Source organism: Serpentinimonas sp. SSL01, assembly GCF_056323735.1.
Genome location: NZ_CM150487.1, coordinates 947,162 through 1,399,599, shown reverse-complemented (window position 1 = coordinate 1,399,599; position 452,438 = coordinate 947,162). Strand labels below are relative to the sequence as shown.

The following is a 452,438-nucleotide window of genomic DNA, read 5'->3' as shown; positions in this document are numbered from 1 at the left end:
TTGAACACGCCCAGCGCCGCCCCATGCTGACCCTTCTCGCCTTCTTGGTGGCCATCGGGCTGCTGGTGGCGGTGCACGAGTACGGGCACTACCGCGTCGCCGTGGCGTGCGGGGTCAAGGTGCTGCGCTTTTCGGTCGGTTTTGGCAAGCCGCTGTGGAGCTGGCGCTCAAAGCGCAGCGGCACCGAATACGTGCTGGGCGCGCTGCCGCTGGGGGGCTACGTGCGCATGCTCGACGAGCGCGAAGCGGCCGTGCCCGCCGCCGAGCGCCACCTGGCTTTCAACACCCAGAGCCTGCGCGTGCGCACGGCCATCGTCGCCGCCGGACCCGCGGCCAACCTGCTGCTGGCGGTGCTGCTGTACGCGCTGGTGGCGTGGATGGGGGTGCCGCAGCCGCAGCCGGTGCTCTCCACGCCCGCGCCGGCCTCGCTGGCCGAGCGCGCCGGGGTGCGCGGTGGCGAGTGGGTGGTGGCGCTGGCGCGGGTGGGAGACGCGCCCCAGCCGGTCGAATCCTTTGGCGATCTGCGCTGGCAGCTCACGCGCGCTGCCTTGGCGCAGCAAGACCTGAAGCTGTGGCTGGCCAGCGGCCCCGGCGAGCCGGGGCGCGAGGTGCGGCTCGAGCTGTCGCAGGTCGATGTGCGCCACGCCGACGCCACGCTCATGCGCCAGATTGGCATCGAGGCGCCGTGGTCGGCGCCGCTGCTGGGCCAGCTCACGGCCGAAGGCGCCGCCGTCGCCGCTGGCCTGCAGCCCGGCGACCGGGTGCTGCGCGTCGATGGCCAGCCGGTGCGCGACGCCGCGCAACTGCGCCAGCTCATCCGTTTGTCGGCCGCCGACGGCCAGCCGCGTACCCAGCGCTGGCACATCGAGCGCGCCGGCCGCGTGCTGGAGCTCGAGGTGACCCCGCGCCCCGAGCAGATCGAGCGCGTCTGGGTGGGGCGCATCGGGGGCTTCGTGGGGGCAACGCCAGACATGGCCGAGCGCTCCGCAGGGCCGCTGGAGGGGCTGTGGCAGGGGGCGGTGCGCACCTGGGAGGTTTCGCACCTGACGCTGCAAATGATCGGCAAGATGCTCAGCGGTCAGGCCTCGTTGCAAAATCTGAGCGGCCCGATCACCATCGCCGACTACGCCGGCCAGTCGGCGGCGCTGGGGCTCACCAGCTTCCTGTTGTTTCTGGCGCTGATCAGCGTCAGCCTCGGGGTGCTCAATCTGCTGCCGCTGCCGGTGCTCGACGGCGGCCACCTGATGTATTATCTGTGGGAGGCCGTGACCGGGCGCCCAGTGTCCGACGCTTGGATGGAGGGTTTGCAGCGCATCGGCATCGTGCTGTTGCTGGGCCTGATGTCGCTGGCCATTTTCAATGATATTGCCCGCTTGCTGGGCTGAGAACGCATTTTTCATGAACTACAAGCAACCGCGCTTGCGCCGCCTCGCCTTGGGCGCACTGGTTTCCCTGTCGCTGGCACTGCCGGCTTGGGCCACCACCCCCTTCACGCTGCGCGACATCCGGGTCGAGGGCCTGCAGCGCGTCGAGCCCGGCACGGTATTTGGCTCGCTGCCCTTCAGGGTGGGCGACGCCTTCACCGAAGACCAAGGCAGCGCCGCCATCCGCGCCCTGTTCGGGCTCGGGCTGTTTTCCGACGTGCGCCTGCAAGTCGAGGGCGATGTGCTGGTGGTGATCGTCGAAGAGCGCCCGACCGTGGCCGAGATCAGCTTCAGCGGCGTGCGCGAGTTCGACAACGACGTGTTGCGCCGCGCCCTGCGCGATGTGGGGCTGGTCGAAGGCCGACCCTTCGACCGCGCCTTGGCCGACCGCGCCGAGCAGGAGCTCAAACGCCAGTACCTGACGCGCAGCATGTACGCCGCCACCGTCACCGCCACCGTCACGCCACTGGAGCGCAACCGCATCAACCTCAATTTTCACGTGGTCGAAGGCGGCATCACGCGCATCACCGAGTTGCGCATCGTGGGCAACCAGGCCTTCAGCGACGCCGCCCTGCTGCGCCTGTTCACGCTTGACACCGGCAACTGGTTGAGCTGGTACACGCGCTCCGACCGCTACTCGCGCGAGCGCCTCAACGCCGACCTCGAAACCCTGCGCTCGCACTACCTCACGCGCGGCTTCCTCGAGTTCACGATCGACTCGACCCAAGTCGCGATCTCGCCCGACAAGGGCGAAATGGCGATCACCATCAACATCACCGAGGGCCAGCGCTTCGTGGTCTCTGGGGTGCGGCTGGAGGGCGAATACCTCGGCCGCGAAGAGGAGTTCAAGTCCCTCATCCGCATCCGCCCCGGCCAAGCCTACAACGCCGAAGATGTAGCCGAGACCGTGCGCGCCTTTGGCGAGCATTTCGGGCGCTTCGGCTTTGCCTTTGCGCGCGTCGAGGCGGTGCCCGAAATCGACCGGCTAAACGCCCAAGTGGCGTTCGTGCTGCGCGCCGAGCCCTCGCGCCGCGCCTTCGTGCGCCGCATCGAGATCGAAGGCAATGAACGCACCCGCGACGAGGTCATCCGGCGCGAGTTCCGCCAGCTCGAATCGGCTTGGTATGACGGCGACCGCATCCGCCTGTCGCGCGACCGCGTCGATCGACTGGGTTTCTTCACCCAGGTCACGGTTGATACGCGCGAGGTGCCGGGGGCGCCCGATCAGGTCGATCTGGTGGTGGCGGTCGAGGAGCGGGCCACCGGCAGCCTGTCGATCGGCGCCGGCTTCTCGCAGGCCGAGCGGCTCTCGCTCACCGCCGGCATCCGCCAAGAAAACGTGTTTGGCACCGGGCATTCGCTCAGCTTCAACCTGAACACCAGCGACTTCAACCGCCAGCTGCTGCTCAGCACCGTCAACCCGTACTTCACGCCCGACGGCGTCTCGCGCGCCTTCGATCTGTACTACCGCACCAGCCGCCCGCTGTCGGAGCAAGAGGGCGACTATCGGCTGGTCACGGCCGGCACCAGCGTGCGTTTTGGTGTCCCCTTCACCGAGACCGACACCGTGTTCTTTGGCTTAGGGGTGGAGCAGACCCGAATCGAGCCCGGCGCCGGCCTGCCAGTGGCGTTTCGCCAGTTCATTAACGCTTTTGGCGATTCGGCCATTTCGGTGCCGCTCACCGTGGGTTGGGCGCGCGACAGCCGCGACAGCGCCTTGGTGCCGACCTCGGGCCGTCTGATGCGCTTCAATGGCGAGCTCGGCATCGCCGGCGACACCCGTTACGTGCGCGCCAGCGGCCAGTTCCAGCAGTTTATTCCGCTCAATCCGCAGTGGACGTTGGCCTTCAACGCCGAAGCCGGCTGGGGTCGCGGCTTGGGCGATCGGCCGTTTCCGGTGTTCAAGAACTTTTTTGGCGGCGGTCTGGGTTCGGTGCGCGGCTTCCAGCAGGGCACCTTGGGTGGCACCAGCGAGATCGAGGGGCAGCCCGGCACCTTGTCGTACATCGGCGGCTCGCGCATGGCGGTGCTCAACACCGAGCTCATTGCCCCCTTCCCCGGCGCCGGCAACGACCGCACGCTGCGCATGTTTGGCTTCATCGACATCGGCAACGTCTCGGACGATTTCGGTGGGCGCTCGCGCTTCAGCGATTTTCGCGCTTCGGCCGGAATCGGCATCAGCTGGCTCTCGCCGGTCGGGCCGCTTAGAATCGCCTATGCCCAGCCGTTGCGCGAGTTCGCCAACGACAAACCACAAAGCATTCAATTCCAGATTGGTACCACGTTCTGATGAAATCCTTCTCTAGCCACCTGTTGCGCACCTTCTTTACCGCCTTGCTGCTGGCCACGGCCGCTTTCGCCGTCACGGCCCAAGACTTCAAAATCGGCTTTGTGAACACGGATCGCGTGCTGCGCGACTCGGCCGCTGCCCGGGCGGCGCAAACCAAGCTGCAGCAAGAGTTTTCGCGCCGCGAACGCGAGGTGCAGACGCTGGGCACCCAGTTGCGCACGGCCTCCGAGGCCCTGGAGCGCGAAGCGCCCACGCTGTCCGAGGCCCAGCGCGTCACGCGCCAGCGCCAGCTGGTCGAGATGGAGCGTGATTTCCAGCGCCGCCGCCAGGCTTTCCAAGAAGACCTGAACCTGCGCCGCAACGAAGAGCTGCAGCAGGTGATCGAGCGCGCCAACCGCGTCATCCGCCAGATCGCCGAGGCCGAGCGCTTCGACCTCATCATCCAAGAGGCGGTCTATATCCACCCGCGCCACGACATCACCGACAAGGTGATCGCTGGCCTGAACAGCGCCCCAGCCGCAGCCCCGGCCGCTGCCCCCGCCCGCTAAAGGCGCGGTCGCCCGGCACCGGCACCTGATGCTTCGGCTCTGCGACATCCACGCCGCCTTGGGCGGCGTTTTGCATGGCGATGGCACGCGCGCGATCGCTGGCTTGGCCTCGCTCGAAAGCGCCGGGCCCGATCGGCTCGCCTTTGTGGGGCAGGCGCGCCACGCGGCGGCGATCGAGAGCACGCAGGCCGCAGCGCTGATCGTGCCGCCCGAGCTGGTGCCGCGCGCCAGCGCCCGCGGGCCCTGCATCGAGACGCCGCAGCCCTACCCCTACTTTGCCCGCCTGACGCAGTGGTGGCGCTCGCGCCAGCTGGCGGCGCAGCGCGCTGCCGCCGACCCCGCCGAGCCCGCCATCCACCCCAGCGCTTGGGTGCACCCCAGCGCCGAACTGGCTGCCGGGGTGCGCCTAGGGGCCTTTGCGGTGGTCGAGGCCGGGGCGCAGATCGGCGCCGGCAGCGAGATCGGGGCCCAATGCGTGATCGGCGCGCGGGCGCGCATCGGCGCCCAGGCGCGACTGGCGGCGCAGGTGGTGATCGGCCACGATTGCACGCTGGGTGCGCGCTGCATCGTGCACAGCGGGGCGGTGATCGGGGCCGACGGCTTTGGCTTTGCCGCTCACGAAGAGCGCTGGCTCAAGATCGAGCAACTGGGCGCGGTGCGCATTGGCGACGAGGTCGAAATCGGGGCCAACACCTGCATCGACCGCGGCACACTCGACGACACCGTGCTCGAAGACGGCGTCAAGCTCGACAACCTGATCCAGATCGGCCACAACGTGCGCATCGGCGCGCACACCGCCATGGCCGGCTGCGTGGGGGTGGCGGGCAGCGCCCAGATCGGCGCGCACTGCACCTTCGGCGGCGGTGCCGGGGTGCTCGGGCATCTGCGCATCGTCGATCACGTGCACATCACCGCCGCCACCTTGGTCTCGCGCTCGATCCTCAAGCCGGGCCAGTACAGCGGCGCGTTCCCGATCGACGACAATGCGAATTGGGAAAAAAACGCTGCCACGCTGCGCCAGTTGTACGCGCTGCGGCAACGCATCAAAGTCCTTGAAAAAAAATCCTGATGGACATCCACCAAATTCTGAAAAAACTGCCGCACCGCTACCCATTTTTGCTGGTGGACCGGGTGCTGGAAATCGAAAAGGGCCGCTCCATCCGCGCGCTCAAAAACGTGAGCGTGAACGAGCCGCAGTTCACCGGGCATTTTCCGCACCGGCCGGTGTTTCCGGGGGTGCTGATGCTCGAGGCGCTGGCGCAAACGGCGGCGCTGCTGACCTTCGACACCCTGGGGCTGGAGCTGGACGAAAACTCAGTCTATTACTTCGCCGGTGTCGATGGCGCGCGCTTCAAGCGCCCGGTGGAGCCGGGCGACCAGTTGCTCATGCACGTCACGCTCGAGCGCTCCAAGGCCGGCATTTTCAAGTTCAAGGGCGTGGCCCGGGTGGGCGACGAGGTGGCTTGCGAGGCCGAACTGATGTGCACCATGCGCCGCATCGCCAGCGAAGGCGCCGCATGAGTTTGATCCACCCCACCGCGCTCATCGACCCGGCGGCGCAGCTGCACCCCACGGTGCAAGTCGGAGCCTACAGCCTCATCGGCCCGCACGTGCAGATCGGGGAGGGCAGCGCCATCGGCAGCCACTGCGTGCTCGAGGGCCACACGCGCATCGGCGCGCACAACACCATCCACAGCTACGCCGCCTTGGGTGGGGCGCCGCAGGACAAAAAATACGCCGGTGAGCCGACCCGGCTCGAAATCGGCGACCGCAACGTGATCCGCGAGTTTTGCACCCTGCACCGCGGCACCGCCAACGGCCGCGGCGTGACCCGCGTGGGTGACGACAACATGCTCATGGCCTACGTGCACCTGGCGCACGACTGCCAAGTGGGCAGCCACACGGTGTTTGCCAACAACGCCCAGCTCGCCGGCCACGTGCAGGTGGGCGACTGGGTGATTTTGGGCGGCTTTACCGTGGTGCGCCAGTTTTTGCGCCTAGGCGCGCACAGCTTCACGGCCATGTGCGCGCTGCTGTTTGCCGACTTGCCGCCGTTCGTGGTCTGCCAAGGGCAGCCGGCGGTGGCACGCAACGTCAACGCCGAAGGGCTGCGCCGGCGCGGCTTCAGCCCGGCGCGCATCGCCGCCGTGCGCGCCATGTACAAGGCGCTGTACCGCGAAAACCTGACGCTGCAGGCAGCGCAGCCGCGCATCGCCGCCTTGCTCGCGCAGCACCCCGAGGCCGCCTCAGATGTGGCGCTGATGAGCGATTTTCTGGCCGGTGTCGGCAAGCCCGGCATCGTGCGCCGGCGCGCGCGCAGCGAAGCGGCCGAGGGCGCTGTGGGGGAGGGCGCATGAAGCCGCTGCGCTGTGCCGTGATCGGGGTTGGGTACTTGGGCAAGTTTCACGCCCAGAAATACGCCCAGCTGCCCGGCTGCGAGTTGGTCGCGGTGGCCGACAGCCGCCTCGACGTGGCCCAGGCCGTGGCCCAGCCACTGGGCTGCCGCGCCGTGGCCGACTACCACGAACTGCTGGGCCAAGTCGATGCCGTGAGCGTGGTCGTGCCGACGCAGGCGCACCACGCCGTGACGCTCGATTTTCTGCGCGCCGGTGCCCATGTGCTGGTAGAAAAACCCATCGCCGTCACGCTTGAGCAGGCCGACGAGATGATCGCCATAGCCGAGCAGCGCGGCCTGAGGCTGGCGGTTGGGCACCTCGAGCGCTTCAACCCGGTGGCGCTGGCGCTCGAGCCGCTGCTGCAGCGCCCGCGCTTTATCGAGAGCACCCGGCTGGCCCCGTTCAAGCCGCGCGCCACCGACGTGAGCGTGCTGCTGGACCTGATGATCCACGACGTGGACTTGATCTTGTCGCTGGTGGACAGCGAGATCGTGAGCATAGACAGCAGCGGCGCGCGTGTGCTCACCGCCGACATCGACATCGCCAACGCCCGCATCCGCTTTGCCAACGGCTGCGTGGCCAACGTCACCGCCAGCCGCGTGAGCAACAAGAGCGAGCGCAAGATGCGCGTGTTCCAAGACCGCGCCTGCCATTCGCTCGATTTTGGCAGCCGCCAACTGGTGAGCTACCGCGCCACCGACGCCGACCCGCACACCGCCCCCGAAGCGGCGATCGAGCGCCAGCTGCAGACCTTCGGCGAAGCCGACGCGCTGCTAAACGAGATCGCCGATTTCGTGGCCAGCGTGCGCGAGGGGCGCGCGCCCAAGGTCGGTGGCCGCGCCGGACGCCGGGCGCTGGCGGCGGTGCAGCGCATCAGCGCTGCCACCGAGCTCATTGCCTGATTTTTGCCCCCTTTGCCCCTTCTGCCTCCTTTGACGCCTTAGAAAGCCCCGCCATGCGCATCCCGATGGTCGATCTGGCCACCCAGTACCGCGAACTCAAACCCCAGCTCGAACCGGCGCTGCTGGCGGCGCTGGAGGCCACGCAGTTCATCCTCGGCCCCAACGTGCAGGCCTTCGAGGCCGAGGCCGCCGCATACTTGGGCGTCAAACACGCCATCTCTTGCGCCAACGGCACCGACGCGCTGCACCTGGCGCTGCGCGCCCTCGGCTTGGGGCCGGGCGACGAGGTCATCACCACGCCCTTCACCTTCATCGCCACCGCCGAGGCCATCGCCTATGTGGGCGCCAAAGCGGTGTTTGTCGATATCGACCCGCGCAGCTTCAACATCGACGTGGCGCAGGTGGCGCGCGCCATCGGGCCGCGCACCAAGGCGCTGCTGCCGGTGCACCTGTTTGGCCAACCGGCCGACTTGGGTGCGCTGCAGGCGCTGGCGCAGCAGCACGGCCTGCACCTGATCGAAGACTGCGCCCAGTCATTCGGTGCCACGGTGGGTGGGCGCCAGACCGGGGCCATCGGCGACGTGGCGGCGTTCAGCTTTTTCCCCAGCAAAAACCTAGGTTGCTTCGGCGACGGCGGCATGGTCACGACCCAATCCGACGCGCTGGCCGAGACGCTGCGCATGCTGCGCAACCACGGCAGCAAGGTGCGCTACTACCACGACATCATCGGCTACAACAGCCGCCTCGACGAACTGCAGGCGGTGGTGCTGCGCGCCAAGCTGGCGCGCATCGACCACTACAACCAGCAGCGGCGCCGGGTGGCGCAGCGCTACCAGGCCGGTCTGGCGGGCTTGCCGTTGCAGACACCGTTTGAAGACGGCATCGGACGGCACGTCTATCACCAATACACGCTGCTGTGCGAGCAACGCACCCAGGTGCAGCAGGCACTCACCGCAGCCGGTATCGCCAGCGCGATCTACTACCCGGTGCCGCTGCACCAGCAAAAAGTGTTTGCCGCCGAGGCCGCAGGGCAGACCTTTGCAGTCACCGAGTCGGTGGCGCAGCGCTGCCTGTCGCTGCCGATCTACCCCGAGCTCAGCGACGCGGCCATCGACGAAATCTGCGCCGTGATCCGCCAGGCGCTGGTTTGATGTGGGCCCTGCCAGCTCAGCCAGCCCGGCCAGCCTAGGCCCGTCGCCGCCGGGCGCGGGCTTGCGCGTGGCCATGGTGGCGGCCGAACGCTCGGGCGACCAACTGGCCGCCTTGCTGCTGCAGGGCATGCGCCAGCGCTGGAGTGGCTTGCAGGCCAGCGGCATCGGCGGGCCGCTGATGCAGGCGCAGGGCTTTGTGGCGCACCACAGCTGCGACGAGCTCACCGTGCGCGGGCTGGTCGAGGGCCTGTGGGCCTACCGGCGCATCAGCGCCATCCGGCGCCGCTACGCCGCCGACTTGCTGCGCGAGCGCCCCGATCTGTACCTCGGGGTCGATGCCTCCGACTTCAACCTGCCGCTGGAGCGCCAGCTGAACCGCGCTGGCATCCCGGCGATCCAACTGGTCTGCCCCTCGATCTGGGCCTGGCGCCCCGGGCGCGTGCACGCCATCCGGCGCAGCGTGCGCCACGTGCTGTGCCTGTTTCCCTTCGAGCCCGAGCTGCTGGCGCGCCACGGCATCGCCGGCACCTTTGTGGGGCATCCGGTGGCCGACCTGATCGCGCTCGAGCCCGACCAAGCTGGCGCGCGCCAGCGCCTCGGGCTGGATCCCGAGGCCACCGTGGTGGCGCTGCTGCCGGGCAGCCGGGTGGCCGAGATCGCCGCGCTGGCCATGCCTTTTTTGCACGCCGCGCGCCTGATGGCGCAGCAGCGCCCGCAGCTGCGCTTCGTGCTGCCCACGCACGAGGGCCTGCGCCCCACGCTGGAGCAGGCGCTGCGTACCACCGGCATGGAGGCGCGGGTGCAGCTGGTGCTGGGGCAGGCGCACACCGTGCAGGCGGCCTGCGACGTGGCACTGGTGGCCAGCGGCACCGCCACGCTGGAGTGCGCGCTGCACAAGCGCCCGATGGTCATCGCCTACCGCATGCAGTGGCTCTCGTGGTGGGTGGCCAACCAGCAGCGGCGCACGCCCTGGATCGGGTTGCCCAACATTTTGTGCCAGCAAAGCCTGGTGCCCGAGCTGCTGCAGCAGCAGGCGCAGCCCGAGGCGCTGGCGCGCGCCACCTTGGCCTGGCTCGACGACCCGGCAGCGGTGGCGCGCCTGCGCCAGCGCTTTACCGACATGCACCTGCAACTGCGGCAAGACATGCCCGCCCGTGCCAGCCATGCGATCGCGCAAATCCTCCAAGCCTGACGGCTACACCTTGGGCTGGGCCCCGCCGGGCTTGGTGGCCGGCGTCGATGAAGCCGGGCGCGGCCCGCTGGCCGGGCCGGTGCTGGCCGCTGCCGTGATGCTCGACCCGCGCAAACCGATCGCGGGCTTGCGCGACTCCAAAAAGCTCACGCCCAAGCGGCGCGCGCAGCTGTGCGAGCTGATCCACGACCGCGCCCTGTGCTGCTCGGTGGCCCAGGCCAGCGTCGAAGAAATCGAGCGCCTCAACATCTTGCAAGCCACGCTGCTGGCGATGCAGCGCGCCGTGGCCGGCCTGCGGCTGCGCCCTACGCAGGTGCTGGTCGATGGCAACCGCTTGCCCGCCCTCCACCTGCCCGCGCAAGCCGTGGTGCGCGGCGACGACCGGGTGGCGGCGATCGCGGCGGCTTCCATCCTGGCCAAGGTGCAGCGCGACCGCCTGTGCCTCGACTGGCACGCCCAGTACCCCGATTACGGCTTTGACCGCCACAAAGGCTACGGCACTGCGCTGCACCTCGAGGCGCTGCAGCGCCTAGGGCCCACGCCCCTGCACCGGCGCGGTTTTGCCCCGGTGGCGGCGCTGCTGGCCGCAGCCTGTCCCTTATGAACACCGAAACCATCCGCTCGCGCGACAACGCGCTGCTCAAGCAACTGCGCCGCTTGGCCAACGACCCTGCCGCCGGCCGCGAGCTGGGGCTGGTCTGGCTCGAAGGCGAGCACCTGTGCCGCGCCCTGCTGGCCCGCGGCCAGTTGCCCACGGTGCTGCTGCGCGCCGAATCGGCCCCGCACTGGGACACGGCCTGGAGCTTGCCCCCCAGCGTGCGCCGCGTGGCGCTGGCCGACAGCCTGCTGGCCGGCGTCAGCGGCTTGGGCTCGAGCGCGCCGGTCGGTTTTTTGTGGCCGTTGCCCGCCGCCGCGGCGTGCCAGCCCGGGCGGCCCACGGTGCTGCTCGATCGCTTGCAAGATCCGGGCAACGTCGGCTCGATCCTGCGCAGCGCCGCCGCCCTCGGTATTGAGCAGGTGCTGGCGCTCAAGGGCACGGCGGCGCTGTGGGCGCCCAAGGTGCTGCGCGCCGGCATGGGGGCGCATTTTGGCTTGCGCCTGGTCGAAGGCTTGCACCCAGACGATCTGGCGGCACTCGATCTGCCGCTGCTGGCCACCAGCTCGCACCAAGGCCGGTGGCTGCACCAAGCCGCGCTGCCTTGGCCCTGCGCCTGGTTGTTCGGCCACGAAGGGCAGGGCGTGAGCCCAGCGCTGCTGGCCGCTGCCAGCCACACCCTGCGCATCGCCCAGCCCGGCGGCGAGGAATCGCTCAACGTCGCCGCCGCCGCCGCCATTTGTTTGCACGCCAGCGCGGTGCAGCGGCTGGGTTGAACAAGGCCCGGTGATTGCCCCGGTGGCGGTATGCCCCGGTGGCGGTGTGTCAACCGGTGGCGGTGGGTGGGCGGGCTATAATTCCAAGGTTTACCCTAACCCTGCGCACCCCGGTGGCCCCAATGACTCAAAGGCCGCTGCAGCCCCAATCAAAATCGCCTGAGTGCGTGCTGGCGTGGGGCCTTAAGGGTGCGGCCAGAATCCAAGTACCTGGAGAATCCCCCGTGTTTCCCGTCCCCGCCCCCGCCCTGCTCGCGCTTGCCGACGGCACGGTCTTTCGCGGCACCGCCATCGGTGCCACCGGCCAGACCGTCGGCGAAGTGGTGTTCAACACCGCGCTTACCGGCTACCAAGAAATCCTCACCGACCCCAGCTACCGCCAGCAACTGGTCACGCTCACCTACCCGCACATCGGCAACACCGGCGTCAACGAGCAAGACGTGGAGTCCGACGCCATCCACGCCGCCGGCCTGATCATCAAAGACCTGCCGCTGCTGCACTCCAACTTTCGCGCCAGCAGCAGCTTGGGCGAGTACCTGCAGCGCAATGGCACGGTGGCCATCGCCGGCATCGACACCCGCGCCCTCACGCGCCGCCTGCGCACGCATGGGGCACAAAACGGCGCCATCGTCGCCTTGGCAGCGGGCCAGAGCCTGAGCGATGCGGTGGTGGCGCAGGCGCTGGCCGCCGCTCGCAGCGCACCCAGCATGGCTGGGCAAGACCTGGCGCGGGTGGTGAGCACGGTGCAGCCCTACGCGTGGACACAGGCCGAGTGGCAACTGGCGCGCGCCGACGGCAGCCCCGGCTACGGCGAGCTGCAGGCGCCGCGTTTTCACGTCGTGGCCTACGATTTTGGCGTCAAGAAAAACATCCTGCGCATGCTGGCGCAGCGCGGCTGCCGCGTCACCGTGGTGCCGGCCCAAACCCCGGCGGCCCAGGTGCTGGCGCTGCGCCCCGACGGCGTGTTCCTGTCCAACGGCCCCGGCGACCCGCAGCCCTGCGACTATGCCATCGCCGCCGCCGCCGAGCTGATCGAATCCGGCCTGCCCACCTTCGGCATCTGCCTCGGGCACCAGATCATGGCCCTAGCCAGCGGCGCGCGCACCTACAAAATGCCGCACGGCCACCACGGCGCCAACCACCCGGTGCAAGAGCTCGCCAGCGGTCGCGTGGCCATCACCAGCCAGAACCACGGCTTTGCCGTGGAGCGCGAATCGCTGCCGGCGCACCTGCGCGTGACCCACATCAGCCTGTTCGACGGCACCGTGCAGGGGCTGGAGCGCACCGACCGCCCGGCCTTTTGCTTCCAAGGCCACCCCGAGGCCTCGCCGGGCCCGCACGACATCGCCAACCTGTTCGACCGCTTCACGGCGCTCATGGCCGCAAAGAAAGCTCAACATGCCTAAGCGTTCAGACATCCAAAGCATCCTCATCATCGGCGCCGGCCCGATCGTCATCGGCCAAGCCTGCGAGTTCGATTACTCCGGCGTGCAAGCCTGCAAAGCGCTGCGCGAGGAGGGCTACAAGGTCATCTTGATCAACAGCAACCCGGCCACGATCATGACCGACCCGGCCACCGCCGACGTCACCTACATCGAGCCCATCACCTGGCAGACGGTGGCCAAGATCATCGCCAAGGAGCGACAGCTCAACCCCGGCGGTTTTGCGATTTTGCCCACCATGGGCGGCCAGACCGCGCTCAACTGCGCGCTCGACCTCTGGCGCCAAGGCGTGCTGGCGCAGTACGGCGTTGAGCTGATCGGGGCCACGCCCGAGGCCATCGACAAGGCCGAAGACCGGCTCAAGTTCAAAGACGCCATGACCAAGATCGGCTTGGGCTCGGCGCGTTCGGGCATCGCGCACAGCCTGAGCGAGGCCTGGGAGGTGCAAAAACAGGTCGGTTTCCCGACCGTGATCCGGCCCAGCTTCACCCTCGGCGGCAGCGGCGGCGGCATCGCCTACAACCCCGAAGAGTTCGAGACCATCTGCAAGCGCGGGCTGGAAGCCTCGCCCACCCACGAGCTGCTGATCGAAGAGTCGCTGCTGGGCTGGAAAGAGTTCGAGATGGAGGTGGTGCGGGACCGCGCCGACAACTGCATCATCGTCTGCTCGATCGAAAACCTCGACCCCATGGGCGTGCACACCGGCGACTCGATCACCGTGGCGCCGGCGCAGACGCTCACCGACAAAGAGTACCAGCTGATGCGCAACGCCAGCTTGGCGGTGCTGCGCGAGATCGGTGTCGATACCGGCGGCTCCAACGTGCAGTTCGCGCTCAACCCGCGCGACGGGCGCATGGTCGTGATCGAGATGAACCCGCGCGTTTCGCGCTCGTCGGCGCTGGCTTCCAAGGCCACCGGTTTCCCGATCGCCAAGGTGGCGGCCAAGCTGGCGGTGGGCTACACCCTCGACGAGCTCAAAAACGAGATCACCGGCGGCGCCACCCCGGCCTCGTTCGAGCCCAGCATCGACTACGTGGTGACCAAGATCCCGCGCTTTGCCTTCGAAAAATTCCCCGCTGCCGACAGCCGCCTGACGACGCAGATGAAGTCGGTGGGCGAAGTCATGGCCATCGGGCGCACCTTCCAAGAGAGCTTCCAAAAGGCGCTGCGCGGGCTCGAGGTCGGCGTCGATGGCATGAACGAAAAAACCCAAGACCGCGAAACGCTCGAGCGCGAACTCGGCTCCCCGGGCCCGGAGCGCATCTGGTTCGTGGGCGACGCCTTTGCCGCCGGCTGGACGCTGGCCGAGGTGCAGCAGATCACGCGCATCGACCCCTGGTTTCTGGTGCAGATCGAAGACATCGTGCGCATCGAGCTGGGGCTGGATCGGCACACCGCCGAGCACGGCGCGCAGGCGCTGGCGGCCCTGAGCGCCGACACGCTGCGCACGCTCAAGCAAAAAGGCTTTTCCGACCGCCGCTTGGCCAAGCTGCTGCACACCCACGAGCAAGCCGTGCGCGCCCAGCGCCACGCCTTGGGCGTGCGCCCGGTTTATAAGCGCGTCGATACCTGCGCCGCCGAATTCGCCACCGCCACCGCCTACCTGTACTCTAGCTACGAGCAAGAGTGCGAGGCCGAGCCCAGCGAGCGCAAAAAAATCATGGTACTGGGCGGCGGGCCGAACCGCATCGGGCAGGGCATCGAGTTCGATTACTGCTGCGTGCACGCCGCGCTGGCCCTGCGCGAAGACGGCTACGAGACCCTGATGGTCAACTGCAACCCCGAGACCGTCTCGACCGACTACGACACCAGCGACCGGCTCTACTTCGAGCCGCTGACGCTCGAAGACGTGCTCGAAATCGTGGCCAAAGAGCGCCCCGAGGGCGTGATCGTGCAGTTCGGCGGCCAGACGCCGCTAAAGCTCGCGCTCGGGCTCGAGGCCGCCGGCGTGCCGATCATCGGCACCAGCCCAGACATGATCGACGCCGCCGAAGACCGCGAGCGCTTCCAGCAGCTGCTGCACCGCCTCGGGCTGCGCCAGCCACCCAACGCCACCGCGCGCACCGAAGTCGAGGCCATGGACAAAGCCGGCGCGCTGGGCTACCCGCTGGTGGTGCGCCCGAGCTACGTGCTGGGCGGGCGGGCGATGGAGATCGTGCACGAGCCGCGCGACCTCGAGCGCTACATGCGCGAGGCGGTCAAGGTCAGCCACGACTCGCCGGTGCTGCTGGACCGCTTCCTGAGCGACGCCATCGAGTGCGACGTCGATTGCATCCGCGACGCCAGCGGCGCCGTGCTCATCGGCGGCGTGATGGAGCACATCGAGCAAGCCGGCGTGCACTCGGGCGATTCGGCCTGCTCGCTGCCGCCGTACTATCTGAGCGCAGCCACTGTCGATGAAATCAAGCGCCAGACGGCGGCCATGGCCGGCGCCCTCAACGTGGTCGGGCTGATGAACGTGCAGTTCGCGATACAGCAGCTCGACGGCGTCGATGTCATCTACGTGCTCGAAGTCAACCCGCGCGCCTCGCGCACCGTGCCCTTCGTCTCCAAAGCCACCGGCATCCAACTGGCCAAGGTGGCGGCGCGCTGCATGGCCGGCCAGACGCTGGCGCAGCAGGGCATGACGCGCGAAGTGGTGCCGCCGTACTTCAGCGTCAAGGAAGCGGTGTTCCCCTTCGTCAAGTTCCCCGGCGTGGACACCATCCTCGGCCCCGAGATGAAGTCCACCGGCGAGGTCATGGGAGTCGGGCGCAGCTTTGGCGAGGCCTTCGTCAAGTCGCAGCTCGGGGCCGGCACCCAGTTGCCGCGCCCCAGCGACGCCGTGCGCAAGGTGTTTTTGTCGGTCAAGGCCGACGACAAGCCGCGTGCGGTGCAGGTGGCGCGCGAGCTGCACGCGCTCGGCTTTGAGCTCGTGGCCACGCGCGGCAGCGCCGCCGCCCTCAACGCCGCCGGCGTGCCGTGCGCGCAGGTGAACAAAGTCGCCGAAGGCCGGCCCAACATCGTTGACCTGATCAAAAACGGCGACATCGCCATGGTCATCAACACCGTAGAGGAGCGGCGCAACGCCATCGCCGATTCGCGCTACATCCGCACCTCGGCGCTGGCCAACCGCGTCACCACCTTCACCACCATCTCGGGCGCCGAAGCGGCAGTCGAAGGCATCAAGTGCCAAGACTCGCTCGGCGTGGTCTCGGTGCAAGAGTTGCACGCGCTGCTGGCCGGGTTATAATCACAAGGTCTGCCTATTTTGGGCAGGCCATTACACGCCTGTTGCGGCAAGCGGCGGCTTGGGGCCTTGGTGCCTTGAGCTGACCGCACCCTGCGGCAGGACGCACGTTCACCTAGAAAGCCAACATGATCGCTCAATCCGTCAAAGCCGAAGTGATTTCGGCCAACGCCCGTGCACCCCACGACACCGGCAGCCCCGAAGTACAGGTCGCCATCCTCACGGCGCGCATCAACGAACTCACGCCGCACTTCAAAACCCACGCCAAAGACCACCACGGCCGCCGTGGCCTGCTGCGCATGGTCAGCCGTCGGCGCAAGCTGCTCGACTACCTCAAGGGCAAAGACGCCGACCGCTACGTGAGCCTGATCCAAAAGCTCGGCTTGCGCAAATAAGAACCGCACCCAAGCGGCCTTGCCCTTTTTCGTTCATCGTGCAAAACGCCTCGGTCGCCCTGCCGCCGCAGGCGTTTTTTGCGCTTCATTTCCCCTCTAGGCCAGGCGTGCTCATTCAGAGCGAAGCTGTGTCATTCCAAAGCCGTCGCGCGCGCCGCGGCGGCACTGGAATGGCATCGTGTTCTGAAGGCTCGGCCGTCGGCCCACCACCCCCACCACTCTAGGAACACTCATGGGTCTGTTTAATAAAGTCAGCAAAAGCTTCCAATGGGGCCGCCACACCGTGCGCCTCGAAACCGGCGAAATCGCGCGCCAGTCCAGCGGTGCCGTGCTGCTCGACATGGACGGCACCGTGGTGCTGGCCACCGTGGTCGCCAAAACCGACGCCAAGTCGGGCCAAGACTTTTTCCCACTCACCGTCGATTACCTCGAAAAATCCTACGCCGCCGGCAAGATTCCGGGCAGCTTCTTCAAGCGCGAAGGGCGCCCGAGCGAGTTTGAAACCCTCACCAGCCGCCTGATCGACCGCCCGATTCGGCCCCTGTTCCCCGAGGGCTTTTTCAACGAAGTGCAGGTGGTGGTGCACACCCTGTCGCTCAACCCCGAGGTCGATGCCGACATCGCCGCCCTGATCGCCACCAGCGCCGCACTGTCCATCAGCGGCATCCCCTTCAACGGCCCCATCGGCGCCGCGCGGGTGGGCTACGTCAACGGCCAGTACATCCTCAACCCCGGCCAGACCGAGCGCGCCAACAGCCAGCTCGACTTGGTGGTGGCCGGCACCGAAGCGGCGGTGCTGATGGTCGAGAGCGAAGCGCAGCAGTTGTCCGAAGAGGTGCTGCTGGGCGCCGTGGTCTTTGGCCACGAGCAAGGCAACATCGCCATCGCCGCCATCAACGAACTGGTGCGCGAAGCCGGCAAGCCCGAGTGGGACTGGCAGCCGCCGGCGCGCGACGAGGCGCTGATCGCCCGCGTCGAGGCGTTGGGCCGCGAGGCCCTGGTGGCGGCCTACCAGATCCGCAACAAGCAAGCGCGCACCCAAGCCTGCCGCCAAGCCTACGCCGCCGTGCACGCCGGGCTCAAGGCCGAGGGGCTCGCGTGCGACGCGGTCAAGGTCGAAGAGCTGCTGTTCAACATCGAAGCCGGCATCGTGCGCGGGCAGATTTTGGCCGGCGAGCCGCGCATCGACGGCCGCGACACCCGCACCGTGCGCCCGATCGAAATCCGCACCGGCGTGCTGCCGCGCACCCACGGCTCGGCGCTGTTCACGCGCGGCGAAACGCAGGCGCTGGTCATCGCCACCTTGGGCACCGAGCGCGACGCGCAGCGCATCGACGCGCTGGCCGGCGATTTTGAAGACCGCTTCATGCTGCACTACAACATGCCGCCCTTTGCCACCGGCGAGACCGGGCGCGTAGGCAGCCCCAAGCGGCGCGAGATCGGCCACGGCCGCTTGGCCAAGCGCGCGCTGGTCGCCGCGCTGCCACCCAAAGACGAGTTCCCCTACACCGTGCGCGTGGTGAGCGAAATCACCGAGTCCAACGGTTCGTCGTCCATGGCTTCGGTCTGCGGCGGCTGCTTGGCGCTGATGGACGCCGGCGTGCCCATGAAAGCGCACGTGGCCGGCATCGCCATGGGCCTGATCAAAGAGGGCAACCGCTTCGCCGTGCTCACCGACATTTTGGGCGACGAAGACCACCTCGGTGACATGGACTTCAAGGTTGCGGGCACCCCAGCCGGCATCACCGCCTTGCAGATGGACATCAAAATCCAAGGCATCACCAAAGAGATCATGCAAGTCGCGCTGGCGCAAGCCAAAGAGGCGCGCCTGCACATTCTGGGCGAGATGCAAGCGGCGATGGGGCAGGCCAACACCGAGATTTCGAGCTTTGCGCCGCGCCTCTACACCATGAAGATCAACCCGGAAAAAATCCGCGACATCATCGGCAAGGGCGGCGCCACCATCCGCGCCCTGACCGAAGAGACCGGCACCCAGATCGACATCGCCGAAGACGGCACCATCACCATCGCCAGCAGCGAAGCGGCCAAGGCCGAACACGCCATGCGCCGCATCGAGGCCATCACAGCCGAAGTGGAAATCGGCAAGGTCTATGAAGGCCCGATCACCAAGATCCTCGATTTCGGGGCCCTGGTGAACCTGCTGCCCGGCAAAGACGGCCTGCTGCACATCAGCCAGATCGCGCACCAGCGCGTCGAAAAAGTGACCGACTACCTCAAAGAGGGCCAGATCGTCAAGGTCAAGGTGCTCGAGACCGACGAAAAAGGCCGCATCAAGCTGTCGATGAAGGCGCTGCTCGATCGCGACGAGGTGCAACCGGCGCAGCAGCCGCAAGACGACTGAACCTTGGCCGCTGCAACGTATCTCAAGGGCCCACCATGCGCAAAAATCTGATCGTCGGCAACTGGAAGATGAACGGCAGCCTAGCGGCCAACGCCGAGCTGTTGGCTGCGCTCAAGGCGGGCTTTGATGCGGCGCAAGCCGATCTGGCGCTGTGCGCGCCGGCCCCCTATCTGTTGCAGCTGCAGGCGGCCTTGCAAGGCAGCGGTATCGACTGGGGCGCGCAGGATGTGTCGGCGCACGAGGGCGGGGCCTACACCGGCGAGGTCAGCGCCGCCATGCTGCGCGACTGCGGCTGCCGCTACGTCATCGTCGGCCACTCGGAGCGGCGCCAATACCACCACGAGAGCGACGACTTGGTGGCCCTCAAGGCGCAGCGCGCGCTCGCGGCGGGCCTGACCCCCATTGTCTGCGTGGGCGAAACGCTGCCCGACCGCGAAGCCGGGCGCACCGAATTCGTCGTCAAGCGCCAGCTATCGGCCGTGATCCACGCCGTGGGCCACTGCTGCAGCGAGATCGTGGTCGCCTACGAGCCGGTGTGGGCCATCGGCACGGGCCTGAGCGCCAGCGCCGAGCAAGCGCAGGCGGTGCATGCGGTGCTGCGCGCACAACTGCGCGCCGCCACCGGGCAGGCCGAGCGCAACCGCATCCTCTACGGCGGCAGCATGAACGCGGCCAACGCAGCCGAGCTGCTGCGCCAGCCCGACGTCGATGGCGGGCTGATTGGCGGCGCCTCGCTCAAGGCCGCCTCGTTTTTGTCCATTGCTGCGGCCGGCTTGGCTGTGCTGCAAACGAACTGATTTTGGCTTTTGGAGTGTGAGTTCATGAATATTTTCTTAACCTTGCTGCTGGCGGTGCAGCTGCTGTCGGCGTTGGTGATGATCGGCCTGATTCTGGTGCAGCACGGCAAAGGAGCCGATGCCGGCGCCTCCCTAGGGGGCGGCAGTTCGGGCGCTGCCACCCTGTTTGGGGCCAGCGGTGGTTCCAACTTCATGTCGCGCAGCACGGCCATTTTGGCGACCCTGTTCCTCAGCTCCACGCTGGGCTTGGCCTATTTTGGCCAGGCACCCCAAGCCGAAGCGGGCACCGTGCTCGAAACCCTGCCCGTGGCCCCGCCCACGCCCGCCGACCAGATTCCGGGTGCTCCCACACTGCCGGCAGCGCCGGCCACAGCGCCAGCCGGTGCGGGTCAAATTCCCGCACAGTAAGCTTTTCTAAAGCTTCCCCCGATTTTTCAGGTTAAAATTCGGGGCTGGGATGCACATGAGCCTGGGGCTCATCCAGCTGGCTTGGGTGCATCAAAGTTATTTGCCGACGTGGTGAAATTGGTAGACACGCTATCTTGAGGGGGTAGTGGCGAAAGCTGTGCGAGTTCGAGTCTCGCCGTCGGCACCAATCATGCAAAAACCAAACCGCGCCCAACGCGCCCAGCGTGGGATCGGTGGAATGCGCGCGTTTTAGAGAGGCATCAAGATGAATCTAGAGCTTTACCTACCCGTACTCTTGTTTATTCTGGTCGGTCTCGCAGTGGGCGTGTTGCCGCAGTTGATCGGCTACGTTCTGGGGCCCAACCGGCCCGACCCCGAGAAAAACTCCCCCTACGAATGCGGCTTCGAAGCCTTCGAAGACGCGCGCATGAAATTCGACGTACGCTACTACCTCGTCGCCATTCTCTTCATCCTCTTTGACCTCGAGATCGCTTTCCTGTTCCCCTGGGCGGTGGCGTTCAGCGAAATCGGCTTCACCGGCTTCCTCGCCGGCATGATGTTCTTGGCCATCCTCACCGTGGGCTTTGTCTACGAGTGGAAAAAAGGGGCGCTGGATTGGGAGTGAGCGCGTTGCTGTCTGCGTATGCGGCAACGCCAGTTCATTTACACAAGGATCGATGCGATGATTGAAGGCGTACTCAAACAGGGCTTCGTCACCACCAGTTACGACTCGGTGGTGAATTGGGCCAAGACCGGTTCCATCTGGCCCATGACCTTCGGGCTGGCCTGTTGCGCGGTCGAAATGATGCACTCGGCGGCCGCGCGCTACGACCTCGGGCGCTTTGGCGCCGAGGTGTTCCGGGCCAGCCCGCGCCAGTCGGACCTGATGATCGTCGCCGGCACGCTGTGCAACAAAATGGCCCCGGCCCTGCGCAAGGTCTATGACCAAATGGCCGAGCCGCGCTGGGTGCTGAGCATGGGCTCCTGTGCCAACGGCGGCGGCTACTACCACTACAGCTACTCGGTGGTGCGCGGCTGCGACCGCGTGGTGCCGGTCGACGTCTATGTGCCGGGCTGTCCGCCCACGGCCGAGGCACTGATCTACGGCATCATCCAGTTGCAGCAAAAAATCCGCCGCACCCAAACCATCGCGCGCGTTTGAGCGCGGCCGAGGCACCAGCCATGACGACCCCAGCAAGCAAAGGCGCGCCACCCCATCTCGGGTCTTGGAGCGAGCGCCCCGCCGCCTCCGTGCAGCAGACCCTGAGCCAGATCCTGCAAGGCCGGGCCACCGTGGTGCAAAGCCCGAGCGACGAAATCACGCTCGAAGCCGCCGCCACCGATTACCTCGACGTGATGCAGACCCTGCGCGACGTCACCGGCTGCCGCTTCGAACAACTGATCGACCTGTGCGGCCTCGACTACTCGGCTTGGCGCGACCAAAGCTGGGACGGCCCGCGCTACGCCGTGGTGGTGCACCTGCTGTCGGTCTCGCTCAACCAGCGCGTGCGCGTGCGCGTGCGCTGCCCCGACGACGACTGGCCGCAAGTGCCCAGCGTCAGCCACCTGTGGTCGGCGGCCAACTGGTACGAGCGCGAAGCCTTCGACCTCTACGGCATCGTCTTCGATGGCCACCCCGACCTGCGCCGCATCCTCACCGACTACGGCTTCATCGGGCATCCGTTTCGCAAAGACTTCCCGCTCTCGGGCCATGTGGAAATGCGCTACGACCCCGAGCGCCGGCGCGTGGTCTATGAGCCCATCACCATCGAACCGCGCGAAAACACGCCGCGCATCGTGCGCGAAGATCATTACGGCAGTGGCTTGCGCTAAAGGCCGCCGCAGCGGATCCAACCATGGCTGAAATCAAAAACTACACGCTCAACTTTGGCCCGCAGCACCCGGCCGCGCACGGTGTGTTGCGGCTGGTGCTCGAGCTCGACGGCGAGGTGGTGCAACGCGCCGACCCGCACATCGGGCTGCTGCACCGCGCAACCGAAAAACTGGCCGAGCACAAGACCTACATCCAGTCGTTGCCCTACATGGACCGGCTCGATTACGTCTCGATGATGTGCAACGAGCACGCCTACTGCCTGGCGATCGAAAAGCTGCTCGGGCTCGAGGTGCCCATCCGGGCGCAGTACATCCGCGTCATGTACAGCGAGATCACGCGCTTGCTCAACCACCTGATGTGGCTGGGCTCGCACGGCAACGACTGCGGCAGCTCCACCATCCTGATCTACACCTTTCGCGAGCGCGAAGACCTGTTCGATATGTACGAAGCGGTCTCGGGCGCGCGCATGCACGCCGCGTACTTCCGCCCCGGCGGCGTCTACCGCGACCTGCCGGACACCATGCCTCAGCACACCGAGAACAAGGTGCGCAACGCCAGCGGCATCGACAAGCTCAACCGCAACCGCAAGGGCTCACTGCTCGATTTCATCGAAGACTTCACGCAGCGCTTTCCGAGCTACCTCAGCGAATACCACACCCTGCTGACCGACAACCGCATCTGGAAGCAGCGCACCGTGGGCATCGGCGTCATCAACCCCGAGCGCGCGCTCAACATGGGCCTGACCGGCCCGATGCTGCGCGGCAGCGGCATCGCTTGGGACTTGCGCAAAAAGCAGCCCTACGACGCCTACGCCCAAGTCGATTTCGACGTGCCCGTGGGCAAGACCGGCGACACCTACGACCGCTACCTGGTGCGCATGGAGGAGATGAAGCAGTCCAACCGCATCATTCAGCAGTGCGTGGCTTGGCTGCGCGCCAACCCCGGCCCCGTGATCACCAGCAACCACAAGGTGGCGCCGCCGGCACGCGAGGCCATGAAGTCGAGCATGGAGGAGCTGATCCACCACTTCAAGCTCTTTACCGAAGGCTTCCACGTGCCCGAGGGCGAGGCCTACGCCGCGGTCGAACACCCCAAGGGCGAATTCGGCATCTACTTGGTGAGCGATGGCGCCAACAAGCCCTACCGGCTCAAAATCCGTGCGCCCGGTTTTCCGCACCTAGCCGCCCTCGACGAAATGGCGCGTGGCCACATGCTGGCCGACGCTGTGGCGATCATCGGCACCATGGACATCGTGTTTGGAGAGATTGACCGATGAGCAGCCCCAGCCCCATCAAACCCAGCGCCCCGGTGGCGCCCATGGCCTTTGCCGAGGCCACGCTGGCGCGCTTTGCGCGCGAAGTGGCCAAGTACCCCTCCGAGCAAAAGCAGTCGGCGGTGATGGCTTGTTTGGCCATCGTGCAGCAAGAACAAGGCTGGGTCAGCCCAGCTGCCGAGGAGGGCGTGGCCGACTACCTCGGCATGCCGGTCATGGCGGTGCACGAAGTCACCACCTTTTACAACATGTACAACCAGCAGCCGCTGGGCAAGTTCAAGCTCAACGTCTGCACCAACCTGCCATGCGCGCTGCGCGACGGCGTGCAGGCGCTGCAGCACCTCGAGCGCCGGCTGGGCATCCAGATGGGCCAGACCACGCCCGACGGCCTGTTCACCTTGCAGCAGTCCGAGTGTTTGGGCGCCTGCGCCGATTCGCCGGTGCTGCTGGTCAACGACCGCCACATGTGCAGCTTCATGAGCGCCGACAAGCTCGATCAGCTCATCGACGGCCTGCGTGCGGCAAAGGAAGAGGCATGAACGTCAATCAAGTGCTGGAGCAGTTCCAGTCGCGCGGCATCGAAACCTGCTTTCACGGCCGCCACATCAGCCCGCAGATGTACGCCGGCCTCGATGGCAGCAACTGGGGCTTGGCCGACTACGAGGCGCGCGGCGGCTACGCGGCGCTGCGCCAGATCTTGGGGCGCGACGGCGGCCCCGGCCTCACGCCCGAAGAGGTGATCGCCCACGTCAAAGAATCGGCCTTGCGCGGCCGCGGCGGCGCGGGCTTCCCCACTGGCCTCAAGTGGAGCTTCATGCCGCGCCAGTTTCCGGGCCAAAAATACCTGGTGTGCAACTCCGACGAGGGCGAGCCCGGCACCTGCAAAGACCGCGACATTCTGATGTACAACCCGCATCTGGTGATCGAGGGCATGGCCATTGCCGCCTACGCCATGGGTACCAGCGTGGGCTACAACTACATCCACGGCGAGATCTTCCAAGTCTATGAGCGCTTCGAGGCCGCGCTCGAACAGGCGCGCGCTGCCGGCTACTTGGGCGAGCGCATCCTAGGCACCAATTTCAGCTTTCAGCTGCACGCGCACCACGGCTTTGGCGCCTACATCTGCGGCGAAGAAACGGCGCTGCTCGAATCGCTCGAAGGCAAAAAGGGCCAGCCGCGCTTCAAGCCGCCGTTCCCGGCCAGTTTTGGCCTCTACGGCAAGCCAACCACCATCAACAACACCGAAACCTTTGCCGCCGTGCCTTGGCTGATCCGCCACGGCGGCAAGGCTTACCTCGACTGCGGCCGCCCCAACAACGGCGGCACCAAGATTTTTTCGGTCAGCGGCGACGTCGAGCACCCCGGCAACTACGAGGTGCCGATGTGCACCCCGTTTTCTACCCTGCTCGAACTCTGCGGCGGCGTGCGCAAGGGGCGCCGGCTCAAGGCCGTGATCCCGGGCGGCTCCTCGTCGCCCGTGCTGCCCGCTGAATTGATGATGTGCTGCACACTCGACTACGACTCGATCAGCAAAGCCGGTTCCATGCTGGGATCGGGCGCGGTGATCGTGCTCGACGACAGCCGCTGCATGGTCAAGGCGCTGCACCGCCTGAGTTATTTTTACATGCACGAGTCCTGCGGCCAGTGCACCCCGTGCCGCGAGGGCACGGGCTGGCTGTATCGCATCGTGGACCGCATCGTGCACGGCCAAGGCCGGCCCGAAGACCTGGCGCTGCTCGACAACGTGGCCGAAAACATCATGGGCCGCACCATCTGCGCCCTAGGTGACGCGGCAGCAATGCCGGTGCGCGCCATGCTCAAGCACTACCGGCACGAATTTGAGCACTACATCGAACACAAAACCAGCTTGGTTGCGGCCACCGTTTGAGAAGCAAAGCGCTATGTTAGAAATCGAACTCGACGGCAAAAAGGTGCAGGTTCCCCCGGGCAGCATGATCATGCATGCGGCCGAAAAGGCGGGCCAAACCATCCCGCATTTCTGCTACCACAAAAAGCTCTCGATTGCGGCCAACTGCCGCATGTGCTTGGTGGAAGTGGAAAAAGCACCCAAGCCCATGCCGGCCTGCGCCACCCCGGTCACGCAGGGCATGATCGTGCGCACCCAGAGCGAGAAGGCGATCAAGGCGCAGCAGTCGGTGATGGAGTTTTTGCTCATCAACCACCCGCTCGATTGCCCGATCTGCGACCAAGGCGGCGAGTGCCAGCTGCAAGACCTCGCCGTGGGCTACGGCGCCGGCAAGTCGCGCTACCACGAAGAAAAGCGCGTGGTGCCGCACAAAGAAGTGGGGCCGCTGATCTCCATGGAGGAAATGAGCCGCTGCATCCACTGCACGCGCTGCGTGCGCTTCGGGCAAGAGATCGCAGGCCAGATGGAACTGGGCATGAGCCACCGCGGCGAGCACGCCGAGATCGAAACCTTCGTCGGCCAGACGGTGGATTCCGAACTCTCGGGCAACATGATCGACATCTGCCCGGTGGGTGCGCTCACCAGCAAGCCTTTTCGCTACCAGGCGCGCACTTGGGAGCTGTCGCGGCGCAAGAGCATCAGCCCGCACGACTCCACCGGCGCCAACCTGATCGTGCAGGTCAAAAACCACCGCGTGCTGCGCGTCGTGCCCTTGGAGAACGAGGCCGTCAACGAATGCTGGATCGCCGACCGCGACCGCTTTAGCTACGAAGCCCTCAACAGCGACGAGCGCCTGACCGAACCCATGCTCAAGCAGGGCGGGCAATGGCGCACAGTCGATTGGCAGACCGCACTCGAATACGTGGCCAACGGCTTGCAGCAGATCAAGGCCGATCACGGCGCCGCCGCCCTAGCCGCCGTCGCCAGCCCGCACTGCACGGTCGAAGAACTGCACTTGGCCACCAGCCTGCTGCGCGGCCTGGGCAGCAGCAGCATCGACACGCGCTTGCGCGCCGCCTGCTACGACCACGCCGCCCCAGCGGGCGAGGCGCGCTGGCTGGGGCTGCCGATTGCCGAGCTGTCTACGCTCGAGCGCGTGCTGGTGGTGGGTTCGAACCTACGCAAAGACCACCCGCTGTTCGCGCAGCGCATCCGCCAGGCGCAGCGCCGTGGCGCCCAAGTGAGCGCCTTGGTGGCCGAAGCCCCCGACTGGGCGCTGCCGCTTGCGCACACATTGCAGGCCGAACCCGGCCGCTGGGCGCTCGAACTGGCGGGCATCGCCGCTGCCGTGGCGCAGGCGCAGGGCATCGAAGCGCCATGCACAAGCTCCGAGCCGGTGAGCGCCGCCGCACGCGCCATCGCCGCCTCGCTGTTGGGCGGCGAGCGCAAGGCGCTGCTGCTGGGCAACGCCGCCGCGCACCACGAGCAAGCCCCCAGCCTGCTGGCGCTGGCGCAGTGGATCGCAGAGCGCACCGGCGCGCGCTGGGGCTACCTGACTGAGGCCGCCAACACCGTGGGCGCGCAGCTGGTGCAGGCGCTGCCCGGTGCCGGTGGCCTCAACGCCACGCAGATTTTGAGCGGTGCCGCCAAGGCGGTGCTGCTGCTCAACGCCGAAGTCGGGCTCGACACCGCCGTCTGCGGCAAAGGGCTGGCGCAGGCGCAGATGGTCGTGTCCTTGAGCCCCTTCAAGGCCAACCTCGAGCACTGCGACGTGCTGCTGCCCATCGCCCCGTTCAGCGAGACCTCGGGCAGCTACGTCAACGCCGAAGGGCGCTTGCAGAGCTTCCACGCCGTGGTGCGGCCGCTGGGCGAGGCGCGTCCGGCTTGGAAGGTGCTGCGCGTTTTGGGTCAGATGCTCGGACTGCCGGGTTTCGAGGCCGAAAGCTCGCAAGCCGTGCTCGCGCAAGCGCTGCCCGGTGTGGCCAGCGGCCAGTTCGTGTCCGCGGAGCGGCTCGACAACCGCAGCCAAGCCGCCATCGACCTCACGCTGGGCAGCGCCACGCCCTGCGTGGCCTCGATCTACCAACTCGATGCCCTCGTGCGCCGCTCGCCAGCGCTGCAGCACACCGCCGACGCTCGCGCAGCCTTGGCCGCCACCCGCGCCAACCAGACCGGAGACCGCGCATGATCGACGCCCTCTACTACGGCGGCCTGAATCTGGTCGCAGCCGCTTGGTGGCAACAGGCGGCTTGGCCGGTGATCTGGGCCCTGATCAAGATCATGGTCATCGTGGCACCGCTGATGGCTGCCGTGGCCTACCTGACGCTGTGGGAGCGGCGCCTGATCGGCTTCATGCAGGTGCGGCTGGGCCCGAACCGGGTTGGCCCGCAGGGCTTGTTGCAACCCATCGCTGATGCCTTCAAGCTGCTCACCAAAGAGCTGATCACACCCACCGCCGCCAGCCCGGGGCTGTTTTGGATCGCCCCGATGCTGGCCATCATGCCTGCGCTGGCCGCTTGGGCGGTGATCCCGTTCGGCCCCGAAGCGGTGCTGGCCAACGTCAACGCCGGTTTGCTGCTGCTGCTGGCCATCACCTCGATCGAGGTTTACGGCGTGATCATCGCCGGCTGGGCCGCCAACTCCAAATACGCCTTCTTGGGTGCGCTGCGCGCCTCGGCGCAGATGGTCAGCTACGAGATCGCCATCGGTTTTTGCTTCCTCGTGGTGGTGATGACCGCCGGCAGCCTGCAGCTGGGCGTGATCGTGGCCTCGCAGCAAGCGGGCATGTTTGCCGACATGGGGCTCAACTTCCTATCCTGGAACTGGCTGCCGTTGCTGCCGATCTTCCTCGTGTTCCTGATCTCGGGTGTGGCCGAGACCAACCGGCACCCCTTCGATGTGGTGGAAGGCGAGGCCGAGATCGTCGCCGGCCACATGGTCGAGTACTCTGGCATGCGCTTTGCCATCTTCTTCCTGGCCGAATACGCCAGCATGTGGCTGATCTCAATTCTGGCCGTGCTCATGTTCTTGGGCGGCTGGGACGCCCCGGTGGCCGCGCTCGACTTCATTCCCGGCTGGATCTGGCTGGCGCTCAAGACCTTCTTCGTGGTCTCGCTGTTCATCTGGATCCGCGCCACTTTCCCGCGTTTCCGCTACGACCAGATCATGCGTCTGGGCTGGAAGATCTTCATCCCCGTCACCTTGATCTGGTTGGTGGTGGTCGCCGTCTGGATGCAGACGCCTTGGAACATTTGGGATTAAGAGGAGCGCACTAGCATGTCTGCCACCGCCGTTGCACCCTTCTCGCTGAAGGATTTTTTCAAGAGCTTTTTGCTCATCGAGCTGTTCAAGGGCATGGCCCTGACCGGCCGCTACGCCTTCAAGCCCAAGGTCACGCTGCAGTACCCGGAAGAAAAAACCCCGCTTTCGCCGCGTTTTCGTGGGCTGCACGCGCAGCGCCGCTACCCCGATGGCGAGGAGCGCTGCATCGCCTGCAAGCTGTGCGAGGCGGTGTGCCCGGCCATGGCCATCACCATCGAAGCCGCCGAGCGCGCCGACGGCACCCGCCGCACCACGCGCTACGACATTGACCTGACCAAATGCATTTTCTGCGGTTTTTGTGAAGAAGCCTGCCCGGTGGATGCCATCGTCGAGACCCACATCCTCGAATACCACGGCGAAAAACGCGGCGACCTGTACTTCACCAAAGACATGCTGTTGGCGGTGGGCGACCGCTACGAAAAAGAGATCGCAGCCGCCCGCGCGGCGGATGCACCCTACCGCTGAACCCGAGCGCTAACCAGGCAGAACACGATATGGATTTTCAAGCGGGTTTTTTCTACGTCTTTGCGGCGCTGCTGTTGTTTGCGGCGTTCAAGGTCATCACGGCGCGCAACGCGGTGCACGCGGTGCTGTACCTGATGCTGGCCTTCTCGCAGGCGGCGGCGATCTTTTTGCTGCTCAAGGCCGAGTTTCTGGCCATCACGCTGGTACTGGTCTATCTGGGCGCGGTGATGGTGCTGTTTTTGTTCGTCGTCATGATGATGGACATCAACACCGAGGTCTTGCGCAAGGGCTTTTGGCGCCATTTCCCGATCACCGCGCTGCTAGGGGCCGTGATCAGCGTGCAGTTGATCGTGGTGCTCTGGTTTGGCTTCCCCCAGATGACGGTCGATCCGGCGGTGCTCACCCGCGGCATGCACGTGCCGGGGCATGAGAACACGCTGGAGCTCGGCTTGCTGCTCTATTCCGCATACCTGTACCCGGTGCAGATCGCGGGCGTGATTTTGTTGGTGGGCATGATCGCCGCCATCGCGCTGGTGCTGCGCGAGCGCAAAGACAGCAAGGCCATCGACCCCGGTGTGCAGGTGCGCGTCAAGGCCAGCGACCGCCTGCAGGTGCTGCACATGCAGCCCACCCCCAAGCCCGGCCCGGCCCCGGCGGATCAGGCCAAGGAGGGCCAGCCATGATGACCAGCCTGACCATCGGCCACTTCCTCTCGCTGGGCGCGCTGTTGTTTGCGCTCTCGGTGGTGGGGATCTTCCTGAACCGCCGCAACCTGATCGTGCTGCTGATGTGCATCGAACTGATGCTGCTGGCGGTCAACATCAACTTTGTCGCCTTCGCCTATTTCCACGGCGATCTGCACGGGCAGGTGTTCGTGTTCTTCATCCTCACGGTGGCGGCGGCCGAATCGGCCATCGGCCTCGCGATTTTGGTGCTGCTGTTCCGCAACCGCCAGTCGATCCGCGTCGATGAGCTCAACACGCTCAAGGGCTAACACATGAGTACTACCCTCTCTGCAAGCACGCTGCTGGCGGTGCCGATGGCGCCGTTGCTCGGCGCGGTGCTGGTCGGCATCTTTGGCACCCGATTGGGCGGCAACTGGTTCGGGCGCCGTCTGTGCCACAGCATCGCCATCTTCGGCGTGCTGGTCTCGTTCCTGCTCTCGGTCTCGGTGCTGCTCGACGTGATCGACGGCGCGCGCTTCAACGACTCGATCTACGAGTGGATGGTGATCGGCGGGCTGACGATGGAGATCGGCTTCATGGTCGATGGCCTCACCGCCATGATGATGGTCGTGGTCACCTTCGTCTCGCTCATGGTGCACCTCTACACCATCGGCTACATGCAAGAAGACGAAGGCTACAACCGCTTCTTCGCCTACATCTCGCTCTTTACCTTCTCGATGCTCATGCTGGTCATGAGCAACAACCTGCTGCAACTGTTCTTTGCGTGGGAAGCGGTGGGGCTGGTGTCGTACCTGCTGATCGGCTTTTGGTACAAGCGCCCGACGGCGATCTTTGCCAACATGAAGGCCTTTTTGGTCAACCGCGTGGGCGACTTTGGTTTCCTGTTGGGCATCGCGCTCATCGCCGCCTACACCGGCAGCCTGAACTACAGCGAAATTTTTGCCAAGCTGCCCGAGCTGGCCACGGTCGAGTTCCCGTGGTACATCTTGGGCCAAGAGTCGCTGCTGGTGACGGTGATCGCCATCTGCCTGTTCATCGGTGCCATGGGCAAATCGGCCCAGTTCCCGCTGCACGTCTGGCTGCCCGACTCGATGGAAGGCCCGACCCCGATCTCGGCCCTGATCCACGCCGCCACCATGGTCACGGCCGGCATCTTCATGGTCGCGCGCATGTCGCCGGTGTTCGAGCTCTCGGACGCGGCGCTCAACTTCATCCTCATCATCGGCGCCATCACCGCGCTGTTCATGGGCTTGCTGGGCATGGTGCAAAACGACATCAAGCGCGTGGTGGCCTATTCCACCCTGTCGCAACTGGGCTACATGACGGTGGCGCTGGGCGCTTCGGCCTACTCGGTGGCGCTGTTCCACCTCATGACGCACGCGTTCTTCAAGGCGCTGCTGTTCTTGGCTGCGGGCTCGGTGATCATGGGCCTGCACCACAACCAAGACATGCGCTGGATGGGCGGCTTGCGCAAGTACATGCCCATCACTTGGATCACGGCCTTGCTGGGCACGCTGGCGCTGGTCGGGATGCCGCTGTTTTCGGGCTACTACTCCAAGGAAGCGATCAAGCTCTCAGCCGATTTCAGCACCCTGCCGGCCGCCACCTTTGCCTACTACGCCTTGCTGGCGGGCGTGTTCGTGACCTCGTTCTACTCGTTCCGGCTCTACTTCATGGTCTTTCACGGCCCCGAGCGCTACCACCTGAACCCGGACGCGCACCACGACGACCATGGCCACCACGGCCACGACGAGAAGCCGCATGAGTCGCCTTGGGTGGTGACGGTGCCGCTCTTGCTGCTGGCGGTGCCCTCGGTGGTGATCGGTTACCTGACCATCGGCCCGATGCTGTTTGGCGATTTTCTGGCCGATGCCGTGCACGTCAACCACGTGCTGCACCCGGCCATGACCGAACTGGCCGCCCTCTACCACGGCCCGCTGGCCTTTGCCCTCAAGGCGTTTAGCTCCATCGGGCTCTATCTGGCCATCGCCGGCGCGCTGCTGGCTTGGTACCTGTACCTGCACAACACCCAGCTGGCCGATCGCTTAGCGCACACCCTGCGGCCGCTGGTGGTGGTGCTGGAAAACAAGTATTACCTCGACTGGTTCAACGAAAACGTGATCGCGCGCGCCACCATGCTGCTGGGCCAAGGGCTGTGGAAGGGCGGTGACCGCGGCGTGATCGAGGCCGGCGTGGTCAACATGAGCTGGAAACTGGTGGGTCGGGTGGCGGCGGTGGTGCGCCAGGCGCAAACCGGCTACCTCTACCACTATGCCTTTGTGATGATCGTGGGTGTGCTCGCGCTCATGACCTACTTCGTCTGGCGCTGAGGAGAATAACAACATGGGTTTGCTGAGCCTTGCGATTTGGGTTCCGATCTTTTTTGGCGTCGCGCTGCTGGTCTTGGGGCGGCACTTTAGTGCGCAGCAGGTGCGCTGGCTGGCGCTGTTGGGTTCCTTGGTTGGGCTGGCGGTCACGCTGCCGCTCTACACCGGCTTTGAAATCGGCGCTGCTGGCTTCCAGTTCGTCGAAAAAGTGCTCTGGATCGAGCGCTTCAACATTCACTACCACCTCGGGGTCGATGGCATCTCGCTGTGGCTGATCTTGCTCACCGCCTTCACCACCGTGATTGCCGTGGTGGCGAGCTGGGAGTCGATCACCGAGCGCGTGCACCAGTACATGGCGGCGTTTCTGATCCTGTCCGGGGCCATGATCGGCGTGTTCTCAGCCCAGGATGCGCTGCTGTTCTTCCTGTTCTTTGAAGCCACGCTGATCCCGATGTACCTGATCATCGGTATCTGGGGCGGCCCGAACCGCATCTACGCCGCCTACAAGTTCTTCTTGTACACGCTGCTGGGCTCGCTGCTGATGCTGCTGGCGCTGATCTACCTCTACAACGCCTCGGGTGGCAGCTTCGATCTGCAAGACTGGTACCAACTGCCGCTCACCAGCACCGAGCAGACGCTGCTGTTCTTGGCCTTCTTGGCGGCCTTTGCCGTCAAGGTGCCGATGTGGCCGGTGCACACTTGGTTGCCCGATGTGCACGTGGAAGCCCCGACCGCCGGTTCGGCGGTGCTGGCGGCGATCATGCTCAAGCTCGGCGCTTACGGTTTTCTGCGCTTTTCCTTGCCGATCACACCCGACGCCTCGCAGGATCTGGCTTGGCTGATGATCGCGCTCTCGCTCATCGCCGTGATCTACGTCGGGCTGGTGGCGCTGGTGCAGCAGGACATGAAAAAGCTCGTTGCCTACTCATCGGTGGCGCACATGGGTTTTGTCACGCTGGGTTTTTTCCTGTTCAACGAGCTGGCGCTGGCTGGTGCCATCGTGCAGATGATCGCGCACGGTTTCGTCTCGGCGGCGATGTTCTTGTGCATCGGCGTGCTCTACGACCGCATGCACTCGCGTGAAATCGCCGACTACGGCGGCGTCATCAACCCGATGCCCAAGTTTGCCGCCTTCGCGCTGCTGTTCACCATGGCCAACGCCGGCATGCCCGGCACCGCCGGTTTCGTGGGCGAGTGGATGGTGATTCTGGGCGCGGTGCAGGCCAACTTCTGGATCGGGCTCGGGGCGGCCACGGCGCTGATTCTGGGCGCGGCCTACTCGCTGCTGATGTTCAAGCGCGTCTATCTGGGCGAAGCCGCCAACGACAACGTGAAAGCGCTGTTCGACATCAACGCGCGCGAATACGGTGTGCTGGCGGTGCTGGCGCTGGCGGTGCTGTTCATGGGCATCTATCCCAAGCCCTTCACCGACGTGATGATGCCGGCGGTGACCGAGTTGCTGCTGCACATCTCGGTCACCAAGCTGCCCTAAGAGAGGCTGAAAGGCAATCACTCATGCCCGCCTTGACGCACCAAAACACCGCCTGCGGCGTTGCAAATGCGCGCCGTAGCGCAGGCTACGGCTGTGCTTTGCGCCTTGCCGGCTGCGCTTTGGCGCGCCCTTTCGGGCACGCACCATTGCCCCTCAGCCTCTGACGCGCCTGACACCCACTGGTTTGAAAAGAGTATCCCTATGATTGACCGTCTGAGCTGGATCGCGATCGCCCCTGAACTGCTGCTGCTGGTCATGGTCTGCGTGATCGCCATTTACGACCTGTTCCTCAAGTCGCCGCAGCGCCACGCCACGCATTACCTGACGCTGCTCACGCTGGCCGGCGCTGCCTTCCTGACCGGTTCGGCAGCGCTCAGCGGCCAGACCTTCAGCGGTTTTGGCGGCTTGGTGGTGAGCGACCCGATGGGCAACTGGCTCAAGTGCTTTGCCGCCCTGACCATGATGGTGCTGCTGGTCTATGCCCGCCCCTACGCCGGTGCGCGCGGCATGCTGCGCGGCGGCGAGCTCTACACCTTGGGTCTGTTCGCGCTGCTGGGCATGTACGTGATGATCTCGGGCCACAACCTGCTCATCATCTACCTCGGGCTCGAGCTGTTGGCGCTGTCGAGCTTTGCGCTGGTGGCCCTGCGCCGCGACGACTTGCGCGCCACCGAGGCGGCGATGAAGTACTTCGTGCTGGGCGCGTTGGCCAGCGGCTTCCTGCTCTACGGCATGTCGCTGATCTACGGCGCCACCGGCACGCTCGACATCCGCACGCTGGCGCAGACCATCGATGCCGGGGTGGCGCAGCCGCAGGTGCTGATGCTGGGGCTGGTGTTCTTGGTCGCCGGGCTGGCGTTCAAGCTCGGGGCCGTGCCGTTCCATATGTGGGTGCCCGACGTCTATCACGGCGCCCCCACGGCGGTGACGCTGTTTATCGGCTCGGCGCCCAAGCTGGCCGCGTTTGCGATCGTCATGCGCCTGCTGGTCGAGGCCATGCCCACCTTGGCCTTCGACTGGCAGCAGATGCTGGCGGTGCTGGCGGTGCTGTCGCTGCTGGTGGGCAACCTGGCGGCGGTGGCGCAGACCAACCTCAAGCGCATGCTGGCTTTTTCGTCCATCGCGCAGGTGGGCTTTCTGCTGTTGGCCTTTGTCGCCGGGGTCGGCGCCGACGGCAGCACGGCCAACATGAGCACCGCCTACAGCGCCGCCATGTTCTACATCGTCACCTACGTGCTCACCACGCTGGCGGTGTTCGGCGTGATTTTGCTGCTCAGCCGCGAGGGTTTCGAGTCCGAAGAGATCGACGACCTCGCCGGCCTGAACCAGCGCAGCCCGCTTTATGCCGGCGTGATGGCAGCGGGCATGTTCTCGCTCGCTGGTGTGCCACCCTTGGTGGGCTTTTATGCCAAGCTCACGGTGCTGCAAGCGCTGCTGGCGGCAGGCGACGGCGTCTATCTGTGGCTGGCGGTGTTTGCGGTGCTGATGTCGCTGGTGGGCGCGTTCTACTACCTGCGCGTGGTCAAGGTGATGTATTTCGATGTGCCCACGCAAACCGCAGCCATCTCAGCGCCGTTCGAGCTGCGCGCGGTGCTCTCGGTCAATGGCTTGATGCTGCTGGTGCTTGGGCTATTCCCGGGTGCGCTGCTGGCCCTTTGCGCCCAAGCCATCGCTTCGCTGCTGGTTTGAGTTAAGCTGCAGCCCATGAATATCGACTTTTACGCCTATCTGGTGCTCGGCTTGGCGTTGGTGTTGGCCAATCTGCCTTTTGTCAACCAGCGCCTGTTGCTGGTGTTTCCACTCAAAGACGGCCTCAAGCCGCTGTGGATACGCATGGCCGAGCTGCTGCTGTTTTTCTTCATTGCCGGCGCCATTTCGCTCGGCATCGAGGCCAGTTTGGGCCAGATTTATCCGCAGAGCTGGCAGTTTTACGTCGTGGGCTTGTCGCTGTTTCTGGTTTTTGCCTTTCCCGGCTTTGTCATCCGCTACATGCTGCTCAAGCGCGGTTGAACGCAGCGCCTATCGCAGCGCATACCGCAGCGCATACCGCAGAGGCTGAAAGCGCATGAAAGTGCTCGATCTGGCCTGCAGCAGCGCCCATGTGTTTGAGGGTTGGTTTGCCTCCGAAGCCGATTTCCTCGTGCAGCGCGAGCGCGGCCTGATCGAGTGCCCGCTGTGCGGCTGCACCCAAATCGTCAAGCAACTCAGCGCGCCGCGGCTCAACCTCGGGCACGGGCGCAAGCCCTTCGAGCCAGACGCAACGGACCAAGCTCCGGCCAGCGGCACGGGGGTTGCTCCCACCACCACCCGCGCGCCCCAAGCGGGCGAGATTGCCGCAGCGCAGCCCAAGCAACAACAAGCGGCGCTGCTGCGGGTGCTGCGCGAGGTGCTGACGCAGACCGAAGACGTGGGGGCGCAGTTTGCCCAGCAAGCGCGTCAGATGCATGAAGGCGAACTGGAGCCGCGCGCCATACGCGGCCAAACCACGCCCGCCCAAGCCGCCGAACTGCTGCAAGACGGGGTGCCGATCGTGCCCATCCCCGACTGGGCGCTGCGCAAGCCGACTTTGCAGTAGCCCGTGCAGCTGGTGGCGGGCTTGGCTAGAGCGCAGCGCAGGGCGCAGCGCCGATCGGCGGTTCAGGGGTAGAGGCCGCGCAGATCGCGCGCCTGCAAAATGCGCCGGCAAGCGACGATGAAGGTCGCGGTGCGCAGGCTGACGCGGTGCTCGCTGGCCTCTTTCCAGATCGCATCGAAAGCGCCGCGCAGGATCTGCGCCAAGCGCTGGTTGATTTCGTCCTCGCTCCAGAAAAAGCTGGAGAAATCCTGCACCCACTCGAAGTAGCTCACCGTCACGCCGCCGGCGTTGGCGATCACGTCGGGCACCACCAGAATGCCGCGCTCGTTGAGGATGTCGTCGGCGTCTGGCGTGGTGGGGCCGTTGGCGCCTTCGATCACCATGCGCGCGCGAATGCGGTGCGCGTTGGCCGCGGTGATCTGGCGCTCCAGCGCAGCCGGCACCAGAATGTCGCAATCCACATCCCAAAAGCCGTCTGGGGCCAAGGTTTCGGCACCGGCAAAGCCGGCCACGCTCCCCTGTGCCGCCACGTGCTGCGCCAGCGCCACCGGATCGAGCCCGCCGCCGCAGTACAGCGTACCGCCGTGGTCTTGCACCGCCACGATGCGCGCCCCGGCTTGCGCCAGCAGCTTGGCCGAGACGCTGCCCACGTTGCCAAAACCTTGCAGCGCCACGCGCGCGCCTTGCAGCTCGAGCCCGATGCGCTGCGCCGCTTCGGTGCCGATGATCGCCACCCCACGCCCGGTGGCCTCGCGGCGCCCGAGCGAGCCCCCGAGGTCGATCGGCTTGCCGGTGACGACGCCGGTGGCGGTCTCGCCGATGTTCATCGAGTAGGTGTCCATCATCCAAGCCATGACGCGCTCGTTGGTGTTGACGTCGGGGGCTGGAATGTCTTTGCTCGGGCCGATGATGAGCCCGATCTCGCTCGTGTAGCGGCGCGTGACGCGCTCGAGCTCGGCCAGCGAGAGCGTTCTGGGATCGACCCGGATGCCGCCCTTGGCCCCGCCGTAGGGCACGTTGACGGCGGCGTTCTTGATCGACATCCAAGCCGCCAGCGCCATCACTTCGGCCAGCGTCACGTCTTGGTGAAAACGCACCCCGCCCTTGCCGGGGCCGCGCGAGGTGTTGTGCTGCACCCGGTAGCCCTCGAAGTGCGCGACGCGGCCGTCGTCGAGGCGGATAGGCACATCGACGATCAGGCTGCGCTTGGGCCGCTTGAGGGTTTCGATCCAGCGCCCGAGCGAACCCAAGTAGGGCGCCACCCGGTCGATCTGCTGCAAATAGTCGCCCCACGGGCCCAAATGCGCGGGGTCGAGGTAGGAGGGCAGGGCGTGGCCCCCCAGGGTGGTGGTGTTGGGCTGGTTCATGGGGTGCCTAAGTGGATAAAGTTGCTTGCGTGTTTGACTTGGCCTACAACACCTCGCTGGCAAAGTCGGCCAAGCGCGAGCGCTCGCCGCGCGCCAGCGTGATGTGGCCGCCGTGTGGCCAGCCCTTGAAGCGGTCCACGGCGTAGGTCAGGCCCGAAGAGCCTTCAGTCAGGTAGGGGGTGTCGATCTGCGCCAAGTTGCCCATGCAGATGATCTTGGTGCCGGGGCCGGCGCGGGTGATGAGCGTTTTCATCTGCTTGGGCGTGAGGTTTTGCGCCTCGTCGATGATCACGTACTTGTTCATGAAGGTGCGCCCGCGCATGAAGTTCATGCTCTTGATCTTGACCCGGCTGCGGATCAGGTCGTTGGTGGCGGCGCGCCCCCATTCGCCGGCGTTGCCGCCGTCGCCTTTGGCCAAAAACTCGAGGTTGTCGTCGAGCGCACCCATCCACGGGCCCATTTTTTCTTCTTCGGTGCCGGGCAAAAAGCCGATGTCCTCGCCCACGCTCACGGTGGCGCGGGTCATGATGATCTCGGTGTAGCGGCGCTCGTCGAGCACCTGCGTCAGGCCGGCAGCCAGCGCCATCAGCGTTTTGCCGGTGCCCGCCGTGCCGGCGAGGGTGACTAAGTCGATCTCGGGGTCCATCAGCAGGTTGAGGGCAAAGTTTTGCTCGCGGTTGCGGCTGGTGATGCCCCACACCGAATGCTTGAGGTGGGTGTAGTCTTTGAGCGTGCGCAGCACGGCTTGCTTGGCCCGCAGTTCGGTGACGCGCGCATACAGGGCGGGCTCGCCGGCCGATTCGAAATAGACGAACTGGTTGATCGCCAGCTTGTCAACGATCGGGCCGCTGATGCGGTAGAAGGTCTGGCCGCCGTGCTGCCAGCTCTCGAGGGTTTTGCTCTGGCGCGTCCAGAAATCGTGCGGCAGCGCCAGCGAGCCGGGGTAGAGCAGCTCGCCGTCGTCCAGCGTTTTGTCGTTTTGGTAGTCTTCGGCCTCGAGCCCCAGCGCGCGCGCCTTGACGCGCATGTTGATGTCTTTGGACACCAACACCACCGCGCGCTCGGGCTGCTGCTGCTTGAGCGCCTGCACCACGCCCAGAATCTGGTTGTCGGCCTTGCCCTGAGGCAGGCTGGCCGGCAGAGGGTGCGCCAGCAGCTCGGTCTGGAACAGCAACAAACCGCTGGCTTCGCGGTTGCTGCTGGGCGCCAGTGGCAGGCCTTGGCGGATGTCGGCCCCCTTTTGGCCCGCCAGCGCGTCAAGCATGCGGCTGGCTTGGCGCGCGTTGCGCGCCACATCGCTCATGCCTTTTTTGTGGCTGTCGAGCTCTTCGAGCACGACCATGGGCAGGTAGATGTCGTGTTCCTCGAAGCGAAACAGGCTGCTCGGGTCGTGCATGAGCACGTTGGTGTCGAGCACGAACAAGCGCGTGGGGCCCTTGGGGGCGCGGCTGCCGTTGCCGTTCTTGGCCGCCGTGCCGGGGCTGCGTTTGGTGTGGGTGGCGGGGGCGGCGGCGCTGACCGGGGCTGCAGCAGACGCTGGCACGGGCGCTGGCTTGGGCGCGGCCTGGTCACGCGGCATGGGTTCTTGGGTCGCTGGAGCGGACAAGAGGCTTGCCAGCGCAGGCCGCGCTTGGGTTGCGGTGTCGGCGCTGCGTGCCGGGGCGGCTGCGGGTGGCGGCACCGTGGCAGGCGGAGTCACACCCGAGCGCACACCCCTGCGCCGCGCGCCGGTGGCGGCTTTGTCTGCCACAGCCACAGGCGGCTGGTCTGGATCGGGTTCCAGAGCGGGGCTCAAGGGGGAGGGCGAAGCGGCTGCGAGGTTGACAGCTTTGGCGGGCAGACGGCCGGCCTTCTTGGTGGGGGCGGGGGGCAGAGGCATGCGAACATTATGCACGACTCGTGTGCCCAAGCACGGGCTGCAGGGGCTGGGCTGACTTTAAGCGGCTTTTTTGAGCAGCTTGACCGCCTTGAGCACTTCTTCCACATGGCCGGGCACCTTGAGGCCGCGCCACTCTTGCAGCAGCACGCCGGTGGGGCCGATGAGGAAGGTGCTGCGCTCGATGCCCTTGACCTTTTTGCCGTACATGATCTTGTTTTTGACCACGCCGAACATGTGGCACATTTTTTCTTCGGTGTCGGCGATGAGTTCGAACGGCAGCTCGAGCTTGGCCTTGAACTCGTCGTGCGACTTCATGTTGTCGCGCGAGACGCCAAACACCTGCGCCCCGGCTTGGGTGAAGTCGGCATAATGGTCGCGAAACTGCATGGCTTCGGTGGTGCAGCCGGGGGTGTTGTCTTTGGGGTAGAAAAACAGCACCAGCGTTTGCCCCATATGCGACTGCTGCGTGACCTTGACCCCGCCCGTGGCGCTGGCTTCGAATTCGGGTATAGGTTTGTTGACGACGACGGCCATGTAGCGTATCCCTTGCGCAAAAATGTGCTGATCTGGCACCTGCCCTGAAGGCCAACCCGCGCTACGCCATCACCAGACGGCCTCGCGCTGCACCCAAATCAATTCTCGATTTTACCGCGAAATCAGCCTCTCAACCACGTCTGGGCAAAGGCGTCGGCGGTCAGCGGGCGCCCAAAATGGTAGCCTTGGGCTTGGTTGCAACCCAAGGCGGCCAGTGCTTGCGCCTGCGCCGCCTGCTCGACCCCTTCGGCCAAGGTCTCGAGACCGAGGCTGTGGCCCATGGCGATGATGGTCTTGACGATGGCGTGATCGCTCGGGTCGGTCAGCATGTCGCGCACGAAAGACATATCGATCTTCAGTTTGTGGGCATCGAAGCGCTTGAGGTAGGCCAGCGAAGAATAGCCGGTGCCGAAGTCGTCGATGGCCAGCGCGAAACCGGCTGCCGTCAGGGCCCGGGTGACCTCGATGGCGCGCTGCGGGTCGCGCATCATGCCGCTTTCGGTCAGCTCGAGCTCGACCGCTGCGGGGCTCAGGCCGGCGTCGTGAGCGATGGCGATCATGCGCTCGACGAAACGGTCGTCATCAAACTGGCGTGCCGCGACGTTGACCGCGATCCGACCAGCGAGCGGACGCCCGTCGGCATGCCAGAGCCGGGTTTGGCGGCACGCCTGGCCCAGTACCCACTCACCCAACGTGTCGATCAGTCCGCGTTCTTCGGCCACCGGGATGAACAGCGACGGTGCCACCGGACCCCACTGGGGATCGTTCCAGCGCACCAGCGCCTCGGCGCCGATGAGGCTGGAGCAAGACAACTGCGCCTGGGGCTGGTAACACAGGTGCAGGCCGTTGGATTTGAGGGCTTGCTCGAGGCGCCGGGCGATTTCGAGGCGCCGGGTCAGGTCGGCCCCCATTTCAGGGCGGTAAAAGCGCAAGCCGATGCCTTCGACTTTGGCGCGGTACATGGCGATGTCGGCGTGTTGCAGCAGTTGCTCGGGGGTGCGGCCATCGTCTGGATAAACGGCTACACCGATGCTGGCGCTGAGCATGAAGGCGCTGCCATCTACCTGCACCGGTTCATTCAAGGCGGCTGTAATGCGCTCGGCGATGCGGTCTGCCCCCTGTTGGGTGTAGCTGGCAATGACGGCGAATTCGTCGCCGCCTAGGCTGGCTAGGGTTTCCTCCTGCCGCAAGGCCGTACGCAGACGGCGGGCGGTTTCCACCAGCACGCGGTCGCCCGCGTTGTGTCCGAGGCTGTCGTTGATTTCCTTGAAGCGGTCCAGATCGAGGTACAGCAGCGCCAGTTGCCGGTGGTTGCGCTCGGCCGCGGCCAGCTCCTGTTTGAGCCGATCGGTGAACAGCGCGCGGTTGGCTAGGCCAGTGAGCGGGTCGTAGAAGGCCAAGTATTCGATCTGTTCGGCGTCGGCCTTGCGCTCGGTGATGTCTTGCACGGTGCCGATGGCGCGCAAGACCGTGCCATCGGTGGCGCGCTCGAACTCGGCGTTTTCTTCCACCCAGCGGATGCTGCCGTTGACGACGATGCGGTGACAGACCCGGTAGGTGGCACCGTGGAGTGCGGCCTGCCAGGTGGCATCAAGCATCTCGTGGTCGTCCGGGTGCACGCATCGCAGGAAGGTAGGGTAGTCGAGTGCCGTGCCCGGAGCGATTCCAAACATGCGATAGACCTCGGGCGTCCAGTGCAGCGAGCCATCGGTGCAATCGAGGCGCCAACTGCCAATGCGCGCCACGCGCTGGGCGCGCAACAAATCGGCTTCGCTGTCGCGCAGGGCTTGTTGCAGGCGTGCCTGCTCGGTGATGTCCTCGACGATCAGCAACAGTCGCGCTTCTTCTTCTTCTTCTTCCGCAAGCCGGATGCCAGTGATCGTCACCCGCACCGGCAGCGGCGCCGAACCGCCGGCAGCAGCCATGGTCAGCACCAGGTCACGGATCGGGTGCTGGCTCTGGCGCACTTGGGCCAGGCGCTCAGCCAAGCCATCGGCGTGCACCCATTCGAGCAGGGGCTGGCCGTGCAAGTCGGCCTGGTCGAAGCCGAAGCGGCGCAGGAAAGCCCGGTTGGCGGACAACACGCGGCCATCGGCCGTCAGCACCACGAGGCCATTGGGCAGGGCGGCAAACACCAGTTCCGAATATTGCTTCAGGACCGCCATCGCCTGCCGGTCGGTTTGCAGGTAGGCATCTACGGCCAAGCTGATGTCGAGCAGCACCACCTTGAGCAGGGACTGGAGCGTGGCCAGCTGCTGCTCGGGCTCGTCTTCGAGGTGCTGTGCGACCTGCGGCAACAGACCCGACAGGTACTGGGCATAGGCCCCTAGGTACCAAGGCGATTCGAGCCCGATGCGCTGGTGTGCGATGCCGACGCGCAGGCGCTCGCGCGCGTAATCCAAGCCGTACTCGCCAGCGGTCAGGGTTTGGAAGTAACGGGTCTGGGTGCGCTTGAGTCGTTCTAGGGTGGCCTGCTCCGGAAGCAGGCGGCGGGTGGGTTCGAAGCGCAGCAGGTGGCTGTAAAAATGCTCGACGAACGCTGTGTCGGTGTCGGCCAGCAGGGCGTGCAAGCGCCGCAGCCGGGCTGCGTCGTCGTCACCGAACGCCAGAAAGGCGGTGCGCTGCTCCAGTGCGGCGCCGTCGAGGCCGAGCAGCGCCATCATCGCCTCAGCGGCGTCGGCCAAGGGGCGCATTTTCCCGGCCTTCATCGCCACCCACTCCGGTGCAATGAAGTTGCTTGCTTGCTTGCTTGCTTGCTTGCTTGCTTGCTTGCTTGCTTGCTTGCTTGCTTGCTTGCTTGCGTAATTTTCTCTCCCGGTGGTGATAACGCCAGCTTCAGAACCAGAATCGATCATGGACTCATGCGGTTGCATGGTGGTGGGGCACCAAAAGTCTCGCAGTGTACACGGTAGAGTTCGCGTTCTAGGCTGCGCCAGTCGCTACCTACGACACGAAATCGTACCCGAACCGGAAATTCTGCCAAATAGCGCAGCAACTCAGGGTTGCCGGTGTTGCCGCGCTGATGGTTCCACAGGCGCTTGCGCAGATTGCCCGAGGAGCCGATGTAGAGCACCGTGGAGGGCAGCGTGAGGGCCGGGCCGCCGCTGAGCGAGGTCTCGCTGCTGGCCCGGATTTCATAGACGCCGGGCTGGGCCGGTATGAGCGCGCTCAGCGCCTGGCGCGACAGCAGCAAGAGGGGCGAAAACCCCTCGGTTACCGCCAAGTAGCTTTTGCGCAGCTTGCGCTCACGCCAATCGGGGATGGCGAGCTGCTGCCGGATCGTGGCTACCGTGCGCCGGCCGAGGCGGATGCCGTGGTGCGCGGCCAAGTGCTCGGCGAGGGCCTGATCCGGCAGCGGGGCGCGGATCTGCCCGTTGAGCAACCACTGCTTTTCCTGCTTGAGCAGATGGTCGATCCAATGCCCGTGGACTTGGCGCGAGCGCGCCAGCAGGGTACTCAGGGGCAGCAACACGCCGCCGGCGTTGCGCAGGCTCAGGTGTTTGAGCAGCCGCGAAAGCCTCCCGGCATCGGCGCGCAGGCTCAGGTTGGCGCGCCGGTTCAGTCGCTGCGCCAGTTCGGCTTGGGTCATGGGGATCAGGTCGAGTGGATCGCGGGTGTAGAGAAAGCGGCTCTGGAGCGCCACCAGTTCGTGTACCAAGGCGTGCGTCAGCCGGTTGCGGCTGTTGATCAGCTTCATCCGGTGGATGGCGCTCGAGAGCGCGCCGGCCGGAGCCCGAGAGCGCAGGTGCGCCTCTAGGGCCGAGGAGTCGAAGCGGTATTCGCGCACGAAGCTGGCGCGCTGGTAGAGCAGCGCCGGCGTGGGCGAGTCGAGGCAGACTTCGCCCAGCGCCAAGACCGAGCCCGGCCTGGGTTGCTCAGTCAGGCGGGCACCGGGCAAGATGCCGCACTCGAGGGTCGAGCACAGATCGGCGTAAGCGGGCGACGCCTCCATTGTCGCCACTTGGCGCTCCAGTGTCGCCAAGGGTTGCTCCAAAAAGCGCGCAAAAACGATTTTGCCCAAGGTGGCGGCGTCGAGCCGCTGGGGTGTGCTGGTCAAGACATGCGTGCTTCAGGCTCAATCAGCAGCGCCGCCGCCACCCGGCGCCCTTCGCCGGCCAGAATGTTGTAAGTGCGCGCGGCGGCTAGGGTGTCCATGGTCTCGACGCCGATGCCGGCGTCGATCAAGGGGCGCAGCAGCGCTGGGGCGACGAAGCGCAGCCGCGCACCGCTGCCCAGCAGCAGCAGCTCGGGCTGCCAAGCGGCCAGCAGGGCAAAGTGCGGCAGCGCGATGTCGGCGTGGCGAGTGCAGTCCCAAGGCTGGATGCGGCCGTCGGCGCACAGCAACAGGCTGTGGCGGTAGGTGGTGTCGCCGATCTGCAACCAGCCTGGCCCGTGGGCGCGCACGGTGGTGCTCTCGATGCGGTCGGGTTGCAGTTTCATGGCGGCGGGTTTGGGCTAGGGCGGTTAAAGTGTGGTGAAATTATAGGTTTCGCTCATCCTGCTCGCCCAAGCCCACCTGCCATGCCCACACCGCCGCTGCTCAAATCAGCCAAACTGGCCAACGTCTGCTACGACATCCGCGGCCCCGTGCTCGACAAAGCGCGCGCCATGGAGGAGGAAGGCCACAAGATCATCAAGCTCAACATCGGCAACATCGCCGCCTTTGGCTTGCAGCCGCCCGACGAGATCGTGCAAGACATGATCCGCAACCTGCCCACGCCCACGGCAGCCGGCTACACCGACAGCAAGGGCCTGTTTGCGCCGCGCAAGGCGGTGGTGCACTACACCCAAGAAAAAGGCGTGGCCGGGGTCACGGTCGATGACGTGTACCTGGGCAACGGCGCCAGCGAACTGATCAGCATGAGCCTCAACGCCCTGCTCAACAGCGGCGACGAGGTGCTGATCCCGGCCCCCGACTACCCGCTCTACACCGCCAGCGTGGCGCTGGCCGGGGGCACGCCGGTGCACTACTTGTGCGACGAAGGCAGCGGCTGGCTGCCGGACCTTGACGACATTCGGCGCAAGATCACGCCGCAGACCAAGGGCATCGTCGTCATCAACCCCAACAACCCCACCGGTGCGCTCTACCCCGACGACCTGCTGCGCGAAATCGTGGAGATCGCGCGCCAGCACGGCTTGGTGATTTTTGCCGACGAGATTTACGACAAAACCCTGTACGACGGCGCCACCCACACCAGCGTGGCGGCGCTGGCCGACGAGGTGCTGGTGCTGACCTTCAACGGCCTGAGCAAAAACTACCGCTCCTGTGGCTACCGCGCCGGCTGGATGGTGGTCTCGGGCGACAAACGGCGCGCGCGCGACTACATCGAGGGCCTGAACATGCTGGCCTCGATGCGCCTGTGCGCCAACACGCCGGGCCAGATGGCGATCCAGACCGCGCTCGGCGGCTACCAGAGCATCAAAGACCTGGTTGCCCCGGGCGGGCGCCTGTGTCGCCAGCGCGATCTGGCCTATGAGCTCATGAGCCAGATTCCGGGCGTGAGCGTGGTCAAGCCCAAGGCGGCGCTGTACATGTTCCCGCGCCTCGACCCCAAGGTGTACCCGATCGCCGACGACCAGCAGTTTGCCTACGACCTGCTGGCCGAAGAAAAAGTGCTGATCGTGCAGGGAACGGGCTTTAACTGGCCGCAACCGGATCACTTCCGCTTGGTTTTCTTGCCGCACGCCGACGACCTGAGCGAAGCCATCGGGCGCATTGCGCGCTTTTTGGCGCAGTTGCGCAAGCGCCACGGCACCTGAAAACGCCAGCGCTGCGGCATTCCCATCCCCTTTTTTTGCAGAAAGCACCCTTGGCGATGAAACCCATACAAGTAGGCCTGCTCGGCATCGGCACCGTGGGCAGTGGCGTGTACGACGTGTTGCGCCGCAACCAAACCGAAATCCAGCGCCGTGCCGGGCGCGGCATCGCCATCGCGGCCGTGGCCGACCTCGACCTCGAGCGCGCGCGCGCCATCGTCGGCGACGCGGTGCCGGTGCTGGCCGATGCGCGCGCGGTGATCGCGCGGCCCGAGATCGACATCGTGGTCGAGCTCATCGGTGGCATCGGGGTGGCGCGCACGCTGGTGCTCGAGGCCATCGCCGCCGGCAAGCACGTGGTCACGGCCAACAAGGCGCTGCTGGCGGTACACGGCACCGAGATCTTCCAAGCGGCGCAGCAGCGCGGCGTGATGGTGGCCTTCGAGGCCGCGGTGGCCGGCGGCATCCCGATCATCAAGGCGCTGCGCGAGGGCCTGACGGCCAACCGCATCCAGTGGGTGGCGGGCATCATCAACGGCACCACCAACTTCATCTTGAGCGAAATGCGCGACAAGGGGCTGGACTTCGGCACCGCGCTGGCGCAGGCGCAGCAGCTGGGCTACGCCGAGGCCGACCCGCGCAACGACATCGAAGGCATCGACGCGGCCCACAAGGCCACCATCCTGAGCGCGATCGCCTTTGGCATCCCGGTGCAGTTCGAGCGCGCCCACGTCGAGGGCATCACCCGGCTGGCAGCGACCGATTTCAAATACGCCGAGCAGCTGGGCTACCGCATCAAGCTGCTGGGCATCGCCAAGCGCCAGGCCAGCGGCATCGAGCTGCGAGTGCACCCGTGCCTGGTGCCGGCCAAGCGCCTGCTGGCCAACGTGGAAGGGGCGATGAATGCCGTCATGGTGCAGGGCGACGCCGTGGGCACCACGCTCTACTACGGCAAGGGCGCGGGCAGCGAGCCCACCGCCAGCGCCGTGATCGCTGATCTGGTGGATGTGACCCGGCTGCACACCGCCGACCCGCAAAACCGGGTGCCGCACTTGGCGTTCCAGCCCGACGCGCTGAGCGAGCTGCCGATTGTGCCCATGAGCGCGGTGCAGACCAGCTACTACCTGCGCCTGTGCGTGGCCGATCAGGCCGGGGTGCTGGCGCAAGTCACCGGTATATTGGCCGCAGCCCAGATCAGCATCGACGCCGTGTTGCAGCGCGAGGCCGAGCAGGGCGCGGCGCAGACCGAGCTCATCATCCTCACGCACCAGACCCGCGAGGGCGCGATGGACGCCGCGCTGGCGCAGATGCAGGCCCTGCCCACCGTGCTGGCCCCCATCGTGCGCATCCGCAAAGAGGAGCTGGCCTGATGCGCTACCTCTCCACCCGCGGCCACCCGGAGCGGCCGCGCTTTTGCGACATCCTGCTCGAAGGGCTGGCCCCCGACGGCGGCCTGTACCTGCCCGAGCACTACCCGCAGGTCGATGCCGCCACGCTGGCGCGCTGGCGCAGCGTCTGGGCCGAGCAGGGTTATGCGGCGCTGGCCTTCGAGGTGTTGTCGCTCTACATCGACGACATCCCGAGCGCCGACCTTCGCGCCCTGTGCGCCCAAACCTACACCGCCGCAGCCTTTGGTAGCGCCGCCATCACGCCGCTGCGCCGGCTCGACGAGGGCCTGTGGGTGCAGGAGTTGTCCAACGGCCCCACGCTGGCCTTCAAAGACATGGCGATGCAGCTGCTGGGCAACCTGTTCGAGTACGAACTGGCGCGCCGGGGAGCGCGGCTCAACATTTTGGGCGCCACCAGCGGCGACACCGGTAGCGCCGCCGAATACGCGCTGCGCGGCAAGCGCGGGGTGCGCGTGTTTATGCTCTCGCCGCACGGGCGCATGAGCGCCTTCCAGCAGGCGCAGATGTACAGCCTGCAAGACCCGAACATCCACAACCTGGCGATCGAGGGCGTGTTCGACGACTGCCAAGACATCGTCAAGGCGGTCAGCGCCGACCTCGAATTCAAGCGCCGCTACCAGATCGGCAGCGTCAACTCGATCAACTGGGCGCGCCTGCTGGCGCAGGTGGTGTATTACTTTGCCGGCTATTTTGCCCTCACCCGCTCCGACAGCGAACGCATAGGCTTTGCCGTGCCCAGCGGCAACTTTGGCAACGTCTGCGCCGGCCACGTGGCGCGCATGATGGGCCTGCCGCTCGCGCAACTGGTGGTGGCGACCAACGAAAACGATGTGCTCGACGAGTTTTTTCGCACCGGCCGCTACCGCGTGCGCCCCAGCGCCCAGACCTTCGAGACCTCGAGCCCCTCGATGGACATCTCCAAGGCCAGCAACTTCGAGCGCTTCGTGTTCGATCTGCTCGGGCGCGACGCGCAGCGCACCCAGGCCCTGTTTGGCGCCGAACTGGCGCGCAGCGGCGCCTTCGACCTGAGCGCCGACCCGGCTTTTGCCCAGATCCGCAGCCGCTACGGCTTCGTGAGCGGGTGCAGCAGCCACGCCGAGCGCCTCGCCACCATCCGCGCCGCCTGGCAACACAGCGGCCAGATGCTGGACCCGCACACCGCCGACGCCGTGAAAGTGGCGCGCCAGCACCAGCAGCCCGGTACGCCGATGGTGGTGCTGGAAACCGCGCTGCCGGTGAAGTTTGCCGCCACCTTGGTGGAAGCGCTGGGGCGCGAGCCCGAGCGGCCCGCGGCGCTCGAAGGCATCGAAAAGCTGCCCAAGCGGGTGCGGCTGCTCCCGGCCGATGTGCAGCGCGTAAAAGCCTACATTGCCGAGCAATGCGCCGCCTGAGCACACCCCAGACACGCACCCTAGACCCGCACCCTAGACCCGCGCCCCAGACCCGCACCCACCCGCATGAACCACCCCGCTGCTGACCCAACCCCAGCTCGCCCCGGCCTGCTGGCGCTCGACGACGCGCTGGCGGCCCTGCTGGCGACGGCGCAGCCGCTGCGCGAGATCGAGCCCGTGCCGCTCGACGAAGCCGACGGCCGCGTGCTGGCGCAGGCGCTGCAAGCCGCCTTTGACGTGCCCGGTTTTGACAACAGCGCCATGGACGGCTACGCGGTGCGCGCCGCCGAAGCCGCTGCGTCTCACGCGGCCGGGGCTGCCCTGCCGGTGAGCCAGCGCATCGCCGCCGGGCCTGTGGGTGCCTCGGGTGCCCAAGGCGCTGCGGCAGGGTCGGCGCCCGCCTTGCAGCCCGGCACGGTGGCGCGCATTTTCACTGGCGCCCCCATTCCCGCCGGGGCCGACGCGGTGTTGGTGCAAGAAGAGGCCGAGGCCAGCACCGATGCCAGCGGCCAGCCGCAGGTGCGCTTGCACAAGCCGGCGCAGCTCGGGCAGCACATCCGCCGCCGGGGCGAAGACCTGGGCCGCGGCCAGACCGTGCTGCCCGCCGGCACCCTGCTGGGCCCGGCCGAACTCGGGCTGGCCGCCAGCCTTGGGGCGGCGCAGCTGCCGCTGCACTGGCGCCTGCGCGTGGCGCTGCTGAGCAGCGGCGACGAACTGGCCGAACCCGGCAGCGTGCCCCCGGAGCAGCTGCCGCTGGGTGCGATCTACAACAGCAACCGCTATTTTTTGCGTGCCCTGTTGCAGCGCCTGGGTTGCAGCGTGAGCGTGTGCCCGCCGGTGCCGGATCGGCTCGACGCCACCGTGGCGGCGCTGCGCGCAGCGGCAGCAAACCACGACCTGGTGCTGAGCACCGGCGGTGTGTCGGTGGGTGAAGCCGACCACCTCAAAGCCGCCGTGCAGGCGCTGGGCGGCCTGCACCTGTGGCAGATCGCCATCAAGCCTGGCAAACCTTTTGCCCACGGCTGGCTGGAGCGCGATGGGGAGGGTGCAGGCGCAAATTCAGGCGCAGGCCAGCGCTGCCACTACATCGGCCTACCCGGCAACCCGGTGGCCAGTTACGTCACGTTCATGCTGCTGGTGCAGCCCTTCGTGCGCCGCTTGCAGGGGGTGCAAGGCCCAGCGGCCAACGGTCTGCCCGAGCCGATCGAGTTGCCTGCGCATTTTGATTGGCCCAAGCCAGAGCGGCGGCGCGAGTTTTTGCGCGTGCGCCGCAACGCCCACGGCGGGCTCGAGCTCTATCCCAACCAAGGTTCAGGCGTGCTCAGCTCCATCGCCTGGGCTGACGGCTTGGTGGACAAAGCGCCCAACCAGACCATCGCTCACGGCGACCGGGTCGCGTATAGGCCGTTTGCCGCATAGCGAGCGTTCGCCACCAGATGCTCGGGAGCGGGCGCTGGTTCCATTGGGCGTGGCGTGCCTCCCGCTACGCATCCCTTTGGCGGGTTGTGGCTTGACACTCCAGCCTTGACATTTCAGCCGTCAGCCCGACTATAATGGCGAAAAAAAGAACGGTCGTTCGATTTTTCGGCGTGCGTACAATGTTGGCGTTTACGTAAACGTCAAGCGCTTGTGGGCGCGCAGTTTCACACTCAATCACACAGGAGCAAGGCATGAAAATTCTGGTCCCGGTCAAGCGCGTGGTGGACTACAACGTCAAGGTGCGCGTCAAGGCCGACGGCAGCGGCGTCGATATCGCCAACGTCAAGATGAGCATGAACCCTTTCGATGAGATCGCCATCGAGGAAGCGGTGCGCCTGAAAGAAAAAGGCGTGGCCACCGAGGTGGTGGCGGTTTCCTGCGGTGTGGCGCAGTGCACCGAAACGCTGCGCACAGCCATGGCGATCGGGGCCGATCGGGCCATTTTGGTGCAGACCGATGACGAGCTGCAACCGCTGGCGGTGGCCAAGCTGCTGGCGGCGTTGGTGGCACGCGAGCAGCCGGGCTTGGTGATCTTGGGCAAGCAGGCGATCGACGACGACGCCAACCAGACCGGCCAGATGCTGGCGGCGCTGGCCAAGTTGCCCCAAGCCACTTTTGCCTCCAAGCTTGAAGTGGTGGATGGCCGGGCGCGCGTGACGCGCGAGGTCGATGGCGGGCTCGAGACCCTGAGCCTGAGCCTGCCGGCGCTGGTGAGCACCGATCTGCGCCTGAACGAGCCGCGCTACGTGACGCTGCCCAACATCATGAAGGCCAAGAAAAAGCCGCTCGAAACCCTGTCGCCGGCCGATCTGGGTGTCGATACCGCGCCGCGCCTCAAAACCCTGAAGGTGGCCGAGCCGGCGGCGCGCAAGGCCGGCATCAAGGTCGGCAGTGTGGCCGAATTGGTGGACAAGCTGCGCAACGAAGCCAAAGTGATCTAAACAGGAGACCGACCCCATGACCGCACTCGTCATTGCCGAACACGACCACGCCACGCTCAAGGGCGCCACGCGCAACGCCGTCAGCGCCGCTGCCGCCTGCTGCCCCGAAGTACACGTATTGGTCGCCGGCCACCACGCCGCCGCCGCCGCCCAAGCGGCCGCCCAGATTGCCGGTGTGGCCAAGGTGCTGCACGCCGACGGCCCTGCGCTGGCGCACGGCTTGGCCGAAAATGTGGCGGCCCAAGTGCTGGCGCTGGCCGCTGGCTACAGCCACATCGTGTTTGCCGCCACAGCCAGCGGCAAAAACGTGGCCCCGCGCGTGGCCGCTTTGCTCGATGTGGCGCAGGTGAGCGAAATCACCAAGGTGCTGGCCCCCGACACCTTCGAGCGCCCGATCTACGCCGGCAACGCCGTGGCCACGGTGCAAAGCACCGACGCCGTGAAAGTGCTCACGGTGCGCGGCACCGGCTTTGACGCCGCCCCCGCCACCGGTGGCAGCGCCGCGATCGAGGCGGTGGCGGCCGTGGCCGACAGCGGGTTGAGTGCCTTTGTGGGCAGCGAACTGGCGCAAAACGACCGCCCCGAACTGTCGGCGGCCAAGGTGATCGTCAGCGGTGGCCGGGCGCTGGGCAGCGCCGAGCAGTTCAATGCCCTGCTCACGCCGCTGGCCGACAAGCTCGGCGCCGCCATCGGCGCCAGCCGCGCCGCCGTCGATGCCGGTTACGCGCCCAACGATTTGCAGGTCGGTCAAACGGGCAAGATCGTGGCGCCGCAGCTCTACATCGCGGTCGGCATTTCGGGCGCGATCCAGCATTTGGCGGGCATGAAAGACTCGAAGGTGATCGTGGCCATCAACAAAGACCCGGAAGCCCCGATCTTTGCCGTGGCCGACTACGCGCTCGAGGCCGATTTGTTCCAGGCGCTGCCGGAGCTGGTCAAGGCGCTGTAAGCGCCCACACCCAAGGGCATCGGTTTCGATGCCTTTTTTGCATCTGCCTTCAAAGTGGCGCCAACGGCGCGCAACCCTCGTTCAACGGAGACTAAAAAATGAGCTATGTGGCCCCCGTCAAAGACCTGATGTTCAATCTGCAGCACCTCGCCGGGCTCGAGCAGGTGGCGCGCCTGCCCGGTTTTGAAGACGCTGGGCTGGAGACGGCGCAGGCGGTGCTGGAAGAATGCGCGCGCCTGAACCAAGAGGTGATCGCGCCCCTGAACTGGGAGGGCGACAAGTACCCGTCCTCGTACCACGATGGCAAGGTCAGCACCACGCCGGGCTTCAAGCAGGCCTTTCATCAGTTTGCCGAGGGTGGCTGGCAGGGTTTGCAGCACCCGGTGCAGTTTGGCGGCCAGGGCTTGCCCAAAAGCATTGGGGCGGCGTGTGTGGAGATGTTCAATTCCGCCAACCTGAGCTTTGCCCTGTGCCCGCTGCTCACCGACGGCGCCATCGAGGCCCTGCTGACGGCAGGCACCGAGGAGCAAAAGCAGCTTTTTTTGCCGCCCATGATTGCCGGCGAATGGACCGGCACCATGTGCCTGACCGAGCCGCAGGCGGGTTCGGACTTGGCGCTGGTGCGCAGCCGCGCCGAGCCGCAGGCCGATGGCGGCTACAAGGTCTTTGGCACCAAGATTTTTATCACCTACGGCGAGCACGACTACACGCCGAACATCGTGCACCTGGTGCTGGCGCGCATCCCCGGCGCGCCCGAGGGCGTCAAGGGCATCAGCCTGTTCATCGTGCCCAAATTTGTGCTCGACGCCGAGGGCCAGCCCGGGGCGCGCAATGACGTGCGCTGCGTCAGCATCGAACACAAGCTGGGCATCAAGGCCAGCCCGACGGCGGTGCTGCAATTTGGCGACCACGGCGGCGCCGAGGGCTACTTGGTGGGCCAGGCCAACCGCGGGCTCGAGTACATGTTCATCATGATGAACGCGGCCCGTTTTGCCGTGGGGCTTCAAGGCATTGCGGTGGCCGAACGCGCTTACCAAAAGGCGGTGGCGTTTGCGCGCGAGCGCCTGCAAAGCCGCCCGGTGGATGGCAGTTCGGCCCAAGCCGCGCCCATCATCGTGCACCCCGATGTGAAGCGCATGCTGCTCACCATGCGCGCCTACACCGAGGGCTGCCGCGCCATGGCCAGCGTGGCCGCGGCTGCCTACGACGGCGCGCACCACCACCCCGATGACGCTGCGCGCGCGCAGAACGCGAGCTTTTATGAGTTTTTGGTGCCGCTGGTCAAGGGCTACAGCACCGAGATGAGCATCGAAGTGGCCTCGCTGGGCGTGCAGGTGCACGGCGGCATGGGTTTCGTCGAAGAAACCGGCGCTGCCCAGTACTACCGCGACGCGCGCATCCTCACCATCTACGAGGGCACGACGGCGATCCAAGCCAACGACTTCGTGGGCCGCAAGACGCTGCGCGATGGCGGCCGCACGGCGCGCGCCGTGGCGGCGCAGATCGAGGCCACCGAGGCCGAGCTGCAAGCCAGCGGCAGCGCCCACGCGCTGGCGCTGCGAGAGCAGCTGCAAGCGGCGCGGCTGGCGTTTCTAGACGCGGTGGCCTTTGTGCTCGAACACGCTAAGGCCAACCCGAATGCGGTTTTTGCCGGCAGCGTGCCCTATCTGCTGCTGGGCGGCAACCTGGTGGCCGGCTGGCAGCTGGCGCGTGCGCTGCTGGTGGCCGAGCGCGAGCTGGCTGCGGGGCGCGAGGCCGAGTTCATGCGCACCAAGATCCTGACCGCGCGCTTTTACGCCGACCACCTGCTCAGCCGCGCCGGCAGCCAGCGCGACAGCATCGTCGCCGGCCACGCCGCCGTGACCGAGATCAGCCCCGACGCGTTTTGATTGACGACCGACCAGATACGATTGACGAGCCTCATCCCATGTCCATTCCCGCTTCCCATCCCGCCCCCACGCCCCGATCACCGTTGCCGGGTGCCTTGCAGCGTGTGCCGTTCCCGGTCATCGGTGCGCCGCTGTTCATCATCAGCAACCCCAAGCTGGTGATCGCGCAGTGCTGCGCCGGCATCGTCGGCTCCATGCCGGCGCTCAACGCGCGCCCGGCCTCGCAGCTCGACGAATGGCTGGCCGAAATCACCGAGGCGCTGGCGGCGCACGACCGCGCGCACCCCGAGCAACCGGCGGCCCCCTTTGCCATCAACCAGATCGTGCACAAGAGCAACGACCGGCTCGAGGCCGATCTGGCGCTGTGCGCCAAGTACCGAGTGCCGATCGTCATCACCAGCCTAGGCGCGCGCGCCGACCTCAACCAAGCCGTGCACAGCTGGGGCGGGGTGGTGCTGCACGACATCATCAACAACGCTTTTGCGCACAAGGCGATCGAAAAGGGTGCCGACGGGCTGGTGGCGGTGGCCGCCGGGGCCGGTGGGCACGCGGGCGTGAAAAGCCCGTTTGCGCTGGTGCAAGAAATCCGCCAGTGGTTCGACGGCCCGCTGGCGCTCTCGGGCTCCATCGCCAGCGGCAGCGCGGTGCTGGCGGCGCAAGCCATGGGGGCCGATTTTGCCTACATCGGCTCGGCCTTTATCGCCACCGACGAAGCGCGCGCCAGCGCCGAATACAAGCAGTGCGTGGTTGACAGCAACTCGGACGACATCGTTTACAGCAACCTGTTCACCGGCGTGCACGGCAACTACCTCAAGGCCTCGATCGTGGCCGCGGGGCTCGACCCGGAGCACCTGCCCGAGAGCGACCCGAGCGCGATGAACTTCGGCGGTGCCGCCGCCAAGGCATGGAAAGACATCTGGGGCTGCGGCCAAGGCATTGGCGCGATCGACCGCGTGCTGCCTGCGGCCGAGCGGGTGGCGCAGCTCAAGCGCGAGTATGCGGTGGCGCGCCAGCGCTTGCTGGGCTGAGCTTTGTTTTGATCAGCGGGGCGCTATCCCGCCAGCGCGGCGCGCCAACGTTCGACGGTGAGCGAGTGGGCGCGGCCAAAGCCAGCCACAAAGCGCGCCGACACCGGCTCGATTAAAAACAGTGCAAAGTCTGGAAACTCGAACAGCTCGCGCGCCTCGGGCAGCCGCTCGAGGTAGGCGGCGCGGGCGGCGGCGTAGCGCGGCGCATCGGGCGGGCAGGGCAGGGCAGGGCGCGGCCCTTGAGGCTCAGGCGCGGCCGGGCCAGTGGGTTGTGGGCGTCCGGCGTTTCGCCGCCGCTTGGCAGAGTTGCATCGGCCACGAACAGCAGCGCCACGGCGGGTTGCTCGAGCATGTCTTTGGTGTGGGTGGCCAGCCGGCTTACGTGCAGCACCGCGCTGCCGCACTCGGGCAGCAGCGCAACGGGCACCATCGACACCGCGGGCTCGCCCCGGTGCAAGGTGGCCAGCGCGGCTAGGCGCTGCGTTTGCAGCAGGGTGCGCAGCAGGTGGAGATCGGCGTCGGTGAGGCTCACGGCTCCAGTGTAGTTCAGTTTTTTCGCGGCGCAAATTTGAAGCGCTCCTGCTGCTAGGCTGTTGCGGCGCATGGCCTTGCGAGCCTGACTGGCGCGCAAACTGCACCGCTACAATGGTTCGATCGCCGCTTTGCCCGGCGCAGTGGGCGCGCCCAAACCAACCATGCACACCATCCAGATCCGGTTTTTTGCCGCCCTGCGCGAAGCGCTGGGCACCACAGAGCTGCCGTTGTGCACCGCCGCGGCCACGGTGGCTGATTTGCGCGACGAGCTGATCGCGCGCGGTGGTGCCCACGCCGAGGCGCTGGCGCGCGGGCGCGCGGTGCGCGCGGCGCTCAACCAGGCGATGGTGCCGGAATCGGCCGCGCTCAAAGACGGCGACGAAGTGGCTTTTTTCCCACCTGTGACGGGGGGCTGAGGGTGGAGCCGCAGCCCACCACCGCACAGCCCCGGGTGCGCATCCAGACCGAGGATTTCGACCTGAGCACCGAAGTGGCCGCCTTGCACGCCGCCGACACGCGGGTGGGCGCCGTCTGCGCCTTCGTGGGCCTAGTGAGGGAATGGGCCCCCACGCTTGGCGCTGGCGCGCCGGCGCTGCCCCCCGAGGGGGCGCTCGCCAGCTTGGGGCGGCCCGGCGCTGGCGAGGGACGGGCCCCCACGCTTGCGCCTAGCGGCGCTGCGCTGCCCCCCGAGGGGGCGCTCGCCAGCTTGGGGCGGCCCGGCGCTGGCTCGGAGGCCCCCACGCCAGTCGCTGATGCGCCGGCGTTCATGGAGCTCGAGCACTATCCCGGCATGACCGAGCGCGCCATCGAGGCGATGATCGAGCAGGCGCAGCGGCGCTTTGAGATTTATGGCGCGCGCGTGCTGCACCGCGTGGGGCGGCTGGGGCTGGGCGAGCAGATCGTGCTGGTGGCGGTGACGGCGGCGCACCGCGGCCAGGCCTTTGCCGCCTGCGAGTTTTTGATGGACTACCTCAAGACCCAGGCGCCGTTCTGGAAAAAAGAGCACAGCGCCGCCGGTGCGCGCTGGGTCGATGCGCGCGCCAGCGACGACGCGGCGCTGGCCAAGTGGGGCATCGAGGCGGATAACGCGGCTTAAGCTCGGTTGAAATCCCCCGCCCAGCCCCCAGCTAGAGTGGCATCACCTTTTTGAGGAAGCGCCCCATGCGACTCGACAAACTGACCACCAAATTCCAGCAGGCCCTGAGCGAAGCGCAAACGCTGGCCCTTGGGCAAGACCACGCCTACATTGAGCCGGCGCACCTGCTGGCGGCCCTGTTGCGCCAGCCCGACGGCCCCAAGGCGCTGCTGCAGCGCGCCGGCGTCAACGTGGCGGCGCTGGCCCAGGCCGCCGACGAGGCGCTGGCCAAGCTGCCCACGGTGCAGGGGCAAGAGCAAGTGCAGGTGGGGCGCGACACCGTCAGCCTGCTGCAGGCGGCCGAAAAAGAGGCGCTCAAGCGCGGCGACCAATACGTGGCCAGCGAGCTCTTTTTGCTGGCCCTGACCGACAGCAAAATCGCCTTGGCCGAGGCCGCGCGCAAGGCCGGCCTGAACCGCAGCGCCTTGCAGGCCGCCATCGACGCCGTGCGCGGCGGCCAGAGCGTGGACAACCCCGAAGCCGAAGGCCAGCGCGAGGCGCTGAAAAAATACACCCTCGACCTGACCGAGCGCGCCCGCGCCGGCAAGCTCGACCCGGTGATCGGGCGCGACGACGAAATCCGCCGCGCCATTCAGGTGCTGCAGCGGCGCACCAAAAACAACCCGGTGCTCATCGGCGAGCCCGGTGTGGGCAAGACCGCCATCGTCGAGGGGCTGGCGCAGCGCATCGTGGCCGGCGAGGTGCCCGAGAGCCTCAAGGACAAGCGCGTGCTGGTGCTCGACATGGCCGGTCTGCTGGCCGGGGCCAAATACCGGGGCGAGTTCGAGGAGCGCCTGAAATCGGTGCTCAAAGAAGTGGCCGCCGACGAAGGCCGCATCATCCTGTTCATCGACGAGCTGCACACCATGGTGGGCGCGGGCAAGGCCGAGGGTGCGATCGACGCCGGCAACATGCTCAAGCCGGCGCTGGCCCGCGGCGAGCTGCACTGCATCGGCGCCACCACGCTCGACGAATACCGCAAATACATCGAAAAAGACGCCGCGCTCGAGCGCCGCTTCCAGCGCGTGCTGGTCGATGAACCCACGGTCGAGGCCACCATCGCCATTCTGCGCGGCCTGCAAGAAAAGTACGAGGTGCACCACGGCGTCGAGATCACCGACCCGGCCATCGTCGCCGCCGCCGAACTGAGCCAGCGCTACATCACCGACCGCTTCTTGCCCGACAAGGCCATCGACCTGATCGACGAAGCCGCGGCCAAGATCAAGATCGAGATCGACTCCAAGCCCGAGGCCATGGACCGGCTCGATCGGCGCCTGATCCAGCTCAAAATCGAGCGCGAGGCGGTGCGCAAAGAAAAAGACGAAGCCAGCCAGAAGCGCATGACCCTGATCGAAGAAGAAATCGTCAAGCTCGAGCGCGAAGCCGCCGACCTCGAGGAACTCTGGAAAAGCGAAAAAGCCAGCGCCCAGGGCTCCGACCAAGTGCGCAAAGACATCGAGCAGATCAAAATCCAGATCGAGGACTGGACGCGCAAGGGCGACTTCAACAAGGTCGCCGAGCTGCAGTACGGGCGCCTGCCCGAGCTTGAAAAACGCCTGCGCGAGGCCCAAGCCAAGGAGGCCGCCGGCGACGGCAGCGCCAGCGGGCCACGGCTGCTGCGCACCCAAGTGGGGGCCGAGGAGATCGCCGAAGTGGTGGCGCGCGCCACCGGCATCCCGGTGGCCAAGCTGATGCAGGGCGAGCGCGACAAGCTGCTGCAGATGGAAGACAAGCTGCACCAGCGCGTGGTCGGGCAAGACGAGGCCATCGTGGCTGTGGCCAACGCCATCCGTCGCAGCCGCGCGGGCCTATCCGACCCGAACCGGCCGCTGGGCAGTTTTCTGTTTCTGGGCCCCACCGGCGTGGGCAAGACCGAGCTGTGCAAGGCGCTGGCGGCGTTTTTGTTCGACACCGAAGAGCACCTGATCCGCATCGACATGAGCGAGTTCATGGAAAAGCACTCGGTGGCGCGCCTGATCGGGGCCCCGCCGGGCTACGTGGGTTACGAAGAAGGCGGCTACCTGACCGAAGCGGTGCGGCGCAAGCCCTACAGCGTGATCCTGCTCGACGAGGTGGAAAAAGCGCACCCGGATGTGTTCAACGTGCTGCTGCAAGTGCTCGACGACGGCCGCCTGACCGACGGCCAAGGGCGCACGGTGGACTTCAAAAACGCCGTCATCGTCATGACCAGCAACATCGGCTCGCCCCTGATCCAAGCCATGGTCGGGCAAGACCCCGACGACATCAAGGAGGCGGTGTGGGGCGAACTGAAAAACCACTTCCGCCCCGAGTTCCTCAACCGCATCGACGAAACCGTGCTGTTCCACGGCCTCGACGCCGGGCACATCGCGCGCATTGCCCGCATCCAGCTGCAGGTGCTCACCGAGCGCTTGGCGCGGCTCGAATTGGGTTTGCAAGTGAGCGAGGCGGCGCTGGCCGAGCTGGCCAAGGTGGGCTTCGACCCGGTGTTTGGGGCGCGCCCGCTCAAGCGCGCGATCCAGCAACGGATCGAAAACCCGCTGTCGCGCCAGATACTCGAAGGGCGCTTTGCCCCCAAGAGCACGATCACCGTTGATGTCGATCCGATCCAAGCCCCGGGGCAGTTCCAGTTTGCGCTTGTGGCGCCTTAAGCCGGCCCTTACGGCTGCGCCAGAGCCCGCGCTGGTGCTTGGGCGCGGCCGCGTCATGGTGCGCGGTGCTGATCTATGAACTGGGCGTCAGGCACACGCAAGCCGTGCGGTCAAAATTGTGAGGTTTTTCGTGCCCAGCCGCTCAAAGCAGCCGCCGCGTTGACCGCCTCAGGAGACCCCATGCCCGCCAGCCTCGCCACTTCCTCTGTCACCCCATACGCCGATTTTTACCGCCGCTCGATCGACGAGCGCGAGGCCTTCTGGGCCGAGCAGGCGCAACTGATCGACTGGCAGCAGCCCTACGAGCAAGTCTGCGACGCCCGCAACCCGGCTTTTGCGCGCTGGTTCGTGGGTGGGCGCACCAACCTGTGCCACAACGCGGTCGATCGGCACTTGGCCGAGCGCGCCGAGCAAAACGCGCTCATCTGCGTGTCGTCGGAAACCGGGGCCGAGCGGGTGTACAGCTACCGCGAGCTGCACGCCGAGGTGCAGCGCATGGCCGCCATCTTGCTCGATTTGGGCGTGCGCAATGGCGACCGGGTGCTGATTTATATGCCCATGATCGCCGAGGCCGCTTTTGCCATGCTGGCCTGCGTGCGCATCGGGGCCATCCATTCGGTGGTTTTTGGCGGTTTTGCCAGCCACGCGCTGGCCAGCCGCATCGACGACGCGCGCCCGGCCCTGATCGTCAGCGCCGACGCCGGCATGCGCGCCGGCAAGGTGCTGCCCTACCAGCCCTTGCTGGACGAAGCGCTGCGCCTGAGCCAACACCCGCCCAAGCAGGTGCTGATGGTCAACCGCGGCTTGGCCGAGCTGCACCCGGTGACGGGGCGCGATGTGGATTATGCCGCCGCGCGCGAGCGCTGTTTGCACGTCCAAGTGCCGTGCGAGTGGCTCGAGAGCAGCGAGCCGAGCTACATCCTCTACACCAGCGGCACCACCGGCAAGCCCAAAGGCGTGCAGCGCGACACCGGCGGCTACGCGGTGGCGCTGGCGGCCTCGATGCGCCACATCTACCTCGGCGAGCCGGGGCAGACCTTCTTTGCCACCTCGGACATCGGCTGGGTGGTGGGGCACAGCTACATCATCTACGGCCCGCTGCTCTATGGCATGGCGACCCTGATGTACGAGGGGCTGCCGATCCGCCCCGATGCCGGCATCTGGTGGCAGCTGGTAGAGAAATACCGCGTGAGCGTGATGTTCTCGGCCCCCACGGCGGCGCGCGTGCTCAAAAAGCAAGACCCCGCCTACCTGAGCCGCTACGACCTATCCAGCCTCAAAGCCCTGTTTTTGGCCGGCGAGCCGCTGGACGAGCCCACCGCCAGCTGGATCGGGGCTGCCATCAACAAACCGATCATCGACAACTACTGGCAGACCGAGACCGGTTGGCCGATTTTGGCGCTGTGCAGCGGCGTCGAACCCACGGCGGTGGGCAAGATCGGCTCACCGGGGCGCGCCGTCTATGGCTATGACGTGCGCCTGATCGACGAGCTCACCGGGGCCGACATCACCGAGCCCAACCGCAAGGGCGTGCTGGCCATCGCCGGGCCGCTGCCGCCGGGCTGCCTGCAAACCGTTTGGGGCGACGACGAGCGCTACCTCAAAACCTACTGGTCCAGCATCCAGGGCCGCAGCCTCTACAACACCTTCGACTGGGGCCTGCGCGACGCCGAGGGTTATTACTTCATTCTGGGCCGCACCGACGACGTGATCAACGTCGCCGGCCACCGGCTGGGCACGCGCGAGATCGAGGAGGCCATCGCCAGCCACCCCAACGTGGCCGAGGTGGCGGTGGTGGGCCGCGCCGACGCGCTCAAGGGCCAGGTGGCGGTGGCTTTTGCCGTGCTCAAAAACCCGGCGCTGGCGGCTTCGGCCGAGCAGGCGCGGGAGCAAGAGCAAGCCCTCATGCAGATCGTGGATGCGCAGCTGGGGGCCGTGGCGCGCCCGGCGCGGGTCTGTTTCGTGGGCACGCTGCCCAAGACGCGCTCGGGCAAGCTGCTGCGCCGCGCCATGCAGGCGGTGTGCGAGGGCCGCGACCCCGGCGACCTGAGCACCATGGACGACCCGGCGGTGCTGCAGCAGATCCGCGATTTGCTGGGCTGAGGGGCTGCTGTTGCCCAGCGTTATCATCCGGCACACCAGCAACTAGCGATTCATTTTGATGCAAACCCCCTGCGATGCCGGAGCCGATGGTGCTGCTCCGCGCACCTTGGAGCCTGCGGCCGGCTCGCCCAACGCCAACTGGCAGCAGCGCAGCCTCGCCAGCGTCTGGCACCCCTGCACCCAGATGCAGCGCGCCGCCGCCGTGCCGCCGCTGGCCGTGGCGCGCGCCAGCGGCCCGTGGCTGCACGACCACGAGGGCCGGCGCTACTTCGACACCAGCAGCAGCTGGTGGGTGAACCTGTTCGGCCACGCCGACCCCGGCATTGGCGCCGCCATCAAGGCCCAGCTCGACCAGCTGCCGCACGTGATGCTGGCCGGCTGCACCCACGCGCCGGCGGTGGAGCTGGCCGAGCGCCTGAGCGCGCGCACCGGCGGCGAACTCGGGCACCTGTTTTTTGCCAGCGACGGCGCATCGGCGGTGGAAATCGCGCTCAAGATGAGCATGCACCATTGGAGCAACTGCGGCCAGCCGGACAAGCGCGAATTCGTCTGCCTGCAAGGCGGCTACCACGGCGAGACGCTGGGCGCGCTGGCCGTGACCGACGTACCGGTGTTTCGCCACGCCTATGCACCGCTGCTCTATGGCGGCGCGCACCTCGTGCCCTCGCCCGATGCGCGCTTGGCGCAACCGGGTGAAGACGCCGCCGCCGCGGCCGAGCGCGCCGCGGCCGCGCTCGAAGCCCTGCTGGCGCAGCGCCACGCGCACATCGCGGCGCTGATCGTGGAGCCGCTGGTGCAAGGCGCGGCCGGCATGGCCATGCACCACCCGCACTACCTGCGCCGTGCGCGCGTATTGTGCGAGCGCTACCAGGTGCACCTGATCGCCGACGAAATCGCCGTCGGCTTTGGCCGCACCGGCAGCTTTTTTGCCTGCGAGCAAGCCGGCATCTGGCCCGATCTGCTGTGCCTCTCGAAGGGCATCACCGGCGGCTTCCTGCCACTGTCGGTGGTGTTGTGCCGCGACGCCATCTACCGCGCTTTTTTGAGCGACGAGGTGGCGCGCGGCTTCCTGCACTCGCACTCGTACAGCGGCAACGCGCTGGCCTGCCGCGCCGCGCTGGCGGTGCTCGACCACTTTGAGCAGCGCGACGTGCTGGGCGACAACGCCCGCGTGGCGACGGTGCTCGATGCCGCGCTGGCTTCGCTGGCCCATGACCCGCGCCTCGAGCACCTGCGCCGCTGCGGCATGATCTGGGCTTTCGACGTGCGCGCCGAACACGCGCCGGCGCGCTTTGCCGAGCGCCTGCACCTGGTCGGGCGCCGGCACGAGCTGCTGCTGCGCCCGATCGGGCGCACCGTCTATCTGATGCCACCCTACGTGCTCGATGAGGCGCTGGCACGCTGGCTGGGCGCACGCCTGATCGATACGCTGAACGATACCCTGCACGACACCCTAAACCCCGCGCTGGCTGCTGACCCCGGCGCTGCACTCCCCCCCGATGCTGATCGAACACCTGAACCGTCAGTTGCTTGAGCTCGACGCCGCGGCGCTGCGGCGGCGCTTGCGCATCCAAACCACTCCGTGCCAGCCGCAACTGCAGCTGCAAGGTAGCGCGGCCCCGCTGCTGGCCTTTTGCAGCAACGACTACCTCGGGCTGGCCAACCACCCGGCGCTGGCGCAAGCGCTGGCCGACGGCGCCCGGCGCTGGGGCGTGGGCAGCGGCGCTTCGCACTTGGTGAGCGGCCACACCCAAGCCCATGCGGCGCTCGAAGAGCGGCTGGCGGCTTGGCAGGCGGCGCACATACCGGGCGCGCGCGCGCTGCTCTTTGGCAGCGGTTATGCGGCCAACCTCGCGCTGCTCACGGCCCTGGGCGACGCCTCGAGCACGCTGTTTTGCGACCAGCTCAACCACGCCTCGCTGATCGACGGCGCGCGCCTGTCCAAAGCCGCGGTGCAGCGCTATCCCCATGCCGACCTCGCCGCGCTGGCGCAGCAGTTGCAAAGCTGCAGCACGCCGCTCAAACTCATCGTCACCGATGCGGTGTTCAGCATGGACGGCGACTTGGCCGACCTGCCCGCGCTGCTGCAACTGGCCGAGCAGCACGATGCCTGGCTGATCGTGGACGACGCGCACGGCTTTGGCGTGCTGGGCGCGCGCGGACACGGCAGCTTGGAGCACTTTGGGCTGCGCAGCGAGCGCCTGATCTACATGGGCACGCTGGGCAAGGCGGCGGGCGCCTACGGGGCGTTCGTGGCCGCGCACCCCAGCATCGTCGAGTGGCTGCTGCAGCGCGGCCGCACCTACATCTACACCACGGCGCTGCCGCCCGCGCTGGCGCACGCCCTGCAGAGCAGCTTGGATTTGATCGAAGGCCCCGATGGCGCCGTGCGCCGCGCACACCTCGAGGCCCTGATCGGGCGCTGGCGCGCCGGCGTGCAAGCCCTGCTGGAGCCTATGGAGAGCGGGCAGGGCGGGGCGCCGACGCAGCTGCACCTGCTCGAGTCGCGCACCCCCATCCAGCCGCTGATCGTCGGCGATAATGCACGCGCGCTGGCCCTAGACGCCGCCTTGCAGGCGCGTGGCCTGCGCGTGCCGGCCATTCGCCCGCCCTCGGTGCCCGAGGGCAGCGCGCGCCTGCGGCTGACCTTCAGCGCCAGCCACACCCAGGCCGAACTGGACCGTTTGTTGGCGGCGCTGGCCGCGTCTTTGCAGGAACTGCCTTCATGACCCTCCCGCCTATCCCCGGTCAGCCGCTGAAAGGCTGCTTCGTCACCGGCACCGACACCGAAGTCGGCAAAACCCGCGTCAGCGCTGGCCTGCTGCACTGGCTGGGCGCGCAAGGCCTGCGCGCGGCCGGCTACAAAGCGGTGGCCTCGGGCATGGAGCAGGTGGACGGCCGCTGGCTCAACGAAGACGTGCAGACCCTGTGGGCCGCAGGCTGGCCCGGGGTGCGCCCCGAGCAGGTGGGGCCGCTGCAGCTGCGCACCGCTTGTGCACCGCACATTGCGGCCGCGCTCGAGGGCCGGCAGATCGACTTCGCCGCCTTGCGCGACGGCGCCTACGCGCTGGCGCAGCAGGTGGACTGTGTGGTGGCCGAAGGCGCCGGCGGCCTGTGCGTGCCGCTGGGCCCAGACTGGGACAGCTCCGACCTGATGTGCGCCCTCGGCCTGCCGCTGGTGCTGGTGGTGGGGCTGCGCTTGGGCTGCATCAACCACGCGCTGCTCACCGCCGAAGCCATCCGTGCGCGCGGCCTGCGCCTAGGCGGCTGGGTGGCCAACACGCTCGACCCCGACATGCCTTTTTTGACCGAGAACATCGCCACGCTGCGGCACGAGTTTGCCCGCCGCCACAAGAGCCCGTGCTTGGGCGTGCTGCCGCGCTTGGCTCCAGCTGGTGCAGCCCAAATGGCCCAAGCGGCGGCCGCGCACCTAGATGACGCCGCACTGCGCCGCCTCTTTGGCCTACCGCCAGCCTAAGACCAACTTTTTAGCCCTACGAACCCACCCTATGAGCACTTGCGCCACCCCGATCGATGTCTCTGCCCTGCGCCGTGCCGGCGGCTCTGCGCCGGGTGCAGACGCCCGCCACGCGGCCACCAAGGCTGCCGACACAGCTGCCCAAGCCACTGCGGCGCCGCGCTGGTCGGTGGCCGCCATCGAAGCCCTGTTTGAACTGCCGTTTATGGACTTGCTGCACCAGGCGCAGCAGGTGCACCGGCAGCATTTCGACCCCAACGCGGTGCAGCTCTCGACCCTGCTCTCGATCAAGACCGGCGGCTGTGCCGAAGACTGCGGCTACTGCCCGCAGTCGGCGCATTTCGACACCGGCGTCGAGGCCAGCAAGCTGCTGCCGCTCGACGAGGTGCTGCAAGCCGCCAGCGCCGCCAAGGCCCAAGGCGCGAGCCGCTTTTGCATGGGCGCGGCCTGGCGCAGCCCCAAGATGCGCGATCTGCAGCGCGTGACCGAAATGGTGCAGGGCGTGCGCGCGCTCGGGCTCGAAACCTGCATGACGCTGGGCATGCTCGAGGCCGAGCAGGCGCAGCAGCTCAAAGCCGCCGGGCTCGATTACTACAACCACAACCTCGACAGCGCGCCCGATTTTTACGGCCAGATCATCAGCACGCGCACCTACCAAGACCGGCTCGACACGCTCGAGCACGTGCGCTCGGCCGGCATCAAGGTCTGCAGTGGCGGCATCGTCGGCATGGGCGAAACCCGCGCGCAACGCGCCGGCTTGCTGGCGCAGCTGGCCAACCTCGAACCCTACCCCGAGTCGGTGCCGATCAACAACCTGGTGCCCATGCCCGGCACCCCCTTGGCCGACGCCGAGCCGATCGATCCGTTCGAGTTTGTGCGCACCATCGCGGCGGCGCGCATCACCATGCCGCTTGCGCTGGTGCGGCTGTCGGCCGGGCGCGAGCAGATGGACGACGCGCTGCAGGCGCTGTGCTTTGCCGCCGGGGCGAATTCGATTTTTTATGGCGATCGGCTGCTCACCACCGCCAACCCACAAGCGGCGCGCGACCGCGCCCTGTTTGCCCGCCTGGGGCTGCGCGCGCAGGGCGCCGCGCCCGAGGCGCCGCAGCCGGCACCCGATCAAGTGGCTGGTTGATTCCCGTCGAGTGGCCGCTCTTGTGCCCGAGCGGCCTGAGCCGCCCGAGCGCGCGCCAGCGCCGCCTCGACGAGTGTGCGTTTACGCTCCAGCATCACCGGGTCGGTGTGTTTGGAGTGCGCGGGCAGGTCGGCCAGTTTGGCCTCGGCTTTGGCCAGCAGGCGCGCTTGGTGCGCTGCCTCGGTGCGCTGCAGGCGCGCTTGGCGGGCAATGTAGCGCTGGCGGGCTTGCTCGGCTTGCGCCGGGCTCCAAGCGGCCCAGCCGGTGGCCGTGGTGGCCGTGCCGTGGATACCTTGATCGCCTTGAGCGCCATTTGCGGCCGCCACCGGAACCATCTGAATGCAGTCCACCGGGCACACCGGCAGGCACAGATCGCAGCCGGTGCAATAGGCGTCGATTAGGGTGTGCATGCGCTTGTGTGCGCCCACGATGGCGTCGGTCGGGCAGGCCTTGAGGCACAGGGTGCAGCCGATGCACCACTGCTCGTCGATCACCGCCACCGTCATGGGGCCCTCGAGGCCGTGGGCCGGATTCAGCGGCAGGGCGGGGCGGCCCAGCAGGGCGGCCAGGCGCGCCACACCTTCCTCACCACCCGGCGGGCACTGGTTGATTTCGGCAGTGCCGGCGGCCAAGGCCTGGGCGTAGCTGCGGCAGTCTGGGTAGCCGCAGCGCCGGCACTGCGTCTGCGGCAGCAGCGCGTCGAGGCGTTCGACTAAGAGGCTGAAAGGCAATCGCTCATGCCCGCCTTGACGCCCCAAAACACCGCCAGCGGCGTTGCAAATGCGCGCCGTAGCACGGGCTACGGCTGTGCTTTGCGCCTTGCCGGCGGCGCCTTGGAGCGCCCTTTCGGACACGTCCAATTGCCTCTCAGCCTCTAAGTTGTCAGCCACCGGCAGCGGGTTTGCGCACCGTGCGCCGGCGTGGGGCGCTGGAGGGTTCGGCGGGGGCGGCAGCGGTCTCATCCGAATCGCCGTCGTCGAGTTCTGCCGCGCCCAAGCGCGCCGCCTCGATGCCCGCGGCCGACTTCGGTTCGTGCTCGACAATAAAGGCCTTGACCACCGGATAGACCTGCTCGCGCCAGCGCCGGCCGCTGAAAATCCCGTAGTGCCCGGCACCCGGCACTTCGAAGTGGCGCTGCTCCGGGTCTTCGATACCGGTGCACAGCCCGTGTGCAGCTTTCGTCTGGCCACAGCCCGAGATGTCGTCGAGTTCGCCCTCGATCGTCAGCAAGCCGGTGTGCTTGATGTCTTGCGGCCGCACGCGCTCGAGCTCGCCCTGTTCGTTGCGCACATCCCAAGTGCCGTTGACGAGTTTGAACTCTTGGAACACGGTGTTGATGGTTTCGAGGTAGTAGTGCGCGTCCATGTCGAGCACGGCGTTGTACTCGTCGTAGAACTGGCGGTGTGCTTCGGCGCTCTCGTTGTCGCCCTTGATCAGGTCGCGGAAGTAGTCGTAGTGGCTGCTGGCGTGGCGGTCCGGGTTCATGGCGATAAAGCCGCTGTGCTGCAAAAAACCCGGATAGACGCGCCGCCCAGCGCCGGGAAAGCTCGCCGGCACGCGGTAGATGACGTTGTTCTCGAACCACTCGAAGCTGCGCTGCGCTGCCAGGTTGTTGACCGAAGTGGGTGATTTGCGCGCGTCGATCGGGCCGCCCATCATGGTCATGGACAGCGGCGCGAGTTCGCCCCGGCTGGCCATGAGCGAGACCCCCGCGAGCACCGGCACGGTCGGCTGGCAAACGCTGATGACGTGGCAGTTGCCGTATTTTTGCTGCAGATGGCGAATGAACTCCTGCACATAGTTGACGTAGTCGTCGAGGTGAAAATCGCCTTCGGACAGCGGCACCATGCGCGCGTTCTTCCAGTCGGTGATATAGACCTTGTGCTCGCGCAGCATGGTGCGCACGGTGTCGCGCAGCAGCGTGGCGTAGTGGCCCGACAGCGGTGCCACGATCAGCACCACGGGCTGGGTTTTGAGCCGGGTCAGCGTGGCCGGGTGGTCAGAAAAGCGCTTGAAGCGGCGCAGCTCGCAAAAGGGCTTGTCGATCTCGATGCGCTCGTCGATCGCCACGTGCTGGCCCTCGATGTCCACGTGGCGGATGCCGAACTCAGGCTTTTCGTAGTCCTTGCCCAAGCGGTGCACGAGGTCGTAGGCGGCGGCGATGCGTTGCGCCATCGGCACCTGGCCCAGCGGCGAGAGCGGGTTGGCAAACAACTTGGCGGTCATTTGCGCAAAGTCGGAAAAGGGCTCGATCAGCGAGCGCTGGTTTTCATAAATCTGGTACAGCATCGGCTCACCTCGTAAAAATAGTGCAGTGCAGCAACAATATATCAGGCCGCGCTGATTTTGTCCTGACCTTTCAGCGACAACACGGGTGGGCGAGCGACGAAAGCGGCACAAGCAACCACAGAGGGCAGGTTCGAGGGGCGCTTGCATGCGCCAGCCATTAGAGCACCGCGGCAATCGAGCGGCAGACGTAATCGATGTTTTTGCTGTTGAGCGCGGCCACGCACATGCGGCCGGTGTCGGTGCCATAGACGCCGAACTCGCTGCGCAGACGCACCATCTGCTCTTTGCTCAGGCCCGAGTAGCTGAACATGCCGATCTGCTGGGTGATGAAGCCCATGTCGCGCTGCACACCGGCGGCTTTGAGGCCGGCCACCAGGCGCGCGCGCATCGACTGGATGCGCAGGCGCATCTCGGCCAGTTCGCGCTCCCACAGGGCGCGCAGGGTCGGGTCGTTGAGCACCACGGCCACGATCGCGCCGCCGTGGGTGGGCGGGTTGGAGTAGTTGGTGCGGATCACGAGCTTGAGCTGCGACAGCACGCGCGCCGCTTCGTCCTTGCTTTGGCACAGCACCGACAGCGCGCCCACGCGCTCGCCATAGAGGCTGAAGCTCTTGGAAAAGCTGGTGGCGACGAAGCAGTCGAGCCCGGATTGGATGAACTTCTGGATCACGGCGCCGTCTTCGGCGATGCCGTGGCCAAAGCCTTGGTAGGCCATGTCGAGGAAGGGCGTATGGCCACGCGCCTGCAGCACCGCCACCACGCGGTCCCACTGCTCGGGGCTGAGGTCGTAGCCGGTGGGGTTGTGGCAGCAGGCGTGCAACAGCACGATGCTGCCGGGGCTGGCGGCTTGCAGGCTGGCGAGCATGGCCTCGAAGTCGATGCCCAGGCGCTTGGCGTCGTAGTAGGCGTAGCTGCCGACGTCGAAGCCGGCGCTGGTAAAGAGGGCGCGGTGGTTCTCCCAGCTCGGGTCGCTGATCAGCACTTGGGCGCCGGGCTTGAGCTTGCGCAGAAAGTCGGCGCCAATTTTGAGCCCGCCGGTGCCGCCGATGGCCTGCACGGTGGCGATGCGGCCGCTGCGCACGGGCTCGCTGTCGGCGCCAAAGACCAGCGCCTTGACCGCGTTGTCGTAGGCGGCGATGCCGTCGATGGGCAGGTAGCCGCGCGCGGCCGGGTGTTCGAGCATGGCGCGCTCGGCCTGCTGCACGCATTGCAGCAGCGGCAGTTTGCCATTGTCGTCGTAATAGACGCCCACGCCGAGATTCACCTTGTGCGGGTTGGGGTCGGCGGCAAACTGCTCGTTCAGACCCAGAATCGGGTCGCGCGGGGCCATTTCGACGGCGGCAAAAAGGGACATGGTGGTAAGGGCAGTGGGTTGAGGGTGGGTTGAAGCGCACGGGCGCATGAGCGCTCGCGGCCGGGCGCAGTGGCCTAGATTTTACTGTGGTGGGTGACGCTGGGCAGCGAGTTCTGCCCAGCGCCGCTGCAGCGCTTGGGCAGCGGCGGCGGGGTCGGGGCTGGCGGTGAGGGCGCGCACCACGGCAAAGGAGCCGACGCCGCTGGCGGCGATGGCACCCAAGTGCTCGAGGCCGATGCCGCCGATGGCCACCGTGGGGATGGCCGGGCGCAGGCGCGCCAGCAGTTGGGCGTAGGCGCGCAGCCGGGCGCAGCCTTGGGGTGCGGTGGGCATGGCTTTGAGGGTGGTGGGAAACACGGCGCCCAGCGCGATGTAGCTCGGGCGCAGAGCGGCGGCGCGCAGCAGTTCGGCGTAGCCGTGGGTGCTGATGCCCAGCCGCAAACCGGCGCTGCGCAGCGCGTCCAAGGCCTCGGGCGCCAGGGCATCGAGGTCTTCTTGGCCTAGGTGCACACCGTAGGCCCCAGCTTCGATGGCGGCTTGCCAGTGGTCGTTGATGTACAGACGGCTGGCCGTGCTCGCTACCGCAGCCACGGCGGCGCGCACTTGCGCCAGAACTTCGGCCTCGGGCGGGGTGCCGGGGCCGGGGTTCGCGCTGGGTTTGTAGCGCAGTTGCAGTGTCGGTACGCCGGCGGCGGCCATGCGCTGCACCCAAGCGGCGTTGGGCAAAACGGCGTACAGGCCCAGCCCGTCGGGGTGGGAGGCAAAGGGCGGGGGGCTGTTGGTTGCGGCTGGGTGCTCGGCGGCGCTGCCGGGCTGGGTTGCTGCAGCCGCCGTGCCCAAGCCAAAGTCCAGCGGGTCGTCGGGCCAGTCGGCGCGCCAGTGGCCCTCGCGCGCGCTGCGCTGGCCCCAAGCCTGCGCGATCACGGCGGCGTCGGACTCGATGAAACCGAGCCGGCGCGCCACGGCCCAAGCCACGTCGTAGGCGCTGTCGCTGGCGGGGATGGCGCCGGGGTCGGCTTGGGCTTCGATCGCCAAAGCGGCGTGCTGGCGCACCAAGGCGTCGAGGGTGGCGGGGGCGGCGAGGGCGTAGGCCACGGCGGGGGTGGGGTGGTGCATTGAGGCGGTCTAGAGCGCTCTGAGGCCTTTTAGGGCTGGTGCCAAAACGGTGTGCCCAGCACCGGCGTGCTGGGTTGGGCGCTGTCTTGCGGGCTCATGGTGCCAGCCAGAAAAGCGTCGCGCCCGGCGCGCACGGCGGTGGCAAAGGCCTGCGCCATGCGCACCGGGTCGAGCGCCAGCGCCACGGCGGTGTTGAGCAGCACGCCGTCGTAGCCCCACTCCATCACCTGGCAGGCGTGCGAGGGCAGGCCCAGGCCGGCATCGACGATCAGCGGCACCTGCACGCGTTCGCGCAGGGTGCGCAGCGCCAGCGGGTTCAGCGGCCCCTTGCCCGTGCCGATGGGTGCCGCCCATGGCATCACGGCTTGGCAGCCGACATCGACCAAGCGCAGGCACAGCACCAAGTCTTCGGTGCTGTAGGGCAGCACCTTGAAGCCGCGCCGCAGCAGCTGGTCGGCGGCGCCGACGAGGTTGAGGGTGTCGGGCTGCAGGGTGTAGTCGTCACCGATGATTTCGAGCTTGATCCAGTCGGTGCCGTAGAGCTCGCGCGCCATTTCGGCCGTGCTGATGGCCTCTTGCACGCTGTGGCAGCCGGCGGTGTTGGGCAGCAGCGGCGTCTGCATGTTTTGCAGCAGCGTCCAGAAGCTGCGGCTGGCCTCGGCGTTGGCGGCGCTCTGGCGCCGCAGCGCAGCCGTGAGCATGGCCGGTTGCGCGGCCGCCACGGCCTGCTCGAGCAGCGCGGGCGAGGGGTAGCGCGCCGTGCCCAGCAACAAGCGGCTGGAAAAATGCTGGCCGTAGAGGATCAGGGGGTCGGCGGCGGGGGCCGCATGTGCCGGGGGCGGTGGGGTGGGGGTGGCGGCGGGGGTGGGGTTCATGCTGCAAGCGGCGCGCTCAGCCGCCGGTGACGGGGGAAATGAGCTCGATCCGGTCGCCTTGGGCCAGCGCAGTCTGCGCGTACTGGTTTTTGGGGACGAATTGCAGATTGAGGGCGGCGGCAAAGGGCTCGGTTGGGCGCGCAGCGGCCAGCGCATCGGCCAGCGTGGCGCTTGCGGGCAGCTCCAGCGCTTGCTGGTTGAGCCACACGCGCAGCGGGGCGGGGTAGGGGGGGGCGGCAGAAGGGGCGGTCATGGGGAAATGGTCTAGGGTGCAGCCAAAGCGGGCATCGAGGCAGGCATCAAAGCCAGCATCAAAGCCGGCCTCCCGAAGTGTGCATCAAGCCGTCTGCGCCACCGTGCAGGGCTCGAAGCGCAATTCGAGCCGCTCGGCCAGATCGCGCTGGCCCTGCTGCACGTACTCGAGCACCGCGTCGCACACCGCCGGCCCGATCAGGTAGCCGTGGCGAAACAGGCCATTGATCTGCAGCACCTGCGGCGCGCACTCGCGCACCAGCGGCTGGTGGTCGGGCAGGGTGGGGCGGCACTGGCTTTGCAGCCCGACGATGCGCGCCTCGCCAAAGCCGGGGTGTACCGCATAGGCGGCGCTGAGCAGCTCGAGCGCCGAGCGCGCGCTAACCTCCGACAAATCCTCGGACTCGATCTGGGTTGCGCCGACGACGAAAAAATGGTCTTGTTTGGGTGCGATGTACAGCGGGTAGCGCGGGTGCAGCAGCCGCGTCGGGCGCTGGAGCGTGACGCCGGGGGCGTACAGGCAGGCGACCTCGCCGCGCACCCCGCGCAGCGGCTGTTCCGGGGCGGCCCAGTCGGCTTGCGCTCCTAGGCCACGGCAGTCGAGCACCCAGCCGCCGTGCGTGCGTTGCCAGTCTTGCGCTTGGGCCAAGCTGGTGGGCTGCTGCCAGTGCAGATCGACGCCGAGAGCTGGCAATTCGGCCGCCAGCGCCTGCAGCAGCTGGTGGTTGTCGAGCTGGCCCTCTTGGGGCAGATAGATCCCGCTCTGAAAGTGCCCGGCCACGCTGGGCTCGAGGGCGGCGAGTTGCTGCGCGTTTAGCGGCTGCGCCGCTTGCAGTTCGGGCACCTGCTGCACCGTCTGCGCCCAGACGCGGTTCAGGCGGGTGGCCTCGGCCGCGTCTTGGCGGTGCCACAAAATCAGGGTGCCGTCTTGCTGAAAATACACCGGCTGCCGCAGCGAGGCAATGAGCTCGCGCCAGCGCGGCAGCGCGTACAGCCCCATGCGCACCACGTTGGGCTCGGCCACGGCGGCTTCGGCCAGCGGCGCCAGCATGGCGGCGGCCACCCAAGCGGCGGCGCCCTGGTCCGATTCGGCGCGCGCTTCGTGGATCGTGACCCGGTGGCCGCTGCGCGCCAGCCCCAAGCCCAGCAAGCGGCCCAGCAGGCCAGCACCTAAGATGAGCACCGGGGCGGGGTGGGGGCGGTTGGCAGGCATGGTGGGGCAGTGGGCGGTGTGGAAAAATCGGTGCAACCACCCAGCTTCGGGCGGCGCGGTCTGGGCTGCTGCGCGGTACAGGCGGTACAGCCGCTGGTGGAGCCGGGAAAATATACCATGGGCCTGCTGCGGCTCTGGTGCAGCCCCCCATGCACCCATAATGGTATTTGACGCACCTCAAGAAACCCCCATGTTGCCTGCCCCAGACCACGCTCCACTTTCCAGCCAACCGTGGCGCTACGCGCGAGTGCTCACCATCGCCGGCAGCGACAGCGGCGGTGGCGCCGGCATACAGGCCGACCTCAAAACCTTTGCCGCGCTGGGCTGCTACGGCATGAGCGCCATCACCGCGCTGACGGCGCAAAACACGCTTGGGGTGCGCGCCATCCACGCCGTGCCCGCCAGTTTTCTGGAGCAGCAGATGGCCGCGGTGTTTGAGGACATCGGCGTCGATGCGGTCAAGATCGGCATGTTGCACGCGCCCGACGTGGTGCGGGTGGTGGCTCGCGCGCTGGACCGCTACGCGCCGCCCTGGGTGGTGCTGGACCCGGTGATGGTCGCCACCAGCGGCGACGCGCTGATCGAGCCCGAGACCGTGGCCCTGCTGCGCACCGAACTGTTCCCGCGCGCCAGCCTGGTCACACCCAACCTCGACGAGGCCGCGCTGCTGCTGGCGCGCCCCCTGACCGGCGAAGCGGCGCTGGACGCCGCCGCCGCCGACCTACTGGCGCTGGGTGCGCGCGCCGTACTGCTCAAGGGCGGCCACCTGCAGGGCGAGCAATTAACCGATGTGCTGGCTTGCGCCGGCACCCCCTCTGCTTCTTGGCTGCGCCTACGCGGGCCGCGCATCGCCAGCCGCAACATCCATGGCACCGGCTGCACCCTGGCTGCGGCCATCGCCGCGCAACTGGCGCTCGGCCAGCCCATGCCGCAAGCGGTGCAGGCGGCACACGCTTGGGTGCGCGCCGCCATCGAGGCCGGCGCGGGTGCGCGCATCGGCGCCGGGCACGGCCCGCTCAACCACGGTTTTGCCCCGCTGGCGCTGCGGCGGGTGGGCAGCTGAATCGCAAGCGCGTCGCAAGCGCTCGCGTGGATTTGGATGTTGCGTCAGCTTATGCTGCGTAGCGAAGCAGCGTGCCGCCCAAGCCCGATGACGCGCCGCTGCTGCTACGGCCCGCACCATAATTTCCGGGGTAAGGGGCAGTGGCCTCGGCGGTGGCGTTGCCTGCATCCAGCGGCGTTGCAGGCAACTCGGTGCCAGGCGCACCCGCAGCCGGGCGGGCTTCACGCCACGCATCGGCCAGCGGCTTGATCAGGCTGTGCACCTCGTCGAGCGCAGCGGCGTCGTTGTGTGCGTTGGCATCCAGCAGCCGCACCGAGCAGTAGGCGTAGAGCGTGTCGAGCTGCTGCGCCAGTTCGCCTCCGGCCTTGATGTCGAGGTGCGTGCGCAAGCCCTCGCCCAAAATTTGCAACGCCTTGTTGATGTGGCGAATTTTGTTGTTCAGATCGTGCTGCTCCATGGCCAGCTTACCCAAGCGGATGCGGTCGAGTAGGCCCTCGAACAACAGCAAAGCAACCTCGTGCGGACCATTGGCGTCGGCACGGCTATCGAGCCCCACAGCGGCGTAGGTGCGGGCAGAGCGGTGAGCGGAAGTGTTCATGGAGCTGGCCTTGGGGCAAACGATGTTGATGCCTTTATATCGGCCAGATTCGGTGGCAACTTGAGAAGTGGTTGCCTTAAAAATCAATCAGGCCGGGCAAGCAAGCTAGTAGCCTTCCAGATGATCTGCCAGATCCTATTTAATCGGAATAAAAAACATTACTGTTTCGTAGATGGATTCCGAGTAGTGGCGCAGGTAGATGCGGTAATCTTTACGCAGTGCGAGTATCTTTTGTGGCACGCGCCAAAAATCGCCAGCGTTGTGATAGACGCAGATCGCAAGCCGCGGATGGTAGGTCATGATGGTGTGCTTCGCGCCTTCGATCGCCAGCAATTCAGCACCTTCAATATCCATTTTGATAAGTGTTGGTTTGAACTTGTCCTGTAGCACGTCGTCGAGCCGCTCAATCTCAATTTGTATCGAGCCTTTTGAAGATATTTTCGAGGACGAACCCGATGACTCGAAACACAACAAAGATTTTTTATCAGACAGACCATGCGCATGGCAGTAGATATTGGGTCTGCCTTGCAATTGTTGCATGCACTTCAGGTAGTTTTCAGGCTCGGGCTCAAAAAGGTGGATGGCGCTGTACTGTGGGCAGCGTTTGATAAATTCTAGGCTGTTGTAGCCGTTGAAGCCACCGACATCAATGAACGTCTCTCCAGCAAGTGCCAGTTGCAAAAAATCTTCGAAGTATTGCTCCCGCTCACGTGAACTAAATCCCTGCAGATCATCCAAATTGAAATTGAGGCGGAAATTAATTAGTTTGCGAAATATTGTGCGTGACGCTTCATCGGCAAATAGGTCGTGAATCCACTCGTAATTGACTGTGTAAGAGCGAAAATCATCAGCGAACGTTTCGTTCCATGTAATAGGCCTTAAAGCCGGAAAACCAGAGTATTTCAGAAAAGAAAAATAGTCAAGATTTTGCAGGCCAAGCTCGTCGAGCTTTTTTTTAACCGTCAGCGGCTTAAAGCAAGCAGTATTCAATACAAGCGCATTAGCCTCAATGTCCTTGGTTTTAAGGATAGGAATACCCTGAAACACGATCTCGCTGGTGAAATCGTCTATGATGCCGTCGACCTTGATGTGATCGAGTACGCTGCAGGTATAAACGGTAATGCCAAAAATATATTTGGGGCGCGATGACTGAGCTGAAAATTCAGAGCAAAAGACGTTAGCTATTTTGTGCTGCATGTCTTCAGTCCGTGGTTCGTAAATCAACTTGCTAATTGATTTCTGTATTGAGGTTACGGCGCGATCTGTGTTTGGCTCAGTTTTCAAGATAGACTCCTTCTAAGGATTCAATGCAGACAAACTCAGCAAAACGTGGAGTCACCTCCAGCATAGTCGATTCATCTTGGAATTCTGCAAACAAAATTGCTAACTTATCGAATGGAGCGGCTTCCATACGCTCACCGCTGTTCTTTAGAGGTGTTATTTGTACGCGGGATGCGGGAATGGTGTGCGTAAAAGTGTAGGTCGCCATCGGATTCTGTGCGGAGATGGTGTGTCGCCCGATCGGTTTGTACACTTCTGTTTTGGATGAGCAAGAGATAACTTCTCCTATGAACGGACGCACGTAGTAATCCATGTACCTACTAGCGGTCGATCGCTCGATAAGACTTCCATACAGATCACCCGGACAGCGGCGCATGCATTCAATGATCCAGTACTGGTCTCCTTTGACCATAAACTGCGTGTGGAGCAAACCATCCTGGAGGCCGAGTAGCTTGACCACTTGCAACATCGTCGCTCTAACTGAACCTTGAATGGTGGTAGCAAGCCGAGAAGGATGATTGGAGCAGTTGACTTGATATGGATACACAGTGCAAAATTCGTCAACAAAAAAATCGACTACAATTTCTTGGTCGTGAATAAATGCTGAGTGACTGTGTAAAGCACCATCGACGAACTCTTCTAGAACGATTTCTCTGCTGCGAGAAGCTTGGCGCGCCGCCTCCACTGCGACTTCAATCTGCGACACGTCCAACACTTTGGTGACACCTCGACCACTGAAACTATCTACCGGCTTCACAAGAAGTGGGTACTTCAGGCCGCTTACATCAATTGGCGCGTCGCCATTTTGCCAGTTGGCACGCGGTGCAGGAAGGCTGTATTGCTGAGTAAATAGTCTAAATTTGTTTTTGTTGTGGATTATTGATGCCACATCAAAACCATCAAAACCTGAGTAGCCCCATTGCTTGGCAAACCAAGCGCACGACATGTATGAATAATCGTTGCAGGTGGGTACAATGTAATCGAACTTTTCTGATTCTACTAATCGCAGAAGCGCATCGCGGTTTGAATAGTCAATATAGAACGATGCGTCCGAATATTGATGGCAAGGGTCTGACTTTAGGCGGCCACATACTGACACATGAATTCCTCTTTTTTTTAAAAGAAAAAAAATGGGGGCTGCACTAAAACTGCTGCCAACTAAAAGTGCGCGCTTCATGTGTTCGTCTTTAGTTAGATTGATTTGAAATCATTAGATAGCCACCGGCTCCCACTTCTTGTTTTTTCCGGCCAAAGCAATTGCCTCTAGCAGCTTGAGGCCTTCAATTGACTCTGATGCGCCAAAAACATATTCGCCAAATACTGTTTCGCCAGTACGCTTGAAATTCAAAAGTGCGTCGGCTATATCATAATAGTAGTTGGAGAAAGCTTCAATAAATCCGGCAGGATGTCCTGCTTTAAATCGCTGGTAGCGAGCTTTGTTGGCAATTTGAACCTCCTGTGATGAGCGATCAATAATATATTTCGTACCTTTGTTGTTGGCGTATTGTAGATGCTCGGGATTTTCTTGTAACCATTCCACGGCCCCCTTGTCGCCAAATATCCTAAGACGCAGTCCGTTTCGATATCCTAATGCTGCCTTGCTGAACCAGATTCCGCAATGGATTCCATCAGAGTAACGCACCAAGCATTGTGCGCTGTCTATGACATTCGGGAAATTTCCATTGGATGAGGACATGGCAGCTACATCTACCGGTTTTGCGCCAAATAGAAAGCGAGCCAGCATATGCAAATGTACTGCGAGATCTAGGTATAAAGTTGGTACATCGCCGTCATGCAGGCGCCATGGTTGCGGTTTTAAAGGGGTTCCGTCCTCAGCGACTCTCGCGAAGCCTTCTTGGGGCATCTCCATTTGAACCTGTTGGATTCTGCCAAGCATTCCTGATGAAATCATGCTCTTTAGCTCTCGAATCATTGGATAGCCAGTATAGTTGTACGTTACAGCGAGAAATCCATTTTTTTCTAATAGTTTTTCTTGAATTTTAATTGCTTCGGTGGATGTTGTTGTGAGAGCTTTTTCGCATATAACTGGAATTTTTGCTTCAAGACAAGCCATCACCTGTTGCCAATGTTGGTCTTGAGGGGTTGCAATAATTACAGCGTCAAGACTCCCTATTTCATGCTCGAGCAGCTCTGTTAAATTGGTGTAAGCTCTATGTTGATCAACCCCATAATGAGATGCTGTTGCTTTACACTTGTTATAATCTCTGCTGAAGCTCCCAGCAATCAAATCATATCTCTGATCGATGGCGATAGCTGCACGATGCGTGCGTCCTACTGCCGAATCAAAACCCCCTCCGACCATGGCAACTTTAATTATATTATTAGGATTGACTATGAGGTCCATTGTTGTTTCATCCTATACAGTTTGTTTTGGTTTGAAATTCTAAGAAAGTGTTGTTTTTTTACAGGCGAGGAAGTTGCTCTGTGCTGGGTCTTAGAGCGGTCGGACTGTGCATAAGCTCTTTTAGAGTATGTATTATGCGCTGGCTTTGAAGTGTGGTCTGGTGCGGCCCAATCGGCAAACTTAAAACTTGCTCGGCGCTTATTGATGCTATGGGCAACTCGTAACGGCTTAAGCCCTTGAGACCATAGGCTTGTTGTTGAAATGGCGGTATTGGATAGTGGATTTGTGTCGCTACATCCTGTTCTTTGAGTTTGCTTGCGATTTGATCGCGTAATGGGTGTCGCACCACAAACAAATGCCAAACCGGATCGGCCCATTCAGGAACAGTTGGTAATATCAGGCCTGATTGCTCCAGATGGTCAAGATAGTATTTGGCTGTGGCTTTGCGGCGGTCGTTCCAGGCATCCAAGTGCTTGAGTTTGACATTGAGAATTGCTGCTTGCATCGGGTCGAGTCGGCTATTGATGCCGTGAACTTCGTTGATGTATTTAACCCGTGAGCCATAATTGCGCAGCACCCGAAGTCGGTCAGCCAGTTCTGGGTCGTTGGTGGTGACAGCACCGGCGTCACCTAGGGCGCCTAGGTTTTTGCTTGGATAAAAGCTCCAGGCTACTGCATCGCCATGTGAACCGATCCGGGTTCCCTTGTAGCGCGCTCCATGCGCTTGGGCTGCGTCTTCTAGCACACGCAAACCGTGGGCTTTGGCTATGGTTAGAATCGGATCAAGGTCCGCAGGCTGTCCGTACAAGTGCACCGGTAGGATAACCTTGGTTTTTTTGCTGATGGCAGCTTCAATCCGCGAGGGATCGATGTTGTAGGTGCGCTCGTCGGGCTCCACAGGTATAGGAATGGCACCGCACTGGCTGACTGCAAGCCACGTGGCAATATAGGTGTTGCTTGGTACAATAACCTCGTCGCCTGCACCTACGCCCATGGCCAGCAATGTAAGATACAGCGCGTCTAAACCGTTGGCGACGCCTACTCCTTCGTTTGCGCCGCAGTAGGTGGCAAAATGGCTTTCAAAGCTGCTTAGCTCTGGGCCCAATATGTAGTGGCCGCTGTTCAGAACGCGCTCAATCGCCAGATCGATCTCAGCCTTGAGCTCGAGGTAGCTGGCGCGTAAGTCTAGAAATGGAACTTGCATTAGCTTGCCCATTTGGCACGCATATAATCTGCGTAGTCACGATAGTAGTCGTTTTCATCGAAATTGTGCGAAGCCAGCACCAGGCATACTGAATTGGTCGAAAAGTTATCCATTCCACCCCATATCATAGGGCAAATATACAGCCCGTAATAAGATCGACACAAGTGAAACCGCTTCTTCTCCCGGCCATCACTTAGCTCTATGTCAAAGCTCCCAGAGATTGCCACGATCAGTTGAGAAAGATTCTTGTGCGCATGACCACCGCGCTCAGCACCGCCGGGTACATCGTAGAGATAAAAGACTCGTCTGATGTCAAACGGTATGTGCTTTGAGCCTTCAATGACCGACAGATTGCCACGCGGATCATTGATTTTAGGTAATTCGATGATTTTGCAATCTTCAATGCTCATGGCTACTCCACTCGTTCAGATTGAATCGTGTTTTCCAGATTGGATTGTGTGCTCTGGGCAAACAGCGCCTCAAACCAGCGCTGCTCTAGGCCGCGCAAGGCGTAGTGGCGCCGTACCCACTGGTGCAAGGCTGCACCTAAGCGCGCGCGCTCATCGGGCTGGTCGATGAGGCGGCGCAGCGCGGCGCGCCAGTCGTCGAGGCTGGCGCAGTGCAGCACTGGTGGCGCGTCGGTGTGGTAGGTGGCGACGTCGGAGCACGCCACCGCCCAGCCCATGGCGCCGTACTCAAGCAGGCGCAGGTTGCTCTTGCAGCGGTTAAACAGGTTGTCTTCGAGCGGTGCGATCGCAATGTCCAGCCCCAAGCTGGCCATTTTGGCCGGGTAGTCGGCGATGGAGACGAAGCCGTGAAATTCTTTGAGGTGGGGTCGGATGCCGTCGGTGCACATACCCATGAACACCCAATCGACCTCGTGTGCAAACTCGGCCACGATGGGCTCAATCTGTTCCAGGTCGCCCTGGTGCTGGCCAGCCCCTACCCAGCCCACGCGCAGCCGCGCTCCCGGCGGGTTGCGCTTGGGCTCGAGCCCGAACCACTGCGTATCGAGGCTGTTGGGCACCAACCGCACATCGCTCAGGTATTGCCCATAGTGCTGTTGCAGCGCTGCTGTGGTGACGATCAGGCGGTCGCTGGCACGCAGGGCTTGTACCATGCGCTGGTGCCCTTCGCGGCTCTGGAACACGCGGTTGGGGTGCTTGTCGGGCACTTCGCCTAGCAGGTCATCGACCATCTGCACGATGGGTATGCTCGGGGCAGCGCTTTTGAAGTGGCGCACTTGGCTGAGCTGGGCGTCGTCCACCGAGTGTTGCAGCACCAGCAGGTCGGGTTCGGCGCGGCGCAGCTCGAGCGGCTGCAGCACCCGGCTGGCCCCTTTGGGCATGGGCATGACGACGCAGCTTTGCACCAGCCCAGCGTCTTGCAACGCGTTGAGCGGCTCGACCACCCGGTACTGGCCGGCCCCGCTGCGCAGCGGCAGCGCCAGCACCCGCGGTCGGTCGCGCCGCTGCGGGTTCCAGTCGATCACGATGTGCGCTTCGATGTCAAAAGGTTTGAACAGCGACAACTGCCGGTTGTAATTGGGGTCGTGCGCCAGCTCGGCCGCCCAGTCGGCGAGCATCTGCTGGCGTTCGGCCAGTTCTTGGTCCATTAAGCGCACGCGGTCGTGGATGTCGTGGCGGCGCTGCTCGAGCGTTTTGCCGCCGTGGTGCACCCAGTTGCTCAAGGGCGTCCAGACGTGGCGCAGCCCGAGCGCGCCCAAACGCAGGCACAAGTCGAGCACTGGCAAGTAGAGCGGGTAGCGCTCGGCGCGCAGACCACCCACGCGCTCCCAGTGCGCTTTGCGCAGCACAAAGCAGTGGCCGGCCACGGCGCTGCAGTCTTGCGTCAGCTGCAGGCGCGAATAGACCCCGGCTTCGTCTAGCCACTGTTGCTCGCCACAGTAGCTCGCGGCCAGCCCTTGGATGCCCAGAAAGACCGGGCCGCCCACCACCTTGGGGTCGCGCTCTTTGCTTGAGAGCAGGCGCGGCGCCACCAGACCGACGTCGCTTTGCTGCGCTATGGCGACCAGCCGTGCCAGCCAGCCGGCGTGCAGCGCTTCGGTGTCGTCGTCGCAGACCAGCACAAACTCGCCGCTGGCGCGCGCCACGCCGGCGTTGAGCGCGGTGGCATGCTGGTACTCGCCATCGGGCAGGGTGATGCAGTGCAGGGGCACGCTCACCACACCCTCGCTAGCGCGCGCCACTTCGTCGGCCTGCGCCTGCTGGCAGACCACGATCACTTCGTGCAGCGGCAGGTCGTCGAGCTTGGCGGTGGCTTGCAGAAGGCAGCGCAGATAGCCGGTTTGCAAGCCGCTGGGCACCACCAGCGACACCAGCGGCTGGCCCTGCAGCGCGTGCTCGGGCAACCAGGTGCCCAAGCGCGGCAGGGGCTGCAGGCGCGTGGCCACGGCGGGTACGAGCAGGGCCTGGGCGGCGTCGAACTCGCGCGCTTCTTCGGCTGCTGTGGTGGCGCCAGGCGCGGCGTGCGCCAGCACGGTGCTGATGTGGCCAAGCGCCGCGCGACCGTGCTGCTGCAGCAGCGCCAGCGCCGCTGCGTACAGCTCGGCACTCGGCAACGGCGCGCCGAGTTGCTGCCAAGTGTGGGTGTGCACTGCCACGGCTGGGCCGAGGTAGTTGATGCAACGCAGCAGCTCAATGTTGGCGTCGGGCTTGAAAAAAGGGTAGCGCTGCTGCTCGTCGGGATGGGCTTGGTCTTCGTCGGCGTAGATGAGCCGGGCTTGGGGGAACTGCGCAGGTGCTAGGCCCCATTCCATCAGGGCTTGGGGGCTCAACTGCGTGCCGCTGCGCAGCAGCAGCGTCCAGGCGCTGGGAAGCTCGAGGGCCGCCAAAGAGCCGCCAGCCGCTAGCTGGTGCCAAACCACGCCGGGGGCGTCGGCCAAGGCCGCCGGAGCCGGCTCGTGCGCCACGATGTGCAACTGCGCCGGCTGGCCCAGGCACAGGCCTAGGCTGTCGAGCGTGTCGGCCAGTGCGTCGATGCTGGCACCGCGCTGGTCGATAAGCACGCTCAGCGGCTGCACCCGTCCGGCAGCAAGGTGTTCGGCGTAAATCTCGGCGTCGATCTCGCGCAGCGTGCTGCGCTGGCACCACTGGGCGTATTGTTTGTGCACGGCCTGCCAATGCAGACGGTCGGCGCGTGCGGCCAAATCGGCGGCTTGGGTGTAGGCGCCGGGCAGGCGGTCGATGGTGGCTTGGGGCCAAGCGCGCTCAAAGGGCAGGGCGCTGGCGGCGGCTTGGGTGGTTTCGATGAAGCGCAGCACGTCTTGGCGCCAGTTGGCCATGCGCTGGGCGTATTCACTTGCAAAAAGTTGCACGGTGTCGTGTGCGCGTTGCACATCGGCCGGGTCTTCGCCCCAAGACTGGCCGCTCTGGCCCCAGTAGTTGAAGATCGGTTCAAATTTGGGTAAATTTTGCTCGTTGGGCAAATGCACCACCGGGCAGCCACAGAGGCGGGCTTCAAGCGTGGCGGTTGTGCCTTCGTAGGTGTACAGCACCTTAGCGCGACGGTACAGGGCCGCTGTTTCGGCGAGCGTTTTGGGTTTTTTTGGTGAGATTTCGACGGCGTCAGGGCCAAAATCGCGCACTTTGCCGGTGTAGCGGTTGTAGTAGTACAGCACCAAATCTCGCGGCGTCTGCTCGGGCGCAGGGCAAAACAGCGTGGTATCAATGGTCGGGAGTTCTAAGGTGGGCGCGCCCGGATAGAAATAGGGGTTATAAGCAAAGATCAGAGTGCTAGGGTCAAAGGTTTTGGGCCCCTGCCCAAAAACACCGGGGTAATACATGACAAAGCGCACGGCCAAACCCAACTCTAGGGAATGACTGGCCGACACCTCTGGATAGACCACGATCGGCACTTGGCGCGCCTGCCAGTGCGCCCGCTGGATGGCGGGGGTGAGTTGCGGCGTCCACAGCGCACCATGGGTGCGCGCCGCTGTGATGAAAGCAGGGTAGCCGAGCTGGTTAAGCAGGCTGCACAATTCGTGCAGCAATCGCACGCCCGCTGAGCTTTCAGCATGATCGGGGGCGACGATGTAATAAGGGTGAGCCGAAACGCGGTAGCACGATGCACCATTGGGCAGATCGAGCAGGCGTGGCAGGACTGTTTTATCCATAAATGCGTGCATCCAAACAATAAGCCTGAGGCCCACGCACACTGCGCATCAACCCAGTGTCCTCAAGGCCCCCCCAGTGGGCGAGAAAACCGCAGCCCCCCGTCAGCCCTGCAGCAACCGCAACACGCCCTGGGGCAGCTGGTTGGCCTGGGCAATCATAGCAGTGCCAGCCTGCTGCAAGATTTGCGCACGGCTCAGGTTGGAGGTCTCGGCGGCAAAGTCGGCGTCCATGATGCGACCGCGGGCGGCAGACTGGTTCTCGACAGCGGTGCGCAAGAAGTTGATGGCGTTTTCGAACCGGCTCTGCACCGCGCCCAGGGTGGCACGGGTGGCGTTGATGGTAGACAGCGCCGTGTCAAGCGCCGAGAGCACGTCAGAATTGTTCGCGTTCGTCGTGGTGTCCAGACCCGTGGCCCCGCCACCATCTTGCGTCACTCCTGACATATCACCGGTAGCATTATTGATATTGAGGGCCGAACCAGCGATGGTGATGGTCTGGCCCGAGTTGGCGCCCACTTGGAAGGCGAAATCGGTGTCGGTGGTAAAAAGGCTGGTGCCGTTGAACTGCACCGCGCTGATGGTGCGGTTGACCTCGTTGCGCAACTGGGTGAACTCTTGGTTCAGGGCACCCAAATCGCCGGTGGTGTTGGTGGAGTTGATGGCCTGCACCGCGAGCTCACGCATGCGCTGCAGCATGTCGCCAATCACCGCCAAGCCGCCTTCGGCCACTTGAGCCATGGAAATGCCGTCGTTGGCGTTGCGGATGGCCACGTTCATGCCGCGCACCTGGGTGTTCATGCGGTCGGCGATGGCCAAACCAGCGGCGTCATCGCGGGCGCTGTTGACACGCAGGCCCGATGAGAGCCGCTGCATCGAGACGGCGAGCGAGTTTTGCGTGGTGATCGCGTTTCGCTGGGCAGTGAGCGAATTGACGTTGGTGTTGATGGTCATGGCCATGAAAGCTCTCCAAGAAAAGGATCGACGGGCGTTATCAATCCACTCGGCAGGAGCTGCTTTTTAGGGCGCTGTGCAGGCTCACCGGGTGATGGCCGAATTGTTCATCCGGTGCAAAAAAACAAAACCCCGATAAACGGGGCAATGGTTGGGCTTAACGGGCGTTTAAGCGCCGCCGGGCTTAAAGCGCGCCCTGTGGGCAGCTGCAACCACACAGGCGCGGTGGGCTCAGCGTGTCAGCTGGTGTTGCGGTTCCACTGCGCCAGCTGCTGGGACACAAAACTGCCCAAGCCGTTGATGGCGCCCAGCGAGTTGTCGAGCCGGCTGTACTGCGCCAACAGGTTGGCGCGGGTGCGCACCAGGCGCTCTTCCATCTGTTCGATGCGGTCTTGCTTGCGCTCGGCGCTGGCTTGCAAGGCGGTGTTGCGCCCGCTCACGGCGCCTTGGATGCCGTTGGCGGCCATGGCAAAGTCGCGCAAGCGCCGTGCCACGCCGCCGGCGTTGTCTGCGCCGGCGGTGTCGGTGAGCAGGCTGCGCAAGGCGGCTGGGTTTTGCAGCGCGGCGTCGAGCCGCGTGGCGTTGCTGCTCAGGCTGCCGTCGCGCTGCAGTTGCAGCCCCATGTCGCTCAAGCGGCCCAGGGCCGCACCCGTGGGCCCGCCCGGGCTGCCCACCATCTGGCGCAGCATGTTTTGCAGCCCGATGGCGGTTGAGTCGCCTTGCAATGGGCCGTTGTTGCTTCCGCCCGGGTCCACCCGGGTGAGCTCGGCCAGGGTGGCGCTGATGCGGTTGAAGGCGGTGCGAAAGTTCTCGATCGCTTCGCGCACCACGGTGTGGTTGGCTTGCACGCTCACCTGCACAGCCGTGGCTGCGCTGCCGGGCAGGCTGGCGGTGGTGGTGGCCTGCAGGTTGAGCGTGACGCCGGGCACCGGGTCGCGCACGGTGTTGGTGGGCGAGTTGAGCGCGATGCCGTCGATGCTGAACTGGGCGTCGAGCGCATCCTGCGTGCGGCTCATGCCCACCAAGGCGGTGCCGCTGTGAAAGTGATTGAAGCTGCCCAGTGCGCTCGTGCCGTCGGTCACGGCGGCGCCGCCGGCGTTGAGTGCACGCACCTCAAAACCAGCCGCCGCGCCCGTGTTGCTGCCGCGCAACAAGAGCTGCTCTTGGCCGCCGCTGCGCACCACGATGGCGCTCACGCCGGCATTGGCCGTGTTGTTGATGCGGCTGGCCAGGGTGCTCAGGGTGTCGCCGGCCTGCACCGCCACCGCCACCGGCGCGCCGCCGGCAAAGCTGTTGCCATTCCAGGTGCCGGTGCGTATTTCGAGCGTACCGGCTTCGCCTATGGGGCTGTCGGCGGCGCGCGCACTGGTGACCGTGCCTTGGGTTTGCGCCAAGCGCGCCACCTGCACGGCAAAGCTGCCGGTCAGGGCCGTGGCCGTGGCGCTGCCGCTCACGGTGTTGTTGTTGGAGGTATTGAAGCTGCGTGTGCCCCACAAGCCGGGGTCGAGCAGGCGGCTGGCGGCATCTTGCAGGCCGGCGAGGTCGGCGCGCACGCGGGCGTAAGCCGAAATGCGCGTTTGCAAGCCGCTGGCTTGGGCTTGCAGCTGCTGGATAGGCCGGCGCTCGAGCGCCACCAACTGGTTGACGATGGCGTTGACATCGAGGCCGCTGCCAATGCCGGGCGATGAGAGGGCCATGATGAACTCCTAAGGGGGATGGAGGCGGAGGTGACAAACCGCAATCTGCCCTTTATAGCAGGGAGCGCCAAAAATGAAAAGCCAAAAAACCGGTGCCGATTGCGCAATTTCGGCCACACCGGCACCAAGCAACAAGGCCAAGGCCGGCACGGGGGTGCCGTGCAGAGCTTGGCCTTGCGGCAGGGCGCCGCTGCCCGTGCGCCCCGCGCTGCTTAGGACTTTAGCGCAGCAGGGCCAGCACGCCTTGTGGCAACTGGTTGGCTTGGGCGATCATGGCGGTGCCTGCTTGTTGCAAGATTTGGGCGCGGCTCAGGTTCGCGGTCTCGGAGGCAAAGTCGGCGTCCATGATGCGTCCGCGGGCAGCTGCCTGGTTCTCGACCGACGAGCGCAAGAAGTTGACCGTGTTCTCAAAACGGCTCTGCACCGCACCCAAGGTGGCGCGGGTGGCGTTGATGGTAGACAGCGCCGTGTCGAGCGCCGAGAGCACGTCAGAATTGTTCGCGTTCGTCGTGGTGTCCAGACCCGAGGCCACGCCAGTGCTTTGCGTCACTCCTGACATACCACCGGCTTCAGCGTTGATATTGAGGTCCGCACCAGCGATGGTGATGGTCTGGCCCGAGTTGGCGCCCACTTGGAAATCGAAGTTGTTGGTGGTGGTAAAAAGGCTGGTGCCGTTGAACTGCACCGCGCTGATGGTGCGGTTGACCTCGTCGCGCAACTGGGTGAACTCTTGGTTTAGGGCACCCAAATCGCCGGTGGTGTTGGTGGAGTTGATGGCCTGCACCGAGAGCTCGCGCATGCGTTGCAGCATGTCGCCAATCACCGCCAAGCCGCCTTCGGCGGTTTGCGCTAGCGAGATGCCGTCGTTGGCGTTGCGGATGGCCACGTTCATGCCGCGCACTTGGGTGTTCATGCGGTCGGCGATGGCCAAACCAGCGGCGTCGTCGCGGGCGCTGTTGACGCGCAAGCCCGATGAGAGCCGCTGCATCGAAGTGGCGAGCGAATTCTGGGTGGCGATCGTGTTGCGCTGGGCAGTGAGCGAATTGACGTTGGTGTTGATGGTCATGGCCATGATGCAGCTCCTAGGAAGCAGTTACGAATCACCCCGGCAGAGCCGGAGGGTCAAAACCAACCCCATGCTGGCTTGACGACGAACCCTTGTGCAAGTCCGTTATGTAGGTTTTCGGGTGTGAGCGCGTAAACTTGAGTGCGCAATTGCAAATATTCTTGCGCCCAGCACAGCTTGCAGCCAGAATTTGAATCTGCCACCGCTCGACCCCGCCACCGCCCCAGGAGCCCCGTGCCATGCCCCCTCTGCCCGCCCGCAAGCCGCACATCAGCCCCGAAGATTACCTGGTGGGCGAGCGCCAGAGCGAATGGCGCCACGAGCACATCAACGGTCAAGTCTATGCCATGGTGGGCGCCACCGACCGGCATAACCTGATCGTCAACGCCCTAGCGGTGGCCCTGACCCCACCCGCTTTGCTGGCATGATTGGGGCATGAATTCGCTGCGCGTTGCCACCTACAACATCCACAAGGGCGTACAAGGCCTAGGCCCGGCGCGCCGGCTCGAAATCCACAACCTGGTGCACGCGGTCGAGCAGTTCGACGCCGATCTGGTCTGCCTGCAAGAGGTGCGCGGCGTCAACCGCAAGATGCAGCGCGCCTTTGCCCATTGGCCCGCGGGCGACCAAGCCAACTTTTTGGCGCCCGAGGGCTACGAGGCCGTTTACCGCAGCAACGTGATCACGCGCCACGGCGAGCACGGCAACGCGCTGTTAAGCCGCTGGCCGGTGCTGGGCCACGGCCACCACGACGTGACCGACCTGCGCTTCGAGCGCCGCGGCATGCTGCACGTCACGCTGCAGGTGCAGCAGCGCCCGGTGCATGTGGTGGTGGTGCACCTGAGCCTGATCCCGGCCAGCCGCGCGCGCCAGGTGCAGGCGCTGGGGCGCTTTGTGCAGCAGCACGTGCCAGACCACGAGGCGCTGGTGGTGGCGGGCGACTTCAACGACTGGGACCAGCGCCTGCACAAGCCCATGGCGCTGTTGGGCCTGCACACCTTCGAGGACATCCGCCTGCCCACCTTCCCGGCCCGGCTGCCGCTGCTGTACCTGGACCGGGTGTATGTGCGCGGCCTGCGCCTGCTGCACGCGCAGGTGCCGCACGGCAAGGCCTGGCGCAGCATGTCGGACCACCTGCCGCTGATTGCCGAACTGGGCTGGCCATGAAGCACCCCATGTGCACCGGTCACCGGCTGCGCCTGCTCGAAGGCGGCGCAGCGCTGTTTGCGGCCATGGCGCAGGCCATCGACCGTGCGCAGCACCTGGTGCACGTGGAAACCTATATCTTTGAGTTTGCGCACGATGCGCTGCAGGTGGCGCAGGCGCTCGAGCGCGCAGCGCAGCGCGGGGTCACGGTGCGGCTGGTGACCGACGCCTTTGGCACCCCCAAGCCACCGGCCGAGTGGCGCGCCCGGCTCGAAGCGGCCGGGGTGCAGTGGCGGGTTTATCGACCCTTGGGGCCCATTGGGTTGCTGCTGCCGCGCAACTGGCGCCGCCTGCACCGCAAGCTGTGCATTGTCGATGGTGTGCTGGGTTTTTGCGGTGGCATCAACCTGATCGACGACCGCGACGACGTGCTGCTCGGGCGCCTGAGCGCCCCCAGGCTCGACTACGCGCTGCAGGTCAGCGGGCCGTTGCTGGACGACATGCAAGAGGCGATGGAGCAGCTCTGGTGGCGGCTGCAGGCGCTGAGCTCGGCGCGCCAGCACGCGTTTCGGGCCGCCTGGCAGGCGCTGCGCTCGGGCTTGCCCCAACCCGAGCCTTGGCCGTGGTGGGAGCACCCGGTGCATCCCGAGCAACCGCAGCTGGAGCAGACGGTGCAGGGGGCCGCGGCGGCGTTTTTGCTGCGCGACAACGTGCGCAACCGGCACGACATCGAACGCGCCTATCTGGCCGCGATCGAGCAGGCGCGCACCGAGATCGTGATCGCCAACGCCTACTTCATTCCCGGGCGGCGGCTGCGCCGGGCGCTGGTGCGCGCAGCCCAGCGCGGGGTGCGGGTGCGGCTGCTGCTGCACGGCAAGTACGAGCGTTTTTTGCAATACCACGCGGCGCGCCCGGTCTATCACCAGTTGCTGGCGGCCGGGATCGAGATTTTTGAGTACGCGCCCAGTTCCTTGCACGCCAAGGTGGCGGTGGTGGACCAGCGCTGGGCCACGGTGGGCTCGACCAACCTCGACCCGGTCAGCCTGCTGCTCACGCGCGAGGCCAATGTGGTCACGCGCGACGCGGCCTTTGCCAGCTTGCTGCGCGAGCGCTTGGCTGAGCTGATGGCGCACGCGGGCGAGCGCGTCGATGCAGCGCGGCTGGCCAGCCGCCCGTGGCAACAGCGGCTGCTGGACCGGGTGGCGTTTGGCCTTATGCGCGCCATGCTTTATTTGGGTGGCTACCGCTACTAGGTTTGAAGCTGATAGGATCGCAGCCCATGCTGATGCAAGCCCCCACCCCCACCCCTGCGGCCGAGAGCGAAGCCGGCACCCCGATGTCGGTCGTGATTCGCCAGCGCCTGCAGGCGGCGCGCAAGCGCTTTCACGCCAACGACAACATCGCCGACTTTGTGCGGCCCGGCGAACTCGAGGCCCTGCTCGACGAAGTGACCGGCAAAATGCAGGGTGTGCTCGACAGCTTGGTGATCGACACCGCGCACGACCACAACACCGACCAAACCGCGCGCCGCGTGGCCAAGATGTACCTCAAAGAGGTGTTTGCCGGCCGCTACGTGCACGCCCCGGCGATCACCGAATTCCCCAACGCCGAGCACCTCAACGAGCTCATGATCGTGGGCCCGATCACCGTGCGCAGCGCCTGCAGCCACCACCTGTGCCCGGTGATCGGCCAAATCTGGGTCGGGGTGTTGCCCAACGAGCACACCAACGTCATCGGCCTGTCCAAATACGCCCGCTTGGCCGAATGGGTCATGGGGCGGCCGCAAATCCAGGAAGAAGCCGTGGTGCAACTGGCCGACCTGATTCAAGAAAAAACCCAACCCGATGGCTTGGCGATCGTGATGGAAGCCAGCCACTACTGCATGGCTTGGCGCGGCGTCAAGGACATGGACAGCCGCATGATCAACTCGGTCATGCGCGGCGTGTTCCTCAAAGACAGCGACTTGCGGCGCGAGTTTTTGGCGCTGATTTCGCGCTGCAAATAAACCCGGCTGCTTGGGTACGGCCGCTTGGATATGGCCTAGGCTGCGCGCTGCCGCCCCGCAGCCGCCCCGCAAACCGGGCAGGCGGGGTCGCGCGCCAGCTGCAACGGCTGAAAATCGCTGCGCAGGGCGTCGAGCAGCAGCAGGCGCCCCACCAAGTTCGAGCCCATGCCCGACAGCAGCTTGAGCGCCTCGGCGGCCTGCATCGAGCCCACCAGCCCGACCAGCGGCGCCAGCACGCCCAGCGTGGCGCAGCGCGTCTCTTCGGGGGCTTGGGCTTCGGGGAACACGCAGGCGTAGCAGGGCGAGGCCGGTTGGCGCGGGTCGTACACCGCCAATTGGCCGTCGAAGCGGATCGCCGCGCCCGAGACCAGCGGCACCCGGTGGCGCACGCTGGCGCGGTTGAGGGTGTGGCGGGTGGCGAAGTTGTCGCTGCAATCGAGCAGCACGTCGGCCGATGACAGCAGCTGATCGAGCAAGGCCGGTTCAGCGCGCTGCGCCCAGGTGTCGATGCGCAGCTCGGGGTTGATGGCGCGCATGGCCAGCGCCGCCGATTCCACCTTGGGCCAGCCGATGCGCTCTTGGGTGTGGGCAATCTGGCGCTGCAAATTGGTGCCATCGACCGCGTCGTGATCGACGAGGCTGATGCGCCCAACGCCAGCCGCCGCCAGATACAGCGCCACCGGCGAACCCAGCCCACCCGCCCCCACCACCACGGCATGCGCCGCCAGCAAGCGCTGCTGCCCGGCGATGCCGAATTCCTCGAGCAAAATGTGGCGCGAGTAGCGCAGCAGCTGCGCGTCGCTCAGATCGGGCAGGGCGGTTGGGTTGGACAAAGTGGGTGGCTTTTAGTTGGCGTTGCGCTCTGCGGCTGGGCGCTCGCGTGCGCTCTGGCTCACCTGCACCGGCAGGCCTTGCAAGTGGTTGAGCGCTTGGCGCAGCTGGAAATCTTCGGCCGAGCCGAACTCGGGCAGCAGGCGCTGCCCGGGGTTGAGGCGCTGCTGCTCTTCGAGCCGCTGGCGCGCCGCTTCGCGCTCTTGCTCACGCTGGCGTTCGCGGGCTCGTTCTTCTTCGCTGAGTTCGCGCGCCGGGGCACCGTTGTGGCCGGCGCTGATGTCGGCTTGGCGCGGGCGCAGCGCCGCCAGCACGTCGCCGGCGGCGGTCTCGTAGAGCCAGAGGTCGGGCACGATGCCGCGGTCTTGGATGGCGCGGCCGCTGGGACTGAAGTAGTGCGCCGTGGTGAGCTTGAGGGCGGTGTCGGGACCGAGCGGGCGCACGGTTTGCACCGAGCCCTTGCCAAAGGTCTGGCTGCCCATGATGGTGGCGCGGCGGTGGTCTTGCAGCGCCCCGGCCACGATTTCGCTCGCCGAAGCCGAGCCTTCATTGACCAGCACCACCAGCGGCACGGTGCGCAAGCGGCCTTGGGTGGCCTCGGTCAGGCGCTGGATGTGGTCGGGGCCGCTGCGCAGGTAGTAGCGCGGCGCGGCGCGGAAGGTGGCGCGGCTCTCGGGCAACTGGCCGTTGGTGCTCACCACCACCACGTTTTCGGGCAGGAAGGCGGCCGACATGGCGACCGCCGCATCGAGCAGGCCGCCGGGGTCGTTGCGCAAGTCGAGCACCAGCCCGCGCAGCTGCGGGTCTTGCTGGTACAGGGCCTGCACTTGGCGCGCAAAGTCTTCGATCGTGCGCTCTTGGAACTGCGACACCCGCACCCAAGCGAAGCCGGGCTCGATCATGCGGCTGCGCACGCTCTGGGTGCGAATCTCTTGGCGCGTGATGGTGACGCTGAAGCTGCGGTTTTCGCTGCGCCGCATGATCATCAGGCGCACCTGGGTGTTGGGCTCGCCGCGCATGCGCCGCACCGCCTCACCGATGGTCATGCCGCGCACCGGGGTGTCGTCGATCTGGCTGATGAGGTCGTTGGCCATCAGGCCGGCGCGAAAGGCGGGCGAGCCTTCGATCGGCGAGACCACCTTGACGAGCCCGTCTTCCATCGAGATTTCGATGCCCACGCCCACGAAGCGGCCGGCGGTGCCTTCGCGGAATTCGCGGAATTCTTGGGGATCGAAAAATTGCGAGTGCGGATCCAGCCCAGAGACCATGCCCGAGATGGCGTCGTGGATGAGCTCGGTGTCGTCCACCGGCTTGACAAAATCGCTCTTGATGATGCCATAGACGGCGGCCAACTGCTGCAACTGCTCCAACGGCAGTGGCGTGACGGCCCCGCGCGCCACCGCCTGCAACTGCATGGTGGTGAGGGCGCCGGCCAAGGCACCGACGGCGATCCAACCCGCGACTTTCAATTTGTATCCCATTTGCTCAACCTCTGCCCGCAGTGGGCAACGCAACGCGCACTATAGCGCTTGGAGGGTGGGGGGCGCATTGCGTTCCCGGGAAAAACCGTTACCGCCACCGGGTGGGGCAGTGCCCGGGCCCAGCGCGGATCAGGCACGGCTTTGGCGCGCCACGGCGGCGGCTGCGGCTTCGGCCGCAGCGGCGTCGCCTAGGTAGTAGCGCCGCAGCGGGCGCAGCGCGGCGTCGAACTCATACACCAGCGGGATGCCGTTGGGGATGTTGAGCTGCACGATGTCGGCGTCGGATACGCCGTCTAGGTGCTTGATCAGGGCGCGGATCGAATTGCCGTGCGCCGACACCAGCACCCGCTGCCCGCTGGCAATGGCCGGCGCCAGCGTCTGCTCCCAGTAGGGCACCATGCGCGCCACCGTGTCTTTCAGGCATTCGGTCAGGGGCACTTGGTGCGCTGCGAGGGCGGTGTAGCGGCGGTCGGTGCGCTCGCTGCGCACGTCGTCGGCGGCCAGTGGCGGTGGCGGGGTGTCGTAGCTGCGCCGCCACAGCAACACCTGTGCTTCACCGTACTGGCGCGCCGTTTCGGCCTTGTTGAGCCCTTGCAGGGCGCCGTAGTGGCGCTCGTTGAGGCGCCAGTCTTTGAGCACCGGCAGCCAGGCGCGGTCCATGGCGTCGAGGCAGTGGTTCAGGGTGTGGATGGCGCGCTTGAGCACGCTGGTGTGGCAAAGGTCGAATTCCCAGCCCTCGGCCTTGAGCAACTGCCCAGCCGCCAGCGCCTGCGCCACGCCGGTGGGGGTGAGATCGACGTCGGTCCAGCCGGTGAAGCGGTTTTCGAGGTTCCAGGTCGATTCGCCGTGGCGGATCAGGACGAGCTTGTGCATGGGGGGAATTTCTTGGGTGTGGGGCGGGCTAGACGAAGATGTGATTCTAAAATACCAGCTGCTTGTGTTTTGAGGATTGCCGTGGATTTCATTTTGCAAAATTGGGTTTTGGTGCTGATTGCCGTGACGGCGCTGGCGCTGCTGTTGTGGCCGATGTTGAGTGGTGGCGGCGGTGCCGGCAGCCTCACGCCCAACGAGGCGGTGCAGCTCATCAACCGCGAAAAAGCGGCGGTGATCGACGTCTGCTCGCTCGACGAATACACCGCCGGGCACATCGGCTCGGCCAAGCACGTGCCGGTGGACGAGCTGGAAAAGCGCTTGTCGCAAACAATCAAGAACAAAGCCACGCCGCTGCTGCTGGTGTGTGCCTCGGGCATCCGCTCCAAACGCGCTGCGGGTGTGGCCAAAAAGCTCGGGTTCGAGAAAGTGCACACGCTGGCCGGCGGCATGGGAGCTTGGCGCGCGGCGGCCTTGCCGGTGCACAAAGGGCCGCCGGGCAAGGGCTGAACGCGCTGCCGGGAGCTTGCACATGGCCCAAATCACCCTTTACAGCAGCGATTACTGCCCTTTTTGCCACCGCGCCAAGGCGCTGCTGCGCGCGCGCGGGGTGCAGGCGTGGGACGAGATCGTGGTCGATGGCCGGCCCGACCTGCGCGCCGCCATGACCGAGCGCGCCGGGCGCAGCAGCGTGCCGCAGATTTTCATCGACGGCCAGCACATCGGCGGCTGCGACGACTTGCACGCGCTTGATGCGCGCGGGGGGCTGTTGCCCTTGCTGAGATAATTGTCCTTGGTCTGCCCAGTTTGGGCGTCTTACTGGCCCGCTGCAGGCTCGACAGGCACAGCGGGTTTTTCCACCACGAGATCCATCATGTCCGATACCTCTGCCGCTCCGGTGTTTCAGATTCAGCGCGTCTACCTCAAAGAGGCCTCGCTCGAGCAACCCAATTCGCCTAACATCCTGCTGCAGCAAGAGCAGCCGGCGCTCGACATCCAGCTCGGGGTGGCCGCCGAGCCCTTGGCCGAAGGGGTGTTTGAAGTCACCGTGACCTGCACCGTGACGACCAAGATCAAGGACAAAACCCTGTATCTGGTCGAGGCCAAGCAGGCTGGCATTTTTGAGCTGCGCCACCTGCCCCAAGAGCAGATGGGCCCGATCTTGGGCATCGCCTGCCCGCAGATCATCTACCCCTACCTGCGCGGCAACGTGGCCGACCTGATTCAGCGCGGCGGCTTTGCGCCGGTGCATCTGGCCGAGATCAATTTTCAGAGCATGTACGAGCAGCAACTGTCGCGCGAGGGCGAGGCGGCAACTGCGGCTGCGGCCCCCACGGTGCAGTAAAGCGCTGCGCTGAGGCTGGGCATGAAAATCACCCTGCTGGGGGCCGGTGCCTGGGGCACGGCGCTGGCCATCGCGGTGGCGCGCGCCGCCGGCGCTCCGGGCAGCGCGGTGCAGCGGGTGCGGCTGTGGGCGCGCGACCCGGCGCAGGTGGCGGCCATGCATGCGGCGCGTGCCAATGCGCGCTACCTACCCGGCTGCGCCTTCCCGGACGCGCTGGAGCTGTGCGCGGCCGACGAAGCCGATTTGGCGCAGCTGTGCGCGGCCGACGACCTGATCGTGCTGGGCACGCCGATGGCGGCGCTGCGCGGCCTGCTGCAGCGTTTGCGCGCGCTCGATGCGCCCGTGGTCTGGCTGTGCAAGGGCTTCGAGCAGGGCAGTGGCTTGCTCGGGCACGAGATCGCGCTGCAAGTGGCCCCAGATCTGCCCGTGGGCGTGCTCAGCGGCCCCAGCTTTGCCAAAGAAGTGGCCGCTGGCGCGCCCACCGCGCTGGTGGCCGCCAGCGCGCAGGTGCGCGTGAGCCAGCGGCTGGTGCAGGCTTTGCACAGCCGCACATTGCGTGTTTATGCCAACGACGATGTGGTGGGCGTGGAGGTGGGCGGCGCAGTGAAAAACGTGCTGGCCATTGCCACCGGCCTGTGCGACGGCCTGCAGCTGGGCCACAACGCGCGCGCGGCCCTGATCACGCGCGGGCTGGCCGAAACCGTGCGCCTGGGGCTGGCTTTGGGCGCGCGCGCCGAAACCTTCATGGGCCTGAGCGGCTTGGGCGATTTGGTGCTCACCGCCACCGGCGACCTGAGCCGCAACCGCCAAGTGGGGCTGCGCCTGGCGCAGGGCCAGAGCCTGGCGCAGGCGCTCGATGCCCTCGGTCACGTGGCCGAAGGGGTGTACAGCGCGCGCACGGTGGCGCAGCGGGCGCGCGCCCTAGGGGTGGAGATGCCGATCACGCAAGCGGTGGTGGCGCTGCTCGATGCCCAGATCAGCCCGGCGCAGGCCGTGCAGCAGCTCATGGGGCGCGACCCGACGCCGGAGTAGCGCTCAGAACTCCCAGTTGTCGATCAAGCGGGTGCGCCCGAGCCGCGCCGCCCCCAGGGCGACCAGCTGGCCAGCCGTGGCCGCACCCGGCAAGTCTGAGCCCTGTGGGGCTTGCAAATCGCTGCGGCGGCGCACCGTGAGGTAGTCGGTCTGCCAGCCGCGCCCGTTGAGCTGCGCCGTGGCTTGCTGCTCCAGCGCCGCCAGGTCTGTCGCGCCACCGGACACGGCAGCAGCCAAGCGGCGCAGCGCGAGGTTGAGCTGCACCGCCTCGGCGCGCTCGGCCGGCGACAGGTAGGCGTTGCGCGAGCTCAGGGCCAGCCCGTCGGGGGCGCGCTCGGTCGGGCCGGCGTGCAGGGTCAGCGGCAAGGCCAGCTGCTGCGCCATCTGACGCAGCACCAGCCACTGTTGGTAGTCCTTTTGCCCAAAAACGGCGTGGCCACCGCCCTTGCTCTGCCCGAACACGAGCGCAAACAGCTTGAGCACCACGGTGCACACGCCGGTAAAAAAACCGGGCCGAAACTGGCCCTCGAGGATGTCGGCCAGCTCGGGCGGCGGCAGCAGCTTGAAGCGCTGCGGCTGCGGATACAACTCCGCTTCCGTAGGGGCAAACAGCACATCGCAACCGGCGGCTTCGAGCTGCGCGCAGTCGGACTCGAAGGTGCGCGGGTAGCTGTCGAAATCTTCGTGGGGCAAAAACTGCAGGCGGTTGACGAAGATGCTGGCCACCGTCACGTCGCCCAGCGGCCGGGCGCGGTGCACCAAAGCCAGATGGCCGGCGTGCAGGTTGCCCATGGTGGGCACGAAGGCGGGGCGGTCAAAGCGTGCCAGGTGCTGGCGCAGTTCGGAGCAGCGGTGGATGACGCGCATGGGGTGGACGGGAAATGGCTTGGGATGGGGCTGGGGAACGGGGTAGGGGGCTTGGGATGGCGGTTGGCGTTGCGGCAAAGGCGTGCGGGCATGGGCCTGGAGCAAACTGCAGGGGGCGCCAGACAGGCGCAGCGCCGCCCTTGCTCACCAAGCGTGCAAGGCGGGGTCGGGGAAGCTGCCGTCTTTGACTGCGCGCACGTAGGCCGCCATGGCGGCCGCAACGCTGTGCTGCCCGTCCATAAAGTTGCGTACAAACTTGGGCGGCTTGCCCAAGTTCACTCCCAGCATGTCGTGCATCACCAGCACCTGGCCGGCGGTGCCCGCGCCCGAGCCGATGCCGATGGTGTGGCAGTGCGCCAGTTGCGCCGTGATGGCGCTGGCCAAGTGGGCGGGCACCATCTCCAGCACCAGCATGCTGGCGCCGGCGTCTTGCAGATCGCGGGCGTGGCCCTGCAGGCGCTCGGCGTCGGCTTCGCTGCGCCCTTGCACCCGATAGCCGCCCAAGGCGTGCACGGTTTGCGGCGTCAGCCCCAAGTGCGCGCAAACCGGGATGCCGCGCTCGACCAAAAAGCGCACCACCTCGGTGGTCCAGCCGCCGCCTTCGAGCTTGACCATGTGCGCGCCGGCGTGCATCAGGGCTGTGGCGCTGCGCATGGCTTGCTCGCGCGACTCTTGGTAGCTGCCAAAGGGCAAATCGCCTATCACCCAAGCGGTGCCCTGCACCCGGCGCAGCCCGCGCGTCACGCTCTGGGTGTGGTAGCACATGGTGTCGAGCGTCACGCCGACCGTGCTGCTCAGGCCCTGGCAGACCATGCCGAGCGAGTCGCCTACCAGCAGGCACTCGACCCCGGCGCTGTCAGCCACTGCGGCAAAGGTGGCGTCGTAGGCGGTGAGCATGGTGATTTTTTCGCCGCGCTGGCGGAGCTCGTGCAGGCGCGGCAGGCTCACCGGCTTGCGCGGCGGCAGCGGCGAGGCGGCAGGCAAGGTGCCGTAGGGGGTGCTGGCGGTGGCTTCGCTCATGGTGTGGGTGGGGTGGCCGTGGGGGGATGGGGGCGGTAGGCAGCTATTGTCTATCAGAGCTTGGCGGCTTGCGCTGCCGCGGCTGGGGCTGGTGGCGGAATTTTTCGGGGTCTGGGGTCCAGCGATGGGGGCGTTGGGGTAAGCCCGGATCGGGCAACCATCTGCGCAAGTCTGCCCCAGCGGATGGGCCTTGAACGCGAACATCTACGCAGCACAGAGACTTCTTTGCTTTGAATGGGCAGACCCGCCACCCGCCCGCGCTCTGGAGCACAATTCGGCCTATGACGCTCCCAAACCTTGACCCGACCCCAGAGCCCAAGTCTCTCGCTGGTTCTTTCGCCGACCCCTTCACCCCCGCCACCATAGCCGCGCTGGCGCAAGCCGACGTGGCGCGCGCGCTGGCCGAAGACGTGGGCACTGGCGACCTGAGCGCCGCCCTGATCGACCCCGAACGCCGTGCCTGTGCGAATTTGCTGGCGCGCGAGGCGGCGGTGCTCTGCGGTGCGCCGTGGGTGCAGGCGGCGGTGCTGGCGCTCGACCCCGATGCGCGGCTGCATTGGCTGGTGCCCGAAGGCCAGCGCTGCGCCGCCAACCAGGTGGTGCTGCGCCTCGAGGGCCGGGCGCGCGCCCTGCTGAGCGCCGAGCGCACCGCGCTCAACTTTTTGCAGACCCTGAGCGCCGTGGCCACGCAGACCGCGCGCTTTGTGCAGCAGGTGGCGGGCACGCGGGCGCAGATCGTGGACACGCGCAAAACCCTGCCCGGCTTGCGGCTGGCGCAAAAGTACGCGGTGCGCACCGGCGGGGGCACCAACCACCGCCTCGGGCTGTACGACGCTGTGCTGATCAAAGAAAACCACATCGCTGCCGTCGGCGGCGTGGCGGCGGCGCTGCAGCAGGCGCAGCGGCTGGTGGCGCAAGGGGCGGCCACAGTGCGCTTCGTGCAGATCGAGGTCGAAACGCTGGCGCAGCTCGACGAGGCGCTCACCGCCGGGGCGCGCATGGTCTTGCTCGACAACATGGACTTGCCCACCTTGCGCGAAGCGGTGCGCCGCAACACCGCCCACCCCAGCGGGCCGGCGCTGCTGGAGGTGTCGGGTGGTGTGAACCTCGAGACGGTGCGCGCGCTGGCCGAAACCGGGGTCGATCGCATCTCCATCGGGGCCCTGACCAAAGACCTCAAGGCGGTGGATTTCTCGCTGCGCTTCGAGGCGCAGCCGCAGGTTTGACGCGCCTCGAGGGCAGGGGGCGGTTGGGGCCCTGCCCGTGGGGTCTTGCCCGGCGCGCAGGCTTTGCAAGCGATAATGCCTGATCGTGTGCCACCCTTTTTTTAGCAGACGCCTCCCATGCCCACCTACCGCTCCAAAACCTCCACCGCTGGCCGCAACATGGCGGGTGCCCGTGCCCTGTGGCGCGCCACCGGCATGAAAGACGGCGATTTTGACAAGCCCATCATCGCCATCGCCAACAGCTTTACCCAGTTCGTGCCTGGCCACGTGCACCTCAAAGACCTGGGGCAACTGGTGGCGCGCGAGATCGAAGCCGCCGGTGGCGTGGCCAAAGAGTTTCACACCATCGCCGTCGATGACGGCATCGCCATGGGCCACGACGGCATGCTGTACTCGCTGCCCAGCCGCGAGGTGATCGCCGACAGCGTGGAGTACATGGTCAACGCCCACTGCGCCGACGCGCTGGTGTGCATCTCCAACTGCGACAAAATCACCCCCGGCATGCTCATGGCCGCCATGCGCCTCAACATCCCGGTGGTGTTCGTCTCGGGTGGCCCGATGGAAGCCGGCAAGGTGCAGCGCCAGCAGCCGGGCAGCCAGACCATCACCATCAAAAAGCTCGATCTGGTCGATGCCATGGTGTTGGCCGCCGACGCCTCGGTGTCGGATGCCGAGCTGGCCGAAGTCGAGCGCAACGCCTGCCCCACCTGCGGTTCGTGCTCGGGCATGTTCACCGCCAATTCGATGAACTGCCTGACCGAAGCCCTGGGCCTGAGCCTGCCCGGCAACGGCACCGTGCTCGCTACCCACACCGAGCGCGAGCAGCTGTTTCGCCGCGCCGGGCGCCTGATCGTCGAGCTGGCGCGGCGCTACTACGAGGGCGACGACGCCTCGGTGCTGCCGCGCTCCATCGCCACCTTCGAGGCCTTTGAGAACGCGGTCGCGCTCGACATCGCCATGGGCGGCTCCACCAACACCGTGCTGCACCTGCTGGCCACGGCGCGCGAGGCCGAGGTCGAATTCACCATGGCCGACATCGACCGCCTGTCGCGCCGCGTGCCCACGCTGTGCAAGGTGGCGCCCAACACCGACCGCTACCACATCGAAGATGTGCACCGCGCTGGGGGCATTTTTGCCATTTTGGGCGAGCTCAACCGCGCCGGCCTGCTGCACGCCCACTGCGGCACCGTGCACAGCCCGAGCTTTGCAGCGGCGTTGGCGCAGTACGACATCATGGGTGCGCCCAGCGCCGAGGTGCAAACCTTTTACTTGGCGGCGCCGGGTGGGGTGCCGAGCCAGACCGCCTTCAGCCAGAGCCAGCGCTGGCCCAGCCTAGACACCGACCGCGCCCAAGGCTGCATCCGCGACCTCGAGCACGCCTACTCGCGCGATGGCGGGCTGGCGGTGCTCTACGGCAACTTGGCGCTCGATGGCTGCATCGTCAAAACCGCCGGCGTCGATCAGAGCATGTTCGAGGCCGAGCAGCTGCGCTACACCACCAGCGTACCCACCTCGACCCTGCGCGCCTTCGAGGGCCCGGCGCGCGTGTTCGAGAGCCAAGACGCGGCCGTGCAAGCGATTTTGAGCGACCAGATCGTGCCCGGCGACGTGGTCGTGATCCGCTACGAAGGCCCACGCGGCGGCCCCGGCATGCAAGAGATGCTCTACCCGACCTCGTACCTCAAGTCCAAGGGGCTGGGCAAATCGTGCGCGCTGCTCACCGACGGGCGCTTTTCGGGTGGCACCTCGGGCCTGAGCATCGGCCACGCCTCACCCGAGGCGGCAGCCGGGGGCGCCATCGGCCTGGTGCGCGAGGGCGACCGCATCCGCATCGACATCGCGCAGCGCAGCATCGACTTGCTGGTGAGCGCCGACGAACTGGCGCAGCGCCGCCAAGTGCAAAACCAGCTCGGCTGGAAGCCGGCGGCGCCCCGTCCGCGCAAGGTCTCGGCGGCGCTCAAGGCCTACGCCAAGCTGGTGCTGTCGGCCGACAAGGGCGCGGTGCGTGATTTGTCGGCGCTGGACTAAAGCATGAGCGCAAGCACTTTCTTGCAGCACCCGCAGATCGACCCGGTGGCGCTGCAGCTCGGGCCGCTGGCCATCCACTGGTACGGGCTGATGTACCTGATCGCCTTTGCGCTGTTCTTTGGGCTTACGCTGCTCCGGCTGCGGCACCCGACTTACGCGGCGCTGGGCTGGGGCCGGCGCGACATCGAAGACCTGCTGTTTTTGGGCGTGATCGGTATCATCGTCGGCGGTCGCCTAGGCTATGCGCTGTTTTACCGCCCGCTCGAGTTTCTGGCCGAGCCGCTGCGCATTTTTGCGGTCTGGGAGGGCGGCTTGAGCTTTCACGGCGGCTTCATCGGCGTGTTGCTGGGCATGGCTTGGTTTGCGTGGCGGCGCCAGCGCAACTGGCTGCAGATCACCGATTTCATCGCCCCGTGCATCCCCGTAGGGCTGGCCAGCGGGCGCATTGGCAACTTCATCAACGGCGAACTCTGGGGCCGCGTGGCCGACCCGGCGCTGCCGTGGGCGATGGTGTTTCGCGGCGCCGGCGATTTGCCGCGCCACCCCTCGCAGATCTACCAGGCGCTGCTCGAGGGGCTGCTGCTGTTTGTGTTGCTGTGGCTGTACGCACGAGGGCCGCGGCGCTTGGGCGAGGTGTCGGCGGCGTTTTTGGTGGGCTATGGGTTGCTGCGCTTCACGGCCGAGTTCTGGCGCGAGCCCGACGCTCACCTCGGGCTGCTTGGGCTGGGCTTGAGCATGGGCCAGTGGCTGAGCCTGCCCATGGTGCTGGCCGGGGCTGCGCTGTGGGGCTGGGCGCACCGGCAGCGCGCCACAGCCGCTTAAGAAAAATTAACGCAGCACCAGCACCGGTATGCTGGTGTGCGTCAGCACCTGCTGGGTTTCGCTGCCCAGCAGCAGGCGCTTGAGGCCACGTCGACCGTGCGAGGCCATCACGATCAGGTCGGCCTTGTGCTGCTGCGCGGCTGCCATGATGGCTTCGGCGATCAGTTCCGACTGCACCGTCAGCGGCCGCACCTTGACGCCGAGCTTTTGGCCCTCGGCCTGAATCGCGTGCAGGCTCTCCATGGCGTCATCGTGCCACTGCTGTTCGATGCGCCGCACTTCTTCTTCGGCCAGCGCCACACCGCCTTCGAAATAGGTCTTGGGGTAGGGCGCGACCACGCGCAGCGCCAGCAGTTCGGCGCAGAGCGCATTGGCGAGCTTGAGCGCGTGCGCGACGGCCTGATCCGACAGTTCCGAGCCATCGGTGGTCACGAGGATGCGTTGGTACATGGCAATTGAGCTCCAGAAAAAATGGGGGGTGACTCCATTGTGCCTGCAACGCCGGGCCCCGATCCGCCCGCTGGCCCTGCGCGCACATCCAAATATCCCTCAGACTTGATCTAAATCAAGCCGGCGCAGCCAAGCCCGATGGTATGCTCGCCCGCATGTCGAATTCCACCACCGTAACAGGCAGTGATCTGGCTGCCGGGGCCGTTGTGCCTGACCAGGGGTTGGGTTCGCTATTGGGCCAGCACCGCGGCCCGCTCACCGTCGACGACGATTTTTTGGTGCTCGACGACCCCATCGAGCAAGAGGACTTTTGTCACCCGGTGCAGGTGGACGGGCGCGAACTGCAAGAAGCGGTGTTGATGGTGCAGGGCATGTACTGCCCGGCCTGCTCCGAAACCGTCGAAGCCGCCTTGGGCGGGCGCCGTGGCGTCGAATCGGTGCGGGTGCACGCCGCCACCCGGCGCGTCACGCTGCGCTGGGACCCGGCCCAGACCCTGCTCTCGGCGCTGGCGCGCAATGTGGGCCAAAGCGGCTACCGGCTGCTGCCCATGCGCCAAGCGCTCAGCGTCGAGGAGCGCTTGGCCGAAACTCGGCTGCTGATGTGGCGCCTGTTCGTGGCCGGCTTTTGCACCATGCAGGTCATGATGTACTCGTGGCCGTTCTACATCACCGAGCCGGGCGAAATTCCCTATGTTTACGACCAGTTGCTGCGCTGGGCCAACTGGATGCTGAGCGTGCCGGTGGTGCTGTTCTCCAGCATGCCGTTTTTCCAGAGCGCCTGGCGCGACCTGCGCCACGGGCGCATCGGCATGGACATGCCGGTCTCGATCGGCATCTTGGTCACCTTCATCGCTAGCACCGGCTCCACCTTCGACCCCACGGGGGTGTGGGGGCACGAAATCTGGTTCGATTCGCTCACCATGTTCGTGTTCTTCCTGCTCGGTGGGCGCTACTTGGTCTCGCGCCTGCGCGACCGCACCGCCGGCGCGCTCGACGTGCTCATGAACCGCCTGCCCGAGCAGTGCGAGCGCCAGTTGGCCGACGGCAGCTTCGAGACCGTCTCGCTCAAACGCCTGCGCGTGGGCGACGTGCTGCGCGTGCAAGCCGGCATCGCCTTCCCCGGCGACGCCACCGTGCTCGGCGACAGCGCCACCGTCGATGAAGCCTTGCTCACCGGCGAATCGCAGCCGGTGACGCGGCTGCGCGGCCAAACGGTGGTGGCCGGCAGCTACAACCTCGCCGGCACGGCGCTGGTGCGCATCGAGCGCCTCGGGCGCGAAACCCGCTTCGCCCAGATCGTGGCGCTGATGGAACAGGCGTCCACCGAAAAACCCGAGCTGGTCAAGCTCGCCGACCGCATCGCCGGGCCGTTTTTGGTGGCGGTCTTGCTCAGCGCCGCCTTCGGCGCCTGGTACTGGTGGCAGATCGACCCCGCCTTGGCGGTACCGATCGCGGTGGCGGTCTTGGTGGCCACCTGCCCGTGTGCGCTCGCGCTCTCGACCCCGTCGGCCATGCTGGCCTCGGCCGGGGCGCTGGCCGAGCGCGGCATCCTGGTGCGGCGCCTGCTGGCCTTCGAGGCCCTGTGCAAGATCGACACCGTGGTGTTCGACAAAACCGGCACCCTGACCCAAGACCGGGTGGTATTGCGCGAGGCGCTGGTGCGCCCGGGCCTCACGGCTGAGCAAGCGCTCGAGCTGGCTTGGCCGCTGGCCTCGGCCTCGCTGCACCCGGTGTCGCGCGCCATTGCGGCGCGGGCTCGGCCAGCGGCAAGTGCGGCTGCACCCGCTGCCGCCGCCGCCACTTCAGACGCTGGTGCTGCCGCCACTTCAGACGCTGGTGCTGCCGCCCCCGACGCCGTGTCGCAGGTCGCTTCCGATCTGGTGCGCGACGTCCCCGGTGCCGGCTTGGTGCTCGAGCGTGCCGGTGGGGGCGTGTACAAACTTGGTTCGGCGGCGCTGTGCGGGCTGGACCAAGACCAGCTGCTGGCACAGGGGCTTAGCGTGGCCGACGCACCTTGCGCCTACCTCAGTGACGAGCAGGGTTGGCTCGCCACCTTCGTCATGGACGAAGGCGTGCGCGCCGATGCCGCCGCAGCCGTGGCCGACTTGCGCGCCATGGGCTTGCAGGTCCATCTGCTCTCGGGCGACAAGGTCGGCGCGGTGCAACGCGTGGCGCAGCAGCTGGGCATCACCCAAGTGGTGTCCGAGGCCAGCCCCGAGCGCAAGCTCGAAGTCGTCACCGCCCTGCAAGCCCAAGGGGCGCAGATCGCCATGGTGGGCGACGGCATGAACGACGGCCCGGTGCTGGCGCGCGCCCAAGTTTCGTTCGCGCTCGGCCACGGCGCGCCCCTGACGCAGTCGCAGTCCGACCTGGTGGTGCAAAGCGGTCGTTTGTCCGAACTGGTACAAACCATAGGCCAAGCCCGGCGCACCATGCGTATACTCAAACAGAACTTGGTCTTTTCGGCTAGTTACAATGGCAGTATGGTGCCGCTGGCGATCGCTGGCTTCGTGCCCCCTTGGTTGGCCGGTCTGGGTATGGCCCTGAGCTCGTTTGTGGTCATCGGCAACGCGCTGCGGCTGTCGCGCCTGCCCGACTTTCCTGCCCCCGATCCGGCCCTGTTGCCGGTAGCAGCCTTCACGAGGTGATGCCATGGAATCTTTGTTGTTGTTGATCCCCTTGTCGGTGCTGCTGGTGCTGGCCATCATAGGGGTGTTCTGGTGGGCGCTTTACAACGGTCAATACGATAATGTCGAGCGCGAAGGCGAGCGGATTTTGAAAAACGATTGATCTAGATCAAGCGGCGTAGCCGCGCCAGCGGCGACACTCTGGCGGTGTTTTTAATAAGAGGAGTAGGTGTATGAGTGCAATCACGGCGGATGCCCAGATAGGCGGCGTGTCCGATGCCCGGCAGGGCATCTATGAAGACAAAGTCATCCGACAGTTCTCTGTCATGGCGGTGGTCTGGGGTGTGGTCGGTATGCTGGTTGGCGTCGTCATCGCCGCCCAGATGCTCTGGCCAGCGCTCAACTTGGGCCAGTTCGGGCTCGAGTGGTTCTCATTCGGGCGCCTGCGTCCGCTGCACACCAACGCCGTGATCTTCGCCTTCGGTGGCTGTGTGCTGTTTGCCACCAGCTACTACGTGGTGCAGCGCACCTGCCAGACCAAGCTCTTCTTGCCGCAACTGGCCGCCTTTACCTTCTGGGGCTGGCAGCTGGTGATCGTTTTGGCCGCGATCACGCTGCCGTTGGGCCTGACCTCGGGCCAAGAATACGCCGAGCTGATCTGGCCGATCGACATCCTGATCACCGCGGTTTGGGTCTCGTACGCGATCGTGTTCTTCGGCACCTTGGCCACGCGCAAGATCAACCACATCTACGTCGCCAACTGGTTCTTTGGCGCCTTCATTCTGGCCGTGGCGCTGCTGCACGTGGTCAACAGCCTGGCCGTGCCCACCGGTCTGCTGCACGCCTACTCGCTCTACTCGGGTGTGCAAAGCGCCATGATCCAATGGTGGTATGGCCACAACGCGGTCGGCTTCTTCCTCACCGCTGGTTTCTTGGGCATCATGTACTACTTCATCCCGAAGCAGGCTGAGCGCCCGATCTACAGCTACCGGCTCTCGATCGTCCACTTCTGGGCCCTGATCTTCACCTACATGTGGGCCGGCCCGCACCACCTGCACTACACCGCGCTGCCCGACTGGACCCAATCCCTCGGCATGGTGTTCTCGCTCATCCTGCTGGCACCGTCTTGGGGCGGCATGATCAACGGCATCATGACCCTCTCGGGCGCTTGGCACAAACTGCGCGACGACCCGATCCTGCGCTTCCTGATCGTCTCGCTCTCGTTCTACGGCATGTCGACCTTCGAAGGCCCGATGATGTCGATCAAGACCGTCAACGCCTTGAGCCACTACACCGACTGGACCATCGGCCACGTGCACTCGGGTGCGCTGGGTTGGGTCGGCCTGATCTCCATGGGTGCGCTGTACTTCCTGATCCCGCGCTTGTTTGGGCGAAAGCAGATGTACTCGATCAACGCCATCGAGCTGCACTTCTGGATCGCCTGTATCGGCATCGTGATCTACATCGCCTCCATGTGGATTGCCGGTGTCACCCAAGGCCTGATGTGGCGTGCCTTGGCCGACGACGGCACCTTGGCCTTCACCTTCAGCGAATCGGTGCGTGCCAGCTATCCCTTCTACGCCATCCGCCTGATTGGCGGCACCATGTACTTTGCCGGCATGTGCATCATGGCCTGGAACGTCTGGATGACGGTCCGCGCGGGCTTGCGTGCAGGCCCCGTGCCGCAAATCAAGATTCCAGCGGTTTCACCTGCCCACGCCTGAGGAGCGCATCAACATGGCTAACAACACCCCCTCCACCAAGGGCATGTCGCACCAGAAGGTCGAGACCAACAGCTTCCTGATGATCGTGCTCATCCTGCTGGTGATCTCCATCGGCGGTCTGGTTGAAATCGTGCCGCTGTTTTTCAAGAAATCGACCACGCAGCCGGTCGAGGGCCTCAAGCCCCACACCGCGCTGCAGCTGGCGGGTAAAGATGTGTACATCCGCGAGGGCTGCTTCGTTTGCCACTCGCAGATGATTCGCCCCTTCCATGCCGAGACCATGCGCTACGGCCACTTCTCGCTCGCCGGTGAGTTTGTCTATGACCGGCCGTTCCAGTGGGGCTCCAAGCGCACCGGCCCCGATCTGCACCGCATCGGTGGTCGCTTTTCCGACGAATGGCACCGCCAGCACCTGATGGATCCGCGCTCGCTGCGCCCCTACTCCAACATGCCCGCCTACCCTTGGCTGGCCGACCGCATGGTCAACGCCGACGCCATGCCAGCGCGCTTACGGGTATTGCAGCTGCTCGGGCACCCCTACACCGACGAAGAGGTGGCAGGCGCCGCCGACGCGGTGCGGGGCAAGACTGAGATGGATGCTCTGATTGCCTATTTGCAGGTTCTGGGTACTTCGGTTCGCTGAGGCGGCCAGGAGCGGCGAGCATGGATATCAACGATTACCGCAGCATTGTGACCGTGGTCAGTTTGGTGGTGTTTTTGGGCATCGTCTGGTGGGCGTGGTCCAGGCACAACAAGGGCCGTTTCGATGACGCCGCCCAACTGCCCTTCAAAGAAGATTAAGCCGCGCACTCACTCACAAGAGAAACATCATGAGCGACTTCACAAGCTATTTCTGGCATTACTACGTTGCTGGGCTGACCCTCATCAGCATCTTGGCCTGCTTGGGCCTGCTCTGGTACACCAGCCGGGTCAAGGTTGCCCCGACCAAAGACAACACCACCGGCCACGTCTGGGACGAGGACATCATCGAAAAAGACAATCCGCTGCCCAAGTGGTGGGTCTGGATGTTCATCATCACCGTGGTCTTCGCCCTGATCTATGGCCTGCTATACCCGATGTTTGGCAAGTTTCCCGGTTTGCTCAACTGGAGTTCGGTGGGGCAGTACCAGGCCGAGCGCGCAGCCAACGAGGCGAGGGTGGCGCCCAAGTTCGAGGCCTTCGCGCAGATGTCGGTGCAACAACTGGCCGCTGACCCGGTTGCGATGCAGATCGGCGAAAGCCTGTTCATGAACAACTGCGCCGTCTGCCACGCCGCCGACGCCCGCGGCAGCCTGACCTTCCCCAATCTGACCGACAAAGACTGGATTTGGGGTGGCGACCCCGAGGCCATCAAAGTCTCGATCACCCAAGGTCGGGTAGCGGTCATGCCGCCCTTGGCCGAAGCCGTGGGTTCGCCCGAAGACGTGCTCAACGTGGCGCACTACGTGTTGAGCCTCTCGGGCGCGCCGCACGACAGCGTGCGGGCAGCCGCCGGCAAGGCCAACTTTGCCACCTGCATCGCCTGCCACGGCGCCGAAGGCAAGGGCAACTATCTGATCGGTGCCCCCAACCTGACCGACGACATCTGGCTGCATGGTTTTGGGGTCGATGCCGTGGTGCGCAGCATCAATGAAGGTATCATAAACGTCATGCCGCCGCAAAACGTGTTGCTGTCCGAGCAGCAGATCCACGTCCTGACCGCCTATGTGTGGGCCAAGTCCAACCCGGTGCAAAACTAACTTTGAGAAGTTTTGGCTTTGTCTGATACCCGACCCCCAGCCAGCGGTGCTCAACCCGCCGCTGGCCCCGAAGAAATCGAAATTACGTTCTACGCCGACCGGCAGAAGATCTATCCGCGCTCCGTCGCGGGGGTCTTTACCAACTGGCGTTGGGCCACGGTCTGGCTGACCCAGATCGTCTTTTATGGTCTGCCCTGGTTGCAATGGAACAACCGGCAGGCTGTTTTGTTTGACCTCGAAGAACGGCGCTTCTACCTCTTCAACCTCATCCTCTACCCGCACGACCTGATCTACCTCACTGGGTTGTTGGTGATCTCGGCGCTTGCCTTGTTTTTGTTTACGGCCGTGGCCGGACGCCTGTGGTGCGGTTTTGCTTGCCCGCAGACGGTTTACACCGAAATTTATCTGTGGATGGAAAAGCTGGTCGAAGGCGACCGCACGGCCCGCATGCGGCTCGATCAATCCGGCCATACGCTCGAGAAATACGGCAAAAAAACCCTCAAGCAAGTGCTCTGGATCGCCTTTGGCTTGTGGACCGGCTTCACTTTTGTGGGTTACTTCACCCCCATCGAACAGCTCTGGCTGGCGGTCTGGCAGGCCGAGCTCGGGCCTTGGCAAAGCTTCTGGATTTTGTTTTATGGCTTTGCCACCTACGGCAACGCCGGCTACATGCGCGAACTGGTGTGCAAGCACATGTGCCCCTACGCGCGTTTCCAGAGCGCGATGTTCGACCGCGACACCCTGATCGTGACCTACGATGCGCAGCGCGGCGAGCCACGTGGCCGCCGTTCGCGCCAAGCCGATCTGTCGCTGCTCAAATTGGGCTCGTGCGTCGATTGTTCGCTCTGCGTCCAAGTCTGCCCCACCGGCATCGACATCCGCAAGGGTTTGCAGTACGAGTGCATAGGCTGCGGTTCTTGCGCCGACGTCTGCGATCAGGTCATGGACAAGGTCGGCTACCCCAAAGGGCTGGTGCGCTTCACCACGCAAAACGGGCTCGAGCAGGGCTGGACCTCGGCCCAGATGTGGCGCCGCGTGCTGCGGCCGCGGATCTTGGCCTACGGTGCCATTTTGCTGCTCATCACCGTGGCGCTGTTCACCAGTTTGTACCTGCGCACACCGCTCAAGCTCGACGTCATCCGCGACTCGACCATTTTGTCGCGTGTGGTGCAACAAGGCTACGTGGAAAACGTTTACACGCTGCGCATGCTCAACGCCACCGAGCAAGAGCAACCCTTGCGTCTGGTGGTGCACGGTTTGCCGGGTTTGCAAGTGATCTCCGAGACCGAATTCTCCCTCGCGCCTACGGGTGCGCGGGCGCTGGCGGTGACGGTTCGTGTGCCGCCGGGCAGCAGCGCGCCGGGCATGCACCCGATCCACTTCGAGGTGCAATCTTTGGGTGCCGAACCCATGACGGTGCGCCAAGACTCGGTCTTTATGATGCCGCGTCAATGAACACCGTTGCAGCCACACAGGTTTTTTGTGCCTGCGCCTGACCTTTTAGCCTCCAGACCTACACTCAAATACCATGAGCACTGCCCAAGCCGCCCCAGCCCCGACCAAGCCTGCCCCTTGGTACCGTGAGCCTTACACGTGGTTGGTGTTTGGTCTGCCGGCTGCATCGATTGCGCTGTCGCTCGCCTTGGTCGTCACCGCCGTCAAAAACCGCGACCCGGTGCTGGACCGCAATGCGCCCATGGTGCCAGCTGATCAACGCCGTTTGCAGATGATGACGCCCGAACAGCGCGCCACCTACTTGGCTAGCCTGCGCCCGGCACGCGAAGCGCGCAACCACGCTGCCAGCCCCGAGGTCCCGCCGCCACGGCAGTAGGGTGCCCTGCAAAGCGGCGCCTCGTGGCACACGAGCAGAGCCTAGGCCCCTAGTTGCGCATCGGCGGGTTCACCAGCCGCTCCAGCGCCTGCGTGTCTTTGATCAGCACGTAGCGCTGGCGCACGTCGATGATGCCGTCTTCCATGAAGCGCGAAAAGGTGCGGCTCACGGTCTCGAGCTTCATGCCCAGGTAGCTGCCGATCTCTTCGCGCGTCATGCGCAGCACCAGTTCAGACTGCGAAAACCCGCGCGCGTGCAGCCGCTGCACCAAATTGAGCAAAAAGGCCGCCAGCCGCTCCTCGGCGCGCATGGTGCCCAGCAGCAGCATCACGCCCTGGTCGCGCACGATCTCGCGGCTCATGATCTTGTGCACATGGTGCTGCAAGGCGCTGAACTCGCGCGACAGTTGCTCGATGCGGTCAAAGGGCAGCACACAGACCTCGGCGTCTTCGAGCGCGATCGCGTCGCAGGCGTGCTGGTCGTGCACGATGCCGTCCATGCCGATGATCTCGCCCATCATCTGAAAACCGGTGACTTGGTCGCGCCCGTCGGCGCTGGTGATGCAGGTCTTGAAAAAACCCGAGCGCACCGCGTACAGTGCGGTGAAGGCTTCGCCCGCGCTGAACAGGGACGCTCCGCGTTTGATGCGGCGCCGATTCGATATGATCTGATCGAGATGCTCCAGCTCTTGCGGTTTGAGCCCCATAGGCAAGCACAACTCGCGCAGATTGCAGCCTGAACAGGCGACTTTGATGCTCTGAATATCCATGTAAGCGCGGCCAAATAGTGCGCGAAGCTTAACCCATGTGCTGCCGTGTGGGGCGCGCGTCAAAGAAAACAAAAAATGGGCTCGACTTGACTCAGGTCAAGGGTGAGGGGGGATGTTCGGTGCATATTCTCGCACCAGGAGAAATTTTAGTGAAACCTGTCATCGACGAGGGGTTGCTGCGGCGTTTTGACGTGCCCGGCCCCCGTTACACCTCATACCCGACCGCCGACCGCTTCGTCGAAGCCTTTGGCGAGCAAGACTATGTGCAGGCTTTGCGCCAGCGCCATGCCGGCTCGCTGGCCTTGCCACTGTCGATCTATGTCCACATCCCGTTTTGCGATTCGCTGTGCTACTACTGCGCGTGCAACAAGGTCATCACCAAGCACCACAGCAAGTCGGCCGAGTACCTGCGCTACCTCACGCGCGAGCTCGAGTTGCAGTGCCGCCATCTGGGCTCGGGCCACAGCGTGTCGCAGATGCACCTCGGCGGCGGCACCCCGACCTTCATGTCGGACGAGGAGCTCAGCGATCTGGTGGCGATGGTGCAGCGCCACTTCAAGCTGGTGCCGGGGGGCGAGTATTCGATCGAGGTCGATCCGCGCACCGTGACCCCTGCGCGGCTGGAGCACCTGCACCGCCTGGGTTTCAACCGCCTGAGTTTTGGCGTGCAGGATTTTGACCCCACGGTGCAAAAGGCCGTGCACCGCATCCAGCCCGCCGAGCAGGTGTTCGACTTGGTGGCGGCGTCGCGGCGCATCGGCTTCGAATCCGTCAACGTCGATCTGATCTACGGCCTGCCGCAGCAAACGCCCGAGTCGTTTCGCCACACGCTGGAGCGCGTGCGCGAGCTGCGCCCAGACCGCATTGCGCTCTACGCCTACGCGCATTTGCCGGCACGCTTCAAGCCGCAGCGGCGCATCGTGGCCGCCGAACTGCCACCGGCAGCCGACAAGTTGGCCATGCTCTCGATCTCGCTCGAGATCTTCAACCAAGCGGGTTACGTCTATGTGGGCATGGACCACTTCGCGCTGCCCACCGATGCCTTGGCGGTGGCCAAGCGCCAGGGGCGGCTGCACCGCAATTTTCAGGGTTACAGCACGCAGCCCGACTGCGATTTGATCGCCCTCGGGGTCTCGGCCATCGGCCGCATCGGGGCCACCTACAGCCAGAACGCCAAGACGCTCGAAGAGTACTACGACCACCTCGACCAAGGGCGGCTGCCGATCGTGCGTGGGCTGGCGCTGAGCCGCGACGACCTGCTGCGTCGCGCCGTGATCATGGCGCTGATGTGTCAGGGGCGGGTGGATTTCGAGGCTGTCGGTCTGGCGCACCTGATCGAGTTCAAAAGCTATTTTGAACCCGAGCTGGAGCGCTTGCGCGAGTTCGAAGCGATGGGTTTGCTGCGCCTGAGCGCGGGCAGCATAGAAGTCAGCGACACCGGCTGGTACTTGGTGCGCGCCATCGCCATGCAGTTCGACAAGCACCTGCAGCAAGACCGCGACCGGGCACGCTTCTCCAAAATCATTTGATCGCTGCAACGCCGCTGCCAAGCTGCTAGAGTCGGCCCATGTTTGAATCGATGCTGCTTTCGGCACTGGTGATGGGGCTGGTGGGCGGCCCGCACTGCATCGCCATGTGCGGCGCGGCCTGCGCCGGCATTGCCCACGCCGGCGAGCCGCGGCGCGTTCGCGCTTTGCTCACCTTCCAGTTCAGCCGCCTGATAGGCTACGCGCTGCTGGGCGCGCTGGCCGCTGGCACCGTGCAGGGCTTGGCTTGGATGGGGCAGCACACCGCCATCATCCGCCCGCTCTGGACGCTGATGCACGTGGCGGCGCTGCTGCTGGGGCTGGTGCTGCTGTTGCAGGCGCGCCAGCCGGCCTTCATCGAGGGCTGGGCCCAAGGGGTGTGGCGGCGTGCGCGCCCGCTCATGAACCGGCTCGGCCCCAAAGCGCCGGCGGTGCTGGGCGTGGGCTGGGCGCTCATGCCCTGCGGGCTGTTGTATTCGGCGCTGCTGGTGGCCTCGCTGTCGGCCAGCGTGGTCAACGGCGCCGCCATCATGGCCGCTTTTGCGCTGGGCACCATGGTCTCGCTCACGGCAGCGCCGTGGCTGCTGCTCAAGCTCAAAGACGCGCGCAGCGGCGGCTGGGGCATCCGGCTGGCGGGTCTGGCGCTGGTGCTGGTCTCGAGCGCGGCGCTGTGGATGGGCATCGCGCACCCCACGGGTTTGTGGTGCGACGAGCCAGTGGCGTTTTTGCATACCGACTGCATAGTTTCATAATGCAAAATGTCACGTTGCTGCGCTGCAATAAATTTTTCTCAATAAGAAAAGTCGTTTCTTAATGCAAAATACGGCCGGTAGTACATTGTTTTTAAATGGCTATTTTTTTGTCTTGTATAAGACATAAGATTCACGGCTGACCCCGCTGCGGTCTTACACTACAGGCAACGGCGCGGCGCATTGGCCCCTAGGCCGTTGCCGCAGCCCCACCGTTTTTTTAACCTTCAGGAGTGAAGCATGTCCTCTGCCATCAACAAACAACTCAGCCGCCAGCAGCAGATCGAAGCGCTGGAGCTCGACTGGGCGCAAAACCCGCGCTGGAAAGGCGTCAAGCGCGGCTACAAAGCCGCCGACGTGGTGCGTCTGCGCGGCAGCGTGCAGCCCGAGTACACGCTGGCGCAAAACGGCGCCCGCACCCTGTGGGAGCGCGTCAACGGCGGCGCCAAAAAGGGCTACGTCAACGCCTTTGGCGCCATCACCGCCGGCCAAGCCATGCAGCAAGCCAAGGCCGGCCTCGAGGCGGTGTACCTGTCGGGCTGGCAAGTGGCGGCCGACGGCAACAGCTCCGAAACCATGTACCCGGATCAGTCGCTCTACGCCTACGATTCGGTCCCGACCATGGTGCGCCGCATCAACAACACCTTCAAGCGCGCCGACGAAATCCAGTGGAGCCGCGGTATCGAGCCCGGTTCGCCCGAGTTCATCGACTACTTCCTGCCCATCGTGGCCGACGCCGAAGCCGGTTTTGGCGGCGTGCTCAACGCCTTTGAGCTGATGAAGAACATGATCGCCGCCGGCGCCGCGGGCGTGCACTTCGAAGACCAGCTCGCGGCCGTGAAAAAATGCGGCCACATGGGCGGCAAGGTGCTGGTGCCCACCCAAGAGGCGATCGAGAAGCTGATTTCTGCGCGTTTTGCCGCCGACACCATGGGCGTGCCCACGCTCATCTTGGCGCGCACCGACGCCGAAGCGGCCAACCTGATCACCAGCGACCACGACGCCAACGACAAGCCCTTCCTCACCGGTGAGCGCACCCAAGAGGGCTTTTACCGCGTCAAAAACGGCCTCGAGCAAGCCATCAGCCGCGGCGTCGCCTACGCGCCCTACGCCGATCTGGTGTGGTGCGAAACCGGAACCCCCGACCTCGGCTTTGCGCGCGAGTTTGCCCAAGCCGTGCACGCCGCCTGCCCCGGCAAGTTGCTGTCGTACAACTGCTCGCCCTCGTTCAACTGGAAGAAAAACCTCGACGACGCCACCATCGCCAAGTTCCAAGACGAACTGTCGGCGCTGGGCTACAAGTACCAGTTCATCACGCTGGCCGGCATCCACATCAACTGGTTCAACACCTTCCAGTTCGCCCACGCCTACGCGCGCGGCGAGGGCATGAAGCACTACGTCAACATGGTGCAAGAGCCCGAGTTCGCGGCGCGCCAGCAGGGCTACACCTTCGTTTCGCACCAGCAAGAGGTGGGCGCAGGCTACTTCGACGACGTGACCACCGTGATCCAAGGCGGTTCGTCCAGCGTCAAGGCCCTCACGGGTTCGACCGAAGAAGAGCAGTTCCACTGATCAACTTCGTTGGGCCCTGGGTTGACTGGGGCGCAACAGGTTCAGCGTTTCGCCTTCAACCAAATCCCCCTTGGGTGCACGCCTTTGGGGGATCTGGCATTTCTAAAACCTTGTGCTTCGGCACTGCCTGCTCTATACTGTTGCCATAGAGTACTATGGAGCATGCCATGTCAGTCGCCTCCGTTTTCATCAACAACCGCACCCAAGCCGTGCGCCTGCCGGCCGATATGCGCCTGCCCGACGACGTCAAGCGCGTCCATATTCGCGCTGTGGGGCGCGAGCGCGTGATTGCGCCGCTGGATGGTGCTTGGGACAGCTTTTTTCTCAACTCACCAGCCGTCAGCGAAGATTTTTTGAGCGAGCGTGCCAGCCAGCAGCAAAGCGAGCGCGAAGGCTTCTAGCATGATCCGCTACCTGCTCGACACCAACATTGTCATCTACGTCATCAAGCGCAAGCCTTTGTCTGCCTTGGAGCTGTTCAACCGCCACGCAGGCCACATGGCCATTTCCTCCATCACGCTGGCAGAGTTGCTGCATGGCGCCGAAAAAAGCAGCAGAGTGGCTGAGAACCTGCGCGTGGTAGAAGACTTTGCCAGCCGCCTCGACGTCTTGTCCTATGGCCCCAAGGCTGCCGGGCATTACGGCAGCATCCGCGCCGCCTTGGAAAGAATCGGACAGCCTATAGGCATCAATGACCTGCACATTGCTGCGCATGCCCGAAGTGAAGGCCTGACGCTGGTCACCAACAACCTCGGCGAATTCAGCCGAGTGCCTGCCTTGCAGATGGAAAACTGGGTGGTTTGAGCTTGCAACTTGCGATCGCAGTTGGTTTCTTGGCTTTGTGGAGGTAAAGCTGGGCTGAACTTGCTGGCTGCTTCGTCCACAAGCAGCCCGGCCAGCCTAGGGTGTTTTGTGGGAAAATGATCGGCGCGGCCCCTAGCCGCGTTTCGTTTTTCTGTACCTGCTCATGCTCAATATCACCCTCCCCGACGGTTCTCAACGCCCATTTCCCGGCCCGGTCACGGTGGCCGACGTGGCTGCTTCCATCGGTGCCGGCCTGGCCAAGGCCGCGCTCGGGGGCAAGGTGGATGGTGTGCTGGTGGATACCGCGCACCGGATCGAGCGCGACGCCGCGCTGGCCATCGTCACCGCCAAAGACCCAGAGGGGCTGGAGCTGATCCGCCACTCCACCGCACACCTGCTGGCCTACGCGGTCAAGGAATTGTTCCCCGATGCGCAAGTGACCATCGGCCCGGTGATCGAGCACGGTTTTTATTACGACTTTGCCTACAAACGCCCGTTCACACCCGAAGACTTGGCGACAATCGAGAACAAAATGCTCGAACTCGCTGCCAAAGACGAAAAAATCGAGCGCCGCCTGCTCGGGCGCGACGCAGCGGTGGCGCACTTCAAGGCCCAAGGCGAGCACTACAAGGCCGAGATCATCGCCGGCATCCCGAGCGACGAGGCCCTGAGCCTGTACCGCGAGGGCGCCTTTGAAGACCTGTGCCGCGGCCCGCACGTGCCCAGCACCGGCAAGCTCAAGCACTTCAAGCTCATGAAGGTGGCCGGGGCCTACTGGCGCGGCGACCACCGCAACGAGATGCTGCAGCGCATCTACGGCACCGCCTGGGCCAGCAAAGAAGACTTGCAAGCCTATCTGAGCCGGCTCGAAGAGGCCGAGCGGCGCGACCACCGGCGCCTGGGGCGCGAGCTGGATCTGTTTCACATCGACGAACACGCGCCGGGGCTGGTGTTCTGGCACCCCAAGGGCTGGACTTTGTGGCAGCAGGTGGAGCAGTACATGCGCCGCATCTACCGCCAGCACGGCTACCACGAGGTGAAGGCGCCGCAGATCCTGGAGCAGACCCTGTGGCAAAAAACCGGCCACTGGGACAAGTACCGCGACAACATGTTCATCACCGAGAGCGAAAAGCGCGACTATGCCTTGAAGCCCATGAACTGCCCGGGCCACATCCTGATCTACAAACAGGGCCTCAAGAGCTACCGCGACCTGCCGCTGCGCTACGGCGAGTTTGGCCAGTGCCACCGCAACGAGCCCTCGGGCGGGCTGCACGGCATCATGCGCGTGCGCGGCTTCACGCAAGACGACGGCCACATCTTTTGCACCGAAGAGCAAATTTTGGCCGAATGCGACACCTTCACCCAGGTGCTGAAAAAAGTCTATGCCGACTTCGGTTTCCACGATATTTTGTACAAGGTCTCGACGCGCCCAGCGGCGCGCATCGGCTCCGATGCCCAGTGGGACAAGGCCGAGCAGGCGCTGATCGACAGCCTGCGCCACGCCGGCTGCGAGTTCCAGATTTCGCCGGGCGAGGGCGCTTTTTATGGCCCCAAGATCGAATACACGCTCAAGGACGCGATTGGGCGCGAGTGGCAGTGCGGCACCATTCAGGTCGATTTCAACCTCGCCGAGCGGCTCGAGGCCGAGTACGTGGCCGAAGACGGCAGCCGGCGCGCGCCGGTGATCTTGCACCGTGCCATCGTTGGCAGCCTCGAGCGCTTCATCGGCATTTTGATCGAGCAGCACGCCGGTGCGTTGCCGCTGTGGCTGGCGCCGCAGCAGGTGGCGGTGCTCAACATCACCGACGCGCAGGCCGACACCTGTCGCGAAATTGCCAAAAAACTCGAGGCGCAGGGCTTTAGGGTGGCGCTGGATTTGCGCAATGAGAAAATCACGTATAAAATCCGGGAGTTTTCCATGCAAAAGCTGCCTTACTTGGTCGTCGTGGGCGACAAAGAGAAGGCCTCTGGGGCGGTTGCGGTGCGTGCGCGCGGCAACCTAGACCTCGGTGTCATGGCCTTCGATGCCTTCGTGCAGCGCTTGCAGCACGAACTCGACACCAAGGCTTGAGCTTTTTGCTTGGCCCCCCTTCGTTTGAACCAAAGGATTTCACCATCGCTACAACTGCTCCGAACTTCCGCGATCGCCGCCACCGCGAAGAACGCGCCCACCGCCTCAACCGCGAGATCCTCGTGCCCGAGGTGCGCCTGCTGGGCCCAGAGGGCGAGGCCATCGGTGTGGTCAGCATTCAAGAAGCGCTGCGCATGGCTGGTGAACTCGACGTCGATCTGGTCGAAATCGCCGCCATCGCCAAACCCCCGGTGTGTCGCCTGATCGATTACGGCAAGTTCAAGTACGCCGAGCAGAAAAAAGCCGCCGAAGCCAAGTCGAAGCAAAAAGTCATCGAGGTCAAGGAAATCAAGTTCCGCCCCGGCACCGATGACGGCGACTACCACATCAAGATGCGCAACATCCGCCGCTTCCTCGAAGAAGGCGACAAGTGCAAGGTGACGCTGCGTTTTCGGGGCCGCGAGATCACGCACCAAGAAATCGGGCTGGCGCTGTTGCAGCGCATCCGCGAAGAGCTCGGCGATGCGATCGTGGTGGAGCAATTCCCCAAGCTCGAAGGGCGCCAGATGATCATGATGATTGCCCCCGGACGCAAAAAGTCGGGGGGCACCAAACCGGTGTCGGAAACGGCACCCGTCGCCCAGCCTGCTTAAGGGCAGGGCGACAACGCTTGCAGCGGGGCGGTCACCCGCTGCAAGCCATAAGTGGCTCGGGGCCTACAAGCCTGCGGTGGGTATCGCAGCGCCTCACGAGCACCATTCAAGAAGGAGCACAAAATGCCCAAAATGAAGACCAAGAGCAGCGCGAAAAAGCGTTTTCGCGTTCGTCCGGGTGGCACCGTCAAGCGCGGCCAAGCCTTCAAGCGTCACATCCTGACCAAGAAGAGCACGAAAAACAAGCGCCAGCTGCGCGGTGCAGTGAATGTGCATGAGACCAATATGGGTCACATGGCGCAGATGCTGCCCTTTGCCGGCCTGTAATCCAACCCGACGAACAAGGAGTTTTCTATGCCTCGCGTCAAACGTGGTGTAACGGCACGCGCCCGTCACAAAAAAGTATTGGCTTTGGCCAAAGGTTTCCGCGGCCGCCGCGGCAATGTCTATCGCATCGCCAAACAGGCGGTGATGAAGGCCGGCCAGTACGCCTACCGCGACCGCCGCGCCCGCAAGCGCGTGTTTCGCCAGCTGTGGATTGCGCGCATCAACGCCGGCGCGCGCGAACTCGGCCTGAGCTACAGCCAGTTTGCCAACGGTCTGAAAAAAGCCGCCATCGCCATCGACCGCAAGGTGCTGGCTGATCTGGCCGTCAACGACCGCGCCGCTTTTGCGCGCATTGTTGAGCAGGCGCGGGCGCACCTTGGCGCAGCCCCCGCTGTGGCAGCCTGATCTGGGCCTTGTTACGGCGTGATGAGGGCTTGAAGAGGGCCCGATGGCTGGACGCCGCGCTGGTGTGGCGGCCAACCAGAGCCCCCCTCTAGGCGAGGGCCAGCGCTGTACGGCACTGGCCCTTTTTGTTTGTGTTTCCACTTGGCCTTTACCGGCTCCCTTGATAGGCCCATGAGCCGCTGCTGCAAGCCTGGGCTCGGATGCAATGCGATGAACGAACTCGACACCCTGCTGCAATCGGCGCGCGCGCAGTTCGCGCAGGCCCACACCCCCGCCGAGCTCGAAAACGCCAAGGCCCAGTACCTAGGCAAGAGCGGCCGCCTGACCGAACTCATGAAAGGGCTGGCCAGCCTGAGCGTGGACGAGAAAAAGACCCGGGGCGCGGCCATCAATGTAAGCAAGCAGGCCATCGAGGCCGCGCTCAACCAGCGCCGCGCCGAGCTGGCCGAGGCCGAACTGCAGCGCCAGTTGCAGGCCGAGGCGCTGGACGTGACGCTGCCCGGGCGCCAGCGCGGCAGCGGCGGCCTGCACCCGGTGAGCCTGACGCTGGAGCGCATCGAGGCCATTTTTGGCTCCATGGGTTTTGCGGTCGCCGACGGCCCCGAGATCGAAACCGACTGGTTCAACTTCACCGCGCTCAACACGCCCGCCGACCACCCGGCGCGCTCGATGCACGACACCTTTTACGTGCAGGTGGGCGAGCAGCCCGAGCCCTATCTGCTGCGCACCCACACCAGCCCGATGCAGATCCGCCACGCGCTGCAACACGTGCAGCGCCACAAGCAGCTGGCGGGGGCGGATGCCGCCGCGCTGTTTGACGGCGCCATGCCCGAAATCCGCGTGATTGCGCCCGGCCGCACCTACCGCGTGGACAGCGACGCCACCCATTCGCCCATGTTCCACCAGTGCGAGGGGCTGTGGATCGGCGAAAACGTGAGCTTCAAAGACCTGAAGTTCGTGTTCACCGATTTTTGCCGCACCTTCTTCGAATCCGACGATCTGGTGTTGCGATTTCGCCCCAGCTTCTTTCCCTTCACCGAGCCCAGCGCCGAGATCGACATCCAGTTTCAGTCTGGCCCGCTGGCCGGGCGCTGGCTCGAGGTGGCGGGATCGGGTCAGGTGCACCCCAACGTGGTGCGCAACATGGGGCTATGCCCCGAGCGCTACATCGGCTTTGCCTTTGGCATGGGGCCCGACCGCCTGACCATGCTGCGCTACGGCGTGGCCGATTTGCGCCTGTTTTTCGACGGCGACCTGCGGTTTTTGCGCCAGTTTCAATGAGTTTGGCGCCGCCCATCGTTCGTTGACCCCCCTCAATGCCCCGCCCGAGAGCACACGATGCAATTCCCCGAATCCTGGTTGCGCGAATTTTGCAACCCCCCCTTGAGCAGCGAGCAGCTGGCCGACACCCTGACCATGGCCGGCCTGGAGGTCGAAGAGCGCCGCCCCGCCGCGCCGCCTTTTAGCGGCGTGGTGGTGGCTCGCATCGAGCACCTCGAGCCGCACCCACAGGCAGAGCGGCTGCGCGTCTGCCAAGTCGATGTGGGCGGCGGCGAGCGCTTGCAGATCGTCTGCGGTGCGCCCAATGCGCGCGCGGGCATGGTGGTGCCGTGCGCGCGTGTGGGGGCGGTGCTGCCGCCGGGGCCAGACGGCGAGCCGCTGCACATTGGGCTCGGGCAACTGCGTGGCGTGGCCAGCCACGGCATGCTGTGCTCGGCGCAGGAGCTGGGCATCGCCGACGACGCCAGCGGCTTGCTCGAACTGCCCGCCGACGCTCCGCTGGGGCAAGACGTGCGCGCCTGCCTGCAGCTCGATGATCAAATTTTCACCCTCAAGCTCACCCCCAACCTGGCGCACTGCCTGAGCGTCTATGGCGTGGCGCGCGAGCTGGCCGCGCTCACCGGGGCGCCGCTGCACACCCCGGCCTGGCCGCGGGTGGCCCCCACGCACACCGAGGTGCTGCCGGTGCAAGTGCTTGCCCCCGATCTGTGCGGGCGCTTCAGCGGCCGCATCGTGCGCGGCATCAACGCCGGCGCCGCCACCCCGACCTGGATGGTGCAGCGGCTGGCGCGCTGCGGCCAGCGCAGCGTTTCGGCGCTGGTGGACATCTCCAACTACGTGATGTTCGAGTTCGGCCGCCCCTCCCACATTTTTGACTTGGCGCACATCGAGGGCGGCTTGCAGGTGCGCTGGGGCTGCGCCGGCGAGACGCTGCAGCTGCTCAACGGCCAAACGGTGAGCGTGGACGAAACGGTGGGCGTGATCGCCGACGCGCAGGCGCTGGAGTCGCTGGCCGGCATCATGGGCGGGGCAGCCACAGCGGTGAGCGACGCCACGCGCGATGTCTATCTCGAGGCCGCTTTTTGGTGGCCCAAGGCCATCGCCGGGCGCTCGCGCCGCTACCACTTCAGCACCGACGCCGGGCACCGCTTCGAGCGCGGGGTCGATCCGGCCACCACGGTCGAGCACCTCGAGCGCATCACCGAGCTGATTGTGCAGATTTGCGGCGGCCAACCCGGCCCGATCGACGACCAGATCCTGAACCTGCCGCAGCCGCAGCCGGTGGCGCTGCGGGTGGCGCGCGCGGCCAAGGTGATCGGCATGCCGCTCACGCTCGAGCAGTGCGCGCAGGCGCTGCGCCGCCTCGGGCTGCAGGTGCACGAAGGGCAGGGCAGCCTGAGCATGACGCCGCCTTCGTACCGCTTCGATTTGCAGATTGAAGCCGACCTGATCGAAGAAGTGGCGCGCCTGATCGGCTACGAGCACCTGCCGCACACGCCGCCGCTGGCGCCGGTGACGGCGCTGGCGCAGCCCGAGCGCCGCCGCGGCCCCTACGCGTTGCGGCGCCAACTGGCGCAGCTGGGCTACCAAGAAACCATCAACTTCAGCTTCGTGCAAGAGCGCTGGGAGCGCGACTGGGCGGGCAACGCCCAGCCGATCGCCCTGCTCAACCCGATCGCCAGCCAGATGAGCGTGATGCGCTCCTCGCTGCTGGGCAGCTTGCTGGCGGTGCTCAAGTTCAACACCGACCGCAAGGCCGAGCGCGTGCGCGTGTTCGAGCTCGGGCGCGTGTTTCGCCACGACGCGGCGGTGCCCGACGGCCCCACCAGCGTGGCCGGGGTGGCGCAGCCGCTGCGCGTGGCGGCACTGGCCTGGGGCGATGCGCTGCCGTTGCAGTGGGGCGAGGGTGCGCGCAGCGTCGATTTCCACGACCTCAAGGGCGATCTGCAAGCCCTGCTGGCGCCGCGCCAAGCGCGCTTCGAGCCGGCCGAGCACCCGGCGCTGCACCCGGGCCGCTGCGCCCAAGTGTGGCTCGACGGGCAGGCGATCGGTTACATCGGCGAGCTGCACCCGCGCTGGCGCCAGAGCGAGGGCTGGCAGCAGGCCCCGGTGCTGTTCGAGCTCGAGCTCGAGCCGCTGCTGCAGCGCGAGCTGGTGCAGGCGCAACCGGTGCACCGCCACCAGCCGGTGCAGCGGGACCTAGCCGTGGTGCTGCCCGAGCGCGTCGCGCACGCCGAGCTGCTGGCCACCGTGCGCGGCGCCGACCGCACCGGCTGGCTCACCGACGTGCGCTTATTTGATATTTACCGCCCCAAGCTGGGGCACAATGCGGGGGCTGGCAGCCTAGTCGAAGGCGAGCAGAGTTGGGCTTTGCGCCTGACGCTGGAGCGCGACGACGCCAACCTGACCGATGCGCAAATCGATGCCGTGGTGCAGTCGGTGCTGGCCGCGTTGTCGGCACAATTGCACGCGCGCTTGCGCGCCTGATTACCCCATCCGCTGGAGACCTCTGTTGTGAGCCTGAGCAAGCCCCTGCCCGACCCCGATCTGAGCGAAACCGCGCCAGACGACAACACCCTGACCAAAGCCCAGATGGCCGAGCTGCTGTACCAGCAAATCGGCTTCAACAAGCGCGAATCCAAAGATTTGGTCGAGGCATTTTTTGACCAGATCGCCGAACGCCTGATTGAGGGCGATGACGTGAAGCTGTCGGGCTTTGGCAATTTTCAGGTGCGCACCAAATCCCCGAGGCCCGGCCGCAACCCGCGCACGGGCGAGTCGGTGGCCATTGCGGCGCGGCGCGTGGTCACGTTCCACGCCAGCCCCAAGCTCAAAGAGGCGGTGCAGGCCGGGATGGTGGAGTCGGCGCAGGCTGAAGCGGCGCCTGCACCCACCCAGCGGTTTTGAAGGGGGTCTTGAGTAAGCTTTGAGGGGGATGCTTTTGAAGGCCCTTCAGGCCGCAGCCCAGCGCGCTTCCAAGTCGAGCAAAGCCTGTTTGCGCGCCACTCCGCCGGTGTAGCCGGTGAGCTGGCCTTTGCTGCCCAGCACGCGGTGGCAGGGCAGTACGATGCCGATCGGGTTGCGCCCCAGCGCTCCACCCACAGCCCGCGCCGCACGCGGCCGCCCAATGGCGCGGGCGATGTCTAGGTAACTGCACACTTGGCCCGGCGCGATGCCCGCCAAAGCCCCCCACACCGCCTGCTCAAAGGCGCTGCCCCGGCTCAGGTCGAGCGGCAGATCAAAGCGTTGGCGCACACCGGCAAAGTATTGCTCCAACTGCAGTGCGGTTTGGCACAGCAGCGGGAGTTCGGGGTTGGGCGCTGCGACGGTGGCCCAAGCGGGAATGCCAGATTGGTCGGCAAACCAAACGCCCAGCAGGTGTTCGGGTTGTGCCACCAGCAGCAGCTCGCCTATGGGGCAGGTGAGGCGGATTTGGTGCATGACGGCGGTGCTGAAACCCGGTTATGCAACCGCGAGGTAGCGCGCAGAAAGCACGCGGTCGAGTGGAGCGGGTGAAGGGAATCGAACCCTCGTATCAAGCTTGGGAAGCTGGCGTTCTACCATTGAACTACACCCGCAACAGGCCGTTGCGCGAGGTCAACGGGCCTGAATCATAACCGATTCATAACCGATCTGTGGCCGGTTGCTCCCCCAGTGGTTTACACCCAGCGGGTTGCTTGTGGGTAATTTGCTGGATCATGCTGCAGCGCGTTATCAGACTTCGCGCCGGCGTGCCAAGGGCGGGTTGCGCTCAAAGTAGGCCACGATGCCGCGCAGCATGGCGTCGGCCATCTGGTTTTGAAAGCGCGGGTCGCGCAGGCGGCGCTCTTCGTCGGGGTTGCTGATGAAGGTGGTTTCGATCAACAGGCTGGGGATGTCGGGTGCGCGCAGCACGGCAAAGCCGGCTTGTTCGACGCGGGGCTTGTGCAGGCGCCCGACACGGCCTATTTCGCGCAACATCACATCGCCCACGCGCAGGCTGTCGTTGATCTGCGCCGTCGTGCTCATGTCGAGCATGATGCGCTGCAGCACCGTTTCTTGCTCGCGCAGATTGACCCCGCCCACCTTGTCGGCGGCGTTTTCACGGTTGGCCATCCATTGGGCGGCGGCGCTGGTGGCACCGCGCTCGCTGAGCGCAAACACGCTCGAGCCGCGTGGGCGCGGCGTGAAAAACGCATCGGCGTGTACGCTCACAAACAGATCGGCCTGCACCCGGCGCGCCTTTTGCACCCGCACCCGCAGCGGCACGAAGTAGTCGCCGTCGCGCGTCATGAAGGCGCGCAAGGTGTGGCCGTTGACTTGGGTGCGGTTGACGCGATCGCGCAATTTGCGGGCAATCGACAGCACCACGTCCTTTTCGCGCGTGCCGCCAGGGCCGATGGCCCCTGGGTCTTCGCCGCCGTGACCGGCGTCAATGGCAACGACGATCAGGCGGTCGGCGCGGCCGCCGGTGCTGCCGCTGGGCCCGGCGCGTGGCCGGCTTGCACCCGAGGCGGTTGCGGTCGGAGTCGAAGGCCTGGTGGGGGCCTGGTTGGCCTGCGCCTGAGCGGGTGGGGCTGGCGTGGCCGCAGCCGGAGGGGGCGGCAGCCTGATGGTTCCAAGGCTGGGCGCAGCGGCGCGCTGGTCGTCAGGCAAGCGGGCAATCAACTCGCCCAGCGGGTCGGGGGGGCTGGGCGCAGCGGGTGCCGGAACAGGCGCGCTGTCGTTGGGGGCTCCAGCGGCTGCCGTGGCGGGTTCGTTGAGCTCGCGCAGGCGCTGCGCAATCAGTTCATCCAGCGGGTCGCGCGCTTGCACGGGGTACAGATCGAGCACGAGGCGGTGCTGGAACGCGGCCACCGGGGTGAGCTGGAACACCTGCGGATTGATCGGGCGCTTCAAGTCCACCACCAGCCGCACCACCCGGGGCGCGTGCTGCGCGACGCGAATCGCGGCCACGTTGGGGTCGTCGGGGCGCACCTTGCCGGTGATCTGCTGCACCATCGGGGCCAGCTCGATGCCCTCGAGGTCCAGCGCCACCCGGGGCGGGTCGGTCATGAAGTGCGGCGTGGCTTGCAGCGCGGCGTCGGATTCGATGGTCAGGCGGGTGTAGTCGGGCGCCGGCCACAGGCGCACGGCCACGATGGTGGCACCCCAAGCCAGCTGCGGCGCGCCGAGCGTGAGCACCAAGCTCGAGCCCAGCCACTGCAGGGCGCTGCGGCGCCTCATGCCTGCAAAGCCTCCAGCAGACGCACGCCCCGTGCACTGCGCGCGCGCACCCGCAACCGGCGGCTGTCGTCGGCCAGGGTTTCGAGGTGCAGTTCGAGGTCGGGCATGGGCAACATTCCAGCGGCTTTTTGGGGCCACTCTACCAGCTTGAGTCCGGGTTGTGTAAAAAGTTCACGCAGTCCCGCATCTTCCCACTCTTGAGGGTTGATTAATCGATAAAAATCTGCATGCACGGCCTCCAAGCCGGCGCTCCAGCGCGGGCACGCTTCGAGGCGGTAGGTCTCGACGATGGCGTAGCTGGGGCTTTTGATGCGGCCCTGCACACCCAAAGCGCGCAGCAGATGGCGCACAAAGGTGGTTTTGCCGCTGCCCAGATCGCCATGCCAGTGCAAGTGCGCCTGCCCGATCTGGTCGCAGGTGGCCAGCCGGGCAGCGAGCGCAGCCGTGGCGCTCTCATCAGCCAGCAGCAGGGTTGTGCAGGCCAGCGGCTGCGCCGCCGGGGCTGTGCTTCCTACAATCGCAGGGTTATGTTCGATGCGGCTCAATTCGTCACACAAATACAAGGCTGGGGCCGGGAGTTGGGATTTTCGCAAATCGGCGTGGCCAGCGTCGATTTGTCCAGCGCCGAAGACGGGCTGCGGCGCTGGCTCGAGGCCGGCTTTCACGGCGAGATGGGCTACATGGCCGCGCACGGCCTCAAGCGCGCCCGCCCGGCCGAGCTGGTACCCGGCACCCTGAGCGTGATCAGCGCACGCATGGATTATCTGCCCAGCAGCCACGGGCCTGATTGGCGTGAGCAAGAATGGCATGGTTTGCAGCAGCCTTTGCAAGGCAGCGTCGCCTTGTACGCCCGGGGGCGCGACTACCACAAGGTGTTGCGTCAGCGGCTGCAGCGGCTGGCCCAGCGCATCGAGCAGGGTTTGCAAGAACAGGGCGGGCCAACTGCGGCTGCGCCCACCGACAGCAGTGCGGCGGCGCAGAACCCTGTCAGCTGGCGCGTGTTCACCGACTCGGCCCCGGTGCTCGAGGTCGAGCTGGCGCAGCGCAGCGGCCTAGGCTGGCGCGGAAAACACACGCTGGCCTTGAGCCGCGACGCCGGCTCGATGTTTTTTTTGGGCGAGATTTTCCTCAACTTTGAACTGCCCCCCAGCGCCGCAGTCAGCGGCCACTGCGGCCACTGCCGCGCTTGCCTCGATGTGTGCCCAACGCAGGCCATCGTGGTCCCGTACCGGCTCGATGCGCGCCGCTGCATCGCCTACCTCACGATCGAACATGCCGGGCCGATTGCGCCCGAGCTGCGGCCCCTGATCGGCAACCGCATCTACGGTTGCGACGACTGCCAACTGGTGTGCCCGTGGAACAAATACGCCCAGCGCGCGCGCGTGCCCGATTTCGAGCCGCGGGAGCCCCTGCAAGCGCCCGAGCTGCTGCGCGTCTGGGGCTGGAGCCAAGCGGGCTTTGAGCGCCACACCGAAGGCACCCCGATTCGGCGCATCGGCCACGAGCGCTGGCTGCGCAACGTAGCGGTGGCGCTGGGCAATGCGTTGGCGGGCGGGGGGCTGGAGCCAGAGCAGGTACAAGCCATACGAGCAGCGCTGGCCAGCAGGCTCGAAGACCCGAGCACCTTGGTGCGCGAGCATGTGCGCTGGGCATTGGTGCCGGAAAGAGGAATCGAACCCCCGACCTTCTCATTACGAATGAGCTGCTCTACCGACTGAGCTATTCCGGCTTGCGGGGCGGCGCGCTGGCGTCGGCCACCCAGCCTCTGATTATATTGCCTTGGGGGCTGGCTGCAGTGAGCTGGCTGCAGTGAGGGCTTGCCGGGGGAGGGGGCAGTTACACTACACCCTTCGCGTTTTTTGGCTTCGTATGGACATCGTTTTGCTGCTCAAGGCCGCCGTGATGGGGCTGGTGCAGGGCATCACCGAGTTTTTGCCGATTTCTTCCACCGGGCACCTGATCCTGACCTCGGCCTTGCTCGGGCTCTACGGCGAGAAGGTGCGGCTGTTCGAGGTTGTGATCCAGGTCGGGGCGCTGCTGGCCATCGTCTCGGTCTATCTGGAGCGGTTGCTGGACACTGCCAAGGGGCTGCCGCGTGGCGACGCCGTGGCTTGGCGCTTCACCAGCAACCTCGTCATCGGCTGCCTGCCGGCGGTAATCCTGGGAGTGCTGTTCTTCGACTTCATCACCGGCGTGCTGTTCAACCCGCTGGTGGTGGCCTTCAGTTTCATCTCGGGCGGGCTGGTGATCCTGTGGGTCGAGGCCAGGCAGGCGCGTCAGCCGCCGCAGCGCATCCAAGAGGTCGACGCGGTGGGCTGGCGCGATTCGCTCACCGTCGGGCTGATCCAGTGCCTGGCGCTGGTGCCGGGTGTGAGCCGCTCGGGGGCCACCATCGTCGGGGCCATGGCCTTTGGCTTTTCGCGCCGCGCCGCCACCGAGTTCAGTTTTTTTCTCTCGATCCCGATGCTGGTCGGGGCAGCGGGCTATGACCTGTACAAAAACGCCGATCTGCTCACCCGCGCCGACCTGCCGTTTTTTGCCGTCGGCATGGTCGTGACTTGGCTTTCGGCTTGGGCTTGCGTGCGCTGGCTGCTGCGTTACGTGGCGCAGCACACTTTTGTGCCCTTTGCCTGGTACCGCATCGGCTTTGGGCTGCTGGTGCTGCTCACGGCCTACATGGGCTGGGTGGACTGGACGCGCTAAAAAAAGCTGCGCAGCGCCTGGTCGATGGCCGCCGCGCTTTCCTCGGGGCGCTCCATGGGGAACAGGTGGCTGCCCTCGATGGTTTGCAGCCGCTCGCTGGGCGTGCTGCCCACCAGCTGGTGCGTGAGCGCCAAGCCCACCTGGCGCAGCTCGACCGAATCGCTGCCGCCGACGAAAGCCAGCGGGCACGCCAACGGGTGCCGGCGCAGCAGCCGGTCGAGGTGGTGCGGCAAGGTGTTGTAGATGGCGGTTTCGACTTCGCGCTCGAAGCTCAGCACGCGTCGGCTGCCCTGTGCGGTGGCGACCTCGTGCGTGCCGTGCTCGATGTAGTCGTGCAGCACCCGCTGGTCCCAGCGCGCAAAGGCTTTTTTGTGGGCAAAGTGCGCCAGCGCCTCGGCCGCGTTGGCCCAGCTGTTGCGCCGCTTGCGGCTCACCTGCCCGGGCGACACGGCGCCGATGAGCCGCGTCCGCTTGGCGGCTTCTAGGGCGCGGGCACGCCAACCGCTGAGCAGGGGCGAATCGAGCAGCACCACCCCGGCCACCGGCTGGCCGCCCAGCAGCGGGTGCTTGGCGGCGCACATCAGGCTCAGGTAGCCGCCCAGCGAATGGCCCACCAGATACAAAGGCGTGTCGCGCTCGGCCGCGCTGGGGTACTGGCGCAGCACGAAATCGGCCAGCTGCTGCACCAGGTGCGGCCAGTTGCTGGTCACCGGGTAGGCCGGGTCGTGGCCAAATTTTTCGGGCGCACTGACCGAGTAGCCCAGCTGCTGCAAGCGCTCGAACAGCACGCGGTAGGTGGGGCCAGGAAAGCTGTTGGCGTGCGAGAACACGATCCGGGGTGGCGCTGACGGTGGCGCTGACGGTGGCGAAGGGGTCATCAAAACGGCAGGGTGAAGCGAAGGGTCAAAACGGCGGTACAAAGGGGCTGGAGCAGAGCGCTGATTCTCGCTGATCCGCTGCGTGCGCCACCCCCAAAGCGCTGGTGCTGCGCCTAGCCCATGTCGCACAATCGACACCAAGCCAATCTGTTTTTTAGCCCGCAATGCGGCCCGTGCCATGAGCAAAGCCTTCACCAAAGAAACCGATGCCGACGACGGCGAGGACGACGCCCTCGGCGCCGCCGCGCTGCCCGCTGGCGGCAAAAACTACATCACACCCGCCGGCCACCAGCGCCTGCGCGCCGAGCTGCTGCACCTGCTCGACGTCGAGCGCCCGCGCGTGGTCGAGGTGGTGCACTGGGCCGCCAGCAACGGCGACCGCTCAGAAAACGGCGACTACCTGTATGGCAAGAAGCGCCTGCGCGAGATCGACCGCCGCATCCGCTTCCTGACGCGCCGCCTCGACATCGCGGTGGTGGTCGACCCCAGCCTACAGCACGGCAGCGAGCAGGTGTTTTTTGGTGCTCGGGTGCGCTACGCGCGCGCCGACGGCAGCGAGGCCACGGTGCAGATTTTGGGCATCGACGAGGCCGAACCGAGCTTGGGGCAGATCAGCTGGGTAGCACCCGTGGCGCAGGCGCTGCTCAAAGCGCGGGTGGGCGATGAGGTGCGGGTGCACACCCCGGCGGGTTGGGAGCTGCTGGAGGTGCTGGAAGTCAGCTACCCGGCCGCTGTGGACGCAGGCGCTGCGCCCGCACCACCGACGCCGTGCGCTTGAGCTGGCGCAGCACCTGGGCCAGGTGCACGCGGTCGCGCACCGCCAGCGCAAAGCGCAGGTCGATGGTGTTTTGGCCGCGCTCGTCGCCCATGTGCAGGTGCGTGATGTCAGCATCCGCCGCCGCCAGCGCCGCCGCCACCTTGGCCAGCACGCCGGTGCCGTTGTTCACGGTCACGAGCACGCTGGTTTCGAACGGTCGTGTGGGCTCCTCGGACCACTCCACCTCGAGGAAACGCTCGCTGTCGCGGTGCAGCAGGCGCTTGCCGACGGGGCAGTCGTCGGTGTGCACCACCAAGCCGTCGCCCTTGCCCAGATAGCCGACGATGCGGTCGCCCGGAATCGGCAGGCAGCAGTCGGCGTATTGCACCGAAGCGCCTTCGCTGCCGTCGAGCGAGACCACGCCCTGGCTGGCTTGGTCGGCGGCGGCGATGCCGTAGCGCTCTTGGCTGATGAGCAGCACATCGGGCTTGTGGCCGATCTCGCCCAGCAGCGCGGCCAGTTTTTTGGCCACCATGCCAGCGATGCGCTTGCCCAGCCCGAGGTCGGTGAGCAGCTCGCGCCGGTTGCGGTTGCAGGCAAAGCGCAGCAGTTTGTCCCACGCCGCTTGGTGCGCTTCGTCGGCGTCGTCGGGCAGGCCGATGAAACCCTCGGCGCGCAGCGCCTGCAGCAGCAAGCGCTCGCCCAGCGCGTGCGATTCTTCGAGGGCCAGCGTTTTGAGGTGGTGGCGGATTTTGGAGCGCGCGCGCCCGGTTTTAACGAATCCGAGCCACGCCGGGTTGGGTTGCGCGTGCGGCGAGGTGAGGATTTCGACCACGTCGCCGTTTTTGAGCCGGGTGCTCAAGGGCACCTGTTCGCCGTTGACCTTGGCCCCAATGGCGCGGTTGCCGACGTCGGAGTGGATGGTGTAGGCAAAATCCACCACCGTGGCGCCGTGCGCCAGCGTGAGGATGCGGCTCTTGGGCGTGAACACATAGACCGAATCCGGGAACAGGTCGATCTTGATGTGGTCCAAAAATTCGGCCGCGTCGTGCGTCACGTTCTGGATGTCGAGCAGCGATTGCAGCCACTGCGCATCGGGCTCGATGGCGGCTTGGGCGTCGGGCGCGCCGGATTTGTAGAGCCAGTGCGCGGCCACGCCGGATTCGGCCACCACGTCCATCGCCGGGGTGCGCAACTGGAATTCGATGTTGGCGCCCAATGGCCCGACCAGCGTGGTGTGCAGCGACTGGTAGCCGTTCATCTTGGCGATGGCGATGTAGTCGCGGAACTTGCCCGGCAGCGGTTTGTAGATCTGGTGCAAGATGCCCAGCGCCCGGTAGCAATCCAGCAGCTCGGGCAGGATGACGCGAAAACCGTACAGGTCGGTGACCTGGGCAAAGGACAGGTGCTTGCTGTCCATTTTGTTGTAGATCGAGTAGAGCGTTTTTTCGCGCCCGACAATGCGCGCCTCGAGGCCGTGGCGCAAAAACGCGCCCTCGATCTCGCCGCGCACCTTGGCCACGAGGTCTTTGCGGCGGGTTCGCGATTTGTCTAGCGCTTTGGAGAGCGCCCGATAGCGCCAAGGGTGCAGGTGCCTGAAGGCGAGGTCTTGCAGTTCGCGGTAGTTGTTGTTCAGGCCCAGCCGGTGCGCGATGGGGGCGTAGATTTCGAGCGTTTCGGCGCTGATGCGGCCCCATTTGCGCCGCGGCATGTCGCCCAGGGTGCGCATGTTGTGGGTGCGGTCGGCCAGCTTGATGAGGATCACGCGCACGTCGCGCGCCATCGCCAGCAGCATTTTGCGAAAAGATTCGGCTTGGTTTTGCTCGCGGCTGTCGAATTCGAGCTTGTCGAGCTTGGTCAGGCCGTCAACCAGATCGGCCACTTGGGGGCCAAAGGCTTGCACCAGATCGTCTTTGGTGCAGCCGCAGTCTTCGAGCACGTCGTGCATCAGCGCCGCGCACAGGGCTTGGGCATCGAGTTTCCATTCGGTGCACTGCAGCGCCACGGCAATCGGGTGCGTGACGTAGGGGTCGCCGTTGTTGCGCAACTGCCCGGCGTGGGCTTGGTCGGCAAAGCGAAAGGCCTGCCGCACTTGTTCGATTTCGGCGGCGCTGAGGTAATCCAAAGCCGCCTCGAGCGCGGAAAAGCGGGCCGCAACCAAGGCCTGCGGTGCGGCCGAGGCGCCGGTTTCGGTGGTGGCGATGGCATGCTCGCTCATGATCCCGCTACTTTAGCCGCTTTGGCTTGGGCTTGCATGACGGACGCCACTATAGTCTCGGCGCTCGCGTGGCCGAGCGGCCCCATGCTGGGCTGGGTGCCGGGCTGGGTACGAGGTTCGGTACCGGATTCAGGAGGGTACTTTTTTGAGCATTTCCAGCCCGATTTTGCCGTCGGCAATTTCGCGCAGGGCGGTCACCACCGCTTTGTTTTTGCTCTCGACCTTGGGGGTGTGGCCCTGGTTGAGCATGCGCGCCCGGTAGGTGGCGGCCAACACGAGCTGAAAGCGGTTGGGGATTTTTTCCAGACAATCTTCGACGGTGATGCGGGCCATGGGGTGCGTATTGAAGTGAATGGACGGGGCTTGAGCGCTTAGATTTGCAGGGCCGCGAAGATCGCGGCGCGCTGGCGGCGCTGGGTGGCCACACGCAAGCGCTGAGCCTGGGCGATCGTCTGCAGATCGAGCAAGGCGCGCTCAAAAGAATCGTTGATTATAACGAAGTCGAAGCGATCGACTTGCGCCACCTCGGCCACCGCATTGCGCAGCCGCAGTTCGATCACCTCGGCGCTGTCTTCGGCACGCCGCTGCAGGCGCTGGCGCAGCTCGTCCCAGCTCGGGGGCAGGACAAAGATCAGGGCCGCATGGGGGAACTGCTGCTTGATCTGCAGCGCGCCTTGGTAGTCGATCTCCAGCACCAGGTCGGCGCCGCTGCGCAGCGCGTCGGCCAGCGCCTGGCGCGAGGTGCCGTAGCGCTGGCCGTGCACGTGCGCCCACTCCACAAAAGCGCCCTCGGCCAGCAACTGGTCAAAGGTCGAGGCGCTCACGAAGTGGTACTCGCGCCCATCGCGCTCCTGTCCGCGCGGCGCCCGGGTGGTGTGCGAGACCGACAGCGCCAGTTGCGCGTCGGCTTGGCGCCAGGCCTTGACCAAGCTCGATTTGCCGGTGCCGCTGGCGGCACAGACGACGTAGAGGTTGCCGGGGTAGTCCATGTTTATTCGAGGTTTTGCACCTGTTCGCGCATCTGCTCGATCAGCACCTTCATATCGACGGCGATGCGCGTCAGCGCCAAGCTGGACGATTTGCTGCCCAAGGTGTTGGCCTCGCGTTGCAGCTCTTGAATCAGGAAGTCGAGTCGCTTGCCCACCTCGCCGCCGCGCTCGAGCAGTTGCCCGATTTCCTTGAGGTGCGACTGCAGCCGCGTCAGTTCCTCGGCGATGTCGAGCCGCAGGGCGTAGGCGGTGGCTTCGCTCAGGGCGCGCTCTTGGGCGGCGGCCGGAGCCGGGGCCGAAACGGATGCGGTGGCGGTGTGGCCCATGGCCTCGTTCCAGCGCTCCAGAAAGCGCAAGCGCTGCTGCTCGACCTGGGCCGGCACCAGCGGTTGCGCCTGCTGCGCCAGCGCCTGCAGTTGCTGCAAGCGCTCGTGCAGCGTCTGGGCCAAGCGTGCGCCTTCGCGTTCGCGGGCGCTGCGCAAATCGTGCAGCACCTGCTCGAACAAGCCGGATACGGCCTCGGTCAGGGCGCTGGGGAGCGGGGTCGAACGCGCCACCAGCTGCAGCAGCTCGGCCACCGAGAGCTCGCGCGCTTGCGGCATCCAAGTGCGGATTTGGTCTTGCATGGCGAGCAGTTTTTGCAGTTCGGCGCTGCTGGGGGCGCGCCAACCGGCGTCGGTCCGGCCCTCGACCCACGCGCGCACCTCGACCTTGCCGCGCTTGAGAAGCGCTTGCACGCGCTCGCGCAACGCTGGTTCGCTGGCGCGCAGCTCGTCGCTCAAGCGAAAGCCCAAGTCCAGAAAGCGGCTGTTGACGGAGCGAATCTCGACCCCCAGCACGAGTTCGGGCGCGTGCTCGGGGGCTGCGGCGGGGCGCAGGCGCTGGCTGGCGCAGGCATAACCGGTCATGCTGTAAACTGGCACGGATTCACTCTCTTGTTGATCTGATTGCAAAGCTGCGGGTGCTCGCTCTGCGCCGATTATGTCAAAGACCAAACCCGCCCCCCTGCCCCCCGACACCCTCATAGGCGGTTACCGGATCGTGCGCCTGCTGGCCAGCGGCGGCTTTGGCTTGGTTTATCTGGCGCTTGATCCCGCTGGGCTCAAGGTGGCGCTCAAGGAGTACCTGCCGGCTGCTTTGGTTCTGCGCGCTGCCGGCGAGCTCTTGCCGGTGGTGCCGCCCGAAAAGCTCTCGCTGTACCGGCTGGGCCTCAAAAGCTTTTTTGAGGAAGGGCGGGCGCTGGCGCAGATTTCGCATCCTTCGGTGGTGGGGGTGCAGAATTTTTTTCGCGAAAACGAGACCGTTTATATGGTCATGGACTTGCTCGAGGGCGCCTCGTTGCAAGAGTTCATCGTCACGGCGCGCGCGCTCAAGCGAAAAAAGATTTTGCGCGAGGCCACCATCCGCTCGCTCTTTGATGAGTTGTTGCGCGGCTTGCGTATCGTGCATCAGCACAAAATGCTGCACCTGGACATCAAGCCCGCCAACGTGTTCATCACCGACGCCAACAAGGCCGTGTTGATCGATTTTGGCGCCGCGCGCGAGGTGCTGAGCAACGAAGGCAACTTCGTGCGCCCCATGTACACCCCGGGCTTTGCTGCCCCCGAGATGTACCAGCGCGGTGCCCAGTTGGGCCCCTGGACCGATCTGTACGCCGTGGGTGCCTGCCTGTACTCTTGCATGCAGGGCTACCCGCCCCATGACGCGCCGCAGCGCCTCGAAAAAGACCGGCTGCCGCTGGCCATGTCGCGCCTGCGTGGCTTGTACTCCGACAGCCTGATCGAGGTTGTGCAGTGGTGTATGGCGATGTCGCCCACCGCGCGGCCGCAGTCGGTGTTCGAGCTACAAAAAGAATTGCAGCGCGAACCGGTTCCCACCTTTACCCCGCCTAGCCTGGCCGACAAGCTGCGCCAGCAGGTCGGCCGCATCTGGCCGGGTTCAGCCAAACTGCCGGTCACGCCCTCGGGGCGCTCCAGTTTTTATCCCAAGTCATGAAATTTTCGGTTTATCAAGTCAGCAGCCAAGGAGGGCGCGACGACAACGAGGACCGCCTGGGCTACACCCACTCTCCGGAGGGGGTTTTGCTCGTCTTGGCCGATGGCATGGGGGGCTACAGTGGCGGCGAGCGTGCGGCCGAGATTGCGGTGCGGATTTATACCCAGTCTTTCCTGGCCCAGGCCAAGCCCCGGCTGGCCAACCCGCCGGTTTTTCTGCAGCACACTTTGCTGCAAGCCAACCGCGCCATCGTCGATTACGCCCGCTCCAACGACCTGCCCGAGCAGCCGCGCACCACCTTGGTGGCGGCGGTGCTGCAAGACGGCCAACTGTGGGCAGTGCACGCAGGCGACTCGCGCTTATACGGGTTGCGCGACGGGCGGGTGTGGTTTCGCACGCGCGACCACAGCCACCATGACAAGCCTGAGCTGTTTGCGCACCTGCCCCCTCCGCCCAATCGGAATCTGCTTTTTACTTGTTTGGGTTCGTCCACGCCGCCTTTGTTCGATCACACCGGCCCTTTGGCGCTGCGCCCTGGCGATCAGTTGCTGTTGTGTTCTGATGGCTTGTGGTCGCCCTTGAGCGACGACGCAATCGCTTCTGGCCTGCAAGGGCGCTCGCTGCGCGATGGCGTACCCGACATGGTGCGCCTGGCCTTGCTCAAGGCCGGCCCGCACAGCGACAACGTGTCTCTGCTGGCGCTGGAGTGGGAGGGCGCCGGAGCTGCCGAGCCGGCGCCCCAAGCCACATTCGACGCAGCCCCTAAGCCAAATGCCCACAACCAGCCGCCCTCCGGGGCGGATAGCGATGTGTTCGATCTGGAGCGCATCGAGCAATCGATCGATGAGATCCAAGCCGCCATCCGCCGCACCGCCAATGGCCGCAACCGACCCTAATATTTGCAATATTTATCATGATTCCTGCATCCGCCTTGACCATCCAACCAGACATTCAAGCGAGCCAGCGCCTCGACGCCCGCCCGGCCCATGCCTTGCGCCCGGTGCGCATCACCCGCGCCTACACCTGCCACGCCGAAGGTTCGGTGCTGGTCGAGTTTGGCCGCACGCGGGTGCTGTGCACCGCCAGTGTCGAAGACAAGGTGCCGCCGCACCAGAAGGGCAGCGGCGCCGGCTGGGTGACGGCCGAATACGGCATGCTGCCGCGCGCCACCCACACCCGCAGCGCGCGCGAGGCCGCCAAGGGCAAGCAAAGCGGGCGCACGCAAGAGATTCAACGCCTGATCGGGCGCTCGCTGCGCGCGGTGTTCGACTTGCAGGCGCTGGGCGAGCGCACCCTCACACTCGACTGCGACGTGCTGCAAGCCGACGGCGGCACCCGCACCGCCGCCATCACCGGCGCCTGGGTGGCAGCGCACGACGCGGTGCAGTTCCTGCTGGCGCAAGGCCGGCTGGCGCAGTCACCCTTGCTCCAACCGGTGGCGGCGGTGTCGGTGGGGCTGCTGCAAGGGCTGGCGCTGCTCGATCTGGACTACGACGAAGACTCGGCCTGCGACACCGACATGAACGTGGTCATGACCGGCGCCGGCCATTTCGTGGAGGTGCAGGGCACCGCTGAAGGTCAGCCCTTCAGCCACGAGCAAATGGGCCAGATGCTGCGCTTGGCCGAAAGCGGCATCACCGAGCTGATCGGGCTGCAGCGTGCGGCGGTGGGTTTGCCTGCTGGTGCCGTGGGGCCAAGATGAAGCCGGCCCTGACCCTGGTGCTGGCCACCCACAACGCCGGCAAACTGGCCGAGCTGCAAGCCCTGTTTGGGCCTTTGGGCGTGCGCTTGCAAAGCCAGGCCGAATTGGGCATCGCCGAGGCCGCCGAGCCGCACCGCACCTTCGTCGAAAACGCGCTGGCCAAGGCGCGCCACGCCAGCGCCGCCAGCGGCCTGCCCGCGCTGGCCGACGACGCCGGCCTGTGCGTCGAGGCCTTTGGCGGCCAGCCGGGCGTGGACACCGCTTTTTACGCCACCCGCTTTGGCTACCCCAAGGGCGACGCCCACAACGTGCGCGCCCTGCTCGAGCAGATGCAGGGCCTGAGCGACCGGCGCGCGGCCTTGGTCAGCACCCTGGTGGCGCTGCGCTCCCCTGACGACCCCGAGCCCCTGGTGGCCAGCGGCCGCCTGCATGGCCTCATCGCCACCGAACCGGTGGGGACGCACGGCTTTGGCTTCGACCCCGTGCTCTACCTGCCCGAGCACGGGCAAACCTGCGCCCAGTTGCCACCCGAGCTCAAAAACCGCCTCAGCCACCGCGGCCAAGCGGCCCGTGCCATGCTGGAGCTGATGCGCCAGCGCTGGCTGGGGCTGGAAGGCGCGGCGTGAGCGCCAGCCCCAGCGCCAGCCCGGTGAGCAGCCAGAGCGTGCGCCTAGAGCGCCCGGGGCGCGTCCAGCTCTCAAGCCTGCCGCCGCTGAGCCTGTACGTGCACCTGCCGTGGTGCATCAAAAAGTGCCCCTACTGCGACTTCAATTCCCACGCACTCGACGGCGCCGCCGCCCCCCCTTGGGCGCGCTACCTGCAAGCCCTGCGCGCCGACCTCGAAGCCAGCCTGCCGCTGGTCTGGGGGCGCGCCGTGCACAGCGTCTTTTTGGGTGGCGGCACGCCCAGCCTGCTGCCGCCCGAGGCGCTCGGGCGCTTGTTGTCCGACCTGCGCGCCCTGCTGCCGCTGCTGCCCGAGGCCGAAATCACGCTCGAAGCCAATCCCGGCAGCTTCGAGCGCGAGCGCTTTGCCGACTACCGCAGCGCCGGCGTGACGCGCCTGAGCGTGGGCGTGCAATCCTTCGACGACCGCTTTTTGCAGGCGCTGGGCCGGGTGCACGACGCCGCCCAGGCGCACGCGGCGGTGGCCGAAGCCGCGCAGCACTTTGAGTCCTTCAACCTCGATCTGATGTATGCGCTGCCGGGGCAGACGCTGGCCGATTTGCAGCACGACCTCGAGCGCGCCCTGTTCTACGCGCCGCCGCACCTGTCGCTCTACCACCTCACGCTCGAGCCCAACACCGTGTTTGCCAAGCATCCGCCGCCGCATTTGCCCGACGACGACAGCGCTTGGACCATGCTCGACGCCATCGGCGCGCGCTGCGCCAGCGCCGGGCTGCAGCGCTATGAGGTGTCGGCCTATGCCCGGGCCGATCGCCAATGCCAGCACAACCTGAACTACTGGCGCTTTGGCGACTACCTTGGCATCGGGGCCGGCGCCCACGGCAAAATCAGTTTTGCGCAGCGCGTGCTGCGCCAGGTGCGCTGGCGCGACCCGCAGCGCTACATGGAGCAGGCCTTGCAGGGCCAGCCGGTGGCCAGCGAGCACGAGGTGCCGGCGAGCGAACTGCCGTTCGAATTCATGCTCAACGCGCTGCGCCTGCGCGAGGGCTTTGCCGTGGCCGATTTTGCCGCCCGCACCGGCTTGCCGCTGAGCGCGATCCAAGCCCCGCTGGCCAAGGCCGAAGCCCAAGGCTGGATCGAGCGCGACGCCTTGCGCATCCGGCCGAGCGCACGCGGTTTTGATTTTCTCAACGACCTGCAAGCCTTGTTTTTGCCCTAGATCGTGTCGCTAGCCAGACCACGATCGGTGCCGCGGCGCGGTGCCGGTGGCGCAAGTGGTTTAAATGCTTGCGCCAAATAGATAATTTTGGATAATGCGGCCATGTTGAATCAACGCGTAAGGGGCTGTCATGTTTGCGATCTACGGCACGTCGGGGCTCATGTACCGCGGTTTGGCGGAGGATTTGCGCCGCGTCGTGCCCACCTTGCGCAGCGTGCGTACACGCGCCCTCGAACCCGAGTTCGATCGCCCTTTGACCCTGCCCGATGCCGACGCAGGGGCCGCGCGCCATGCCGAGCACCGCGGCAGCGCCCACGCCCTGAGTTCCTACAGCCAGTTGCAACGGGCGCCGCAGGCAAGGCGGGCGCTGCGCACCGTGGACGACGTCATGAGCCGCAAACCCATTGCGCTGAAGCACGACATGACCGTGCGCCAAGGCTGGTGGACCTTGTACCAGCGCGGCGTTGGTCAGGCCCCGGTGCTGGATCGCAACGGCATGATCATCGGGCTGCTGACGCGCGCCGAACTGATGCAACCCGAGCGCCTGCCCACTCCCGACGGCCACGCCTTGGTCTGGCAGGCCCTGATGGCGCAGCCCGTGACGGAAGTGATGATCAGCCCCGTGCCCGCCGTGAGCGCCCAAGCCGATCTGCGCCGCTTGGCGCTGGTGCTGCTCGATACCGGTTTGCAAGGCTTGCCGGTGGTCGATGCCGAGGGCCGCCTCGAGGGCTTCGTCACCCGCTCCGACATCCTCAAAGCCGTGGTGCACGACCCGCCGCTGGACCTGTGGGCCGGTTAGGCCGGTCCCATTCTCATGGTGTGGCCGGCTAGGCTGAGTCTGTGGCCATTGTGGCTTAACGGCTGCAAATTGCGCACGCCGGCGCATCCAGAGCGGATTTGCTTGTGGTCGCGCGCCCATTTGGGCTGCGAAAGCAGCGACAATAGAAGGCTGAACCTGCACTTATCCCGATTAACCTGATGTGCCCGCGCACCACACCCTTCGTGGGTGCGCGCGTCGCCTTGCCTACCCCCTCTGAAGCCGTGAACGCCTCTGTCAAGTCCGCCCCATCCACCGCCGACCTGTCGCAACTCGACGCCCTGACCGGAGGGGCTTTCAAGTCCCCGACCTCGGGCGAGCGCGCCACCCGGCTGCGCGAGTGGCTCGCCAGCGAGCCCAGCATCGAGCAAATGACCGAGGTCTACCGCGAGCTCTCGCACCGCGACAAAGGTGCGGCCAAGCCGCTCAAGGACAAACTCGACGAGCTCAAGCGCATCAAGGCCCAAGACGCGATCGCCGAAGAGTGGGCGGCCAAAGCGCAGGCCTTGTTGGCCCAGTCGCGCCTCAACTTGGCCGACGCCATGGGCTGGCAGCGCGAGGCCGCCAAAGCCGGGGCACCGCTGTCGCGCGAGCCGCTGGCCGGTTTGCGCTTGGCCTTGAGCGCGCGCATGAAGGCGCTCGAAGACCTGCAGCACCAGGTGCAGGTGGAGCGCGAGGCCGCGGTGTTGCTGGCGCAGCGCATCGAGCTGCTCTCGACCAAGCCGCTGGCCGAGGCGCAAGCGCAGCGCGAACCCCTGCGCACCGACGTCGCCGCTTGGCAAACCCGCGCCGGCGGCTTGTGCGCCGACCCCGCTTGGGCCAGCCTCGAGCCCAAGTACGCGCAGCAACTCGAAACCTCGCGCAACCAGCTCAACCTGGTCTGGGAAGCCTTCGACGCCGCACTTGCCCAGGCCTTGGCCGCGGCCACCGACGAGCAAGTGGCCCTGCCGGCGGTGCCGGTGTGGGCCGACGAACTGCGCACCCTGCGCGGCGTGGCGGCGCCACCCGCAGCCGATGCCGGCGACCAGGCAGCACGCCAGCAACAAGCCACGCAGGCCGTCGCCGCGGCCTTGCAGGCCCTGCAGCAAGAGCTGGCCCAAGGGCACAGCAAAACCGCACCCAAGGCCGCCGCTGCCTTGCGCCAGGTGCTCAAAGACCATGGCCGCCACATCGCGCCCGCGCTGGAAGCCGAGGCCCAAGCCGCCCTGGTCAGCAGCAGCGAGCTCGAGGGCTGGCAGCGCTGGCGCGCCGACCAGTTGCGCGAAGAGCTGTTGGCCAAGGCGGTCGCGCTCACCCAGGCCCCCGAGGGGCAGCGCATGGGCGGGCGCAAGGTGCAAGAGGCGCTGCGCCAGTTGCGCGAGCAGTGGAAAGCCACCGATCAGGGCGGGGCGTCCAACCAGGCGCTGTGGAAAAAATTCGATGAAGCCTGCAACGAGGCACACAAGCAGGTCGAGGCCTGGCTCGAACAGCTCAAGCAGCAAAACCAAGCCAATCGGGCCCAGCGCCTGGCATTGATCGACGAGGTGCACGCCTGGACGGCGGCGCACGCCACCAGCACCGACTGGAAGCTGCAGCTGCGCGAGCTGCACGCCCTGTCGGAGCGCTGGCGCGAGTCCGGCCACCTGAGCGAAAAGCTCTTTGCCGAGCTGCAACCGCTGTGGAAGGCGGCCATGGCCCAAGCCCATGCGCGCCTTGAGGCCGCCCAAGAGCAGAGCGTGCAACGCCGCCAGGCCCTGATTGCCGAGGCCCAGGCGCTGGGCCAGATGCCCGCCTTGCGCATCGACGCCGTGAAGGCGCTGCAACAGCGCTGGCAGCAAGAAGCGCACGCCGTGCCGCTGGACCGGCGCCTCGAGCAAAAGCTGTGGGAGGCCTTTAGGCAGCCCATCGACGCCGCCTTCGAGCGCAAGACGGCCGAGCGCGTGCACGTCGCCGCCGCCCTGAGCGCGCACGACCAAGCCGTGCTGCAAGCCGCCCAAGCGCTCGAAGCCGCCTGCGCTGCCGGCGACGCGCAGCGCATACGCAGCGCCAGCGACGCCTTGCACGCCGTGCTGCGCGGTCAAAGCGTGGCCGCCGTGGCACCATCCACCCCCAGCCAGTCAGACCCAGGTGCGGCAGGGGCCGGCGCCGATGCGGCCGAAGCGCAAGCGAGGGAGGAGCCGGGCGCGGCCACTGCCACCCCAGACGCGGCTCCCAGTGCAGACACGCAGCCCGAGGCCCAGCCAGAGGCCGATGGCAAATCCCATGCCACCCCTACCGCCACCCCTACTGCCGCCCCGCGCAAGCTGGTGGCCATGCGCGGCGACGATCGGCCCGGTATGGCGCGTGCGCAGCCCCAATCTGGCCGTCCGGGTGCTGCGGGCCGCGATGCCCGCAAAGGCCCACGCGAGGGCTTCCCGGGCGACGCACGTGGTGCGCAGCGCGGTGGCGAGCGCGCCGATTGGCGCAGCAACGAGCGCGAGGAGCGCGGCCCACGCTTGGGCGACGCAGCCTTCCGCGCCCAGCGCCAGGCGCTAGAGCAAGCCGAGCTGGCACTCAAAAAGCTGGCCATGCAGGCCCACGGAGAGGCGCTGATGGGTTTGCTCGCTGCCTGGCAGCAACGCAACCCCACCGAGTTGCCGAGCGCGCAGGCCCTGGGCGGCAAGGCCGCCGCCGCCGCGCGTGCGGCGTGGGCCGCGGCTCTGGCCCAAGCGGGTTCCGAGGCGGCTGCAGCCGCGCGCGGCACGCACCTGCTGCGGCTCGAAATGGCGGCCGAACTGCCTACCCCGGCGGCGCACCTCGAGGCACGGCGCGCCCTGCAACTGCAACTGCTCACGCGCCGCCACGACCCGGCCCCGGCGCAAACCTGGGCCCACGACGTGGCACAGGTGCTGGCCAGCCCCCACGACGCCGCCGCCGCCGAGCGCTTGCAGGCGGTGCTCAAGGTGCTGCTGCGCCGCTAAGGCGCTGCGGTTGCCGCCGCCGGGTGTTTGAAAAAAGCATCCAGCAGCGGCAGCAACAGCGGGAATTCGGCCCCGAAGCGCGCCCGCTGCACCGTATAGGCCTCGCAGGCCACGGCAAAAAACTCGGCCGCATCGGTGGCGCCGTAGGCGTCGAGCCACGGCATGGGGGCACCGAAGCGCTCGGCCATTTGCACCTCGCGCACAAAGCGGCGGTGCTGCTGGCCCCAGAGCGTGCGCCAGTGTTGCGCCGCGGCCGGCGCTGCCAGCCCCAGAAAGCCGTTCGGCAACCGGGGGCAGCCGTCGGCCGCTTGGTGGCGCGATTTGTGGCGCAGGTCGATCTGGTGCGCAAACTCGTGGATCACCAGGTTGTGGCCCTGCTGCGCCTTGGCGCTGGCCGTGCGCACGTGCGACCAAGCCAGCATCAGCGGCCCGCCCTGCATGGCTTCGCCCGCCAGCGCCTCGCGCCAGCGGTGCACCACGCCGGCCTCGTCGGTTTCTTCGCGCTGAGCCCAGACTTCATCCGGGTGCACCACGATGCCGACAAAACCCCGGTACCAGTCCAGCCCCGTCAGGCCCCAATGGATCCACGGCAGGCAGGCTTGGGTGGCGATGGTCAGGGCGATCTCGTCGTTGATCTGCAAGCCGTTGGCGCCGCTGAAGGTTTTTTGGGCCAAAAAATGGCGGCACAAGAGCTGCAAACGCTCGAGCTGGCCGGGCTCCAGCCGGTGCAAGAAGGGCTGCGCCTGCACCACGTGCCGCCAAAGACCCGCCGGGATGGGCGGTGCGCCGCCCAGCCAGCGCGTCAGCGCGCGGGCCCAGCGGCTGTGGCGCAGCACGCGCAACCAGCGCGGCGCCGGGCTCATGCCGCTGGCCGGGGCAGCGGTGCGGCGGCTGCTTGGGCAGCGGCCATGTGGGCGGCCGGTGGCTGTGCGGTCGGTGGCGGCACGGCCGGTGTTTGTGCGGTGGCCTGTTCCGGGCTCAGGCGGCTGAACTGGCCCAAGCGGTCGAGCCGCAGCACCTCGCGCCGCGGCGGTTGACTCAGGCCGCACCAGTCGCTCAGCACCAGGCGCTGCAAGCCCAGCCCCAGATCGTGCAACCCGGGGCGGTGGGTGTGGCCGTGGATCAGGGTCTGGCAGGCCGTGGCGCGAAGCCAGTCGCAGACGGTGACGGCGTCTAAGTCGGCGTAGTCGGGGCCAGCCGCTTGGGCCGCGCCGGTGGTGCTGCCATTGCCCGAGCCCGAGCCCGAGCCCACGCTGCGCTGGCTTTCGCTGGTGTGGCGCGCCATGCGCGCCAGCGCCTCGCGTTCGGCCAGTGGGCGTGCCAGAAAGCCCCGCTGCCAGTCGGGTGCGCGCACCATCTGGCGAAAACTTTGGTAGCTGCGGTCTTCTAGGCACCAGGCGTCACCGTGGCTGAGCAGCCAGCGCTGGCCGGCGTATTCGAGCACGCAGGGGTCGGCGATCAGGCGCACGCCGCTGGTTTCGGCAAAGGCACTGCCGAGCAGAAAGTCGCGGTTGCCGTGCATCAGGTAGATCGGCGCGCGCGCGCTGGCTGCAGCCAGCGCGGCCACGCTGCGCTGCAGCAGCGTGCTGTCGGGGGTTGCGTTCGGGCGCTGCAGCATGTCGTCGCCGAACCAGAGCTCGAACAGGTCGCCCAGAATGAACAGGGCGTCGAAGCGGCCGTGTTCGAGGTAGTGCAGCCAAGCCGATGCGGTGTCGGGGTCTTCGGGGCGCAGGTGCAGGTCGGAGATGAACTCGACTCGTTCCCACTCGGGGGCGGCGCAGACGCGGTCGGGTGTGGGCAGCGCCCGCTGCGCCGCCGTCAGGGTGGCATCGTTCATGGTCGCAGGGTGATGAGCGTCGGTGCGCGCTTCATGGGGCGCAAGGGGCCATGCGCAAGGGATTGGCTGGGGTGGATATGCGGCCGGTGCAGCCGGGGCGGCCGCCGGGCCTACTCGCAGCCCGGCAACCATCCCGGCAGGGGCTGCATCAGGCTGCGCTGCCCGCCAGCTCGACGGCTTTTTCCAGCACCACGTCGTCCAGCGGCACATCGTCGTGCATGCCCTTGCGCCCGGTCTTGACGCTGCGGATCGCGTCCACCACCTCGGTGCCGGCGATCACTTTGCCAAACACGGCGTAGCCCCAGCCCTGCGCGGTGGGGGCGGTGTGGTTCAAAAAGCCGTTGTCGGCCACGTTGATAAAGAACTGCGCCGAAGCCGAATGCGGCGCCGAGGTACGCGCCATGGCCACCGTATAGCGGTCGTTTTTGAGGCCGTTGTTGGCCTCGTTTTCGATTGGGTCGAGCGTGGGCTTTTGCTTCATGCCGGGGGCAAAGCCGCCGCCTTGGAGCATGAAGCCGTCGATCACGCGGTGAAACACGGTGCCATCGTAGTGGCCGCTGCGCACGTAGGCGAGGAAATTGGCGGCCGAAATGGGCGCCTTGTCGGCGTCGAGTTCGAGGGTGATGACGCCGCGACCGGCGATGTGCAGTGCGACTTGCGGGTTGGCCATGGTGTTTATTGCTCCAAAGTGGCGTTGAGGATGGTGACGGGTTGCAGTGGCACGTTGCCGTGCCCGCCCCGGCGGCCGGTGGGCACGGCGCGGATGCGATCGACCACGTCGAGCCCCGAGACCACGCGGCCAAAGACGGCGTAACCGTGGCCGTCGGGCGAGCGCGGCTGATCGAGCATGGGGTTGTCCACGACGTTGATGAAGAACTGCGCCGTGGCCGAATCAGGCACCTGGGTGCGCGCCATGGCCACCGTGCCGCGCAGGTTGCTCAGGCCGTTGCGGGCTTCGAGCGCGATCGGGGGCCGGGTGGGCTTTTGCTGCATGTCGGCCGTAAAGCCCCCGCCTTGGATCATGAAGCCGGGGATGACGCGGTGAAACACGGTGCCGTGGTAGTGGCCGTCGCGCACGTATTGCAGAAAGTTTTGCACCGTCAGCGGCGCGCGCACCGGGTCGAGCTCGAGCACGATCGCACCCAGATTGGTGTTAAGGGTGACGCGCGGGGCCGCAGCGGGTGTGGTGCCAGAGGCCGGGGCGGCTGTGGGCGCTTGCGCATGGGCGCTACTCAACCCCAGGGCGCTGGCGAGCGCGACCGAGCCGAGCAGGAGGGGGGCGAAGTGGCGACGTTGCATGGGGTATGGCGAGTGGTGGGGGCAGAGAGGGGCGGTTGTGGGCAGAACACCAGGGGAGCTGGGGCGTGGCTTAGGCGTCAGCGCGCCGGTGCGGTGGTAACCAGCAAGGCCTCGAGCGCCTGCAGCCGCTGGGCTAGGCCGGGGGCGTGCGGTGTCTGCTCAAGGGCGCGGCGATAGGCTTCGGCGGCGCGTTGCAACTGCACATCGCCCAAGTTGCGCCAAGCGGTGGCGTAGTGCGGGTGCAGGCGCAGCGCCTGCTCGAGGGCCAGTTGCGCTTCGAGCAAACGCCCGGCGGCGGCGTGCAGCACGGCCAGGTTGTTGTGCGGTTCGGGCAGCTCCGGGTGCTCTTGCACCAGGGCGGTGAAGGCGGCTTGGGCGGCCTCGGTCTGGCCCATGCGCTGCAGCAGCACGGCGCGCATAAAACGCATCTGCGCATCGGCCGGGTGCTGCGCCAGCCAGGCGTCGGCCTGCGCCAGCGCGGCGGGCCAGTCGCCGGCTTGGCTTTGGCGCTGCACCGCGTCGTAGGGGGCGTCTTGTGCCAGTGCCGGGGCGCCTAGGCCCAGCCCGAGCAGCAGCGCCAACAGGGCAGCGGCCAGCAGGTGGCGGGCGTGGCGCGGGCGCAAGGGCCGCCAGCGGCGGGCAGTGGGGGCAAAGGGCATGTGCAAAGGGGGCGGGCTGGTGCTCAAAAGCAGAAACCGGTAACGGCGGCGGCAGCGACGGCGCCGATATACTTACCGGATTGTATCTGCGCGGCCCCGATTCGGGCTTGTTCAGCCTTTAGTCCCACGGTGGGTCCGGTTGTAGGCCCCACGGGACGCCCTGCTGATTGCTGCGCTGTGCACACCGTTTTGTGTTCTGATGGCTTGCCGTGCAGCCCCCAAGCCCAGCCGTTTGGGCACAGGTGCCCAGATTCCCTCGATTTGCCCCCCGCCCATGACCCTGCGCATCCACAACACGCTCACGCGCCGCCTCGAAACCTTCCAGCCGCTGCAGCCCGGCCATGTGCGCCTCTACGTCTGCGGCATGACGGTTTATGATCTGTGCCACCTCGGGCACGCGCGCTCCATGCTGGCTTTCGACGTGGTGCAGCGCTGGCTCAAGGCCAGCGGCTACCGCGTGACCTACGTGCGCAACATCACCGACATCGACGACAAGATCATTGCCCGCGCGCTGCACAACGGCGAAACCATCCGCAGCCTGACCACGCGCATGGTCGAGGCCCTGCACCAAGACGCCGACGCGCTGGGCATCGAGCGCCCGACCCACGAACCGCGCGCCACCGACTACGTGCCGCAGATGCTGGCCCTGATCGGGCAGCTGGAGCAAAAGGGGCTGGCCTACCGCGCCGCCGACGGCGATGTGAACTACGCCGTGCGCGCCTTTGCTGGCTACGGCAAGCTCTCGGGCAAGAGCCTCGACGAGCTGCGCGCCGGCGAGCGCGTGGCCGTGGCCGACGACAAGCGCGACCCGCTCGACTTCGTGCTCTGGAAAGCGGCCAAGCCCGACGAGCCCGCCGAAGTGCAGTGGCCCAGCCCCTACGGCGCCGGGCGGCCGGGCTGGCACATCGAGTGCTCGGCCATGAGCTGCGCGTTGCTGGGCGAGTCTTTCGACATCCACGGCGGCGGTGCCGACCTGCAATTTCCGCACCACGAAAACGAAATTGCCCAAAGCGAAGGCGCCAGCGGCCAGCCCTTGGCGCGCTTTTGGATGCACAACGGCTTTGTGCGCGTCGATGAAGAAAAAATGTCCAAGAGCTTGGGCAACTTTTTCACCATCCGCGAGGTGCTGCAGCGCTACGAGCCCGAAACGCTGCGCTTTTTCATGCTGCGCGCGCACTACCGCAGCGCGCTCAACTACTCCGACGCGCACCTCGACGACGCCCGCAGCGCCTTGCGCCGCCTCTACACCGCGCTGGCGGCGGTGCCGGCTGCGCCGGCAGGTGCGGGCGCCAACCCCCCAACCATCGACTGGGCCGAGCCGCACGCGGCGCGCTTCAAAGCCGCCCTAGACGACGACTTTGGTACCCCGCAAGCGCTGGCGCTGCTGTTCGAGTTGGCCACCGAAGTCAACCGCAGCCGCAGCGCCGCCTTGGCCGCGTTGCTCAAGGCGCTGGGTGCCATTTTGGGGCTGCTGCAGCAAGAGCCGCAAGCGTTTTTGCAAGGCGGCGTGGGGGCGGCAGCCGTTGCCGACGGCTTGCCAGCGAGCGCCATCGAGGCCCTGATCGCCGAGCGTCGCGCCGCCAAGGCCGCGCGCGACTTTGCCTTGGCCGACCGCATCCGCCTGCAGCTGCAAGACCAAGGCGTGCTGCTGCAAGACAGCGCCCAAGGCACCACATGGGTGCGGGCCTGATGCCAGTCTGCCGTCTGCCGCCCTATTGGGCCGAGGCCTGCACGCACCTGATCGAGCGCGACCGGGTGCTGTGCAAACTCATCCCCCAAACCACGCACGCCGGCCTGCAGTCGCACGGCGACCCCTTCGTTACTCTGGTGCGCAGCGTCATCGGTCAGCAGATTTCGGTGGCGGCGGCGCAAGCCGTTTGGCAGCGCTTCGAAAAGCTGCTGCCGCAGTTTGAACCGGCGGCCTTGTTGCGCCTGCGCGTCGATGAAATGCGCGCCGCCGGCCTGAGCGCGCGCAAGGTCGAGTATCTGGTCGATCTGGCCTTGCACTTCGACAGCGGCCACTTGCGCCCCGACGAATGGCCGGGCATGGACGACGAGGCCATCGTCAAACAACTGGTGGCGATCCGCGGCATCGGGCGCTGGACGGCCGAGATGTTCCTCATCTTTCACCTGCTGCGCCCCAACGTGCTACCGCTCGACGACGTGGGGCTGATCCGCGGCATCAGCCAGAGTTATTTTTCGGGCGAGCCGGTGAGCCGCAGCGACGCGCGCGAAGTCGCCGCCCCCTGGGCGCCTTACTGCAGCGTGGCGACTTGGTATATTTGGCGCTCGCTCGACCCGCTGCCGGTGGCTTATTGAATGGCTTCTCAGTCTCTGAGCCGCCGCAGCCCAGCCCCGTTTGCACTTTGACTGTTCATTGACCCCGAACCAGGAGCCCGATCTTGGCCAAAAAAGTTTTTCTCGATTTCGAGCAGCCCCTCGCCGAGCTTGAAAGCAAAATCGAAGAGCTGCGCTACGTGCAGAGCGAGTCGGCGGTCGATATCTCGCAAGAGATCGAACAGCTGAGCAAAAAAAGCCTGCAGCTCACCAAAGACCTCTACACCCACCTCACGCCGTGGCAGGTGACCAAGATCGCCCGCCACAGCGAGCGCCCCTACACGCTCGATTACGTGCGCGAAATTTTTAGCCATTTTGTCGAGCTGCACGGCGACCGCCACTTTGCCGACGACCAGAGCATCGTCGGCGGGCTGGCGCGCTTCAACGGCCAGCCCTGCGTGGTGCTGGGCCAGCAAAAAGGGCGCGACACCAAAGAGCGCACGCTGCGCAACTTTGGCATGACGCGCCCCGAGGGCTACCGCAAAGCGCTGCGCCTGATGAAGCTGGCCGAGAAGTTCCGGCTGCCGGTGTTCACCTTTGTGGACACCCCCGGCGCCTTCCCCGGCATCGACGCCGAGGAACGCAGCCAGTCCGAGGCCATCGGGCGCAACATCTACGAGATGGCGCAGCTCGAGGTGCCGATCATCAGCACCATCATCGGCGAGGGCGGCTCGGGTGGCGCGCTGGCCATCGCCGTGGCCGATCAGGTGCTGATGCTGCAGTACGCGGTTTATTCGGTCATCAGCCCCGAAGGCTGCGCCTCCATTCTGTGGAAAACCAGCGAGCGCGCCAGCGACGCCGCCGAGGCGCTGGGCATCACCGCGCACCGTCTCAAGGCGCTGGGGCTGGTAGACAAAATCGTGAGCGAACCGGTGGGCGGCGCGCACCGCGACCCCAAGCAGATGGCGGCCTTCCTCAAGCGCGCGCTCACCGACGCCCTGCGCCAAGTGGCCGACCTCAAACCCAAAGAGCTGATCGAGCAGCGCCACGCCCGCCTCAATGCCTTTGGCCGCTACACCGACACCAAAGCCGACAGCAGCGGCCGCGAGCGCAGCCCGGCCTGAGAGACTGAGCGGCTCGGCCACAAAGGGATGCGGCTTTGATGGCGCAAGCTCCACCCGCGGGCGCCAGCGAGCCGCCGCCCGGCGCTTTGCTTGACTTCCCCGGCCTGCCCAGCTTGCGCGCTTGGGCGCAGCGCCACAGCCTGCCGGCGCACGCGCGCGCTGCCCCACAGCCCTGGGCCGTGGCCTACAGCGGCGGGGCTGACTCGACCGCGCTGCTGCTGGCCGCGCATGCGCTCTGGCCGGGTCGGGTGCAGGCGCTGCACATCCACCACGGGTTGCAGCCTGCGGCCGATGGCTTTGTCGCCCATGCCGAGCGTTTTTGTGCTGCGCTAGGGCTGCCGCTGCACATCGAGCGCGTGCAGGCCCAGCCCGCGCGCGGCCAAAGCCCTGAGGAGGCGGCGCGCACAGCCCGCTACGCCGCGCTGGCGCGGCTGGCGCAGGCACACGGCGCGGGCTGGGTGCTGCTCGCCCAGCAGGCCCAAGACCAGATCGAAACCCTGCTGCTGGCACTCACCCGCGGCGCTGGCCTGCCCGGGCTGGCGGCGATGCCCGAAGCCATGCAGCGCCACGGCGTCTGCTTTGGCCGCCCTTGGTTGCTCGAAGACGGCGCGGCGCTGCGCCAGCGCTTGCAGCAACTGGGCCAGCCCTACCTGCACGACCCGAGCAACCTGGACTTGCGCTACACCCGCAACCGCATCCGCAGCCAGCTGCTGCCGGCGCTGCTCGAGCATTTTCCGGCCAGCCTGCACACCTTTGCACGCAGCGCCGCCCAAGCCGCGCAAGCCCAGCGCCTGCTGACCGAGCTGGCAGCGCTGGATCTGCAAGCCGTGGGCGACCCACCAGCCATCGCCGCCCTGCAAGCCCTGAGCCCCGATCGCCAAGCCAACCTGCTGCGCCATTGGCTTCGCAGCCAGCACGGCACCCAAGCCAGCGCGGCGCAACTGCAGCAACTGCAGCACCAAGTGGCCGCCTGCCGCACCCGCGGCCACCGGATCGAGCTCAAGGTGGGGCAGGGTAGGGTGCTGCGCTGCGGCGCGCATTTGGGTTTTTTGGCTTGCGCCGTCCTGCCCGGCAAGGGTGGCGCCTCAAGCGTCCGAGGTTCCAAAAGCGCGTAACAGCCCTGCTGAGTGAGAGGCTGAGTGCAAAACACCGCAGTGCCTATATGATGTGCTGCACGATGAGCGCTTCGCCCCCGCCCCACACTCGCCGCGCGCCCCGGCCGCTGCCGGTGTTGGCTTGGCTGCTGCTGCTGGCAGTGGGCTGGCTGGGGCTGGTCGCCACGTTAGGCGCCGCCGACCCGGCGCCAGCGGCCGCGCCGCGCATTGCGGTGCAGTTGACGATCGACGGCCCGATTGGCCCGGCCAGCGCCGACTACGTCGTGCGTGGGCTGGCCCGCGCGCAGCAGCGCGGCGCCACCGCAGTCGTGCTGCGCATCGACACCCCGGGCGGGCTCGACACCTCGATGCGCGAGATCGTGCGCGCGCTCCTCGCCTCGCCGCTGCCGGTGCTGACCCACATCGCGCCCAGCGGCGCGCGCGGCGCCAGCGCCGGCACCTTCATCGTTTATGCCAGCCACGTCGCGGCGATGGCGCCGGGCACCAGCATCGGCGCGGCGGCCCCGGTGCAGGTTGGCGGCGGTGGCGGCCTGCCGCTGCCGGGGCGGCCGGCCGACGCGCCGTCGGCGCCTACGGCGCCACCCTCGCCCGTGGGCGCACCAGTCACGGTGGCGCCGCCGGTGGCCACTCCCGACCATCCCGCCGAGCCCGTGCGCCCGGCGCCGGCCCGGCGCGACGCGCGCGAGGCCAAGGTGGTCGAGGATGCGGTGGCCTACATCCGCTCGCTGGCCGAGCTGCGCGGGCGCAACGCCGACTGGGCCGAGCGTGCGGTGCGCGAAGCCGCCAGTGTCTCGGCCGAGCAGGCGCTGGCGCTCAACGTCATCGACTTCATCGCCGCCGACACCGCCGACCTGCTGGCCCAGGCCCACGGCCGCGAGGTGCGCGTGGGCGAGGCCCGGGTCGTGCTCGAGACGCGCGGCTTGGCCGTCGAGGCGCTCGAGCCCGACTGGCGCACCCGCCTGCTGGCGGTCATCACCAACCCCAACGTCGCGCTGATCCTGCTGATGGTCGGTGTTTACGGCCTGTTGTTCGAGTTCATGAACCCCGGCGCGCTGCTGCCCGGCACGGTCGGCGCCATCAGTCTGCTGCTGGGCTTGTACGCGCTGGCCGTGCTGCCCGTCAGCCAAGTTGGTGCGGCGCTGCTGCTGCTGGGCATGGTGCTGATGCTGGCCGAGGCCTTCACGCCCTCGGTGGGCGTGCTGGGCATCGGCGGGCTGGTGGCGTTCGTCTTCGGCTCGACGATGCTGATCGACGCCGATGTGCCGGGCTACGGCGTCTCGCTGCCGCTGATTCTGGGCATCGCGCTGGCCAGCTTAGCGCTGTCGCTGCTGATCGCGCGGCTGGCGCTGAGCTCGCATCGGCACCGCGTCGTCACCGGCACCCAGGCCCTGATCGGTGACACGGCGCAGGTGCTCGACTGGAGCGGCAGCACCGGCCATGTACTGGCCTCCGGCGAGCGCTGGCAGGCCAGCGGCGAGACCGACCTGCAGACCGGCCAGCAGGTGCGCGTGGTCGAGATTCGCGGCCTGCGGCTGCAGGTGGCGGCACAAACGCCCACAGTCCCGCCCACAGTGCCCGGACCCACCGGGTTAGAATCAAAACCAGACCCCACCCGGAGCCCGCCATGATCTTCGACCTGGCCTTCCTGCTGCCCCTCGTCATCTTGGCCTTCGTCGTGCTCGGCATGGCGATCCGCATCCTGCGCGAGTACGAGCGCGGCGTGGTCTTCACGCTTGGACGCTTTACCGGCGTCAAGGGCCCCGGACTGGTCCTGATCGTGCCCTACGTCCAGCAGATGGTGCGTGTGGACTTGCGCGTGACCGTGCTCGATGTGCCGAGCCAAGATGTGATCACGCGCGACAACGTTTCGGTCAAGGTCAACGCCGTCGTCTATTACCGCGTGGTCGAGTCCGACAAAGCGGTGATCCAAGTCCAAAACTTCCACCAAGCGACGAGCGAGCTGGCGCAAACGACGCTGCGCTCGGTGCTCGGCAAGCACGAGCTCGACGAGCTGCTGTCCGAGCGCGACAAGATGAACGCCGACATCCAGGAAATCCTCGACGCCCAGACCGACACCTGGGGCATCAAGGTCGCCAACGTCGAACTCAAGCACGTCGACCTCGGCGAGACCATGGTGCGCGTGATGGCTAGGCAGGCCGAGGCTGAGCGCGAGCGGCGCGCCCGGATCATCAACGCCGAGGGCGAGGAGCAGGCCGCGCGCAAGCTGCTCGAAGCCGCCCGCGTGCTCGGCGAGGTGCCCGAAGCGATGCAGCTGCGCTACCTCAGCACGCTGGCCGCGATCGGCACGCAAAACAGCACGACGATCGTCTTCCCGTTCCCGACCGAGTTCTCACAATGGCTGTCGCGACTGCAGTCCGCTGGAGACCGACCGGCGTCGCCGCCAAGCTGAGGGCGCATACGGTCAGGCCCGGATCTTGCACCCTCTTGAAAACACGCGCCGCGTTCAGGCTGATGCGTCGTGGGACAAGGCTGTAGGTGTCGTAGCCGGCCTTAGGCCATTTATAATTTTAGGTTTTGCACCCTAGGCCCGTGGCGGCGGCTTTTGCTGCGCTGGGCCTCATTCCACCGCACCCCCTCTCATGGCACTCATCGTTCACAAGTACGGCGGCACCAGCATGGGCTCGACCGAGCGCATCCGCAACGTGGCCCTGCGCGTCGCCAAATGGCAGCGCGCCGGCCACCAGATGGTCGTGGTGCCCAGCGCCATGAGCGGCGAAACCAACCGCCTGCTGGCGCTGGCCAAAGAGCTGGCCCCGGCCTCGGCCAGCAGCGCTTACGAGCGCGAGCTCGACCAGCTCGCGGCCACCGGCGAGCAGGCCTCGTCGGCGCTGCTGGCCATTGCCTTGCAAGCCCAAGGGCTGGAGGCCGTGAGCTACTGCGGCTGGCAGGTGCCCATCCGCACCAACAGCGCCTACACCAAGGCGCGCATCGAAGCCATCGACGACGCCCGCATCAAGGCCGATTTGGCGGCCGGCCGGGTGGTCATCATCACCGGCTTTCAGGGTGTGGATGCGGGCGGGAACATCACCACGCTGGGCCGTGGCGGCTCCGACACCTCGGCGGTGGCGGTGGCGGCGGCCGTCGGCGCGCACGAGTGCCTGATCTACACCGACGTCGATGGCGTCTATACCACCGACCCGCGCGTGGTGCCCGAGGCGCGGCGCCTGGCGCGCGTGAGCTTCGAAGAAATGCTCGAAATGGCGAGCATGGGCTCCAAAGTGCTGCAAATCCGCTCGGTCGAGTTTGCCGGCAAGTACCGCATGCCGATTCGCGTGCTCTCGAGCTTCACGCCTTGGGACATCGACCTGAACACCGAAGCCCAGTCGGGCACCCTGATCACTTTTGAGGATGAGCAAACCATGGAACAAGCCGTCGTCTCCGGCATCGCTTTCAACCGCGACGAAGCCAAGATCACCGTGCTCGGCGTGCCCGACCGCCCCGGCATCGCCTACCTGATTCTGGGCGCGGTGGCCGAGGCCAACGTCGAAGTCGATGTGATCATCCAAAACATCAGCAAAGACGGCAAGACCGACTTCAGCTTCACCGTGCACCGCAACGACTACGCCAAAACGCTCGAGTTGCTGCGCAGCCAAGTGCTGCCCAAGTTGGGTGCGGCCGAAGTGCTGGGCGATGCGCGCATCTGCAAGGTCAGCATCGTCGGCATCGGCATGCGCAGCCACGTGGGCGTGGCCAGCCGCATGTTCCGCTGCCTGAGCGAGGAGGGCATCAACATCCAGATGATCAGCACCTCCGAGATCAAGACCTCGGTGGTGATCGACGAAAAATACATGGAGCTGGCGGTGCGCGCCCTGCACCGCGAGTTCGACCTCGACCAACCTGCCGACAGCCTGAAAATCTGAAAGGCAATCGCCCCTGCCCGCCCCATAGCCGCGCAGCCGCAAGGCACGAATTAAGCGCAGCGCGCGCTGGGGGCCGGCTGGTTTTCGGGCATAATCGCAAGCTCTGGAGTGATGACCGAGAGGCCGAAGGTGCTCCCCTGCTAAGGGAGTATGCGGTGTAGAGCCGCATCGAGGGTTCGAATCCCTCTCACTCCGCCATTTGCGGCACGGGCCTTGACCTGCATAAGCCCCAAGCTGCGTGCCAGCCGCCCCAAATTCCCGACCATGAGCGCATTCAACGAAGAACGGGTTCTCACCGTTCACCACTGGACCGACCGGCTGTTCAGTTTCACCACCACGCGTGACCCCTCGCTGCGCTTCTCCAACGGCCACTTCACCATGATCGGGCTGCGCACCGAGGGCGGCAAGCCCTTGCTGCGCGCCTACAGCATCGCCAGCGCCAATTACGAAGAGCATCTGGAGTTCCTCAGCATCAAGGTGCCCGACGGCCCGCTCACCAGCCGCTTGCAGCACATCGTGCCGGGCGACACCATCGTGGTCGGGCGCAAACCCACCGGCACGCTGCTGATCGACTACCTGCTGCCGGGCAAACGCCTGTATCTGCTGGGTACGGGCACCGGGCTGGCGCCGTGGATGAGCATCATCCGCGACCCGGCCACCTACGAAAAGTTTGAGCAAGTGGTGCTGGTGCACGGCGTGCGCGAAGTCAAGGAACTGGCCTATTTCGACTACATCACCGTCGACTTGCCCCGGCACGAGTTTCTGGGCGAGATGGTGAGCCAGCAACTGCGCTACTACCCGACCGTGACGCGCGAACCCTTCAAAAACCGCGGCCGCGTCACCGACCTGATCGCCAACGGCAAACTGGCCGCCGACTTGGGGTTGCCGGCGCTGGATCCGGCACAAGACCGGGTCATGATCTGCGGCAGCCCCGAGATGCTGCGCGACCTCAAGCGCATGATGGAAGAGCGCCAGTTCGTGGAAGGAAACACCAGCACGCCCGGCGACTACGTGATCGAGCGTGCCTTCGTTGAAAGTTGAGCGTTGGTGCGCTATCCTCAACACTTATGACCACTTTTTTTGACGCCTTGGTGCAACACCCGCGCCGCTGGCTGCTGCTGCTGGCGCTGGTGTGCGTGGGTATGTTTGGCTACGGCCTGTACCTGCAACACGTAGTGGGCTTGCAGCCGTGCCCTATGTGCGTGGTGCAGCGCTACGCCTTGCTCGGTGTCATGCTGCTGGCGCTGCTCACCGCCGCTTTTCCGCAGCGCGGCGTGCATCTGGCGGGTTCGGTGGCGATCGTGCTCATGGCGGGTTTTGGTGCCTTCACCGCCGCCCGGCAGAGCTGGTTGCAGTGGTATCCGCCCGAGTTCGTGACCTGCGGGCGCGATTTTTACGGCATGATTGCCAGCTTCCCGCTCGAGCGCGTGATCCCCATGCTGTTCAGTGGCAGCGGCGACTGCGCCAAGGTGGACTGGATCTTTCTGGGCCTGACCATCGCCAACTGGTCGTTTCTGGTTTTCACCGGCATGGCGCTGCTGGCATTGGCGCTGTTCGTGGCCTTGCTGCGCCGGCGCGCTCGATAGCCCAGCTTTTTTCACCGTTTTGTCATGCGGGCCGCCCACAATCAAGGCCTTGATTTGATTGAGGGGCGGTTTGGATCATGCGCACGCACTCCGATTCCGATTTGCTCTCCGGGCATGGGCAAATTTGCAGCATCCGTGAACTGATCGACAGCGCGGCGCTGCAGGTTCATTTTCAGCCCGTCGTCGATTTGGCCGGGGTTTCGGTCTATGCCCACGAAGCCTTGGCGCGGCCACCCCACGGCAGCCCGTGGATCGGCCCACTCGAGCTGCTGGCTTCGGCCCAAAGTGAAAACCAGACGCTCGAGTTCGAGCTCGAATGCCTGTTTCGGGCCCTGTGGTATTGGAGCCGCAGCGCACGCACCGGGCGCTTGTTTCTCAACGTCAGTGCCTCGGTGCTGGTTCAGGCCGCCGAGCGCCAGCAGATCGTGCGCCTGTTCGACCACGCGCAAGCCTTGGGTTTGTCGCTGTCGTCGCTGGTGCTTGAGCTCACCGAGCACGAGCGGGTCACCGACATCGGCGCCATCCTCGGCGTGATCGAGCGCCTGCGGCGCCACGGCGGGGCGCTGGCGCTCGATGATTTTGGCGATGGGCACTCTAGCCTGCGGCTGTGGTCGGAGTTGCACCCCGAATACGTCAAGATCGACAAATACTTTGTGAGCCAAGTCAACCAGCACAGCCACAAGTTGCAAACCGTGCAGGCCCTGAGCCGCTTGGCCGAAACCTTTGGCAGCAAACTGGTGGCCGAAGGGGTTGAAACGGCCGATGAGCTGGAAATTCTGCGCGATCTGGGCCTGTCATACGCCCAGGGCTTTTATCTCGGGCGACCGCAAGCCAGCCCAGCTGCCGCCCCGTTGCCCGACGCCGAGCGGGTGTTGCGCAGCCGCCAGATCAGCGTGTTGCCGTTGCAAAAGCAAGTCAGCAACCGGGGCTTGACGGCGCGCGCCTTGCTGATCGAGGCGCCCACGGTCGGTGCCCAAGCCAGCCACGAGCTGGTGGCCGACATATTCAAGCAACACAAGGGCTTGCATGCGCTGCCCTTGATCGAGGGCGAGCGCCCGGTGGGGCTGATCAGCCGCAAGACCTTGCAGGACCTGTTCCTCCAGATCTTTTTTCGCGACATCTACGGCAACAGGCCCTGCCGCATGCACGCCAACCCCGACCCCCTGCTGGTCGATATCCACACGCCGCTCGAAAACCTGACCGAAATCCTGACCTCTGCCGATCAACGCTACCTCACCGAGGGCTTTGTCATCACCGAAGGCGGCTTGTACCGGGGCTTGGGCACCGGGGCCGATTTGGTGCGCATGGTGACCGAGGCGCGCATCGAGGCCGCGCGCCACGCCAACCCGCTCACTTTTTTGCCCGGTAACATCCCGATCACGCTGCACATCCAGCGCCTGCTCGACAACCAGCAAGACTTCATCGCCTGCTACGCCGACCTGAACCAGTTCAAAGCCTTCAACGACCACTACGGCTACTGGCGCGGCGACGCCATGATCCGCTTGCAAGCCGAGTGTCTGCAAGCCGTTTGCGACCCGCGGCGCGATTTCATCGGCCACGTGGGCGGCGACGATTTCGTGCTGCTGCTCCAAAGCCCCGACTGGAAGGAGCGGCTGGAGCGCGCGGTGCAGACCTTCAACGGCAACGCGGTCAACCTCTTTGACCCGGCCGACCAGATTGCCGGCGGTGTGCGCACCGAAGACCGCAACGGCCAGTTGCGTTTTCACCCCTGCACCACCGTCAGCCTAGGCGTGGTCAAGATCGCACCGGGGCGCTACCGCGACGCGGAGAGCGTGGCCAACGCGGCCGCCAGCGCCAAACACCACGCCAAACAAAACCGCGCGGGGGTGTATCTGCTCGAACAGGCGCCCAAGTTGCAGGCACACGCCAAAGCCGATAATCGCGGTTCTTGAGGCTGGTGGTGCGGCCAAGGTGGGCTCGGTTTTTTTGATCAAAACTTTCCCCTTCGCACAGCCTCAAAGTTGGCAGCCACAGCGATTTGCGTGGCATTGAAAGCGGCGCGCTTTTTTTCGATCGACCTGCAGCGACAATAGCGAGTCGTTTGCTCTACCCACACACCTGCACCCTCATGGACGAAGCCACCCCGGCGCCGAGCGCCAACAAATCGCCCCCCGATTGGGAGCGCAGCACGCTAGAAAAATTGCTTATGGCGACGGTGCGCGAGCAACGCGCAGCGCGCCGCTGGCGGATATTTTTTCGCCTGCTGTGGCTGAGCGTCTTTGTATTCATTGTTGCCATGCTGATGCGCGACTACGCCACACGCGCCACCCTGACGCAGCCGCACACGGCGCTGATCGAGGTGCGCGGCGTGATCGCCTCCGACGCCCCCGCCAATGCGCACGCGGTGGTTGAGTCCTTGCGCGCGGCGTTCGAGGAGCCGACCGCCAAGGGCGTGCTGCTGCTGATCAGCTCGCCGGGCGGTTCGCCGGTGCAAGCGGGCATCATCGCCGACGAAATCCACCGCCTGCGCGCCCTGCACGACAAGCCGGTGCACGCCGTGATTGAGGAAGTGGGTGCCTCCGCAGCCTACTACGTGGCCTCGGCCGCCACGGCCATCCACGTGGACAAGGCCAGCTTGGTGGGCAGCATCGGGGTGATGATGGACGGCTTTGGTTTTACCGAGCTGATGAACAAGGTCGGGGTCGAGCGGCGCTTGCTCACCGCCGGCGCCAACAAGGGCTTTATGGACCCGTTCAGCCCGCCCAACGAGGCCCAGGTGCAACACACCCAGCAAATGCTCGACGACATTCACCAGCAGTTCATCGACGTGGTGCGCAAGGGCCGCGGCGAGCGCCTGCGCGAAACCCCCGAGACCTTCAGCGGCCTGATCTGGAGCGGCCAGCGCGCGGTCGACAAAGGCCTGGCCGATGGCTTGGGCAGCGTCTCGTCGGTGGCGCGAGACGTCATCGGAGCCGAGTTGATCATCGACTACACCCAGCGCGAAAACGTGGCGCAGCAGTTGGCGCGCCGCTTTGGCTCGGGTGCGGGCGAGGCCGCGGTGCAGACCTTGCGCGACTGGGGCTGGACGCTGCGCTGAGTGCCGCAGCGTGAGTCGGTTGTAAAAAAACATGGATGAAGCGCGTGTACTGATCGCCGGCGCCGGGCTGGCGGGCTTGGGTGCGGCACTGGCGCTGCGCCGTGCAGCCCCGGGCCTGCAGCTCGAGGTGTTGGAGCAGGCCGAGCAGTTCTCGGAAGTGGGGGCGGGCATCCAGCTCGGGCCCAACGCCGTGCGTGTGCTGCGCGACTGGGGGTTGGAAGCCGCCCTGAACGAGGTCGCGGCCTTCCCCACCGATCTGCTGGTGCGCGACGCGGCCAGCGGCGCCAGCCTAGGGCATCTGCCCTTGGCCGAGCGCGCCCAGCGGCTTTATGGCGCGCCCTATGCCACCATCCACCGCGCCGATTTGCACGCCTTGCTGCTGCAGGCGCTGCAGGCCGAAGGGGGCACGGGCATGCACCTGCTGCAGCGCATCGAGGGCGTGCAGCTGCCGCCTGAAGCGGGTGGCCCGCTGGAGCTGCGCACCCAAAGCGGGCAAAGCTGGAGCGCCGCCGCGCTGCTGGGCTGCGACGGCTTGCGCAGCCGCGTGCGCGAGCAGCTGCTGGGCGACGCCACGCCGCGCTTTAGCGGCCACTTGGCATACCGCGGCTTGGTCAAGATGACGCGCCTGCCGCCCGAATTGCGCCAGACCGCCGTGACCGCTTGGCTGGGCCCGCGCATGCACGCCGTACACTACCCAGTGCGCGCGGGCGAGTGGCTCAATGTGGTGGTGGTGGTGCAGGGCGATTTGCCCACCGAGCACGCCGGCTGGGACCACCCGACGCAGCCGCAGGCGCTGTGGCAGGCCATGGGTTTGCTGCCGCAGCGCGATTTGCACCGCGTGCTCGAGGCCGTGCCGCTGTGGCGACTGTGGCCCTTGTTTGGCCGCAACCCGGTGGCCGGCGCCCGCGAGATGGCGCGCGGCTCGGTGGCGCTGCTGGGCGATGCGGCGCACCCCATGAAGCCCTACTTGGCCCAAGGCGCCGCCATGGCGCTCGAAGACGCCTGGGTGCTGGGGCGGCTGCTGGGGGCGCAGGGTGGGGCGGCTGCAGCTGCCGATCTGGATTGGCCGCGCTTGCTTGAGCGCTGGGCGCAAGCGCGCTGGCGCCGTTGCGCCTGGGTGCAGGCGCGCTCGCAGCGCAACGGCACCATCTTTCACGCCAGCGGGCCGATGCGCTGGGGCCGCGATGGCGCCATGCGCCTGCTCGGGCCGCGCCTGATCGACGTGCCGCGCCTCTACGCTGGGCCGCCGCTGCCCTGAAACGCATCCTGCGCGGCCGACCGCCGCTTGGGGTTGACCCCGCAGCGGCCTCAAGCCGGGTCGTCGCTGTCACCCTCAGCGCCGTCTTGATGCAGCAGCCGGATGCCCACGCGCGTGATTTCGCCGTCCTCGATCTGGCGCACGCTCAGCTCGGCGGCGCCGAGGTTGGCGTGGTCGCCCTCGACCGGTGGGCGCCCCAGCGCATCGGCCAGCCAGTCGGCGGCGGTCTGGTTTGGGTCGGCCACGGCGGGCCAGCCGTAAAAGCTGCACAAATCGGCCATGCGCGCACTGCTGGGCACTTCAAAGTCGCCAAACACCTCGCGCGCGCGCACGGTGTCGTCTTCGTCGGGCAGGGCCACGGCGCAGCGCCGTGCCACCCAAGGGATGGTCGAGCCCTGCAACAGCAGCGAGGCCATGACCACGATCAACGCCACGCTGACAAAGATTTCAGCCCCCTGCACCCCAGCCATGACCGGAAAGATCGCCAGCACGATCGGCACCGCGCCGCGCAAACCCACCCACGAGATAAACGCGGTTTCGCGCCAGTCAAAACGCAGCGGCTTGAGCACGATCCAGACCGACAGCGGGCGCGCCAGCAGCATCAGCACGGCCACCACGCCCAGCGCCGGCAGCAGCACATCGAGCGTGTCCGAGGGCGTGACCAGCAAGCCCAAGAGCAAAAACATCGAGGCCTGCGCCAGCCACGCAAATCCGTCCATGGCCGACAGCGAGGGCGCCACGCACTGCGTGGCCCGGTTGACCACCAGCACGCCAAAGAGGTAGACCGCCAAAAAGCCCGAGCCCCCCACCCAGGTGGTGAGGGCAAACACGCTCAAGCCCGCCGAGGTGAGCAACAGCGCGCGCACGCCGCCGCTGGGGCGCGCCCACACGGTGAGCCGGCGCAGCAGCAGGGCAAAGGCCCAGCCGGCGCCGATGCCCAGCGCCGCGCCCCAACCAAACTGCAGCGCCAGATCGCGCAGCGGCCACCACCATGCCATGTCGGCCCCAGCGTTTTGGGCATCGAGCAAGACCCAGCCGATCAGGGCCAGCGTGAGGTAAACCGCCATCGGGTCATTGAGGCCGGATTCGATTTCGAGCGTGGCCGCGACCCGTTCGTTGAGCTTCACGCCGCTGGATTTGAGCAGCGCAAACACCGCTGCGGCGTCGGTGGAACCGACGATGGCCCCCAACAGCAGCGCCATCGGCCAGCTCAGGCCAAGCAAAAAATGCGCCGCCACCCCGGTCAAGGCCGCCGTGACCACGACCCCGAGCGTGGCCAGCCACAGCGCCGGTTTGAGCCCGGTGCGAAAGTTGCGGTATTGGGTGCGCAGGCCACCGTCGAGCAAGATCACCGCCAATGCGACGTTGCCGACCCAGAAAGCGAGCTCGAAATCCTTGAACGCCACCCCGCCCGGGCCGTCTTCGCCCAACAACATTCCGGCGATGAGAAACACCACCAAGAACGAGAACCCGAGCCGCACCGAAAACAGCCCTGCCAGCAGGCTGACAAAGACCAACCCGGCAGCGATCAGCAGCGGGATGGCGAGAAAATCGAGTGAGAGCAGCATAACGGCCGTACCTTAGCAGAAATTGCGCCAGGGTTTGGTCCTTTGTCTGCAGCCCAACGACGGCTGGGCACCCGAAAGCCCCCGCCTGTCACACACGGCCCGCACGGCACAGGGTGCGTGCGAGCGCCTAAGGCACGGGCCTTTAGACGCGCCCGCGCCCGCCGGTCTGGATGTACTGCTGCAACTCCATCTCGTGCTGGCCCAGCGTGGTCACCACCGCATGCACGCGCTTGACCACGGCGCGCATGAAGTTATAGACCAGTTGCGGGTGCTGTGTGATCAGCGGCTGGATATCGCCGGCCTTGAAGCACAGCACTGCGGCATTGCCCAGGGCGCGCACCGAGAGGTCGTGAGGAGTCTGGTCGATGAAGCTCAGCTCGCCGACCAAATCGCCTTTTCCCAGCACGTGGACGGTGATTTCGCGCCGGGTCTCGGTTTTTTCGCGCACCAAGCCCAGCCGGCCTTCGGTGACGATGTAAAAGCTGTTGGTCAGGTCGCCCTGATGGAACAGAAAATCCTGGTCTTGCAGGCGCAGCTCCTGCCCGGCGTGGGCGGCTAGGATGGCAGCGCCGTCGCGGCCGATGTATTCGCCCAGCGGCGCTTGATAAATCAGGTTGGCGATGCGTTCGACTTCGCGTTCTTGCATGATGGGCGCTCCTTGGGTTTGGGAAATTAAACGGTTTCAGTGGAAAAAGCCGGGCAAAGCGACTGCTGCGCCGCCTGCAGGTTGCGCTGTGCGCGCGCGCTCAGGCCCATCTGCAGCTCCCACTCGTAACCGCGGATGGCCAGCACATAAACCTCGGGCAGGCGCCCAAAGCAGGTTTGGCAGGTGGCCAGAATCGAGGCGATCGACACCGCGTGCGAGGTGAAGCTGTAGTCGTACTGCGGCTGCCCTGGGTACAGGCGGAAGGGTTCGGCGGCCGGGTCGAGCGTGGCGTCGACGAACAACACGCGCTGCTTGCGGCTGATGAGCTCGGCGTCTTCGATCTGCAGCTGGTAGTTGCGCTGCAGCTCGGCCTGCGGGCACAGGCCGTTTTGCTCCAGCCAGTCGATGAAGGCCCAGCCCAAGCCGTCGTCTTGGCGCCCGTCGTTGCCGATGCCCAAAATGAGCGCGTCGGGGCGGTCGAAGTCGGCCAGAGTGACCAGCGCTTCAGCGGGTGCGTTCATCGACCACCCTCCCTTGGGCATCGATCACGCTCACGTGCAGCGGCATTTTGCCCAGCGCATGGGTGGCGCAGCTCAAACACGGGTCGTAGGCGCGGATGCCGACCTCGAGCGCATTCATCATGCCCTCGGTGATTTCGGCCTTGCCGCCGAGCCAGTCTTGGGCCACTTGGCGCACCGTGCGGTTGATGGCCATGTTGTTTTGCGTGGTCGAAACGATGATGTTGCACGACGTGATTTCACCGCTTTCGTTGGCGCGGTAGTGGTGCAACAGCGTGCCGCGCGGGGCCTCGACCACGCCCACGCCGTCGCCACACCAAGAGCCCGGCGCCGGCGTGAGCAGCAGCTGGTCTTTTTGCAGGTCGGGGTCGTTGAGCAGATCGCGAATCAACTCGGCCGAGTGCAGGATTTCGATCACCCGCGCCCAGTTGTAATACAGCGTCATCTGGCTCGCTTTGCCCTTGCAGTAGTGCTGGAAGCGCTCCAGAGCCTCTTGCGCCAGCGGAGTCGAGAGCGAGCGCGTGATGTTCATGCGCGCCAGCGGCCCCACGCGCACCGAACCCGCTTCGCGCCCAAGCGCCTTGAGGTAGGGGAACTTCATGTAGCTCCACTCCTCGACGGCTTCGGAGAAGTGATCGAGGTAGTCGTGGTAGTTGAACTGCTCGACCACGTTGCGGTCGGCGTCGATGACGCGCAGATCGCCGTGGTAGTAGTCGGCGTCGCCGTCGGGCGTGACCAAGCACATGTCGAGCGCCGGCGCGTAGCCAAAGTTGTCGAAATGGTGGCGGTGCTTCTCGTGGAAACTGTAAAACAGCTCCAGCCCTTCGATGGCGTACTCGATCACCTGATCCATGTTGATGATGCCGTCGTCGCCCTTGAGCAAGCGGTCGCGCTCGGCGATGCTCAGGTTTTTGTTGACCCCGCCCGGTATCGAGCTGATGCCGTGCATGCGCTTGCCGAACACGGCTTTGAGCGCTTCTTGCCCCCACTTGCGCAAGGCAATGGCGCGCTTGACCAACTCCGGGTTGGCCTCGATCAGGCCCTCGATGTTGCGCTGTTCGGGCGCGGCCTCAATGCCGAACATCATCTCGGGCGCGATCAGGTAGTAATACGCGGTTTGGTGCGATTGCAGCATCTGCGCGTAGTGGCCCAGGCGGCGCATTTTTTCGGCCGTGGGCGTGACGTTGAAGCCCTGCTTGAGCCCGACGCCAACCATGTCGTCGAGCGCTTTGGCGCCGCACAGGTGGTGGCTGACGAAGCAAATGCCGCAGATGCGTTGCAGCAGCATCGGTGCTTCCCAGTAGGGGTGGCCCTGGATGAAGCGTTCGAAGCCGCGAAACTCCACCACGTGCAGCTTGGCGTCCACCACCTGGTTGTCGTCGTCTAGGTGCACCACGACCTTGCCGTGCCCTTCGATGCGGGTCACGGGGTCGATGACCAGTTTTCTGCTCATGTTCGTTCCTTTGTGCGTGTCAGTCGTAGCGGTTGATCGAGATCGGCAGGTCGAACGGTCGGCCATGCACGAGGTCGTCAAGGACCTTGTAGATGGCATCGCCATCGGGTGGGCAACCGGGGATGAAGTAGTCCATTTTGACCACTTCATGGCACGGATAGACCTTGGTCGTGATGCGCGGAATGTCGGGGTGCAGGGGGATGGTGGGACGCACACCGGGCACACTCGTGAGTGAGTTCACATACGCCAAGTCGAGGCACTCAGACAGCGGCACGACGTTGCGCATGGCCGGCACGCCGCCCCAGACGGCGCAAGCGCCGACCGAAATCAGCACATCGCAGTTTTCACGGAAGTGCTCGAGGGTTTCGATGTTTTCCTCGTTGGCCACGCCGCCTTCGACGAAACCGACCACGCAGCGCTCGTTGATGCGCTTGATGTCGGTGATGGACGAGCGCAAGAGGGTGATCTTGCTCATCAGCGGCAGCAGACGCTCGTCAAGGTCGAGCAGCGACAGGGTGCAGCCCCAGCAGCCGCACAGGCCGATGGTGGCAACCTTGATTTTGCCGGCGCGGCCAGCGGCCAGAGCGGGGTCGAAGGGGGTGGTGGGCAGGTCGTGGGCGAACTCTTGCCCGGCAAGGGCTTCAGCTGCGTGGCTCATGTTTGGCTCCTGGAACGTTGAGGCTGCGAGCGCGCAGCGTTTGAACTTCGTACTTGCGCTGCCCAATGGGCACATCGTGGCCGACGCGTTTTTGCAAAATGGTGCCGACCGGGCACAGATCGACCGCTTCGCGCACCTGCTCGTCGCTCATGCGGTTGGCCAATTCCACATCCATCTCGATGCGCGCGGTACCGCCGCGGCCGCTGATGCTGAAGATTTTTTGGCCGGTTTCTTGGTCACGCACGAACTCGACACAGCGCTGGCAGAAGATGCAGCGGTCGCGCTCGAGCCAGATTTTCTCGCTGCCTGGGCTGTTGTCGCGCACCGGGAAGCGGTAGGGGAAGCGCGAGACCATCATGTCGGTCTCGTAGCCGGCGGCTTGCAGCTGGCAGCGCCCGCTTTTCTCGCAGCTCGGGCAGTTGTGGTTGCCCTCGACGAACAAGAACTCGACCAACGCTTTGCGCATGTCCACCATGGTCGGGTCGTTGACTTCGACTTCCATGCCGTTGGCCACACGCACCGAGCAAGCGGCGTTGACGGCACCGTTGACCTTGACCGAGCAGACCCGACAGGTGCCCAAGCATTCTTTGCCCTGCACGTAGCACAGCGAGGGTATGTAAACCCCGACTTCGGCGGCCACATCGATGAGGGTGCGGCCCAGCTCGGTCTGCACCGACTGGCCATCGATGGTGATTTCGACTTTCATGCCGTGGTCTCCGTGGCGGTTTGGGCTGTGGGTTGGCTGCGCGGGTAGGCGGCCAGAGCGGCTTCGAGGTCAAACGAGGGCAGCAGCGGCCCCTTGGGCTGCACCAGCTTGGCTTGATAGATTTCGGGGAAACGCTCGAGCGTGGTCAGGATGGGTTTGGGCGATGTGCCACCAAGGCCGCAGCGGCTGGTCTTGCGCACCATCGTGCCCCACTGCACCACCTCGTTGAGGTCTTGTTGACAGGCGCGGCCGGCGCGCACCAAGTCCACCTTGTGCACCAGATCAACGTTGCCCACGCGGCACGGCACGCAGATGCCGCACGATTCATCAACAAAAAACTGCATGTGCTCGCGCACGATCCAAAGCAGGTCGCGGGTCTTGTTGAAGATGGTGAAGGCGCCGTTGCACGACAGATCTTCGTAACCGAGCACGCGCTCGCCGTCTTTCTCGGCCGACACGCAGTCGCCCGATGGGCCGCTGATCTGCACCGCCATGGCACCGTAAGCGCCGACCATGCGCAACACTTGGTTGACCGTGGTGCCCCATTCGACCTCATAGATGCCGGGCTTGCTGCAGTCGCCCGATACGCTGAGCAGCCGCGTGCCGGTGGATTCGGCGGTGCCAAAGCCGCGAAACCAAGCCGGCCCTTCGACCACGATGTGGCTGACGCAGGCAAAGGTTTCAACGTTGTTTACGCTGGTGGGCTGGCCCAGATAGCCTTTTTGGATCGGGTAGGGGGGCTTGAGGCGCGGCGTGCCGCGCTTGCCTTCGCAGGATTCGATCAGCGCCGTTTCTTCACCGCAGATGTAGGCGCCGGCGCCCATCTGGATGCGGATGTCGAAGTCGAACCCGGCTTTGCCGCCGATGCTGCGCCCCAGCAAGCCCTGCTCGCGCATCTGTTGCAACTGCGCCTCGAGGTAGTCTTTGAGGTAGTAGTATTCGCCGCGCAGATACAGGATGCCGTTGCTGGCCCCGATGCCGTAGGCGGCCGCCACCATGCCAAAAAACACCTGCTTGGGCGCGCGCGTAAGCAGCACGCGGTCTTTGAAGGTGCCGGGCTCGGCTTCATCGGCGTTGCAGATCACGGTTTTTTGGTCGCCCCACGCGTCGCGGCACAGGCGCCATTTGAGGCCGGTAGAAAACCCGGCACCACCGCGCCCGCGCAGCTTCGACGACACCACCGAGTCGATCACTTGGCTGGGCTCGCTGGATAGCATTTGCTCCAACGCAGTAGCCAGGTCGAGCTTGCCGCGGAAAAAAATCGGGCGCTGCGTGCGCACGTTGGACTCGACCATCGACTCCACGTAGGCCAATGAGTCGGTGGCGAGGCCGGCCGGGTTGGCGATCTGCTCCGGCGTTTTGCCTTGCTTGAGTTGCGCCACGATGTCGGCGATTTTGCCGGGTGACAGGCGCGTGAACACGACTTTGTCGATCATCATGGCCGGCTCTTGGTCGCTCAGGCCGATGCAAGGTGTCTCGAACAGCCCGAACAGGCCATCGGGGTTGGGCACACCAAAGTGGGCCCCGGTTTCGCGCTCTAGCGCCTCGCGCACTGCGTCGTAACCATTGAGCTTGGCCAGCACCGAATTGCATAGGTAGATGCAGTGCTTGCCCATGGGCTCGAGCCGGAACAGGTGGTAGAACGAGGCCGTCTCGACCACATCGGGCACCGACAGGTTCAGGCCAGCCGCCAGCGGTGGCAGGGCCGCAGAAGGGATGTGGCCGTGTTGCCACTGCAACTCCCACAGCATGTCGAGCAGGCGCGTGCGGTCGTTGCCGTAACGCGCGAGCATCGATTGAATGGCTTGCTCCATAGAATTCCTTTCTGTTTTGAGGTGGGCGGTGGCGGTGCGTGCATCGGCTGGCGGGCCCTGAAACCAGCGGGTCACATCGGGTCTGCGGCTGTGACTACACCCAAACTCTTGCAACAAGGGGGCCAGTTTGGGTGCAGCCAGTGTTTACCCCTAGTGTGTTTGTCAACTCATTGATTGGCAATAATTTTCCTGGTCTGTAATAGCAGACTAAAGATACATCGGTGGCTCATGTGGAAATCAACTTTCCGCTTTGCTGATCGGGAGGGTGTGGGTATAACCTTCGAAACAACTTCGCAAAATCTGCGACCCAGCGAGCGCGAGCAAACCGGGCCAACCAAGCCATTCTTTACTGCGTCGGCCCGCAAGGGTTTGAGCTTGATCAAATGACTGCAACATCTGCCCCTCCATTTTTAGACGCAAGCGAGCGTTCAAGCGCGCAGCCGGGCGCTGCGCGCACCCTTGTGCTGGCCGGCGGCTGTTTCTGGTGCACCGAGGCGGTGTTTGAGCCCGTGCGTGGCGTGCTCGAGGTCGAGTCTGGCTACGCCAACGGCCATTGGCCCCAGCCCACTTACGAGCAGGTGTGCAGCGGCCGCAGCGGCCACGCCGAGGCCGTCCGCTTGGTGTTTGACCCGGCGCAAGTGGGGCTGCGCACCTTGCTGGAAATCTTTTTTGCCACCCACGACCCGACCACCCTCAACCGCCAGGGGGCCGATGTGGGTAGCCAGTACCGCAGCGCAATCTACAGTACCGAGCCCGAACAAGAGCGGGTGGCGCGGCAGCTGATCGACGAGTTACAAGCCGCCGACGCCTTTGGCGTGCCAATCGTGACCGAGCTCGCGCCGCTGCAGCGCTTTGATGCCGCCGAAGCCGAGCACCAGCGCTTTTTTGCTCGCCATCCGCACAACGGCTACTGCCTAGCGGTGGCCGCACCCAAGCTGCGCCACGTGCGCCAGCAGTTTGCCCAGTGGCTGCGCTAAGAGGCCGCGGGATGCAGGCTGTGCCTAAAGCGCGGGCTACACTGCGGTCGTGAGCTTGACCGACCACCCCGTTTTTTTGTCGCTGACGCCGGTTTTTCTGCTGATCGCGGTCGGCTACTTGGCTGGGCAGATGCGCTGGATGCGCACCGAGTCGGTGCCTGATTTGTCGAACCTCGTGTTTCTGGTGCTCGGTCCCGCGCTGCTGTTTCACACCATGAGCACGGTGCAGATCGACGAGCTCGACCTGCGCCCGGTGGGGGCTTATTTTTTGGCCGTAGGGGTGCTGTTTGGCCTCAGCGTGCTGCTGCGGGGTTTGAGCTGCCGCAGCGTGGTGCTGGCTTTGGCGGGCACCTTCAGCAATCTGGTGATGATCGGCATCACGCTGGTCAAACTGGCTTATGGGCAAGCCGGGCTGGTGACGCTGCTGACGCTGATCTCGGTGCATTCGCTGGTGTTGCTCACGGCGGCAACGATCATGCTCGAACTGGCGCAGGCGCGCGAGGAGCGGGAGCAGCACGCTGCGCCCTTGACGCTGCAGCGCGTCGCCCGAATTGCCCTGTCGGCCATGAAAAGCGCGCTCATCCATCCAGTGCCGCTGCCCATCCTCTGCGGCCTGCTGTTTGCCCAGACCGGCTGGGTGCTGCCCGGGGTGGTGCAGCTGCCGCTGCAGCTGCTGGGCAGCGCCTTTGGCCCGCTGGCGCTGGTGCTGGTGGGAGTGAGTCTGGCGGGCTTGAGCTTGCGCGGCCACTGGGGCCCGGCGCTGCTGCTGGCAGCGAGCAAAAACCTGCTGCTGCCCATGATGGTGGGGGCCAGCGCTTGGGCTTTGGGCATCGACGGCTTGGCGCTGGTGGTGCTGGTGGTGGCTGCCGGCTTGCCGACCGGGGCCAATGTGTTTTTGTTTGCCCAGCGCTACCAGGTGGTGCAAGACCTGACCACGGCGGCCATGGGCGTCTCGACCCTGCTGGCGCTGCTCACTTTAAGCGGCTGGATGCTGCTGCTGTCGTGGCTGGTGGGGGTTTGAGTGAGATGGGGTGCAAAATGGGGTGCAAAGAGTGGCTGCAGACTCAGCCTTGCGCCCAGCGCGGCGGGCTTTGGGCAGCGCCCCCGGTGGGTTAGCCCACCCGCATCCCCGGCTCGGCGCCCGGCCAGGCTTGCAGCAGGTACAGGCCGGGGCGGGCTTCGGGGTCGGCGTGCGCGGCCGAGAGCACCATGCCTTCGCTGACGCCGAATTTCATCTTGCGCGGCGCCAGGTTGGCCACCAGCACGGTGAGCTGGCCCACCAGTTGTTCGGGCTGGTAGGCGCTGGCGATGCCCGAAAAGACGTTGCGCATGCGGCCCTCGCCGGCGTCTAGGGTCAGGCGCAGCAGCTTGGTCGAGCCGCTCACGGCCTCGCAAGCGACGATGCGCGCGATGCGCAGATCGACTTTGGCGAAGTCATCGATGCCGATCGGCGGGGCGATGGACTCGCCGCCGGGCAGCGGGGCGTGGGGGTTGCGCTCGGTTGGGGGGGCGTGGGGCGTGGCGGCGTGGCTGGTTTTGGCTGCTGGCGCCGCCGAGGCAGCAGACGCCGCTGGCGTGCTGGGCTCAAACAATTCCTGTAACCGCTTGGCGTCCACGCGCTGCATCAGGTGCTGGTAGGCGCCGATGGTGTGGCCGGGGCCCAAGGCCGTGGCGGCGTTGGCCCAGTCGAGCGGCGCGCAGCGCAAAAAGGCTTCCACCTGCGCGGCCAGCACCGGTAGCACCGGCTTGAGCAGCGCCGTCAGCACGCGGAAGCACTCGATGCAGGTGCTGCACACGTCTTGCAGCCGCGGCGCGCAGTCGGGCTGGCGGGCCAGTTCCCAGGGCTTGTTTTGATCGACGTATTCGTTCACGCGGTCGGCCAGCGCCATGGTTTCGCGGATGGCTTTGCCGTACTCGCGCTCGGCCAGCAGCTCGGCGACGGCCGGCACGGCGCGCTGCAGGCCGTCGAGCAGGGCTTCGCCATCGGGGGCCAAGGGCCCCAAGCGGCCGTCGAAGCGCTGGGCCAGAAAACCGGCGGCGCGCGAGGCGATATTGATGTATTTGCCGACCAAGTCGGAGTTGACGCGGGCGACGAAGTCTTGCGGGTTGAAGTCCACGTCTTCGTTGCGGCTGCTCAGCTTGGCCGCCAAGTAGTAGCGCAGCCACTCGGGGTTGAGGCCGAGTTGCAGGTATTTGAGCGGATCGAGCCCGGTTCCGCGGCTCTTGCTCATCTTCTCGCCGCTGTTGAGGGTCAGAAAGCCGTGCACGTAAATCGCGCTGGGCACTTTGCGGCCCGAAAAATGCAGCATCGCCGGCCAGAACAGGCTGTGGAAGGTGATGATGTCTTTGCCGATGAAGTGCACCTGCTCGACCGCCGGGTCGGCCAGAAACTGCTCAAAGCTCTGCGCCGTGCGCGAGGCCGGGTGCCAGTGCGCGGCCGCTTGGCCGCGGTCGAAATGGTGCTTGAGGCTGGCCAAGTAGCCCACCGGGGCGTCGAGCCAGACGTAGAAGTACTTGCCCGGTGCGTCCGGGATCTGGATGCCGAAGTAGGGCGCGTCGCGGCTGATGTCCCAGTCGCCCATTTTGGCTTGGCCGTCGTCGCCGGGGGCGAGCCATTCGCTGATTTTATTCAGCACCTCGGGCTGCAGGCGCCCGGGGGTGTTGGTCCATTGGTCGAGGAATTCGAGACAGCGCGGGTCGGAGAGCTTGAAAAAGAAGTGCTCCGACTGGCGCAGCAGCGGCGTGGCCCCCGACAGCGCCGAGTAAGGCGCGCGCAGCTCGGTCGGGGTATAGACGGCACCGCAGGCTTCGCAGTTGTCGCCGTACTGGTCGGGCGCGCCGCACTTGGGGCAGATGCCCTTGATGTAGCGGTCGGGCAGGAACATGTTTTTCTCGGGGTCGAAAAACTGTTCGATGGTGCGGCTCTCGATCAGCCCGGCGGCCTTGAGGTCGAGGTAGATGCGCTGCGCCAGTTCGTGGTTTTCGGGGGCGTCGGTGCTGTGCCAGTGGTCGAAGCGGATGTGAAAGCCCTCGAGGTAGGGCGCGCGCCCAGCGGCGATGGCGGCGACGAACTGCGGCGGCGTCTGGCCGGCTTTTTCGGCGGCAATCATGATCGGCGCGCCGTGGGCGTCGTCGGCGCAGACGAAGTGCACCTCGTGCCCGTGCAGGCGCTGCGAGCGCACCCAGATGTCGGCCTGGATGTACTCCATGATGTGGCCGATGTGGAAGGCGCCGTTGGCGTAGGGCAAGGCGGTGGTGACGAAGAAGCGGCGCTGGGTCATGGGGCAAGGCAGTAGGCGGGCAAGCAGTTGATTTTAACGGCCGCAACCGTTGGCCATGCATCTTGCCCGTGCATCTGCGCCACAGCCACTCGATGCACGTGGGCCGCTGCGGTTATAGGGCGCCGCAGCGCTGCCACAGGGCGCGATCGCATTAGACTCGATGCCGCTGTTAGGCTTTACTTGGACTGTGCAATATGGCTATCGAAACCCAAGCGCTGCTGCAAGCGCTGCAAACCGTGATCGACCCGCTGACCGGGCGCGATTTTGTCTCGACCAAAGCGCTCAAAAACCTGCACACAGCCGGCGCCGAGGTATCGTTTGAGGTCGATCTGGGCTACCCGGCACAGAGCCTGTGGCCCGAGCTGACGCAGGCCCTCACCGCGGCCGCGCAAACGGTGCCGGGGGTGGGCAAGGTGCGGGTGCAGTGGCACACGCGCATCGTGGCCCATCAGGTGACGCGCAGCGTGCCGGTGCTCGAGCAGGTGAAAAACATCGTCGCCGTGGCCTCGGGCAAGGGCGGCGTGGGCAAGAGCACCACGGCGGTGAATCTGGCGCTGGCGCTGGCGGCCGAAGGGGCCCGGGTGGGCGTGCTCGATGCCGACATTTACGGCCCCAGCGTGCCCACCATGCTCGGTTTGCAGGGCCAAAGCCCCGAGAGTTTGGATGGCAAAACCATGGAGCCCCTGAGCCGGCACGGGATGCAGGTGATGTCGATCGGGTTTTTGATCAAGCCCGACGACGCCATGATCTGGCGCGGCCCGATGGCTACGCAGGCGCTGGAGCAGCTGCTGCGCCAGTCGAACTGGCAGGCGCTGGATTACCTGATCGTCGATCTGCCGCCCGGCACCGGCGACATCCACCTGACCATGGCGCAGCGGGTGCCGCTGACGGCGGCGCTGATCGTTACCACGCCCCAAGACGTGGCCCTGCAAGACGCGCGCAAGGGCATCCGCATGTTTGAGAAGGTCGGGGTGCCGATTCTGGGGCTGGTCGAGAACATGGCGATGCACGTGTGCAGCCGCTGCGGCCACGCCGAAGCGGTGTTTGGCCTCGAGGGTGGGCAGCGCTTGGCGGCCGAACTGGGCCTGCCGTGCTTGGGCACCCTGCCGCTGGCGCTGGCCATCCGCGAGCAAGCCGACCGCGGCGAACCGATCGTGGTGGCCGCGCCCGAGGGCGAACTGGCGGCGCAGTACCGGCGCTTGGCGTTGCGCACGGCGGCGGCGCTGAGCTTGCTTGGGCGCGACTACTCGAGCAAGCTGGGCGCGCTCAAGGTGGTTGCTGGCGCCTGATAGGCCTGCCGCATGGGCAGGGGCGGCTGGGCAGTGCACAGAGCCCCAGCCCCCATCCCCCATCCCCCTTAAGAATCGGATCTGTCGGGCCGGTCGGGCTTGGCATCTGAGGCCGGTGTAGCCTCGGTTTTTGGCTTTTGCCTTTGCGGCCCGGCGCTGTGCACCCGCGTCACGTCCAGGCGCCGGATGTCGCGCGACAGCAGCCCGAGCAGCACCAGGCAGCCGCCCGTCACGCCCATGAAGATGAACAGGCCGCGGATGCCCAGCAGCTCGCCCACCGGCGCCGCCAGCGCCAGCCCGATCGGGGCCGCCAGCGCCACCACCGTGGTCATGAGCGACAGCGCCCGGCCCTGCAGGTGATTCGGGATCGTGGTCAAGAGCAGCGTCGAGAGCGGCGCGTTGCCGATGATGTAGAAAAACCCGCTCAGCGTCCAAGCCACGACGGCCAGCACAAACCAGTCGCGCTCGGGCAAGGCCGTGGCGGCCAGCATGAAGCACGACAGGGCAAAACCGGCGATCACCCAGCGGATGTGGCGCTTGGGCGCAATCGCGGCCACCACCAGCCCGGCCACGATCATCGCCAGCCCGGCCAAGCCTTCCATGAGTGCCACCTCGGCCGGGCCGCCACCAAAGTGGTTGCGGATCAGCAGCATCACCAATGTAAACGAGGGCATCACCACCATCACCACGCAGGCCAGCAGGGCGTACAGTTTACGCAGCCCCGGCACCGACCACACGGCCCTGAAGCCCTCGACGAAATCGCGCCGCAGGGTGTCAAAAAAACCGTGTACGCGCTGTTTGGGTCGCTGCGGCTGCGGGATGGTGAACAGCAGCAGCGGGATGATGCCCAAAAAGGCGGTGAAGACGTCGATGCTCAAGGCCCAACCGATGGGCAGGATGCTGATGGCAAAAGCGCCCAAGGGTGCTGCGGCCACGGTCATGATGCCGGTCAGGCTTTGGTTGAGGCCGATGGCGCGTGGCAGAAAATGCGTGGGCACCAGATTGGCCAAGCTGGCCACCGCCGCCGGGTACTGGATCGCTTGCAGCGAGCCGCGGATGAAGACCATGACAAACACGTGCCAGATTTCGATGCGACCGGTCAGGAACAGCACGATCAGCAGCACCATGCACAGCGCGCCCAGGGTGTCGGCGGCGATCATCAGCAGGCGCCGGTTGTAGCGGTCCGCCAGCACGCCGCCGATGGGGCTGAGCAGCGCGTAGGGCAGCAGGGCCAAGATGCCGGCGATGGCCAGCATCGAGACGCTGCCGGTGGTGTCGGTGATCCACCACAGCAGCACGAACTGCGTCATGGCCGAGCCGATCAGCGACACCGCCTGACCCAAAAAAATCGACCAGTAGCGCAGTTTCCAGCGCGGGCCGGGGTCGTAGCCGGTGGGTGCGTCTGCAGCGTCTGGAAGCGGGCTGGGTGTCATGCTCGAGCGCTTGGGCCGGGGGTGCCGCAGCTATGAGGGCCGCCCCGGCTGTGGCCGACCCGCAGCGGGCCGGGTGGACGAAGTATGGGGCGCTCGCTTAACGCAGGTCGGCGGCCAGCACTTGCACGATGCGCTGCGCCACCGCCGCCGGGGCGGGCTGGCCGGCGGCGTCGAGCACCGAGACCGTGCTGCGGTTGTCGGTGCTGCGCACCACGATGCGGTAGCGCTCCGGCGCCGCCGCTGCCTGCGCCCGCGCGCCACCCAAGAGGCGGCCAAAGAAGCCCGGTTCGGCGCGCGCGGGGGTGGCATCGGGGGCCACGAAGCGCACAAAGTACAGGCCTTGGGCGCGGTCGCGGTCTTCGACCGTGAAGCCGGTGCGGTCGAGCGCCAGCCCGACGCGGCGCCAAGCGCGGTCGAAGCCTTCGTCGAGTTGCAGCACCGGCAGGTTGTTGACCGTTTCGATGCGCGACAGCGGTTGCGCCGGGGTGGCGGCGGCCACTAGGGCCTGCGCCTGCTCCTGTGTCACGCCCAGTTGCACCATGAGCCGGCGCAAAAATTCGGCTTCGAGTTCGTGGTTGGTGGGGCGCGGCTGCCACAGGGTGCTGTCGCGGCGCTCGTTGAAGACTTCGATCATGCCGCGGTGGCTGATGAAGATTTCGGTGCCGCCATCGGCGCGGCGCTCGAGCCGGGTGCGAAAGCGGTCGCGCTCGCCGGTGGAGTACAGGGTGTCGAACAGGCGCCCGAGGGTGGCGCGGATGATGTCTTGTGGGATCTGGGCGCGGTTTTCGGCCCAGTCGGTTTCCATCAGACCCAGTTGTTGCTGATCGAGGGTGAGGAGGAAGCCGTTGGCCTGCCAAAAATCGCGGATCGGGCTCCAGAGCTGCTCGGGGGGGCGGTTGACCACCAGCCAGCGCTGGTCGCCAGCGCGCTCGATGCGCACGTCGCCCACTTGCACCGTCGCCGTGGGTAGGGCTGCGGCCCCGGGTTGCGGGAGCTGAAAACCAGCCGCCGTCACGGCGGTGGTGCCGGGGGCCACAAAGCGGCTATCGCGCTGCAACTGCGTCAGGTCGGGTGGCACCTCGAGGGTGGCGGCCGGGCGGGCGCTGCGGTAGTCGATGCGGTCTTCTTGCAGCACCGAGCAGCCGCTGGCCAGCAGCGCCGTGATGACCAAGGCGCTGCCGGTCAGGGCCGTGGTGGCAAGGGCGGGGCGGCGGCGTGGGGTCTGGGCGATCGGATTCATGGCGGGTGTCTGGTGCGGGCGGTCGGGTTCGGGGCGGGTCGGGGCAGAGTGGGGCGCGCGTGAAGGGCTTGAGCTTACAGCAAGCCGGCTTCGTGCAGGGCTTGTTCGACCACGCTCTGGCTGGCGGGGGTGAGGGGGGTGAGCGGCAGGCGCAGGGTGGCGCCACAGCGCCCGAGGCGCTCGAGCGCCCACTTGACCGGGATCGGGTTCGGTTCGATGAACAACTGTTTGTGCAGCGGCAGCAGCTGCATCTGCAATGCCATGGCGCGCGCCACGTCACCGGCGCAGGCGGCGGCGCAGAGCTCGTGCATGAGGCGCGGGGCCACGTTCGCGGTCACGCTCACGTTGCCGTGGCCGCCGCACAGCATCAGGGCCACGGCGGTGGCGTCGTCGCCCGAATAGATGCCAAAGCCGGTCGGCGCTTGGCGGATCAGCCATTGGGCGCGCTCGATGTTGCCGCTGGCCTCCTTGATGCCAAAAATACCCGGCAGTTCAGCCAGCCGCAGCGCGGTTTCGGGTTGCAGGTCGGCCACCGTGCGCCCGGGCACGTTGTAGAGCATGATGGGCAGCTCGCCGCAGGCTTCGGCGATGGCCTTGAAGTGCTGGTACTGGCCTTCTTGGGTCGGTTTGTTGTAGTAGGGCACGACTTGCAGCTGGTAGTCGGCCCCGACCTCGCGCGCGTAGCGCGCCAGCGCAATTGCTTCGGCGGTGGAGTTGGCGCCGCAGCCGGCCAGCACCGGGCGCCGGCCAGCGGCCTGTTCGACCGCCACGCGGATGATCTCGCAGTGCTCTTGCACGCTCACGGTGGGCGATTCGCCGGTGGTGCCGACCACGCCGATGCAGTCGGTGCCCTCGGCGATGTGCCAGTCGATCAGGCGGCGCAAAGCCGGATAGTCCACGCTGCCATCGGGGTGCATGGGGGTGACCAAGGCCACGATGCTGCCAGTGATCGGTGTCGTCATATGCGGTGTGGGGTGCAAAAGCGGTGGGTCAAGCGCGCATTCTACCCAGCCGCGCGCATTGCCGGTGCAAACCCGCGGCGGTGCGCCCCAAACTCAAAAACTGCCAAACACCGTGCCCAGCGTGATCAGCACCACCAGCGCCACCAAGGGCACGGCCATGGCAGTCATGGCTAGGTCGGGGTAGGCCTGCCGGTGCGTGAGGCCGCAGATGGCCAATAAGGTGATCACGGCGCCGTTGTGCGGCAAGGAATCGAGCCCGCCGGTGGCCACGGCGGTGACGCGGTGCAGCAGCTCGGGGCTGATGCCGTGCGCCTGCGCCATGGCCAGGTAGGTGTCGCCCAAGGTGGACAGCGCAATGCTCATGCCGCCCGAGGCCGAACCGGTCATGCCGGCCAAAATGTTGACGGCAATAGCCAGCGAAATCAAGGGGTTGTCGCCGCCCAGCATCACCACCGAGTCGCGGATCAGGACAAAGGCGGCGAGCGAGGCGATCACGGCGCCAAAGCCGACCAAGCTGGCGGTGTTGAAGATCGGCAGCAGCGCAGCGTTGGCGCCACAGTCCATGCTGAGCGTGAGCTTGGGCAGGCGGCGCCAGTTGATGGCGATGAGCACGATGATCGACAGCGTCAGGGCGGCGATGATCGACCAGATGCCGCGCACTTGGTCGATGTCGGTCTCGCCGTAGAGCGGCAGCGCCAGAAAACCGGTGTCCATGCGCGGGATCAAAACAAAAGTGAACAGCAGGTTGATGGCGATCACCAACACCAGCGGCAACACCGCCACCCAAGCCGGTGGCAAGCCGACAGAGGGGCGTTCGGGGGTGAGCTCCATGACATCGAAACCCTCGCCGGCGGCGCGTTCGCGCATGGCTTTGTCGGGCGTGGCCGGGTCGTCGGAGTGCACGCCGTAGCCCTCGGCGGCGAGCTGGCGCGCGCGGTACTCGAGCCACAGCATGCCGAGGACAAACATCACCAGCGCGGTGATCAGGCCCAGCCCCGGCGCAGCGAAGGGTGTGGTACCGAAAAACGGCATCGGAATCGCGTTTTGGATCGCGGGCGTGCCCGGCAGCGCCGTCATGGTGAAGGTGAAGGCACCCAGCGCAATCGTGGCCGGCATCAGGCGCTTGGGGATGTTGGCTTGGCGAAACAGCGCTGCCGCAATCGGATAGACCGCAAAAGCCACCACGAACAGCGACACGCCGCCATAGGTCATGACCGCGCACGAAAGCACCACGGCCAAGATGGCGCGCTGGCTGCCAAGCAAGCCGATGATGGCGTTGGCCATGACCTTGGCGCTGCCCGAGTCTTCCATCAACTTGCCAAAAATGGCGCCGAGCAGAAACACCGGAAAGTAGAGCGCGATAAAGCCCGCCGCCGAACCCATGAAAACCTGGCTGTAGCTGGCCAGCACCGGGCCGTCGAGCGTGGCGACGACGGCAAAGGTGGCCAGCGCCGGCGCCAAGATCAGCAGGCTGATGCCCCGGTAGGCCAAGTAAATCAGCAGACCTAGGGTGATGAGGATGACCAAAATATCAAACATCGGCAGGTTTCACTAAAGGGGGGCAACTGAGGGTGCGGCAACAGGCCAGCGCGCTCGGGTCGAAACCGCGCAGTGGCCGGATTCTAAACCGAAGCGGGTGACGCAGGTATGACAAAGGCGAGGCGGGGGCGCCAAGCCCACTGGGGGCGTGCAGGAAGCGGCGGCAGCGACGGCAACAGCAGCAACAGCAGCAACAGCAGCAACAGCTGCATCAGAAGCACAGCCAAAACTGATTGGCCAGCTTGAGCATGAAGTCGGGGTGGGTGTAGAGGCTGAAGGTGAACAGCAGCAGCGCGCAGGCCGCCAATCCGATGAGCGCGCGCAGCAGCAGCGTTTTCATGTGGGCGCTCCTTGCAGGCGCTGCGGGCCGCGCCGGATCGGCTGCTCGTTGATCGGCAAATTGACCACCGCCGCCAGCACGCCCAGCCCGATGGCCAGCAGCCAGACCACGTCGTAGCTGCCGGTCTGGTCGTAGAGCAGGCCGCCGAGCCAGACGCCCAAAAAGCTGCCGATCTGGTGGCTGAAAAACACGAAGCCGCCCAGCATCGAAAGGTGCGCGACGCCAAAAATCTGCGCCACCAGCGCGTTGGTGGGCGGCACGGTCGAGAGCCACAGCAGGCCCATGACGGCGGCAAACAGATAAACGCTGGCGGGCGTGAGCGGCGCCAGCAAAAACAGCGTGATGGCCACTGAGCGCGCCAAATAGATGAAGGCCAGAATTTTGCGCTTGGCCAACCGCTGCCCAAGCGCGCCGGCGATGTAGGTGCCAAAGACGTTGAAGAGCCCGATCAGCGCCAGCGCGTAGCTGGCCACGTGGGGCGCGAGGCCAAAGTCTTTGAGGTAGCTGGGCAGGTGCACGCCGATGAACACGACCTGAAAGCCGCACACGAAGTAGCCCGCCATCAGCAGCTGAAAACTGCGGTAGCGCGCCGCTTCGCGCAGCGCCTGCATGATGCTTTGTTCGCGCACCACCGGCGCACCGCCAGCGCCCAGCACCGGCTCGCGCAAGCCCCAAGCCAGCGGCGCGATCAACAGCACCACGGCGGCCAAAATCAGCAGCGCCTCTTGCCAGCCAAAGCTCAGAATCAGCCAGCCCTCGACCGGCACCAGCAAAAACTGGCCAAACGAGCCCGCCGCCGCCGCCACGCCCATGGCCCACGAGCGGCGCTCGGCCGGCACCTGGCGGCCGATCACGCCGTAGATCACGGCAAAGGTGGTGCCGGCCTGCGCGGCTCCGATCAGCAGCCCGGTGGTGAGCACAAACAAGAATGAGGTCTGCGCCAGCGCCATGCCCACCAGCCCGAGCGCGTAGAGCACGGCCCCGGCCACCAGCACCTTGAAGGCGCCGAAGCGGTCGGCCAGCATGCCGGCAAAAATGCCGAACACGCCCCAAGCCAGGTTTTGAATGGCGATGGCAAAGGCAAAGGTCTCGCGCGTCCAGCCCTGCTCGGCGGTGATCGGCAGCAGCCAGAGCCCAAAGCCGTGCCGAATGCCCATCGACAGCATGACGATCGCCGCGCCACAGAGCAGCACTTGCAGCATCGACAAACGCGGGGCCATGGCGGGGGCGGGTTCAGTCATATGGGCAAATGTAACCAATTATTGCGCAGCTTGCAGGGGGCAAGGACCGCAAGGTGTTTTGCGCCAGCCTCTCTACAATCCGCCCCCATGCCTGCCCCCACTGCCCCACGCGCGCCGGCCACGGCTGGCGCCTATGCCGAAAGCTCGATTCGTGTCCTCAAGGGTCTGGAGCCGGTGCGCCAGCGCCCTGGCATGTACACCCGCACCGACCACCCGCTGCACATCGTGCAAGAGGTGATCGACAACGCCGCCGACGAGGCGCTGGCCGGTTTTGGCCGCAGCCTGCGCCTGACCCTGCACGCCGACGGCTCGGTCAGCGTCGAGGACGACGGGCGCGGCATCCCGCATGGGCTGCACCCGGAAGAAAACGCGCCGGTGCTGGAGCTGGTGTTCACGCGCTTGCACGCGGGCGGCAAGTTTGACAAAGGGCAGGGCGGGGCCTACCGCTTTTCGGGCGGGCTGCACGGGGTGGGCGTGAGCGTGACCAATGCGCTGGCGCGGCGGCTCGAGGTTTGCAGCCAGCGCGACGGGCAGCAAGCGCGCATGGTGTTTGCCGACGGCGCGGTGCTCGAGCCGCTGCAACTGCGGCCGCTGGCCAGCGGCGAGCGGCGCAGCGGCACCACGGTGCGCGTCTGGCCCGATGGCCGCTACTTTGACAGCCCGGTGCTGCCGCGGCCCGAGCTGCTGCACCTGCTGCGCAGCAAGGCGGTGCTGCTGCCGGGCCTGAGCGTGACCCTGCACGACGAAGCCACCGGCCAGAGCCAGCACTGGCAGTACCAAGGCGGCCTGCGCGACTACCTGCTGCAAAGCCTGGGCAGCGAGCCGCTGATCCCGCTGTTCGAGGGCAGCGGCAGCGCCGACGCCAGCCACGAGAGCTTTGCCGAGGGCGAGGGCGCGGACTGGGCGGTGGCCTTCAGCGAAGACGGGGCGCTGCTGCGCGAGAGCTACGTCAACCTGATCCCGACCAACGCCGGCGGCACCCACGACAGCGGCTTGCGCGACGGGCTCTACCAGGCGGTGCGCGGCTTCATCGAGCTGCACGCGCTGCTGCCCAAGGGCGTGCGCCTGCTGCCCGAAGACGTGTTTGCGCGCGCCAGCTACGTGTTGTCGGCGCGCGTGCTCGATCCGCAGTTTCAGGGCCAGATCAAGGAGCGCCTGAACTCGCGCGACGCGCTGCGGCTGGTGAGCGCCTTCGTGCGCCCGGCGCTCGAGCTGTGGCTGAACCAGCACGTGGAGCACGGGCGCAAGCTGGCCGAACTGGTGATCCGCGCCGCCCAGAGCCGCCAGCGCGCCAGTCTGAAAGTGGAAAAGCGCAAGGGCTCGGGCGTGGCCGTGCTGCCGGGCAAGCTCACCGACTGCGAAAGCCGCGACCTGGCGCGCAACGAGCTCTTTCTGGTCGAAGGCGACAGCGCCGGCGGCAGCGCCAAGATGGGGCGCGACAAAGAATGCCAGGCGGTGCTGCCGCTGCGCGGCAAGGTGCTCAACACTTGGGAGGTCGAGCGCGAGCGCCTGTTTGCCAACAACGAAATCCACGACATCGCCGTCGCCATCGGCGTCGATCCGCACGGGGTGCAGGACGGGTCGCCTGGGGACAAGGTGCTTAGCGGTGCCGGGCCGTCCCAAGCCGCGAGCGCCCCCTCGGGGGGCAGCGCAGCCCGCACAGCGGGCGAGCGTGGGGGTTCAGACGTACTCAGTGGGCTGCGCTACGGCAAGGTGTGCATTCTGGCCGATGCCGACGTCGATGGCTCGCACATCCAGGTGCTGCTGCTGACGCTGTTTTTGCGTCACTTCCCGGCCCTGATCGAGGCCGGCCACGTCTATGTGGCGCGCCCGCCGCTGTACCGCGTCGATGTGCCGGCGCGCGGCAAAAAACCGGCCACCAAGGCCTACGCGCTCGACGAGGGCGAGCTCGAGGCGATTCTGGACAAGTGCGCCAAAGACGGCGTGGCGCGCGCGCGCTGCAGCATCAGCCGCTTCAAGGGCCTAGGCGAGATGAACGCCGAGCAACTGTGGGACACCACCCTCAACCCCGACACGCGCCGGCTGCTGCCGGTGCGTCTGGGCGCCTTTGACGCCGCCGCCACCGCCGAGCGCATGACGCAGCTCATGGGCAAGGGCGAGGCGGCGGCGCGGCGCGCCCTGCTCGAGCGCTGGGGCGACGCGGTGGCGATCGACGTTTGATAGATGGTCTGATTGACGCCTGAGTCTCAAGCGCCCTCGGGTGCCGGTCGGCCGCTGTCGCTGCAGGCCAGCATGGTGTCGGCCTTGACCCACTGCTGCAGCAGGCGGCGCAGGTGGCTGAGGTCGTCGAGCAGGCCGTCGGCGCGTTCGGCCTCGATCTGCTGCGCCACCACCGCCGACAACAGGCTGGCTTTGCCGTGCTGATACAGGCGCTCAAACTCGGCCAGTTCGGCCGCGTTGCTGCTGCACGGCGCGCTCAGGCAGGTGCGCGCCGCGGCCAGCAGTTGGGGCAGGGCTTCGGGCGGGTTGGCCGCTGCAGCTGCAGCGGCCAAGCGCTGGGCGCTGGCGACCATGCGCCCGGCCTCGTCGAAGTAGCGCGTGGCACGCAGGCACAGCGTCAGGTCGTCCGAGACTTGGCGCGGCATGCGCGCGGCGCGCAGGCTGGCGATGTATTCGGTGATGGCGGCGGCCAGCTGGCGCGCGGCCTCGGCCTGGCTGCTGGCTTGGCGCTGGTTGTCCAGCGCCGCCGTGGCCACGCTGCCGATGGCGGCGCGCAGTCGCGGCAGTTCGGCGCGCACCGCGCCCAGCGCCAGCTCGGGTGAGCTGGCTAGGGTGTGGTCCAGGTGCTGCGGGCGCGCCAGTTGGTCATCGTGGCTGCGAAAAAAGCCTTCCAGCCAGTCTGCCAGCCGCTGCGTAAAGGGCAGCAGCAGCAACACCCCCATGACGTTGAATACGGTGTGAAACAGCGCCAGAAACACCGCCGGGTTGTCTTGCAGGTGCAAGGCAGAGGCCAGCCAGTCGATCAGCCACAGCATCAAGGGCAAAAGCAGCAGCGCCACGACCCCGGTGATGACGTTGAAACCGATGTGCCCCAGCGCCAGCCGCCGCGCCGCTGCCGTGGCCTTGAGCGCGGCCAAGGCGGCGGTGGCGGTGGTGCCCACATTGGCCCCGATCATCGCCGCCGCAGCGGTGGGCAGGTCGATCAGGCCGCCGGTGGCGGCAGTCAGAATGATGGCCACGGCGGCGCTGGACGACTGCGTTAAAAGCGTGACCACAAAGCCCAGCGCCAGCGCCGCCGCCCAGTGCACGCCCACGCCACCGGCAAGCGCATCGGCACCATAGGCGGCAGCCATGCCGCCAAAGGCTTGTTGCAGCAGATCCAGCCCCATAAAAAACAGGCCAAAGCCGATCAGCGCGTCGCCCAGGCCCTGGTAGCGCTGGTCTGACAGCAGCAAGCGCAAGGCCACCCCAGCGACGATGATCGGCAGCGCAAAGGCGTCGATGTCAAAGCCAAAGCCGATCAGGCTCACCAGCCAAGCGGTCATGGTGGTGCCGACGTTGGTGCCAAAAATCACCCCCAAGGCCTGGCGCAGATTCATCAGCCCGGCGTTGACGAAGCCGATGGCCGCCACCGTGACTGCGCTCGACGACTGCACCAGCGCCGTGACGGCGATGCCGGCGAACACGCCGCGCAGCGGGGTCGAAGTCCAGCGCCCGAGCAAGCGCTTGAGGCCGCTGCCGCCAAAGGCCTTGAGGCCCTCGGTCATCATCAGCATGGCAAACAAAAACAGCGCCAAGCCGCCGAGGGCCCAAGTGAGTTGTTGCAGGGTCATGATGCGCTTAGCTCAGGTTGAATGGGGACAAACGGGCCTCGACCCGCGCCAGCGCTTCGGGCGCGCCAAACAGCACCACCACGTCCTCGCTGTGCAGCAGCAGATCGGGGGCGGGGTTGAGCAGGCGCTGGCCGGCGCGCAACACGGCGGTGATTTCGACCGCGTCGGCCTCGAGTCCAAGCGCTTCGATGCGCTGGCCCACGGCGCTGCTGCCCGGCGGCAGCGCCACCGAGTGCAGGCGCGCTTGCGTGGCGTCGTCCCCGGCCAGCGTCGGGTCGCCTTGGAACAGCTCGCGCAGCAACCGGTAGCGGTCGCTGCGCGCCTCGCGCAGGCGCCGCAGCACGCGCGCCATCGGCACCTCGAGCAGCGTGAGCGCGTGCGCGACCATCATCATGCCGGCTTCGAGCGTTTCGGGCACCACCTCGGTGGCGCCGGCGGCGCGCAGGGCCTCGACCTGGCTTTCGTCGCGCGTGCGCACCATCACCGGCAACTCGGGGTGCTGCGCGCGCACCTGCTGCACCAGCTTGAGCGCCGCCGCCGGGTCGTCGTAGCTGATGATGAGCAAGCGCGCGCTGGCCAGCCCGACGGCATCGAGCACGCCGGCTTCGGCGGCGTTGCCATAGTACACCGGCTCGCCAGCGGCGTGGGCGTCGCGCACCAGTGCCGGATCGAGGTCGAGGGCCACGTGCGCAATGCCTTCGCGCTCGAGAAAATTGGCCACGCTCTGGCCGATGCGGCCATAGCCACACAAAATCACGTGCTGGCTCAGCTTGGGGCTGGTGTGGGCGTGTGGCTGTTGCGCGGCGGCGCTGGCGGCCACGCTCGGGCTGCTGGCCGGGCCCAGCAGCGCATTGCACACAAACTGGTTGTAGCGGATCAGGAACGGCCCAGCGATCAGGCTCAGTAGCACCGCCGCCAGTGCAATCTGCGCCGTCGGGTCGTCGATGCCGCCCCCGGCCAAGCCCAGCGCCAGCAGCGCAAAACCAAACTCGCCCCCGAGCGCCAGAATGAGCGCGGTGCGCAGCGCGGTGCGGCGCTCGATGCCAGCGGCCAGCACCAGCGCCGCCACCAGCACCAGCTTGATCGCCAGCAACGCCAGCGCGCCCAGCAGCGCCCAATGCCAGATCGCCAGCAACGCGGCCGGGTTGAAGAGCATGCCGATCGAGACGAAAAACAGCCCCAGCAGCACGTCGCGAAAGGGCCGAATGGTGGACTCGATCTGGTGCCTGAACTCGGTCTCGCCTAGCATCATGCCGGCCAGAAAGGCGCCAAAGGCCAGCGACAACCCGAGGCTTTCGGTGATGGCCGCGGAGGCCAGCGACACCAGCAGCACCGTGAGCGTGAACAATTCGGCCGAACGGCGCACCGCAATCGCATGAAACAGCGGCCGCAGCAACCAGCGCCCAGCCAAAAAGACCAAGACAAAAGCCAGCAGCGCCTTGAGCAGCGCCCAACCCAGCGGTTCGGCCAGCGAACCCGCTGCCGCCAAGCCCAGCACCGGGATGATGACCACGAACGGCACCGCGGTCACGTCCTGGAACACCGACATCGCCAGCCCCAAGCGGCCGTGGCGGCTGTGCTCCTCGCCTTGGTCGGCGAGCTGGCGCGCGATGATCACGGTCGATGACTGGGCAAACACCGCCCCGACGATGAAGGCCGCCACCGGGTCCAGCCCCAAGCCCCAGGCCCCCAGCCCCACCACGGCCGTGGTCAGCACCACCTGCCCGGTGCCCAGCCAGAGCACGGTGTGGCGCAGGGCGTAGATTTGCGGCAGCGAAAAATTGAGCCCGATCGTGAACAGCAAGAACACGATGCCGAACTCGGCCACCAAGCGGATGGTCTCGGTGTGGCTGATGAGGCCGGCCACGTAGGGCCCCAGCAGGGCGCCCACGGCCAGGTAGCCCAAGCTGGCCGGGATGCCGGTGCGCTGAAACAGCGCCACCGCCGCCACCGCAGCGGCCAGCAGCACCAAGAGTTCAAACAGCGGTGGCAGCGTCATGGGGCGCGATGGTGCCGTGCATCAATCAGTGTGCATGGGCGCACGGGAGTAAACAGGCCGCCAGCGCCCCAGCAGCCCACGGTGCCCAGCGAAGCTTCAGGGTTGTTGCCAGCGAAACACCCGCATCGGCGGCACGTTGCGCCATTCCCACTCGAAGCTGGGTTCGCCCATCTCCGGCGTGGTGTAACTGGCCACATGAGCGCGGAACTGGTAGGCGACAAAACGGCCACCGGGGGCCAAATGGTCCTTGATGGCGGCGACGATGCTCTGGGCCACCGGCACCGGCAGGGTGGAAAACGGAATCCCCGAGACCACCACATCGGGCGCTGGCAGGCCCCAGCGCTCTAGGTGCAGCCCTAGGTCGGCGGCGCTGCCTTCTTGTACCAGCAGCCGCTGGTCTTGGTTGCGCTGGCGCAGTCGGTTGGAGAATTCGGGGTTGAGCTCGATCGCCAACAACCGCGCCTGCGGCGACATGGCGCGCAGCAGCGCGCGCGTGCTGCCGCCGGTGCCGGGCCCGAGTTCGATCACGCAGCGCGCGCGCGCCAAGTCGCAGGCGCGCACCACACCTTGTTCCAGATAGGGCGAACTGGGCACCACCGAGGCCACCGACATCGGCTGCGCCATGAAGCCGCGCAGAAAAGCCATTGCGTCGGCCAAACGCGAGTCTTGCTTTGTGCGATTTGGGGTCTGGTGCTCGAACGGGTGGTTGGCAGCGATGCTGCGGGGCTCGGCACTGCGGTCCTTGTGATTGGTCGGCACTGGTGCTCCTAGGGGTAATCGAGGGTAAAAACCAAGCCGAAGAATGGCGGCTGGGGGGCAATGGCGCTACTGTAACCCAGTCGAGCGGGGATTTCACGCGCTTGTCATCTGAGAAAGATCAGGGGAAACCGCTAGCAAGGGGCGATTTGTGACACTTCGTGGTTAAAAATTCAAAAGTCTGTCACAAAACTGCCACAATTCATGCATAGGATCAAGGATGTCCCATAAACCTTCCTCCAAAGGAACCCGATGAAACGCACTTTCCTGAAAACCGTGGCCGCCACCGCTGCGCTGGCTATGACCGGCGGCTTTACCAAGCTGGCCACCGCTTCGACCATCATCACCGGCGCCGGCGCATCGCTGCCGTTCCCGATTTACTCCCGCTGGGCTGAAGCCTACCGCGCCGCGACCGGCGTGCAACTGAACTACCAATCGATCGGCTCTTCGGCCGGCATCCGCCAGATTCGCGCCCGCACCGTCACCTTTGGTGCCACCGACGCCCCAGTGTCCGGCGCCGATCTCGAGCGCGATGGCATGGTGCAGTTCCCGGCCATCATCGCCGGCGTCGTGCCCATGTACAACCTCGAAGGCTTTCGCCCCGGCGAGCTGCGCCTGACCGGCCAGCTGTTGGCCGATATGTTCAGCGGCCGCATCGTCAACTGGAACGACCCGCGCATTGCCGCCGTCAACCCGGGCCGCACCTTCCCGAACCAAGGCATCACCGTGGTGCACCGCGCCGACGGCTCGGGCACCACCTTTGTCTTTACCGACTACCTCTCGGCCGTGAGCCCGGAGTGGGCCAGGAGCGTGGGCCGCGGTGCCACCGTGCGCTGGCCGGCGGCTTCGTCCATCGGTGGTCGCGGCAGCGAAGGCCTGTCGGCCATCGTGGCGCGCACCCGCGGGGCGATTGGCTACGTCGAGTTCTCGTACGCGCGGCGCAACAACATCCCGCACATGGCGATGCAAAACGCCGCCGGTAACTTCGTCCAGCCCGATGACCGCACCTTCTCGGCCGCCGCCGCCGCCATCGACTGGTTCAGCGTGCCGGGCATGGGCGTGTCGATGGTCAACGCCGCCGGTGCCAACTCGTGGCCCATGGCCACGGCTTCGTTCATCCTGATGTACAAGCAGCCGGCCAACGTGGCCGAAAGCAACGCCGTGCTGGCCTTCTTTGACTGGGCTTTCCGCAGCGGCGACGCCTTGGCGCTGGAGATGGACTTCGTGCCGATCCCAGACACCTTGGCCGAAGCCATTCGGACCCGGGTTTGGAGCCAGATTCGCCGCGCTTAAGTCGCTGCCGATGACGTTGCCGCGCGCCCGTTGTGCGGCAACAGCGGTGCATCCGCCGTGCCGTCTCTGGCGCACGGCGGATTGCAATTTATCTACCTAGTATGGGCTGATTATGATAGGTGCCAGTTCCACTACGACGCTCGACCCCCCTATGTCCACCCCTATGCAAGCGCACGACTTGGGCCACCCCCACGTGCTCGCCATCGCCAAGCGCCAGCGCTTGCACGACGCCCTTTTTTACCGCGTCTCGCAAGCCTTTGCCGTGTTGGTGCTGATGGCGCTCATCGGCATCATCGCCACCCTGTTTATCAACGCCTGGCCGGCGTTTCGCGAGTTCGGCTTTGCCTTCATCTGGACCGCCGAATGGGACGTGGTCAACGAGCAGTTTGGCGCCCTCATGGCCATCATCGGCACCTTGGCCACTTCGGCCATTGCCATGATCATCGGCGTGCCGCTGGCCTTTGGCATCGCGTTGTTCCTCAGCGAAACCTGCCCGGTCTGGCTGCGCCGGCCGCTGGGTACGGCGGTCGAGCTGCTGGCCGCCATCCCGTCCATCATCTACGGCATGTTCGGCCTGTTCGTGTTTGCGCCGCTGTTTGCCGACTACTTCCAGATCCCGGTGCAAGAGCTGATGGCCGGGATGCCCATCGTCGGCGCCATCTTTGGCGGCGTGCCCAACGGGCTGGGCATTTTGGCCGCCGGCATCATCCTGTCGTTTATGGTGCTGCCCTACATGGCCGCCGTCACGCGCGACGTGTTTGAAGTGGTGCCGCAAATCCTGCGCGAATCGGCCTATGGCTTGGGTGCCACCACCACCGAAGTGGTGCGCCATGTGGTCATGCCCTACGCCTTCAAGGGCGTGGTCGGGGCCGTGATGTTGGGCTTGGGGCGCGCGCTGGGCGAGACCATGGCCGTGACCTTCGTCATCGGCAACGCACACCGCATCCCCGAGACCATCAACGCGCCGGGCGTGTCGATCACCTCGGCGCTGGCCAACGAGTTTGCCGAGTCCTTTGGCATGCACATGCACACCCTGTTTGCGCTCGGTTTCCTGCTCTTTATCCTGACCTTTGTGGTGCTGGCGCTGGCGCGGCTGCTGATTTTGCGGGTCGAAGAAGGCAAGGGCAGCAAAGGATACTGATATGCAAATCAACCAATCGCTCTACAACCAGCGCCGGCGCAAAAACGCTGCCATCATGGCCTTTTCTGGCGTCGCCTCGTTGATCGGGCTGGCGGTGCTGGTCTGGATTTTGTTCGTGCTGTTTTCCAATGGCTTTTACGCCCTCGATTGGGAAATCTTCACCCAAGACACACCCGCGCCCGGCACGCCCGGCGGCGGCTTGCGCAACGCCATCGTCGGCAGTTTGATCATGGTCGGCTGCGCGGTGCTGATCTCGACCCCGATCGGTGTCTTGGCCGGCATTTACTTGGCCGAGTTTGGCGACGCCAACAAGACCGCCAGCGTCACGCGCTTCGTCAACGAGGTCATGCTCTCGGCGCCGTCGGTGGTGCTGGGCTTGTTCGTGTTTGCGGTCGTGGTCATGACCATGGGCAATTTTTCGGGCTATGCCGGCATGATCGCGCTGTCGCTGATCGCCATTCCGGTGGTGATCAAAACCACCGAAAACATGATGCGCATGATCCCCGGCAGCTTGCGCGAGGCCGCGTTCGCGCTCGGCGCGCCGCACTGGAAGGTGGCGACCATGGTGGTGCTGCGCGGCGCCCGCGCCGGCGTCATCACCGGCGTGCTGCTGGCGCTGGCGCGCATCAGTGGCGAGACCGCGCCGCTGCTCTTTACCGCGCTCAACAACCAGTTCTTCACCCTCGACATGGACGGCCCCATGGCCAACCTGCCGGTCTGGATCTACCACATGGCCATGAGCCCATTCGACAACTGGAACGAGCTCGCTTGGGCGGGCGCTTTGCTCATCACCTTGACGGTGCTGGCGATCAACATCACGGCACGCATTTTGTTCCGTGAGCGCGTCAAAGTCTAAATTAAGTCCTTCTGCAAACTGGAAATTCGTATATGTCTGAAGCCTCTATCGAGCCACGCAACGCCATCGAGGTGCGCAACCTCAACTTTTACTACGGCGGCTTTCATGCCCTGAAAACCGTCAACCTCGACATCATCGAGCGCAAGGTCACGGCCTTTATCGGCCCCTCGGGTTGCGGCAAATCGACGCTGCTGCGCACCCTGAATCGCATGTACAGCCTGTACCCGGGCCAGCGCGCCGAGGGCTTGATCAGCTTTTATGGCCAAAACATCCTCGACGAAAAGCAGGACTTGAACCTGCTGCGCGCGCGCATCGGCATGTTGTTCCAAAAACCGACGCCGTTTCCGATGTCGATCTACGACAACATCGCATTTGGCGTCAAGCTCTACGAAAAACTCAGCCGCGCCGACATGGACGAGCGCGTGCAGTGGGCCCTGAGCAAAGCCGCACTCTGGAACGAAGTCAAAGACAAGCTCAAGCAAAGCGGCCTGAGCCTGTCGGGCGGGCAGCAGCAGCGCCTGTGCATCGCGCGCAGCGTGGCGGTCAAGCCCTCGGTGCTGCTGCTCGACGAGCCCACGGCGTCGCTGGACCCGATCTCGACCGGCAAGGTCGAGGAACTGGTGCACGAACTCAAAAAAGACTACACCATCGCCATCGTCACCCACAACATGCAGCAGGCGGCGCGTTGCAGCGACTACACCGCCTACATGTACTTGGGCGAGCTGATGGAGTACGGCGCCACCGAACAGATTTTCTTCAAGCCCAAGCGCACCGAGACCGAAGACTACATTACAGGAAGGTTTGGTTGATCATGAGTGAAAAACTGCTCTCCAGCCAGTTCGAAGCCGAACTGGCCCACGCCACCGCCCGCATGCTCGAAATGGGCGGCTTGGTCGAATCCCAGCTGCGCCAGTGCATATACGCCTTGCATCACCTCAGCCTCGAGACCGTGCAGCAGGTGCTCCAGCAAGAGGCGCTGGTGAATAATTTTGAAGTCGAAATCGATTACGAAATCACCAGCACCATGAGCCGGCGCCAGCCCACGGCGCGCGACTTGCGCTTGCTGGTGGCCTTGTCGCGTGTGGTCATGAACCTCGAGCGGGTGGGCGACAAAGCGGCGCGCATTGCCAAGCTCATTCGGGCGCACATTCAGGCCGGGGCGCCGCGCGCCTTGCCCAGTGGGGATCTGGAATCCAGTTTGTCGTATGCCATCGAGCAGCTGCACCAAACCCTGGACGCTTTTGCTCGCCTTGATGCCCATGCGGCCAACACGGTCATCAATTCGGACGACCGGCTCGATGAAGATTACGCCGGTTACACGCGCAAGCTCATCACCTACATGATGGAAGACCCGCGCACCATCGGCAGCAGCCTCAATCTGTTGTTTTTGGCCAAGGCCATCGAGCGCGTCGGCGATCACGCCAAAAACATCGCCGAAGCCACGATTTACGTCGTCAAAGGTGCCGACGTGCGCCACGCCAGCGAAGAGGAAAGGAAATCGGCCCTGCAATGAGAAAACTCCCCCGGGTGCTGGTGGTCGAAGACGAGCCGGCCATCGCCGAACTGATCGCCGTCAACCTGCGCCACAACGGCTTTGCACCCACGGTGGCCTTTGATGGCGAGTCGGCGCAGCGCGAAGTCGATTCGGTGCTGCCCGACGTGATCCTGCTCGACTGGATGCTGCCTGGCGAGAGCGGGGTGGCGTTGGCCAAACGCTGGCGCTTGCAAGAGCGCATCAAAACGGTGCCGATCATTTTGCTCACCGCCCGCACCGAAGAGTCCGACAAGGTGCAGGGGCTCGACGCCGGGGCCGACGATTACGTCACCAAGCCGTTTTCTACACAGGAGTTGTTGGCGCGCATACGCGCGGTGCTGCGGCGCCGTGCGCCCGAGATCGTCAACGACGCAGTGCAATTGGGCGATTTGACGCTGGATGCTTCGACCTACCGCGTGATGTTGAGTGGCAGCGAGCTCAAGATCGGCCCGACCGAATTCAAGCTGCTGCACTACCTGATGAAACACCCCGAGCGGGTGCACACACGCGGCTTTTTGCTCGATCGCATTTGGGGCGACCATGTGTTCATCGAAGAGCGCACCGTCGATGTGCATGTGAAACGCCTGCGCGAGTCGCTCGGCGTTGCCGGAATCATGATCGAGACGGTGCGTGGCGCCGGGTACCGCATCACGGCCAACCCCATCAAGGTCAAGCCCAAACCCGACATTGCCGAGGCATGATGCGACGCCTGCTGGAGCTGCTGGCGTTTACGCTGGCTGCTGGCGCGTTGGCCGCAGCGTTTGGGGTTGCCAGTTGGCTGCCGGTGCTGGGCAGTGCTGTTGGTGCGCTGTTGTGGTTCGCATTCGATGCGCTGCGGGCGCGGCGCGTGCTTGATTGGTTGCGCCATGGCAGCGCAGCCGCGCCTCCGCTCGCCGTGGGTGTGTGGGCCGAGGTGGTCGAGCGTGCGCGGAAATCGTTCAAAATTCTGAATCGCAAGGCGCGCAAGAGCGAGGCGCGTTTGCAAGAGTTTTTGGCCGCCATTCAGGCCTCACCCATCGGCGTGGTGTTGCTCGATAAATCCGCTGCCATCGAGTGGAGCAATTTCACAGCGGCCCAGCACCTGGGTTTTGACCCCAAGCGCGATCTCAAACAACCCATACGCCACTTGGTGCGCGCGCCCGAATTCATCGATTATTTGGTGCAGGGCGATTACGCCCAGGCGGTCGAGATCGATGGCCGCGACGCCACCCCGGGCCACCCGCAGCGCATTTCCATCAACCTCTACCTCTACGGCAAGGGGCGGCGTCTGATGCTGACGCGCGAAATCACGGCGGTGGAATTGGCCGAAGCCATGCGGCGCGATTTCGTGGCCAATGTGTCGCACGAAATTCGCACCCCTCTGACCGTGGTCAGCGGTTTTATCGAGACCTTGCAAACGCTGGAATTGTCGGCCAGCGAGCGGCGCGAGTACCTCGAATTGATGAGCACCCAAGCTCAGCGCATGCAAAGCCTGGTCAGCGATCTGCTCACCTTTTCAAGGCTCGAAGGCAGCCCGGTGCCCGGTGTGGGCGAGTGGATCGACGCCCAAGCCATGCTGCAGCAGGTGGTCAACGAGGCGCAGGCGCTGTCGGAGGTGTTGGGCAGGGGTCCGCATCAGGTGCTGGCCCAAAGCGGCCCGTCTTTTCTGATTGCGGGCGCGCGCGCCGAGTTGCACAGCGCCATGTCAAACCTCCTCAACAACGCGGTGCGCCATACCCCGGCGGGTGCGCAGGTGAGAGCCGGCTGGACGTTGAACAACGATGGCGGCGCCGGTTTTTATGTCAGCGACGACGGACCGGGCATCGAGGCCGAGCATCTGCCGCGCCTGACCGAGCGCTTTTACCGCGTGGACCGCAGCCGCTCGCGCGAAACCGGTGGCACCGGACTGGGCTTGGCGATCGTCAAGCACGTGGCGCAGCGCCATGGGGGCTTGGTGCAGATCGAGAGCGCGCCGGGCCAAGGTTCGACCTTTCGTATCATCTTGCCGCCCAGCCGGGTGCTAAACCACAGCGATTAGCTTGTGGCTGCGCTCGCGGCGTGGTGTGGCCGGGCTTACTGCTGGGTTGGGTCACCTGGGCGGCGCTCGAACACCAGCCAGACGTCGCGGCCTGGGCGCAGGCGCGGCTCCTCGCGCAGCAGCTGCCACTGGCGCAGGTTGATCTGTGGGTGCAGGGTCACAAAGGCTTCGGAACTGACCACCAAGCGCGGGCAGTGAGCATCGGCCGCACCGCCGCTGATGCGCTGCACGCGCAGGCCACCGTGGTACTGCAAGGCGGCGATTTGTTCGTGCGCCAGCCCGTGCACCAGCACGCACTGCTGCGCCGGTGTCAGGGCGGCCACGCGCTGGCTGATGGGCGCCAGCCCCATGCCGTGGTTGAGCACTGGCAACCAGAGCGTGAGCAGCAACGACCAGCACAGCGTGATCCCGCTGGCCGACAACACCAGGCTTTTCCAGAGCGCGGGTTGGTGGCGGCCGGTGCGCCAGGCGATCACACCCAGCCACGCCAAGGTGAGGATGGCCGCTGGTGCAAACAGACGGGCTTCGAATTGCGGCACAAAATTAGGCAGCAGCTTGGCCACGTTTTCGGCCGGTTCGGCGGGCACGCCCGTCATCATGGCCACCCAGATGATCCAGATGATGATCGCCGAGGCGCTAAAGAGCAGCATCGCCAGCCAGTCGATCAAAGCGGCGGCGCTGCGCGACAGGGTGGGCAAGGCAAAGGCCGCCAGCAGCGCCAAGGCCGGCAGCGCCAGCAGCAAGATGCGGTCGCTGCCGCGGTGGACAAAGGTTGCCAGCAGCAGCCCAAGCAGCCACAACAGAGGCAGCAGCAAGTGTGGGCTGCGCCATTGCCGGCGCCACTTCCACAGCGTCCAAGCGGCCAGCAGGGCGCAGGGCCAAGTGAACCAGAGCAACAGCCGGGCCAAGCTCTCCCACGAAGCCCCAAGCTGCCAGTGCGGCAGGATGCCGGGCCAGTCCAGCCAGCCAGCGGGCCAGCCGATCGCGTACACCAGAGCGGCGGGCACCAGCGCCAAGCCGGCCATAGAGCCGCGCAGCGCTTGCGAGGGTATGGCTGGGTTGAAAGTGCCGCACCACCGCGCGCACTCGCCGCCGAGCAGCAGCAACAGGGCGATGCCCGGCGCGCCGCTCAAAGCCAAGCCAGCCATGGCCAGCCCCCAGAGCGCTAGGGTGGTGCTTAAGCGCAGTTCCGAATGAAAGCTGCGCGCGTAGGCCCACAGACCCAGCGCCACAAAGGCCAGTCGCGCCGCATCCACGCTGGATTGGTGCGCCAGCAGGGCCAAGCCGAGGCAGGCCATCAAAGCCAACAAGGCGGCGTCGGCCAAGGCGCGGGCGTAGTGGGTGGGGTGCGCTTGGCCGCCAAAGGCAAAAACCACCGGCTGGGCACCGGGCTGGCGCGCAAAGTGGTAGGCGGCGTACCAAGTCGAGATCAGGGTCAGGGCCAGCAAGGCCATGAAGGGCAGCTGGGCCGCTTGGTGGGCGGGCAGCCACGGCAAGGCGTAGATGGCCAACGCGCCGAGCCAGTAGGGCAGCCAGCCGATGCCCAGCGCCGTTTCGCCCAGCAGCTGCGGGTGCAGCCATTGGCCGGGGTGGGCGGCGAGCTCGCGCATCACACCCAACGAGGCCAGGTCGGCGTTGCGCCACGGGTCGCGGCCGATGAAGCCAGGCAAAACGTAGAGCAGCCCCAGCGTCCACAACACCCAGCGCGGCAAGCGCCGGGCGGCGTGCTGGCTCACGAGGGCGGGGCTGGGGTGGTTCACGGGTGGCTAAAACTGGCTTAGGTGGCGGTTGCCGAAGCCAAGAAAAAAGCAGCCTTGCGGCTGCTCATCGGTGGCACGCAGGCGGCCGACCAGTTTACTTGGCCGTGCGGGCGAAGCGGTTGCGGAATTTTTCCACGCGACCGCCCATGTTGTCCACGCTCTTTTGCGTGCCGGTGTAAAAAGGGTGCGATTCGCTCGAGGTGTCGAGCTTGTAGAGCGGTAGCTCGCGCCCGTCGTCGAGCTTGATGGTCTCGCGGGCGTTGACGCAGGAGCGGATCACGAACTGCTGGTTGTTCGACAAATCGACGAAGCAGACTTCGCGGTAGTTGGGGTGGATGCCGGATTTCATGGCTTTACCTATCAAATGGGGCGCAAAGGACAACGCAGCAGCCACTACCGGCCCATCCGGCAGCACTTTCCGCAAAACTCGAATTATAACCGCTGGCTGTGGTGTTGGGCACAAACATGGTGTTGAGCACAGACCTGATCAACCGCCCGAACCTCAGCCGCCGCGGCGCATGAGGTCGAAGAACTCGTGGTTGTTCTTGGTCTGCTTCATGTTTTTGAGCACCATTTCCATGGACTCGATCTCGTCCATGTTGTACATGAACTGGCGCAGGATGCGGGTTTTTTGCAAAATTTCGGGTGCCAGCAGCAGCTCTTCGCGCCGCGTGCCGCTGCGGTTGAGCTGCACGGCGGGAAAGACGCGTTTCTCGTACAGGCGCCGGTCCAGGTGCAGCTCGGAGTTGCCGGTGCCCTTGAATTCCTCGAAGATCACCTCGTCCATGCGGCTGCCGGTGTCGATCAGGGCGGTGGCGATGATGGTCAGCGAGCCGCCTTCTTCGACGTTGCGCGCGGCACCAAAAAAACGCTTCGGGCGCTGCAAGGCGTTGGCATCGACGCCGCCCGAGAGCACCTTGCCCGAGCTCGGCAGCACGTTGTTGTAGGCGCGCGCCAAGCGGGTGATCGAGTCGAGCAAAATCACCACGTCTTTTTTGAGCTCGACCAAGCGCTTGGCGCGCTCGATCACCATTTCGGCCACGTGCACGTGGCGCGTGGCCGGCTCGTCGAAGGTGGACGAGATCACTTCGCCCTTGACGGTGCGCTGCATCTCGGTGACTTCTTCGGGGCGCTCATCGACCAGCAGCACCATCAGCGTGACTTCGGGGTAGTTGGCCGCCAAGGCGTGGGCGATGGTCTGCATCATCACCGTTTTGCCGCTCTTGGGCGGGGCCACGATCAGGCCGCGCTGGCCCTTGCCGATGGGCGCGATCAGGTCGATCACGCGGCCGGTGATGTTTTCTTCGGTCTTGATCTCGCGCTCGAGCCGCATCTGCTGCTGCGGAAACAGCGGCGTGAGGTTCTCGAACATCACCTTGTGCTTGTTGTGCTCGGGCGACAGGCCGTTGATTTTGTCGAGCTTGTTGAGGGCGAAGTAGCGCTCGCCGTCTTTGGGCGTGCGCACCTCGCCTTCGATCATGTCGCCGGTGTGCAGGTTGAAGCGCCGGATCTGGCTGGGCGAGATGTAGATGTCGTCGGTGGAGGCGGTGAAGCTGGTGTCCATGTTGCGCAGGAAACCAAAGCCGTCGGGCAGCACCTCGAGCACGCCGTCGGCAAACACCTGCTCGCCGGTTTTGGCGCGCTTTTTGATGATCGCAAACATCAGCTCCTGTTTGCGCATGCGGCCGGTGTTTTCGATTTCCAGCGCATCGGCCTGCTTGAGCACTTCCGAGACGTGCAAGGCCTTGAGTTCGTTGAGATGCATGGGGTGCGCTCCTGCGAGGAGTCGGGGAAAAAAAGGGGGATACGGGAGAATCAGGGACTGTTCTGCAAGACAGGGCCAGCCGGGAAGCGGCAGCCTAGGGCAGTTTAGGGGGCGGGCAGTTCGGAGCGGGCCTGTAGGGGCGCCATGCTCGGGAAGCCAGCCGGATTATGACAGGAAAATCCCCTTGGCGCGGGTGCCCAATACACACAAGGGGGCACAAGGAGATACGATAGGGCACAAGGGGGAATGCTGGCTGGGCAGCTATGCCTTTTGCAACCAGTGGGCGAACAAAAACAAGCAACTCGCCAGCCGCCAACGGAACCCAACCCGCACGCTGCGCGCGCAGCGCCCGAACTGTGTGGGGGGCGGTGCGAGCGCCCAATCAGGCCAAGTTGGAGTCGATGAAGGCGCTGAGTTGCGCTTTGTTGAGGGCACCCACCTTGGTGGCTGCGACCTTGCCGTCTTTGAAGACCATCAGCGTGGGGATGCCGCGAATGCCGAACTGCGCCGGCACTTGGCGGCTCTCATCGACGTTCATTTTGGTGATCTGCAGCTTGCCGTTGTAGTGGGTGGCCAGCTCGTCTAGGATGGGGGCGACGGTGCGGCAGGGGCCACACCACTCGGCCCAAAAATCGACCAATACCGGCAGGGAGGACTTGATCACGTCGGCGTCGAAGCTGGCGTCGGTGACTTGCTTGATCAGGGGGTTGGCCATGTGGGTTTGCCTCGTCGTTGCATCGCTGCAGTTAATTGTGCGTCTGGATCGGGAAAAGAAGGAAATTGGGGGGTGACGAGCCTCGACCCCGGCACTGGATTCACAGTTAGGGCTGCTTGGTTCCCCACCTGACCCGGTTGGCCGCTTCACCATGCGGGAAGGCCCGTCGGGTCTGATTGTAAGCCAGAGAATAGAATGGGCGCATGTCGTACCTCGTTTTGGCCCGCAAGTACCGGCCGCAGAACTTTGCCCAGATGGTGGGCCAAGAGCACGTGGTGCAAGCACTGGGCAACGCCTTGCGCAGCCAGCGCCTGCACCACGCCTACCTGTTTACTGGCACGCGCGGGGTAGGCAAGACCACGGTGTCGCGCATCCTGGCCAAATCGCTCAACTGCACCGGGCCCGATGGCGCCGGGGGTATCACGGCCGAACCCTGTGGCCAGTGCCCGGCCTGCCGCGAGATCGACGCCGGGCGCTTCGTCGATTACACCGAGCTCGACGCCGCCTCCAATCGCGGTGTCGATGAGGTGCAGGCGCTGCTGGAGCAGGCGGTCTATAAGCCGGTGCAGGGGCGCTTCAAGGTGTTCATGATCGACGAAGTGCACATGCTCACCGGGCACGCCTTCAACGCCATGCTCAAAACGCTGGAAGAGCCGCCGGCCTACCTCAAGTTCGTGCTCGCCACCACCGACCCGCAAAAGGTGCCGGTGACGGTGCTCAGCCGTTGTCTGCAGTTCAACCTGCGCCCCATGCCCCCGCAAACGGTGCAGCAGCACCTCGAGCAGGTGCTGCAGGCCGAGCAGGTGCCGTTTGAGGCCGGTGCGCTGCGCTTGCTGGCACGCGGCGCGCGCGGCTCGATGCGCGATGCCCTGAGCCTGACCGACCAAGCCATCGCCTTTGGCGCTGGGCAGCTGCAAGAGGCGGCGGTGCGCCAGATGCTGGGCGCGGTGGAGCGCGGCCATGCGCTGCGCTTGGTTGAAGCCTTGGCAGCCGGAGACGGCGCCAGCGTGGTGCAGACGGTGCAGGCCTTGCGTCTGCAAGGCTACGCCGCCGCGTCGGCGCTCGAAGAGATGGTGGGCCTGCTGCAGCGCATGGCGGTGCTGCAGGCGGTGCCGGCGCAGTTGCAGCCCCACGACCCCGAAGACGCCGACTGCGCCCGCCTGGCGGCTTTGCTGCCCCCCGACCAGACGCAACTGCTCTATAGCCTGTGCCTGCACGGGCGCGCCGAACTCGGGCTGGCCCCGGACGAATACGCGGCGCTGAACATGGTGCTGCTGCGGCTGCTGGCCTTCAGGCCCGAAGGGGTGGAAAAAAAAAGCCTGAAAAGCGCTGAGCCGTTTGATGCGGCGGGGCAGGGGCGGGCGGCTGCGACACCTTTGCCTGCATCTGCCCCCAGCACAACTGTTATCCCAACTGCCAGCCCCGCTCTCAGCCTTGTTGCCGACCCTGCAGTTGCGGAGCCTGAAACGTTGCAGCCTGCCGCGCAACCCCTGCCGGTGCCCAGCCCAGCCTCTCCCGAGCCGACGGGCGCTTCTGTCTCCCCAACCCCCGCCGACACAGCCCCTTTGCCCGATTTCTGGCAGAGTGTGGTCAGCGACTTGGTGCAGCGTGAAGCGGTGACGGCGCTTACGCGCGAGCTGGCCTTGCAGGCCGAGTTGGTGCGGCGCGAACCCGGCTGCTGGACGCTGCGCGTGGCGCAGGCGGCGCTGGCCAATGGCAGCGCGCGCGAGCGGCTGCAGTCGGCGCTGGCGCAGGCTGGGCATGCGGTGAGGCTGGAGCTGGAAATCGCCCCCGCGCACGACACCCCCGCCCAGCGTGCGGCTGCGGCTGCGCAGGCGCGTTTGCAAGCCGCGCACGACAGCTTGCTGCAAGACCCCTTCGTGCAGTCCATGCTGCGCGACTTTGGCGGCAAAATCGTGCCCGGCAGCTTGCAAGCGCTCTGAGCCACGAGCGGTTTGCGACAATCCCCTCAAAACCCTTCCAAATCCCCCCTCCAAACAAAGGAAACCCATGTTCAACAAAGGACAACTGGCCGGCCTGATGAAGCAGGCGCAAGCCATGCAGGAAAACATGAAAAAGGCCCAAGACGAGCTGGCCACGCTCGAGGTCACGGGCGAATCCGGGGCTGGTCTGGTCAAGGTGGTGATGAACGGCAAGCACGCCGTCAAGCGCGTCAGCATCGACCCCAGCCTGCTGGCCGAGGACAAAGACATGCTCGAAGACTTGGTCGCTGCTGCCTTCAACGCCGCTGTGCGCCGGGTTGAGGAAAATTCACAGGAAAAACTGGGCAAACTCAGCGCCGGCATGCCCAGCTTGCCCGGCGGCATCAAGCTGCCTTTCTGAGTCGGCCAAGCGCGATCGGCACACCCATGGCCAAAGCGCTCGAGTCGCTGTTGCGCGCGCTGCAAGGCCTGCCCGGGGTGGGGGCCAAGACAGCCTCGCGCATGGCTTTTCACCTGCTGCAACACGACCGCGATGGCGCGCTGGAGCTGGCGCGGGCGCTCACGCGCGGGGTGGCCGAGCTGCGCCATTGCACGCGCTGTTACACCTTCACCGACGCCGACCTGTGCCCCACCTGCACCGACCCAGCGCGCGACGACACCCTGCTGTGCGTGGTCGAAACCCCCGCCGACCAGGCGGCGCTGGAGCGCACCGGCGTGTACAAAGGGCGCTACTTTGTGCTCATGGGCAAACTCGGCCCGCTGGCGGCGCTGGGGCCGCAAGAAAACGGTGTGTTGCGCCTGCTCGAGCGCCTGCAAGGCGCCCAAGGGGATGCGGTGCGCGAACTGGTGCTGGCCACCAGTTTCACCGCCGAAGGCGAAGCCACCGCGCACCTGATCTCCCAAGCGCTCAAGGGGCGCGACATCAAAGTGACCCGGCTGGCGCGCGGCGTGCCGCTGGGCAGCGAGCTCGAGTACGTGGACTTGGGCACCATTGCCCACGCGCTGGCCGATCGGCGCTAACGCCATGCAATGGCGTTCAATGGCGCTGAACTCTAGGCTAGCACCGTTGTCGCCCAACTTCAGCGCCTGTCGGCCGTGCCCTTGCCCAGCGCAGTTTTAAGCCGACTTTTTCAACCAAGTCAGCACTGGCCAGGTGAGCACCCAGAGCGCCACACCGACCCCCACCGCCGTACCGATGGTGAACAGCCAGTCGGCGAATTGATTGACCCTAGATCCGGCAGTTACCCGCTCGCCGCCAACGCGGGCGGTGGTCGCGGTGGCAGGATGACGGGCGCGATGCGGTCGCTGATGTAGCGCAGCAGGCAGCCCCAGCGGTCCAGGTCCTTGAACTGCTCCGCAGCAGCCTTGACGTGTTGCAAGGCCTTGCCGATGTTGGCGATCAGCCGCTTGAGCATCTCGGTCTTGCCGTGCAGCGGCGTCAGGTACAGCGTCGTCTGGTTGGCATGGCTGGCGGCCTTGCCCACCGCGGCGAGCAGCAGCGGGCGGCTGGTGATGGCCTCCAGGCGCCCGCTGGGGTGCGCTGCCCTGCAGTACCAACTCCACCAGTTGTAGACCAGCGCACAGGCCCGGGCCACGGTCTGGCAGCGGTTGATGTCCTGGGTGGTGAAGCCCCCCAACCCCCATTGGTTCTTCAGCTCGTCGAAGGCGTTCTCGGCATCGGCGCGGTCGCGGTAGAGCTGCGCGATCGACTCCAGCGGGTACTCCAGATCGGTGACGAACACCGCGTACTCCCACAGCCGCTCGCCCTCATGCACGCTCGGGCCCGCCAGGTCCAGCCGCAGCTGCCTGTCATCCACGCGCCGCTCACGCGCGATGCCGCCGCGGACGTGCTGGCGCACGATGACGACGCGGCGCGTCTTGCTCCAGCCGTGCAGCCGCAGCTGGGCCTCGACCATCTGGCAGCCCTGGCTGTCGGCGCGACTCCAGTCGGTGCGCGCGAACTGCTGCGCGACCAGGCGCTGCACGTTCCTGGTCTGCCCCAGCCGCAGCAGGTAGGGCTGCGCGCGCTCTTCCAGCGTCAGCAGGATGCCCTCGTTGCCGTAACCGGAGTCGCCCCGCACCGGCGCCGGGCGGCGCTCGCCCAACTCGTCGAGCAGCCGGCCCAGCGCCGTCTTGGCATGCCCGCTGGTGTGCTGCTTGCCCGAACTCACCTGCACGTCCAGCACCAGGAGCAGGTTGCTCACCAGGAAGGTGTGCAGCACGTGGCTGGGCCGCATCGGCTTGGTCGGGTTGTAGCCGATCTCGGCGCCCTCCTGGCGCCCGTACAGCGGCTTGATGCTGGCGTCGATGTCCAGCACCCAGGGGCGATCGAGCGTCTCGCGCACCGAATGCATCAGGCTCGGGCGCAGCCACGCCGTGCTGGCTGCTTCGTCGATGCGCTCGAGCGCCCGGCGCAGCGCATCCTCGCTGACGACCTTGTTCATCCCCAGCGCCTGTGCGGCCACCGCATCGCCGCGCAGCGCGGTGATGTGCGCGTAGCGCCGGTGCCCAGCCAGCAGCCCCAGCAGCAGCGTGCCCAGGACGTCACGCTTGTCTGGCGCGTTGCCACTGCGGTAGGCCAGCGGGCAGCCCTCAACCCAGCGCTCGAACACGCCGGTGGCAGCCAGGAACTCCGCGAAGAACACCAGCTGCCCGTGCGGCGTGGCCGCCGCGCCCTCGTCCCAGCGCACGTGCATGCGCCCGCCCAGCGTGTCCACGACTTGCGGCTCGCCAGGCTCCTGGCCACCCCCTCGGCGCGCCGCCAGCGCCTTGCGTCTTGCATCACCCATCGGGTGAGTGTGCCAATTCTCTGCAAACCCGCGCCAGTGCTGGCTCAGCGACCAATCATGGGGTCGCAACTGCCGGATCTAGGTTGACATCGGCAAAGCTCGAGCCGACCACGCCGGGGAACAAAACGAAGGCCAGCACCATGGCGATGGCGCCGATGGCGCCGATGGCGGCGCTGGTGGGCAAGGTTTTGCGCCACTGGCCCTTGGGGGCGCGCACCAGCGCCAGCACCAGTGTGGCGCTCCAAACCACAGCCAACAAGACAAGCAGCCACAGCATGGGGAGCAGGATTTCGTAAGCGATGTTCAGGCCAAGCCAGAGGTTGTACAGCATGGTAGTGTTCTTTCTTTTGGGTTGATGGGGCTTAGACGCGGCCGTCGAGCACCGCGATGTAGGCGGGTTTGAGCAGGTGCACCTTCATCACCCAGGCAAGGAAGCTGTCTTGCAGCGGATCGATCAGGGGCAGCGTGGGCGCCAAGTTGCCGTCGTGGTCGAACTCGACCAACAGCGCCGAACCCACGCGGGTGATCAGCGGGCAGGAGGTGTAGCCGTTGAACTTCTGATCGGGGGCTTGGTTCTGGATGGCCCGAATCAGGTGGCCGGCCACGATCGGCGCCCCACCCTTGACGGTGGCGGCGGTTTTGCCGCGCGGCGTGCCGTTGATGTCACCGATGCCGAATACGTTGGGGAAGCGCCGGTGTTGCAAGGTCTCCCGGTTCACCTCCAGCCAGCCGCCGCCGGCAAAGGGGCCTTCTTTCCACGCCAAGTCGCTGTTGCGCACCGCGTCCGGGGCGCTCATGGGCGGCACCACGTGGATGAAGTCGTAATCGATCGTGTTGACTTGGCCGGTGGGCTGGCCGGCATTGAAGGTGGTAAAGGTAGCGCGCCGGGCACCGATGTCGATGCCGGTCAGGCGCTGTTGCAGGTGGTGCGCAATGCCGAGGCGCTCAAAACGGCGACCGATGTCTTGGTGATAGATATCGACACCAAAAAGCGCCGCACCACCGTTGTGGTAGCTGATCTCGGCGCGCTCGCGCGTCCCCACTTCGCGCATTCGGTCATCGAGCAAAAAAGTAACTTTGATGGGTGCACCGGCGCACTTCATGGGGGTATGGGCAGCGGTCATGACGGCGCGCCCACCTGTACGGCGAAACGCGTCCATCAGCTTCCAAGTGCTTGCGGCGGACTGCGGGCTGGCATAGACCGAAGTCAGGCCGTTTTGCCCCAGCGCCGCTTCGTCCATGCCGGCGATGGCCTTGTAGTTGAGCTGCAAGCCCGTGGCCACGACCAGAAAATCGTAGCGGATGCGCTGCCCGCCGCGGGTGACAACGGTGTTGGCCGTGGGGTCGAACTCGGCTACGTAGTCCTTCACCCATTCGATGCCGCGCGGGTGGTAGCGGCTGTTGTTATGCATGACCGCGCGCTCCATGGGCCAGATGCCCCCGGCCACCAAAGTCCAGCCGGGCTGGTAGAGGTGTTGCTCGCGGCCGTCGATGATGGTGATGCGCGCGCCCTCGAGCCCGCGCGCGAGCCGGTTGGCAATGGCGATGCCGCCGGCACCGCTGCCGGCAATCACGATGTGGGCCTGGGTGCGTACCCGGGCTTGGGCGCTGGCGCTCGCACCTGCCAAGGCAGCAGCCAGCGGGGCGGCGGCGAACCCGGCCAAGAGGCGGCGCCGGCCGATTTGGGATGATTCCATGAACATTGTCTCCGGTTGAGGCTGACGAACCACATACCCTGCTGTGTATAGTTATGCGGAGCAGTGTAATGGCTCAGACCGGAAACAAGTTGCCTAGGTTCTCGCTTTTTTGTCGGTGTATACCCTAGGCCCTAGGGGTAATTTTGCGACACCCATCAGCCGTAGCGCCCGGTGATGTAGTCTTCGGTGCGCTTTTGCTTCGGATTGGTAAAGATCATGTCGGTCGGGCCGAACTCGACCAGTTCGCCCATGTGCATGAAGGCGGTGTAATCCGACACCCGCGCCGCCTGGTGCATGTTGTGGGTCACGATCAGGATCGTGACTTTGTTTTTGAGTTGGCCGATCAGGTTTTCGATCGAGTCGGTGGCGATCGGGTCCAGCGCTGACGTGGGTTCGTCGAAGAGCAGGATTTCGGGGTCGGTGGCGAGGGCGCGCGCAATGCACAGGCGCTGCTGTTGCCCGCCCGAGAGGTTGAAGGCCAAGGCGTGCAGCCGGTCTTTTACCTCGTCCCAGAGCGCCGCGCCGCGCAGCGCTTCTTCGACCTTGTCGTCGATCAGCGCGCGCTGGCGCACCCCGCGCACGCGCAGGCCGTAGGCCACGTTTTCGTAGATGGATTTGGGGAACGGATTCGGTTTTTGAAACACCATCGAGATGCGCATGCGCACCTCGATCGGGTCGATTTCGGGGCTGAGGATGTTGATGCTGTCGGGGTTGATGACGATCTGGCCCTCGTAGCGGTTGCCCGGGTACAGGTCGTGCATGCGGTTGAAGCAGCGCAAAAAAGTGCTTTTGCCGCAGCCCGAAGGGCCGATGAGCGCGGTCACGCCGTTCATGGCCAGCGTCAGGTTGATCGACTTGAGCGCCTGGGCTCCGTTGCCGTAATAAAAACTGAGGTTTTGGGCCACGGCTTTGGCTTCGGTCGGTGCAGTGGGTTTCAAGGCTAAGGGCTTTCGTGGTGGGGCAGGGCAGCGGCCTAACGGGCTAGGCGCTTAAGTAAAGGACTGGGGCTTGGCGCGCCAAACGCGGCTCACCAGCGGATGCGCTTGCGGTAGCGGTAGCGCAGCCAGATGGCGAGCGCGTTCATGGCCAGCGTGATCAGCATCAGCACCACGCCGGCAGCGGCGGCGAGCTCGTGAAACGCCGGCTGTGGCCGCGAGACCCAGTTGAACATCTGGATCGGCATCACGGTGAAGGGGTCCATGATCCAAGCGAATGAGATGAAGGGGAACACCTCGGTGACCGGTGCCGGCGGCAAGAAGGCGATGAAGGTGAGCGCGCCGATGGTGATCAGGGGCGCGGTTTCGCCCACTGCCGTGGCGGTACCGATGATCACGCCGGTGAGGATGCCGCCTTTGGAGTAGGGCAGCAGGTGGTGGAGCGTGGCCTGCCCCTTGGTGGCACCGAGCGCGTAGGCGGCTTCGTGGATGGATTGCGGGATCGAGCGGATGGCTTCGCGCGTGTTCATGATCACCACCGGCAGGATCATCAGCGCCAGCGTCAGACCCGCTGTGAGGATGCTTTGGCCCAAGCCCCACATGTGCACGAACAGCCCCAGCGCCAGCAGGCCGTAGATGATGGGCGGCACCCCGGCCAGATTGGTGATGTTGATCTCGATCAGGTCCATGAGCCAGTTGCGTTTGGCATAGACCTCGAGGTAGATGCCGGCCGCGACACCGATGGGCACCGCCGACAGCACCGTGACCGAGATCACCAGAATGCTGCCGACCCAAGCCGACAAGATGCCAGAGCGGTCGGGGTGGCGCGACGGAAACGAGGTGAAAAAGTCGAGCGTGATGCGGTGGTAGCCGTCGGCGACCATCGAGACGATCAGCGCCAGCAGCACCAGCACGCAAAACAGCATGGCCAACAGCGCCGACAGGGCGAAGATGTGGTCCCAGCGCTTGTGCGCGGCGATCATGCTGCGCACGGCTTGGAGTTCTTGGGGGGCGATGCTCATGGCAGATCAATAGACCTCGCGGTAACGGCGGCGCAGGTAGTGCCCCAGAATGTTGAGCACCAGCGTCATCAGCAACAGCACCAGACCGACGGCGAAAATGCTTTGGTATTCGATCGTGCCGTGCGCCACGTCGCCAAGCGACACTTGGGCGATGTAGGCGGTCAGGGTGGCGGCGGGTTGGGTCGGGTCCAGCGTGAAATTGGCTTGCTGGCCGGCGGCGATGGCGACGATCATGGTCTGCCCCAGCGCCACCGACATGGCCAAAATATAGGCCGCCACAATGCCCGACAGCGCCGCCGGGAACACCACATACCATGCAGTTTGCAGGCGCGTGGCGCCCATGGCGTAGGAGCCCTCGCGGATGTCCATGGGCACGGCGCGCATGGCGTCTTCGCTCATGGAGCTGACAAAGGGCACGATGCTGACGCCGATGACCAAACCGGCCGAGAGCATATTGAAGCCCGACAAACCGGGGATGATCAGCGCCAACACCGGCGTGACCAGCAGCAGCGCAAAGTAGCCATAGACCACCGAGGGCACGCCGCTGAGCATTTCGAGCGCCGGTTTGCAGACCTCACGCACCTTGTGCGGGGCAAATTCGCCCAAATAAAGCGCGGCCAAGGTGCCCAGCGGCACAGCGACCAGCAAACCGATGGAGGTGACGACCAAAGTGGCGGTGACCAGCGGCAGGATGCCGTAGCGTGGCTCGGCAAAGAGCGGCGTCCACTGGGTGTCGGTAAGAAAGTCCCAGATCGAGACGTGGCGGAAAAAGCCCATCGACTCGACCACCAGAATGGTGACCACCGCCACCGTGATGGCAATGGCCGACAGGGCCGATAGAAACAATATAAATTGGACCACGCGCTCCTTGACGTGGCGCGAATGCTGCGGATGGAAGCGGGAGCGCGTGGTACTCATCAAGCTAAAAACCTAGGCTTAAACACAGATCGATGCACGATCAGCGCGGTTCGCGCTGCATCACTTCTTGAATGCGCACACCAATGGTGGGGGTGCCGGCAGCAAAGCGGGTACCGAAGCGGTTGTCGCGCAGGTGGCCGGCGGCGATGGTGTAGGCCTCGGCGGGCAGCGGCACGAAGCCGACTTCACGCGACAGGCGGGCGCCGTTGTTCAGGAAGAACTCGGAGAACTGGCGCACCTCGGGGCGCTGCAGCGCGCGCTCAGACACGTAGAAGAACAACGGGCGCGCCAGCGGCTGGTAGGTGCCGGCGATCACGTTATCCATGGTCGGGGCCACGGCGGCACCACCTGCTGCTGGTACCACGCTCACCGAACGCAGCCGGTCTTGGTTGGCCAGGTAGTACGCCATGCCAAAGTAGCCCAGCGCGCCGCGATCCCGCGCCACGCCCATGACGATCACGTTGTCGTCTTCGCTGGCCATGAAATCGGTGCGGCTCTGGCCGCTGCGGCCCATGATCGCTTCGGTGAAGTAGTCGAAGGTGCCCGATGCGGTGCCAGGGCCAAACAGCGTCAGGGCTTGGTCGGGAAAGCTCGGGTCCACTTGGCGCCAGTTGGTGATGCGACCGGTGGCGGCCGGCTCCCAGATGGTGCGCAGTTGTTGCACGGTGAGCTGGCGCGCCCAAGTGTTGTCGCGGTGCACCGCCACCGTGAGGGCGTCGAAGGCCACCGGCAGCTCGATGAAGCGGATGCCAGCGGCGCGGCAGGCTTCGAGTTCGGCGGCGCGCGCTGGGCGCGAGGCGCCGGTGATGTCGATCTCGCCGCGGCAGAAGCGGGCGAAGCCGCCGCCGGTGCCCGAGGTGCCGACCGTGACCCGCACCGCGCCGCGTTGGGCACGCTGGAACTCTTCGGCGACGGCTTCCGAGATCGGGAACACGGTGCTGGAACCATCCACCCGCACGGTGGTGGGCGTTTGGGCCCAAGCGGTCGAAAAACCCACCACACCCGCCAAGGCGGCAGCAGTGGTGAGCGATAGGAAGGCACGTTTGCTTTGCATGGGGCGAACTCCGTAAGGATGGAACAAAAAACCAAAACTGCTGCGCGCACGCCAAAGCGACCACGCAGCACAGCGTCGATGATGCAGAGCAAGTGTGAAACTTCTGTGACTTTTGCAAGAAGCCAGCTGAGCTACGGCAAGGCTTGGTCTGAACCGCTGCGGTGGGACAATCGCTGCCCATGAACGCCCCAGCTCCTGAAGCCGACCCAGAAACCGCCTCCGGTGCCGATGCGCGCTGCCAGCGCCTGCACACCCTGCGGGAACTGCTGCGCCACCATGCCCACCTGTACCACGTGCTCGACGCGCCCGAAGTACCCGATGCCCAGTACGACGCCTGGTGGCAAGAGCTGCTCGCGCTCGAGGCGCAGCACCCCGAGTGGGTGAGGCCCGACTCGCCCAGCCAGCGCGTGGGGGCGCCGCTGCGCGAGGGTTTTGCGCCGGTGTTGCACCGGGTGCCGATGCTGAGCATCCGCACCGAAACCGACACCCAGCCCAGCGGAGCCGAGGCCTTTGATGCACGCCTGCGCAAAGAGCTCGGCCTAACGGCCAGCGACGCGCCGCTGGAGTACCTGGCCGAGCCCAAGTTCGACGGTTTGGCCATCAACCTGCGCTACGAGGCCGGGCTGTTGGTGCAGGCCGCCACCCGCGGCGACGGCAGCACGGGCGAGGACGTGACGCACAGCGTGCGCACCATTGCTCAGATCCCGTTGCGGCTCGACGAACGCGTGCGCCCGGCACCGGCGCTGCTCGAGGTGCGCGGCGAGGTTTTCATGCGCCGCGCCGACTTCGAGGCGCTCAACGAGCGCCAGCGCCAGCGCATCGCGGCCGGGGCCAAAGGCGAAAAAACCTTTGTCAACCCGCGCAATGCCGCCGCCGGTGCGGTGCGCCAGCTCGACCCGGCGGTGGCGGCCGGGCGGCGCCTGAGCTTTTTTGCCTACGGCTGGGGCGAAGCCCCCCCTTTTGCCAGCCAGTACGAGGGTTTGCTGGCGCTGCGCGACTGGGGCGTGCCGGTGTGCGAGCTGGTGCAGCGCTGCTGTGGGGCGCACGAGCTGGTGCAGTACCACCAGCGCATCGGGGCCCTGCGCGACCAGCTGCCCTTTGACATCGATGGCGTGGTCTATAAAGTGGACCCAATCGAGCTGCAGCAGCAGCTGGGTTTCTTGACGCGCGAGCCGCGCTGGGCGCTGGCGCACAAGTACCCGGCGCAAGAGCAGTGCACGCAGGTGCTGGCGATCGAGGTGCAGGTGGGGCGCACCGGCAAGCTGACACCGGTTGCGCGTCTGGCGCCGGTGTTCGTGGGCGGCGTGACGGTGACCAACGCCACCTTGCACAACGCCGAGGAGGTGCAGCGCAAAGACGTGCGCGTGGGCGACACCGTGATCGTGCGCCGCGCTGGCGATGTGATCCCCGAGGTGGTGGCGGTGTTGATGGATGACGCACCGGATGCGCCGGATGCACCGGTGCGCGGCCCGGCCTGGCAGATGCCGCAGGCCTGCCCGGTGTGCGGTGCCGCCGTGCTGCGCGAGCCCGACTCGCCCGAGCAGCGCTGCGGCGCGGGTCTGGCTTGTGCGGCGCAGCGCCAACAGGCCCTGCTGCACGCCGTGGGCCGGCGCGCCTTGAATATCGAGGGCTTGGGCGACAAGCTGATCGAGCAACTGCTGCAGTCGCAAACGGTGCGCAGCCTGCCCGATCTGTACGGTCTGAGCTTGGGCGATCTGGCCGGGCTCGAGCGCATGGCCGACAAATCGGCGCTCAATCTGGTGCAGGCGATCGAGGCCTCCAAGCGCACCACCTTGGCGCGCTTGCTCTACGCGCTGGGCATGCGCCACGTGGGCGAGCGCACGGCCAAAGACTTGGCGCAGCACTTTGGCAGCTTGCAGCGCTTGCAAGAGGCCAGTGTGGAGCAGCTGCTGCAAGTGCCCGATGTGGGGCCAGTGGTGGCGCAAAGCGTGCATGATTATTTTTGCCAGCCGCAGCACATCAAGTGGCTGGAGCAACTGCGCGCTTTGGGAATGCAGTGGAGCGAGACTGCGCCTGCCACAGAGGCAGGGCCTGAACCGGCGCCAGCCGGTGCGCTGCCGCTGAGCGGCAAAACGCTGGTGCTCACCGGCACGCTGCCCACGCTCTCGCGCGAGGCGGCGCAGGCCCTGATCGAGGCCGCCGGCGGCCGGGTGAGCACCTCGGTGAGCAAAAAAACGCACTACGTGGTGGCGGGTGCCGAAGCCGGCAGCAAATTGGACAAGGCGCTGGCGCTCGGGCTGCCGGTGCTCGACGAAGCGGGGTTGCGCGCGCTGCTGGCGCAGGGGTAGCGAGTTGGCGAGCCAGTGGGCCGGTTCGGGCGGGTTTCTGGCGGTATGCGGGCAGTTTGCGCCGGCTAGTCTTCCGCCTCAAGCGCGGCCAGCAGGTCGTGGTTGAGTTGCGCCTGCGCCCGCACCAGGTGCAGGTGCGGACCGCGAATCAAAAAGGTGTCTTCGACGCGCTCACCCAGCGTGCTCACCTTGGCCAACTGCACATCGATCTGGTGCTGCGCCAGCACGCGCGCGATGGCGTACAGCAGCCCGATGCGGTCGCTGGCCGACACCGTGAGCAGCCAGCGCTGGCCTTTTTCGTCGGGTTGCAGGCCCACGCGCGGCACGATCGGAAAGCTTTTCACGCGGCGAGACAGCCGCCCTTTGCCGGGCGCGGGCAAGGGGCAGCCTTGTTGCAGCGCCAGCGGCAGGTCGTTTTCCACTTGCGCAATCCATTCCCGGTGTTGCTCGGGCATGCTGGCGGGCAAGACTTGAAAGGTGTCGAGCGCGTAGCCGTCGAGGGTGGTGTGGATTTTGGCGTCTTGGATGCTAAAGCCACCGCGGTCGAAATACGCGCACACGCGCACGAACAATTCGGCGTGGTCGGCGGTGTGTACCAGCACCTGCAAACCCTCGCCCACGGGCGATTGGCGCACGCGCACCAAGGGGGCCGGGCCCATCCCCACCTCCTCGCTCTGGCCCACCTCGTTGCGCTCGCTGCCGTGGGCCGTGGCGCGTTCGTGCAGGGCCTTGCTGATCTGGCGCGTGTGCCAGGCGATTTCGTCGGCCGAGTGGCGCATGAAGTAGCCCACGTCGAGCCGCTGCCACAGCCGCTGGTGCGCCTGCTGCGGCAAGGCGTGCAGCGCCAGCCGGGCCAGCGCCTCGCGTTTGCGGGCTTCGATTTCGGCCGCTGGGTCGGGGGCGCCGCCACCGAGCACGCGCAAGGTGGCGTGGTACAGGTCTTCGAGCAGCTTGGCTTTCCAAGCGTTCCAGACCTTGGGGCTGGTGCCACGGATGTCGGCCACGGTGAGCAGGTACAGAGCGCACAGGCGCCGTTCGCTGCCCACGCGGCGGGCAAAGGCGGCGATCACGTCCGGGTCGGACAAATCTTCTTTTTGTGCCACCTGGCTCATGCTCAGGTGTTCGGCCACGAGGAAGCGGATCAGCTCGGCGTCGGCGCGCTCGAGGCCATGCTGGCGCGCAAAGCTGGCGACCTCGCGCGCGCCGACCTCAGAGTGGTCGCCGCCGCGGCCCTTGCCGATGTCGTGAAACAGCGCCGCCACGTAGAGCAGCCAGGGTTTGTCCCAGCCAGCGGCCAAGCGCGCACAAAAAGGGTATTCGTGCGCATGCTCGGGGATGAAGAAGCGGCGCACGTTGCGCAGCACCATCAGAATGTGCTGATCGACGGTATAGACGTGGAACAAATCGTGCTGCATCTGCCCCACGGTGCGGCGAAAAGCCCACAGGTAGCGCCCCAGCACCGAGGTCTGGTTCATGAGCCTGAAGGCGTGCGTGATGCCGCTGGGCTGCTGCAAGATGCGCATGAAGGTGGCGCGGTTGCGCACGTCGCGCCGGAAGGCGGCGTTCATCAGCCCACGCGCGTTGTAGAGCGCGCGCAGGGTGCGCGCCGACAGCCCGGTGATGCCGGGTGCGGTCTGGTGCAGTAAGAAGGTTTCCAGTATCGCTTCGGGCTGCTGCCAGTACAGGTCGTCGTGCACCACTTCGAGCATGCCGCCTTTGTCCAGAAAGCGCTCGTTGATCGGGGTCGGGGGCTGCACCGTGCCGCGCTCGCCGGCGTCGATGCGCTCTTGGATGTTGAGCAGCAGCACCTCGTTGAGCTGCGTCACGGCTTTGGCCGCCCAGTAGTAGCGCCGCATCAGGGCCTCGCTGGCGCGGCGTGCGCGCCGGGCGTGCAGGGCCTTGGGGCTGGGGGCGTCGTCGGCCTCGAGTTCGGCGCGGTAGCCAAAGCTGTGCGCCAGCGCCGATTGCAAGTCGAACACCAGCCGGTCTTCGCAGCGTCCGGCCAGCACGTGCAGGCGGGCCCGGATCAGGCTCAGCAGCGCCTCGTTGGCCTTGAGCTGGCGGCCCTCGAGCGCCGTGGCCAGACCGCGCTGCACCAGTTGGTCCCACGAATGGCCCAAGCCCGCCGCCTTGGCCAGCCACAGGATGGTGTGCAGGTCGCGCAGGCCGCCGGGGGACTCTTTGCAGTTGGGCTCGAGCGCGTAGGGGGTGTTTTCGTATTTTTGATGGCGCTGGCGTTGCTCCAGCAGCTTGGCCTGCATGAAGGCGCGCGCATCGAGGGCGTCGATCAAGGCGCAGACCAGCAGCTCAAAGGGCTTGCGCGCCCCGGCCAGCCAGCGGCTCTCGAGCAAGGCGGTCTGCACCGTGACGTCGGCCGCCGCTTCGTGCAGGCACTGCGCTTGCGTGCGCACGCTCGAGCCGATGCTCAAGCCCACATCCCAGCAGGCGCCGATGAAGGCTTCCAGCGCCGCCTTGACGGCCGGTTGGGCCTCGAGCTCGAGCGCCTCGGGCAGCAGCAGCAGCACGTCGATGTCGGAATGCGGAAACAGCTCGCCCCGTCCGTAGCCGCCCACGGCCACCAGCGTGCAGCCCGGCGGCAGCGCCGCTTGGCGCCAGAGCTGGCGCAAGGTGTCGTCGGCCAGCCGCGCCAGCCGCCGCAGGGGCGCGTGGATGCCGCGCGCCGGCCCTTGCCAACCGCCGATCTGCGCCCACAGCGCCGCCCGACCCTCGTGGTAGCGCTGGCGCAGCGCGACCGTGGCGACCGTGGCGATCGGGGTGCTAACGGGTGGCATGGCAGGGGTGTGGATCAAGGGGGTTGCCGAGTGTGTGTCCCGCGCCAGCAGGGGTGAAGGGCTCTCGGCCTCTCAGGCCGGCCGGCTCGTTGGGGCGCTGGCCGGGGGCGGGGGCGGGGGTGAGCCGGCCGAGAGGGTGAGAATCTCGAAGCCGGTCTCGGTGCACAGCACCGTGTGCTCCCATTGCGCCGAGAGCGAGCGGTCTTTGGTGACGATGGTCCAGCCGTCGCCCATTTCGCGGATCTCGCGCCGGCCCTGATTGATCATGGGCTCGATGGTGAAGGTCATGCCGGCTTGCAGCGCCAGCCCGGTGCCGGGCTTGCCGTAGTGCAGCACCTGCGGCTCTTCGTGAAACTGCTGCCCGATGCCGTGGCCGCAAAACTCGCGCACCACCGAGTAGCCGGCGGCTTCGGCGTGGTGCTGGATCGCGTAGCCGATGTCGCCCAGCCGCGCCCCCGGGCGCACGCGCTCGATGCCTTTCCACATCGCCTCGTAGGTGATGGCGCACAGGCGCAGCGCCGCCGGGGCTGCGCCGCCCACCGCATACATGCGGCTGGTGTCGCCGTGCCAGCCGTCTTTGATCACGGTGACGTCGATGTTGACGATGTCGCCGCGCTTGAGCGGCTTGTCGTTGGGGATACCGTGGCAGATCACCTGGTTGACCGAGGTGCAGATGCTTTTTGGGTAGGGCGCATAGCCGCCGGGTGCGTAGTTGAGCGGCGCCGGGATGGCCTGCTGCACGCCGACGATGTAGTCGTGCGCCAGCCGGTCGAGCTCGTTGGTGCTGATGCCGGGCTGCACCAGCGGGCCGAGGTAGTCGAGCACTTCGGCGGCGAGCCGGCCAGCGCGGCGCATGCCTTCGATGCCAGCGGCATCCTTTAGGGTTACAGTCATGGGGGTGTATTTTTGCAGATATTGGCCTGCCCGACAGGGGTCGAACCTGTGACCTACGGCTTAGAAGGCCGTTGCTCTATCCAGCTGAGCTACGGGCAGCAAATGCCGCGATGCCTGCAAAACCCCGGCAGCCAGCGGGCGCTAGGGCTTGGGATGAAACGTGGCCGATTTTAACAGCCTGACACGCCCAAGGTCGATACGCAAAGGACTGGCAGACACAGGCTTGATGCCGCACTCACTTGGGTATGGCGTAGTCCGCTTGGGTCAGGTGGTCGATGCCGCAGCTTAGGGTTTCGATCCAGTCGATGAACTCTTGCACGGCCGGACCAGCCAGCGGCGCGCCGTGCTGCGGCACGATCATGCGGATGGGCAGCAGTTGGCGTGCCATATTGGCCCACAGCTTTAATACTTTTTGCGAGACCATGTAGCGGCGGTGAAAGCCCTCCATGCGGTGGAGGTTTGGCGCCAACGAGGTGATGGTTTTGGCGGCTTCGGCCGAGGTGCCCAACGACACACCCAGATCGCCCGAGAACAGGATGCGGCTGACGGGGTCCCAGAACTGGAAGTTGCCCTCGGCGTGCATGAAATGCGCCGGCAGCGCCACGATCTCGCTGCGGCCCAGCGGAATGCGCATGCCCGGATCGGGGATGCCGACGATGCGCCCGGCGGTTTTGCCCGGCTTGCAGAAATGCGGCGCGAACCGCTCCCACAGACGCGAAATGTACAGCGTGGCTTGGGTGCTGGTCATCCAGCGGTCCAGCGACGCGATGATGTCTGGGTCGGCGTGCGAGGCCAAGATTTCGGTCAGTTTGCTGGGCGGGAAAAAACGGTTGATGCTAAGCAGCAGCTCGTTGTAGGCCACGTTGCCGCCGGGGTCGATGATGGCGCCTTGCTGCTCGTCGACGATTAGAAACTGGTTGGCCTGCACCGCTTCGCCGCCTTCGTCGCTCAGGTGCGCAAACATTAGGCAGACGTGATTGTTGTGGTTGTAGAGTTCAATGGCCATGATCTAAGGGTTTTTTGGGGCTGTCGGTAGCCGTGACCGAAAAGGGATGGCGTGCAAAGCCATTGCCTTTTAAGCCCGCAGTGGCGGCATAGCGCTGCAAGAATTCTTTGAACGCGGGGGCTGTCATGGGGCGCGCGTAGTGGTAGCCCTGGGCTTCGTCGCAGCCAAACTGCGCAATGCGTTCGGCCACCGCCGCCGATTCCACCCCCTCGGCGAGGGTGCGCAAGCCGAGCCCGGCAGCCATTTGCACGATGGCGCGCACGATCGCGGCGTCGTCCGGGTCGGTGAGCAGGTCGCGGACGAAGGATTGGTCGATCTTGAGTTTGTCCACCTCGAAGCGCTTGAGGTACGACAGGCTCGAGTAGCCGGTGCCAAAGTCGTCGATCGACAGCTTAGCGCCCATTAGCTTGAGCCGCCGCACCAGCGCCAGCATGGCGTCGGTGTTGTGCAGCAACAGCGATTCGGTGAGTTCGAGCTCGAGCAGGTGCGCCGGCAGGCCGCTGCGCGCCAGCGCCTGCTGCACGGTGGCTTCGAGGTCGCCGCGCTTGAACTGCACAGCAGACAGGTTGACGGCCAGCAGCAGCGGCGGGAGTCCGGCGTCGAGCCATGCGCGGCCTTGGCGGCAGACTTCCTCAAGCACCCAAGCGCCGATCGGCACGATTAGCCCGCTTTCTTCGGCCACCGGGATGAAGCGGGCGGGCGCAATCAGCCCCTGTTCGGGGTGCTGCCAGCGCAGCAGCGCCTCAGCCCCGACCAGGGCGCCGCTGCGCAAATCGAATTGGGGCTGGTAGTGCAGAAGCAGCTCGCCGTACTCGAGCGCGCGCCGCAGGCCCGCGCGCAGGCGCAGGTGCTCGCCGGCTTGCTGGCCCATGTCCTCGTTAAAGTAGTGGTGGCTGTTGCGGCCCAGGTCTTTGGCGCGGTAGAGCGCCATGTCGGCCTTGCGCAGCAAGGTGTCGAAATCGCGCCCGTCGTCGGGGTAGAGGGCGACCCCGATGGAGCAGGTGAGCGCGAGCTCGTGGCCATCGAGCACGAAGGGTTGTTCGAGGTTGGCCATGAGTTTGGCCAACACCGGAGCCGCTGCTTGGTTGTCTTTGAGGTCGGTGAGCAGGGCGATGAATTCGTCGCCGCCCTGGCGGCTCAGGGTGTCGGTTTGGCGCAGGCACTGCTGCAGCTGCTGCGCAACCTGTTGCAACAGCGCATCGCCGCAAGCGTGGCCCAGGGTGTCGTTGATGTGCTTAAAGTTGTCCAGGTCTAGGTACAGCAGAGCCACGCGCTGACACTCTCGATCGGCATGCGCTATAGCGAGGCTGAAGCGCTCTTGCAGCAGCTGGCGGTTGGGCAGTCCGGTCAGGGCGTCATGGAAGGTGAGGTAAGCGGCTCGCTGCTGCAGCTCGGCGTGCGCTGCCGCCAGTTGAGCCTCGGTGGCTTTGCGCTGTTCGATGTCTTCGGTGATCCAGATGGTGATCTTCTCATCGCCCGCTTGGGGCAATGCGCGCGCCATGATGCGCATCCAAACCAGACTGTCATCGATGCGCCGATTGCGCCACTCGATTTCGATGCGCTGGCCGGCGGCCAAGTCGTCACCAATGGCTGCGCCGAAGCGCTGGTAGTCGTCGGCCGATTTGAAAAAAACTTGGGCGCTTTGACCCAGCAGTTGGCCCCGTTCGTAGCCCAATAATTCTTCGAAACGCGGGTTGCAATGCTGGATTAGGCCGTTGCAGGTAAAAAGGATGCCCACGCTGGCGTTGTCCAAAATCGCTTGCTGATGCAGCAGCAACAAGCGCAGCTCTTGCTCAGCGCGTTTGCGCTCGCTGATGTCTTCAACAATCCAGATCGTGCCGTCGGCGCTGTCGTGCGGGTTGATCGATTTGGCGCGCAACTGGCAAAAAACAGCGCTGCCGTCGCGCCGGCGCATCAGTCGTTCTTGTTCGAACAGTTGACCTGCGGCCAATAGCGGGGACGCAAGCCGGCCAATGTCGGTGTAATCGGCCTCGGAGAAATACAGCACCGAACCCGGCTGGCCAACGAGCGCGTCCGGCGTCCAGCCAAAAATTTCGGCCGCACGCGGGTTGCAGTGTTCAAAGCGCCGGTTGCGCGTGAACAAAATGCCAACCCCGGCGTTTTGCAAAATCGCCTGGTATTCGAGTTCGAGCTGGCTGGGAGGGGGGTGGGTCACACTTCAGGCTTTGGGTCACGGGCCATGAAAGCGGCACCAGATTTCTGCAAATATAACAGGAAAATCAGATGGCTGCTTGCATCCCGTGCTCAAAATGCTGCGCCATAAGGCTGCGGGCGGCGTCGGCGTCGCGCTGTTCGAGCGCGGCCATGAGTGCGCGGTGTTCGAGCAGCGACTCGTGCAAGCGGCCCTCGCGCAAGAGCGAGCCGTGGCGCTTGAGCTTCATGACTTGGCGCAGGTCGGACACCACCTGAGTGCGCCAGCGGTTGCCCGATATGTCGAGCAGTTGCCGGTGAAAGGCTTCGTTGAGGGCAAAAAAGTGCTCACGCGAGCCGGTCTGCGCATCAGCGGCGACCTCGAGCTGCTGGTGCAGGTCTTGCAACTGCTGCAGTTGCTCCGCACTGGCGCGGCTGCAAGCGGCGGCGGCGGCGTCGGCTTCGAGCAGCGCCAGCAGTTCATAGACTTCGCGCAGGTCTTGCTCCGAGACTTCGGTTACGTAGGCGCCGCGGCGCAGCTTCATGGTCACCAGCCCCTCGGCAGCCAGCACCTTGAGCGCCTCGCGCAGCGGCGTGCGACTGATGCCCAATTCTTGGGCGATGCGCAGCTCGTCGATCCAGCTGCCGGGGGCCAGTTCGCGACTGAAAATGCGCTGGCGCAGCCGCTCGGCCACTTCCTGATACAGGGCGGCGCGTGGGGCGAGTGCGGTGGCGGCGGGCATGAGAGCAGCTAGGATGGGCGGGGATTTAACGGCAGGCAGAGGCTGGCAAAGGCGGGTCGTGATGGGTCGTGATGGGCGTTTGCTGGCGCTTGAGCTTTAATGGATGGGCAAGTGCGCAAGCCGTGGGCGAAGCTTGCGCCGAGCTGACCGGGGGATTGTACGCTCGGTTGGATTTTGCATCAATAATTATGAATCATGATGTAGAATGGGCAAGCTCGCCGGCACGGGGTCGGCGCGGTGCGTGCGTGTGAGTCAGCCGGCTGTGGGTCCGGCGCAAGGAGAGTGGTTTATGTCGGGTTCCGAGTTCAAAGCGGCTACGCTCCAAGACTGGCAAGCCGCTGCAGCGCAGTCGCTCAAGGGGCGCTCGGTGGATGCGCTCGACTGGATCACGCCCGAAGGGCTGCGCGTCAAGCCGCTCTACACCGCCGCCGACCTGCAAGGCCTGCCGCACACCGACACCTTGCCCGGTTTTGCGCCCTACATCCGCGGCCCGCAAGCCACCATGTACGCGGTGCGCCCCTGGACCATCCGCCAGTACGCCGGTTTTTCTACCGCCGAAGAAAGCAACGCCTTTTACCGCCAGGCGCTGGCCGCTGGTGGCCAGGGCGTGAGCGTGGCCTTCGACCTGGCCACGCACCGCGGCTACGACAGCGACCACCCGCGCGTCTATGGCGACGTGGGCAAGGCCGGTGTGGCGATCGACAGCGTCGAGGACATGAAAATCCTGTTTGACGGCATCGACCTCGGGCAGGTGAGCGTGAGCATGACCATGAACGGCGCCGTGCTGCCGGTGCTGGCCGGCTACGTGGTGGCGGCTGAGGAGCAGGGTGTGGCGCAGGCGGCCTTGAGCGGCACGATCCAGAACGACATCCTCAAGGAGTTCATGGTTCGCAACACCTACATCTACCCGCCCGAGCCCTCGATGCGCATCATCGGCGACATCATCGAGTACACCGCCCAGCAGATGCCCAAGTTCAACTCGATCAGCATCAGCGGCTACCACCTGCAAGAGGCCGGCGCCAACCAGGCGCTGGAGCTGGCGTTTACGCTCGCTGATGGTCAGGAGTACGTGCGCACCGCCATGGCCAAGGGGCTGGACGTGGACGACTTTGCCCCCCGCCTGAGCTTTTTCTGGGCGGTGGGGATGAATTTTTACCTCGAGATCGCCAAAATGCGCGCCGCGCGCCTGCTCTGGTGCCGCATCATGCAAGGTTTTGGCGCCAAAAAAGACAAGAGCCTGATGCTGCGCACCCACAGCCAGACCAGCGGCTGGAGCCTGACCGAGCAAGACCCGTACAACAACATCGTGCGCACCACCGTCGAGGCCATGGCGGCGGTGTTTGGCGGCACGCAGAGCCTGCACACCAACAGCTTTGACGAAGCGATCGCGCTGCCAACCGAGTTTTCGTCGCGCATCGCACGCAACACCCAGCTCATCATCCAAGAAGAAAGCCAGATCACGCGCGTGGTGGACCCCTGGGCCGGCAGCTACCTGATGGAAAAGCTGACGCAAGACATGGCCGACGCGGCCTGGGCAATCATCGAAGAAGTTGATGCCATCGGCGGCATGACCAAGGCCGTGGACAGCGGCTGGGCCAAGCTGCGCATCGAGGCCAGCGCGGCCGAAAAACAAGCCCGCATCGACTCGGGGCGCGACGTGATCGTGGGCGTGAACAAATACCGGCTCGAGCAAGAAGCGCCGGTCGATATTCTGGAAGTGGACAACCACAAGGTGCGCGAGCAGCAGATCGCGCGCCTGCAAGCCATCAAAGCCAGCCGCGACAACGCGGCGGTGCAGGCGGCGCTGGCCGAGCTGACGGCGGCGGCCGCATCGGGGCAGGGCAATTTGCTCGAGCTCTCGATCCGCGCCATGCGACTGCGCGCCACCGTGGGCGAGGTTTCGGACGCGCTCGAGCAGGTTTTTGGGCGCCACCGCGCCGACACGCAAAAGGTGACTGGGGTGTATGCTGCCGCTTACGACAACACCGAAGGCTGGGCGCGGCTGCAAGCCGAGATCGCCGAGTTTGCCCAAGCCCAAGGCCGCCAGCCGCGGGTGCTGATCGCCAAGCTCGGCCAAGACGGGCACGACCGCGGCGCCAAAGTGGTGGCCACGGCCTTTGCTGACCTCGGTTTTGACGTCGATATCGGGCCGCTGTTTCAAACGCCCGAAGAATGCGCGCGCCAAGCGATCGAAAACGACGTGCACGCGGTGGGCATCAGCACGCTGGCGGCGGGCCACAAGACGCTGGTGCCCGCGATCATCGAAGCCCTCAAGCGCCAAGGCGGCGACGACATCATCGTCTTTGTGGGCGGCGTGATCCCGCGCCAAGACTACGAGTTTTTGTACCAAGCCGGCGTCAAGGGCATCTACGGCCCCGGCACCCCGATCCCGGCCAGCGCCAAAGACGTGCTCGAGCAGATCAAGCAGGCGCTGGCTTGAACGCGGGCCAAGGTTTGTGATACAGTAATACCGTATTGCAACTGCGGGGTAACTACCATGGCCGTCTCAGTCCGACTCGATCCCTTGCTCGAAAAAGAACTCGAACTCGCTGCCAAGCGGCTCGGGGTGAGCAAGTCGCAGTTCATCGTCACCGCGCTGGAGCAGGCGCTGGGGCGCAAGAACCCCTACGAGCTTTATTTGAGCGTGCAGGAAGCCACGCCCGGCTATGCCTTGGGCACCGATACCGCGCAGGCCGCACGCTTGGCCGCCGCCGGCGCTGCGGGCACGGGCAGCACCTCGGACACCATCCGGCAGATGCTGCAACAGCGCCACCAAGCCGAAAGCCAAGATTGGTTGCTGCGCAAAGGCGCAGGCGGTGCCGAGGAGGGCGCAGCTTGAGGCCGGCGCTTTTGGACTCGAGCGCCATGGTGGCGCTGTTCAACCAGAACGAGCGCGCGCATGCCCACTACCGCCGCCTGCTGCACGAGCAGGGGCGCAGCTTGCAGCTCTACACCACTTGGCCGTGCCTGACCGAGGCCGCCTATTTGCTGCACGGGCGCGACCGCAGCCTGATGCTGGCGTGGGTGGGGCATGGCGGCGCGCAGGTTTATCCGCTCGATTGCCAGCACCTGCCCGACATGGCCTTGCTCATGCAGCGCTACAGCGAGCCCGGCAAAACCGAGATGGATTTGGCCGACGCCTCGCTCTACTGGGTGGCGGTGGATGGCAATGTGCACACCATCCTGACGCTGGACGTGCGCGATTTTTCCCGCTACCGCCTGCCCGACGGGCGTGGCTTCGAGCTTTGGTGATGCACGCCCTCCTGCCCGATCTGCTGGGGCCGCACAATGCGGCGCAGCGCCGCGCCCTGTCCAAGGCGATCACGCTGATCGAATCGAGCCGCGCCGACCACCGCGTGCAGGCCCACGCGCTGCTCGACGCGTTGCTGCCGCACACCGGGCGCAGCTTGCGGCTGGGCATCAGCGGCGTGCCCGGGGTGGGCAAGAGCACCTTCATCGAGGCTTTGGGTTTGTACCTGATCGGCCAAGGGCAGCGCGTGGCGGTGCTGGCAGTCGATCCGTCGAGCAGCGTTTCGGGCGGCTCGATATTGGGCGACAAAACGCGCATGGAGCGCCTAAGCAGCGACGAGCGCGCCTACATCCGCCCCAGCCCGAGCCGCGGCCAGCTGGGCGGCGTGGCCGAAAAAACGCGCGAAACCATTTTGCTCTGCGAAGCCGCCGGCTACGGCGTGGTGATCGTCGAGACCGTGGGCGTGGGCCAGAGCGAAACCGCCGTGCACGGCATGACCGACCTGTTTTGCCTGCTGCAACTGCCCAACGCTGGCGACGAGCTGCAAGCCATCAAAAAAGGCGTGATGGAGCTGGCCGATCTGGTGCTGATCAACAAGGCCGACCTCGACCCGGCCGCCGCCACCCGCGCCCGGGCCCAGATTACTGCCGCGCTGCGCCTGTTTGGCTGGCACGGCGAGCACGCGCCGCATGCGGGTGCTAATGAGGCGATCGCGCCCCAGGCGGGTGCAACCGAGGCGATCGCGCCGCGCCCCCCCACGTGGCAGCCGCGTGTGCTCGAGTTCAGCGCCCTGAGCGCCGCGCAGGCGCAACCCACACGCGCCGCCGCGCAGGCGCAACCCATGCGCAACAGCGCGCACCGCTTCGACGCCTTCTGGGCGGCGGTGAGCGAATTCCAGCGCGTGCAGCAGGCCAACGGCCAGTGGCAGGCACGGCGCCAGCGCCAGGCCAGCGCCTGGATGTGGGCGCTGATCGATGCCGGGCTCAAACAGCGTTTTGCCGCCCACCCGCAGGTGCGCGCGCGCCTGCCCGAGGTGGCGCAGCAGGTGCTTGCCGGCTTGCTTGCGCCCTCGAGCGCCGCGCACCAGATGCTGGCGCTGCTCGAGCCTGCACCACCCCCGCAAGCGCCCGCGCCGCCAGCCGCCGTGTGCACCCCTTAACATCTCTGCCAACCCTTTTCGGAGCCCACAGTTCTATGCAAGACATCCTCGACCAACTGGAACGCAAGCGCGCTGCCGCCCGCCTCGGCGGTGGGCAAAAGCGCATCGACGCCCAGCACGCCAAAGGCAAGCTCACCGCGCGCGAGCGCATCGAGGTGCTGCTCGACGAAGGCAGCTTCGAAGAGTGGGACATGTTCGTCGAACACCGCTGCAGCGACTTCGGCATGGCCGAACAGCGCGTCCCCGGCGACGGCGTGGTCACCGGTTACGGCATGATCAACGGCCGCTTGGTGTTCGTCTTCAGCCAAGACTTCACCGTCTTTGGCGGCGCCCTGAGCGAAGCCCACGCCGAAAAAATCTGCAAAATCATGGATCAGGCCATGAAGGTGGGGGCGCCGGTGATCGGCCTCAACGACTCGGGTGGCGCGCGCATCCAAGAGGGCGTGGCCTCGCTGGGCGGCTACGCCGAGGTGTTTCAGCGCAACGTCTGCGCCAGCGGCGTGATTCCGCAGATCAGCCTGATCATGGGGCCGTGCGCCGGCGGGGCGGTGTATTCGCCCGCCATGACCGACTTTATCTTCATGGTCAAAGACAGCAGCTACATGTTCGTCACCGGCCCCGAAGTGGTCAAAACCGTGACGCACGAAGAAGTCACGGCCGAAGAACTCGGGGGTGCCAGCACCCACACCAGCCGCAGCGGCGTGGCCGATCTGGCCTGCAACGACGACGTCGAGGCGCTGCTGATGCTGCGCCGGCTCTACAACTACCTGCCGCTCAACAACCGCGAAAAAGCCCCGCTGCGCCCCAGTGGCGACCCGATCGACCGCGCCGAACTGAGCCTCGATACGCTGGTGCCGGACCACCCCAACAAAGCCTACGACATGAAGGAGCTGATCCTTAAAACCGTGGACGATGGCGACTTCTTCGAGCTCCAGCCCGACTACGCCAAAAACATCATCGTCGGCTTTGCGCGCATGGACGGCCAGACCGTGGGCATCGTGGCCAACCAGCCGCTGGTGCTGGCCGGCTGCCTCGACATCAAGAGCAGCATCAAGGCGGCGCGCTTCGTGCGCTTTTGCGACGCCTTCAACATCCCGGTCGTCACCTTTGTCGATGTGCCCGGCTTCATGCCCGGCACGGCGCAAGAGTACGGCGGCATCATCAAGCACGGCGCCAAGCTGCTCTACGCCTACGCCGAGTGCACGGTGCCCAAGATCACCGTGATCACGCGCAAAGCCTACGGCGGCGCCTACGACGTGATGAGCTCCAAGCACCTGCGCGGCGACGTCAATCTGGCCTGGCCCAACGCCGAAATCGCCGTCATGGGCGCCAAGGGCGCGGTCGAGATCATCTTTCGCGAAGAAAAGAAAGACCCAGCCCGGCTGGCGCAGCGCGAGGCCGAATACAAGGCGCGCTTTGCCAACCCCTTTGTCGCCGGTGCGCGCGGCTACATCGACGACGTGATCCTGCCGCACGAAACCCGCAAACGCATCTGCCGCTCGCTGGTCATGCTGCGCGACAAAAAACTCGAGAACCCGTGGCGCAAGCACGGCAACATTCCGCTGTGAGGCGCTGCCGCCATGTTTGAGCTAAGCCAGCCCGAGCACGCGCAGCAGCGCGCGCCCGATGGCATCCAGATCGGCGGGGCTGAGCCGCCCGATGCAGCGTTGCAAACGACTCTGATCCACGCAGCGTATGTGTTCGATGCGTGCCTTGGAGCTGCTGCCCGCCGAGGGCACGGCGACCAGCAGGGGAAAACGGGCAGCCTCTGGGGTGGAGCTCAGGGGCACGACGACCACGGTGCGCCGGCTGCGGTTGATCACGCTGGCCGAGAGCACCACGCAAGGGCGGGTTTTGGCGATTTCGCTGCCGCGCACCGGATCGAGCTCGACCCAGCACACCGCGCCGCGTTCGAGCGCAGTGGCTTGCGTCATCGGCGGCTTTCGGCGCGGGCCGTGGGTGCTTCGAGTGCGGCTTGGGCAGCGCCAAACTCGCGCTCAAAGGTGACCAAATCGAAATCGGGGTCTGAGTGTTCGACCGCTGGCGTCAGGGCGCTGCCCACCCATTCAGCGCCCTCGCGCGCCAACGCGGGGCTGGCGGCTTCGATGCGGTTCATGTATGTGCAGGCTGCCTGCAGTTGCGCGTCTTCTAGGTCCAGCGCTTGGCGCACCAGATCGACCAGAAACTGGTTGCGCTGGCGCGGCGCCACCGCTCTGGCCAGGCGGGTGGCGAGCTCGTCGGGCAGGCGCAGCAGCACCTGTTTGGGGCGGTGGGCAGGAGTGCGCAACATGAACTCATGCTATCAAGATATCAACGCAAACGCAAGAGGTGTCCGACGTGTTTAAGAAAATCCTAATCGCCAACCGCGGTGAAATCGCCTGCCGCGTGATCGCCACGGCGAAAAAAATGGGCATCGCCGCGGTGGCGGTGTATTCCGAGGCCGATCGCGAGGCGCGCCACGTCAAGCTGGCCGACGAGGCCGTGCTGCTGGGCCCGGCGCCCAGCCGCGAGAGCTATCTGGTGGCCGACAAGCTCCTCGCCGCCTGCCACGCCACCGGCGCGCAGGCGCTGCATCCCGGCTATGGCTTTTTGAGCGAGAACGAAGACTTTGCGCGCCGCTGCGAGGCCGAGGGCATCGTCTTCATCGGCCCCAAGGCGCACAGCATCGCCGCCATGGGCGACAAAATCGCCTCCAAAAAGCTGGCACAAGCCGCCGGCGTGAGCACCATTCCGGGCTGGAACGAGGCCATCGACACGCCCGAGCAGGCGGTGCAGATCGCGCAGGGCATCGGCTACCCGGTGATGATCAAGGCCAGCGCGGGCGGTGGCGGCAAGGGGCTGCGCGTGGCCTACAACGACAAAGAGGCCTTCGAGGGCTTCAGCAGTTGCCGCAACGAGGCGCGCAACAGCTTTGGCGACGACCGCATCTTCATCGAAAAATTCGTGCAAGAGCCGCGCCACATCGAAATCCAGGTGCTGGGCGACGCGCACGGCAACGTGATCTACCTCGGCGAGCGCGAGTGCTCGATCCAGCGCCGGCACCAAAAGGTGATCGAAGAGGCGCCGTCGCCCTTCATCAGCGAGGCCACGCGCCACGCCATGGGCGCGCAGGCGGTGGCGCTGGCGCAAGCCGTGCAGTACCAGAGCGCGGGCACGGTCGAGTTCGTGGTGGGCAAAGACCAAGATTTTTACTTCCTCGAGATGAACACCCGCCTGCAGGTGGAGCACCCGGTGACCGAGTGCATCACCGGGCTCGATCTGGTGGAGCTGATGATTCGCGTCGCCGCCGGCGAGCCGCTGCCGCTGACCCAAGCCGAAGTCAAGCGCCAAGGCTGGGCGATCGAGTGCCGCATCAACGCCGAAGACCCGTTTCGCAACTTCCTGCCCAGCACCGGGCGGCTGGTGCGCTTCAACCCGCCGCAACCTACGCTTTTTGCAGCGGGAACGGCGCTTGAGGCCGCCACGGGCGATGCCAGCGCCGCCTTTGGCGGTGTGCGCGTCGATACCGGCGTGTTTGAGGGCGGCGAGATCCCGATGCACTACGACTCGATGATCGCCAAGCTGATCGTGCACGGTCGCGACCGCGCCGACGCGATTGCGCGCATGCGCGAGGCGCTCAACGGCTTTGTGATCCGCGGCATCGGCAGCAACATCCCGTTCCAGTCGGCCTTGCTCGCGCACCCAGACTTCGTCTCGGGCCACTTCAACACCGGCTTTATCGCCCAGCACTACGCGCACGGCTTCAAGGCCGAGGACGTGCCGCACACCGACCCCGATTTTCTGCTGGCGCTGGCCGCCTTCGTGCGCCGCAAGAGCCGCGAGCGCGCCACCGGCATCTCGGGCCAGTTGCCGGGTTATGGCGTGAAGGTGGGGCAAGATTACGTGGTCATCAGCCTGGCGGCCGATGGCGCACACCGCTACACCCCGGTGCACGTGGACGAGTTTGTGGGCGAAAGCGGCTGTGCCTCGGTGCGCGTGGGGGCGCGGCACTACCAGATGCGCTCACCGTCGCGCCTCAACGACATCGTCATCAGCGGTCAGTGCAATCAGCAGCCCTTCACGGCGCAGATCGAGCGCGGCGCGCCCGGCAACCCGCTGGCGCTGGTGCTGCAGCACAACGGCGCGCGCCTGCAGGCCATGGTGGTCTCGCCGCGCATGGCCGAACTGCACCGGCTCATGCCCTTCAAGCGGCCGCCCGATCTGAGCCGCTTCGTGCTCTCGCCCATGCCTGGGCTGCTGGTGGACGTGGCGGTGCAGCCGGGCCAAAAGGTGCAAGCCGGCGAGCGCGTGGCGGTGATCGAGGCCATGAAGATGGAGAACGTGCTCTTTGCCGCCGCCGACGGCGTGGTGACCAAGGTGCTGGCGGCCAAGGGCGAAAGCCTGGTGGTGGATCAGCCGATCGTGGAGTTTGCACAATGAGCGCGCGGCCCTTCAAGGTGCTGGGCGTGCAGCAGATCGCCATCGGCGGCCCCGACAAAGAGCGCCTGCGCCAGCTCTGGGTGCAGTTGCTGGGCTTGCAGGTCACGGGCAGCTTTCGCAGCGAACGCGAAAACGTCGATGAAGACATCTGCACCCTCGGGCGCGGGGCGCACGCGGTCGAAGTCGATCTGATGCAGCCGATAGACCCACAGGCCAAACCGGCGGTGCACAGCACGCCGCTGAATCACATCGGGCTCTGGGTGGACGACCTGCCCGTGGCCGTGCAGTGGCTCACGGCGCAGGGGGTGCGCTTCGCCCCCGGGGGCATCCGCAAGGGCGCAGCCGGTTACGACATCTGCTTCATGCACCCCAAAGCCAGCGCCGAATTTCCCTACTCGGGTGAGGGCGTGCTGATCGAGCTGGTGCAGGCGCCGCCGCAGGTGATTGCGGCGCTGGGCTGAGATGCTGAACTGCGATCGCATCCCGGCACCAAGGCGCCACAGCTGTCAGAATAGCCTCATTCCCATTTTTGGAGGTGCACAACACCATGGCCATGCTTGGATTGCGTTGCCCCGCTGCACTGCGCGGCTTGGCGTTGCTGGCGCTGGCGCTGGCGCTCACCGGCTGCGCCACCGTCAACCTCGGGGTTTCGGTGCCTTTGGGCCGAGGCACCTCGGTGGGTGTGGGCGTGGGCAGCGATGGCCGCGTGGGGGTGGGCGTGGGGGTGTCGGTGGGCGCGGGCAGCGTCAACGTGGGCACCAGCGGTCAGCTTCCTGTCAACAACGAGGCTCAAACTGCGCCGCAAAATTAGCCCGGCCCAGCGCTTGGCGGTGGCGGCCCACAGCCCCCCGCGAGCCCCAATCGGTGGCCTATAAGGCTCAGGAGACAAGCACAAATTTTTTCCAATCGAGCCGCAATCGGTGGCACAATCGCGGGATTGCGTGGGCCTATTTTGGGCCCGTGTCGCATCCGCCAATCGGTGCAGCCGTGTCGCGGAAGGTTTTCTCAACCCACTTGTGTTTCCTGCAGGGAAACTGAAGGCGAGCGATTTCATGAATCAGACCTCTGGCGTCTATCAAGCCTATCAAGGCAATTCGTACCTGTTCGGCGGCAACGCGCCCTATGTCGAGGAGATGTACGAAAACTACCTCGCCGACCCGACCTCGGTGCCCGATTCTTGGCGCGACTACTTCGATGCGTTGCAAAACGTGCCGGCGCTCGATGGCAGCGCAGCTCGCGACGTGCCCCATTTGCCGGTCATCAATGCCTTTGCCGAGCGCGCCAAGCAGGGCGTGACGCAGGTGGTGGTGGCCTCGAACGCCAACCCTGAGCTGGCGCGCAAACAGGTTTATGCGCAGCAGCTCATCGCCGCCTACCGCAACGTGGGGCAGCGTTGGGCCGACCTTGATCCGCTCAAGCGCACCGAGCGCGAGCAGATCCCCGACCTCGACCCGGCTTTTTATGGCTTTGGCGACGCCGACTTCGAGACGGTGTTCAGCACCAACAACACCTTCTTCCGGCGCGAGACCATGCCGCTGCGCGAGCTGCTCAACGCGCTGCGCGAGACCTACTGCGGCTCCATAGGGGCCGAGTTCATGTACCTCAGCGACCAGACGCAAAAGCGCTGGTGGCAAGAGCGGCTCGAAGGCGTGCGCAGCAAGCCCAACTTCAGCACCGACGAGAAAAAACACATCCTCGACCGCCTCACAGCTGCCGAAGGCCTTGAGCGCTTTTTGCACACCAAATACGTGGGCCAAAAGCGCTTCTCGCTCGAAGGCGGGGAGAGCTTCATCGTGGCCATGGACCGGGTCATCCAGCAAGCCGGCGCCAAGGGCGTGCAAGAGATCGTGATCGGCATGGCGCACCGTGGGCGCCTCAATGTGCTGGTCAACACCTTGGGCAAAATGCCCAAAGACCTGTTTGCCGAGTTCGACCACACCGCCCCCGAAGACCTGCCCGCAGGTGACGTGAAATACCACCAAGGCTTCAGCTCCGACGTCAGCACCCCCGGCGGCCCGGTGCACCTGAGCCTGGCTTTCAACCCCTCGCACCTCGAGATCGTGAACCCGGTGGTGGAGGGATCGGTGCGCGCGCGCATGGACCGGCGCGGCGACCGCAAGGGCGCGCAGGTGCTGCCCATTTTGGTGCACGGCGACGCCGCCATCGCCGGCCAAGGCGTGGTGCAAGAGACGCTGGCGCTGGCCCAAACCCGGGGCTACTCCACCGGCGGCACGGTGCACATCGTCATCAACAACCAGATCGGCTTTACCACCTCGGACCCCCGCGACGCCCGCTCGACCCTGTACTGCACCGACATCGTCAAGATGATCGAGGCGCCGGTGCTGCACGTCAACGGCGACGACCCGGAAGCGGTGGCGCTGGCGGCGCAGCTGGCGATCGAATACCGCATGACCTTCTCCAAGGACGTGGTGATCGACATCATCTGCTTTCGCAAGCTCGGCCACAACGAGCAAGACACCCCGGCGCTGACGCAGCCGCTGATGTACAAAAAGATCGCCCAGCACCCGGGCACGCGCAAGCTCTACGCCGACAAGCTGGCGGCGCAAGGCTTGGGTGAAAACTTGGGCGACGAAATGGTCAAAGCCTACCGCGCCGCGCTCGACGAAGGCCGGCACACGGTGGACCCGGTGCTGACCAATTTCAAGAGCAAGTTCGCCGTTGACTGGGCCCCGTTCTTGGGCAAAAAATGGAGCGACAGCGCCGACACCGCGATCCCGCTGGCCGAGTGGAAGCGCCTGGCCGAGCGCATCACCACCCTGCCGGCCAGCGTGACGCCGCACCAACTGGTGAAAAAGGTCTATGCCGACCGCGCCGACATGGGCCGCGGCGAGCTCAACGTTGACTGGGGCATGGGCGAGCACATGGCGTTTGCCTCGCTGGTGGCCAGCGGTTATGCGGTGCGCCTGTCGGGTGAAGACTGCGGCCGCGGCACCTTCACCCACCGCCACGCCGTGATCCACGACCAGAACCGCGAAAAGTGGAACGAGGGCACCTACATCCCCTTGCAAAACGTGGCCGAGAACCAGGCCCCGTTCGTGGTCATCGACTCGATCCTGTCCGAAGAAGCGGTGCTGGGCTTTGAGTACGGCTACGCCTCCAACGACCCGAACACGCTGGTGATCTGGGAAGCGCAGTTTGGCGACTTCGTCAACGGCGCCCAGGTGGTGATCGACCAGTTCATCGCCTCGGGCGAAGTCAAGTGGGGCCGCGTCAACGGCATCACCCTGATGCTGCCGCACGGCTACGAGGGCCAAGGCCCGGAGCACAGCTCGGCGCGCGTCGAGCGCTTTTTGCAGCTCGCGGCCGACACCAACATGCAACTGGTGCAACCGACCACCGCCAGCCAGATCTTTCACGTGCTGCGCCGGCAAATGGTGCGCAACCTGCGCAAGCCGCTGGTGATCTTCACGCCCAAGAGCCTGTTGCGCAACAAAGACGCCGGCTCGCCCCTGAGCGAATTCACCAAGGGCGGCTTCCAGACCGTGATCCCGGAGCACAGCGCCGAGGTGGCCAAAAACGCAAGCGCAGTCAAGCGCGTGATCGCCTGCTCGGGCAAGGTCTATTACGACTTGGTGAAAAAGCGCGAAGAAAAAGGCGCGCACGACGTGGCCATACTGCGCGTCGAGCAGCTCTACCCGTTCCCGCACAAGGCCTTTGCCGCCGAGCTCAAGCGCTACCCGAACGCGACCGACATTGTCTGGTGCCAAGACGAGCCGCAAAACCAGGGCGCTTGGTTCTTTATCCAGCACAACATCCACGACAACATGCTCGACGGCCAACGCCTGGGCTACGCCGGCCGCGCCGCTTCGGCCTCGCCAGCGGTGGGTTATGCGCACCTGCACCAAGACCAGCAAAAGACCCTGATCGAAGCCGCCTTCGGCAAGCTCAAGGGTTTCATCCTGAGCAAATGAGCCCTGCGCCTGCGGGCGCACGCACCCACACCCCGCGCAACCGAAATTTAGCCAAGCCACGTTAAGCCGTTTAGGCACCCAGCAAACGCATTCAAGGATCGAACCATCATGGCACTCGTAGAAGTCAAAGTCCCGCAGTTGTCGGAATCCGTGGCCGAAGCCACCCTGTTGCAGTGGAAGGCCAAAGTCGGCCAGCCGGTTACGGCCGATCAAATCCTGATCGACATCGAAACCGACAAGGTGGTGCTCGAGGTGCCGGCGCCGGCCTCGGGCGTGCTGGCCGAGCTGGTGGAGGCCGACGGCGCCACCGTGGCCTCAGACCAAGTGATCGCGCGCATTGACACCGAAGGCAAAGTGGCTGCCGCCGCAGCCCCATCTGCCGCGGCCCCTGCTGCCGCCGCCAGTGCCAAAGCCGCCCCAGCCGCTGCCGCCAGCGCCGCCGGCGTGGCCATGCCCGCCGCCGCCAAGCTGCTGGCCGAGCACCAGCTCAGCGCCGCCGCCGTGGCGGGCACGGGCAAAGACGGGCGCGTGCTCAAGGGCGACGTACTGGCTGCCGTGGCCTCCGGAACTGCCGCGCCAGCCAAGGCCGCCGCCCCGGCTGCGGCCATCCCCACCGGGGTGCCGACCCAAGCGCTGCCGCAAGTGGCAGCACCCAACATCGACCTCGGTCAGCGCCCCGAGCAGCGCGTGCCCATGAGCCGCCTGCGCGCCCGCGTGGCCGAGCGGCTGCTGCAATCGCAAGCCACCAACGCCATCCTGACCACCTTCAACGAAGTCAACATGGCGCCGGTGATGGAGATGCGCAAGCGCTTCCAAGAGCGCTTCGAGAAAGAGCACGGCGTCAAGCTGGGCTTCATGAGCTTCTTCGTCAAGGCCGCGGTGCACGCGCTCAAAAAATTCCCGGTGGTCAACGCGTCGGTCGATGGCAACGACATCGTCTATCACGGCTACTTCGACATCGGCATCGCCGTCGGTTCGCCGCGCGGGCTGGTGGTGCCGATCATCCGCAACGCCGACCAGCTTGGCTTTGCCGAAATCGAAAAGAAAATCGCTGAATTTGGCAAAAAAGCCCAAGAAGGCAAGCTCGGCATCGAAGAGATGAGCGGCGGCACCTTCTCGATCTCCAACGGCGGCACCTTTGGCTCCATGCTCTCGACGCCAATCATCAACCCACCGCAGTCGGCCATTTTGGGCGTGCACGCCACCAAAGACCGGGCCGTGGTGGAAAACGGCCAGATCGTGATCCGACCGATCAACTACCTGGCGCTGAGCTACGACCACCGCATCATCGACGGCCGCGAAGCCGTGCTCAGCTTGGTGGCGATGAAGGAAGCGCTCGAAGACCCGTCGCGCCTGCTGTTCAATCTGTGAGCTGGAGCGCCCGACCATGAGCCAAACATTTGATGTGATCGTCATCGGCGCTGGCCCCGGTGGCTATATCGCCGCCATCCGCGCCGCCCAGCTCGGCTTCAAGGTGGCGTGCATCGACGCCTGGAGCAACGCCGACGGTAGCCCCGCCCCGGGCGGCACCTGCACCAACGTCGGCTGCATCCCGTCCAAGGCGCTGCTGCAATCGTCCGAGCACTTTGAGCACGCGCGGCTGCACTTTGCCGAGCACGGCATCAGCACCGGCGCCGTGAAGATCGACGTGGCACAGATGCTGGGCCGCAAAAACACCGTGGTGAAGCAAAACAACGACGGCATCCTGTACCTGTTCAAGAAAAACAAGGTGGCGTTTTTCCACGGCCGCGCCAGTTTTGTGCAAGCCAGCGACGGTGGCTACCAGATCGCCGTGGCCGCCCCCGAGGCTGCCGCTGCAGGCGCAGAACCGCAGACCCTGAGCGCCAAACAGGTGATCGTGGCCACCGGCTCGAGCGCGCGCGAGCTGCCCGGGGTGCCCTTCGACGAAGTCAACGTGCTCTCCAACGACGGCGGCTTGCGCTTGGGCGCGGTGCCCAAGCGGCTGGCGGTGATCGGCTCGGGCGTGATCGGGCTCGAGCTCGGTTCGGTCTGGCGCCGCCTCGGTGCCGACGTCACCGTGCTCGAAGGACTGCCGACCTTCCTCGGCGCGGTCGATGAACAGATCGCGCGCGAAGCCAAAAAAGCCTTCGACAAGCAAGGCCTGAAGATCGAGCTCGGGGTGCAGGTGGGCGAGATCAAGGCGCTCAAAAAAGGCGTATCCATCGCCTACACCAACGCCAAAGGCGAGCCGCAGACGCTCGAGGCCGACAAGCTGATCGTCTCGATCGGGCGCGCACCCAACACGCAGGGGCTCAACGCGCAGGCGGTGGGCTTGCAGCTCGACGAGCGCGGCGCCATTGTGGTCGATGCCGACTGCCGCACCAACCTGCCCGGCGTCTGGGCGGTGGGCGATGTGGTGCGCGGCCCCATGCTGGCGCACAAGGCCGAAGAAGAGGGCGTGGCGGTGGCCGAGCGCATCGCCGGCCAGCACGGGCACGTGAACTTCGACACCATCCCTTGGGTGATTTACACCAGCCCGGAAATCGCTTGGGTGGGCCGCACCGAGCAGCAGCTCAAGGCCGACGGCGTGGCTTACAAGGCCGGCACCTTCCCGTTCTTGGCCAACGGCCGCGCGCGCGCGCTGGGCGACACCACCGGCATGGTCAAAATGCTGGCCGACGCCACCACCGACCAAATTTTGGGTGTGCACATCGTCGGGCCCATGGCCAGCGAGCTGATCGCCGAAGCGGTGCTGGCGCTCGAGTTCAAGGCCAGCGCCGAAGACATCGCGCGCATCTGCCACGCCCACCCCAGCCTGAGCGAAGCCACCAAAGAAGCGGCGCTGGCCGTGGACAAGCGCGCGCTGAACTTTTAAGCTCTAGGCACAGCTGGCCCTGCAATGCCCGAGCCCAGCGCGATGAGCGGACTGACCGATCCAGCCGCCGAAGCGGGCAGCGCCTCCTCGCTCGATGCCCCGGTGGCCACGCCCGCCGAGCGGACGGCGGCGCAGCAGGCCCGGTCGGCGGCCCAAGCAGCTGCTGCGCCAGCCCCCGCTTGGGGGCCCGTGCGCGCCCTCTACGAAGCCGAGCTGCGCCAGCGCGGCTACCAGAGCGACCCGGCGCAGCTGCGCGCCGTGGAGGCGCTGGAGCGCTGCGCCGCCGAGTGGACGCACTTCAAGCAGCGCCGCTCCAACGCCCTCAAGAAGTTCATCAACCGCCTGCCCATACCGCGCGGGGTGTATCTGTACGGCGGCGTCGGGCGCGGCAAGAGCTTTTTGATGGACTGCTTTTACAACGCGGTGCCGCTGCGGCGCAAGACCCGGCTGCATTTTCACGAGTTCATGCGCGAGGTGCACCGGCAGCTGGCCGAGCTGCAAGGCACCGTGAACCCGCTCGACGAGCTCGGGCGGCGCATGGCGGTGCGCTACCGGCTGGTGTGCTTCGACGAGTTCCACGTCGCCGACGTCACCGACGCCATGATCTTGCACCGCGTGCTCGACGCCATGCACAAATACGGCATCGGCATCGTCACCACCAGCAACTTCCACCCCGACGGCCTGTACCCCGACGGCCTGCACCGCGACCGCATCCTGCCGGCCATCGAAGGGCTCAAGCGCAGCATGGACGTGCTCAACGTCGATCACGGCATCGACTACCGCCAGCGCACGCTCGAGCAGCTGCCGCTGTATCTGTGGCCGCTGGGCCCCGAGGTCGAGGTGCAGATGGAAGCGGCCTTTGAGCGCTTGGCCGAAGCACACGACCAAGAGCCGGTGCTGCAGATCGAAGCGCGCACCATCCGCGCCATCCGGCGCGCCGGTGGTGTGGTGTGGTTCGACTTTCGCACCCTGTGCGGCGGCCCGCGCTCACAAAACGACTACCTCGAACTCGCCAACCAGTTCCACACCGTGTTGCTCAGCCACGTGCCGCACCTGCCGGTGAACATGGCCTCGCAGGCGCGGCGCTTTACCTGGCTGGTCGATGTGCTCTATGACCGGCGCGTCAAGCTCATCGTCTCGGCGGCCGTGCAGCCCGAGCAGCTCTACACCGAGGGCCCGCTGGCGCACGAGTTTCCGCGCACCGTCTCGCGCCTGAACGAAATGCAGTCGCGCGAGTACCTGCTGCAAGCGCGGCGCGAGGTCGATACCGGGCTGACCTAACGCAGGCCTCGGCGCCGTGCGCACCGCCGCGCCGCGCTGGTTAAGATCGCAGACCCTGAAAGGTACTCTGCCCCATGTCTGCTTTGTTTGCTCTCGACGATCTGCCCCCGGAGGCTTATCCGGACCCCCAAGTGGCGCAACTGCGCGTGCCGCCGCACTCGATCGAATCCGAATCCAGCGTGCTCGGTGGGCTGCTGCTCGACAACAGCGCCTGGGACCGGGTCGCCGACCTGATGGTCGAATCCGACTGCTACCGGCGCGAACACCAGCTCATTTTCGCGGCCATCGCATCGCTGATCAACGCCGGCAAGCCGGCCGACGTCATCACCGTTTTCGAGCACCTGAGCGGCCAAGGGCGCGCCGACGAGGTCGGGGGGCTCGCCTACCTGAATTCGCTGGCGCAGTTTGTGCCCAGCGCCGGCAACATCCGCCGCTACGCCGAAATCGTGCGCGAGCGCGCGATTTTGCGCAAACTCATCGGCGCCAGCGACGACATCGCCGGCAGCGCCTACAACCCCAAGGGCCGGCCGGTGGCCACCATTTTGGACGAGGCCGAACAAAAAATCTTCCACATCGGTGAAGAAGGCTCGCGCCTCAAGCAGGGTTTTCAGTCGCTCGATTCGCTCGTCGTCAATCTGATGGACCGGGTGCAGGAGATGGCCGACAACCCCAACGACATCACCGGGGTGCCGACTGGCTTCATCGACCTGGACCGCATGACCTCGGGCCTGCAGGCGGGCGACTTGGTGGTGCTGGCGGCGCGGCCCTCGATGGGCAAAACCGCGCTGGCCATCAACATCGCCGAACACGTGGCGCTGCACGAGGGGCTGCCGGTGGCGGTGTTTTCGATGGAGATGGGCGCGGCGCAGCTGGCGGTGCGCATCGTGGGTTCGATCGGGCGCATCCACCAAGGGCGCTTGCGCACCGGCAAGCTCAACGAAGACGAGTGGCCGCGCCTGACCGAGGCGATCGAAAAACTGCGCCACGTGTCGCTGCACATCGACGAAACGGCGGGGCTGACCTCGGCCGAACTGCGCGCCAACGCGCGCCGGCTGGCGCGCCAGTGCGGCAAGCTGGGGCTGATCGTGGTCGATTATTTGCAGCTGATGAGTGGCAGCGCCTCGGGCGACGAAAACCGCGCCACCGAACTGGGCGAAATCTCGCGCGGCCTCAAGATGCTGGCCAAAGAGCTGCAATGCCCGGTGATTGCGCTCTCGCAGCTCAATCGCTCGGTCGAAACCCGCACCGACAAGCGCCCGATGATGAGCGATCTGCGCGAATCGGGCGCCATCGAACAAGACGCCGACATCATCATGTTCATCTACCGCGACGAGTACTACACCAAAGAGGCTTGCAAAGAGCCGGGCGTGGCCGAAATCATCATCGGCAAGCAGCGCAACGGTCCCACCGGCACCGTCAAGCTCACCTTTCTCAACGTGCTCACGCGCTTCGAGAGCCTGGCGCAGGAGGGCGGCTACCATGGCTGAAGCCGCTGCACCGGCCCCCGCTCTGGCCCGCCCCAGCCCGCTGGCGCGCACCGAGTTCCGGCACTTCATGCCGATCCAGACGCGCTGGATGGACAACGACCTCTACGGCCACGTCAACAACGTTGTCTATTACAGCTGGTTCGACACGGCCGTGAACCGCTACCTGATCGAACAGGGCGTGCTCGACATCCACGCCGGCGCGGTGATCGGGCTGGTGATCGAAACCCAATGCAACTACTTTGCCCCGCTGGCTTTTCCCGAACCGGTCGAAGCCGGCTTGCGGGTGGCGCACTTGGGGCGCTCCAGCGTGCGCTATCAGGTCGGGTTGTATGCCCAAGGCGCGGCGCTGTGCGCGGCCTCGGGGCACTTCGTGCACGTGTATGTGGACCGGGCCACACGGCGCCCGGTGCCGCTGCCGCCGGATTTGCACGCCGTGCTCACCGGTTTGCTTTAAGAGGCTGTCGCCTAGGCGGCGTTGTGGGCCCGGGCGGGCGCGCTTTTAGCCGCCATAATGCATCCCGACCCCACCTTGGTGCACGACCTTGCACCCGCCCTTCAGACCATCGGAGCCCCACCGCATGACCGCAGCCATCCCCCAGAATCCTCCCTTTTTGCGCCCCGTGGTGGCCGACCCCGCCAGCGTCGAAGCGGCGATCGAGAGCCGCCAGTCGATCCGTGCCTATTTGCCCACACCGGTGCCGCGCCCGCTGCTGGAGCGGCTGCTGGCGCTCGCCAGCCGGGCCCCGTCGGGCACCAACACCCAGCCTTGGAAGGTGTATGTGCTGCAGGGGGCCAGCCGGGACGCCTTGGTGCAAAAAGTCTGCGCCGCCCACGACGCCGTGCGCGCCGACCCGGCACTGGCCGAGCAATACCGCGAATCCTACGACTACTACCCCAAGCAGTGGATCAGCCCCTACATCGAACGGCGGCGCGAAAACGGCCTGAGCCTGTACACCCTGCTGGGCATCGGCAAGGGCGACAAAGACCGCATGCACGCGCAGTGGCAGCGCAACTACCGTTTTTTCGACGCGCCCGTGGGGCTGTTTGTGACCATTGACAAGGCCATGGGTGGCGGCTCGCTGCTCGATACCGGCATGTTTTTGCAAAACCTGACGCTGGCCGCTCGTGCGCACGGGCTGGACGCCTGCGCCCAAGCGGCTTGGAACGGCTACGCCAGCATCGTGCTGCCGCACGTGGGGGCGGGCGACAACGAGATGCTGGTGTGCGGGCTTGCGCTCGGCTACGCCGACCCCAGCGACCCCATCAACACCTTTCGCACCCCGCGTCTGCCCGTGGCTGCCTTCACCACCTGGCTCGAATGAAGCAGCAGCGGCCCGGCGTGCTGCTCACGCGCCGTCTGTTCCCCGAGGTGCTGCAGCGCCTGAGCGCGCACTTCGAGGTGCGCGACAACCCCGACGACGCGGTCTGGACCCCGGCCGAGCTGATTGAGCGCTTGCAAGGGCAGTGGGGGGTGTTGGCCACCCAAGGTGAGCGCATCGACGCCACCGTGCTGGCCGCCTGCCCGCAGCTGCGCGTGGTTGCCAACATGGCGGTGGGTTTCAACAACCTCGACCTCGAGGCCCTAGCGCGCCACGGCGTGCAGGCCAGCAACACCCCCGACGTGCTCACCGAAAGCACGGCCGACTTCGGCATGGCGCTGCTGCTGGCTACGGCGCGGCGCATCAGCGAGGGCGAGCGCTACCTGCGCGCCGGGCGCTGGCACAAGTGGTCAGCCGACCTGCTGCTGGGCGCCGAGGTAAACCACAGCACACTGGGCATTCTGGGCATGGGGCGCATTGGGCAGGCGATCGCACGCCGCGCCGCGCACGGCTTTGCCATGCAGGTGCTGTACCACAACCGCAATCCGCTCGATGCCGCCACCGAACGTGCTTGCGCCGCCCGCTATGTGAGCAAAGCCGAGTTGCTGCGCCAAGCCGACCACCTGCTGCTGGTGCTGCCCTACACGAGCGCCAACCACCACACCATCGCCGCGGACGAACTGGCGCAGATGAAGCCCAGTGCCACCTTGGTCAACCTCGCGCGCGGTGGCATCGTCGATGAGCGGGCGCTGGCGCACGCGCTGCGCAGCGGCCAGCTTGCCGCCGCCGGGCTCGACGTGTTCGAGGGCGAGCCGCAGGTGCGGCCCGAGCTGCTGGAGCTGCCCAACGTGGTGCTTACGCCCCACATCGCCAGTTCCACCCGGGGCACCCGTTTGGGTATGGCGCTGCTGGCGGCAGACAATTTGATCGCCTACCACCAGCGGGGCCAACTGCTGACTCCGGTCAAGCACCCAGCGGCTTGAAGTCCGGCTGAAGCCGTGGAGTTGATTCAGGGCGTCAATCGGCGCCCCAACGCAGATCTTTAGCGAATCCGCGCCCGGCCGCGCAGATCTTCCTGAAATGCCATCAGGCGCTGTTCCATCAGGTTTTGCTCGATCTGCGGCCTGAGTGCCTCCAGCGGCGGCAGTTGCGCAGCGCGCACGTCGTCGACGCGGATCAGGTGCCAGCCAAACTGGCTGCGCACCGGTTCGGCGCTCAGCTGGCCTTTGCCGAGCTTGATCATGGCTTGCGAGAACTCGGGCACGAACACGTCGGCGCCGGCCCAGTCGAGGTCGCCGCCGCGCGGGGCGGAGCCGGGGTCGCGCGAGCGTGTGCGTGCCAGTTCTTCGAAGTTGGCGCCAGCGCGGATTTCACCCAGAATGGCGCGGGCCTCGGCCTCGGTCTCGACCAAAATGTGGCGCACGCGGAACTCTTGGCCCTGGTTGGCGGCGGCGAATTTGGCGTATTCGGCCTGCACCTGGGCGTCGGTGACCGGGTTTTTGCGCTGGAAGTCGGCGAACAGTTCGCGGATGAGCAAGGTTTGCGTGGCCAGTTGCACCTGGGCGCGGAACTCGGGGCTGGCACGCAGACCGCGGCGCTCGGCTTCTTGGGCAAAAATTTCGCGCATGATGGCCTCTTCGCGCAACTGGGCGCGCATGGCGTCGTCCACGGTGCGGCCGCCGCGTTCGGCTTGTTGCACCAGCGTATTCAGGCGCGCCGTGGGCACGGGTTTGCCGTTGACGATGGCCAGGTTTTGCGCATAAGCGGGCAGGGCGAGGGTGGCGGCCAAGGCCACGGCGGTGAGCAGAAGTTTCATGGGCTGAGGGGAAGGATCGAAGAAGTAAGGCGTTAGGGTGGCGTGCAAACTAGCGTCGAATCTCGATTGCCAGCGCGTGCAAGCCTGCGTCTATAAAGGGACGAAGCGCATCATACACAAGCCGGTGCGCCGCCACACGGCTCAAGCCGTCAAAACGCGCCGCCGCGATGCGCACCCGAAAGTGGCTGCCATAGCCGTGTGCGTTGGCCCCGGCATGGCCGGCGTGGGCAGCGCTCTCGTCGATCACTTCCAGCAGGTGCGGCGCGAGGCTCTGCTGCAAGGTGGCGCGCAGCGCTTCGGCGCTAGGGGGTGGGGGGGGTGGGGTGGGTATCACAGGGTGCCATTATCGCTACGCTGGCCGTCGGGCGCTTGCCACTCGAGCGCGGCCGAGTTCATGCAGTAGCGCAGGCCCGTGGGGGCCGGGCCATCGTCGAACACATGGCCGAGGTGGGCGCCGCATTGGCTGCACAGGGTTTCGGTGCGCACCATGCCGTGGCTGTGGTCGCGGCGCGCGCTCACCGCACCCGATAGGGCGTGGCTGAAGCTGGGCCAGCCGCAACCGGCGTCGAATTTGGTGCCGCTGTCAAACAAAGGCTGGCCGCAGCAGATGCAGTGGTAGCGGCCTTGGGCCCAGTGCGCTTCGTAGCGGCCGCTGAAAGGGCGCTCGGTGGCGGCTTGCCGGGTCACGGCGTAGGCCAGCGGCTCGGCCGCTTTGGCGGCCAGCAGTTCGCGCCACTGCTCGGGGCTTTTGTGGATGGCAAATTCCATGGTCGGTAACGCAACGGCTAGGGTTTTACAAAAATACACACATCAGGACGAGCAGCTCAGCACGATCTGCGCCGCCCAGTCGGGTGCCGCAGCGGCCAGATCGTCGCAGTCGGGCAGATCGTCGTAGGGCTGTGCCAGCGCGGCTTGCAGGCGCTGCAGGGGCTCGAACTGGCGCTGCTCGGCGGCCTCGATGGCCGCTTGCGCCAGGTGGTTGCGCAGCACCAGGCGCGGGTTGCTGCGTCGCATCAGGGCGCGCGCCTGTACCGGCGTGTGCGCCGCTTCGCTGAGCAGGCGTTCGCGCCAGCGCCGCGCCCAGGCATCGAAGGCATCGGATTGCTGCAGCTGCGCACGCGCTGGCCCTAGGTCGGCCACACGGGCGCTGTGTGCATAGTCGGCCACGCCGTCGCTCAGGCAGCGCCAGAACCAAGTGAAATCGGCGCGCTCGTCGGCCAGCAGGCGCAGCAGGTCGTCGCTCAGCTGGGCGTCGTCGGGGCGCAGCTCGCTCAGGCCCAGCTTGGCGTTCAGGCGCTGCTGCAGCGCGCCGGCAAAGTGGTTTTCGAAAGGCTGCAGGGCCGCGCGCGCCTGCTCCAGATCGTCTAGCAGCGGCAACAGCGCTTGCGCCAAGCAGTACAGGTTCCAGAGCGCGATGCGCGGCTGTTGCGCCCAGGCGTAGCGGCCGCTGTCGTCGGAGTGGTTGCAGATGTGTTGCGGATCAAAGCCGTCCATGAACTGGAACGGGCCGTAGTCGATCGTCAGCCCGAGGATGCTCATGTTGTCGGTGTTCATGACGCCGTGGCAAAAGCCCAGCGCCTGCCATTGCGCCAGCAGCTCGGCGGTGCGCCGCGTCACGGCTGCCAGCAGCGCGGCGCTGCGCTGCGCCGGTTGCGGCCAGGCAGCGCAATCGGGGTAGTGGTGTTCAATCACGAACTCGGTCAGGGCGCGCAGCTCGGCGTGCAGCCCGCGCCGCGAAAAATGCTCAAAATGCCCAAAGCGGATGAAGCTCGGCGCCAGCCGCGTGACCACGGCCGCCGTTTCGATGCGCTCGCGCCGCACGGCCGTGGGCGAGCCGGTGATGCACAGGGCGCGCGTGCTCGGCACGCCCAGCGCGTGCATGGCCTCGCTGCACAGAAACTCCCGGATCGAGCTGCGCAGCACGGCGCGGCCATCGCCCATGCGCGAGTAGGGCGTCAGGCCGCTGCCCTTGAGCTGCACCTCCCACAGCGCCTCGGGCCCGGCGCGCTCGCCCAGCAGCAGCGCCCGGCCGTCGCCCAACTGGCCGGCCCACACGCCAAACTGGTGCCCGCTGTACACGCTGGCCAGCGGCGAGGCGCCGGGCGCGAGCGCATTGCCGCTGGCTTGGGCCAGGTGCGCGGCGCTGTGCGGCCAAGCGGCAGGCAAGCCAAGGTCGGCCACGGCGGCGGGGCTGCAGCCCACCCAATAGGGGTCGGCCAAGGGCTGCGGCCCGAGCCGGGTGTAAAAGGCCGCGCCCAGCGACTCGAAGCGGCTGCTTTGCAATTCCATGCCGGCATTGTCCCCTGTGCGGCTAGGCCCCGTTGCCGGTGGGGATGAGCCGCGACTAAGATAGCGCCATGACAACCCACCGGAGACACAAACCATGCTTGGACTGATGCAAGAGCAACCCCTGCTGATTTCAGACCTGATCGAACACGCGGCCCGACACCACGGCGAGGTCGAGATCGTCTCGCGCCGGGTCGAGGGCGACATCCACCGCAGCAGCTACGCCGTGGCAGCGCAGCGTTCGCGCCAGTTGGCGCAAGCCCTCGATGCGCTGGGCCTGGAGCAAGGCGAGCGCGTGGCCTCGCTGGCTTGGAACGGCTACCGCCACTTTGAGCTGTATTTCGGCGTCAGCGGCTCCGGGCGCGTGCTGCACACCATCAATCCGCGCCTGCTGCCGCAGCAGATCGCTTGGATCGTCAACCACGCCCAAGACCAGGTGCTGTGCTTCGACCTCACCTTTTGGCCCATCGTCCAGGCCATCGCCGCCCAATGCCCGAGCGTGCGCCTGTGGGTGGCCTTGTGTGATCAGGCCGCGCTGGCCAGCTTGCCCGGGGTCGCGCAGGTGCCCGCATTGGCCAGCTACGAGAGCTGGATCGGGGGCCACAGCGGCAGCTACCACTGGCCGCGCTTCGACGAGCACAGCGCCTCCAGCCTGTGCTACACCAGCGGCACCACCGGCAACCCCAAGGGCGTGCTCTACAGCCACCAATCGACCATCCTGCACGCCTACGCCTCGGCCCTGCCCGACGTGATGTGCCTGAGCGCGCGCGACAGCGTGCTGCCGGTGGTGCCCATGTTTCACGTCAACGCCTGGGGCATACCCTACTCGGCTTGCGCGGTCGGCTGCAAGCTGGTGCTGCCCGGCCCCGCGCTCGATGGCAAATCGGTCTATGAGCTGCTGTCCAGCGAGGGCGTGACTTTTGCCGCCGGTGTGCCCACGGTGTGGCAGATGCTGCTCACGCACATGGGGCAGCACGATCTCAAGCTGCCGCAGTTGCAGCGCACCGTGATCGGCGGCTCGGCTTGCCCGCCGGCCATGATCCGCGCCTTCAGGGAGCGCTACGGCGTCGAGGTGCTGCACGCCTGGGGCATGACCGAACTCAGCCCGCTGGGCACCCTGTGCACGCTCAAAAACCAGCACCTGAGCCTGCCTGAAAGCGAGCAGATGCAGATCCGCCTCAAACAGGGGCGGGCGATCTTTGGCATCGACATGAAGGTCGTCGATGCCCACGGCCACGAGCTGCCTTGGGACGGGCGCTCGGCGGGCGAACTGCTGGTCAAAGGGCCGTGGGTGGTGCGCGACTATTTCCGTGGCGAAGGCCCGCCGCCGCTGCTCGACGGCTGGTTCCCCACCGGCGACGTGGCCACCATCGACGCCGACGGCTTCATGCAGATCACCGACCGCAGCAAAGACGTGATCAAGTCTGGTGGCGAGTGGATCGGCTCCATCGACGTCGAGAACATCGCCATGGCGCACCCGGCGGTGCTGATGGCCGCTTGCGTGGGCGTGCCACACCCCAAGTGGGACGAGCGCCCGGTGGTGGTGGTGGTCAAAAAGCCCGGGCAGGAGCTGACGCGCGAGCAACTGCTCGACTTCTACGCCGGCAAGATCGCCAAATGGCAAATCCCCGACGACGTCATCTTTCTGGACTCGATCCCGCTGGGGGCCACCGGAAAAATGCAAAAAATGAAGCTAAGGGAGCAGTTGCGCGATTACCGCTTGCCGGGTTTGTGAGCGGCGGGGGGCACAGTCACCAAAGCGATAGCAGCTAGGGCAATCCCTTAGAGCGTTTGAGCCCATAAGTGGCTAAGCTGCATGGGCGACAACCCCACCAACAGGAGACAAACCCATGAAGCTCACTCGCCGCGAACTCACCGCCGCCGCCTTGCTCACCAGCGCCTTGCCCGCCGTACCGGCGTGGGCGCAACGCGGCGAAACCGTGCGCATCGCACTGATCGACCCGCAATCCGGTCTGATGGGGCCGGTGGGGATCAACCAGCTGCGCAGTTTTCAGTTTTTTGCCGAAAAATTCAGCGGCGCCGGCAACCCGGCCGGGGTGCGTTTCGAGATCGAGGGCTTTGACAACAAGCTCAGCGCCTCCGAGACGCTGACCGCCATGCAGGCGGCGATCGGCCGCGGCATCCGCTTCATCTCGCAAGGCAACAGCTCGGGCATCGCCGGGGCCATCATCGAGGCCGTGAACCGCCACAACAGCCGCAACCCGGGCCAAGAAGTGGTGTTTTTGAACCACTCGGCGGTGGACCCGGATCTGACCAACAGCCGCTGCAGTTTCTGGCACTTCCGCTTCGACGCCGACACCTCCATGAAGATGGAGGCGCTCACCACCTTCATCCGCGGCGAGCCCACCATCCGGCGCGTGTTCCTGATCAACCAGAACTACGCCCACGGGCACCAAGTGGCACGCTTTGCCAAAGAGATGCTGGCACGCAAGCGGCCCGACATCCAGATCGTCGGCGAAGACCTGCACCCGCTGGCGCAGGTGCGCGATTTTGCCCCCTACGTGGCCAAAATCATGGCCTCGGGTGCCGATTCGGTGATCACCGGCAATTGGGGTTCAGACCTCACGCTGCTCATTCGCGCCGCCAACGACGCCGGCTACCGCGGCCGCTTTTTCACCTACTACGCCGGCGTCACCGGCACCCCGACGGCGCTGGGCACCGCCTCCGAAGGCCGCGTGTACCAGATCGCCTACAACCACTACAACATGGGCGGCCAGATGCAGACCTGGATGAACGAGTTCCGCCAGCGTTTCAACGACGATTTTTATACCGGTTCGATCATCCACATCCTGAACGCGCTCGGGGTGGCGATGCAAAACGCGCGCTCGACCAACGCGGTGCGGGTGGCGCACGCGATGTCGGGGCTGCGCTTCAACAGCTTCAGCGGCCCGGTGGAAATGCGCCGCGCCGACCACCAGTTGCAGCAGCCGCTGTTTCTGACGCGCTGGCAGCGCGTCGATGCCCAGCACCCCTACAGCCCCGAGAACACCGGCATGACGCTGGCCTTGGTGCGCCGCTTCGACGCCTACGTGGCCAGCACCCCGACGAGCTGCGCCATGCAACGCCCGGCCGCCCCGGTTTGATCCGGAAAGCGCGCCGATGGAGTTCTTCATCATCTCGTTGCTGAACGGCATCAGCTTTGGGCTGCTGCTGTTCATGCTCAGTTCGGGCCTGACGCTGATCTTCAGCATGATGGGCGTGCTCAACTTCGCCCACGCCAGCTTTTATATGGTTGGGGCCTACATGGGCTTTGCGGTCTCGCAGATCGTGGGCTTTTGGGCCGCGCTGTTGCTGGTGCCGCTGCTGGTGGGGCTGCTCGGGGCCTTGTTCGAAAAGTACAGCCTGCGCAAGGTGCACAAGTACGGGCACGTACCCGAGTTGATGGTCACCTTCGGCTTGTCGTACATCATCTTGGAGCTGGTGCAGCTGATCTGGGGCCGGATCGCGGTCGAGTTCCGGCCGCCCGAGCTGCTGCAGGGTTCGGCCTTCACGCTGCTCAGCCAGCCCGACGGCAGCCTCGGTTTTGCTTGGGGCCGGGCCGCGCTGGAGCAATGCCAGCCGCTCGGGCCGGCGATCTGTTCGCTGTTTCCGGCCACGCGCGCCTTCATCATGGGGGTGGCGCTGCTGATGCTGGTCTCGCTCTGGTTGCTGATCACGCGCACCCGCGTCGGGCTGGTGATTCAGGCGGCCTTGAAGCACCCCGAAATGGTGGAGGCGCTGGGGCACAACGTGCCGCGCGTGTTCATGCTGGTGTTTGGCGCCGGCACCGGGTTGGCCGGGCTGGCGGGGGTGATGGGGGGCAGCACCTTCGTCACCGAACCGGCGATGGCGCTCACGCTCGGGGCGATCGTGTTCGTGGTGGTGGTGGTGGGCGGGCTGGGCTCGTTGGCGGGGGCCTTTTTGGCTTCGCTGCTGATCGGCGTCATGCAGACCTTTGCGGTGGCGATCGACCAATCGCTGGGCAGCATGTTGCTGGCCATGGGGGTGGCGCTGTCGGCCGAGGCGCAAGCGCACGAGCTCATGCGCTTCACACTGTCCAAGGCGGCCCCGCTGCTGCCCTTTTTGCTGCTGGTGCTGGTGCTGATCTTCAGACCACACGGTTTGCTCGGCAACCGCGATCACTGAAAGACCGCAGCCCATGACCGCCACCAAGTATTATCAATTCCGGCCCATCAATGTCGGGCGCTGGTTCATCTGGTCGCTCTTTGCCTTGGTGCTGCTGTTGGCACCGCTGGTGTTCGACAGCAGCATTGCCATCAGCATGATGGCGCAGATGGGCATCGCCATCATCGCCTGCCTGTCATTCAACATGCTGCTGGGGCAGGGCGGCATGCTCAGCTTTGGTCACGCCGTCTATGCCGGGCTGGGCACTTATGTGGCCATGCATGCGCTGCTGCTGCTGGGCGATGCCGGTTTGCCGGTGCCGGCGGTGGCGCTGATCCCGCTCGTCGGCGGCTTGGCCGGGCTGTTTTTCGCCTTGCTGTTTGGCTACGTGACCACCAAAAAAGCCGGCACCGCCTTTGCCATGATCACGCTCGGGGTGGGTGAGCTGATCTTTATCGCCTCGATGGTGTTTTTCATCTTTTTTGGCGGCGAGGCCGGGGTCTCGGCCGACCGCGTGATCGGGGAGCCGTTTTGGGGCATCAGTTTTGGGCCCCTGATCGAGGTCTATTACCTGATCGCGGTGTACACCTTCCTGTGCGTGGCGCTGATGTTTGCCTACACCCGCACGCCGCTGGGGCGCATCATCAACGCGGTGCGCGACAACCCGGAGCGGGTCGAGTTCATCGGCTACGACCCGCAAACCGTGCGCTACCTGGTGTTCATGATCGCCGGCTTCTTTGCCGGCATCGCAGGCGGCATGGCGGCGGTGTTGTTCGAGATCGTCACCTCCGAGGTGGTGGGCCCGATCCGCTCCGGCTCCTACCTGCTGTTTGCCTTTCTGGGCGGCGTGACCTTTTTCTTTGGCCCCATCATCGGCGGCATCCTGATGGTGTTGGCGTTCGTGATGTTCTCCGAAATCACCAAGGCCTGGATGCTCTACCTCGGGCTGATCTTCGTCTTCATGGTGATGTACGCCCCGGGCGGCATCGCCGGGCTGATCATGATGAACCTGCGCCTGGCCATGTTTGGCCGCTTGGGCGAGCTCTGGGCCAGTTACCTCGGGCTCGGGGCCACGGCGCTGGCGCTGCTGGTCAGCCTGGGGGCGCTGATCGAGATGATCTACCACCTGCAACTGGGCACCGCCATGGGTGATGTGGTGCCGTTCCTCGGCATGTCGCTCAACACGCTCGATCTCGATGTCTGGTTCGGGGCCGTGTTCGTGGCGCTCACCAGCTTTGGCCTGTTCGAGCTCTGCAGGCGCAGCTTCAGCCAGCAGTGGGCCGCGATCCAGACCGACATCGAAAAAGAAATCAAACGCCGGGAGACCGCATGAGCAGCGCCGCACCGTATGCGATCGAGCTCAAGGGCGTGTGCAAGCGCTTTGGCAAGAGCGAGATCATCCGTGGCGTCGATCTGGCCGTGGCCGCTGGGGAGCGGGTGGCCATCATCGGCCCCAACGGGGCCGGCAAATCGACCCTGTTCAACCTGATGAGCGGGCGCTTTGGGCCCAGCAGCGGCGAAATCTGGCTCAACGGCCAGCGCATCGACGGCAAACCGGCCTACGCCATCAACCGCATGGGCCTGAGCCGCAGCTTCCAGATCACCAACCTGTTCCCCAAGCTGAGCGTGTTCGAAAACCTGCGCTGCGCCGTGCTCTGGAGCCTGGGCTACCGCTACACCTTCCTCAAGTTTCTGGCCGACCTCGAAGACGTGATCGAGCGCGTCGATGCGCTGCTGCACCTCATGCGGCTGGAGAAAAAACGCGACACCTTGGCCATGAACCTGAGCTACGCCGAGCAGCGCGCGCTCGAGATCGGCGTCACCATCGCCGGGGGCGCCGGCGTGGTCTTGCTCGACGAGCCCACGGCGGGCATGAGCAAAAGCGAGACCAAGCGCTTCATCGACCTGATCCGCGAAGTCACGGAGGGCAAGACCCTGCTCACGGTCGAGCACGACATGGGCGTGGTGTTTGGCCTCGCCGACAAGATCGCGGTGCTGGTCTATGGCGAGCTGATCGCCTTCGACACCCCCGAGGCGGTGCGCGCCAACCCGCGGGTGCAAGAGGCCTACCTGGGCTCGGTGCTGGCCGCCGCGCACTAAAAGGCGCAGAGAGCAAACATGCTGGAAATCGACAACCTACACGCCTTTTACGGCAAAAGCCACATCCTGCATGGGGTGCAGTTCAAGGTTGCGCCGGGTGAAATCGTGGCCCTGCTGGGGCGCAACGGTTCCGGGCGCTCGACCACGGCCAAGGCCATCATGGGGCTGGTCGATACCGAGGGCAGCATCGTCTGGAAGGGCCAGCGCATCGGCGGGCGCAAACCCTACGAGGTGGCGCACCTAGGCATCGGCTACGTGCCCGAGAGCCGCGACATTTTCCCCAAGCTCACGGTGCAGCAAAACCTGCTGCTGGGCGTCAAAAGCGGCCGCAGCAAAAACAGCTGGAGCTTCGACGACATGTACGCCATGTTCCCGCGCCTCAAAGAGCGCGAGCACACCGAGGCCGGGGTGCTGTCGGGCGGCGAGCAGCAGATGCTGACCCTGTGCCGCACCCTCATGGGCGACCCGGAGCTGATCATCATCGACGAGCCCACCGAGGGCCTGGCGCCCAAGATCGTCGAGCAGGTGGCGGCGTTTTTGCAAACCCTCAAGGCCCGGCGCGTGTCGGTGCTGCTGATCGAGCAAAAGCTGACCATCGCCTTGCAGATTTCGGATCGCGCGCTGGTCATGGGCCACGGCAGCATCGTGTTCGACGACACCCCGGCCGCCCTGCAAGAAAACCGCTACATCCGCCGCGAGTGGCTCGAGGTCTAGCCGCTGCGCCTGACAAACCGGCGACAGCCGCCACTAGGCGCCGCCCCCACGCCTTTGTAAAATCTCCAGCGAGCGAACGGTCGTGCTTTTTTGCCGCCCGCAGCTGCCTTGCCACCCCCCTACAGGAGACCGCATGACCGCGCATTACCAAACCCACGGCGCAGTGGCCGTGATCACGCTCGACAACCCGCCCATGAACGGCATGGGGCTGGCCACGCGCCGCGCCGCGGTGCAGGCGCTGCAGCGGGCGCAGGACGACCCTTCGGTGCAGGCCATCGTGCTCGCCGGGGCCGGCAAGCTGTTTTCCAGCGGCGCCGACATCAAAGAGTTCGGCTCCCCCAAGGCCTACCAAGAGCCCAATCTGCACGGCCTGATCCGCGCCTGCGAGTCCTCGCCCAAGCCGGTGCTAGCGGCCCTGCACGGCATCTGCATGGGCGGCGGGTTGGAGCTGGCGCTGGGTTGCCACTACCGCATCGCCGCCCCGGGCACGCGCATGGCGCTGCCCGAAGTCAAGCTGGGCCTGATTCCCGGCGCCGGCGGCACCCAGCGCCTGCCGCGCGCCTTGGGCGTAGAGCCGGCGTTGAACCTGATCGTCAGCGGTGAACCGGTGGCCAGCGAGCTGCTGGCCCAGTTGCCAGGGCAAAAGCTGTTCGACCGCATCGCCGCCTCGAACGACACGCTGCTCGACGAAGCGCTGGCGCTGGCGCACGAGGTGGCGCAGCGCCACGCCGACGGCACGCCGCTGCCACGGGTGCGCGATCTGCCGTGCCAGCACCCGCAGGGCGAGGCCTATTTCCAGTTTGCGCGCAACATGGCCAAGGGCATGGCGCCGCGCTACCCGGCTCCGCTCAAGTGCATCGACGCCGTGGAGCTGGCCACGCACAAGCCCTTCGAAGACGGGTTGGCGCTGGAGCGCGAAATGTTCGTCAACCTGATGCACACGCCCGAGAGCATGGCGCTGCGCCACGTGTTCGCGGCCGAGCGCGCCGCCAGCAAAATCGCCGACGTGCCCGCCGACACCCCAATGCGGGCCATCCGCTCGGTGGCCGTCATCGGGGCCGGCACCATGGGCGGCGGCATCGCCATGAACTTCCTCAACGCCGGCATCCCAGTGGTGTTGCTCGAGCAGCAGCAGGCCGCGCTCGATCGCGGGCTGGCCACCATCCACAAAAACTACCAGGCCCAAGTCAGCAAGGGCAAGCTCAAGCAGGACAAGCTCGATCAGCGCCTCGCATTGCTGCGCAGCACCCTGAGCTACGCCGACTTGGCCGACGCCGATCTGGTGATCGAAGCCGTGTTCGAGGACATGGGCGTCAAGGAGCAAGTGTTCAAACAGCTCGATGCGGTCATGAAGCCCGGCGCCATTTTGGCCTCCAACACCTCGACGCTGGACCTCAACCGCATCGCCGGCTTCACCCGGCGCCCGCAGGACGTGGTCGGGCTGCACTTCTTTAGCCCCGCCAACGTGATGAAGCTGCTCGAAGTGGTGCGCGGCGCGCAAACCGCCCCCGACGTGTTGGCCACCGTCATGGCGCTGGGCAAGACGATCAAAAAAACCTGCGTGGTCTCGGGCGTGTGCGACGGCTTCATCGGCAACCGCATGCTCGAGCAGTACGTGCGCCAAGCCGGCTTCTTGCTCGACGAGGGCTGCACGCCGCAGCAGGTCGATCGGGCGCTGGAGCAGTTCGGATTTGCCATGGGGCCGTTTCGCGTCGGCGATCTGGCCGGCAACGACATCGGCTGGGCCATCCGCAAGCGCCGCTACGTGGAAAAGCCTGAGGTGCGCTACAGCAAAACCGCCGATTTGCTGTGCGAACTCGGGCGTTTTGGCCAAAAAACCGGCGCCGGCTGGTACGACTACGCCCCGGGCAAGCGCGACCCCATCCCCAGCCCGCTGGTGCAGCAACTGCTCGCCCAGCATTGCCAGAGCCTGGGGCGCACGGCGCGCGCCATCGACGACGAAGAAATCGTGCAGCGCTTGGTGTTTGCGCTGGTCAACGAAGGCGCGCACCTGCTGCAAGAGGGCATCGCCGCCAAGGCCGGCGACATCGACATGGTGTACCTCACCGGCTACGGCTTCCCGGTCTGGCGCGGCGGCCCAATGCACTACGCCGACCAGTACGGCCTGTGCAACGTGGTGCAAGCCATGCGCCGCTTTGCCCGCAACCCCTACGACGACAGCGCCTTTTGGCAGCCCGCCCCGTTGATCGAGCGCCTGCTCGCCGAAGGCCGCACGTTCACCGGCTAAATCACCGGCCCACAGCCGCAACCGAATCTGGAGCATCAGCCCATGAGCCACGCCCTCATCGTATCCACCGCACGCACCCCGCTGGCCAAAAGCTGGAAAGGGTCTTTCAACCTCACCCATGGGGCCACGCTGGGCGGCCATGCGGTGCGCCATGCCATTGCCCGCGCCGGCATCGACCCGGCCGCGGTCGAAGACGTGATCATGGGCTGTGCCAACCCCGAAGGGGCCACCGGCATGAACATCGCGCGCCAGATCGCGCTCGCCGCCGGTTGCCCGGTGAGCACCTCCGGCCTCACGGTGAACCGCTTTTGCTCCTCGGGCCTGCAAACCATCGCGCTGGCGGCGCAGCGCATCATCGCCGGCGAGGGCGAGGTCTATGTCGCCGGGGGTGTCGAGAGCATTTCGTGCGTGCAGCAGGAAATGAACCAGCACATGCTGATCGACCCGGCGCTCCAGCAGGCCAAACCGGCGATCTACTGGAGCATGCTGCAAACCGCCGAACAGGTGGCGCAGCGCTACGGCATCGGGCGCGAGGCGATGGACGAATACGGTGCCGCCAGCCAGCAAAAAGCCTGCGCCGCACAGGCCGCAGGGCGCTTTGCCGACGAGATCGCGCCCATCGAGGTGCGCGCCGGCGTGGCCGACAAAACCCTGGGCCTGATCACGCGCAAAATCAGCGTGAGCCTAGACGAAGGCCTGCGCGCTGGCACCACGCGCGAGGGCATCAGCGGCATCAAACCGGCGCTGCCTGGCGGCTTGGTGGCGGCGGGCAACGCCAGCCAGTTCAGCGACGGCGCCGGCGCCTGCGTGCTGATGCACGAAAGCCTAGTGCAAAAACAGGGCTTGCAGCCGCTGGGCCGCTTCCTCGGCTTTGCCGTGGCCGGGTGCGAGCCCGACGAAATGGGCATCGGCCCGGTGTTTGCCGTGCCCAAGGTGCTGGCCAAATTGGGCCTCAAGGTCGATGACATCGACCTGTGGGAGCTCAACGAAGCCTTTGCCGTGCAGGTGCTCTACTGCCGCGACCGGCTCGGCATCCCCAACGAGCGGCTCAACGTCAACGGCGGCGCGATCGCGCTCGGCCACCCCTACGGCGTCTCGGGCCAGCGCCTGACCGGCCACGCGCTGATCGAGGGCAAGCGGCGCGGCGCCAAACGGGTGTGCGTCACCATGTGCATCGGCGGCGGCATGGGTGCGGCCGGGGTATTTGAAGTGCTGTAACCGCCAAATTTTCAACCCAATCCCGGAACCGCAACCGACCGGGCGTGCTCACACAGCTAGAGCATGCACGCTCGTGTCGTAAAAGCCCGAGCTTGTAGTCGACTTACCCATCTGAGCTGGACTTTCTCCACGCCCATTGCGAGCGATAACCACAGCATTTTTACGGTTTAGCGTTTTCAGTAAGCCGAATGCTGCAAAATTGGCCCGACGAAATTTTGCGCGGATTTGGGTTCGGTTCGGTTCGGTTCCATGCATCGAAAGGATTGGTTATGAGCGTCAGCGAAGCATCGCGCGGTTTGTCCGCACTGCAACAAATTCGGGTCGTCACTGAACACCCTAACCCAACCGTCGTTAAGCGAGCCCCGCAGGGCTTGCCGCCCTTGGGGCCGTCGGCGTCGCCACCCAGCCAGGGGTCGGCCAGCGGCCACTACCGCGCCTACAAACCCCGGCCTTTCACGCGCGAAGAGCGCGACAAGGTCACGATTTTGTTTGGCGGCCTGCACTGGCGCGCCGAGCGCCTGATGCAAGGCGCCATGGAAAACCTCGGCTACCGGGTGCAGGTGCTGCCCAACCCGACCCGTGCCGACTTGCTCACCGGGCGCGAAGTGGCCGACATCGGCCAGTGCTGCCCCACCAGCTTCGTCACTGGCAATCTGGCCAACTTTTTGAGCGGCGAGACCAAGCGCATCGGGGCCGAGCGCGTCAACCAAGAATACGTCTACATCACCGCCGGGGCTTGCGGCGCTTGCCGCTTCGGCCAGTACCACCAAAGTTACGAACTGGCGCTGCGCAACGTGGGGCTGGATTCGTTCCGCCTGTTTTTGCTGGCCCAAACCCAAGTCGATCAGGGCCCGGCAAACGGCGGTGGGCTTGAAATCAACCCATCCTTTACCATGGGTGCGGTCTGGGGCGTGTTGCTGGCCGACGTGGTGCAAGACCTCGAATACCAGGTTCGCCCCTACGAAAAAAACCCCGGCGAAACCTCGCGTGTGGCGCGCGAGTCGATCGAATATCTGTACCAAACCATGCGCGAGCGCCCCGAGCGCGGCAAAAAATGGGGCCCGCTGGTGTGGCACTTTGCCACGCCGTATTTCGTCAACGCGCTGCGCGAGGTGCGGCGGCGCTTCGACGCCATCGAGGTCGATCGGCTGCGCGTCAAGCCGCTGGTCAAGATCACCGGCGAGTTTTACCTACAAACGGTCGAGGGCGACGCCAACTACAACATCCACAGCTGGCTCGAGAGCGAAGGGGCCGAGGTCTATCCGGCCCCGGTTGCGATCTGGCTCGACTACCTGCTGCGCTTCGGGCGCCAGCGGGCCGAAGAGCGCTTTGGCATCGAGCCCGGTGCGCGGCGCCAAAACGCCACCTACGCCGCCATCCAGACCTTGCTGCGCTGGACCTACAACCGCATGCGCCACGCGCTGGGCGATGTGCCCCACGCCCTGCCCGAGCAGACCGTGCTGCGCGATCTGGCGGCGCCGTATTTCCACAAGCGCTTGAGCGGCGGTGAGGGCGACATGCTCATCGGCAAGGCGCTGTGGGCGCACCTGCACAAAAAGGCGCACATGACCTGCGAGCTCTCGCCCTACGCCTGCATGCCCAACACCATGAGCATCGGCGCCATGGCGGCGGTGCAGGGCAAGTACCCCGATCTGCTCTATGCGCCGATCGAGATCAAGGGCGACGCCGAGGTGCACGCGCTGTCGCGCTGCCAGATGATCTTGACCGAGGCCAAAAAACGCGCCGTGCGCGAGTTCGATTCGGTGCTGCAACGCATCGGCCTCACCGAAGCCCAGTTGGCGGCCGAAGTAGCGGCGCGGCCCGAACTGTCGCGCGCCACCTACCGGGTGCCGCACTACGGTGTGGCTGGCACGGCGGCCAACTTGGCGCTGCACATCGCCCACCTCAAGGGCTTGCCCGGGGTGCGCGCATGAAGCGGCTCGGCCTCGACGTGGGCTCCACCACCGTCAAAGCGCTGCTCGACGACGGCAGCGGCGCCGTGCTGTGGCAAGACTACCAGCGCCACGACACCAAACAGGCCGAAAAGGTGCTGGAGTTTTTGCAGCGCGTCGAGGCCGAATGCGGCTTCGCGCCCGGGGTCGATCGCATCCTGATCACCGGCTCCGGCGCCGGCCTGATCGCCCCCTTGCTGGGGGCCAAGTTCGTGCAAGAGGTGGTGGCGGTCTCGGCGGCAGTAGAAAAGCTGCACCCGGAAGTCAACTTCGTCTCCGAAATCGGCGGCGAAGACATGAAGACCCTGTTCTTCAGCCCCAGCGGCGACGGCAAATCGAAGCAGGTGTTCATGCAGTCGGCGTGCAGCGGCGGCACCGGCACCTTCATCGAAAAAACCGCGCGCAAGCTCAAGGTGGCGCCCGATGAGCTGGCGCAGATGGGCTACACCGGGCTGGATTTGCACAAAATCAGCTCAAAATGCGGCATCTTCGCCGAAACCGACGCCAACACGCTGGTCAAGAGCGGCGTGCCGGTGCCCGAGATCATCGCCAGCCTGTTCGAGGCCGTGGTCTATCAAAACCTAGCCACCCTCACCAAGGGCAATGTGCCCACCCCGCACGTGCTGCTGCTGGGCGGCCCCAACCTGTTCTTCAAAGGCTTGCAAGAGGCTTGGCGCCACCATTTGGTCAAGCTCTGGAGCGAGCGCCGCGTCGCCTTGCCCGAGGGCTCCAGCCCCGAATCCCTGATCTTGGTGCCCACCGAGGCGCTCTATTACGCCTGCATCGGCTGCATCGAAATCGGGCGCACCGAACCGGCCACGGTCGGCATCTACAGCGGCACCGAACGCCTGCGCTGGTGGATCAGCGAGGGCCAACACGAGCAAAAAGCGCGCGAAGGCGCCAAGGGCCTGACCGCCAGCGCCGCCGAGCTCGAGCGCTTCATGCAAAACTACGGCCAAACCCAGCGCGGGGTGCCGTCGGCCGCAGCGGCCGCCAGCCTGACCGAGCAAACGGTGATTTTGGGTTGCGACTTTGGCAGCACCACCGCCAAGGCGGTGGTGCTGTCGCAGAGCGGCGAGGTGCTGGCCAGCTGTTACGTGCCCTCCAACGGCAACCCGATCGAAGACGCCAAGGGGCTGATGCGCCAGGTGCGCGCCGCCGGTTTCGAGCGCATCGGCGCCCTAGGCCTGACCGGCTACGGCAAAGACCTGCTCAAAGACATCGTCGGCTCCGACATGGCCGTGGTCGAAACCGTGGCTCACGCCACCGCCGCGCTGCACTACATCCCCGACGCCGACGTGATCTGCGACGTGGGCGGCACCGACGTCAAGATCATGCTGCTGCGCCAAGGCACCGTGGCCGATTTCCGGCTCAACTCCCAGTGTTCTTCGGGCAACGGGGCCTTTTTGCAGGGGGTGGCCGAGCGCTACCGCATCCCGCTCGAAGACTACGCGCAAAACGCTTTCCAAGCGCGCTCGATTCCGGCGCTGGCCATGGGCTGCGGCGTGTTCTTGCAGTCCGACATCGTGAATCAGCAGCGCAAGGGCTGGGCGCGCGAAGAGATCATGGCGGCGCTGGCGGCGGTGCTGCCGCTCAACGTCTGGGTCTATGCCGGGCAGATCCAAAACCTGGCCGCGGTCGGGCGCAAGTTCGTGCTCCAAGGCGGCACGCACCGCAATCTGGCGGTGGTCAAGGCGCAAGTCGATTTCATCCACGCCAAAGTGCCCAGCGCCGATGTGGTGGTGCACCCCTACTCGGGCGAGGCCGGGGCCATCGGCGCCGCGCTGTGTGCGCTCGACTGGTTCAAGGGTGGCCAGAAAACACGTTTTCGCGGCTATGATCTGATCGAGTCGCTTGAGTACAAAGCCACCACCAACGAAGACACCGTCTGCCACTGGTGCCCGGTCAACTGCCGGCGCACCTTCATCGACGTGCAGATACCCGGCGCCGCCGGGCGGCCGTGGAGCAAGGTGCCGGTCGAGGCGGGCTGGGAGCGCGTCATCAGCGGCAACACCTGCCCCAAGGGCTTGCTCGAAGACGTGAAAGAGATGAAAGTCGTTAAAGATCAACTGGAGGAAGCGCGACGTGCCTACCCGAACATTGCTGAACTGGTTCGTGAAGGCGCCTTCAAACGCGCCAAAGAGGAGCTTGTTCCAGCCAGCGCCGACTGAAGCCGATCTGGCGGCACAGCGCCAGGCGCGCGCCAAGCTGCGCATCGGAATTCCGCGCGTACTCAACATCTGGAGCACACACCAGTTTTGGTTTGGGTTTCTGGAGGCCCTAGGGATCGACCCGCGGCGCATCGAATTTTCATCCGATACCTCGGAGGAACAGGCGCGCACCTACGCCAAGGGGCGCGGCACGGTGGACTGCTGCTACCCGGTCAAGTGCATCTCGGGGCACTACGGCGAGCTGTTGGCGCGCAGCAAACGCAAGATCGACATCCTGTTCTCGCCCATGATCCATTCCGTGCCCTCGTACCTCGATGGGTACGTGGATGCCTCGCTCACCTGTCCGCGCGTCATGGCGGCCTCGGAAAACATCAAGGCCGGCTTCATCAAAGAGCGCGACGCCTTTGCCGAAGCGCGGGTGCTGCACGTCACGCCCTTTGTCTCGCTGGCCGACCCGCCGGTGGTGCCCAAACAGCTCTATGAGGGCATGCGCGATGCCCTGCCGGGCCTGACGCTGGCCGAAACCACGGAAGCGGTGCAGATGGGCTACCGCAGTCTAGACGCCTACAACCAGCGCCTGCGCACCAAGGCGCGCGAGATCTTGGAGTGGTGCGCGCGCGAGCAGCGCCCCTGCATCTTGGTGGTGGCGCGGCCCTACCACATGGACCCCGGCATCGGCCACGAGATCGAAGTCGATCTGCAAGCGCACGGCTACCCGGTGCTGTGGGCCCAGTACCTGCCCATCGACGCCGACCTGCTGCACTGGATGTTCGACCCCGACATCGCCGCCGGCCACATCCGCTCGCCGCTCGACATCCGCGACGTCTGGCCTTCGTCGTACAGCGGCAACACCAACGAGATTTTGTGGGGCGCCAAGGTGGCGGCGCGCATGCCCTGGATCGCCGCCGTGGTGCGGCTGGCCAGCTACGAGTGCGGCATGGACCAGCCCACTTATTCGCCGGTGCAGTCCATCGTCGAGCGCTCGGGTACGCTGTTCTTTTCCTTCCAAGACCTCGACTCGACCAAGCCGGCCGGCTCGGTCAAAATCCGCGTCGAAACCGTGGCGCACTACCTGTCCAAACAAGGGGCCGACATCATCAACCGCAAGCTCGCCGCCAGCCAACCCGGCTGCCCACTGCTCGGGGCTTGAGCGGTGCTGGGCGCGGTGGACGACACGCAACCGGAGCCCGCAGACCTGCACTACATGGGCTTGGCCTTGCAGCAGGCGCGCCGGGGCGCTGCGTTGGGCGAGGTGCCGGTGGGCGCGGTGCTGGTGCGGCCGGGGGCGCCGCAGCCGCTGCTGGCGGCGGCGCACAACCAGCCCATCGGCCTGTGCGACCCCAGCGCCCACGCCGAGCTGCTGGCCTTGCGCCAAGGCGCGCAGGCGCTGGGCAACTACCGGCTCGATGGCTGCACGCTCTACGTCACGCTCGAGCCCTGCGCTATGTGTGCCCAAGCCATGCTGCACGCGCGGTTGCGCCGGCTGGTGTACGGTGCGCCCGAACCCAAAACCGGGGCCGCCGGTTCGGTGCTCGATCTGTTTGCCATCGCTGCGCTCAACCACCACACTGCGGTGCAAGGCGGCGTGCGTGCAGATGAATGCGCGGCACTGCTGCAGGATTTTTTTTCCCAGCGCCGCAGCCAAGCGCGTGCCACCCAGCAACCGCTGCGCCAAGACGCACTGCGCACGCCGGAGGCCGCCTTTGAACCCGTGTGGAAGCTGTGGCCGCAGTGGCGCGCATGCCAGCGTTGGGTGGCCGACTTGCCCGCCCTGGGCGGTTTGCGCCTGCACCTGCTCGATCTGCCGGGGGCTGACTCGGCGGCGCCGGTGTGGCTGCTGCTGCACGGGCCCACCGGCTGGTGGCCGCAGTGGGCCGGCAGCATGGCTGCGCTGCAGGCGCAGGCCAGCCGCGTGCTGGTGCCCGACCTCATCGGCTTTGGCCAGAGCGACAAGCCCAAGCGGGCGCATTGGCACAGCTTGGCCCAGCACGCCCAAGTTTTGCTGCAGCTGCTGCAGCACAGCGGCTGCCTGCCCACCGGCGCGGCAGCGCCCCTGCAGCTGCGCTATGCGCCCGGGCAGGTGGCACTGGCGCAGGCGCTGACCCAAGCGTTCATAGCTACTGGGCAGACCCATCAGCCCGACCCAGAAGTGGGCGCGCACAACCCAGATCAGCCCTCTGAGGCGTTGCGCATTAGCGATCGCCTGCCGATCGAAGCGGCCGAACTCGAGCCCACGCCGTGCCCGCTTTCGCCCCCTGATTGGCCTACCTTGCCGTACCCCGATGCCGGGCACCGGGCGGCGCTGCAGGCTTGGGGCCAGGCAGGCCCGGGCGCATAATCCCGCGTCATGAGTCACATCTACCTGTATTCCCCCAGCGGGGCGGTGCGCGACCGCGCCGGCTTCAAGCGCGCCGTAAAAAGGCTGCAGGCCCAGGGCCACCAAGTCGAGATCGACCCAGATGCGCTCAGCACCTGGCAGCGCTTCGCCGGTGACGACGCCACCCGCCTAGCCGCCATCGGGCGCGCCGCCGCCAGCGGCGCCGAGATCGTCCTCACCACCCGGGGCGGTTACGGCCTCACCCGGCTGCTGCCCCACTTGCCCTACGCCGCCATACAAAGCTCCGTCGAGCGCGGCAGCGCCTGGGTGGGCTTGAGCGACTTCACCGCCCTGCAACTGGCGCTGCTGGCGCAAACCGGGGGCTGCACCTGGTCTGGGCCGGCCCTGCTCGAAGACTGGGCCACCCCCGAGCCACCCGACGAAATCATGCAAGCCTGCTTCGATGATTTGTGCGCCGGGGTAGGCGAGGGCGCTGGCTGGCGATTGCCCCCGGCCGACCTGCGCGCCCACCCCGAGCTGGCTCATGCCGCCGCAAATGAAGGCTGGTTGATTGATGCCGCACCACTCTGGGGCGGCAACCTGTCGATCTTCAGCGGCCTCGCGGGCACGCCCTACCTGCCCGCAGTCGAAGGCGGCATCCTGTTCCTCGAAGACGTGGGTGAGCACCCCTACCGCATCGAGCGCATGCTCAGCCAGCTGCTGCACAGCGGCGTGTTGCAGCGCCAACGCGCCATCGTGCTGGGCGCCTTCAACCGCTTTCAGCTCACCCCGCACGACCGCGGCTTCAAGCTCGCCAGCGTGGTGCAGTGGCTGCGCAACCAAGTGAGCGTGCCCGTGCTCACCGGGTTGCCCTTTGGCCACGTGCCCACCAAAGTGCTGCTGCCCGTGGGCCGCAGCGTGCAGCTGCTGGTGCAGGGCCGCGATTGCTTGCTGTTTTGGGGTTGAAGCCGCAGAAACCCAAGCTAGGCGCTTGCTGTTTGAGATGTGCCCGATGGGCTGCGCATAGCCTTGGGGCCCTTCAACGCTAGGGGGCGCCGCTAAGCACCCCCCACCCCCAACAACTGCTGCAGGCGCGGGCTGGTGGTGGTGTATTGCAGCAGCTGGCGTTGGCCGGGGCGCAGTTGGGCGGCGGCGGCGAAGGCGGCGAGGGTGGCTTCGTGGAAGGCACAGACGATGAGTTTGCGTTTGCCGGGGTAGTGGTTGATGTCGCCCACGGCGTACAGGCCGGGTTCGGCGGTGGCCATGGTGGCGCTGTCCACTGGCAAAAGCTTGCGCTGCAGCGCCAGGCCCCAGTCGGCCAGCGGCCCGAGTTTTGGGCTCAGGCCCAAGCGCGGCAGCAGCAGGTCGCAGGGCAGGGTGGCTTGGCCGCCGCCGGGGGTGGCCAGCAGCAGGGCTTGCAGCGCCGCCCCTGCCGGATCTGCGTCCGCACCGCAAACGAGGCCCACCGGCTGGCCGAGCACGAGCTGCAGCGTCTGCGCGGCCAGCGCTCGGTCTAGGGCGGCTTGGAGTGGGGGCTCGATCTGCAAGCGCTCGCTGCGGTGCAACAGGGTGATGCGGCTGTGGGTCGCATGCTGTGCTGACTCCTGCGCCAACTCCAGCGCCAGTTCCACCGCAGCCGCGTCGCCCCCGTGCACCACGACGTGCCGTGCAGTGGCCAGTGCGGCCTCGGGGGGCAGGTCGTGGTAGCAGACTTGCGCTGGCGCGCTGTGCTCGAAGGGTTCGAGCTCGGGCAGGGCTTCTTTGCGTGGCACAAAGGCGCCGACGCCGGCGGCGATGAACACCGTGGGCGCCAGCCACGCCTGAATGTTGTTTGGCCCGTTGTTCTGCCCATTGCTGCGCACCAGCCAGCGCCCGTCGGGCTGGCGCTGCACGCTGCTCACGAGCTGACCCAGATGCAGCGGCGGGTTGAAGGGGCGCAGCTGCTGCAGCAGGCGCTCGGCGAGCTCACGGCCGCTACACACCGGCAGGCCGGGCAGGTCGTAGATCGGTTTGTCGGGGTAGAGCGCGGCGCACTGGCCGCCGGGTTCGGGCAGCACATCGACCAGGTGGCAGGCGACCTCTTGCAGCCCGAGCTGAAAGGCCAAAAATAGCCCAGCCGGCCCGGCCCCGATGATCAGAGCCTCGGTTTCGATGGGCGGTGGCGTGGCGGCCAAGGGGAGTTGTCAGCGTTTGAGCAGAGGCAGCTTGCCGGTCATGTCTTTGTGGTCATCGGCGTCGGGCAGCGGTGACTTGCGCTTGGTGATGCTTTTCCAGCCTGGCAGGCGCGCCAGTTCGGCATTGAGGGCGATCATATGCTGCTGGTCGTTGGGCACGTCTTCCTCGGGGTAGATGGCGCTCACCGGGCACTCGGGGATGCAGACGGCGCAGTCGATGCACTCGTCGGGGTCGATGGTGAGGAAGTTGGGGCCTTCGCGGAAGCAATCCACGGGGCAGACATCGACGCAGTCGGTGTATTTGCAGGCAATGCAGGCTTCGGTAACTACGTGGGTCATGGCTCGGTGACTCGGTGGCTCGGGGCGCGGGCTAAAGGACGGGGAAGGGCGAAAGTTCGGATTTTAGGGCTTCGGGGTTCGCCTGTTAGGGGGGTGGTCAATCCAGCAACACAGCGGCGGCGGTGCGGTGGCTGGCGCTGTCCACCAAAATCAAGGCCCCGAGCGCGCGCGACTGGGCGTAGGCATGCGCCGGCAGCGGCACTTGCAGTTGCAACTCGACACGGCCGATGCCGTTGGCCTCGAGCCGATCGGCGCTTTGTTGCTCCAGCGTGTGGATGTCGAGTCGGTGCAGCACCCGCGTGACCTTGGCCTTGACCCAGCGGTGCTGGTGCAGCGCCCAGTACAGGCGCCCGGGTTGCAGGGGTTCGTCATCGAGCCAGGCCAGGGTGGCGCTTAGACTGTGGCGCGCTGGGTAGGGGCTGGCTGGGGCTTCGGCTGTAGCGCTGGTGGCGTCAGCGCCGGGGCTGGCGGTGACGGGGCTGGCGGTGACGGGGCTGGCGGTGACGGGGCTGGCGGTGACGGGGCTGGCGGTGACGGGGCTGGCGGTGACGGGGCTGGCCAGCAACCAGTCGCCGCGCGAGACGTCGAGTTCGCGCTCGAGCAGCACGCCGGCGCTGTGCCCGGCCGCCACGGCTTGGGGCTGGCGGCAGCGGTTCAGCACCTGCACCACGCGCGCGCGCTGGCCGCTGGGGAATACTTGCACCTCGTCGCCGGCTTGAACGCGCCCGGCCGCAACCCGGCCCCATAAGACGCGCCGCCCGTGCGCCGGGGCCGCCCCAGCCGCAGGCAGCTCGACCGCATCCACATCGGTGGCGCCGGGTTTTTCCACCCATTGCACCGGGAACGCCAGTGCGGCCTCGGGCGCGGGGGCGGTGTTGGGCAGTTGCTCGAGCACCTCGAGCAGCGTCGGGCCGTGGTAGCCGCACCAGCCGTCGTGGCCGTGGCCGCGATCGACCACGTTCCAGCCCTTGAGCGCGGAGATCGGCAGCACGGCCTGCGCCGCCAGCCCGGCTTGCTCGGCAAAGCGCAGCAAAGCAGCGCGGATGTGGGCAAAGGCCAGCGCGGCATCGGCCACGGCGTCGAGCTTGTTGACGGCAAACACCAAGCTGGGCACGCGCAGCAGGTGGCACAACAGGGCGTGGCGGCGCGTTTGCGCAAGCAGCACCAAGTCGGGGCGCTGCCAGTCGAGTTTGGTGGCATCGACCAGCAGCACGGCGGCGTCGGCGCTGGAGGCGGCGGTGACCATGTTGCGCGTGTATTGCTCGTGCCCGGGGGCGTCGCCGATGATGAACTTGCGCCGCTCGCTGCTGAAGTAGCGGTAGGCGACGTCGATGGTGATGCCTTGCTCGCGCTCGGCCATCAGGCCGTCGGTCAGGCGCGCGAGGTCGAGTTGCGCGCCCGCATCGGCCTTATCGGCCTCATCGTGCGCGTGGCTGGGGCTGCTGTGCGCGATGCCGGCCAAGTGGTCTTGCAGCACCGCTTTGCTGTCGAGCAGCAGGCGGCCGATGAGCGTGCTCTTGCCGTCGTCAACCGAGCCGCAGGTGATGAAGCGCAACGCGTCCATATTAAAAATACCCTTCGAGTTTGCGTTTTTCCATCGAGGCTTCGCTGGTCTGGTCGTCCATGCGCGTGGCGCCGCGTTCGCTCAACTGGGCGTTGAGGGTTTCGGCGACGATCTGCCCGGCCGTGCTGGCGCTGCTGGCCACCGGGCAGGTGCAGGTGATGTCGCCCACGGTGCGAAAGCGCACGCTCAAATGTTCGACGGTCTCGCCGGGCTTGGGCGGGGTGAGCTCGGTCACCGGCACCAGCAGGCCGCGCCGTTGCACCACCGGGCGCAGGTGCGCGTAGTACAGGCTGGGCAGGGCGATGCGCTCGCGCTCGATGTATTGCCAGACGTCGATCTCGGTCCAGTTGCTGATCGGGAACACGCGGAAGTGCTCGCCCGGTTGCAGCCGGGTGTTGTAGAGCTGCCAGAGCTCGGGGCGCTGCGCCTTGGGCTGCCACTGGCCAAAGGCGTCGCGGTGGCTGAAGAGGCGCTCTTTGGCGCGCGCCTTTTCTTCGTCGCGCCGGGCGCCGCCGATTAGGGCGTCGAAGCGAAATTCGTCGATCGCTTCCAGCAGCGTGACCGACTGGTGCGCGTTGCGGCTCTGGCCCGGGTGCGCCAGGCGCACACTGCCGCGCGCCATCGAGTCCTCAACCCGGCGCACGATCAGTTCGGCCCCCAGTTCGCGCGCGCGCTGGTCTCGGAAGGCCAGCACCTCGGGGAAGTTGTGGCCGGTGTCGATCATCAGCAGCGGGTAGGGCAGGCGGCCGCGGCCAAAGGCTTTTTCGGCGCAGCGCAGCAGCACCAGCGAGTCTTTGCCGCCCGAGAACAGCAGTGCCGGGCGCTCAAACACGGCGGCGACTTCGCGCAGGATGAAGATGGTTTCTTCCTCGAGCGCGTCGAGCTGGCTGTTGTCGAGCTGGGGCGCGGCGCTGGGGCCAGGCTGGGGAAGGGGGATGCGTGCGTTCATGGGTGGCTCCTTTGGTGCAGGCCGCATTCTTTGGCGCTGTCTTGTTCCCACCACCAGCGCCCAGCGCGCAAATCTTCGCCCACGCTCACGGCGCGGGTGCAGGGCGCGCAGCCGATGCTGGGGTAGAAGCGGTCGTGCAGCGGGTTGTAGTCCAGCCCGTGCAGGGCGATGTGGTGCCAGACCTCGCCCCAGCTCCAGTCGGCCAGCGGGTTGATCTGGATCAGCCCCGCGCTGGGCCGGTCGGCGCGTGCGGGGTCGAGGTCGCTGCGGTCGATCGCGGGCACCTCGGCGCGCTGGGCCGATTGTTCGCGCCGCAAACCGGTGATCCAAGCGCGCTGGCCGTGCAGCGCCCGGCGCAGCGGCTCGACTTTGCGGATGGCGCAGCAGGCTTGGCGCAGGGCCACGCTGCGGCGCATGGCATCCGGGCCCTCGCGCGCCACGAAGGCTTCGGCCACGCCGGGCTGCGGTTTATAGACGCGCACCGGTTGTGCATCCGGCTGTGCCGCCCGCGCCTCGGTGCGCGCCAGCAGCGCCAGCGTCTCGGGGTGCAGGGCACCGGTGTCGAGCACAAACAGCGGGATCGGTAGACTCAGGGTGTCGATCAGGTGCCGGATGACCACGTCTTCGGCCCCAAGGCTGGAGGCCTGCACCAGCGGCTGGTGCTCGCTGGCCGCTTGTTGCAGCAGGGCGCGGCTGCGCGCCAGCTTGGCCTGGTAATCGGCGCTCGGCTGGGCCTGCTGCAGGGCAGCGCGGGCAAAGTGCGGCTGCACCTGCTGGGCGTTCATCATGCGGGGGCTCCGGTGGTGGTGGCGGTGGTTGCAGCGTAGGCGGTGACGGCAGCGCGGGCAAAGTGCGGCCGCGGTTGCAGCGCGTCGCCCTGGTAAAAGCTGCCAAACTGTTGCAGCAGGCGCTGCCCGTGCGCCGGGTCTTGGTCGGCGCGCAGCAGGGCTTCGTCGAAGCCGCAGCGCTGCAATTGCAGCAACTGGTCGATCAGCACCTCGCCGGTGGCGCGCAGCAGGCCGCAGTAGCCGCAGCGCCGGCGCAGCAGCACCGCCTGGCTGTAGGCGCGGCCGTCGGTGAATTTGGGGAACTGTAGGTCGATGCGCTGCACGGCGCTTAGGTCGAGCGTTTGCGCAAGGTGCGCGGCCCACAGCTCGAAATCGGGGGCCAGCGTGAGCACGCTGCCGGCGGGGCTGGGCGCGGCCGCGGCGGCCTCGGTTGGCGTGAGGAGTTTCATGGGCAATAGATTGAAGTCGGGGGTGCTGAGTGCGCCTAATCCGCTCAAAGCGCCACGGCGGTGCGGCGCAAAGCGGGGCTGTCCGGGTTCGGGTGGGCGGCTTGGGCGTGTGCGGCCGCGTGCTCCTGCCACCGCGCAGTGGCCACGCGCACCGCGTTGGCGGCGGCCTTGAAGGGCTCGTGCCCTAGGCGCTGCAGGGTGTGCACGAAGCGCTCGCCCGGTGCGCGCAGCTCTTGGTAGGCCTCCAGAATGGCCTCGATCGCGTCGCAGACCTCGCTGGAAGTGAAAGACGGCCCCAGCACCTTGCCGGGCGTGGGCGCGCCGCTGAGCGTGCTGCCATCCGATCCGCCCAGGCTGATCTGGTACCACTCCTGGCCGTCTTTATCCACACCCAAGATGCCGATGTGGCCGCTGTGGTGGTGGCCGCAGGAGTTGATGCAGCCGCTCAGGTGCAGGTCGATGGGCCCGAGGTCGTGCAGCTCGTCGAGGTCTTGGTAGCGCTGCAGCAGAGCTTCGGCGATGGTCAGCGAGCGCGCGTTGGCCAGGTCGCAGAAGTCGCCGCCGGGGCAGGCGATGAGGTCGGTGAGCAGCCCGATATGGGGCTGCGCCAGCCCCAGGCGCCGCGCCGCACGCCAGAGCTCGGTCAGCTCGTCGCAGCGCACCCAGGGCAGCAGCAGGTTTTGCTGGTGCGTGACGCGCACCTCGCCGGCGCTGAAGCGTTCGGCCAGCTCGGCCACGGCCTCGAGCTGGCTGGCGCTGGCATCGCCCGGGGCTTGGCCCAGGCGCTTGAAGGCGAGTGTGACGGCGCGCAGCTCGGGGTTTTGGTGCGCGTGCACGTTGCGCTGCAGCCAGCGCTCGAATTCGAGGTCGTCTTCGGTGCTCAGGCGCAGCAGGCGCGCCATGCGCTCGTCGGTGCAGGGGCGGCTGCTTGGGCGCGCAGGGGGGGCAAAACCGGCGCTGACGCGCTGCAGCTCAGCCGCGCTGATGGTGTGCGGGGCGCCGTCTTGCGCCACGATGCGGTCGTACTCGGCCTGGACTTCGTCAAAAAAGCGCTGGCCTTGGGCGCGCACCAAAATTTTGATGCGCGATTTGTACATATTATCGCGCCGGCCCCAAGCGTTGTAGATGCGCACCAGCGCTTCCATGTAGTTGAGCAGCTGGTCCCAGGGCAAAAAGTCGCAGATCGTGCTGGCGATCACCGGTGTGCGCCCCATGCCGCCGCCCACCAACACCTTGAAGCCCAGCTCGCCGGCCGCGTTGCGCCATAGTTGCAGCCCGACGTCGTGCCAGTGCAGCGCGGCCCGGTCTTCGCGCGCGCCGACGATGGCCACCTTGAACTTGCGCGGCAGAAAAGCGAACTCGGGGTGCAGCGTGCTCCACTGGCGCAAAATTTCGGCGAAGGGGCGCGGATCGGCCACTTCGTCGGGGGCAATGCCGGCCAGCGCGTCGGTGCTGATGTTGCGGATGCAGTTGCCGCTGGTCTGGATGCCGTGCATGTCCACGCTGGCCAGCAGCTCCATGACCTCGGGTGCGTGCTCGAGCGCGATCCAGTTGAACTGCACGTTTTGGCGCGTGGTGAAGTGGCCGTAGCCGGTGGGCAGGCGGCTGGCGATGGCGCGGCCGTCGCGCAGCTGCACCGCACCGAGCCGGTTTTGCGCCGCCACCGCGCCTTGGAACACGGCAGCGCCGGGTTGGTCATAGACGCGTGCGATCTGCGCCAGCGCCCGCACCTGCGTGCTGGACAGCTCGCCGTAGGGCACGGCGACGCGCAGCATGGGGGCGTGGCGCTGGATGTACCAGCCGTTTTGCAGCCGCAGCGGCCTAAAGGCTTCGTCGGACAAGGCGCCGTCGCGGTGGCGCTGCCACTGGTCGCGGAACTGGGCCGCACGCTGGCGGATGAACTGGCGGTCAAAATCGGTGTGGGCGTACATGCGGGTGGCTAAAAGCGGTAGAGTCGAGGTGGTCCCGAAAGAGCCCGACTGTAGGACTCTGCTTAATATTTGCAAACTACTGTTTATTTATTGAAGCATAGCAAAAAAGAATAAAGCTGGACTTGCTTCCCTACCCTCTGTGCTTGGCGCCATAAAAGTTGGTCACGGCGCAGTCATTTTTTTGCCTTAACTTAACAACCATGAACACCACAGACCGCAAAGAAAACGCCGCCCTACAACCTGCCAGCACCTTGGAGCGCCGCAAAAGCCGCTCGGTCTCGCCCGCCAGCCGCAGCGCCTACGACATCGACAGCCACATGATGGCGCAGATGGCGCGTTGGTCTTCGGGCATTTCGCCCATCTCGCTCACGCTCTCTTGGACCGACTGGGCGCTGCACTTGGCCTCTTCGCCGGGTTCGCAGGCGCGGTTGGCGCGCCGTGCGCTCGAGTCGGGCATGCGCTGGTCGCAGGACGCGGTGCAGGCGCTGATACCACACTTGAACGCCGCCACCCCAGCGGCGACGCCAGAGACCCCAGCGGCGACGACGCCCGAGGCCCAAGCGGCGGCCACACCCGACAGCCTGAGCGAACAGATCGAAGAAGACAGCCGCTACGCCGCTCCCGAGTGGCAAAGCTGGCCTTGGCGGCCCTTGGCCAGCGCCAACAAACTGGGCGAGCAGTGGTGGCTCGATGCCTGCAACCTGCGCGGGATGCAGGATCACTCGCGCCACCAGATGCGTTTTTACGGCAGCCAATTGTTTGATCTGCTCTCGCCCAGCAACTTTTTGCCCACCAACCCGCAGGCGCTCCAGGCAGCGTGGCAGAGCCGTGGCCAGACCTTGTTGCAGGGCGTCAACCTTGCGCTCGACGACCTGCGCCGCAGCCAAGGCATGCAGCCCCGTCATGCATCCCAGTTGGATCTGGCGCCGGGCCAGGGCTTGGCCATGACCGACGGCGAGGTGGTGCTGCGCAACGGCCTGATCGAGCTGATCCAGTACCGCCCCAGCACGACCGAGGTGCAGGCCGAGCCGGTGCTGATCATCCCCTCGTGCATCATGAAGTACTACATCTTGGACCTGTCGCCGCACAACTCGATGGTGCGCTGGCTGGTGGGCCAAGGGCACACGGTGTACATCGCTTCGTGGCGCAACCCGGATGCCAGCGATGCCTTGCTTGGCATGGACGACTACGTGAGCGAGGGCGTGCTGGCGGCGCTCGACCACGTGCATGGGCAGTGCCAAGCACCAGTGCATCTGGTGGGTTATTGTCTGGGGGGAACCTTTGCCGCCATGGCTGCAGGCGCGCTCGGTGGCGGTGACGCGGTGCTGTCGAGCCAAAACCCCGAATCGGCCGCATCACCGCTGGCTTCGCTGAGCTTGTTGGCGGCCGAAGTCGATTTCACCGACCCGGGCGAGATGGGCGTGCTGATCGACGAAGCCCAAGTGCGCCTGCTCGAAGACATGATGGCCAGCAAAGGCTTCCTGACCGGTCAGCAGATGGCGGCTTCGTTTCAGTTTCTGCATGCGCGCGACTTGGTCTGGTCCAGCAAAACCCGGCGCTGGCTGCTGGGCCAAGAAGATCTGCCCAACGACCTCATGGTCTGGAACGCCGACGTGACGCGCTTGCCGGCCCTGATGCACAGCCAGTACCTGCGCTCCTGTTACTTGAACAACGACCTCGCCGAGGGCCACTACCTCTACTTGGGGCGACCGATTTCGCTGCGCGACATCCGGGTGCCGGTGTTTGCCGTGGGCACCCTCAAAGACCACGTGGCGCCGTGGCGCTCGGTCTATAAGATTCACCGCCTGGTGTCGGCCGAGGTCACTTTTGCCCTGACCAGCGGTGGGCACAACGCGGGCATCGTTTCGGAGCCGGGGCGGCCGCGACGCCATTACCAGTTGCTGAGCAGCCCCTTGCACCAGACCTGGCGCACCCCGGATGAGTGGCTAGAGCAAGCCCCGCGCCACGAAGGCAGCTGGTGGCCGGCTTGGGATGAATGGTTTAAGGCGCAAGGTAGCGGCCAACGCGTCCCGGCGCGCGCCCCGGTGCACGACCCGGCGCTGGGCAGTGCGCCCGGGCAGTACGTGCAGGTGCGTTACGGCGATTGATGCGTTGCAGGGGCCGCGCCGCGCTCTGGCTGGCCGCCGCGCACGAAGCGTTGCGCCAGCAGCGCCTGCGCTAGGCGTGCGGGCAGCGGCCACGGTTCGCCGTGCAGCTGCGCGGCCAGCACCTCGCCGGCCAGTACCGACAGCGTCAGGCCGCGCGCGCCCAGACCCGTGAGCACATGCAGGCCAGGCCAGCGTGTGCCATCCAGCGCCCCCACGGCGGGCAGCCGGTCGGGCAGGGTGCAGCGCACCGCCGCCCAGCCTTGGGCAGTTGCAAAAGCGCTTGGCATCTGCGCGCCCAAGCGCGGCAGCAGGCGCTGCAGGCGCGCTTGATTGGCGGCGTGGTCGGCCGCGGTCACGGCTGCGGTGGTGTTGCCGCGATCAAAGGTCGAGCCCACGATCCACATTGGCGCGTCGTTGGGGCCGCTCATGCCCTGCAAAAAGCTGCCGTAACCATGCACCGGCCACGGGGGCAGGGCAGCGCGTGCGGCAGCCGGCAGGTCGCTGAGCAGCCCCCAGCTGACTTGTCCGCGCAAGGCTTGCAGGGGCAGGGTGCAACCAGTGGCCTCGGGGCCGGTATGCAAGTGTTCCAGCAGCGCCCGCACCGCAAAACCCGCCGCCAGCACCACATGCGGGGCCTGCGCCAGCGTGTGCCCGCGGGCCTCGAGCAGCGCCCAGCCTGTGCTAGTGCGCTGCAGGCGAGCCACGGCCGCGCCGCCGCGCCACACAATGCGCTCGTGCGCCAGCTGCGCGCGCACCAGTTGCGCCGGGCGCAGCCAAGCCGCACTCGGGTGCCAGAGCGCACTGGCCGGTGCATCGAGGTCGGCCAGCCCAGCGGCTTCGATTTGTCCCGGGCTGGCCTCCAAGCTCCAGTCGTCGCCGCAGCGCGGAGTTTCAGGTGTGGCCGGCGGCAGGGCGCGTTTGTGCTTCACCCGGTGCTCGAGTGCGCCGCTGGGGGCCCAGTCTTGCCCTTGGGGCAACAGCGCCGCCACGCGCTGCAAGGTGGCGCGCAGCCCGGCGCGGCTGATGCGCGACAGAAGCGCATCGTCTGGCGACACGTGGGGGGCGATCAGGCCTGCGGGCAGGCCCGAGGCGCCAGCAGCGGGGGCACTGGCGGCGTCGAGCACCTCGACACGCCAGCCGCGCTGCGCTAGGCTGTAGGCGGCGGCCGAGCCGGCCAAGCCGGCACCCAGCACCAGCGCGTGGCCGGCGCCCTCAACCGAGGCGGCGTGGGTTTGCAAGGGGCAGGCTACCAAACCGCAGCGGCCGGTGGCGGCAGCCGCCGGCAGCGGTGCGCATCATGGGCCGCTTGGCGGCACGTAGCCGGCGGCTTGGTCGGCCCCAGCACCAAAAAAATGCTGCTCCATCTGCCGCGCCAGGTATTGGCGCGCCCGCAGGTCGGCCAAGTTGAGGCGGTTTTCGTTCACCAGCATGGTTTGGTGCCGGATCCAGTCGGCCCAAGCCTGTTTGCTGACCTGCTCGTAAATGCGTTTGCCCAGCTCGCCCGGGTAGGGTGGGAAGTCGAGGCCTTCGGAATCGGTGCCGAGTTTGATGCAGTGAACCGTGCGTGCCATGGGATTGTTCGTGAGTTGGAGTGAAGCCAAGCCCGACTTTACCAAGCTTTGCGCCCGTGGCAAGCCCGCTGCCTGCATGAGCGCACAGCGGGCATGGGTGGCGCCAAGCACGCAGTCCAAACCAGCAGGCTGCACCAGCCGGAGCATGGGGATTTACAATCGGGCTTTTAGATCATGGATGGGGAAGCGCTGCGGGTTTTGCGTGCATACCCCATTCAACTGTGAGCACCATCATGAGCCAAAACGCCCCTGCGTTCGAGATCCACGTCCACGGCGACGTTCCCCTGCGCGAGGAGGTGGACTACCCACAGATTCAGGACGCGCTCAAGCCGCTGTGGAAGTATGTGGGCGCGCGCTCGCTGGTCGATGCCGCGGCCAGCCAGTACGAAGAAGAGCCCGGCATCCGCTTCGAGGCCAAAGAGCGCTTGCTGCAGATTTGCTGGACGGTCGAGGGCGACGAGGATTTTCGCCTCGCCATCGACGAAGCCTGCATGGGCCTGAATGAAATCGCCGCTGCCGGGGCCGCGCTCGAGGTCTCGTTCTACGACATCGAGTTCGACGAAGAAGAAGCCCCGGAAGACGAAGAGGCGCGCGACGATTTCGTGCTCTGCTTTGTGGGCCCCACACCGGCGGCCATCATGCAGGTGCAGCGCGACTTGCTGGTGCAAGACGTGGTCAACCTGATGGAGCGCCACTTCGACGCGTCTGAGCTCAGTGACGTGGTGGCCTCGATCGACCGCCTGTTTGGCAGCCGCTTCGACTCGCTGGTGAGCTCGATGCAGCTGGGCCGCCCGCCGCGCGGTTCGGGCCCAGCCGGCGGGCATGGCGGGCCGCGCAAGCCGCGCCATTTGCACTAAACCGATACAGCGCCTCAGCCCACCGCCAGCGCAATGCCCTTGAACTCGCCGCTGGCGATGCGCTGACGCCATTCGGCTGGGCCGCTTTCGTGCACGTTGTCGCCGCTGCTGTCCACCGCCACCGTCACCGGCATGTCCTGCACCTCGAACTCGTAGATCGCCTCCATGCCGAGGTCGGCAAAACCCACCACCTTGGCCGATTTGATCGCCTTGGCCACCAGGTAGGCGGCGCCGCCCACGGCCATCAGGTAGGCGCTGCGGTTGTCTTTGATCGCCTGCACCGCCACCGGGCCGCGCTCCGATTTGCCGATCATGGCGATCAGGCCGGTCTGCTCCAGCATCGTGCGCGTGAACGGGTCCATGCGCGAGGCGGTGGTCGGGCCGGCCGGGCCCACCACTTCATCGCGCACCGGGTCCACCGGCCCCACGTAGTAGATCACGCGGTTGCGGAAATCCACCGGCAGCGGCTCGCCCTTGGCCAGCAGGTCGGCAATGCGCTTGTGCGCGGCGTCGCGCCCGGTGAGCATCTTGCCGTTGAGCAGCAGCTTGTCGCCCGCCTTCCAGCTCGCGACCTCGGCCGGGCTCAGGGTGTCGAGCTGCACCCGCTTGGCCGTCTGCACATCTGGCGTCCAAGTCACCGCCGGCCAATCGGCCAGACGCGGTGGCTCGAGTCGGGCCGGGCCGCTGCCGTCGAGGTAAAAATGCACGTGCCGGGTGGCGGCGCAGTTGGGGATCAAGGCCACCGGCAGCGAGGCGGCGTGGGTCGGGTAATCAAGGATTTTCACGTCCAGCACCGTGGTCAGCCCGCCCAGCCCTTGGGCGCCGATGCCCAGCGCGTTGACCTTCTCGTACAGCTCCAGCCGCAGCGCCTCGGTGCGCGTCAGGGCCGCTCCGGCGCGCTGGCGCTCGAACAGCAGGTCGATGTCCACCGGGGCCATGAGCGACTCTTTGGCCAGCAGCATGGCTTTTTCGGGCGTGCCGCCGATGCCCAGACCCAAAATCCCCGGCGGGCACCAGCCCGCGCCCATGGTGGGCACGGTTTTGAGCACCCAGTCCACGATCGAATCCGATGGGTTGAGCATGGCGAACCTGGACTTGTTCTCGGAGCCGCCGCCCTTGGCGGCACAGGTCACTTCCACCTGGTCGCCGGGCACGATTTCATAGTGCACCACCGCCGGCGTGTTGTCGCGCGTGTTTTTGCGCGCCCCGGCCGGGTCGGCCAGCACCGAGGCGCGCAGCGGGTTGTCCGGGTTTAGGTAAGCGCGGCGCACGCCTTCGTTGATCATCTCGTGCAGGCTCATGGTGGCGTCGCTCCAGCGCACGTTCATGCCCACCTTGATGAACACCACGGCGATGCCGGTGTCTTGGCAGATCGGGCGGTGCCCCTCGGCGCTCAGGCGCGAGTTGCTCAAGATCTGGGCGATGGCGTCTTTGGCCGCCGCCCCTTGCTCGCGCTCCCAAGCCCGGCCGAGCGCCTGGATGTAGTCGAGCGGGTGGTAGAAGCTGATGTACTGAAAAGCGTCGGCGATCGAGTCGATCAGGTCTTGCTGGCGGATGGTGGTCATGTGGGGCTACTCGTTGAAAAAATAGGGCTAAGGCTGTAGAGTGTAAATAATGTCGGGTATTTGCGCGCCGACGGTATTCTGGTGATGATGTCGGGTGTAAGAGCCTCGTCAGAGAGCTTGCGCACAGTCATGGGTTGTCGATTTCACCCAACAGAGGAGCTTTTCATGTCCGCATCGTCGTCCGCCGTTCAGTCCACCTTGGTCGAAAACCGCGTGTTTGAGCCCAGTGCCGCCACCGTCGCCGCTGCGCGCGTGTCTGGCATGGATGCCTACCACGCCCTGTGTGCCGAAGCCGAACGCGACTACGAAGGTTTTTGGGCCCGTCTGGCCCGCGAGCAGCTGGTCTGGCACAAACCCTTCACCCAGGTGCTCGACGAGTCCAACAAGCCCTTTTACAAGTGGTTCCAAGACGGCGAGCTCAACGCCTCGGCCAACTGCCTCGACCGCCACATCGGCACCCCGACCGAGCACAAAACCGCCATCATCTTCGAGGCCGACGACGGCACCGTGACCAAAGTCACGTTTAAGGAGCTGCTGGCCAAAGTGAGCCAGTTCGCCAACGCGCTCAAGGCCATGGGGGTGCAAAAAGGCGACCGCGTGGTCATCTACATGCCCATGACGATCGAGGGCGTGGTGGCCATGCAGGCCTGCGCGCGCATCGGCGCCACCCACAGCGTGGTGTTCGGCGGCTTTTCGGCCAAGGCGCTGCAAGAGCGCATCCAAGACGCCGGCGCCGTGGCCGTGATCACCGCCAACTACCAGATGCGCGGCGGCAAAGAGCTGCCGCTCAAAGCCATCGTCGATGAAGGCTTGGCCTTGGGCGGCTGCGATTCGATCAAAAACGTGGTCGTGTTCCAGCGCACCGCCAGCGCCTGCAACATGGTGGCCGGGCGCGACGTGCTGATGCACGAAGTGATGGCGGCGCAGTCCAGCGTCTGCGCGCCCGAAATGGTGGGCGCCGAGCACCCGCTGTTCATCCTCTACACCTCGGGCTCCACCGGCAAGCCCAAGGGCGTGCAGCACAGCACCGGCGGCTACCTGCTGTGGGCCAAGCAGACCATGGACTGGACTTTCGACCTCCAGCCCAACGACGTGTTCTGGTGCACCGCCGACATCGGCTGGGTCACCGGCCACAGCTACGTCGCCTACGGGCCGCTGGCTGCGGGGGCGACGCAGATTGTGTTTGAGGGCGTGCCCACGTTCCCGCACGCCGGGCGTTTCTGGCAGACGATCGAAAAACACCGCTGCACCATCTTCTACACCGCGCCCACAGCGATCCGCTCGCTCATCAAGGCCGCCGAAACCGACGCCAAGGTGCACCCCAAAAACTGGGACCTCACCAGCCTGCGCCTTCTGGGCTCGGTGGGCGAGCCGATCAACCCCGAAGCTTGGATGTGGTACTACCGCAACATCGGCGGCGAGCGCTGCCCGGTAGTGGATACCTTCTGGCAGACCGAAACCGGTGGCCACATGATCACCCCGTTGCCGGGTGCCACGCCGCTGGTGCCGGGTTCGTGCACGCTGCCGCTGCCGGGCATCAGCACCGCCATCGTCGATGAAATGGGCAACGACGTGGCCAACGGCCAAGGCGGCATTCTGGTGGTCAAGAAGCCTTGGCCGTCGATGATTCGCACCATCTGGGGCGACCCGCAGCGCTTCAAGAAGAGCTACTTCCCCGAAGAGCTCAAGGGCTACTACTTGGCTGGCGACGGCGCCGTGCGCTCCGAAGACCGGGGCTACTTTCGCATCACCGGCCGCATCGACGACGTGCTCAACGTCTCGGGGCACCGCATGGGCACGATGGAAATCGAATCGGCCCTGGTGGGCAAGACCGACCTGGTGGCCGAAGCCGCCGTGGTGGGCCGCCCGGACGACCTGACCGGCGAGGCCATCGTGGCCTTTGTGGTGCTCAAGCGCCCGGTGCCCACCGGCGAAGAAGCCAAGGCGCTGGCCACCGAGCTGCGCAACTGGGTGGCCAAAGAGATCGGCCCGATCGCCAAACCCAAAGAGATCCGCTTTGGCGAAAACCTGCCCAAAACGCGCTCGGGCAAGATCATGCGCCGCCTGCTGCGCTCGCTGGCCAAGGGCGAGGCGGTGACCCAAGACACCTCGACGCTGGAGAACCCGCACATCTTGGAGCAACTGGCCAAGAGCAACTGATCGGGCTGGCGCGCGCCCGGACTTGGGTGCGCGCTTTTGGGGTGGGCAGATCTTGTGCGCTGCCCGAAACCCGAGGGGGCCGCAAGGCCCCAAATGCAAAAGGGGGCCACAGGGCTAGGCGTTGGCGTAAAGTGTTGATGCCTACCTCGTAGGCTCCTGGTTTGCCCTATGCGACTCCTCGTTTTATAGGGCATTTTTCTTCCGGAGATTTTTTCAGCATACGTGCGGCCTCGGGCAGTCGCCAGGTGACCAATGAGGTCTGTATGCCCGGCAAGGAACTAGGGTGGGCTCTGCATCCGAGGGGGTTCTTGCTGAAAGCCGCGGCGCCCAGGTCTTAGCTTGACCATGAAAAACGCCTCCATAGCCAGCAAGCTGCGGAGGCGTCGCCATCAAGCCCTTCCAGAACGTCAGCACTCTAAGCCAACGGCTAGCCTTGCGTTCTGGGAGCTTTTTTGTGTGCATTGAACCCTGCAACGGGCCGCAAAACATGCTTTATTTGGCATGGGTTTTTGAAGTCGCTCTCAGTCAACCGAGCAACTTTGCTTGCCTTTCTATGACATGTTTGTTATCTTATGAGTGCGCGAAGCCGCGTTGCCTAACTGGTTTTTAAGTTGAGCTTACGGTCGGAAGCAATGTGCCTGCCCTGTTGAATTTATGGCGCATGTGCTATTAAACTGGAGCCTGACCGACACTTTGAAAGATAACAAATGCAGCACTTGTCAAGCCTGTCCGACCTAGGCCAAGAAGTGGCCCGGTTGCGCCGTGACAAAGGCCTGACCCAAAAAGAGCTTGGTGCCTTGTGTGGCCTCGCTCAGTCGACGCTGGCCCGGTTCGAAAAGGGCAATGTCTCGGAATTTGGTTCCAGGAAGCTGCTTCGCCTCCTGGAAGTTCTGGGCTATGGGTTGACCGTCAGTGCGGCCAAGCCGCGGTTCACGCTCGACGACGCTCTGGCCCAGCGCCGGCTGGAGGGCTCAGAGGTGGCCCGTAGCGGCACTGCCGCCCCCGCAGAACGCCGCCCGTGAAGCTCACTGTCTTCGTGCACGACGAACCTGTGGCCACGTTGGAGTCCACAGACAACTTCGAGCACGTGCTCACCTACCACCCCGGTGTTGCCGAGGAGCAGTTCATTTCCCTGCTCATGCCCGTGCGCACCAAGTCCTACGTCTATCCGGAGCTCCATCCGCTGTTCAGGATGAACCTGCCTGAGGGCTACCTGCTCTCCGTGCTGCAGGAGCAATTGGGTCCTAACGTAGGGGCATCCCCTTTGAACCTTCTTTCGTTTGTCGGCCGCAATGCCATAGGGCGGGTCAAGCTGGCGCCGCCTGGCGCTGACCCCCGGGCCGAGCCCTTGGCGTTCGATCTGGGCGACATCCTGAGGGGCGACAACTCTGAGGCGGCCTTTGAGCGCCTGGTGCGGCGCTTTGCAGCCTCCGGTGTCTCGGGCGTGGTGCCCAAGTTCCTGGCACCCAACACCGCGGGGTTTCTGAAGGACTACAACAAAGCCACGCTGCCCACAGACAAGTACATCATCAAGGGAACCACCTCTCGCCTGCCTGGTGTGGCGCTCAACGAGCACTTTTGCATGCAGGTGGCCCATCGCGCGTTCGGCCACGCGGCCCGGACGGAGGTCTCGCAGGACGGGCAAGCCCTGGCGGTACATCGCTTTGACTATGCCGAGGACGGAATCACGCGGCTCGGCATGGAGGATTTGTGCAGCTTGCTGGCGCTGCGCCCCGAGCAAAAGTATGAGTCAACCTGGGAGAAGGTGGCCAACCGCATCAAGGATGTCACGCCGGTGCAGAACCAAGGCCAGGCCTTGTCCGACCTCGGTAATCTGCTGTTGCTCACCTATGCGCTGCGCAATGCGGACTGCCACACCAAGAATATTGCCCTGCTGTATTCAGGCCTCTCGGACGTGCGCCTGGCGCCGGTCTATGACATGCTGACCATTTCCGTCTACGACGACTACTGCGACAACCCTCCCGGGATGTCCGTAGGTGGACGCAGCACGTGGCGCCCAGGCAAGGCCTTGGAGGTCTACCTCCAGACACGCTGCAGCCTGAAGCCGGCGGAGGTCGGCCAACGGGTTGAGCGCCTCTGCGAGGCGATGGTGGATGTTTCCACAGAGGTCGTACGGGCGAGTCGGGACTACGAGTCGTTTGGACTGGTGGGCCCTCGCATGTTGAAGGCCTGGAACGAAGGCATGAACAGCCTGCGACTGAGCAAGGCATGGAGTTTTCCTTCCCTGGAGCCCGTGCTGCAGGCAGAAGGCTTCGCAGAGGTGGTACAGCCCAAGGCGCCGGCGCGCACTAAGATAGGGAAGTCCCACCTGCCCTTGATGAGCTGAGCCCGAGATAAAAAAAGGCATTGGTGGGCTCTCCATCGGAGGCCTCTCGCTGAAAACCACTACGGCCAGGTCTTGGCTTGGGCATGAAAAACCGCCTCCGTAGCCAGCAAGCTTACGGAGGCGTCGCAATCAAGCCCTTCTAGAACGTCAACACTTTAAGCCAACGACTAGGCCACAGGGCCCCCTTTTTTCGTTTGCGCCAAAACCAGCGGCTGCTGGAGGGTGCCGCGTGGCCGCAGTTCAGCGGTGGCTGAGCGACCAGGTGGCTAGGCGGCGCGCGTCGGCTTCGCTCAGGCGCGGGTTGGCTGGCATGGGCACCGGGCCCCAGACACCCGAGCCGCCGCGCTGAATCTTGGTCGTCATGCGCGCCACAGCGTCGGCTTGGCCGGCGTAGCGGGCTGAAATGTCGCGAAACGAGGGGCCGACCATGCGCCGATCGACGGCGTGACAGGCCATGCAACCGCTGGCGCGGGCGAAGGCGGCCTCGTCGGCCAGCACCGGGACGGTGACGGCAGGCAGCGTAACCAAGGTGGCGGCGGCTAGGGCGAACAAGGTGCGTTTCATGGGATGCTCCTAGGGTGGATAATTCGGGGGAAGTTGGTAGGTGCGATTTTATCCGTAACCGCAGTCTTTAAATGGTGCAATTACGTCTGGTTGCAATCGATGCCACCCAAGTTACAGGAGTTGAACATGTATCTGCTGATACTGGCGCTGCTTTTACTCGGTTTGAAACTGGCCGGGGTGGAGCCGGTGGCGCATTGGAGCTGGTGGTGGGTGTTGAGCCCCTTTGCGCTGGCGGCGCTGTGGTGGCTGTGGTCTGACTTGTCGGGCCGCACCACGCGCATGGCCATGAAGGCCGACGAGCAGCGCAAGGCAGAGCGCTTGGCCGAGGCCAAAAAGCGCCTGCAAAGCGGCGGCACCAAGGGCTAAGGGCACTGAGACGTTGCCAACGAGTGGACTGTAGGACAATCGCCGCTCATGGAACAACGCATCGCAGTCGATTTCGAACAACCCGCTTGCAGCACACGCCACGCTTGGGCGCGGGTGCCGGTCGAGCCCGCGCCAGAGGAGCGCTTGGCCCTTAAGGCGCAGATTCGGCAGTGGTTGCACGAACGCAACGCCGTTATGGTGTCGCACTACTACGTGCACCCCGACTTGCAGGATTTGGCCGAGGAAACCGGCGGCTTGGTGAGCGACAGCCTCGAGATGGCGCGCTTTGGCCGCGACCATGCGGCCCAGACCTTGGTGGTGAGCGGCGTGCGCTTCATGGGCGAGACCGCCAAGCTGCTGTCGCCCGAAAAAACCGTGCTCATGCCGGACCTCGATGCCACCTGTTCGCTCGACCTGGGTTGTCCGATCGACGAGTTTGCCGCCTTTTGCGACCAGCACCCCGAGCGCACGGTGGTGGTCTATGCCAACACCAGCGCAGCGGTGAAGGCGCGTGCCGACTGGCTGGTGACCTCGAGCTGCGCGCTCGACATCGTGCGCGCGCTCAAGGACCGCGGGCACAAAATCCTCTGGGCCCCAGACAAGCACTTGGGGACCTACATCGAGCGCGAAACCGGCGCCGACATGCTGATGTGGAAGGGCTCGTGCATCGTGCACGACGAGTTCAAGGCCACCGAGCTGCAAGCGCTGATGCGCGAGCACCCGCAGGCCAAGGTGCTGGTGCACCCCGAGAGCCCGGCCGACGTGGTGGCGCTGGCCCATGCAGTGGGTTCGACCAGCGCCATTTTGCGCGCCGCGCAGCAGTTCGAGGCCAGCGAGTTCATCGTGGCGACCGACAAAGGCATGCTGCATAAGCTGCGCACCCTCAACCCCGGCAAAACCTTCATCGAAGCGCCCACCGCCGGCGACAGCGCCACCTGCAAGAGCTGCGCCCACTGCCCTTGGATGGCCATGAACAGCCTGGCCGGGGTGGCGCAGGCGCTGCAAAGCGGCAGTGGCGCCATCGAGGTGCCGGCTGCGCTGATCGAGCGCGCGCGCCTGCCGATCGAACGCATGCTGGCCTTCACCGCGGCACAAAAGGCCGGCCACGACGCCGGGGCGCTGGTGCCGCACTTGGGCGCCGCCTGAGCGGGAGCAGCCTGACTGGCAGCAGGGGGAGTGGTGGCAGGGGTTTGACCCTGTGCAGCAAATGGCCCTCGATTGCAGCGGTCGCTCCCAGACTTCGATAATAGCGTTCTACCCAGCGTTTGCACATTTTTCTAGAACACCCATCCCCTACCCATGAACGCACCTGCCGAACCCTTTCTTGCCAGCGCCGCCCAAGTGGACCAAGCGGCCATCGCGCCGCTGCCCAATTCGCGCCGCATCTACGTGGCCGGCTCGCGCCCCGATGTGCAGGTGCCCATGCGCGCCATCAGCCAGTCTGACACCCCGGCCTCGTTTGGGGCCGAGGCCAACCCGCCGGTCTTTGTTTACGATTGCTCTGGCCCCTACGGCGACCCGGCGGCAGCGATCGACATCCGCAGTGGCCTGCCGGCGCTGCGCCAGCGCTGGATCGAAGAGCGCGCCGACACAGAGGTGCTGAGTGGCCTGAGCAGCGCCTTTGGGCGCGAACGCGCCGCCGACCATAAGCTCGATGCGCTGCGCTTTCCGGGCTTGCAGCGCCAGCCGCGGCGCGCGCGCGCCGGCGCCAACGTGTCGCAGATGCACTACGCCCGGCGCGGCCTGATCACGCCCGAGATGGAGTTTGTCGCCATCCGCGAAAACCTGAATCGCCAGCAGTACATCGACAGCCTGCGCCGCAGCGGCCCCAAGGGCCAGCGCATGGCCGACATGATGCTGCGCCAGCACCCGGGGCAGGCCTTTGGCGCCAGCCTGCCGGCGGAAATCACGCCCGAGTTCGTGCGCAGCGAAGTCGCGCGCGGGCGCGCCATCATCCCGGCCAACATCAACCACCCCGAGAGCGAGCCGATGGTCATCGGGCGCAACTTTTTGGTCAAGATCAACGCCAACATCGGCAACTCGGCGCTGGGCTCGTCGATCAGCGAGGAAGTGGACAAAATGACCTGGGCCATCCGCTGGGGCGGCGACACGGTGATGGACCTGTCCACCGGAAAAAACATCCACGAAACGCGCGAGTGGATCGTGCGCAACAGCCCGGTGCCCATCGGCACCGTGCCGATCTACCAGGCGCTGGAAAAAGTGGGTGGCAAGGCCGAGGAACTGAGCTGGGAGATTTTCCGCGACACCCTGATCGAGCAGGCCGAGCAAGGCGTCGATTACTTCACCATTCACGCCGGGGTGCTGCTGCGCTACGTGCCCCTGACCGCCGAGCGCCTGACCGGCATCGTCAGCCGCGGCGGCTCGATCATGGCCAAGTGGTGCCTGGCGCACCACCGCGAGAGCTTCCTCTACACCCACTTCGAGGACATCTGCGACATCATGAAGGCCTACGACGTGGCCTTTAGCCTAGGCGACGGCCTGCGCCCGGGCAGCATCTACGACGCCAACGACGCCGCGCAGCTGAGTGAGTTGCGTACCCTAGGCGAGCTCACGCAAGTGGCATGGCAGCACGATGTGCAGGTGATGATCGAGGGGCCGGGCCATGTGCCGATGCAGCTCATCAAAGAAAACATGGACTTGCAGCTCGAGCAGTGCGCCGAGGCGCCCTTTTACACGCTCGGGCCGCTGACCACCGACATCGCGCCCGGATACGACCACATCACCAGCGGCATCGGCGCGGCCACCATCGGCTGGTACGGCACGGCCATGCTGTGCTACGTCACGCCCAAAGAGCACCTGGGGCTGCCCAACAAGCAGGACGTGAAAGAGGGCATCATCACCTACAAGCTCGCGGCCCACGCCGCCGACTTGGCCAAGGGGCACCCGGGGGCGCAGATCCGCGACAACGCTCTGAGCAAGGCGCGCTTCGAGTTTCGCTGGGCGGACCAGTTCAATCTCGGGCTGGATCCGGACAAAGCGCGCGAATTCCACGACGAAACCCTGCCCAAGGATTCGGCCAAGGTGGCGCATTTTTGTTCGATGTGCGGGCCGCATTTTTGCAGCATGAAGATCACCCAAGAGGTGCGCGACTACGCCGCCGCCCAAGGGGTGGCCGAAGGGCAGGCGCTCGAGCACGGGTTGCAGCAGCAGTCGCAGGCTTTCAGGCAGGCCGGGGGCGAGGTTTATATCCCGTTGCAGCGGGTGGACTAAAGAGGCTGGGCTCAACCGCCTAGGCTGACGCAAGCGGCGCGCTTTCTGTCACAATCGCGCCGGTTTTGTGGCCATTTACCGCGCCACACGGAGTTGTATCCCATGTTTCGCACCCTGCTCAAATCCAAAATCCACCGCGCCGCCGTCACCCACTGCGAGCTGCACTACGAGGGCTCGTGCGCCATCGACGAAAACCTGCTCGAAGCCGCCAACCTGTGCGAGAACGAGCAGATCCACATCTGGAACGTCAACAACGGCGAGCGCTTGGTCACCTACGCTATCAAGGGCGAGCGCGGCAGCGGCATGATCTCGCTCAACGGCTCGGCGGCGCGCCGGGCGGCGGTGGGCGATCTGGTGATCATCGCCGCCTACGCGCAGGTGCACGAAGACCACATCGCCCGCCACGAGCCGCAACTGGTGTTTGTCGATGAGCACAACCGCCAAACCGCCTTGCGCCACCACGTGCCAACGCAGGCGCTCTGAGGGCCCGGTGCACTAGCTGCGCGCTCGGGCGGCTGGGTCGAGCACGGTGGGTCGCGCCTCCGCTAGGGTGTGCGGGTGGTCTAGGCTGTAGTGCAGGCCGCGGCTTTCGTGGCGCGCTTGGGCGCTGCGCACGATCAAATCGGCCACTTCGACCAGGTTGCGCAGCTCCAGCAAATCGCGCGTGAGGTGAAAGCTGCGGTAGAACTCCAGAATTTCGGTGCGCAGCAGCGCGATGCGGCGCGCGGCGCGTTCGAGCCGCTTGTCGGTGCGCACGATGCCGACGTAGTCCCACATAAAACGGCGCAGCTCGTCCCAGTTGTGGGCGATCACCACCTGTTCGTCGGCGTCGCTGACGCGGCTGGTGTCCCATGGGCGCACCGGCGGCAAGGCGGTGGCGGGCGCGGCCACGATGTCGTCCACGGCGGCGCGGGCAAACACCAGGCATTCGAGCAGCGAGTTGCTGGCCAGCCGGTTGGCGCCGTGCAACCCGGTGCAGCTGGCTTCACCCACGGCGTACAGGCCAGCCAGGTCGGTGCGCGCACGCAAATCGGTGAGCACACCGCCGCAGGTGTAGTGGGCCGCCGGCACCACCGGGATCGGCTCGCGCGTGATGTCGATGCCCAGCTCGGCACAGCGCGCCAAGATGTTGGGGAAGTGCTCCTGCAAAAACGCCGGGCTCTGGTGCGAGATGTCAAGATAGACGCAGTCCAGGCCGTGTTTTTTCATCTCGAAGTCGATGGCGCGCGCCACCACGTCGCGTGGGGCCAGTTCGGCGCGCGGGTCGTGATCGGGCATGAAACGGCGCCCACCGTGTGCTGCGGGCAGCAGCAGCCGGCCGCCTTCGCCGCGCACCGCTTCGCTGATCAAAAAGCTCTTGGCCTTGGGGTGGTACAGGCAGGTGGGGTGGAACTGGATGAATTCCATGTTGGCCACGCGGCAGCCGGCGCGCCAGGCGGCGGCGATGCCGTCACCGGTGGCGGTGTCGGGGTTCGAGGTGTACAGGTACACCTTGCCCGCGCCGCCGGTGCACAGCACGGTGTGCGGGGCCACGAAGGCCTGCACCTCGTCGGCGCTTTCGTCAAAGGCGTAGGCACCCAAGCAGCGCCGGCTGGGCCAAGTGGGCGTGGTGGCGTGGCGGTCGCTCAGGATCAGGTCCACCAGGTTGTGGGTCTGGAACACGTGGATGTGGGGGGCGGCGCGCACGCGCTCGATCAGCGTTTGCTGCACCGCAGCGCCGGTGGCGTCGGCGGCGTGCACGATGCGCCGGTGGCTGTGGCCGCCCTCGCGCGTCAGGTGCAGTTCGCCCTCGTGCAGGGTAAAGCGGGTGCCCATCTGGCGCAGCCAGTCGATGGCCGCGGGCGCGTTTTCGACCGTGAAGCGGGTGGCGGCGAGGTCGCACAAGCCCGCGCCTGCCACCAGGGTGTCGTCGATGTGCGCTTGGAAGCTGTCGTCGGCGGCTAGCACGGCAGCGATGCCGCCTTGCGCCCAGCCGCTGGAGCCGTCTTCGATGGTGCGCTTGGTCAGGATGGCGATGCGCAAGTGGCTGGGCAGCAGCAGCGCGGTGGCCAAGCCGGCCAAGCCGCTGCCAACAATCAGCACGTCGAAGGCGAGTGTGGGCGCGCTGGCGGTGAAAGGGGGCTGGGTCATGGTGCAGTCTGGCGCGGTGTGGGGCAGGGGGTGGATGTTACACAGTGTCCGGGCCGGTGTGGCTGCTCGGGCTCAAGCGCACGTAAATGGGCGCATAGGCGCTGGCTTGGGTGAGATCGACCAGCCCTTCGCGGCTGAGTTCGAGCAGGGCGATGAAGCTCACGATCAGTGCCGCCACGCCTCGCGCGGGTTCGAGCAGTTCGCCAAATTCGGCAAAGCGGCGCGGCTGCAACTGGCGCAGCAACTGGCTCATGAAGGCGCGCACGCTCAACTGCGGGCGCTCGATGCGGTGGCTTTGCACCAGGCGGGCGCGCTGCAGCAGGGCGGCCCAGGCTTGCGCCAGTTCGGCGGCATCGACGCTGGGCCAGACCGGGGCGGCGGGCGCGGCTGCAGCCAGAGTGGCTTGGGCGTACCAGAAGTCGCGCCCGTGCTGCGGCAGGGCCTCGATGCGCAGCGCCGCCAGCTTGACCTGTTCGTATTCCAGCAACCGGCGCACCAGTTCGGCGCGCGGGTCTGCGGTTTCGGCTTCGGGGCTGCTGCGTTTGGGCGGCAGCAGCAGGCGCGATTTGATCTCGATCAGCAGCGCCGCCATGAGCAGGTATTCGCCGGCCAGCTCGAGGTTGTGCGCGCGCACCTGCTCGACGTAGCCCAGATACTGGCGCGTGAGCTGGGCCATCGGAATGTCGAGGATGTTGAAGTTTTGCCTGCGAATCAGGTAGAGCAGCAGATCCAGCGGCCCCTCGAAGGCGTCGAGGAACACCGCCAAGGCATCGGGCGGGATGTACAGGTCGGGCGGCAGGGCAAACAGCGGTTCGCCGTAGAGGCGCGCGAGCGCGGTGCTGTCGCTGGGTGCAAGGCTCATCGGTGCGCGGACGGCCCAGCTGAAGGGCCCCTAGGTGGCTTGCTGCAGGGCCGGCAACGCCTACAAGGCCTGCAGGCTCAGCCTTTGAGCGTGGGCTCGGTTTGGTAGACGTAGGGCTTTTGCGCCACTTTGGCGGCATTGGCCTGCTGCCAGAATTGGCGGTCGACCGGCTTATCCCACAGCAGGGCGCGGCCTTGGCGCTGTTGCGCCTCGAGTTCGGGCTGGCGGCCCTTGAGCGCGTCCAGAAACTCGGTGGCGTCGGAGCGGTAGTGCGGGCGGGCAAAGATGGACATGGGGTGTGGCTTGGTGAAGGGTGGCGAGGGCCATTTTAGGAAAGGTGGGTCGGCGGTGTAGCGGTCGCATGCTCGAGGTGGCAGCGCTCGATGCGCTCGACTTCGTTGCGCGAACCCAAGATCACGCTCACGCGCTGGTGCAGGCTGTGCGGCACCAGGTCGAGGATGCGCCCGCGCCCGGTGCTGGCGGCGCCGCCGGCTTGCTCGACGATCCAGCCCATCGGGTTGGCCTCGTAGAGCAGGCGCAGTTTGCCGGGTTTGTCGGGTTCGCGCTTGTCCCAAGGGTACAAAAACACACCGCCGCGGCACAGGATGCGGTGCACGTCGGCCACCATCGAGGCCACCCAGCGCATGTTGAAGTCTTTGCCGCGCGGGCCTTCGCGGCCTTGCAGGCATTCGTCGATGTAGCGCCGCACGGGTGCGTCCCAGTGGCGCATGTTGCTCATGTTGATGGCGAATTCTTTGGTCTCGGGCGGAATCTGCACGCCGTCTTGCGTCAGCACCCACGAGCCCTGTTCGCGCTCGAGGGTGAACATGGCCACGCCGTTGCCCACGGTGAGCACCAGCGTGGTCTGCGGGCCGTAGATGCAGTAGCCCGCCGCCACCTGTTGCGCGCCGGGTTGCAGGAAGTCGGATTCGGCCACCGGCTCGATGCGCAGCGGGTCGTCGTTGTGGCGGCGCAGCACCGAAAAAATGGTGCCGATGCTGACGTTGACGTCGATGTTGCTCGAGCCATCGAGCGGGTCGAACAGCAGCAGGTATTCGCCTTTGGGGTAGCGGTTGGGCACGGCGTAGATGCCGTCCATCTCTTCGGAGGCCATGGCCGCGAGGTGGCCGCCCCATTCGTTGGCCTCGATCAGCACCTCGTTGGCGATCAGGTCGAGCTTTTTTTGCACCTCGCCCTGCACGTTTTCGCTGCCGGCGCTGCCCAGCACCTCGCCCAGCGCGCCTTTGTTGACGCTGATGGCGATGCGCTTGCAGGCGCGCGCCACCACCTCGATCAGCAGCCGCAGCTCAGGCGGGATGCTGCCGTGTACGCGCTGTTGCTCGATCAGGTAGCGGGTGAGGGAGGTGCGAGGGCTCATGGCGCAGCTTGGTTTGGGTGGGATGGGCGGGCGGTTTGGCAGCCTGAGTTTAAGCCTCTGCGGCCAAGGCGCGGGTGACGATTTCGAGCACGTCGGGGCTCAGGCCGGGGTGCTGCGCCACATCCGACAGCGCCTTGCGCGCCGCGCTGCGGTAGGGTTCGACCAGCGGCTGCCAGCGCTCGATGGCGCGCGCCAGCCGCGCCGCCACCTGCGGGTTGAAGGCGTCGATTTCGAGCACGCGCGCGCGCCAGAAGGCGTAACCGGCGCCGTCGGGGCGGTGCAGGGCGGCCGGGTTGGCGTGGCAAAAGCTGCCGATCAGGCTGCGCGCGCGGTTGGGGTTGCGCAGTTTGAAATCGGGGTGCTGCAGCAGCGCTTGCACGCGCGCCAACAGCGCGCCGTCAAAATCGGGGGCGCCGGCTTGCAGGGCAAACCATTTGTCGAGCACCAGATCGTCGTGTCGGTGGCGCTGGTGCATGCGCTCGAGCGCCGGTTCGGCCAGCGCGTGGCCGCTGTGCAGCAGCGCTTGCAGCGACTGTTGCAGCTCGGTCATGTGGGCGGCGTCTTTGCAGCGCTGGTAGGCTTTGCCGGGCCAGACCGCGTCGCCACTGGTGCGCGCAGCCAAGCACAACATATTCAGCGCCAGCCCGGTCAAGTCGCGGCGGGCGCTCGAGGCCGCATCGGGCCGGTAGGCGCCTTCGGTGGGGTGGGCCTCGAAGGCCCAGACCCAGTCGGCGTAGAGCGCTTGCGCGAGCTGGCTGCGCACGTTCAGGCGCACGGCGTGGATGCGTGGCGGGTCCACCTGCTGCACCTGCTCGGCCAAGTAGGCCTCGCTGGGGGCGGTGAGCAGCAGCGCTTTGAAGGCCGGATCGAGCTCGGGGTGGCGCAGCACGGCGCGCAAGGCCTCGAGTGTGGCCGCGTCGAGCACATCGGGGCGCACCGGGCCGCTGGCGTGCAGGGCGGCCAGCATCTGGCGCAGCATGAGCAGCTGGCCGGCTTCCCAGCGGTTGAAGGCGTCGCTGTCGTGCGCCAGCAGGGTGCGCAGCGCATCGGCGTCGAGCTCGGTCTGCAAAATCACCGGGGCGCTAAAGCCACGCAGCAGCGAGGGGATGGGGGCGTGCTCCAAGCCCACCAGAGCGGTGAACACGAAGCGCTGCACCGGCGCGCTCAACACCAGGGTGCGGCTGGTGCCCATGGCCTGGCTTTCGCCTTCGAGCTGCAAGGGCAGGGCGCGGCCATCGGCGGCCAGCAGCCCGAGTGTGACCGGGATCACGAACGGCTCTTTGTGCGGCTGGCCCGGCGTGGCCGGGCAGTGCTGGCGCAGCTCGAGCGTGTATTGGCCTAGGGCCGGGTCGAACTGGGCGCTAGCGTGCACCCTTGGGGTGCCGGCTTGGGCGTACCAGCGCTTGAAGGCTTCGAGCTGCGTGGCCAGCGCGCTGCCGGGGTTGCCGTCGGCCATGGCCTGAGCAAAGTCGTCGCAGGTCACGGCTTGGCCGTCGTGGCGCTCAAAATAGAGTTTGAGGCCGCGCGCAAAACCGGCGCGCCCGAGCGGGTCGAGTGCCGCGTCGCTGACCAGGGTCTGCATCATGCGCACCACCTCGGCCCCTTTTTCATAGACCGTGAGGGTGTAGAAATTGTTGATCTCGGCGTATTGGTCGGGGCGCACCGGGTGCGCCATCGGGCCGGCGTCTTCGGCAAACTGACTGCTGCGCAGCACGCGCACGTCTTCGATGCGCTTGACCGCGCGCGCCGAGGCGCTGGCGGCCATGTCTTGGCTGAATTCTTGATCCCGGAACACCGTCAGCCCCTCTTTGAGGCTGAGCTGGAACCAGTCGCGGCAGGTGACGCGGTTGCCGCTCCAGTTGTGCAGATACTCGTGCGCAACCACGCTCTCGACGTTGGCGTAGTCGGCGTCGGTGGCGCTGGCCGGGCTGGCGAGTACGTATTTGGTGTTGAAGATGTTGAGGCCCTTGTTCTCCATCGCGCCCATGTTGAAGTCGCTGGTGGCCACGATCATGAAGCGCTCGAGGTCCAACGGCAGGCCAAAGCGCGCCTCGTCCCAAGCGATGGCGGCCATGAGCGACTGCATGGCGTGCTCGGTTTTGTCAAGGTCGCCGGCGCGCACATAAATCTGCAGCGTGTGCGGTTGCCCACTGCGGCTGATGATTTTTTGCTCGCGCTGCACCAGCTTGCCCGCCACCAGGGCGAACAGGTAGCTGGGTTTGGGGTGCGGGTCGTCCCAGACCGCGTAGTGGCGCCCGCCTTCGAGCGCGCCTTGCTCCACCAGGTTGCCGTTGGACAGCAGCACCGGGTAGGTGGCTTGGTGGGCGCGCAACGTGACGCGATACCGCGCCATGACGTCGGGCCGATCGAGGAAGTAGCTGATGCGGCGAAAGCCCTCGGCCTCGCACTGGGTGAAAAAGGTGCCTTGGCTCAGGTACAGGCCCATCAGGTGGGTGTTTTTCTCCGGGCAGCAGGTGGAGAAGATTTCGAGCTCGAAGGGCTCGGGGCCGGCAGGCAGGTTTTCCAGCACCAGTTGGTCGGCGTCGAGCCTGAAGCTGCAGCCGGCGCCGTTTAGCAGCACCCGCGCCAGGTTCAGGTCGGTGCCGTCGAGGCGCAGCGGCTGCGGCGCCACGGCCGGGTTGCGCCGCAGTTGCATGCGGTTGAGCACGCGGGTTTTGACCGGGTCCAGGTCCAGGCTCAGATCGACGCGGTCGATCAGGTAGGCCGGGGCGGTGTAGTCGTGGCGCAGCACCACGGTGGCAGGGCCTTCACGCAGGGTCATGGTGGCTTTCTTGAGGGGGCACAGTTGGGGCAGCAATGGGGGCGGCGATTGGGGGCAGTTCAGCCTATTCGACGCTGAGTTTTTTAGACGCCTTGTTTGAGCGCGGCTTCGATGAAGGGGTCTAGGTCGCCGTCGAGCACTTTTTGGGTGTTCGAGATTTCGACGTTGGTGCGCAGGTCTTTGATGCGGCTTTGATCGAGCACGTAGGAGCGGATCTGGTGGCCCCAGCCGACGTCGGTCTTGCTGTCTTCGAGCTTTTGCTGCGCTTCCATGCGTTTGCGCATCTCGTGGTCGTAGAGGCGTGAGCGCAGCCGTTGCCAAGCCAAGTCGCGGTTGCTGTGCTGGCTGCGGCTGTCCTGGCACTGCACCACGATACCGGTGGGGATGTGCGTCAGGCGCACGGCCGAATCGGTTTTGTTGATGTGCTGGCCGCCGGCGCCGCTGGCGCGGTAGGTGTCGGTGCGCACGTCAGCGGGGTTGATGTCGATCTCGATCGAGTCGTCGATTTCCGGGTAAACAAACACCGAGGCGAACGAGGTGTGGCGCCCGCCCGAGGAGTCGAATGGGCTTTTGCGCACCAGCCGGTGCACGCCGGTTTCGCTGCGCAGCAGGCCAAAGGCGTAGTCGCCCTCGATCTTGATGCTGGCGCCCTTGATGCCGGCGCTGTCGCCCGCGGTTTCGTCTTCGATCGTGGTGCTAAAGCCCTTGCGCTCGGCGTAGCGCAGGTACTGGCGCAGCAGCATGCTGGCCCAGTCGCAGGCCTCGGTGCCGCCAGCGCCGGCCTGGATGTCGAGGAAGCAGTTGAGCGGGTCGGCGGGCTGGTTGAACATGCGCCGAAATTCGAGCTGCTCGACCTGGGCGCGCAAGCCCGCCGCTTCGGTTTCGATGGTCGCGAGGGCCTCGGTGTCGGCGTCGGCGGCGGCGAGCTCGAACAGCTCGGAGTGGTCGGCCAGATCGCGCCCGATCTGGTCCAGGACGTGCACCACGTTCTCGAGGCTGCGTTTTTCTTTGCCCAGCTCTTGGGCGCGCTTGGGGTTGTTCCAGACCGTGGGGTCTTCGAGCGCGCTTTCGACTTCGGACAGCTTCAGGGCTTTGGCATCGTAGTCAAAGATACCTCCGCAGCTCGAGCGTGCGCGCGCTCAGGTCGGCAAGCAGGGCAGAAAGGGCGTTTTGTTGTTCGGCATCCATGATCGGTGGCGTGGGCATTCGGGTAAAACACGCATTTTCTCATGCGGCAAGCGCCGCTGCCACACCAAAGGCTTCCGCAGCCGGACCGATCAAGCCCCATCGGCAAAAAATGCCTGCAACAAAGCGGCCAAGGCCGCCGGTTGGTCGTGGTGCAGCATGTGGCCGGCGTCGGGCAACTGCTCGATGCGGCACTGGGGCTGCGCGGCTTGCAGGCGCTGGTGGAACTGCTCGCGGGTGTATTCACCTTGGCGGTACCACTGGCCTAGGCTGTCGGCTTGGGCCTCGACCACCAGCAGCGGGGCGCGGATGCAGCGCCAGACCGCCAGCACCTCGTCGGCCCGGTACAGGTGCGGGTTGACGATTTTGTGCGCCGCATGGCCCAGCACCAGCCACTGGCCGCTGGCGTCGGGCGCGGCCCAGTGGCTGGCCAACCAGTCGGCTTTCTCGGGTGCGAGGCGGGGGTTGGTTTTGCGCAGGCGCTGCGCCACGGCTTGCGCGCTGGGGTAGCTTTTGAGTGCCAGCGTGCCTTGGCGCAGCGCGCCGATTTCATCGAGCCAGCGCGCGTAGCGCTGCGGGGCTTGTTCGGGCTGGCTGGCTGGCATGCCAAAGCCTTCCACGTTCACCAGGCGGCGCACCAGCGCCGGCCGTATGCCGGCGTAGAGCATGGCCACGTTGCCCCCCATGCTGTGGCCCACCACGTCGAAGGCGGCCCCGGCGGGGCGGCCCAGCTCGGCGTTCAGGTGCGCGATCAGGGCGTCGAGGTCGGCCAGATAGTCGGCAAACTGGTAGTGGTCGGCGCTGCCGTAGGCGAGCGGGTCGGTGGGCGTGGCGCATTCCAGCGGGCGCGAGTGGCCAAAGCCGCGCCAGTCTGGGGCAACGATCAGGCGCTCGGCCAACCAGGCTGGGGGCAGGGCATCGACCATGAACTGCCACGAGGCCGACACATCCATCCAGCCGTGCAACAGCAGCAGCGGTGTGGCGTCCGGCCGGTGCTGGCCCCACTGGCGCAGGTGGTGGTGGTGCCCACGCAGGGGCAAAAACAGGCTGTGGCTGGGGTGGCGGATTGGGTACATTGCAGGGATTATCAGGAGACCAGCCATGCCCAGGTGTCAAACAGCGGACAAGCCACGCGCAAAGCCCGAGCAATCGACGGCGACCCGAGCCGCCAAACGGCCGCCCCAGACCGATTCCTACGCCGCCTTGCACGCCGATTTTCACTGGCAGGTGCCGGAGTTTTTCAACATCGCCCAAGCCTGCTCGCGGCGCTGGGCCGAGCAGGCGCAGACCGCCAGCCAGACCGCTGTGATCGCCGACGGCCCCGACTGCGCCCAGCCGCGCCACCACAGCTACGCCGAGCTGCAGCAGGCCGCGAATCGGCTCTCGAACGGCTTGCGCTTGCTCGGGGTGCGGCGCGGCGAGCGGGTGGCGATCGCGCTGCCGCAGCGCTTCGAGACCGCCGTCGCCTACATCGCGGTGCTGCAGCTGAGGGCGGTGGCGGTGCCGCTGTCGCAGCTGTTTGGCCCCGAGGCGCTGGAGTATCGGCTGCAAGACAGCGCCGCCAGCGTGGCGCTGGTGGACGCACACAGCGGCGCGCTGGTGCAGGCATTGCGCGCCCAGTGCCCGGCGCTGCGCCACGTGCTGGGCCTGACTGGCCCAATGGATCCCGAGGTGATCGACTGGACTGCGGTGCAGGAGGCGGCGAGCGCCGAATGCGCGCTGGTGCCCACCCGCGCCGATGACCCGGCGCTGCTGATCTACACCAGCGGCACCACCGGCAACCCCAAGGGGGCGCTGATCCCGCACCGGGCGCTGATCGGCAACCTGAGCGGCTTCATTTGCAGCCAGAACTGGTTTGGCTTTGACCCCCACGAGGCCCGCACACCCTCGCAGGCGGTGTTCTGGAGCCCGGCCGACTGGGCTTGGACCGGGGGCTTGCTCGATGCCTTGCTGCCGACGCTGTATTTTGGCCGCCCGATCGTGGCTTGGAACGGGCGCTTTGCGGCGGCGACGGCCTTTGCGCTGCTGCAGCGGCACCGCGTCACGCACACCTTTTTGTTCCCGACCGCGCTCAAGGCCATGATGAAAGACTGCCCGCAGCCGCGCCAGCTCTACCGGCTGCGCCTGCAGGCCATCATGAGCGCGGGCGAAGCGGTGGGCGATGCGGTGTTCGACTACTGCCGCCAGCAGCTCGGCGTGACGCTCAACGAGATGTTTGGCCAGACCGAAATCAACTACGTGGTGGGCAACTGCGCGCGCCTGTGGCCGGCGCGCCCCGGCAGCATGGGCCGCGCCTACCCCGGCCACCGGGTGGCGCTGCTCGACGAGCAAGGCCACGAATGCGCCCAAGGGCAGATCGGCGAGGTGGCGGTGCACCGGCTGGACCGGCACGGCGTGCCCGACCCGGTGTTCTTTCTGGGCTACTGGAACAACCCCGGGGCCACGCGCGCCAAGTTCAGCGCCGACCCGGCTTCCAGCTGGTGCCGCACCGGCGATCTGGCCGTGCGCGACGCCGACGGCTACCTGTGGTACCAAGGTCGCGCCGACGACATGTTCAAGTCGGCCGGATACCGCATCGGGCCGGGTGAGATCGAGAACTGCCTGATCAAGCACCCCGCCGTGCTCTACGCGGCCGTGGTGCCCAAACCCGACGCGCAGCGCGGCGCCTTGGTCAAGGCCTACTTGGTGCTGGCGCACGAGGCGGCGCAGCAGCGCGCGCGCTGCATCAACCCGGAGCAGGCGTTCGACCCGACGCTGGTGGCCGAACTGCAGGCGCACGTCAGGCAGCGGCTGGCGCCCTACGAGTACCCCAAAGAGATCGAGTTCATCGACGCCCTGCCCATGACCAGCAGCGGCAAGGTGCAGCGCCGCCTGCTGCGCCTGCAAGAAGAGGAGCGGGCGCAGCGGGCTTAGGCTGCCGGCCGCCGCAACCATCTTGGTAACCAGCCTAGCAACCACCCTCTAGCAACCACCCCGGCAACTGCTCTGGCGCTACCCCTGCTGGCAGGCGGTGTTTGGGGGTGCCTGGTCGCGACCAGTCGATTCCCTCACAGCCTCGCATGCCCCTCGGGTATGCGCTTTGAGGTAGGCTCTGGGGCTCATGAACCCCCAAGCCCCTGCCCCTGTTTCTGGGCCTTTGCCCGCCCCGTTGCCCCAGCCCCCGCAGCCGCCCGCCACCCGCCCCGCCTCTTTTTGGGCCATAGGCTGGCGCGCGCTGCGCCGCGACGCCCGCGCCGGCGAGCTGCACCTGCTGTTGCTGGCTGTGGCCTTGGCGGTGTCGGCGCTCACGGCGGTGGGCTTTTTTGCCGACCGGTTGCAGCAGGGTTTGCAGCGCGATGCGCGCCATCTGCTGGGCGGCGACGCGGTGGTGCGCAGCGACCAGCCCTTGCCCGCCGCCTTCGTGCAGCAGGCGCAGGCGTTGGGGCTGGAGCTGACGCAGCATCTGGGCTTTCCGACCATGGCGCGCGCCGATGACGCCCAAGGCGGCGCCGCCCGGCTGGTGGCGCTCAAGGCGGTGCAAGACAACTACCCGTTGCGCGGCCAGCTGCTGGTGGGCCTGGCGCCGGGTGATGCCGGGCAGGCCACCACCGAGGTGCCGCGCCCGGGCACGGTCTGGGTCGATCCGGCCCTGCTGGCCGGGCTGGGGGTGCAAGTGGGGCAGGCGCTGTGGTTGGGCGACAGCCGCCTGACGATCGAGCGCCTGATCGTGCTCGAGCCCGACCGCGGCGGCGGCTTCATGAGCCTGCAGCCGCGGGTGCTGCTGCACCACAGCGATTTGGCCGCTACCGGGCTGCTGCAACCGGCCAGCCGGGTGAGCTACCGGCTGGTGCTGGCCGGGCCCGACGCGGCCGTGCAGCAATACACCGCTTGGGCGCAGGCCGAGCTCGAGCGCAGCGGCGTGCGCGGGGCGCAGCTCGAATCGTTCGAGACCGGGCGCCCCGAGCTGCAACAAACCTTGGAGCGCGCCGAGCAGTTCCTCGGGCTGGTGGCGCTGCTGGCGGCGCTGCTGTGTGCGGTGGCGGTGTCGATTGCGGCGCGGGTCTATGCCACGCGCCACCTCGACAGCTGCGCCATGCTGCGCGTGCTCGGTCTGTCGCAGGCCACCATGGCGCGCGCCTATGCGCTGTCGTTCGTGCTCGTCGGTCTGTTGGCGGGTGTGATCGGGGTGCTGCTGGGCTATCTGTTGCACCACGGCTTTGTGATCCTGCTGGCCGAGCTACTGCGCGCCGAGCTGCCGCCACCCAGCGCCTGGCCGGCGCTGTTTGGCCTGGGGGTGGGCCTGACGCTGATGCTCGCCTTTGGGCTGCCGCCGGTGCTGCAGCTGGCGCAGGTGCCGCCGCTGCGCGTGATTCGGCGCGAAGTGGGCGGCATCAAGCCGGCCTCGCTCGGTGTGCTGCTCTTGGGTGGGATCGGCTTTGCCGCCTTGCTGCTGGCCGTGAGCCCAGACCTAAGGCTGGGCCTGATCGCGTTGGGCGGCGTGGCGCTGGCGGCGGCGCTGTTTACTGCGGCCAGCTTTGCCGCGGTGCGCCTGCTGCGGCGCTGGGTCAACGAAGCCACGGCCCCGACTTGGCTGCGCCTAGCCACGCGCCAGATCGCGGCCCGGCCAGCGTATGCGGTGCTGCAAATCAGCGCCTTGGCCATCGGGCTGATGGCGCTGCTGCTGCTGGTGCTGCTGCGCACAGACCTCATCAGCAGCTGGCAGCAAGCCACACCGCCCGATGCCCCGAACCGCTTTGCCATCAACATACAGCCCGATCAGGCCGAGGCCTTTCAGGCCAGCTTGCGCGCCCAGGGCATCGAGCGCTTCGACTGGTACCCGATGTTTCGCGGCCGGCTGGTGGCCATCAACGACCAGCCCATAGACCTCGAGGCGCTGCCCACCGACCGCGGCCGCCGCTTGGCCGAGCGCGAGTTCAACCTCTCGCACAGCGCGCAGGCGCCCAGCCACAACGCCATCGTCGCCGGGCGCTGGCAGCCCGAGGAACAGGGCGCGATTAGCGTGGAAGATGGCCTAGCCGAAGATCTGGGGCTGCAACTGGGCGACCGGCTCACGTTCGAGATTGCCGGCGTGCCGGTGCAGGCGCGCATCAGCAGCTTGCGCGAAGTCGATTGGTCGTCGATGCGCGCCAACTTTTTTGTGCTGTTCCCGGTGTCACAACTGCCCGAGGTGCCCGTGACCTACCTGAGCGCCTTTCGCGCCCCCGTCGCAGCCAGCTTCGACGCCGAGCTCGTGCGCGCGTACCCGAACATCACGCTCATCGACCTGAGCGCCACGCTGGCGCAGCTGCAGCAGGTGCTCGCGCAAGTCAGCCGCGCGGTGGAGTTTTTGTTTGCCTTTGCGCTCGCCGCTGGGCTGGTGGTGCTGTTTGCCGCCATCGGCGCCACGCGCGCCGAGCGCGAGCGCGAGTACGCCATTTTGCGCGCCCTGGGCGCCAAAACCGCCCTGCTGCGGCGCGTGCAGCGGGCCGAATTGGCCGGCATCGGCCTGCTGGCCGGGCTGCTGGCGGCATTGGCGGCGCTGGCCATCAACTGGGCGCTGGCGCGGTGGGTGTTTGGCTTTGACTGGACGCCCGCGCTATGGGCCCCCGCCGCCGGCGCACTGGCCGGGGCCGCGCTGGCGCTGGCCGCCGGCTGGGCCGGACTGCGCGCCGTGTTGCGCACACCGGTGGTGCAGACGCTGCGCGCGGCGGCGCAGTAGCAGCAACCCACGATGCTTCTCGCCAAAGCGTGTGCCTACGGGGCGTGATGTGGGGCAGACGCGCCAGCCAGCGCAATCCGCCTATAAAGGCTATACCGCATCACCACATCACCGGCCCGCCCTTGGCGAGTGCGCGCTGGTAGGCGGCGCGCGCGTGCACGCGCTCGAGCCAGGCGTGCAGATGCGGCCATTTTTTGCTGGCGCTGCTGGGGGGGCCGCCTAGGCGCGTGAGCGCGGCTTCGATGGGGTAGCTCATCTGGAAGTCGGCCAGGCTCAGGTGTTCGCCGGCGAACCAGGGGCGCTGCGCCAGTTCTTGCTCGATGAAGGGCAGGGCGCGTTGCAGGTTGGGGTCGATGAGCTTGAGCTGCACCTGCTGGCAGATGTAGTGCACGATCGGCTGCACCAGCGGGCGCACGAAAAACGGCATGGGCTGGCGCGGCAGCATCTGGAACACCAGCTTCATCAGCAGCCACGGCATCAGCGAGCCTTCGGCGTAGTGCAGCCAGAAGCGGCAGCGCCGGTGTTCGGGGGTGCCGGGGGCGGGCACGAGCTGCGCTAGGTCGCCTTGGGCGCGCTCGGCAAAGGTCTCGGCCAGGTATTCCAGAATGGCAGCCGATTCGGCCACGACTTCGCTGCCGTGCACCAGCACCGGCGACTTGCCCAGCGGATGCACCGCTTTGAGCTCGGGCGGCGCCAGCCGGTTGCCGCGCTGGCGGGCGTAGGTTTTGAGCTCGTAGGGCAGCCCCATCTCTTCCAGCAGCCAGAGCACGCGCTGCGAGCGCGACTGCTCGAGGTGGTGCAGCACCAGCGTGGGGCTGTGGGGGACGGTGGGTGTGCTGGGCGTGTTCATGGTGCGATTCTGCAAGGTGGGGCTGGATATGGGGCGGGTCTGGGGTTCAACCCGTATTGCGCAGCCCGGCGGCGATGCCGTTGATGGTCAGGTGAATGCCGCGCTTGACCTTTTCGGCTGTGTTGCCGCTGCGGTGGCGCGCGATCAGCTCGACTTGCAGGTGGTGCAGCGGGTCGATGTAGGGGAAGCGCTGCTCGATCGAGCGCGCCAGCGCCGGGTTGTCGGCCAAGCGCTCGCTGTGGCCGGTGATGAGCGCGAGCGCCGCTCGGGTGCGCTGCCATTCGGCCTCGATGCGCTCGACGATGCGCTGGCGCAGCGCGGCCTCGGGCAGCAGCTCGGCGTAACGGCGCGCCAGGGCGAGGTCGGCCTTGGCCAGCACCATGTCGATGTTGGAGAGCAGGGTGCTGAAAAACGGCCAGCGCTGGTGCATCTGGCGCAGCAAACGCTCGGCCTGCGCTTGGCCCAGTTCGGCGCACAGCGCCTCGATGGCGCTGCCCAAGCCGTACCAGCCCGGCAGCATCAGGCGGCACTGGCCCCAGCTGAAGCTCCAAGGAATGGCGCGCAGGTCTTCGATGCGCTGGTTGGCTTTGCGCGAGGCCGGGCGCGAGCCGATGTGCAGTTCGGCGATTTCGCGAATCGGGGTGGCGCTGAAAAAATAATCGGCAAAACCCGGTGTCTCATAGACCAGTTCACGGTAGGCCGCCATGCTGGCGTCAGACAGGCGCTGGGCGGCGCGCAAAAAGCGCTCGGGCACCGGCTGCTCGGCGGGCAGCAAGGTGGCTTCGAGCGTCGCGGCCACCAGCGTTTCGAGGTTGCGCCGGCCGATGTCAGGGTTGGCGTATTTGGAGCCGATCACCTCGCCCTGCTCGGTCAGGCGGATCTGGCCGCGCACGGTGCCCGGGGGTTGGGCCAGAATGGCTTGGTAGCTCGGGCCGCCGCCGCGCCCGACGGTGCCGCCGCGGCCATGGAACAGGCGCAGCCGGATCGGCGCACCGAACTCGGCCCCGAGGCGATCGAACAGCGTCGCCAGCGCCGTTTCGGCTTGGTACAGCTCCCAGTTGCTGCTGATGATGCCGCCGTCTTTGTTGCTGTCGGAGTAGCCCAGCATCACCTCTTGCTCACCGTACTCGAGCGCGCTGGCGCGGCGCAGCATGGGCTCGATGCCGGGCAGGCGCAGGTAGGCATCCATGATCGCGCTGGCTTGGCGCAGGTCGGTGATGGTCTCAAACAGCGGCACCACGATCAGTTCGGCGCGCGCGTGGGCGTCGAGCGTGCCGTGCAGCAGCCCGACTTCTTTTTGCAGCAGCAGCACCTCGAGCAGGTCGCTCACGCTCTCGGTGTGGCTGATGATGGCATGCCGAATCGAGGCCGCGCCGTAGCGCTGGCGCGCTTGGCGCGCGGCCTCGAAGATCGCCAGCTCGCTCAGGGTGTGCGGCTGGTAGGGCGCTTCGGGGATGCGCAGCGGCCGCACGTCGTTGAGCAGGCGCAACAGCAGCGCCTGTTTGGCGGCTTCGGGTAGGGCGCTGTAATCGGCTTCGATGCGTGCCTGCGCCAGCAAGTCGGCCAAGGCGGCCTCGTGCCGATCCGAGCTTTGGCGCAAGTCCAGCGTGGCCAAATGGAAGCCAAACACCTCGACGGTGCGCAGCAGCGGCCGCAGGCGCGCCTCGGCCAGCGCGGCGCAACCCTGGGCGCTCAAAGCGGTGTCGATCAGGCGCAGATCGGCCAGAAAGGCCTCGGCGTTGGGGTACGGGTCCTGCGGGGCCACGGCGTGGCGCATGGCGTGGCCGCCGGTGAGCGCGGTCAGGGTGGCAGCCAAGCGGGCGTAGATGCCGGTGAGGGCGCGCCGGTAGGGTTCGTCTAGTCGGTGCGCGTTGGTGTCGGGCGAGCGCTCGGCCAGCGCCTGCATGTCGGGGGGCACGGGCAGCAGCATGGCCGAGAGCGAGAGCTCGCTGCCGAGCCAATGCACCTCGGTCAGGTGGTGGCGCAAAATCAGGTCGGCTTGGCGCTGCAGCGCCAGTTCGAGCGTGGCTGCGGTCACGTTGGGGTTGCCGTCGCGGTCGCCCCCGATCCACTGGCCCAGGCGCAAAAACGGCGGCACGCGCTGGCCCTCGAGCGCCGCTTCCACGCTGCGGTAGAGCCGGGGCAGTTCGGGGATGAAGGTGCTTTGGTAGTAGCCCAGCGCGTTTTCGATCTCGTCGGCCACGCTCAGTTTGGTAAAGCGCAGCAAACGGGTGTGCCACAGTTGCAGGATGCGCGCGCGCATCTGCGCTTCGTTGTCGGCCAAGCTGCGCTCATGGGCAAGGGTGTCGCGCTGGGCCAGCAGGCGTGCCAGTTCGCGCTCGGCGTCCAGAATGCTTTTGCGCTGCACCTCGGTCGGGTGCGCAGTAAGCACCGGCGCCACATGCGCCGTCTGCAGCGCCTGCGCCAGTTGCGCTTGGCCCACGCCGGCCTGCTGCAAACGGCCCCAGGTGTGCGCCAGACTGCCGCGCTGGATGTGCCCGGCCTGCTCGTGCACCGCGCGGCGGCGGATGTGGTGCCGGTCTTCGGCCAAGTTGGCCAAGTGGCTGAAGTAGGTGAAGGCGCGGATCACGCTCACCGCTTGGTCGTCGCTCAAGGCTTGCAGCAGGGCTTTGAGCTGTTGGTCGGCGGCTTGGTCGGCGTCGCGCCTGAAAGCCACAGACAGTTGGCGGATCTGCTCGATCAGCTCGAACGTCTGCGCTCCTTCCTGCTCGCGGATCACGTCGCCGAGCAGGCGGCCGAGCAAGCGGATGTCGTCGATCAGGGGTTGGTCTTTTTTGGCCATCGGGTGCTGCGCTGCGCGTTGGATTAAGGCGGTGGGTGGGGGGTTGTGTCTGCGGCGTGCTCCATGGCCTTGACCAACGTTTTGCCCAGTTCTACGCCCCATTGATCATAGGGGTTGATGCCCCAGATGGCGGCTTGGCAAAACACCTTGTGCTCGTACAGCGCCACCAGCGCCCCCAGCGTGTGCGGCGTGAGCGCCGGCAGCCACAGGGTGTTGCTGGGCACATTGCCGGCAAAGGTGCGGTGCGGCAACAGGCGCTGCACCTGATGTTCGGGCATCCCACCAGCACACAGTTCGGCTTCGGTATCGGCGCGGTCGCGACCGACGGCCAGCGCCAGGGCTTGGGCGCGTTGGTTGAGCAGCACCACCCGGTGGTGTTCGGCTGCCAGCGGCAAGGGCGTGTCTTCGCGCTCGACACCGATGAAATCCACTGGAACCCGGTGGCGGCCTTGGTGCAAGAGTTGAAAATAAGCGTGTTGGCCGTCGATGCCCAGTCCGCCCCAAACGATAGGCCCGGTATCGATTTGCACCGTTTTGCCGTCGAGGTGGGTGCTTTTGCCGTTGGACTCCATATCCATTTGTTGCACAAAGCGGGTGAAGGCATCGAGGCGGCTCGGGTAGGGGGCCAGCATATGGCTTGGGCAGTGCAGGAAGTTGCGGTTCCAGATGCCTAGCAAAGCCAACAGGAGCGGCATGTTGTGTTGCGGCTTGGCATTCCAAAAATGCAGGTCCATGGCGTGACCGCCTTGCAAAAATTCGCGAAACGCCTGCGGTCCGATGGCAATCGCCAGCGGCAGACCAATGGCCGACCAAACCGAATAGCGCCCGCCCACCCAATCCCAGAAGGTGTAAGTGTGCTGCGGTAGGTAGCCCTGCTGTGCCGCCACGGCAGGAGCGGCTGTTACGGCGATCAGATGCGGGGCCTGTTCTGCTGGCGTCTGCAAGCCGTGCTCGTGCAGCCAGCGCCGCGCCGATGCCGCAAGCGTGAGCGTCTCTTGGGTGCTAAAAGTCTTGCTTTGCACAATAAACACGGTGCGTGCCGCATCAAGTGTGCGCAGCACGCGGTGCAAGGCCCAGGCGTCGGGGTTGGAGACGAAGTGCACCCGGACTTGCGCACTGGCTAGGTGCTCGAGCGCGGCCACCGCCATGCGCGGCCCAAGGTCGGAGCCACCAATGCCTAGATTGACTACATCGGTGATGCGCTGCCCTTCATGGCCGACCCAGAGGCCGTTGCGGATGCGCTCGGCAGCCGACAAAAAACGGTGCAACTCGGCTTCGATGCACTGCGCCTGATCTGCACCCCAAGGCGGGGCCTGCATGGCGCCGCCGCGAAGGGCTGGATGCAGCACAGCGCGGCCTTCGGTGGCGTTGATGGGTTCGCCCCGGTACATGGCTTGGGCTTGGGGGCCGATCTGGCAATCGGATGCCAGTTCAAGCAAGGCGTCGAGCACCTCGGGGGTCACGGCTTGGTGCCGGGCGTCGAGACGCAACCCCGCTGCCAGCAACTGTAAGCGCTGGGCGCGCAAGGTGCTAGGATGTGATTGAGAGCCGCATTCAGTCCCAACGGCATCGTCGGCGAGCAACAAATCTCGCAAATGCGGCTGACCCTGCGCGGCCAAGGCTTCCAAGCGTTGCCAACTGCGGTGCCGGGTGGGTGAGCTGGAGTGGTTGTAGGGATTGGGAGACGTCAAGGCGGTTCCTGCGTCAAAAATAGGGTCAAGAAACAATGAAGGCAGGCAATGCCGCAGCCCGTGCCACGGCGCTGGCTTGGCGTGCCAGTTTGGTGACGTGAGCCCAATCGCCCAAGTCTAGTGCAGCCGCTGGGGTGATCCAGGAGCCGCCCACCAGCGCCACATTGGGCAGGGCCAAAAAGGCGCCAAGTTGCTCCAGCCCAATGCCGCCAGTGGGGCAAAAGCGCAACTCGGGCAAGGGGCCGGCCCACCCCTTGAGCAAGCCCACGCCCCCTAGGGGAACGGCTGGGAAGCATTTGAGTAACCCAAACCCGGCTTCCTGCGCCAACATGGCTTCGCTGGCGCTGGCCACTCCGGGGATAAAGGGCAGCGGCGTGGCCATTGCAGCCGCCAGCAGGGATGGCGTGCAGCCCGGTGAGAGGGCAAAGCGGGCGCCGGCGTTGCGCACCGAAGCCAAGTCGGCCGGACGCAGCACCGTGCCAGCACCCACCACCATCTCGGGCACTTGGCGCGCCAGCATTTCGATGCTGGCCAGCGCCGCGGGTGTGCGCAGGGTAATCTCGATGGCATCGATGCCGCCTTCGAGCAGTGCATGGGCCAGCGGGATGGCATATTCGGCACGGGACAATGCCACCACGGGCAGCAAACGGGTGTGAAAGTGGGGCAGGGGGTAGTGCCAGGATTCAGGCGCTGCGAGAGCCTCTGATGCTGCTGCGGCTGCCGATGGGGTGTGGGTGGAGCTCATGGTTGCGTTCAGTGGTTGCCAAACAGGGCCGAGCCACCGCACTCGGGCAAGCCAGCTTGGCGCCTGAAGAACGCAAAAAGCTCGCGCCCAAATCCATGTTCACTGCTGCTCAAGTCTGCGCGCTGAGCACTGCGCGCGCTCCACTCGGTGGCTTCTACCTCGACTTGCAACAAGCCCGCTTCGCAATCGAACAGCACCATGTCGCCGTCGCGCACCTTGGCGATCGGCCCATCGAGCAGCGCCTCGGGGCTGAGGTGGATGGCCGCCGGTACCTTGCCCGAAGCGCCCGACATGCGACCATCGGTAACCAAAGCCACCTTAAAACCGCGGTCCAGTAGGCTGCCCAATACCGGTGTGAGCTTGTGCAACTCTGGCATGCCATTGGCTTGGGGGCCTTGAAAGCGCAGCACAGCCACGAAGTCGCGCTCCAATTGCTTGGTCTTGAACAGATCAAGCAAAGCCTGCTGGCTATCGAGCACCAGTGCCGGAGCGCGCACACGCCGGTGTTCGGGTGCCACGGCCGAGTATTTGACCACCGAGCGGCCCAGGTTGCCTTTGAGCAGCTTGAGCCCGCCGTCTGGTGTGAAGGGGCGCTGAACCGGGCGCAGGACCTGCTCATCGGCCGACTGGCTGGCTGCCTTGCGCCATGCCAGTTGCCCGGAATTGAGCCAAGGCTCTAGGGTGCAGCGGTGCAGGCCCGACCCCATAACGGTTTGCACATCCTCGTGCAGCAACCCGGCGCCGAGCAGTTGGTCAATCAGGAAACCCATGCCGCCAGCGGCATGAAAATGGTTTACATCTGCTTTGCCGTTGGGGTAAATGCGGGTCAACAACGGAATCACAGCGGAGAGTTCGTCAAAATCATCCCAGTTGATAAGAATGCCAGCCGCCCGTGCCATGGCCACCAGGTGGATGGTGTGATTGGTCGAGCCCCCGGTGGCCAGCAAGCCGATGATGCCATTGACCACGGTTTTTTCGCTCACGATGTCGGCCAGTGTTTGCGGCGATTCAGAGCGCGCCAGTTCCAGCACCCGTTGCATCGCGTGGCGGCTCAGGGCCTGGCGCAGCTCGGTGCCCGGGTGCACGAACGAGGAGCCCGGCAATTGCAGACCCATGATTTCGAGCAGCATCTGGTTGGAGTTGGCGGTACCGTAGAACGTGCAGGTGCCGGGGCCGTGGTACGCGGCCTCCTCGGCAGCCAGCAGGGTGGTTCTGTCCACCAAGCCTTGGGCATACTGCTGGCGCACCTTGGCCTTTTCGTCGTTGGATAACCCAGAGCTCATCGGCCCAGCTGGCACGAACAGCATCGGCAGGTGCCCGAACTGCAAGGCCCCGATCAGCAATCCTGGCACGATTTTGTCGCAGATTCCGAGCAACAAGGCCCCGTCGTAGACGTTGTGCGTCAGGCCCACGGCGGTGCCCAGAGCGATCACATCGCGCGAAAAAAGCGACAGCTCCATGCCTTCGTAACCTTGGGTAACGCCATCGCACATAGCGGGCACGCCCCCGGCAACCTGGGCCGTGGCGCCCATCTCGCGTGCCCAAGCCCGCAATTGGGTTGGGTAGCCTTCGTAGGGTTGGTGCGCCGAAAGCATGTCGTTGTAGGCCGTAATGATGCCCACGTTGGGCTGGCGCTCTTGATGCAGCACCAGCTTGTCGACTGCGGGCATGGCGGCAAAGGCGTGGGCAACGTTGGCGCAACCCATGCCAGCGCGGTAACGCTGCGGGCGTTTCGAGGCCGCCGTGGTTTGCATATAGGTGGCGCGGGTGCTGCGGCTGCGCTCTATGACGCGCTGAGTGACTTGCGCCACCACGGGGTGCAACTGGGGGGGGGAGGTGGGTTTCATCATCAGGGTGCCATCCAAACATCAATCGGGCCAGCAGCCCGCTCCAACACAAACGAGACCGGAAATTCGGGCGATGGGGCTTGCAAGGCGCGCTGGTACACCACCAGCTTGGCCGCTCCGGTCAGGGCCAAGTGGCGGTGGCGTGCCGCCAGCACCCACGCGCGCGAAAGCGTAAGACGCGGGTGTGCAGCGGTGCGCGGCTGTGTGAAAACCACCGGTTGCATGCCGTGCAGCGCCTCGTGCAAACCGGGGCTATCAGGAAACCACGAGGCGGTGTGTCCGTCCTCGCCCATGCCCAGCAGCAGCACATCGATCGCCGGCCCGAGCGCGCGCAGGCGCTGGCTGGCGCGCTCGGCCAAGGCCGGGCCCGCGAGATGCCCGTTGTTCGAACGGTCTGCGCCGTGCGCAACGCACTCAGCCCCTGCATCCAAAGCCAAAGGCCAGGGAAGGTCGAGCCAGCCCGTGAAGCGCGCCTGCGCCGCCGCACCTTGCAACAAGTGGTTGCGCACCAGCAGGGCATTGCTGTCTGGGTGGTCTTCGGGCACGCAACGCTCATCGACGAGCGTGATCTGCACCCGCGCCCAATCTACGTCTTGCTGGCGCAAGTGCTCAAATAGGGCGATGGGCGAACGCCCACCCGAGAGCGCCAGCGTAGCCCTCCCGCGCTGTGCGATTGCGGTTTGTAATTGCTGTGCGATCCGCTGCGCTTGCACCAAGGCCATCGTGGCAGCGCAAGCGCAGCGGTGCACGCGCGGACCGGGCTCAGGTTCAGGGCCAGCTGTTGGCGTGGCTTGGGCGGCGCTGGTGCTCATGATTCCTCAAACCAGTTACAGCCCTCGCGGGCCATCAGGGCCGACGAAGCAGCCGGCCCCCAGGTCCCAGCGGTATAAGGTCGCGGTTTGTCGCTCTGTGACTGCCAGCCTTGCAAAATGGGGTCAACCCAGCGCCAAGCGGCTTCCAGCTCATCTCGACGCATGAAGTGAGTCAACCGCCCTTTGATCACGTCCACCAGCAGCCGCTCGTAGGCATCGGCGCGCCGACCGGCAAAGGCCGATTCGAGGTCGAGGTCGAGGAAGACCGGTTTCATGCTCATGCCAGAACCGGGGATTTTGGCCATCATTTGCAATTGGATCGACTCCTCGGGTTGCAAGGTGATGATCAGGCGGTTTGGGTGTTCAGCGTGAGGCTGGGCACCGAAGATCGAAAATGGTGGTTGGGCAAAATCGATCACGATCTGCGAGCGCCGCGTTTGCAGCCGCTTGCCAGTGCGCAAGAAAAAGGGTACCCCTGCCCAGCGGGCATTGTTAATTTGGGTGCGCAGCGCCACAAAGGTTTCGGTTTGGCTGTTGGGCGGTACGTTGGCCTCGTCTAGGTAGCCGCACACCGATTCGCCTTGAGCTGCCCCGGAAATGTACTGGCCACGCACCGTGTGCTGGCGGATGGCCGCAGCGTCGAGCCGCTGAAGGCTGCGCAAAACCTTGAGCTTTTCATCGCGCACGTCATCGGGGTCTAGGGATATGGGGGGTTCCATGGCCACGATGCACAGCAGTTGCAGCAGGTGGTTTTGCACCATGTCGCGCAGCGCACCGGTCTGGTCGTAAAAACCAGCCCGGTTGCCCACGCCTACCGATTCGGCCACCGTGATTTGTACGCTGCGTATGCTGGGGGCGCGCCACAGCGGCTCAAAAATGGCGTTGCCAAAGCGCAGCACCATCAGGTTTTGCACCGTTTCCTTACCCAGATAGTGGTCGATACGGTAGATTTGTTGTTCGTCAAAATGGCGCGCCACGGCCTCGTTGATCACTTTGGCAGAGGGCAGGTCGTGGCCAAGCGGTTTTTCCAGCACCACCCGCGCTTGCGCATTGACCAGTCCGGCGCCATCAAGGTGCTGGCAAATCTGCGTGAAAAGGGTCGGGGCGGTGGCCAAGTAGTACACGCGCTGCGCCTGCGGCGTAAGGCAAGCGGCCAAGCGAGCGTAGTCTGCTGCTTGGGTGGCGTCAAGGGGCACGTATTCGAGCCGCTGCAAAAACGCCTGCCACGCAGCCGGGTGCAGTTTGCTGTCCTCGATGTGCTTGATGCTGGCCCCTTGCACGAACTCCACGTACTGAGCGGTGTTCCAGGCTTGACGGCCCAGCGCAATGATGCGGGTGGCCTTTGGCAAGCGCTGGTGCGCGTGCGCCATGTACAGCGCAGGCAAGAGCTTTCGCCATGAGAGGTCACCGGCCCCTCCAAAAATTAGCAGATCAAGCGCGCGTTCTGTTGCTGCGGTCATGGACGCATTCCGGTTTTTTGCATTGGATGGCAAGATTGCAACAAAGTTACACGAAGTGGGCGAAGATGGGGCAAAAAATGGGCTGGGTGTGAAACCCTATGTGCGTCCACGCAGTGGGTGCGGCCAAGGTCATCAGAGTTCTTGCTGCCAAGCGGGCTGGCAACCTTGCTGGCGCAAGTTGAAGGCAGCGCAGCGACTGGCCATAACCAATGCATTTTGCAGGGTTTGGGCCGTTGGTATGCGCCATGGCGGGTTAAAAGCACCCGCGGCATCGAGGGCGTGCAAAAAGCCAGCGTAGCTGCAATCGCCCGCACCCACGGTGTCGCATACGGGAGTATTGGGGGCCGGTTCATGCCAGGCGCCCTCAGCCGTCAGGCACCATGCACCCAAGGAGCCACGGGTCAGCAGCACCACTTGGGTGGTGTCGTTGAGCAGCGTGCGGGCCGCGTGCAGCGGGTCGTGACCAAGGCCGAGTTGTTGCAAGTCTTCGTCACTGACCTTGAGTACGCGCGCCTGTGGCATCACGCGCAGCAGCAGTTCGGTGTAGGCGCCGTTGTCGGCTCCAGGCAGCCGACGCACGTTCACATCCACGCTGGTGCAGATGCCCTGCTGGTTTAGCTCGCCCAAAAACCCGGCCCACGCATATCCGTCGGGCGGAAACAGCGCCAGCGATGCGATGTGAAACACGGTCTGAGGGCCAGCTACGTGTTTTTTTACCAATTCGGGGCTGTAGTCGCGGTCGGCCACACCCTCGCGGTAGAACCGGTAAGCGGGCGAGCCGTCGGGTTGTATGTGCACCAGCGCTAGGCAGCTGGGCAGCTCGCTGCGTTTGCCCGCAAATTCGACGCGGCTCTCTAGCAGGGCATTGAAAAATTGCTCGCCAAAGGTGTCGGTGGACAAGGGCGTGACATAAGCCACCTGGGAGCCTAGGCGGCCGAGCGCACGCGCCAGATTCCAAGGCGAGCCGCCCAAGGCGGGTGCAAAGCTGCCATCGCTGCGGGCGATCAGGTCGACAATGGCTTCGCCGGCCACAACGAAACGGGTATGCATGGGTGCGCTCACTATGGGGTTTGGTGTTGGGCTGGTTGGGTTTGGCCAGTTCCATTTGGGGTCTGATTTTGGTGCACGTGTTGGCAGGAATTCCTACCACGACCTTGTTTTTCCGAAACTATTACGTCGGCTTGCCTGATGAGTTGATCAAGGCAGCGCAACTCGATGGCGCTACGTTTTGGCAGATTTTCTGGCTTATCGTGGTGCCGCTCTCAACCCCGATTATTGTGGTAACGCTGATTTGGCAGTTCACCAACATCTGGAACGATTTTCTATACGGTGTGGTGTTTTCTGATTCTGGCAGCATGCCGATCACCGTGGGGCTGAACAACCTAGCCAACACATCGGGTGTCGTCAAGGAATACAACGTGGAAATGGCGGCGGCGCTGATTGCAGCGCTACCGACTTTGATCATTTATATCGTGGCAGGCAAGTTTTTCTTGCGCGGCCTTACCGCTGGTGCGGTGAAAGGGTGACACATGGGCGCTTTGAGTATCAAGCAAATTCACAAATCATTTACTTCGGGCACGCAGGTGCTAAAGGGCATCGATCTGGAAATTGAAGCAGGCGAGTTTTTGATTTTGGTCGGGCCTTCGGGTTGCGGCAAATCCACCTTGCTCAGCATGATTGCCGGTCTTGATGCGCCAACTTCAGGTCGCATCTTTATCGGTGAGCGCGATGTCACCGATCTGCCCAGCAAAGACCGTGACATCGCCATGGTATTCCAGAGCTATGCGCTTTATCCCAACATGACGGTGGCTAGAAACATAGTCTTCGGTTTGGAAATTCGGAAAATCCCCAAGGCCGAGCGCGAAGCTGCGGTGCAGCGCGTGGCGCAAATGCTGCAAATTGGGCATTTGCTCGATCGAAAGCCGGGACAGCTCTCCGGTGGACAGCGCCAGCGTGTGGCCATGGGGCGCGCTTTGGCGCGTGACCCAGTGTTGTTTTTGTTTGACGAACCGTTGTCCAACCTCGATGCCAAGTTGCGGGTCGAAATGCGCGCCGAGATCAAACTGCTCCACCAGCGCACCCGCACCACCACGGTGTACGTGACGCACGATCAGGTCGAGGCCATGACGCTGGGCGACCGCATTGCGGTGATGAAAGATGGCTGCGTGCAGCAGTTTGGCACGCCAGCGCAAATTTATCGCCGGCCGGCCAACCGCTTCGTGGCCGCGTTCATCGGTTCTCCTGCCATGAATATGGTCGATGCCACTCGTGTGGGCGATAACCTGACCGCTCATGGCGTGGCGCTCGACCTGGATGCGCAACAGGCTTACGCTGTGCGGCATCATGCACACAGCGAACTGGTGTTTGGCCTACGCCCCGAAAACCTTGGCTTTGCCGCGACCGGGCTGCCCGGTATCCTGACCATGATTGAGCCCACCGGGCCCGAGACTTATGCCACGGTGGATACCGCCATTGGTTCCCTTACGGCACGCGTACCCGGCTTGCTCAATGCCCAAGTGGGCGAGCGTGTCTGTGTGCGCTGGGAAGCCGCCGATGCGCATCTGTTTGACCGCCAAAGCGGTCAGCGGCTGGGGCACTAAGGCATGCCGAATCCAGCCGCCATTGGGGTGGCTCTGGTGGGTTGGGGCTATGCAGCCAGCACCATCCACGCTCCCCTGATTGCCGCCACCGAGGGGCTTGAACTGGTGGGTGTGGTCAGCAGCCGCCACGCCAGCGAGCCCTCATCCCTTGCTCCGGCGTTGCGGCAAGCGCTCTTGGGGTGCGTTTGGTTTCCTGATGTGGCGTCTATGTTGAGGCAGCCCAAGGTGCAATTGGTGGTACTGGCCACACCCAACGATACCCACTTTCCGCTGGCCCAAGAGGCGCTGGCAGCCGGCAAACATGTGGTGATCGACAAGCCCTTTGCGCTCACCTTGGCTCAGGCCGATGCCCTGATTGCGCAAGCGCAGACCACACGCCGCTTGCTGACGGTGTTTCACAATCGTCGATGGGACAGTGATTTCCTAGAACTCAAGCAGTTGCTGGCCGACAGCCGGTTGGGGCGCGTGACGCACGTCGAGTCGCGCTTTGAACGCTTTCGGCCGCAAGTGCGCCTGCGCTGGCGCGAATCTGCCCAAGCCGGTGCGGGTTTATGGTACGACTTGGGCCCGCATTTGCTTGATCAGGCCTTGCAGTTGTTTGGCGAGCCCGAATCGATTCAGCTCCACACCCAACACCAGCGCGAGGGGGCGCTGAGCGACGACTGGTTTCATGCCTTGTTGCGCTATCCCCGGCATTGCATGGTTTTGCAGGCCAGCATGCTCGCGGCTTATCCAGGGCCGCGATGGACGGTGCATGGCACCCAAGGCAGTTACCTGCGCCCACATGGTGACAGCCAGGAGGAGGCGCTCAAAGCCGGTCGGTGGCCGGCTAGCGACGCCTATTGGGGGCAGGGCGATGCCCCCGGTGGGCTCACGTTGGTTCAGCCCGATGGGGTGCTGCATCAGCAGACACCGGGAGCCAGCACGGGCGACTGGAGGCAGTTTTATACTCAGCTGGCTTCAGCGTTGTCAGGTCGCTCTGGCGAGCCCCCGGTTACGGCGCTGCAAGCGCGCAGCGTGATGGATTGGCTAGAGCGCGGCTGGCGCAGCGCACCCGGTTGCACGCACCAGTTTTCATCATAGGGGCTGACCCGCCCTCGTAAGCTGTTGCAGTTTCAGGATCGACCCCATGCAATCGGAACCACACGCACCAAGGTTACTGGCCGATATCGGCGGCACCAATGCCCGTTTTGCTTGGCAAGCCTGCTCGGGTGCCGCGCTGGAGGCACAAGCCACGCTTGCTTGCTCCGATTACGCGACCTTAGATCTGGCCATAAATGCCTATATGGAACGGGTGCAGCGTCCGCGCCCCGTGCTGGCTGCGATAGCCATTGCCAACCCGGTGTACGGTGACCAGGTGCAGATGACCAACCACCACTGGTCGTTTTCGATTGCTGCGCTGCGTCAGCGCATGGGTTTGCAGCGGCTCGAGGTGTTAAATGACTTTGTCGCGCTGGCCTTGGCGTTGCCCGATTTGCTTGTGGGCGAAAAACGGTTGCTTAAGAGCTGTGAATTGAAGCCTGGTTCTGGTATCCAAGGAAATTCCGAGAGCCCGAGTGGCCCCTTGGCCCTGATCGGCCCTGGCACCGGCCTGGGCGTATCGGGCTTGCTGCCGATGCCTCAGGGTGGCTGGCTGCCCATTGCCGGCGAGGGTGGGCACGTGACATTGGCCGCCTGCAACCCACGTGAGCAGCGCATGCTGGAGGCCTTGAAGCAGCGCTACGGTCACGTATCGGCCGAGCGTGCCGTCAGTGGCGCGGGTTTGATCGATTTGTATCAGGCTATGTGTTCTGCCGCTTCTTGCACCCCGAACGACTGGACTGCGGCCCAGATCAGCGCAGCAGCGCTGCAAGGCCACCCCCAGGCGCTTGAGGCGCTGGAGCTGTTTTGTGCTTTCCTGGGCACGGTGGCTGGCAATCTGGCGCTCACCATGGGCGCGCGCGGTGGCCTCTACATAGGCGGAGGCATCGTACCCAAACTCGGGGCGTTTTTCGACCAGAGCCCTTTTCTTGAGCGATTTATTGCCAAGGGGCGTTTTCGGGCCTACCTGGAAACAATTCCAGTGTGGGTAATCGTGGCGGAGCAGTCGCCGGCGCTGCGCGGAGCGGCCCGGGTGCTGGAGCGGGTTTGAGGTGCGGCCCCGCTGCGGCACGGCAGGGGGTTCAGTTGTAACGCTTGGCGTGCAACTGCGCCTTGATGTCCATGAGCATCGGCTGCAAGCGTGCGCTGCCTATGCGCAGCGCCAAGCCGGTGGCCAAAATGTCGATGATCAACAGATGGATCAGGCGCGAAGTCATGGGGATGTCTTGTTCAAAGCGTTCGCTGTGATCGGCCGCAAGGTGTATGTCGGTGTTCAGTGCCAAAGGGCTGTCACTGGCCGTGATCGAGACCGTGGTGGCGCAGCGCTGACGCGCGATTTGCGCGGCGTCGAGCAGGTCGCGCGTGCGGCCGGAGTTAGAAATAATCAGCGCCACATCGTCCGGGCCCAGCAGGGCCGCGCTCATGACCTGCAAATGCCCGTCGCAGTGCGACAGCGTGTGCACCCCAAGCCGGAACAGTTTGTGCTGTGCATCTTGGGCCACAATGCCCGAGTTGCCCACACCATAACAGTCGATTCGGCGCCCGCTCTGGTGCGCCCGGTGCAGCGCTTGCACCGCCTGCTCCAGCGCCACCCCTGCGAGGGATTTGCGGTAAGCCAGCAGGGCCGCGATGGTGTTGTCGATCACTTTGAATGCGAGCTCGGGCACCGCGTCGCTCTCGTCCACACTGCGGTGGATATAGGGCACGCCATCGTTCACGGTGCCCGCCAGTTTGAGTTTGAAGTCGATCAAGCCCTTGAAGCCTAGGCTGCGGCAACAGCGCACCACGGTCGGCTTGCTCACCCGCGCCTGTTCGGCCAGCGCGCTCACGGGCAAGAGCGCAAAGCGCTGCGGGTCTTGCAGCACCAATTCCGCTACCCGGCGCTCGGCCGCCGAGAGCGAGGGCAGACTGGCGTGGATGCGCTCGAGCATATGCGATCAACGCCCCTGCCGCGCCGCGATCAGTTGCTCGAGCCGCACCGAATCGGCGCAAAAGGCGCGGATGCCTTCGGCCAGTTTTTCGCTCGCCATGGCGTCTTCGTTGAGCGCGAGGCGAAAGCTGGCTTGGTCGTGCTGCAGCGGTTGCAGATCGAGGGCGCGCGCGGCGTCGGCGTCGAGGGCGCGCGGCAGCGCGTCGGTGCTGGCCACCGGTTGCGCCAGTTGCGCCAGCAGTTCGGGGCTGATGGTGAGCAGGTCGCAGCCGGCCAGCGCCACGATCTGGCCGCAGTTGCGAAAGCTCGCACCCATGATCTCGGTGCCGATGCCAAAGCGCTTGTAGTACTCAAAAATGCGCCGCACCGACTGCACGCCGGGGTCGTGGGCGCCAGCGCGGGCGGCTTCGTCCCACTGGCTGCCGGCCTGCTTTTTGTGCCAGTCGTAAATCCGGCCCACGAAGGGCGAAATGAGCTGCACCCGGGCCTGAGCGCAGGCCAGCGCCTGGCAAAAGGCGAACAGCAGCGTCAGGTTGGTGCGGATGCCGCGGCGCTCGAGCTGCGCTGCGGCCTCGATGCCCTCCCAAGTGGCGGCGATCTTGATCAGCACCCGGTCGCTGGGCACGCCTTCGGCTTGGTAGAGCGCCATCAGGCGCTCGGCGCGCGCGATGGTGGCGGCGGTGTCGAAGCTTAGGCGCGCATCGACTTCGGTCGATACCCGGCCGGGGACGATGGCCAGAATCTCGCAGCCGAAACGCACCAGCAGCCGATCGACGATCTCGTCGCTGGGCCGGCCGCCAAAGCGCGCCACGGTCTGCGCCAGCAGCGGGGCGTAGTCGGGTTTTTGCACCGATTTGAGGATCAGCGAGGGGTTGGTGGTCGCGTCTCGCGGCTGGAACTGCGCCAGTTGCAAAAAGTCGCCGGTGTCGGCAACCACGGTGCTGTGCTGTTTGAGGGCTTCGAGCTGGTTCATGGTGGGGGTGCGTTTAGTTCAGGGGCACGCTCAGGCGCTGGATGAGCGCGCTGGTTTCGGGGCGCACGCCGCGCCACCAAGCAAAGGCTTCGGCGGCCTGCTCGACCAGCATGCCCACGCCGTCTGCGAGCTGGCGCACGCCGGCCTGCTGGGCCTGGCGCAAAAAGGGCGTCAGGCCCTTGCCATAGACCATGTCGTAGGCCAAGCCCTCGGGCTTGAAGGCATGGGCGGGCAGCGGCAGCGCCTCGGCGCTCAGGCTGGCCGAGGTAGCGTTGAGCACCAGGTCGAAACTCTGGGCGAAACGCTGGGGCTGCGCCAGCGCCTCAAAACCGCCGCCGTGCAACACCGCGGCATCGGCCCCCAGCGCGACGAACTCGCGCACCAGCGCCTCGGCCTTGGCGGCGTTGCGGTTGAGCACCCACAGCTGCGCCGGTTGGGCGCGCAGCAGCGGCAAAATGGCCCCGCGGCTGGCCCCGCCGGCCCCGAGCAGCAGCACCGTGCGGCCGGCCAGCGGCTGGCCCAGGTTGTGGCTCAGGTCGCGCACCAAGCCGCTGCCGTCAAAGTTTTCGGCCAGGCAGCGCGTGCCCTCAAACTTGAGCGCATTGGCGGCCCCGGCGCAGCGCGCGCTCTCGGCCAAGTCGGTGGCGTAGGCGCAGGCGTCGAGCTTGAAGGGCAGCGTCACGTTCACGCCGCGGCCGCCGCCGGCGCGAAAGCGCTCCACGGTGGCGGCAAACTGACCCGCCCCCAAGGGAGCTTCGATGGCTTCGTAGCTTAAAGTTTGGCCCGTGGCAGCGGCAAAAGCGCGGTGGATGGTGGGCGATTTGCTGTGGCCTATGGGGTGGCCGATGACGGCGTAGCGGTCCATTCGCAGGCAGATAGTGGAGTGGCGATCAAAATGGCGATCGGGGCAGGTGCCGCATTGTCGCCGATGCGCTGGGTGTGTTTGTTGCAGCGCGCCAGCGCGGCGGCTGAATTGCGCTACATTGGCAATGTTACGTTCCCGGTCAAACCGATGCAGTCTGCAACCAGCACCCACACCAGCCCCAGCCGCGTCTCCAGCTCCGAGCCGCTGCGGCAAGCCGCGGCCGCACCCCAAGCACGCCCCAGCCCGGCGCTGTTCATTTCGCACGGCTCGCCCATGCTGGCGCTGGAGCCCGGCCAGACCGGCCCGGCGCTGGCGGCTTGGGCGCAAGCCGAGTGCGCGCGCCAGCAGCCGAGCGCGGTGCTGGTGCTGTCGCCGCACTGGATGGCCGACTGCGCCGCCGTGATGACGCACCCCCAGCCCGCCACTTGGCACGATTTTGGCGGCTTCCCCGAGCCGCTGTACCGCTTGCAGTATCCGGCCCCAGGCGCACCGGCGCTGGCGCAGCAGGTGCTGCAGCTGCTGCAAGCAGCGGGCATCGCCACCCGGCCCGACGCGCAGCGCCCCTTCGACCACGGCGCTTGGGTGCCGCTGCGCTACCTGCTGCCCAAGGCCGAGGTGCCGGTGCTGCAAGTGGCCTTGCCCCACGGCTACGGGCCGGCCGAGGTCTATGCCATGGGGCAGGCGCTGGCCCCTTTGCGCCAGCAGGGCGTGTGGCTCGTGGGCTCTGGCAGCATGACGCACAATTTGCACGAGTTTTTTAGCAGCCGTCCGGCGCAGGACGCCGAACCTGCCGACTACGTGAGCGCCTTTGCGCGCTGGGTCGAGCAGCGGCTGCTGGCGCACGAGCGCGAGGCGCTGCTGAACTACCGCGAGCTGGCACCGCAAGCCGCGCGCGCCCACCCCACCGACGAGCATTTTTTGCCGCTGTTTTTTGCCCTCGGGGCCGCAGCTTGGGGCCAGAGCGCAGCCTCGCAAGCCGAGCCAGCGCCGCCGCACTACCTGACGCGCGAGGTCATGCACCGCTACCTGGCCATGGATGCGCTGGTGCTGCAATGAAGCCGCGCATCATCGCCGTCGTCGGCACCGGCGGCACCATCGCCGGTTGCGCGCAAAACCCGGGCGACGCGCTGAACTACCGCGCGGCGGTGCGGCCGGTGCAGGATTTGTTGGCTGGGCTGGCGCTGCCGCCGGGTTTGGCCATCGAGGCGCAGCAACTGGCGCAGATCGACAGCAAAGACGTGACCGAGGCCCATTGGCGCGCCCTGCTGCAGGCGGTGCAGCACCAGCTCGAACGGCCCGAGGTGCGGGCGGTGCTGGTCACGCACGGCACCGACACGCTCGAAGAAAGCGCTTTTTTGCTGCAAGCGGTGCTGCAGCCGACCAAGCCGGTGCTGCTGGTGGGGGCCATGCGCCCGAGCACGGCCTTGCTGAGCGACGGCGCGCAAAACCTGGCCGACGCCTTGCAACTGGCCGCCACGCCCGGCGCGCGCGGGGTGCTGGTGCCGTGCGCCGGGCAGATTTATGCTGGGCACGAGGTGCGCAAGCTGCACCCGCATCGGCTCGATGCCTTTGGCGCGGGCGACGCCGGTGCGCTCGCGGCGCTGGTGGGCGGGCGTTTGCAGCGCTGGCGGCCGTGGCCGGGTGAGGGCTGGTCGGACCCGCCCCCATCCCCACGCCTGCTGCCGCGCCTGCTGGCCGCAGCGCCTTGGCCGCGGGTGGAGTGGCTCAGCAGCCACGGCGCGCAGAGCGGGGCGCTGGTGCGTGCGCTGCTGCTGCAGCACGCTCAGGCCGACGGCAGCGAGGCGCCGCTGCGCGGGCTGGTCGTCGCCGGCACCGGTAACGCCACGCTGCACGAGGCGCTGGCGCAGGCGCTGCAGCAGGCCGAGCAGGCAGGGGTGGTGGTCTGGCGCTGTTCGCGCATCGGCGCGTGCGTGCCTGCTGGGCCAGATGCGGCGCGCTGGGTGCTGGGTGGGGCAGGTCAAGCGCTGGACACCGGTGCTGATGATGCAGCCGATGCGACAGCAACCGCTCCAACCTCCGAAGGAACTTCCGTGGCCGCCACAGCCAAGGCTGCCCTAAGCGGCTTTGCCGCCACCGCGCTGCCAGCGCCGCAGGCGCGGCTGGCGCTGCAGCTGCATTTGCTGGCGACCGAGTGGCAGAAGAAGAGCCCCCTCAGCCTCTCAGCCTCAGCCCGTCGCTTCAGCTCTGCAAAGCGGCGAAGGCGCGGGCGGTGATGGCATCCACCGCACCGCTGCCGCTGATCGAGCGGTATTTGGGCGCCACGGCGGGTTCGGCGGCGGCCCAAGCCGAGTAGTAATCGACCAGCGGGCGCGTTTGGGCGCTATAGACCTCGAGCCGCTTGCGCACGGTGTCTTCTTGGTCGTCGGCGCGCTGCACCAGCGGCTCGCCCGTGAGGTCGTCGAGCCCGGCGACTTTGGGCGGGTTGAACTTGAGGTGGTAGGTGCGCCCCGAGGCCGGGTGCGAGCGCCGCCCGCTCATGCGCTCGATGATGGCCTCGAAGGGCACGTCGATCTCGAGCACGTAGTCGAGCCGCACGCCGGCGGCCTTGAGGGCGTCGGCCTGCGGCAGGGTGCGCGGAAAGCCGTCAAACAAAAAGCCTTGGGCGCAGTCGGGCTGGCTGATGCGGTCTTTGACCAAGCCGATGATCAGGTCGTCCGAGACCAAGCCGCCCGATTCCATCACCGCTTTGGCTTGCAGCCCCAAGGGGGTGCCGGCCTTGACGGCGGCGCGCAGCATGTCGCCGGTGGAGATCTGGGGAATGCCAAACTTTTGGCAAATGAAGGTTGCCTGGGTGCCTTTGCCGGCACCAGGGGCACCCAACAGGATCAGTCTCATGGGTTTCCTTTATTGGAGTCGTGATTGCGCATTGGCACGACGCTGGCGTGCCTGCCCGCTGCCGCTTGGGCTGCAAGGGTTTCAACCTTGCAAGGATAGCATGGCACATCTTGAGGCTGGCTTACAGGCGGCCAGCGGTTGCGTCCCACAGCGCGCGCACCCGCTGCAGGTCGGCCTCGGTGTCCACACCCGGCCCGGGCGCTTGCTCGGTGACGTGCACCGCGATGCGCTCGCCGTGCCAGAGCACGCGCAGCTGTTCCAGTGCCTCGCACTGCTCCAGCGGCGCGGCCTGCAGTTGCGGGAAGCGGCGCAAAAACCCGGCCCGGTAGCCGTACAGGCCGATGTGGCGCAGCGGTGCAGGTTGCGGCACCACTGGGGTGCCCGCTGCGCTGGGCTGCCCGGGCAGGGGCGTGGCGACAAGATGATCAGCGAGCAAGTCAGCGGCTGGTTCGGCAGACAGATCGGCAGTCAGACCGGCAGGGCGGTCGCGCCAGTGGGGGATCGGGGCGCGGCTGAAGTATAGCGCCCGCCCTTGGGCGTCGAGCACCACTTTGACCACGTTCGGGTTCAGGAACTCGGCGGCGCTGTGCAAGGGGTGCGCGGCGGTGCTCATGGCGCAGTCGGGGTGCTGTTGCAACTGCTGCGCCACCGCCGCCAGCAGTGCGGGGGCCATGAGCGGTTCGTCGCCTTGCAGGTTGATGACCAAGGCCTCGTCGGGCCAGCCCAGCAGGGTGCAGGCTTCTGCCAGCCGGTCGCTGCCGCTGGCGTGGTCGGGGCGCGTCAGGATCGCCTCAATGCCGTGCTGCTGGCAGGCTTGTACGATGCAGAGGTCGTCGGCCGCCACCGTGACCGACAGCGCCTGGCTGGCCAGCGCCCGCTGCGCCACACGCACCACCATCGGCGCGCCGCCGATGTCGGCCAAGGGTTTGCGCGGCAGCCGGGTCGAGCCGAGCCGGGCCGGAATCAGGACGTGAAAGGGGGGGTGCAAGGGGCGCATCAAAGCGCGGCTCTGGGCGGGTCGGGCCGCGCGGCTTCTTCGGCGCTGATCGGGCGCGCCTCGTTTTCCAGCATGATCGGGATGCCGTCGCGGATCGGGTAGGCCAGCCGGGCGCTGCGCGAGAGCAGCTCTTGCTGTTCGGGCTTGTAAACCAGCGGCCCCTTGGTGACGGGGCAGACCAAGAGTGAGAGCAGTTTGGCGTCCATGGCCGGGATGATACCCGCTTGCTGCGCGCCATGGCGCAGGCCTTGGGTGGTGGCGGCAGCAGCGAAAGTCGGCGCTGGCGGCGCAGCTGCTGGGCCCAATCGCCTGCCAGCCTTTTAGGGCGAAGGCGCAGCCACCCGGCCCAGGGCCTGATCGATCGCCGCGTAAAAACCGCAGTCTGGCTCTTGCTCCAGTGCCACGGCCCAGACGCGGTGCGCCGGCGCGCCGGGCTGGCGCAGGGCGGCAAAAAGCTTGACCGCGTCTTTTTCGGTGCACAGCCAGTCTAGGTCGCTGGGGTAGGGGGCGAGCGCCTGCAACAAGGTGGCGCCGTCGGCGTGGTCGGGCAATGCCAGGGTGTGTTGCAGCGCCAGCCCGCGCTGGCGCAGCAGGGCAAAAAAGGCCTCGGGCTGGGCGATGCCGGCCAGCGCGGCGCAGCGCAAGGTCGCTGACACCGGGGCCGGGGCCACCTCCGCCTTGCCTTGCTCGCCGTGGCGGTGCGCGGGCGACTGCACCCAGCGCAGCAGCGCCAGCCTCCGCCCGTGGGCGTCGTAAGCCTGATCGGCCAGCCGGCGCGTGGCGGCAAAGGCTGGGGCGCCCGCGGCCAGCGCCGGGTCGGGGCGGGCACCGGCAGGCAGCCCGGTTTGCAGCATCAGCAGCGGCCCACCGCCCCAGACCGGCGCCGGCCAGGGCTGGCGCAGCATTCCGGCCGGCAGCAGCCAGCCGTTGCCGTGGCCGCGGGCGTCGAATACCAGCACGGTCAGGTCGCGCGCCAGCGCCCAGTGCTGCATGCCGTCGTCGCACAGCAGCAGGTTGACGCCGGGGTGCGCCGCCAGCAGCGCCCGCCCGGCGGCAGCGCGGTCGCGGCCCACGTACACCGGCACGCCCGTGGCTTGGGCGATGAGCAGCGGCTCGTCGCCGGTTTGGTCGGCGTGGCTGTCGGCTTGCACCGGCAAGCACCCCGTGCTGCGCCGGCCGTGGCCGCGCGAGAGCACGCCCGGCCGCCAGCCTTGGGCCTGCAGGTGTTGCACCAAACCGATCAAAGTGGGGGTTTTGCCACTGCCGCCCACCACCACGTTGCCCACCACCAGCACCGGCACCGGCAGCCGGCTGGAGCGCTTGAGGCCGCTGCGGTAGAGCGCGCTGCGCAACGCCCAAGCGGCGCGGGTGAGCAGCGAGAGCGGCCACAGCAGGCAGGCCAGTGCGCCGCGTGCCAGCCAAGCGCGCTGCAGCGCGTGCACCCAAGTGGCGCGGGCGGGGGCTAGGGGTTCGTGCCGTTCAGCGCTCACGCGGCTGCTGGGTGGCAAAGGTGATGCGCTGCAAACCGGCGTTGCGCGCCGCCTCCATCGCGTTGATGACCGATTGATGCGTGGCGGCCGCGTCGGCGTTGATCACCAGCGTGGGCTCGGTTTGGCCAAGGGCGGCTTGTTGCAGCGCCGCTGTGAGTGCCTGCACGCTGGGCGTGGTGAGCACTTGCCCGCCCACGGCATAGCGGCCGTCGGCCCCGATGGCGACCACGATCTCGTGCGCCTGCGTTTGCGCCGCTTCGGCGTCGGCTTCGGGCAGGCGCACCTGCAGCTGGGTGTAGCGGCTGAAGGTGGCGGTGAGCATGAGGAAAATCAGCACCACCAGCAGCACGTCGATGAACGGGATCAGGTTGATTTCGGGATCTTCCCGATCGCGGCGGCTAAAGCGGATGGCCATGCTCAGCTCCTAGGCCAAGTTAGGGGCGGCGCAGCGTCAGCAGGTGCTGGGCAAAGCGTTCGGCGGCCACCTCCATCTGCAGCAGCCAGGCTTCGTTGCGGGCGCGAAAGTAGCGCCAGAACATCAGCGCTGGAATGGCGATGATCAGGCCAAAGGCGGTGTTGTAGAGCGCGATCGAGATGCCGTGTGCGAGCTGCTCTGGGTTGCCGCCGCCCGGTGTGAGGCCGCCCGGCCCGGCCTGGGAGGCAAAAATCTCGATCATGCCCACCACCGTGCCCAGCAGGCCGATGAGCGGCGCAACCGACGCAATGGTGGCCAGCGCCCCGAGGTGTTTTTCCAGCTTGGCGGCGGCAAAGCGCCCGGCGGCCTCGAGGCTGGTGCGCAGCTCGGCTTCGGTGCTGGCGGGCTTTTGGTGCAACTGCTGCAAGCCGGCGGCGAGCAGTTCACCCAATACCGAGTTTTGGGCCAGTTGTTGCAGCACCTGGGGCGGAGGAACGGCCTTGAGCGACACCGCAATCGCTTCATCGAGCAGTTTGGGGGGCGCCACGCGGGCCACCCGCAGGCTCAAAAAGCGCTCGACGACCAGCGCCAAACCCACCACCGAGCAGGCAATGAGGGGCCAGATCGGCCAGCCGGCGGCTTGTATGATCGTAAACAATGCGGGTCTCCTTGCGGCCGCGGCGCGGCGCTTGCAGGGCCCCGATTATCGCCCAGCGCAGCGCTGCGGAGTGCCCAGCGGGCCTGTGGATAAGTTTGTGGGTAACGATCTGGCTGATTTGCATTTATCCGGCTTCGATGCTGCGATATTTTTTTCAAGCCTCGCAAATTTTTTTAAAAGCTGTTTTGAATCAAAAGGTTGAAAAATGAATGCAAGGCGGGGCGAGAGCCGAGTCGATCTAAGTGCTGTGGGGCTCCCTTGTGGACAGTTTCAATTTTGGGGTTCGCATGGCCGCGGCTGATGGGCTCTTTCAGAGGGGCGGCGAGGCGCCGCTGTGGGCCGTGGGCGAGCTGCTGGCGGCCTTGTCCGAGGCGCTGCAGGCGCAGTTCAACCCGGTGCGCGTGGTGGGCGAGGTGTCGGGCTATGTGCGCGCCGCCAGCGGCCACAGCTACTTCACCCTCAAAGACGAGCGCGGGCAACTGCGCTGTGCGCTGTTCAAGCGCGCGGCAGCGGCGGCGGCGCTCGATTGGCGCGACGGCGTGCAAGTCGAGCTGCAAGGGCGCATTGACATCTACGGCGCCCGCGGCGAGCTGCAGCTGATCGTCGAGGCGGCCCGCTTGGCAGGGCAGGGCGGCTTGTTCGAGCAGTTCATGCGCCTCAAAGCCCAGTTGCAGGCCGAGGGCTGGTTTGACCCGGCGCGCAAACGTCCGCTACCCGCTTGGCCCACGCGCATCGGCGTCGTCACCTCGCCAGACGCGGCGGCCTTGCGCGACGTGATCACCACCCTGAGCCGGCGCGTGCCGCATCTGCCGGTGCGCCTGTACCCGGCGCGGGTGCAGGGCGAGGGGGCGCCGCAGGCCCTGTGCCAGGCGCTGCAGGCGGCGGCAGCGCAGTTTCAGGCCGGTGGCGGCTGCGATGTGCTGCTGCTGGTGCGCGGCGGCGGCTCGCTGGAGGATCTGTGGGCCTTCAACGACCCGGCGCTGGTGCGCCAGATCGCCCAAGCGCCCATGCCGGTGATCTGCGGCGTCGGGCACGAAACCGATTTCACTTTGGCCGATTTTGTTGCCGACCTGCGCGCCCCCACCCCCACCGCGGCCGCCGAACTCTGTGCGCCCGAGCGCAGCGCCCAACTGCGCCACCTCGAGCGCTGCGCGCAGCGCCTGCAGCAGGGCGTGGCAGGCCAACTGGAGCAGCAGCGCCAGCGCCTGCAGCGCTGGCAACACAGCTGGCAGACCGCCGCCGCGCGCGACCTCGAGCGGCGCCAGTTGCGCCTCGACCACCAAGCCGCGCGGCTGCAGGCGCTGGACCCGCATGGCGTGCTGCAGCGCGGCTATGCCTTGCTCAGTGACGCCAGCGGGCGGCCGGTGCTGCGCTGCAGCGGCGTGCAGGTGGGGCAGGCACTGCGCGCCCGCTTGGCCGATGGCCAGCTGGATATGACCGTGTCTGCAGCGGGGAACTAGAGGCTCTGCCTACAATGCGTGGTGGCTGTGGCTGCGCGCCCAAGCGCACGGTTGCTGCCCGCGAAACGTTTACCAAACCCACCGGAGCCCATTGCCCATGCAACACACCCTGCCCCCGCTGCCCTATGCCCCCGACGCGCTGCAGCCGCATTACTCCCAGGAAACACTCGAGTTTCACCACGGCAAGCACCACAACGCCTACGTGGTCAACCTCAACAACCTGCAAAAGGGCACCGAATTCGAGTCCATGACGCTCGAAGAGATCATCAAAAAATCCAGCGGCGGCATCTACAACAACGCGGCCCAGATCTGGAACCACACCTTTTTCTGGAACTGCATGTGCCCCGGTGGCGGTGGCGAGCCCAGCGGCGCGCTGGCTGCGGCCATCACGGCCAAATGGGGCAGCTACGCCGCTTTCCGTGAAGCCTTCGTCAAGAGCGCGGTCGGCAACTTCGGCTCGGGCTGGACGTGGCTGGTGCAAAAGCCCGACGGCTCGGTCGATATCGTCAACACCGGCGCTGCCGGCACGCCTTTGACCACGGCCGACACCGCGCTGCTCACCGTCGATGTCTGGGAGCACGCCTACTACATCGACTACCGCAACCTGCGGCAAAAATTTGTCGAGACCTTCTTCGACAAACTGGTCAACTGGCGCTTTGCGCAGGCCAATTTCGCCTGATCGTGAGCCGTGCTGGGGCCTTTGGGCCTCAGCCTTCGCTCCGTCAGCCTTCGCCTTGGCATCGAGCCGGCTTGGGCAGGGCAGGCGCAAGCAGCAGCCGTTGCTTTAGCGCTGGCGCGACTTCATGGCGCGCTCCACTTCGCGCTTGCCTTCGCGCTCTTTGAGCGTGTCGCGCTTGTCGTGCTCGGCCTTGCCCTTGGCCAGCGCGATCTCGCATTTCACGCGCCCGTTTTTCCAGTGCAGGTTCAGCGGCACCAGGGTGTAGCCCTTTTGCTCCACTTTGCCGATCAGGCGCTGGATTTCGGCTTTGTGCATCAGCAGCTTGCGCGTGCGCGCGCTGTCTGCCGGCAGGTGGCTGCTGGTGCTGCGCAGCGGGCTGATGAGGCAGCCGATCAGGTACAGCTCGCCGTCGCGGATCACCACGTAGCCCTCGGTGAGCTGCGCCTTGCCGGCACGCAGCGCCTTCACCTCCCAGCCTTGCAGCACCAAACCGCACTCGTGGCGTTCCTCGAGGTGGTAGTTGAAGGCGGCTTTTTTGTTTTCCGCGATGCGGGTCGTGGTGGCGGCGGTGTTTTTGTTTGGGGTGGACATGGGGCGACGGCAAGCGGGGCGGCCAGGGGCTCTACAATCCGGGCACGGCCTTGCATTGTATGAAAAGCATCCACAAGTCGGTACTGCTCTGGCACAGCGCCCACGAAATGTTCGCGCTGGTCAGCGATGTGCCGCGCTACCCCGAATTTTTACCTTGGTGCAGCGCCGGCGTGGTGCTGGAGCAGCACGAGCAGGGCATGGTGGCCTCGATCGGTATGTCGATGGCCGGCATGAAAAAGAGCTTCACCACCCGCAACACCCACGTCGAAGACCGGCGCATCCAGCTTGAGCTGATCGACGGCCCGTTCTCTCACCTTGACGGCATCTGGGAGTTCAAACCGGTGGGCGACGGCACACAACGCGCCTGCCGCGTCGATTTCACCCTCAACTACGGCTTTGCCAGCAACACCTTGGCCACGCTGGTGGGGCCGGTGTTCGACAAGATCGCGGCCAATCTGGTCGATGCCTTCGTCAAGCGCGCCGATCAGGTCTATGGCGAATGACACTTGACATCACGCTGGTGCAAGCCTGTGCCCCCTCGCAGGTGCAGGAGTGGCGGCTGCAAGTGCCTGCGGGCACTACCTTGGGGCAAGCGCTGCAACTGGCCTTTGGGCCGGCCGGGGCTTTGCGTGCCGCCGCACCTGCAGACACGGCCGATGCGGCCGACACCACTGAGGCTTGGCTGCAAGCCGCTGCGGCGGGCGAGGTGGGAGTTTGGGGCCGCGTCGAGCCCGCTTCGACGCCCCTGCACGACGGCGACCGCATCGAGCGCTACCGGGCGCTGCGGGTGGACCCCAAAACGGCGCGGCGCGAGCGCTACCGCAAGCGGGCCAAACCGTAAGCGCGCTGAAGCCCAGCCCCTCAGGGCCGGCTAGGCGCGGCTGCTGGCGGTGGTGCGGCTTGCGGGGTGCCCGCCACGGCGGGCGCCGGTGCGCAGTTGTCGCGCACGATCTGGCGCAGGCGCACGCTTTCGGCGCGGCGCATGGCCTCGTCCATCGTGACGCGCTGGCCCTGCTCGTTGACCATGTACAGGGGCTGGCTGGCCCCGGCTTGCAAGGTCTCGAGCGAGGCGCGGGCGCGCTGGCAGTTGTCGGCCCGGATCTGGGCGTTGCGTTGTTCGACTTGCTGGCGCAACTGTTCGTCCGTCAAGCGGCTTGTGCCTGCTGCGCCAGCCACCGGTGGGGCAGGCTGGGCAGGTGCAGCGGCCGGGGTGCCTTCGGGCGCTGCACCGAGCGCAGGGCTGGGCACCGGACTTGCATGCGGCCGACGCAAAATGCGCTGATCGGGCACGCTGGCCGGCGGCGGCATGTCGCTCGCCACGCGGCGGCCGTGGTCATCGAGCCAGACCCAAGTCGGGCCAGCTGCCTGCACGGCGCTGACCAGCAACAAACCGACCACCAAAGCAACCAGCCCCATGCGCGGTAAGCGCAGCAGCCAGTAAATTTTTGAAATGTGGGTGTGGATCAATGTGTGCATATCGAAAGCCAATGATGAGGGCGCAATATACCCGTTCGCCGGCCCGCCTACAATAGCGCTTTTGGAGTTCACTCTATGCGCCTGCTTGGAAAAGCGCTCACTTTCGACGACGTGTTGCTGGTGCCAGCCTACTCGCAAATCCTGCCCAAAGACACCTCGCTGGCCACGCGCCTGACGCGCAACATCACGCTCAACCTGCCGCTGGTCTCGGCTGCCATGGACACCGTCACCGAAGCCCGGTTGGCGATTGCGCTGGCGCAAGAGGGCGGCATCGGCATCGTGCACAAAAACCTCACGCCAGCCGAGCAGGCCGCGCACGTGGCCAAGGTCAAGCGCTACGAGTCGGGCGTGCTGCGCGACCCGGTGGTCATCACCCCCGAGACCACGGTCTATCAGGTGCTGCAGCTGTCTGAGGAACTGGGCATTTCGGGCTTTCCGGTGCTCGACGGCGGCAAGGTGGTGGGCATCGTCACCGGGCGCGACCTGCGCTTCGAGACCCGCACCGAACTGCCGGTGCGCGAGATCATGACGCCGCGCGAGCGCCTGATCACCGTGCCCGACGGCACCACGCCCGAGCAGGCCAAGGCGCTGCTCAACAAACACAAGCTCGAGCGCCTGCTGGTGGTCAACGAAGCGTTCGAGCTCAAGGGCCTGATCACGGTCAAAGACATCCGCAAACAGCTCAACTTCCCCAACGCCGCGCGCGACGCCGCCGGGCACTTGCGCGTCGGTGCTGCGGTGGGCGTGGGCGCGGGCACCGAGGAGCGGGTTGAGCTGCTGGTGCGCGCCGGGGTTGATGCCATCGTGGTCGACACCGCGCACGGCCACAGCAAGGGCGTGCTCGAGCGCGTGCGCTGGGTCAAGCAAAACTACCCGCAGGTGCAAGTCATCGGCGGCAACATCGCCACCGGCGCGGCGGCGCGCGCACTGGTCGAAGCCGGGGCCGACGGCGTCAAGGTCGGCATCGGGCCGGGCTCGATCTGCACCACGCGCATCGTCGCCGGCGTCGGGGTGCCACAGATCACCGCCATCGACAACGTGGCCACAGCGCTCGCCGGCACCGGCGTGCCGCTGATCGCCGACGGCGGCGTGCGCTACAGCGGCGACATCGCCAAAGCCATTGCCGCCGGCGCCAGCACGGTGATGATGGGCGGCATGTTCGCCGGCACCGAAGAAGCGCCGGGCGAAGTGATCTTGTTCCAGGGCCGCAGCTACAAGAGCTACCGCGGCATGGGCTCGATCGGTGCCATGCAGCAGGGCAGCGCCGACCGCTACTTCCAGGAATCGGGCAGCGGCAATCCCAACGCCGACAAGCTCGTGCCCGAAGGCATCGAAGGCCGCGTGCCCTACAAAGGCTCGGTGGTCGCCATCCTGTTCCAAATGGCCGGCGGTCTGCGCGCCGCCATGGGTTACTGCGGCTGCGCCCGCATCGCCGACTTGCACGCCCAAGCCGAGTTCGTCGAGATCACCACCGCCGGCGTGCGCGAAAGCCACGTCCACGACGTGCATATCACCAAAGAAGCGCCCAATTACCGCGCCGAATGAGGCAGCGCTGGGGCGCAAGCCTACGCATGGGCCCATATGGGGCGCGTCATTTTTTCTGGCTGCTGATTCAACTTTAGGCTTGCCGCCGTGCAACACCACAAAATCCTCATCCTCGATTTCGGCTCCCAAGTCACGCAGCTGATCGCGCGCCGGGTGCGCGAAGCGCACGTGTACTGCGAAGTGCACCCCTGCGACGTGAGCAACGACTGGCTGCGCCAGTACGCCGCCGACGGCACGCTCAAGGGCATCATCCTCTCGGGCAGCCACGCCAGCGTCTATGAGGTCGATGACAAAGCGCCCGACGCCGTGTTCGAGCTTGGGCTGCCGGTGCTGGGCATCTGCTACGGCATGCAGACCATGGCGCAGCAGCTCGGGGGCAAGGTCGAGGCCGGCCGCACGCGCGAGTTTGGCTACGCCGAGGTGCGCGCGCGTGGCCACAGCGCCTTGCTGCGCGACCTCGCCGACTTTCACACCCCCGAAGGCCACGGCATGCTCAAGGTCTGGATGAGCCACGGCGACAAGGTCACGGCGCTGCCGCCGGGCTTTGCGCTCATGGCCAGCACCGAGGCCTGCCCGATTGCCGGCATGTGCGACGAGGCGCGGCGCTTCTACGGCCTGCAGTTCCACCCCGAAGTCACGCACACGGTGCAGGGCCGCGCCATGCTCGAGCGCTTCGTGCTCGGCATCTGCGGCGCCCGACCAGACTGGGTGATGCGCGACCACATCGAAGAAGCGGTGCAAAAAATCCGCGCCCAAGTGGGCGACGAAGAGGTGATACTGGGCCTGTCGGGCGGCGTCGATTCGTCGGTGGCCGCGGCCCTGATCCACCGCGCCATCGGGGAGCAGCTCACTTGCGTGTTCGTGGACCACGGCCTGCTGCGCCTGCACGAGGGCGACGCCGTGATGGAGATGTTCGTCGGCCAGCTGCACGCCAAGGTGATCCGGGTCGATGCCGCCGATCTGTTCCTGGAGCGGCTCGCCGGTGTGAGCGAGCCCGAGCAAAAGCGCAAGATCATCGGCGGCCTGTTTGTTGAGGTGTTCAAGGCCGAAGCCGCCAAGCTGATTTCAAGTGGTGCTTCAACAAAAGGCGCCAAGTGGTTGGCGCAAGGCACTATTTACCCGGATGTGATCGAATCCGGCGGCGCCAAGAGCAAAAAAGCCGTGACCATCAAGAGCCACCACAACGTGGGTGGCCTGCCCGAGCAACTGGGCCTCAAGCTGCTCGAGCCGCTGCGCGACCTGTTTAAAGACGAAGTGCGCGAACTCGGCGTTGCGCTCGGCTTGCCGCCCGAGATGGTGCAGCGCCACCCCTTCCCCGGCCCCGGGCTGGGCGTGCGCATCTTGGGCGAGGTCAAAAAAGACTACGCCGACCTGCTGCGCCGCGCCGACGCGATTTTCATCGAAGAACTGCGCTCCACGCTCGAGCCGCACAGCGGCAAAAGCTGGTACGAGCTCACCAGCCAGGCTTTTGCCGTGTTTTTGCCGGTCAAAAGCGTGGGCGTGATGGGCGACGGCCGCACCTACGACTACGTGGTGGCGCTGCGCGCAGTGCAGACCAGCGACTTCATGACCGCCGACTGGGCCGAGCTGCCCTACAGCCTGCTCAAACGCGTATCGGGGCGCATCATCAACGAAGTGCGCGGCATCAACCGCGTCACCTACGACATCAGCAGCAAACCCCCGGCGACGATCGAGTGGGAGTGAGGCCGCGTTTGACCCGCTGCCGAGCGGCATCTGGCCCTGGATCGCTGTCTACGCCAAGGCGCATGGTTCCATCCGCTAGCCCGGCGCAGCGACCGCTACCACGGCATCGAGCTTGATCACGATCAGGCTCAGGTTGTCGCAACTGCCGGTGGCGCGCAGGCGCGCTTGCGCCACCAGCTGTTCGCACGCCTGCCGGGGTGAGGCGTGGTGCACCAAGGCGCCCAGTTCCTCGTCGCTAAAGCACTGCCAGATGCCGTCGCTGCAGGCCAGCAGCGCATCGCCCGGTTGCAAGGCTTCGCACTGGTGGCCGTCGATGGCCGGGGGCTGTTCGGTGCCGAGGCAGTGCAGCAGCAGGTTGCCGCGCGGGTCGGTGCGTGCTTGTGCGTCGCGCAACAGCCCTTGTGCAACCAAAGCCTGCACCAGCGAGTGGTCCCGGCTGCGGTGCAGCAACTGCGCGCCACGAAAGTGGTACAGCCGCGAATCGCCCGAGTGCGCGAAATGGCAGCGACCGCCGGGCACAAGCAAAAAAGCCGCCACGGTGCTGTGGGGCTCTAGGTCGGCGGTTGCAGCCGTAAGGCGTATGCCCAGATGGGCCTCTTGCGCCATGCGCAGCAAAAAATCTGCCCCGTCGTCGGTGGCTGGGTCGAAACGCTGAAACAGTTGCTGCGCCGTCATCAGCACCTGTTCGGCGGCCTTGCGGCCCCCGGTCAAGCCACCCATGCCGTCGGCGATCACGCCCAGCACGCAGCCTTTGTTGTGCTCGTGCGCAAACAAGCCGAGCTGATCTTGTTGATAGGGGCGGTCGCCCTGGTCGATGCCGGTGCAGGCGCTGATGCGGTAGGGGGCGGCCATGTGAAGGGTGGGGCCGATTGCCCGACCAAACGGGCGCCGGGCTTGCTTTGGTGGAGTCTGCTGCTCGCAGGGCTTTTATTCGACGCTGCCCATCATGCTCTGCAAGTAGTTTTGCACCCCCACCTTACCGAGCAGATCGATCTGGGTTTCGAGGAAGTCGATGTGTTCCTCGGTGTCTTGCAGAATTTCGAGCAGCAGGTCGCGCGAGACGTAGTCGCGCACGCTCTCGCAGTGGGCGATGCCGTCTTTGATGGTGGCTTGCGCCGCCCGCTCCAACGCCAAGTCACTGCTCAGAATTTCGGGCACGCTCTCGCCGATGTTGAGCTTGCCCAAGTCTTGCAGGTTGGGCAGGCCGTCGAGCATGAAAATGCGGTCCATCAGGCGGTCGGCGTGCTTCATCTCGCCGATGGATTCTTGGTACTCTTTTTGCGCCAGCTTGTCGAGGCCCCAGTGCTTGAGCATGCGGTAGTGGACAAAATACTGGTTGATGGCGGTCAGCTCGTTTTTGAGCTGGGCCTGCAGGTGGCCGATGACTTGGTTGTTGCCTTGCATGGTGTGGTGTCCTTTGTTTGTTTGTGTGGTGGATGGCGGGGGACGAGCGCGGATTGCGTATAGGCTCTGCGTGTTTGCAGTTTAGCGCTTTTGTGACCACCGCGCTTGGCTGGCGTCCTGCGCAGCCGCCCGATTTTGAAAGTTTCAGAGCATGACCACACCTCCCAACCCACCATCCCTCGAATCGTCCCTCATCCCGCATTTCATCAACGGCCACGCGGTCGCTGGCAGCAGCGGCCGCACCGCCGAGGTGTACAACCCGGCCACGAGCAAGGTGCAGGCCCAAGTGGCGCTGGCCTCGGCGGCCGAGGCAGCGCAGGCGGTGTCTGCAGCCCAAGCGGCTTTCCCGGCTTGGGCCGAGACACCGCCGTTGCAGCGCGCGCGGGTGTTGTTTCGCTTCAAGGAGTTGCTGGAGCGCCATGCGGGCGAGATTGCCGCCGCCATCAGCGCCGAGCACGGCAAGGTGCTGGCCGACGCCCACGGCGAGCTCACGCGCGGGCTGGAGGTGGTCGAGTTCGCCTGTGGCGCGCCGCACCTGCTCAAGGGCGAGCATTCGATCAACGTCGGCCGCGGGGTGGATTCCTACACTGAGTACGCGCCGCTGGGGGTGGTGGCGGGCGTTACGCCTTTCAATTTTCCCTGCATGGTGCCGATGTGGATGTTCCCGGTGGCGCTGGCTTGCGGCAACACCTTCGTGCTCAAACCCTCTGAGCGCGTGCCGAGCGCGCCGCTGATCTTGGCCCGGCTGCTGCAACAGGCTGGCCTGCCCGAGGGCGTGTTCAACGTGCTGCAGGGCGACCGGCTGGCGGTCGATGCCCTGCTCGACGATCCGCGCGTGCAAGCGCTCAGCTTCGTCGGCTCAACACCGGTGGCCGAAGCCCTCTACGCCCGCGGCAGCGCCTTGGGCAAGCGCGTGCAGGCGCTGGGCGGGGCCAAGAACCACATGGTGATCATGCCCGATGCCGATCTGGACCAAGCCGCCAGCGCGCTGCTGGGTGCCGCATTCGGCTCGGCGGGCGAGCGCTGCATGGCGATCTCGGTGGCGGTCTGCGTGGGCGATGCCACGGCCGAGGCGCTGATCGCCAAGCTGCGCCCCTTGGTCGAAGGGCTGCGCATCGGGCCCGGCAACCCGGGCAGTGCAGAGCAGCAAAGCGTGCAAAGCGTGCAAAGCGTGCAAAGCGTGCAGGGTGTGCAGGGTGTGCAGGGTGTGCAAGCCACGCACGGCGACCCGAATGAGCCCGACATGGGGCCGCTGGTGACGGCGGCGCACCGCGAGCGCGTGCGCGCCTACATCGATGCCGGGGTGGCCGAGGGTGCCGAGCTGCTGGTCGATGGCCGCGGCCTGCGCGTGCCCGGCTTCGAAGAGGGGTTTTTTCTGGGGGGCTGCCTTTTTGACCGCGTGCGCCCCGAGATGCGCATTTACCGCGAGGAGATTTTTGGCCCGGTGCTGTGCTTGCTGCGGGTGCCCGATTGGGAGGCCGCCCTCAAGCTGGTGGACGGGCACGAATACGGCAACGGCTGCGCCATTTTCACCCGCGACGGCGACGCCGCACGCCAGTTTGCGCACCGGGTGCAGGCGGGCATGGTCGGCATCAACGTGCCGATCCCGGTGCCGATGGCCTTTCACAGCTTTGGCGGCTGGAAGCGCAGCCTGTTTGGCCCGCTGCACATGCACGGACCCGACGGGGTGCGCTTCTACACCCGGCTCAAAACCGTCACCGCGCGCTGGCCGACTGGCCAGCGCGGCCCCGAGTTCACCATGCCGACGATGAAGTAGGCCGCCTCCAGTTGCAGCGCATCTGCTGCAGCGCATCAATGCCTGCGATAGCCACGATCAATAAACAACGGCTATCGGCTGGGCTATCATAACTGGGGTTTCCACTCATCTCGTTAACCCTCAGTCATCCACCTTCAGGAGTTTCCATGTCGATCATCAATACCCAAGTTCAGCCTTTCAAAGCCCAGGCTTTCCACAACGGCAAGTTCGTGCAAGTTTCGGACGAGACCCTCAAGGGCGAGTGGTCGGTGCTGATTTTCATGCCGGCCGCCTTCACCTTCAACTGCCCGACCGAAGTCGAAGACGCGGCTGACAACTACGCCGAGTTCCAAAAGCTCGGGGCCGAGGTCTACATCGTGACCACCGACACCCACTTCTCGCACAAAGTCTGGCACGAGACTTCGCCCGCCGTGGGCAAGGCCAAGTTCCCGCTGGTGGCCGACCCGACCCACACCCTGACGCGCGCCTTTGGCGTTCACATCGAGGCCGAAGGTCTGGCGCTGCGCGGCACCTTCATCATCAACCCCGAAGGCCAGATCAAAACCGCTGAAATCCACGACAACGCCATCGCACGCGACGTCAAAGAGACCCTGCGCAAGCTCAAGGCTGCCCAGTACGTGGCCAAGAACCCCGGCCAAGTCTGCCCAGCCAAGTGGAACGAAGGCGCCAAAACCCTGGCCCCGTCGCTGGAACTGGTCGGCAAAATCTAAGCCAGTCCCTCAAGCCCCTGGCCTGGCTCTGTGCCAGGCCCAGTCCGCCCCCCTGTTTTTGCACCTAGGATCGCACATGCTCGACGCCGCCCTCAAAGCCCAGCTCCAAGCCTATCTGGAGCGCCTGCAGCAGCCGGTTGATCTGGTGGCTGCGCTCGACGATTCCAGCGCCGCGCAAGAGATGCGTGAGCTGCTCGAAACCCTGGCTGCCATGTCGGACAAAATCCGGCTGCGCACCGACGGGCAAGACGCGCGTGTGCCGTCTTTTAGTGTGCAAGGGCAGGGCGGGCCGGGCGGCTTGCGTTTTGCCGCCGTGCCGCTGGGCCACGAGTTCACCTCGCTGGTGCTGGCGCTGCTGTGGGCGGGTGGGCATCCGCCCAAGGTCGAGGCCGGCCTGATCGAGCAGATCAAGGCCTTGCCGGGCGACTATCGTTTCGAGGTCTATATGTCGCTGAGCTGCCACAACTGCCCCGACGTGGTGCAGGCGCTCAGCCTGATGGCGCTGTTCAACCCCCGCGTGCAGACGGTGGTGATCGACGGCGCGCTGTTCCAGCAAGAGGTCAACGAGCGCGACGTGCTCGCGGTGCCTTCGGTGTATTTGAACGGCGCGGTGTTCGGCTCGGGCCGCATGAGCGCCGAAGAGGTGCTGGCCAAGCTCGACGCTGGCTCCCTCGTCAAACAAGCGCAGCAGCTCGATGCCTTGGAGCCGTTTGACCTGCTCAACATCGGCGGTGGCCCAGCTGGCATGGCGGCGGCGGTGTACGCAGCGCGCAAAGGCATCCGCACCGGCTTGCTGGCCGAGCGCATGGGCGGCCAGCTCAACGACACGCTGGGCATCGAGAACTACCCCGCGCAGCTGCACACCGAAGGCCCCAAGCTGGCCGCCGAGCTGGAGGCGCATGCGCGCCACTACGAGGTGCAGCTCATGAACCTGCAACGCGCCGTGCGCCTGCTGCCGGCGGCGCAGCCCGGCGGCTTGATCGGCGTCGAGCTGGCCAGCGGTGCGGTGCTCAAGGCGCGCAGCGTGGTGCTCTCCACCGGGGCGCGCTGGCGCAACATGAACGTGCCGGGCGAGACCGAATACAAAAACCGCGGCGTGGCCTACTGCCCACACTGCGACGGCCCGCTGTTCAAGGGCAAGCGCACGGCGGTGATCGGCGGCGGCAACTCGGGCGTGGAAGCGGCGATCGACCTGGCCGGCATCGTGCAGCACGTGACGCTGCTCGAGTTTGCCGACGAGCTGCGCGCCGATGCGGTGCTGCAAGCCAAGCTGCGCAGCCTGCCCAACGTGAGCGTGATCACGCAAGCGCAAACCACCGAGGTGCTGGGCGACGGCGCGCGCGTGGTGGGCCTGCGCTACACCGACCGCCGCAGCGGCACGCCGCAAGAATTGGCGCTGGAAGGCATTTTTGTGCAGATCGGCTTGGTGCCCAACACCGAATGGCTCAAGGGCACGCTGGAGCTCAACCGCTTTGGCGAGATCGCCATCGACGCCAAGGGCCACACCAGCCTGCCGGGCGTGTTTGCGGCCGGCGACTGCACCACGGTGCCCTACAAGCAGATCGTGATCGCCGCCGGCGAGGGCGCCAAAGCGGCCCTGAGCGCCTTCGATTACCTGATCCGCACCCCGCAGGCACAAACGGCGCCCATCGAGGCCGTGCCGCAGGTTTGAGCGCGGCCGATAGGCCAGCGGCTAGACCAGCCCCATTTCGGCCATCGAGCGGCAGCTGTCGGCGGTGACGACGAAGTGGTCCAGCACCCGCACGTCCACCAACGCCAGCGCGGCCTTGAGCGTGGCCGTCAGGCTCTGGTCGGCGCGTGAGGGCTCGCTCACCCCGCTGGGGTGGTTGTGCGCCAGCACCACAGCCGCGGCGTGGTGGTGCAGGGCGCGCAGTACCACTTCGCGCGGATAGACGCTAGTCTGCGTCAGGGTGCCGCGAAACAGCTCCTCGAAGGCCAGCAGCCGGTGCTGGCTGTCTAGGTACAGCAGCGCAAACACCTCGTGCGGCTTGTGACCCAGGTGCAGCTGCAGGTACTGCGCCACCGCTTGCGGCGAATCGAACAAGGGCCGCTCGCTCAAGCCCTGCGCCAGCGCGCGCCGCGCCAACTCGACCACCGCCAGCAGCTCGGCGCGTTTGGCCGGCCCTAGGCCCTTGATGCGTTGCAGATCTGACGCGCTGCTGTGCAGCAGCCCGGCCACGCCACCAAAGCGGTCCACCAGTTCCTGCGCCAGTTGCACCACGTTCTTGCCCGGTATGCCGGTGCGCAGCAGCAGCGCCAGCAGCTCGGCATCGCTCAAGGCGGCGGGGCCGCGCTGCAACAGTTTTTCGCGCGGCCGCGCGTCGGCGGGCAGGCCCTTGAGGGGCATCGAAGGGGGGTTCAAGGCGGCATCTCCCAAGTTTTTTACAATGCGCTGATTCAGCCCTATTTTGCAGCCCCCATTTTGCAGCCCCTATTGTTGCCGCAGCGCAACCCCGCCATGAACCCAGTCGGCCCCGACTCCTTCCTTACCCTGCATTACCGCCTCTCGGGGCCGGACGGACGCAGCCTGATCGACACCTTCAGCGCCCAGCCCGCTACCCTGAGCTTGGGCAGCGGCGCGCTGTCGCCGGCACTCGAAGAGCGCCTGCTGGGCTTGCACGAAGGCGCGCACGCGGTGATCGAGCTGCCAGCCGGGGCCGCTTTTGGCGAGCGCCAGCCGCAGATGGTGCAATGGGTGGCGCGCACCCTGCTGGAGCGCTTGGGCCAGCCGTTGCAAGGCAGCGCCGTGGGCGATGTGCTGCAGTTCCCCACCCCCGACGGCTTGGGCCACTACGCCGGCACCGTGTGCCAAGTGCGCGAGGACGGCGCGCTGCAGATCGACTTCAACCACCCGCTGGCTGGCCAGCCGGTGCGTTTTGAAGTGCAGCTGATTGGGGTGCTGTGATGCTGACGCCCACGCCCACGCCCACGCCCACGCCTGTGCACGAGGTGCTGCTGGCCGACCCGCGCGGCTTTTGCGCCGGGGTCGATCGCGCCATCGAAATCGTCGAGCGCGCCTTAGCCAAGTATGGCCGTCCGATCTACGTGCGCCACGAGATCGTGCACAACACCCACGTGGTCAACGATCTCAAGGCGCGCGGCGCCATTTTCATTGAAGACCTGGCCGAGGTGCCCGCCGGGGCCACGCTGGTGTTCAGCGCCCACGGGGTCAGCCGGGCGGTGCAGCAGGAGGCCGAACAGCGCGGCTTTCGCATCTTTGACGCCACCTGCCCGCTGGTGACCAAGGTGCACGTGGAAGTGGCCAAACTGCACCAAGAGGGCTACGAATTCATAATGATCGGCCACAAGGGGCACCCGGAGGTGGAGGGCACCATGGGCCAGCTCGATACCGGCATCCACCTGGTCGAAGACCTGGCCGACGTGGCGCGGGTGCAGCCACGCCAGAGCGAACGGCTGGCGTTGGTGACGCAGACCACGCTCAGCGTCGATGACGCGGCCGAAATCGCCGCCGCCGTGCGCGCGCGCTTTCCGACGCTGCGCGAGCCCAAGCAGCAAGACATCTGCTACGCCACGCAAAACCGCCAAGACGCGGTCAAGTTGCTCAGCCCCTTGGTCGATGCGGTGGTGGTGGTGGGCAGCCCGAGCAGCTCCAACACCAACCGGCTGCGCGAGCTGGCGCAGCGCCTGGGTGTGCCGGCTTATATGGTGGAAGACGAATCCGAACTGCGCGACCACTGGTTTGCCAACGCGGCGCGCGTGGGCGTAACGGCCGGGGCCTCGGCGCCGGAGCGGCTGGTGCAAGGCGTGCTGCAGCGCCTCAAGGCGCTGGGGGCGGTGTCGGTGCGCAGCCTCGACGGTGCGCGCGAGACCCTCAAGTTTCCGTTGCCCAAGGGGCTCAAGGGGGATTGAGGGGCTGTGAGGCTGTCGCTCATGCCCGCAAGATTGGGCTTGAGCCAGGGCTGTGCTTTGCGCCTTGCTGGGGCACCTTTATGGCGCCGCGACGGGTGGGGGAGCGCTTTGCCAGACCTTGCCGCTAGGTCGATTCAGGCTGCCCGGTCGGTTCAGGCCGCCCGGCTCAGCCTAGCCGGCGCATCGGCCGCCAGATCAGCTGCCACTTCCGCCGCGCTATGCGGTGCCGCTTCCGCCAAAGCCAGCAGACCCTGCAACACCTCACCGACCACGATCACCGCCGGGCTGCCCAAGCCCTCGCGCTCGAGCGTGCTGTGCAGGTGCTGCAATTCGCACAGCGCATGGCGCTGCTGCGCCAGGGTGGCGTGCTGCACCAGCGCCACCGGGGTGCAGGCCGGCAAGCCGGCCAGCAGCTCGGCTTGGATTTGCGCCGCCATCTGCACGCCCATATAGATTACCAGCGTCAGGCGCGCGGCGTGGCAGGTCTGCGCCAGCGCGCGCCAGTCGGGGCTGTTGCCCCCCGGTTTGGCGTGCCCGGTGACGAACACCACCCCGTGGGCGCGGTCGCGATGCGTCAGCGGCACCCCGAGCGCCGTCGCCGCCGCCAGGCCCGCGGTGATGCCGTTGATCACTTCGACCTCGATGCCGGCGGCGCGCAGGTGCTCCAGCTCTTCGCCGCCACGGCCAAAAATGAACGGGTCGCCGCCCTTGAGGCGCACCACCTGCTCGCCCTCGCGCACCGCTTGGATCATCAGTTTTTCGATGAACGACTGCGCGGTGGAGCGGCAGCCCCCACGTTTGCCGACGTGGATCACGCGCGCGCCGGGCGCGGCCAAGGCCACGATTTCGTCGCTCACCAGGTCATCGACCAGCAGCAGCGTGGCGCGCGCAATGGCCCGCGCGGCCTTGAGGGTGAGCAGCTCGGGGTCGCCGGGCCCGGCCCCGACCAAGGTGCAGCGGCCTTGGGCTAGGCTCAGGGGTGGTGGTGCAGAGGGCAAGGCATTCATGGGCTACTCGGTGGGGGTGGAGTGCGGGGTGGGAAGGGCATAGGGCGGGCCGGCGGCGATCAGGCGCGCCAGTGCCAGGGTGTGGCGCACCTGCTGCCGGATCGGGTCGGGAGTGGCGTGCGCGCCAGCCAGCGCGGCTTCTATCCAGCGCCGGGTGGCTTCGGCGTCGGGCGCGGGCAAGCCGGGCACCGGCACCAAGGGGCCGCCTTGGGCCTCTTGGATGCGCCAGCTTTGCCCGGCGACGAAGGCGTCCATCGCCGGGCAACGCCGCGCGTCGGCCACGGGCTCGCCCTCGGTGCCGCGCAACAGCAGGGCGTGGGTGCCAGTCAGCGCCAGCGTGGCGCTCATGCTGTGTAGGTATTCGCTGTGGGTGTAGCTGCTCAGCAGCAAGGCCGGCCCGGCCACCGGGTTCATGAGCTTGACCAGGCTGTGCGCGCTGTTGCGCAGGCCCACGGTGCGGCGCACGTCGAGCAGGCGCTGCAGACCCCGGTGCAGGCGCTGCGTGGGCACCCAGCAGACCCGGCCGGGTTGCAGATCGGGGCTGAGCAAGCCCGCCGCTTCGAGCGCCGGCAGCTGCGACTCGGGGTGGGTGCGGGCGTCTTCGGTGGCGCAGCCGTGCCACAGCACCGCCAGCCCCTCGCTCGCCAGCAAACCGGCCAGCAACGGGGTGAGCACCGGCAGCTTGCGCGCGCCGTTGTAGCTGGGCAGCACCACGGTGGGCAAGGGGCTGTGGGCGGGGGCGGGCCAGCGTTGCAGGCGCCCATGCAGCGCGTCGAGAAAACCCGCCATTTCATCGGCGGTCTCGCCCTTGAAGCGCATGGCCAGGCAGAAGGCGCCGATCTCGAGATCGCTCACGGCGCCGTCGAGCACCTGTCCGAACAGGTCGGCGGCCTGCGCGCGTTCGAGTGCGCGCGCGCCGTCCTTGCCGCGCCCGATTTTTTTCAGATGGTCTTTGATGCTCATTGCCGTCATTGTGCCATTGTGATAATCACTTATCGTTATTAAGCGATTTGCGTTTCAGACCCCGTGGCGGGCGCGGCCACGGCATGCAGCAGCCGCTTGAGCTGGGGTATGCAAGACCCGCACTGGGTGCCGCATTGGAGCGCGCGTTGCAAGTCTGCCAGCCGCTGGCTGGCGCTGCCCGGGCTGCTGGCCAGGTGCAGGGTGATGGCCTGCTCGCTCACATTCAGGCAGGCGCAGACTTGGGGGCTGCGGCTGGTCGGCATTGCAGCCGAGGCCGAGGGCGCGGCCGAGCTGGGCCGCAGCAGCTGCTGTCCGCTGGCCAGCACGGGGCTTTCATCCAGCAGCAGCGTTTTGAGCCAGTCGGCCGAGCGCACGTCGCCAGCCAGCAGCAGGGCCTCGAGCCGGGGCTCGGAGTAGGTGTCGGGGCTGGGGCTGGGGCGCAGCAGGCGCAGCGCCCGCACCTGGGCGCGCTGGGGGTCGCGGTAGCACAGGGTGTCGGGTGTGTTGAGCCCCAGGCGTGCGGCCACGGCGTCGAGCAGCGCGGGGGCAGGGGCTTGCAGGCTGGCGGCGCGCAGCAGCACGCCCGTGCGCCCCTGCTCCTCGTGGCGGCCAAAGGGCACGCAGGTGGCGAAGTCGAACTGGCGCAGTTGTTCCGACAGCCAGGCCCGGGTTTGGGCGGCCTCGTATTCCGGCAGCCAGGCCAGCGCCAGCAGGGTCCAGGGCAGGTGGATGGGCACCACGCGCACTGCGGCGTGCTTGAGTTCCGGTTGTTTGGAGGCCGGGCAGTAGGCTGGGCTGCTCAGGGCATTGACGCCCAGCAGCGGCTGGCCGGCCAGCGTGCGCCCGCCTAGGCAATCCGATCCCCAGTGCATGGGCAAGAAAACCTGCCCCAGCCCCAGCTCCGCGCAGGCCTGCAGTGGCAGCACGATGCGCCCGCGTGCGCTCTGCACGCTCACCAGCGCACCGTCGGCCAGGTTGCTGCGCGCCATGTCTTGCGGGTGCATCTGCAGCACCGGTTCCGGGGCGTGGCCAAACAAGCGCCCCAGCAGGCCGGTGCGGCTCATGCCGTGCCACTGGTCGCGCAACCGGCCGGTGTTCAGGGCCAGCGGGTAGGCGGCGTCGCAGGTTTCGTGGGGTGGGCGGTAGGCGAGAGCCGCAAAGCGCGCCTTGCCGTCGGCGGTCGGGAAGCGGCCGTCGGCATACAGGCGCTTGAGTCCGCGGCTTTGCCCCTTGGGCAGCGGCCACTGCTGCGGGCCGGCGCGCTCGAGCAGGGCGTAGCTCAGGCCGCTGATGTCCAGGTCGCGGCCGCAGGTGCTCTGACGGTGTTCGTTCCACACCGCTTCGGGCGTGGGGTAGTCGAAGTGGATGCGCCGCTGCGCCCCGGGCTGCGGGTGCAGCAGGGCTTCGAGGCGCTGCGCCAGGTCGCGCGCGATCACCCAATCGGGCCGCGGGCCGTCTTGCGCATGGTCGGGGTGCAGCGGCGCGGGCACGGCGCGGCGCACGCGGCTGATGCAGCGCTCGCTGTTGGTCACGGTGCCCTCTTTTTCGCCCCAGGTGGCGGCGGGCAGCAGCAGGTCGGCGTAGGCGGTGGTGGCGGTGTGGGCAAAGGCCTCCTGCACGATCACGAACTCGGCCCGCTCCAGCGCCCGGCGCACCATGCTCTGGTCGGGCAGGCTTTGGGCCGGGTTGGTGCAGACGATCCACAACACCTTGACCGCGCCTTCGGCAGCGGCCTGGAACATCTCGACGGCGCTGCGCCCAGCTCGCTCGGGCACGCTGGGAAGGCCCCAGAGCTGCGCCACTTCGGCCCGGTGCGCGGGGTTGGCCAGATCGCGGTGGGCGCCGAGCAGGTTGGCCATGGCGCCCACTTCGCGCCCGCCCATGGCGTTGGGCTGGCCGGTCAGGCTAAAGGGGCCGGCACCGGCCTGGCCGATCTGCCCGGTGGCCAGATGCAGGTGAATCAGGGCGGCGTTGTTGGCGCTGCCGTTGCTGCTCTGGTTCAGGCCCTGGCAGTACAGGCTCAGGGTGGGGCGGCGGCGGCGGCCATCGCGGCCGCTAAAAATTTGGGCGGTGGCGGCCGGGGTGCCAGCCGGGGCCGGGGCGTCGAGGCCGGCAAGCCAGCGCGCGGCGGTGAGCAGGTCGGCCTGCTGCAGGCCACACAGGCGCGCTGTGTGGGCGGGGGTGTGCGCACGCACGATCGCTTCCAAGGCTTCAAAACCGCTGGTGTGGGCAGCGATGTAGGCCCGATCCACCCAGCCCTCTTGCAGCATGATGTGCAGCAGGCCGTGCAGCAGCGCCACGTCGGTGCCGGGTTGCAGCGCCAGATGCAGGTCGGCGCAGGCGGCGGTGTCGGTGCGGCGCGGGTCGGCGACGATCAGGCGCAGATCCGGCCGTGCCGCGCGCGCGTCTTCGATGCGGCGAAACAGCACCGGGTGCGCCCAGGCGGTGTTGCTGCCGACGATGAACAGCGTTTGTGCCAGCTCCAAGTCCTCGTAGCAGGGCGGCGGCGCGTCGGCCCCCAGGGTGCGTTTGTAGCCGACCACGGCGCTGCTCATGCACAGACGGGAGTTGGAGTCGATCTGGTTGCTGCCCAGCACGCCTTTGACGAGCTTGTTGAAAACGTAGTAGTCCTCGGTCAGCAATTGGCCGCTCACATAGACGCCCACGGCGTCGGGGCCGTGCTCGCGCACGGTGCTGGCGATGCGGCTGGCTGCCAGATCGAGCGCCGGCTCCCAGGCCATGGCCTGGGGTGGCCGGCCGCGTGCGCTGCGCCACTGCGGATGCAGCAGCCGGGTGGCTTGCGCCAGCTCGGGGCGAGCGCTCAGGTGCAGGGTCGAGCCTTTGCTGCACAAACGGCCGAAATTGGCTGGATGCTCGGGGTCGCCGCGCACGCCGGTGATGTGGCCGCCTTGGTGCTCGATCAGCACGCCACAGCCCACGCCGCAGTAGGGGCAGGTGGAACGGGTGGTGGCCATGGGCGTGCGCCTTACTTAGCGCCCACGGCGGGCGCCGAGCAGCTGCCGCTGGCCACGCCGGGGCAGGTGCGCCGGGCCGGGCCCGCCAGCGGCCGCGTGGCCTCGGTGGCCAGGGTGTCGAGCTCGTGGGCGTCGAGGAACACCTGCCCGTGCTCGACTTTGAGGGCGAAGCGCGGCGTCTGACCCTGGTCGGGCGCCGCGGCCTCGCCGCTGTCGAGGGCGATGCTCCAATTGTGCAGCGGGCAGGCCACACTGTGGCCAAACACGATGCCCTGGCTCAGGGGCCCGCCTTTGTGCGGGCAGCGATCGAGCAGGGCAAAAATGCGCTGGTCGGCGGCCTTGAACACGGCCACGTCGAGGCCGCGGGCGCGTGCCACGCGGCGCGAACCCAGGGCCGGGATGTCATCAACGCTGCAGACGGGAATCCAGCGGGTCATGGTGTCTCCTAGAAAAGTGTGTGGCAATGCAGGCCGCAGCCCTGTAGTGGCTGCACATCAGCCCGGCAGCGCGGCGGGATCTAAGGGCTGATTTAGGGGCTGATCTAGGGGCTGGAATTGGCGCACATCGACTTGCGCCCGCTCAAAATCGCACCACGGGTCGGGCTCGCCCGCGAGCGCCGCCTGCAGCTGTTGCCACAGCGCCAAGCGGCCAGCGGGGTCGTCGAGGATGCGCTGTTTCACGTAGTCCAGCCCCACCCGGCTTACAAAATGCACCGTGCGCTCCAGATACCAGCCCTCGAGCCGGTAGAGCTGCATGAAGGCGCCGGTGTATTCCATCACTTCGGCGGCGCTTTTGAGCTTGCAAAAAAAGTGCGCCACCTCGGTCTTGATGCCGCCGTTGCCGGCGATGAACATCTCCCAGCCGCTCTCCACGCCGATGATGCCCACGTCCTTGATGCCGGCCTCGGCGCAGTTGCGCGGGCAACCGCTGACGGCAAATTTGACCTTGTGCGGCGCGTACATGCCAAAAAAGGCACGCTCCAGATCCTTGCCCATCTGGGTGCTGTCTTGCGTGCCCATGCGGCACCACTCGGAACCGACGCAGGTTTTGACCGTGCGCAGCGCCTTGGCGTAGGCGTGGCCGCTGGGCATGCCGATCTCTTTCCAGACCTGCACCAAATCTTCTTTTTTGACACCCAACAGGTCGATGCGCTGGCCGCCCGTGACCTTGACGGTGGGGATCTGGTACTTGTCCACCACGTCGGCGATGCGGCGCAGTTCGGCGGCGCTGGTCTCACCGCCCCACATGCGCGGCACCACGCTGTAGGTGCCGTCTTTCTGGATATTGGCGTGGCTGCGCTCGTTGATGAAACGGCTTTGCGGGTCGTCGCGGGCTTCTTTGGGCCAGGTGCTGATGAGGTAGTAGTTGAGGGCCGGCCGGCACGTGGCGCAACCGTTCGGGGTGCGCCAATCGAGGGCCTGATAGACGTCGGCGATGCGCAGCAGCTTGCGCTCGCGGATGGCGTCGCGCACCTCCTGGTGGCTGTGCTCGGTGCAGCCGCACAGGGCTTTTTTCTGCGGCGCGGCCGAGTAGTCGCCGCCGGCGCTGAACATCAGGATCTGCTCCACCAAGCCGGTGCAGCTGCCGCAACTGGCGCTGGCCTTGGTGTGTTTGCGCACATCCTCGAGGGTGAACAAGCCCCGGCTCTTGATGGCTTTGCAGATGGCCCCTTTGGTGACGCCGTTGCAGCCGCAGACCTCGTCGCTGTCGGCCATTTGGGCGGCCTTCTGGTGCCCCTGGTGGCCGGCATCGCCTAGGTTGCTCTCGCCAAACACCAGCCGGTCGCGGATGTCGGCAATCGAGCGGCCCTCGCGCAGCAGCTTGAAATACCAGCTGCCATCGGCCGTGTCGCCATAAAGGCAGGCGCCGATCAGTTTGTCGTCTTGCAGCACCAGCTTTTTGTACACGCCGCCATTGGGGGCGGTCGGGTCGCTGAGCAAGATTTCCTCGGTACCGGGGCCGCCCATGAAGTTGCCGGCGCTGAACAGATCGATCCCCGTGACCTTTAGCTTGGTCGAGGTCGTGCTGCCGCTGTAGCGGGCGATGCCGTGCTCAGCCAAGTGGTTGGCCAGCACCTTGCCCTGCTCGAACAGCGGGGCCACTAGGCCGTAGGCGACGCCCCGGTGTGCGGCGCACTCGCCCACGGCGTAGATGCGCGGGTCGGTCACGGTTTGCAGCGTGTCCGAGACCACAATGCCGCGCTGCACGTGCAGCCGCATGTTTTCAGCCAAAGCGGTGTTGGGGCGTATGCCCACCGCCATGACCACCAGCTGGGCCGGGATTTCCGGCTCGGGGGCGCTGCCCGCCTTGAAGCGCACGGCTGCCACGCGCCCATCGGCACCGGGCAGCAGCGCCTCGGTCTGGGCGCCGAGCAGAAACTTCAGGCCGCGCGCCTGCAGCGAGCGCTGCAGCAATGCGGCGGCGCGCTGGTCGAGCTGGCGCTCCATCAACCACGGGGCCGCATGCACCACGGTCACCTCCATGCCGCGCTTCATCAGCCCGTTGGCGGCTTCTAGGCCCAGCAGGCCGCCGCCGATCACCACCGCCTGCCGGTGCTGCGCTGCGGCAGCGATCATGGCCTCGGTGTCGGCGATGTCGCGGTAGCCTTGCACGCCGGGCAGTTGCGCTCCGGGGATGGGCAGGATGAAGGCGTTGGAGCCGGTGGCCAGGATCAAGCGGTCGTAGGCGACGGTGTGCGTGGCCCCGCCGGGCCCGCTGGCGTGCACCAGGCGCCGGGTGCGGTCCACCGCGCTGACGCTCCAGCCGGCGTGCAGAGTGATGCCGTGCTGGCGGTACCAGCCCCAGTCGTTGAGCACGATCTGCTCGGACTCCTGCTCGCCGGCCAGCACCGGCGAGAGCAGGATGCGGTTGTAGTTGGGGTGCGGCTCGGCGCCAAAGACGGTGATGTCGTACAGCTCGGGGCTGAGCTTGAGCAGCTCTTCGAGCGCGCGCACGCCGGCCATGCCGTTGCCCACCAGCACCAGCTTGGGGCGCGGGGTTGGGGTTGGGGTTGGGGTGGCTGGCGCGGCGCCGTGGGGGGAGGTGGTTTCCATCATGCGGCCTCTTTGTGCACGTGCGTCTGGCGGGTGTACAAAAAATCGAGCACTTCTTTGCGGCATTGCAGGTACGTGGGGTGGTCCGCCAGTGCCACGCGCTGGCGCGGGCGCGCCAGGGGCACCGTCAGCACCTCACCGATGGTGGCCGAGGGGCCGTTGGTGAGCATCACGATGCGGTCCGACAGCAGCACTGCTTCATCCACGTCGTGCGTCACCATCACCACGGTGCTGTGGGTGCGAACCACGATCTCAAGCAGTTCGTCTTGCAGCTTGGCGCGGGTCAGGGCGTCGAGCGCGCCGAAGGGCTCATCGAGCAGCAGCACCTTGGGCTCCATGGCCAGCGCGCGCGCGATGCCGACGCGCTGCTTCATGCCGCCGCTGATTTCCCCCGGGCGCCGTTGCGCGGCGTGGCTCAGGCCCACCAGTTCCAGCGCCGCGTGGGTGCGCGCCGCCAGATCGGCTTTGCTCTCCGACTTAGCCCCGGCGCTGCGCGATCCGGCCCCAAAGACGCGCTTGACGCCCAGGTGCACGTTCTCAAAACAGGTGAGCCAAGGCAGCAGGGAGTGGTTTTGAAACACCACGGCGCGCTCAGGCCCCGGGCCGGCGATCTCGCGCCCGGCGCACAGCAGCAGCCCCGAGGTCGGCGTGGTCAGGCCGGCGATCAGGTTGAGCAGGGTCGATTTGCCGCAACCCGAGTGCCCGATCAGGGTCACGAACTCGCCCTTGGCGATGCGCAGGTCGATCTGGCGCAAGACCTCGAACTCGCCGCGCTGAGTTTTGAAGCGCTGTGCCACGCCCTCGATCAGGATGTAGGAGCTGTCGTTCATGATTTGACTTCCTCGAAAGTAAAGGCGCGGGCGATGCTCACCAAGGCCCATTCCAGCAACAGGCCGACCAGGCCGATGACGAAAATCGCCACGATGATGTTTGTGATATTGAGGTTGTTCCACTCGTCCCAGATCCAAAAGCCGATCCCGACGCCGCCGGTCAGCATTTCGGCCGCCACGATCACCAGCCAAGCGGTGCCCACGGCCAGGCGCACGCCGGTGAGCACGTAGGGCAGCACGGCGGGCAGCAAGATCTGGGTCAGGATGGTCCACTCGCTCAGGTTGAGCACGCGCGCCACGTTCAGATAGTCTTGCGGCACGCGCTGCACACCGACGGCGGTGTTGATGATCATGGGCCAGATCGAGCAGATGAAGATGGTCCAGATCGCCGCCGCTTCGGTGCCTTGGAACACCAGCAGCCCGATCGGCAGCCAGGCCAGCGGCGACACCGGCTTGAACAGGCTGATCAGCGGCGCGCACATGCGCCCGGCAAAGACCGAGCGCCCGATCAGAAAACCCAGCGGAATGCCCACCAAGGCCGCCAGACCGAAGCCCAACCCGACGCGCTCGAGCGAGCTGAGCACCTGCCAGCCGATGCCGACATCGCTGGGGCCGTTGACGAAGAAGGGGTCGGAGAACAGCTCCAGCGCCGCGCTCCAGGTCGCGCCCGGGGTTGGGAACTGGCCTTCGCCGCCGCTGGCGGCCAAATGCCACAGGCCGATGAGCAGCAGCAAACCCAACAGCGGCGGCACGACCTGGGGCGGCCATGCGCTGACGTCCCAGCGCGGCCCTTGGGGGCTGGGCGCCAGTTTGACGGCTTGGGTGGCCGGGGCGGTTGGGGTGTGGGCATGTGCAGCCGGGGCGCTGGCCGCGTGGCTGCTCTCCAGCGGTCGGGGGGTATGAAAGACGGCGCTGACCATGGTGGCGGCTCCTTAGGCTTTGACGCTGAAGCTGTCGGCGTAGCGCGCCGGGTCGCGGCCGTTCCAGACCACGCCATCCATCAGGGTGCTGCTGCGCAGCGGCTCGCGCGGCACGCTGATGTTGAGTTGCGTCGCGGCCTGACGGTAGAGCTCGATCTGGTTGATCTGCTGCGCCACTTGCAGGTAGTTGGGGTGCTCGCGCAGCAGGCCCCAGCGTTTGAACTGGGTCAGGAACCACATGCCATCGGACAGGAACGGGAAGTTGACCGCGCCGCCGTCAAAGAACTTCATGTGTTTGGGGTCGTCCCAGGTGCGCCCGAGGCCGTTTTGGTAGCGCCCCAGAATGCGATCCCGGATCACATTGACGCTGGTGTTGACAAAGGGGCGGGCGGCGATGGTCTCGGCCATGCGCAGCTTGTTTTGCAGGCTGGCGTCGATCCAGCGGCTGGCTTCGAGCACCGCCATCATCACGGCGCGCGCGGTGTGGGGGTGGCGGCGCACGAAGTCGGCGCGCGCGCCCAGCACCTTCTCGGGGTGGTCGGGCCACACATCTTGGGTGTTGGCGGCGGTGATGCCGATGCGGTCCACGATGGCGCGGTGGTTCCACGGTTCGCCGACGCAGAACCCGTCCATGTTGCCCACGCGCATATTGGCCACCATCTGCGGCGGCGGCACCGTGATGACCTTGGTGTCACGCAGCGCGTTGACGCCGGCGCTGGCCAGCCAGTAGTACAGCCACATGGCGTGGGTGCCGGTGGGGAAGGTCTGGGCGAAGGTGTAGTCGCGGCGCTCGCGTGCCATCAGTTGCGTCAGCGTGGCCAAGTCCACCGCGCCGCGCTCGGCCAGTTGGCGGCTTAGGGTGATGCCTTGGCCGTTGCGGTTGAGTGTCATCAGCACGGCCATGTCGGTGCGCGGCCCGCCCAGGCCCAGTTGCAGCCCGTAGATCAGGCCGTAGAGCGAATGCGCCATGTGCAGTTCGCCATTGAGCAGCTTGTCGCGCAGACCAGCCCAGCTGGCTTCCTTGGACAAAACGATGCGCACGCCGTATTTGCGATCCAGCTCCAGCACCGAGGCCATGATCACCGAGGCGCTGTCGGTGAGCGGGATGAAGCCGATGCGCACCTCCTCGAGCTCGGGCCGCGCTGCGCCTTGGGCGTGGGCGATCGAGCGCAGGCCGGGCAGCAGACCGGTGCCGGCAGTGGCCAGCACGGCGGCGCCGGCAAGGGTTGCGCCTTGGCGCAGGGCGTTGCGGCGCCCGCTGTGTGTGGCGGCGTCGGTGGCTGGTGCCAGGCCGGCTATTTGGCCAGCTGCGAGGCCGTTTGCCGCAGGACTGGCAGAGTCTGGCGCCAAGGCAGGGCAGGGCTTGGAGGGGATGGGGCTGAACGCGGGCATGACAACTCCTAGAACATTGAACAATCGAAAGGCGCTGCAGAAAACGAAAAACGGCGTCCTCCAGGGCCCACCGTGAAAGCGGGTTGGAGGGACGCCGTTGCCCCTGTGGCTCTGCGAGCCGGGTTCGAGCCGCCATTGGCGCGAACCATGCAGTCAATCAAGCAGATTCCGTGCCAAGGTGCTTTGGGGCTGATTTTGCGGGGTGGCTGGGGCTCTGGCGCTGCGTTGGCAGCCTTTTGCGGCCCCGGCGCACCAAATTTGGGCTTAGGCGCTTACCTTCTTGGTGCAAGCAGGCGGCCCATCGACAGCACCGCCTCGGCCACATCCACCATGCGCTTGTTCTGGTTCATGGCAAGCTCGCGCAGGGCTTTGTGCGCGGCCGGTTCGTCGAGCTGCTGGTGCGCCATGAGCAGGCCCTTGGCGCGCTCGATCAGTTTGCGTTCGTTCAGGCTGGCGCGCAGTGTTTCGAGTTCGGCGGCGGCGGATTGCAGCCGCAGGTCCTGGTCTTGCACCAGGTCGAGCACCGACTTTTCCAGCCCCAGCGCCAGCCCTTGGGGCGCGGGCTGGGTGGCGGGGGGCGTGGCCTCAAAGAATGTGTTGCCGCGCGCGCTGTCGGTCTGCGCCTCGGGGTGCTGGCGTTGGCGCTGTTCGAGCTGCCCGATCTCGGCTTGCACCCGCGCCATGCAGGCCTGGGCTTGGGCGACCAGATCCTGCGTCAACTGGTCTTCGACTGGGCGCATCTGGTCCATGCAGTGGCTGCAAACCGCAAACCAGACCGCGCTCTGTGGCGGCTCCAGCGCCCCAGCGGCGGGTGTTTGCAGCAGCAAGCGGCGCAAGCGGCTGCGCTCGCCCAGGGGCTGGGCGCGCTGGTGCTGATGCCAGAGCTGCAGCAGCGGCGCACTGGCAAAGGACTCAAACACCTGCAGGCAGCGCTGCTGCGCTTCGATCAGCTCGCTCAGGTGCAGCAGCTCGGGCGCTTGCGCCTGGCCGCGGGCAAACAGGGCCGCACCCGCGGCCCGCTCCTGCCCGGCCCACTCCTTGCCTTGCATGAGGTTGAACAGCGCCAACAGCGGGCGCAGCAGTTCGGGGTTGCTGGCTTGGTCGGCGGTTTCGAACACCACGGCCAGCAAGCTGGCAATCAGGCGGGCGTAAGCGGCCGACAGCCCTTGGGTGTCGAGCGCTTTGGCCGCCACACGCGCGCGCAGCAGCGCCAGCGCATCCAACCCCTGCAGCGCGTAAGCCACCCGGCCCAAGAGCCGGGCAGCGTGCGGTGTGGGAGCGGTGATCAGGGCAACCGACTCGCGCAGCCACTGCGCCACCTGGGGGTCGGTTCGCTGGCCTTGCTGCTGCTGCAGCTCGGCTTGCGGGTTTGCATGCGGCGAGCCGACCAGCCCCACCCAGAGGTTGGAGAGCCCGCGCTCGCGTTGCAGTTCGTGCACCAGCGCGGCGGTGCTGCGGGCCAGCGCAATGCTCTGCGCCAGCCGCTGCAACTCGCTCAGTTCGGTGTGTTTGGCGGCCAGTAGGAAACTGAGGCTGGAGGTCATCGAGTGGGTGGTCAGGCGGCGCCGGGGTTGCGGCATATGTTTCAAGCAATTTCCATGCCCTTGTGGGGCGCAGGAGGGCGTCGCGGAAAGGGTGTCGCGCAATGCCGTGCCTGCCTTACACTCATCCCATGCTGATTTTCGGAATCGAAAGCTCGTGCGACGAAACCGGGGTGGCCTTGGTGCGCGCCGAGGCGGGTACGGCCCCGCCGCGGTTGCTGGCCCAAGCCCTGCACAGCCAGGTGCAGATGCACGAGTCGTATGGCGGCGTGGTGCCCGAACTGGCCAGCCGCGACCACATCCGGCGCGTGCTGCCGCTCACCCACAGCGTGTTGCAGCAGGCCGGCTGCACGCTGCAGCAGATCGACTGCCTGGCGTTTACGCGCGGCCCGGGCTTGGCCGGGGCCTTGCTGGTGGGGGCCGGGGTGGCGTGCGGCATGGCGGCGGCGCTGGGCAAGCCCACGCTGGGGGTGCACCACCTCGAGGGGCACCTGCTGTCGCCGTTTTTGAGCGCCGATGCGCCCGAGTTCCCGTTTGTGGCGCTGCTGATCTCGGGCGGACACACGCAACTGATGCGCGTCGATGGGGTGGGGCGCTACCACTTGTTGGGCGAGACCATCGACGACGCCGCCGGCGAGGCATTCGACAAATCGGCCAAGCTGCTCGGGCTGGGCTACCCCGGCGGCCCGGCGCTGGCGCGGTTGGCTGAACGTGGCCGCGCTGACGCCTTCAAGCTGCCGCGCCCGCTGCTGCACAGTGGAGATCTGGATTTTTCTTTTGCCGGCCTCAAAACCGCGGTGCTCACGCAGGTGCGCAAGCTGGGCCCCGAACTCGACGCGCGCCGGGCCGATCTGGCCGCCGCCACCGAGGCCGCCATCGTCGAGGTGCTGCTAAAAAAATCGCTCGCCGCCTTGCAGCAAACCGGTCTGCGGCGGCTGGTGGTGGCTGGCGGCGTGGGCGCCAACCAGCGCTTGCGCCAGCAGCTCGACGCCGCTGCCCAGCGCCTGGGGTTGCGCGTGCACTACCCCGAGCTGCACCTGTGCACCGACAACGGGGCCATGATCGCGCTGGCCGCCGCGATGCGCTGGCAAGCCGGCCTGATGCCTGCCGACGCCCGCGGCGAGGGCTACAGCTTCGCGGTGCGGCCGCGCTGGCCGCTGGCACAGAGCGCCAGCGCAGAGGCCGCCGCAACAGCTTAAGCGGGCGCTGCACCATTTCAGGGCACGCCTCACCGAAGGCGCAGCTGCGTTCGGGCATAATATCCGTTCATCAACCGCCGGGTCTGCACAACTCGGCGGTTCGCATTTGGAGACGCAACAATGCCCACCTATCCCGTAACCAAGCGCGGCGCCGAACAGCTCAAATCCGAGTTGCAGCGCCTCAAATCCAGCGACCGCCCGGCGGTCATCAACGCCATCTCCGAGGCGCGCGCCCAAGGCGACCTGAGCGAGAACGCCGACTATGACGCCGCCAAAGAGCGCCAGGGCTTCATCGAAGGCCGCATCGCCGAAATCGAGAGCAAGCTGGCGCAGGCGCAGGTCATCGACCCGGCCACGCTCGACGCCGGTGGCCGGGTGGTGTTTGGGGCCATCGTCGAGCTCGAAGACGAGCTCAGCGGCGCGGCGGTCACGTACCAGATCGTGGGCGAAGACGAGGCCGACCTCAAGCAGGGCCTGATCAACATCTCGAGCCCGATCGCGCGCGCCCTGATCGGCAAGGTGGAGGGCGACGTGGCCGAGGTGCAGGCCCCGGGTGGCGTCAAGCGCTACGAAATCATGGCGGTGCGCTACCAGTAAGCAGCCCACCCAGAGGCTGTGCGGCTGCAGCGCGCTCGGCGGCCTGCACGGTGTTGCTCAGCAGCATGGTGATGGTCATGGGCCCGACGCCGCCGGGCACCGGCGTGAGGTAGCCGGCGACCTCTTTGACGCCGGCAAAATCCACGTCACCACACAGTTTGCCGGCGGCGTCGCGGTTCATGCCCACGTCGAGCACCACGGCGCCGGGTTTGACCATGTCGGCCGTGAGCAGCCCGGCCTTGCCCACCGCGGCCACGATCACGTCGGCTTGGCGGGTGTGGGTTTTGAGGTCGGGGGTGCGCGAGTGGCACAGAGTCACGGTGGCGTCGCGTTGCAGCAGCAGCAGCGCCATCGGTTTGCCCACGATGTTGCTGCGCCCGATGACCACGGCGTGCTTGCCGCGCAGATCAAAGCCGATGTGCTCCAGCATTTTCAGGCAGCCGTAGGGGGTGCAGGGCCAGAAACCGGGCTGCCCGACCAGCAGCGCCCCAGCGCTGGCGACGTGAAACCCATCCACATCTTTGGCCGGGCTGATGGCTTCGATCACGCGCTGTGCGTCGATCTGCGGCGGCAGCGGCAGCTGCACCAAAATGCCGTGGATGCTCGGGTCGGCGTTGAGCGCGGCGATGCGCGCCAGCAACTCGGCTTGGCTCAGGCTGGCGGGGTGGCGTTCGAGCAGCGAGTGGATGCCGGCCTCGGCGCAGGCCTTGACCTTGTTGCGCACGTACACCTGGCTGGCCGGATCCTCGCCCACCAGCAGCACCGCCAAGCCGGGCCGGTGGCCGTGCGCCGCTAGGGTGCTTACGCGCTGCGCCAGATCGGCGCGCAGTTGCCGCGACAGCGCCACGCCGTCGATCAAGTGTGCAGTCATTGCAAAATTAGAGGTGATAAAAGGTAAGGGGTTAGGCTTTGGCGCCCGGGGCCAAGGCGATTTTGAGCAGATCGGCAACCTTGTTGACGCCGAGCTTTTCCATGATGTTGGCGCGGTGCGCCTCCACCGTTTTGATGCTGATGTTGAGGTCGTCGGCGATCTGCTTGTTGAGCCGCCCGGCCACGATGCGCTCGAGCACCTGCGATTCGCGCCCGGTGAGCCGGGCCATCAGGGCTTCGCGGCTGGCGGCTTGCTGGTGGTCGGCAAAGGCGGTGCGCGCCGTCTCGAGCATGCGATCGACCAAGGCCATGAGCTGCTGCTCGTTGAAGGGTTTTTGGATGAAATCGAGCGCGCCTTTTTTCATCGTCTGCACCGCCATGGGCACGTCGCCGTGGCCGGTGATGAAGACGATCGGCAAGGGGGAGTGGCGTTCGAGCAGCCGGTCTTGCAGCTCCATGCCGGTCATGCCGCCCATGCGGATGTCGGCCACTAGGCAGGCCACTTCGCGCGGGTCGTAGCGGCTTAAAAAAGCCTCGGCGGACTCGAAGCAACGCACCCGGTAGTCTTTGCCCTCGAGCAGCCACTGCAGCGAGTCGCGCACCGCCTCATCGTCATCGACCACGTAAACCAAACCGCGCTTAGCCATCACACTCATTTGTCGCCTTCATTGGGTAGGCATAGGCCCGGCGGCGGGCCCTGGCCTGGGTGCATCAGGATTTGAGCGCAGTCAGCGAGGGGAGCCAGAAGCTGAACTCACAACCCATGATTTCCTGCCCATTGTAGAGGTTGTGCGCCTCGAGCCGACCGTGGTGCGATTCGACGATCGAGCGGCACAGCTTGAGCCCGATCCCCATGCCCTCGGCCTTGGTGCTGTAAAAGGCCTCGTAGATGCGTTCGAGTCGTTCCGGCGGGATGCCGCGGCCGTTGTCGCGCACGCTGAACTCCACCACCGGCAGGCCCTCGACGTGGCGCGGCGTCACGCACAGCTCCACCTGGCGCTGCCCCACGGGGCGCTGCGCCTGCATGATGGCTTCGCCGGCGTTTTTGAGCAAGTTGATGAGCACCTGCTCGATCAAGATCGGGTCCACCAGCAGCTGCGGCAGGCGCGCCGCCACGTAGGTGTTGAGACGCACCAGGTGGCGGCGCAGATCGATTTCGGCCAGTTCCACGGCGTTGGCCACCATCTGCGCCGCGTCCGAGGGGATCGGGGTGGGTTCGCTGCGTTTGACGAAGGCGCGGATGCGCTGGATGATCTGGCCGGCGCGCTGGGCCTGTTTGGCGGTTTTTTGCAGCACCTCGAGCAGCTCGGCCTCGCTGATCTGCTGCTGCTGCAAGCGCGCGATCATGCCGCTGCTGTAGTTGTTGATGGCGGTCAGGGGCTGGTTGAGCTCGTGCGCCACGCTCGAGGCCATCTCGCCCATGGTGATCAGGCGGCTGGCGGCCTCGGCGCGCTCTTGCTGCAGGGCGGCTTGCTGCTCGGCGCGCCGGCGCGCCGTGATGTCGGAGGCGATCACCATCTGCACCAGCCGGCCATCGACCCAGGTCAGGTAGCGCGAGCGCACCTCCAGCCACTTGTTGAGGGCGTCGAGGAACAGCTCGGCGTGGTCGGTGGTGGCCTCAAACAGGGTGTCGGTGGGCAAGCCCGCTAGGCCGTCGGACTGGTGGTCCTCGCCATCCGGGCGGGTGGCGCTGCTGCGCTGGCTCAACTGGATCAGCTGCCGGTGCCCTTCGGCGGTCGAGCCGAACCAGGTCTGATACATGCGGTTGGCAAACAGCAGTTCGGTGCTGTTCAAGGGCGCCACCGACACCGCTTGGTCGAGCGTGTCGAGCACGGTGGTGAAGCGCCGGTACGAGGCCCCGAGCTCTTCGCGCACGCGCTTGGGTTCGCTGATGTCGGTCATCGACGTCATCCAGCCGGTCTGCTGGCCCTGCGAGTCGATCAGCGGCGAGACGTACATGCGGGCATAAAAAGTGCCGCCGTCTTTGCGCTGCACGGGCATCTCGAAGCCCCCGGCGTTGGTGCGGCCGCTGAGCTCGTCGTCGAGCCGGGCGTGCAGGTTTTCCACATGGGCGGCGGGCCAGTAGGGGAAGGGGGCTTGCGCACCCACCAAGTCGGCCTCGTTCCAGCCGGTCATCGAACAAAAAGCCGGGTTCACGTAGGTGATGCGGCCATTGAGGTCGAGCGCGCGCATGCCGGTGAGCATGGAGTTTTCCATGGCGCGGCGAAACAGCGTCTCGGACTGCAGGGCACGCTGCGCCTGCAGCCGGCGCCGGGTGTGGCGCAGGTTGGTGAGCAGCATCCAGATGGTTAGCAGGCTGAGCGAGCCGACAACCCAGAAAAATCCTTCGCCGGCGGCATCGCGGCTGATGCGGTAGCTGGTGGCGCGCAGCTGCAAGTGCGGGCCCACGGGCGTGACCGCCAGCTGGGCGCTGCGCGGCTGCCCAGTCCAAGGCAACCACGGCAAGCCCTCTGGGTCGAGCTCGTGCGTGCTGCCGGCCACCACGTTGCCGTTCAAATCGACCAGCGCCAGCGCGTAGCGGGTGCGGACATCGCCAGGCACCCCCAACCGCAGCAGCATTTCGAGCGAATACTCGACCATCAGAGTGCCCTGAAAGCTGCCAAAGTGCGTCAGCGGCAGCAGCAACAGCAGGCGCGAGTCGGGCCCCGGGCCACCCAGCGGGCGACTGAAGTGTGGCTGCAGGGTGGTGCGCGCCACACCCAGCGCGCCCTCGGTGTCGACATCCAAAACCGGCTGGCCGGCGCTGCGGTTGAGCAGCGCCGGTGCCTGCACGGCCGCGTGGGCCGATACCACTTGGTCGCGCGCATCGAGCCAAGTCAGCGCCAGCAGCTCGGGAAAGCGCCCGGCCAGCAGCTCGGCTTCGAGGCCAAACAGCTGGGGGCTGAGTTCACCGCCGACGACCTCTGCGGCCATGCGCTGCAAGGGCTCGTGCGGCTCGAGCAAGCGCAGCCGCAGGCGCTGCTGCGCGTACTCGACGTCGCGCGTCACCTCTTGCTGCTCGCGTTGCGCCTCGAGCCGGGTGAAGTAGGTGAACGCCGAGGCGATGGCGGCCAAAAAAAGCAGCACCGAGATCAGGGGCACGATGCTGACCATCCGGTCTTGGTGCGCCGGGCTCAGGCCCTGCCACCAGCGCTGCCAGCGCCGCCAAGGGCGCCAGCGCGCGCGGAGCGAAGCGATCAGGGAGCTGGGTGTGCTTGTCATTGGCTCCAAGTCTATGGGAAAACCCGCATCGGATGGGGCTTGCTCGCTGGTTTGCACGCGGACACAATTTCATAATACAAAAAGTTAATCTGTATCTTGAAAAATTCCACAAACTCTGCCACACTTCGTTCGAGGTGGCGCGCGCCTGTGTCACCATAAACCCGTCGGTGCCCGCCGCGCTCGTGCGCACCACAGTGGCCCACAAACAGGAGACGCCGCATGTCCGAACCCCTGCCACCCTCCCAGAGCGTGCTCAGCGCGCCCGACCTCGACGCCCAAGAAACCCGCGAATGGCTCGACGCCCTCACAGCGGTGATCGAGCGCGAGGGCCCCGAGCGCGCCCACTTTTTGCTCGAGCAGCTGCTCGAAGAAGCGCGCGAGCACAGCGTGGACCTGCCGTTTTCGGCCACCACCGGTTACGTCAACACCATCGAGCCGGGCGAAGAAGCGCCCAGCCCCGGCAAGCTGGCGCTCGAGGGGCGGCTGCGCGCCTACATGCGCTGGAACGCGATGGCGATGGTGGTCAAGGCGAACCGGCTCGACCCGGCCGACGGCGGCGATTTGGGTGGCCACATCAGTTCCTTCCAGTCGATGGCGCACATGCTGGCGGCGGGTTTCAACCACTTCTGGCACGCCGACGACACCGACAGCGGCGGCAGCCACGGCGGCGATCTGCTCTACATGCAGGGCCACAGCGCGCCCGGCATCTACGCCCGCGCCTTCATGGAAGGGCGCATCAGCGAGGAGCAACTGCTCAACTTCCGCCAAGAGGTCGATGGCAAGGGCCTGTCGAGCTACCCGCACCCCAAGCTGATGCCCGATTTTTGGCAGTTCCCGACCGTGAGCATGGGGCTGGGGCCGCTGATGGCGATCTACCAGGCGCGTTTTCTCAAGTACCTGCACGCGCGCGGCATTGCCGACACGGCGCGGCGCAAGGTCTGGGCCTTTTGTGGCGACGGCGAGATGGACGAGCCCGAAAGCCTGGGCGCGATCGGGCTGGCGGCGCGCGAAGGGCTGGACAACCTGATCTTTGTCGTCAACTGCAACCTGCAGCGCCTCGACGGCCCGGTGCGCGGCAACGGCAAGATCATCCAAGAGCTCGAGGGCGAGTTTCGCGGCTCGGGCTGGAACGTGATCAAGCTGCTCTGGGGCCGCCAGTGGGACGAGCTGCTGGCGCGCGACAAAGACGGCGCCCTGCGCAAGATCATGATGGAGACGCTGGACGGCGACTACCAGGCCTTCAAGGCCAACGACGGCGCCTTTGTGCGCAAAAACTTCTTTGGCCGCGACCCCCGCGCGCTCGAGCTGGTGGCCAAGATGAGCGACGCCGATGTGGCGGCGCTGCGCCGTGGCGGCCACGACGCCTCCAAGGTCTATGCCGCCTTCCACCGCGCCCAGCACCACCAGGGCCAGCCCACGGTGCTGCTGGTCAAAACCGTCAAGGGCTACGGCATGGGCAAGGCCGGCGAGGGCAAGAACACCGCGCACCAGACCAAGAAGCTCAGCGACGAAGACATCCGCACCTTCCGCGACCGCTTCAACATCCCCATCCCCGACAGCGAGCTGCCGAAAATCCCGTTTTACAAGCCGGCCGACGACACGCCCGAGATGCGCTACCTGCACGAGCGCCGCCAAGCGCTGGGCGGCTACCTGCCCAAGCGGCGCGCGCGCAGCAGCGAGCAGTTCACCGTGCCGGCGCTCGAAACCTTCAAGGCGGTGCTCGAGCCCACCGCCGAGGGGCGCGAGATTTCCACCACCCAGGCCTATGTGCGCTTCCTCACGCAGCTGCTGCGCGATGCGGCGCTGGGGCCGCGCGTGGTGCCGATCTTGGTCGATGAGGCGCGCACCTTTGGCATGGAGGGGCTGTTTCGCCAGATCGGCATCTACAACCCCAAAGGCCAGCTCTACACCCCGGTGGACAAAGACCAGGTGATGTACTACCGCGAAGACAAGGCCGGGCAGATCCTGCAAGAGGGCATCAACGAAGCCGGCGGCATGGCGAGCTGGATCGCGGCGGCCACGTCGTACAGCACCAACAACCGCATCATGGTGCCGTTCTACATCTACTACTCGATGTTTGGCTTTCAGCGCATCGGCGATTTGGCTTGGGCGGCGGGCGATATGCAGGCGCGCGGCTTTTTGCTCGGCGGCACCAGCGGGCGCACCACGCTCAACGGCGAGGGCTTGCAGCACGAAGACGGGCACAGCCAGATTTTGGCCGGCACCATCCCCAACTGCATCAGCTACGACCCGAGCTTTGCGCACGAGGTGGCGGTGATCCTGCACCACGGACTCAAGCGCATGGTCGAGCGCCAAGAGAACGTGTTTTACTACCTCACGCTGCTGAACGAAAACTACCCCATGCCGGGCCTAGCCCCCGGCACCGAGGAGCAGATCCTCAAAGGCATGTACCTGTGCCAAGAAGGCCCGAAGCTCACGCCGCGGGTGCAGCTGCTGGGCAGCGGCTCTATACTGCGCGAAAGCCTGTTTGCGCAGCGCCTGCTGGAGCAAGACTGGGGCGTGGCGGCCAACGTCTGGAGCTGCCCGAGCTTCAACGAGCTGGCGCGCGAGGGCCAAGACTGCGAGCGCTGGAACCTGTTGCATCCCACCGAGGCGCCGCGGCAGGCGTTCGTGACGCAGCAGCTGGCCGCGCACACCGGCCCGGTGGTGGCCGCGACCGACTACATGAAAGCCTACGCCGAGCAGATTCGGGCCTTCATCCCCAAAGGGCGCAGCTACAAGGTGCTGGGCACCGACGGCTTTGGCCGCAGCGATTTTCGCAGCAAGCTGCGCCAGCACTTTGAGGTCAACCGCCACTACATCGTGGTCGCCGCGCTCAAGGGCTTGGCCGAGGAGGGCGCTTTGCCCGCCGCCAAAGTGGCCGAAGCGATCGCCAAATACGGCATCGACGCCAACAAGATCAACCCCTTGCACGCCTGAAGCGCGCGAAAGGCATTCATCATGGCAATGATCGAAGTCAAAGTCCCCGACATCGGCGACTTCACAGACGTGGCGGTGATCGAGCTGCTGGTCAAAGTAGGCGACCGCGTGAAGGCCGAGCAGTCGCTGGTCACGGTCGAGAGCGACAAGGCGTCGATGGAAATCCCGTGCTCGCACGCCGGCGTGGTGCGCGCGCTCAGGGTGGCGCTGGGCGACAAGGTGAACATCGGCTCGGTGCTGCTGGAGCTGGAAGCCGAGGGTGCGCTGGAGCCGGCTGCTGCCGCTGCTGCTGCGCCTGCTTCCGCTGCGCCCGCTGCTGCGGCGGTGGTGGCCGTGCCCGTGGCCGTCGTGCCGGCAGCGGCGCAAGCCGCGCAGCCCAGCGTGCCTGCGCCTGCGCCTTCAACTGCCCCGGCCGCTGCGCCCACGCAAGCCACCGCCGCGCTGCCCCATGCCTCGCCGTCGGTGCGCAAGTTTGCGCGCGAGCTCGGCGTGCCGCTGGCCGAGGTCAGCGGCAGCGGCCTCAAGGGCCGCATCACGCTGGCCGACGTGCAAGCCTTCAGCCGCGCCGTCATGGCCGGGCAGCAGCACACCCTAGCGGGCCGGGCGGCCTTGGCGGGCAGCGGCGCCGGTGGTGGTGGTGCTTCTGCTTCTGGCAGCGAGCTGGGCCTGATCCCATGGCCCAAGGTGGACTTTGCCAAGTTTGGCCCCATCGAGCGCAAAGAGCTGGGGCGGATCAAGAAAATCAGCGCCGCCAACCTGCTGCGCAACGCCGTCATGATCCCGGCCGTCACCAACCACGACGACGCCGACATCACCGAACTCGAGGCCTTTCGCGTCGCCACCAACCGCGAGCACGAAAAATCGGGCGTCAAAGTCACCATGCTGGCCTTCCTCATCAAGGCCTGCGTGGCGGCGCTGAAAAAATTCCCCGACTTCAACAGCAGCCTCGACGGCGACGCGCTGATCGTCAAAAACTACTGGCACATCGGCTTTGCCGCCGACACGCCCAACGGCCTGATGGTGCCGGTGCTCAAAAACGCCGACCAAAAAGGGGTGCTGCAAATCAGCCTAGAGATGGCCGAACTGGCCAAAAAAGCGCGCGACGGCAAGCTCAGCCCGGCCGAAATGAGCGGCGCCACCTTCACCATCTCGAGCTTGGGCGGCATCGGCGGGCGCTACTTCACACCCATCATCAACGCCCCCGAAGTCGCCATTTTGGGTGTCTGCAAAAGCCAGCTGAGCCCGGTCTGGAACGGCACGGCATTTGAGCCGCGGCTGCTGCTGCCTTTGAGCCTGACCTGGGACCACCGCGTCATCGACGGCGCCGCGGCGGCGCGCTTCAACGCCTATCTGGGCCAGATTCTGGCCGACTTCCGCCGCGTGCTGCTCTAAAGGATGCGCCCCATGACTACCCTAAACATCCAAGTGCCCGACATCGGCGACTTCGACGAAGTGGCGGTGATCGAGCTGCTGGTCAAGCCGGGCGATGCCGTCAAGGCCGAGCAAAGCCTGATCACGGTCGAGTCCGACAAGGCCTCGATGGAAATCCCGTCCTCGCACGCCGGCGTGGTCAAAGAGCTCAAGGTCAAGCTCGGCGACAAGGTGCGGCAGGGCTCGGTGGTGCTGGTGCTCGAGGTCGAGGGGGCTGCGGCCCAGAGCGCTCAGCCAGCCGCGCCTGCAACCCCAGCCCCGGTCGCGGCCTCTGTTGCGCCTAGCCCGGCCCCGGCCCTAAGCATTCAAACCCCCACCGCAGCGCAAAACACTGCCAGCGCCGAGTTCGACTGCGACCTGCTGGTGCTGGGCTCGGGCCCGGGTGGCTACTCGGCCGCTTTTCGGGCTGCCGATCTGGGCCTCAAGGTGGTGCTGGTCGAGCGCTACGCCCAGCTCGGCGGGGTCTGCCTAAACGTGGGCTGCATCCCCTCCAAGGCCTTGCTGCACGTGGCGGCGGTGCTCGAAGAAGCCAGCCATCTGGGCGCGCTCGGGGTCGAATTTGCCGCCCCCACGGTGAGCGTGGACAAGCTGCGCGCGCACAAAGACAAGGTCATCGGCAAGCTCACCGGTGGCCTGGGTGCCATGGCCAAAATGCGCAAGGTCGAGATCGTGCGCGGCTACGGTGCCTTCGTCGGTCCGCACCAGATCGAAGTGGAGGAAACCCACGGCAGCGGCCAAGCGCAGACCGGCAGCAAAAAACGGCTGTCGTTCAAGCGCTGCATCATCGCCGTGGGCTCGCAGGCCGTGCGCCTGCCCTTCATGCCAGACGATGCGCGGGTGGTTGACAGCACCGGCGCGCTGGCGCTGCCAGGCGTGCCCAAAAAGATGCTGATCATCGGCGGCGGCATCATCGGCCTCGAGATGGGCACGGTCTATTCGGCGCTGGGCGCGCGGCTGGATGTGGTCGAGATGCTCGACGGCCTGATGCCGGGCGCCGACCGCGATCTGGTCAAGGTCTGGGAGAAGATGAACCAAGGGCGCTTCGACCGCATCTTGCTCAAAACCAAAACCGTGGGCGCGCAAGCCACACCCGAGGGCATACGGGTGCAGTTCGAGGGCGCAGACGGCAGCCCAAGCGAAGGCCTGTACGACTTGGTGCTGCAAGCCGTGGGCCGCGCACCCAACGGCAAAAAGATCGCCGCCGAGCGCGCCGGCGTGGCCGTGAACGGGCGCGGCTTCATCGAAGTCGATGCGCAGATGCGCAGCAACGTGCCCCACATCTTCGCCATCGGCGACGTGGTCGGCCAACCGATGCTGGCGCACAAGGCGGTGCACGAGGCGCACGTGGCGGCCGAGGTGGTGGCGGGCGAATTGCTGGGCCGCGCCGATCTGGCGCGCGCGGCTTTCGATGCCCGCGTGATCCCCAGCGTGGCCTACACCGACCCCGAGCTGGCTTGGGTGGGCCTGACCGAAGAGCAGGCCAAGGCGCAGGGCATCGCGGTGCGCAAGGGCTTGTTTCCGTGGAGCGCTTCCGGGCGCGCCTTGGCCAACGGCTGCGAGCAGGGCTTCACCAAGCTGCTGTTCGACGACCGCCCCGAAGCCGCTGGCCACGGCCGCATCTTGGGCGGCGGCATCGTCGGGCGCCACGCCGGCGATTTGATCGGCGAAGTCGCGCTGGCGATCGAAATGGGCGCCGACGCCATAGACATCGGCAAAACCATCCACCCGCACCCCACGCTGGGCGAGTCTGTCGGTCTGGCGGCCGAAGCCGCGCACGGCAGTTGCACCGATTTGCCGCCGCAGCGCCGCTAGGGGTGGTGGTGGCCTAGGGGCTGCGGCTTGGCGTGGTGCCGCTGCTGCCTTGCTTCGCCGTGCGGGTGCAGGTCAGCCGCCGGTTTTTTTGTTGTGCAGATCCAAGGAAGAACCGACCATGCCCAGCTTTGCCGACTACGACCAGCACGACGCCCTTGGCTTAGCCGAACTGGTGCGCCAGGGCGCGGTGAGCGCGCGCGATTTGCTCGACGAAGCCATCCGCCGCCGCGACGCGCTCAACCCGCAGCTCAATGCGGTGGTGCTGAATATGGACGAACTGGCCTGGCGTGCCATCGAGGCCGGGTTGCCGCAGGGGCCGTTCACAGGCGTGCCGTTCTTGCTCAAAGACCTGCTCGCTGCCTACGCCGGCGTGCCGCTCACGCACGGCAGCCGCGCCTTGCGGCACTACGTGCCAGATGACGACAGCGAAATGGTGCGGCGCTTCAAGGCCGCTGGGCTGGTGATTTTTGGCAAGACCAGTTGCCCCGAAAACGGCTACTTGGGCAGCACCGAATCCAAGCTGCACGGCATCACGCGCAACCCTTGGGATTTGCAGCGCTCGGCGGGTGGCTCCAGTGGTGGCTCTGGGGCGGCGGTGGCGGCGCGCATCGTCCCCATGGCCAGCGGCGGCGACGGCGGCGGTTCGCTGCGCATCCCGGCTGCGGCCTGCGGCGTGGTGGGGCTCAAGCCCTCGCGCGGGCGCAACCCCTACGGGCCGCTGGTGGGCGAGCCTTGGTTCGGGCAGGTGCAAGAGGGCGTCATCTCCTTAAGTGTGCGCGACAGCGCTGCCGCGCTCGACGCCACCAGCGGCCCAGACTTGGGCTGCCCCTACACCGCGCCGGTGCCGGCGCGGCCCTTTTTGCAGGAAGTGACGCAGCCGCCGGGCAGGCTGCGCATCGCTTGGTGCGAGCAACCCCTGATGCGCTCGGGCGAGCTCAGCGCCGAATGCCGCCGCGCCTTGCAGCAAACGGTGGCGCAGTTGCAGGCCCTCGGGCACGAGCTGGTGCAGGCGCAGCCGCCGATCGACCACCACGTGGTGGGCCCAGCCTACCTGTTGCGCGTGATGTGCGCCGCCGCCACCGATCTGCGCGAAGCGCGCCGCCTGCTGGGCCGGCGCTTGCGACCAGACGACTTCGAGCCCGCTACTTGGTTGCTGGCGCGCTTTGGCGAATCCCTATCCAGCGCCCGGCTTGAGCTGGTGGCGCGCGACCTGCATCGGCAGCGCTACCTGTTCGAGCGCTTCATGCAGGGTTTCGACGTGTTCCTCACGCCCACGCTGGCCAAGCCCCCGGTGCCGCACGGCGAATTCCAGTTGCGCGGACTCGACCAGTTCGCCGCCACCTTGGCCACCTACACCGGCTTGGGGCCGCTGACGCGGCTGCTCGACAGCTTGTTGCCCACCTTGGTGCAAAAAAACTTCGACTGGGTCGCCGCCCCGCCGCTGGCCAACCTCACCGGCAACCCCAGCCTCTCGCTGCCCTTGCAGCACAGCAGCACCGGGCTGCCGATCGGCCTGATGTTCACCGCCCGCTACCTCGACGAAGCCTGCCTGCTGCGGCTGGCCGGCCAATTGGAGCGCGAACTGCCCTGGCGCCAGCGGCGGCCGCCATTGCTGGCGGCGGTTTGACCTCCCGTTTTTAGCTTCGCTAGCGGATCATTCCCCTATTTTTTTCTTGCATAATCTGCGCACATAAACGCTTGTGTAGGGATGCGATCCGTGTGGAAATTCGACGACGGTTCAGAGTGGCAGCAAGATCCAGAAGGTTTGAGCTTTGCGCTCAAGAAGCTGGGTGGAACCGCTGTTGCGAAGCCCACGGCCCTGCCCCTCATGCCCTTGTTGGGAGCCAAGCGCCAGCACTGCGCACAGGGTGCACAAGTTTCATTTCTACCCAAGCAGTTTGATCATTGCCCTGCGTGTGGGGCGCCCCTTCCCAAAGCGTCGCCCGATCCCAACCCGGTTTGGTTGGGGCCGTATGGTGGCATCAACAACACCCGCACCACGCCCAGGGTGCTGGACCAATACCCCACCAACCCCACGGCGCAAGAGCAAAACAGCAGCGAAGCCGCAGCCGCCGTCGCCCAAGCGCCTGTGCCCAACCCTTTTGGGGCTGACTCGCGCAAGATGCGGTTTCTGGTGGCGCGCCTGGGGGGGCAGCAGCGCATGTTGTTTGCCATCCATGCCAGCGAAGGCGAATTTGCAGTCTGCAACTTGGCTGTGGCACAACCTGTTTGGCACAAGCTCGGGGGGCATTTGGGTGCCGCAGACCTGCCCGAATGGGCTTTGGGTCTGGCCACCAACTGCGCCGAAAGCCACGTGGCGCTGCCCGCTGAGGGTGGCTTGGCTTGGGTGGCGCTAGACTGGAGCAGCTTTGAGCTCAAGTCGGAAATCGCGCCTGGGCGCTGCCTCTCGGGCCCAGCCGTTTTGCCCAAAGCTGGCGCCCACGACGAACCCGCGCCCAGCGATCTGCTGTGCGCACCTTTGCGCAAAAAGAGCGGCGCAGCGGTGTTGCTCTGGCGCACCAGCGGTTCCGAGGCACACTGGAACGAGCTGCCCATACCCGATTTTCCGGCCGATGTGCACGCGCTGGGCTTGGCGCAGCGCGTGCGCGCGCGCCACCTGGCTTGGCCGGGGCGCAGTGGGCGCTTGCTGGTAGAGCACTTGGGCAATCAAGCGCCGGCAGTGAGCTGGCAGCCTTGGCCCAGCGGCCTGAGCGGGCTGCCCGAACTCGGGCCAGCTTGGCTCAATGATGGCCGGGCCTGGCAAAGTTGCAAAGGCAGCCGCACCTCTGCAGCCAGCGGCAAACCCGAGCCCTACATCTGTTTGGTCAACCTGCACACCCTAGAGCAGGGCAACGATTGCGAGCAAGGTGAAATGCTCTCAACTGGCTACGCCTCTTTTAGCCGATTTTTCAACCATTGGCTGCAGCCCATCGAGAACTCAAGCCACGAAGCCGAGCAGGCGCAGTTGCGTCTGCCCTTGCTGCAATTTGCCAAAAAATCATCCGGTGCCCCCGACCCCAGGGGCTTGGTGTTGTGGGCGCGCATTGAATCCGGCTCCAATACCCTCACTGACATCAACCCAGAGGTCTTGGACCGCACGCACAACCCGGGCTTGCGCTTCGACCTCGAGCTTGCAGGCAAAGACTTGGGTGCCAGCAAATTGCCTCTGCCCACAGGGGTGGCAGAATTGAAGGCAGCACGCTTGGCGCAACTGCAGGTGTGCTACCACGACAAGCACCTCTGGCTTTATGTGCCCGGCAGTGGGCAACTGTTGCGCTGGCGTTTGCCCCTTGCACCCGACTAAGCCATGCAGCACGTATTTAATTTTGCTCGAGTGTGGGTGCTGCTGGCAGGGCTGCTCGGCGTGCAAGCGCTGTGGGCGCAGCAACCAGTGCGGCAGATCGTTTTGATGCAAAACTCGGGCTGGATGCTGCCCTTTTACGAAGACCCACAAGACCGTTTTCGCACGGCAGTGGCCGACTTGGCGCAGCGCCTGCAGCCCTATAGCTCCGAACTGGTGCTGGCCAGCTTCAACCAGACCGAGGGCAGCAACCTTTCGCCGCTGTTGCATTACCGCGGGCGTGACGCCGCAGCGCTGCGCCAAGCAGCGGCGGCGGTGCAACTGGCGCGCCGCCCCGGCAGCCGCGCCTTGGCCAATACCGATTTTCGCGAAGCCTTGGTCGGCGCAATCCAGCAATTTACGCCCGGCGAGCCGGCGGTGGTCTGGATCGTGACCAACAACCGCAACAGCCCCGACAACAGCCCCGACACCCTGCGCAAAAACCGCGAGTTCTACCTGTTTTTGCAAAACACCGCCGAAATCAAACGCATCGTCGCTTTGCCGCTGCCGCTGCCCGTGGTCAGTCGCAGTCGGCCCAACTACCGCGCCAACGGGCTGATGATCTACGGGCTGGCCTACGGCGCCGCCGCCGATGCGCTGCTGCAACGCCTGCTAGACGGCCAGCGCGTGTTTGGCCAAGCCCCCTTGGCGCGGCTCAAGCCCCTCAACGCCCAAGCCCTGACCTTCGTGCCCACGGCGGTGGAGCCGCCCGAGGCCCGAGCGCGGCTGGCCAGCGATGGCAAAACCTTGGTGCTCGAGCTCGCTGCCGCCCAGCGCCCGAGCTCGGTGCGCGTACAAGGCCATTTTCGCAACGATTTTTACCCTTTCGACATACAAAGCGCCAACCTAGCCCTAGAGCTGCATGGCTTTGAGCACCAGGGCCAAAAGCGCCTGAGCGCCGCAGTGTCGGTGGACCGGATCAGTGCATTGGCAGTCGGGGCAGCGTCAGCGCCCGTGCTGGTGGACCTGCAAATCCCACCCATGCCATCGATGTTTGCGCTGCAGGTGTTGCTGGGGCGCGAGCACCAATTGCCCGGTGTGCTGCGCTTTGAGCTCAGCCAGCAGCAGCTAGTGCTGGCGCCCGATTTTGTGCGCACCATGAACGAGCTGTTTCCGGGCGACCCCTTGCCCGACCTCTTTGTTCCGGGCGAGCAAGCACGGCTTTCGGTCACGGATCAGCCCGTGGTCATTCAGGTGACCTACCCCTCGTGGCCGCTGCTGCTGCTCTTGGGTGCGGTGCTGTTTGTCCTGCTGCTGCTGGCAGTTGTGTTTTGGCTGCTGCAAAAGAGCCGCAAATACAGTGTCAGCATCGATGGCCACCCGTTTGAGTGCCGCCTCAAACCCTTTGGCAGTGCTGTACTGCGCAACGCACAAGGCGAAACCATCGGGCGCTTGCGCCGCCGCCCCTTGCAACCAGCGGCCGAGCTCGAACCCAAATACAAACACATCCAAGTCACCATCCGTTAACCCCAACCAGAGCCCAGCATGACCCTACCTGCCTTGCCTCCCATTGCCCCCAGCCCCGCCACCGAGCCCACGCCGGCGCTGGCTGCGCCGAGCATCCCGATCACCATCGAGGTGGAGCCTGGCATGAGCACTAACCAAATGCTCCTTACTGGCGCGGGTTTTGTCGTGGTTTTGGCCATCTGCTTTTTCCTGCAGCGCTTTTACGCCAATTATTTGGTGCGCGAGCGCAAGCTTGCACCGCGCAGTGCCAATTTTTCGGGCATGTTGATGTTCGGGTCCTTGATTTGTGTACTCATGCTTGCATTCATCGGCACCATGGCCGGCGCCTTTTTTAGGCTACCGTTTATATTGCCACTGGCTGGGGCGGCGCTGGCCTTGGGCGTTGGAAGTTTGATGCCTTTGTTCAAACGCTAAGGAGGCAGAGCTAGCGAGGGTGCAGCAGAGGAAACAACTCGATCATATTCGACGCAAACCTATACTTCCATACACCAGCAAGGGCGAGTCAAAATGAGTGAAAACAACGTGGTCGCAGGGGCGGGCAACAAAATTCAAGAAAAGTTGCTCGACAAAGTCGTTCCCACCCTGTTCATCGGTGCCGGTGGCACTGGGGCCGAGGTGCTGTGGCGCATAAGGCGCCGCATTTTGAGCCGGGTCTGGCGTGGCCAAAACGGCCCCACGCGCTTGACCAAATTGGACGAGTTTCCGTTTGCCGAGTTTTTACATATCGACCTCGATTCGAGCACCATCACCGAAAGCGGCAAATCGAGCGACGACCCGCTGGCTGCAGCCATTGCCTTCAAGCCCAGCGAGAGCTTGGTCAAAAAACTTGACCTAAGCAAATACATCGCAACCTCCGAAACGCTTGACCGCTTCCCGCACGTCAAAGAATGGTTTCCGCTCACGCCCGAGCGCGTCAGCGCCCTCAAGATCAACCCCGAGAAAGGGGCGGGGCAGATACGCTCCATTTCTACGCTGTATTTTGTCGATCGCTATCAAGAGATCAAGAGCAGCATCGCTGCTGCGTTGAGCAACTTGCGCGTCAGCGTACAAAACGAGCAGCAGCACAAAAAGCTGGGCTTGACGCTGATGGAGGGCAATTTGCGCGTGGTGGTGGTAGCCTCCACCGCCGGCGGCACCGGTTCCGGCGCAGCCATCGATTTGGGTTACTTGAGCAAGGTTTTGTTTAAGACCAGCGGCGCCACAGGGCAATCGGTGCAACTCTTTTGGATGTTGCCCACAGGCTACACGGGTGCCAACGCCACCCGCACCCAAGCCAACACCTACGCCGCCCTGATGGAGATCGAAGCGGCCATGCGCAGCGGCTCGCAACCGCTGCGCCGTTGGTCAGATTCTGAGAGTGCACCCAAAGAAGTGGGCCGGCCCTACGACGATGTGTACTTCATCGACACCGAAAACGTAGCGCACCAAAAAACCAAAGCCATAGGCGACTGCTACGAGATGCTCGCCGACGTGTTGTTCGAAGACTTTTCAACCTCGGAGTTTGCCAACAGAAAACGCTCGGTGGCCGTCAACCAAAACCAGCACAAATCACTGGGCTTCAGCCCACGTTTGAGCGCCAAATACGGCGACATGAAGCTAAGCTACAGCCGCGCTTATTCGGTATTGGGTCAGTCCATACTAGATACCCAGATCGACCAAAAACAGTCGATGCAAGTCGAGCGCTGCGTGCAGCAGATGCTGTCGGTTTTTTTTGGCGTGGCGATCGAGTCTGAGCGCGCGCAGCAGAAACTGCCCACCGACAAAGACCGCGACGATTTGCTGCACAAATACCTGCATTTAAGCAGCGCCAACTTTGGGATCGAGTATCAGTTTGCCACCAACCATGCCGAATGGAAGCAAGGTGAGCAGCAGAGGTACGCGCCCATTGTCAATGAACTATTGCGTATCGACGGCAAACTTCTCACCGATTCCACCACCCAGACCATCGGCAGCCGGTTTGACTTGGTTGTCGATCAGGTGAGCGACTACAAGCAGTGGCCAGCCAAGCTCAAGGAGCTCTTGGTGCAGGTGCGCCGCGATGCCATCAAAACCGTAGAGCCCGGCAGCGGTGTTTTTGAAGACGCGGTGCGCAACCGGCGGCGTGATTTGCTGCAAGAATACCTGCACCCTGAGCGCCCAGAAGGCCTGATCAAAGCCTTCTGGGCGCGGGTAGACGACAAAGAACGCGGCGGCTTGGATTTTACGATCGAGTTGATTCAACGCATCAAAGACCAGATCGACAACCCCCAGACCGGCTATGCGCTCATGCTCGAGCAAGCCGGCAAGCGCTTTGCCGACCTTGCCGGTTTCATCGACACCGACGAGATCGCAACCCTGCAAGACCACCTAGACCAAGCCATAAGTCAATGGTTTGGCGCCCAAGACAACGCCAGCACCAAATGGAAGCAGTTGACAGAAGCTTGCCAGCGCCGGGTCGAGTACCACCTGCGTTCAGTGGCTTGTTTTGAGGCTGCCGATTTGGTGCGCGATGTCTCGAAGCGCTTGGGTGAGCGCACCGGCACCAACGCCCAAGGGCGCGCGATCTGGAGCGGCTTCATCGGCGAGCTGGAGCGCGGGCGCTTGCAGGTGGATGCACTCATGGCTGCCTGCGTCAAGAGCATCGAGCGCACCCAAGCTGCGATGAATCAAGAGCACGCCATGTACGTGCGCCTTGATGCCGTTGCCACCGAAGGCGCAAAGTTGAGCCTTATCAACACAGACGAAGCGCGCAAATGGGCGGCTGAAGTTTTCCAAGACAGCGGTGGCACGCAAAAGCTCTTTAAAGACATAGCTGAACCCGGGGGGGAGCAAGAATTGCTCTTCAAAGTGCGTAACTATGCATTGAGCAAGCTTGCTGCAGTTCCAGGTGCGATGCCTGATGAGAACCCTTTGTTTGCTGCCTTGCGCGCCAAAAACGACGGCGGCAAAGAATTGCTCAAGCGCACTATGCAGCGCGCCATGCCGTGGGCGGCGCTCAAGCTCGATGGCTACCTAGACGAAGCCAAAGCCAAAGATCAATACAAGTGCATACTGGGCGTCCAAGGCAGCGAGGATTTCAAGCGCGATTTTTCTAGTATGCTGGGTGCTTTCATCCCCATTGAAAGCAAGATGACGGCAGAGCAAATCGGCTTTGTGGAAATCGCCGAGCCTGGGCGCTTGGTGTGCTACGTGGAGCTCAGCGGGGTGCCGCTACCGGCCTTGCGCGATCTAGATGGTTGGCACCATGCTTACAAGCAAGAGGAAGAAAAGAACCCGCTGCACACGCACAAGCATGTATTTAATTTTGTGCATGCAAGGGAGTTGAGCGAAGATTTTTTACAGGAGTTGATTTCTGACTTTAAACTCATGCTGCAAGCCTTGATGCTGCGTGTGTTGCAACGCAAATCCAGCGGCGACGATGCGGGCAACTTGATGATCAAAATAGGTGCAATGAACCTCAGCTCGGGTTCGGAGAAAATGGTGCGCCTCAATGGTTTCAGGCCTGAGCGCCGCGAAGCCATAAAGCAACAAGTCGAGGAACAACTCTCTCGGTTGTCGCGACCGGAGCAGCGAGCGTTGTATCACGAGCTTTTGTTGCATTACTATACCGATGTCTATCCAAGCCGTATCTTTCGCAATGATTCAAATGAAGATCTTGTTGAGTTACATCTCCCAACTAAAGTGTGCAAAGAGTTGCTCAACGAGAGCGAAAAATCTCTGAAGGCTTTGCCTAACTGGGGGCAGTTATCAGCCAACTCCAAGGCGGCTTTTGAGCTGTGCACGGAGGTGTTGGAGGGCTCTGAGACAGATGCTTCGCGAGCTGAAGTCGGCTCGGATGGCATTGATCTCAAGCCCAAGCGGGCACTCAAGGTCGAAGTCTTCAATGGCGATTGGGCCCTGCCCAGCATCGCCGCAGCGCCTGCGCCCCTAGCTGCTGCTCAGACGGTTCTCGCTGCCGCAGCGCCCATGATGGCTGCGCCGGCATCCAATGATGCCGCAGTGTCCGCAGCCAGCGCAATCTCTGCGCCATCGGTTTATACGCCCGAGCAAGTGGCGCAACTCTTGGGTGTGTCGCTGGCTGATGTGCTGGCTGAACTGGAGTCGGGCAACTTGAAAGGCAAGAAAATCGGTCCCCAGTGGCGCATTTCGCAAAAAAATGTGGAGGCTTTCCTAGATGATTGACCCCGGTGGCCATCCTTTGCCCTCCAGCACCCTACCAGCATGAGTTCTACTGATTCTGCACCTGTGTGCCCGCAAGGGCACGAGCTTCAAGGCAAGGTTCGCTTTTGCCCCTATTGTGGGGTAGGCGCGGTGCTGGCTGCGTCTGCGACTGCCGCTGCGTCCGTACCTGCCGCTGAAGCACAGAATCAGGAAGCACCGCCGCCACCGCCGCCGCCGCCGCCGCCGCCGCCGCCGTCACCGTCACCGTCACCGTCACCGTCACCGTCACCGCCACCGCCACCGCCACCGTCACGGTCACCGCCACCGCCACGGTCACCGCCACCGCCACCGCCACCGCCACCGCCACCGCCACCGCGGCCGCCTGCTGCATCCAAGTCTATTGTCTTGATGTTTTTGGCTTTCTTTGCGCTTGCGCTTGGTGGGGGGTTCTTTTGGGTGGTATCAACCGCACCAGACCCCGGTGAGCAAACGGTTGCAGTGCCTGCAGCTTCTGCTCCTGTGGCGCAGTCGGCACCTCCCGCGCAGCCCGCAGCACCCGCGCAGCCCTCGGTTGCAGCGCGCAGTCCCGCTCCGGTGATCATCGAGGAGCGGGAAGAGCCATTGCCAGCGGCGCCCGTAGTGCTTGCCCCGGTACCCGTTCAAGCTCCACCGCCTGCGCCCATCCCACCTGCGCCCGAGCGCGCAGCCCCACCGCCTGCGCCTAGGCCTCCAGCGCCTGCGCCGGTGCCCGCTCCAGCTGCCGCACCCGCACCCGATCCGGCTGCGTGCCGTGTGGTGCTGCAGCGCATCGAGTCCGATCTGGCCAGCAGCCCGCCCAACTTTTCCCAGGCCCGGCGTTCATTGCGTGCAGCGCTCGAGCACTCGGATGCGTGCTTCAACCAAGCGCAAAAGCTCATCGACGACGCTGAGCAGCGCAACGAGCAGCAGCGTGCCCAGGCTGCGTGTCGCAGCGCCTTGCAACAGGCCGAAAACTTGTTGCGCAACAGCCAGTATTTGGCTGCCATCGACGCTGGCGAGCGCGCGCAAGCGCAAGGTTGCCGCGATGCCGCCGCATTTTTGCGCCGTGCCAACCTTGCGTACGATGAAGCCCGTCGCACGGCTGGACCTATTTGGAACTAAATTTTTTTCAGGAGTAATTCATCATGTCCAGATCCACCTTGGCTTTGGCTGCCGCAGCAGCTGCCGCCGCTCTGCTGCTTTCAGGCTGCGCCACCCTGCCCGGCACGGCCGAACAGGGCGGCGGCGAGCGCCAAGTTTCGACCGGCCAATGCGTTGTTGCAGCCGGAGTGGCCGCGCTGGCTTGCGCCGTGAGCGCCAACCGCGACCAAGCCATTCGTGCTGCTTTGTGTGGCGCGGCGGCGTTCACCATCTGCGAAATTGCAGCCTCGTTCACCTCGGCCCGCACCCAAACTGCCGAGCAAGTGCGCGAGCAGCACCTGCGCACCAACCGGCAGCTGCCGCCTCGGGCTATGGTGACCGAATTCACTCACGCCATCGACCCGCAGCGTGTGCAAGCAGGGCAACAGGTTCGGCTGACCTCGGCCGTGGTCGTGGTGCCGGGGCGCGACAACGCGCCGGTGTCGATCAGCGAGCGTGTCGAGGTGCGCGACAGCGCCGGCAACCGCTGGGGCGAGCCGTTTGAGCGCGTGCACAGCGCCAGCGATGCCGGCGGCTTTAGCTCCGAGATGTCTTTTGGCATTTCTAACCGCTTCCAGCAAGGCCAGTACAGCATCCGCCGCACGCTGTTGCTCAACGGCGAGCCAGTGCGCCAAGCTGACAGCCGCTTTCAGGTGGTGCAAACCGACGACGGCTTGCGCTTTGCCCTGTTGGATCAATAATCCGCTCAACCTTGCCTAGACCAGCGCTTCTGCTTGCCACCCGGGCAGACGGCGCAGCGCGGGTGCCGGCTTGAACGGGCTGAAGGTCGTTGGTGGCTCGCAGGAAGCGCACTCGGTTACATTCATGACCATGAACGACCTAGCTGGCAAACACATCGTCTTGGGGCTCTCGGGCGGCATTGCCTGCTACAAGGCGGCCGAGCTGTGCCGGCTGCTGGTCAAAGACGGCGCCACGGTGCAGGTGGTGATGACCGATGCCGCCTGCCAGTTCATCACCCCGACCACGCTGCAAGCGCTCAGCAACCGCCCGGTTTACAGCAGCCAGTGGGATGCGCGCGAGCCCAACCAGATGCCGCACATCAACCTCGGGCGCGCGGCCGACGCCATTTTGATCGCCCCCGCCAGCGCCGATTTGCTGGCCAAGCTGGCGCAGGGCCGCGCCGACGACCTGCTGACGCTGCTGTGCTTGGCGCGGCCGGCCGAGCGCGTGCCCTTGCTGCTGGCCCCGGCCATGAACCGCGAGATGTGGGCGCACCCGGCCACGCAGCGCAACTTGGCGCAACTGCGCGCCGACGGCGCCCACGTGTGGCCGGTGGGGCAGGGCGAGCAAGCCTGCGGCGAGAGCGGCGATGGCCGCATGCTCGAGCCCGAGCAACTGCTGGTGCTGCTGCAAGCGCAGTTTCAGCCCCAGTGCCTGGCCGGGCAGCGGGTGCTGGTCACCGCCGGCCCCACCTTCGAGGCCATCGACCCGGTGCGCGGCATCACCAACCATTCGTCGGGCAAGATGGGTTTTGCCATCGCCCGGGCCGCCCGCGAAGCCGGGGCCGAGGTGCGGCTGGTGGCCGGGCCGGTGCATTTGCCCACGCCGCTGGGCGTGCGCCGCTGCGACGTGCAGTCGGCGCTGCAAATGCAGGCCGCGGTGCAGGCCGAGCTGGATTGGGCCAGCGTGTTCGTGGCTGCCGCCGCCGTGGCCGATTGGCGGCCCGCGCACAGCGCCGAGCAAAAAATCAAGAAAGACGGCAGCGGCCAGCCACCCAGCCTAGCGTTTGTAGAAAACCCCGACATCCTGGCCCAAGCAGCAGCCAGCCCGCGCGCCCGGGCCGGGCAACTGTACTGCGTCGGCTTTGCCGCCGAAAGCCACGACCTGCACACCCACGCCGAGGCCAAACGGCGGCGCAAGGGCGTGCCGCTGCTGGTGGGCAACATCGGCCCAGCCACCTTTGGCCGCGACGACAACGCCCTGCTGCTGCTCGACGAGCAAGGCAGCCAAGCCCTGCCCGCTGGCCCGAAGCTGCAGCTGGCGCGCACCCTAGTGGCCGAAATCGCACGGCGCTTAGGGCGGGATGAACATCAGGCCGGGCACGAGGAGCCAGGCACCCAAGCTTGATCAGATCAAGCCTGCAAGCCCCCTAGGGCCTGGGTGAGGTCGCCGATCAGGGCGCTGAGTTCGGCGGTGGCGATGGTGGCGTCGGCGTCGAAGCCGCCTTCTTCTTCGGCTTGGCCGTGCTCGGCAAAAACGCCGTCTAGGAATTCGATCTTGCTCAGGCTGCCGCTCTCGGCCAGCACGAAGCGCACCCGTCCCTCCCAATCCAGCGCCAGCTTGGTGGGCAGCTTGCCTTGGCCGATGTGCAGGCGCATCTGCTCGTCGTCGAGCGGGTGGCGGGTGAACTTGACGGCGGCCTTTTGCTCGTCGGCCGCCTTGAGCTCCACCTCCTGCCCGGGGGCAAACTGGGGCGGCCAGTCGTCGGCGCCGCCGCTCAGCCAGTTGGTCATTGCCACTTGGGGCGACAGCTGGGTGTTCCAAGGCTTGGGCTGCAAGCCCGTAAACGATTTGAGCAGCGTGCTGATGGCCTCGTCGCAGCGCGCGTTGCTGCTGCTGTCTAGGGCCAACCGGCCGTTTACCGGGTCGATCCACAGCATGACGTTGCGGCTCTGGGCAAAAGCCATGGGCAACAGTTGCTGCACGATCTCGTCGCGCAGCTGGCGCTGCTCGCGCCGCCCCGGCTGGCGTCCTTCGCGGGCCTCGATCTGCTGCAGCCGCTCGTCGAGGTGGCGCTGCACCACTGCGCCGGGCACGCGCTTGCTCTCGCTTTGCAGCCGCAGCAGGCGCTGGCCATTGATTAGTTCCACCAGCGCCCCATGCTCTTTGCCGCGCGGCGGCACCCAGCCGATCGAGTGCTCTTGGCTGGCCAAGCAGGGCACAAAAGGCGCAGCGGACAGCGCTTGCTCCATGGTCTCGAGCGGGGGCAGCGTTTGCGGGTCGAGAAGGTAGAGGGTGAGTTGTTTGAACACGGTGCGCGGCAGATGTACGAATTTTGGATTAAAATGCTAACAATGATTTTGCAAGCTCTGCTGCATTTTAGTACAAGCCCACAGCGTTCGGTCAGCCCGCCTTGGCTGCGGCCCACGAGAGCCCAAGGAAGAGATTTTTTCTGCCTCGCGCACAAAACCGGCCCGAAGTTGGCATAGAATTCGGGCTTCAGCAAGCGGCTGTAGCTCAGTTGGATAGAGTACTTGGCTACGAACCAAGGGGTCGTGGGTTCGAATCCTGCCAGCCGCACCAAAACATGAAACCTCACTCTGGAAACAGGGTGGGGTTTTTCAGTTTTTGGCCCCTGCTGCATCACACTGCGACAAAGCGCGTGTTCTTTAGGCTGGTCAAACCCGTCAACGCCCCACCATATCCCCCGAAGTCAGAACGTGTGCACCCTTTGCAGTGAGCACTGATCGCAGCAACGCACGGGCGACGTCTTTCCCATGAATGGGCCGGTACGCGCCGGGTATCAAAGGTGCGATGAGTCGCGCCATAGGAATGGCCACGGATTCCGCCAACCGTGGCGGTTGCCCCAGGTGTGCCCGGCTGTCGAGCAGCAAGGATGGGCGAGCAATGACCAGCGCCTCCAGTTCCAGCGACTTGAGCGCCTCTTCAAGCTCCCCCTTGACCCGGTTGTAAAAGACGGACGACTGGGCGTTGGCGCCGGCAGCGCTGACCAGGCCGATGCGGCGGGCACCCGCCCGCACAGCCGCCATGGCCACCGCCAGATTCGCCTGCAGATCGACCGCACGAAATGCCTCACGGCTGCCCGCCACCTTGAGGGTGGTGCCCAGTGCCAGATAGGCTTCGTCGATCGGGGGCAGTTCGGGGAGTGCAGCGAAATCGACCCGATGGCAGTGGAGCCTGGGATGCGAGACCTTCAACGGGCGTCGAACCAGGGCATGGACTTCTGCAACGCTATCCTCAGCCAGTAGCATATCCAGCAAATAACCGCCAATCAGGCCGGTGGCGCCTGCGAGCGCGACTTTTCTGCGTATGAATGCCGTGGCCATGACCTGCCTTACCAGTGTTTCCCAGACGTCCTGAGGGTTGGAGGGTAATCGATTTTTGTCTACGAGGTTGGGCATCAGCACCTGACCCGCCCCCTTTTGACCACACCAGCCGTTCTGGGCAGAATAGCCAGACTCAGGGATCAGAGAGGTGACCTGCTCCCCGTAAAAAAAGCGGCCCAACATGAATACTTCCATTCGCAACCCAGACCCCTTGAGCCAACCGCTGGCGTGCGGTGCGCAGTTCAGCGCCAGCGCAGCGCCCGGAGAGCGCAGCCCCCTGCGCGAGGCCATCGACCGGGCCCACCGCTTGCCCGAAGCCGAAGCGATGGCTCCCTTGATGGCGGCTGTGCAGCTTGACGCCGATCAGGCGCTGCGCACCCACGCGCTGGCGCGCCGACTGGTCACCGGTCTGCGCGAAGGAGCGGCCCGGGGTGGCCGCGCCGGTCGCGTGCAAAGCCTGATGCAAGCATATGCCTTGTCGAGCGATGAAGGCGTGGCCCTGATGTGCCTGGCAGAAGCGCTGCTGCGCATACCCGATGCCGCCACGCGCAGCGCGCTCATTTGCGACAAGATGGGCCATGGCGACTGGCACCTGCATTTGGGCCGCAGCGACTCGTTGTTCGTCAACGCCGCTTCATGGGGCCTTGTGCTCACCGGTAAGTGGGTCGCCACACACAGCGAAGGCCAGTTGCTGGGCGCGCTCAGGCGCTTGGTCGTCAAGAGCGGTGAGCCTTTGATCCGCCAGGCTGTGCAGCTGGCCATGCAGATGCTGGGTGAGCAGTTCGTTATCGGCGAAACGATCGACCAAGCGCTGCACCGTGCACGCAGCATGGAGGCCAAGGGCTTTCGCTATTCCTACGACATGCTGGGTGAGGCGGCCCTGACGGCCGACGACGCGCAGCGCTATTTTCAGTCGTACCTGCACGCCATTCACGCCATTGGTCGGGCATCCAATGGGCAAAGGGTGCAAGGGGTACTAAATTCACCCGGCATTTCGATCAAGCTCTCGGCCCTGCACCCCCGCTACAGCCGTGCCCAGCGGGCGCGGGTGATGGCAGAGCTGCTGCCGCGTGTGCTGCAACTGGCCGAACTGGCGTGCCGTTACGACCTGGGCCTGAACATCGATGCCGAAGAAGCCGATCGGCTCGACCTGTCGCTCGATCTGCTCGAGGCACTCTGCCTAGCGCCCAGCCTGAGGGGCTGGCAGGGCATGGGTTTCGTGATCCAGGCCTACCAAAAGCGCTGCCCTTTGGTCATCGACTTTTTGGTCGATCTGGCGCGGCGCACAGCGCATCGCCTGATGGTGCGCTTGGTCAAAGGCGCCTACTGGGACAGTGAGGTCAAGCGCGCCCAAGTGGAGGGCCAGAGCGATTACCCGGTTTACACCCGCAAGCACCACACCGACGTGGCTTACCTAGCCTGCGCGCGCAAACTGTTGGCGGCCCCCGATGCGGTGTACCCGCAATTTGCCACCCACAACGCGCACACTTTGGCCGCCATCGTGCACTTGGCCCAAGCCCAGCTCGGTGATTACGCAGCGGGTCAGTACGAGTTTCAGTGCCTGCACGGGATGGGGGAGCCGCTGTACCAGCAGGTGGTTGGGGCGGCCAAGCTGGATCGGCCTTGTCGCATCTACGCCCCTGTCGGCACGCACGAAACCCTCCTGGCCTACCTGGTGCGCCGACTGCTCGAGAACGGCGCCAACAGCTCCTTTGTCCACCGCATGGCCGACCCGAAGGTGTCCATCGACGATCTGGTGCAGGATCCGGTTGCGCGCATGAAGCAGGACGCTTTGAGTGAAGGCCGATGCCCCGGCGAGCCGCATCCGCAGCTGCCCTTGCCCGGTGCCCTGTATGGCACGGTGCGCCTCAACTCGATTGGCACCGACTTGGCCGATGAACCCACCCTGCGCTTGCTCACCCAGCAAATGCAGCAGCATGTGGGCCCATTCAGGGTAGGCCCCATGCTGGCCGTGCCAGCCAAAGGGGCGGCGATGCATACCCTGCACAATCCGGCCGACCACGCGGACCTGCTGGGCACCGTGCAGTACGCCAGCGCCGCCGATGTCGACGCGGCTTTGCAGGCTGCGCAGGCACAAGCGCCGCTGTGGTCTGCTGTGCCTGCGGCACAGCGTGCCGAAACGCTGGAGCAAGCCGCGCAGCTGCTGCAAGCCCACGCCCCGCACTGCATGTCCCTGCTGGTGCGCGAAGCAGGCAAAACCTGGAGCCACGCCGCAGCCGAGGTGCGCGAAGCGGTGGATTTTCTGCGCTACTACGCCGCTCAGGTGCGCCGCGACTTTGACCACCGCACCCACCAGGCCCTGGGCCCGGTGGTGTGCATCAGCCCCTGGAACTTTCCCTTGGCCATCTTCGTAGGCCAAGTGGCCGCAGCGTTGGCGGCCGGCAATGTGGTGCTGGCCAAACCGGCTGAAAGCACCCCCGCCATCGGCGCCTTGGCCGTCGAAATGCTTTGGCAGGCGGGGATTCCGCGGGCGGCATTGCAGTTGTTGCCCGGACGCGGCTCAGAAGTCGGCATGCAACTGGTTCAGGACGCCCGTGTTCAAGGCGTGCTGTTCACCGGCTCCACCCAAACCGCACGCGTGTTGAACGCAACGTTGGCGCTGCGCCTGAACGCGCACGGGCAAGCCGTGCCGCTGATCGCCGAAACCGGAGGCCAGAACTGCATGATCGTCGATTCATCGGCCTTGCTGGAGCAGGTGGTGCAAGATGCGCTGGCCAGCGCTTTTGAGGCTGCGGGCCAACGCTGCTCGGCCTTGCGCGTGCTGTGTGTGCAAGACGAGGTGGCCGAGCGGCTGATGGCCATGCTCAAAGGGGCCATGGCCGAAATTCGCCTGGGGCCACCAGCGCAGCTGCACACCGACATGGGCCCGGTGATCGACGCCCGGGCACGCGACGGCATCGAGGCGCACGTGGCCCAGATGCAGGCCAAAGGGCACCGCGTGCACCGCATTTTGCATCCCTCGAGCGATACCCCGATCGGCACCTGGGTGCCGCCCACGCTGATCGAGATCAACCGCTTGATCGATCTCGAGCACGAAGTGTTTGGGCCCGTGCTGCATGTGCTGCGCTATGCCCGGACAGACTTGCAGCAGTTGCTCCAGGCCATCAACGCCACGGGCTATGCCCTGACTTTGGGCGTGCATTCGCGCATTCAGGAGACCATTGAACTGGTGCAGGGCTTGAGCCACGCGGGCAACGTGTATGTGAACCGCAACATGGTCGGGGCCGTGGTGGGGGTGCAGCCGTTCGGCGGCGAAGGGTTATCGGGCACAGGCCCGAAGGCCGGCGGGCCGCTGTATCTGCTGCGCCTGCTAGCGCGCAGCCCGGAAGACGCCGCCTTGCGCAGCGTGCAGAGCAGCGGCGCTGTTCTGGCAAGGCCTCAGGCCGCTCCTGCGTTGCAGAGCCTGCGCGACTGGGCGCTGGCCCAAGGCCGATTGACCCTAGCGCACGCCTGCGACCGATTTGCGGCACACAATCCCGCCGGCATGGAGGCGGTGCTAAACGGCCCCACCGGCGAACGCAATCTCTACCGCGTGCAGGCTCGCGGGCGTGTGCTGTGCCTCACGGGCCAGCAGCCACAGGCAGACGAGGATCGGTTGACGCAGCTGGCAGCGGTTTTGGCGGTGGGCAGTCGGGCTGTGTGGGCCGAATCGGGGCACAGTTTAAAAGCCGCATTGCCGGAAGCGGTGCAAAGATGCATCGACCTCTCGCCAGACCCGCTCAACGAAGCGGTGGAAGCGGCCCTGATCCATGCGGATGAGCCCAGCTGCCTGCAGGCTGCCGCCGACCTAGCGCGCCGGCAGGGTCCGATCGTGACGCTGACGGTCATGCGCCCAGGCGATCCACACGTGCCCTTGATGCCCCTGCTGACTGAGCGCAGCATCAGCACCAACACCGCCGCCGCCGGAGGCAATGCCAGCCTGATGAATTTGCAAGGATGATTGGGCTGGGGCACACGGGCACGGGCACACGGGCACGCCGCCAAGGTACTCAGCGAGAGTGCTTGCACGTAAAGGGCTGCACATTAGGGGCTGCACGGGCAGCTGCACCTAAAATCAAGGCCACCATGATAGACCTTACCCACCTGCGCAAAGACCTCGACGCCGTCGTTGCCCGCTTGCAAACCCGCAAAAACCCGCAACCCTTCCTCGATGTAGAGGCCTTTGGCGCGCTCGAGCATGAGCGCAAAGCCTTGCAGGTGCAGACCGAAGATCTGCAGGCGCAGCGCAACAGCCGCTCCAAACAGATCGGCGTGCTCAAGGGCCAGGGCCAGCACGCCGAGGCCGAGGCGGCAATGGCCGAAGTGGCCCAGATCAAGGCAGCGCTGGAGCGCTCGGCCGCGCGGCTGGAGCAGATTCAGTCCGAGTTGCAAGACATGCTGCTGGCGCTGCCCAACTTGCCGCAGCCCGAGGTGCCGCTGGGCGCCGACGAAAGCGCCAACGTGGAGCTGCGCCGCTGGGCTCCGCCGCGCTCAGGTGGGCCGGCCGCGCCAGGGCAGGGCGTGACCGCAGTGGCTGGGGATGCGGCGGCTGGTGATGCGGGCGGCTACGGCGCCAACCCCAGACCGTTGGGTTTCGCGCCGCGCGACCATGTCGAACTGGGCGAGCCTTTGGGGCTCGATTTCGAGGCCGCCGCCAAGCTCAGCGGCTCGCGTTTTGTGGTGCTCAAGGGGCGGCTGGCGCGGCTGCACCGGGCGCTGGCGCAGTTCATGCTCGACGTGCAGACCGAGCGCCACGGCTACACCGAGTGCTACACGCCCTACGTGGTCAACGCCGCCACGCTGCACGGCACCGGCCAGTTGCCCAAGTTCGAGGCCGACCTCTTTGCCGTCAAAAAAGGTGGGGTCGAGGGCGAGGACGAAGGCGCGCTCTACCTCATCCCCACGAGCGAGGTCACGCTCACCAACCTGGTGCGCGAGCGCATCGTGCCCGAGGCAGAGTTGCCGCTCAAATACACCGCCCACACCCCGTGTTTCCGCTCCGAAGCCGGCAGCGCCGGGCGCGACACGCGCGGCCTGATCCGCCAACACCAGTTCGACAAAGTGGAGATGGTGCAGATCGTGCACCCCGAGCGCAGCCCAGAGGCGCTGCACGAAATGACGCAGCACGCCGAAACCATCTTGCAACTGCTCGAGCTGCCCTACCGCGTGGTGCTGCTGTGCAGCGGCGACATGGGTTTTGGCGCAGCGCGCACGCACGACCTCGAAGTCTGGCTGCCGGCGCAAGCCACCTACCGCGAAATCAGCTCGGTGAGCAACTGCGAAGCCTTCCAAGCCCGGCGCCTGCAAGCGCGCTTCAAAAACGCTCAAGGCAAAAACGAGTGGCTGCACACCCTCAACGGCTCCGGTCTGGCGGTGGGCCGCACGCTGGTGGCGGTGCTCGAAAACCACCAACGCGCCGACGGCCGCATCGGCATCCCGGCGGCACTGCGGCCCTACCTGGGCGGGGCCGACACGCTTTGAGCGCCTGCCCGGGCGCGGCGGCGCGGGGCGGTTTTGGACGCCGAAACGTAAGTGTGAACTTGCATCTTTTCTGAACAGTAAATATTGCTATTTTTTATAAAATTCGATAAAGTGCAGAAATTCACTGTGCAGTTTGACGCGATGTACCAATGGGGTAAGCTGCACGACTTCAGCTTGACTGGAATGCTGTCGCCTGCGAGCTACCAGTGAAAATTGGAGGCGAAGTAATCGATGACCTGACCAGCTTGCGTACCTTGCCGGAACAGTTTCTGTTCTGCGAAGTCGATCGACGGCACCATGTGGATGAATTGATCCTCTGCATAGAGTGACATCACCTCCTTAGGGTCCAGCAACGGTGTGCGGAGGCACGTCAGGCCGTTCGCTGCCTCGATGGCGGCCCCAATCATGACGTCGGCAACCTGCACTGCGGGATTGGCCTTGGAGTCGACCTGTGTGACCGAGGAAAGCTTCAGAGGGAATTTGATGCTCGTGATCTGGGTAAGCTTGAACTCGACCTCTTGCTCGTGGTAGATGTAGCGCTGGAGCAAGGCGTGGTAGGTCAGCAGGTTCTTGGACTGGTCGTGCTCGACGCGGTATGCCCCATTCGCCATGACTTCCATTCGGCTGATCAGCGACTGCAGTACCACCATCGCCACATCTGTTGTAACTCCGGGAGTGGCGATGGCCGACAGGCATTCCGGGGATGCCTGTGCCAGCGGCCCCAAGGCTTCGGGCAGCTCGCGCAACTTGAGACGCCTAGCCGCCAACACTAGTTCGTGCAGAGCGTCCTGGGATTTCTCCTTGACTGCGCGCTGGAAGGCTGCCAACAAGGCATCGAATGCCTCTTTGCCCAGCAGGGTCGGTCCGACGGTGTAGAGCAGCGATGCCAGCAAGTAGTTCTGGCCGTCCTCGTAGAAGTCGAGCCCGCGTTCGTTGTAGAAGGGCTCGACGGCGTAGTCTAAGAACATCAGCAACAACAGGTAGCGCTTGTTGCAGACGTAGGTCACGCACTTGTGCTGGGCCAGCACGACGCGCTGCATCTCTAGGAGCGGTCGGCGATAGGCGGGCCGACGCGCTAGCGAATGGTACTTGAGTTCAGGTGCCTGTAGCTTGGGAAAATGCTCACGGATCAGGCGCACGGCTTCCTCATTGCTGATCGCGATGGCCGTTGCCCCTTGAAAGCGCTGTTCCGGGTTCAGCAAATCGAAGCCCGTGTAGCCACTCTCGTCGATACGAAAGCATTCCATTCAGATTCTTGCGTTGCCTATCTGCTACGCGCTGCGCAGCGGATCGGTGTTTTTAGCGTCCGAATGGCGTCCGTCAGAATAAAGTACTGATTTGGTTTGTATCAACTCGATTTTGTAGCCGTCGGGGTCGGTCACGAAGGCGATCACGGTGCTGCCGCCCAGTACCGGGCCGGCTTCGCGCGTGATGCGGCCGCCGGCGGCTTTGATGCGTTCGCAGGCCGCGTAGGCGTCGGGCACGCCGATGGCGATGTGGCCGTAGGCGCTGCCGTGCTCGTACTGCGTCACGCCCCAGTTGTAGGTGAGCTCGATTTCGGCTTGGCCGGGGTTGCCGCCCTCAAAGCCTAGAAACGCCAGCGAGTAGCGGTGCTCGGGGTTTTCGGAGCGGCGCAGCAGCGCCATGCCCAGCACTTGGGTGTAAAAGGCGATCGAGCGCTCCAGATCGCCGACGCGCAGCATGGTGTGCAAAATGCGCATCCTTCACTCCTTATTTGATGCGGCCAAAACGGGTGCGCAGCGGGTCGATGCCGCCTTGGCCGCCACCCCCTCCACCCCCACCGCCGCCGCTGCGTGAGCGGTTGCCGCCACCTCCGCCGCGCTGGCCCAGAGCGTCGATACCGGTGCGCAGCGGGTCGGGCTGGCGCGCCGGGCCGCCGGGGCCGGCTGCACCCGCGCTGCCGGCTCCGCGGCTGCGCGCCGGGCCTTGGCCTGCGCCTTGGCGTGGCCCGCTACCGGGGGCTTGGCTGCGCGGGCCGGAGGGGCCGAAGCCTCCGCCGCCATTTGGGCGCGGGTTGCGGCGCCGCCCGGCGGCGTTGGCCGGCCGCGCCGGGGCCAAGGGGTCGGCGTGGCGCGGTGGTGGGGCGTCGTCATCGTAGTCGTCGTCGCGGACCACGGGCGCGGCCGCTGCGCGCTGCGGTGCGGGCCGCGCCGGGTGGGCGCCGGCGCGCGGATGCGCGGGCTTGGCATTGCGTCCGCCGCCTTTGCTGTCGCGCACGCGGTCGGTCATTTCTTTGCGCGCCGCGCGGCCGGCGGCGGCCATCACTTCGCGGCCGGGCGGTTTGCCGGCCCCACCCCACAGGGTTTGGCGCCCCATGGCGATGGGTTCGGCTTTTTCGTCGGCTTCGGGCATGAACTCGGGGAAGGCCTGCACCGCGATCTGCTGCTTGGTGAACTTCTCGATCGCCATCATGAAGCCTTCTTCGTCCAGGCTCACCAGGCTCACGGCAGCGCCCTCGGCACCGGCGCGCCCGGTGCGGCCGATGCGGTGCACGTAGTCTTCGCACACATTGGGGATGTCGTAGTTGACCACGTGCGGCAAGTCGTCGATGTCGATGCCGCGCGCCGCGATGTCGGTGGCCACCAGGGCGCGGATGCTGCCGCTCTTGAAGTCGGCCAGCGCCTGGGTGCGCGCGCTCTGGCTCTTGTTGCCGTGCAGCGCCATGGCGCCGATGCCGTGGGCATTGAGGTAGTCGGCCACGTTGTTGGCGCCAAACTTGGTGCGTGTGAACACCAGCACTTGGCTCCAGTCGTGCTCTTTGATGATGTGCGCCAGCAACGCCTTCTTTTTGCCGCGCCCCACCGGGTGGATGGTCTGGACGATGCGCTGCACCGTGGTGTTGGGCGGCGTGACCTGAATGTGCTGGGGGTTGCGCAGCAAGCCGTTGGCCAGTTCGCGGATCTCGTCGCTGAAGGTGGCCGAAAACAGCAGGCTCTGCTTGGCCGCTGGCAGCAGGCGCAGGATTTTTTTCACATCGTGGATGAAGCCCATGTCGAGCATGCGGTCGGCTTCGTCGAGCACCAGGATTTCCACTTTGGACAGATCCAAGCGCCCCTGATCCACCAGATCGAGCAGCCGCCCCGGGGTGGCGACCAGCACATCGACACCGCGGGCCAGCTTGTCGATCTGCGGGTTCATGCCGACGCCGCCAAAAATCACGGTCGATTTCAGGTGCAGGTGCTTGCCATAGACGCGCACCGATTCTTCCACCTGCGCCGCGAGCTCGCGCGTGGGGGTGAGCACCAGGGCGCGGATGGGGCGCGACTGGCCGCGCTTGGGGGCGTCGTGGGCCGCTTGGCCTTCGCTGCCCTTGGCGCCGCCGTGCAGGCGCTGCAGCAGTGGCAGCGTGAAGGCGGCGGTTTTGCCGGTGCCGGTCTGGGCGCCGGCGAGCAAATCGTGGCCGGCCAGCACCAGCGGTATGGCTTGCGCCTGCACCGGAGTGGGTTGGGTGTAGCCTTGCTCGCGCACGGCGTCCAGCAGTGCCGGGACCAAGTTCAGTTCATCAAAAGTCATGGGTCTAGTTGGCGCCCATAGGCGGGCGCATCGGGGGTATCGGCCACTCCCTGCGCCGCGTGGGGCAAGGGCAATCATGGGCAGATGGGAGCAAAATCGGGTTGGGCTGAATGGATTCGTGCCCGTGGCCTCAAGGGCAGCGGAGCGCAAACCTACACAAACCAGCCCCAGCATGGCGCTGCAGCGGCACCGAATGCGGGTGCACGCTGCCCCGATTGTGGCACAAAGCGGCGCAAACTGGCTTGGGCAGCGCATAATCGACGCATAGCTGCACTTGGGGTGTGGCGTATCTTGCACTTCTCTAATTTTTGCACTGCCCATGGCCCAATACGTTTTCTCCATGAACCGCGTCTGCAAGACGGTGCCGCCCAAGCGCCAGATCTTGAAAGACATCTCGCTCAGCTTCTTTCCCGGCGCCAAGATCGGCGTGCTGGGCCTCAACGGCTCGGGCAAATCGACCCTGCTCAAGATCATGGCCGGGGTGGACAAAGAGATCGAAGGCGAGGCCGTGCCCATGCCCGGCATCCGCATCGGCTACCTGCCGCAAGAGCCACAGATCAACCCTGAGCAAAGCGTGCGCGAGGCGGTGCAAGAGGGCATCGGCGGCGCGCTGGCGGCCAAGGCGCGCCTCGAGGAGGTCTATGCCGCCTACGCCGAACCCGATGCCGACTTTGACGCCCTAGCCGCCGAGCAAGCCGAGCTCGAGGCCATCATCTCGGCTTCGGGCTCCGAAAATTCCGAGCTGCAGCTCGAGCTGGCGGCCGACGCGCTGAATCTGCCGCCTTGGGAGGCGCTGATCAAAAACCTCTCGGGCGGTGAAAAACGCCGCGTGGCGCTGTGCCGCCTGTTGCTCAGCCGCCCCGACATGCTGCTGCTCGACGAACCCACCAACCACTTGGACGCCGAAAGCGTGCACTGGCTCGAGCAGTTCCTCAAGCGTTTTTCGGGCACGGTGGTGGCCATCACCCACGATCGCTACTTCCTCGACAACGCCGCCGAATGGATTTTGGAGCTCGACCGCGGCCACGGCATCCCCTACAAAGGCAACTACACCGACTGGCTGGAGCAGAAAGAGCGCCGTCTCGAGAGCGAACAAAAGAGCGAAGACGCGCGCATGCGCGCCATGAAAGAAGAGCTCAAGTGGGTGCGCGCCAACGCCAAGGGGCGCCAAGCCAAGAGCAAGGCGCGGCTGGCGCGCTTCGAAGAGCTGTCGGACGTGGACTACCAGCGCCGCAACGAGACCAACGAGATCTTCATCCCCGTGGCCGAGCGCTTGGGCGCGCAAGTGATCGAGTTCCACGGCGTGAGCAAGTCCTTTGGCGATCGGCTGCTGATCGACAAACTGAGTTTTGCCGTGCCGGCCGGCGCCATCGTCGGCATCATCGGCCCCAACGGCGCCGGCAAATCGACCCTGTTTCGCATGATCCAAGGCAAGGAGCAGCCCGACAGCGGCTCGATCGTCATCGGCAAGACCGCGCAGCTGGCTTTTGTGGACCAAAGCCGCGAATCGCTGGCCGGCGAAAAAACGGTGTGGGAGGATGTCTCGGGCGGGCTCGACAACATCACCGTGGGCAAGTTCGTGATGCCCAGCCGGGCCTATCTGGGGCGCTTCAACTTCAAGGGCAACGACCAGCAAAAGCTGGTCAAAAACCTCTCGGGCGGTGAACGCGGGCGGCTGCACCTGGCCAAGACGCTGGCGCTGGGCGGCAACGTGCTCATGCTCGACGAGCCCTCCAACGACCTCGACGTCGAAACCCTGCGCGCGCTCGAAGAGGCGCTGCTCGAGTTCGCCGGCAGCGCCATGGTCATCAGCCACGACCGCTGGTTCTTGGATCGCATCTGCACCCACATCCTGGCCTACGAGGGCGACAGCCAGTGGGTGTTTTTCGACGGCAACTTCACCGAGTATGAAGCCGACAAGCAACGCCGCCTGGGCGAGGAGGGCGCGCGGCCCAAGCGCGTGCGCTTCAAGTCGCTCGCCTAAGCGCTTCCGGCTATATACGCTACATGCCGCCCTCATTTCCGACAAAATTACTAAAAACAGTCTTGCGCTGAATGTGCCATTTGTTGCAGAATACGCCCATGAATTACACAAACAACTCTGTTGACATGTCCTCCGGCGCCTACTACACCACGCTGGAGGTGGCCAAAATGCTCGGGATGGCCGTGCGGTCGGTGCAACTGATGGTCGATCGGGGCGATCTGCAGGCGTGGAAGACCCCGGGCGGGCACCGGCGCATCACGCGCGACTCGCTCGAGCGCTGGATCAAGGGCAGCCGCGCCGGCGTCACGGGCGTGGCGGCCATGCACGGCGGCGCGTCGCTGCGCCCCAGCGGGCGGCGCCGCCATTCGGTGCACGTGCCGCGCATTTTGCTGATCGAAGATTCGGCGCACTTTCAAGGCTTGGTGTCGACGCTGGTCAAGCAGCGCTACCCGGCCATCGAATTGCACGTGTCCGCCGACGCCATTGCCGGTTTGGTCTCCTTCGGTCACCTGCAGCCCGACCTGATCATCGTCGATATTCTGTTGCCGGGCATGGACGGCGCCACGCTCATCACCGGGTTGCGCAACCACGCCCTGTTCGGCAATTGCAAACTGGTCGTGCTCACGGCGCTCGATGCGCAGCAGCGCGAACCCTATGCCGCCGCCTTGGACGGGGTGGACGTGGTGCACAAGCCGCGTCTGGTGCAGGAACTGCCGCCGCTGATCGAGGCGGCGCTGGGCCATTTGCTGGCCAACAAAGACGCTGCCGAAGAGCCAGCGCCTGCGGCCAACGGCGGTGCGTTGGCTCTAGCCCCTAGCGAACCACCTCCCGTCAAAGCCAAAGCCAGCAAAGCCAGATCCAGCAAGCCCAAGGCCAAGGCCGCTGGCAAATCTGGTCAGCAGCCCGCGGGCTAAAGGGATTCTGGTGGAGCAAGTGCCCCCCAAGCCGTGTTCGTTGCCGGCTTTACCGGAGGGCAGCGAGGTACTGCGCTTGCCTCGGTGCGAGCAGGTGGCCTTGCAGAGCCTGTTCGACAACGACAGCGACCTGTATTTGGCCTTTCGTGACGCTTGCATCGAGCAGTTTGTGCACGATTTCCAGCTCGCTGCCGCTTTGTTGGTGGCGCAGCAGGACCGAGCCGCGTTCAGTCGTTTGGCGCACAGCCTCAAGGGCGTGCTCAACACTTTGGGCTATACCGAAATCAGCCCTTTGGCGCACGCCTTGCAACTCGAGGCCGAGCGCGCCGATTGGCCCGAATTGCAGCGCCTCTGGTTGGAGCTGCGCGCACGCATGGTCGCGGCTTTTGGGCTCGATGCGCTTGCGTGAGCTCGCGGTGGGTGTCAAGCCAAAAATCAACCCAAAAATTCGGCCCACTCGTCGGGCAGCAGCCACAGCAGGGCCGAGATAAAGGTTAAGTAGCGCAAAAACATGCCCAACCCGATGTAAAACACGCAGGGCCAAAAAGGCAGCCGCAACCAGCCGGCCACCGCGCACAGCGGGTCGCCGATGCCCGGCAACCAACTCACCAAGCAGGCCTTGGGGCCAAAACGGCGCAGCCACTCGAGCGCCTTGACGTGGGTGGCCGAGCCGCGCGCCTTGTCCACCGCCGAATGGGCACCGTAGCCCACCAGCCAGTTGGTGATGGCGCCCAAGGTGTTGCCGGCCGTGGCCACCAGCATCACCGGCCAATAGAGCTCGGGGTTGAGCTTGATCACGCCCAGCACCACCGGCACCGAACCCAATGGCAGCAAAGTGGCCGACAGATAGGCGACCACAAACACCGTCGTCAGGCCAAATTGTGGCAGACGCAAGGCATCCAAGATCGACCACAGCACAGCTTCCATCGTGGGGCCAGTATAAGGGTGACGCGGCGGGCGCGGCAGGCGGCGCTGGGTTGCCACCGACCAACTTGGGTTGTGGGGTCTGGCTTTATGGAGGCGGGTTGGCAGCGAAGGCTTCAAGCGGGTCAAGCGGGTCAAGCGGGCAAGGGTCAAGCGGGTCAAGCGGGCAAGGGTCAAGCGGGCAGAGTGCGCCGGGTACAATAGACTGCTCAATTTATTGGCAGCCGCTGCACCGTGCGCGCCCCTCGAGGTGGCGCTGCCGGGTGGCTATTTTTGCGGTTTTATTAATGCGCATCGGCCCTTACACGCTCGACAACACCCTGTTCGTCGCCCCCATGGCCGGGGTCACGGATCGGCCTTTTCGCTCCCTGTGCAAGCAGCTGGGTGCGGGCTACGCGGTGAGCGAGATGATCAGCGCCCGGCCCGAGCTGCGCGACAGCCTCAAAACCCTGCGCCGCCTCGACCATGTGGGCGAACCCGGCCCGATCGCGGTGCAGATTGCCGGCACCGAGCCGGCCCAGATGGCCGATGCGGCGCGCAGCAACATCGACCGTGGTGCGCAGATCATCGACATCAACATGGGGTGCCCGGCCAAAAAGGTGTGCAACCAGTGGGCTGGATCGGCCCTGATGCAAGACCCGCCGCGCGCGCTGGCGATCATCGAGGCGGTGGTGGCGGCCTGCCTGCCGCACGGCGTGCCGGTGACGCTCAAAATGCGCACCGGCTGGTGCGAGGCCGAAAAAAACGCGCTGCAACTGGCGCGCGCTGCCGAGGCCGCTGGGGTGCAGATGGTCGTGCTGCACGGGCGCACGCGCGCGCAGGGCTACAAGGGCCAGGCCGAGCACCACACTGCGGCAGCGGTGAAGGCGGCGCTGCGCATCCCGGTGGTGGCCAACGGCGACATCGACAGCCCCGAGCAGGCGCACGCGGTGATGGCGGCCACCGGCTGTGACGCGATCATGATCGGCCGCGCCGCCCAAGGCCGGCCGTGGTTGTTTCGCGAGATCGCGCACTATTTGGCCACTGGCGCGCATCTGCCGGAACCGGACGCAGCCGAACTGAGCCGGCTGCTGCGCGCGCACCTGCTCGAGCACTACCAGCTTTATGGCGAGCACAGCGGCGTGCGCAGCGCACGCAAGCACCTGGGCTGGTACGCGCGCTCCCTCGCCGATTCGGCGCTGCAGCTGGCCGAGTTCAGGCAGGCCGTGAACCGCGCTGAAACCGCCGCGCAACAGCTGCGCTGCGTGCAGGCGTGGTTTGAGTGCGCCTCTGAGCGCACCGCCGAGCCCACCCCCGACCCTCAATGGAGGCTGGCCGCATGAGCCCCCCAACCGCCCAAAACTTGCCTGACAGTGTGCGCGCCAACATCGACGCCTATTTCAAAGATCTGGGTGCCAGCGAGCCGGCCAATATGCACGACATGCTGCTGCGCACGGTCGAAAAACCGCTGCTCGAGGTGGTGCTGGCGCGCGCCGGCGGCAACCAATCCCGCGCCGCACAATGGCTGGGCCTGAACCGCAACACCTTGCGCAAAAAGCTGCAGGAACACGGCTTGCTCGATTTTTGATTTTTGTTTTAAGTGAATGTTGCCCATGAAAGCCCTGCTCTCGGTCTCTGACAAATCCGGCCTACTCGACCTCGCGCGCGGCCTGCACGCGCTGGGCGTGCAGCTCATCTCAACCGGCGGCACAGCGCGCCTGCTGGCCCAAGACGGCCTGCCCGTGACCGAGGTGGCCGAGCTCACCGGCTTCCCCGAAATGCTCGATGGCCGCGTGAAAACTCTGCACCCCACGGTGCACGGCGGCTTGCTGGCGCGGCGCGAGCGGCCCGAGCACATGGCGGCGCTGCAAGCGCAGGGCATCGGCACCATCGACATTTTGGTGGTCAACCTCTACCCCTTCGAGGCCACGGTGGCACAAGCTGGCTGCACGCTCGATGAGGCGATTGAAAACATCGATATCGGCGGCCCGGCGATGGTGCGCTCGGCGGCCAAAAACTGGCGCGATGTGGCCGTGCTCACCGACGCCAGTCAGTACCCGTTGTTGCTGTCCGAGCTGCAAGACGGGGGCTTGAGCGAGCGCACCCGCTTGCAATTGGCGGTGGCGGCTTTTAACCGCATCAGCCATTATGATGGCGCCATCAGCGATTATCTGTCGGCTCTGGACTTGTCAGCCGGCGTACCGTCGGGTGCTGCGGTGCCGCCACGCTTGCTTTTTCCTGGTCAGAGCAATGGCCGCTTCGTCAAGCTGCAAGATTTGCGCTACGGCGAAAACCCGCACCAGCAGGCCGCTTACTACCGCGACCTCGATCCAGCCCCGGGCTCGCTGGTCACGGGCACGCAGTTGCAGGGCAAAGAGCTGTCGTACAACAACCTGGCCGACGCCGATGCGGCTTGGGAATGCGTCAAAAGTTTCGACGTGCCAGCCTGCGTCATCGTCAAGCACGCCAATCCCTGTGGCGTGGCGGTGGGTGCGAGCGCGCAGCAGGCCTACGAAAAGGCCTTCCAGACCGACCCGACCAGCGCCTTTGGCGGCATCATCGCCTTCAACCGGGTGCTCGACGGCGCCGCGGCGCAGGCGGTGTCCAAGCAGTTCGTCGAGGTGCTGATCGCCCCCGACTTCACGCCCGAGGCGCTGGCGGTGTTCAAGTCCAAGGCCAATGTGCGCCTGCTCAAGATCGCCCTGCCAGCGCTGGCGCAGACCGATGCCAGCGACTGGGCGCGCGGGCGCAACGCCATCGACATCAAGCGCGTGGGTTCGGGCCTGCTGCTGCAGACGGCCGATAACTTCGAGCTGCAGCGCAGCGACCTAAAAACCGTGACGGCGCTGCAGCCCACGCCGACGCAGCTCGACGACCTGCTGTTTGCTTGGAAAGTGGCCAAGTACGTGAAGTCCAACGCGATCGTGTTTTGCCGCGACGGCATGACGTTGGGGGTGGGGGCAGGGCAGATGAGCCGCCTGGATTCGGCGCGCATTGCGGGCGTCAAGGCGGCGCATGCGGGTTTGTCTTTGCAGGGCTCGGTGGTGGCCAGCGATGCCTTTTTCCCGTTCCGCGACGGGCTCGATGCCGTGGCCGACGCCGGTGCGCGCTGCATCATCCAACCCGGTGGCTCCATGCGCGACCAAGAGGTGATCGACGCCGCCAACGAGCGCGGCCTAGCGATGGTGTTTACCGGGGTGCGCCACTTCCGGCATTGAAGTGGGCTGGTGGGGCTAGGGCTAAACCCCCAAGCCTCTTGGTGCAACCGCGAGCAAGCCGGCAACCAAACCACCCGCTCGCGGAACTAAACGCCTGTTTTTGCTAGGACTTTGATGCCGCCCAAAGTGTTGTAAATGCTTGCATTCTGGCGGAAGCGGTGAGATTCGAACTCACGAACGGTTGCCCGTTGCCGGTTTTCAAGACCGGTGCAATAGACCACTCTGCCACGCTTCCAGTTACCAACCACAACGATTTGAATTCAACCGCAAGGCCTGTTCAATCCTTAGAAACACCCTCAATTGTAAGGTGTCGAACAAACAATACTTGAGATTTGTACTGTGGCAGAACCATCCGCACGAAGCATGCGCGGGAGCGCCACGGCTGCCTTATTGCTTGGTGTTTTGCAGGGCCATGCGCTGCGCCGTGACCTCGCGGTAGCGCTGCATCTGCGCGGCGTCGGTTGCGGCGTGGGCGATGAACTCGGTTTCGAGCTGCTTGAGCCGCTCGATGTGCAACATACGCAGCAGTTCACGCAGTTCGCTGCGCAGGTCGCCGGATTCGGCCTCATCGCTGGGGTCGGGGCGTTCAAGCGCCACGTCGGTGCGGGCAGCAGCAGGCGGCTCGAGCGCCATGCCGCCGGTGTGCAAATCCAGCGCCAGCGCCTCGAAAGGCTGGCGGCGCAGCCCTTCGCGCAGCGCCGCCCAAGGTTGCGGACCGTGCTCCAGCCACTGGGCTTCGAGCCAAGCAAACAGCGCGCCATGCGGTGCCGGCTGCTGGGCCAGCAACTGGTGGTCGTCGGCACTGAGCCAATCCCAGGCCTGCGGACTGGCCAGCACGATGCGCGCCACCCGGTCGGCGCGCCCAAGCAAGCCGCGTGGGGTGCGCCGCAGCAAACCTTGAGTGCGCCCGCCCGCCCCAGGCCAGCGCAATGAGTTTCGTGCACCCGCCGGGGGTAGGGCGGCCGGAAAGTCCGCTTGGTGTGATGGGCGTTCTGCGAAGCCGTCCTCGAGCGCATCGGCTGCCGCCTCGGTGGCCGCCCCCGCGGCTGGGCTGTGCGGCTGACTTAGGTGGGTTGTGGTGCCCGCACTGGCGCGGCGCGCACGGGGTGCCTGCGCGGTTTTGGATTGCCGGGTCTGGGGCTGGCCGAACTTGGGCTGCCAGAGCGCGAGCAGATCGCGCCCGTCTAGGGCCACCCGGTCGGACAGCTCGAGCAGCATCTGGTGCTTGAAGGCACCCTCGGGCAGCGCCTGCCACAGCGGTGCGGCTTGGCTGGCCAGGCGCGCCCGGCCTTCGGGGGTATCGAGGTCGCAGCCCTCGGCAGCGGCGTCGAGCAAAAAGCGGCTCAAGGGGGTGGCCTGCGCCAGTGCCTGCTCAAAGGCTGGGGCACCCTGGGCACGGACGTAGCTGTCGGGGTCGTGCTCGGGCGGCAGGAACAGAAATTTGACGCTGCGCGTGTCGCTGGCCCAGGGCAGGGCGGCCTGCAGGGCCTTGCGCGCGGCACGGCGGCCGGCGCTGTCGCCGTCGAAAGCAAACACCACCGTGTCGCTGAAGCGAAACAGCAGCCGCACCTGCTCGGGTGTGCAGGCGGTGCCCAGCGTGGCCACGGCGTAGCCCAAGCCGTGCTGGGCCAGCGCCACCACATCCATGTAGCCTTCGGTGACCAGCACGCAGCCGGCTTGGCGGATAGCGCTGCGCGCCTCGAACAAGCCATAGAGCTCGCGTCCCTTGGAAAACAGCGGCGTTTCGGGCGAATTGAGGTATTTGGGCTCGCCCGCTCCCAGCACCCGGCCGCCAAAGCCGATGCACTGGCCCTTGACGTTGCGGATCGGGAACATGATGCGATCGCGGAAGCGGTCGTAGCGCTTGCCGCTGTGCGTCGCGCCGGCCTCGGTTGCGGCCTGGGGGTCGGGTTCGGCATCGGTGGCGATCACCAGCCCGGCTTCGAGCAGCAGCGGGTTTTGGTAGTCGGGCAGCACGGTGGACAAAAAACGCCACTGCGCCGGGGCGTAGCCGATGCCGTAGGTTTTGGCAATCTGCCCGCTTAAGCCCCGGCGCTTGAGGTAGTCGATGGCGGCGGGCGCCAGCCGCAGCTGCTGCTGGTAGCCGTGCGCGGCTTTTTCCAGCAACTCGGACAAGCTGCTGCGCTGCTGGCGCTGCGCCGCTGCCTGGGACCGCTGCTGGGGCGTTTCGTCGTCCATGGGCACGCTCAGGCCGGCTTGCTGCGCCAGGTCTTGCACCGCCTCGATGAAGCCGGCGCCGGTGTGCTCCATCAGAAAGCCGAGCGCGCTGCCGCTTTTGCCGCAGCCAAAGCAGTGGAAAAACTGCTTGCTCGGGCTGACTGTGAACGAGGGTGATTTTTCGTCGTGAAACGGGCAAAGGCCCAGATAATTGGCCCCGCCTTTTTTGAGCGCCACGTGGCGGCCCACGACTTCGACGATGTCAACGCGGGCCAGCAGCTCTTGCAAAAAGGCTTGTGGAATGCTCACGACGGGGCAGTCTTAAGCGCGCAGGACACGGTTTTTGCCGGCCCGTTTGGCGGCGTACATGGCTTGGTCGGCGCGTTCGATCGCTTGCTCAAAGTTTTCTTCGCTATGCATTTGGGTCACGCCAGCGCTGAAGGTGATGAGCAAGCGCTCGCTGCCGCTCATGAACAACTGGGTGGTGAGCTCGCGCTGCACCCGGCGCACCACTTCGACGGCGTCATCGGGATCGGTGTCGGGCAAAAGGATGACGAACTCCTCGCCGCCGTAGCGGGCCAGCGCGTCTTGGGGGCGCAGTGCGGTTTTGGCCACCGTAGCCAGGTGCTGCAGCGCCGCGTCGCCAGCCAAGTGCCCCCAGCTGTCGTTGAGGCGCTTGAAGTCGTCAAGGTCTAGCAGCGCCAGGCAAAGCCGGGTGCCGCTGCGCTGGGCGCGTGCGGTTTCGCGCTCCAGCGCCTCGGCCATGCCCTTGCGGTTGAGGGCGCCGGTGAGCAGGTCGTGGCTGGCTTGATCGCTCATGCGCTGCAGCTCGAGGCGCAGCTGCTCGACTTGGGCTTCGGCTTGGATCGCGCGCTCGCGCAAGCCCCCCAGATCGTCGCCAGTGCGCTGGCTGTCGAGCGCCAGGGTGCGCGCCGATTGGATCGCTTGCTGCAGCACGGGCGTGATTTCAGCCAAGCTGGTGGAGCGCTCGAGCTGGTGCGCAAAGTGCTCAAAGCGCTGCTGGTACTGCTGGCTGTTGGCGGCGGTTTCGGACAAACGCTGCATGAACACGGCCAAGGTTTCTTTCATGGCGTTTTGCGCCACGATCATCTGCTCCTTGGTATCGAGCTGCAAACGCGTGAGGTCTTTGAGGCGCGACTGCGCGTCCTCAAGCCGGCGGATCGACAAGGGCGGCTGAGCCACGTCGATCAGTGCGCCGAGCTGCTTTTGCAGCCACGGCTGCTCGAGGTTGACCACGCGCACGTTGTCGAGCACGCCGTGCAGCAGCTTGAGCAGCGTTTCACGGATGGCGGCCTGCTCTTCGGCCACAAACGAGAGCCTGAAGGCAAAATCGGCCATGAGCTTGCGCAACGAGGGCGGGTGCTGCTCGGGCAGGCGCAGGTAATTGATCAACTCGTCGGCCAATTCGACCACTTTGCGGTCGTCGTTGCCCACGGCGGGCAGGGCGTTGCCCACGATGCGCGCCATCTGCTCGAGCAGTTCGGGCGGGAAGCGTTCTTGCTCCTGCACCACGGGTGCGAGCGCCACCGGGGTGGGCGCCGGCGTTTCGGTGCTGGCGCTTTGGTTGCGCAGTTGCTGCGAGAGCACCCGCTCCAAGTCGTCCCAGCTGTGCATGGATACCGCCTTGCCAAACTGCGACTTGAAGCGCTGCTGGGCCGGGGTGGCCTCGGGCAGGGCCTGCGCGATCTGGCGCAGGTTTTCGAGCGGAAACGGCTTGAGCGGTCGCGTGCCCGCCACCTCGTGGTAGAAGGTTTGAAAATTCTCGGGCGTGGGGGGCAGTTTGCGCGCCGTCAGGCGCTTGACCGCCTCGCGCGCGATTTCTTGGGGGGTGGAGGCCGTCATGGCTGGCAAGAGGGGAAGGCTAAGAGTTGGCCTATCTTAGCGCTCCCCGGCCCCACGATGGCGGCAGGGGCTTGACTCAATGCCCAAACCCGGCGGCCACGGGCGCGCAGTCGCCTTTTTAGCGTGGCGGCAGCCGGATCGCGCCGTCGAGGCGGATCACTTCGCCGTTGAGCATCTCGTTTTCGATGATGTGCTGAACCAGCCGCGCGTAATCCAGCGGCCGCCCCAAGCGCGAGGGGAAGGGCACGCTGGCGGCGAGCGCGTCTTGCAGCTCTTGCGGCATGCCAAAGAGCATCGGCGTGCCAAAGATGCCGGGGGCAATCGTCATGTTGCGGATGCCGCTGCGCGCCAGGTCGCGCGCGATCGGCAGCGTCATGCCCACGATGCCGCCCTTGGAGGCGGCGTAGGCGGCTTGGCCGATCTGGCCGTCGTAGGCGGCCACCGAGGCGGTGGAGATGAGCACGCCGCGCTCGCCGCTGGGCTCGGGCGCGTTGCGGCTCATGGCGGCGGCGGCCAGGCGGATCATGTTGAAGCTGCCGAGCAGATTGACTTGCAGGGTTTGGGCAAACAGCGCCAGCTCGTGCGCGCCGTCTTTGCCCACGGTTTTGGCCGCCGGCGCTATGCCGGCGCAGTTGACCAAACCCGCCAAGGTGCCCAGCTCGCAGGCGCGCTGCACCACCGCCAGCCCGTCGGCCTCGCTGGAGACGTCGCAGCGCACAAACACGCCGCCGATTTCATGCGCCAGCGCCTGTCCGGCCTCAACCTTGAGGTCGGCCAACAGCACCCGGCCGCCCAAGCTGGATAGGTGGCGCGCCGTGCCCTCACCCAGCCCCGAGGCCGCCCCGGTGACGATGAATACCTTGTCTGCGATCTGCATGGTTTGTGCTCCTGGTTGACGTGTGCGTCAATTATGGGATAAAAACCCAGCGAGAATCCCGACTGGTAAACCCTTGCAACCCATGACCTCTCGCTTCACCGACACGCAGCCGCAGCCCCCACAGCCGCCAAAGCCCTCCATCGCAAACCCGTCGAACGCGGCGCTCCAGCCGGCCTGCAACGGCCTGACGCGGCGCGCGGCTGCGGCCGGGATGTTGCTCGCGCTCACCGGCTGCGGCACGCTGCGCATGGAGCAGCCGCCCACACCGGCCGCCTTGCCACCTGCCCCGGCCCCGCTGCGCCCGCCGCGCTTGGGGTTGGCGCTGGGGGGTGGGGCCGCGCGCGGGTTTGCGCACATCGGCGTGATTCAGGTGCTGGAACGCGAGGGCATCCGCCCGGCGCTGGTGGCGGGCACTTCGGCCGGCAGCTTGGTGGCGGTGCTCTACGCCAGCGGCATGAGCGGGCAGCAGCTCGAACAGGCCGCGCTCGAGATGGAAGAGGTGGTGTTCACCGACTGGACGCTGCCGCTCTTCAACCGCGGCCTGCTGCGCGGCGACGCGCTGGCGCGCTGGGTCAACCGCATGCTCAACAACCGGCAGCTGCAAGAGCTGACGCTGCCGGTGGGCGTGCTGGCGACCGATTTGGGCAACGGCGAAGGGGTGCTGTTCAGGCGCGGCGACAGCGGGCAGGCGGTGCGCGCCTCCAGCGCCGTGCCGGGGGTGTTCTCGCCCGTGCCCATCGCCGGGCGCAATTATGTAGATGGTGGGCTGGTGGCGCCGGTGCCGGTGCAGCAGGCGCGCGCCATGGGGGCCGAGCGCGTGCTGGCGGTGGATATTTCGAGCGGCTTGAGCGATGACTACGCCACCGACGCCGTGCGCGTGTTGCTGCGCACCTTCACCATCATGGGCCAGAGCATCAACCGGCTGGCCTTGGCCGGCGCCGACGTGGCGCTGCGGCCCGAGCTAGACGGCATCGGCAGCGCCGACTTTGCGGCGCGCCAACGCGCCATCGCCGCCGGCCGTGCGGCCATGGAACGCTATCTGCCGCAGTTGCGCCAGCAGCTTCTGCCGGTGTAGGCGTTGCTGCTGGTGGTGGCAGGGCAGGGCACAGAAGGGCGCGGCACGCAAAGCGAGAGCGCAGGCCCGCGCTATTTTTGCAGCAGCAGCTTGACCAGCAAAATCACTGGCAGCAGCCCGGCCAGCACGATGCCCAGTGCCGGCACCGCCGCGCCGCTCCAGACCGACTCGGCCGACATCTGCCAGACCCAAGTGGCCAAGGTCTCGTAGCCAAAGGGGCGCAACATCAGAGTGATCGGCAGCTCTTTCATCACATCCACAAACACCAGCGCACCGGCGACGATGATGCCCGGCGCCGCCAGCGGCAGGTGGATGCGCGTGAGGATGCGCCACTGCCCCGCGCCCAGCGTGCGCGCCGCCAGCGTCAGGTTGGGCTTGACTTTTTCCAGTGCGGCGTCGGTGCTCTGGTAGGCCACAGCCAGAAAGCGCGCCACGTAGCCATAAATTAAGCCGATCACCGAGCCGGTGAGCACCAGCCCAACGGTCACGTTGAACCAGTACTCGGTGGCGTAGTTGAGCGCGTGGTCCAGCGGCGTGAGCGTGAGCAAAATGCCCACCGCAAGCACCGGCCCGGGAATGGCGTAGCCGGTGGTGGCCAGCGTGGCCATGACGCGGGCAAAACGGTGCCCCGAAACCCGCACCCCGCTCGAGAGCACGATCGCCAGCAGCACCGCCACGGCGGCGGCCAGCGAAGCCAGCAGCAGGCTGTTGCCCGCCAGCTCGAGGTAAACCTGCGCCGTGCCCGGCGTCATGTGCTCAAACTCGGTGGCGGCCCAAGATATGAGCTGCGTGATCGGCAGCACAAAAGCCACGCCCAGCACGCCCGCGCACAAGGCCGTGGCCAGCCACTTGTTGCGGCCCTGCAGCTGGGCGCGCGGGAGTCCGGGCGATTTGCCTCCGGTTTCGTGGTAGCGCGTGCGCCCGCGCTGCGAGCGCTCGATCAGCAGCGCCGCCAAAGCCACGATGGCCAGCAAGCCCGCGAGTTCGCTGGCGGCTTGCAAATCCATCATGCCGTGCCAGATGCGCACCACCCCGTCGGCGAGCGTGGGGAAATTGAAAAAACGCACCGTGGCAAAGTCGGCCAGCGCCTCCATGAGCGCCAGCGCGACCCCGGCGGCAATGGCTGGGCGTGAAATCGGCAGCACCACCTTCCAGTAAAACTGGGCCCGGCTGTAGCCATGCACCCGTGCGGTGTCAAAGGCCGTGGACGATATGCCGCGGTAGCCGACCAAAGCCAGCATATAAACGTAGGGGTAGAGCACCAGCGCCATCACCGTGATCGCGCCCAGCGGCGAGCGCACCTCGGGAAACCAGGCCGCGCTACCAAACCACTGCACCAGCGTGCCTTGCACCGGCCCGGCGGCATCGAAGGTCGCCATGAACACAAAACCCATGATGTAGGCCGGAACGGCCATGGGCAGCATCAGCAACCACTGAAACAGCGTGCGCCCCGGGAATTCGTAGGCCGTGACCAGCCATGCCAGTCCGGCGCCCAGCAGCAGCGTGCCGACCCCGACCCCGAGCAGCAGCAGCAGGGTGTTGCGCAGCAGCAGCGGCAGCAGCGTGTCCCACAGGTGTTGCCAGACTTCTGGCGTGGGGCTGAGCAAGGTGGAGGCGACGATGAGCACTGGGAACACCGCCAATGCAGCAATCAGCGCAGAAATGGCAGTGGCCCCCAGATGCCACTGCCTTTTGTTTTGCACGACCGGAACGCTGCTAACTGCTTGCGACATTATCAGGTTGAATAAAACGCGGTCGTGCGGGGTAACGTTGGGTTAACGGTAAGCAGCGCGGTCCAGCAGACGGATTGCGTCGGCTTGCAGGCGGCCGAGTTCGCGCAGATCGAGGCGGTCGCCGCGGAAAGGTCCAAAGCCGGCGATGATCGGGTGCACTGGCGCCGCCGGGTTGGCCGGGTACTCGTGGTTCGAGCCCGAGAACAGCTCTTGGCCGCGCGGCGTGCTGATCCACTCGAGCAAGCGCAGCGCGTTGTCGCGGTTTTGCGCGTGCGTGGTGATGCCGGCACCGCTGATATTGACGTGCACACCACGGTCGCCGACGGCTTGGTTGGCCCACATCAGGCGCACCGGGAACGCCGGGTTGGACTGCAACAAGCGCCCGAGGTAGTAGTGGTTGGTGATGGCCACGTCGCCGCCGCCAGCGGCCAGCACCTCGAGGATGCGGGTGTCGCTGTCGATCAGCTGCGGGTTGTTGGCCACCCAGCCGCGCACCACTTGCTCGGTGCGGGCTTCGCCGTGGGCGGCGATCATGCTCGCCACCAGCGATTGGGTGTAAGAGTGCGTAGCCGGGCGCATGACCAAGCGGCCGCGCCACATCGGGTCGGCCAGCGCCTCGAAGGTGGACAGCTGCGCCGCCTGCACCCTTGCTGGGTGGAACAGAATGGTGCGCACGCGCTGCGTCAGGCCGAACCAATGGTTGCCCGGGTCGCGCAGGTGCGCGGGAATGTTGCTGCTCAGGGCGGTGCTGGTGACGGGCTGTAGCAAACCCTGGGTGGCGGCCAGCGCCAAGTTGCCGGCATCGACGGCGATGAACATATCCGCCGGGGTGTGGCGGCCTTCGGCACGGATGCGCTCGCGCAGGCCGGCGTCGGGGCCGCTGGTGAAGCGCACGCGGATGCCGGTTTCGCGGGTGAAGGTCTCGAACACGCCCTCGACGCCGTAGTGGCGCGAGCTGTAGATGTTGACCACGCCAGCGCCAGCGGCGGCCGCGGGTGCGCCTTGGGCAAAGGCTTTGGGCAGCGCGGCAACCGACAGGGCGGCACCCGCCACCGATGCAGCCCCCAATTTAACGACCAGATTTCTTCTGCTGACTTTCATGTGTACCTCGATTATGCAATTGAACCAGACAAGTGCCGCTTCGTTGCCCGCAGACCCAAAGCAAGCCATGGTGCGCTAACTACGCATAGTGATGATAGCATGAACGCAAACCATTCTTGTTTATTTCTAAGGCGAAAATCGGGCGCAAAGGCGGTCTTGGTGCCGCACCAAACGCAAAAGCGCGGCCCCCAAACGGGCGGCCGCGCTTAAGTGCCAGCAGGGTAGGGTGCTCGGACTACTGTGGCTCAGCGTTTTTTGCTGGCGCTGGCGCTGGCGACTTTGGTGCCGCTGAGCGCGTTGTCGCTCATGGCCTGGAAGTTGGTTTGCGCCACTTCTGTGGCTTGCTTGACCGCGCGCTGCACGGTTTCCATGGCATTGTTGGCTGAGGCCACGGCATTCTTCATCACCGCCACAGCGGTTTCGGATCCGGCCGGGGCGTTGCGGGCCACATTGTCGACCACGGCCATGAATTTTTGTTGTGCCTCGGCACCTTGGTTTTCGGCGAATTTGGCGAACTCGCCGCCGGTGCCCGCAGCGATTTCGTACAGCTGACGGCTGTAGGCGGCGGTTTTTTCAGCCAGCGGCTGCATCAGGGAGGCCTGCAGGGCCATCAGCTCTTGTGCGTCTTTGACGCTCATCAGCGCCTGGGTGTTGCTCGAGGTGTCGGCCAGCGCCGCGCGGGTGGCTTGCATGTTGAGCTCCAACATGCGCTCTACGCCCTCAAAGGCCTTCTGCGTCAGGCCAAAAAGGGTTTCGACGTTGGCTTTTTGCGCGGCAAGCATCTGTTCGGGGGTCAGCATGGTGAGGCTCCTGAAAAGGGTGGTCAAGTCAGAGGGTAAGGGCAGCTGCGACTCGGCTCTAGACCCTGCACCGCGCCCTGCAGCAGTTCGTCAAAACGACCGCACACGCTGGGGCTGCTTTTGCTGCGCCGCAACATGAGCTTTCATTATAGATTCGATTTGTGACTGCAACAAGACCTTTGAGCCCCAGTCCTGGCGCCGCACGGTCTGTGTCGCAGGTTTATTGCGCCAGATCAAAGCGGCGGCTTGACGCGCTGCAGGGTGCCGTGCCCGTTACTCCTGCGCCCCCATCGCCAGTGCACGTGCGCGACTGGCCTCGGCAGCGCTCGGGTCGGGGACTGCTCGGGTCGGCCAGCCAGCCAGGTGCTGCTCGCACAAGGCAGTTAGGGCGCGCATGCCTTCGGTGCTGTCGTTGAGGCAGGGGATGTAGTGGAACTCGCGACCGCCGGCTTGCATGAAGGCGGCTTTGGCTTCGAGGGCGATTTCTTCCAGTGTTTCGATGCAGTCGCAAGCGAAGCCAGGGCAGAGGGCATCGACCCGCGCGACACCGCTGCGTGCCAGCTCCACCAGCGTCGGTTCGGTGTAGGGTTGCAGCCACTTGGCGCGGCCAAAGCGCGACTGGAAAGTAACGCGGTATTGATCGCGGCTCAAGCCCAGCGCCTCGGCCAGCAGGCGCGCGGTTTTGTGGCATTCGCAGTGGTAGGGGTCGCCTTTGTCGAGGGTGCGCGCCGGCATGCCATGAAAGCTCAGCAGCAACACATCGGGGCGGCCATGCGCCTGCCAGTGGCGCTGCACCGAGGCTGCCAGCGCGGCGATGTGCTCGGGCTGGTCGTGGTAGTTGCGCACCAGCCGCAGTTCGGGCAGGTTGCGCACCGTGCGGCCCCATGCAAACACGGCGTCGGCCACGCTGGCTGTGGTGGCGGCGCTGTATTGGGGGTAGGCTGGCAGCACCAGTATGCGCGTGCAACCGGCGGCCTTGAGCGCGTCGAGCCCGCTGGCCACCGAGGGCTGGCCGTAGCGCATGGCCCAGCGCACCTGCACCTGGTGGCCGCGTTCGCCCAAATAGCCCTGCAACAGCGCGGCTTGGCGCTCGGTCCAGACCTTGAGCGGCGAGCCCTCGGGCAGCCAGATGCTGGCGTATTTGGCGGCCGATTTGCGTGGCCGCAGCCGCAGCACCACGCCGTGCAAAATCGGCCACCAGAGCAGGCGCGGCAGCTCGACCACCCGCGGGTCGCTCAAAAACTGCGCCAGATAGGGACGCAGCGCCGCCGCCGTGGGGGCGGTGGGGGTGCCGAGGTTGCAGAGCAAAACCCCGATATGCGGGGTTTTTCCGTGTTGATGAGGGGGTTCGGGGCGCATGGGCATGTGCTATTCTCGCTCAGACCAGATGTCAGAGAACTTTTGGGTGTACGTCAAGGTTTGAGGGGCAAAGCTGCAACGGGCAGCTATGTACGGCTCGGCGGATGCTGGGGCCGAATGGACGCGATTCAATCAATAAAAGCCTAGCCATGACTGCCGCTTCACTTCAGCCCAAGTTGCACTGGGTTGTCGACACCCATTGGCGGGTGCGCGCGCTGGCCTTTCCGGTCGCTTTTCTGATCTTGACCTTGCACCTATGGGGTCAGGGTCAGCCGGCGCTGGTCTGGGTGCTGCTTGGCTTGCAACTGCTCATCTACCCGCACCTGATTTACTGGCGCGCGCGGCGTGCACCCGACCCCAAGCAAGCCGAGTTGCACAATCTCTTGCTCGACAGCTTTTTGTTTGGGGCTTGGGTTGCGTGGCTGGGTTTTCCGGCGTTCATCGGTTTCATGTTCTTCATCAGCACCGCCATCAACAGTGCGATTTTGCGCGGATTTAACGGCATCGTCTGGTCTCTGGCCCTGTTTGCCGTAGGTGCTTTGCTGGGTGCCGCGCTGGGTGGCTGGCATTTTTACACGGATGAAAGCGGGTGGGTCAAGCTGCTGAGCATGGTCGGGATTTCGGGCTATCTGTTGGGCATCGGGGTGTTGGCGCACCAGCGCACCCAAGTGCTGCGCCACACCCGCGCCACGCTGCGCGCGCACGAAGCTGAATTGCAGGCGCTCAACGCCGCGCTGTCGGATCGCTTGCACCAGATCGAGCGTCTGCAGGTCGAGTTGCGCGAACAGGCCGTCCGCGACCCGCTCACCGGTTTGTTCAACCGGCGCTACCTGCAATCGACGCTGGAACGCGAGTGGGCGCGTTGCCAGCGCGAGGGGGTGCCCCTGTGCGTGATGCTGCTCGACATCGATCATTTCAAGCAAGTCAACGATCGCCACGGGCACGGCGTGGGCGACCAGGTGCTGGTGCGCTTGGGGCAACTGCTGCTCGAGCAGAGCCGCCGCGAAGACCTTGCCTGCCGCTACGGCGGCGAGGAGTTTTTGCTGCTGCTGCCCGGTATGGGGGCGGATGAGGCTTATGAGCGGGCGCAAGCGTGGCGTCAGGCTTTTGCCGCATTGGACATTTTGGTCAACGGGGCGCGTCTGAGCCTGAGCCTCTCGGTCGGGGTGGCGGTGGCGCCAGATCACGCCAACGAGCCCGATTTGCTCATCCACCAAGCCGACATGGCACTCTACGCCGCCAAGGCGCAAGGCCGCAACCGGGTGGTGTTAGCTGAGGCCGGCCGCATGCACCCATGAAACAGCCGCCGCCTCACGGAGTTGCTGCGCCGCCCCACAGCGTTTTCGAAGATGTGCAGGGCCTGCTGGTGGGCAGCCTGTTTGTGGCCTTGGCCGTGCTCATGTTTCAGCAGGCCTTGCTGCTCACTGGCGGCACCACCGGGCTGGCCTTTTTGCTGCACTACGCCTTGGAGTGGCCCTTGGGCTGGCTGATGTTTGCGGTCAATCTGCCGTTTTATGTGTTTGCCTGGCTGGCGCTGGGGCCGGTGTTCACCCTCAAAACCTTTGCCGCCGTGGCCTTGCTGGCGCTGTGGGTGCAGTGGCTGCCGCTGTGGCTGGCGTTCGAGCGGCTGCACCCGGTGCTGGCGGCGGTGCTGGCCGGCTTGCTGGCCGGTACCGGTATTTTGATCATCTTGCGGCACCACGCCAGTTTGGGTGGCCTGGGGATCATGGCGGTGTACCTGCAAAAGCGCTTCGGGTGGCGCGCCGGGGTGGTGCAAATGGCTTGTGATGCGCTGATATTGCTGGTCGCGTTGTGGTTGTTGCCACCCCTGCAGGTGCTGCTCTCGCTGCTTGGGGCTTTGGCGCTGAACATGGTGATCGCCGTCAACCACCGCAGCGGGCGCTACATGGGGGTTTGAGGGGGGTTTGTGGCTTAATCAGAACTGCGAGCTCGATGCCCGATAATGCCCGCTGCGTGCGGCTTTAAGCTTTGCAATCTGTGTTTTGGGAATTTCCATTTGGCTCTGCAACCCGATATCGGGCACCCGGTCAACGCCCTGTTCATGCTGGCCACACACACCGAAACGGCTGTGGTGGTCACCGATGCGCGCGGGCGCATCGAATGGGTCAACCAAGGCTTCGAGCGCATTACGGGCCACATTCTGCCCGAGATATTGGGCCAGAGTCCGGGCCGCCTGTTGCAGTCTGCACAAACCGACCCGCAGGTGCTGGCGCAACTCAAGCAGGCGTTGTGCGACGAGGCGCCGTTCAAAGGTGAACTGCTGAATCGCCGCAAAGACGGAGGCCACTACTGGGTGGCGCTGGAAATCCAGCCCGTGCGCGATGACTCGGGCCGCCTCAAGGGCTTCATTTCGCTGCAGCAAGACATCACCGAGCGCAAAAACGCCGCTGCGCGCCTGCGCGAACAAAGCGAGCGGCTGCACCTGATTTTGAGCGGCACCGGGGCCGGCACCTGGACCTATCAGGTCGATGAAGCGCTGTTCACGGTCGATGAGCAGTTTGCGGCCATGCTGGGCGATGCACCGAACAGCCTGCGGGGCGATACCGAACACCTGTATGCACGCATGCACCCCGACGACCGCCCGCGCGTGCGGCAAGCGCATCAGCTGCAGCTGAAGGGCTCGCAGCTACTGAGCGAGGTCGAGTTTCGCTTGCGCCACACTCAGGGGCATTGGGTTTGGGTGCTGAGCCGCAGCAGCGTGCAGCGCCGCCACCCCAACGGCCGTGCAGCGCTGATTGCCGGCATCTTGCTCGACATCAGCCTGCGCAAGGGCGTCGAACAGCAACTGATGCTCGAGCGCGAAGAGTTGGTCGGGGTGATCGAAGGCACCCAGGTCGGCACCTGGCGCTGGAACGTGGAGACTGGCCAATTGCAGATCAACCACAACTGGGCGGCGATGATCGGCCACGAGGGGCAGGAGCTGGAACCCCTGACGGTGGCCTGGTGGAGCGAGCGCGTTGAAGCCAACGATCTGACGCGCACCATGCAGCAGATCGAAGCCCACCTGAACGGCGAGAGCCCATTTTTTGAGTCCGAATTCCGGTTGCGCCACCGCCTCGGGCATTGGGTTTGGGTGCATTCGCGCGGCAAGGTCATCAGCAGCAGCCCAGACGGGCGCCCGATCTGGATGGCCGGCACCCACACCGACGTGACAGCTGCCAAGCTGGTCGAAGTCGAGCTGCAGCACGCCAACGAGCGCTTTCGCTTGGCGGCGCGCAGCGCGCACATCGGGGTCTGGGAGATCGACATCGCGACCGGGGCGGTGGTCTGGAACCGGCAGATGCGCGAGCATTTCGCCATCGAGCACGACCTGCCTTCGGATGAGTTGCGCCGCCTGTGGCGCGCGCGCGTGCACCCGGGCGATCTGCTGCACACCCACGCCTTGCTGCTCGACGTGCTGCACTGGGGCAAGCACTACGAGGCCGAATTCCGCGTCTGTTGGCCCAGCGGCGAAATCCGCCACCTCAAATCCGCTGGGCTGGTGATCGATAACGAAGGCCAAGAGCGCAGCCGCATGGTCGGCATCATGCAGGACGTCACCGACTTGCGGCGCAAGGAGGCGCAGTTGCTGGCCAGCCGCGCCTTTCTCGACAACGCCGGGCGCATCGGCGGCGTGGGCGGCTGGATGGTGCACCGCGAGCACATGCGGCTGGAATGGACGGCGCACACCTTTCAAATCCACGGCCTGCCCGACGGCCAGCAGCCCACGCTGGAGCAGGCGCTGGCGCACTACCCACAGCCTGGGCGGGCACAATTTGAAGCCGCTTTGCAGCAGGCCTTTGAAGAAGCGCATCCGATCGACTTGGAGCTCGATTTGCTCGCCGCCGGCGGCCAGCCGCGTCGGGTGCACCTGGTGGGGGAGCCGCAGCTGCAGGCCAGCAAAGTGGTGCAAGTGATTGGGGCAGTCCAAGACATCACCGAGCGCGAGGCCCAGCGCCAGGCGCAGCGGGCGGCCCTGACCCACGCCAAAGAAATGGCCGAGGCCAACAGCGCCGCCAAGAGCCAGTTTCTGGCCAACATGAGCCACGAAATTCGCACCCCGATGAACGCCATTTTGGGCATGTTGGCGCTGCTCAAGAAAACCGGCCTGAATCCGCGCCAAGCCGACTACGCCCTCAAGGCCGAAGGGGCCAGCCGCGCCCTGCTGGGGCTGATCAACGACATTTTGGATTTTTCCAAAATCGAAGCCGGGCGCATGGTGCTCGATCCGCGCCCATTCTCTTTGGACGAGCTGCTGCAAAACCTCTCGACCCTGCTGTCCGTCAACCTGGGAAGCAAGCCGCTGGAGCTGCTGATCGACGTCGATGCCCGAGTGCCCGATCGGCTGGTGGGCGACGACCTGCGCTTGCACCAGGTGCTGCTGAACCTGATTTCCAACGCCATCAAGTTCACGGCCCAAGGCGAGGTGCTGCTCAAAATCGAGCTGCTGCGTCAAACGGCGCAGCAAGTGGAGCTCGAACTGACGGTGCGCGACACCGGCATTGGCATCGCCACCGAGCACCAAGAAAAAATCTTCAGCGGCTTCACCCAAGCCGAAGGCTCGACCACGCGCCGCTTTGGCGGCACCGGGCTGGGGTTGCCGATCAGCCGCCATTTGCTGCGCCTGATGGGCAGCGACATCCAACTGCTGAGCGTACCCGGGCGCGGCAGCATCTTTAGTTTCACGCTGTATTTTCCCCTGCCAGACGAGCCTGCAGGCTTGGCCGAGGCGCCGGTGCCGGCGCTGCTGCCGCGCGCGCGTGTGCTGTTGCTGCACGGCTACGAGCCCGCGCGAACCTTGCTGCAGCGCATGCTCAGCGCTTTGGGCTGCGACTGCGTGGCCTTTGACTCCAGTGCAGCTTCGCTGCAAGCCTTGCATGAACTGTTCCAGCCTGCCGCGCCGGGTAGCCCCAACCAGCCTGCGGGCTTTGATGTGACGGTGGTAGATGGGCATTTTTTTGAGCCCGCTGATTTAACACCGCTCGATCGCCTGCGCCAGTGCGTGCCAGCCGCTCTGTGCCCGAAGCTGATCTGGCTCACGACACACGGCCGCGACCTGTTGGGTGCGGGTGCCGGGGCAAACGGAGCCGGCACCGCAGCCGGTGCGGGCCACGCAGTGCAGCTGGTCAAGCCGGTCACGGCCCCGATGTTGCGCCGGGCACTCGCGCAAGTGCTGCGGCAGCCCGAACACGCTTGTCAGCCCGCCACTTCCCCTTCCAGCCCGATACCCGCGCTGCGCTTGCCCGGTTTGCGCCTGCTGGTGGTCGATGACAACCGCATCAACCAGCAGATTGCGCTCGAACTGTTGCAAGGCGAGGGCGCCACGGTGGCGCTGGCCGACCACGGCCGCGCGGCTTTGCAGCTGCTCGGTTTTGATACGCACGATCGGGCGCCGACGCACCCCAAGCCAGCCGATTTCGATGTCGTGCTGATGGATTTGCAGATGCCTGAAATGGACGGCCTCACGGCCAGCCGCCGGTTGCGCGAGGGCTTGGGCCCATTCTGTCCACCCATCATCGCCATGACCGCCAACGCCATGGAAAGCGACCGCCAGGCGTGCCTGGAGGCCGGCATGGTGGACCACATCGGCAAACCCTTTGAGCTCGACCAGCTGGTGGCCAAGCTGCGCCGCTGGGCCGGCCTCGATGCCTTGGCCGAGGTTCAGGCCGACAAAGAGGTGCCGGCGCAGACACTCGGCGGCACCGCCCCGGTGCTGGACTTCGAAGCGGCGCTGACGCGCATGGGCCGCCAGCCGCATTTGTATCGCCAAGTGGCGCAAGAAGTGGCGTCTGCGCTGCCTGGCTACGCCCACAGCGTGCGCGGCTGGCTTGAGCCTGATCGATCGCCTGCGCTGGAAGCGGTGGTGCGCGAACTGCACACGCTCAAGGGCTTGGCTGCCACGGTGGGGGCGCAAGCTTTGGCGCAGGAGGCAGCGCGCGCCGAGGCGGTTTTTGTCGGCTTTGGTCGCATGGGCGCTGCATCGACCGACGCCGAGCAGCGCCTACAAAGCGAGCCCTGCTTGTTGGCCGTGCTGGATGCGCTGCAAGCCGCCGCAGCCGCGTTGCAGGATTTTTTGGCGCTGCCGCCGCCGCTGCCCACCTGCGAGCCCAAGCCCGAGGAGCCGCCCGCCGAGGGGGTGCTGCCCAGCCAGACGCTGCAGGCAAGCTTACAGGGCTTGCGCGGTTGTTTGCTGGCCTTCGATATGCAGGCGCTGGATTGGGCGCAGCAGCTGGCCACGCAGCACGCCAGCGACTTGGGCGAGCGCTTGCCACCGCTGCTGCAGGCCGTGCAAGGTTTGGATTTTTCTGCTGCATTGCTGTTGTGCGACGCCTGCCTGAATGAAAATCCCCCCTGATGGAACTTGCTCAACCCTCCCCAGCCGAAACCCCGTTTGGGGGCGAACTCGAGCGCCGGCCGCGCCTGCTGGTGGTCGATGATCAGCCCGTCAACGTGCAGTTGCTCTACCGCGTGTTTGCCGCCGACCACCAGGTGTTTGCGGCCACCGAAGGCAACAAGGCGCTTGAGATCGCACGCCAGCAGCAGCCCGACCTGATCTTGCTCGACGTCGTCATGCCAGAACTTGACGGCTTTGAGGTCTGCCAGCGCCTCAAGGCCGACCAACTCACGCGCGACATCCCGGTGATCTTTCTCACCGCCAACGCCGACCCCGAATCGGAAGCGCATGGGCTCGACGTGGGAGCGGTCGATTTCATCGGCAAGCCCTTCAACACCAAAGTGGTGCGTGCGCGCGTCAAAACCCACGTCACGCTCAAGCGCCAAGGCGATTTGCTGCGCCGCTGGGTGTTTCTCGACGGCCTGACCGGCATCGCCAACCGGCGCCACTTCGACGAACGGTTGGCCGTCGAGTGGGCGCGCATCCAGCGCAGCGGCGCACCCTTGAGCGCGCTGCTGATCGACGTGGACCACTTCAAACGCTTCAACGACAGCCACGGCCACCAAAGCGGCGACGATTGCCTGCGCCGCGTCGCGGCTGCGCTGGCCAGCGGCTTGCAGCGCCCGACCGACCTGGTGGCGCGCTACGGCGGCGAGGAATTTGTCTGTCTGCTGCCCGATACCGACGAGTACGGCGCCCAGCACATGGCCGAGCAATTGCGCCAGCGCGTGCACCAAGAAACCCAGCCCGGTGTCAGCGGCGCACCTTGGCCAGCGGTGACGGTGAGCATCGGCGTGGGCAGTGCGCGCCTGGACCTGATGCACAGCGCCGACGATTTGCTGCGCGAGGCCGATCTCAACCTGTATCGCGCCAAAAAAGCCGGCCGCAACGCCGTTCGGGCTGGGGCCGCTGCGTTGTCGGCCTAGTGCCAGCGCTCAGTCGGCGTATTCCATGTCCTCGATGGCGTCGCGCAAGGCCAGCAGCGGATCGGGCTGGGTCGGGTCTGGGTTCACGAACTTGGGGTCGCCGGCCTGATCGAGGGCCTCCATCCAAGCAGCGGGCGGCTTGAGGCGGTGGCGGCGCACCAGTTCGAGCAAAAACCGTGCTTGGGTGGCGCGATCGCCGCTGGCGGGCCACTGCGCCAGATCGGCCCGCAAACGCCGCCGGCGCACGCGGCGCCAAACCATGCCCCACATGCCGGCCGCAAACGCCACCACACCGAGGGCAAAAAACGCCCACCAAAAAATGATGCTGCCCGGCACGTGGGCCAGCGGCGCTTCGGTGGGGACGATGTGTGAGCGGTGCAGGGGGCTGTAGGGGAACATGCTGGGTCAAAGGAAGGTACCCGGTTCGGGCGCCGGCAAGCGAGTGTAGCGCCCCGACCGCTCTGGCTAAACACCATGCACCCCTCCGGGCCGCAGGCTGGCACAGCTTCAGCCCGGCGCTTGCGGCCCAGAACCGACGGGGGTGGGTTTGGGTGTGGCAGCGGCGTCGAGCCGGTAGCCCAGCCCGCGCACGGTTTTGATGAGGGCCAGTTCGTGGCCGTCGTCGATCTTGGCGCGCAGGCGCCTAATATAAACCTCGACCACGTTGGTGAGCGGGTCTTCGTAGCTGCCCCAGACGTTGGCCAAAATGCGTTCGCGGCTGTACACGCGCCCGGGCGCGCTCATGAGCAGCTCCAGCAGCGCCAGCTCCTTGGCCGTTAGATGCAAGGCGCGACCGGCGCGCCAGCACTGCATCTGGTCGCGGTCAAACAGCAAATCGGCCACCTCCAGCGTGCGCGCAGCCTGCGCCAGCGCCGTCGGGCGGCGCAGCAGCGCCTCGATGCGTGCCAACAGCTCGTCGAAAGCAAAGGGCTTGCCCAGATAGTCGTCGGCCCCGCAGCGCAAGCCCTGCACCCGGTCTTCGACCCCATCGAGCGCGGTGAGCATGAGCACCGGCATTTGCAGGCGCTCGGCGCGCAGCCGCTGGCACAACTCGATGCCGCTCATGCCCGGCAGCATCAGGTCGAGCAGCAGCAAGGCACAGGGGTGCTGGCGCAGACGCAGCAGCGCCTCTTCGGCGTTGGCCACGCGTTGGGTGCTGTATCCTTCTGCAGCCAGCCCCCGGCGCAGAAAATCGGCCACCCGGTCGTCGTCTTCCACGATCAGCAAATACATGGGCAGGGCGCTCTAAAAAATGGAGGGGCGGCGTTCAATTGCTTGGGGGATCGCAAAGGGGCGCAGTGGGTGAAGGGCGGTTTGGGAATGGCTTAGGCGGCCGCAGCGGCGGCGCCGGCCAGCGGCAGCTCGATTGTGACGCGGGTGCCGCCAACCGCCAAGGCTTCCATGGCGATGCTGCCCCGGTGTGCGAGCACGATCGCGCGCGCGATCGACAAACCCAGACCCAAGCCTTCGGGGCTGCGCAGGCGCGCGGCTTCGCTGCGGAAGTAGGGCTCGAACACCTGCTCGGTTTGCTCGGGGTCGATGCCCATGCCGCTGTCGCTGATGGCGATGCGCAGGCACTGCGCCGCCGCGTCGGGCTCGGCCTCGATCTGTACTTGGCTGCCGGCGGCGCTGTAGCGCACCGCGTTGTCGAGCACGATCACCAGCGCTTGCTGCAATTTGTCGAGGTCGGCTTCGAGCACGCAATCGCCGGCGGCGGCGCTGGCTCGGTCCAGCAGCTCGATGCCGCGATTCGAGGCGATGGCCTGCATCTGCTGCTGCGCCCCTTGCACCACGGCGCGCAAGCGCACCGGCGCAAAGGCGTAGCTTTGGGCGCTGGCGCTCGATCGCGCCAGCCGCACCAGCTCTTGCACCCGCTGGCCCAAGGCGGCGGCTGCCGTGACGATGCGCTCGAGGGCGCCGCGATAGGCGGCGTCTTGCACGCCAGCCTGCCCGCCGCTGCGCAGGGCGATTTCGGCCTCGCCCCGAATGACCGTGACCGGGGTGCGCAACTCGTGGCTGATTTCGGCAAAAAACCGCTGGCGCCGCGCATCCACTTGCAGCAGCGCCTCGTGGCTGCGCATCAGCGCCTGGGTGCGCTCGGCCACGGCGGCGTCGAGCCCGGCGCGCAAGGCCTCGTTTTGGCGTTGATTGGCTTCGAGGCGACGGGCCAATGCGTTCAATTGCTGGCCGATCAGGTTGAACTCGTCTGGGTTGGCGGTGTCTGGGCGCTGCCGGTAGTCGCCATCGGCCAGCGCCTCGGTGGCCAACCGCAGCTGCCTAAAAGGTTGATGCAGGCGGCGCATAAAATAACCGGCTGCCAGCAAGCCCCACAGCGCCGACAGCAGCATGAGCCCCAGACTGGAGCGCTGCAGGGTGTCTAGCGTTTCGTTTTGCTGCGCCATGGCCTGCTCGGTGGCCTCGCGTTGCTGCGCAATCGCAGCGGCCAGCTCCTTGCGCATGTCGCGCCCGCCGTGGTGATCAAATACGGCAGCAGCCTGCAACCACATCAGGGCCTGATCTGCAACCGGACTGCGCGCCGTGGCGGTGCTGGCTTGCAGCACGTAGGCCCGCATGGCGTCAAAATTGGCACGCAAAAGGGCGATCGGGTGGCTTTGGGGTGCGGCGTGCGGTGACGATGCGGTCTGGGTTGCCGAGCTGCCAGCAGGTGTGCCAGAGGGTGGCGGCAATGGTTGCAGCGCCTGCAGCCGCTCCAGCTCGTGCAGCGAGCGCTCCATTTCTTGCAGCAGTTGGTTGCGCGTGTCGGCACTGCCTTGGCCGGTCAGGGCCGTGCCTGCCAACCAGACCAGCAAGCGCTGTTTGTTGGCCGCCAGCGCCTGGTACTCGGTGAGCATCTGCTGGGCGTCGCGCGTGAGAGCAGACTGTGCGCTGGCGGTGCGCACGGCCCACACCGAAAAAGCCGCCTGCACTGCGCTGAGCAGGATCAGAACCGCAAAGGCAATGGTCAGGCGGCTAAGCAACACGGCAGATTAAGAGCCGGTGAAGGGCAGCGAGGAGTGGTGCAGCACGATGCGCAGGTTGCCTTGGGGGTCGAGTCGGTAGCCCCAGGTTTTGTCCACCGTGGTGCGGCTGCCATCGCGGTTGGTCAGGGTGACGTTGCCCATGGTTTTGGCGATGTCGCCATGGATCAGCACGGCGGCGTTGCGCACCTCGACGTGGGTCCAGCCCTTGAGCGCGAAGCCGCGGTCATTCGGGAAGGCCGGGTTGTTGCCGACAAAGTAAGCCAGTGCGCCTTCGCGCGTGGTGCGGAAGGTGTGCGGTGCCGTGGTCAGGGTGGGCTTGAACAGCACCGGGCCCATCTGAAAGCCGTAGGCTGCGTCGAGCACGGCCGAGGCGGTGGCGGTGGCACGCGCAAGGCCGCCGCTGGCGTAATCGCTGCCGATCTGCACCAGCGCCCGGCCCCAGGCTTGTTGAGCAGCCAGCACCTGGGCTTCGGTGATGGTGCGCGCTGCGGGGGTGGCGGCCGGTGCGGTAGCCGGTGCGGCAGCGCGGGGGGCGCTGGCGCCTGCGGCATAGGCATGAGCCTGTGTCGAAATAACCAGACCCGAAGCCAAGAGGGCTGCGCCCAGAAGTTTGAGTTTCATCTCGAAAAATCCTTTAAATCGATAGTCAACTGCGGCCACGGCCCATCGCCATGACTGCAGTTTATTAAAGCCCTTGCAGCCTAGCGCTGGCTAACAAACGCATGAAGGAAAGCTTAAGGTCAGATGAACGCCAGATGAACAACAGCTTGCGCCTGTGGCTGCGCCAAGTGCCAAGCGGCCAGCCAAAGATCAGCCAAACAATGCCTCGACATCAATGCTCGAACGCCGCCCGACCAGCGCGGCGCTGTCGTGCAACCAAGCTTGGGCGTGCGCGCGGCCTTGCTGGTGCAGGTGCTGCAAAAACGGCGTGTGCGGGATCAGTTTGCTCTCGCTGTGCGCAAGGCTGTCGAGCTCTTCACCGCCGATGAGGTGGAAGCGCTGCTGCAGCAGTCGCTGCAGCCCCGGCGTGGCGCTGGGCAGCGTGCGCGCGTGGCGGGCGGCTTGGGCGAAATGGCGCATCTCGTTCATGAAGTGGGTGCCAAAGCCCAGTTCGACCAAACGCGTTTTGATTTCGGCCAGGCTGCGCGGGGTCTGGCTACGGCGCAGGGGGTTGAGCAGCACCAGCAGCACATCGGGCGTGGCGCAGTCGTAAACCAGGGGCGCGATGGCAGGATTGGCGCTGTAGCCGCCGTCCCAGTAGGGTTCGCCATCGATGTGGACGGTGTGGTGGATTTTGGGCAGACAGGCCGAGGCCAGCAACACCTCGGCGCTGATCTCGTGCTCCCTAAACAGGCGCAAGCGCCCGGTGTTGACTTGGGTGGCACCGATGTAGAGCTTGAACGGGCAGTCGCGGCGCAAGCGCTCGAAGTCGATCTGGCGCTCGAGCAAATCGCGCAGCGGGTTGAGGTCAAAGGGGTTGAGCTGCGCCGGCGTGAACTGAGCCGCCCAGTGCGCCAGCAAACGCCCAGCGGGGGCCAGGCGCACGGTCTCGCCCTTGCTGCGCACCAGGCTGGCGGGCAGGTGCTGGCCGAGTTCGCCCCAGAACTGGGCCAGCGCAGCGCGCGCACCGGCACGGCCAGCGCGCACCCAACCATCGGCCAGCAACACGGCGTTGACGGCGCCGGCGCTGCTGCCGCTGAGGCCCTCGAGCTCCAGCGCCTCGTGCTCGAGCAAGGCATCGAGCACGCCCCAAGTGTAGGCGCCGTGGGCGCCACCGCCTTGCAGGGCCAGGTTCAGGCGCAGCTTTTGCGGGCCGGGGCTGGCGTGGCCAGGGCGCAGCCAATCCTGCCAGCGCGCCAGCGCCCGGCGCCACGCAGGCTCGGGCTCAGGGGGAGGGGTGGGGGTGGGGTCGGCCATGTGCAGTGCGCGCCGCGCGCGCTCGGCAGTGCGGCTGCAGTTGCAGTGAGTGTAGCGGCCCCAGCAGCGTATTGGGCTTGCGTTTCGGGCTGTGGGCCGACTCAAGTGTGCGGCTGGTGCGCGGGAGCGACCTCAGGAACCAAGCGCTGGCGCAGGGCCAGCACGGCACTTGTGGGCGCTGTCAAAACCGGGAGCGTCAACCGCTCCCGGATCAAAGGTGCCGCGCGCGCCATGCTGAACTGCGCCAACGCGATCAGCGCGCAGCCCTTCGACTGGAGCTGCAGGGCTGCTTCGAGCACGCTGGCATCGTGTGCGGCCGCGTCTTGGCGCTGCAGCGCCTGCAGGGCGTGCGGCACGCAGGCTGTGAGCACTTGGGCGTTGGGCCCAAACTCGGCTGGCAGTGCCTCGAGGGTGGGCGCAAACGAAGCGATCAAACCGATTCGTCCCCCCAAGCCCAGCGCCTCTGCGACCATGGCTTGATAGGGCTTGAGCACGGTCAGGTGCGGCCGGCGCGCCGCCACGCCCTCGATGCACGGGCCAAAAGCCGAACAGGTGTACAAAATCGCTTGCGCGCCACTGAACTCGGCGTAGGCAGCCAAGCGCTCGAAGCGCGTGTGCATCGCGGCGTCGAGCCCGGTGCGCGCCACATCGCTGGCCAAGCTGTCGTCGAGCAAATTCATGCGCTGCGCCGCGGGCCAGTGGCGCTCGAAAGCGTGCGCTATCGGCGCCACCGACTGCTCCAGCGCATGGATCAGGGCGATGCGCGGCCCGGGTGCAGACACGGCTTGCACAAGGGGCTCCTGGTTCAAGTCGAGGCAACCGTCGCCGTTGCCGACTTGAGGCGGCTATTGCGCCGCCACTGCAACCCAATGATCAGCCCCAACAGGGCCAAAGCCGGGATGAAAAACCACTCAGGTTCAGGCCGCTCGTTGGGCACGTCGAGCCCGGTGATGCGAAAGCCCTGCTCGATGCCTTGGCGATCGGCCACGCTGCGGAACTGCACAGCCATGACCATGTACCCTTGGCCGTCGAACATGGCCGTGATGCCGGCGTGGCGCAGGCGCTGGGCGGGGTCGCCTGCGGGCCCGAGCGGCAGCAAAACCCCTTTACTGATCTCATCGCCTTCAAGGTTCATGCCTTCGACCGAGAGCCGCTTGCTGGCATTCGCCGGAGCCGTTTCCAGCGCTTGCACCATTTCTTGGCCGCTCAAAGAGGTAAAGGGCGGCGCCACCATGTCCATCCAAAAATTGGGGCGAAACAGGGTAAAGCAGATCAGCAACAAGGCCACGGCCTCATACCAGCGGTTGCGGGCAAAAAAGTGCCCCTGCGTGGCGGCGGCAAAAATCAGCATGGCCACCGTGGCCGTCACCACGGTAAGCACCAGATCGAATGGCCCGGTCAAACCTATCAGCAGCAATTGGGTGTTGAAAATGAACAAGAACGGCAAAATCGCGGTGCGCATGCTGTACCCAAATGCAGTGATGCCGGTTTTGATCGGGTCGCTGCGTGCAATCGCCGAAGCGGCTATCGAGGCCAAACCCACGGGTGGTGTCACATCGGCCATCAGGCCAAAATAAAACACAAACATGTGCACCGCAATCAGCGGCACGATCAAGCCCTGCTGCGCCCCGAGTTCAACGATCACCGGCGCCATCAAGGTGGCGACCACGATGTAATTGGCGGTGGTGGGCAAACCCATGCCCAGCACCAAACAAATCAGGGCCACCAGCACCAGCATCAGCGTCAGGTTGCCGCCCGAGAGGATTTCCACCAGTTCGGTCATGACCTGCCCGACGCCAGTGAGCGAGACCGTACCGACCACGATCCCGGCCGCCGCCGTCGCTAGGCCAATGCCGACCATGCTCTGCGCCCCTAGGGCCAGTCCGTCGATGAGGTCTTGCACCGCAAAGCGAAAATTGGCCCAGACGCGCCGGTCGCCGCGCATCAGACCCAGCAGGGGTTTTTGCGTCAGGATCAGAAAGATCAGGAATGCCGTGGCCCAAAAGGCCGACAGCGCCGGCGAGAGTTGCTCGACCATCAGGCACCAGATCAGCACCACCACCGCCAGCAGATAATGCAGCCCGGACTTGACGGTCGGGCCGGTTTCAGGCAGCTCGAACAAAGGGGAATCGGGGTCGTCCAGCTCCAGTTCGGGTAGCTTGGAGCTGAACCACAGCAGGCCAAGATAGGCAGCCAGCAACCCCAGCAAGATCACCGGCAGCGCCGCCTCACCCAGTGTGCTGCGTATGAAGCCGATGCCGTAGTAGGTGAGGCCGGCGAGCACGATGAAGCCCGTGATGGTCGTCAACACCGACAACATGCGCTGGGCAAAGGTGGAGGCGTGGCGGCGCGGCAAGCCCTGCATATTGGCTTTGACGGCCTCTAGGTGCACGATGTAGAACAGCGCGATGTACGAGATGAGGGCGGGCAACAAGGCGTGCTTCATCACCTCGACGTAGGGAATGCCCACGTATTCGACCATTAGAAAGGCTGCGGCGCCCATTACCGGCGGCATGATCTGGCCGTTGACCGAGGCCGACACCTCGACTGCACCCGCTTTGTCGGGGCGGTAACCCACGCGTTTCATCAGCGGAATGGTGAAGGTGCCGGTGGTGACCACATTGGCAATCGATGAGCCGGAAATCACCCCGGTGGCGGCCGACGAAACCACGGCCGCCTTGGCTGGGCCGCCGCGCATGTGGCCCAGCAGGGCGAAGGCGCTTTTGATGAAGTAGTTGCCGGCGCCGGCTTTGGCCAAGAGTGAGCCAAACAGCACGAACAGAAAGATAAAGCCGCTCGACACCCCCAAGGCAATGCCGTACACCCCTTCGGTGGTGAGCCAGAAATGCGACACCGCGCGGTTGATAGAAGCCCCTTGGTGCGCCATCAGCTCGGGCATGATGGGGCCGGCAAAGGTGTAGAACAAAAACACCAGCGCCACGATCACCATGGGCAAACCCAGCACGCGCCGGGTGGCCTCCAGCAGCAGCGTGCAACCTATCACCGCAACGTACACATCCATGGTCGTGGGCAGCCCGGGGCGTGCCGCCAATTCGCGGTAAAACAGATACAGATAGCCGGCACAAAACGCCCCCACCAAAGCGAACACCCAGTCGAGCAAGGGCACGCGGTCGCGGGGCGAACGCTTGCGCGCTGGAAACAGCATGAAGGCCAGAAACACCGCAAAAGCCAAGTGGATGGAGCGGCTTTCGGTGTGATCGAAAATGAAAATGCCCAAGGCAAAGGGCAGGGGTGAGGCAATCCAGAGCTGAAACAAGGACCAGCTCACGGCCACGATCAGCAGCAACTTGGCGATCGCTGGGCCGGGTTTGCGCCCCCCGGTGTCGGTCTCTTCGACCAGTTTGTGGACATCGACCGGGGGTTTGTCGGATAGGTTGGTAGCGCTCATCTAAAGGCACCTGATTCAAAAAACGGCTATGGCGGCAAGGCAACAAGAAACGCCCAATGCCAGCCTAGCCGACATTGGGCGCAAGGGCGGGTATGCCCTGGTTGGAGTTGAAGCTACAGATCAGCGAATCCAGCCGCGCTCACGGAAGTAGCGTGCGGCACCGGGGTGCAGCGGTGCGGTCAAGCCGTCGCGGATCATGGTCTCGTGGCTCAGGTTTGCCAGCGCTGGGTGCAGGCGGCGGAAGGCGTCGAAGTTCTCAAACACCGAGCGCACCAGCAGGTACACCGATTCCTCTGACGCACTGGCCGAAGTCACCAAGGTGGCGACCACGCCGTAGGTCTGGGTGGGTTGGTCGTTGCCGCGGTACATGCCAGCCGGGATGGTGGCACGGGCGTAGAAGGGGTTTTCGGCAATCAGCCGATCGACCGCCGGGCCGGTGATGTTGACCAGCCGCGCGCCGCAGGTGGTAACGGGGTCGAGGATGTTGGCACTCGGGTGGCCGACGCCGAAGAAGAAGGCGTCGATGCGGTTGTCGCACAGGGCGGCGCCGTGCTCGTCGGGGCGCAGCTCGGAAGCGAGGCGAAAGTCGGCCGTGCTCCAGCCCATGGCGGCGAGCAGCTTGTCCATGGAAGCGCGGTGCCCGGAGCCCGGGTTGCCGACGTTGACGCGGCGGCCACGCAGATCGCTGAAGTTGCGCACATTGGCGTCGGCGCGTGCCAGCACGGTAAAGGGCTCGGGGTGGATCGAAAACACCGAGCGCAGTTCACGGAAGGGGCCCGCTTGCTGGAAGGTGCTGGTGCCGTGGAAGGCGTGGTGGTTCAAGTCGGACTGGGCGATGCCGAAATCGAGGTCGCCGGCGCGGATGGTGTTGATGTTGGCCACCGAGCCGCCGGTCGATTCCACCGTGCAGCGGATGCCGTGGCGCGCGCGGTCTTGGTTGATCAGGCGGCAAATCGCCCCACCCACCGGGTAGTAAACGCCGGTGAGGCCGCCGGTGCCGATGGTCATGAAGCGCTGCGGCGTTTGCGCGCTGGCCACGGGGGCGGACGCCAAGGCCACGGCGGTGAGCGCGGCGACGGACAGGCCGGATAGGATTTGCTTCAGGGTGGTTCTCATGGGTGGAGCTTCCAGAGTCGTTGAAAATGTGCCGCATGCGATGGGCGGCGCAAGATGCCAGTTTGTGACCAGCGGGTTGCAGTTTGTAACACGGTTCGGCCACATGGGGCCTTATGGTTTCCCCGAATGGAAGAGAAAAATCTGCAACACCGGGCTACAAAATTTCAAGCAGGGCCGCATCGAGCGCCGCGCGCAGCCGCTGCACGATCAGCGCGGTTTCGTCTTCGCTGACGATGAACGGCGGCGCCAGCAAAATGTGGTCGCCCGTGCGGCCATCGACCGTACCGCCCATCGGATAGACCATCAGGCCTTGCGCCATGGCCGCCCGTTTGAGGCGCGCATGCAGGCGCAGCGCCGGATCGAAACACTGCTTGCTGGCGCGCTCGCGCACCAGCTCCAAGCCCCAGAACAGGCCACGGCCGCGGATATCGCCCACGTGGGGGTGCTCGGCGAATGCCGCTTGCAGCAGCTGCTGCAACTGCAGGCCGCGCTGGCGCACGGCAGGCAGCAGCTGGTCGCGCTCGATCACCCGCTGCACCGCCAGCGCCGCCGCGCACGCCACCGCGTGCCCCAGGTAGGTGTGGCCGTGCTGGAACAGGCCGCTGCCCTCGGCCAAGGCGGCCACGAGGTGCCCTTGGGCCAGCACGGCCCCGATGGGCTGGTAGCCGCCGCCCAACCCCTTGGCTATGGTGAGCAAATCGGGCGCCACGCCTTCTTGCTCGCAGGCGTGCAGGGTGCCGGTGCGGCCCATGCCGCACATCACCTCGTCGAGGATGAGCAAAATGCCATGCCGGTCACAGAGTTGGCGCACCCCTTTGAAATAACCTGGCACCGGGGTGAGCACGCCCGCCGTGGCGCCGCCCACGGTCTCGGCCACGAAAGCAATCACATTTGCGCCGCCCAAGCGCTCGATCGCTGCCTCCAGTTCGCGCAGCAGGCGCTGGCCGTACTGCTCGGGCGACTCATCGGGCGCGCAGTCGCGGTAGGTGTAGCAGGGTGAGACGTGCTCGACTTCGATCAGCAGCGGCTCGAACTGGGCCCGGCGCCAGGCATTTCCGCCCACCGCCAAAGCGCCCAAGGTGTTGCCGTGGTAGCTCTGGCGCCGGGCTATGAAGTGGCGCCGCTGCGGTTGCCCGATCTCGACGAAATACTGTCGCGCCAGCTTGAGCGCGGCCTCCACCGCTTCCGAGCCGCCGCAGACGAAGTAGGCGTGGCTCATGCCGGCGGGGGCGTTGGCAACCAAGTGGTTGGCCAATTGCTCGGCCACTTCGGTGGTGAAAAAACTGGTGTGGGCGTAGGCAAGGCGGTCGATCTGCTGATGCATCGCGCGCAACACCTCGGGGTGCCCATGCCCCAAACAGGAAACGGCCGCGCCACCGCAGGCGTCAAGGTAGCGCTGGCCGTGCTCATCGGTGATCCACGCCCCCGAACCACTCACCGCGCGCGGCGGCAAGTGCTGCAATTGGCGGTGCAAGACGCGGGTGGTTTGCATGGTCGGACTCAGTTCGACGGCTCGTCCTCGAGCGCCAACAGGTCGCTGGCCTCAAGGCCGGTGGGTGCGTTGGCGGGCAATGCTTCTACGTCGCGCAACTTGCGCTCGATGGCGCGGGTGCGGGTGCCGATTTCGCTGAATTTTTTGGCGGCGTTGTCGATCGACTTGTGGGTGGCGTCCACGATCTCGCCAAATTTCTTGAACTCGGTCTTGACGCCAGACAGGATGTGCCAGACCTCGGACGAACGCTGCTCGATTGCCAGCGTGCGAAAGCCCAAGCGCAGGCTGTTGAGCATGGCTGCCAAGGTGGTCGGGCCGGCGACGACGATGCGGCACTGGTTCTGCAGCGCCTCGACCATGCCCGGGATGCGGCAGACCTCGGCGAACAACCCCTCGGTGGGCACGAACAGGATGGCGAAGTCGGTGGTGTGCGGCGGGTTCAGGTATTTGTCTTGGATTTTTTTGGCTTCGAGCCGCAGCGAGGATTCAAAGGCGGTGGCCGCTTTGAGGATGGCGTCTTTGTCGGCCAGCTCGTGGGCGTCCATCAGGCGCTGGTAGTGCTCGACCGGGTACTTCGAGTCGATGGGCAACCAAACGACGTCGTCCGCGCCCTTGCCGGGCATCTTGATGGCGAACTCGACCAGTTCGTTGCTGCCGGGCACCGTCTTGACGTTTTTGGCGTACTGCTCGGCCGTGAGCAAGCTCTCGATGATGGCGCCGAGCTGCACTTCACCCCAAGTGCCGCGGGTGCGTACGTTGGTCATGACGCGCTTGAGGTCGCCCACGCTGCCGGCGAGGGTCTTCATTTCACCCAAGCCGGTGTGCACCTGCTCGAGGCGCTCGCTCACCAGTTTGAACGAATCGCCCAAGCGTTGCTCGAGCGTGGCGTGAAGCTTTTCATCCACGGTGCGGCGCATTTCTTCGAGCTTGCTGGTGTTGTCGGCTTGGATGGCCGCCAGACGCTCGTTGAGCGCGGTGCGCAGCTGCTCGGAGTTTTGCTGGCTGCCCTGCACCATGCCCTGCAGTTGCTGCGCCACGGCGTCTTGCAAAGTGGAGAACTGGTTGCGAATCTGGTTGCCGTTGCCGTCGAGCTGGTCTTTAAGCGCGCCCGACATCACGCCCAGCTGGCCGACGATGTCTTTTTTCAGGGCATCCAGGGTGCTGGTGGTGGCCAAAGCCAAGGCATCGACGCGGCCCGACATCGAGGCCTCGAAGCCCCCGAGGCGCTGCTCCAGCTTGGCTTCTAGGGTGCCAAAGGCCGTGGTGAGCTCGGCGCGGCCTTTGCGCGACTCTTCCACCGTTTTTTCGAGCTTGTCGTCGAGGATTTTGCGCAGCGCTTCGTGCGACAGCATGGCTTGGGCCGTGAACTCGCGCAACTGGGCTTGGGTGCGCTCGTTGCCGGCTTCGTTGCGTGCGCTCGACTGATTCAGCGCCTGCAGCGAAGCCTCCATCAAACCCAGCCGAACCGTCAGGTCTGCGAGCCATTCGACCCGATTTTTGCGCAGCAGCAGAATGAGCAGCAGCAGGACGCTGATGACACCTAGGCCGAGGGCGGCCAATGCGATGGGTTCAAACATGGTTGCAAGGCCTCGCCTGTGAGCAGCAAAACGCGGTAGCGGGAAATAGAATGCGACGACGGCGCGGGGCCAACGCTGGCACCCCAGTTTGCCAAAACGGGGGCATCAAAGCCAAAATCGGGGTGGATCGCCCGAAAAGTCGCTGGCAGCTCAATCGAACTGCAGAAATGTGGCGGAGAGAGCGGGATTCGAACCCGCGGTGGGGGTTAGCCCACACACGCTTTCCAGGCGTGCGACTTAAACCGCTCATCCATCTCTCCGGGTAGCCCAGCATTCTACACTGGCGGCGGCGCTGGCTGACCGAGCGCTGGCTTACCGAGCGGCGGCGCCCGCGCTTCCTGGCAGCGGCGCCCGCGCCGCGGGGGTAGGGCCGCGGCTGGGGGCTCAGGCGCTGGGCTTGAGTGTGCGCACCATCTGCATCGCCGAGCCGATCAGGTGGCCGACCTCCGTCATGTTTGAGGGCACGATCAGGGTCGTGTGGGCATCGGCCGCCACTTTGGCGTAGGCTTCGACGGCTTTTTCGGCCACTTTGAGCTGCACCGCCGCCTCGCCGCCGTCGGTGCGGATGGCGTGGGCGATGCGCTCGATGGCTTGCGCCGAGGCTTCGGCCACCGCCAAAATGGCCGAGGCTTGGCCTTGGGCCAGGTTGATGGCGGCTTGGCGTTCGCCCTCGGAGCGGGCGATGGAGGCTTCGCGCTCGCCGTTGGCGATGTTGATCTGCTCTTGCTTTCGCCCTTCCGACGCGGCGATCAGGGCGCGCTTTTCGCGCTCGGCGGTGATCTGGGCCTGCATCGAGCGCAGAATCTCGGCCGGGGGCGTCAGGTCTTTGATCTCGTAGCGCAGCACCTTCACGCCCCAGTTGAGCGCGGCTTCGTCGATGGCGGTCACCACCTGCGAGTTGATCAGGTCGCGCTCTTCGAAGGTTTTGTCGAGCTCCATGCGGCCGATGATGCTGCGCAGCGTGGTCTGCGCCAGCTGCGTGATGGCCAGCATGAAGTTGGACGAGCCGTAGCTGGCGCGCATGGGGTCGGTGACCTGAAAGTACAAAATCCCATCGACCTTGAGCTGGGTGTTGTCGCGCGTGATGCAAATCTGCTCGGGCACGTCGAGCGGGATCTCTTTCAGGCTGTGCTTGTAGGCCACGCGCTCGATGAAGGGCACCAGAAAGTTGAGCCCGGGCCCGAGCGTGCCGGCGTATTTGCCCAAGCGCTCTTTGACCCAGGCGTTTTGCTGCGGCACCACTTGGATCGAGCGCACCACGAACACGATGGCGACGATGACGACGGCGAGGGCGATGAACTCCATGGCAGGATTCCTTGGTTTAGTGAGAGGGCGCGCCGGGGTCTGCTGCGGCGCTGGGCGGTTCGGGGTCGAGGGCTTGCACGATCAGGGTGTTGCCGTGCACCTGCACGATGCGGTAGCGCGTGTGCACACCGGGGCTGGTGCCGGGTTGGAGCTGCACGCTCCAGTTGGCGCCGCGGTAGCGCACCTGCGCCCAGCCGTCGGCTGGCCAGCGTTCCACCACCAGCGTCTGCCCGATGTCGAGGTTGATGTCGGGGTTGCGTTCGGCTGTGGCTTGGATGGGGTGCCGGGCGCGCCAGCGCTGCCACAGGGCCACCGCGCCGCCGCCCACGATCGCGGCCGTGAGCAGCTGCCCCGTGAGCCCCAGCCCGGCGTGCGCCGCCAGCGCACCGGCCACCAAGCCGACCGCGAGCATGAGCAGAAAAAAAGTGCCGGTGAGCAATTCGAGCACGATCGCCAAGCCGGCCAGCAGCCACCACACCATCCAATCCGTCATACGCGTGCCCCGCAGTCAAAACCAATGCGGCCAGCATAGCGCATTAAGCGCACGCGTGGTGCACAATCGCTGCGCCGCCCCCAGACCCAGAGGCCACGGGGGGCTTGCGTCATATTGAGTCTCTACACTGGTGCACCATGAAATTTCGCTTCCCCATCGTCATCATCGATGAAGACTTCCGCTCCGAAAACACCTCGGGCTTGGGCATTCGTGCGCTGGCGCAAGCCATCGAGAGCGAGGGCTTCGAGGTCGTGGGCGTGACCAGCTATGGCGACCTGAGCCAGTTTGCGCAGCAGCAAAGCCGCGCCAGCGCTTTCATCCTGTCGATCGACGACGAGGAATTCACCCCCGGCCCCGACCTAGACCCGGCGGTGCTCAACTTGCGCCACTTCATCGACGAAGTGCGGCGCAAAAACGCCGATGTGCCGATCTACATCTACGGCGAAACCAAAACCAGCCGCCACCTGCCCAACGCCATTTTGCGCGAGCTGCACGGCTTCATCCACATGTTTGAGGACACGCCCGAGTTCGTGGCGCGCCACCTCATCCGCGAAGCCAAGAGCTACCTCGAGGGCATCCAGCCGCCCTTTTTCAAGGCGCTGCTCGACTACGCCGAAAACGGCTCCTACAGCTGGCACTGCCCTGGGCACTCGGGCGGGGTGGCGTTCCTCAAATCGCCGGTGGGGCAGATGTTTCACCAGTTTTTTGGCGAGAACATGCTGCGCGCCGACGTCTGCAACTCGGTCGAAGAGCTGGGCCAGTTGCTCGACCACAACGGCGCCATCGGCGAGAGCGAGCGCAACGCCGCGCGCATCTTCAACGCCGACCACTGCTTTTTTGTCACCAATGGCACCAGCACCAGCAACAAAATGGTCTGGCACCACACCGTGGCCCCGGGCGACGTGGTGCTGGTGGACCGCAACTGCCACAAGTCGGTGCTGCACAGCATCATCATGACCGGGGCCGTGCCGGTGTTCCTCAAACCCACGCGCAACCACTGGGGCATCATCGGCCCGATTCCGCAGAGCGAGTTCGAGCCCGACGCGATCCGCGCCAAGATCGAGGCGCACCCGTTGCTGGCCGGCGTTGATGCACAAACGGTCAAACCGCGCATCCTGACGCTGACGCAGTCCACCTACGACGGCGTGCTCTACAACACCGAAGCCATCAAACAGATGCTCGATGGCTACGTGGACAACCTGCACTTTGACGAAGCTTGGCTGCCGCACGCCGCCTTTCACCCCTTTTACGGCACCTTCCACGCCATGGGGCGCAAGCGCGGGCGGCCGCAGCATTCGGTGGTTTATTCCACCCAGAGCATCCACAAGCTGCTGGCCGGCATCAGCCAAGCCAGCCACGTGCTGGTGCAAGACTCGCAGAGCACGCCGCTGGATCGGCACCTGTTCAACGAAGCCTACCTGATGCACACCAGCACCAGCCCGCAGTACAGCATCATCGCCAGCTGCGACGTGGCCGCCGCCATGATGGAGCCGCCCGGCGGCACGGCGCTGGTCGAAGAAAGCATTGCCGAGGCGCTGGACTTCAGGCGCGCCATGCGCAAGGTCGATGCCGAGTTTGGCGACGACGATTGGTGGTTCCAAGTCTGGGGCCCCGAGGCGCTGGCCGAAGAGGGCGTGGGCCGGGCCCACGACTGGATTTTGCAGCGCACCAACGCCGACGGCCAGCCGCTGCTGCGCGGTGGCGACGCTTGGCACGGCTTTGGCGACATGGCGCCGGGCTTCAATATGCTGGACCCGATCAAAGCCACCTTGCTCACGCCGGGGCTGAACATGAAGGGCGACTTTGCCGCCAGCGGCATCCCGGCCAGCATCGTCACAAAATACTTAAGCGAGCACGGCGTGGTGGTGGAAAAAACCGGTCTCTACAGCTTTTTCATCATGTTCACCATCGGCATCACCAAGGGCCGCTGGAACACCCTGCTCACCGCCTTGCAGCAGTTCAAGGACGACTACGACCGCAACCAGCCGCTGTGGCGCACCATGCCCGAGTTCTGCGCCAAGCAGCGGCGCTACGAAAAAATGGGGCTGCGCGACCTGTGCCAGCTGGTGCACGAGCTCTACGCCAAATCCGACATCGCGCGCCTGACCACCGAGATGTACCTGAGCGACCTGACCCCGGCCATGAAGCCCAGCGATGCCTTTGCCCACATCGCTCGCCGCCGCACCGAGCGCGTGCCGATCGACGCGCTCGAGGGCCGCATCACCACCGCACTCATCACCCCGTACCCGCCCGGCATCCCGCTGCTCATCCCGGGCGAGGTGTTCAACCGGCGCATCGTCGATTATTTGAAGTTCGCGCGCGATTTTGCCAAGCAGTGCCCGGGCTTCGAGACCGACATCCACGGCTTGGTGGTCGAGCAGGATGCCGACGGGCGCAAGGCCTACTTTGCCGACTGCATCAAGGCGACCTAGAGAGGCTGGACCAGCCTCTGACTCGGTTACAGTAGCCCATGTAGCTGCGGCCGCGTGGGCTGTGCAGCCGTTTTTTTAGCAAAAAGGAGCAAGCATGTTTCCAGAGTACCGCGATCTGATTTCTGAACTCAAGGTGAGCGACCACCACTTTGGTCGCCTGTTCGAGAAGCACAACGAGCTCGACCACACCATCAAGAACATGGAAGCCGGCACCGTGGTCGGCAGCCAAGACCAGATCGAGACCCTGAAGAAGGAAAAGCTGCGCCTCAAGGACGAGCTGTACGTGGCGTTGAAGAAAGCCGAAGCGGCGCGGGCGGTGTGATTTGGGCCAGCCGAACTAGCGTTGCGTCAGCAGTTCGGCTTGCATAGGCGCGGGTGGGGTGCGGGTTGTCAAACCGGCTACTTGAACCCGCCGCGCGCCGTTAAAACGCGTGGCCCAGTAGCGCAGGCCCATGCTTTCGATGCGCACCCGCGCCCCGCTGCGCGGCGAGTGCACGAAGCGGTCGCCGCCGATGTAGATGCCCACGTGGCTGTAACGCCGCCCCAAGGTGTTGAAAAAGACCAAGTCGCCCGGGGCCAGTTCGCTGCGCTCGATCGACTCGGTCGCGCGGGCTTGGTCGCGCGCGATGCGCGGCAGCTGCAACCCCATCACTTGACGAAACGCCGCCTGCACGAAACCGCTGCAATCAAAACCTTCTTCGGCGCTGTCGCCGCCTAGCCTGAACGGCACCCCGAGAAAACCCAGCGCGTGCACCACCAAGCTGGAGTGCAGAGGGCGCTCGAGTTCGGCATCCTCTGCAACCGAACCATCGGATGCCACGACTGGATTGAAGGGGGGGGCGGACCCCAAGGCCGCGCTGGGTGGGGCGACCAAGCCCTGCTGATGCAAAAAATCCGCCAACGCATCGGTGGCGTGGGCGGATGCGGGCACAATCAAGGCCGCTGCCGTGACAGCGGTCATGGCCGTTTTGGCCAGCCAAGCCGTTGCGCTGGATGCACGCGGTGTCATCCTATCGCCGTGCGGAGGTGTTGCAGTGGTTGGGCTCATGGCCGCAGAGTATAAGCAAAGCCCCGTGTTGTCAATGGCTTGAAATTCGCACTTGAAGTAAACCCCCAAACCAGACCCCTTGCCATGCTGCTCGAACTCGACGATTGCCAACTGGTGCTGGTGGACTACCAGACCAAACTGATGCCCGTGATCGCTCACGCCGACGAGGTGCTCTCGCGCGCCCTGCTGCTGGCGCGTGCTGCTCAAGCCTTGGGTGTGCCGGCTTGGGGCACCGAGCAAAACCCGCAGCGGCTGGGCCCCAATGCGCCCGAGCTGCGCGCCCTGTGCCAACAGACCTTCAGCAAGATGCATTTCAGCGCCTGCGAGTCGGGCTTGATCGATGCCCTGCGCCCGCCCGAGCAGCCCGCCGCGCCCAAACCCGCCGGCAACGCCCGCAGCCTGCCCAGGCACCTGCAAAAACCGGCTGCCGCGCCTGCGCCCGAGCGCCAGACGGTGCTGATCGCCGGTTGCGAAGCGCACGTATGCCTGCTGCAAACCGCGCTCGGCCTACTGGAACGCGAGTTCGATGTCTGGGTGGTCACCGACGCCTGCGGCTCGCGCCGCGAGCGCGACCGCGACGCCGCCTTCGACCGCTTGGCCCACAACGGTATCGAGCTGGTGACGAGCGAAATGGTGCTGTTCGAGTGGCTGCAGCACTGCGAGCACCCGCGCTTTCGTGAGCTGCTGGCTTTGATCAAATGATCTCGATCGGGGCTGGGGGGCCCAAAACGGGCCGGTAAAATCGCTTGCATCGCTGCACCACCGCAGCACTTATTTTGGCTCCCACACCGTGACCTTACACCTGACCCCGATCGAGGGCGGCGACGCCTTAAGCCCCTTTCGTGCCCAGCAAATCCTGCCGCTGCTGCAGGCCGCATCGGCTTCGATCGTTGAAGTGTCGGCGCGCCACGTGTACTGGGTGGCCACGCCCGATCCTCTGACCGCAGCCCAGCTGCAAGCCTGGCAGGCGCTGCTGGGTTGCAGCGCACCGGTCCATGGTGCAGCCGCAGGCGAGGGCGCGCTGGTGGTGGTCACGCCGCGGCTGGGCACCGTATCGCCTTGGGCCTCGAAAGCCACCGACATCGCCCGCAATTGTGGCTTTACCGTGCGCCGCGTTGAGCGCTGCACCGAATACCGACTGCGGCTGCGCGGCGGCCTGTTTGGCCGTGCGCCCGAAGGCCTCAGCCCAACCCAGTGGCAGCAGGCGGCGGCGCTGCTGCACGACCGCATGACCGAAAGCGCCTTACCCAAGCGCGCCGACGCCCAGCGCCTGTTTGCCGAACTGCCGGCGGCGCCGTTGGAGCACGTGGATGTGCTCGGTGCCGGCCGGGTGGCGCTGGAGCAGGCCAACCGCGCTTGGGGCCTAGCGCTGGCCGAGGACGAAATCGACTACCTGCTGGCGGCCTTTGTGGGGCTGGGGCGCAACCCCAGCGACGTCGAGCTGATGATGTTCGCGCAGGCCAACAGCGAGCACTGCCGGCACAAAATCTTCAACGCCGAATTCGTCATCGACGGCGTGGCGCAGCCGCAGAGCCTGTTTGGCATGATCCGCCACACGCACCAAAGCCAGCCGCAACACACCGTGGTGGCGTACTCCGACAACGCCGCCGTGATGGAGGGGCACCGCTTGCAGCGCTTCGTGGCGCGCATGGCGCAGCCCGATGCGGTGCCGGTCTATGCCGCCGAGGACGCCGAGCAGCACATTCTGATGAAAGTCGAGACGCACAACCACCCCACCGCGATCTCGCCCTTTGCCGGGGCCGCCACCGGAGCCGGCGGCGAAATCCGCGACGAAGGGGCCACCGGTCGCGGGGCCAAGCCCAAGGCCGGGCTCACGGGTTTTAGCGTCTCCAAGCTCTGGGGCGGCTGGTCTGACCTGCCCGAGGGCAAGCCCGAGCACATCGCCAGCCCGCTGCAGATCATGATCGAGGGGCCGCTGGGCGGGGCCGCTTTCAACAACGAGTTTGGCCGCCCCAATCTGCTGGGCTATTTTCGCGAATACGAGCAGGTGGTGGGCGGGCTGCGACGCGGCTACCACAAGCCGATCATGATCGCGGGCGGCATCGGCCAGATCGACGCCGCGCTCACGCACAAGGTGCAGTTTCCGCCCGGTTCGCTGCTGATCCAGCTCGGAGGGCCGGGGATGCGCATCGGCATGGGCGGCGGCGCCGCCAGTTCCATGGCCAGCGGCACCAATGCGGCCGAGCTCGACTTCGACTCGGTGCAGCGCGGCAACCCCGAGCTCGAGCGCCGCGCCCAAGAGGTGATCAACCACTGCACCGCGCTGGGGGCGCAGAACCCGATCCTGTTCATCCACGACGTGGGCGCGGGCGGCTTGTCCAACGCCTTCCCGGAGCTGGTCAACGACGCCGGCCGTGGCGCGCGCTTCGACTTGCGCGCCGTGCCGCTGGAAGAATCGGGCCTGTCGCCCAAAGAAATCTGGTGCAACGAAAGCCAGGAGCGCTACGTGCTGGCGATCGCGCCCGACGCGCTGGCCCAGTTCCAGGCCTTTTGCGAACGCGAGCGCTGCCCCTTCGCCGTGGTGGGCGTAGCGACTGAGGAGCGCGAACTGGTGCTGACGGATGGGGAGGGTGTCACCCCTGCGGTCCAGATGCCGATGGACGTGCTGCTGGGCAAACCACCCAAAATGCGGCGCGAGGTGCACAGCGTGCCGCGCCCCCAAGCCGCGCTCGATCTGCACGAAGTGGATCTGCAAGCCAGTGTGATAGCAGTGCTCAGCCACCCCACGGTGGCCAGCAAGCGCTTTCTCATCACCATCGGTGACCGCAGCGTGGGCGGCCTGACGCACCGCGACCAGATGGTGGGCCCGTGGCAGGTGCCGGTGGCCGACTGCGCCGTCACCCTGGCCGACTATGCCGGCGTGGCCGGCGAAGCCATGAGCATGGGCGAGCGCAGCCCGCTGGCCGCGCTCAACGCCCCGGCCGCAGCGCGCATGGCGGTGGCCGAGGCCATCACCAACCTGCTGGCGGCGCCGATCGAGCTCGGGCGCGTCAAACTCTCGGCCAACTGGATGGCCGCTTGCGGCGAACCGGGCGAAGACGCCGACCTCTACGCCAGTGTGCGCGCCGTCGGGCTCGAGCTGTGCCCGGCGCTGGGCGTGAGCATCCCGGTGGGCAAAGACAGCTTGTCGATGCGCACCCAATGGCGCGCCGACGGCCAAACGCTCAAAGTCACCTCGCCCGTGAGCCTGATCGTTAGCGCCTTTGCCACCTTGGCCGACGTGCGCGGCACCCTGACGCCGCAACTGCAGCGCGGGCCCGATTCGGAGCTGCTGCTGATCGACTTGGGCCGGGGTCAGATGCGCTTGGGCGGCTCGATGCTGGCGCAGCACCTCGAGCAAAGCGGCGACGCCGTGCCCGATCTCGACCAGCCGCACGATCTGGTACAACTGGTGCACGCCATCAACGCCTTGCGCGCCCAAGGCCTGCTGCTGGCCTACCACGACCGCAGCGACGGCGGCTTGCTGGCGGCGGTGGCCGAAATGGCTTTTGCCGGCCAAGTGGGCGTGGCGCTCAACCTCGATGCGCTGCTGCTCGAGGGCGACGGCATTGCCGACAGCCGCATGGACAGCGGCGACAGCAAAAACTGGGCGGCCCAAGTGGCGGCGCGGCGCGAAGAGCGCACCTTGCGCGCGCTGTTCAACGAAGAGTTGGGCGTGCTGCTGCAGGTGCGCCACGCCGAGCGCACACCCGTGATGCAGGTGCTGCGCGCACACGGGCTGGGTGCCTGCAGCCACTTCGTCGGCAAGGTGCAAAGCCCAACTTGGCCCAGCGCCGGGGCCACCAGCCCAGACGCCGCCGCCCCCGAGCAACGGTTGCAAATCTGGCGCGACGCGCGCAAGATTTTTGACTCCAGCCTGCAAGACCTGCAGCAGGTCTGGGACAGCGTGAGCTGGAAAATCTGCCGCCTGCGCGACCACCCGGGCTGCGCCGACGCCGAACACGCCGCCCTGGGCCAGCCGAACGACCCCGGCCTGCACCTGGCGCTCACGTTCGATGCGGCCGAAGACGTGGCGGCGCCGTACCTCAATCTGGCGCGCCCCAAAGTGGCGATCCTGCGCGAGCAGGGCGTGAACTCGCAGCTCGAAATGGCCTATGCGTTCCATCTGGCCGGCTTCGAGGCGCACGACGTGCACATGAGCGATCTGCACAGCGGCCGCGCGCACCTGCGCGACTTCAAAGGCCTGGTGGCCTGCGGCGGCTTCAGCTACGGCGACACGCTGGGTGCCGGCATCGGCTGGGCGCGCTCGATCACTTTCAACGCGGCGCTGGCCGAGCAGTTTGCGGCCTTCTTTGCGCGCCCGGATACATTTGGCTTGGGCGTGTGCAACGGCTGCCAGATGTTTGCCGAACTGGCCGAGCTCATCCCCGGCGCGCACGCTTGGCCGCGCTTCACCAGCAACCAGTCGCAGCGCTTCGAGGCGCGCCTGAGCTTGGTCGAGGTGCAAAGCAGCCCCAGCCTGTTCTTTGAGGGCATGGCCGGCAGCCGCCTGCCGATCGCGGTCGCGCACGGCGAGGGCTACGCCAATTTCGCCCAACGCGGCCACGCCGAGCAAGCCATCGCCGCGCTGCGCTTTGTCGATCACCACGGCGCCGCCACCCAAGCCTACCCCTACAACCCCAACGGCAGCCCGGGTGGCCTGACCGGCGTCACCACCGCGTGCGGGCGCTTCACCGCCCTGATGCCGCACCCTGAGCGCGTGTTTCGCAACCTGCAGCTCAGCTGGACCGACCCGCGCCACAGCGGCGCGCTCGAAGGCCCCAGCCCGTGGCTGCGCTTATGGCGCAACGCGCGGCGCTGGGTGGGCTAGAAAGGTCGGCGCTGCTTACCGCAGCACCCCAGCTCCTCATTTTTTAAAAAATGACCCCAGAAAACTTCCGTTTTTCGCATAGGCTGCGGGTGCGCTGGTCCGAAGTCGATATGCAAAAGATCGTCTTCAATGCGCACTATCTGGCGTATTTCGACCTCGGCATCTCGGAGTACTGGCGCGCCCTCGCGCTGCCCTACGAAGACGCGATGGCGCAGCTCGGCGGTGAGCTGTATCTGAAGAAAAGCACGCTCGAGTTCAACGCCTCGGCGCGCATGGACGACCAGCTCGACGTGGCGCTGGCCTGCCAGCGGCTGGGCAACACCTCGATGACGCTGCGCGGCGCCGTGTTGCGCGCCGGCCAGCCGCTGGCGCTGGGCGAACTGGTGTATGTGTTTGCCGACCCCAGCTCACAGCGCCCGCGCCCCGTGCCTGCGGCCTTGCGTGCGCTCATCGAAGCTTTTGAGGCGGGCCAGTCGGTGCTGGATCTGCGCCGGGGCAGCTGGGACACGCTCGGCCCCGACGCGCAGCGCGTGCGCACGGCGGTATTTGTGCAAGAGCAGGGCATTGCACCCGAGGACGAATGGGACGCCGCCGACGCCGATTGCCTGCACGCGGTGGCCTACAACCGGCTCGGGCAGCCGGTGGCCACGGCGCGCCTGCTGCCCGCCCAAGCCGGGGTGGCCAAGCTCGGGCGCATGGCGGTGCATCGGGTGCTGCGCGGCACCGGCGTCGGCCGCCAGCTGCTGAGCGAGCTCGCGCAGGCGGCGCGCGCGCGCGGCGACCGTTGCTTGCGCCTGAGCGCGCAGCGCAGCGCCGAAGGCTTTTACCAGCGCCTGGGCTTCGAGGCCCTGGGCCAACCCTACGACGAAGTGGGCATTCCCCACATCGAGATGCAAAGGCTGCTGTAGCCGCTCTGGGTCAGCAGCGAAGGATGGGGCGCGCGAGGGTTTGCGTGCGGCTGGGGCGCTGGGTTCTGCAGGGTGGGTGCGGCCGTCAGGCTGGTGGTTTGTATGGCCGGCACTGGCGCTGGCGGCCGGTGTGTCCACTCCTGCACTTCGAGCCGGCTGCTGGCTGCCGATGGGCGCAGCCAGCGCGCGATCAGGCTGCTGCGGGTGCCGTAGCCGTGCTGCGGCATGCACACAAAGGGGCTCGAGAGCAGCCGCTCCAGCTCCAGCGGCACCCCGGTGGCAGGCAGCTGATCATCCGGGGCTGGGCAGCGGTCCAGCAGCGCCTCGAGCAGCAGGGTCTGCCAACACGCTTGGGCCAAGGTTGCAGGGGTGGAAGCCAACGCTGCACTGTGCAAGGCCAAAGTTGGCTCTTGCAAGACGGAAGCGACCGCCGATTTGAGTCGCAGCAGCTTGGGCCATGGGCTGTCGAGGGCGGCGTTGGACAGTCCGTACACGCCGGGAGGGAGCGCCGCGCCGCACCAGCCGGGGGGCAAAAAGTCGCGGGGCAAGTTCAGGGGCAGTGGGGATGCGCTGGCTTTTTCAGCGGCGTGGCTGGCGTGGTTGGGAATCTGCATCGGCGCCGGAGTCGGCGTCGCTGCTGCTGAACCTTCGCGCTCCATGCGGCGCGGGCGGTTCGAGAGCCAAAACCAGTGGCCGCTGACGCAGTCGCCCAGCACGAGGTTAAAGCCGCCGTAAGCGCTGGGGTCGGTCTGCTGCAGCAGGGTCTGCAAATCGTGCCAGGCCTGCGGGCCAAAGGGCAAGGTCTGCGCGGCACCCACAGGCAGGCCAAGCGCTTCTGGGCTAGGCGGTTCAGTGTGAGGTGGCGGCCCAGCCAGCCAGCGCGTCACCAGTTCGCCGCGGCTGCGCGCCGCTTTCTCGGGCTGGCCGTCGCGCACGTTGGTGAGCAGGGCCACCCGGCCGGCCGCCGAAAAGCCCAGCCAGGTGCCACCGGCGAGCAGATCGCGGCCGCCATACACCGTCTGGCCGTTATCGAGCTGCCACGCCGCCAGCGGCAGGGTAGGGCGCTGCCAGTATTCGTCGCGGTTGGCTGCCAGCAGCAGCGGGCAGTCGGGGCGCTGGCCGATGGCCAAGGCGATCAGGCACATTCACACATCGGCCAACAGTTCGTAGGGCAGGGGCAGCACATGCAGGGCCGCGCCATCGGGTGTGCCTAGGCGCAGCGTCTGGCCGTCGGCAGCGCTGGTCTGCAAGCTGAGCAAGGCGTCGAAACCGCCCGCCGGGTGCGCGGCGGCCTGCACCACCACGCCACAAGGTTGCTCGGCGTCGCTGGGGTGGAATACCGCTTGCCCAGCAATGGGGGCGCTGCCGGTGCCGGTGCCGGTGTTGGGGCAGTGCGAAAGATAGGCGCGGCGCTTCAAGGTGCCGCGAAACTGGCTGCGCGCCACCACTTCTTGGCCAGGGTAGCAGCCTTTTTTGAAGTTCACGCCCCCGACCGATTCGTAGTTCAGCATCTGCGGCACCAGCAGTTCAACCAGTGGCCGGCTGAGCAACACCACCGCGCTGCGCACCTGCAGCCAGTCCCAGTGGGCTAGGGGCAGGGGGGTGGCTTGGGATTGAGCTTGAGCTTGGGCTTGTACTGCTGGCTCATGGGCACCCGCATCGCTTTCCACGCACAGCAAAGCCCGGCCCAAGCCCGCCACCGCCGGCAGCCGCACCCAAGTCTGCGCCCCAGCGTCGAGCTTACTCCAGGTGGGCGCGGGCAAGTCGGCCGCCACCGCCGCCCCCACCGCGCCCCACAGGCCGCAGCGCTCCGAGGCATCGCTCAGGCGCACCTTGGCGCGCAACACGAAGCGCTGCAGGTGTTGCAGGGTTTGCGGCAGCAGGTCGCGCGCGCACAACAGCAGCACGCGCTCGGGGCCGCGCTTGAAACCGATGAACGAGGCCAGCATCCGCCCCTTGGCGTTGCACAGCGCCGCCAGCCGCGCCTCGGCTTGGCCGAGCAGGGCAAAGTCGTTGCTCAACTGGTTGTGCAAAAAGCTCGCCGCATCCGGCCCCTCAGCGGCGATCACGCCCCAAGCGGGCAGGGGCGCGAGGCCGCTCCAGCCGTCGGGGGCGAAATCGGGGCTGCTGGCAGGGCTGGTAGCGGATGGCTGGTGTGCTGACGCGGGGTCTTGCAGGGGCGGGTGATCGGGGTTCATCGAGGGCGGTGGTATCACGGGGGATTATCGGGAGGCGAACAAGGTTTGTGCGGGTTGGAACGTGCGCGGTGCGCCATCTGGGCGCAGCGACCCGGCGGCACAACAAGCGGGCGTCACTTATGATCGCAAGCAATCCAGATTGTCCACTAGGGCGCGCAATGGCGCGCGTCGCTGCATCTGGCACCGATTTTCTCAGAGGTGTTAATCCGTGTTCCGAACCTTGAAATGGCTGCTGCTGGCCGCAATCGCCGGCGCCGTGTTGCTGGCCGCGCTGGCCGCTTGGTGGTTGCAGCGGCCGCTGCCCTTGGCACCACAGGCGCAGGGCGTGGTCGATGTGGTGATCGAGCCCGGCACCTCGGCGCGTGGGGTGGCGCGGGTGCTGGTGCAAAGCGGGCTGCAAACCTCGCCCGATCTGCTGTTTTTGTGGTTTCGTGCCTCTGGGCAGGCGCACCGCCTGCAGGCCGGCACCTACGAATTTGGCCCCGACACCAGCCCACGCGAGCTGTTGCGCAAACTGGTGGCTGGCGAGCAGGCGCTGCGCCGCATCACCTTGCTCGAAGGCTGGACTTACTATCAGGTGCTGCAAGCGCTGCGGCAAGCCGACGCGCTGGTGTACGACCTGCCCGCGCAAGCCAGCTCGGCTGAGCTCATGCGGTTTTTGGGCCTGCCGCACAAGCACCCCGAGGGGCGGTTTTTCCCCGACACCTACGTCTATCCCAAAAACTCCAAGGCCTCGGCCCTGCTGCGCCAAGCCGCTCAGGCCATGGACAGACAACTGGCCCAAGCCTGGGAGCAGCGCCACCCCAATCTGCCGCTGCGCAACCCCGACGAGGCGCTGATTCTGGCCAGCATCATCGAGCGCGAAACCGGGCTGCCTAGCGACCGCCCGATGGTCTCGGGGGTGTTCAACAACCGGCTGCGCATCGGCATGCGGCTGCAGGCCGACCCCACCGTGGTCTATGGCTTGGGGCCTGGGTTCGATGAGCGCTTGCGCCGCATCCACCTGCAAACCGACACGCCTTGGAACACCTACACCCGCGCCGGCCTGCCCCCGACCCCGATCGCCATGCCCGGCATGGCCTCGCTCTTGGCCGCCGTGCAACCGGCCGATACCCAAGCCATGTACTTCGTGGCCCGGGGCGACGGCTCGAGCGCCTTCAGCCGCACCTACGCCGAGCACAATGTGGCGATTCGGCGCTACATCCTCAACCAATGACGACGCCTCCCGCACCTCACCAGCCACCTGCCAGCGCTACAGGCTGTTTCATCACCTTCGAGGGCATCGACGGCGCCGGCAAGTCCTCGCACATCGAGCCCTTGGCCCAAGCCTTGCGCGCTCAAGGCTGGGCGGTGCGGCTCACCCGCGAGCCCGGCGGCACACCGCTGGCCGAGCAGCTGCGCACCCTGCTGCTGCAGCAACCCATGGACGCCCTGACCGAGGCGTTGCTGATGTTTGCCGCCCGGCGCGACCACCTGCAAATGGTGATCGAACCGGCCTTGGCACAAGGCCAAGTGGTGCTGTGCGACCGCTACACCGACGCCACCTTTGCCTACCAAGGCCACGGCCGCGGCTTCGATTTGCAAGTGCTGCAGACGCTGGAGCAGTGGGTGCAGGCCAGCCCTCCATCCAGCCTCGACACCCCCGCCAACCTCGCAAGCCCTGCCAGCACGGTGCGCCAACCCGACCTCACGCTCTGGTTCGACCTGCCCGCCGCCACCGCTGCCGCACGCTTGGCCGGGGTGCGCGCACCCGACAAATTTGAGGCCGAACCGCAGGCCTTTTTCGAGCGCGTGGCGGCCGGCTACGCAGCGCGCTGCGCCCAGTGGCCGCAGCGTTTCGAGCGCATCGACGCCAGCCTGCCCCTAGAGCAGGTCTGGCAGCAGGTGTGCACCGTGGTGCAGCGGCGCGGTCTGCTGAGCCCCACATGAGGCAAGCCCTGCCGCCGTGGCTGCAGCGCCAGCTGGCCAGCCTGCGCCAGCAGCGCAGCCACGCCCTGCTGCTCAGCGGCCCGCCCGGCCTCGGGCAGTACGAGCTGGCTCTCGAGCTGGCACGGGTCTGGTTATGCGAGCGCCCCAGCGACCAAGGCGCCTGCGGCGCTTGCAGCGGCTGCCACGCCATCGAGGTGCGCACCCACCCCGACCTGTTCGTGCTGCTGCCCGAGGTGCTGGCGATCGAACTCGGCTGGCCGCTGGACCCCAAAACCCAAGACAAGATCGACAAAAAAGAACTCAAACCGAGCCAGTTCATCCGCGTCGATCCGGTGCGCGCCGCGCTGGCCTTTAGCCAAGTCACGGCCTCACGCGCCGCCGCCAAGGTGGTGCTGATCCACCCGGCCAACCGGCTCAATATTGAATCGGCCAACGCGCTGCTCAAAACGCTGGAAGAGCCGCCTGCGGGGCTGCGCTTCATCCTCAGCACCGAGGCCGCGCACGCCCTGCCGCCCACCATCCGCAGCCGCTGCCTGACGCAGCAAATGGCTTGGCCCACCGAGCCCGAGGCGTTGGCGTGGCTGGCGCAGGTCGCCGCGCCCGGCACCCCGGAGCCGCAGTTGCAGGCAGCCTGGCGCGCCAGCGGTGGCCGCCCCGAAGCCGCGCGCCAGTGGCTGGCCAGCGGCCTCGACGCCGCGCTGTGGGCCAGCCTGCCCAAACGCGTGGCTGCAGGCGATTTGGGCCCCGTGCGCGAGTGGCCGCTGGCGCAGCAGATGGGCTTGCTGCAGCAGCTCTGCCACGACCTGATGAGCACCGCCGTAGGCGCCGAACCCCGCTTCTTTGCCGCTGCCGATCTGCCCCCCGCACCACCCTTGGCAGCACTCAGCGCCTGGCAGCGCGACCTGGTGCAGGCTGCGCGCACGCTCGAGCACCCCTTTCAAGCCGCCTTGTTGCACGAGGCCTGGGCGCTGCGCGCACGCCAAGCGCTACACTCGCGCCCATGAGCACTGCCGAAGCCCCGGCGGCCACCCGCCCCACCGTCATCCAGTTGTCGATCAAGGAAAAAGCCGCCCTCTATGCGGCCTACATCCCCCTGTTCACCGAAGGCGGCATCTTCGTGCCCTCGGTGCGCGAATACCAGCTCGGGCAAGACGTGTACGTGCTGCTCACCCTGCCCGACGAAGCCCAGCGCTACCCGGTGGCGGGCAAAGTGGCGTGGATCACCCCCGCGGGCGCAGCCCATGCGCGCACCCAAGGCATCGGCGTGCGCTTTCCGGCCGACGAAAAATCCAAGCAGCTCAAAGCCCGCATCGAAGAAATCTTGGGCGCCCATCTGGCCTCCGATCGCTCCACCCAAACCATTTGAAAGCATCGCGCCGAGGATGTACATCGACTCCCATTGCCACCTCGATTTTGCCGAGCTGCGCACGCTGCTGCCCGACGTGCTGGCCGCCATGCAACAAGCCCAAGTGGGCGGCGCCCTGTGCATCAGCACCACCATGGAAACCTTCCCCGCTGTGCTCGAACTCGCGCAGCAGCACCCACAACTCTGGGCCACCGTGGGCGTGCACCCCGACAACGAAGGCGTGCACGAACCCACTGTGGCCGAGCTGCTGGCCGGCGCGCAGCAGCCGCGCGTGGTCGGCATCGGCGAGACCGGGCTCGACTACTACCGCCTAGGCGAGCGCAGCGTGGCCGACATGGCGTGGCAGCGCGAGCGCTTCAGGGTGCACATCCGCGCGGCGCGGCGTTGCGACTTGCCGCTGGTGATCCACACCCGCGCTGCAGCGGACGATACGCTGGCCATCCTCAAAGAAGAGGGCGGTTTTGTGCCCGGCGCCGACCCCACGCCCGAACTGCCCCCGGCGCGCGGCGTGTTCCACTGCTTCACCGAAAGCGCCGAGCTGGCGCAGGCTGTGCTCGAACTGGGGTTCTACATTTCCTTTTCGGGAATCATCACCTTTCGCAACGCCGTCGAACTGCGCCAAGTGGTGAGCCTGGTGCCGCTGGAGCGCTGCCTGATCGAGACCGACAGCCCCTATCTGGCGCCAACCCCCCACCGCGGCAAGCTCAACACCCCCGCCTATGTGCCCCACGTGGCGCAGCAGCTGGCTGCCACCAAGGGCCTGAGCTTGCCGCAGGTGGCGCAGGCCACCACGGCCAATTTTTTGCGCCTGTTCAGCGCCGTCAGCCTGCCGGCCGAGATCACATGAAAAAGCTTTTACAACTAATTGTTTTAGCTATTTTTTATGCTTCTTTGTCGGGCCCGGCCATGGCCCAAACCGGCTCCTTCGAGCGCTTCTTCATGGCCATCAGCCGCGACGACGTCGGCCCGATTATCGAGCTGCAACTGCGCGGCTTCGATATCAACGCACCCAATCCCGATCTGGTGCCGCCGCTGGTGCTGGCCATTCAGACCGATTCGCTGCGCGTGGCGCGCCACCTGAGCGAGCAGCCCGGGCTCAATCTCGAAGCGCGCAACCCGGCGGGCGAAACCGCGCTCATGCTCGCCGCCATCCGCGGCCACCTCGATCTGGTGCAGCGCCTGCTCGAGCGCCGCGCCCAAGTCAACCACCCCGGCTGGACGCCGCTGCACTACGCCGCCAGCCACGACGGCGAGCGGGCGCTGCCCATCGCGCAGCTGCTGCTGGAGCACCACGCCTTCATCAACGCGCGCTCGCCCAACGGCAGCACGCCGCTGATGCTGGCAGCGCACTACGGCCGGCGCGAGGTCGTCGAGCTGCTGCTGCGCGAGGGCGCCGAACCGCTGGCGCGCAACCAGCAAGGCCTCAACGCCATCGACTTTGCCATGCTGGCGCGCCGCGCCGACGTGGCCGAAGCGATTGCCGCCAGCGTGCGGGCGCAGCAGGGCCGCGGCACCTGGTAACGCAGCCCAAACACACCCCGCTTAGCTGCCGCTGCCGCATCGCCGCGCTTGTGCAGCAAGGCGTACGGCGGTGGCTGCAGTCGATACGTGCAATTACTTAAACCAAGGCGGCCCTTTTGCGGTTCCAATCTGGGCAGTATCCGATACCTTCAGACCCTACCAAGGCTCACCCCATGCGCAACAAAGACCTACACGACCTTTTAGGCGGCTTGATCATGCTGGCCATCGGCGCCTTTGCCGCCATCTACGCCTACATCAACCTCGACCTCGGCAGCCTGCGCAGCATGGGGCCGGGGTTCTTCCCGATCGTGCTCGGCTCCGGGCTGGCCGTGATGGGCCTGCTGATCGCGCTGCCGGCCTTGTTTCGCCCCCGTGCCGGGCCGCTGGGGCTCGATTACAAGGCCCTGTTTTTCGTCACCCTGTCGCTGCTGGTATTTGCCTTTTTGCTGCGCCCATTGGGGCTGATTTTCACCAGCATGGTGATGGTGATGGTGGCCACGCTGCCGCTGTCGCTGGCCACCGTGGGCATCAAAACCCGCATCCTCACGGCCTTGGGTGTGGCCGCAGTCACTTGGTTGGTGTTCATTCTGGGCTTGGGCATGAACCTGCCCACTTGGCCTTGGAGCCATTAAAAAAGCACCCCAATCCCTCCACAAACACTATAAAAAACTTAAGGCTCCACCATGGATATCGCCAGCGGACTGTTGCTGGGTTTGCAGACAGCGATGCAACCCGAGATCTTGCTGTACTGCTTCATCGGCGTTTTTCTGGGTACGCTCATCGGCGTGCTGCCCGGCATCGGTGCCTTGGCCGCGATTTCGCTGCTGCTGCCCATCACCTTTCACCTCGAGCCCACGGCCGCGATCGTGATGCTGGCCGGCGTCTATTACGGCGCCCAGTACGGCGGCTCGACCGCATCCATTTTGCTCAACCTGCCCGGCACCCCATCGTCTGCGGTGGCCTGTCTCGACGGCTACCCCATGGCCAAACAGGGCAGGGCCGGCGTGGCGCTGTTCATGACCACGGTGGCCTCGTTCATCGGCTCCATGTTGGGCATCGTGGCGCTGGTGGCGTTTGCGCCCGGCATCGCCGAGGTCGGGCTGCTGTTTGGCGCCGCCGAATACTTCTCGATCATGCTGCTGGGGCTGATCGCCGCCGCCACGCTGGCCGCCGGTTCGCCCCTCAAAGGGCTGGCCATGGTGCTGTTTGGCCTGCTGCTGGGCACCGTGGGCACCGACGTCAATTCGGGTGTGCCGCGCTTTGATTTCGAAATCCCGGAACTGATGGACGCCATCAGCCTGGTGGCGCTGGCCATGGCGCTGTTTGGCATCGCCGAACTGATCTCATCGGTCAACCTCAAGCGCGACGGCGAGGTCAAAGAAAAAATCACTCTGCGCTCCATGCTCCCGAGCCGGGAAGATGTGCGCCAATCGGTGCGCCCCATGTTGCGCGGTTCGGGCATCGGCGGCTTCATGGGCGCTTTGCCCGGCACCGGGCCCAGCATCGCCGCCTTCATGTCGTACGCGGTGGAAAAGAAAGTCGCCAAAGACCCGAGCCGCTTCGGCAAAGGCGCCATCGAAGGCGTGACCGCACCCGAATCGGCCAACAACGCCGCCGCCCAGACTGCCTTCGTGCCCACACTGTCGCTGGGCATACCGGGCGACGCCGTGATGGCCCTGATGCTGGGCGCGCTCATCATCCACGGCATCCAGCCCGGCCCGATGCTCATGACCGCCCAGCCCGAGCTGTTCTGGGGCCTGATCGTGAGCTTTGCCATCGGCAACATCATGCTCGTGATCCTGAACCTGCCGCTGGTGGGCATTTGGGTCTCGATTTTGCGCATTCCGTACCACGTGCTGTATCCGGCCATTCTGGTGTTCATCTGCTTGGGCGTGTACAGCGTCAACAACAACGTGTTTGACGTCTACATGACCGCCGTGCTGGGCGTGCTGGGCTACGTTTTGCTCAAGCTGCGCTTTGAGCCCGCGCCCTTGCTGCTCGGCTTTGTGCTGGGCCCGATGATGGAAGAGAACTTGCGCCGCGCCATGCTGCTGTCGCGCGGCGACCCAAGCACCTTCATCGAGCGCCCAATCAGCGCCGTCGTGCTGGGCCTGTGCGCGGCTTTGCTGCTGTGGACGGCTTATGCCGCGCTCAAACGCGGCCTCAAGCGCCAAGAGCTAGAGCAAGACCGGATTCCGGCATAATCGGGGGCCATACCGGATCGTGGCGCATGGGTGAGCGCGGCCACGGTGTGGCGCTGAACGGCTTGGATCCAAGCCCCCTAAAGCTCCACAATGTGTATTATGTTAAATGACGAACGAACGCATGCCCGCCGCTGCTGATGCGGCCGCGCTTGATGCGCCCGACACCCTAGCCGAGCACATCGAGCGCGTGCTCACGGCCCTGCCCGAACAAGACCTAACCCTGCACGACATCGTCGAAGCCGTGGGCCCCGACAGCCTGATGCTTTTGACGATCTTTTTGTCGCTGATCTTTCTGGTGCCGGTCTCGATCCCGGGCGTGAGCACCGCCTTTGGGCTGGCGATCGTGCTCATTGGCCTGACGCGCACCTTCCAGCGGAAACCGTGGCTGCCGCAGCGCATCGCTAGGCGCCGTCTGGCGGCGGCACCGCTGCGCGCCGGCCTGCAGCGCGCCACGGTCTGGCTGCACCGCATCGACCGCCTGAGCCGCCCGCACCGCTGGCCGTGGCTGAGCAGCCATGGCCCGGCCACTCTGTGCAACAACTTGGCGCTGGTGTTCGCCGGCCTGCTGCTGATGATGCCCTTTGGGCTCATCCCCTTCAGCAACACCTTGCCGGCGCTGGCGGTGATCTTTCTGTCGGCCGGCATGATGCAGCGCGACGGGCTGGCGCTGCTGCTGGGCTATGCCGCCGTGTGTCTCACGTTGCTCTATTTCGCGTTTCTGATCACCGCTGGCGGTGCCACGTTGATGGAAGTTTGGCAGTGGATGGGCTAAATTGCGGGTGTTTCGGAGTGGGCTCAAAGACCTGCCCGATCTGGGCGGCATAATACGAATTCTTACAATTTTTTGACAGCTCTTTCTCATGAAGCTCAAACTCTTTGCGCTCTTGCTGGCGCTTGTGTCCAGTTTTGCCGTGGCCCAAAACCCGGCCGTATCTCCCTCCCCCCCACCCCCGGCCGCCCAGCCTGCCCAAGCCCAAAATTGGCCGGTGTTGCGGGTGGCGGTGGATGCCACCTACAAACCCTTCACCTACAAAACCCCGGCGGGCCAGCTCACCGGCTTTGACGTGCACATCGCGCAAGCGCTGTGCAACGAAATGCGCCGGCGCTGTGTGTTCGTGGAACAGGTGTGGGACGGCATGATCCCGGGCCTGCTGGCGCGCAAGTACGACGTCATCATCAGCTCGATGTCGATCACCGACGAGCGCCGCCGCGTGGTCGATTTCACCGACAAATACTACAGCACCCCCAGCGGCATCGTGGTGCGCACCGGCACCCCGTTCACTGGGCCCGCTTCGCTGCGCGGCATGCGCATCGGCGTGCTCAAGGGCAGCACCCAAGAGCGCTTCGCCATGAGTCAGCTGCGCCCGGCTGGTGCCATCATCGTGCCCTACGATGCGCAAAACCAAGTCTATCTCGACATTCAGGCCGGGCGCTTGGATGGCACGGTGGCCGATCGGGTCGAGGTCACGGCCGGCTTTTTGAACCGCCCCGAAGGTCGAGCCTTTGGCTTTGTGGGCCCCGAACTGCGCGACCGGCGCTACTTTGGCGACGGCATGGGCATTGCCCTGCGCAAGGGACGCGACGAACTGCGCACCGAACTGAACAACGCCATCCGGGCCATTCGCGCCAATGGCGTGTACGACCGGATTGCACGCCTGTACTTCGATTTCGACATCTACGGCGACTAACCCTGCTGTGGCAGTGGACGGTCACGTTTTATCGGTTTTGTCCGGCGCGCAACTGACGCTCACGGTCTCGCTGGCATCGCTGGGGGTGGCGATTGCGCTGGGTTTGCTCGGGGCGGCGGCCAAACTCTCGCAGCGTCGGCCGCTGGTGGCGCTGGCTGGGGCCTACACCACGTTGGTGCGCGGTGTGCCCGAGCTGATCTTGCTGCTGTTGGTCTATTACGGCGGCACCATCGGGCTCATCCTGCTGTTGGAGCGCTTGGGGCTGGAGGCCGAGGTCAACATCGACCCCTTTATGGCTGGCGTGCTGACCCTCGGCTTCATTTACGGCGCCTTCATGACCGAGACCTTTCGCGGCGCCATGCTGGCGATCCCCAAGGGCCAAGCCGAGGCCGCTTGGGCTTTTGGCATGAGCCCGGCGCGCACCTTTTTTCGCATCACGCTGCCGCAGATGGTGCGCTACGCCCTGCCCGGCTTCACCAACAACTGGCTGGTGCTGATCAAGGCCACGGCGCTGGTGAGCCTGATCGGGCTGCATGACGTGACTTTCCACGCCATGCAGGCCGGTGCCGCCACGCGCGAACCGTTCTACTTTTTGCTGCTGGCGGCGGCGGTGTTTCTGGCCTACACCACCGTTTCGCTGTGGGCGCTGCGCGCCCTAAACCGGCGTTACGCGCTGGGCAGCACCCAGGTCAGCCTGTGAACTGGGACGTGCTGCTGCTGCCCGAGACCTTGGCGCTGTACGCCGAGGGTCTGGTCACCACGCTCTGGCTGCTGGCCGGCTCCTTGTTTTTTGGCGGTGCGTTGTCGCTGCTGCTGGCGCTGGCGCTCACCAGCCGGGTGGCGGCGCTGCGCTGGCTGGCCGGCGCCTACACCTACTGCATCCGCGGCACGCCGCTGCTGATCCAGATTTTTTTGATCTACTACGGCATCGCGCAGCTCGAATGGATACAGGCGCGCTGGGATGCCGTCTGGCCTTGGACGATGTTCAAGGACGCGTTTTTTTGTGCCCTGCTGGCGCTGGCCCTGAACAACGCCGCCTACACCGCCGAAATGCTGGCCGGCGCCATGCGCGAAACCGCCCCCGGCGAGCTCGAGGCCGCGCAAGCCATGGGCATGAGCCGCTGGCAGATCCAGCGCCGCATCGTGCTGCCCAGCGCCTTGCGCCGCACCCTGCCCGCCTACGGCAACGAGGTGGTGATGATGCTGCACAGCACCAGTCTGGCCAGCACGGTGCCGGCTTTGATCGACCTCACGGCCGCGGCCAGCCGCATCTACGCCGATTTTTTTCTGCCCTTCGAAGCCTTCCTGTTCGCCGCTGCGATTTACCTGTGCATCACCTTTATGCTGGTGGGGGTGTTCAAGGCGCTGGAATGGCGCTTTCTGGGCCACTTGCGGCCCCGCAGCCACTAACCCCCCTCCTTTGCATCCATGTCGCTCGCCACCCCATCCAAGCTCGAAGTCATCGACTTGCACAAGCGCTACGGCAGCCACGAGGTGCTCAAGGGCGTCTCGCTCAAGGCGCACGCCGGCGACGTGATCAGCATCATCGGCAGCTCGGGTTCGGGCAAGAGCACGCTGCTGCGCTGCATCAACCTGCTGGAAAAGCCGCACCAAGGGCGCATCATTGTGGCCGGTGAGGAACTGCACCTGCGGCCCACGCGCACCGGCGAGCTCGAGGCCGCCAGCGCGCAGCAGTTGCAGCGCTTGCGCACCCGGCTGGCGATGGTGTTCCAGAGCTTCAACCTCTGGGCGCACATGACGGTGCTGCAAAACATCATCGAGGCGCCGGTGCACCTGCTCAAGCTGCCGCGCGAGCAGGCCGTGCAGACGGCGCGCCTGTACCTAGAGCGCGTGGGGCTGAGCGGGGTGGAAGACCGTTACCCGGCGCACCTGAGCGGCGGCCAGCAGCAGCGGGTGGCGATTGCGCGCGCGCTGGCGGTCGAGCCCGAAGTGATGCTGTTCGACGAGCCCACCAGCGCGCTGGACCCGGAACTGGTGAGCGAGGTGCTGCGCGTGATGCAGCAACTGGCCGTGGAGCACCGCACCATGGTGGTGGTGACGCACGAGATGGGCTTTGCACGCGAAGTGTCTAACCACCTGATTTTTCTGCACCAAGGGCGCATCGAGGAACAAGGCGACCCGCGCGAGGTGCTGGCCCGACCCCAAAGCGAACGCCTGGCGCAGTTTTTGGCCGGCAGCCTGAAGTAGGCTGCAAGCAGATCAGATAATGGGCGCATGACCGTTGCGCCCTCCTCACCCTTTTCGCCCTCTCCCGCCCTGCCCGCCGCCGCTTTGGCAAGCGCACTCAACCGCCCTTTGATTTTGGGTTCGAGCTCGCCCTACCGGCGCGAGTTGCTCCAGCGCTTGCAACTGCCCTTCGCCGTGGTGGTGCCCGATGTCGATGAAAGCCCGCTCCCCGGCGAAGCCCCGGCCGCGCTGGCCCAGCGGCTGGCCCTGGCCAAGGCGCAGGCGGTGGCCGAGCGGCACCCGCAGGCGCTGGTGCTGGGCTCGGACCAAGTCGCCGAGTTGCACGCACAAGCCCTCGGCAAACCCGGCAACCACGAACGCGCCCGCGACCAGTTGCGCCGCATGAGCGGCCAAAGCGTGTGCTTTCATACTGCGGTGGCGCTGGTGTGCCTCGAAAGCGGCTATAGCGGCAGCGCCATGGCGCCGGTGCGGGTGCAATTTCGCCCGTTGCTGGACGAGGAAATCGAGCGCTATCTGCAGGCCGAACAACCCTACGACTGCGCCGGCAGCGCCAAAAGCGAGGGGCTGGGCATCGCCTTGCTCGAGCGCATCGAAAGCGACGACCCCACCGCCCTGATCGGCCTGCCCCTGATCCGCACCGCCCAGCTGCTGCGCCAGGCTGGGGTGGCGTTGCCATGAACCGCAGCGCGCCGCTGGGCACCCTGTATCTGGTGCCGACCCCGCTCGACTTTGGCTGCCTCGACCCGGCGGCCGCGGCCCCGCCGCTGGAGCACAGCCTGCCCCTGCTGACCATCCAGACCGCTGCGCGGCTGGAGCACTGGGTGTGCGAAAACGCCAAAAGCACGCGCGCCTTCCTCAAGCGCGTCGGGCAGGTGGTGCCGCTGTCGCAGCCTCTGCAAGCGCAGCAGATCGTCGAGCTGCCGCGCGAGGTGCACAAAAAAGGCGACCACGACCCCCAACAAGGCCACAACGCCACCGCCCTGCTGGCCCCAGCCTTGCAGGGCCACGACGTGGGGCTGGTGAGCGAAGCCGGCATGCCCGGCATCGCCGACCCCGGCGCCTCGGTGCTGCGCGCCGCGCACCAGCTGGGCCTGCCCGTGGCACCCCTGGTGGGGCCGGTTTCGCTGATGCTGGCGCTGGCGGCCGGCGGGCTCAATGGGCAGCGGTTTGCCTTTGTGGGCTACCTGCCGCAAGAAAGCAAGGCCCGGGTGCAGCGCATCCGCGAGCTCGAGGCACTGGCCCTGCGCAGCGGCCAGACGCAAATCTGCATCGAAACCCCGTACCGCAACCCAGCGCTGCTCGACAGCCTGCTGACCACCCTGCAAGCCCAGACGCGGCTGGCGCTGTGCGCGGGCTTGGGCTTGCCGCAGCAAGCCATCCACAGCGCCAGTGTCGGCGCTTGGAAGCAACACCGCCCGCGCCTGCCGCTGGAGCTGCCCACGGTTTTTTTGTTCGGCCGGTAGATGGCTGGGGGCCGCCGCGCCGCCTCAAGGTCGGGCCAAAGCCCCATCATCACTCCATGGCGGCGCGCAGCTCTTGTGAGATTCCCCCCAGGCGCCGGATGCCCATGCGCGCCAGGGCTGTGATGAAAAGCAATGCGCCTTCGGGGTCGTCGCGGCTCCATTGCTGAAAGCGCTCCCACGACAAGCTGCTGAGCACGGCACCGTGGGCACCGGCGTGGGCGTAGGCGGTGCGGGCGATCCCGTTCAGGAGAGCCATTTCGCCAAACACCGCCCCGGCCCCGATCACCGACAAACGCAGCCCCTGTTCTGGTACTTCAGCGGTCGAGAGTGTCACCGTACCCGCTGCGACCCACAGCAGCGTGCGCTCGCGCTCACCTTGGCGGATGATGACCGCGCCCGGCGCATAGCGCTGGCTGTTCATCAGGGCACGCAACGCCGCTTGTTGCGCGGGATCGAGCCCGTCGCTCAACTCCCCCAGCGCCGCCGCCTGCACCGAATCCGCCTGCACCGAATCCGCCTGCACCGAATCCGCCTGAGCTGCCGCTGCAGGGCGGCTGGCCAGAATCTGGTCTTCGGCCCATTCGAGGGCGTGGTCGAGGTCGGTGTAGATGTGCAACCGGGCCATGCGTTGCGCCGCCAAACCGCGCACGCCGCACAGCAGCAGCGCCACGTTTTGCGTCTGCAGCTCGTGCGCCAAGGCGATCAGGTGCAGGCAGCCGGTTTCGTCCCAAGAGGGCGCGCGCGAGGCATCCAGTATCACGCAGCGGTGGCCATTCAGATGGGAGCGCACCTGCTCCACCACTTGGGCTGCAACCCCAAAGGAGACGATGCCTTGCAGTTCAAACACCGCCACCGTGGCCATGCGTGGCGCCAGCCAGCCTTCATCCTGCGGCCCACGCACGTGGCGCGAACGCAGTTTGCCTTGCAAGTGAATGCGCCGGATAGCGTGCTCCCCCGAGGCGCGCAGCAGATCCAAAGTGGCCACCAGCAGACCCGCCAGCAACGCCAAGGCACCGCTGGAGCCCACGAACACCAAGGCCACCACCCAAGCCTGCAGGCGCGCCCCACGGCCCTCGCGGGTCTGGAGCAGCCCCCACAGAGGAGGCGGAATCATGCGCACACCGGTGATCAGCAGCGCCCCCATCAAAACCGCCATCGGCACCCAAGGCAGCCACAAGTAGCCGCTGACACCCACGGCGATCATGGCCAGCGCGTGCCACTGCCCAGCCCGCAGGCTCGGTTTGCCCGTGTAAAAGAGCGCGGTGAGCGAGTGCGACAAGCTGGTCGAGGCTGGAATCATGCCCAGCAGCGCACAGCCCACCCCCACCCACCCCTCGCGCCCCAACACCGGCCCATGCGCAGTGCGTTGTCCGTGCTCAACCTCCAGATGCTGGTGATAGACCAACACCTCGAGCGAGTTCACCACCGCCATCAACAAAGCCAGCGATGCAAGTTGAAAACCCACCCGGTCGATCACCAACCACCACGGCGCAGCCCACCAGTCGGGCACCACGGGCAGCATAAAAACCGCTTGCTCGGCCGCCATGCGCAGCTCGACTCCGGGGGCCCAGAACAGCCACGGCAAGGCGACTAGGGTGACGGCGATCAGCACGTGGGAAAACGCGGCCACAGACGCTGCAACACATGGCTGAGGGCCACCACAGCCATTGCGATCCCTACGTGCCAGCCCAGCAACGCGCCCCAGTGCGCGCCGCTGATGAAGTACAACCCCTTGACCTGCGCCAAAATGAGCGACAAGCCCACCCCGGCCGCGAAACCTTGCGTCACCGCAACCGGAATGAAGCGCGCCATGCGGGCCAAGCCACTCCAAGCAATCAGGCTTTGCAACAAAAAACCCAACGCTGCGAAAACGCCGGTGATCGCCAGCGCCTGTGCGGCAGTTATGGACGCCGCTGCGCCGGCATCGATCACCAAGGCCAACATGCCGCCAAAGAGCAGCGCCACGGCCGTCGAGGGCCCATAGACCACCCCCTTGCTGCGCGCCAGCAGCGTGAGCAAGGCCCCAGGCACAGCTGCCGACCACAGAGCGAGAAAACTAAACGAGCCCAGGGTGGCCAACGGCGCAAAAGCCAGCAGCCCGACGCCTATGGCATGGGGAATCGAGATCGACAGCGCCGCCGCCGCGCCGACAATGGGTCGGCTGGCCCGTTGGGTGCTGATTTTTTTGGCTGGAAGCTCGAATGTTATCTGTTCGGGTGCGTGGTTCACGCGGCCATTATCGCTTGAGAAAATGACACAATTGGGGCAATTTCAGGCGGGGCGTTGTGTTGCCCCATCCCTTACCCCGAGGGCCTGCGCCGGAGGGTGAACTCGGGGTCAGCCGGCTCGGATTTCTAGCGGCAAGTCCGCAAGAATTGCCTGAGCACCGGCAGGTTATGCAAACCCAACGCATTGACACCATTGTTTTTTTCACAAAAACAGCCCAAAGGCGTTAAAATTGACGGATGGGTTCTACGATGAAGCTTGCAGACCGGATGCGCCAGTCCATTCGGCGCCGCTCCGGCCACGTTGTACTGCGCGCCGAACTCGCGCGGCTGGGCAGCGCATCGCAGATTTCGGAAGCGCTCAAGACGCTTCAGCGCGACGGGGAATTGCTCCGCTTGGGCGCAGGCGTTTACGCCAAGGCCCGCCGGGACGAATCCACGCACGAGGTGACGCCAGTCGTGGATGTCGAGACGCTGGCGCGTGAGGTAGCGCTAAAGCTAAAGGCTCATGTAACCACCGGCGCAAGGGGCACGCTGGTGCTGGACACAGGCGACCGCCGTGTTTCCCGCAAGCTGGCCCTAGGCCAGAGCGCCGTGCAATACGTCAACAATCGCAATCGCAGGGCCTTCACGGCATTAAGAATCAAGCCTTGGGACACAACGACGTTCCCAACCACCGATGTGGGCAACTATGTGCGCTGGCTTGCGGGCTCTTATGGGGTTCGGTATGAGCCGACTGCCGCCGATCAATGGGCCGAGACGGTAACCCGCCTAGCCGGAGACGAAGTTCGCTCCGGCCCGGTGCAGGATCTGCTGGTCGCCCTCAAGCGTGCAGGTAGGCTGACCAAGGATGACATGGCGAGATTGCTCGTGAACTACCTGCGGGAGTGCAAGCAGGGTGTTTGATCCGTTCAAGGATTTCGAGACCTCCGGCTACCTGCGAAACAAGTTCGCCGAGAAGGATCCGCAGATCGTCCAGGAACTGGAACACCAGATGTTCCGGGTCAGCTTGGACGAAGCCATCGCATACTTGGCGAAACGGCGAAGTGCCTTGCGCTATGAAGACTTCCTCGCCGTCTGGATGGCAACGGCCGCACCATGCTGGTGGTCCACAGCGAGTTATGCCATCGAGCCGGCTTCTGCATCGAATGGCACCGCACGAGTAAGTCAGACTACCTGACCGCATTGAGCACCGAGATCGCTACGCCGGGCAAAGGCATCCTGGACGCCTACCTGCTGCCCTTCGTTGGTGAGAACCAGGAACGCGAAGCCTGGGGCGGCATGCTCGGCGGTTTGCCGGGCCTCGACGGCAAAGGGGGGGGCGGACGATGCCGTCGCAGGCAACTACACGGACGCTGAAGTCTCCCGTCAGTACCGCGAATTCGAGCGGCGGCGCGGATACCACATCGATCCTTCAGCGGACAACAGCAATGGATCTGATTAAGGATCGCCCCTCAAACGAAACGAGTACCGTAAGGTCCTCGTTTTTACAGGAATTTTTTGGGGTGGCTGATGGGACTCGAACCCACGACGACAGGAATCACAATCCTGGACTCTACCAACTGAGCTACAGCCACCGCAAGCCTTAGATTATACCCCTGATTCAGGACGCGGCGGCGGTTTCGGCGGTGGGGCGTGGCTGCAAAATTTCGACTTCGAAGCGCGTGCGCAAATGCCGCAGGTAGGCTTGGGTTTCGGCTTGTGCCCACAGGTCGGCGAGCTGGTTGCGCTCCAGCCCGGCGCGCACCGCGTCGGGTGCCTCGCGCTCGAGCACGCGGTTGATGCGGATCACGGCGTAGCCGTCGGGGCCCATATCGACGCCTACCCAAGTCGGGGCATCGGCGGATGCTGGGGCGGCGGCACTCAGCACGGCGCGCAGCACCTCGGCGGGCGCGCCTTGCGGTTCGGTGCGCGACAGGGCCACGGCGGGTGACAGCCGGCCTTGGGCCGCTTCCGGGGCTTGGCGCCAGGCCGCCAAGCGGGCTTGCCCTTCGGTGCGCGCGGCATCCAGCGCGCGGCGCTGCAGCAGCAGTTCGCGGACTTGTGGGCGCACGGCGTCTAGGGGCTGCAGCTGCGCGGGCCGGTGCGCGAGCACCCTTGCTGACACCAGCTGTTGCCCGGCCTGAACCTCGATCGCTTCGGTGTTGCGCCTGAGCGTGAGCGCGTCGCTGGCAAACAGGGCCTGCAGCAGCTCGGGATGGGTCAAGGCGGGAGCAAGCCCGGCGGGCTGGGGGCCGCGGCGCACCACCGCTTGGGCGCGGTTGACGGTCAGGCCCAGCGCCTGCGCGGCGGGCGCTAGAGAGTCGGCCTGCTCATAGACCAAGTTGGAAAAGGTTTCGGCGGCTTGGGCAAAGCGCAGCTGCGCCTGTTGCTGGCGCAGCTCGGTCGCGAGGCGCTCGCGCACGGCCTCGAAGGGCTCGGCGGCCGGCTGGCGCACCTCGAGCAACTGGATGATGTGAAAGCCGAAATCGGTCTGCACCAAGTCCGAAATGGCGCCGCGCTGCAGCGCAAACACCGCCTGCTCAAACGGCGGCACCATGGCGCCACGGGCAAAAAAGCCCAAATCGCCCCCCCTGGCGGCAGAGCCGGGGTCTTGCGAGTGCGCGCGCGCGAGTTCGGCAAAACGGGCCGGGTTGAGGCGCACCTGGGCCAGCAGCTCTTCGGCGCGGGCGCGCACCTGGGCTTGTTGTTCGGGGCTGGCGCCCGGCTCGAGCGTGAGCAGGATGTGGCTGGCGCGGCGCTCTTCTTTGGCGGCGAGCTGGGCGCGGGTTTGCTCGTAATGCGCGCGCAAATCGGCTTCGCTGATGGTGATGCCCCGCGCCACCGCGTTCAAATCAAGCACCAGGTATTCGACATCGACTTGTTCGGCCGACTGAAACAGGTTCGGATTCTGGGTGTGGAAGGCCTGCAGGTCGGCCTCGGTGAGGGCGACGCCGGCGCGGAAGTCATCAGGCCGGAACACCGTGAACTGGATTTCGCGGCGCTGGAAAAATGGCTGCAAGGCCTGTTCGGCCAGCTTCGGGGGGGCGAAAGCGGTCACGGCCAAGCCCTCGAGCAACTGGCGGCGGATCAGGTCGGCGCGCACCGATTGCTCGAATTGCTCGGGTGTCAGGCCCTGCATGGCCAAGATTTGGCGGTAGCGCTCCAGATCGAGCGTGCCGTCGGGGCGGCGCAGCTGGGCGATGGTGGGGTCTTGCGCCAGTGTGGCAGCGAGCTGCTGGTCGGTGACCAGAAAACGGGCATCTTGGGCCGCCAGGGCCACCAGTTGCTCGTCGATCATGCGCTCGAGCGTGGCAAAGCGGCTGGCCTCGGTGTCGAGCTGGGCGCGCTGCAGGCCCGGCGTTTGCTCCAGCAGTCGATCGATCTGGTTGCGGTGCCGCTCTTCCCACTGCTCGCGCGTGATGTCGGTGCCGCCGACGCGCGCCACGGCGTTGGGGTCAGCGCCCAGTTGCCCATAACCCTCGACCCCGACGAGCACGAAGGCCGGGATGATCAGCAACATCAGAACCGCCATCAGGAACTTGATGTTGTTGCGAAAAAAATCAAACATGTGGGCGCTGCCTGCAACGTGGGAATGAATGCCGGGCTCATCGGCATGGGGCTGGTGGGTGGTGGGTGCTGACGGGTTCGAACCGCCGACCTACGCCTTGTAAGGGCGCCGCTCTACCAACTGAGCTAAGCACCCCACCGGGAAACCCCTGATGTTAGCCGAACGCACCGGGGAAGGCGCGCTGGGCTGAAATGGCTGGCGCATTGTAACCGGGGCTCAAGATTCGTTTTCTGCCGCCGCAGCCTCGAGGTCCACCCTGCCGCCGCAGCCTCGAGGTCCACCCTGCCGCCGCAGCCTCGAGGTCCACCCTGCCGCCGCCCTCTCCTGATTACACCGGGGGGGGCCCGCTTGCGGGGGGGCAAAGCCCACTGGGGGGTATGGGGGGTGCAGATCCCCCCATGTCACCCTACTGGAGCGAACGGCTCCCACTTCAACGCCAAACCGCTACACTCAAGGCAGGAGGTGCATAAACATGGGTGTAGATGATCGTGATTGGTACAACGACGTCCAGCGGCGTCGCATCGAAAAAGAATACCGCTATGACCCCAAGCAATTTCGTTCAGACAGCGAGGGACCGCCCTTGCCCGGTGCAGCAGGCACCATCTGGCGCACAGTCGTTTACTGCTTGGCCATCTATGGCGCGCTGACCCTCCTACAGCATGCCCATCACCATTTTGGCGGT

Annotated in this window: 392 protein-coding genes, 11 tRNA genes, 1 other RNA gene and 2 pseudogenes (1 of these 406 cut by a window edge); 229 read left to right on the top strand and 177 right to left on the bottom strand. The window is 65.9% G+C overall.

Annotated features, from left to right (window positions below):
* Positions 1-23 precede the first annotated feature (23 nt).
* From rseP to ACVMK0_RS06450, 34 genes are all read left to right on the top strand, one after another.
* Positions 24-1,385: an RIP metalloprotease RseP gene (gene rseP / locus ACVMK0_RS06615; RefSeq protein WP_476463326.1), complete on the top strand. Its 1,362-nt coding sequence runs from the start codon at positions 24-26 to the stop codon at positions 1,383-1,385.
* Between the two features lie 13 nt (positions 1,386-1,398).
* Entirely contained in the window at positions 1,399-3,714 is a 2,316-nt protein-coding gene (bamA, locus tag ACVMK0_RS06610) for an outer membrane protein assembly factor BamA (RefSeq protein ID WP_476463325.1), read from the top strand.
* A complete protein-coding gene (locus ACVMK0_RS06605) occupies positions 3,714-4,262 on the top strand; it encodes an OmpH/Skp family outer membrane protein (protein WP_476463324.1) in 549 nt (182 codons plus the stop codon). Before bamA ends, ACVMK0_RS06605 begins: the two co-directional genes overlap by 1 nt.
* A 25-nt stretch (positions 4,263-4,287) precedes the next feature.
* The gene (gene lpxD / locus ACVMK0_RS06600) at positions 4,288-5,331 is read left to right on the top strand and encodes a UDP-3-O-(3-hydroxymyristoyl)glucosamine N-acyltransferase (RefSeq protein ID WP_476464655.1); all 1,044 of its coding nucleotides are present in this window, start codon (positions 4,288-4,290) and stop codon (positions 5,329-5,331) included.
* The gene (gene fabZ, locus ACVMK0_RS06595; RefSeq protein ID WP_045537762.1) at positions 5,328-5,783 is read left to right on the top strand and encodes a 3-hydroxyacyl-ACP dehydratase FabZ; all 456 of its coding nucleotides are present in this window, start codon (positions 5,328-5,330) and stop codon (positions 5,781-5,783) included. Before lpxD ends, fabZ begins: the two co-directional genes overlap by 4 nt.
* Positions 5,780-6,619 carry an acyl-ACP--UDP-N-acetylglucosamine O-acyltransferase gene (gene lpxA / locus ACVMK0_RS06590; RefSeq protein ID WP_476463323.1) on the top strand — a complete coding sequence of 280 codons (840 nt, stop codon included), beginning with the start codon at positions 5,780-5,782 and terminating at the stop codon, positions 6,617-6,619. The genes fabZ and lpxA overlap by 4 nt, the downstream gene beginning before the upstream one ends.
* Entirely contained in the window at positions 6,616-7,560 is a 945-nt protein-coding gene (locus ACVMK0_RS06585; RefSeq protein ID WP_250960223.1) for a Gfo/Idh/MocA family protein, read from the top strand. Before lpxA ends, ACVMK0_RS06585 begins: the two co-directional genes overlap by 4 nt.
* A 53-nt stretch (positions 7,561-7,613) precedes the next feature.
* The gene (locus ACVMK0_RS06580; protein ID WP_476463322.1) at positions 7,614-8,711 is read left to right on the top strand and encodes a DegT/DnrJ/EryC1/StrS family aminotransferase; all 1,098 of its coding nucleotides are present in this window, start codon (positions 7,614-7,616) and stop codon (positions 8,709-8,711) included.
* A gap of 73 nt (positions 8,712-8,784) precedes the next feature.
* On the top strand, positions 8,785-9,903 hold the full coding sequence (gene lpxB, locus ACVMK0_RS06575) for a lipid-A-disaccharide synthase (protein ID WP_045537760.1): 1,119 nt from the start codon (positions 8,785-8,787) through the stop codon (positions 9,901-9,903).
* On the top strand, positions 9,875-10,507 hold the full coding sequence (gene rnhB / locus ACVMK0_RS06570; RefSeq protein WP_476463321.1) for a ribonuclease HII: 633 nt from the start codon (positions 9,875-9,877) through the stop codon (positions 10,505-10,507). The genes lpxB and rnhB overlap by 29 nt, the downstream gene beginning before the upstream one ends.
* The gene (locus ACVMK0_RS06565; protein ID WP_476463320.1) at positions 10,504-11,274 is read left to right on the top strand and encodes a TrmH family RNA methyltransferase; all 771 of its coding nucleotides are present in this window, start codon (positions 10,504-10,506) and stop codon (positions 11,272-11,274) included. Before rnhB ends, ACVMK0_RS06565 begins: the two co-directional genes overlap by 4 nt.
* A 224-nt stretch (positions 11,275-11,498) precedes the next feature.
* A complete protein-coding gene (gene carA, locus ACVMK0_RS06560; protein ID WP_045535843.1) occupies positions 11,499-12,680 on the top strand; it encodes a glutamine-hydrolyzing carbamoyl-phosphate synthase small subunit in 1,182 nt (393 codons plus the stop codon).
* Positions 12,673-15,948 (top strand): carbamoyl-phosphate synthase large subunit, encoded by a 3,276-nt coding sequence (gene carB, locus ACVMK0_RS06555; RefSeq protein ID WP_476463319.1) that lies wholly within the window; start codon positions 12,673-12,675, stop codon positions 15,946-15,948. The genes carA and carB overlap by 8 nt, the downstream gene beginning before the upstream one ends.
* Before the next feature lie 125 nt (positions 15,949-16,073).
* On the top strand, positions 16,074-16,340 hold the full coding sequence (gene rpsO / locus ACVMK0_RS06550) for a 30S ribosomal protein S15 (RefSeq protein ID WP_045535841.1): 267 nt from the start codon (positions 16,074-16,076) through the stop codon (positions 16,338-16,340).
* 232 nt (positions 16,341-16,572) lie between these two features.
* The gene (pnp, locus tag ACVMK0_RS06545) at positions 16,573-18,702 is read left to right on the top strand and encodes a polyribonucleotide nucleotidyltransferase (RefSeq protein ID WP_250960229.1); all 2,130 of its coding nucleotides are present in this window, start codon (positions 16,573-16,575) and stop codon (positions 18,700-18,702) included.
* A gap of 35 nt (positions 18,703-18,737) precedes the next feature.
* The gene (tpiA, locus tag ACVMK0_RS06540; protein ID WP_476463318.1) at positions 18,738-19,499 is read left to right on the top strand and encodes a triose-phosphate isomerase; all 762 of its coding nucleotides are present in this window, start codon (positions 18,738-18,740) and stop codon (positions 19,497-19,499) included.
* 24 nt (positions 19,500-19,523) lie between these two features.
* Complete coding sequence (secG, locus tag ACVMK0_RS06535; RefSeq protein WP_476463317.1) at positions 19,524-19,907, top strand: preprotein translocase subunit SecG; 384 nt, start codon at positions 19,524-19,526, stop codon at positions 19,905-19,907.
* Between the two features lie 102 nt (positions 19,908-20,009).
* Positions 20,010-20,094 (top strand) — tRNA-Leu (locus tag ACVMK0_RS06530).
* 78 nt (positions 20,095-20,172) lie between these two features.
* A complete protein-coding gene (locus ACVMK0_RS06525; RefSeq protein ID WP_045535837.1) occupies positions 20,173-20,532 on the top strand; it encodes an NADH-quinone oxidoreductase subunit A in 360 nt (119 codons plus the stop codon).
* A 57-nt stretch (positions 20,533-20,589) separates the two neighbouring features.
* On the top strand, positions 20,590-21,069 hold the full coding sequence (locus ACVMK0_RS06520; RefSeq protein ID WP_045535836.1) for a NuoB/complex I 20 kDa subunit family protein: 480 nt from the start codon (positions 20,590-20,592) through the stop codon (positions 21,067-21,069).
* Between the two features lie 20 nt (positions 21,070-21,089).
* A complete protein-coding gene (locus tag ACVMK0_RS06515) occupies positions 21,090-21,740 on the top strand; it encodes an NADH-quinone oxidoreductase subunit C (protein ID WP_476463316.1) in 651 nt (216 codons plus the stop codon).
* 23 nt (positions 21,741-21,763) lie between these two features.
* Complete coding sequence (locus tag ACVMK0_RS06510; protein ID WP_476463315.1) at positions 21,764-23,017, top strand: NADH-quinone oxidoreductase subunit D; 1,254 nt, start codon at positions 21,764-21,766, stop codon at positions 23,015-23,017.
* The gene (nuoE, locus tag ACVMK0_RS06505; RefSeq protein WP_476463314.1) at positions 23,014-23,553 is read left to right on the top strand and encodes an NADH-quinone oxidoreductase subunit NuoE; all 540 of its coding nucleotides are present in this window, start codon (positions 23,014-23,016) and stop codon (positions 23,551-23,553) included. Before ACVMK0_RS06510 ends, nuoE begins: the two co-directional genes overlap by 4 nt.
* The gene (gene nuoF / locus ACVMK0_RS06500; RefSeq protein ID WP_476463313.1) at positions 23,550-24,902 is read left to right on the top strand and encodes an NADH-quinone oxidoreductase subunit NuoF; all 1,353 of its coding nucleotides are present in this window, start codon (positions 23,550-23,552) and stop codon (positions 24,900-24,902) included. The genes nuoE and nuoF overlap by 4 nt, the downstream gene beginning before the upstream one ends.
* A 13-nt stretch (positions 24,903-24,915) precedes the next feature.
* Positions 24,916-27,069 carry an NADH-quinone oxidoreductase subunit NuoG gene (gene nuoG, locus ACVMK0_RS06495; protein WP_476463312.1) on the top strand — a complete coding sequence of 718 codons (2,154 nt, stop codon included), beginning with the start codon at positions 24,916-24,918 and terminating at the stop codon, positions 27,067-27,069.
* Entirely contained in the window at positions 27,066-28,142 is a 1,077-nt protein-coding gene (gene nuoH, locus ACVMK0_RS06490; protein ID WP_476463311.1) for an NADH-quinone oxidoreductase subunit NuoH, read from the top strand. The genes nuoG and nuoH overlap by 4 nt, the downstream gene beginning before the upstream one ends.
* 15 nt (positions 28,143-28,157) lie before the next feature.
* The gene (gene nuoI / locus ACVMK0_RS06485) at positions 28,158-28,667 is read left to right on the top strand and encodes an NADH-quinone oxidoreductase subunit NuoI (protein WP_250960236.1); all 510 of its coding nucleotides are present in this window, start codon (positions 28,158-28,160) and stop codon (positions 28,665-28,667) included.
* Between the two features lie 29 nt (positions 28,668-28,696).
* Complete coding sequence (locus ACVMK0_RS06480) at positions 28,697-29,350, top strand: NADH-quinone oxidoreductase subunit J (protein ID WP_476463310.1); 654 nt, start codon at positions 28,697-28,699, stop codon at positions 29,348-29,350.
* On the top strand, positions 29,350-29,661 hold the full coding sequence (gene nuoK, locus ACVMK0_RS06475; RefSeq protein WP_045535827.1) for an NADH-quinone oxidoreductase subunit NuoK: 312 nt from the start codon (positions 29,350-29,352) through the stop codon (positions 29,659-29,661). Before ACVMK0_RS06480 ends, nuoK begins: the two co-directional genes overlap by 1 nt.
* Positions 29,662-29,664: 3 nt before the next feature.
* The gene (nuoL, locus tag ACVMK0_RS06470; protein WP_476463309.1) at positions 29,665-31,683 is read left to right on the top strand and encodes an NADH-quinone oxidoreductase subunit L; all 2,019 of its coding nucleotides are present in this window, start codon (positions 29,665-29,667) and stop codon (positions 31,681-31,683) included.
* A 13-nt stretch (positions 31,684-31,696) separates the two neighbouring features.
* Positions 31,697-33,172, top strand: coding sequence for an NADH-quinone oxidoreductase subunit M (locus tag ACVMK0_RS06465; RefSeq protein WP_250960239.1), 1,476 nt, complete (start codon positions 31,697-31,699; stop codon positions 33,170-33,172).
* A gap of 201 nt (positions 33,173-33,373) precedes the next feature.
* Positions 33,374-34,861 (top strand): NADH-quinone oxidoreductase subunit NuoN, encoded by a 1,488-nt coding sequence (gene nuoN, locus ACVMK0_RS06460; protein ID WP_476463308.1) that lies wholly within the window; start codon positions 33,374-33,376, stop codon positions 34,859-34,861.
* Positions 34,862-34,876: 15 nt separating this feature from the next.
* Entirely contained in the window at positions 34,877-35,182 is a 306-nt protein-coding gene (locus ACVMK0_RS06455; RefSeq protein ID WP_045535823.1) for a DUF2818 family protein, read from the top strand.
* Between the two features lie 55 nt (positions 35,183-35,237).
* Positions 35,238-35,747, top strand: coding sequence for a DUF1178 family protein (locus ACVMK0_RS06450; RefSeq protein ID WP_476463307.1), 510 nt, complete (start codon positions 35,238-35,240; stop codon positions 35,745-35,747).
* A 62-nt stretch (positions 35,748-35,809) separates the two neighbouring features.
* Here the strand turns inward: ACVMK0_RS06450 and ACVMK0_RS06445 are convergent, their stop codons facing one another.
* The 6 genes from ACVMK0_RS06445 to ACVMK0_RS06420 all read right to left on the bottom strand — a co-directional run bounded on the left by ACVMK0_RS06445 (position 35,810) and on the right by ACVMK0_RS06420 (position 43,967).
* On the bottom strand, positions 35,810-37,114 hold the full coding sequence (locus ACVMK0_RS06445) for a Glu/Leu/Phe/Val family dehydrogenase (protein WP_045535821.1): 1,305 nt from the start codon (positions 37,112-37,114) through the stop codon (positions 35,810-35,812).
* 43 nt (positions 37,115-37,157) lie between these two features.
* Entirely contained in the window at positions 37,158-38,993 is a 1,836-nt protein-coding gene (locus ACVMK0_RS06440; RefSeq protein ID WP_476463306.1) for a PhoH family protein, read from the bottom strand.
* A 57-nt stretch (positions 38,994-39,050) separates the two neighbouring features.
* Positions 39,051-39,527 carry a peroxiredoxin gene (locus ACVMK0_RS06435; RefSeq protein ID WP_034110445.1) on the bottom strand — a complete coding sequence of 159 codons (477 nt, stop codon included), beginning with the start codon at positions 39,525-39,527 and terminating at the stop codon, positions 39,051-39,053.
* Between the two features lie 122 nt (positions 39,528-39,649).
* On the bottom strand, positions 39,650-42,235 hold the full coding sequence (locus ACVMK0_RS06430) for an EAL domain-containing protein (protein ID WP_476463305.1): 2,586 nt from the start codon (positions 42,233-42,235) through the stop codon (positions 39,650-39,652).
* A 143-nt stretch (positions 42,236-42,378) separates the two neighbouring features.
* Positions 42,379-43,584 (bottom strand): RNA polymerase factor sigma-54, encoded by a 1,206-nt coding sequence (locus ACVMK0_RS06425; protein ID WP_476463304.1) that lies wholly within the window; start codon positions 43,582-43,584, stop codon positions 42,379-42,381.
* A complete protein-coding gene (locus ACVMK0_RS06420) occupies positions 43,581-43,967 on the bottom strand; it encodes an Mth938-like domain-containing protein (RefSeq protein WP_476463303.1) in 387 nt (128 codons plus the stop codon). Before ACVMK0_RS06420 ends, ACVMK0_RS06425 begins: the two co-directional genes overlap by 4 nt.
* Before the next feature lie 81 nt (positions 43,968-44,048).
* On the opposite strand from ACVMK0_RS06420, the gene ACVMK0_RS06415 reads away from it, so the two are divergent.
* The 8 genes from ACVMK0_RS06415 (at position 44,049) to ACVMK0_RS06380 (ending at position 54,370) form a co-directional block, all read left to right on the top strand.
* On the top strand, positions 44,049-45,287 hold the full coding sequence (locus ACVMK0_RS06415) for a pyridoxal phosphate-dependent aminotransferase (protein WP_034110441.1): 1,239 nt from the start codon (positions 44,049-44,051) through the stop codon (positions 45,285-45,287).
* A 56-nt stretch (positions 45,288-45,343) separates the two neighbouring features.
* Complete coding sequence (locus tag ACVMK0_RS06410) at positions 45,344-46,654, top strand: homoserine dehydrogenase (RefSeq protein ID WP_476463302.1); 1,311 nt, start codon at positions 45,344-45,346, stop codon at positions 46,652-46,654.
* The gene (gene thrC, locus ACVMK0_RS06405) at positions 46,654-48,084 is read left to right on the top strand and encodes a threonine synthase (protein WP_476463301.1); all 1,431 of its coding nucleotides are present in this window, start codon (positions 46,654-46,656) and stop codon (positions 48,082-48,084) included. Before ACVMK0_RS06410 ends, thrC begins: the two co-directional genes overlap by 1 nt.
* A gap of 66 nt (positions 48,085-48,150) precedes the next feature.
* Entirely contained in the window at positions 48,151-49,503 is a 1,353-nt protein-coding gene (locus ACVMK0_RS06400) for a molybdopterin molybdotransferase MoeA (protein ID WP_476463300.1), read from the top strand.
* A 251-nt stretch (positions 49,504-49,754) separates the two neighbouring features.
* Positions 49,755-50,504, top strand: coding sequence for an electron transfer flavoprotein subunit beta/FixA family protein (locus ACVMK0_RS06395; RefSeq protein WP_045535815.1), 750 nt, complete (start codon positions 49,755-49,757; stop codon positions 50,502-50,504).
* A 16-nt stretch (positions 50,505-50,520) separates the two neighbouring features.
* Positions 50,521-51,453, top strand: coding sequence for an electron transfer flavoprotein subunit alpha/FixB family protein (locus ACVMK0_RS06390; RefSeq protein ID WP_045535814.1), 933 nt, complete (start codon positions 50,521-50,523; stop codon positions 51,451-51,453).
* Between the two features lie 98 nt (positions 51,454-51,551).
* Positions 51,552-53,342: an acyl-CoA dehydrogenase gene (locus ACVMK0_RS06385; protein WP_476463299.1), complete on the top strand. Its 1,791-nt coding sequence runs from the start codon at positions 51,552-51,554 to the stop codon at positions 53,340-53,342.
* Between the two features lie 38 nt (positions 53,343-53,380).
* Complete coding sequence (locus ACVMK0_RS06380) at positions 53,381-54,370, top strand: NAD(P)H-dependent flavin oxidoreductase (RefSeq protein WP_250960252.1); 990 nt, start codon at positions 53,381-53,383, stop codon at positions 54,368-54,370.
* A gap of 112 nt (positions 54,371-54,482) precedes the next feature.
* Here ACVMK0_RS06380 and ACVMK0_RS06375 read toward each other — a convergent pair whose 3' ends face one another.
* On the bottom strand, positions 54,483-54,902 hold the full coding sequence (locus tag ACVMK0_RS06375) for a pyridoxamine 5'-phosphate oxidase family protein (RefSeq protein ID WP_476463298.1): 420 nt from the start codon (positions 54,900-54,902) through the stop codon (positions 54,483-54,485).
* A gap of 163 nt (positions 54,903-55,065) precedes the next feature.
* Here ACVMK0_RS06375 and moaD point away from each other — a divergent pair, with 163 nt between their 5' ends.
* From moaD to bioB, 8 genes are all read left to right on the top strand, one after another.
* A complete protein-coding gene (gene moaD / locus ACVMK0_RS06370) occupies positions 55,066-55,320 on the top strand; it encodes a molybdopterin converting factor subunit 1 (RefSeq protein ID WP_045535811.1) in 255 nt (84 codons plus the stop codon).
* A gap of 2 nt (positions 55,321-55,322) precedes the next feature.
* Positions 55,323-56,000, top strand: a complete 678-nt coding sequence (locus tag ACVMK0_RS06365; RefSeq protein WP_476463297.1) for a molybdenum cofactor biosynthesis protein MoaE — start codon at positions 55,323-55,325, stop codon at positions 55,998-56,000.
* A 65-nt stretch (positions 56,001-56,065) separates the two neighbouring features.
* Positions 56,066-58,669 (top strand): ATP-dependent chaperone ClpB, encoded by a 2,604-nt coding sequence (gene clpB, locus ACVMK0_RS06360; protein WP_476463296.1) that lies wholly within the window; start codon positions 56,066-56,068, stop codon positions 58,667-58,669.
* Between the two features lie 180 nt (positions 58,670-58,849).
* Positions 58,850-60,772, top strand: a complete 1,923-nt coding sequence (locus tag ACVMK0_RS06355; protein ID WP_476463295.1) for a propionate--CoA ligase — start codon at positions 58,850-58,852, stop codon at positions 60,770-60,772.
* Positions 60,773-60,830: 58 nt separating this feature from the next.
* On the top strand, positions 60,831-62,306 hold the full coding sequence (gene bioA / locus ACVMK0_RS06350) for an adenosylmethionine--8-amino-7-oxononanoate transaminase (RefSeq protein ID WP_476463294.1): 1,476 nt from the start codon (positions 60,831-60,833) through the stop codon (positions 62,304-62,306).
* On the top strand, positions 62,272-63,501 hold the full coding sequence (gene bioF / locus ACVMK0_RS06345) for an 8-amino-7-oxononanoate synthase (protein WP_476463293.1): 1,230 nt from the start codon (positions 62,272-62,274) through the stop codon (positions 63,499-63,501). Before bioA ends, bioF begins: the two co-directional genes overlap by 35 nt.
* Positions 63,498-64,250 (top strand): dethiobiotin synthase, encoded by a 753-nt coding sequence (bioD, locus tag ACVMK0_RS06340; protein ID WP_476463292.1) that lies wholly within the window; start codon positions 63,498-63,500, stop codon positions 64,248-64,250. The genes bioF and bioD overlap by 4 nt, the downstream gene beginning before the upstream one ends.
* A 31-nt stretch (positions 64,251-64,281) precedes the next feature.
* Complete coding sequence (gene bioB / locus ACVMK0_RS06335; protein ID WP_476463291.1) at positions 64,282-65,385, top strand: biotin synthase BioB; 1,104 nt, start codon at positions 64,282-64,284, stop codon at positions 65,383-65,385.
* On the opposite strand, the gene ACVMK0_RS06330 is transcribed toward bioB, so the two are convergent.
* From ACVMK0_RS06330 to ACVMK0_RS06300, 7 genes are all read right to left on the bottom strand, one after another.
* On the bottom strand, positions 65,370-66,347 hold the full coding sequence (locus ACVMK0_RS06330; RefSeq protein WP_476463290.1) for an RnfABCDGE type electron transport complex subunit B: 978 nt from the start codon (positions 66,345-66,347) through the stop codon (positions 65,370-65,372). The two genes, bioB and ACVMK0_RS06330, sit on opposite strands and share 16 nt — an antisense overlap.
* Positions 66,268-67,674, bottom strand: coding sequence for a polyhydroxyalkanoate depolymerase (locus ACVMK0_RS06325; RefSeq protein WP_476463289.1), 1,407 nt, complete (start codon positions 67,672-67,674; stop codon positions 66,268-66,270). Before ACVMK0_RS06325 ends, ACVMK0_RS06330 begins: the two co-directional genes overlap by 80 nt.
* A gap of 157 nt (positions 67,675-67,831) precedes the next feature.
* Entirely contained in the window at positions 67,832-69,028 is a 1,197-nt protein-coding gene (locus tag ACVMK0_RS06320) for an amino acid aminotransferase (RefSeq protein ID WP_476463288.1), read from the bottom strand.
* Between the two features lie 81 nt (positions 69,029-69,109).
* Positions 69,110-70,144, bottom strand: coding sequence for a thiamine phosphate synthase (locus tag ACVMK0_RS06315; RefSeq protein WP_476463287.1), 1,035 nt, complete (start codon positions 70,142-70,144; stop codon positions 69,110-69,112).
* 29 nt (positions 70,145-70,173) lie between these two features.
* Positions 70,174-71,019 (bottom strand): thiazole synthase, encoded by an 846-nt coding sequence (locus ACVMK0_RS06310; protein WP_476463286.1) that lies wholly within the window; start codon positions 71,017-71,019, stop codon positions 70,174-70,176.
* 16 nt (positions 71,020-71,035) lie between these two features.
* Positions 71,036-71,272, bottom strand: a complete 237-nt coding sequence (gene thiS / locus ACVMK0_RS06305; protein WP_476463285.1) for a sulfur carrier protein ThiS — start codon at positions 71,270-71,272, stop codon at positions 71,036-71,038.
* Positions 71,273-71,356: 84 nt separating this feature from the next.
* Positions 71,357-72,484: an FAD-dependent oxidoreductase gene (locus tag ACVMK0_RS06300; RefSeq protein ID WP_476463284.1), complete on the bottom strand. Its 1,128-nt coding sequence runs from the start codon at positions 72,482-72,484 to the stop codon at positions 71,357-71,359.
* Between the two features lie 190 nt (positions 72,485-72,674).
* On the opposite strand from ACVMK0_RS06300, the gene thiD reads away from it, so the two are divergent.
* Entirely contained in the window at positions 72,675-73,547 is an 873-nt protein-coding gene (gene thiD, locus ACVMK0_RS06295) for a bifunctional hydroxymethylpyrimidine kinase/phosphomethylpyrimidine kinase (protein ID WP_476463283.1), read from the top strand.
* Between the two features lie 49 nt (positions 73,548-73,596).
* Here thiD and fliS read toward each other — a convergent pair whose 3' ends face one another.
* The 10 genes from fliS to ACVMK0_RS06245 all read right to left on the bottom strand — a co-directional run bounded on the left by fliS (position 73,597) and on the right by ACVMK0_RS06245 (position 86,850).
* Positions 73,597-74,145, bottom strand: a complete 549-nt coding sequence (fliS, locus tag ACVMK0_RS06290; protein WP_476463282.1) for a flagellar export chaperone FliS — start codon at positions 74,143-74,145, stop codon at positions 73,597-73,599.
* 135 nt (positions 74,146-74,280) lie between these two features.
* Positions 74,281-75,429, bottom strand: coding sequence for an FkbM family methyltransferase (locus tag ACVMK0_RS06285; RefSeq protein WP_476463281.1), 1,149 nt, complete (start codon positions 75,427-75,429; stop codon positions 74,281-74,283).
* Complete coding sequence (locus ACVMK0_RS06280; RefSeq protein WP_476463280.1) at positions 75,419-76,603, bottom strand: ATP-grasp domain-containing protein; 1,185 nt, start codon at positions 76,601-76,603, stop codon at positions 75,419-75,421. The genes ACVMK0_RS06285 and ACVMK0_RS06280 overlap by 11 nt, the downstream gene beginning before the upstream one ends.
* A 33-nt stretch (positions 76,604-76,636) precedes the next feature.
* Positions 76,637-77,791 carry a Gfo/Idh/MocA family protein gene (locus ACVMK0_RS06275; RefSeq protein WP_476463279.1) on the bottom strand — a complete coding sequence of 385 codons (1,155 nt, stop codon included), beginning with the start codon at positions 77,789-77,791 and terminating at the stop codon, positions 76,637-76,639.
* Positions 77,792-77,849: 58 nt separating this feature from the next.
* The gene (locus ACVMK0_RS06270; RefSeq protein ID WP_476463278.1) at positions 77,850-78,995 is read right to left on the bottom strand and encodes a DegT/DnrJ/EryC1/StrS family aminotransferase; all 1,146 of its coding nucleotides are present in this window, start codon (positions 78,993-78,995) and stop codon (positions 77,850-77,852) included.
* A complete protein-coding gene (locus ACVMK0_RS06265; protein ID WP_476463277.1) occupies positions 78,995-79,405 on the bottom strand; it encodes a sugar 3,4-ketoisomerase in 411 nt (136 codons plus the stop codon). Before ACVMK0_RS06265 ends, ACVMK0_RS06270 begins: the two co-directional genes overlap by 1 nt.
* A 2-nt stretch (positions 79,406-79,407) precedes the next feature.
* On the bottom strand, positions 79,408-83,130 hold the full coding sequence (locus ACVMK0_RS06260) for a glycosyltransferase (protein ID WP_476463276.1): 3,723 nt from the start codon (positions 83,128-83,130) through the stop codon (positions 79,408-79,410).
* A 102-nt stretch (positions 83,131-83,232) separates the two neighbouring features.
* Positions 83,233-84,087 (bottom strand): flagellin N-terminal helical domain-containing protein, encoded by an 855-nt coding sequence (locus ACVMK0_RS06255; protein WP_476463275.1) that lies wholly within the window; start codon positions 84,085-84,087, stop codon positions 83,233-83,235.
* Positions 84,088-84,320: 233 nt separating this feature from the next.
* On the bottom strand, positions 84,321-85,778 hold the full coding sequence (fliD, locus tag ACVMK0_RS06250; protein WP_476463274.1) for a flagellar filament capping protein FliD: 1,458 nt from the start codon (positions 85,776-85,778) through the stop codon (positions 84,321-84,323).
* A 220-nt stretch (positions 85,779-85,998) separates the two neighbouring features.
* Entirely contained in the window at positions 85,999-86,850 is an 852-nt protein-coding gene (locus ACVMK0_RS06245) for a flagellin N-terminal helical domain-containing protein (RefSeq protein ID WP_476463273.1), read from the bottom strand.
* Positions 86,851-87,083: 233 nt separating this feature from the next.
* Here ACVMK0_RS06245 and ACVMK0_RS06240 point away from each other — a divergent pair, with 233 nt between their 5' ends.
* The 4 genes from ACVMK0_RS06240 to folE are packed head-to-tail and all read left to right on the top strand — an operon-like array spanning position 87,084 to position 89,995.
* On the top strand, positions 87,084-87,272 hold the full coding sequence (locus tag ACVMK0_RS06240; protein WP_476463272.1) for a hypothetical protein: 189 nt from the start codon (positions 87,084-87,086) through the stop codon (positions 87,270-87,272).
* Positions 87,273-87,279: 7 nt separating this feature from the next.
* The gene (locus tag ACVMK0_RS06235; protein WP_045535783.1) at positions 87,280-88,011 is read left to right on the top strand and encodes an endonuclease/exonuclease/phosphatase family protein; all 732 of its coding nucleotides are present in this window, start codon (positions 87,280-87,282) and stop codon (positions 88,009-88,011) included.
* Positions 88,008-89,243 (top strand): cardiolipin synthase ClsB, encoded by a 1,236-nt coding sequence (gene clsB, locus ACVMK0_RS06230; protein WP_476463271.1) that lies wholly within the window; start codon positions 88,008-88,010, stop codon positions 89,241-89,243. The genes ACVMK0_RS06235 and clsB overlap by 4 nt, the downstream gene beginning before the upstream one ends.
* A 26-nt stretch (positions 89,244-89,269) precedes the next feature.
* Positions 89,270-89,995: a GTP cyclohydrolase I gene (gene folE / locus ACVMK0_RS06225; RefSeq protein WP_476463270.1), complete on the top strand. Its 726-nt coding sequence runs from the start codon at positions 89,270-89,272 to the stop codon at positions 89,993-89,995.
* 35 nt (positions 89,996-90,030) lie between these two features.
* Here folE and ACVMK0_RS06220 read toward each other — a convergent pair whose 3' ends face one another.
* The 3 genes from ACVMK0_RS06220 to gpmA form a co-directional block, all read right to left on the bottom strand.
* Entirely contained in the window at positions 90,031-90,801 is a 771-nt protein-coding gene (locus tag ACVMK0_RS06220; protein WP_045537741.1) for a HesA/MoeB/ThiF family protein, read from the bottom strand.
* Positions 90,802-90,840: 39 nt separating this feature from the next.
* On the bottom strand, positions 90,841-92,307 hold the full coding sequence (locus tag ACVMK0_RS06215; protein WP_250960889.1) for a S41 family peptidase: 1,467 nt from the start codon (positions 92,305-92,307) through the stop codon (positions 90,841-90,843).
* Between the two features lie 129 nt (positions 92,308-92,436).
* Positions 92,437-93,180 carry a 2,3-diphosphoglycerate-dependent phosphoglycerate mutase gene (gene gpmA / locus ACVMK0_RS06210; protein WP_045535779.1) on the bottom strand — a complete coding sequence of 248 codons (744 nt, stop codon included), beginning with the start codon at positions 93,178-93,180 and terminating at the stop codon, positions 92,437-92,439.
* 81 nt (positions 93,181-93,261) lie between these two features.
* Between gpmA and ACVMK0_RS06205 the strand changes: the two genes are divergently transcribed.
* The 4 genes from ACVMK0_RS06205 (at position 93,262) to ACVMK0_RS06190 (ending at position 95,554) form a co-directional block, all read left to right on the top strand.
* Positions 93,262-93,687 (top strand): rhodanese-like domain-containing protein, encoded by a 426-nt coding sequence (locus ACVMK0_RS06205; protein WP_045535778.1) that lies wholly within the window; start codon positions 93,262-93,264, stop codon positions 93,685-93,687.
* A gap of 22 nt (positions 93,688-93,709) precedes the next feature.
* Positions 93,710-93,964 carry a glutaredoxin 3 gene (gene grxC / locus ACVMK0_RS06200; RefSeq protein WP_045535777.1) on the top strand — a complete coding sequence of 85 codons (255 nt, stop codon included), beginning with the start codon at positions 93,710-93,712 and terminating at the stop codon, positions 93,962-93,964.
* A gap of 87 nt (positions 93,965-94,051) precedes the next feature.
* On the top strand, positions 94,052-94,522 hold the full coding sequence (secB, locus tag ACVMK0_RS06195) for a protein-export chaperone SecB (protein ID WP_476463269.1): 471 nt from the start codon (positions 94,052-94,054) through the stop codon (positions 94,520-94,522).
* Positions 94,523-94,543: 21 nt separating this feature from the next.
* The gene (locus ACVMK0_RS06190) at positions 94,544-95,554 is read left to right on the top strand and encodes an NAD(P)H-dependent glycerol-3-phosphate dehydrogenase (RefSeq protein WP_250960888.1); all 1,011 of its coding nucleotides are present in this window, start codon (positions 94,544-94,546) and stop codon (positions 95,552-95,554) included.
* A gap of 3 nt (positions 95,555-95,557) precedes the next feature.
* On the opposite strand, the gene panC is transcribed toward ACVMK0_RS06190, so the two are convergent.
* Together panC and panB are read right to left on the bottom strand one after the other, a co-directional pair.
* Complete coding sequence (gene panC / locus ACVMK0_RS06185; RefSeq protein WP_476463268.1) at positions 95,558-96,421, bottom strand: pantoate--beta-alanine ligase; 864 nt, start codon at positions 96,419-96,421, stop codon at positions 95,558-95,560.
* A 144-nt stretch (positions 96,422-96,565) separates the two neighbouring features.
* Complete coding sequence (gene panB / locus ACVMK0_RS06180) at positions 96,566-97,441, bottom strand: 3-methyl-2-oxobutanoate hydroxymethyltransferase (RefSeq protein ID WP_045535774.1); 876 nt, start codon at positions 97,439-97,441, stop codon at positions 96,566-96,568.
* A gap of 281 nt (positions 97,442-97,722) precedes the next feature.
* Between panB and nadC the strand changes: the two genes are divergently transcribed.
* The 3 genes from nadC to lgt all read left to right on the top strand — a co-directional run bounded on the left by nadC (position 97,723) and on the right by lgt (position 101,517).
* On the top strand, positions 97,723-98,667 hold the full coding sequence (nadC, locus tag ACVMK0_RS06175) for a carboxylating nicotinate-nucleotide diphosphorylase (protein WP_082027270.1): 945 nt from the start codon (positions 97,723-97,725) through the stop codon (positions 98,665-98,667).
* Positions 98,668-98,784: 117 nt separating this feature from the next.
* Complete coding sequence (gene ilvD / locus ACVMK0_RS06170; protein WP_476463267.1) at positions 98,785-100,695, top strand: dihydroxy-acid dehydratase; 1,911 nt, start codon at positions 98,785-98,787, stop codon at positions 100,693-100,695.
* A gap of 3 nt (positions 100,696-100,698) precedes the next feature.
* Complete coding sequence (lgt, locus tag ACVMK0_RS06165; protein ID WP_045535772.1) at positions 100,699-101,517, top strand: prolipoprotein diacylglyceryl transferase; 819 nt, start codon at positions 100,699-100,701, stop codon at positions 101,515-101,517.
* Between the two features lie 6 nt (positions 101,518-101,523).
* On the opposite strand, the gene ACVMK0_RS06160 is transcribed toward lgt, so the two are convergent.
* Positions 101,524-101,967, bottom strand: coding sequence for a universal stress protein (locus tag ACVMK0_RS06160; RefSeq protein WP_045535771.1), 444 nt, complete (start codon positions 101,965-101,967; stop codon positions 101,524-101,526).
* A 155-nt stretch (positions 101,968-102,122) separates the two neighbouring features.
* On the opposite strand from ACVMK0_RS06160, the gene ACVMK0_RS06155 reads away from it, so the two are divergent.
* The 8 genes from ACVMK0_RS06155 (at position 102,123) to ACVMK0_RS06120 (ending at position 109,888) form a co-directional block, all read left to right on the top strand.
* Positions 102,123-104,615 (top strand): heavy metal translocating P-type ATPase, encoded by a 2,493-nt coding sequence (locus ACVMK0_RS06155; RefSeq protein ID WP_476463266.1) that lies wholly within the window; start codon positions 102,123-102,125, stop codon positions 104,613-104,615.
* Between the two features lie 4 nt (positions 104,616-104,619).
* Positions 104,620-104,757 (top strand): cbb3-type cytochrome oxidase assembly protein CcoS, encoded by a 138-nt coding sequence (ccoS, locus tag ACVMK0_RS06150; RefSeq protein WP_476463265.1) that lies wholly within the window; start codon positions 104,620-104,622, stop codon positions 104,755-104,757.
* 70 nt (positions 104,758-104,827) lie between these two features.
* Positions 104,828-106,318 (top strand): cytochrome-c oxidase, cbb3-type subunit I, encoded by a 1,491-nt coding sequence (gene ccoN / locus ACVMK0_RS06145; protein WP_476463264.1) that lies wholly within the window; start codon positions 104,828-104,830, stop codon positions 106,316-106,318.
* A 13-nt stretch (positions 106,319-106,331) separates the two neighbouring features.
* The gene (gene ccoO / locus ACVMK0_RS06140) at positions 106,332-106,961 is read left to right on the top strand and encodes a cytochrome-c oxidase, cbb3-type subunit II (protein ID WP_476463263.1); all 630 of its coding nucleotides are present in this window, start codon (positions 106,332-106,334) and stop codon (positions 106,959-106,961) included.
* 20 nt (positions 106,962-106,981) lie between these two features.
* Positions 106,982-107,119 carry a CcoQ/FixQ family Cbb3-type cytochrome c oxidase assembly chaperone gene (locus ACVMK0_RS06135; protein ID WP_045535767.1) on the top strand — a complete coding sequence of 46 codons (138 nt, stop codon included), beginning with the start codon at positions 106,982-106,984 and terminating at the stop codon, positions 107,117-107,119.
* 29 nt (positions 107,120-107,148) lie between these two features.
* Positions 107,149-108,057, top strand: a complete 909-nt coding sequence (gene ccoP / locus ACVMK0_RS06130) for a cytochrome-c oxidase, cbb3-type subunit III (RefSeq protein ID WP_476463262.1) — start codon at positions 107,149-107,151, stop codon at positions 108,055-108,057.
* An 18-nt stretch (positions 108,058-108,075) separates the two neighbouring features.
* Positions 108,076-109,512 carry a cytochrome c oxidase accessory protein CcoG gene (gene ccoG / locus ACVMK0_RS06125; protein ID WP_476463261.1) on the top strand — a complete coding sequence of 479 codons (1,437 nt, stop codon included), beginning with the start codon at positions 108,076-108,078 and terminating at the stop codon, positions 109,510-109,512.
* A gap of 73 nt (positions 109,513-109,585) precedes the next feature.
* A complete protein-coding gene (locus ACVMK0_RS06120) occupies positions 109,586-109,888 on the top strand; it encodes a hypothetical protein (protein WP_045535764.1) in 303 nt (100 codons plus the stop codon).
* 49 nt (positions 109,889-109,937) lie between these two features.
* On the opposite strand, the gene fnr is transcribed toward ACVMK0_RS06120, so the two are convergent.
* Entirely contained in the window at positions 109,938-110,657 is a 720-nt protein-coding gene (fnr, locus tag ACVMK0_RS06115; protein ID WP_045535763.1) for a fumarate/nitrate reduction transcriptional regulator Fnr, read from the bottom strand.
* Between the two features lie 149 nt (positions 110,658-110,806).
* Here fnr and hemN point away from each other — a divergent pair, with 149 nt between their 5' ends.
* From hemN to ACVMK0_RS06055, 12 genes are all read left to right on the top strand, one after another.
* Positions 110,807-112,186 carry an oxygen-independent coproporphyrinogen III oxidase gene (hemN, locus tag ACVMK0_RS06110; protein ID WP_231851168.1) on the top strand — a complete coding sequence of 460 codons (1,380 nt, stop codon included), beginning with the start codon at positions 110,807-110,809 and terminating at the stop codon, positions 112,184-112,186.
* Between the two features lie 38 nt (positions 112,187-112,224).
* Positions 112,225-112,935: a sulfite exporter TauE/SafE family protein gene (locus ACVMK0_RS06105; protein WP_045535762.1), complete on the top strand. Its 711-nt coding sequence runs from the start codon at positions 112,225-112,227 to the stop codon at positions 112,933-112,935.
* 237 nt (positions 112,936-113,172) lie between these two features.
* Complete coding sequence (gene aceA, locus ACVMK0_RS06100; RefSeq protein ID WP_250960879.1) at positions 113,173-114,504, top strand: isocitrate lyase; 1,332 nt, start codon at positions 113,173-113,175, stop codon at positions 114,502-114,504.
* 167 nt (positions 114,505-114,671) lie between these two features.
* Entirely contained in the window at positions 114,672-114,905 is a 234-nt protein-coding gene (vapB, locus tag ACVMK0_RS06095) for a type II toxin-antitoxin system VapB family antitoxin (RefSeq protein WP_045537733.1), read from the top strand.
* A gap of 1 nt (position 114,906) precedes the next feature.
* A complete protein-coding gene (gene vapC / locus ACVMK0_RS06090; protein WP_045535760.1) occupies positions 114,907-115,308 on the top strand; it encodes a type II toxin-antitoxin system tRNA(fMet)-specific endonuclease VapC in 402 nt (133 codons plus the stop codon).
* Positions 115,309-115,471: 163 nt separating this feature from the next.
* On the top strand, positions 115,472-117,379 hold the full coding sequence (gene thrS / locus ACVMK0_RS06085) for a threonine--tRNA ligase (protein ID WP_476463260.1): 1,908 nt from the start codon (positions 115,472-115,474) through the stop codon (positions 117,377-117,379).
* A 44-nt stretch (positions 117,380-117,423) separates the two neighbouring features.
* A complete protein-coding gene (infC, locus tag ACVMK0_RS06080; RefSeq protein WP_082027267.1) occupies positions 117,424-118,032 on the top strand; it encodes a translation initiation factor IF-3 in 609 nt (202 codons plus the stop codon).
* 123 nt (positions 118,033-118,155) lie between these two features.
* On the top strand, positions 118,156-118,359 hold the full coding sequence (gene rpmI / locus ACVMK0_RS06075; protein WP_045535757.1) for a 50S ribosomal protein L35: 204 nt from the start codon (positions 118,156-118,158) through the stop codon (positions 118,357-118,359).
* A 27-nt stretch (positions 118,360-118,386) separates the two neighbouring features.
* Complete coding sequence (rplT, locus tag ACVMK0_RS06070; RefSeq protein WP_045535756.1) at positions 118,387-118,764, top strand: 50S ribosomal protein L20; 378 nt, start codon at positions 118,387-118,389, stop codon at positions 118,762-118,764.
* A 210-nt stretch (positions 118,765-118,974) separates the two neighbouring features.
* Positions 118,975-120,045 carry a phenylalanine--tRNA ligase subunit alpha gene (gene pheS, locus ACVMK0_RS06065; RefSeq protein ID WP_045535755.1) on the top strand — a complete coding sequence of 357 codons (1,071 nt, stop codon included), beginning with the start codon at positions 118,975-118,977 and terminating at the stop codon, positions 120,043-120,045.
* A gap of 57 nt (positions 120,046-120,102) precedes the next feature.
* Entirely contained in the window at positions 120,103-122,532 is a 2,430-nt protein-coding gene (gene pheT, locus ACVMK0_RS06060; protein ID WP_476463259.1) for a phenylalanine--tRNA ligase subunit beta, read from the top strand.
* 105 nt (positions 122,533-122,637) lie between these two features.
* Positions 122,638-122,952 (top strand): integration host factor subunit alpha, encoded by a 315-nt coding sequence (locus ACVMK0_RS06055; RefSeq protein WP_476464654.1) that lies wholly within the window; start codon positions 122,638-122,640, stop codon positions 122,950-122,952.
* Between the two features lie 45 nt (positions 122,953-122,997).
* Here the strand turns inward: ACVMK0_RS06055 and ACVMK0_RS06050 are convergent, their stop codons facing one another.
* The 4 genes from ACVMK0_RS06050 to tsaE all read right to left on the bottom strand — a co-directional run bounded on the left by ACVMK0_RS06050 (position 122,998) and on the right by tsaE (position 125,813).
* A complete protein-coding gene (locus ACVMK0_RS06050; protein WP_476463258.1) occupies positions 122,998-123,486 on the bottom strand; it encodes a methylated-DNA--[protein]-cysteine S-methyltransferase in 489 nt (162 codons plus the stop codon).
* Positions 123,487-123,549: 63 nt separating this feature from the next.
* Positions 123,550-123,623: transfer RNA gene (locus ACVMK0_RS06045), tRNA-Gly, on the bottom strand.
* A gap of 136 nt (positions 123,624-123,759) precedes the next feature.
* Positions 123,760-125,250: an N-acetylmuramoyl-L-alanine amidase gene (locus ACVMK0_RS06040; RefSeq protein WP_034114379.1), complete on the bottom strand. Its 1,491-nt coding sequence runs from the start codon at positions 125,248-125,250 to the stop codon at positions 123,760-123,762.
* Positions 125,247-125,813, bottom strand: a complete 567-nt coding sequence (tsaE, locus tag ACVMK0_RS06035; RefSeq protein ID WP_476463257.1) for a tRNA (adenosine(37)-N6)-threonylcarbamoyltransferase complex ATPase subunit type 1 TsaE — start codon at positions 125,811-125,813, stop codon at positions 125,247-125,249. The genes ACVMK0_RS06040 and tsaE overlap by 4 nt, the downstream gene beginning before the upstream one ends.
* Between tsaE and queG the strand changes: the two are divergent.
* Positions 125,778-126,905 (top strand): annotated as a pseudogene (gene queG, locus ACVMK0_RS06030) (tRNA epoxyqueuosine(34) reductase QueG); the annotation flags it as partial. The gene tsaE and the pseudogene queG overlap by 36 nt on opposite strands.
* On the opposite strand, the gene ACVMK0_RS06025 reads toward queG, so the two are convergent.
* Positions 126,904-126,979, bottom strand: a tRNA-Thr gene (locus ACVMK0_RS06025). The pseudogene queG and the gene ACVMK0_RS06025 overlap by 2 nt on opposite strands.
* 140 nt (positions 126,980-127,119) lie before the next feature.
* Here ACVMK0_RS06025 and ACVMK0_RS06020 point away from each other — a divergent pair.
* Positions 127,120-127,953, top strand: a complete 834-nt coding sequence (locus ACVMK0_RS06020) for an undecaprenyl-diphosphate phosphatase (protein ID WP_045535751.1) — start codon at positions 127,120-127,122, stop codon at positions 127,951-127,953.
* Here ACVMK0_RS06020 and ACVMK0_RS06015 read toward each other — a convergent pair.
* Positions 127,950-128,831 (bottom strand): alpha/beta fold hydrolase, encoded by an 882-nt coding sequence (locus ACVMK0_RS06015; protein ID WP_476463256.1) that lies wholly within the window; start codon positions 128,829-128,831, stop codon positions 127,950-127,952. The two genes, ACVMK0_RS06020 and ACVMK0_RS06015, sit on opposite strands and share 4 nt — an antisense overlap.
* A 178-nt stretch (positions 128,832-129,009) precedes the next feature.
* On the opposite strand from ACVMK0_RS06015, the gene greB reads away from it, so the two are divergent.
* Positions 129,010-129,609: a transcription elongation factor GreB gene (greB, locus tag ACVMK0_RS06010; RefSeq protein WP_250960873.1), complete on the top strand. Its 600-nt coding sequence runs from the start codon at positions 129,010-129,012 to the stop codon at positions 129,607-129,609.
* Here greB and ACVMK0_RS06005 read toward each other — a convergent pair.
* The 4 genes from ACVMK0_RS06005 to ACVMK0_RS05990 all read right to left on the bottom strand — a co-directional run bounded on the left by ACVMK0_RS06005 (position 129,548) and on the right by ACVMK0_RS05990 (position 133,718).
* The gene (locus ACVMK0_RS06005) at positions 129,548-131,806 is read right to left on the bottom strand and encodes a RelA/SpoT family protein (RefSeq protein ID WP_476463255.1); all 2,259 of its coding nucleotides are present in this window, start codon (positions 131,804-131,806) and stop codon (positions 129,548-129,550) included. The genes greB and ACVMK0_RS06005 overlap by 62 nt on opposite strands.
* A 129-nt stretch (positions 131,807-131,935) precedes the next feature.
* Positions 131,936-132,139: a DNA-directed RNA polymerase subunit omega gene (gene rpoZ, locus ACVMK0_RS06000; protein ID WP_045535747.1), complete on the bottom strand. Its 204-nt coding sequence runs from the start codon at positions 132,137-132,139 to the stop codon at positions 131,936-131,938.
* A 38-nt stretch (positions 132,140-132,177) separates the two neighbouring features.
* Positions 132,178-132,795: a guanylate kinase gene (gene gmk, locus ACVMK0_RS05995; RefSeq protein WP_045535746.1), complete on the bottom strand. Its 618-nt coding sequence runs from the start codon at positions 132,793-132,795 to the stop codon at positions 132,178-132,180.
* 2 nt (positions 132,796-132,797) lie between these two features.
* Positions 132,798-133,718: a YicC/YloC family endoribonuclease gene (locus ACVMK0_RS05990; protein ID WP_082027265.1), complete on the bottom strand. Its 921-nt coding sequence runs from the start codon at positions 133,716-133,718 to the stop codon at positions 132,798-132,800.
* A 58-nt stretch (positions 133,719-133,776) separates the two neighbouring features.
* On the opposite strand from ACVMK0_RS05990, the gene ACVMK0_RS05985 reads away from it, so the two are divergent.
* The 7 genes from ACVMK0_RS05985 to ACVMK0_RS05955 all read left to right on the top strand — a co-directional run bounded on the left by ACVMK0_RS05985 (position 133,777) and on the right by ACVMK0_RS05955 (position 142,091).
* Positions 133,777-134,790, top strand: coding sequence for a serine/threonine protein kinase (locus ACVMK0_RS05985; protein WP_045535744.1), 1,014 nt, complete (start codon positions 133,777-133,779; stop codon positions 134,788-134,790).
* Entirely contained in the window at positions 134,787-135,686 is a 900-nt protein-coding gene (locus ACVMK0_RS05980; protein ID WP_045535743.1) for a PP2C family protein-serine/threonine phosphatase, read from the top strand. The genes ACVMK0_RS05985 and ACVMK0_RS05980 overlap by 4 nt, the downstream gene beginning before the upstream one ends.
* A 17-nt stretch (positions 135,687-135,703) precedes the next feature.
* The gene (gene rph / locus ACVMK0_RS05975) at positions 135,704-136,492 is read left to right on the top strand and encodes a ribonuclease PH (protein ID WP_476463254.1); all 789 of its coding nucleotides are present in this window, start codon (positions 135,704-135,706) and stop codon (positions 136,490-136,492) included.
* Positions 136,493-136,500: 8 nt separating this feature from the next.
* Positions 136,501-137,118: an RdgB/HAM1 family non-canonical purine NTP pyrophosphatase gene (rdgB, locus tag ACVMK0_RS05970; protein ID WP_476464653.1), complete on the top strand. Its 618-nt coding sequence runs from the start codon at positions 136,501-136,503 to the stop codon at positions 137,116-137,118.
* Complete coding sequence (gene hemW, locus ACVMK0_RS05965) at positions 137,115-138,335, top strand: radical SAM family heme chaperone HemW (protein WP_476463253.1); 1,221 nt, start codon at positions 137,115-137,117, stop codon at positions 138,333-138,335. Before rdgB ends, hemW begins: the two co-directional genes overlap by 4 nt.
* Before the next feature lie 130 nt (positions 138,336-138,465).
* The gene (locus ACVMK0_RS05960; protein WP_250960867.1) at positions 138,466-139,134 is read left to right on the top strand and encodes a CBS domain-containing protein; all 669 of its coding nucleotides are present in this window, start codon (positions 138,466-138,468) and stop codon (positions 139,132-139,134) included.
* A gap of 179 nt (positions 139,135-139,313) precedes the next feature.
* Complete coding sequence (locus tag ACVMK0_RS05955; protein WP_476463252.1) at positions 139,314-142,091, top strand: DUF349 domain-containing protein; 2,778 nt, start codon at positions 139,314-139,316, stop codon at positions 142,089-142,091.
* Here ACVMK0_RS05955 and ACVMK0_RS05950 read toward each other — a convergent pair.
* The 5 genes from ACVMK0_RS05950 to ACVMK0_RS05930 all read right to left on the bottom strand — a co-directional run bounded on the left by ACVMK0_RS05950 (position 142,088) and on the right by ACVMK0_RS05930 (position 145,886).
* A complete protein-coding gene (locus ACVMK0_RS05950) occupies positions 142,088-142,954 on the bottom strand; it encodes a M90 family metallopeptidase (protein ID WP_045535740.1) in 867 nt (288 codons plus the stop codon). The two genes, ACVMK0_RS05955 and ACVMK0_RS05950, sit on opposite strands and share 4 nt — an antisense overlap.
* On the bottom strand, positions 142,951-143,928 hold the full coding sequence (locus ACVMK0_RS05945; protein WP_250960864.1) for a UDP-2,3-diacylglucosamine diphosphatase: 978 nt from the start codon (positions 143,926-143,928) through the stop codon (positions 142,951-142,953). The genes ACVMK0_RS05950 and ACVMK0_RS05945 overlap by 4 nt, the downstream gene beginning before the upstream one ends.
* A gap of 148 nt (positions 143,929-144,076) precedes the next feature.
* The gene (locus ACVMK0_RS05940) at positions 144,077-144,598 is read right to left on the bottom strand and encodes a peptidylprolyl isomerase (RefSeq protein WP_045535739.1); all 522 of its coding nucleotides are present in this window, start codon (positions 144,596-144,598) and stop codon (positions 144,077-144,079) included.
* 5 nt (positions 144,599-144,603) lie between these two features.
* Entirely contained in the window at positions 144,604-145,227 is a 624-nt protein-coding gene (locus tag ACVMK0_RS05935; RefSeq protein ID WP_045535738.1) for a peptidylprolyl isomerase, read from the bottom strand.
* 77 nt (positions 145,228-145,304) lie between these two features.
* A complete protein-coding gene (locus ACVMK0_RS05930) occupies positions 145,305-145,886 on the bottom strand; it encodes a tetratricopeptide repeat protein (protein ID WP_250960862.1) in 582 nt (193 codons plus the stop codon).
* A 274-nt stretch (positions 145,887-146,160) separates the two neighbouring features.
* On the opposite strand from ACVMK0_RS05930, the gene cysS reads away from it, so the two are divergent.
* The 13 genes from cysS (at position 146,161) to ACVMK0_RS05865 (ending at position 160,185) form a co-directional block, all read left to right on the top strand.
* Positions 146,161-147,576 carry a cysteine--tRNA ligase gene (gene cysS / locus ACVMK0_RS05925; protein ID WP_250960861.1) on the top strand — a complete coding sequence of 472 codons (1,416 nt, stop codon included), beginning with the start codon at positions 146,161-146,163 and terminating at the stop codon, positions 147,574-147,576.
* Positions 147,561-148,205, top strand: coding sequence for a DNA-3-methyladenine glycosylase family protein (locus ACVMK0_RS05920; protein ID WP_045535736.1), 645 nt, complete (start codon positions 147,561-147,563; stop codon positions 148,203-148,205). The genes cysS and ACVMK0_RS05920 overlap by 16 nt, the downstream gene beginning before the upstream one ends.
* Positions 148,206-148,288: 83 nt before the next feature.
* Complete coding sequence (locus tag ACVMK0_RS05915) at positions 148,289-149,287, top strand: acetyl-CoA carboxylase carboxyltransferase subunit alpha (RefSeq protein ID WP_476464619.1); 999 nt, start codon at positions 148,289-148,291, stop codon at positions 149,285-149,287.
* 38 nt (positions 149,288-149,325) lie between these two features.
* On the top strand, positions 149,326-150,402 hold the full coding sequence (gene tilS, locus ACVMK0_RS05910) for a tRNA lysidine(34) synthetase TilS (protein WP_476464618.1): 1,077 nt from the start codon (positions 149,326-149,328) through the stop codon (positions 150,400-150,402).
* Positions 150,403-150,464: 62 nt separating this feature from the next.
* The gene (locus ACVMK0_RS05905; RefSeq protein ID WP_476464617.1) at positions 150,465-152,030 is read left to right on the top strand and encodes an NfeD family protein; all 1,566 of its coding nucleotides are present in this window, start codon (positions 150,465-150,467) and stop codon (positions 152,028-152,030) included.
* Positions 152,027-152,812 carry a slipin family protein gene (locus tag ACVMK0_RS05900; protein WP_045535734.1) on the top strand — a complete coding sequence of 262 codons (786 nt, stop codon included), beginning with the start codon at positions 152,027-152,029 and terminating at the stop codon, positions 152,810-152,812. The genes ACVMK0_RS05905 and ACVMK0_RS05900 overlap by 4 nt, the downstream gene beginning before the upstream one ends.
* Before the next feature lie 190 nt (positions 152,813-153,002).
* Positions 153,003-154,283 carry an aspartate kinase gene (locus tag ACVMK0_RS05895; RefSeq protein ID WP_476464616.1) on the top strand — a complete coding sequence of 427 codons (1,281 nt, stop codon included), beginning with the start codon at positions 153,003-153,005 and terminating at the stop codon, positions 154,281-154,283.
* Positions 154,284-154,388: 105 nt separating this feature from the next.
* A tRNA-Ser gene (locus ACVMK0_RS05890) sits at positions 154,389-154,481 on the top strand.
* Positions 154,482-154,547: 66 nt separating this feature from the next.
* Positions 154,548-155,324: a ferredoxin--NADP reductase gene (locus tag ACVMK0_RS05885; RefSeq protein WP_476464615.1), complete on the top strand. Its 777-nt coding sequence runs from the start codon at positions 154,548-154,550 to the stop codon at positions 155,322-155,324.
* A 26-nt stretch (positions 155,325-155,350) separates the two neighbouring features.
* Positions 155,351-155,869, top strand: a complete 519-nt coding sequence (locus tag ACVMK0_RS05880; RefSeq protein ID WP_045535732.1) for a disulfide bond formation protein B — start codon at positions 155,351-155,353, stop codon at positions 155,867-155,869.
* A gap of 77 nt (positions 155,870-155,946) precedes the next feature.
* Positions 155,947-157,782 (top strand): EAL domain-containing protein, encoded by a 1,836-nt coding sequence (locus tag ACVMK0_RS05875; protein WP_476464614.1) that lies wholly within the window; start codon positions 155,947-155,949, stop codon positions 157,780-157,782.
* Between the two features lie 176 nt (positions 157,783-157,958).
* The gene (locus ACVMK0_RS05870; RefSeq protein WP_082027260.1) at positions 157,959-158,927 is read left to right on the top strand and encodes a S49 family peptidase; all 969 of its coding nucleotides are present in this window, start codon (positions 157,959-157,961) and stop codon (positions 158,925-158,927) included.
* A 31-nt stretch (positions 158,928-158,958) separates the two neighbouring features.
* The gene (locus tag ACVMK0_RS05865) at positions 158,959-160,185 is read left to right on the top strand and encodes an FAD-dependent monooxygenase (RefSeq protein ID WP_476464613.1); all 1,227 of its coding nucleotides are present in this window, start codon (positions 158,959-158,961) and stop codon (positions 160,183-160,185) included.
* 50 nt (positions 160,186-160,235) lie between these two features.
* Here the strand turns inward: ACVMK0_RS05865 and ACVMK0_RS05860 are convergent, their stop codons facing one another.
* From ACVMK0_RS05860 to ACVMK0_RS05830, 7 genes are all read right to left on the bottom strand, one after another.
* The gene (locus ACVMK0_RS05860; protein ID WP_476464612.1) at positions 160,236-161,753 is read right to left on the bottom strand and encodes a potassium/proton antiporter; all 1,518 of its coding nucleotides are present in this window, start codon (positions 161,751-161,753) and stop codon (positions 160,236-160,238) included.
* Between the two features lie 142 nt (positions 161,754-161,895).
* Positions 161,896-162,399 carry a Crp/Fnr family transcriptional regulator gene (locus ACVMK0_RS05855; protein WP_476464611.1) on the bottom strand — a complete coding sequence of 168 codons (504 nt, stop codon included), beginning with the start codon at positions 162,397-162,399 and terminating at the stop codon, positions 161,896-161,898.
* Positions 162,400-162,425: 26 nt separating this feature from the next.
* The gene (locus tag ACVMK0_RS05850; RefSeq protein WP_476464610.1) at positions 162,426-162,920 is read right to left on the bottom strand and encodes a hydrogenase maturation protease; all 495 of its coding nucleotides are present in this window, start codon (positions 162,918-162,920) and stop codon (positions 162,426-162,428) included.
* A complete protein-coding gene (locus ACVMK0_RS05845; protein ID WP_476464609.1) occupies positions 162,904-164,370 on the bottom strand; it encodes a Ni/Fe hydrogenase subunit alpha in 1,467 nt (488 codons plus the stop codon). Before ACVMK0_RS05845 ends, ACVMK0_RS05850 begins: the two co-directional genes overlap by 17 nt.
* A 19-nt stretch (positions 164,371-164,389) precedes the next feature.
* Entirely contained in the window at positions 164,390-165,028 is a 639-nt protein-coding gene (locus ACVMK0_RS05840) for an NADH-quinone oxidoreductase subunit B family protein (RefSeq protein WP_476464608.1), read from the bottom strand.
* Positions 165,012-165,734, bottom strand: coding sequence for a 2Fe-2S iron-sulfur cluster-binding protein (locus ACVMK0_RS05835; RefSeq protein WP_476464607.1), 723 nt, complete (start codon positions 165,732-165,734; stop codon positions 165,012-165,014). Before ACVMK0_RS05835 ends, ACVMK0_RS05840 begins: the two co-directional genes overlap by 17 nt.
* Positions 165,731-167,548 carry an NAD(P)H-dependent oxidoreductase subunit E gene (locus tag ACVMK0_RS05830; protein WP_250960845.1) on the bottom strand — a complete coding sequence of 606 codons (1,818 nt, stop codon included), beginning with the start codon at positions 167,546-167,548 and terminating at the stop codon, positions 165,731-165,733. Before ACVMK0_RS05830 ends, ACVMK0_RS05835 begins: the two co-directional genes overlap by 4 nt.
* Before the next feature lie 383 nt (positions 167,549-167,931).
* Between ACVMK0_RS05830 and msrA the strand changes: the two genes are divergently transcribed.
* Positions 167,932-168,525 carry a peptide-methionine (S)-S-oxide reductase MsrA gene (gene msrA, locus ACVMK0_RS05825; protein WP_082027258.1) on the top strand — a complete coding sequence of 198 codons (594 nt, stop codon included), beginning with the start codon at positions 167,932-167,934 and terminating at the stop codon, positions 168,523-168,525.
* A 49-nt stretch (positions 168,526-168,574) separates the two neighbouring features.
* Positions 168,575-169,546 (top strand): AEC family transporter, encoded by a 972-nt coding sequence (locus ACVMK0_RS05820; RefSeq protein WP_045535721.1) that lies wholly within the window; start codon positions 168,575-168,577, stop codon positions 169,544-169,546.
* 91 nt (positions 169,547-169,637) lie between these two features.
* Here ACVMK0_RS05820 and metG read toward each other — a convergent pair whose 3' ends face one another.
* Complete coding sequence (gene metG / locus ACVMK0_RS05815) at positions 169,638-171,806, bottom strand: methionine--tRNA ligase (RefSeq protein WP_476464606.1); 2,169 nt, start codon at positions 171,804-171,806, stop codon at positions 169,638-169,640.
* Between the two features lie 194 nt (positions 171,807-172,000).
* Here metG and apbC point away from each other — a divergent pair, with 194 nt between their 5' ends.
* Entirely contained in the window at positions 172,001-173,095 is a 1,095-nt protein-coding gene (gene apbC, locus ACVMK0_RS05810; RefSeq protein ID WP_476464605.1) for an iron-sulfur cluster carrier protein ApbC, read from the top strand.
* A gap of 68 nt (positions 173,096-173,163) precedes the next feature.
* Here apbC and ACVMK0_RS05805 read toward each other — a convergent pair whose 3' ends face one another.
* The 6 genes from ACVMK0_RS05805 to ACVMK0_RS05780 form a co-directional block, all read right to left on the bottom strand.
* Entirely contained in the window at positions 173,164-174,528 is a 1,365-nt protein-coding gene (locus ACVMK0_RS05805) for an MFS transporter (protein ID WP_082027257.1), read from the bottom strand.
* A 97-nt stretch (positions 174,529-174,625) separates the two neighbouring features.
* The gene (gene bamC, locus ACVMK0_RS05800; RefSeq protein ID WP_476464604.1) at positions 174,626-175,768 is read right to left on the bottom strand and encodes an outer membrane protein assembly factor BamC; all 1,143 of its coding nucleotides are present in this window, start codon (positions 175,766-175,768) and stop codon (positions 174,626-174,628) included.
* Between the two features lie 74 nt (positions 175,769-175,842).
* Positions 175,843-176,730, bottom strand: coding sequence for a 4-hydroxy-tetrahydrodipicolinate synthase (gene dapA / locus ACVMK0_RS05795; protein ID WP_045535718.1), 888 nt, complete (start codon positions 176,728-176,730; stop codon positions 175,843-175,845).
* A gap of 93 nt (positions 176,731-176,823) precedes the next feature.
* On the bottom strand, positions 176,824-178,269 hold the full coding sequence (locus ACVMK0_RS05790) for a GntP family permease (protein ID WP_045535716.1): 1,446 nt from the start codon (positions 178,267-178,269) through the stop codon (positions 176,824-176,826).
* A gap of 211 nt (positions 178,270-178,480) precedes the next feature.
* Positions 178,481-178,609, bottom strand: coding sequence for a hypothetical protein (locus tag ACVMK0_RS05785; RefSeq protein ID WP_268747544.1), 129 nt, complete (start codon positions 178,607-178,609; stop codon positions 178,481-178,483).
* Complete coding sequence (locus ACVMK0_RS05780; RefSeq protein WP_250960842.1) at positions 178,606-179,850, bottom strand: MFS transporter; 1,245 nt, start codon at positions 179,848-179,850, stop codon at positions 178,606-178,608. The genes ACVMK0_RS05785 and ACVMK0_RS05780 overlap by 4 nt, the downstream gene beginning before the upstream one ends.
* Positions 179,851-179,937: 87 nt before the next feature.
* On the opposite strand from ACVMK0_RS05780, the gene ACVMK0_RS05775 reads away from it, so the two are divergent.
* Positions 179,938-182,031, top strand: coding sequence for a DNA topoisomerase IV subunit B (locus tag ACVMK0_RS05775; RefSeq protein ID WP_476464603.1), 2,094 nt, complete (start codon positions 179,938-179,940; stop codon positions 182,029-182,031).
* A gap of 26 nt (positions 182,032-182,057) precedes the next feature.
* Here the strand turns inward: ACVMK0_RS05775 and ACVMK0_RS05770 are convergent, their stop codons facing one another.
* The 3 genes from ACVMK0_RS05770 to ACVMK0_RS05760 form a co-directional block, all read right to left on the bottom strand.
* A complete protein-coding gene (locus ACVMK0_RS05770; protein ID WP_476464602.1) occupies positions 182,058-183,644 on the bottom strand; it encodes a Na/Pi cotransporter family protein in 1,587 nt (528 codons plus the stop codon).
* Between the two features lie 7 nt (positions 183,645-183,651).
* Entirely contained in the window at positions 183,652-185,643 is a 1,992-nt protein-coding gene (locus ACVMK0_RS05765; RefSeq protein ID WP_476464601.1) for a monovalent cation:proton antiporter family protein, read from the bottom strand.
* 96 nt (positions 185,644-185,739) lie between these two features.
* Complete coding sequence (locus ACVMK0_RS05760; protein ID WP_197539317.1) at positions 185,740-186,402, bottom strand: class I SAM-dependent methyltransferase; 663 nt, start codon at positions 186,400-186,402, stop codon at positions 185,740-185,742.
* 249 nt (positions 186,403-186,651) lie between these two features.
* Between ACVMK0_RS05760 and pstS the strand changes: the two genes are divergently transcribed.
* The 3 genes from pstS (at position 186,652) to pstA (ACVMK0_RS05745) (ending at position 189,689) form a co-directional block, all read left to right on the top strand.
* A complete protein-coding gene (gene pstS, locus ACVMK0_RS05755; protein ID WP_476464600.1) occupies positions 186,652-187,692 on the top strand; it encodes a phosphate ABC transporter substrate-binding protein PstS in 1,041 nt (346 codons plus the stop codon).
* A 151-nt stretch (positions 187,693-187,843) separates the two neighbouring features.
* A complete protein-coding gene (gene pstC, locus ACVMK0_RS05750; protein WP_476464599.1) occupies positions 187,844-188,833 on the top strand; it encodes a phosphate ABC transporter permease subunit PstC in 990 nt (329 codons plus the stop codon).
* A 1-nt stretch (position 188,834) separates the two neighbouring features.
* A complete protein-coding gene (pstA, locus tag ACVMK0_RS05745; RefSeq protein WP_045535707.1) occupies positions 188,835-189,689 on the top strand; it encodes a phosphate ABC transporter permease PstA in 855 nt (284 codons plus the stop codon).
* On the opposite strand, the gene ACVMK0_RS05740 is transcribed toward pstA (ACVMK0_RS05745), so the two are convergent.
* Both ACVMK0_RS05740 and ACVMK0_RS05735 read right to left on the bottom strand, forming a co-directional pair.
* Positions 189,686-189,955: a hypothetical protein gene (locus tag ACVMK0_RS05740; RefSeq protein WP_148311822.1), complete on the bottom strand. Its 270-nt coding sequence runs from the start codon at positions 189,953-189,955 to the stop codon at positions 189,686-189,688. The two genes, pstA (ACVMK0_RS05745) and ACVMK0_RS05740, sit on opposite strands and share 4 nt — an antisense overlap.
* An 8-nt stretch (positions 189,956-189,963) precedes the next feature.
* Positions 189,964-190,069, bottom strand: a tRNA-OTHER gene (locus tag ACVMK0_RS05735).
* Between ACVMK0_RS05735 and ACVMK0_RS05730 the strand changes: the two genes are divergently transcribed.
* From ACVMK0_RS05730 to phoR, 4 genes are read left to right on the top strand one after another with little or no spacing between them, the layout of a single operon-like run.
* Positions 190,037-190,498: a phosphate ABC transporter ATP-binding protein gene (locus ACVMK0_RS05730; RefSeq protein ID WP_148311821.1), complete on the top strand. Its 462-nt coding sequence runs from the start codon at positions 190,037-190,039 to the stop codon at positions 190,496-190,498. The genes ACVMK0_RS05735 and ACVMK0_RS05730 overlap by 33 nt on opposite strands.
* Before the next feature lie 2 nt (positions 190,499-190,500).
* Entirely contained in the window at positions 190,501-191,202 is a 702-nt protein-coding gene (gene phoU / locus ACVMK0_RS05725; protein WP_045535704.1) for a phosphate signaling complex protein PhoU, read from the top strand.
* Positions 191,199-191,924: a phosphate regulon transcriptional regulator PhoB gene (phoB, locus tag ACVMK0_RS05720; RefSeq protein ID WP_045535702.1), complete on the top strand. Its 726-nt coding sequence runs from the start codon at positions 191,199-191,201 to the stop codon at positions 191,922-191,924. The genes phoU and phoB overlap by 4 nt, the downstream gene beginning before the upstream one ends.
* A complete protein-coding gene (phoR, locus tag ACVMK0_RS05715) occupies positions 191,921-193,240 on the top strand; it encodes a phosphate regulon sensor histidine kinase PhoR (RefSeq protein WP_476464598.1) in 1,320 nt (439 codons plus the stop codon). Before phoB ends, phoR begins: the two co-directional genes overlap by 4 nt.
* A gap of 35 nt (positions 193,241-193,275) precedes the next feature.
* On the opposite strand, the gene ACVMK0_RS05710 is transcribed toward phoR, so the two are convergent.
* The 5 genes from ACVMK0_RS05710 to ffs form a co-directional block, all read right to left on the bottom strand.
* The gene (locus ACVMK0_RS05710; RefSeq protein WP_476464597.1) at positions 193,276-195,000 is read right to left on the bottom strand and encodes a hypothetical protein; all 1,725 of its coding nucleotides are present in this window, start codon (positions 194,998-195,000) and stop codon (positions 193,276-193,278) included.
* A 94-nt stretch (positions 195,001-195,094) separates the two neighbouring features.
* On the bottom strand, positions 195,095-195,349 hold the full coding sequence (locus tag ACVMK0_RS05705; protein WP_045535699.1) for a type B 50S ribosomal protein L31: 255 nt from the start codon (positions 195,347-195,349) through the stop codon (positions 195,095-195,097).
* 153 nt (positions 195,350-195,502) lie between these two features.
* On the bottom strand, positions 195,503-196,765 hold the full coding sequence (gene rho / locus ACVMK0_RS05700; RefSeq protein WP_045535698.1) for a transcription termination factor Rho: 1,263 nt from the start codon (positions 196,763-196,765) through the stop codon (positions 195,503-195,505).
* Positions 196,766-197,147: 382 nt separating this feature from the next.
* Positions 197,148-197,480, bottom strand: coding sequence for a thioredoxin TrxA (gene trxA, locus ACVMK0_RS05695; RefSeq protein ID WP_045535697.1), 333 nt, complete (start codon positions 197,478-197,480; stop codon positions 197,148-197,150).
* 71 nt (positions 197,481-197,551) lie between these two features.
* Positions 197,552-197,648: signal recognition particle sRNA small type (ffs, locus tag ACVMK0_RS05690), an RNA gene on the bottom strand.
* Positions 197,649-197,683: 35 nt separating this feature from the next.
* On the opposite strand from ffs, the gene dnaX reads away from it, so the two are divergent.
* From dnaX to recR, 3 genes are all read left to right on the top strand, one after another.
* Positions 197,684-199,423: a DNA polymerase III subunit gamma/tau gene (dnaX, locus tag ACVMK0_RS05685; RefSeq protein ID WP_476464596.1), complete on the top strand. Its 1,740-nt coding sequence runs from the start codon at positions 197,684-197,686 to the stop codon at positions 199,421-199,423.
* Between the two features lie 67 nt (positions 199,424-199,490).
* On the top strand, positions 199,491-199,823 hold the full coding sequence (locus ACVMK0_RS05680; RefSeq protein ID WP_045535694.1) for a YbaB/EbfC family nucleoid-associated protein: 333 nt from the start codon (positions 199,491-199,493) through the stop codon (positions 199,821-199,823).
* Positions 199,824-199,849: 26 nt separating this feature from the next.
* Positions 199,850-200,443: a recombination mediator RecR gene (recR, locus tag ACVMK0_RS05675; RefSeq protein WP_045535693.1), complete on the top strand. Its 594-nt coding sequence runs from the start codon at positions 199,850-199,852 to the stop codon at positions 200,441-200,443.
* A gap of 221 nt (positions 200,444-200,664) precedes the next feature.
* Here recR and ACVMK0_RS05670 read toward each other — a convergent pair whose 3' ends face one another.
* The 7 genes from ACVMK0_RS05670 to ACVMK0_RS05640 form a co-directional block, all read right to left on the bottom strand.
* The gene (locus tag ACVMK0_RS05670) at positions 200,665-202,212 is read right to left on the bottom strand and encodes a transposase (protein WP_476464595.1); all 1,548 of its coding nucleotides are present in this window, start codon (positions 202,210-202,212) and stop codon (positions 200,665-200,667) included.
* A 55-nt stretch (positions 202,213-202,267) separates the two neighbouring features.
* Positions 202,268-202,543 carry a DUF5368 family protein gene (locus ACVMK0_RS05665; protein ID WP_476464594.1) on the bottom strand — a complete coding sequence of 92 codons (276 nt, stop codon included), beginning with the start codon at positions 202,541-202,543 and terminating at the stop codon, positions 202,268-202,270.
* Positions 202,544-202,574: 31 nt separating this feature from the next.
* Positions 202,575-203,909: an NAD(P)/FAD-dependent oxidoreductase gene (locus ACVMK0_RS05660; RefSeq protein WP_476464593.1), complete on the bottom strand. Its 1,335-nt coding sequence runs from the start codon at positions 203,907-203,909 to the stop codon at positions 202,575-202,577.
* A 155-nt stretch (positions 203,910-204,064) separates the two neighbouring features.
* A complete protein-coding gene (pstB, locus tag ACVMK0_RS05655; protein WP_476464592.1) occupies positions 204,065-204,847 on the bottom strand; it encodes a phosphate ABC transporter ATP-binding protein PstB in 783 nt (260 codons plus the stop codon).
* An 89-nt stretch (positions 204,848-204,936) separates the two neighbouring features.
* A complete protein-coding gene (pstA, locus tag ACVMK0_RS05650) occupies positions 204,937-205,866 on the bottom strand; it encodes a phosphate ABC transporter permease PstA (RefSeq protein ID WP_045535688.1) in 930 nt (309 codons plus the stop codon).
* 6 nt (positions 205,867-205,872) lie between these two features.
* Positions 205,873-206,784, bottom strand: a complete 912-nt coding sequence (pstC, locus tag ACVMK0_RS05645) for a phosphate ABC transporter permease subunit PstC (protein WP_476464591.1) — start codon at positions 206,782-206,784, stop codon at positions 205,873-205,875.
* 40 nt (positions 206,785-206,824) lie between these two features.
* Positions 206,825-207,838 carry a PstS family phosphate ABC transporter substrate-binding protein gene (locus tag ACVMK0_RS05640; RefSeq protein ID WP_476464590.1) on the bottom strand — a complete coding sequence of 338 codons (1,014 nt, stop codon included), beginning with the start codon at positions 207,836-207,838 and terminating at the stop codon, positions 206,825-206,827.
* A gap of 161 nt (positions 207,839-207,999) precedes the next feature.
* Between ACVMK0_RS05640 and ligA the strand changes: the two genes are divergently transcribed.
* The gene (ligA, locus tag ACVMK0_RS05635) at positions 208,000-210,147 is read left to right on the top strand and encodes an NAD-dependent DNA ligase LigA (RefSeq protein WP_476464589.1); all 2,148 of its coding nucleotides are present in this window, start codon (positions 208,000-208,002) and stop codon (positions 210,145-210,147) included.
* Between the two features lie 65 nt (positions 210,148-210,212).
* Here ligA and ACVMK0_RS05630 read toward each other — a convergent pair whose 3' ends face one another.
* The 6 genes from ACVMK0_RS05630 to ACVMK0_RS05605 form a co-directional block, all read right to left on the bottom strand.
* Complete coding sequence (locus ACVMK0_RS05630; RefSeq protein ID WP_476464588.1) at positions 210,213-212,939, bottom strand: [protein-PII] uridylyltransferase; 2,727 nt, start codon at positions 212,937-212,939, stop codon at positions 210,213-210,215.
* Between the two features lie 72 nt (positions 212,940-213,011).
* A complete protein-coding gene (map, locus tag ACVMK0_RS05625; RefSeq protein ID WP_250960825.1) occupies positions 213,012-213,833 on the bottom strand; it encodes a type I methionyl aminopeptidase in 822 nt (273 codons plus the stop codon).
* A gap of 22 nt (positions 213,834-213,855) precedes the next feature.
* Positions 213,856-213,932: transfer RNA gene (locus tag ACVMK0_RS05620), tRNA-Arg, on the bottom strand.
* 136 nt (positions 213,933-214,068) lie between these two features.
* A complete protein-coding gene (locus ACVMK0_RS05615) occupies positions 214,069-214,839 on the bottom strand; it encodes an oxygen-binding di-iron domain-containing protein (protein ID WP_045535681.1) in 771 nt (256 codons plus the stop codon).
* A complete protein-coding gene (locus ACVMK0_RS05610; RefSeq protein WP_476464587.1) occupies positions 214,829-217,015 on the bottom strand; it encodes a putative bifunctional diguanylate cyclase/phosphodiesterase in 2,187 nt (728 codons plus the stop codon). The genes ACVMK0_RS05615 and ACVMK0_RS05610 overlap by 11 nt, the downstream gene beginning before the upstream one ends.
* Positions 217,016-217,079: 64 nt before the next feature.
* Positions 217,080-217,733 (bottom strand): GntR family transcriptional regulator, encoded by a 654-nt coding sequence (locus ACVMK0_RS05605; protein WP_476464586.1) that lies wholly within the window; start codon positions 217,731-217,733, stop codon positions 217,080-217,082.
* 289 nt (positions 217,734-218,022) lie between these two features.
* On the opposite strand from ACVMK0_RS05605, the gene scpA reads away from it, so the two are divergent.
* Genes scpA through ACVMK0_RS05580 form a run of 5 tightly spaced genes read left to right on the top strand, consistent with a single transcriptional unit; the run spans position 218,023 to position 223,710 of the window.
* Entirely contained in the window at positions 218,023-220,173 is a 2,151-nt protein-coding gene (gene scpA, locus ACVMK0_RS05600) for a methylmalonyl-CoA mutase (RefSeq protein WP_476464585.1), read from the top strand.
* 57 nt (positions 220,174-220,230) lie between these two features.
* Positions 220,231-220,572: a ribbon-helix-helix domain-containing protein gene (locus tag ACVMK0_RS05595; RefSeq protein ID WP_045535677.1), complete on the top strand. Its 342-nt coding sequence runs from the start codon at positions 220,231-220,233 to the stop codon at positions 220,570-220,572.
* Positions 220,569-220,985, top strand: a complete 417-nt coding sequence (locus tag ACVMK0_RS05590) for a type II toxin-antitoxin system VapC family toxin (RefSeq protein WP_476464584.1) — start codon at positions 220,569-220,571, stop codon at positions 220,983-220,985. Before ACVMK0_RS05595 ends, ACVMK0_RS05590 begins: the two co-directional genes overlap by 4 nt.
* The gene (gene meaB, locus ACVMK0_RS05585) at positions 220,985-222,142 is read left to right on the top strand and encodes a methylmalonyl Co-A mutase-associated GTPase MeaB (RefSeq protein ID WP_476464583.1); all 1,158 of its coding nucleotides are present in this window, start codon (positions 220,985-220,987) and stop codon (positions 222,140-222,142) included. Before ACVMK0_RS05590 ends, meaB begins: the two co-directional genes overlap by 1 nt.
* A gap of 35 nt (positions 222,143-222,177) precedes the next feature.
* The gene (locus ACVMK0_RS05580) at positions 222,178-223,710 is read left to right on the top strand and encodes an acyl-CoA carboxylase subunit beta (protein ID WP_476464582.1); all 1,533 of its coding nucleotides are present in this window, start codon (positions 222,178-222,180) and stop codon (positions 223,708-223,710) included.
* A gap of 21 nt (positions 223,711-223,731) precedes the next feature.
* Here ACVMK0_RS05580 and ACVMK0_RS05575 read toward each other — a convergent pair whose 3' ends face one another.
* Complete coding sequence (locus ACVMK0_RS05575) at positions 223,732-224,076, bottom strand: type II toxin-antitoxin system PemK/MazF family toxin (RefSeq protein WP_045535672.1); 345 nt, start codon at positions 224,074-224,076, stop codon at positions 223,732-223,734.
* The gene (locus tag ACVMK0_RS05570) at positions 224,073-224,432 is read right to left on the bottom strand and encodes a hypothetical protein (RefSeq protein ID WP_045535669.1); all 360 of its coding nucleotides are present in this window, start codon (positions 224,430-224,432) and stop codon (positions 224,073-224,075) included. Before ACVMK0_RS05570 ends, ACVMK0_RS05575 begins: the two co-directional genes overlap by 4 nt.
* Positions 224,433-224,479: 47 nt before the next feature.
* Here ACVMK0_RS05570 and ACVMK0_RS05565 point away from each other — a divergent pair, with 47 nt between their 5' ends.
* From ACVMK0_RS05565 to ACVMK0_RS05515, 11 genes are all read left to right on the top strand, one after another.
* Positions 224,480-226,561 carry an acetyl-CoA carboxylase biotin carboxylase subunit gene (locus tag ACVMK0_RS05565; RefSeq protein WP_476464652.1) on the top strand — a complete coding sequence of 694 codons (2,082 nt, stop codon included), beginning with the start codon at positions 224,480-224,482 and terminating at the stop codon, positions 226,559-226,561.
* Complete coding sequence (locus ACVMK0_RS05560; protein WP_045535668.1) at positions 226,558-227,022, top strand: VOC family protein; 465 nt, start codon at positions 226,558-226,560, stop codon at positions 227,020-227,022. The genes ACVMK0_RS05565 and ACVMK0_RS05560 overlap by 4 nt, the downstream gene beginning before the upstream one ends.
* 86 nt (positions 227,023-227,108) lie before the next feature.
* A complete protein-coding gene (locus ACVMK0_RS05555; protein WP_476464581.1) occupies positions 227,109-227,372 on the top strand; it encodes a hypothetical protein in 264 nt (87 codons plus the stop codon).
* A 241-nt stretch (positions 227,373-227,613) separates the two neighbouring features.
* Positions 227,614-230,493 (top strand): 2-oxoglutarate dehydrogenase E1 component, encoded by a 2,880-nt coding sequence (locus ACVMK0_RS05550; protein WP_476464580.1) that lies wholly within the window; start codon positions 227,614-227,616, stop codon positions 230,491-230,493.
* Positions 230,494-230,601: 108 nt separating this feature from the next.
* A complete protein-coding gene (odhB, locus tag ACVMK0_RS05545) occupies positions 230,602-231,864 on the top strand; it encodes a 2-oxoglutarate dehydrogenase complex dihydrolipoyllysine-residue succinyltransferase (RefSeq protein WP_476464579.1) in 1,263 nt (420 codons plus the stop codon).
* A gap of 16 nt (positions 231,865-231,880) precedes the next feature.
* A complete protein-coding gene (gene lpdA / locus ACVMK0_RS05540; protein ID WP_476464578.1) occupies positions 231,881-233,329 on the top strand; it encodes a dihydrolipoyl dehydrogenase in 1,449 nt (482 codons plus the stop codon).
* A gap of 42 nt (positions 233,330-233,371) precedes the next feature.
* Positions 233,372-234,610 (top strand): cell division protein ZapE, encoded by a 1,239-nt coding sequence (gene zapE, locus ACVMK0_RS05535; protein ID WP_476464577.1) that lies wholly within the window; start codon positions 233,372-233,374, stop codon positions 234,608-234,610.
* A gap of 74 nt (positions 234,611-234,684) precedes the next feature.
* Positions 234,685-236,097: a replicative DNA helicase gene (gene dnaB / locus ACVMK0_RS05530; RefSeq protein ID WP_045535662.1), complete on the top strand. Its 1,413-nt coding sequence runs from the start codon at positions 234,685-234,687 to the stop codon at positions 236,095-236,097.
* A complete protein-coding gene (locus ACVMK0_RS05525) occupies positions 236,090-236,551 on the top strand; it encodes an acyl-CoA thioesterase (RefSeq protein ID WP_045535660.1) in 462 nt (153 codons plus the stop codon). The genes dnaB and ACVMK0_RS05525 overlap by 8 nt, the downstream gene beginning before the upstream one ends.
* Positions 236,552-236,675: 124 nt before the next feature.
* Positions 236,676-237,419, top strand: coding sequence for a nitroreductase (locus ACVMK0_RS05520; protein WP_045535659.1), 744 nt, complete (start codon positions 236,676-236,678; stop codon positions 237,417-237,419).
* Positions 237,416-238,399 (top strand): 2-hydroxyacid dehydrogenase, encoded by a 984-nt coding sequence (locus tag ACVMK0_RS05515; protein ID WP_476464576.1) that lies wholly within the window; start codon positions 237,416-237,418, stop codon positions 238,397-238,399. Before ACVMK0_RS05520 ends, ACVMK0_RS05515 begins: the two co-directional genes overlap by 4 nt.
* A gap of 59 nt (positions 238,400-238,458) precedes the next feature.
* Here the strand turns inward: ACVMK0_RS05515 and ACVMK0_RS05510 are convergent, their stop codons facing one another.
* Genes ACVMK0_RS05510 through ACVMK0_RS05495 form a run of 4 tightly spaced genes read right to left on the bottom strand, consistent with a single transcriptional unit; the run spans position 238,459 to position 241,521 of the window.
* Positions 238,459-239,232: a peptidylprolyl isomerase gene (locus ACVMK0_RS05510; RefSeq protein ID WP_476464575.1), complete on the bottom strand. Its 774-nt coding sequence runs from the start codon at positions 239,230-239,232 to the stop codon at positions 238,459-238,461.
* Between the two features lie 49 nt (positions 239,233-239,281).
* Positions 239,282-239,566, bottom strand: coding sequence for a BolA family protein (locus ACVMK0_RS05505; RefSeq protein WP_420834899.1), 285 nt, complete (start codon positions 239,564-239,566; stop codon positions 239,282-239,284).
* Positions 239,563-240,000: a peptide-methionine (R)-S-oxide reductase MsrB gene (gene msrB, locus ACVMK0_RS05500; protein ID WP_476464574.1), complete on the bottom strand. Its 438-nt coding sequence runs from the start codon at positions 239,998-240,000 to the stop codon at positions 239,563-239,565. The genes ACVMK0_RS05505 and msrB overlap by 4 nt, the downstream gene beginning before the upstream one ends.
* 42 nt (positions 240,001-240,042) lie before the next feature.
* Positions 240,043-241,521, bottom strand: a complete 1,479-nt coding sequence (locus ACVMK0_RS05495; RefSeq protein WP_476464573.1) for a protein adenylyltransferase SelO — start codon at positions 241,519-241,521, stop codon at positions 240,043-240,045.
* Positions 241,522-241,615: 94 nt separating this feature from the next.
* Here ACVMK0_RS05495 and ACVMK0_RS05490 point away from each other — a divergent pair, with 94 nt between their 5' ends.
* The 13 genes from ACVMK0_RS05490 (at position 241,616) to ACVMK0_RS05430 (ending at position 259,329) form a co-directional block, all read left to right on the top strand.
* Positions 241,616-243,253: a 3-(methylthio)propionyl-CoA ligase gene (locus tag ACVMK0_RS05490; RefSeq protein WP_476464572.1), complete on the top strand. Its 1,638-nt coding sequence runs from the start codon at positions 241,616-241,618 to the stop codon at positions 243,251-243,253.
* Between the two features lie 115 nt (positions 243,254-243,368).
* Complete coding sequence (locus ACVMK0_RS05485; RefSeq protein ID WP_045535647.1) at positions 243,369-244,622, top strand: branched-chain amino acid ABC transporter substrate-binding protein; 1,254 nt, start codon at positions 243,369-243,371, stop codon at positions 244,620-244,622.
* Between the two features lie 16 nt (positions 244,623-244,638).
* A complete protein-coding gene (locus tag ACVMK0_RS05480) occupies positions 244,639-245,664 on the top strand; it encodes a branched-chain amino acid ABC transporter permease (RefSeq protein WP_476464571.1) in 1,026 nt (341 codons plus the stop codon).
* Between the two features lie 13 nt (positions 245,665-245,677).
* Entirely contained in the window at positions 245,678-246,976 is a 1,299-nt protein-coding gene (locus tag ACVMK0_RS05475) for a branched-chain amino acid ABC transporter permease (protein ID WP_250960811.1), read from the top strand.
* Complete coding sequence (locus tag ACVMK0_RS05470; RefSeq protein ID WP_250960810.1) at positions 246,973-247,743, top strand: ABC transporter ATP-binding protein; 771 nt, start codon at positions 246,973-246,975, stop codon at positions 247,741-247,743. The genes ACVMK0_RS05475 and ACVMK0_RS05470 overlap by 4 nt, the downstream gene beginning before the upstream one ends.
* Positions 247,744-247,761: 18 nt before the next feature.
* Positions 247,762-248,457, top strand: a complete 696-nt coding sequence (locus ACVMK0_RS05465; RefSeq protein WP_045535640.1) for an ABC transporter ATP-binding protein — start codon at positions 247,762-247,764, stop codon at positions 248,455-248,457.
* 133 nt (positions 248,458-248,590) lie between these two features.
* Entirely contained in the window at positions 248,591-250,705 is a 2,115-nt protein-coding gene (locus ACVMK0_RS05460) for a 3-hydroxyacyl-CoA dehydrogenase NAD-binding domain-containing protein (protein WP_476464570.1), read from the top strand.
* Between the two features lie 42 nt (positions 250,706-250,747).
* The gene (locus tag ACVMK0_RS05455) at positions 250,748-251,923 is read left to right on the top strand and encodes an acetyl-CoA C-acyltransferase (RefSeq protein WP_476464569.1); all 1,176 of its coding nucleotides are present in this window, start codon (positions 250,748-250,750) and stop codon (positions 251,921-251,923) included.
* Between the two features lie 269 nt (positions 251,924-252,192).
* Entirely contained in the window at positions 252,193-253,857 is a 1,665-nt protein-coding gene (locus ACVMK0_RS05450; protein ID WP_476464568.1) for a hypothetical protein, read from the top strand.
* Entirely contained in the window at positions 253,854-256,046 is a 2,193-nt protein-coding gene (locus ACVMK0_RS05445) for a BadF/BadG/BcrA/BcrD ATPase family protein (protein ID WP_476464567.1), read from the top strand. Before ACVMK0_RS05450 ends, ACVMK0_RS05445 begins: the two co-directional genes overlap by 4 nt.
* Positions 256,024-257,196, top strand: coding sequence for an acyl-CoA dehydratase activase-related protein (locus ACVMK0_RS05440; protein ID WP_045535631.1), 1,173 nt, complete (start codon positions 256,024-256,026; stop codon positions 257,194-257,196). Before ACVMK0_RS05445 ends, ACVMK0_RS05440 begins: the two co-directional genes overlap by 23 nt.
* A 15-nt stretch (positions 257,197-257,211) precedes the next feature.
* Positions 257,212-258,384 (top strand): tRNA adenosine(34) deaminase TadA, encoded by a 1,173-nt coding sequence (gene tadA / locus ACVMK0_RS05435; RefSeq protein WP_476464566.1) that lies wholly within the window; start codon positions 257,212-257,214, stop codon positions 258,382-258,384.
* Between the two features lie 9 nt (positions 258,385-258,393).
* Positions 258,394-259,329, top strand: coding sequence for an LD-carboxypeptidase (locus tag ACVMK0_RS05430; RefSeq protein ID WP_476464565.1), 936 nt, complete (start codon positions 258,394-258,396; stop codon positions 259,327-259,329).
* A gap of 92 nt (positions 259,330-259,421) precedes the next feature.
* Here the strand turns inward: ACVMK0_RS05430 and ACVMK0_RS05425 are convergent, their stop codons facing one another.
* The 7 genes from ACVMK0_RS05425 to ACVMK0_RS05395 form a co-directional block, all read right to left on the bottom strand.
* Entirely contained in the window at positions 259,422-260,537 is a 1,116-nt protein-coding gene (locus ACVMK0_RS05425) for an NAD(P)/FAD-dependent oxidoreductase (protein ID WP_476464564.1), read from the bottom strand.
* A 9-nt stretch (positions 260,538-260,546) separates the two neighbouring features.
* Positions 260,547-260,876: a ferredoxin FdxA gene (gene fdxA / locus ACVMK0_RS05420; protein ID WP_045535622.1), complete on the bottom strand. Its 330-nt coding sequence runs from the start codon at positions 260,874-260,876 to the stop codon at positions 260,547-260,549.
* Positions 260,877-260,973: 97 nt separating this feature from the next.
* On the bottom strand, positions 260,974-262,440 hold the full coding sequence (locus tag ACVMK0_RS05415; protein WP_476464563.1) for a sulfate adenylyltransferase subunit 1: 1,467 nt from the start codon (positions 262,438-262,440) through the stop codon (positions 260,974-260,976).
* Between the two features lies 1 nt (position 262,441).
* Complete coding sequence (gene cysD / locus ACVMK0_RS05410) at positions 262,442-263,389, bottom strand: sulfate adenylyltransferase subunit CysD (RefSeq protein WP_045535619.1); 948 nt, start codon at positions 263,387-263,389, stop codon at positions 262,442-262,444.
* Positions 263,386-264,177, bottom strand: a complete 792-nt coding sequence (locus tag ACVMK0_RS05405; RefSeq protein ID WP_144400284.1) for a phosphoadenylyl-sulfate reductase — start codon at positions 264,175-264,177, stop codon at positions 263,386-263,388. Before ACVMK0_RS05405 ends, cysD begins: the two co-directional genes overlap by 4 nt.
* Entirely contained in the window at positions 264,174-264,626 is a 453-nt protein-coding gene (locus ACVMK0_RS05400; RefSeq protein WP_052468431.1) for a DUF934 domain-containing protein, read from the bottom strand. Before ACVMK0_RS05400 ends, ACVMK0_RS05405 begins: the two co-directional genes overlap by 4 nt.
* 44 nt (positions 264,627-264,670) lie before the next feature.
* Positions 264,671-266,557 carry a nitrite/sulfite reductase gene (locus tag ACVMK0_RS05395; RefSeq protein WP_045535617.1) on the bottom strand — a complete coding sequence of 629 codons (1,887 nt, stop codon included), beginning with the start codon at positions 266,555-266,557 and terminating at the stop codon, positions 264,671-264,673.
* A 200-nt stretch (positions 266,558-266,757) separates the two neighbouring features.
* Here ACVMK0_RS05395 and ACVMK0_RS05390 point away from each other — a divergent pair, with 200 nt between their 5' ends.
* Positions 266,758-268,665 carry a PHA/PHB synthase family protein gene (locus ACVMK0_RS05390; RefSeq protein ID WP_476464562.1) on the top strand — a complete coding sequence of 636 codons (1,908 nt, stop codon included), beginning with the start codon at positions 266,758-266,760 and terminating at the stop codon, positions 268,663-268,665.
* Here ACVMK0_RS05390 and mnmC1 read toward each other — a convergent pair.
* Both mnmC1 and ACVMK0_RS05380 read right to left on the bottom strand, forming a co-directional pair.
* On the bottom strand, positions 268,653-269,903 hold the full coding sequence (mnmC1, locus tag ACVMK0_RS05385; protein WP_476464561.1) for an FAD-dependent 5-carboxymethylaminomethyl-2-thiouridine(34) oxidoreductase MnmC1: 1,251 nt from the start codon (positions 269,901-269,903) through the stop codon (positions 268,653-268,655). The genes ACVMK0_RS05390 and mnmC1 overlap by 13 nt on opposite strands.
* 57 nt (positions 269,904-269,960) lie before the next feature.
* Positions 269,961-270,236: an oxidative damage protection protein gene (locus ACVMK0_RS05380; protein WP_045535615.1), complete on the bottom strand. Its 276-nt coding sequence runs from the start codon at positions 270,234-270,236 to the stop codon at positions 269,961-269,963.
* Between the two features lie 230 nt (positions 270,237-270,466).
* Here ACVMK0_RS05380 and ACVMK0_RS05375 point away from each other — a divergent pair, with 230 nt between their 5' ends.
* On the top strand, positions 270,467-271,093 hold the full coding sequence (locus ACVMK0_RS05375) for a DUF6806 family protein (protein WP_171820318.1): 627 nt from the start codon (positions 270,467-270,469) through the stop codon (positions 271,091-271,093).
* Between the two features lie 14 nt (positions 271,094-271,107).
* On the opposite strand, the gene ACVMK0_RS05370 is transcribed toward ACVMK0_RS05375, so the two are convergent.
* Positions 271,108-272,658, bottom strand: a complete 1,551-nt coding sequence (locus ACVMK0_RS05370) for a fumarate hydratase (protein WP_476464560.1) — start codon at positions 272,656-272,658, stop codon at positions 271,108-271,110.
* Positions 272,659-272,823: 165 nt separating this feature from the next.
* Here ACVMK0_RS05370 and acs point away from each other — a divergent pair, with 165 nt between their 5' ends.
* The 3 genes from acs (at position 272,824) to ACVMK0_RS05355 (ending at position 277,165) form a co-directional block, all read left to right on the top strand.
* Positions 272,824-274,818 (top strand): acetate--CoA ligase, encoded by a 1,995-nt coding sequence (gene acs, locus ACVMK0_RS05365; protein ID WP_476464559.1) that lies wholly within the window; start codon positions 272,824-272,826, stop codon positions 274,816-274,818.
* Between the two features lie 716 nt (positions 274,819-275,534).
* Positions 275,535-275,840 (top strand): XRE family transcriptional regulator, encoded by a 306-nt coding sequence (locus tag ACVMK0_RS05360; RefSeq protein WP_250960799.1) that lies wholly within the window; start codon positions 275,535-275,537, stop codon positions 275,838-275,840.
* Positions 275,837-277,165, top strand: coding sequence for a type II toxin-antitoxin system HipA family toxin (locus ACVMK0_RS05355; protein WP_045535610.1), 1,329 nt, complete (start codon positions 275,837-275,839; stop codon positions 277,163-277,165). Before ACVMK0_RS05360 ends, ACVMK0_RS05355 begins: the two co-directional genes overlap by 4 nt.
* Before the next feature lie 240 nt (positions 277,166-277,405).
* Here the strand turns inward: ACVMK0_RS05355 and ACVMK0_RS05350 are convergent, their stop codons facing one another.
* Entirely contained in the window at positions 277,406-277,729 is a 324-nt protein-coding gene (locus ACVMK0_RS05350) for a c-type cytochrome (protein ID WP_045535609.1), read from the bottom strand.
* Between the two features lie 126 nt (positions 277,730-277,855).
* Between ACVMK0_RS05350 and ACVMK0_RS05345 the strand changes: the two genes are divergently transcribed.
* From ACVMK0_RS05345 to panD, 4 genes are all read left to right on the top strand, one after another.
* Entirely contained in the window at positions 277,856-278,095 is a 240-nt protein-coding gene (locus tag ACVMK0_RS05345) for a TIGR04438 family Trp-rich protein (RefSeq protein ID WP_045535608.1), read from the top strand.
* Positions 278,096-278,143: 48 nt separating this feature from the next.
* Positions 278,144-279,241, top strand: coding sequence for a quinolinate synthase NadA (nadA, locus tag ACVMK0_RS05340; RefSeq protein ID WP_476464558.1), 1,098 nt, complete (start codon positions 278,144-278,146; stop codon positions 279,239-279,241).
* Positions 279,242-279,394: 153 nt separating this feature from the next.
* A complete protein-coding gene (thiC, locus tag ACVMK0_RS05335) occupies positions 279,395-281,326 on the top strand; it encodes a phosphomethylpyrimidine synthase ThiC (protein ID WP_250960797.1) in 1,932 nt (643 codons plus the stop codon).
* A gap of 102 nt (positions 281,327-281,428) precedes the next feature.
* Positions 281,429-281,809, top strand: coding sequence for an aspartate 1-decarboxylase (gene panD / locus ACVMK0_RS05330; RefSeq protein WP_476464557.1), 381 nt, complete (start codon positions 281,429-281,431; stop codon positions 281,807-281,809).
* A gap of 12 nt (positions 281,810-281,821) precedes the next feature.
* On the opposite strand, the gene nadB is transcribed toward panD, so the two are convergent.
* The 7 genes from nadB to ACVMK0_RS05295 form a co-directional block, all read right to left on the bottom strand.
* Positions 281,822-283,456: an L-aspartate oxidase gene (gene nadB / locus ACVMK0_RS05325; protein ID WP_476464556.1), complete on the bottom strand. Its 1,635-nt coding sequence runs from the start codon at positions 283,454-283,456 to the stop codon at positions 281,822-281,824.
* 37 nt (positions 283,457-283,493) lie between these two features.
* A complete protein-coding gene (locus ACVMK0_RS05320) occupies positions 283,494-284,318 on the bottom strand; it encodes a segregation and condensation protein A (RefSeq protein WP_476464555.1) in 825 nt (274 codons plus the stop codon).
* 77 nt (positions 284,319-284,395) lie between these two features.
* Complete coding sequence (locus ACVMK0_RS05315) at positions 284,396-284,611, bottom strand: DUF3460 family protein (protein ID WP_045537681.1); 216 nt, start codon at positions 284,609-284,611, stop codon at positions 284,396-284,398.
* Positions 284,612-284,646: 35 nt separating this feature from the next.
* The gene (locus ACVMK0_RS05310; RefSeq protein WP_476464554.1) at positions 284,647-285,696 is read right to left on the bottom strand and encodes a class 1 fructose-bisphosphatase; all 1,050 of its coding nucleotides are present in this window, start codon (positions 285,694-285,696) and stop codon (positions 284,647-284,649) included.
* 49 nt (positions 285,697-285,745) lie between these two features.
* Positions 285,746-288,478 carry an aminopeptidase N gene (pepN, locus tag ACVMK0_RS05305; RefSeq protein ID WP_476464553.1) on the bottom strand — a complete coding sequence of 911 codons (2,733 nt, stop codon included), beginning with the start codon at positions 288,476-288,478 and terminating at the stop codon, positions 285,746-285,748.
* Positions 288,479-288,561: 83 nt separating this feature from the next.
* Positions 288,562-289,666 (bottom strand): peptide chain release factor 2 gene (gene prfB, locus ACVMK0_RS05300; protein ID WP_476464651.1). Its coding sequence is split into 2 segments (ribosomal slippage): positions 288,562-289,584 and positions 289,586-289,666, totalling 1,104 coding nucleotides; the frame shifts between segments, so codons are not numbered across the junction.
* A gap of 89 nt (positions 289,667-289,755) precedes the next feature.
* Positions 289,756-290,739 (bottom strand): alpha/beta fold hydrolase, encoded by a 984-nt coding sequence (locus tag ACVMK0_RS05295; protein WP_476464552.1) that lies wholly within the window; start codon positions 290,737-290,739, stop codon positions 289,756-289,758.
* Positions 290,740-290,764: 25 nt separating this feature from the next.
* On the opposite strand from ACVMK0_RS05295, the gene ACVMK0_RS05290 reads away from it, so the two are divergent.
* Together ACVMK0_RS05290 and ACVMK0_RS05285 are read left to right on the top strand one after the other, a co-directional pair.
* Positions 290,765-292,576 (top strand): acetate--CoA ligase, encoded by a 1,812-nt coding sequence (locus tag ACVMK0_RS05290; RefSeq protein ID WP_476464551.1) that lies wholly within the window; start codon positions 290,765-290,767, stop codon positions 292,574-292,576.
* A gap of 187 nt (positions 292,577-292,763) precedes the next feature.
* Entirely contained in the window at positions 292,764-295,361 is a 2,598-nt protein-coding gene (locus ACVMK0_RS05285; RefSeq protein ID WP_476464550.1) for an ABC transporter permease, read from the top strand.
* 100 nt (positions 295,362-295,461) lie between these two features.
* Here ACVMK0_RS05285 and ACVMK0_RS05280 read toward each other — a convergent pair whose 3' ends face one another.
* From ACVMK0_RS05280 to ACVMK0_RS05245, 8 genes are all read right to left on the bottom strand, one after another.
* The gene (locus ACVMK0_RS05280) at positions 295,462-296,211 is read right to left on the bottom strand and encodes a glutathione S-transferase family protein (protein WP_476464549.1); all 750 of its coding nucleotides are present in this window, start codon (positions 296,209-296,211) and stop codon (positions 295,462-295,464) included.
* A 46-nt stretch (positions 296,212-296,257) separates the two neighbouring features.
* On the bottom strand, positions 296,258-299,014 hold the full coding sequence (gene ppc, locus ACVMK0_RS05275) for a phosphoenolpyruvate carboxylase (protein ID WP_476464548.1): 2,757 nt from the start codon (positions 299,012-299,014) through the stop codon (positions 296,258-296,260).
* Positions 299,015-299,037: 23 nt separating this feature from the next.
* Positions 299,038-300,705, bottom strand: a complete 1,668-nt coding sequence (gene pgi / locus ACVMK0_RS05270) for a glucose-6-phosphate isomerase (RefSeq protein WP_476464547.1) — start codon at positions 300,703-300,705, stop codon at positions 299,038-299,040.
* Positions 300,706-300,730: 25 nt separating this feature from the next.
* Positions 300,731-301,450, bottom strand: coding sequence for a bifunctional 4-hydroxy-2-oxoglutarate aldolase/2-dehydro-3-deoxy-phosphogluconate aldolase (gene eda / locus ACVMK0_RS05265; RefSeq protein WP_476464546.1), 720 nt, complete (start codon positions 301,448-301,450; stop codon positions 300,731-300,733).
* 8 nt (positions 301,451-301,458) lie between these two features.
* Positions 301,459-303,297 carry a phosphogluconate dehydratase gene (edd, locus tag ACVMK0_RS05260; RefSeq protein ID WP_476464650.1) on the bottom strand — a complete coding sequence of 613 codons (1,839 nt, stop codon included), beginning with the start codon at positions 303,295-303,297 and terminating at the stop codon, positions 301,459-301,461.
* 2 nt (positions 303,298-303,299) lie between these two features.
* On the bottom strand, positions 303,300-304,109 hold the full coding sequence (gene pgl, locus ACVMK0_RS05255; RefSeq protein ID WP_476464545.1) for a 6-phosphogluconolactonase: 810 nt from the start codon (positions 304,107-304,109) through the stop codon (positions 303,300-303,302).
* Entirely contained in the window at positions 304,106-305,569 is a 1,464-nt protein-coding gene (zwf, locus tag ACVMK0_RS05250; protein ID WP_476464544.1) for a glucose-6-phosphate dehydrogenase, read from the bottom strand. Before zwf ends, pgl begins: the two co-directional genes overlap by 4 nt.
* A 132-nt stretch (positions 305,570-305,701) precedes the next feature.
* Entirely contained in the window at positions 305,702-306,619 is a 918-nt protein-coding gene (locus ACVMK0_RS05245; protein ID WP_476464543.1) for a carbohydrate kinase family protein, read from the bottom strand.
* Between the two features lie 23 nt (positions 306,620-306,642).
* On the opposite strand from ACVMK0_RS05245, the pseudogene ACVMK0_RS05240 reads away from it, so the two are divergent.
* From ACVMK0_RS05240 to glk, 4 genes and pseudogenes are all read left to right on the top strand, one after another.
* Positions 306,643-307,095 (top strand): annotated as a pseudogene (locus ACVMK0_RS05240) (carbohydrate ABC transporter permease); the annotation flags it as partial.
* A gap of 3 nt (positions 307,096-307,098) precedes the next feature.
* Complete coding sequence (locus ACVMK0_RS05235; protein WP_476464542.1) at positions 307,099-308,169, top strand: ABC transporter ATP-binding protein; 1,071 nt, start codon at positions 307,099-307,101, stop codon at positions 308,167-308,169.
* A 3-nt stretch (positions 308,170-308,172) separates the two neighbouring features.
* The gene (locus ACVMK0_RS05230; RefSeq protein ID WP_476464541.1) at positions 308,173-309,252 is read left to right on the top strand and encodes an oxidoreductase; all 1,080 of its coding nucleotides are present in this window, start codon (positions 308,173-308,175) and stop codon (positions 309,250-309,252) included.
* Between the two features lie 46 nt (positions 309,253-309,298).
* Positions 309,299-310,300, top strand: a complete 1,002-nt coding sequence (glk, locus tag ACVMK0_RS05225; RefSeq protein WP_045535540.1) for a glucokinase — start codon at positions 309,299-309,301, stop codon at positions 310,298-310,300.
* A 31-nt stretch (positions 310,301-310,331) separates the two neighbouring features.
* On the opposite strand, the gene ACVMK0_RS05220 is transcribed toward glk, so the two are convergent.
* Genes ACVMK0_RS05220 through aroE form a run of 3 tightly spaced genes read right to left on the bottom strand, consistent with a single transcriptional unit; the run spans position 310,332 to position 313,017 of the window.
* A complete protein-coding gene (locus ACVMK0_RS05220) occupies positions 310,332-311,180 on the bottom strand; it encodes a MurR/RpiR family transcriptional regulator (RefSeq protein ID WP_476464540.1) in 849 nt (282 codons plus the stop codon).
* Between the two features lie 6 nt (positions 311,181-311,186).
* Positions 311,187-312,152: a transaldolase gene (gene tal / locus ACVMK0_RS05215; RefSeq protein ID WP_476464539.1), complete on the bottom strand. Its 966-nt coding sequence runs from the start codon at positions 312,150-312,152 to the stop codon at positions 311,187-311,189.
* Positions 312,153-312,165: 13 nt separating this feature from the next.
* Positions 312,166-313,017, bottom strand: coding sequence for a shikimate dehydrogenase (gene aroE, locus ACVMK0_RS05210; RefSeq protein WP_250959888.1), 852 nt, complete (start codon positions 313,015-313,017; stop codon positions 312,166-312,168).
* 54 nt (positions 313,018-313,071) lie between these two features.
* Here aroE and ACVMK0_RS05205 point away from each other — a divergent pair, with 54 nt between their 5' ends.
* Positions 313,072-314,073, top strand: coding sequence for a DODA-type extradiol aromatic ring-opening family dioxygenase (locus tag ACVMK0_RS05205; RefSeq protein WP_476464538.1), 1,002 nt, complete (start codon positions 313,072-313,074; stop codon positions 314,071-314,073).
* Entirely contained in the window at positions 314,070-315,251 is a 1,182-nt protein-coding gene (locus ACVMK0_RS05200; RefSeq protein ID WP_476464537.1) for an asparaginase, read from the top strand. The genes ACVMK0_RS05205 and ACVMK0_RS05200 overlap by 4 nt, the downstream gene beginning before the upstream one ends.
* On the opposite strand, the gene adk is transcribed toward ACVMK0_RS05200, so the two are convergent.
* The 6 genes from adk to ACVMK0_RS05170 form a co-directional block, all read right to left on the bottom strand.
* Complete coding sequence (gene adk / locus ACVMK0_RS05195; protein ID WP_476464536.1) at positions 315,217-315,873, bottom strand: adenylate kinase; 657 nt, start codon at positions 315,871-315,873, stop codon at positions 315,217-315,219. The two genes, ACVMK0_RS05200 and adk, sit on opposite strands and share 35 nt — an antisense overlap.
* Before the next feature lie 121 nt (positions 315,874-315,994).
* A complete protein-coding gene (kdsB, locus tag ACVMK0_RS05190; RefSeq protein WP_432715201.1) occupies positions 315,995-316,870 on the bottom strand; it encodes a 3-deoxy-manno-octulosonate cytidylyltransferase in 876 nt (291 codons plus the stop codon).
* Positions 316,870-317,076 (bottom strand): Trm112 family protein, encoded by a 207-nt coding sequence (locus tag ACVMK0_RS05185; protein ID WP_045535530.1) that lies wholly within the window; start codon positions 317,074-317,076, stop codon positions 316,870-316,872. Before ACVMK0_RS05185 ends, kdsB begins: the two co-directional genes overlap by 1 nt.
* Positions 317,077-317,190: 114 nt before the next feature.
* Complete coding sequence (gene lpxK / locus ACVMK0_RS05180) at positions 317,191-318,360, bottom strand: tetraacyldisaccharide 4'-kinase (protein ID WP_476464535.1); 1,170 nt, start codon at positions 318,358-318,360, stop codon at positions 317,191-317,193.
* Entirely contained in the window at positions 318,350-318,775 is a 426-nt protein-coding gene (locus ACVMK0_RS05175) for an ExbD/TolR family protein (protein WP_250959892.1), read from the bottom strand. Before ACVMK0_RS05175 ends, lpxK begins: the two co-directional genes overlap by 11 nt.
* Positions 318,776-318,794: 19 nt before the next feature.
* The gene (locus ACVMK0_RS05170) at positions 318,795-319,433 is read right to left on the bottom strand and encodes a MotA/TolQ/ExbB proton channel family protein (RefSeq protein WP_476464534.1); all 639 of its coding nucleotides are present in this window, start codon (positions 319,431-319,433) and stop codon (positions 318,795-318,797) included.
* Here ACVMK0_RS05170 and ACVMK0_RS05165 point away from each other — a divergent pair.
* From ACVMK0_RS05165 to ACVMK0_RS05155, 3 genes are all read left to right on the top strand, one after another.
* On the top strand, positions 319,420-319,635 hold the full coding sequence (locus ACVMK0_RS05165; protein ID WP_144400280.1) for a hypothetical protein: 216 nt from the start codon (positions 319,420-319,422) through the stop codon (positions 319,633-319,635). The two genes, ACVMK0_RS05170 and ACVMK0_RS05165, sit on opposite strands and share 14 nt — an antisense overlap.
* Positions 319,636-319,720: 85 nt before the next feature.
* A complete protein-coding gene (gene xseA / locus ACVMK0_RS05160; RefSeq protein ID WP_250959894.1) occupies positions 319,721-320,893 on the top strand; it encodes an exodeoxyribonuclease VII large subunit in 1,173 nt (390 codons plus the stop codon).
* Between the two features lie 97 nt (positions 320,894-320,990).
* Positions 320,991-321,572, top strand: coding sequence for a superoxide dismutase (locus ACVMK0_RS05155; RefSeq protein ID WP_045535522.1), 582 nt, complete (start codon positions 320,991-320,993; stop codon positions 321,570-321,572).
* 105 nt (positions 321,573-321,677) lie between these two features.
* On the opposite strand, the gene smpB is transcribed toward ACVMK0_RS05155, so the two are convergent.
* Positions 321,678-322,163, bottom strand: a complete 486-nt coding sequence (smpB, locus tag ACVMK0_RS05150; protein ID WP_045535520.1) for an SsrA-binding protein SmpB — start codon at positions 322,161-322,163, stop codon at positions 321,678-321,680.
* A 59-nt stretch (positions 322,164-322,222) separates the two neighbouring features.
* Between smpB and ACVMK0_RS05145 the strand changes: the two genes are divergently transcribed.
* Both ACVMK0_RS05145 and ACVMK0_RS05140 read left to right on the top strand, forming a co-directional pair.
* Positions 322,223-322,666: a type II toxin-antitoxin system RatA family toxin gene (locus ACVMK0_RS05145; protein ID WP_476464533.1), complete on the top strand. Its 444-nt coding sequence runs from the start codon at positions 322,223-322,225 to the stop codon at positions 322,664-322,666.
* Entirely contained in the window at positions 322,663-323,004 is a 342-nt protein-coding gene (locus ACVMK0_RS05140; RefSeq protein ID WP_476464532.1) for an RnfH family protein, read from the top strand. Before ACVMK0_RS05145 ends, ACVMK0_RS05140 begins: the two co-directional genes overlap by 4 nt.
* Before the next feature lie 20 nt (positions 323,005-323,024).
* Here ACVMK0_RS05140 and ACVMK0_RS05135 read toward each other — a convergent pair whose 3' ends face one another.
* Positions 323,025-323,639 carry a hypothetical protein gene (locus ACVMK0_RS05135; RefSeq protein WP_476464531.1) on the bottom strand — a complete coding sequence of 205 codons (615 nt, stop codon included), beginning with the start codon at positions 323,637-323,639 and terminating at the stop codon, positions 323,025-323,027.
* A 75-nt stretch (positions 323,640-323,714) separates the two neighbouring features.
* On the opposite strand from ACVMK0_RS05135, the gene guaB reads away from it, so the two are divergent.
* Complete coding sequence (guaB, locus tag ACVMK0_RS05130) at positions 323,715-325,184, top strand: IMP dehydrogenase (protein WP_476464530.1); 1,470 nt, start codon at positions 323,715-323,717, stop codon at positions 325,182-325,184.
* Positions 325,185-325,271: 87 nt separating this feature from the next.
* Positions 325,272-326,888: a glutamine-hydrolyzing GMP synthase gene (guaA, locus tag ACVMK0_RS05125; protein WP_476464529.1), complete on the top strand. Its 1,617-nt coding sequence runs from the start codon at positions 325,272-325,274 to the stop codon at positions 326,886-326,888.
* A 75-nt stretch (positions 326,889-326,963) separates the two neighbouring features.
* On the opposite strand, the gene ACVMK0_RS05120 is transcribed toward guaA, so the two are convergent.
* Together ACVMK0_RS05120 and bfr are read right to left on the bottom strand one after the other, a co-directional pair.
* Positions 326,964-327,740: a PP2C family protein-serine/threonine phosphatase gene (locus ACVMK0_RS05120; RefSeq protein WP_476464528.1), complete on the bottom strand. Its 777-nt coding sequence runs from the start codon at positions 327,738-327,740 to the stop codon at positions 326,964-326,966.
* Positions 327,741-327,815: 75 nt separating this feature from the next.
* The gene (bfr, locus tag ACVMK0_RS05115) at positions 327,816-328,292 is read right to left on the bottom strand and encodes a bacterioferritin (protein WP_045535506.1); all 477 of its coding nucleotides are present in this window, start codon (positions 328,290-328,292) and stop codon (positions 327,816-327,818) included.
* Positions 328,293-328,443: 151 nt separating this feature from the next.
* Here bfr and ACVMK0_RS05110 point away from each other — a divergent pair, with 151 nt between their 5' ends.
* The 3 genes from ACVMK0_RS05110 to ahpF all read left to right on the top strand — a co-directional run bounded on the left by ACVMK0_RS05110 (position 328,444) and on the right by ahpF (position 332,451).
* A complete protein-coding gene (locus tag ACVMK0_RS05110; RefSeq protein WP_476464527.1) occupies positions 328,444-330,069 on the top strand; it encodes a CoA-acylating methylmalonate-semialdehyde dehydrogenase in 1,626 nt (541 codons plus the stop codon).
* A gap of 146 nt (positions 330,070-330,215) precedes the next feature.
* The gene (ahpC, locus tag ACVMK0_RS05105; RefSeq protein WP_045535502.1) at positions 330,216-330,779 is read left to right on the top strand and encodes an alkyl hydroperoxide reductase subunit C; all 564 of its coding nucleotides are present in this window, start codon (positions 330,216-330,218) and stop codon (positions 330,777-330,779) included.
* 76 nt (positions 330,780-330,855) lie between these two features.
* A complete protein-coding gene (ahpF, locus tag ACVMK0_RS05100; RefSeq protein WP_045535500.1) occupies positions 330,856-332,451 on the top strand; it encodes an alkyl hydroperoxide reductase subunit F in 1,596 nt (531 codons plus the stop codon).
* Positions 332,452-332,472: 21 nt separating this feature from the next.
* On the opposite strand, the gene radC is transcribed toward ahpF, so the two are convergent.
* The gene (gene radC / locus ACVMK0_RS05095; protein WP_250960090.1) at positions 332,473-333,147 is read right to left on the bottom strand and encodes a RadC family protein; all 675 of its coding nucleotides are present in this window, start codon (positions 333,145-333,147) and stop codon (positions 332,473-332,475) included.
* 111 nt (positions 333,148-333,258) lie between these two features.
* Here radC and ACVMK0_RS05090 point away from each other — a divergent pair, with 111 nt between their 5' ends.
* Positions 333,259-333,705, top strand: a complete 447-nt coding sequence (locus tag ACVMK0_RS05090; protein ID WP_045537665.1) for an FKBP-type peptidyl-prolyl cis-trans isomerase — start codon at positions 333,259-333,261, stop codon at positions 333,703-333,705.
* Positions 333,705-334,670: a 4-hydroxy-3-methylbut-2-enyl diphosphate reductase gene (gene ispH / locus ACVMK0_RS05085; protein ID WP_476464526.1), complete on the top strand. Its 966-nt coding sequence runs from the start codon at positions 333,705-333,707 to the stop codon at positions 334,668-334,670. Before ACVMK0_RS05090 ends, ispH begins: the two co-directional genes overlap by 1 nt.
* Before the next feature lie 152 nt (positions 334,671-334,822).
* On the opposite strand, the gene cobA is transcribed toward ispH, so the two are convergent.
* The 9 genes from cobA to ACVMK0_RS05040 form a co-directional block, all read right to left on the bottom strand.
* Positions 334,823-335,677, bottom strand: a complete 855-nt coding sequence (gene cobA / locus ACVMK0_RS05080; protein WP_476464525.1) for a uroporphyrinogen-III C-methyltransferase — start codon at positions 335,675-335,677, stop codon at positions 334,823-334,825.
* 3 nt (positions 335,678-335,680) lie between these two features.
* A complete protein-coding gene (gene ybiB, locus ACVMK0_RS05075; RefSeq protein ID WP_476464524.1) occupies positions 335,681-336,640 on the bottom strand; it encodes a DNA-binding protein YbiB in 960 nt (319 codons plus the stop codon).
* A gap of 38 nt (positions 336,641-336,678) precedes the next feature.
* On the bottom strand, positions 336,679-339,615 hold the full coding sequence (locus ACVMK0_RS05070; RefSeq protein ID WP_476464523.1) for a nitrate reductase: 2,937 nt from the start codon (positions 339,613-339,615) through the stop codon (positions 336,679-336,681).
* A gap of 11 nt (positions 339,616-339,626) precedes the next feature.
* Positions 339,627-340,052, bottom strand: a complete 426-nt coding sequence (gene nirD, locus ACVMK0_RS05065; RefSeq protein ID WP_476464522.1) for a nitrite reductase small subunit NirD — start codon at positions 340,050-340,052, stop codon at positions 339,627-339,629.
* Between the two features lie 57 nt (positions 340,053-340,109).
* On the bottom strand, positions 340,110-342,578 hold the full coding sequence (gene nirB, locus ACVMK0_RS05060) for a nitrite reductase large subunit NirB (protein ID WP_476464649.1): 2,469 nt from the start codon (positions 342,576-342,578) through the stop codon (positions 340,110-340,112).
* 89 nt (positions 342,579-342,667) lie between these two features.
* Positions 342,668-343,498 (bottom strand): ABC transporter ATP-binding protein, encoded by an 831-nt coding sequence (locus ACVMK0_RS05055; protein WP_476464521.1) that lies wholly within the window; start codon positions 343,496-343,498, stop codon positions 342,668-342,670.
* Complete coding sequence (gene ntrB, locus ACVMK0_RS05050) at positions 343,495-344,418, bottom strand: nitrate ABC transporter permease (RefSeq protein WP_045535485.1); 924 nt, start codon at positions 344,416-344,418, stop codon at positions 343,495-343,497. Before ntrB ends, ACVMK0_RS05055 begins: the two co-directional genes overlap by 4 nt.
* A gap of 12 nt (positions 344,419-344,430) precedes the next feature.
* Positions 344,431-345,810, bottom strand: a complete 1,380-nt coding sequence (locus ACVMK0_RS05045; protein ID WP_476464520.1) for a CmpA/NrtA family ABC transporter substrate-binding protein — start codon at positions 345,808-345,810, stop codon at positions 344,431-344,433.
* A 272-nt stretch (positions 345,811-346,082) separates the two neighbouring features.
* Entirely contained in the window at positions 346,083-347,354 is a 1,272-nt protein-coding gene (locus ACVMK0_RS05040; protein ID WP_476464519.1) for a nitrate- and nitrite sensing domain-containing protein, read from the bottom strand.
* A gap of 128 nt (positions 347,355-347,482) precedes the next feature.
* Here ACVMK0_RS05040 and tsaD point away from each other — a divergent pair, with 128 nt between their 5' ends.
* Both tsaD and greA read left to right on the top strand, forming a co-directional pair.
* Positions 347,483-348,550 (top strand): tRNA (adenosine(37)-N6)-threonylcarbamoyltransferase complex transferase subunit TsaD, encoded by a 1,068-nt coding sequence (gene tsaD, locus ACVMK0_RS05035; RefSeq protein ID WP_476464518.1) that lies wholly within the window; start codon positions 347,483-347,485, stop codon positions 348,548-348,550.
* A gap of 120 nt (positions 348,551-348,670) precedes the next feature.
* Positions 348,671-349,147, top strand: coding sequence for a transcription elongation factor GreA (gene greA / locus ACVMK0_RS05030; protein WP_045535482.1), 477 nt, complete (start codon positions 348,671-348,673; stop codon positions 349,145-349,147).
* On the opposite strand, the gene folD is transcribed toward greA, so the two are convergent.
* From folD to ACVMK0_RS05015, 3 genes are read right to left on the bottom strand one after another with little or no spacing between them, the layout of a single operon-like run.
* A complete protein-coding gene (folD, locus tag ACVMK0_RS05025) occupies positions 349,125-350,018 on the bottom strand; it encodes a bifunctional methylenetetrahydrofolate dehydrogenase/methenyltetrahydrofolate cyclohydrolase FolD (RefSeq protein WP_476464517.1) in 894 nt (297 codons plus the stop codon). The two genes, greA and folD, sit on opposite strands and share 23 nt — an antisense overlap.
* A 31-nt stretch (positions 350,019-350,049) precedes the next feature.
* Positions 350,050-350,673, bottom strand: a complete 624-nt coding sequence (locus ACVMK0_RS05020) for a response regulator transcription factor (protein WP_476464516.1) — start codon at positions 350,671-350,673, stop codon at positions 350,050-350,052.
* Between the two features lie 55 nt (positions 350,674-350,728).
* A complete protein-coding gene (locus ACVMK0_RS05015) occupies positions 350,729-353,239 on the bottom strand; it encodes a PAS domain-containing sensor histidine kinase (RefSeq protein ID WP_476464515.1) in 2,511 nt (836 codons plus the stop codon).
* 219 nt (positions 353,240-353,458) lie between these two features.
* Between ACVMK0_RS05015 and aceE the strand changes: the two genes are divergently transcribed.
* The 8 genes from aceE (at position 353,459) to ACVMK0_RS04975 (ending at position 368,390) form a co-directional block, all read left to right on the top strand.
* The gene (gene aceE / locus ACVMK0_RS05010; RefSeq protein ID WP_476464514.1) at positions 353,459-356,179 is read left to right on the top strand and encodes a pyruvate dehydrogenase (acetyl-transferring), homodimeric type; all 2,721 of its coding nucleotides are present in this window, start codon (positions 353,459-353,461) and stop codon (positions 356,177-356,179) included.
* A 21-nt stretch (positions 356,180-356,200) separates the two neighbouring features.
* Positions 356,201-357,571, top strand: a complete 1,371-nt coding sequence (aceF, locus tag ACVMK0_RS05005) for a dihydrolipoyllysine-residue acetyltransferase (protein WP_476464513.1) — start codon at positions 356,201-356,203, stop codon at positions 357,569-357,571.
* Between the two features lie 12 nt (positions 357,572-357,583).
* Entirely contained in the window at positions 357,584-359,422 is a 1,839-nt protein-coding gene (lpdA, locus tag ACVMK0_RS05000; protein ID WP_250959917.1) for a dihydrolipoyl dehydrogenase, read from the top strand.
* A gap of 118 nt (positions 359,423-359,540) precedes the next feature.
* Positions 359,541-361,049, top strand: a complete 1,509-nt coding sequence (locus tag ACVMK0_RS04995; protein ID WP_476464512.1) for an amidase — start codon at positions 359,541-359,543, stop codon at positions 361,047-361,049.
* Positions 361,050-361,430: 381 nt separating this feature from the next.
* A complete protein-coding gene (locus tag ACVMK0_RS04990; RefSeq protein ID WP_250959919.1) occupies positions 361,431-362,726 on the top strand; it encodes a hypothetical protein in 1,296 nt (431 codons plus the stop codon).
* 3 nt (positions 362,727-362,729) lie between these two features.
* Entirely contained in the window at positions 362,730-364,229 is a 1,500-nt protein-coding gene (locus ACVMK0_RS04985) for a hypothetical protein (protein ID WP_250959920.1), read from the top strand.
* An 18-nt stretch (positions 364,230-364,247) separates the two neighbouring features.
* A complete protein-coding gene (locus ACVMK0_RS04980) occupies positions 364,248-364,643 on the top strand; it encodes a hypothetical protein (protein WP_476464511.1) in 396 nt (131 codons plus the stop codon).
* Positions 364,644-364,736: 93 nt separating this feature from the next.
* Positions 364,737-368,390 (top strand): tubulin-like doman-containing protein, encoded by a 3,654-nt coding sequence (locus ACVMK0_RS04975; protein WP_476464510.1) that lies wholly within the window; start codon positions 364,737-364,739, stop codon positions 368,388-368,390.
* Between the two features lie 46 nt (positions 368,391-368,436).
* On the opposite strand, the gene ACVMK0_RS04970 is transcribed toward ACVMK0_RS04975, so the two are convergent.
* Positions 368,437-368,760: a hypothetical protein gene (locus tag ACVMK0_RS04970; RefSeq protein WP_476464509.1), complete on the bottom strand. Its 324-nt coding sequence runs from the start codon at positions 368,758-368,760 to the stop codon at positions 368,437-368,439.
* Positions 368,761-369,113: 353 nt separating this feature from the next.
* Here ACVMK0_RS04970 and ACVMK0_RS04965 point away from each other — a divergent pair, with 353 nt between their 5' ends.
* The 3 genes from ACVMK0_RS04965 to coaBC all read left to right on the top strand — a co-directional run bounded on the left by ACVMK0_RS04965 (position 369,114) and on the right by coaBC (position 371,615).
* On the top strand, positions 369,114-369,509 hold the full coding sequence (locus tag ACVMK0_RS04965) for a hypothetical protein (RefSeq protein WP_250959924.1): 396 nt from the start codon (positions 369,114-369,116) through the stop codon (positions 369,507-369,509).
* 23 nt (positions 369,510-369,532) lie between these two features.
* Positions 369,533-370,228 (top strand): hypothetical protein, encoded by a 696-nt coding sequence (locus ACVMK0_RS04960; RefSeq protein WP_476464508.1) that lies wholly within the window; start codon positions 369,533-369,535, stop codon positions 370,226-370,228.
* 130 nt (positions 370,229-370,358) lie between these two features.
* Entirely contained in the window at positions 370,359-371,615 is a 1,257-nt protein-coding gene (gene coaBC, locus ACVMK0_RS04955; protein WP_476464507.1) for a bifunctional phosphopantothenoylcysteine decarboxylase/phosphopantothenate--cysteine ligase CoaBC, read from the top strand.
* Between the two features lie 5 nt (positions 371,616-371,620).
* On the opposite strand, the gene ACVMK0_RS04950 is transcribed toward coaBC, so the two are convergent.
* Positions 371,621-372,520, bottom strand: coding sequence for a recombination-associated protein RdgC (locus ACVMK0_RS04950; RefSeq protein WP_034114368.1), 900 nt, complete (start codon positions 372,518-372,520; stop codon positions 371,621-371,623).
* A 194-nt stretch (positions 372,521-372,714) separates the two neighbouring features.
* Here ACVMK0_RS04950 and ACVMK0_RS04945 point away from each other — a divergent pair.
* A tRNA-Arg gene (locus ACVMK0_RS04945) sits at positions 372,715-372,791 on the top strand.
* A gap of 104 nt (positions 372,792-372,895) precedes the next feature.
* Here the strand turns inward: ACVMK0_RS04945 and ACVMK0_RS04940 are convergent.
* Positions 372,896-373,750, bottom strand: coding sequence for an NAD(P)H-binding protein (locus ACVMK0_RS04940; RefSeq protein WP_476464506.1), 855 nt, complete (start codon positions 373,748-373,750; stop codon positions 372,896-372,898).
* Between ACVMK0_RS04940 and putA the strand changes: the two genes are divergently transcribed.
* Together putA and serS are read left to right on the top strand one after the other, a co-directional pair.
* Positions 373,737-377,516, top strand: coding sequence for a trifunctional transcriptional regulator/proline dehydrogenase/L-glutamate gamma-semialdehyde dehydrogenase (gene putA / locus ACVMK0_RS04935; protein ID WP_476464505.1), 3,780 nt, complete (start codon positions 373,737-373,739; stop codon positions 377,514-377,516). The genes ACVMK0_RS04940 and putA overlap by 14 nt on opposite strands.
* 125 nt (positions 377,517-377,641) lie before the next feature.
* Positions 377,642-379,036 carry a serine--tRNA ligase gene (gene serS, locus ACVMK0_RS04930; protein ID WP_476464504.1) on the top strand — a complete coding sequence of 465 codons (1,395 nt, stop codon included), beginning with the start codon at positions 377,642-377,644 and terminating at the stop codon, positions 379,034-379,036.
* 200 nt (positions 379,037-379,236) lie between these two features.
* Here the strand turns inward: serS and ACVMK0_RS04925 are convergent, their stop codons facing one another.
* The 3 genes from ACVMK0_RS04925 to ACVMK0_RS04915 are packed head-to-tail and all read right to left on the bottom strand — an operon-like array spanning position 379,237 to position 382,570.
* Positions 379,237-380,283 carry a DUF3800 domain-containing protein gene (locus ACVMK0_RS04925; protein ID WP_476464503.1) on the bottom strand — a complete coding sequence of 349 codons (1,047 nt, stop codon included), beginning with the start codon at positions 380,281-380,283 and terminating at the stop codon, positions 379,237-379,239.
* A gap of 24 nt (positions 380,284-380,307) precedes the next feature.
* The gene (gene gloA / locus ACVMK0_RS04920) at positions 380,308-380,757 is read right to left on the bottom strand and encodes a lactoylglutathione lyase (protein WP_476464502.1); all 450 of its coding nucleotides are present in this window, start codon (positions 380,755-380,757) and stop codon (positions 380,308-380,310) included.
* Positions 380,758-380,767: 10 nt separating this feature from the next.
* Positions 380,768-382,570 (bottom strand): DEAD/DEAH box helicase, encoded by a 1,803-nt coding sequence (locus ACVMK0_RS04915; protein ID WP_476464501.1) that lies wholly within the window; start codon positions 382,568-382,570, stop codon positions 380,768-380,770.
* A gap of 319 nt (positions 382,571-382,889) precedes the next feature.
* Here ACVMK0_RS04915 and ettA point away from each other — a divergent pair, with 319 nt between their 5' ends.
* From ettA to ACVMK0_RS04900, 3 genes are all read left to right on the top strand, one after another.
* Complete coding sequence (gene ettA, locus ACVMK0_RS04910; RefSeq protein WP_476464500.1) at positions 382,890-384,554, top strand: energy-dependent translational throttle protein EttA; 1,665 nt, start codon at positions 382,890-382,892, stop codon at positions 384,552-384,554.
* Between the two features lie 125 nt (positions 384,555-384,679).
* Positions 384,680-385,468 carry a helix-turn-helix domain-containing protein gene (locus ACVMK0_RS04905; RefSeq protein ID WP_476464499.1) on the top strand — a complete coding sequence of 263 codons (789 nt, stop codon included), beginning with the start codon at positions 384,680-384,682 and terminating at the stop codon, positions 385,466-385,468.
* A 100-nt stretch (positions 385,469-385,568) separates the two neighbouring features.
* A complete protein-coding gene (locus tag ACVMK0_RS04900; RefSeq protein WP_476464498.1) occupies positions 385,569-385,877 on the top strand; it encodes an Hpt domain-containing protein in 309 nt (102 codons plus the stop codon).
* Between the two features lie 26 nt (positions 385,878-385,903).
* Here the strand turns inward: ACVMK0_RS04900 and ACVMK0_RS04895 are convergent, their stop codons facing one another.
* Positions 385,904-386,395 (bottom strand): YqaA family protein, encoded by a 492-nt coding sequence (locus ACVMK0_RS04895; RefSeq protein WP_476464497.1) that lies wholly within the window; start codon positions 386,393-386,395, stop codon positions 385,904-385,906.
* Positions 386,396-386,679: 284 nt separating this feature from the next.
* On the opposite strand from ACVMK0_RS04895, the gene dusB reads away from it, so the two are divergent.
* From dusB to purH, 3 genes are read left to right on the top strand one after another with little or no spacing between them, the layout of a single operon-like run.
* Positions 386,680-387,714, top strand: coding sequence for a tRNA dihydrouridine synthase DusB (dusB, locus tag ACVMK0_RS04890; RefSeq protein WP_476464496.1), 1,035 nt, complete (start codon positions 386,680-386,682; stop codon positions 387,712-387,714).
* Positions 387,711-387,959, top strand: coding sequence for a helix-turn-helix domain-containing protein (locus tag ACVMK0_RS04885; protein ID WP_045535454.1), 249 nt, complete (start codon positions 387,711-387,713; stop codon positions 387,957-387,959). The genes dusB and ACVMK0_RS04885 overlap by 4 nt, the downstream gene beginning before the upstream one ends.
* A 25-nt stretch (positions 387,960-387,984) precedes the next feature.
* Positions 387,985-389,589: a bifunctional phosphoribosylaminoimidazolecarboxamide formyltransferase/IMP cyclohydrolase gene (gene purH / locus ACVMK0_RS04880; RefSeq protein ID WP_476464495.1), complete on the top strand. Its 1,605-nt coding sequence runs from the start codon at positions 387,985-387,987 to the stop codon at positions 389,587-389,589.
* A gap of 147 nt (positions 389,590-389,736) precedes the next feature.
* Here purH and ACVMK0_RS04875 read toward each other — a convergent pair.
* From ACVMK0_RS04875 to ACVMK0_RS04860, 4 genes are all read right to left on the bottom strand, one after another.
* Positions 389,737-389,824, bottom strand: a tRNA-Ser gene (locus ACVMK0_RS04875).
* Positions 389,825-389,976: 152 nt separating this feature from the next.
* Entirely contained in the window at positions 389,977-392,076 is a 2,100-nt protein-coding gene (gene dnaG / locus ACVMK0_RS04870) for a DNA primase (protein WP_476464494.1), read from the bottom strand.
* Positions 392,077-392,088: 12 nt separating this feature from the next.
* On the bottom strand, positions 392,089-393,630 hold the full coding sequence (locus ACVMK0_RS04865) for a GGDEF domain-containing protein (protein ID WP_476464493.1): 1,542 nt from the start codon (positions 393,628-393,630) through the stop codon (positions 392,089-392,091).
* Positions 393,631-393,748: 118 nt separating this feature from the next.
* Positions 393,749-394,507 carry a 3-hydroxyacyl-CoA dehydrogenase gene (locus ACVMK0_RS04860; RefSeq protein WP_476464492.1) on the bottom strand — a complete coding sequence of 253 codons (759 nt, stop codon included), beginning with the start codon at positions 394,505-394,507 and terminating at the stop codon, positions 393,749-393,751.
* A 211-nt stretch (positions 394,508-394,718) separates the two neighbouring features.
* Here ACVMK0_RS04860 and ACVMK0_RS04855 point away from each other — a divergent pair, with 211 nt between their 5' ends.
* Entirely contained in the window at positions 394,719-395,582 is an 864-nt protein-coding gene (locus ACVMK0_RS04855; RefSeq protein ID WP_476464648.1) for a patatin-like phospholipase family protein, read from the top strand.
* Between the two features lie 71 nt (positions 395,583-395,653).
* Here ACVMK0_RS04855 and ACVMK0_RS04850 read toward each other — a convergent pair whose 3' ends face one another.
* The 4 genes from ACVMK0_RS04850 to hemH form a co-directional block, all read right to left on the bottom strand.
* Positions 395,654-397,219 (bottom strand): ABC transporter permease, encoded by a 1,566-nt coding sequence (locus ACVMK0_RS04850; RefSeq protein ID WP_171820284.1) that lies wholly within the window; start codon positions 397,217-397,219, stop codon positions 395,654-395,656.
* A 138-nt stretch (positions 397,220-397,357) separates the two neighbouring features.
* Positions 397,358-398,416 carry an extracellular solute-binding protein gene (locus tag ACVMK0_RS04845; RefSeq protein WP_476464491.1) on the bottom strand — a complete coding sequence of 353 codons (1,059 nt, stop codon included), beginning with the start codon at positions 398,414-398,416 and terminating at the stop codon, positions 397,358-397,360.
* A 245-nt stretch (positions 398,417-398,661) separates the two neighbouring features.
* Positions 398,662-399,216: a phasin family protein gene (locus tag ACVMK0_RS04840; protein WP_045535446.1), complete on the bottom strand. Its 555-nt coding sequence runs from the start codon at positions 399,214-399,216 to the stop codon at positions 398,662-398,664.
* Between the two features lie 273 nt (positions 399,217-399,489).
* Positions 399,490-400,581: a ferrochelatase gene (gene hemH / locus ACVMK0_RS04835; protein WP_476464490.1), complete on the bottom strand. Its 1,092-nt coding sequence runs from the start codon at positions 400,579-400,581 to the stop codon at positions 399,490-399,492.
* 143 nt (positions 400,582-400,724) lie between these two features.
* On the opposite strand from hemH, the gene ACVMK0_RS04830 reads away from it, so the two are divergent.
* The 4 genes from ACVMK0_RS04830 to ACVMK0_RS04815 all read left to right on the top strand — a co-directional run bounded on the left by ACVMK0_RS04830 (position 400,725) and on the right by ACVMK0_RS04815 (position 407,895).
* A complete protein-coding gene (locus tag ACVMK0_RS04830) occupies positions 400,725-401,873 on the top strand; it encodes a sensor domain-containing diguanylate cyclase (protein WP_476464489.1) in 1,149 nt (382 codons plus the stop codon).
* On the top strand, positions 401,870-402,493 hold the full coding sequence (locus ACVMK0_RS04825; RefSeq protein ID WP_476464488.1) for a YitT family protein: 624 nt from the start codon (positions 401,870-401,872) through the stop codon (positions 402,491-402,493). Before ACVMK0_RS04830 ends, ACVMK0_RS04825 begins: the two co-directional genes overlap by 4 nt.
* A gap of 99 nt (positions 402,494-402,592) precedes the next feature.
* On the top strand, positions 402,593-406,930 hold the full coding sequence (locus ACVMK0_RS04820) for a PAS domain-containing protein (RefSeq protein WP_476464487.1): 4,338 nt from the start codon (positions 402,593-402,595) through the stop codon (positions 406,928-406,930).
* Positions 406,930-407,895, top strand: a complete 966-nt coding sequence (locus ACVMK0_RS04815; protein WP_476464486.1) for a diguanylate cyclase domain-containing protein — start codon at positions 406,930-406,932, stop codon at positions 407,893-407,895. Before ACVMK0_RS04820 ends, ACVMK0_RS04815 begins: the two co-directional genes overlap by 1 nt.
* A 9-nt stretch (positions 407,896-407,904) precedes the next feature.
* Here ACVMK0_RS04815 and ACVMK0_RS04810 read toward each other — a convergent pair whose 3' ends face one another.
* From ACVMK0_RS04810 to ACVMK0_RS04750, 13 genes are all read right to left on the bottom strand, one after another.
* A complete protein-coding gene (locus ACVMK0_RS04810; protein WP_045535437.1) occupies positions 407,905-408,294 on the bottom strand; it encodes a hypothetical protein in 390 nt (129 codons plus the stop codon).
* A 108-nt stretch (positions 408,295-408,402) separates the two neighbouring features.
* A complete protein-coding gene (locus ACVMK0_RS04805) occupies positions 408,403-409,128 on the bottom strand; it encodes a response regulator transcription factor (protein ID WP_045535435.1) in 726 nt (241 codons plus the stop codon).
* 92 nt (positions 409,129-409,220) lie between these two features.
* The gene (locus ACVMK0_RS04800) at positions 409,221-410,876 is read right to left on the bottom strand and encodes a sensor histidine kinase (protein ID WP_476464485.1); all 1,656 of its coding nucleotides are present in this window, start codon (positions 410,874-410,876) and stop codon (positions 409,221-409,223) included.
* 6 nt (positions 410,877-410,882) lie between these two features.
* Positions 410,883-411,497, bottom strand: a complete 615-nt coding sequence (locus ACVMK0_RS04795) for a hypothetical protein (protein WP_476464484.1) — start codon at positions 411,495-411,497, stop codon at positions 410,883-410,885.
* Between the two features lie 189 nt (positions 411,498-411,686).
* Positions 411,687-412,793, bottom strand: coding sequence for a patatin-like phospholipase family protein (locus ACVMK0_RS04790; protein WP_476464483.1), 1,107 nt, complete (start codon positions 412,791-412,793; stop codon positions 411,687-411,689).
* Between the two features lie 101 nt (positions 412,794-412,894).
* A complete protein-coding gene (locus ACVMK0_RS04785; protein WP_476464482.1) occupies positions 412,895-413,584 on the bottom strand; it encodes an arylsulfatase in 690 nt (229 codons plus the stop codon).
* 14 nt (positions 413,585-413,598) lie between these two features.
* Positions 413,599-416,202 (bottom strand): TRAP transporter permease, encoded by a 2,604-nt coding sequence (locus ACVMK0_RS04780; protein WP_045535431.1) that lies wholly within the window; start codon positions 416,200-416,202, stop codon positions 413,599-413,601.
* 120 nt (positions 416,203-416,322) lie between these two features.
* Positions 416,323-417,318, bottom strand: coding sequence for a TAXI family TRAP transporter solute-binding subunit (locus tag ACVMK0_RS04775; RefSeq protein WP_476464481.1), 996 nt, complete (start codon positions 417,316-417,318; stop codon positions 416,323-416,325).
* Between the two features lie 154 nt (positions 417,319-417,472).
* Complete coding sequence (locus tag ACVMK0_RS04770) at positions 417,473-418,810, bottom strand: aspartate aminotransferase family protein (protein WP_045535427.1); 1,338 nt, start codon at positions 418,808-418,810, stop codon at positions 417,473-417,475.
* Positions 418,811-418,818: 8 nt separating this feature from the next.
* Positions 418,819-420,387, bottom strand: coding sequence for a DNA recombination protein RmuC (locus ACVMK0_RS04765; RefSeq protein WP_476464480.1), 1,569 nt, complete (start codon positions 420,385-420,387; stop codon positions 418,819-418,821).
* Between the two features lie 170 nt (positions 420,388-420,557).
* A tRNA-Ser gene (locus ACVMK0_RS04760) sits at positions 420,558-420,647 on the bottom strand.
* 124 nt (positions 420,648-420,771) lie between these two features.
* Positions 420,772-421,692, bottom strand: a complete 921-nt coding sequence (locus ACVMK0_RS04755) for an SPFH domain-containing protein (RefSeq protein WP_476464479.1) — start codon at positions 421,690-421,692, stop codon at positions 420,772-420,774.
* 16 nt (positions 421,693-421,708) lie between these two features.
* The gene (locus tag ACVMK0_RS04750; RefSeq protein WP_476464478.1) at positions 421,709-422,185 is read right to left on the bottom strand and encodes an NfeD family protein; all 477 of its coding nucleotides are present in this window, start codon (positions 422,183-422,185) and stop codon (positions 421,709-421,711) included.
* A 137-nt stretch (positions 422,186-422,322) separates the two neighbouring features.
* On the opposite strand from ACVMK0_RS04750, the gene ACVMK0_RS04745 reads away from it, so the two are divergent.
* Together ACVMK0_RS04745 and ACVMK0_RS04740 are read left to right on the top strand one after the other, a co-directional pair.
* Complete coding sequence (locus ACVMK0_RS04745) at positions 422,323-424,617, top strand: Orn/Lys/Arg family decarboxylase (protein ID WP_476464477.1); 2,295 nt, start codon at positions 422,323-422,325, stop codon at positions 424,615-424,617.
* A gap of 94 nt (positions 424,618-424,711) precedes the next feature.
* Complete coding sequence (locus ACVMK0_RS04740) at positions 424,712-424,939, top strand: HP1242/YdcH family protein (protein WP_476464476.1); 228 nt, start codon at positions 424,712-424,714, stop codon at positions 424,937-424,939.
* Between the two features lie 15 nt (positions 424,940-424,954).
* Here ACVMK0_RS04740 and ACVMK0_RS04735 read toward each other — a convergent pair whose 3' ends face one another.
* Complete coding sequence (locus tag ACVMK0_RS04735; protein ID WP_082027418.1) at positions 424,955-425,578, bottom strand: C40 family peptidase; 624 nt, start codon at positions 425,576-425,578, stop codon at positions 424,955-424,957.
* A gap of 171 nt (positions 425,579-425,749) precedes the next feature.
* Here ACVMK0_RS04735 and ACVMK0_RS04730 point away from each other — a divergent pair, with 171 nt between their 5' ends.
* From ACVMK0_RS04730 to ACVMK0_RS04720, 3 genes are all read left to right on the top strand, one after another.
* Entirely contained in the window at positions 425,750-426,367 is a 618-nt protein-coding gene (locus tag ACVMK0_RS04730) for an isochorismatase family protein (protein WP_476464475.1), read from the top strand.
* A gap of 88 nt (positions 426,368-426,455) precedes the next feature.
* Positions 426,456-430,496: a phosphoribosylformylglycinamidine synthase gene (purL, locus tag ACVMK0_RS04725; protein ID WP_476464474.1), complete on the top strand. Its 4,041-nt coding sequence runs from the start codon at positions 426,456-426,458 to the stop codon at positions 430,494-430,496.
* A 50-nt stretch (positions 430,497-430,546) separates the two neighbouring features.
* A complete protein-coding gene (locus ACVMK0_RS04720; protein ID WP_045535413.1) occupies positions 430,547-431,404 on the top strand; it encodes a YbgC/FadM family acyl-CoA thioesterase in 858 nt (285 codons plus the stop codon).
* Here ACVMK0_RS04720 and ACVMK0_RS04715 read toward each other — a convergent pair.
* Both ACVMK0_RS04715 and ygfZ read right to left on the bottom strand, forming a co-directional pair.
* Positions 431,356-432,549 carry an NRDE family protein gene (locus tag ACVMK0_RS04715; protein WP_052468424.1) on the bottom strand — a complete coding sequence of 398 codons (1,194 nt, stop codon included), beginning with the start codon at positions 432,547-432,549 and terminating at the stop codon, positions 431,356-431,358. The two genes, ACVMK0_RS04720 and ACVMK0_RS04715, sit on opposite strands and share 49 nt — an antisense overlap.
* A complete protein-coding gene (ygfZ, locus tag ACVMK0_RS04710) occupies positions 432,550-433,602 on the bottom strand; it encodes a CAF17-like 4Fe-4S cluster assembly/insertion protein YgfZ (protein WP_476464473.1) in 1,053 nt (350 codons plus the stop codon).
* A gap of 208 nt (positions 433,603-433,810) precedes the next feature.
* Here ygfZ and mltG point away from each other — a divergent pair, with 208 nt between their 5' ends.
* The 15 genes from mltG to ACVMK0_RS04635 all read left to right on the top strand — a co-directional run bounded on the left by mltG (position 433,811) and on the right by ACVMK0_RS04635 (position 445,981).
* A complete protein-coding gene (gene mltG, locus ACVMK0_RS04705; RefSeq protein WP_144400274.1) occupies positions 433,811-434,818 on the top strand; it encodes an endolytic transglycosylase MltG in 1,008 nt (335 codons plus the stop codon).
* Positions 434,815-435,531, top strand: a complete 717-nt coding sequence (gene tmk, locus ACVMK0_RS04700) for a dTMP kinase (RefSeq protein WP_045535409.1) — start codon at positions 434,815-434,817, stop codon at positions 435,529-435,531. Before mltG ends, tmk begins: the two co-directional genes overlap by 4 nt.
* A complete protein-coding gene (locus ACVMK0_RS04695) occupies positions 435,528-436,535 on the top strand; it encodes a DNA polymerase III subunit delta' (RefSeq protein WP_476464472.1) in 1,008 nt (335 codons plus the stop codon). The genes tmk and ACVMK0_RS04695 overlap by 4 nt, the downstream gene beginning before the upstream one ends.
* Positions 436,532-436,897, top strand: a complete 366-nt coding sequence (locus tag ACVMK0_RS04690; protein ID WP_045535405.1) for a PilZ domain-containing protein — start codon at positions 436,532-436,534, stop codon at positions 436,895-436,897. Before ACVMK0_RS04695 ends, ACVMK0_RS04690 begins: the two co-directional genes overlap by 4 nt.
* Positions 436,898-436,913: 16 nt before the next feature.
* Entirely contained in the window at positions 436,914-437,744 is an 831-nt protein-coding gene (locus ACVMK0_RS04685; protein WP_476464471.1) for a TatD family hydrolase, read from the top strand.
* Between the two features lie 59 nt (positions 437,745-437,803).
* Positions 437,804-438,418 carry an ankyrin repeat domain-containing protein gene (locus ACVMK0_RS04680; protein ID WP_171820281.1) on the top strand — a complete coding sequence of 205 codons (615 nt, stop codon included), beginning with the start codon at positions 437,804-437,806 and terminating at the stop codon, positions 438,416-438,418.
* 173 nt (positions 438,419-438,591) lie between these two features.
* Complete coding sequence (locus tag ACVMK0_RS04675; protein ID WP_045535399.1) at positions 438,592-439,050, top strand: tripartite tricarboxylate transporter TctB family protein; 459 nt, start codon at positions 438,592-438,594, stop codon at positions 439,048-439,050.
* Positions 439,051-439,101: 51 nt separating this feature from the next.
* Positions 439,102-440,622: a tripartite tricarboxylate transporter permease gene (locus ACVMK0_RS04670; RefSeq protein ID WP_476464470.1), complete on the top strand. Its 1,521-nt coding sequence runs from the start codon at positions 439,102-439,104 to the stop codon at positions 440,620-440,622.
* Positions 440,623-440,728: 106 nt separating this feature from the next.
* Positions 440,729-441,394 (top strand): exopolysaccharide biosynthesis protein, encoded by a 666-nt coding sequence (locus ACVMK0_RS04665; protein ID WP_476464469.1) that lies wholly within the window; start codon positions 440,729-440,731, stop codon positions 441,392-441,394.
* 88 nt (positions 441,395-441,482) lie between these two features.
* Entirely contained in the window at positions 441,483-442,310 is an 828-nt protein-coding gene (locus tag ACVMK0_RS04660) for a transporter substrate-binding domain-containing protein (protein WP_082027233.1), read from the top strand.
* A 37-nt stretch (positions 442,311-442,347) separates the two neighbouring features.
* On the top strand, positions 442,348-443,010 hold the full coding sequence (locus ACVMK0_RS04655) for an ABC transporter permease (RefSeq protein ID WP_284738159.1): 663 nt from the start codon (positions 442,348-442,350) through the stop codon (positions 443,008-443,010).
* Complete coding sequence (locus ACVMK0_RS04650) at positions 443,007-443,720, top strand: ABC transporter permease (RefSeq protein WP_045535392.1); 714 nt, start codon at positions 443,007-443,009, stop codon at positions 443,718-443,720. Before ACVMK0_RS04655 ends, ACVMK0_RS04650 begins: the two co-directional genes overlap by 4 nt.
* 18 nt (positions 443,721-443,738) lie before the next feature.
* Positions 443,739-444,518, top strand: coding sequence for an ABC transporter ATP-binding protein (locus ACVMK0_RS04645; protein WP_476464468.1), 780 nt, complete (start codon positions 443,739-443,741; stop codon positions 444,516-444,518).
* Positions 444,519-444,545: 27 nt separating this feature from the next.
* Positions 444,546-445,196, top strand: a complete 651-nt coding sequence (locus tag ACVMK0_RS04640) for a Maf family protein (protein ID WP_476464467.1) — start codon at positions 444,546-444,548, stop codon at positions 445,194-445,196.
* A complete protein-coding gene (locus ACVMK0_RS04635; protein ID WP_476464466.1) occupies positions 445,193-445,981 on the top strand; it encodes an SAM-dependent methyltransferase in 789 nt (262 codons plus the stop codon). Before ACVMK0_RS04640 ends, ACVMK0_RS04635 begins: the two co-directional genes overlap by 4 nt.
* Before the next feature lie 49 nt (positions 445,982-446,030).
* Here the strand turns inward: ACVMK0_RS04635 and ACVMK0_RS04630 are convergent, their stop codons facing one another.
* Both ACVMK0_RS04630 and ACVMK0_RS04625 read right to left on the bottom strand, forming a co-directional pair.
* Positions 446,031-447,611, bottom strand: a complete 1,581-nt coding sequence (locus ACVMK0_RS04630) for a cyclic nucleotide-binding domain-containing protein (RefSeq protein WP_476464465.1) — start codon at positions 447,609-447,611, stop codon at positions 446,031-446,033.
* Positions 447,587-448,210, bottom strand: coding sequence for a SulP family inorganic anion transporter (locus ACVMK0_RS04625; RefSeq protein ID WP_476464464.1), 624 nt, complete (start codon positions 448,208-448,210; stop codon positions 447,587-447,589). Before ACVMK0_RS04625 ends, ACVMK0_RS04630 begins: the two co-directional genes overlap by 25 nt.
* A 248-nt stretch (positions 448,211-448,458) precedes the next feature.
* On the opposite strand from ACVMK0_RS04625, the gene ACVMK0_RS04620 reads away from it, so the two are divergent.
* The 3 genes from ACVMK0_RS04620 to ACVMK0_RS04610 are packed head-to-tail and all read left to right on the top strand — an operon-like array spanning position 448,459 to position 449,565.
* The gene (locus ACVMK0_RS04620) at positions 448,459-449,112 is read left to right on the top strand and encodes a hypothetical protein (RefSeq protein WP_476464463.1); all 654 of its coding nucleotides are present in this window, start codon (positions 448,459-448,461) and stop codon (positions 449,110-449,112) included.
* The gene (locus tag ACVMK0_RS04615) at positions 449,105-449,386 is read left to right on the top strand and encodes a hypothetical protein (protein WP_476464462.1); all 282 of its coding nucleotides are present in this window, start codon (positions 449,105-449,107) and stop codon (positions 449,384-449,386) included. The genes ACVMK0_RS04620 and ACVMK0_RS04615 overlap by 8 nt, the downstream gene beginning before the upstream one ends.
* 5 nt (positions 449,387-449,391) lie before the next feature.
* Positions 449,392-449,565, top strand: coding sequence for a hypothetical protein (locus tag ACVMK0_RS04610; protein WP_476464461.1), 174 nt, complete (start codon positions 449,392-449,394; stop codon positions 449,563-449,565).
* Between the two features lie 142 nt (positions 449,566-449,707).
* Here ACVMK0_RS04610 and ACVMK0_RS04605 read toward each other — a convergent pair.
* The 3 genes from ACVMK0_RS04605 to ACVMK0_RS04595 form a co-directional block, all read right to left on the bottom strand.
* Positions 449,708-449,783 (bottom strand) — tRNA-His (locus ACVMK0_RS04605).
* A 26-nt stretch (positions 449,784-449,809) separates the two neighbouring features.
* Positions 449,810-451,756, bottom strand: a complete 1,947-nt coding sequence (locus ACVMK0_RS04600; protein ID WP_476464460.1) for a SurA N-terminal domain-containing protein — start codon at positions 451,754-451,756, stop codon at positions 449,810-449,812.
* Positions 451,757-451,815: 59 nt separating this feature from the next.
* Positions 451,816-451,891 (bottom strand) — tRNA-Val (locus ACVMK0_RS04595).
* Between the two features lie 337 nt (positions 451,892-452,228).
* On the opposite strand from ACVMK0_RS04595, the gene ACVMK0_RS04590 reads away from it, so the two are divergent.
* Positions 452,229-452,438 carry the 5' portion of a hypothetical protein gene (locus ACVMK0_RS04590; RefSeq protein ID WP_476464459.1) on the top strand. Its footprint extends 54 nt past the window's final position, so only the first 210 of its 264 coding nucleotides appear in the window; its start codon is at positions 452,229-452,231; its stop codon lies off the right edge, out of view.

Coding starts and splice junctions, on each gene's coding strand:
- thiC (WP_250960797.1), top strand. CDS start 279,395: ATGAACGCACCTGCCGAACCCTTTCTTGCCAGCGCCGCCCAAGTGGAC.
- ACVMK0_RS04715 (WP_052468424.1), bottom strand. CDS start 432,549: ATGTGCCTGATCGCCTTGGCCATCGGCCAGCGCCCCGACTGCCCGCTG.
- ACVMK0_RS05395 (WP_045535617.1), bottom strand. CDS start 266,557: ATGTACGCCCACACCGATTTTGACCGCCAGTTCATCCGCCAGCGTGCG.
- ACVMK0_RS06270 (WP_476463278.1), bottom strand. CDS start 78,995: ATGCAAGTTCCATTTCTAGACTTACGCGCCAGCTACCTCGAGCTCAAG.
- ACVMK0_RS05930 (WP_250960862.1), bottom strand. CDS start 145,886: ATGCCCTTTGCCCCCACTGCCCGCCGCTGGCGGCCCTTGCGCCCGCGC.
- nadC (WP_082027270.1), top strand. CDS start 97,723: ATGACGCTCCCAAACCTTGACCCGACCCCAGAGCCCAAGTCTCTCGCT.
- phoB (WP_045535702.1), top strand. CDS start 191,199: ATGAGAAAACTCCCCCGGGTGCTGGTGGTCGAAGACGAGCCGGCCATC.
- ACVMK0_RS04640 (WP_476464467.1), top strand. CDS start 444,546: ATGACCGTTGCGCCCTCCTCACCCTTTTCGCCCTCTCCCGCCCTGCCC.
- ACVMK0_RS04825 (WP_476464488.1), top strand. CDS start 401,870: ATGAAACAGCCGCCGCCTCACGGAGTTGCTGCGCCGCCCCACAGCGTT.
- ACVMK0_RS05055 (WP_476464521.1), bottom strand. CDS start 343,498: ATGAACGACAGCTCCTACATCCTGATCGAGGGCGTGGCACAGCGCTTC.
- ACVMK0_RS06310 (WP_476463286.1), bottom strand. CDS start 71,019: ATGAACCCCACCCCCGCCGCCACCCCCACCCCACCGCCCCCGGCACAT.
- ACVMK0_RS04755 (WP_476464479.1), bottom strand. CDS start 421,692: ATGGAGTTCATCGCCCTCGCCGTCGTCATCGTCGCCATCGTGTTCGTG.
- ACVMK0_RS06280 (WP_476463280.1), bottom strand. CDS start 76,603: ATGAAGCGCGCACTTTTAGTTGGCAGCAGTTTTAGTGCAGCCCCCATT.
- ACVMK0_RS05510 (WP_476464575.1), bottom strand. CDS start 239,232: ATGAAACTTCTGCTCACCGCCGTGGCCTTGGCCGCCACCCTCGCCCTG.
- ACVMK0_RS05070 (WP_476464523.1), bottom strand. CDS start 339,615: ATGGCCACCACCCGTTCCACCTGCCCCTACTGCGGCGTGGGCTGTGGC.
- ACVMK0_RS05595 (WP_045535677.1), top strand. CDS start 220,231: ATGGCCGTCTCAGTCCGACTCGATCCCTTGCTCGAAAAAGAACTCGAA.
- ACVMK0_RS06515 (WP_476463316.1), top strand. CDS start 21,090: ATGACGACCCCAGCAAGCAAAGGCGCGCCACCCCATCTCGGGTCTTGG.
- ACVMK0_RS05345 (WP_045535608.1), top strand. CDS start 277,856: ATGTATCTGCTGATACTGGCGCTGCTTTTACTCGGTTTGAAACTGGCC.
- nuoI (WP_250960236.1), top strand. CDS start 28,158: ATGTCTGCCACCGCCGTTGCACCCTTCTCGCTGAAGGATTTTTTCAAG.
- pgl (WP_476464545.1), bottom strand. CDS start 304,109: ATGAGCACCAGCGCCGCCCAAGCCACGCCAACAGCTGGCCCTGAACCT.
- ACVMK0_RS04745 (WP_476464477.1), top strand. CDS start 422,323: ATGAAATTTCGCTTCCCCATCGTCATCATCGATGAAGACTTCCGCTCC.
- ACVMK0_RS04685 (WP_476464471.1), top strand. CDS start 436,914: ATGTACATCGACTCCCATTGCCACCTCGATTTTGCCGAGCTGCGCACG.
- ACVMK0_RS04805 (WP_045535435.1), bottom strand. CDS start 409,128: ATGTATTTGCTGATCGTGGAAGACGACGACCGGGTGGCCGATTTTCTG.
- ACVMK0_RS06315 (WP_476463287.1), bottom strand. CDS start 70,144: ATGCACCACCCCACCCCCGCCGTGGCCTACGCCCTCGCCGCCCCCGCC.
- rph (WP_476463254.1), top strand. CDS start 135,704: ATGATTCCTGCATCCGCCTTGACCATCCAACCAGACATTCAAGCGAGC.
- ygfZ (WP_476464473.1), bottom strand. CDS start 433,602: ATGAACCCCGATCACCCGCCCCTGCAAGACCCCGCGTCAGCACACCAG.
- aroE (WP_250959888.1), bottom strand. CDS start 313,017: ATGGACCGCTACGCCGTCATCGGCCACCCCATAGGCCACAGCAAATCG.
- ACVMK0_RS04695 (WP_476464472.1), top strand. CDS start 435,528: ATGAGGCAAGCCCTGCCGCCGTGGCTGCAGCGCCAGCTGGCCAGCCTG.
- ACVMK0_RS05895 (WP_476464616.1), top strand. CDS start 153,003: ATGGCACTCATCGTTCACAAGTACGGCGGCACCAGCATGGGCTCGACC.
- ACVMK0_RS05415 (WP_476464563.1), bottom strand. CDS start 262,440: ATGGACGCGTTGCGCTTCATCACCTGCGGCTCGGTTGACGACGGCAAG.
- aceF (WP_476464513.1), top strand. CDS start 356,201: ATGGCAATGATCGAAGTCAAAGTCCCCGACATCGGCGACTTCACAGAC.
- ACVMK0_RS05470 (WP_250960810.1), top strand. CDS start 246,973: ATGAGCAGCGCCGCACCGTATGCGATCGAGCTCAAGGGCGTGTGCAAG.
- kdsB (WP_432715201.1), bottom strand. CDS start 316,870: ATGCGCCCCTTGCACCCCCCCTTTCACGTCCTGATTCCGGCCCGGCTC.
- trxA (WP_045535697.1), bottom strand. CDS start 197,480: ATGGCCAACCCCCTGATCAAGCAAGTCACCGACGCCAGCTTCGACGCC.
- ntrB (WP_045535485.1), bottom strand. CDS start 344,418: ATGGTCAGCGCCGTCTTTCATACCCCCCGACCGCTGGAGAGCAGCCAC.
- ACVMK0_RS05230 (WP_476464541.1), top strand. CDS start 308,173: ATGCCGAATCCAGCCGCCATTGGGGTGGCTCTGGTGGGTTGGGGCTAT.
- ACVMK0_RS05450 (WP_476464568.1), top strand. CDS start 252,193: ATGAGCGTCAGCGAAGCATCGCGCGGTTTGTCCGCACTGCAACAAATT.
- ACVMK0_RS06510 (WP_476463315.1), top strand. CDS start 21,764: ATGGCTGAAATCAAAAACTACACGCTCAACTTTGGCCCGCAGCACCCG.
- ACVMK0_RS06055 (WP_476464654.1), top strand. CDS start 122,638: ATGGCCGAGCTGCTGTACCAGCAAATCGGCTTCAACAAGCGCGAATCC.
- ACVMK0_RS05805 (WP_082027257.1), bottom strand. CDS start 174,528: ATGACACCCAGCCCGCTTCCAGACGCTGCAGACGCACCCACCGGCTAC.
- dapA (WP_045535718.1), bottom strand. CDS start 176,730: ATGACGACACCGATCACTGGCAGCATCGTGGCCTTGGTCACCCCCATG.
- ppc (WP_476464548.1), bottom strand. CDS start 299,014: ATGGCCAAAAAAGACCAACCCCTGATCGACGACATCCGCTTGCTCGGC.
- ACVMK0_RS05985 (WP_045535744.1), top strand. CDS start 133,777: ATGTCAAAGACCAAACCCGCCCCCCTGCCCCCCGACACCCTCATAGGC.
- ACVMK0_RS06275 (WP_476463279.1), bottom strand. CDS start 77,791: ATGGACCTCATAGTCAATCCTAATAATATAATTAAAGTTGCCATGGTC.
- tal (WP_476464539.1), bottom strand. CDS start 312,152: ATGAACCAGCTCGAAGCCCTCAAACAGCACAGCACCGTGGTTGCCGAC.
- ACVMK0_RS05560 (WP_045535668.1), top strand. CDS start 226,558: ATGAGCGCGCGGCCCTTCAAGGTGCTGGGCGTGCAGCAGATCGCCATC.
- nirB (WP_476464649.1), bottom strand. CDS start 342,578: ATGGCCGGCGTGCGCGCGCTCGAAGAGCTGCTCAAGCTCAGCCCCGAG.
- nadA (WP_476464558.1), top strand. CDS start 278,144: ATGGAACAACGCATCGCAGTCGATTTCGAACAACCCGCTTGCAGCACA.
- ACVMK0_RS05860 (WP_476464612.1), bottom strand. CDS start 161,753: ATGCTGCTCTCACTCGATTTTCTCGCCATCCCGCTGCTGATCGCTGCC.
- ACVMK0_RS05945 (WP_250960864.1), bottom strand. CDS start 143,928: ATGAACGATGCCACCCTGACGGCGGCGCAGCGGGCGCTGCCCACACCC.
- lgt (WP_045535772.1), top strand. CDS start 100,699: ATGAGCGCAAGCACTTTCTTGCAGCACCCGCAGATCGACCCGGTGGCG.
- gloA (WP_476464502.1), bottom strand. CDS start 380,757: ATGCGCATTTTGCACACCATGCTGCGCGTCGGCGATCTGGAGCGCTCG.
- ACVMK0_RS05315 (WP_045537681.1), bottom strand. CDS start 284,611: ATGTCCATCTTTGCCCGCCCGCACTACCGCTCCGACGCCACCGAGTTT.
- ACVMK0_RS05245 (WP_476464543.1), bottom strand. CDS start 306,619: ATGCATACCCGTTTCGTTGTGGCCGGCGAAGCCATTGTCGACCTGATC.
- ACVMK0_RS05660 (WP_476464593.1), bottom strand. CDS start 203,909: ATGGAATCATCCCAAATCGGCCGGCGCCGCCTCTTGGCCGGGTTCGCC.
- scpA (WP_476464585.1), top strand. CDS start 218,023: ATGTCGGGTTCCGAGTTCAAAGCGGCTACGCTCCAAGACTGGCAAGCC.
- ACVMK0_RS04985 (WP_250959920.1), top strand. CDS start 362,730: ATGCAGCACGTATTTAATTTTGCTCGAGTGTGGGTGCTGCTGGCAGGG.
- ACVMK0_RS04750 (WP_476464478.1), bottom strand. CDS start 422,185: ATGACGGATTGGATGGTGTGGTGGCTGCTGGCCGGCTTGGCGATCGTG.
- ACVMK0_RS06005 (WP_476463255.1), bottom strand. CDS start 131,806: ATGAGCGAGCATGCCATCGCCACCACCGAAACCGGCGCCTCGGCCGCA.
- ACVMK0_RS05185 (WP_045535530.1), bottom strand. CDS start 317,076: ATGGACGCCAAACTGCTCTCACTCTTGGTCTGCCCCGTCACCAAGGGG.
- ACVMK0_RS04730 (WP_476464475.1), top strand. CDS start 425,750: ATGCTGCTCGAACTCGACGATTGCCAACTGGTGCTGGTGGACTACCAG.
- ACVMK0_RS04795 (WP_476464484.1), bottom strand. CDS start 411,497: ATGAAACTCAAACTTCTGGGCGCAGCCCTCTTGGCTTCGGGTCTGGTT.
- coaBC (WP_476464507.1), top strand. CDS start 370,359: ATGAACGACCTAGCTGGCAAACACATCGTCTTGGGGCTCTCGGGCGGC.
- putA (WP_476464505.1), top strand. CDS start 373,737: ATGAATACTTCCATTCGCAACCCAGACCCCTTGAGCCAACCGCTGGCG.
- ACVMK0_RS06355 (WP_476463295.1), top strand. CDS start 58,850: ATGCCCGCCAGCCTCGCCACTTCCTCTGTCACCCCATACGCCGATTTT.
- ACVMK0_RS06580 (WP_476463322.1), top strand. CDS start 7,614: ATGCGCATCCCGATGGTCGATCTGGCCACCCAGTACCGCGAACTCAAA.
- ACVMK0_RS04860 (WP_476464492.1), bottom strand. CDS start 394,507: ATGCAGATCGCAGACAAGGTATTCATCGTCACCGGGGCGGCCTCGGGG.
- ACVMK0_RS06410 (WP_476463302.1), top strand. CDS start 45,344: ATGAAACCCATACAAGTAGGCCTGCTCGGCATCGGCACCGTGGGCAGT.
- ccoO (WP_476463263.1), top strand. CDS start 106,332: ATGGCTAACAACACCCCCTCCACCAAGGGCATGTCGCACCAGAAGGTC.
- odhB (WP_476464579.1), top strand. CDS start 230,602: ATGGCACTCGTAGAAGTCAAAGTCCCGCAGTTGTCGGAATCCGTGGCC.
- ACVMK0_RS04840 (WP_045535446.1), bottom strand. CDS start 399,216: ATGCTGACCCCCGAACAGATGCTTGCCGCGCAAAAAGCCAACGTCGAA.
- ACVMK0_RS06215 (WP_250960889.1), bottom strand. CDS start 92,307: ATGGGATACAAATTGAAAGTCGCGGGTTGGATCGCCGTCGGTGCCTTG.
- pstA (WP_045535707.1), top strand. CDS start 188,835: ATGCAAATCAACCAATCGCTCTACAACCAGCGCCGGCGCAAAAACGCT.
- lpdA (WP_250959917.1), top strand. CDS start 357,584: ATGACTACCCTAAACATCCAAGTGCCCGACATCGGCGACTTCGACGAA.
- bioF (WP_476463293.1), top strand. CDS start 62,272: ATGCTGATCGAACACCTGAACCGTCAGTTGCTTGAGCTCGACGCCGCG.
- ACVMK0_RS05200 (WP_476464537.1), top strand. CDS start 314,070: ATGAAGCCGCGCATCATCGCCGTCGTCGGCACCGGCGGCACCATCGCC.
- ACVMK0_RS05665 (WP_476464594.1), bottom strand. CDS start 202,543: ATGCTGTACAACCTCTGGCTTGGCCTGAACATCGCTTACGAAATCCTG.
- tmk (WP_045535409.1), top strand. CDS start 434,815: ATGACGACGCCTCCCGCACCTCACCAGCCACCTGCCAGCGCTACAGGC.
- ispH (WP_476464526.1), top strand. CDS start 333,705: ATGCTGACGCCCACGCCCACGCCCACGCCCACGCCTGTGCACGAGGTG.
- ACVMK0_RS05680 (WP_045535694.1), top strand. CDS start 199,491: ATGTTCAACAAAGGACAACTGGCCGGCCTGATGAAGCAGGCGCAAGCC.
- ACVMK0_RS05350 (WP_045535609.1), bottom strand. CDS start 277,729: ATGAAACGCACCTTGTTCGCCCTAGCCGCCGCCACCTTGGTTACGCTG.
- ACVMK0_RS06300 (WP_476463284.1), bottom strand. CDS start 72,484: ATGCCTGCCAACCGCCCCCACCCCGCCCCGGTGCTCATCTTAGGTGCT.
- folE (WP_476463270.1), top strand. CDS start 89,270: ATGCTGATGCAAGCCCCCACCCCCACCCCTGCGGCCGAGAGCGAAGCC.
- zapE (WP_476464577.1), top strand. CDS start 233,372: ATGAGCGGACTGACCGATCCAGCCGCCGAAGCGGGCAGCGCCTCCTCG.
- ACVMK0_RS05880 (WP_045535732.1), top strand. CDS start 155,351: ATGACCACTTTTTTTGACGCCTTGGTGCAACACCCGCGCCGCTGGCTG.
- ACVMK0_RS05830 (WP_250960845.1), bottom strand. CDS start 167,548: ATGGAGCAAGCCATTCAATCGATGCTCGCGCGTTACGGCAACGACCGC.
- ACVMK0_RS04905 (WP_476464499.1), top strand. CDS start 384,680: ATGTCCTCCGGCGCCTACTACACCACGCTGGAGGTGGCCAAAATGCTC.
- ACVMK0_RS04975 (WP_476464510.1), top strand. CDS start 364,737: ATGAGTGAAAACAACGTGGTCGCAGGGGCGGGCAACAAAATTCAAGAA.
- cysS (WP_250960861.1), top strand. CDS start 146,161: ATGACCCTGCGCATCCACAACACGCTCACGCGCCGCCTCGAAACCTTC.
- nuoE (WP_476463314.1), top strand. CDS start 23,014: ATGAGCAGCCCCAGCCCCATCAAACCCAGCGCCCCGGTGGCGCCCATG.
- purH (WP_476464495.1), top strand. CDS start 387,985: ATGAAAGCCCTGCTCTCGGTCTCTGACAAATCCGGCCTACTCGACCTC.
- ACVMK0_RS05490 (WP_476464572.1), top strand. CDS start 241,616: ATGCTTGGACTGATGCAAGAGCAACCCCTGCTGATTTCAGACCTGATC.
- ACVMK0_RS05460 (WP_476464570.1), top strand. CDS start 248,591: ATGACCGCGCATTACCAAACCCACGGCGCAGTGGCCGTGATCACGCTC.
- ACVMK0_RS06420 (WP_476463303.1), bottom strand. CDS start 43,967: ATGAAACTGCAACCCGACCGCATCGAGAGCACCACCGTGCGCGCCCAC.
- ACVMK0_RS06135 (WP_045535767.1), top strand. CDS start 106,982: ATGGATATCAACGATTACCGCAGCATTGTGACCGTGGTCAGTTTGGTG.
- ACVMK0_RS06235 (WP_045535783.1), top strand. CDS start 87,280: ATGAATTCGCTGCGCGTTGCCACCTACAACATCCACAAGGGCGTACAA.
- glk (WP_045535540.1), top strand. CDS start 309,299: ATGCAATCGGAACCACACGCACCAAGGTTACTGGCCGATATCGGCGGC.
- ACVMK0_RS04690 (WP_045535405.1), top strand. CDS start 436,532: ATGAGCACTGCCGAAGCCCCGGCGGCCACCCGCCCCACCGTCATCCAG.
- ACVMK0_RS04925 (WP_476464503.1), bottom strand. CDS start 380,283: ATGGAATGCTTTCGTATCGACGAGAGTGGCTACACGGGCTTCGATTTG.
- acs (WP_476464559.1), top strand. CDS start 272,824: ATGTCCGCATCGTCGTCCGCCGTTCAGTCCACCTTGGTCGAAAACCGC.
- ACVMK0_RS05790 (WP_045535716.1), bottom strand. CDS start 178,269: ATGTTTGATATTTTGGTCATCCTCATCACCCTAGGTCTGCTGATTTAC.
- ACVMK0_RS04885 (WP_045535454.1), top strand. CDS start 387,711: ATGAGCCCCCCAACCGCCCAAAACTTGCCTGACAGTGTGCGCGCCAAC.
- ACVMK0_RS06525 (WP_045535837.1), top strand. CDS start 20,173: ATGAATCTAGAGCTTTACCTACCCGTACTCTTGTTTATTCTGGTCGGT.
- ACVMK0_RS06585 (WP_250960223.1), top strand. CDS start 6,616: ATGAAGCCGCTGCGCTGTGCCGTGATCGGGGTTGGGTACTTGGGCAAG.
- ACVMK0_RS06390 (WP_045535814.1), top strand. CDS start 50,521: ATGACCGCACTCGTCATTGCCGAACACGACCACGCCACGCTCAAGGGC.
- ACVMK0_RS05570 (WP_045535669.1), bottom strand. CDS start 224,432: ATGTTGCGCACTCCTGCCCACCGCCCCAAACAGGTGCTGCTGCGCCTG.
- adk (WP_476464536.1), bottom strand. CDS start 315,873: ATGAGACTGATCCTGTTGGGTGCCCCTGGTGCCGGCAAAGGCACCCAG.
- ACVMK0_RS05520 (WP_045535659.1), top strand. CDS start 236,676: ATGACCGCAGCCATCCCCCAGAATCCTCCCTTTTTGCGCCCCGTGGTG.
- ACVMK0_RS06160 (WP_045535771.1), bottom strand. CDS start 101,967: ATGTACCAACGCATCCTCGTGACCACCGATGGCTCGGAACTGTCGGAT.
- ACVMK0_RS05730 (WP_148311821.1), top strand. CDS start 190,037: ATGTCGATCTACGACAACATCGCATTTGGCGTCAAGCTCTACGAAAAA.
- pstC (WP_476464599.1), top strand. CDS start 187,844: ATGTCCACCCCTATGCAAGCGCACGACTTGGGCCACCCCCACGTGCTC.
- ACVMK0_RS05900 (WP_045535734.1), top strand. CDS start 152,027: ATGATCTTCGACCTGGCCTTCCTGCTGCCCCTCGTCATCTTGGCCTTC.
- ACVMK0_RS06325 (WP_476463289.1), bottom strand. CDS start 67,674: ATGCTGTACCAGATTTATGAAAACCAGCGCTCGCTGATCGAGCCCTTT.
- bioB (WP_476463291.1), top strand. CDS start 64,282: ATGAGCACTTGCGCCACCCCGATCGATGTCTCTGCCCTGCGCCGTGCC.
- ACVMK0_RS05575 (WP_045535672.1), bottom strand. CDS start 224,076: ATGACGCAAGCCACTGCGCTCGAACGCGGCGCGGTGTGCTGGGTCGAG.
- ACVMK0_RS05605 (WP_476464586.1), bottom strand. CDS start 217,733: ATGCCCGCCGCCACCGCACTCGCCCCACGCGCCGCCCTGTATCAGGAA.
- nuoG (WP_476463312.1), top strand. CDS start 24,916: ATGTTAGAAATCGAACTCGACGGCAAAAAGGTGCAGGTTCCCCCGGGC.
- ACVMK0_RS05310 (WP_476464554.1), bottom strand. CDS start 285,696: ATGAGCCCTCGCACCTCCCTCACCCGCTACCTGATCGAGCAACAGCGC.
- nuoH (WP_476463311.1), top strand. CDS start 27,066: ATGATCGACGCCCTCTACTACGGCGGCCTGAATCTGGTCGCAGCCGCT.
- ACVMK0_RS05290 (WP_476464551.1), top strand. CDS start 290,765: ATGCCCAGGTGTCAAACAGCGGACAAGCCACGCGCAAAGCCCGAGCAA.
- smpB (WP_045535520.1), bottom strand. CDS start 322,163: ATGTCCACCCCAAACAAAAACACCGCCGCCACCACGACCCGCATCGCG.
- ACVMK0_RS06265 (WP_476463277.1), bottom strand. CDS start 79,405: ATGAGCATTGAAGATTGCAAAATCATCGAATTACCTAAAATCAATGAT.
- fnr (WP_045535763.1), bottom strand. CDS start 110,657: ATGGATATTCAGAGCATCAAAGTCGCCTGTTCAGGCTGCAATCTGCGC.
- ACVMK0_RS04600 (WP_476464460.1), bottom strand. CDS start 451,756: ATGTTTGATTTTTTTCGCAACAACATCAAGTTCCTGATGGCGGTTCTG.
- ACVMK0_RS06120 (WP_045535764.1), top strand. CDS start 109,586: ATGAGCACTGCCCAAGCCGCCCCAGCCCCGACCAAGCCTGCCCCTTGG.
- tpiA (WP_476463318.1), top strand. CDS start 18,738: ATGCGCAAAAATCTGATCGTCGGCAACTGGAAGATGAACGGCAGCCTA.
- ilvD (WP_476463267.1), top strand. CDS start 98,785: ATGCCCACCTACCGCTCCAAAACCTCCACCGCTGGCCGCAACATGGCG.
- tsaD (WP_476464518.1), top strand. CDS start 347,483: ATGCTGATTTTCGGAATCGAAAGCTCGTGCGACGAAACCGGGGTGGCC.
- ACVMK0_RS05295 (WP_476464552.1), bottom strand. CDS start 290,739: ATGTACCCAATCCGCCACCCCAGCCACAGCCTGTTTTTGCCCCTGCGT.
- ACVMK0_RS04970 (WP_476464509.1), bottom strand. CDS start 368,760: ATGCAGCAGGCGGCCGCGGTGGCGGTGGCGGTGGCGGTGGCGGTGGCG.
- ACVMK0_RS05285 (WP_476464550.1), top strand. CDS start 292,764: ATGAACCCCCAAGCCCCTGCCCCTGTTTCTGGGCCTTTGCCCGCCCCG.
- nirD (WP_476464522.1), bottom strand. CDS start 340,052: ATGACCCGCTGGATTCCCGTCTGCAGCGTTGATGACATCCCGGCCCTG.
- map (WP_250960825.1), bottom strand. CDS start 213,833: ATGACTGTAACCCTAAAGGATGCCGCTGGCATCGAAGGCATGCGCCGC.
- edd (WP_476464650.1), bottom strand. CDS start 303,297: ATGAAACCCACCTCCCCCCCCCAGTTGCACCCCGTGGTGGCGCAAGTC.
- ACVMK0_RS06255 (WP_476463275.1), bottom strand. CDS start 84,087: ATGGCCATGACCATCAACACCAACGTCAATTCGCTCACTGCCCAGCGA.
- ACVMK0_RS05835 (WP_476464607.1), bottom strand. CDS start 165,734: ATGAAAGTCGAAATCACCATCGATGGCCAGTCGGTGCAGACCGAGCTG.
- nuoN (WP_476463308.1), top strand. CDS start 33,374: ATGATTGACCGTCTGAGCTGGATCGCGATCGCCCCTGAACTGCTGCTG.
- ACVMK0_RS04720 (WP_045535413.1), top strand. CDS start 430,547: ATGACCCCAGAAAACTTCCGTTTTTCGCATAGGCTGCGGGTGCGCTGG.
- ACVMK0_RS06455 (WP_045535823.1), top strand. CDS start 34,877: ATGAATATCGACTTTTACGCCTATCTGGTGCTCGGCTTGGCGTTGGTG.
- fdxA (WP_045535622.1), bottom strand. CDS start 260,876: ATGACCCACGTAGTTACCGAAGCCTGCATTGCCTGCAAATACACCGAC.
- ACVMK0_RS05905 (WP_476464617.1), top strand. CDS start 150,465: ATGAGCGCTTCGCCCCCGCCCCACACTCGCCGCGCGCCCCGGCCGCTG.
- ccoN (WP_476463264.1), top strand. CDS start 104,828: ATGAGTGCAATCACGGCGGATGCCCAGATAGGCGGCGTGTCCGATGCC.
- ACVMK0_RS06450 (WP_476463307.1), top strand. CDS start 35,238: ATGAAAGTGCTCGATCTGGCCTGCAGCAGCGCCCATGTGTTTGAGGGT.
- pheS (WP_045535755.1), top strand. CDS start 118,975: ATGAACGAACTCGACACCCTGCTGCAATCGGCGCGCGCGCAGTTCGCG.
- ACVMK0_RS05870 (WP_082027260.1), top strand. CDS start 157,959: ATGGACGAAGCCACCCCGGCGCCGAGCGCCAACAAATCGCCCCCCGAT.
- ACVMK0_RS04915 (WP_476464501.1), bottom strand. CDS start 382,570: ATGACTTTTGATGAACTGAACTTGGTCCCGGCACTGCTGGACGCCGTG.
- ACVMK0_RS05165 (WP_144400280.1), top strand. CDS start 319,420: ATGATCGTAAACAATGCGGGTCTCCTTGCGGCCGCGGCGCGGCGCTTG.
- ACVMK0_RS05885 (WP_476464615.1), top strand. CDS start 154,548: ATGAGCGCATTCAACGAAGAACGGGTTCTCACCGTTCACCACTGGACC.
- ACVMK0_RS04960 (WP_476464508.1), top strand. CDS start 369,533: ATGTCCAGATCCACCTTGGCTTTGGCTGCCGCAGCAGCTGCCGCCGCT.
- msrB (WP_476464574.1), bottom strand. CDS start 240,000: ATGGAATTTGCCATCCACAAAAGCCCCGAGCAGTGGCGCGAACTGCTG.
- rnhB (WP_476463321.1), top strand. CDS start 9,875: ATGCGATCGCGCAAATCCTCCAAGCCTGACGGCTACACCTTGGGCTGG.
- gpmA (WP_045535779.1), bottom strand. CDS start 93,180: ATGCACAAGCTCGTCCTGATCCGCCACGGCGAATCGACCTGGAACCTC.
- clpB (WP_476463296.1), top strand. CDS start 56,066: ATGCGACTCGACAAACTGACCACCAAATTCCAGCAGGCCCTGAGCGAA.
- ACVMK0_RS04765 (WP_476464480.1), bottom strand. CDS start 420,387: ATGTTTGAACCCATCGCATTGGCCGCCCTCGGCCTAGGTGTCATCAGC.
- ACVMK0_RS04675 (WP_045535399.1), top strand. CDS start 438,592: ATGCGCAACAAAGACCTACACGACCTTTTAGGCGGCTTGATCATGCTG.
- ACVMK0_RS06020 (WP_045535751.1), top strand. CDS start 127,120: ATGGACATCGTTTTGCTGCTCAAGGCCGCCGTGATGGGGCTGGTGCAG.
- ACVMK0_RS04845 (WP_476464491.1), bottom strand. CDS start 398,416: ATGAAAGTCAGCAGAAGAAATCTGGTCGTTAAATTGGGGGCTGCATCG.
- ACVMK0_RS05940 (WP_045535739.1), bottom strand. CDS start 144,598: ATGGCCAACCCGCAAGTCGCACTGCACATCGCCGGTCGCGGCGTCATC.
- bioD (WP_476463292.1), top strand. CDS start 63,498: ATGACCCTCCCGCCTATCCCCGGTCAGCCGCTGAAAGGCTGCTTCGTC.
- ACVMK0_RS05370 (WP_476464560.1), bottom strand. CDS start 272,658: ATGACCACCATCCGCCAGCAAGACCTGATCGACTCGATCGCCGACGCT.
- dusB (WP_476464496.1), top strand. CDS start 386,680: ATGCGCATCGGCCCTTACACGCTCGACAACACCCTGTTCGTCGCCCCC.
- ACVMK0_RS05865 (WP_476464613.1), top strand. CDS start 158,959: ATGGATGAAGCGCGTGTACTGATCGCCGGCGCCGGGCTGGCGGGCTTG.
- eda (WP_476464546.1), bottom strand. CDS start 301,450: ATGAGCTCCACCCACACCCCATCGGCAGCCGCAGCAGCATCAGAGGCT.
- pstA (WP_045535688.1), bottom strand. CDS start 205,866: ATGAGCATCGCCCCCCAAGAACTCCAAGCCGTGCGCAGCATGATCGCC.
- ccoS (WP_476463265.1), top strand. CDS start 104,620: ATGGAATCTTTGTTGTTGTTGATCCCCTTGTCGGTGCTGCTGGTGCTG.
- ACVMK0_RS05955 (WP_476463252.1), top strand. CDS start 139,314: ATGTGCCCGCGCACCACACCCTTCGTGGGTGCGCGCGTCGCCTTGCCT.
- ACVMK0_RS04895 (WP_476464497.1), bottom strand. CDS start 386,395: ATGGAAGCTGTGCTGTGGTCGATCTTGGATGCCTTGCGTCTGCCACAA.
- bfr (WP_045535506.1), bottom strand. CDS start 328,292: ATGCAAGGCAACAACCAAGTCATCGGCCACCTGCAGGCCCAGCTCAAA.
- ACVMK0_RS06330 (WP_476463290.1), bottom strand. CDS start 66,347: ATGAGACCGCTGCCGCCCCCGCCGAACCCTCCAGCGCCCCACGCCGGC.
- grxC (WP_045535777.1), top strand. CDS start 93,710: ATGGCCCAAATCACCCTTTACAGCAGCGATTACTGCCCTTTTTGCCAC.
- hemH (WP_476464490.1), bottom strand. CDS start 400,581: ATGCCCATGCGCCCCGAACCCCCTCATCAACACGGAAAAACCCCGCAT.
- ACVMK0_RS06605 (WP_476463324.1), top strand. CDS start 3,714: ATGAAATCCTTCTCTAGCCACCTGTTGCGCACCTTCTTTACCGCCTTG.
- ACVMK0_RS05465 (WP_045535640.1), top strand. CDS start 247,762: ATGCTGGAAATCGACAACCTACACGCCTTTTACGGCAAAAGCCACATC.
- ACVMK0_RS04810 (WP_045535437.1), bottom strand. CDS start 408,294: ATGTTCCCCTACAGCCCCCTGCACCGCTCACACATCGTCCCCACCGAA.
- ACVMK0_RS05580 (WP_476464582.1), top strand. CDS start 222,178: ATGCAAGACATCCTCGACCAACTGGAACGCAAGCGCGCTGCCGCCCGC.
- ACVMK0_RS05855 (WP_476464611.1), bottom strand. CDS start 162,399: ATGCAAGAACGCGAAGTCGAACGCATCGCCAACCTGATTTATCAAGCG.
- ACVMK0_RS06040 (WP_034114379.1), bottom strand. CDS start 125,250: ATGAGGCGCCGCAGCGCCCTGCAGTGGCTGGGCTCGAGCTTGGTGCTC.
- ACVMK0_RS06155 (WP_476463266.1), top strand. CDS start 102,123: ATGTCGAATTCCACCACCGTAACAGGCAGTGATCTGGCTGCCGGGGCC.
- ACVMK0_RS04670 (WP_476464470.1), top strand. CDS start 439,102: ATGGATATCGCCAGCGGACTGTTGCTGGGTTTGCAGACAGCGATGCAA.
- ACVMK0_RS05640 (WP_476464590.1), bottom strand. CDS start 207,838: ATGCAAAGCAAACGTGCCTTCCTATCGCTCACCACTGCTGCCGCCTTG.
- ACVMK0_RS06430 (WP_476463305.1), bottom strand. CDS start 42,235: ATGAAGGCCGGGAAAATGCGCCCCTTGGCCGACGCCGCTGAGGCGATG.
- ACVMK0_RS05840 (WP_476464608.1), bottom strand. CDS start 165,028: ATGAGCCACGCAGCTGAAGCCCTTGCCGGGCAAGAGTTCGCCCACGAC.
- ACVMK0_RS06465 (WP_250960239.1), top strand. CDS start 31,697: ATGGGTTTGCTGAGCCTTGCGATTTGGGTTCCGATCTTTTTTGGCGTC.
- ACVMK0_RS06385 (WP_476463299.1), top strand. CDS start 51,552: ATGAGCTATGTGGCCCCCGTCAAAGACCTGATGTTCAATCTGCAGCAC.
- ACVMK0_RS05845 (WP_476464609.1), bottom strand. CDS start 164,370: ATGAGCAGAAAACTGGTCATCGACCCCGTGACCCGCATCGAAGGGCAC.
- ACVMK0_RS04665 (WP_476464469.1), top strand. CDS start 440,729: ATGACGAACGAACGCATGCCCGCCGCTGCTGATGCGGCCGCGCTTGAT.
- ACVMK0_RS05555 (WP_476464581.1), top strand. CDS start 227,109: ATGGCCATGCTTGGATTGCGTTGCCCCGCTGCACTGCGCGGCTTGGCG.
- ACVMK0_RS05485 (WP_045535647.1), top strand. CDS start 243,369: ATGAAGCTCACTCGCCGCGAACTCACCGCCGCCGCCTTGCTCACCAGC.
- ACVMK0_RS06240 (WP_476463272.1), top strand. CDS start 87,084: ATGCCCCCTCTGCCCGCCCGCAAGCCGCACATCAGCCCCGAAGATTAC.
- ACVMK0_RS05430 (WP_476464565.1), top strand. CDS start 258,394: ATGAGTCACATCTACCTGTATTCCCCCAGCGGGGCGGTGCGCGACCGC.
- phoU (WP_045535704.1), top strand. CDS start 190,501: ATGAGTGAAAAACTGCTCTCCAGCCAGTTCGAAGCCGAACTGGCCCAC.
- moaD (WP_045535811.1), top strand. CDS start 55,066: ATGCACACCATCCAGATCCGGTTTTTTGCCGCCCTGCGCGAAGCGCTG.
- meaB (WP_476464583.1), top strand. CDS start 220,985: ATGCACGCCCTCCTGCCCGATCTGCTGGGGCCGCACAATGCGGCGCAG.
- rpmI (WP_045535757.1), top strand. CDS start 118,156: ATGCCCAAAATGAAGACCAAGAGCAGCGCGAAAAAGCGTTTTCGCGTT.
- rpoZ (WP_045535747.1), bottom strand. CDS start 132,139: ATGGCCCGCATCACCGTCGAAGATTGTCTGGAAAAAATCCCCAACCGC.
- ACVMK0_RS04815 (WP_476464486.1), top strand. CDS start 406,930: ATGGAACTTGCTCAACCCTCCCCAGCCGAAACCCCGTTTGGGGGCGAA.
- rseP (WP_476463326.1), top strand. CDS start 24: ATGCTGACCCTTCTCGCCTTCTTGGTGGCCATCGGGCTGCTGGTGGCG.
- ACVMK0_RS04995 (WP_476464512.1), top strand. CDS start 359,541: ATGCCCAGCTTTGCCGACTACGACCAGCACGACGCCCTTGGCTTAGCC.
- bamA (WP_476463325.1), top strand. CDS start 1,399: ATGAACTACAAGCAACCGCGCTTGCGCCGCCTCGCCTTGGGCGCACTG.
- ACVMK0_RS04830 (WP_476464489.1), top strand. CDS start 400,725: ATGACTGCCGCTTCACTTCAGCCCAAGTTGCACTGGGTTGTCGACACC.
- ACVMK0_RS05020 (WP_476464516.1), bottom strand. CDS start 350,673: ATGAGTGTGATGGCTAAGCGCGGTTTGGTTTACGTGGTCGATGACGAT.
- lpxA (WP_476463323.1), top strand. CDS start 5,780: ATGAGTTTGATCCACCCCACCGCGCTCATCGACCCGGCGGCGCAGCTG.
- ACVMK0_RS06440 (WP_476463306.1), bottom strand. CDS start 38,993: ATGCCTCTGCCCCCCGCCCCCACCAAGAAGGCCGGCCGTCTGCCCGCC.
- ACVMK0_RS06105 (WP_045535762.1), top strand. CDS start 112,225: ATGTTTGAATCGATGCTGCTTTCGGCACTGGTGATGGGGCTGGTGGGC.
- ACVMK0_RS05705 (WP_045535699.1), bottom strand. CDS start 195,349: ATGAAATCCGGCATCCACCCCAACTACCGCGAAGTCTGCTTCGTCGAT.
- panB (WP_045535774.1), bottom strand. CDS start 97,441: ATGAGCGAAGCCACCGCCAGCACCCCCTACGGCACCTTGCCTGCCGCC.
- ACVMK0_RS06015 (WP_476463256.1), bottom strand. CDS start 128,831: ATGACCCCTTCGCCACCGTCAGCGCCACCGTCAGCGCCACCCCGGATC.
- ACVMK0_RS06190 (WP_250960888.1), top strand. CDS start 94,544: ATGAAAATCACCCTGCTGGGGGCCGGTGCCTGGGGCACGGCGCTGGCC.
- ACVMK0_RS04775 (WP_476464481.1), bottom strand. CDS start 417,318: ATGAGAACCACCCTGAAGCAAATCCTATCCGGCCTGTCCGTCGCCGCG.
- ACVMK0_RS04855 (WP_476464648.1), top strand. CDS start 394,719: ATGTTGCTCGCGCTCACCGGCTGCGGCACGCTGCGCATGGAGCAGCCG.
- ACVMK0_RS05980 (WP_045535743.1), top strand. CDS start 134,787: ATGAAATTTTCGGTTTATCAAGTCAGCAGCCAAGGAGGGCGCGACGAC.
- radC (WP_250960090.1), bottom strand. CDS start 333,147: ATGCCCCTCAAGGGCCTGCCCGCCGACGCGCGGCCGCGCGAAAAACTG.
- thrS (WP_476463260.1), top strand. CDS start 115,472: ATGCTCAATATCACCCTCCCCGACGGTTCTCAACGCCCATTTCCCGGC.
- thiS (WP_476463285.1), bottom strand. CDS start 71,272: ATGACCGCCCCTTCTGCCGCCCCCCCCTACCCCGCCCCGCTGCGCGTG.
- ACVMK0_RS04680 (WP_171820281.1), top strand. CDS start 437,804: ATGGCCCAAACCGGCTCCTTCGAGCGCTTCTTCATGGCCATCAGCCGC.
- cobA (WP_476464525.1), bottom strand. CDS start 335,677: ATGAATGCCTTGCCCTCTGCACCACCACCCCTGAGCCTAGCCCAAGGC.
- serS (WP_476464504.1), top strand. CDS start 377,642: ATGATAGACCTTACCCACCTGCGCAAAGACCTCGACGCCGTCGTTGCC.
- ACVMK0_RS06395 (WP_045535815.1), top strand. CDS start 49,755: ATGAAAATTCTGGTCCCGGTCAAGCGCGTGGTGGACTACAACGTCAAG.
- gmk (WP_045535746.1), bottom strand. CDS start 132,795: ATGGACTACCCCGGCAACCTCTACGTCGTCTGTGCCGCCAGCGGCACC.
- rpsO (WP_045535841.1), top strand. CDS start 16,074: ATGATCGCTCAATCCGTCAAAGCCGAAGTGATTTCGGCCAACGCCCGT.
- aceE (WP_476464514.1), top strand. CDS start 353,459: ATGTCCGAACCCCTGCCACCCTCCCAGAGCGTGCTCAGCGCGCCCGAC.
- ACVMK0_RS04740 (WP_476464476.1), top strand. CDS start 424,712: ATGTTTCCAGAGTACCGCGATCTGATTTCTGAACTCAAGGTGAGCGAC.
- pstS (WP_476464600.1), top strand. CDS start 186,652: ATGAAACGCACTTTCCTGAAAACCGTGGCCGCCACCGCTGCGCTGGCT.
- pstC (WP_476464591.1), bottom strand. CDS start 206,784: ATGAGTACCACGCGCTCCCGCTTCCATCCGCAGCATTCGCGCCACGTC.
- ACVMK0_RS05525 (WP_045535660.1), top strand. CDS start 236,090: ATGGCTGAAGCCGCTGCACCGGCCCCCGCTCTGGCCCGCCCCAGCCCG.
- thiD (WP_476463283.1), top strand. CDS start 72,675: ATGTTGCCTGCCCCAGACCACGCTCCACTTTCCAGCCAACCGTGGCGC.
- ACVMK0_RS04635 (WP_476464466.1), top strand. CDS start 445,193: ATGAACCGCAGCGCGCCGCTGGGCACCCTGTATCTGGTGCCGACCCCG.
- ACVMK0_RS05145 (WP_476464533.1), top strand. CDS start 322,223: ATGAAAAGCATCCACAAGTCGGTACTGCTCTGGCACAGCGCCCACGAA.
- nuoL (WP_476463309.1), top strand. CDS start 29,665: ATGAGTACTACCCTCTCTGCAAGCACGCTGCTGGCGGTGCCGATGGCG.
- tilS (WP_476464618.1), top strand. CDS start 149,326: ATGGCGCAAGCTCCACCCGCGGGCGCCAGCGAGCCGCCGCCCGGCGCT.
- ACVMK0_RS05140 (WP_476464532.1), top strand. CDS start 322,663: ATGACACTTGACATCACGCTGGTGCAAGCCTGTGCCCCCTCGCAGGTG.
- ACVMK0_RS05850 (WP_476464610.1), bottom strand. CDS start 162,920: ATGAACGCACCCGCTGAAGCGCTGGTCACTCTGGCCGACTTCGACCGC.
- secG (WP_476463317.1), top strand. CDS start 19,524: ATGAATATTTTCTTAACCTTGCTGCTGGCGGTGCAGCTGCTGTCGGCG.
- ACVMK0_RS05390 (WP_476464562.1), top strand. CDS start 266,758: ATGAACACCACAGACCGCAAAGAAAACGCCGCCCTACAACCTGCCAGC.
- dnaX (WP_476464596.1), top strand. CDS start 197,684: ATGTCGTACCTCGTTTTGGCCCGCAAGTACCGGCCGCAGAACTTTGCC.
- ACVMK0_RS05765 (WP_476464601.1), bottom strand. CDS start 185,643: ATGACGCTGCCACCGCTGTTTGAACTCTTGGTGCTGCTGGCCGCTGCG.
- ACVMK0_RS05405 (WP_144400284.1), bottom strand. CDS start 264,177: ATGATGAACGCCCAGCAGGTGCAGCCGCACTTTGCCCGCGCTGCCCTG.
- ybiB (WP_476464524.1), bottom strand. CDS start 336,640: ATGAGCATCAAAGACCATCTGAAAAAAATCGGGCGCGGCAAGGACGGC.
- ACVMK0_RS06480 (WP_476463310.1), top strand. CDS start 28,697: ATGGATTTTCAAGCGGGTTTTTTCTACGTCTTTGCGGCGCTGCTGTTG.
- fliS (WP_476463282.1), bottom strand. CDS start 74,145: ATGAACACTTCCGCTCACCGCTCTGCCCGCACCTACGCCGCTGTGGGG.
- ACVMK0_RS05670 (WP_476464595.1), bottom strand. CDS start 202,212: ATGGGTGATGCAAGACGCAAGGCGCTGGCGGCGCGCCGAGGGGGTGGC.
- ahpF (WP_045535500.1), top strand. CDS start 330,856: ATGCTCGACGCCGCCCTCAAAGCCCAGCTCCAAGCCTATCTGGAGCGC.
- vapB (WP_045537733.1), top strand. CDS start 114,672: ATGTCAGTCGCCTCCGTTTTCATCAACAACCGCACCCAAGCCGTGCGC.
- ccoP (WP_476463262.1), top strand. CDS start 107,149: ATGAGCGACTTCACAAGCTATTTCTGGCATTACTACGTTGCTGGGCTG.
- ACVMK0_RS05615 (WP_045535681.1), bottom strand. CDS start 214,839: ATGGCCATTGAACTCTACAACCACAACAATCACGTCTGCCTAATGTTT.
- xseA (WP_250959894.1), top strand. CDS start 319,721: ATGGCCGCGGCTGATGGGCTCTTTCAGAGGGGCGGCGAGGCGCCGCTG.
- ACVMK0_RS06400 (WP_476463300.1), top strand. CDS start 48,151: ATGAACCACCCCGCTGCTGACCCAACCCCAGCTCGCCCCGGCCTGCTG.
- ACVMK0_RS04865 (WP_476464493.1), bottom strand. CDS start 393,630: ATGACGGCCTCCACCCCCCAAGAAATCGCGCGCGAGGCGGTCAAGCGC.
- nuoF (WP_476463313.1), top strand. CDS start 23,550: ATGAACGTCAATCAAGTGCTGGAGCAGTTCCAGTCGCGCGGCATCGAA.
- ACVMK0_RS05045 (WP_476464520.1), bottom strand. CDS start 345,810: ATGCCCGCGTTCAGCCCCATCCCCTCCAAGCCCTGCCCTGCCTTGGCG.
- ACVMK0_RS05770 (WP_476464602.1), bottom strand. CDS start 183,644: ATGACCCTGCAACAACTCACTTGGGCCCTCGGCGGCTTGGCGCTGTTT.
- msrA (WP_082027258.1), top strand. CDS start 167,932: ATGACTGCAACATCTGCCCCTCCATTTTTAGACGCAAGCGAGCGTTCA.
- greB (WP_250960873.1), top strand. CDS start 129,010: ATGAGCAAAGCCTTCACCAAAGAAACCGATGCCGACGACGGCGAGGAC.
- secB (WP_476463269.1), top strand. CDS start 94,052: ATGTCCGATACCTCTGCCGCTCCGGTGTTTCAGATTCAGCGCGTCTAC.
- ACVMK0_RS06415 (WP_034110441.1), top strand. CDS start 44,049: ATGCCCACACCGCCGCTGCTCAAATCAGCCAAACTGGCCAACGTCTGC.
- ACVMK0_RS05455 (WP_476464569.1), top strand. CDS start 250,748: ATGAGCCACGCCCTCATCGTATCCACCGCACGCACCCCGCTGGCCAAA.
- ACVMK0_RS05400 (WP_052468431.1), bottom strand. CDS start 264,626: ATGAAACTCCTCACGCCAACCGAGGCCGCCGCGGCCGCGCCCAGCCCC.
- ACVMK0_RS06260 (WP_476463276.1), bottom strand. CDS start 83,130: ATGGATAAAACAGTCCTGCCACGCCTGCTCGATCTGCCCAATGGTGCA.
- ACVMK0_RS05875 (WP_476464614.1), top strand. CDS start 155,947: ATGCGCACGCACTCCGATTCCGATTTGCTCTCCGGGCATGGGCAAATT.
- ACVMK0_RS05155 (WP_045535522.1), top strand. CDS start 320,991: ATGCAACACACCCTGCCCCCGCTGCCCTATGCCCCCGACGCGCTGCAG.
- folD (WP_476464517.1), bottom strand. CDS start 350,018: ATGACTGCACACTTGATCGACGGCGTGGCGCTGTCGCGGCAACTGCGC.
- metG (WP_476464606.1), bottom strand. CDS start 171,806: ATGACCCAGCGCCGCTTCTTCGTCACCACCGCCTTGCCCTACGCCAAC.
- bioA (WP_476463294.1), top strand. CDS start 60,831: ATGCAAACCCCCTGCGATGCCGGAGCCGATGGTGCTGCTCCGCGCACC.
- ACVMK0_RS05480 (WP_476464571.1), top strand. CDS start 244,639: ATGGAGTTCTTCATCATCTCGTTGCTGAACGGCATCAGCTTTGGGCTG.
- rplT (WP_045535756.1), top strand. CDS start 118,387: ATGCCTCGCGTCAAACGTGGTGTAACGGCACGCGCCCGTCACAAAAAA.
- ACVMK0_RS06435 (WP_034110445.1), bottom strand. CDS start 39,527: ATGGCCGTCGTCGTCAACAAACCTATACCCGAATTCGAAGCCAGCGCC.
- apbC (WP_476464605.1), top strand. CDS start 172,001: ATGGCTATCGAAACCCAAGCGCTGCTGCAAGCGCTGCAAACCGTGATC.
- ACVMK0_RS04790 (WP_476464483.1), bottom strand. CDS start 412,793: ATGGCCGACCCCACCCCCACCCCTCCCCCTGAGCCCGAGCCTGCGTGG.
- rho (WP_045535698.1), bottom strand. CDS start 196,765: ATGCATCTCAACGAACTCAAGGCCTTGCACGTCTCGGAAGTGCTCAAG.
- ACVMK0_RS04660 (WP_082027233.1), top strand. CDS start 441,483: ATGAAGCTCAAACTCTTTGCGCTCTTGCTGGCGCTTGTGTCCAGTTTT.
- lpxB (WP_045537760.1), top strand. CDS start 8,785: ATGGTGGCGGCCGAACGCTCGGGCGACCAACTGGCCGCCTTGCTGCTG.
- ACVMK0_RS06245 (WP_476463273.1), bottom strand. CDS start 86,850: ATGGCCATGACCATCAACACCAACGTCAATTCGCTCACTGCCCAGCGC.
- recR (WP_045535693.1), top strand. CDS start 199,850: ATGGCCAAAGCGCTCGAGTCGCTGTTGCGCGCGCTGCAAGGCCTGCCC.
- ACVMK0_RS05630 (WP_476464588.1), bottom strand. CDS start 212,939: ATGCCACCCGTTAGCACCCCGATCGCCACGGTCGCCACGGTCGCGCTG.
- ACVMK0_RS05380 (WP_045535615.1), bottom strand. CDS start 270,236: ATGGCACGCACGGTTCACTGCATCAAACTCGGCACCGATTCCGAAGGC.
- zwf (WP_476464544.1), bottom strand. CDS start 305,569: ATGACCGCAGCAACAGAACGCGCGCTTGATCTGCTAATTTTTGGAGGG.
- ACVMK0_RS05135 (WP_476464531.1), bottom strand. CDS start 323,639: ATGCACACATTGATCCACACCCACATTTCAAAAATTTACTGGCTGCTG.
- ACVMK0_RS06320 (WP_476463288.1), bottom strand. CDS start 69,028: ATGTCCCTTTTTGCCGCCGTCGAAATGGCCCCGCGCGACCCGATTCTG.
- dnaB (WP_045535662.1), top strand. CDS start 234,685: ATGTCTGCTTTGTTTGCTCTCGACGATCTGCCCCCGGAGGCTTATCCG.
- pheT (WP_476463259.1), top strand. CDS start 120,103: ATGCAATTCCCCGAATCCTGGTTGCGCGAATTTTGCAACCCCCCCTTG.
- guaB (WP_476464530.1), top strand. CDS start 323,715: ATGCGCCTGCTTGGAAAAGCGCTCACTTTCGACGACGTGTTGCTGGTG.
- ACVMK0_RS05935 (WP_045535738.1), bottom strand. CDS start 145,227: ATGCAACGTCGCCACTTCGCCCCCCTCCTGCTCGGCTCGGTCGCGCTC.
- ACVMK0_RS04770 (WP_045535427.1), bottom strand. CDS start 418,810: ATGCAAACCACCCGCGTCTTGCACCGCCAATTGCAGCACTTGCCGCCG.
- ACVMK0_RS05950 (WP_045535740.1), bottom strand. CDS start 142,954: ATGAGCCCGGCGCCGCGCTGGTTGCGCGTGCTGCGCCACAGCCGCTGG.
- ACVMK0_RS04980 (WP_476464511.1), top strand. CDS start 364,248: ATGACCCTACCTGCCTTGCCTCCCATTGCCCCCAGCCCCGCCACCGAG.
- ACVMK0_RS05550 (WP_476464580.1), top strand. CDS start 227,614: ATGAATCAGACCTCTGGCGTCTATCAAGCCTATCAAGGCAATTCGTAC.
- clsB (WP_476463271.1), top strand. CDS start 88,008: ATGAAGCACCCCATGTGCACCGGTCACCGGCTGCGCCTGCTCGAAGGC.
- lpdA (WP_476464578.1), top strand. CDS start 231,881: ATGAGCCAAACATTTGATGTGATCGTCATCGGCGCTGGCCCCGGTGGC.
- ACVMK0_RS05475 (WP_250960811.1), top strand. CDS start 245,678: ATGACCGCCACCAAGTATTATCAATTCCGGCCCATCAATGTCGGGCGC.
- vapC (WP_045535760.1), top strand. CDS start 114,907: ATGATCCGCTACCTGCTCGACACCAACATTGTCATCTACGTCATCAAG.
- ACVMK0_RS06380 (WP_250960252.1), top strand. CDS start 53,381: ATGTCCATTCCCGCTTCCCATCCCGCCCCCACGCCCCGATCACCGTTG.
- ACVMK0_RS04940 (WP_476464506.1), bottom strand. CDS start 373,750: ATGGAAGTATTCATGTTGGGCCGCTTTTTTTACGGGGAGCAGGTCACC.
- ACVMK0_RS05785 (WP_268747544.1), bottom strand. CDS start 178,609: ATGAAAACGCTGCTGCTGCGCGCGCTCATCGGATTGGCGGCCTGCGCG.
- ACVMK0_RS04645 (WP_476464468.1), top strand. CDS start 443,739: ATGTCGCTCGCCACCCCATCCAAGCTCGAAGTCATCGACTTGCACAAG.
- ACVMK0_RS05110 (WP_476464527.1), top strand. CDS start 328,444: ATGACCACACCTCCCAACCCACCATCCCTCGAATCGTCCCTCATCCCG.
- nuoK (WP_045535827.1), top strand. CDS start 29,350: ATGACCAGCCTGACCATCGGCCACTTCCTCTCGCTGGGCGCGCTGTTG.
- ACVMK0_RS05090 (WP_045537665.1), top strand. CDS start 333,259: ATGAACCCAGTCGGCCCCGACTCCTTCCTTACCCTGCATTACCGCCTC.
- fliD (WP_476463274.1), bottom strand. CDS start 85,778: ATGGCCCTCTCATCGCCCGGCATTGGCAGCGGCCTCGATGTCAACGCC.
- ACVMK0_RS05280 (WP_476464549.1), bottom strand. CDS start 296,211: ATGAACACGCCCAGCACACCCACCGTCCCCCACAGCCCCACGCTGGTG.
- panC (WP_476463268.1), bottom strand. CDS start 96,421: ATGCGCGTCATCCACCGCTGCTCCGAACTGCGCCAGCACCTGGCACGC.
- ACVMK0_RS05920 (WP_045535736.1), top strand. CDS start 147,561: ATGGGTGCGGGCCTGATGCCAGTCTGCCGTCTGCCGCCCTATTGGGCC.
- greA (WP_045535482.1), top strand. CDS start 348,671: ATGCCCACCTATCCCGTAACCAAGCGCGGCGCCGAACAGCTCAAATCC.
- ACVMK0_RS05175 (WP_250959892.1), bottom strand. CDS start 318,775: ATGGCCATCCGCTTTAGCCGCCGCGATCGGGAAGATCCCGAAATCAAC.
- nadB (WP_476464556.1), bottom strand. CDS start 283,456: ATGACCCAGCCCCCTTTCACCGCCAGCGCGCCCACACTCGCCTTCGAC.
- ACVMK0_RS06445 (WP_045535821.1), bottom strand. CDS start 37,114: ATGAACCAGCCCAACACCACCACCCTGGGGGGCCACGCCCTGCCCTCC.
- ACVMK0_RS05445 (WP_476464567.1), top strand. CDS start 253,854: ATGAAGCGGCTCGGCCTCGACGTGGGCTCCACCACCGTCAAAGCGCTG.
- ACVMK0_RS05120 (WP_476464528.1), bottom strand. CDS start 327,740: ATGGCCGCCCCCTACCGCATCAGCGCCTGCACCGGCATCGACCAGGGC.
- phoR (WP_476464598.1), top strand. CDS start 191,921: ATGATGCGACGCCTGCTGGAGCTGCTGGCGTTTACGCTGGCTGCTGGC.
- carB (WP_476463319.1), top strand. CDS start 12,673: ATGCCTAAGCGTTCAGACATCCAAAGCATCCTCATCATCGGCGCCGGC.
- ACVMK0_RS06050 (WP_476463258.1), bottom strand. CDS start 123,486: ATGCACCAAATCCGCCTCACCTGCCCCATAGGCGAGCTGCTGCTGGTG.
- ACVMK0_RS05775 (WP_476464603.1), top strand. CDS start 179,938: ATGCCTGCCCCCACTGCCCCACGCGCGCCGGCCACGGCTGGCGCCTAT.
- ACVMK0_RS05235 (WP_476464542.1), top strand. CDS start 307,099: ATGGGCGCTTTGAGTATCAAGCAAATTCACAAATCATTTACTTCGGGC.
- ACVMK0_RS05220 (WP_476464540.1), bottom strand. CDS start 311,180: ATGCTCGAGCGCATCCACGCCAGTCTGCCCTCGCTCTCGGCGGCCGAG.
- ACVMK0_RS05960 (WP_250960867.1), top strand. CDS start 138,466: ATGTTTGCGATCTACGGCACGTCGGGGCTCATGTACCGCGGTTTGGCG.
- ACVMK0_RS06520 (WP_045535836.1), top strand. CDS start 20,590: ATGATTGAAGGCGTACTCAAACAGGGCTTCGTCACCACCAGTTACGAC.
- pnp (WP_250960229.1), top strand. CDS start 16,573: ATGGGTCTGTTTAATAAAGTCAGCAAAAGCTTCCAATGGGGCCGCCAC.
- ACVMK0_RS06565 (WP_476463320.1), top strand. CDS start 10,504: ATGAACACCGAAACCATCCGCTCGCGCGACAACGCGCTGCTCAAGCAA.
- ettA (WP_476464500.1), top strand. CDS start 382,890: ATGGCCCAATACGTTTTCTCCATGAACCGCGTCTGCAAGACGGTGCCG.
- ACVMK0_RS05780 (WP_250960842.1), bottom strand. CDS start 179,850: ATGACTGAACCCGCCCCCGCCATGGCCCCGCGTTTGTCGATGCTGCAA.
- thrC (WP_476463301.1), top strand. CDS start 46,654: ATGCGCTACCTCTCCACCCGCGGCCACCCGGAGCGGCCGCGCTTTTGC.
- ACVMK0_RS05015 (WP_476464515.1), bottom strand. CDS start 353,239: ATGACAAGCACACCCAGCTCCCTGATCGCTTCGCTCCGCGCGCGCTGG.
- ACVMK0_RS05495 (WP_476464573.1), bottom strand. CDS start 241,521: ATGGAATTGCAAAGCAGCCGCTTCGAGTCGCTGGGCGCGGCCTTTTAC.
- bamC (WP_476464604.1), bottom strand. CDS start 175,768: ATGAATCCGATCGCCCAGACCCCACGCCGCCGCCCCGCCCTTGCCACC.
- cysD (WP_045535619.1), bottom strand. CDS start 263,389: ATGAACGCACGCATCCCCCTTCCCCAGCCTGGCCCCAGCGCCGCGCCC.
- ACVMK0_RS05320 (WP_476464555.1), bottom strand. CDS start 284,318: ATGAGCCTTGCACCCAGCGACAGCACCGCGCTCGCGCGCCTCTACGGC.
- ACVMK0_RS05040 (WP_476464519.1), bottom strand. CDS start 347,354: ATGACCTCCAGCCTCAGTTTCCTACTGGCCGCCAAACACACCGAACTG.
- ACVMK0_RS05515 (WP_476464576.1), top strand. CDS start 237,416: ATGAAGCAGCAGCGGCCCGGCGTGCTGCTCACGCGCCGTCTGTTCCCC.
- ACVMK0_RS04620 (WP_476464463.1), top strand. CDS start 448,459: ATGAAGCTTGCAGACCGGATGCGCCAGTCCATTCGGCGCCGCTCCGGC.
- pepN (WP_476464553.1), bottom strand. CDS start 288,478: ATGACCCTGCGTGAAGGCCCTGCCACCGTGGTGCTGCGCCACGACTAC.
- aceA (WP_250960879.1), top strand. CDS start 113,173: ATGTCCTCTGCCATCAACAAACAACTCAGCCGCCAGCAGCAGATCGAA.
- panD (WP_476464557.1), top strand. CDS start 281,429: ATGTTTCGCACCCTGCTCAAATCCAAAATCCACCGCGCCGCCGTCACC.
- ACVMK0_RS04735 (WP_082027418.1), bottom strand. CDS start 425,578: ATGACCGCTGTCACGGCAGCGGCCTTGATTGTGCCCGCATCCGCCCAC.
- ahpC (WP_045535502.1), top strand. CDS start 330,216: ATGTCGATCATCAATACCCAAGTTCAGCCTTTCAAAGCCCAGGCTTTC.
- ACVMK0_RS04780 (WP_045535431.1), bottom strand. CDS start 416,202: ATGAGCGCTACCAACCTATCCGACAAACCCCCGGTCGATGTCCACAAA.